The organism is Chryseobacterium sp. KCF3-3 (assembly GCF_045865955.1).
Taxonomy (GTDB): Bacteria; Bacteroidota; Bacteroidia; order Flavobacteriales; family Weeksellaceae; genus Chryseobacterium.
This window is the reverse complement of sequence record NZ_AP035792.1, coordinates 805420-1266792: the sequence shown is the minus strand read 5'-3', so window position 1 is coordinate 1266792 and position 461373 is coordinate 805420. Positions and strand designations below refer to the sequence as shown.

394 protein-coding genes, 11 tRNA genes, 1 other RNA gene, 1 pseudogene and 1 riboswitch (2 of these 408 cut by a window edge) are annotated in these 461373 nt (G+C 35.6%); of the genes and pseudogenes, 190 read left to right on the top strand and 217 right to left on the bottom strand.

The window, feature by feature from the left end; genetic code table 11:
- The 3 genes from ACKTTZ_RS05685 to ACKTTZ_RS05675 all read left to right on the top strand — a co-directional run.
- Positions 1 to 2094, top strand: the 3' portion of a protein-coding gene (locus ACKTTZ_RS05685) for a SusC/RagA family TonB-linked outer membrane protein (RefSeq protein ID WP_407847760.1). 795 nt of this gene lie to the left of the window's left edge; the window shows 2094 of its 2889 coding nt (coding positions 796-2889); its start codon lies off the left edge, out of view; its stop codon occupies positions 2092 to 2094.
- Positions 2095 to 2120: 26 nt separating this feature from the next.
- Positions 2121 to 3629 carry a RagB/SusD family nutrient uptake outer membrane protein gene (locus tag ACKTTZ_RS05680; RefSeq protein ID WP_407847758.1) on the top strand — a complete coding sequence of 503 codons (1509 nt, stop codon included), beginning with the start codon at positions 2121 to 2123 and terminating at the stop codon, positions 3627 to 3629.
- A 123-nt stretch (positions 3630 to 3752) separates the two neighbouring features.
- Positions 3753 to 5579: an alkaline phosphatase gene (locus tag ACKTTZ_RS05675; protein ID WP_253318055.1), complete on the top strand. Its 1827-nt coding sequence runs from the start codon at positions 3753 to 3755 to the stop codon at positions 5577 to 5579.
- Between the two features lie 224 nt (positions 5580 to 5803).
- On the opposite strand, the gene ACKTTZ_RS05670 is transcribed toward ACKTTZ_RS05675, so the two are convergent.
- The 5 genes from ACKTTZ_RS05670 to ACKTTZ_RS05650 form a co-directional block, all read right to left on the bottom strand.
- A complete protein-coding gene (locus tag ACKTTZ_RS05670; RefSeq protein ID WP_034693225.1) occupies positions 5804 to 6787 on the bottom strand; it encodes a phosphatidylinositol-specific phospholipase C in 984 nt (327 codons plus the stop codon).
- 260 nt (positions 6788 to 7047) lie between these two features.
- On the bottom strand, positions 7048 to 7731 hold the full coding sequence (locus ACKTTZ_RS05665; protein ID WP_407847755.1) for a hypothetical protein: 684 nt from the start codon (positions 7729 to 7731) through the stop codon (positions 7048 to 7050).
- A 240-nt stretch (positions 7732 to 7971) separates the two neighbouring features.
- Positions 7972 to 9195 (bottom strand): 3-phosphoshikimate 1-carboxyvinyltransferase, encoded by a 1224-nt coding sequence (locus ACKTTZ_RS05660; protein ID WP_407847753.1) that lies wholly within the window; start codon positions 9193 to 9195, stop codon positions 7972 to 7974.
- A gap of 70 nt (positions 9196 to 9265) precedes the next feature.
- Complete coding sequence (locus ACKTTZ_RS05655; protein ID WP_034692883.1) at positions 9266 to 9592, bottom strand: nucleotide pyrophosphohydrolase; 327 nt, start codon at positions 9590 to 9592, stop codon at positions 9266 to 9268.
- Entirely contained in the window at positions 9592 to 11001 is a 1410-nt protein-coding gene (locus ACKTTZ_RS05650; protein WP_407847751.1) for a hypothetical protein, read from the bottom strand. The genes ACKTTZ_RS05655 and ACKTTZ_RS05650 overlap by 1 nt, the downstream gene beginning before the upstream one ends.
- Positions 11002 to 11185: 184 nt before the next feature.
- Between ACKTTZ_RS05650 and ACKTTZ_RS05645 the strand changes: the two genes are divergently transcribed.
- The 8 genes from ACKTTZ_RS05645 to ACKTTZ_RS05610 all read left to right on the top strand — a co-directional run bounded on the left by ACKTTZ_RS05645 (position 11186) and on the right by ACKTTZ_RS05610 (position 19704).
- Complete coding sequence (locus ACKTTZ_RS05645; protein WP_002976190.1) at positions 11186 to 11437, top strand: type B 50S ribosomal protein L31; 252 nt, start codon at positions 11186 to 11188, stop codon at positions 11435 to 11437.
- 98 nt (positions 11438 to 11535) lie between these two features.
- Positions 11536 to 12696 (top strand): GlmU family protein, encoded by a 1161-nt coding sequence (locus ACKTTZ_RS05640; protein ID WP_407849141.1) that lies wholly within the window; start codon positions 11536 to 11538, stop codon positions 12694 to 12696.
- Between the two features lie 99 nt (positions 12697 to 12795).
- A complete protein-coding gene (locus tag ACKTTZ_RS05635; RefSeq protein WP_253318012.1) occupies positions 12796 to 13305 on the top strand; it encodes an RNA polymerase sigma factor in 510 nt (169 codons plus the stop codon).
- A complete protein-coding gene (locus ACKTTZ_RS05630) occupies positions 13280 to 13969 on the top strand; it encodes a hypothetical protein (protein ID WP_407847748.1) in 690 nt (229 codons plus the stop codon). The genes ACKTTZ_RS05635 and ACKTTZ_RS05630 overlap by 26 nt, the downstream gene beginning before the upstream one ends.
- 16 nt (positions 13970 to 13985) lie before the next feature.
- Positions 13986 to 15272, top strand: coding sequence for a DUF4252 domain-containing protein (locus ACKTTZ_RS05625; RefSeq protein WP_407847746.1), 1287 nt, complete (start codon positions 13986 to 13988; stop codon positions 15270 to 15272).
- Between the two features lie 11 nt (positions 15273 to 15283).
- Entirely contained in the window at positions 15284 to 15787 is a 504-nt protein-coding gene (locus tag ACKTTZ_RS05620) for a DUF4252 domain-containing protein (protein WP_407847744.1), read from the top strand.
- Between the two features lie 240 nt (positions 15788 to 16027).
- On the top strand, positions 16028 to 17488 hold the full coding sequence (guaB, locus tag ACKTTZ_RS05615) for an IMP dehydrogenase (RefSeq protein ID WP_034692896.1): 1461 nt from the start codon (positions 16028 to 16030) through the stop codon (positions 17486 to 17488).
- A 347-nt stretch (positions 17489 to 17835) separates the two neighbouring features.
- On the top strand, positions 17836 to 19704 hold the full coding sequence (locus ACKTTZ_RS05610; protein WP_034692898.1) for a GEVED domain-containing protein: 1869 nt from the start codon (positions 17836 to 17838) through the stop codon (positions 19702 to 19704).
- A 132-nt stretch (positions 19705 to 19836) separates the two neighbouring features.
- Here the strand turns inward: ACKTTZ_RS05610 and ACKTTZ_RS05605 are convergent, their stop codons facing one another.
- The 4 genes from ACKTTZ_RS05605 to ruvC form a co-directional block, all read right to left on the bottom strand.
- Complete coding sequence (locus ACKTTZ_RS05605; protein WP_034692900.1) at positions 19837 to 20520, bottom strand: T9SS type A sorting domain-containing protein; 684 nt, start codon at positions 20518 to 20520, stop codon at positions 19837 to 19839.
- A gap of 5 nt (positions 20521 to 20525) precedes the next feature.
- The gene (locus tag ACKTTZ_RS05600) at positions 20526 to 21119 is read right to left on the bottom strand and encodes a phage tail protein (protein ID WP_081906390.1); all 594 of its coding nucleotides are present in this window, start codon (positions 21117 to 21119) and stop codon (positions 20526 to 20528) included.
- A gap of 173 nt (positions 21120 to 21292) precedes the next feature.
- Positions 21293 to 22363, bottom strand: coding sequence for a DUF4407 domain-containing protein (locus ACKTTZ_RS05595; RefSeq protein ID WP_034692901.1), 1071 nt, complete (start codon positions 22361 to 22363; stop codon positions 21293 to 21295).
- 154 nt (positions 22364 to 22517) lie between these two features.
- The gene (ruvC, locus tag ACKTTZ_RS05590) at positions 22518 to 23072 is read right to left on the bottom strand and encodes a crossover junction endodeoxyribonuclease RuvC (protein WP_034692903.1); all 555 of its coding nucleotides are present in this window, start codon (positions 23070 to 23072) and stop codon (positions 22518 to 22520) included.
- A 100-nt stretch (positions 23073 to 23172) separates the two neighbouring features.
- On the opposite strand from ruvC, the gene ACKTTZ_RS05585 reads away from it, so the two are divergent.
- Both ACKTTZ_RS05585 and ACKTTZ_RS05580 read left to right on the top strand, forming a co-directional pair.
- Positions 23173 to 23658 carry a hypothetical protein gene (locus tag ACKTTZ_RS05585; protein ID WP_407847740.1) on the top strand — a complete coding sequence of 162 codons (486 nt, stop codon included), beginning with the start codon at positions 23173 to 23175 and terminating at the stop codon, positions 23656 to 23658.
- A gap of 2 nt (positions 23659 to 23660) precedes the next feature.
- Positions 23661 to 25019 (top strand): peptidase M64 domain-containing protein, encoded by a 1359-nt coding sequence (locus ACKTTZ_RS05580; RefSeq protein ID WP_034692907.1) that lies wholly within the window; start codon positions 23661 to 23663, stop codon positions 25017 to 25019.
- 30 nt (positions 25020 to 25049) lie between these two features.
- On the opposite strand, the gene ACKTTZ_RS05575 is transcribed toward ACKTTZ_RS05580, so the two are convergent.
- Positions 25050 to 25574 (bottom strand): 2'-5' RNA ligase family protein, encoded by a 525-nt coding sequence (locus ACKTTZ_RS05575; protein WP_253318005.1) that lies wholly within the window; start codon positions 25572 to 25574, stop codon positions 25050 to 25052.
- 81 nt (positions 25575 to 25655) lie between these two features.
- Here ACKTTZ_RS05575 and ACKTTZ_RS05570 point away from each other — a divergent pair, with 81 nt between their 5' ends.
- A complete protein-coding gene (locus ACKTTZ_RS05570) occupies positions 25656 to 25979 on the top strand; it encodes a PadR family transcriptional regulator (RefSeq protein WP_253318004.1) in 324 nt (107 codons plus the stop codon).
- The gene (locus tag ACKTTZ_RS05565) at positions 25976 to 26695 is read left to right on the top strand and encodes a hypothetical protein (protein ID WP_156106386.1); all 720 of its coding nucleotides are present in this window, start codon (positions 25976 to 25978) and stop codon (positions 26693 to 26695) included. The genes ACKTTZ_RS05570 and ACKTTZ_RS05565 overlap by 4 nt, the downstream gene beginning before the upstream one ends.
- A gap of 17 nt (positions 26696 to 26712) precedes the next feature.
- Here ACKTTZ_RS05565 and ACKTTZ_RS05560 read toward each other — a convergent pair whose 3' ends face one another.
- The 5 genes from ACKTTZ_RS05560 to ACKTTZ_RS05540 form a co-directional block, all read right to left on the bottom strand.
- Positions 26713 to 27825: a serine hydrolase domain-containing protein gene (locus ACKTTZ_RS05560; RefSeq protein WP_407847737.1), complete on the bottom strand. Its 1113-nt coding sequence runs from the start codon at positions 27823 to 27825 to the stop codon at positions 26713 to 26715.
- A gap of 213 nt (positions 27826 to 28038) precedes the next feature.
- Positions 28039 to 28749, bottom strand: coding sequence for a diphthine--ammonia ligase (locus ACKTTZ_RS05555; protein WP_034692914.1), 711 nt, complete (start codon positions 28747 to 28749; stop codon positions 28039 to 28041).
- Between the two features lie 57 nt (positions 28750 to 28806).
- On the bottom strand, positions 28807 to 29697 hold the full coding sequence (locus tag ACKTTZ_RS05550) for a hypothetical protein (RefSeq protein WP_407847735.1): 891 nt from the start codon (positions 29695 to 29697) through the stop codon (positions 28807 to 28809).
- A 79-nt stretch (positions 29698 to 29776) separates the two neighbouring features.
- On the bottom strand, positions 29777 to 29977 hold the full coding sequence (locus tag ACKTTZ_RS05545) for a hypothetical protein (RefSeq protein ID WP_407847733.1): 201 nt from the start codon (positions 29975 to 29977) through the stop codon (positions 29777 to 29779).
- 164 nt (positions 29978 to 30141) lie between these two features.
- Entirely contained in the window at positions 30142 to 33489 is a 3348-nt protein-coding gene (locus ACKTTZ_RS05540) for a methylmalonyl-CoA mutase family protein (protein ID WP_253318230.1), read from the bottom strand.
- 256 nt (positions 33490 to 33745) lie between these two features.
- Here ACKTTZ_RS05540 and ACKTTZ_RS05535 point away from each other — a divergent pair, with 256 nt between their 5' ends.
- Positions 33746 to 34078 carry a hypothetical protein gene (locus ACKTTZ_RS05535; protein WP_407849139.1) on the top strand — a complete coding sequence of 111 codons (333 nt, stop codon included), beginning with the start codon at positions 33746 to 33748 and terminating at the stop codon, positions 34076 to 34078.
- 45 nt (positions 34079 to 34123) lie between these two features.
- Here ACKTTZ_RS05535 and ACKTTZ_RS05530 read toward each other — a convergent pair whose 3' ends face one another.
- Entirely contained in the window at positions 34124 to 35221 is a 1098-nt protein-coding gene (locus ACKTTZ_RS05530; protein ID WP_253318138.1) for a DUF3667 domain-containing protein, read from the bottom strand.
- Between the two features lie 348 nt (positions 35222 to 35569).
- Here ACKTTZ_RS05530 and rplM point away from each other — a divergent pair, with 348 nt between their 5' ends.
- From rplM to rpsB, 3 genes are all read left to right on the top strand, one after another.
- Positions 35570 to 36025 carry a 50S ribosomal protein L13 gene (gene rplM, locus ACKTTZ_RS05525; RefSeq protein ID WP_002976217.1) on the top strand — a complete coding sequence of 152 codons (456 nt, stop codon included), beginning with the start codon at positions 35570 to 35572 and terminating at the stop codon, positions 36023 to 36025.
- A 6-nt stretch (positions 36026 to 36031) separates the two neighbouring features.
- Positions 36032 to 36418, top strand: coding sequence for a 30S ribosomal protein S9 (rpsI, locus tag ACKTTZ_RS05520; protein ID WP_002976218.1), 387 nt, complete (start codon positions 36032 to 36034; stop codon positions 36416 to 36418).
- A 206-nt stretch (positions 36419 to 36624) separates the two neighbouring features.
- Positions 36625 to 37386, top strand: a complete 762-nt coding sequence (rpsB, locus tag ACKTTZ_RS05515; protein WP_034692922.1) for a 30S ribosomal protein S2 — start codon at positions 36625 to 36627, stop codon at positions 37384 to 37386.
- A gap of 72 nt (positions 37387 to 37458) precedes the next feature.
- Here the strand turns inward: rpsB and ACKTTZ_RS05510 are convergent, their stop codons facing one another.
- The 9 genes from ACKTTZ_RS05510 to tsf all read right to left on the bottom strand — a co-directional run bounded on the left by ACKTTZ_RS05510 (position 37459) and on the right by tsf (position 49604).
- Entirely contained in the window at positions 37459 to 37644 is a 186-nt protein-coding gene (locus ACKTTZ_RS05510) for a bacteriocin-like protein (RefSeq protein ID WP_131797547.1), read from the bottom strand.
- A 387-nt stretch (positions 37645 to 38031) separates the two neighbouring features.
- Positions 38032 to 38472 carry a DUF6759 domain-containing protein gene (locus ACKTTZ_RS05505; protein ID WP_034692924.1) on the bottom strand — a complete coding sequence of 147 codons (441 nt, stop codon included), beginning with the start codon at positions 38470 to 38472 and terminating at the stop codon, positions 38032 to 38034.
- Position 38473: 1 nt separating this feature from the next.
- A complete protein-coding gene (locus ACKTTZ_RS05500; protein ID WP_407847729.1) occupies positions 38474 to 39010 on the bottom strand; it encodes a DUF6759 domain-containing protein in 537 nt (178 codons plus the stop codon).
- A 172-nt stretch (positions 39011 to 39182) separates the two neighbouring features.
- Positions 39183 to 39860 carry a tRNA (guanosine(46)-N7)-methyltransferase TrmB gene (gene trmB, locus ACKTTZ_RS05495; protein ID WP_034692928.1) on the bottom strand — a complete coding sequence of 226 codons (678 nt, stop codon included), beginning with the start codon at positions 39858 to 39860 and terminating at the stop codon, positions 39183 to 39185.
- Between the two features lie 96 nt (positions 39861 to 39956).
- Entirely contained in the window at positions 39957 to 40721 is a 765-nt protein-coding gene (locus ACKTTZ_RS05490) for a DUF6759 domain-containing protein (protein WP_034692929.1), read from the bottom strand.
- 291 nt (positions 40722 to 41012) lie between these two features.
- Positions 41013 to 41807 (bottom strand): hypothetical protein, encoded by a 795-nt coding sequence (locus ACKTTZ_RS05485; protein ID WP_034692932.1) that lies wholly within the window; start codon positions 41805 to 41807, stop codon positions 41013 to 41015.
- A 203-nt stretch (positions 41808 to 42010) separates the two neighbouring features.
- A complete protein-coding gene (locus ACKTTZ_RS05480; protein WP_407847726.1) occupies positions 42011 to 45409 on the bottom strand; it encodes a T9SS type B sorting domain-containing protein in 3399 nt (1132 codons plus the stop codon).
- A 220-nt stretch (positions 45410 to 45629) separates the two neighbouring features.
- On the bottom strand, positions 45630 to 48455 hold the full coding sequence (locus tag ACKTTZ_RS05475) for a gliding motility-associated C-terminal domain-containing protein (RefSeq protein WP_407847724.1): 2826 nt from the start codon (positions 48453 to 48455) through the stop codon (positions 45630 to 45632).
- 324 nt (positions 48456 to 48779) lie between these two features.
- Positions 48780 to 49604, bottom strand: a complete 825-nt coding sequence (gene tsf / locus ACKTTZ_RS05470) for a translation elongation factor Ts (protein WP_034692936.1) — start codon at positions 49602 to 49604, stop codon at positions 48780 to 48782.
- 143 nt (positions 49605 to 49747) lie between these two features.
- On the opposite strand from tsf, the gene ACKTTZ_RS05465 reads away from it, so the two are divergent.
- A complete protein-coding gene (locus ACKTTZ_RS05465) occupies positions 49748 to 50518 on the top strand; it encodes a DUF6759 domain-containing protein (RefSeq protein ID WP_407847721.1) in 771 nt (256 codons plus the stop codon).
- A gap of 66 nt (positions 50519 to 50584) precedes the next feature.
- On the opposite strand, the gene ACKTTZ_RS05460 is transcribed toward ACKTTZ_RS05465, so the two are convergent.
- Together ACKTTZ_RS05460 and gltX are read right to left on the bottom strand one after the other, a co-directional pair.
- Positions 50585 to 51541, bottom strand: a complete 957-nt coding sequence (locus tag ACKTTZ_RS05460; protein ID WP_034692938.1) for an acetyl-CoA carboxylase carboxyltransferase subunit alpha — start codon at positions 51539 to 51541, stop codon at positions 50585 to 50587.
- A gap of 49 nt (positions 51542 to 51590) precedes the next feature.
- Positions 51591 to 53099, bottom strand: a complete 1509-nt coding sequence (gltX, locus tag ACKTTZ_RS05455) for a glutamate--tRNA ligase (RefSeq protein WP_407847719.1) — start codon at positions 53097 to 53099, stop codon at positions 51591 to 51593.
- 440 nt (positions 53100 to 53539) lie between these two features.
- On the opposite strand from gltX, the gene ACKTTZ_RS05450 reads away from it, so the two are divergent.
- From ACKTTZ_RS05450 to ACKTTZ_RS05430, 5 genes are all read left to right on the top strand, one after another.
- On the top strand, positions 53540 to 54973 hold the full coding sequence (locus ACKTTZ_RS05450; protein ID WP_407847717.1) for an MAC/perforin domain-containing protein: 1434 nt from the start codon (positions 53540 to 53542) through the stop codon (positions 54971 to 54973).
- A 280-nt stretch (positions 54974 to 55253) separates the two neighbouring features.
- Positions 55254 to 56648: an MAC/perforin domain-containing protein gene (locus ACKTTZ_RS05445; RefSeq protein WP_034692944.1), complete on the top strand. Its 1395-nt coding sequence runs from the start codon at positions 55254 to 55256 to the stop codon at positions 56646 to 56648.
- A gap of 185 nt (positions 56649 to 56833) precedes the next feature.
- Entirely contained in the window at positions 56834 to 57631 is a 798-nt protein-coding gene (locus ACKTTZ_RS05440; protein WP_253316188.1) for a hypothetical protein, read from the top strand.
- A gap of 3 nt (positions 57632 to 57634) precedes the next feature.
- Positions 57635 to 58288: a glycosyltransferase gene (locus tag ACKTTZ_RS05435; RefSeq protein WP_407847714.1), complete on the top strand. Its 654-nt coding sequence runs from the start codon at positions 57635 to 57637 to the stop codon at positions 58286 to 58288.
- Between the two features lie 26 nt (positions 58289 to 58314).
- On the top strand, positions 58315 to 59580 hold the full coding sequence (locus ACKTTZ_RS05430) for a glycosyltransferase (protein WP_407847712.1): 1266 nt from the start codon (positions 58315 to 58317) through the stop codon (positions 59578 to 59580).
- 45 nt (positions 59581 to 59625) lie between these two features.
- On the opposite strand, the gene ACKTTZ_RS05425 is transcribed toward ACKTTZ_RS05430, so the two are convergent.
- The 12 genes from ACKTTZ_RS05425 to pdxA form a co-directional block, all read right to left on the bottom strand.
- Positions 59626 to 60867, bottom strand: a complete 1242-nt coding sequence (locus tag ACKTTZ_RS05425) for a glycosyltransferase (RefSeq protein WP_407847710.1) — start codon at positions 60865 to 60867, stop codon at positions 59626 to 59628.
- 3 nt (positions 60868 to 60870) lie between these two features.
- Entirely contained in the window at positions 60871 to 62058 is a 1188-nt protein-coding gene (locus ACKTTZ_RS05420; protein WP_253316192.1) for a glycosyltransferase family 4 protein, read from the bottom strand.
- 3 nt (positions 62059 to 62061) lie between these two features.
- A complete protein-coding gene (locus ACKTTZ_RS05415; protein ID WP_034692960.1) occupies positions 62062 to 63048 on the bottom strand; it encodes a hypothetical protein in 987 nt (328 codons plus the stop codon).
- 4 nt (positions 63049 to 63052) lie between these two features.
- Complete coding sequence (locus ACKTTZ_RS05410; RefSeq protein WP_034692962.1) at positions 63053 to 63799, bottom strand: glycosyltransferase family 2 protein; 747 nt, start codon at positions 63797 to 63799, stop codon at positions 63053 to 63055.
- A 53-nt stretch (positions 63800 to 63852) separates the two neighbouring features.
- Entirely contained in the window at positions 63853 to 64617 is a 765-nt protein-coding gene (locus ACKTTZ_RS05405) for a polysaccharide deacetylase family protein (protein WP_051934232.1), read from the bottom strand.
- A gap of 1 nt (position 64618) precedes the next feature.
- Positions 64619 to 65419: a glycosyltransferase family 2 protein gene (locus tag ACKTTZ_RS05400; protein WP_034692965.1), complete on the bottom strand. Its 801-nt coding sequence runs from the start codon at positions 65417 to 65419 to the stop codon at positions 64619 to 64621.
- Entirely contained in the window at positions 65420 to 66667 is a 1248-nt protein-coding gene (rocD, locus tag ACKTTZ_RS05395; protein WP_034692968.1) for an ornithine--oxo-acid transaminase, read from the bottom strand. It lies immediately after the preceding gene.
- 326 nt (positions 66668 to 66993) lie between these two features.
- On the bottom strand, positions 66994 to 68349 hold the full coding sequence (accC, locus tag ACKTTZ_RS05390; protein WP_034692971.1) for an acetyl-CoA carboxylase biotin carboxylase subunit: 1356 nt from the start codon (positions 68347 to 68349) through the stop codon (positions 66994 to 66996).
- Positions 68350 to 68447: 98 nt separating this feature from the next.
- A complete protein-coding gene (accB, locus tag ACKTTZ_RS05385) occupies positions 68448 to 68930 on the bottom strand; it encodes an acetyl-CoA carboxylase biotin carboxyl carrier protein (protein ID WP_047385964.1) in 483 nt (160 codons plus the stop codon).
- Between the two features lie 127 nt (positions 68931 to 69057).
- A complete protein-coding gene (gene rpmF, locus ACKTTZ_RS05380; protein ID WP_007843326.1) occupies positions 69058 to 69261 on the bottom strand; it encodes a 50S ribosomal protein L32 in 204 nt (67 codons plus the stop codon).
- Between the two features lie 67 nt (positions 69262 to 69328).
- Complete coding sequence (locus ACKTTZ_RS05375) at positions 69329 to 69859, bottom strand: YceD family protein (protein WP_407847705.1); 531 nt, start codon at positions 69857 to 69859, stop codon at positions 69329 to 69331.
- Between the two features lie 84 nt (positions 69860 to 69943).
- Entirely contained in the window at positions 69944 to 71035 is a 1092-nt protein-coding gene (pdxA, locus tag ACKTTZ_RS05370) for a 4-hydroxythreonine-4-phosphate dehydrogenase PdxA (RefSeq protein ID WP_034692980.1), read from the bottom strand.
- A 48-nt stretch (positions 71036 to 71083) separates the two neighbouring features.
- Between pdxA and ACKTTZ_RS05365 the strand changes: the two genes are divergently transcribed.
- Genes ACKTTZ_RS05365 through ACKTTZ_RS05355 form a run of 3 tightly spaced genes read left to right on the top strand, consistent with a single transcriptional unit; the run spans position 71084 to position 73816 of the window.
- Entirely contained in the window at positions 71084 to 71668 is a 585-nt protein-coding gene (locus ACKTTZ_RS05365; protein ID WP_034692982.1) for a riboflavin synthase, read from the top strand.
- A 1-nt stretch (position 71669) separates the two neighbouring features.
- Positions 71670 to 73124 (top strand): HAMP domain-containing sensor histidine kinase, encoded by a 1455-nt coding sequence (locus tag ACKTTZ_RS05360; RefSeq protein WP_034692985.1) that lies wholly within the window; start codon positions 71670 to 71672, stop codon positions 73122 to 73124.
- The gene (locus tag ACKTTZ_RS05355; RefSeq protein WP_407847702.1) at positions 73124 to 73816 is read left to right on the top strand and encodes a tRNA1(Val) (adenine(37)-N6)-methyltransferase; all 693 of its coding nucleotides are present in this window, start codon (positions 73124 to 73126) and stop codon (positions 73814 to 73816) included. Before ACKTTZ_RS05360 ends, ACKTTZ_RS05355 begins: the two co-directional genes overlap by 1 nt.
- Positions 73817 to 73875: 59 nt before the next feature.
- Here the strand turns inward: ACKTTZ_RS05355 and ACKTTZ_RS05350 are convergent, their stop codons facing one another.
- Positions 73876 to 74586, bottom strand: coding sequence for a cell division ATP-binding protein FtsE (locus tag ACKTTZ_RS05350; protein ID WP_034692990.1), 711 nt, complete (start codon positions 74584 to 74586; stop codon positions 73876 to 73878).
- Positions 74587 to 74739: 153 nt separating this feature from the next.
- The gene (gene rpmH / locus ACKTTZ_RS05345) at positions 74740 to 74898 is read right to left on the bottom strand and encodes a 50S ribosomal protein L34 (RefSeq protein ID WP_002976260.1); all 159 of its coding nucleotides are present in this window, start codon (positions 74896 to 74898) and stop codon (positions 74740 to 74742) included.
- Positions 74899 to 75133: 235 nt separating this feature from the next.
- On the opposite strand from rpmH, the gene ACKTTZ_RS05340 reads away from it, so the two are divergent.
- Positions 75134 to 76138 (top strand): bifunctional oligoribonuclease/PAP phosphatase NrnA, encoded by a 1005-nt coding sequence (locus ACKTTZ_RS05340; protein WP_034693239.1) that lies wholly within the window; start codon positions 75134 to 75136, stop codon positions 76136 to 76138.
- Positions 76139 to 76173: 35 nt separating this feature from the next.
- Here ACKTTZ_RS05340 and ACKTTZ_RS05335 read toward each other — a convergent pair whose 3' ends face one another.
- The 9 genes from ACKTTZ_RS05335 to tilS form a co-directional block, all read right to left on the bottom strand.
- The gene (locus tag ACKTTZ_RS05335) at positions 76174 to 76980 is read right to left on the bottom strand and encodes a patatin-like phospholipase family protein (RefSeq protein ID WP_034692993.1); all 807 of its coding nucleotides are present in this window, start codon (positions 76978 to 76980) and stop codon (positions 76174 to 76176) included.
- Between the two features lie 71 nt (positions 76981 to 77051).
- Entirely contained in the window at positions 77052 to 77834 is a 783-nt protein-coding gene (locus ACKTTZ_RS05330; RefSeq protein WP_253316198.1) for an alpha/beta fold hydrolase, read from the bottom strand.
- A 110-nt stretch (positions 77835 to 77944) separates the two neighbouring features.
- Positions 77945 to 78472, bottom strand: coding sequence for a biopolymer transporter ExbD (locus ACKTTZ_RS05325; RefSeq protein ID WP_034692997.1), 528 nt, complete (start codon positions 78470 to 78472; stop codon positions 77945 to 77947).
- A gap of 306 nt (positions 78473 to 78778) precedes the next feature.
- Complete coding sequence (locus ACKTTZ_RS05320) at positions 78779 to 80317, bottom strand: T9SS type A sorting domain-containing protein (protein WP_407847698.1); 1539 nt, start codon at positions 80315 to 80317, stop codon at positions 78779 to 78781.
- Positions 80318 to 80425: 108 nt separating this feature from the next.
- Positions 80426 to 81967, bottom strand: coding sequence for a T9SS type A sorting domain-containing protein (locus ACKTTZ_RS05315; protein WP_407847696.1), 1542 nt, complete (start codon positions 81965 to 81967; stop codon positions 80426 to 80428).
- 135 nt (positions 81968 to 82102) lie between these two features.
- A complete protein-coding gene (locus ACKTTZ_RS05310) occupies positions 82103 to 84172 on the bottom strand; it encodes a thioredoxin family protein (RefSeq protein WP_034693001.1) in 2070 nt (689 codons plus the stop codon).
- Between the two features lie 333 nt (positions 84173 to 84505).
- Positions 84506 to 85465, bottom strand: coding sequence for a redoxin domain-containing protein (locus ACKTTZ_RS05305; RefSeq protein ID WP_407847694.1), 960 nt, complete (start codon positions 85463 to 85465; stop codon positions 84506 to 84508).
- Between the two features lie 80 nt (positions 85466 to 85545).
- Positions 85546 to 86106 (bottom strand): RNA polymerase sigma factor, encoded by a 561-nt coding sequence (locus tag ACKTTZ_RS05300; RefSeq protein WP_407847692.1) that lies wholly within the window; start codon positions 86104 to 86106, stop codon positions 85546 to 85548.
- The gene (gene tilS / locus ACKTTZ_RS05295) at positions 86079 to 87431 is read right to left on the bottom strand and encodes a tRNA lysidine(34) synthetase TilS (protein WP_407847690.1); all 1353 of its coding nucleotides are present in this window, start codon (positions 87429 to 87431) and stop codon (positions 86079 to 86081) included. The genes ACKTTZ_RS05300 and tilS overlap by 28 nt, the downstream gene beginning before the upstream one ends.
- A gap of 87 nt (positions 87432 to 87518) precedes the next feature.
- Between tilS and ACKTTZ_RS05290 the strand changes: the two genes are divergently transcribed.
- Positions 87519 to 88352 (top strand): OmpA family protein, encoded by an 834-nt coding sequence (locus ACKTTZ_RS05290; RefSeq protein WP_034693006.1) that lies wholly within the window; start codon positions 87519 to 87521, stop codon positions 88350 to 88352.
- A 53-nt stretch (positions 88353 to 88405) separates the two neighbouring features.
- Here ACKTTZ_RS05290 and ACKTTZ_RS05285 read toward each other — a convergent pair whose 3' ends face one another.
- From ACKTTZ_RS05285 to ACKTTZ_RS05275, 3 genes are read right to left on the bottom strand one after another with little or no spacing between them, the layout of a single operon-like run.
- Entirely contained in the window at positions 88406 to 89410 is a 1005-nt protein-coding gene (locus tag ACKTTZ_RS05285) for a hypothetical protein (protein WP_407847688.1), read from the bottom strand.
- Entirely contained in the window at positions 89373 to 89945 is a 573-nt protein-coding gene (locus ACKTTZ_RS05280; protein WP_034693008.1) for a hypothetical protein, read from the bottom strand. The genes ACKTTZ_RS05285 and ACKTTZ_RS05280 overlap by 38 nt, the downstream gene beginning before the upstream one ends.
- A gap of 51 nt (positions 89946 to 89996) precedes the next feature.
- Positions 89997 to 90590: a hypothetical protein gene (locus tag ACKTTZ_RS05275; protein WP_407847685.1), complete on the bottom strand. Its 594-nt coding sequence runs from the start codon at positions 90588 to 90590 to the stop codon at positions 89997 to 89999.
- An 814-nt stretch (positions 90591 to 91404) separates the two neighbouring features.
- Here ACKTTZ_RS05275 and ACKTTZ_RS05270 point away from each other — a divergent pair.
- The 6 genes from ACKTTZ_RS05270 (at position 91405) to ACKTTZ_RS05245 (ending at position 95202) form a co-directional block, all read left to right on the top strand.
- Positions 91405 to 91560 carry a CCPGW family putative bacteriocin gene (locus ACKTTZ_RS05270; protein ID WP_407847683.1) on the top strand — a complete coding sequence of 52 codons (156 nt, stop codon included), beginning with the start codon at positions 91405 to 91407 and terminating at the stop codon, positions 91558 to 91560.
- 117 nt (positions 91561 to 91677) lie between these two features.
- Positions 91678 to 92325, top strand: coding sequence for an O-methyltransferase (locus ACKTTZ_RS05265; protein ID WP_034693012.1), 648 nt, complete (start codon positions 91678 to 91680; stop codon positions 92323 to 92325).
- 85 nt (positions 92326 to 92410) lie between these two features.
- The gene (locus ACKTTZ_RS05260) at positions 92411 to 93127 is read left to right on the top strand and encodes an NlpC/P60 family protein (protein WP_407847681.1); all 717 of its coding nucleotides are present in this window, start codon (positions 92411 to 92413) and stop codon (positions 93125 to 93127) included.
- Positions 93128 to 93149: 22 nt separating this feature from the next.
- Positions 93150 to 93617 carry a DUF1648 domain-containing protein gene (locus tag ACKTTZ_RS05255; protein ID WP_034693016.1) on the top strand — a complete coding sequence of 156 codons (468 nt, stop codon included), beginning with the start codon at positions 93150 to 93152 and terminating at the stop codon, positions 93615 to 93617.
- Positions 93614 to 93958 (top strand): cupin domain-containing protein, encoded by a 345-nt coding sequence (locus ACKTTZ_RS05250; RefSeq protein ID WP_034693019.1) that lies wholly within the window; start codon positions 93614 to 93616, stop codon positions 93956 to 93958. Before ACKTTZ_RS05255 ends, ACKTTZ_RS05250 begins: the two co-directional genes overlap by 4 nt.
- Positions 93959 to 93963: 5 nt before the next feature.
- On the top strand, positions 93964 to 95202 hold the full coding sequence (locus ACKTTZ_RS05245) for a 3-deoxy-D-manno-octulosonic acid transferase (protein WP_407847679.1): 1239 nt from the start codon (positions 93964 to 93966) through the stop codon (positions 95200 to 95202).
- 408 nt (positions 95203 to 95610) lie between these two features.
- On the opposite strand, the gene ACKTTZ_RS05240 is transcribed toward ACKTTZ_RS05245, so the two are convergent.
- From ACKTTZ_RS05240 to ACKTTZ_RS05230, 3 genes are read right to left on the bottom strand one after another with little or no spacing between them, the layout of a single operon-like run.
- A complete protein-coding gene (locus tag ACKTTZ_RS05240) occupies positions 95611 to 96237 on the bottom strand; it encodes a deoxyuridine 5'-triphosphate nucleotidohydrolase (RefSeq protein ID WP_407847677.1) in 627 nt (208 codons plus the stop codon).
- Entirely contained in the window at positions 96237 to 96992 is a 756-nt protein-coding gene (locus ACKTTZ_RS05235; RefSeq protein ID WP_034693026.1) for a glycosyltransferase family 2 protein, read from the bottom strand. Before ACKTTZ_RS05235 ends, ACKTTZ_RS05240 begins: the two co-directional genes overlap by 1 nt.
- A 22-nt stretch (positions 96993 to 97014) precedes the next feature.
- Positions 97015 to 98046, bottom strand: coding sequence for an acyltransferase (locus tag ACKTTZ_RS05230; protein ID WP_051934236.1), 1032 nt, complete (start codon positions 98044 to 98046; stop codon positions 97015 to 97017).
- Between the two features lie 145 nt (positions 98047 to 98191).
- Between ACKTTZ_RS05230 and ACKTTZ_RS05225 the strand changes: the two genes are divergently transcribed.
- From ACKTTZ_RS05225 to ACKTTZ_RS05175, 11 genes are all read left to right on the top strand, one after another.
- Entirely contained in the window at positions 98192 to 98668 is a 477-nt protein-coding gene (locus tag ACKTTZ_RS05225; RefSeq protein ID WP_034693028.1) for a lipocalin family protein, read from the top strand.
- A 172-nt stretch (positions 98669 to 98840) separates the two neighbouring features.
- Entirely contained in the window at positions 98841 to 101654 is a 2814-nt protein-coding gene (gene leuS, locus ACKTTZ_RS05220; protein WP_407847674.1) for a leucine--tRNA ligase, read from the top strand.
- A gap of 240 nt (positions 101655 to 101894) precedes the next feature.
- Entirely contained in the window at positions 101895 to 102758 is an 864-nt protein-coding gene (locus ACKTTZ_RS05215; RefSeq protein ID WP_034693032.1) for a MotA/TolQ/ExbB proton channel family protein, read from the top strand.
- Between the two features lie 61 nt (positions 102759 to 102819).
- Positions 102820 to 103428, top strand: coding sequence for a biopolymer transporter ExbD (locus ACKTTZ_RS05210; RefSeq protein ID WP_034693033.1), 609 nt, complete (start codon positions 102820 to 102822; stop codon positions 103426 to 103428).
- Positions 103429 to 103439: 11 nt separating this feature from the next.
- Positions 103440 to 104006, top strand: a complete 567-nt coding sequence (locus tag ACKTTZ_RS05205; RefSeq protein ID WP_034693034.1) for a biopolymer transporter ExbD — start codon at positions 103440 to 103442, stop codon at positions 104004 to 104006.
- Between the two features lie 28 nt (positions 104007 to 104034).
- A complete protein-coding gene (locus ACKTTZ_RS05200; protein WP_034693035.1) occupies positions 104035 to 104874 on the top strand; it encodes an energy transducer TonB in 840 nt (279 codons plus the stop codon).
- A 75-nt stretch (positions 104875 to 104949) separates the two neighbouring features.
- Positions 104950 to 105147: a DUF308 domain-containing protein gene (locus ACKTTZ_RS05195; RefSeq protein WP_171006307.1), complete on the top strand. Its 198-nt coding sequence runs from the start codon at positions 104950 to 104952 to the stop codon at positions 105145 to 105147.
- A complete protein-coding gene (locus ACKTTZ_RS05190; protein ID WP_034693036.1) occupies positions 105137 to 106009 on the top strand; it encodes a PstS family phosphate ABC transporter substrate-binding protein in 873 nt (290 codons plus the stop codon). The genes ACKTTZ_RS05195 and ACKTTZ_RS05190 overlap by 11 nt, the downstream gene beginning before the upstream one ends.
- A gap of 91 nt (positions 106010 to 106100) precedes the next feature.
- Positions 106101 to 107753, top strand: coding sequence for a tetratricopeptide repeat protein (locus ACKTTZ_RS05185; protein WP_034693037.1), 1653 nt, complete (start codon positions 106101 to 106103; stop codon positions 107751 to 107753).
- A gap of 81 nt (positions 107754 to 107834) precedes the next feature.
- Positions 107835 to 108554: a bacillithiol biosynthesis deacetylase BshB1 gene (bshB1, locus tag ACKTTZ_RS05180; RefSeq protein ID WP_034693038.1), complete on the top strand. Its 720-nt coding sequence runs from the start codon at positions 107835 to 107837 to the stop codon at positions 108552 to 108554.
- Between the two features lie 35 nt (positions 108555 to 108589).
- Positions 108590 to 108665, top strand: a tRNA-His gene (locus tag ACKTTZ_RS05175).
- Between the two features lie 300 nt (positions 108666 to 108965).
- Here the strand turns inward: ACKTTZ_RS05175 and ACKTTZ_RS05170 are convergent.
- Entirely contained in the window at positions 108966 to 109301 is a 336-nt protein-coding gene (locus ACKTTZ_RS05170) for a DUF3276 family protein (RefSeq protein ID WP_027375472.1), read from the bottom strand.
- Between the two features lie 99 nt (positions 109302 to 109400).
- Positions 109401 to 111062: an ABC transporter ATP-binding protein gene (locus ACKTTZ_RS05165; RefSeq protein ID WP_407847670.1), complete on the bottom strand. Its 1662-nt coding sequence runs from the start codon at positions 111060 to 111062 to the stop codon at positions 109401 to 109403.
- Positions 111063 to 111153: 91 nt separating this feature from the next.
- Between ACKTTZ_RS05165 and ACKTTZ_RS05160 the strand changes: the two genes are divergently transcribed.
- The 5 genes from ACKTTZ_RS05160 (at position 111154) to ACKTTZ_RS05140 (ending at position 114930) form a co-directional block, all read left to right on the top strand.
- Positions 111154 to 112059 (top strand): transcription antitermination protein NusB, encoded by a 906-nt coding sequence (locus ACKTTZ_RS05160; RefSeq protein ID WP_034693040.1) that lies wholly within the window; start codon positions 111154 to 111156, stop codon positions 112057 to 112059.
- Position 112060: 1 nt separating this feature from the next.
- On the top strand, positions 112061 to 112567 hold the full coding sequence (locus tag ACKTTZ_RS05155) for a DUF1573 domain-containing protein (protein WP_034693041.1): 507 nt from the start codon (positions 112061 to 112063) through the stop codon (positions 112565 to 112567).
- A 10-nt stretch (positions 112568 to 112577) separates the two neighbouring features.
- Positions 112578 to 112940 (top strand): preprotein translocase subunit YajC, encoded by a 363-nt coding sequence (yajC, locus tag ACKTTZ_RS05150; RefSeq protein WP_034693042.1) that lies wholly within the window; start codon positions 112578 to 112580, stop codon positions 112938 to 112940.
- Between the two features lie 139 nt (positions 112941 to 113079).
- Positions 113080 to 113814: an SDR family NAD(P)-dependent oxidoreductase gene (locus ACKTTZ_RS05145; RefSeq protein ID WP_034693043.1), complete on the top strand. Its 735-nt coding sequence runs from the start codon at positions 113080 to 113082 to the stop codon at positions 113812 to 113814.
- Between the two features lie 270 nt (positions 113815 to 114084).
- Positions 114085 to 114930: a mechanosensitive ion channel family protein gene (locus ACKTTZ_RS05140; RefSeq protein ID WP_407847666.1), complete on the top strand. Its 846-nt coding sequence runs from the start codon at positions 114085 to 114087 to the stop codon at positions 114928 to 114930.
- 76 nt (positions 114931 to 115006) lie between these two features.
- On the opposite strand, the gene ACKTTZ_RS05135 is transcribed toward ACKTTZ_RS05140, so the two are convergent.
- The 4 genes from ACKTTZ_RS05135 to ACKTTZ_RS05120 form a co-directional block, all read right to left on the bottom strand.
- Entirely contained in the window at positions 115007 to 115552 is a 546-nt protein-coding gene (locus ACKTTZ_RS05135; RefSeq protein ID WP_034693049.1) for a hypothetical protein, read from the bottom strand.
- A 32-nt stretch (positions 115553 to 115584) separates the two neighbouring features.
- A complete protein-coding gene (gene ligD, locus ACKTTZ_RS05130) occupies positions 115585 to 117456 on the bottom strand; it encodes a DNA ligase D (protein ID WP_407847664.1) in 1872 nt (623 codons plus the stop codon).
- Between the two features lie 71 nt (positions 117457 to 117527).
- Positions 117528 to 118133, bottom strand: coding sequence for a DNA polymerase ligase N-terminal domain-containing protein (locus ACKTTZ_RS05125; protein ID WP_034693052.1), 606 nt, complete (start codon positions 118131 to 118133; stop codon positions 117528 to 117530).
- Positions 118133 to 118918, bottom strand: a complete 786-nt coding sequence (locus tag ACKTTZ_RS05120) for a Ku protein (protein WP_253316213.1) — start codon at positions 118916 to 118918, stop codon at positions 118133 to 118135. Before ACKTTZ_RS05120 ends, ACKTTZ_RS05125 begins: the two co-directional genes overlap by 1 nt.
- A 147-nt stretch (positions 118919 to 119065) precedes the next feature.
- Here ACKTTZ_RS05120 and ACKTTZ_RS05115 point away from each other — a divergent pair, with 147 nt between their 5' ends.
- Both ACKTTZ_RS05115 and ACKTTZ_RS05110 read left to right on the top strand, forming a co-directional pair.
- Entirely contained in the window at positions 119066 to 119635 is a 570-nt protein-coding gene (locus ACKTTZ_RS05115) for a Crp/Fnr family transcriptional regulator (protein ID WP_034693055.1), read from the top strand.
- Positions 119636 to 119784: 149 nt separating this feature from the next.
- Positions 119785 to 121053, top strand: a complete 1269-nt coding sequence (locus ACKTTZ_RS05110; protein WP_407847661.1) for an adenylosuccinate synthase — start codon at positions 119785 to 119787, stop codon at positions 121051 to 121053.
- Positions 121054 to 121120: 67 nt separating this feature from the next.
- On the opposite strand, the gene ACKTTZ_RS05105 is transcribed toward ACKTTZ_RS05110, so the two are convergent.
- From ACKTTZ_RS05105 to ACKTTZ_RS05095, 3 genes are all read right to left on the bottom strand, one after another.
- Positions 121121 to 122452, bottom strand: a complete 1332-nt coding sequence (locus tag ACKTTZ_RS05105) for a M12 family metallopeptidase (protein ID WP_407847659.1) — start codon at positions 122450 to 122452, stop codon at positions 121121 to 121123.
- Between the two features lie 518 nt (positions 122453 to 122970).
- Positions 122971 to 124725: an aspartate--tRNA ligase gene (gene aspS / locus ACKTTZ_RS05100; RefSeq protein WP_034693059.1), complete on the bottom strand. Its 1755-nt coding sequence runs from the start codon at positions 124723 to 124725 to the stop codon at positions 122971 to 122973.
- Positions 124726 to 124863: 138 nt separating this feature from the next.
- Positions 124864 to 125226 (bottom strand): ankyrin repeat domain-containing protein, encoded by a 363-nt coding sequence (locus tag ACKTTZ_RS05095; protein ID WP_034693060.1) that lies wholly within the window; start codon positions 125224 to 125226, stop codon positions 124864 to 124866.
- A 112-nt stretch (positions 125227 to 125338) separates the two neighbouring features.
- Here ACKTTZ_RS05095 and ACKTTZ_RS05090 point away from each other — a divergent pair, with 112 nt between their 5' ends.
- Both ACKTTZ_RS05090 and ACKTTZ_RS05085 read left to right on the top strand, forming a co-directional pair.
- Positions 125339 to 126733 carry an MATE family efflux transporter gene (locus ACKTTZ_RS05090; RefSeq protein ID WP_034693062.1) on the top strand — a complete coding sequence of 465 codons (1395 nt, stop codon included), beginning with the start codon at positions 125339 to 125341 and terminating at the stop codon, positions 126731 to 126733.
- 248 nt (positions 126734 to 126981) lie between these two features.
- Positions 126982 to 127101 carry a 30S ribosomal protein THX gene (locus ACKTTZ_RS05085; RefSeq protein ID WP_079243310.1) on the top strand — a complete coding sequence of 40 codons (120 nt, stop codon included), beginning with the start codon at positions 126982 to 126984 and terminating at the stop codon, positions 127099 to 127101.
- 60 nt (positions 127102 to 127161) lie between these two features.
- On the opposite strand, the gene ACKTTZ_RS05080 is transcribed toward ACKTTZ_RS05085, so the two are convergent.
- Both ACKTTZ_RS05080 and ACKTTZ_RS05075 read right to left on the bottom strand, forming a co-directional pair.
- Positions 127162 to 127821 (bottom strand): DUF937 domain-containing protein, encoded by a 660-nt coding sequence (locus tag ACKTTZ_RS05080; protein WP_034693065.1) that lies wholly within the window; start codon positions 127819 to 127821, stop codon positions 127162 to 127164.
- 111 nt (positions 127822 to 127932) lie between these two features.
- Positions 127933 to 128442, bottom strand: a complete 510-nt coding sequence (locus tag ACKTTZ_RS05075; protein ID WP_034693067.1) for a DUF2480 family protein — start codon at positions 128440 to 128442, stop codon at positions 127933 to 127935.
- Between the two features lie 78 nt (positions 128443 to 128520).
- Between ACKTTZ_RS05075 and lpxB the strand changes: the two genes are divergently transcribed.
- The 13 genes from lpxB to ACKTTZ_RS05010 all read left to right on the top strand — a co-directional run bounded on the left by lpxB (position 128521) and on the right by ACKTTZ_RS05010 (position 151608).
- Positions 128521 to 129624, top strand: coding sequence for a lipid-A-disaccharide synthase (lpxB, locus tag ACKTTZ_RS05070; RefSeq protein ID WP_253316217.1), 1104 nt, complete (start codon positions 128521 to 128523; stop codon positions 129622 to 129624).
- 38 nt (positions 129625 to 129662) lie between these two features.
- Complete coding sequence (locus tag ACKTTZ_RS05065) at positions 129663 to 130754, top strand: glycoside hydrolase family 99 protein (protein ID WP_407847655.1); 1092 nt, start codon at positions 129663 to 129665, stop codon at positions 130752 to 130754.
- Between the two features lie 141 nt (positions 130755 to 130895).
- Positions 130896 to 132668, top strand: coding sequence for a ComEC/Rec2 family competence protein (locus ACKTTZ_RS05060; RefSeq protein WP_407847653.1), 1773 nt, complete (start codon positions 130896 to 130898; stop codon positions 132666 to 132668).
- Positions 132669 to 132813: 145 nt separating this feature from the next.
- A complete protein-coding gene (locus ACKTTZ_RS05055; RefSeq protein WP_034693075.1) occupies positions 132814 to 133476 on the top strand; it encodes a succinate dehydrogenase cytochrome b subunit in 663 nt (220 codons plus the stop codon).
- Between the two features lie 15 nt (positions 133477 to 133491).
- Complete coding sequence (locus ACKTTZ_RS05050) at positions 133492 to 135504, top strand: fumarate reductase/succinate dehydrogenase flavoprotein subunit (RefSeq protein WP_034693078.1); 2013 nt, start codon at positions 133492 to 133494, stop codon at positions 135502 to 135504.
- A 24-nt stretch (positions 135505 to 135528) separates the two neighbouring features.
- A complete protein-coding gene (locus ACKTTZ_RS05045) occupies positions 135529 to 136296 on the top strand; it encodes a succinate dehydrogenase/fumarate reductase iron-sulfur subunit (protein ID WP_034693080.1) in 768 nt (255 codons plus the stop codon).
- Positions 136297 to 136604: 308 nt separating this feature from the next.
- A complete protein-coding gene (locus tag ACKTTZ_RS05040; protein WP_034693082.1) occupies positions 136605 to 138146 on the top strand; it encodes a TlpA disulfide reductase family protein in 1542 nt (513 codons plus the stop codon).
- Between the two features lie 108 nt (positions 138147 to 138254).
- Positions 138255 to 139667 carry a 23S rRNA (uracil(1939)-C(5))-methyltransferase RlmD gene (gene rlmD / locus ACKTTZ_RS05035; protein ID WP_407847650.1) on the top strand — a complete coding sequence of 471 codons (1413 nt, stop codon included), beginning with the start codon at positions 138255 to 138257 and terminating at the stop codon, positions 139665 to 139667.
- Between the two features lie 30 nt (positions 139668 to 139697).
- Complete coding sequence (locus ACKTTZ_RS05030; protein WP_034693086.1) at positions 139698 to 140174, top strand: DUF6452 family protein; 477 nt, start codon at positions 139698 to 139700, stop codon at positions 140172 to 140174.
- Complete coding sequence (locus tag ACKTTZ_RS05025) at positions 140140 to 140805, top strand: DUF6048 family protein (RefSeq protein ID WP_034693089.1); 666 nt, start codon at positions 140140 to 140142, stop codon at positions 140803 to 140805. The genes ACKTTZ_RS05030 and ACKTTZ_RS05025 overlap by 35 nt, the downstream gene beginning before the upstream one ends.
- Before the next feature lie 277 nt (positions 140806 to 141082).
- On the top strand, positions 141083 to 144115 hold the full coding sequence (locus tag ACKTTZ_RS05020; protein ID WP_034693090.1) for a reprolysin-like metallopeptidase: 3033 nt from the start codon (positions 141083 to 141085) through the stop codon (positions 144113 to 144115).
- A 167-nt stretch (positions 144116 to 144282) separates the two neighbouring features.
- Positions 144283 to 148713 carry a GEVED domain-containing protein gene (locus ACKTTZ_RS05015; RefSeq protein WP_407847647.1) on the top strand — a complete coding sequence of 1477 codons (4431 nt, stop codon included), beginning with the start codon at positions 144283 to 144285 and terminating at the stop codon, positions 148711 to 148713.
- A gap of 459 nt (positions 148714 to 149172) precedes the next feature.
- A complete protein-coding gene (locus tag ACKTTZ_RS05010) occupies positions 149173 to 151608 on the top strand; it encodes a fibronectin type III domain-containing protein (RefSeq protein ID WP_407847646.1) in 2436 nt (811 codons plus the stop codon).
- A gap of 101 nt (positions 151609 to 151709) precedes the next feature.
- Here ACKTTZ_RS05010 and ACKTTZ_RS05005 read toward each other — a convergent pair whose 3' ends face one another.
- The 5 genes from ACKTTZ_RS05005 to ruvB all read right to left on the bottom strand — a co-directional run bounded on the left by ACKTTZ_RS05005 (position 151710) and on the right by ruvB (position 156346).
- Positions 151710 to 152912, bottom strand: coding sequence for an IS256 family transposase (locus tag ACKTTZ_RS05005; protein WP_253318248.1), 1203 nt, complete (start codon positions 152910 to 152912; stop codon positions 151710 to 151712).
- A 209-nt stretch (positions 152913 to 153121) separates the two neighbouring features.
- Positions 153122 to 153751 carry a dephospho-CoA kinase gene (gene coaE / locus ACKTTZ_RS05000; protein ID WP_253316221.1) on the bottom strand — a complete coding sequence of 210 codons (630 nt, stop codon included), beginning with the start codon at positions 153749 to 153751 and terminating at the stop codon, positions 153122 to 153124.
- 9 nt (positions 153752 to 153760) lie between these two features.
- The gene (locus ACKTTZ_RS04995; RefSeq protein ID WP_129037745.1) at positions 153761 to 154627 is read right to left on the bottom strand and encodes an MBL fold metallo-hydrolase; all 867 of its coding nucleotides are present in this window, start codon (positions 154625 to 154627) and stop codon (positions 153761 to 153763) included.
- 13 nt (positions 154628 to 154640) lie between these two features.
- Positions 154641 to 155252: an FMN-binding negative transcriptional regulator gene (locus ACKTTZ_RS04990; protein ID WP_407847643.1), complete on the bottom strand. Its 612-nt coding sequence runs from the start codon at positions 155250 to 155252 to the stop codon at positions 154641 to 154643.
- Positions 155253 to 155323: 71 nt separating this feature from the next.
- Positions 155324 to 156346, bottom strand: a complete 1023-nt coding sequence (ruvB, locus tag ACKTTZ_RS04985) for a Holliday junction branch migration DNA helicase RuvB (RefSeq protein WP_253316224.1) — start codon at positions 156344 to 156346, stop codon at positions 155324 to 155326.
- Between the two features lie 259 nt (positions 156347 to 156605).
- Here ruvB and hutI point away from each other — a divergent pair, with 259 nt between their 5' ends.
- The 3 genes from hutI to ACKTTZ_RS04970 all read left to right on the top strand — a co-directional run bounded on the left by hutI (position 156606) and on the right by ACKTTZ_RS04970 (position 160265).
- Positions 156606 to 157829 (top strand): imidazolonepropionase, encoded by a 1224-nt coding sequence (gene hutI, locus ACKTTZ_RS04980; RefSeq protein ID WP_253316225.1) that lies wholly within the window; start codon positions 156606 to 156608, stop codon positions 157827 to 157829.
- An 86-nt stretch (positions 157830 to 157915) separates the two neighbouring features.
- On the top strand, positions 157916 to 158836 hold the full coding sequence (gene hutG, locus ACKTTZ_RS04975) for a formimidoylglutamase (protein WP_034693105.1): 921 nt from the start codon (positions 157916 to 157918) through the stop codon (positions 158834 to 158836).
- A gap of 136 nt (positions 158837 to 158972) precedes the next feature.
- Positions 158973 to 160265 carry an aldehyde dehydrogenase family protein gene (locus tag ACKTTZ_RS04970; protein ID WP_034693108.1) on the top strand — a complete coding sequence of 431 codons (1293 nt, stop codon included), beginning with the start codon at positions 158973 to 158975 and terminating at the stop codon, positions 160263 to 160265.
- Between the two features lie 220 nt (positions 160266 to 160485).
- On the opposite strand, the gene pyk is transcribed toward ACKTTZ_RS04970, so the two are convergent.
- The 7 genes from pyk to ssrA all read right to left on the bottom strand — a co-directional run bounded on the left by pyk (position 160486) and on the right by ssrA (position 166079).
- On the bottom strand, positions 160486 to 161931 hold the full coding sequence (gene pyk / locus ACKTTZ_RS04965) for a pyruvate kinase (protein ID WP_034693110.1): 1446 nt from the start codon (positions 161929 to 161931) through the stop codon (positions 160486 to 160488).
- Positions 161924 to 162397, bottom strand: coding sequence for an IPExxxVDY family protein (locus ACKTTZ_RS04960; protein ID WP_034693113.1), 474 nt, complete (start codon positions 162395 to 162397; stop codon positions 161924 to 161926). The genes pyk and ACKTTZ_RS04960 overlap by 8 nt, the downstream gene beginning before the upstream one ends.
- Positions 162375 to 163139 carry a ribonuclease III gene (rnc, locus tag ACKTTZ_RS04955; protein ID WP_034693116.1) on the bottom strand — a complete coding sequence of 255 codons (765 nt, stop codon included), beginning with the start codon at positions 163137 to 163139 and terminating at the stop codon, positions 162375 to 162377. Before rnc ends, ACKTTZ_RS04960 begins: the two co-directional genes overlap by 23 nt.
- A 9-nt stretch (positions 163140 to 163148) precedes the next feature.
- Positions 163149 to 164393, bottom strand: coding sequence for a beta-ketoacyl-ACP synthase II (gene fabF, locus ACKTTZ_RS04950; protein ID WP_034693118.1), 1245 nt, complete (start codon positions 164391 to 164393; stop codon positions 163149 to 163151).
- Between the two features lie 34 nt (positions 164394 to 164427).
- Entirely contained in the window at positions 164428 to 164667 is a 240-nt protein-coding gene (locus tag ACKTTZ_RS04945) for an acyl carrier protein (RefSeq protein ID WP_002976354.1), read from the bottom strand.
- A 383-nt stretch (positions 164668 to 165050) separates the two neighbouring features.
- Positions 165051 to 165509 (bottom strand): hypothetical protein, encoded by a 459-nt coding sequence (locus tag ACKTTZ_RS04940; protein WP_034693121.1) that lies wholly within the window; start codon positions 165507 to 165509, stop codon positions 165051 to 165053.
- Between the two features lie 168 nt (positions 165510 to 165677).
- Positions 165678 to 166079: a transfer-messenger RNA gene (gene ssrA / locus ACKTTZ_RS04935) on the bottom strand.
- 269 nt (positions 166080 to 166348) lie between these two features.
- On the opposite strand from ssrA, the gene rpsU reads away from it, so the two are divergent.
- The 15 genes from rpsU to ACKTTZ_RS04860 all read left to right on the top strand — a co-directional run bounded on the left by rpsU (position 166349) and on the right by ACKTTZ_RS04860 (position 176772).
- A complete protein-coding gene (gene rpsU, locus ACKTTZ_RS04930; protein ID WP_045501128.1) occupies positions 166349 to 166546 on the top strand; it encodes a 30S ribosomal protein S21 in 198 nt (65 codons plus the stop codon).
- Between the two features lie 78 nt (positions 166547 to 166624).
- Positions 166625 to 167512, top strand: a complete 888-nt coding sequence (locus ACKTTZ_RS04925) for a tyrosine-type recombinase/integrase (RefSeq protein ID WP_034693156.1) — start codon at positions 166625 to 166627, stop codon at positions 167510 to 167512.
- Positions 167509 to 167799: an HPF/RaiA family ribosome-associated protein gene (locus ACKTTZ_RS04920; RefSeq protein ID WP_047435429.1), complete on the top strand. Its 291-nt coding sequence runs from the start codon at positions 167509 to 167511 to the stop codon at positions 167797 to 167799. The genes ACKTTZ_RS04925 and ACKTTZ_RS04920 overlap by 4 nt, the downstream gene beginning before the upstream one ends.
- A gap of 109 nt (positions 167800 to 167908) precedes the next feature.
- Positions 167909 to 167982: transfer RNA gene (locus ACKTTZ_RS04915), tRNA-Thr, on the top strand.
- Positions 167983 to 168000: 18 nt separating this feature from the next.
- Positions 168001 to 168081, top strand: a tRNA-Tyr gene (locus tag ACKTTZ_RS04910).
- A gap of 89 nt (positions 168082 to 168170) precedes the next feature.
- Positions 168171 to 168243: transfer RNA gene (locus ACKTTZ_RS04905), tRNA-Gly, on the top strand.
- 87 nt (positions 168244 to 168330) lie between these two features.
- Positions 168331 to 168404, top strand: a tRNA-Thr gene (locus ACKTTZ_RS04900).
- Positions 168405 to 168424: 20 nt separating this feature from the next.
- Positions 168425 to 168505 (top strand) — tRNA-Tyr (locus tag ACKTTZ_RS04895).
- An 86-nt stretch (positions 168506 to 168591) separates the two neighbouring features.
- Positions 168592 to 168664: transfer RNA gene (locus ACKTTZ_RS04890), tRNA-Gly, on the top strand.
- A 42-nt stretch (positions 168665 to 168706) separates the two neighbouring features.
- Positions 168707 to 168778, top strand: a tRNA-Thr gene (locus tag ACKTTZ_RS04885).
- Positions 168779 to 169009: 231 nt separating this feature from the next.
- Positions 169010 to 169690, top strand: a complete 681-nt coding sequence (locus ACKTTZ_RS04880; protein ID WP_034693163.1) for a response regulator transcription factor — start codon at positions 169010 to 169012, stop codon at positions 169688 to 169690.
- Positions 169691 to 171055, top strand: coding sequence for an ATP-binding protein (locus ACKTTZ_RS04875; RefSeq protein ID WP_407847635.1), 1365 nt, complete (start codon positions 169691 to 169693; stop codon positions 171053 to 171055).
- Positions 171056 to 171272: 217 nt separating this feature from the next.
- Positions 171273 to 172514, top strand: a complete 1242-nt coding sequence (locus ACKTTZ_RS04870; RefSeq protein ID WP_407847633.1) for a TolC family protein — start codon at positions 171273 to 171275, stop codon at positions 172512 to 172514.
- A 4-nt stretch (positions 172515 to 172518) separates the two neighbouring features.
- The gene (locus ACKTTZ_RS04865; protein WP_253316237.1) at positions 172519 to 173604 is read left to right on the top strand and encodes an efflux RND transporter periplasmic adaptor subunit; all 1086 of its coding nucleotides are present in this window, start codon (positions 172519 to 172521) and stop codon (positions 173602 to 173604) included.
- Positions 173605 to 173673: 69 nt separating this feature from the next.
- On the top strand, positions 173674 to 176772 hold the full coding sequence (locus ACKTTZ_RS04860) for an efflux RND transporter permease subunit (protein WP_407847631.1): 3099 nt from the start codon (positions 173674 to 173676) through the stop codon (positions 176770 to 176772).
- A gap of 86 nt (positions 176773 to 176858) precedes the next feature.
- Here ACKTTZ_RS04860 and ACKTTZ_RS04855 read toward each other — a convergent pair whose 3' ends face one another.
- Entirely contained in the window at positions 176859 to 178361 is a 1503-nt protein-coding gene (locus ACKTTZ_RS04855; RefSeq protein WP_407847629.1) for a DUF4394 domain-containing protein, read from the bottom strand.
- A gap of 325 nt (positions 178362 to 178686) precedes the next feature.
- Here ACKTTZ_RS04855 and tuf point away from each other — a divergent pair, with 325 nt between their 5' ends.
- The 24 genes from tuf (at position 178687) to ACKTTZ_RS04735 (ending at position 205783) form a co-directional block, all read left to right on the top strand.
- Positions 178687 to 179874 carry an elongation factor Tu gene (gene tuf, locus ACKTTZ_RS04850; protein WP_034693176.1) on the top strand — a complete coding sequence of 396 codons (1188 nt, stop codon included), beginning with the start codon at positions 178687 to 178689 and terminating at the stop codon, positions 179872 to 179874.
- 64 nt (positions 179875 to 179938) lie between these two features.
- Positions 179939 to 180009: transfer RNA gene (locus ACKTTZ_RS04845), tRNA-Trp, on the top strand.
- Between the two features lie 12 nt (positions 180010 to 180021).
- Positions 180022 to 180228, top strand: coding sequence for a preprotein translocase subunit SecE (gene secE, locus ACKTTZ_RS04840; protein ID WP_002976410.1), 207 nt, complete (start codon positions 180022 to 180024; stop codon positions 180226 to 180228).
- A 19-nt stretch (positions 180229 to 180247) separates the two neighbouring features.
- Positions 180248 to 180790 carry a transcription termination/antitermination protein NusG gene (nusG, locus tag ACKTTZ_RS04835; protein ID WP_407847627.1) on the top strand — a complete coding sequence of 181 codons (543 nt, stop codon included), beginning with the start codon at positions 180248 to 180250 and terminating at the stop codon, positions 180788 to 180790.
- 503 nt (positions 180791 to 181293) lie between these two features.
- The gene (locus ACKTTZ_RS04830; protein ID WP_034693179.1) at positions 181294 to 181914 is read left to right on the top strand and encodes a hypothetical protein; all 621 of its coding nucleotides are present in this window, start codon (positions 181294 to 181296) and stop codon (positions 181912 to 181914) included.
- A 13-nt stretch (positions 181915 to 181927) separates the two neighbouring features.
- The gene (locus ACKTTZ_RS04825) at positions 181928 to 182575 is read left to right on the top strand and encodes a hypothetical protein (RefSeq protein ID WP_407847625.1); all 648 of its coding nucleotides are present in this window, start codon (positions 181928 to 181930) and stop codon (positions 182573 to 182575) included.
- A 7-nt stretch (positions 182576 to 182582) separates the two neighbouring features.
- Positions 182583 to 183251 carry a hypothetical protein gene (locus ACKTTZ_RS04820; protein WP_407847623.1) on the top strand — a complete coding sequence of 223 codons (669 nt, stop codon included), beginning with the start codon at positions 182583 to 182585 and terminating at the stop codon, positions 183249 to 183251.
- Positions 183252 to 183521: 270 nt separating this feature from the next.
- The gene (rplK, locus tag ACKTTZ_RS04815; RefSeq protein WP_034693187.1) at positions 183522 to 183965 is read left to right on the top strand and encodes a 50S ribosomal protein L11; all 444 of its coding nucleotides are present in this window, start codon (positions 183522 to 183524) and stop codon (positions 183963 to 183965) included.
- 11 nt (positions 183966 to 183976) lie between these two features.
- Positions 183977 to 184669 carry a 50S ribosomal protein L1 gene (gene rplA, locus ACKTTZ_RS04810; RefSeq protein WP_002976422.1) on the top strand — a complete coding sequence of 231 codons (693 nt, stop codon included), beginning with the start codon at positions 183977 to 183979 and terminating at the stop codon, positions 184667 to 184669.
- 17 nt (positions 184670 to 184686) lie between these two features.
- The gene (gene rplJ / locus ACKTTZ_RS04805; RefSeq protein WP_034693190.1) at positions 184687 to 185274 is read left to right on the top strand and encodes a 50S ribosomal protein L10; all 588 of its coding nucleotides are present in this window, start codon (positions 184687 to 184689) and stop codon (positions 185272 to 185274) included.
- 46 nt (positions 185275 to 185320) lie between these two features.
- Positions 185321 to 185686 carry a 50S ribosomal protein L7/L12 gene (gene rplL / locus ACKTTZ_RS04800; RefSeq protein ID WP_034693192.1) on the top strand — a complete coding sequence of 122 codons (366 nt, stop codon included), beginning with the start codon at positions 185321 to 185323 and terminating at the stop codon, positions 185684 to 185686.
- Between the two features lie 874 nt (positions 185687 to 186560).
- The gene (locus ACKTTZ_RS04795; protein ID WP_407847619.1) at positions 186561 to 187694 is read left to right on the top strand and encodes a hypothetical protein; all 1134 of its coding nucleotides are present in this window, start codon (positions 186561 to 186563) and stop codon (positions 187692 to 187694) included.
- A 34-nt stretch (positions 187695 to 187728) separates the two neighbouring features.
- Positions 187729 to 190323, top strand: coding sequence for a T9SS type A sorting domain-containing protein (locus ACKTTZ_RS04790; protein WP_034693201.1), 2595 nt, complete (start codon positions 187729 to 187731; stop codon positions 190321 to 190323).
- A 442-nt stretch (positions 190324 to 190765) separates the two neighbouring features.
- On the top strand, positions 190766 to 194587 hold the full coding sequence (gene rpoB, locus ACKTTZ_RS04785; RefSeq protein WP_034693204.1) for a DNA-directed RNA polymerase subunit beta: 3822 nt from the start codon (positions 190766 to 190768) through the stop codon (positions 194585 to 194587).
- A gap of 106 nt (positions 194588 to 194693) precedes the next feature.
- Complete coding sequence (gene rpoC / locus ACKTTZ_RS04780) at positions 194694 to 198959, top strand: DNA-directed RNA polymerase subunit beta' (RefSeq protein WP_034693206.1); 4266 nt, start codon at positions 194694 to 194696, stop codon at positions 198957 to 198959.
- A gap of 87 nt (positions 198960 to 199046) precedes the next feature.
- Positions 199047 to 199352 carry a DUF3467 domain-containing protein gene (locus ACKTTZ_RS04775; protein WP_027375539.1) on the top strand — a complete coding sequence of 102 codons (306 nt, stop codon included), beginning with the start codon at positions 199047 to 199049 and terminating at the stop codon, positions 199350 to 199352.
- 179 nt (positions 199353 to 199531) lie between these two features.
- Positions 199532 to 200182, top strand: coding sequence for a Crp/Fnr family transcriptional regulator (locus tag ACKTTZ_RS04770; protein WP_034693208.1), 651 nt, complete (start codon positions 199532 to 199534; stop codon positions 200180 to 200182).
- A 125-nt stretch (positions 200183 to 200307) separates the two neighbouring features.
- A complete protein-coding gene (locus ACKTTZ_RS04765; RefSeq protein WP_034693210.1) occupies positions 200308 to 201150 on the top strand; it encodes a DUF5777 family beta-barrel protein in 843 nt (280 codons plus the stop codon).
- 1 nt (position 201151) lies between these two features.
- Positions 201152 to 201499, top strand: a complete 348-nt coding sequence (locus tag ACKTTZ_RS04760; protein ID WP_034693212.1) for a hypothetical protein — start codon at positions 201152 to 201154, stop codon at positions 201497 to 201499.
- A gap of 10 nt (positions 201500 to 201509) precedes the next feature.
- Positions 201510 to 202055, top strand: a complete 546-nt coding sequence (locus ACKTTZ_RS04755) for a YceI family protein (RefSeq protein WP_253316230.1) — start codon at positions 201510 to 201512, stop codon at positions 202053 to 202055.
- Positions 202052 to 202576: an ankyrin repeat domain-containing protein gene (locus ACKTTZ_RS04750; protein WP_407847614.1), complete on the top strand. Its 525-nt coding sequence runs from the start codon at positions 202052 to 202054 to the stop codon at positions 202574 to 202576. The genes ACKTTZ_RS04755 and ACKTTZ_RS04750 overlap by 4 nt, the downstream gene beginning before the upstream one ends.
- A 4-nt stretch (positions 202577 to 202580) precedes the next feature.
- Complete coding sequence (locus ACKTTZ_RS04745) at positions 202581 to 203366, top strand: T9SS type A sorting domain-containing protein (protein WP_407847612.1); 786 nt, start codon at positions 202581 to 202583, stop codon at positions 203364 to 203366.
- A 178-nt stretch (positions 203367 to 203544) separates the two neighbouring features.
- Positions 203545 to 204390 carry a GNAT family N-acetyltransferase gene (locus tag ACKTTZ_RS04740; RefSeq protein ID WP_407847610.1) on the top strand — a complete coding sequence of 282 codons (846 nt, stop codon included), beginning with the start codon at positions 203545 to 203547 and terminating at the stop codon, positions 204388 to 204390.
- A 109-nt stretch (positions 204391 to 204499) separates the two neighbouring features.
- Complete coding sequence (locus ACKTTZ_RS04735) at positions 204500 to 205783, top strand: ectonucleotide pyrophosphatase/phosphodiesterase (protein ID WP_407847608.1); 1284 nt, start codon at positions 204500 to 204502, stop codon at positions 205781 to 205783.
- A 275-nt stretch (positions 205784 to 206058) separates the two neighbouring features.
- On the opposite strand, the gene ACKTTZ_RS04730 is transcribed toward ACKTTZ_RS04735, so the two are convergent.
- Entirely contained in the window at positions 206059 to 206937 is an 879-nt protein-coding gene (locus ACKTTZ_RS04730) for an NAD(P)H-binding protein (RefSeq protein WP_407847606.1), read from the bottom strand.
- Between the two features lie 82 nt (positions 206938 to 207019).
- Here ACKTTZ_RS04730 and ACKTTZ_RS04725 point away from each other — a divergent pair, with 82 nt between their 5' ends.
- Positions 207020 to 207448, top strand: a complete 429-nt coding sequence (locus ACKTTZ_RS04725; RefSeq protein ID WP_407847604.1) for a winged helix-turn-helix transcriptional regulator — start codon at positions 207020 to 207022, stop codon at positions 207446 to 207448.
- Positions 207449 to 207501: 53 nt separating this feature from the next.
- Here the strand turns inward: ACKTTZ_RS04725 and ACKTTZ_RS04720 are convergent, their stop codons facing one another.
- On the bottom strand, positions 207502 to 208554 hold the full coding sequence (locus ACKTTZ_RS04720; protein WP_034696203.1) for an NAD(P)-dependent alcohol dehydrogenase: 1053 nt from the start codon (positions 208552 to 208554) through the stop codon (positions 207502 to 207504).
- Between the two features lie 23 nt (positions 208555 to 208577).
- Positions 208578 to 208982: a cupin domain-containing protein gene (locus ACKTTZ_RS04715; RefSeq protein WP_407847602.1), complete on the bottom strand. Its 405-nt coding sequence runs from the start codon at positions 208980 to 208982 to the stop codon at positions 208578 to 208580.
- A gap of 131 nt (positions 208983 to 209113) precedes the next feature.
- Between ACKTTZ_RS04715 and ACKTTZ_RS04710 the strand changes: the two genes are divergently transcribed.
- The 3 genes from ACKTTZ_RS04710 (at position 209114) to ACKTTZ_RS04700 (ending at position 211896) form a co-directional block, all read left to right on the top strand.
- Complete coding sequence (locus ACKTTZ_RS04710) at positions 209114 to 210016, top strand: helix-turn-helix transcriptional regulator (protein WP_034696201.1); 903 nt, start codon at positions 209114 to 209116, stop codon at positions 210014 to 210016.
- 121 nt (positions 210017 to 210137) lie between these two features.
- Positions 210138 to 211478 carry a carboxylesterase family protein gene (locus tag ACKTTZ_RS04705; protein WP_407847600.1) on the top strand — a complete coding sequence of 447 codons (1341 nt, stop codon included), beginning with the start codon at positions 210138 to 210140 and terminating at the stop codon, positions 211476 to 211478.
- 250 nt (positions 211479 to 211728) lie between these two features.
- Positions 211729 to 211896 (top strand): hypothetical protein, encoded by a 168-nt coding sequence (locus tag ACKTTZ_RS04700; RefSeq protein WP_156106453.1) that lies wholly within the window; start codon positions 211729 to 211731, stop codon positions 211894 to 211896.
- Positions 211897 to 211970: 74 nt separating this feature from the next.
- Here ACKTTZ_RS04700 and ACKTTZ_RS04695 read toward each other — a convergent pair whose 3' ends face one another.
- The 6 genes from ACKTTZ_RS04695 to lpxK form a co-directional block, all read right to left on the bottom strand.
- Entirely contained in the window at positions 211971 to 213443 is a 1473-nt protein-coding gene (locus ACKTTZ_RS04695; protein WP_253317307.1) for an alpha-amylase, read from the bottom strand.
- A gap of 44 nt (positions 213444 to 213487) precedes the next feature.
- Positions 213488 to 214585: a DNA polymerase IV gene (dinB, locus tag ACKTTZ_RS04690; protein WP_034696198.1), complete on the bottom strand. Its 1098-nt coding sequence runs from the start codon at positions 214583 to 214585 to the stop codon at positions 213488 to 213490.
- Between the two features lie 176 nt (positions 214586 to 214761).
- Positions 214762 to 215217, bottom strand: coding sequence for a GNAT family N-acetyltransferase (locus tag ACKTTZ_RS04685; protein ID WP_034696197.1), 456 nt, complete (start codon positions 215215 to 215217; stop codon positions 214762 to 214764).
- 91 nt (positions 215218 to 215308) lie between these two features.
- Positions 215309 to 215824: a thioredoxin family protein gene (locus tag ACKTTZ_RS04680; protein WP_034696196.1), complete on the bottom strand. Its 516-nt coding sequence runs from the start codon at positions 215822 to 215824 to the stop codon at positions 215309 to 215311.
- A gap of 209 nt (positions 215825 to 216033) precedes the next feature.
- Positions 216034 to 216849 (bottom strand): purine-nucleoside phosphorylase, encoded by an 816-nt coding sequence (locus tag ACKTTZ_RS04675; RefSeq protein WP_407847596.1) that lies wholly within the window; start codon positions 216847 to 216849, stop codon positions 216034 to 216036.
- On the bottom strand, positions 216833 to 217858 hold the full coding sequence (gene lpxK / locus ACKTTZ_RS04670; RefSeq protein ID WP_034696194.1) for a tetraacyldisaccharide 4'-kinase: 1026 nt from the start codon (positions 217856 to 217858) through the stop codon (positions 216833 to 216835). Before lpxK ends, ACKTTZ_RS04675 begins: the two co-directional genes overlap by 17 nt.
- Before the next feature lie 109 nt (positions 217859 to 217967).
- On the opposite strand from lpxK, the gene truA reads away from it, so the two are divergent.
- From truA to ACKTTZ_RS04645, 5 genes are all read left to right on the top strand, one after another.
- Positions 217968 to 218699: a tRNA pseudouridine(38-40) synthase TruA gene (truA, locus tag ACKTTZ_RS04665; RefSeq protein ID WP_407847594.1), complete on the top strand. Its 732-nt coding sequence runs from the start codon at positions 217968 to 217970 to the stop codon at positions 218697 to 218699.
- A gap of 28 nt (positions 218700 to 218727) precedes the next feature.
- Positions 218728 to 219069, top strand: coding sequence for a hypothetical protein (locus ACKTTZ_RS04660; protein WP_034696191.1), 342 nt, complete (start codon positions 218728 to 218730; stop codon positions 219067 to 219069).
- Positions 219070 to 219137: 68 nt separating this feature from the next.
- Entirely contained in the window at positions 219138 to 219725 is a 588-nt protein-coding gene (locus tag ACKTTZ_RS04655; protein WP_407847592.1) for a Crp/Fnr family transcriptional regulator, read from the top strand.
- Between the two features lie 86 nt (positions 219726 to 219811).
- On the top strand, positions 219812 to 220582 hold the full coding sequence (locus ACKTTZ_RS04650; RefSeq protein ID WP_407847591.1) for an alpha/beta hydrolase: 771 nt from the start codon (positions 219812 to 219814) through the stop codon (positions 220580 to 220582).
- Positions 220583 to 220713: 131 nt separating this feature from the next.
- Entirely contained in the window at positions 220714 to 222471 is a 1758-nt protein-coding gene (locus tag ACKTTZ_RS04645) for an ABC transporter ATP-binding protein (protein WP_034696186.1), read from the top strand.
- A gap of 84 nt (positions 222472 to 222555) precedes the next feature.
- On the opposite strand, the gene ACKTTZ_RS04640 is transcribed toward ACKTTZ_RS04645, so the two are convergent.
- From ACKTTZ_RS04640 to ACKTTZ_RS04620, 5 genes are all read right to left on the bottom strand, one after another.
- On the bottom strand, positions 222556 to 223167 hold the full coding sequence (locus ACKTTZ_RS04640; RefSeq protein ID WP_034696185.1) for a class I SAM-dependent methyltransferase: 612 nt from the start codon (positions 223165 to 223167) through the stop codon (positions 222556 to 222558).
- Entirely contained in the window at positions 223164 to 223757 is a 594-nt protein-coding gene (locus ACKTTZ_RS04635; protein WP_034696184.1) for a hypothetical protein, read from the bottom strand. Before ACKTTZ_RS04635 ends, ACKTTZ_RS04640 begins: the two co-directional genes overlap by 4 nt.
- Positions 223747 to 224217 carry an RNA polymerase sigma factor gene (locus ACKTTZ_RS04630; protein ID WP_034696183.1) on the bottom strand — a complete coding sequence of 157 codons (471 nt, stop codon included), beginning with the start codon at positions 224215 to 224217 and terminating at the stop codon, positions 223747 to 223749. The genes ACKTTZ_RS04635 and ACKTTZ_RS04630 overlap by 11 nt, the downstream gene beginning before the upstream one ends.
- Positions 224217 to 225068: an alpha/beta fold hydrolase gene (locus tag ACKTTZ_RS04625; RefSeq protein ID WP_253317310.1), complete on the bottom strand. Its 852-nt coding sequence runs from the start codon at positions 225066 to 225068 to the stop codon at positions 224217 to 224219. Before ACKTTZ_RS04625 ends, ACKTTZ_RS04630 begins: the two co-directional genes overlap by 1 nt.
- 218 nt (positions 225069 to 225286) lie before the next feature.
- Positions 225287 to 225961, bottom strand: coding sequence for a DUF4919 domain-containing protein (locus ACKTTZ_RS04620; RefSeq protein ID WP_407847587.1), 675 nt, complete (start codon positions 225959 to 225961; stop codon positions 225287 to 225289).
- Positions 225962 to 226179: 218 nt separating this feature from the next.
- Between ACKTTZ_RS04620 and ACKTTZ_RS04615 the strand changes: the two genes are divergently transcribed.
- On the top strand, positions 226180 to 226395 hold the full coding sequence (locus ACKTTZ_RS04615) for a hypothetical protein (RefSeq protein ID WP_034696179.1): 216 nt from the start codon (positions 226180 to 226182) through the stop codon (positions 226393 to 226395).
- 60 nt (positions 226396 to 226455) lie between these two features.
- Here the strand turns inward: ACKTTZ_RS04615 and ACKTTZ_RS04610 are convergent, their stop codons facing one another.
- Both ACKTTZ_RS04610 and ACKTTZ_RS04605 read right to left on the bottom strand, forming a co-directional pair.
- The gene (locus ACKTTZ_RS04610; protein WP_407847585.1) at positions 226456 to 227748 is read right to left on the bottom strand and encodes an MFS transporter; all 1293 of its coding nucleotides are present in this window, start codon (positions 227746 to 227748) and stop codon (positions 226456 to 226458) included.
- Positions 227749 to 227862: 114 nt separating this feature from the next.
- Positions 227863 to 228618 (bottom strand): DUF3575 domain-containing protein, encoded by a 756-nt coding sequence (locus tag ACKTTZ_RS04605; RefSeq protein ID WP_407847583.1) that lies wholly within the window; start codon positions 228616 to 228618, stop codon positions 227863 to 227865.
- A gap of 168 nt (positions 228619 to 228786) precedes the next feature.
- Here ACKTTZ_RS04605 and ACKTTZ_RS04600 point away from each other — a divergent pair, with 168 nt between their 5' ends.
- Positions 228787 to 230871, top strand: coding sequence for an outer membrane beta-barrel protein (locus tag ACKTTZ_RS04600; protein WP_253317312.1), 2085 nt, complete (start codon positions 228787 to 228789; stop codon positions 230869 to 230871).
- A gap of 197 nt (positions 230872 to 231068) precedes the next feature.
- Here ACKTTZ_RS04600 and ACKTTZ_RS04595 read toward each other — a convergent pair whose 3' ends face one another.
- The 35 genes from ACKTTZ_RS04595 to ACKTTZ_RS04425 all read right to left on the bottom strand — a co-directional run bounded on the left by ACKTTZ_RS04595 (position 231069) and on the right by ACKTTZ_RS04425 (position 259849).
- A complete protein-coding gene (locus ACKTTZ_RS04595; protein WP_034696172.1) occupies positions 231069 to 232067 on the bottom strand; it encodes a T9SS type A sorting domain-containing protein in 999 nt (332 codons plus the stop codon).
- 134 nt (positions 232068 to 232201) lie between these two features.
- Entirely contained in the window at positions 232202 to 232849 is a 648-nt protein-coding gene (gene ribB / locus ACKTTZ_RS04590; RefSeq protein WP_407847580.1) for a 3,4-dihydroxy-2-butanone-4-phosphate synthase, read from the bottom strand.
- Between the two features lie 92 nt (positions 232850 to 232941).
- Positions 232942 to 233067, bottom strand: a riboswitch (FMN riboswitch).
- Positions 233068 to 233214: 147 nt separating this feature from the next.
- Entirely contained in the window at positions 233215 to 233568 is a 354-nt protein-coding gene (locus tag ACKTTZ_RS04585) for a DUF2200 domain-containing protein (protein ID WP_407847578.1), read from the bottom strand.
- A gap of 9 nt (positions 233569 to 233577) precedes the next feature.
- Entirely contained in the window at positions 233578 to 234354 is a 777-nt protein-coding gene (locus tag ACKTTZ_RS04580; RefSeq protein WP_034696169.1) for an alpha/beta fold hydrolase, read from the bottom strand.
- Positions 234355 to 234484: 130 nt separating this feature from the next.
- Positions 234485 to 235318 carry a hypothetical protein gene (locus tag ACKTTZ_RS04575; protein ID WP_034696168.1) on the bottom strand — a complete coding sequence of 278 codons (834 nt, stop codon included), beginning with the start codon at positions 235316 to 235318 and terminating at the stop codon, positions 234485 to 234487.
- Between the two features lie 635 nt (positions 235319 to 235953).
- Positions 235954 to 236457, bottom strand: a complete 504-nt coding sequence (locus ACKTTZ_RS04570) for a DinB family protein (RefSeq protein ID WP_034696167.1) — start codon at positions 236455 to 236457, stop codon at positions 235954 to 235956.
- 36 nt (positions 236458 to 236493) lie between these two features.
- Positions 236494 to 236877, bottom strand: coding sequence for a 5-carboxymethyl-2-hydroxymuconate Delta-isomerase (locus ACKTTZ_RS04565; protein ID WP_034696166.1), 384 nt, complete (start codon positions 236875 to 236877; stop codon positions 236494 to 236496).
- A 130-nt stretch (positions 236878 to 237007) separates the two neighbouring features.
- Positions 237008 to 238618, bottom strand: a complete 1611-nt coding sequence (locus tag ACKTTZ_RS04560; protein WP_253317315.1) for a serine hydrolase — start codon at positions 238616 to 238618, stop codon at positions 237008 to 237010.
- 302 nt (positions 238619 to 238920) lie between these two features.
- Positions 238921 to 239430: a hypothetical protein gene (locus ACKTTZ_RS04555; RefSeq protein WP_253317316.1), complete on the bottom strand. Its 510-nt coding sequence runs from the start codon at positions 239428 to 239430 to the stop codon at positions 238921 to 238923.
- Positions 239431 to 239442: 12 nt separating this feature from the next.
- Complete coding sequence (locus ACKTTZ_RS04550; protein WP_407847574.1) at positions 239443 to 239958, bottom strand: hypothetical protein; 516 nt, start codon at positions 239956 to 239958, stop codon at positions 239443 to 239445.
- 1 nt (position 239959) lies between these two features.
- On the bottom strand, positions 239960 to 240751 hold the full coding sequence (locus tag ACKTTZ_RS04545) for a hypothetical protein (protein ID WP_156106452.1): 792 nt from the start codon (positions 240749 to 240751) through the stop codon (positions 239960 to 239962).
- Positions 240752 to 240773: 22 nt separating this feature from the next.
- Complete coding sequence (locus tag ACKTTZ_RS04540) at positions 240774 to 241313, bottom strand: dihydrofolate reductase family protein (RefSeq protein WP_034696160.1); 540 nt, start codon at positions 241311 to 241313, stop codon at positions 240774 to 240776.
- Between the two features lie 44 nt (positions 241314 to 241357).
- Entirely contained in the window at positions 241358 to 242074 is a 717-nt protein-coding gene (locus ACKTTZ_RS04535; protein ID WP_407847571.1) for a hypothetical protein, read from the bottom strand.
- Positions 242046 to 242687 (bottom strand): hypothetical protein, encoded by a 642-nt coding sequence (locus ACKTTZ_RS04530; protein ID WP_407847569.1) that lies wholly within the window; start codon positions 242685 to 242687, stop codon positions 242046 to 242048. The genes ACKTTZ_RS04535 and ACKTTZ_RS04530 overlap by 29 nt, the downstream gene beginning before the upstream one ends.
- Before the next feature lie 102 nt (positions 242688 to 242789).
- Positions 242790 to 243347: a hypothetical protein gene (locus ACKTTZ_RS04525; RefSeq protein WP_407847567.1), complete on the bottom strand. Its 558-nt coding sequence runs from the start codon at positions 243345 to 243347 to the stop codon at positions 242790 to 242792.
- 6 nt (positions 243348 to 243353) lie between these two features.
- On the bottom strand, positions 243354 to 244013 hold the full coding sequence (locus ACKTTZ_RS04520) for a DUF2461 domain-containing protein (RefSeq protein ID WP_407847565.1): 660 nt from the start codon (positions 244011 to 244013) through the stop codon (positions 243354 to 243356).
- 98 nt (positions 244014 to 244111) lie between these two features.
- Complete coding sequence (locus ACKTTZ_RS04515; RefSeq protein ID WP_407847563.1) at positions 244112 to 244708, bottom strand: SMI1/KNR4 family protein; 597 nt, start codon at positions 244706 to 244708, stop codon at positions 244112 to 244114.
- 35 nt (positions 244709 to 244743) lie between these two features.
- The gene (locus ACKTTZ_RS04510; RefSeq protein ID WP_034696154.1) at positions 244744 to 245412 is read right to left on the bottom strand and encodes a hypothetical protein; all 669 of its coding nucleotides are present in this window, start codon (positions 245410 to 245412) and stop codon (positions 244744 to 244746) included.
- 81 nt (positions 245413 to 245493) lie between these two features.
- A complete protein-coding gene (locus ACKTTZ_RS04505; RefSeq protein ID WP_034696153.1) occupies positions 245494 to 245904 on the bottom strand; it encodes an SMI1/KNR4 family protein in 411 nt (136 codons plus the stop codon).
- 45 nt (positions 245905 to 245949) lie between these two features.
- Positions 245950 to 246372, bottom strand: coding sequence for a hypothetical protein (locus ACKTTZ_RS04500; RefSeq protein ID WP_407847561.1), 423 nt, complete (start codon positions 246370 to 246372; stop codon positions 245950 to 245952).
- A 58-nt stretch (positions 246373 to 246430) separates the two neighbouring features.
- Positions 246431 to 247084, bottom strand: a complete 654-nt coding sequence (locus ACKTTZ_RS04495; protein ID WP_407847559.1) for a DUF4919 domain-containing protein — start codon at positions 247082 to 247084, stop codon at positions 246431 to 246433.
- An 89-nt stretch (positions 247085 to 247173) separates the two neighbouring features.
- Positions 247174 to 247722, bottom strand: coding sequence for a hypothetical protein (locus tag ACKTTZ_RS04490; RefSeq protein ID WP_407847557.1), 549 nt, complete (start codon positions 247720 to 247722; stop codon positions 247174 to 247176).
- Positions 247723 to 247752: 30 nt separating this feature from the next.
- On the bottom strand, positions 247753 to 248601 hold the full coding sequence (locus ACKTTZ_RS04485) for a kelch repeat-containing protein (RefSeq protein ID WP_034696147.1): 849 nt from the start codon (positions 248599 to 248601) through the stop codon (positions 247753 to 247755).
- Between the two features lie 229 nt (positions 248602 to 248830).
- Entirely contained in the window at positions 248831 to 249763 is a 933-nt protein-coding gene (locus ACKTTZ_RS04480; protein WP_407847555.1) for a Kelch repeat-containing protein, read from the bottom strand.
- Positions 249764 to 249832: 69 nt separating this feature from the next.
- Positions 249833 to 250378, bottom strand: coding sequence for a hypothetical protein (locus ACKTTZ_RS04475; RefSeq protein ID WP_407847553.1), 546 nt, complete (start codon positions 250376 to 250378; stop codon positions 249833 to 249835).
- A 305-nt stretch (positions 250379 to 250683) separates the two neighbouring features.
- On the bottom strand, positions 250684 to 251316 hold the full coding sequence (locus tag ACKTTZ_RS04470) for a tetratricopeptide repeat protein (protein WP_253317327.1): 633 nt from the start codon (positions 251314 to 251316) through the stop codon (positions 250684 to 250686).
- Between the two features lie 45 nt (positions 251317 to 251361).
- The gene (locus tag ACKTTZ_RS04465; protein WP_253317328.1) at positions 251362 to 251931 is read right to left on the bottom strand and encodes a hypothetical protein; all 570 of its coding nucleotides are present in this window, start codon (positions 251929 to 251931) and stop codon (positions 251362 to 251364) included.
- A gap of 195 nt (positions 251932 to 252126) precedes the next feature.
- Positions 252127 to 252768 (bottom strand): hypothetical protein, encoded by a 642-nt coding sequence (locus ACKTTZ_RS04460; RefSeq protein ID WP_407847551.1) that lies wholly within the window; start codon positions 252766 to 252768, stop codon positions 252127 to 252129.
- A gap of 542 nt (positions 252769 to 253310) precedes the next feature.
- The gene (gene groL / locus ACKTTZ_RS04455; RefSeq protein WP_034696141.1) at positions 253311 to 254936 is read right to left on the bottom strand and encodes a chaperonin GroEL; all 1626 of its coding nucleotides are present in this window, start codon (positions 254934 to 254936) and stop codon (positions 253311 to 253313) included.
- Between the two features lie 68 nt (positions 254937 to 255004).
- Positions 255005 to 255361, bottom strand: coding sequence for a four helix bundle protein (locus ACKTTZ_RS04450; RefSeq protein ID WP_407847549.1), 357 nt, complete (start codon positions 255359 to 255361; stop codon positions 255005 to 255007).
- 52 nt (positions 255362 to 255413) lie between these two features.
- Positions 255414 to 255692, bottom strand: a complete 279-nt coding sequence (gene groES / locus ACKTTZ_RS04445; protein ID WP_034696138.1) for a co-chaperone GroES — start codon at positions 255690 to 255692, stop codon at positions 255414 to 255416.
- Positions 255693 to 255807: 115 nt separating this feature from the next.
- Positions 255808 to 256599 (bottom strand): TerC family protein, encoded by a 792-nt coding sequence (locus tag ACKTTZ_RS04440; RefSeq protein ID WP_407847547.1) that lies wholly within the window; start codon positions 256597 to 256599, stop codon positions 255808 to 255810.
- Positions 256586 to 257797, bottom strand: coding sequence for a cation:dicarboxylate symporter family transporter (locus ACKTTZ_RS04435; protein WP_034696136.1), 1212 nt, complete (start codon positions 257795 to 257797; stop codon positions 256586 to 256588). The genes ACKTTZ_RS04440 and ACKTTZ_RS04435 overlap by 14 nt, the downstream gene beginning before the upstream one ends.
- A 45-nt stretch (positions 257798 to 257842) precedes the next feature.
- Complete coding sequence (locus ACKTTZ_RS04430; RefSeq protein WP_407847544.1) at positions 257843 to 259129, bottom strand: CitMHS family transporter; 1287 nt, start codon at positions 259127 to 259129, stop codon at positions 257843 to 257845.
- A gap of 24 nt (positions 259130 to 259153) precedes the next feature.
- Positions 259154 to 259849 carry a DUF2490 domain-containing protein gene (locus ACKTTZ_RS04425; protein WP_253317332.1) on the bottom strand — a complete coding sequence of 232 codons (696 nt, stop codon included), beginning with the start codon at positions 259847 to 259849 and terminating at the stop codon, positions 259154 to 259156.
- 295 nt (positions 259850 to 260144) lie between these two features.
- Here ACKTTZ_RS04425 and ACKTTZ_RS04420 point away from each other — a divergent pair, with 295 nt between their 5' ends.
- The gene (locus ACKTTZ_RS04420) at positions 260145 to 261113 is read left to right on the top strand and encodes a sensor histidine kinase (protein ID WP_253317333.1); all 969 of its coding nucleotides are present in this window, start codon (positions 260145 to 260147) and stop codon (positions 261111 to 261113) included.
- Positions 261106 to 261804 carry a LytR/AlgR family response regulator transcription factor gene (locus tag ACKTTZ_RS04415; protein ID WP_407847542.1) on the top strand — a complete coding sequence of 233 codons (699 nt, stop codon included), beginning with the start codon at positions 261106 to 261108 and terminating at the stop codon, positions 261802 to 261804. Before ACKTTZ_RS04420 ends, ACKTTZ_RS04415 begins: the two co-directional genes overlap by 8 nt.
- Positions 261805 to 261960: 156 nt before the next feature.
- Here ACKTTZ_RS04415 and ACKTTZ_RS04410 read toward each other — a convergent pair whose 3' ends face one another.
- From ACKTTZ_RS04410 to ACKTTZ_RS04390, 5 genes are all read right to left on the bottom strand, one after another.
- Positions 261961 to 262095 carry a hypothetical protein gene (locus tag ACKTTZ_RS04410; RefSeq protein WP_255812661.1) on the bottom strand — a complete coding sequence of 45 codons (135 nt, stop codon included), beginning with the start codon at positions 262093 to 262095 and terminating at the stop codon, positions 261961 to 261963.
- Between the two features lie 233 nt (positions 262096 to 262328).
- Positions 262329 to 262466 carry a hypothetical protein gene (locus tag ACKTTZ_RS04405; RefSeq protein WP_185103689.1) on the bottom strand — a complete coding sequence of 46 codons (138 nt, stop codon included), beginning with the start codon at positions 262464 to 262466 and terminating at the stop codon, positions 262329 to 262331.
- A 157-nt stretch (positions 262467 to 262623) separates the two neighbouring features.
- Positions 262624 to 263346 (bottom strand): hypothetical protein, encoded by a 723-nt coding sequence (locus tag ACKTTZ_RS04400; RefSeq protein ID WP_034696131.1) that lies wholly within the window; start codon positions 263344 to 263346, stop codon positions 262624 to 262626.
- A 55-nt stretch (positions 263347 to 263401) separates the two neighbouring features.
- A complete protein-coding gene (locus ACKTTZ_RS04395) occupies positions 263402 to 265789 on the bottom strand; it encodes a M1 family metallopeptidase (RefSeq protein ID WP_034696130.1) in 2388 nt (795 codons plus the stop codon).
- A 67-nt stretch (positions 265790 to 265856) separates the two neighbouring features.
- Entirely contained in the window at positions 265857 to 266435 is a 579-nt protein-coding gene (locus tag ACKTTZ_RS04390) for a HupE/UreJ family protein (protein ID WP_034696129.1), read from the bottom strand.
- Between the two features lie 151 nt (positions 266436 to 266586).
- On the opposite strand from ACKTTZ_RS04390, the gene ACKTTZ_RS04385 reads away from it, so the two are divergent.
- The 3 genes from ACKTTZ_RS04385 to ACKTTZ_RS04375 all read left to right on the top strand — a co-directional run bounded on the left by ACKTTZ_RS04385 (position 266587) and on the right by ACKTTZ_RS04375 (position 272678).
- Positions 266587 to 269802 (top strand): S8/S53 family peptidase, encoded by a 3216-nt coding sequence (locus tag ACKTTZ_RS04385; protein WP_407847539.1) that lies wholly within the window; start codon positions 266587 to 266589, stop codon positions 269800 to 269802.
- 80 nt (positions 269803 to 269882) lie between these two features.
- Positions 269883 to 270398, top strand: coding sequence for a DUF6702 family protein (locus ACKTTZ_RS04380; RefSeq protein WP_407847537.1), 516 nt, complete (start codon positions 269883 to 269885; stop codon positions 270396 to 270398).
- 501 nt (positions 270399 to 270899) lie between these two features.
- Complete coding sequence (locus ACKTTZ_RS04375) at positions 270900 to 272678, top strand: hypothetical protein (protein ID WP_407847535.1); 1779 nt, start codon at positions 270900 to 270902, stop codon at positions 272676 to 272678.
- A gap of 133 nt (positions 272679 to 272811) precedes the next feature.
- Here the strand turns inward: ACKTTZ_RS04375 and ACKTTZ_RS04370 are convergent, their stop codons facing one another.
- Positions 272812 to 273405: an ACP phosphodiesterase gene (locus ACKTTZ_RS04370; protein WP_034696126.1), complete on the bottom strand. Its 594-nt coding sequence runs from the start codon at positions 273403 to 273405 to the stop codon at positions 272812 to 272814.
- Between the two features lie 407 nt (positions 273406 to 273812).
- Positions 273813 to 275162 carry a DNA repair protein RadA gene (radA, locus tag ACKTTZ_RS04365; RefSeq protein ID WP_034696125.1) on the bottom strand — a complete coding sequence of 450 codons (1350 nt, stop codon included), beginning with the start codon at positions 275160 to 275162 and terminating at the stop codon, positions 273813 to 273815.
- 139 nt (positions 275163 to 275301) lie between these two features.
- On the opposite strand from radA, the gene ACKTTZ_RS04360 reads away from it, so the two are divergent.
- Positions 275302 to 275871 (top strand): YceI family protein, encoded by a 570-nt coding sequence (locus ACKTTZ_RS04360; RefSeq protein WP_253317626.1) that lies wholly within the window; start codon positions 275302 to 275304, stop codon positions 275869 to 275871.
- 348 nt (positions 275872 to 276219) lie between these two features.
- On the opposite strand, the gene ACKTTZ_RS04355 is transcribed toward ACKTTZ_RS04360, so the two are convergent.
- The 6 genes from ACKTTZ_RS04355 to ACKTTZ_RS04330 all read right to left on the bottom strand — a co-directional run bounded on the left by ACKTTZ_RS04355 (position 276220) and on the right by ACKTTZ_RS04330 (position 282785).
- Positions 276220 to 277920: a bifunctional alpha/beta hydrolase/class I SAM-dependent methyltransferase gene (locus tag ACKTTZ_RS04355; RefSeq protein ID WP_034696124.1), complete on the bottom strand. Its 1701-nt coding sequence runs from the start codon at positions 277918 to 277920 to the stop codon at positions 276220 to 276222.
- Between the two features lie 3 nt (positions 277921 to 277923).
- Entirely contained in the window at positions 277924 to 279294 is a 1371-nt protein-coding gene (locus tag ACKTTZ_RS04350; RefSeq protein WP_407847532.1) for a phosphatase PAP2 family protein, read from the bottom strand.
- Positions 279207 to 279962, bottom strand: coding sequence for an SDR family NAD(P)-dependent oxidoreductase (locus tag ACKTTZ_RS04345; protein WP_407847530.1), 756 nt, complete (start codon positions 279960 to 279962; stop codon positions 279207 to 279209). Before ACKTTZ_RS04345 ends, ACKTTZ_RS04350 begins: the two co-directional genes overlap by 88 nt.
- Before the next feature lie 382 nt (positions 279963 to 280344).
- Entirely contained in the window at positions 280345 to 281385 is a 1041-nt protein-coding gene (locus ACKTTZ_RS04340) for a patatin-like phospholipase family protein (RefSeq protein WP_407847528.1), read from the bottom strand.
- Between the two features lie 7 nt (positions 281386 to 281392).
- Positions 281393 to 282193, bottom strand: a complete 801-nt coding sequence (locus tag ACKTTZ_RS04335) for a phosphatidate cytidylyltransferase (RefSeq protein ID WP_407847526.1) — start codon at positions 282191 to 282193, stop codon at positions 281393 to 281395.
- Entirely contained in the window at positions 282183 to 282785 is a 603-nt protein-coding gene (locus tag ACKTTZ_RS04330) for a CDP-alcohol phosphatidyltransferase family protein (RefSeq protein ID WP_407847524.1), read from the bottom strand. The genes ACKTTZ_RS04335 and ACKTTZ_RS04330 overlap by 11 nt, the downstream gene beginning before the upstream one ends.
- 153 nt (positions 282786 to 282938) lie before the next feature.
- On the opposite strand from ACKTTZ_RS04330, the gene ACKTTZ_RS04325 reads away from it, so the two are divergent.
- Positions 282939 to 284546 carry a CTP synthase gene (locus ACKTTZ_RS04325; RefSeq protein WP_034696118.1) on the top strand — a complete coding sequence of 536 codons (1608 nt, stop codon included), beginning with the start codon at positions 282939 to 282941 and terminating at the stop codon, positions 284544 to 284546.
- A gap of 178 nt (positions 284547 to 284724) precedes the next feature.
- Complete coding sequence (gene yidC, locus ACKTTZ_RS04320) at positions 284725 to 286524, top strand: membrane protein insertase YidC (RefSeq protein ID WP_034696117.1); 1800 nt, start codon at positions 284725 to 284727, stop codon at positions 286522 to 286524.
- Positions 286525 to 286654: 130 nt separating this feature from the next.
- Here the strand turns inward: yidC and ACKTTZ_RS04315 are convergent, their stop codons facing one another.
- A complete protein-coding gene (locus ACKTTZ_RS04315) occupies positions 286655 to 287239 on the bottom strand; it encodes a ribonuclease HII (protein ID WP_034696116.1) in 585 nt (194 codons plus the stop codon).
- A 553-nt stretch (positions 287240 to 287792) separates the two neighbouring features.
- Between ACKTTZ_RS04315 and ACKTTZ_RS04310 the strand changes: the two genes are divergently transcribed.
- From ACKTTZ_RS04310 to argS, 8 genes are all read left to right on the top strand, one after another.
- Entirely contained in the window at positions 287793 to 290798 is a 3006-nt protein-coding gene (locus ACKTTZ_RS04310; RefSeq protein WP_034696115.1) for a SusC/RagA family TonB-linked outer membrane protein, read from the top strand.
- Positions 290799 to 290822: 24 nt separating this feature from the next.
- On the top strand, positions 290823 to 292436 hold the full coding sequence (locus ACKTTZ_RS04305) for a SusD/RagB family nutrient-binding outer membrane lipoprotein (protein ID WP_407847521.1): 1614 nt from the start codon (positions 290823 to 290825) through the stop codon (positions 292434 to 292436).
- Positions 292437 to 292843: 407 nt separating this feature from the next.
- Positions 292844 to 295801 (top strand): SusC/RagA family TonB-linked outer membrane protein, encoded by a 2958-nt coding sequence (locus tag ACKTTZ_RS04300; RefSeq protein WP_407847519.1) that lies wholly within the window; start codon positions 292844 to 292846, stop codon positions 295799 to 295801.
- 3 nt (positions 295802 to 295804) lie between these two features.
- A complete protein-coding gene (locus ACKTTZ_RS04295) occupies positions 295805 to 297265 on the top strand; it encodes a SusD/RagB family nutrient-binding outer membrane lipoprotein (RefSeq protein ID WP_407847517.1) in 1461 nt (486 codons plus the stop codon).
- 57 nt (positions 297266 to 297322) lie between these two features.
- Positions 297323 to 297772 carry a lipocalin family protein gene (locus ACKTTZ_RS04290; protein WP_407847515.1) on the top strand — a complete coding sequence of 150 codons (450 nt, stop codon included), beginning with the start codon at positions 297323 to 297325 and terminating at the stop codon, positions 297770 to 297772.
- Positions 297773 to 298106: 334 nt separating this feature from the next.
- Positions 298107 to 301019, top strand: a complete 2913-nt coding sequence (locus tag ACKTTZ_RS04285) for a SusC/RagA family TonB-linked outer membrane protein (RefSeq protein WP_407847513.1) — start codon at positions 298107 to 298109, stop codon at positions 301017 to 301019.
- 2 nt (positions 301020 to 301021) lie between these two features.
- The gene (locus tag ACKTTZ_RS04280; RefSeq protein WP_407847511.1) at positions 301022 to 302434 is read left to right on the top strand and encodes a SusD/RagB family nutrient-binding outer membrane lipoprotein; all 1413 of its coding nucleotides are present in this window, start codon (positions 301022 to 301024) and stop codon (positions 302432 to 302434) included.
- 128 nt (positions 302435 to 302562) lie between these two features.
- Complete coding sequence (gene argS / locus ACKTTZ_RS04275; RefSeq protein ID WP_253317616.1) at positions 302563 to 304323, top strand: arginine--tRNA ligase; 1761 nt, start codon at positions 302563 to 302565, stop codon at positions 304321 to 304323.
- 302 nt (positions 304324 to 304625) lie between these two features.
- Here argS and ACKTTZ_RS04270 read toward each other — a convergent pair whose 3' ends face one another.
- From ACKTTZ_RS04270 to ccoN, 5 genes are all read right to left on the bottom strand, one after another.
- On the bottom strand, positions 304626 to 305567 hold the full coding sequence (locus tag ACKTTZ_RS04270; protein ID WP_407847509.1) for a YihY/virulence factor BrkB family protein: 942 nt from the start codon (positions 305565 to 305567) through the stop codon (positions 304626 to 304628).
- A gap of 1 nt (position 305568) precedes the next feature.
- Positions 305569 to 307896: a BamA/TamA family outer membrane protein gene (locus tag ACKTTZ_RS04265; protein ID WP_034696106.1), complete on the bottom strand. Its 2328-nt coding sequence runs from the start codon at positions 307894 to 307896 to the stop codon at positions 305569 to 305571.
- A complete protein-coding gene (locus tag ACKTTZ_RS04260) occupies positions 307896 to 312929 on the bottom strand; it encodes a translocation/assembly module TamB (protein ID WP_253317775.1) in 5034 nt (1677 codons plus the stop codon). Before ACKTTZ_RS04260 ends, ACKTTZ_RS04265 begins: the two co-directional genes overlap by 1 nt.
- Before the next feature lie 288 nt (positions 312930 to 313217).
- Complete coding sequence (locus ACKTTZ_RS04255; RefSeq protein WP_034696105.1) at positions 313218 to 314105, bottom strand: cbb3-type cytochrome c oxidase N-terminal domain-containing protein; 888 nt, start codon at positions 314103 to 314105, stop codon at positions 313218 to 313220.
- 19 nt (positions 314106 to 314124) lie between these two features.
- Positions 314125 to 316404, bottom strand: a complete 2280-nt coding sequence (gene ccoN, locus ACKTTZ_RS04250; RefSeq protein ID WP_034696205.1) for a cytochrome-c oxidase, cbb3-type subunit I — start codon at positions 316402 to 316404, stop codon at positions 314125 to 314127.
- Positions 316405 to 316588: 184 nt separating this feature from the next.
- On the opposite strand from ccoN, the gene ACKTTZ_RS04245 reads away from it, so the two are divergent.
- The 7 genes from ACKTTZ_RS04245 (at position 316589) to ACKTTZ_RS04215 (ending at position 325246) form a co-directional block, all read left to right on the top strand.
- Positions 316589 to 316882 carry a helix-turn-helix domain-containing protein gene (locus ACKTTZ_RS04245; RefSeq protein ID WP_034696104.1) on the top strand — a complete coding sequence of 98 codons (294 nt, stop codon included), beginning with the start codon at positions 316589 to 316591 and terminating at the stop codon, positions 316880 to 316882.
- 285 nt (positions 316883 to 317167) lie between these two features.
- Positions 317168 to 320134: a sensor histidine kinase gene (locus tag ACKTTZ_RS04240; protein ID WP_407847506.1), complete on the top strand. Its 2967-nt coding sequence runs from the start codon at positions 317168 to 317170 to the stop codon at positions 320132 to 320134.
- Positions 320131 to 320745 carry a response regulator gene (locus ACKTTZ_RS04235; RefSeq protein ID WP_407847504.1) on the top strand — a complete coding sequence of 205 codons (615 nt, stop codon included), beginning with the start codon at positions 320131 to 320133 and terminating at the stop codon, positions 320743 to 320745. Before ACKTTZ_RS04240 ends, ACKTTZ_RS04235 begins: the two co-directional genes overlap by 4 nt.
- Positions 320746 to 321002: 257 nt before the next feature.
- Complete coding sequence (locus ACKTTZ_RS04230) at positions 321003 to 322421, top strand: amino acid permease (RefSeq protein ID WP_034696101.1); 1419 nt, start codon at positions 321003 to 321005, stop codon at positions 322419 to 322421.
- A 233-nt stretch (positions 322422 to 322654) separates the two neighbouring features.
- Entirely contained in the window at positions 322655 to 323266 is a 612-nt protein-coding gene (locus tag ACKTTZ_RS04225) for a hypothetical protein (RefSeq protein WP_407847502.1), read from the top strand.
- Between the two features lie 4 nt (positions 323267 to 323270).
- Positions 323271 to 324377, top strand: coding sequence for an agmatine/peptidylarginine deiminase (locus ACKTTZ_RS04220; protein WP_407847500.1), 1107 nt, complete (start codon positions 323271 to 323273; stop codon positions 324375 to 324377).
- A 236-nt stretch (positions 324378 to 324613) separates the two neighbouring features.
- The gene (locus ACKTTZ_RS04215; protein ID WP_253317771.1) at positions 324614 to 325246 is read left to right on the top strand and encodes an HdeD family acid-resistance protein; all 633 of its coding nucleotides are present in this window, start codon (positions 324614 to 324616) and stop codon (positions 325244 to 325246) included.
- Positions 325247 to 325322: 76 nt separating this feature from the next.
- On the opposite strand, the gene ACKTTZ_RS04210 is transcribed toward ACKTTZ_RS04215, so the two are convergent.
- Positions 325323 to 326858, bottom strand: a complete 1536-nt coding sequence (locus ACKTTZ_RS04210; RefSeq protein ID WP_156106491.1) for a T9SS type A sorting domain-containing protein — start codon at positions 326856 to 326858, stop codon at positions 325323 to 325325.
- A gap of 91 nt (positions 326859 to 326949) precedes the next feature.
- Positions 326950 to 327020, bottom strand: a tRNA-Gln gene (locus tag ACKTTZ_RS04205).
- Positions 327021 to 327118: 98 nt separating this feature from the next.
- Here ACKTTZ_RS04205 and ACKTTZ_RS04200 point away from each other — a divergent pair.
- The 5 genes from ACKTTZ_RS04200 to ACKTTZ_RS04180 all read left to right on the top strand — a co-directional run bounded on the left by ACKTTZ_RS04200 (position 327119) and on the right by ACKTTZ_RS04180 (position 331372).
- Positions 327119 to 328147, top strand: a complete 1029-nt coding sequence (locus ACKTTZ_RS04200; RefSeq protein ID WP_407847497.1) for an AMP-binding protein — start codon at positions 327119 to 327121, stop codon at positions 328145 to 328147.
- A gap of 34 nt (positions 328148 to 328181) precedes the next feature.
- Positions 328182 to 328574 carry an alternative ribosome rescue aminoacyl-tRNA hydrolase ArfB gene (gene arfB / locus ACKTTZ_RS04195; protein ID WP_034697375.1) on the top strand — a complete coding sequence of 131 codons (393 nt, stop codon included), beginning with the start codon at positions 328182 to 328184 and terminating at the stop codon, positions 328572 to 328574.
- Positions 328575 to 328622: 48 nt separating this feature from the next.
- Positions 328623 to 329264, top strand: coding sequence for a hypothetical protein (locus tag ACKTTZ_RS04190; RefSeq protein ID WP_407847495.1), 642 nt, complete (start codon positions 328623 to 328625; stop codon positions 329262 to 329264).
- 297 nt (positions 329265 to 329561) lie between these two features.
- Complete coding sequence (locus tag ACKTTZ_RS04185) at positions 329562 to 329942, top strand: GreA/GreB family elongation factor (RefSeq protein WP_034697379.1); 381 nt, start codon at positions 329562 to 329564, stop codon at positions 329940 to 329942.
- Positions 329943 to 330400: 458 nt separating this feature from the next.
- Positions 330401 to 331372 carry a deoxyhypusine synthase family protein gene (locus ACKTTZ_RS04180; protein WP_034673009.1) on the top strand — a complete coding sequence of 324 codons (972 nt, stop codon included), beginning with the start codon at positions 330401 to 330403 and terminating at the stop codon, positions 331370 to 331372.
- Positions 331373 to 331807: 435 nt separating this feature from the next.
- Here the strand turns inward: ACKTTZ_RS04180 and ACKTTZ_RS04175 are convergent, their stop codons facing one another.
- Complete coding sequence (locus ACKTTZ_RS04175; RefSeq protein WP_185103725.1) at positions 331808 to 331954, bottom strand: hypothetical protein; 147 nt, start codon at positions 331952 to 331954, stop codon at positions 331808 to 331810.
- A gap of 73 nt (positions 331955 to 332027) precedes the next feature.
- On the opposite strand from ACKTTZ_RS04175, the gene ACKTTZ_RS04170 reads away from it, so the two are divergent.
- Complete coding sequence (locus tag ACKTTZ_RS04170; protein WP_034697384.1) at positions 332028 to 332324, top strand: MGMT family protein; 297 nt, start codon at positions 332028 to 332030, stop codon at positions 332322 to 332324.
- Between the two features lie 298 nt (positions 332325 to 332622).
- On the opposite strand, the gene ACKTTZ_RS04165 is transcribed toward ACKTTZ_RS04170, so the two are convergent.
- Entirely contained in the window at positions 332623 to 333018 is a 396-nt protein-coding gene (locus ACKTTZ_RS04165) for a helix-turn-helix transcriptional regulator (RefSeq protein ID WP_253317773.1), read from the bottom strand.
- A gap of 493 nt (positions 333019 to 333511) precedes the next feature.
- Entirely contained in the window at positions 333512 to 335404 is a 1893-nt protein-coding gene (gene htpG, locus ACKTTZ_RS04160) for a molecular chaperone HtpG (protein ID WP_034697388.1), read from the bottom strand.
- Positions 335405 to 335562: 158 nt separating this feature from the next.
- Between htpG and ACKTTZ_RS04155 the strand changes: the two genes are divergently transcribed.
- A complete protein-coding gene (locus ACKTTZ_RS04155; protein WP_407847492.1) occupies positions 335563 to 338457 on the top strand; it encodes an alpha/beta hydrolase family protein in 2895 nt (964 codons plus the stop codon).
- Between the two features lie 141 nt (positions 338458 to 338598).
- Positions 338599 to 340032, top strand: coding sequence for a hypothetical protein (locus ACKTTZ_RS04150; RefSeq protein ID WP_407847490.1), 1434 nt, complete (start codon positions 338599 to 338601; stop codon positions 340030 to 340032).
- 264 nt (positions 340033 to 340296) lie between these two features.
- Here ACKTTZ_RS04150 and recA read toward each other — a convergent pair whose 3' ends face one another.
- Positions 340297 to 341298, bottom strand: a complete 1002-nt coding sequence (recA, locus tag ACKTTZ_RS04145; protein WP_034694853.1) for a recombinase RecA — start codon at positions 341296 to 341298, stop codon at positions 340297 to 340299.
- A gap of 478 nt (positions 341299 to 341776) precedes the next feature.
- Positions 341777 to 342967, bottom strand: coding sequence for an oxygenase MpaB family protein (locus ACKTTZ_RS04140; RefSeq protein ID WP_407847488.1), 1191 nt, complete (start codon positions 342965 to 342967; stop codon positions 341777 to 341779).
- A gap of 231 nt (positions 342968 to 343198) precedes the next feature.
- On the opposite strand from ACKTTZ_RS04140, the gene ACKTTZ_RS04135 reads away from it, so the two are divergent.
- A complete protein-coding gene (locus ACKTTZ_RS04135; protein ID WP_253317557.1) occupies positions 343199 to 344023 on the top strand; it encodes a hypothetical protein in 825 nt (274 codons plus the stop codon).
- Positions 344024 to 344146: 123 nt separating this feature from the next.
- Here the strand turns inward: ACKTTZ_RS04135 and ACKTTZ_RS04130 are convergent, their stop codons facing one another.
- The 5 genes from ACKTTZ_RS04130 to ACKTTZ_RS04110 form a co-directional block, all read right to left on the bottom strand.
- A complete protein-coding gene (locus ACKTTZ_RS04130; RefSeq protein ID WP_034694856.1) occupies positions 344147 to 344773 on the bottom strand; it encodes a hypothetical protein in 627 nt (208 codons plus the stop codon).
- 87 nt (positions 344774 to 344860) lie between these two features.
- The gene (gene gap / locus ACKTTZ_RS04125; protein WP_034694859.1) at positions 344861 to 345865 is read right to left on the bottom strand and encodes a type I glyceraldehyde-3-phosphate dehydrogenase; all 1005 of its coding nucleotides are present in this window, start codon (positions 345863 to 345865) and stop codon (positions 344861 to 344863) included.
- A gap of 32 nt (positions 345866 to 345897) precedes the next feature.
- Positions 345898 to 346884: a 6-phosphofructokinase gene (gene pfkA, locus ACKTTZ_RS04120; RefSeq protein WP_034694860.1), complete on the bottom strand. Its 987-nt coding sequence runs from the start codon at positions 346882 to 346884 to the stop codon at positions 345898 to 345900.
- A gap of 83 nt (positions 346885 to 346967) precedes the next feature.
- Positions 346968 to 347846: a DUF4846 domain-containing protein gene (locus ACKTTZ_RS04115; protein WP_034694862.1), complete on the bottom strand. Its 879-nt coding sequence runs from the start codon at positions 347844 to 347846 to the stop codon at positions 346968 to 346970.
- Between the two features lie 62 nt (positions 347847 to 347908).
- A complete protein-coding gene (locus ACKTTZ_RS04110) occupies positions 347909 to 348259 on the bottom strand; it encodes a helix-turn-helix domain-containing protein (RefSeq protein WP_034694864.1) in 351 nt (116 codons plus the stop codon).
- A gap of 94 nt (positions 348260 to 348353) precedes the next feature.
- On the opposite strand from ACKTTZ_RS04110, the gene ACKTTZ_RS04105 reads away from it, so the two are divergent.
- Positions 348354 to 349154, top strand: coding sequence for a DNA alkylation repair protein (locus ACKTTZ_RS04105; RefSeq protein WP_407847484.1), 801 nt, complete (start codon positions 348354 to 348356; stop codon positions 349152 to 349154).
- A 423-nt stretch (positions 349155 to 349577) separates the two neighbouring features.
- Here ACKTTZ_RS04105 and ACKTTZ_RS04100 read toward each other — a convergent pair whose 3' ends face one another.
- Together ACKTTZ_RS04100 and ACKTTZ_RS04095 are read right to left on the bottom strand one after the other, a co-directional pair.
- Complete coding sequence (locus tag ACKTTZ_RS04100) at positions 349578 to 350336, bottom strand: TIGR03915 family putative DNA repair protein (protein WP_407847482.1); 759 nt, start codon at positions 350334 to 350336, stop codon at positions 349578 to 349580.
- Between the two features lie 342 nt (positions 350337 to 350678).
- The gene (locus tag ACKTTZ_RS04095; protein WP_407847480.1) at positions 350679 to 351938 is read right to left on the bottom strand and encodes a putative DNA modification/repair radical SAM protein; all 1260 of its coding nucleotides are present in this window, start codon (positions 351936 to 351938) and stop codon (positions 350679 to 350681) included.
- Positions 351939 to 352094: 156 nt separating this feature from the next.
- Between ACKTTZ_RS04095 and ACKTTZ_RS04090 the strand changes: the two genes are divergently transcribed.
- From ACKTTZ_RS04090 to ACKTTZ_RS04075, 4 genes are all read left to right on the top strand, one after another.
- Positions 352095 to 353423 carry a hydroxymethylglutaryl-CoA reductase, degradative gene (locus ACKTTZ_RS04090; RefSeq protein WP_407847478.1) on the top strand — a complete coding sequence of 443 codons (1329 nt, stop codon included), beginning with the start codon at positions 352095 to 352097 and terminating at the stop codon, positions 353421 to 353423.
- A 166-nt stretch (positions 353424 to 353589) separates the two neighbouring features.
- Positions 353590 to 354660, top strand: coding sequence for a hypothetical protein (locus ACKTTZ_RS04085; protein ID WP_407847476.1), 1071 nt, complete (start codon positions 353590 to 353592; stop codon positions 354658 to 354660).
- A gap of 1 nt (position 354661) precedes the next feature.
- On the top strand, positions 354662 to 355048 hold the full coding sequence (locus ACKTTZ_RS04080) for a DUF423 domain-containing protein (protein ID WP_034694871.1): 387 nt from the start codon (positions 354662 to 354664) through the stop codon (positions 355046 to 355048).
- A gap of 2 nt (positions 355049 to 355050) precedes the next feature.
- Positions 355051 to 356328 (top strand): chloride channel protein, encoded by a 1278-nt coding sequence (locus ACKTTZ_RS04075; protein ID WP_407847474.1) that lies wholly within the window; start codon positions 355051 to 355053, stop codon positions 356326 to 356328.
- Positions 356329 to 356417: 89 nt separating this feature from the next.
- On the opposite strand, the gene ACKTTZ_RS04070 is transcribed toward ACKTTZ_RS04075, so the two are convergent.
- The 3 genes from ACKTTZ_RS04070 to ACKTTZ_RS04060 are packed head-to-tail and all read right to left on the bottom strand — an operon-like array spanning position 356418 to position 360793.
- Positions 356418 to 357821: a TolC family protein gene (locus ACKTTZ_RS04070; RefSeq protein WP_407847472.1), complete on the bottom strand. Its 1404-nt coding sequence runs from the start codon at positions 357819 to 357821 to the stop codon at positions 356418 to 356420.
- The gene (locus tag ACKTTZ_RS04065) at positions 357805 to 359118 is read right to left on the bottom strand and encodes an HlyD family secretion protein (RefSeq protein ID WP_407847470.1); all 1314 of its coding nucleotides are present in this window, start codon (positions 359116 to 359118) and stop codon (positions 357805 to 357807) included. Before ACKTTZ_RS04065 ends, ACKTTZ_RS04070 begins: the two co-directional genes overlap by 17 nt.
- 1 nt (position 359119) lies before the next feature.
- The gene (locus ACKTTZ_RS04060) at positions 359120 to 360793 is read right to left on the bottom strand and encodes a peptidase domain-containing ABC transporter (protein WP_407847468.1); all 1674 of its coding nucleotides are present in this window, start codon (positions 360791 to 360793) and stop codon (positions 359120 to 359122) included.
- A gap of 457 nt (positions 360794 to 361250) precedes the next feature.
- Here ACKTTZ_RS04060 and sucC point away from each other — a divergent pair, with 457 nt between their 5' ends.
- Complete coding sequence (gene sucC, locus ACKTTZ_RS04055) at positions 361251 to 362441, top strand: ADP-forming succinate--CoA ligase subunit beta (RefSeq protein WP_034694875.1); 1191 nt, start codon at positions 361251 to 361253, stop codon at positions 362439 to 362441.
- Positions 362442 to 362647: 206 nt separating this feature from the next.
- Here the strand turns inward: sucC and ACKTTZ_RS04050 are convergent, their stop codons facing one another.
- The gene (locus ACKTTZ_RS04050) at positions 362648 to 363535 is read right to left on the bottom strand and encodes a mechanosensitive ion channel family protein (RefSeq protein ID WP_253317566.1); all 888 of its coding nucleotides are present in this window, start codon (positions 363533 to 363535) and stop codon (positions 362648 to 362650) included.
- Between the two features lie 94 nt (positions 363536 to 363629).
- Between ACKTTZ_RS04050 and ACKTTZ_RS04045 the strand changes: the two genes are divergently transcribed.
- Positions 363630 to 364265, top strand: a complete 636-nt coding sequence (locus ACKTTZ_RS04045; protein ID WP_034694877.1) for a peroxiredoxin — start codon at positions 363630 to 363632, stop codon at positions 364263 to 364265.
- A 98-nt stretch (positions 364266 to 364363) separates the two neighbouring features.
- On the opposite strand, the gene ACKTTZ_RS04040 is transcribed toward ACKTTZ_RS04045, so the two are convergent.
- From ACKTTZ_RS04040 to ACKTTZ_RS04030, 3 genes are all read right to left on the bottom strand, one after another.
- Positions 364364 to 364954, bottom strand: coding sequence for a hypothetical protein (locus tag ACKTTZ_RS04040; protein WP_034694879.1), 591 nt, complete (start codon positions 364952 to 364954; stop codon positions 364364 to 364366).
- A gap of 270 nt (positions 364955 to 365224) precedes the next feature.
- Positions 365225 to 365740: a hypothetical protein gene (locus ACKTTZ_RS04035; RefSeq protein ID WP_253317567.1), complete on the bottom strand. Its 516-nt coding sequence runs from the start codon at positions 365738 to 365740 to the stop codon at positions 365225 to 365227.
- Between the two features lie 94 nt (positions 365741 to 365834).
- Complete coding sequence (locus tag ACKTTZ_RS04030) at positions 365835 to 368072, bottom strand: TonB-dependent siderophore receptor (protein WP_253317568.1); 2238 nt, start codon at positions 368070 to 368072, stop codon at positions 365835 to 365837.
- 181 nt (positions 368073 to 368253) lie between these two features.
- On the opposite strand from ACKTTZ_RS04030, the gene ACKTTZ_RS04025 reads away from it, so the two are divergent.
- Positions 368254 to 369309 carry a Gfo/Idh/MocA family oxidoreductase gene (locus ACKTTZ_RS04025; protein WP_407849135.1) on the top strand — a complete coding sequence of 352 codons (1056 nt, stop codon included), beginning with the start codon at positions 368254 to 368256 and terminating at the stop codon, positions 369307 to 369309.
- 144 nt (positions 369310 to 369453) lie between these two features.
- On the opposite strand, the gene ACKTTZ_RS04020 is transcribed toward ACKTTZ_RS04025, so the two are convergent.
- Positions 369454 to 371346 carry an ABC-F family ATP-binding cassette domain-containing protein gene (locus ACKTTZ_RS04020; RefSeq protein WP_034694884.1) on the bottom strand — a complete coding sequence of 631 codons (1893 nt, stop codon included), beginning with the start codon at positions 371344 to 371346 and terminating at the stop codon, positions 369454 to 369456.
- Between the two features lie 218 nt (positions 371347 to 371564).
- Here ACKTTZ_RS04020 and ACKTTZ_RS04015 point away from each other — a divergent pair, with 218 nt between their 5' ends.
- Positions 371565 to 372077: a 5' nucleotidase, NT5C type gene (locus tag ACKTTZ_RS04015; RefSeq protein WP_034694886.1), complete on the top strand. Its 513-nt coding sequence runs from the start codon at positions 371565 to 371567 to the stop codon at positions 372075 to 372077.
- Between the two features lie 104 nt (positions 372078 to 372181).
- A complete protein-coding gene (locus ACKTTZ_RS04010) occupies positions 372182 to 373837 on the top strand; it encodes an alpha/beta fold hydrolase (RefSeq protein WP_407847464.1) in 1656 nt (551 codons plus the stop codon).
- A gap of 120 nt (positions 373838 to 373957) precedes the next feature.
- On the opposite strand, the gene ACKTTZ_RS04005 is transcribed toward ACKTTZ_RS04010, so the two are convergent.
- A complete protein-coding gene (locus ACKTTZ_RS04005) occupies positions 373958 to 374821 on the bottom strand; it encodes a glycoside hydrolase family 25 protein (RefSeq protein WP_034694888.1) in 864 nt (287 codons plus the stop codon).
- 66 nt (positions 374822 to 374887) lie between these two features.
- Between ACKTTZ_RS04005 and ACKTTZ_RS04000 the strand changes: the two genes are divergently transcribed.
- The 5 genes from ACKTTZ_RS04000 to deoC all read left to right on the top strand — a co-directional run bounded on the left by ACKTTZ_RS04000 (position 374888) and on the right by deoC (position 379381).
- Positions 374888 to 376150: an NAD(P)/FAD-dependent oxidoreductase gene (locus tag ACKTTZ_RS04000; protein WP_034694890.1), complete on the top strand. Its 1263-nt coding sequence runs from the start codon at positions 374888 to 374890 to the stop codon at positions 376148 to 376150.
- Positions 376147 to 376818 carry a tRNA (guanosine(37)-N1)-methyltransferase TrmD gene (gene trmD / locus ACKTTZ_RS03995; protein ID WP_034694892.1) on the top strand — a complete coding sequence of 224 codons (672 nt, stop codon included), beginning with the start codon at positions 376147 to 376149 and terminating at the stop codon, positions 376816 to 376818. The genes ACKTTZ_RS04000 and trmD overlap by 4 nt, the downstream gene beginning before the upstream one ends.
- Before the next feature lie 381 nt (positions 376819 to 377199).
- A complete protein-coding gene (locus tag ACKTTZ_RS03990; protein ID WP_034694894.1) occupies positions 377200 to 378135 on the top strand; it encodes an endonuclease/exonuclease/phosphatase family protein in 936 nt (311 codons plus the stop codon).
- Positions 378136 to 378162: 27 nt separating this feature from the next.
- Positions 378163 to 378633 carry an Lrp/AsnC ligand binding domain-containing protein gene (locus ACKTTZ_RS03985; RefSeq protein ID WP_002976659.1) on the top strand — a complete coding sequence of 157 codons (471 nt, stop codon included), beginning with the start codon at positions 378163 to 378165 and terminating at the stop codon, positions 378631 to 378633.
- A gap of 4 nt (positions 378634 to 378637) precedes the next feature.
- Positions 378638 to 379381 (top strand): deoxyribose-phosphate aldolase, encoded by a 744-nt coding sequence (gene deoC, locus ACKTTZ_RS03980; RefSeq protein ID WP_034694896.1) that lies wholly within the window; start codon positions 378638 to 378640, stop codon positions 379379 to 379381.
- A gap of 51 nt (positions 379382 to 379432) precedes the next feature.
- Here the strand turns inward: deoC and dusB are convergent, their stop codons facing one another.
- A complete protein-coding gene (dusB, locus tag ACKTTZ_RS03975; RefSeq protein WP_034694897.1) occupies positions 379433 to 380428 on the bottom strand; it encodes a tRNA dihydrouridine synthase DusB in 996 nt (331 codons plus the stop codon).
- Between the two features lie 198 nt (positions 380429 to 380626).
- Between dusB and ACKTTZ_RS03970 the strand changes: the two genes are divergently transcribed.
- Positions 380627 to 382594: a T9SS type A sorting domain-containing protein gene (locus ACKTTZ_RS03970; protein ID WP_407847459.1), complete on the top strand. Its 1968-nt coding sequence runs from the start codon at positions 380627 to 380629 to the stop codon at positions 382592 to 382594.
- 76 nt (positions 382595 to 382670) lie between these two features.
- On the opposite strand, the gene ACKTTZ_RS03965 is transcribed toward ACKTTZ_RS03970, so the two are convergent.
- Complete coding sequence (locus ACKTTZ_RS03965; RefSeq protein ID WP_407847457.1) at positions 382671 to 385898, bottom strand: hypothetical protein; 3228 nt, start codon at positions 385896 to 385898, stop codon at positions 382671 to 382673.
- Between the two features lie 155 nt (positions 385899 to 386053).
- Here ACKTTZ_RS03965 and ACKTTZ_RS03960 point away from each other — a divergent pair, with 155 nt between their 5' ends.
- Together ACKTTZ_RS03960 and ACKTTZ_RS03955 are read left to right on the top strand one after the other, a co-directional pair.
- Complete coding sequence (locus ACKTTZ_RS03960) at positions 386054 to 386923, top strand: T9SS type A sorting domain-containing protein (protein WP_051934289.1); 870 nt, start codon at positions 386054 to 386056, stop codon at positions 386921 to 386923.
- 158 nt (positions 386924 to 387081) lie between these two features.
- Positions 387082 to 387891: a T9SS type A sorting domain-containing protein gene (locus tag ACKTTZ_RS03955; protein ID WP_407847455.1), complete on the top strand. Its 810-nt coding sequence runs from the start codon at positions 387082 to 387084 to the stop codon at positions 387889 to 387891.
- Positions 387892 to 387950: 59 nt separating this feature from the next.
- Here ACKTTZ_RS03955 and ACKTTZ_RS03950 read toward each other — a convergent pair whose 3' ends face one another.
- The 12 genes from ACKTTZ_RS03950 to ACKTTZ_RS03895 all read right to left on the bottom strand — a co-directional run bounded on the left by ACKTTZ_RS03950 (position 387951) and on the right by ACKTTZ_RS03895 (position 405221).
- Positions 387951 to 390773: an aminopeptidase gene (locus ACKTTZ_RS03950; protein ID WP_253317472.1), complete on the bottom strand. Its 2823-nt coding sequence runs from the start codon at positions 390771 to 390773 to the stop codon at positions 387951 to 387953.
- Between the two features lie 53 nt (positions 390774 to 390826).
- Positions 390827 to 392206 (bottom strand): orotidine-5'-phosphate decarboxylase, encoded by a 1380-nt coding sequence (gene pyrF, locus ACKTTZ_RS03945; protein WP_407847452.1) that lies wholly within the window; start codon positions 392204 to 392206, stop codon positions 390827 to 390829.
- Between the two features lie 214 nt (positions 392207 to 392420).
- Positions 392421 to 393323: a hypothetical protein gene (locus ACKTTZ_RS03940; RefSeq protein ID WP_407847451.1), complete on the bottom strand. Its 903-nt coding sequence runs from the start codon at positions 393321 to 393323 to the stop codon at positions 392421 to 392423.
- Positions 393324 to 393329: 6 nt separating this feature from the next.
- The gene (locus ACKTTZ_RS03935; protein WP_407847449.1) at positions 393330 to 396095 is read right to left on the bottom strand and encodes a glycosyl hydrolase 108 family protein; all 2766 of its coding nucleotides are present in this window, start codon (positions 396093 to 396095) and stop codon (positions 393330 to 393332) included.
- A 401-nt stretch (positions 396096 to 396496) separates the two neighbouring features.
- Entirely contained in the window at positions 396497 to 397522 is a 1026-nt protein-coding gene (locus ACKTTZ_RS03930) for a hypothetical protein (RefSeq protein WP_407847447.1), read from the bottom strand.
- Complete coding sequence (locus ACKTTZ_RS03925) at positions 397503 to 400073, bottom strand: peptidoglycan DD-metalloendopeptidase family protein (protein ID WP_407847445.1); 2571 nt, start codon at positions 400071 to 400073, stop codon at positions 397503 to 397505. Before ACKTTZ_RS03925 ends, ACKTTZ_RS03930 begins: the two co-directional genes overlap by 20 nt.
- 229 nt (positions 400074 to 400302) lie before the next feature.
- The gene (locus tag ACKTTZ_RS03920; RefSeq protein ID WP_034694904.1) at positions 400303 to 400644 is read right to left on the bottom strand and encodes a YkvA family protein; all 342 of its coding nucleotides are present in this window, start codon (positions 400642 to 400644) and stop codon (positions 400303 to 400305) included.
- An 83-nt stretch (positions 400645 to 400727) separates the two neighbouring features.
- Complete coding sequence (locus tag ACKTTZ_RS03915; protein WP_034694906.1) at positions 400728 to 401267, bottom strand: TlpA disulfide reductase family protein; 540 nt, start codon at positions 401265 to 401267, stop codon at positions 400728 to 400730.
- A gap of 9 nt (positions 401268 to 401276) precedes the next feature.
- Entirely contained in the window at positions 401277 to 401840 is a 564-nt protein-coding gene (locus ACKTTZ_RS03910) for a thioredoxin family protein (protein ID WP_253317469.1), read from the bottom strand.
- Between the two features lie 17 nt (positions 401841 to 401857).
- Entirely contained in the window at positions 401858 to 402928 is a 1071-nt protein-coding gene (aroC, locus tag ACKTTZ_RS03905; protein ID WP_034694909.1) for a chorismate synthase, read from the bottom strand.
- Positions 402929 to 402978: 50 nt separating this feature from the next.
- The gene (locus ACKTTZ_RS03900) at positions 402979 to 404613 is read right to left on the bottom strand and encodes an LIC_10190 family membrane protein (protein WP_407847441.1); all 1635 of its coding nucleotides are present in this window, start codon (positions 404611 to 404613) and stop codon (positions 402979 to 402981) included.
- A 56-nt stretch (positions 404614 to 404669) separates the two neighbouring features.
- Complete coding sequence (locus ACKTTZ_RS03895) at positions 404670 to 405221, bottom strand: YMGG-like glycine zipper-containing protein (RefSeq protein ID WP_407847439.1); 552 nt, start codon at positions 405219 to 405221, stop codon at positions 404670 to 404672.
- A gap of 355 nt (positions 405222 to 405576) precedes the next feature.
- Here ACKTTZ_RS03895 and ACKTTZ_RS03890 point away from each other — a divergent pair, with 355 nt between their 5' ends.
- Positions 405577 to 406017 (top strand): hypothetical protein, encoded by a 441-nt coding sequence (locus ACKTTZ_RS03890; RefSeq protein ID WP_407847437.1) that lies wholly within the window; start codon positions 405577 to 405579, stop codon positions 406015 to 406017.
- A gap of 445 nt (positions 406018 to 406462) precedes the next feature.
- On the opposite strand, the gene ACKTTZ_RS03885 is transcribed toward ACKTTZ_RS03890, so the two are convergent.
- From ACKTTZ_RS03885 to thrA, 10 genes are all read right to left on the bottom strand, one after another.
- Complete coding sequence (locus ACKTTZ_RS03885) at positions 406463 to 407296, bottom strand: glycosyltransferase family 2 protein (protein WP_407847435.1); 834 nt, start codon at positions 407294 to 407296, stop codon at positions 406463 to 406465.
- Between the two features lie 981 nt (positions 407297 to 408277).
- Positions 408278 to 408499 carry a type II CAAX prenyl endopeptidase Rce1 family protein gene (locus ACKTTZ_RS03880; RefSeq protein WP_407847433.1) on the bottom strand — a complete coding sequence of 74 codons (222 nt, stop codon included), beginning with the start codon at positions 408497 to 408499 and terminating at the stop codon, positions 408278 to 408280.
- Positions 408500 to 408507: 8 nt separating this feature from the next.
- On the bottom strand, positions 408508 to 408720 hold the full coding sequence (locus ACKTTZ_RS03875) for a hypothetical protein (RefSeq protein WP_407847431.1): 213 nt from the start codon (positions 408718 to 408720) through the stop codon (positions 408508 to 408510).
- Between the two features lie 93 nt (positions 408721 to 408813).
- Positions 408814 to 408884: transfer RNA gene (locus ACKTTZ_RS03870), tRNA-Cys, on the bottom strand.
- Between the two features lie 58 nt (positions 408885 to 408942).
- Complete coding sequence (locus ACKTTZ_RS03865) at positions 408943 to 409440, bottom strand: RDD family protein (protein WP_081906418.1); 498 nt, start codon at positions 409438 to 409440, stop codon at positions 408943 to 408945.
- Between the two features lie 29 nt (positions 409441 to 409469).
- Positions 409470 to 410834 carry a DUF4403 family protein gene (locus ACKTTZ_RS03860; protein ID WP_407847429.1) on the bottom strand — a complete coding sequence of 455 codons (1365 nt, stop codon included), beginning with the start codon at positions 410832 to 410834 and terminating at the stop codon, positions 409470 to 409472.
- Between the two features lie 36 nt (positions 410835 to 410870).
- Complete coding sequence (gene folB, locus ACKTTZ_RS03855; RefSeq protein ID WP_034694921.1) at positions 410871 to 411239, bottom strand: dihydroneopterin aldolase; 369 nt, start codon at positions 411237 to 411239, stop codon at positions 410871 to 410873.
- 4 nt (positions 411240 to 411243) lie between these two features.
- Complete coding sequence (gene thrC, locus ACKTTZ_RS03850; protein ID WP_034694923.1) at positions 411244 to 412548, bottom strand: threonine synthase; 1305 nt, start codon at positions 412546 to 412548, stop codon at positions 411244 to 411246.
- A 15-nt stretch (positions 412549 to 412563) separates the two neighbouring features.
- Positions 412564 to 413490 (bottom strand): homoserine kinase, encoded by a 927-nt coding sequence (locus ACKTTZ_RS03845; protein ID WP_407847426.1) that lies wholly within the window; start codon positions 413488 to 413490, stop codon positions 412564 to 412566.
- 10 nt (positions 413491 to 413500) lie between these two features.
- Positions 413501 to 415948 carry a bifunctional aspartate kinase/homoserine dehydrogenase I gene (thrA, locus tag ACKTTZ_RS03840; RefSeq protein ID WP_407847424.1) on the bottom strand — a complete coding sequence of 816 codons (2448 nt, stop codon included), beginning with the start codon at positions 415946 to 415948 and terminating at the stop codon, positions 413501 to 413503.
- A gap of 333 nt (positions 415949 to 416281) precedes the next feature.
- On the opposite strand from thrA, the gene ACKTTZ_RS03835 reads away from it, so the two are divergent.
- The 5 genes from ACKTTZ_RS03835 to ACKTTZ_RS03815 are packed head-to-tail and all read left to right on the top strand — an operon-like array spanning position 416282 to position 417398.
- A complete protein-coding gene (locus tag ACKTTZ_RS03835; protein WP_034694929.1) occupies positions 416282 to 416476 on the top strand; it encodes a bacteriocin-like protein in 195 nt (64 codons plus the stop codon).
- Between the two features lie 49 nt (positions 416477 to 416525).
- Positions 416526 to 416696, top strand: a complete 171-nt coding sequence (locus tag ACKTTZ_RS03830) for a bacteriocin-like protein (RefSeq protein ID WP_156106417.1) — start codon at positions 416526 to 416528, stop codon at positions 416694 to 416696.
- 49 nt (positions 416697 to 416745) lie between these two features.
- Positions 416746 to 416943 (top strand): hypothetical protein, encoded by a 198-nt coding sequence (locus ACKTTZ_RS03825; RefSeq protein WP_034694931.1) that lies wholly within the window; start codon positions 416746 to 416748, stop codon positions 416941 to 416943.
- A 30-nt stretch (positions 416944 to 416973) separates the two neighbouring features.
- On the top strand, positions 416974 to 417177 hold the full coding sequence (locus tag ACKTTZ_RS03820; protein WP_034694932.1) for a bacteriocin-like protein: 204 nt from the start codon (positions 416974 to 416976) through the stop codon (positions 417175 to 417177).
- Between the two features lie 11 nt (positions 417178 to 417188).
- Positions 417189 to 417398 (top strand): hypothetical protein, encoded by a 210-nt coding sequence (locus ACKTTZ_RS03815; protein WP_407847421.1) that lies wholly within the window; start codon positions 417189 to 417191, stop codon positions 417396 to 417398.
- A gap of 38 nt (positions 417399 to 417436) precedes the next feature.
- Here the strand turns inward: ACKTTZ_RS03815 and nadA are convergent, their stop codons facing one another.
- The 3 genes from nadA to ACKTTZ_RS03800 form a co-directional block, all read right to left on the bottom strand.
- On the bottom strand, positions 417437 to 418456 hold the full coding sequence (gene nadA / locus ACKTTZ_RS03810) for a quinolinate synthase NadA (protein WP_034694934.1): 1020 nt from the start codon (positions 418454 to 418456) through the stop codon (positions 417437 to 417439).
- Between the two features lie 109 nt (positions 418457 to 418565).
- Positions 418566 to 419132, bottom strand: coding sequence for a guanylate kinase (gene gmk / locus ACKTTZ_RS03805; RefSeq protein ID WP_253317460.1), 567 nt, complete (start codon positions 419130 to 419132; stop codon positions 418566 to 418568).
- An 85-nt stretch (positions 419133 to 419217) separates the two neighbouring features.
- The gene (locus ACKTTZ_RS03800; protein WP_081906419.1) at positions 419218 to 420075 is read right to left on the bottom strand and encodes a YicC family protein; all 858 of its coding nucleotides are present in this window, start codon (positions 420073 to 420075) and stop codon (positions 419218 to 419220) included.
- 184 nt (positions 420076 to 420259) lie between these two features.
- Between ACKTTZ_RS03800 and miaA the strand changes: the two genes are divergently transcribed.
- Positions 420260 to 421180, top strand: a complete 921-nt coding sequence (miaA, locus tag ACKTTZ_RS03795; RefSeq protein ID WP_034694938.1) for a tRNA (adenosine(37)-N6)-dimethylallyltransferase MiaA — start codon at positions 420260 to 420262, stop codon at positions 421178 to 421180.
- A 328-nt stretch (positions 421181 to 421508) separates the two neighbouring features.
- Here miaA and ACKTTZ_RS03790 read toward each other — a convergent pair whose 3' ends face one another.
- The 4 genes from ACKTTZ_RS03790 to ACKTTZ_RS03775 form a co-directional block, all read right to left on the bottom strand.
- Entirely contained in the window at positions 421509 to 422921 is a 1413-nt protein-coding gene (locus tag ACKTTZ_RS03790; protein WP_407847418.1) for an efflux transporter outer membrane subunit, read from the bottom strand.
- Between the two features lie 169 nt (positions 422922 to 423090).
- Positions 423091 to 426273, bottom strand: a complete 3183-nt coding sequence (locus ACKTTZ_RS03785) for an efflux RND transporter permease subunit (protein WP_407847416.1) — start codon at positions 426271 to 426273, stop codon at positions 423091 to 423093.
- Between the two features lie 40 nt (positions 426274 to 426313).
- Positions 426314 to 427474, bottom strand: a complete 1161-nt coding sequence (locus tag ACKTTZ_RS03780) for an efflux RND transporter periplasmic adaptor subunit (protein WP_034694941.1) — start codon at positions 427472 to 427474, stop codon at positions 426314 to 426316.
- Positions 427475 to 427839: 365 nt separating this feature from the next.
- Positions 427840 to 428436 (bottom strand): TetR/AcrR family transcriptional regulator, encoded by a 597-nt coding sequence (locus tag ACKTTZ_RS03775; protein ID WP_034694942.1) that lies wholly within the window; start codon positions 428434 to 428436, stop codon positions 427840 to 427842.
- A 312-nt stretch (positions 428437 to 428748) separates the two neighbouring features.
- On the opposite strand from ACKTTZ_RS03775, the gene ACKTTZ_RS03770 reads away from it, so the two are divergent.
- Positions 428749 to 429303, top strand: coding sequence for a thioredoxin family protein (locus ACKTTZ_RS03770; protein WP_034694944.1), 555 nt, complete (start codon positions 428749 to 428751; stop codon positions 429301 to 429303).
- A gap of 276 nt (positions 429304 to 429579) precedes the next feature.
- Here ACKTTZ_RS03770 and ACKTTZ_RS03765 read toward each other — a convergent pair whose 3' ends face one another.
- On the bottom strand, positions 429580 to 430485 hold the full coding sequence (locus tag ACKTTZ_RS03765) for an AraC family transcriptional regulator (protein ID WP_034694945.1): 906 nt from the start codon (positions 430483 to 430485) through the stop codon (positions 429580 to 429582).
- Between the two features lie 122 nt (positions 430486 to 430607).
- Between ACKTTZ_RS03765 and ACKTTZ_RS03760 the strand changes: the two genes are divergently transcribed.
- The 3 genes from ACKTTZ_RS03760 to ACKTTZ_RS03750 are packed head-to-tail and all read left to right on the top strand — an operon-like array spanning position 430608 to position 435786.
- Positions 430608 to 431837 carry a sugar MFS transporter gene (locus ACKTTZ_RS03760; protein ID WP_034694946.1) on the top strand — a complete coding sequence of 410 codons (1230 nt, stop codon included), beginning with the start codon at positions 430608 to 430610 and terminating at the stop codon, positions 431835 to 431837.
- Positions 431838 to 431839: 2 nt separating this feature from the next.
- Entirely contained in the window at positions 431840 to 433321 is a 1482-nt protein-coding gene (locus tag ACKTTZ_RS03755) for a trehalase family glycosidase (protein WP_407847412.1), read from the top strand.
- A 23-nt stretch (positions 433322 to 433344) separates the two neighbouring features.
- Complete coding sequence (locus tag ACKTTZ_RS03750) at positions 433345 to 435786, top strand: TonB-dependent receptor domain-containing protein (protein WP_034695033.1); 2442 nt, start codon at positions 433345 to 433347, stop codon at positions 435784 to 435786.
- Between the two features lie 482 nt (positions 435787 to 436268).
- Here the strand turns inward: ACKTTZ_RS03750 and ACKTTZ_RS03745 are convergent, their stop codons facing one another.
- Positions 436269 to 436907, bottom strand: coding sequence for an MBL fold metallo-hydrolase (locus tag ACKTTZ_RS03745; protein ID WP_034695035.1), 639 nt, complete (start codon positions 436905 to 436907; stop codon positions 436269 to 436271).
- Positions 436908 to 436977: 70 nt separating this feature from the next.
- On the opposite strand from ACKTTZ_RS03745, the gene ACKTTZ_RS03740 reads away from it, so the two are divergent.
- Positions 436978 to 438195, top strand: a complete 1218-nt coding sequence (locus ACKTTZ_RS03740) for a DUF5103 domain-containing protein (protein WP_034694948.1) — start codon at positions 436978 to 436980, stop codon at positions 438193 to 438195.
- 354 nt (positions 438196 to 438549) lie between these two features.
- Positions 438550 to 440502, top strand: coding sequence for a M4 family metallopeptidase (locus ACKTTZ_RS03735; RefSeq protein ID WP_407847409.1), 1953 nt, complete (start codon positions 438550 to 438552; stop codon positions 440500 to 440502).
- A gap of 79 nt (positions 440503 to 440581) precedes the next feature.
- Here the strand turns inward: ACKTTZ_RS03735 and hemH are convergent, their stop codons facing one another.
- Genes hemH through ACKTTZ_RS03720 form a run of 3 tightly spaced genes read right to left on the bottom strand, consistent with a single transcriptional unit; the run spans position 440582 to position 443042 of the window.
- Positions 440582 to 441610, bottom strand: coding sequence for a ferrochelatase (gene hemH / locus ACKTTZ_RS03730; RefSeq protein WP_407847407.1), 1029 nt, complete (start codon positions 441608 to 441610; stop codon positions 440582 to 440584).
- A 15-nt stretch (positions 441611 to 441625) separates the two neighbouring features.
- Complete coding sequence (locus tag ACKTTZ_RS03725) at positions 441626 to 442153, bottom strand: NADPH-dependent FMN reductase (protein ID WP_407847405.1); 528 nt, start codon at positions 442151 to 442153, stop codon at positions 441626 to 441628.
- 10 nt (positions 442154 to 442163) lie between these two features.
- Positions 442164 to 443042, bottom strand: a complete 879-nt coding sequence (locus ACKTTZ_RS03720) for an iron-sulfur cluster biogenesis protein NfuA (RefSeq protein WP_034694953.1) — start codon at positions 443040 to 443042, stop codon at positions 442164 to 442166.
- Between the two features lie 162 nt (positions 443043 to 443204).
- Here ACKTTZ_RS03720 and ACKTTZ_RS03715 point away from each other — a divergent pair, with 162 nt between their 5' ends.
- On the top strand, positions 443205 to 443741 hold the full coding sequence (locus tag ACKTTZ_RS03715; RefSeq protein WP_034694954.1) for a gamma carbonic anhydrase family protein: 537 nt from the start codon (positions 443205 to 443207) through the stop codon (positions 443739 to 443741).
- A gap of 288 nt (positions 443742 to 444029) precedes the next feature.
- On the opposite strand, the gene ACKTTZ_RS03710 is transcribed toward ACKTTZ_RS03715, so the two are convergent.
- Positions 444030 to 444482, bottom strand: coding sequence for a hypothetical protein (locus ACKTTZ_RS03710; protein WP_034694956.1), 453 nt, complete (start codon positions 444480 to 444482; stop codon positions 444030 to 444032).
- Positions 444483 to 444564: 82 nt separating this feature from the next.
- Between ACKTTZ_RS03710 and ACKTTZ_RS03705 the strand changes: the two genes are divergently transcribed.
- A complete protein-coding gene (locus ACKTTZ_RS03705; RefSeq protein WP_034694957.1) occupies positions 444565 to 446691 on the top strand; it encodes a helix-turn-helix domain-containing protein in 2127 nt (708 codons plus the stop codon).
- A gap of 36 nt (positions 446692 to 446727) precedes the next feature.
- On the opposite strand, the gene ACKTTZ_RS03700 is transcribed toward ACKTTZ_RS03705, so the two are convergent.
- The gene (locus ACKTTZ_RS03700; RefSeq protein ID WP_034694959.1) at positions 446728 to 447576 is read right to left on the bottom strand and encodes a M12 family metallopeptidase; all 849 of its coding nucleotides are present in this window, start codon (positions 447574 to 447576) and stop codon (positions 446728 to 446730) included.
- 305 nt (positions 447577 to 447881) lie between these two features.
- On the opposite strand from ACKTTZ_RS03700, the gene ACKTTZ_RS03695 reads away from it, so the two are divergent.
- Positions 447882 to 448886 carry an LLM class flavin-dependent oxidoreductase gene (locus tag ACKTTZ_RS03695; protein WP_253317437.1) on the top strand — a complete coding sequence of 335 codons (1005 nt, stop codon included), beginning with the start codon at positions 447882 to 447884 and terminating at the stop codon, positions 448884 to 448886.
- A 68-nt stretch (positions 448887 to 448954) separates the two neighbouring features.
- A complete protein-coding gene (ribB, locus tag ACKTTZ_RS03690; RefSeq protein WP_034694964.1) occupies positions 448955 to 450076 on the top strand; it encodes a 3,4-dihydroxy-2-butanone-4-phosphate synthase in 1122 nt (373 codons plus the stop codon).
- A gap of 227 nt (positions 450077 to 450303) precedes the next feature.
- Here the strand turns inward: ribB (ACKTTZ_RS03690) and ACKTTZ_RS03685 are convergent.
- A pseudogene (locus ACKTTZ_RS03685) lies at positions 450304 to 451143 on the bottom strand (IS982 family transposase).
- 421 nt (positions 451144 to 451564) lie between these two features.
- Between ACKTTZ_RS03685 and ACKTTZ_RS03680 the strand changes: the two are divergent.
- The gene (locus tag ACKTTZ_RS03680; protein WP_407847400.1) at positions 451565 to 452797 is read left to right on the top strand and encodes a M12 family metallopeptidase; all 1233 of its coding nucleotides are present in this window, start codon (positions 451565 to 451567) and stop codon (positions 452795 to 452797) included.
- A 1302-nt stretch (positions 452798 to 454099) separates the two neighbouring features.
- Here ACKTTZ_RS03680 and fmt read toward each other — a convergent pair.
- From fmt to ACKTTZ_RS03655, 5 genes are all read right to left on the bottom strand, one after another.
- Entirely contained in the window at positions 454100 to 455047 is a 948-nt protein-coding gene (fmt, locus tag ACKTTZ_RS03675; protein ID WP_407847398.1) for a methionyl-tRNA formyltransferase, read from the bottom strand.
- Between the two features lie 148 nt (positions 455048 to 455195).
- Complete coding sequence (locus ACKTTZ_RS03670; protein WP_034694969.1) at positions 455196 to 457103, bottom strand: ATP-dependent DNA helicase RecQ; 1908 nt, start codon at positions 457101 to 457103, stop codon at positions 455196 to 455198.
- A 77-nt stretch (positions 457104 to 457180) separates the two neighbouring features.
- Complete coding sequence (locus tag ACKTTZ_RS03665; protein ID WP_034694970.1) at positions 457181 to 458620, bottom strand: OmpA family protein; 1440 nt, start codon at positions 458618 to 458620, stop codon at positions 457181 to 457183.
- Between the two features lie 206 nt (positions 458621 to 458826).
- Positions 458827 to 460353, bottom strand: coding sequence for an OmpA family protein (locus ACKTTZ_RS03660; RefSeq protein WP_407847395.1), 1527 nt, complete (start codon positions 460351 to 460353; stop codon positions 458827 to 458829).
- 48 nt (positions 460354 to 460401) lie between these two features.
- A protein-coding gene (locus tag ACKTTZ_RS03655) for a hypothetical protein (protein WP_034694972.1) crosses the window boundary here: on the bottom strand, positions 460402 to 461373 show its 3' portion. 144 nt of this gene lie beyond the right edge of the window; 972 of the gene's 1116 nt are visible here — the last part of the coding sequence; the start codon falls outside the window, past its right edge; its stop codon occupies positions 460402 to 460404.

Here is a 461373-nt window from a genome sequence, read left to right as displayed (position 1 = left end):
AGAAATCTGGAAGGAATTTTATTGAATACTCAGGCAAAACGATATAATTTCAGAGTCAATTCTGAACATAAAGTAAAAGACTGGCTGACGATCGGAGAAAATATGTACTATAATTACTCTGACGGAAACACAGCAGATACCAAGAGTGGCTATACAGGAGCTTTGGTTGCTGCCATGTATTATCCGCCAAATGTTCCTGTGTATACACCGAGTGGTGCATTTTCAGGACTTCCGATAGATGTAGCAGGTGGATATGGAGATATGATCAACCCTGTAGCTTACCTTAAAAGAATCAGCATCAGAAACCCTACCCACGAGATTTTAATCAACCCTTATGCTGAAATTACATTAGCAAAAGATTTAAAATTCCGTTCCAATTTCTCCCAGACGTTTAAATTGGGGGATGTAAAGAACTTTACGTACAGAGTGTTGGAAGTAGGAAAAATTTTTGATACCAATAATTTAGAATATCAATCCAATAATTCATCTACAGCGCTTGCTGAGCAGTTGTTGACGTATAAAATTTCAGCAGGAAAACATAATTTTGATTTCCTTGGAGGTTTTACTTTCCAGAAAACAATTGACGATGGTTTTGTGGCAAAATCATATGATTTCAGAAGTGAAGCTGAGGTTTTCCAACATCTTCAGAATGCTGCGGATACCAATAAAGATGTTTCCAGTTACAGATTCAAACAATCTTTGGTTTCTTACCTGGCGAGAGTAAACTACGACTATGCAGGAAAGTATATTGTAAGTTTATTGGGAAGACGTGATGGTTCGTCACTCGTAGCAAAACAGAACAGATTTGCGAATTATTATGCGGTTTCCGGTGCATGGGTGGTTTCGAAAGAAAACTTTATGAAGGAGATTTCATGGCTGTCAAGTCTGAAATTAAGAGGAAGCTATGGTATTCTGGGGAATCTTGGAGGAATTTCACCTCAAGCTGTGAATCCATTAATGACCAGAGATAATAATGTTATTTTTGGACAGGATCCTTCTCAGAATATTGCTTATTACGCAACCACACGTCCGAATCCCGATCTGAAATGGGGAAAATCTGAGCAGACCAACTTTGGGGTAGATGCTTCATTTCTTCACAACAGCCTTTCCTTACAGTTTGATTATTTCGTAAAGAATTCCAAAGATCAGATCTTCAATGTAAGCTTGCCAAGTACAGCAACGTATAATAATCAGTATGTGAATGCCGGATTATTCCAGGATAAAGGATACGAATTGGGAATCAATTACAACAAGGTGATTTCAGATGACTTTACGTTCTCAGTGGGAGCAACAATGAGTCAACTAAAAAATACGGTGAAGCAACTTGCCAATGTAGATGAGATCTTTATCAATGATAACGGAGTAAGAGGCGTATTAAAGCCAACCCGTGTGAAAGTGGGAGATCCTCTGTATTCTTTCTATGGGTATAAGACCGGAGGGATTTTCCAGACTCAGGAAGAAATCAACAATTATAAAGATGCCAACGGAAATCTTATCCAGCCGAATGCTAAACCGGGAGATATTAAATTCCTGAAGAAAGAAGGAAATACAGGAGTGCTTAATAATAATGACTTCGTCAATCTTGGAAGTCCATACCCTAAGTTTTCTTACGGATTCTCTTATAACATGACCTGGAAAAACTTTGATCTGAACTTATTCTTCCAGGGCGTTTACGGAAATAAAATATTCAACGGGATGAAGTTCATTTCTTTGAACCCAGGTGGAACAGGACAGAATTATAATATGGACAGAGATATCCTGAACGCATGGACTCCACAGAATACCAATACTGATATTCCAAGACTGGTACACGGTGACCCAAGTGGTAATTATTCCAAAGTATCAGATTTCTATGTGGAAGACGGATCTTACTTAAGACTGAAGAACCTTACCATCGGGTATTCATTACCAAAAGAATTGTACAGGAAACTAGATGTAAACAAAGTAAGAATATATATGACTTCCAACAACCTGTTTACCATAACGAAATATACAGGATTCGATCCTGAAGTAGGGATGAACTCTTACGGTGTTGATACCGGAAGATATCCTCAGGCACGCTCATTCATCTTTGGAATAGAGGTCGGATTATAATTTTTAACCAACAAAAAGTAAAAGAAATGAAATTTTTCAACAAAATATTGTTAGTATCAGGAATATCAGTGATGCTTCTGTCATGTACGGGAGAACTGGATGTTCAGCCGGAAGGAACCCCTACGGAAGCCAGTTTCTGGAAAACGGAAAATGACTTGATTACAGGAGCCAATGCTATGTACAAACCTTTATTCGATGGTGAATTTTATGGAAGAGGGCTGTTCTGGTTTATCAATGCCAGTGATGATATGGTAACGGGAAGAGCTAAAAGTGAGGCCGATAATGCCAAAAACTTTAGCAGTAATTATATCGCAGCAGGAGATCTTGAAACCCAATGGAACAAAAGATACAACGTTATTGGAGTAGCCAACCGTGTGATCCGTAATGTTGATAATATTCAGACTTCACAGGCTACTAAAAATAAATACCTCGGAGAAGCTTTGTTCATGAGCAGCAGAATGTATTTTGAACTGGCTTATTCTTACGGAAATGAAAAAGCTGGAGTTCCGATCATAGACCGTTCAAAAGATCCGGATACCAACCCGATTCCAAGAGCGGCTAACGTTATGGAAAACTATACTTACATTGTGAACGACCTGAAAAGAGCTGCTGAATTATTACCTACACAGGCAGAACTTCCTGCAAAGGATTACGGAAGACCTCATAAAGCGGCAGCTTGGGCATTGCTAGCAAAAGTATATCTGTTTATGAAAGACTGGAAAAATGCAGAATTCTGGGCTAATGAAGTAATGACCAAAGGAAACAGAGCCTTATTAGGTAATTTCGCAGATGTTTTTAAATCCGAAAATAACTACAGCTCAGAATATATCTGGTCAATCCCTGGAACTACAAAGTTTACAGCCTGGGGAAGTATTCTTCCGGGAGTAATGCTTGAAAACAAAGGATGGGGAGAATATAACGGATGGGGATACTTCCAACCGACTAAGGAATTGTTTGATGAATATGAAACCGGAGACCTTAGAAGAAGTGCTACCATTCTTAAAATAGGAGACAAATTTACCTTTAACGGAAAAGAAAGAACATACGCTTCTACCAATTCCCTTACCGGATATCAGTTCAATAAATATATGGATGCCTTCAAATATGAGCTGAAAAGTGGTCACGTAAGTGCCAACGGAGATTATCCGTGTACAGACCTTGCCGTTCCGATTATGCGTTATGCTGAGGTGATCTTGATCAAAGCAGAAGCTTCATTGATGCAAGGAAAATCTGCAGACCAGGAAATCAATATGATCAGAGCACGTGCAGGCTTACCTGCGAAAAACGGATGTACACTGGCTGATCTGAAACATGAAAGACGTTGTGAACTGGCGGGTGAATGGGCAGACAGACACAGAGACCTTGTACGTTGGGGAGATGCGCAGGCAGCGTATGCGAAGCCTCTGCACGGTATCAATGGACAGGTAGTCTGGGCAGCAAGAAACTTTAATCCAGCTGTACATAATGTTTGGGCAGTTCCACAGGCTGAAATCGTAAACAGTCACGGGATCATTAAACAGAATGAGGGCTGGTAAAATTTTAATCTTTTTATATATAAGTCACTATATCATTACAGAACCTTCTGTGGTGATATAGTTTTTTCAAAGGTATGGAGATAGGTCGTTTCATCTGACCTATAAAATAATAACGATATACGAATGAAACTATCAAAAATATGGGCTGTATTAGCCCTTGCTGTTTTTTCTGAAAATCAGGCACAGAATTATTTGAATTATAACGTAGGGAATGCACATTCTCATAATGATTACATGCAGGAGATCCCATTCTGGCAGGCTTATTATGCTAACTTTGGTTCTATCGAGGCAGATGTTTTTCTGGTAAAAGGAAAGCTTTGGGTAGCGCATACCGAAAAGGAACTTTCTGCAGACAGAACATTGGAAAATCTTTACCTCGATAATATTTCTAAACAGATTAAACTCAACAAAGGGAATATTTATCCTGATGGAGGTAAGAAACTTCAATTACTGATTGATATAAAACAAGACTATAAAACTTCACTGGCAGCTTTGGTGAGTACGCTGGAAAAGTATCCGGAGATTACCGGAAATTCCGGAATTAAAATTGTCATTACCGGAGGAAGACCTCAGCCTGCAGATTTTAAAAATTATCCAAGTTATCTTTATTTTGATGGAGATCTTGATAAAACCTATTCTGCAGATCAGTTGAAAAGAGTAGGAATGTTCAGTGCAGATCTTCCGGGACTGGTAAAATGGAACGGAAAAGGAATTCCAAGGGATGAAGAAACACAAAAAATCAAAACTGCTGTAGACAAAGCCCATGCTCAGCAGAAACCTGTTCGTTTTTATGGAGCTCCGGATTTCCCGAATGCCTGGGTAAATCTGATGGATTTAGGAGTAGATTATATCAACACTGATCATATTCCGGATCTAAAAAAATTTATGAACACGATTCCGAAAAACTTTTATAAGAATACAAAGGAATATGCCACTTATACTCCAACTTATCAATCAGACGGTGTGGAGAAAAAGGTAAAGAATATCATCCTCCTTATTCCGGACGGAACTTCTTTACCACAATATTATGCAGCCTTTACAGCGAACAAAGGAAAACTGAATGTTTTCAATATGAAATCCACAGGGCTTTCCAAAACCAATTCATCCAACGCCTACATTACAGATTCTGCACCGGGTTCTACAGCTTTTGCAACGGGTGTAAAAACTAAAAATACTTTTGTAGGAGTAGACCATATGGGAAAAGCATTAGCACAAATTCCTGATATCATCGCTGAAAAAGGAATGACTTCCGGCTTGATTTCCACAGGTGATGTTACGGATGCTACCCCAGCAGACTTCTATGCTCATTCGGATAACAGAAACAGTTCAGAGCCTATTTTAAAAGATTTTGCTGCTTCAAAAACAAAAATACTGATTGGAGGTCCTACAAGCGGATTGTCTCAGGATAACCTACAGAAATTCAAAGAAGCGAAAATAGATTTGTATCACGATTTGAAATCAGTAACGAAAATTAATAACCGTACATTGGTTATTGATCCTTTGGCTTCACAAAGAATCACCAATGGAAGAGGAAACTGGCTGGCAGATGCTTTTGATCTTACTTTAAATGATTTAAAGAATAATAAAAACGGATTCTTCATGATGATTGAAGCTTCCCAGACTGATGGAGGCGGTCATAGCAACAATATTGAGCAACTGGTTACAGAATTACTGGATTTCGACCATGTGGTAGGGAAAGCCATGAAATTTGCTGATGAAAATAAAGAAACCTTAGTGATTGTGGTGGGTGACCATGAAACCGGAGGATTAACCCTTTTGGATGGCAGTTTGAAAGATGGCTGGATATTCGGAAACTTCAGTACGAATGATCATACCTCTATTCCGTCAAGTGTTTTTGCTTACGGGCCCAATTCAAAAGAATTCACAGGGTTGTTCGAAAATACGGAGATTTTCAACAAAATACTGGCTGCTTACGGAATTAAGAAATAGCTTTTGATTTATACTTTTACTTTTACAAAGAGAGATTGTTTCGTTTTTGAAGCAGTCTTTTTTTATGAATTAATTTAAAGCTCCCGCAGATTCTACAGATTAAGCAGATGCTTGAGTTAATCTGCATTATCTGCAAAATCTGCGAGAGATAAAATATGAATAAAATTCAAAAAGGCTGCCTCAACAAGAGAGACAGCCTTTGAGTATATCTAACAAATAATAATTTAGAAATTCGTCTTAACGATTAATTCAGACAGCTCAGCATTCACAAAGTCAATTGGCATTATACCGAATGATCCCTGAGTATTCGACTGGAAGAATGTTTTAAGTCTTGGATTAATATTATTGGATACCGTAGGAATACTTGGGATACCGAAGATTCCAGGTTTATATCCGCTGGTGAAATTCACGAAAAGCTTACCATTCGTATCATTTTTGGCTTCATTAAGAAGGTTGAAAATTCCATTCCACTTATCGTCATTATTAGTTACTTTGTAATAATCCTGTACTTTTAACTGCACCCCGGAATTGTTGATGTCAAAAGTAGTATTATCTGCCCATGGTGAAGCATTGATTCCTTTGGTTGCTCCTGAAGAGAATCTTCTTAATAATTTGATTTTTCCTCTAACAGAACCTAGCGTAGGAATATTTGAACCAAGATCCCATTTAGAAGGATTTTTCTGCACATAAGAATCAAAAGTCTGTTCAAAACTTCTGGTGGTATTGGAAGCATCATATTCCTCTTTTACAGACATGATAATTGTTTCTGATGGATGGCTGTTAAGGAATGCATAACATGCATTAAGCACATCATCAAAATTCAGATTTTGGTAAATCGCTCCGTGATGAATGGTGAAAGCATTATCAATATGTCTGCAACGTATATCCAGAAAACGAACTCCTGCATTCAGTTGTTCTGCGATGCTGAGGTTTTGAGTTTTAGCCGTACCTGATACAACAGGGGCATCTACACGTGCTCCGGAATCATGAGTTCCGGGAATTGAGATTTTTGAAAGGGAAATGTTATCCTGAAGACCGGACATCCAGCTGTTCATTTCGATAGGTGCTAAAGAAGCTCTACTATTCGTTTTTGCTAAAGTAGCTAAACTGTTTTCATTAGAGTCTCTTTCCATAAGGCTGTCATTGGAACAGGAAAAAAAGACAGATGCAGTAACCACTCCAAGAGTGATCGCTGTCATACGTTTCATGCTTTGTTTGAACATAGTTTTTTTATTTTTAAAGTAGCTTAAAAATAAGAATATATCAAAGCACTAGGAGTTAATTTAACTTTAAGAGATGATTAAGTTGCTATAAAGCTAGGAAGCTTGAAGCTGGAGGATGGAAGAGGAGAAGTTGTTAATAGTTAAAGAGTACTCCGATTTTAAAGAGAAAGTATTTACAATAAAAGCTGCTATCATAGATTAACCGTCAAACAGTAACCTCCAGCATCCAGCATCAATCTTCCCTCTTAAAAAACAAAATCCTCATTCAAGCCGGGAATCTTGAACTTATGTTCCCCTATTTTAAAATCATTCATTTTGATCAAATTCTGAAGTTTGTGAGTAAACTCTTTGTGAGTGTTTTCAGGGATTTTGGCATCATCATCACAGGATGAATATTCTCTGTCAATAATAACTTTGCCTGTAGAAAAATTGATTTCATTGGTGAAGCTGAAATCACAGGTATCTTCAAAATGATCATGAGATCCGATCAGATAAAAATCTCCGTTTTGAAATCTGAAAGTATGTTTGTATTTCTGAGTATGTCTTGAATTGGTAAAGAACGTTTGCCCAATATGAAGACTGTTATTTTTTATGGTGACCTGAAGCGTATTGTCTGAAGGATAGAATCCGGTTCCGCTTGAAAAAAGAATGCTGGAGTTTTCCTTCCATACTTTTAATCCGCCATTGTCATTTTTCAGAATATAGAAAACTCTTTTGTAATCAGCAGTACCTTCCAGATTTCGGTCGTCTGATGCTTTTATATGGGTGTCAAATACCAATACAATTTCCTCTTTTCCATCTTTGTCAAGATCACCTTTGGTTTGTGCAATCTGAGTATATCCTTTCGGAACTGAAAAGTTTTTCAGATTCTGAGCAGATAAGCTTGAAACAGCTAAGACAATCAAAAAGGAAAAGAAAGGTTTCATCATTATTATATTCAACTTGTTTAAACTTTTGTTTTTGAAACATTAAGATTGTATTAAAGTGTTGAGAGTATTAAGATGAGCTTTGCTTTTAAGCTTAAAAATCAGAATGATTCATCTTAACTAAACTTTATTTCTTCAATTCTTCTTAATGGTTTTAATAGATATAACTTTAAACAGCTTCAATGTGAAAATGTGGTAATCCGAAATAAAAAATCAATTTCAAATTACCACATTCTTATGACATTAATGAGTCAGTATGCTTTCAAGATCTTTCCAGAACATTGGATAAGACTTTTCTACTACATCTTCATCTTCAATATTAAGTTCCTTAATCAGACTGAACGGAGCAAAACTCATCGCCATTCTGTGATCCTGATAGGTCTTAATCGAAATATCATTTTCAGCTTCTCCAAAACTGATGGATTGAATGGTTAAATCTGTGATTTCTGTTTCCGTTCCCAGCTTTTTAAGCTCATTATATAAAGCAAGAAGTCTGTCGGTTTCTTTTACTCTTAAGGTTCCCAATCCGGAAATCTCAAAAGGAATTTTTAAAGCGGCTGCCGTTACACAAAGGGTTTGTGCAATATCCGGACAGTCATTCATATCCAGAACAATTTTTTCCGGGAAAGAAAAATCAGGCTGAGGTTCAAGCGTTAGCTGATGCTCATCTTCTGAGAATGTAGTTTTGATCCCGAAGAACTTTTCATAAATGTTAGCAATGGCGGAATCTCCTTGTGTGGATTCTTTGTAAAAACTTTTCAGATGAATCGTTTCTCTTCCCAATGCACAGATAGAGTAGAAGTAAGAAGCCGAGCTCCAGTCACTTTCCACTTCATAATGTACAACCTCAGCATCATTCTCAGGAGTAAAAGGTTCTACTTTGATGGTATTTCCTTCAAAACTGCTTTGGATTCCAAATCTGGTCAGGATGTCAAGTGTCATTTCAATATAAGATCTTGAAGTAACATCACCTACAAGGTTAATCACCAATCCGTTTTCAAGTTTTCCTGCGATAAGGAGCAGAGAAGTGATAAACTGGCTTGAAATATTGGCAGGAACATTCACAGAAGTCTGAGTGATTTTTCTCCCTGTAATTTTTAAAGGAGGAAATCCTTCGTTTTCCATATATTCAATTTCAACTCCAAGATCTCTCAAAGCACTTACCAGATTTTTGATCGGTCTTTCCTTCATTCTTCCCGAACCTGTAAGAATAGTAGTCTTTCCTTCCTGAATAGAATAATAAGAAGTAAGAAAACGCATTGCCGTTCCCGCATGATGAATATCTACCACATCGGTATTCTCAGATAAAGCTTTTTTCAGCAACTGAGTATCCTGAGAATTGGATAAATTCCCGATTTTTATATTGTTAAACAGACTTTCCAGAATCAATAAACGATTCGAAATACTTTTCGAACCGCTGATCTGTACTGTTTTATTACCTACTAATTTTGATTTTTCTAGCTTCATTATGATCTACATTATCTTAAAAAATAATGAGTTACAAATTTATGTATTATTTATAACTCATCATTTATTATTATTTCAATTTTTCGTTGTTTTGATGCCGGTCTTTATCACGGTCTGTTTTGATTTTCATTTTTCTGTCGAAAGCGTCCTGTAAATTGACTCCGGTTTGATTGGCTAAACATAATGTTACAAAAAGCACATCTGCAAGTTCTTCACCAAGATCTTTATTCTTATCACTTTCCTTTTCGCTTTGTTCACCATATCTTCTGGCAATGATTCTTGCTACTTCGCCTACTTCTTCTGTCAGCATCGCCATATTGGTAAGTTCATTAAAGTATCTTACCCCAATGGTTTTGATCCATTCATCTACCTGCTGCTGTAACTGAGTAATTTCCATTATTGATAAGCTCCTAAAGTTGGGGTGGTCGTTCTGGATACATTCACAATATCAAAAGGTACCGTTGCTGCTACCGCTGTATTTCCTTTTCCAAGAGCTGGTGAACCAGGTTTTACTCTTAAATTCATCTTAGCCATAAAGTAATTCACAAACTGAGGCTCTGCATTCTTCACCGTTTGTATCACATTCGGATTGTTATCAAAAGTGAAACCTGCTCCTGTTGCACTGGTATATTTTATTAATGAATTTTGAAGTAAAAATTCAAACTGCTGTCCCGGGGTTTGTTCAAAATGAACAGCATCATCCCTGTCAGAATAGACGATACTGTTTTTAATATCAAGCTGCTGTAAAGCTCCCTGTTGTGTCTGTCCGGCATCATTTTTCCATTCATTGGCGGCAAAAATTCCTGCTCTGTCAAAAGAACTCATTGTTTTAGAATAGTTTGCAATGGTAGCATGAGTATAGCTGTGTTTTCCACCCAGGAAAATCCCTACACAGGATAAACCGCAGTTGTTCATCACAAGGTTGTTGGCATTCACGGTAGAACCTACAGCATAAATTCCATATTCAAAGAAAGTGTGGATGAAGGAATTGGTAATGGTAGCATTGGTTTGCTTCATATCCAGTCCTCTCGTTCCTCCGAAAAGTCTTGCATGGTTCATCTTAAGAGTAGAATTGGCTTCCATTTTAATAGAATTCCAGTTTTTAGGAATCGTATCATAATAAGGATCATTTCTGTCGCCACGAAGAATAACCTGATTGGCCTGAGTACCGTTGATATTTAAGACCGCTCCGGAAGAAACTTTCATTCCGCTGTTTTTATGGAAATAAACTTTAGTTCCGGCGTTGATATCAAGAGTTACACTTGGATTGATGGTCAGATTTCCGTAGATGATTTTTGCTTTATTATTATTCCATGCAGTGGAACTGGTAATTACATTCGGGTTACCAGGCGTCTGAATGAAAAATTCAGCATCCTGAACTACAGAGAATAAGGTCACATGCTGTTGTCCGGCAGGGCTTGTGAAAAGAACTTTGTCTTCTGCAATGGCTTCCGGTCCTGTAGCTTCCGGGGCAATTTCAACAAAAATATAAAGGCTGTCTTTCTTTCTTAAAGGAACATTTTTAAAATCATATCCAGGTTTTCCATCTACATTGATTCTATATAATGAAGCAGCTCCTTTTTCAAGGTTCACTCTTGGGATCATGATATCCTTATCTTCATTATTATATACTTTTACAACATAAGTTTCTGAACGTACTTGGTGATATACCGTATCACAAAATACCGTATCTCTTGAGAAGCGGAGTTCCTGGGAAGGACTGTCAAACGTTATGTCATCTTTATTACATGATACTGCTACAAGTAACATCCAGAAGGAAAAAGCCAGTAATAATTTGAATTTCATTGAAATTAAAGTTTAAGTAAGTTCCAAATTTAACGAAAATACTTTGAATTTCTTATCAATAAAAAAATATTGAATTCAGTATTTGGAATTTAGAAAAAATGTTGTATTTTTGCAACCTAAAATTTAGCAGAGAAATATCCATTACTATTTCGAAAGCAAACTTAATTTTTTTAAAAATAGTATTATGAAAAACGGAATCCACCCAGAAAATTATAGACTTGTTGTTTTCAAAGATATGAGTAACGACGAGGTGTTTCTTTGCAAGTCTACTGCAGAAACAAAAGACACTATCGAGTACGAAGGACAAGAGTATCCTCTAATCAAGATGGAAATCTCTTCAACTTCTCACCCTTTCTACACTGGTAAAGTAAAACTAGTTGACACTGCAGGTAGAGTTGATAAGTTCATGAACAAGTATAAAAAATTCGCTAAGTAATTTTTATACATTTAAAATATTAAAGTCTTCCAATTTTTGGAAGACTTTTTTTATTGTAAATTTGTTGATCTTGAAACCTTAAACTTAAAAACTGAATGATGCAATTGGTATTTTCAGACGCACAATATTGGGAAGACTTTCTTCCGCTTACTTTTACACGCCCGGTTGCAGCAATGCGATGCGGAATTCTTACCTTCTCCGAAAGATGGCAGAAGATTCTTGAAAATACTGAGGTAACCTACTTCACAGAAATGTATCTTCAGGATAAATTTAAAAGTCCGGAGGAAAAAGAAAGTCTTTTTTTAGTTCCCAATTTCCTTCCCACAGAAACTGTAATTCAACAGATTAAAGATCTTAAGCAAGGGGAAGCATTGGTTTATGAAGATGAACTTATTGCTGCTAAAATCAATATGAAAGGTTTTTCTCTGAATCAGATTGAAAAAATGACGGATATTAAGGAAGAACTTATTTTCTTCAAAAGACCGAAAGATCTGTTTTCTTATAACCATCACGCAATTGATTTTGATTTTGAACTGCTTACTAAAGGAAGAACTTCACAGGAGCTATCTTCCACCAATGGATTTTTAGGAGATAAAAAAGACCTGTTTATTGAAGAAGGTGCGGAAATTGAATTTTCCACTCTGAATACTAAAACAGGAAAAATTTATATTGGAAAAAATGCAGAGATAATGGAAGGGTGCCATTTGCGTGGACCTATTACATTAGGAGAAGATTCCAAATTTAATCTTGGATCTAAAATTTACGGAGCTACTACTATCGGTCCTCAATGTAAAGTAGGTGGTGAAGTGAATAATATTATCATTTTCGGATATACAAGTAAAGGACACGAGGGTTTTATTGGAAACTCTGTGATTGGGGAGTGGTGTAACTTCGGTGCTGATACCAATTCTTCCAATCTTAAAAATAATTACAGTCATGTAAAACTGTGGAACTACAGAACCAAAGTGTTTGAAGATACAGGCTTGCAGTTTGCGGGCTTGATTGTAGGGGATCATTCCAAAACGGCTATCAATACCCAATTGAATACAGGAACGGTAATTGGTGTTGCTTCCAATATCTTCAAACCAGGCTTTCCACCTAACCTTGTAGAAAACTTTTCATGGGGCGGATTGAAAGACGATGAAAGGTTCAAACTGGATAAAGTATATGAAGTGGCAGAAAGAGCCATGGCGAGAAGAAAAGTGGCTTTAACAGAAGAAGATAAGGCGATTCTGAAACATATTTTTAATACGTATTAATATAATTATAATAAAAAACTTCAATTTTTTTGAAGTTTTTTTATTTTTGATGTAATAGATAAGTAATAGTAATTGTCTTACCTATAAGAAACAAAACTCATGACCCAAGAAACTTTCAAGAATACGGTGTTTATTCTCAAAGACGAGATGTATCGTTTTGCGAAGCGGTTTGTTATGAGCAGTGATGAAGCAGAAGATGTGGTACAGGATCTCATGATGAAGTTTTGGCAGAAGAGGGATGAGCTTGAGCAATTCGGGAACTTTAAATCCTATGCGCTGAAGTCTGTCCGGAACGAATGCCTGAACCGCCTGAAGCATCATGATGTAAAGATCGGCTTTGCGGATATGCAGCTTCACCGGTCGGAGCTTTACAGTATGGAGGTTGATAATCTTAAGGAACATATTATAGGATTTATCAATCAGCTCCCCGAAAAACAGAAGTTGGTCATCCACTTGAAAGATGTAGAAGAGTATGATGTTTCCGAAATTTCTGAAATGCTGGAAATGGAGGAAAATGCAGTCAGGGTAAACCTGATGCGTGCGAGACAAAAAGTAAAAGAACAAATCTCACAACTGATGAGCTATGAAAAAAGATCAATTACAAGATAAATACAACGAGGTCTTCCGGGAAATTAAGGAAGAGAAAATGGACTGGAGCTTTGAAGATTTTCTTCAGACTGCAGAAGGCAAGGAATCTGAACAGAATACGACTCCTGTTATTCCACTGGAAGAAAAGAAAAAGCCCTCCTTTCCCAAATGGTTCTGGATGGCCGCCAGTGTAATGCTGGTTTTCGGTATCGGCTTATTTCTGAATGATAATAATTCAAGAACAGCAGATGCTCAGGACAGAGAAAAACTGGTGAAAGATGAAATCTTAAAGCAGAAGTCCGGATTTATTGAAGAAAACAGTGATCATCAGGAACAGGTTGCAGTGAATCATACAGACTCTATTTCCGGAGTGAAAAAAGATTCTGTATTTCAGGATAACCAGGTAGCAGAAAAAGATGTAATGGATGAAATTCTGCCAAAAAGAGGAAGACTTAAAAAAGAAAGAAAACCTAGATATGTTGATAACTCTTCTTACCCCAGTAAAAATTTAAATGATTCTGCAGCAGCTTACAATGACTCTTATGTCATTGTAAATGGAAAAAGAATCAGCAGCGAAAAAGAAGCCCTGGATGTTACCAGATATTCCTTTATGAAATTAGGAAGTGAATTTAAAAAAACAGTAGCATCTTCCCAGAAAAATGAAAATCTTGACAGCGAATATTAAAAATCAGAACAATCTCATGAAAAAAATATTTTTTATAATAGCTATAATGCTAAGCAGCTTTGCAACGTATTCTGCACAGACTGAGAAATTAGACAGGCTTTTTCAGGATTTTGAAAAAAAAGGAAGAGTAACCTCTATCAACATCAAAAAACCGATGTTCAAACTGCTGAACACCATTGATGTTAATGATGCCTATATCGGAAAGATAAAACCAATCCTGAATGATGTAGAGGGGCTTAAGATCCTGATTATTCCTAAAATTACATTCCCGGATCGCCTAAAAGATGAGAATCTTGCGAATATAAAAATGAATGAAGATAAAACAGAGAGAATAAACCAGGCTTTAAACTCCCTCAACTTCAATGAGCTGATGTCTATGAGCAGTGACGGAACTTCCATGAAATTCCTTGCCGGAGATGAAAAAGACAACTATCTGGAAAATCTGGTTTTTAACGTAGATTCCAAAGAAGAGAATATTATTTTTATTCTTAACGGAAAAATGAAACTGTCAGATGTTAATAAGATCATTAATTCCGGTGAAACAACTACTTCTACAATGACAAGTTCTATGAGAAGCAGCCTTACTTCAGATAATACTTCTTCTTATCTGAATGGTGACAACAGAAATGTAGGTGAGTTTTCAAAAATAGATGCCAGTGTAGGCGTAAATGTTACTTTCAAGCAGGAGAATAACAGAAGTGTAAAAGTAATTGCAGACGCAGATAAGCTTCAGTATGTTATTACCAAGGTAGAAAACGGAGTATTAAAAATATATGTAGACAATAAAGGCGTTCGAAATCTGAGATTTAAAAATCTGAATGTGAACGTTTCTGCTCCTAATCTTCAGAGTATAAAAGCGTCATCGGGAAGTGTTTTTACAGCGGTGAATCCCGTTAATGAAAATAGCATGGAGATTGATGCGGAATCAGGTTCCATTATCAAAGGAACTTTCAATGCGAGACAGGCAGCAGCTGTTACAGTGAGCTCTGGTGCTGTTCTGAACGCTGAGCTTACAACACATAAACTGGCCTTGGATACCTCAAGCGGAGCAAGTGTGCATTTATCAGGAGAAGCGGTTTCTGCCGTAATAGATACCAGCAGTGGTGCTTCGTGTAAAGCAGACGACCTTAAGATCGCTACAGCTGTAGCAGAATCTACTTCAGGGGCAAGTCTTTCCTTACTCGTTACAGATAAGTTAAAAGTAAGCGTTTCTTCAGGAGCTGATGTAAAACTGAAAGGAAACCCTGAGCTGGATGCCAAAGTAGATAAAATTTCAGGAGGAAGCTTCAGACAAATCAAATAAAAAACTAAACTATGAAAACTCTTACACACATTTTTCTCACGATTCTGACTATGGGATTGCTTCAGTCGTGTATTGTTTCAGAAAAACCCAACATAGATTTTTTCCGGAATGCTAAATATAATTCTGAAGGAGTTCAGTTTGCGAGTATTAACGTTCCGATGGTTCTTGCTAAATCTTATATTAAAAAAGCTCTAAGAGAAGGAGGAGAAAGTGAGGAAACTGTGAATCTTGTAAAGAAAGCTTCAAAAATAAAAGTTCTTACCATAACAAACGGAAACAAAGAAATGCTTAATGATTATGCCCAGTTTTTAAATAATAACCATTATGAAGAATGGGCAAGCATAAAACATGATGGGGATGATATCGAAATACGTGTAAAGCAGGATGGGGAGACCATTAAAAATATGCTGATCACCGTAGGTTCCGGTAAGAATGAAATGGTATTTGTAGATATAAAAGGAAGCTTTACGGCTAATGATATTTCAAAAATGATTAATTCTGTTTCTGATAAATAATCATATCATCTCAAATATTCAAACTGGATGAAAATGGAAACCTCATAATTAGACCTTCAATGTTCATATTTAACATATAAATAAAGTAGTTTCAAACTTATTCAATTATTTTGTACCGTAACCGTTCTGATACAAGGACGGTTTTTTGATTTAAGTTATTGATTATTAATTTTTATTTAAACTATCAAAAAGGATTTTCATATCTCACTAAAATAACCTAATTTTGCAAAGAAAGTAAAGATGTCTATTCATAACAAAATTGTAGAGACAGCCATCACTTTCGATGACGTTCTTCTAGTCCCTTCTTATTCAGAAGTTTTACCTAACCAGGTTTCATTAAAATCAAGACTTACCGACAAAATCACGCTGAATGTTCCGATAGTTTCCGCTGCGATGGACACTGTTACTGAAGCTGATCTGGCAATTGCTTTAGCAAGAGTTGGAGGGTTAGGATTTATCCACAAAAACATGACAATCGCTGAGCAGGCAGCTCAGGTAAACCGAGTAAAACGTTCCGAAAACGGAATGATCTCTGATCCGGTTACTTTATCTAAAGATCATACTTTAGGTGAAGCTAAAGATCTGATGTCAAGATATAAGATTTCCGGTCTTCCTGTAGTAGATCCCGATAATGTCCTGATCGGAATTATTACCAACAGAGATGTAAAATATCAGGAAAATCTTGATATGAAAGTAGAAGAGATCATGACCAAAGAAAATCTGATCACTTCAGACAAAGATACCAATCTTGAAAAGGCAAAAGAAATCCTTCTTAAGAACAGAGTTGAGAAACTTCCTATCGTAGATAAAGATAACAAACTTGTAGGTTTAATTACTATCAAGGATATTGATAATCAGTTGGAGTACCCTAATGCTAATAAAGATGAAAATGGTCGTCTTATCGTAGGAGCAGGAGTAGGAGTAGGAGAAGATACATTAACGAGAATTGAGGCTTTAGTACAGGCAGGAGTTGATATCGTAGCGATCGATTCTGCACATGGTCATTCTAAAGGAGTTTTAGATAAAATTTCAGAAATCAGAAAAGCATATCCTAACCTTGATATTGTGGGAGGGAATATTGTAACAGCAGATGCAGCAAAAGATCTTATTGCAGCAGGAGCAAACGTATTGAAGGTAGGAGTAGGTCCAGGATCTATCTGTACAACCAGAGTAGTTGCCGGAGTAGGAGTTCCTCAGCTATCTGCTATCTATAACGTTTATGAATATGCTAAATCTCAAAATGTAGCAGTAATTGGCGACGGAGGGATCAAACTTTCCGGAGATATTGTAAAAGCTATCGCTAGTGGTGCAGGTGCTGTAATGTTAGGTTCACTTTTAGCAGGTACAGATGAGGCTCCGGGAGAAGAAATTATCTTCCAGGGAAGAAAATTCAAGTCTTACCAGGGAATGGGAAGTCTTTCAGCAATGAAGAGAGGTGGTAAAGAAAGATATTTCCAAAGTGAAGCTAAAAAATTCGTTCCGGAAGGAATTGAAGGAAGAGTTCCACATAAAGGAAAGCTGGAAGATGTTATTTTCCAATTGACAGGAGGTTTAAGAGCCGGAATGGGATACTGTGGTGCAAAAGATATTGAAACCCTTCAAAGAGACTCAAAATTGGTTATGATTACTGGAAGCGGATTGAAAGAATCTCACCCGCATGATGTAATTATTACACAGGAAGCTCCGAATTATTCTTTATAAAATTATAATTGAATTTAAATATGAAAAACCGCACAATTTGTGCGGTTTTTTTATTTTATGATTTTATTTTAATAATTTGGTTGATAGGGTGTTAATTTTCAATTGTGTGTTTTTTAAATTATTGATTCGTTTTTATTTTTCTATTTTTTTTAATTATAATATAAATAAAATTACTTCTATTGGGTTTGGTGTTAATTTTATTTTTTAATTTAAATGTAACAATAGTTAAGTTTTTTCTACTAACTGTAATAAATTTTAAATTTATTGCTTGTTTTGGTTGTGAATGTCACGAGTTAAGATGTAAAGGCAGTATATTTGTAAATTGTTTAATTTTTTAAATTAGTGAAATGAAGAAAACTATCCTTTGTGGGGCTTTGTTACTATCCCTTTCAGTATCTGCACAGCAAAAAAAAGATTGGTGTGACTTTGATAATGAGCAGAGAGTACACCAAAAACAGAATGCGGAAATTGATGAAATGATTCGTAATATCCGTAACAAAATTATTAGCGGTAATCAAAATACTGCTGCTAAAAATGGAAGTGCATACAAAATTGTAAATGGAGTTTACGAAATTCCTGTGGTAGTACACATAATAGCACCTACCGGTGCCGCTATTGGTACAGCTTACAATAAGAGTGATGCACAAATTCAGGCTTGGTTGGATCATTGTAATCAAATGTATGCAGGTACTTATCAATGGGCGCAGGGGATTCCTGCAGATTTTGGTAATGCTGCTACAATGCCAATTAAATTGGTGTTGGCTAAAAGAGATCCTAATTGTAATGCCACTACGGGGATTCTTCGATATAACGGAGGAACTCTTACAGGTTATGATGCTTATGGAGTAAAACGTAGTGGAGCAAATGGTGTTACCACGGATCAGGTAAAAACCATTGCACCACACTGGCCCGAGGCATCTTACTTTAATATCTATATCATGAATAAAGTAGATGGTGGTGGAACATATGGTATCATGGGATGGGCAGGACTGCCTCAAAATGCCGATGCTAACTACGAATCCTTTATGAAATCTTTTGTAGTTACTTTACAGGATGATATTACTTTGGCGCACGAGTTTGGACATAGTATGGGATTACTTCATACTTTTGGTAATGCTAATGCTCAGCCGCCACAAGGGACTACTTCTACGACCTACTGTCCAGCGATGACTAATAATGACTGTAATAAAGATGATGATCAGGTATGCGATACAGAAAGATCAAGAAGCTTGCTGAATGATCCTGCACCTACCAACAATGATATGAATTATTGTACAGGAGCAAACTATCAGGGAGTACAGTATAATATGATGAACTATACAAACCCAACGGCATTTAAGTTTACTAATGGACAACATGACAGAGCTGCTCTTTATTTCTTCTTAATGAGAGGGGCGCTTAGTACTTCATTAGGAGCAACGGCTCCTTCTGCTGCAGCTGCGATAGGAACTCCTATTGCTGCAACATGTAATCCAACCGGAGTAACTAATCCGGCTAATTATTTTGTGGGGCCAACTTTAGTGAAATTAGGCGCTATTAATAATGCGACGACAGGATTTTGGCAGAATAATGCTAGTTTTTATGAAGATTATACAGGTGCAAGCTGCTTGAAAGCTACATCTACAGAACTTTCAGCGACAGGTACTCATAATCTTCAGGTAAATGTATCAGATTCAAATAATGATGTAAGAATATGGATCGACTACAATAATAATGGTACTTTTGAAGCTTCTGAACTTGTAGGTTCTGTTGATAATATTGCTGCAGATCCGGTTACTTTAATAGGTACTTACAGTACTACCATTACAGCGCCTGCTTCAGTAGTATTGAATACTCCTCTAAGAATGAGAGTGCTTGTAGATGATGAGAACCCTAATATGACACCTTGTGGACAGCTGATGTATGGCCAGGTTGAAGATTATACTGTAAAATTTGTTACCAACTTAGGAACAAGTGAAGTAAAAGCTGATAATGGTGACTTAACTGTTTATCCTAACCCGGTAGCAACCGGAGATAAAATCTTCATTAAAGCTAAAAATGGTAAGAATCTGAAAGTTTCTATTTCTGATATGTCAGGAAGATTGGTATCAAGCCCATCTGTATCTGAAGAAGGAAATGGAGTTTTCAAAGTAGACCAGCAATTAGAAAAAGGAGTTTATATGATTCAGGTTTCTAATGGAAAAGACAGTAAGTCTTCTAAGTTGATCATCAAATAAATTGAATATCATCTAAATAAATACAAATGTCCTCATTTCCATGGGGACATTTTTTATTCTATGTTAAAATTGGATTCAAAAAAAGCCTCCGAAAATTTCGAAAGCTTTAATCATTTATTCTTTTTTAAGTATTTATTTTTTCACAAATTTAAATTGATGCGTCTGAAAATTTCTGGTATTTATTTTCAGTACATATCCTCCGGGAACAAGTTGAGAAACATCAATCTTAGAATCAAACATTTCTGACTTTACAAGACGTCCGTCAATAGTATAAATCTGGATTGACATTCCGTCGTCGATACCTTTAATACTGATGAAATCAGTCACAGGATTAGGGAAGATCTGAATCCTATTTTTCGTAAGCTCCGAAGTCCCTAGCGTAGTGGTTTGCACATCACCAGTCATGGTAGAATTTCCTGCAGTAAGATTTCCATTACATAGCCCGGTTGTAAATGCTGTGTTTTCAACCCAAGTTCCAATACTGTTACCAGGAGGAAAAGAAACTGAATTATTGCCTGTTGAATTGTAATAAACAAGTTTAGGGTTTGTAAATGTACCATATCCCTCATCAGCAAGAAATTCCCATCTTGTAAGAGTATTATTCCATTGTATTCTAAATTCGCAGGTTCCCAGACCACTGCATGGCTCTCCGTCAACAGGAGTCGTTACATAGATGCTTTTGTTATTGGTGTCAACCCCGGTTTTATTAAAAATAAAAGTTTGATCATCAAACAGATTAATGCATCCTTTAAAAGTTATAGTCTGTGCAAAAGCTGTGCTTCCTGCCATCAGACATAATAAGTAAAGAATTTTCATAGTTATTAATTTTGTGATGGGAAAACTCCGGCTAATGCAATAATACACTTCAAGGTAATAAACGGAGGTCTGTTTTCATGAGGTTGGCTTCCTCCTGTATTTCCTACCATTGTGTTTTTCATTACAGTGTTAGCAGCTGTATCGGAATATTCTTTATCAAGACCTTTTGTGTCAGCAGGTAAATTATTTGTTGGAGTACTTTGATTTCCTTCCGCTGTTACAGCATTTACAGTATGATTGTGAGCCGGCATTTGTGTTATCAATAGTGTTACACTTTCGGTTCCTCCGGTTTCTCCCATGGTATAAGTAGTAGGACCTCCCGGAGCCTGTCCGTTATGAACAAGTACTCTTCCTCTCATGTCTGGTAAAGCAAATGTGGTGGTCCCATTTCCTCCATAAGTGGTTCCTAACAATGAAAAAAGTGCTTGGTTTTGAGCGATGGGCAGAAGCTGCCCATTACATTCTGCCCAGTATTTTGGAGCAAAATTATAAGGTACAAAGGCTATTTGCCCTAAAAATGGTTCTGATGCCTGTGCTTTTAGAGCAGGAGCAAATGCACTGCCTATCAGCAGTGTACATGCAAAAATTAAGTTTTTCATGATAGCAAGGATTTTAAGTAATATAAAATTAAAAAATATTTTACATAAAATACTTGATTAAAAGAAAAACCTTTCGATATATTACGAAAGGTTAGATTTTATTTATTGAAAAATTATTTATTATAGATTTTTTCTCTAATGTTTAAGGTCGGATGATGTATTTCGTTATTATTTTAACTTTTCAGATTATCCTTAAAATCATCAATTCTGAAATCAGTGAGAGCATTTCCTTTTTCAATTTTCTCTTTAGAATACAACCTGAAATCATTTTCTGTTTTTTCTAAAAGATAATCATAGGGTCCTACGTGAGAGATTAATTTTACCAGAACCGGAGAAATCTCAAGGCAGATAAACAATCCCATGATAAAAGCGGCTGCAAGTCCAATGATCGCCGAATTTTTACCAAGTTCATCCAATGCCTGAAGTCTTGCTGCAAAACCATTGAACTTATCTTCGAAAGTTTCTGTAGATTTTCTTTCTGTTTCCAGATTAGTGTATACCTTGGATATCTCTTTATCCAGATATTCCAGTCTGGGAGCTGCCTGCTTCTGGTAGTTTTCCAGATCCAGTCTGCGTTGCTCCTTCAGTTGTTGCTTACGTTTGGCATTTGGGCCATAACCTTCTTTTCCGCTGGTTAATCCCGATTGTTTACCCAGGATTTCTTTTTCAAGCTCTACAGAAGCAGAGTCATAGGATTGCTGGTACTGAGCAATTTTTCCTGAAATTTGCTGCTTTTCTGTTTCAAAAGGACCACTTTGTTGAAGAATCCTGCCGTTCATTTCACCCTGTAGCTGCTTTTTATTTCTTTGAATAATGGTATTCAGCTGTTTGTTCACCTCTTTTTCAAAAATTTTAAGTTCTAAAGGTTTGGAAATGATAATTCCCAGAAAGGTTGCAAGGATGAGACGTGGGATAGACATCAGAATCTGATTCCACCATGTTCCTGTTTTTTTGATGGAAGAAACAATATAGCGGTCAAGATTGAAAATCATTAATCCCCACAGAATTCCAAATCCTACAGAGGCCCAAATATTATCGAATACTGTATACATAGCATAGCCTGCAGATAAAGTGGCGAATACTGCAGTGAAAAGGACAATACCTCCAATGCCGGAAAACTTATTCCATTCACTCGGAGTCTTTCTTAAAATATGGATGTTCCCGCCTGAACATACCATCAGAAACTTTTGGAACCAGTTTATTTTATGAGTCCCTTGATTTATAGTTTGTTGGTTTGTTTTCATAACTGAAAATTTATACAAAGGTAGTACTAAAAATCATACCAATGTAAAAGATAGTATTATGTTTTACCAAGTAATTGTGCGTATTTGCTTAAAATGTTGTTTTTAAGAAGGTTAAAATTTATTTTTTTGAAAACTTATAAAGAGAATGCAAAAATTATTTCAATCTATCCGGATTCTGCTTTAAAAAACTTTCCCATCCGGAATACGATTTAGTATCTGCTATAGTTCCTGAATTAAAATGATGACATACTGCTACAGCAAGACCATCGGAAGCATCTAAATATTTTGTAGGGAATTCCTTTAATTTAAGAAGGTTTTGAAGCATACCTGCTACCTGCTCCTTACTGGCATTACCATTTCCGGTGATAGCCATTTTAATTTTTTTGGGAGAATATTCCGTAATAGGGATGTTTCTGTAAAGACTGGCAGCCATGGCAACGCCCTGAGCACGCCCAAGTTTCAGCATACTCTGTACATTTTTTCCGTAGAAGGGAGCTTCAAGAGCTACTTCATCAGGATGAAACTCGTCAATAAGAGACAGGGTTCTTTCAAAAATGTACTTAAGCTTAGTTTCGTGATTAGGATATTTTTTTAAGATCAGTTCATGGATAGAGACCATCTCCATTTTTCCTTTTTTTACGGAGATAATACCAAATCCCATTACCGTTGTTCCCGGGTCAATTCCTAAAATTATTTTCTCTGAAATCATTACTTCAAAGATATGACTTTCTATGTTTTAAGGATAAAAAAGTATTGGTAATGATTTTCGTTTTTATTTAAAACTTTAGTAACTTTAAGCAAAAATGATTATGAAAAACGTATTTAATGTGCTTATTGTTCCTGTTTTTCTGCTATGTAGCTTTCAGAAGGAAAATAATGCAGCTAAAAGTAAACCTTCGGAGGTGATGACAAAAAAGAACGACCGGATTATTTATCTGTTTTTCAAGGCGGATAAAGATCAGTCAGGGAATGCCAAAATTACGCTTCAGAGTACTAAAATTGCAGACGGCAGACTAAAACATGTACCTTCTTTTGAAAGAGATGACGTTCGTAAGGGTGATCTTGTGATTACATTAACAGGGGCTGATGGAAAAGAAGTAGGTAAACAGCTTGTGAAAGATCCTTTTAATCCTGAATTGGAGGTATATGAAAAAGAAGGAATTTCCCGACATAAAGCTTCTCTTCAAAATACTGAATTCAGTGCCAGGTTTTCTTATTCTGAAAATGTTCAGTCAGTAAAGATTGAAAAAGCCACTGAGGATGGAGTACAGGTATTATTCACACAAAAACTATAATTATGAAAAAAACTTTATTATCCCTTTTAATCGGAAGCAGTTGTTTTGCCCAGACATTCGAGACCATTCCTCTTTTACAGAATGGAGACAACAGTAAACGTGTTGTGATTGCAGTTTTAGGAGACGGATTTACTTCCGCACAGCAGACTGCTTTTACAACATCGGCTCAGAATACAGTCAATTACCTTTTTACGAAAAGTCCCTATACGGAATATAAAAATTATTTTAATGCCTATGCCGTAAAAGTAATTTCTACCGAATCCGGAGTAAAGCATCCCGGAACGGCAACAGACGTTACCGAGCCTGTAATTCCTGTTACCAACCCCAATAACTATCTTGGATCTACTTTTGATGTAGGAGTTCACCGTTGCATCTACAGTAATACGACCAATAAAGTAGGACAGGTTCTGGCAGCCAATATCCCGGATTATGACATTACTTACGTGCTGGGTAATTCTACAGAATATGGTGGTTGTGGAGGAACTTATGCTTTTGCTTCACTTAATGGTTCTTCCAATGAAATTGTGGTGCATGAGCTGGGGCATTCTTTTGGTAAATTAGCGGATGAATATTGGTTTTCAGGTTCGCTGGAATCACCCAATAAAACACAGAATTCTAATCCGGCAACGATAAAATGGAAAAACTGGGTAGGATTGAATGGAGTAGGAGTGTATGCCCATGCTGAGAGCCCAACATGGTTCAGGCCGCATCAGAGTTGCGAAATGAGATATCTTAATCAACAGTTCTGTTCTGTATGTAAAGAGGCAATCATTGAAAGAATCCATAGTTTGGTTTCTCCTGTGGATTCCTATACTCCGGCTAATAATACAACGGTGGATGCTACATCCAATGTTACTTTCACAGCCAATGAAATCCTTCCCATCCCGAATACGCTGGTTAATTCCTGGAGTTTAAACGGAACGACTCTTGGAGAAACAGGAAGTAGCATTACTATCACTCCGGGACAACTTAACAACGGAAATAATACCCTGACACTTTCGGTTGTAGATAACAACCCACTTTTGAAAGTAGATAATCACAGTACGCTCCATGTTACCAATGTTTCCTGGACTTTGAGCAAAACTACACTTAAAATTTCGGAGGTAAAAGCTGAAGAAAGACGTTTTAGTATTTATCCGAACCCAACAAATGGAGAATTTTTCATTAAAGGGAAACAGGCTTTTTCAAAAAATATAAACATTGAAGTTTATGATGCTTCAGGAAAGCTTATTCCATCCAGATTTGAACTGAATGATTCTGCTATAAAGGTTGATATTAAAAATTATCCGGCAGGTACTTATCTGTTGAATGTAAAAGAAAATAAAAACCTGATTATTTCTCAGAAGATCATCAAAGAATAAATGAAACGAAACCGGCTCCAGCAGCCGGTTTTATTTTTCCAGTTTTTTCTCTGCTACAGGTACCCATTGTCCATCGTGACGGAGGAGGAGAATTCTATCAACTATGAATTTAGTTTTATATTCCTTGGTTTCATATTTTTCCCAGGCTTTAAGATAATTTTCCCAGGTCAGATCTCTGAATCCCACAGTCATATGCGGGTGAAAAGAATATTGGGCAAAATTAAAATACTCCTTTACCCTATGATAAAGCTCTGTTAATTGAGTATTTTCTTTGGGCTGAATATAGAGTACAGGGTTTTTAGGATTGGGAAAGCTTCCAAAACCATCCAGCTCTACTTCAAAAGGTATGATTTCCGTATTGATCTTCTGAAAAGCAATATGAATATCATCCTCCAGTTCAATTTCTCTTGAAAAAGGAGGAAAAAGTGTAATATGTGCTTCATTTTTCAAAGCCTTGGAATTGGCATAATTGGTTGCCAGATCTTGTTTAAACACTTTTATTTCTTCAATAATTTCCTGAGGTGGATAAATGGCAATGAAGTACATTTTTTTCATATGACAAATTAAAAGTTTTTAAATTAAATTTTAATACATAAGAAAATTATGCATAAGTTTGCAAGGTATACAAATCATTTTATGAAAAAGAATAGTCTCTATAAAGGTACTTTGCAGAATATTATTTTGAAGCTCCTTTCGAAAGAAGTGAAGATGTATGGTTATCAGATTACCCAAAGAGCCAAAGAACTTACTCTGGGTGAACTTGAAATGACGGAAGGTGCGCTCTATCCATTGCTACACAAATTAGAAAGCGATGGAATGATCACTTCCGAAATTCAGAAGATTAATGGGAGAGACAGGAAATATTATCTGTTGACTGAAAAAGGAAAAAAACAACAGGCAGAGCAAGAAACTGAGATGAAAAGTTATTTAGTCAACTTACAGACAATATTCAATATATGATGACCGAAGCACAGGAAAATAAAGTTACAGATTATCTGGTAGCCCAAGAGCTGTCTCTGGATATTTTGGTAGAAATCAGAGATCATATGATCAGTCAGATTCTGGATATTCAATGCAGTGAAAATATCAGTTTCGAGGAAGCTTTCTTGAGGGTAAAAGAATCATGGAGCAGAGAGTTTAAAATGGTTAATTACCTTTTGTTTTATCCTACAAAAATTCCTTTGATTGCCAAAAGAATTATCAGAGAAAAATACAGAGGTATTTTCAAAAAATCTTTGATGATAGCTGTTCTGGCATTTGTTATTAATCTGTTATTAATTTTTATGGCAGGAAATCAGGAGGAGTATAAATTATTTTTCAGACTTCTCAATGGTTCATTTGTATTGACAACAATATTGATATGGATTTTTAATTATAAAATCTGGAAATATATAAAAGCAGACTTTAAATACAAAGGAAAATGTCTTTACACCATGTATCAGCAGAATCTTGGATTAATGGTTGTATGTGCCTCTTCTATGACTCAGGTGGCATTGAAGAGTGGGGATTATGCTTACCAGTTTTTCAGACAACAAAACTATACTGATGTTGTCGGAATTCTGATAACTTTAATTCTTCCTTTTGTATTGCAAACTGCACTTGCTTTTGCTGTGCTTAACTTTATTGAACATAAAAAAAACCTGCTAAAAATGCAGGAATTCCTGAAGCCAGCATAGAAAAGCTGCCATTAAAACTACTGTTTTATTCTAAGCTGTGTAAGCGTATTCTCAAGATGGTCTGTGATCTTTTTCACTTCAATATGAGGTCTGAAGATTACTCCTTTTCCTCTTTCTTCATCTGCAATATTGGACAGGATAATCACAGACGTTTTGGTGTCCGGATAATAGATGTTTAAGGAAGGAGAACCTTTTATATAACCGCTGTGGAAATAAGAATTGGGTTGCCCGATATTAAGCATAATTCCATAAGCATAACCCATTTTTCCAAAAATAGCATGGTGTCTTTCTGAACTTTTTGCCATGAATAATGTAAGGGTTTCCGGTTTTAAAATTTTTCCACCATACAGAGCGTTATTCCATGAATGAAGATCCTGAATCGTAGATAATATTCCACCAGCTGGTGTACCAATTTCTGATCCACCTAATCTTTTCGGCATATTGGGAACTTCTGAGAATTTGGCAGGTGTTCCAACATAAGCACTGGCAAAATTATTTCCTTTGAAAATATTTCCTGTTGAAGAATGGGTCATTCCTGCTTTTTTGAACAGTTCCGATACATTCTCATCATATGATTTCCCAGTGACTTTTTCCACAATCTTTCCAAGAGTATTAAATCCGTCATTGGAATAGAAAAAATATGAACCGCTCTTAAACATCAGTTTTCCACCCATCAGATTCAATCCCGAAGTATGGTTTAACAGTTGATGAATTGTAATATTTTCATATTCTTTGATCTGAAATTCTTTCAGGTATTTTGAAGCTTTATCTGTCACATTCAGTTTTCCCTGTTCCATCTGAAGCAGGATCAAAACAGCTGTGAACTGTTTGCTTACAGATCCAATTGCAAAAATGGTATTGCTGTCAATTTTAGTTTTTCTTTTAAAATCTGAATAACCGTTTTCCCTTCTGTAAAGAGGTATAGAATCTTTAAAAACAGCAATACTTCCATTGAAATGGTATTTCTTGAAGGTAGAATCAATCTGTTGTTCTAAAAGTGTTTTCTGAAAAGCCGCGATGGTAGAATCAACAATTGCTTTTTTATCAACATACGTCATTTTTGGTGCTTCAGTAGTACTGCATGAAAGCAAAGCACAGAAAAGGGAAAGGAATACTAAATTTTTGATCACAGGTGTTGTATTTTTTAATGATGATTGATACTCTTAAAGATACTAAAATATCCTAAAGAGCAGTAAGGGAAGCAAATTGCGTGCTAGGATGAGGTTCCGGAACAATTTAATGTGGATTTAATCAATCTTTGTGGAATATTTCAGTCTTATGAATGAAATAACTCCTGGAATAAATAGAACATTGAAAAAGCCTGTGAAAGAATATTCTCAGGCTTATTTTAATACCAGATCACTGAACCAGAAAACATATTCTCCATCTTCGTCTTCAGCAGAATTTTTTGGTTTAGGATATGTTTTTTTTACTGTCTCCCCAATTTCAAACTGAACGGGATTTTTGAAAATAGGCCCATCAAAAGTAAAAGTATGAAACTCTCCGTTTTCTCCGCATGGATCTACATTTTCAGGAAGATCGTCAATGAATTGCTGATCAATAATTCGTCCGGCAAAACTTTGATCAAGGTAGGATCCGTTGACACAGGTTACGATAGTTTTAAAACCAAGATCTAAAAATTCATGGATGAGGTTGGAGGTATTTTGTTTCCAAAGAGGAAATACTGCATTCATACCAATAGCGTTTAATTGGTCTTCCCTGTATTTTCTCAGATCTTCAAGAAAGATATCGCCAAAAATTGAATGAGTAATGCCCTGAGCCTTAATTTCAGTCATTGTCTTACTCATGATCTGTTGGTATTCTTCCATGGATGGTTCTTTGGGAAGTTCCATTTTGGTTAATGGAATTCCTAGGCTTTCGGCTTGTTTTTCTAAAAGCGATACATGAACACCATGCATAGAGATCCTTTGAAATTCCTGATTGATACTGGTAAGCAGTGTGCTGACTTCGTACTGGTCTTCCTGTAGTATTTTATAAAGAGCAAGGGCAGAATCTTTTCCGCTGCTCCAGTTGAATAAAGCTTTTGGTTTCATTTAAAATAAAAATCTCTCAAAAATAGGGAGATTTTATGGTTAATACGATATGAAATACTATTGTCGATAAGATACGATCACTCCGTTTTCCACATCATATTCTTCGAAGAGTTCTTTCGCATAGGCTTCCGTTAGAAAATAAGACCGGATATTGTTTTTCTTTTTACTTTCTTCATATTCTTCCTTAGAGATCAACACACCATCAAGAAAATACAGAAAGTCATTATTCTTAGGATTGGGATACAATTCTTTTGCTTTATTCAAATCCAGAGTTACCGAGGAATCATCTTTAATCTGTCTGCTTTCAACAAAAAGGAAATACTTATTTTTGTTCCATTCATCATCCTGACCTATCGTAGTTTCAATGACAAAGATGCTTTTAAATTTTATATTATCAGAAGGAATGTTTAGGTAATTCTCATAGCCAGAACTAAATTTTTGGGTGGGAGTAAGAATGGTAATAAAATAATTTTGAGTTAAGATTTTTTCATTTCCCAAAAGCTTAATTTTCAGATTCCTGGTAATATTACCTTTAGGATAATATCCTTTTGATCCGTAAGGAGGTTCATCTACTGGTTTGACAGCATAGACAATCAGTCCATCCAAATTATCATATCTTTTGAGGGTGTCCATTTTTGTTTTTTGTGCCTCGATATTGGACATGAATAGTACAGAGAGGAAAATTCCTCCGGCAATTTTATTCAAAGGAATATCGGACAAACTATAACTGATGATTGGCTTTTTACTGGGTGAAGATATTCTGCCAGCCTGAATTCTTCCACAAATAGATTCATTGGATTGTAATAATACTTTGATTTCTTCATCCGTTTTCTGCGTAAGATCATGGACTTTCTTTGAGCAAAAATCACAAAAACTTCCGCCAGGAATATCCTGCATGTTTTTTCTGCCAACGTGGCATGGCTCATTGATTCGAAATTCTTTTTCCATGATATCAGTTTTGTTTAGATTAAAAATACAAAAACTCCCGAATACATCAGGAGTTTTTTTATTTACAAAGCCGATTTTCTTATTTTGAAACGGGTTTTCCGTAGTTGTTTTGGGAGCTTGTAACATCAACTCTATCTTTTTCTGCCTGGTCTCTTTTTTGTAATTCTTCAGTATTTCTAACCATATCGCTTTTGTGAGCATTTTCCACAGGAGTAGTTTTACAAGAACTTAATACCACAAAAAGACCAAACACCGAAATAATTTTAATACATGTTTTCATTCGAATTTTTTGATGACAAATATATAGGGTCAGTATAGTTTATTTTTAATTTTTAACAAATATTATCAACCTGCTTATCAAAAATTAGCGTTTTTTCACATTAAAAATAAAAACCTCAAAGAAATCCTTTGAGGTTTTATATAAAAAATGTTTGCTGTATAAGCTTACATATTTCTTCTGTACTTACCGCCTACTTCAAATAAAGCATTGGTGATTTGTCCTAAAGAACAGTATTTCACAGCATCCATCATCACTTCAAATAAGTTTTGCTGGTTAATGGCTGCATGTTGAAGTTGTCTTAAAGCTTCTTCAGATCTGCTGTCATTCGCTTGCTGGAAATTGTGAAGAGATTCAATCTGTGCTTGTTTCTCCTCTTCTGTAGAACGGATAACTTCTCCTGGTAAAACGGTTGGGGAACCATCTTTTCCTAAGAAAGTATTTACTCCGATGATCGGATATTCACCGGTATGCTTCAACCATTCGTAATGCATAGATTCTTCCTGGATTTTTGAACGCTGATACATGGTTTCCATAGCTCCAAGAACTCCACCTCTTTCTGTGATTCTGTCGAATTCAGTATATACAGCTTCTTCTACAAGATCCGTTAATTCTTCAATGATGAATGATCCCTGAAGCGGATTTTCGTTTTTAGCCAATCCTAATTCTTTGTTGATGATCAACTGAATCGCCATTGCTCTTCTTACCGATTGCTCAGTAGGCGTTGTAATCGCTTCGTCATAAGCATTGGTGTGTAGGGAGTTACAGTTGTCATAGATCGCATAAAGCGCCTGAAGAGTCGTTCTGATATCATTGAAATCAATTTCCTGAGCATGAAGAGAACGTCCTGAAGTCTGGATGTGGTATTTCAACATCTGGCTTCTTTCGTCAGCTCCATATTTCAATTTCATAGCTTTTGCCCAGATTCTTCTTGCTACACGTCCGATTACTGAATATTCAGGGTCGATACCATTAGAGAAGAAGAAAGATAAGTTCGGTGCAAAATCATTGATATCCATTCCGCGGCTTAAGTAATATTCCACATACGTGAAACCATTTGCCAGTGTGAATGCCAATTGGGAAACCGGATTCGCTCCTGCTTCAGCAATATGGTATCCTGAAATAGAAACAGAGTAGAAGTTTCTTACTTTTTCTCTGATGAAATATTCCTGAACGTCACCCATTAATCTCAATGCAAATTCTGTAGAGAAAATACAAGTATTCTGAGCCTGGTCTTCTTTTAAGATGTCAGCCTGAACAGTGCCACGAACCGTAGCAATTGTTTTAGCTTTAATTTCTGCATATACATCAGCAGGGATTACTTCATCACCTGTTAATCCTAAAAGCTGTAGTCCTAAACCGTTATTGGATGGAGGAAGTTCACCGTTGTATTTCGGTCTTTCTAACCCTTTATCATCAAATTTTTCTTTCAGTTTAGCTTCTACTTTAGACTCTAAACCGTTTTCTTTGATATATTTTTCAACATTCTGATCGATGGCAGCATTCATAAAGAAAGCCAGTAGCATCGGTGCAGGACCGTTGATTGTCATTGAAACCGAAGTTAATGCATTCACCAGATCAAATCCGGAGTATAATTTCTTCGCATCATCCAGTGTTGCGATAGAAACCCCCGCATTTCCGATTTTACCATAAATATCTGGTGGTAAAGCAGGATCCTGACCGTATAGCGTTACAGAGTCAAATGCTGTAGATAAACGTTTTGCAGGCATTTCTGCAGAAACATAATGGAATCTTCTGTTGGTTCTTTCAGGGCCTCCTTCTCCTGCAAACATCCTTGTAGGATCTTCACCGGTTCTTTTGAACGGATAAATACCTGCAGTATAAGGGAAGCTTCCCGGAAGGTTTTCCTGGCCTTTCCATTTGATCAGATCACCCCAGTCATTGTATTTTGGTAATGCAATTTTTGGAATTCTCAAATGAGATAAAGATTCTGTAGACGTTTCAACTTTAATTTCTTTTCCTCTTACGAAATAAGAATAAAACTCTGCATGGAAAGCTTTTTTCGTATCGTCCCATGTTTTTAAGAAGTCGATATTATCCTGTTGAAGCTCTTTCTCTGCTTTTTGATATTCAGTCTCTAAAACTTCATTGGAGATAATATTTTTTACACCTTCAATATGATACATTGTTCTGGCCAGTTCGGCCTGCTTTTCAATATTGATATCGTATTGTTTGTTGTTTTCAACGATTTCAGAAAGATAACGGACTCTTTTCGGAGGAATAATCGTTACTTCTTCAGTAACTTCCTGTTCTACAAAAGTTTTTAGATTTAAATCAGCGAATTTATCGTTTACTTTTGAAACTAATCTGTTGTATAATTCTGTTGTTCCGTGATCATTAAACTGAGAAGCTTTAGTTGCATACACCGGCATATCATCTAATGGACTTTCCCATAGAAGGTGGTTTCTCTGGAACTGTTTTCTTACCGCCTGAAGCGCATCCAATGCACCACGTTTGTCAGATTTGTTCAATGCTACAAGATCTGCATAGTCTAGCATGTCGATTTTTTCCAACTGGGTAGAAGCTCCATATTCAGGAGTCATTACATACATAGAAACATCTGCAAAATCAGAAACTTCTGAACCAGACTGCCCGATTCCTGAAGTTTCAAGGATAATAACATCCGGATGAGCCAGTTTCAATACATTCAGTGCAGAATGAATAAACGGAGAAACAGAAACGTTGTTTTCTCTTGTTGCCATTGAACGCATATAAACTCTTGGATCATTGATCGCATTCATACGGATTCTGTCTCCCAATAAAGCACCTCCGGTTTTCTTTTTCGAAGGGTCGATGGAAATAATGGCAATTTTTTTATCTGTATTGGAACGTAAGAAACGTCTAACCAACTCATCTGTTAATGAAGACTTACCAGCTCCTCCGGTACCTGTGATACCAATAATAGGAATGGTTAAATCTTTAGATTTTTCATCAATAGCTTGTACAAGTTCAGGCTTTTCTTCGGAGAAGTTTTCTACGGCTGAGATAATCTGTGCAATACTTGACGGGTTTTCAAAGCTGATATCGTCAAGATCTTTTGCAGTAACATCTTTTCCAGTTGCAAAATCTGATCTGTGTACCAGATCATCAATCATTCCCTGAAGACCAAGCTCACGGCCGTCATCCGGAGAATAAATCCTGTCGATTCCGTAAGACATCAAATCTTTGATTTCTTCCGGAAGAATTACACCGCCACCGCCGCCAAAGATCTTGATCTGAGGTGAATTTTTTTCTCTCAACAGGTCATAGATATATTTGAAATATTCGTTGTGACCACCCTGATATGAAGTTAATGCAATAGCATTGGCATCTTCCTGGATTGCTGTATTTACAACTTCTTCTGCTGATTTATCGTGTCCTAAGTGGATCACTTCGCATCCTGTGCCCTGGATGACACGACGCATAATATTGATTGCAGCATCATGCCCATCAAATAATGAGGCAGCAGTTACAATTCTTACCTTGTTGGTTGGAGTATATTTTTGGGTTTCCATAAAAATTCTAGAAAGTTTCTAAGTTTCCAAATATAATAATAAAAAAAGAACATAGTGTTTGATTTTATATTTTTGATTTTCAGTTTGTTACTTCGTGTTATTTAATTGTATCTCCCCAATTTTGTGTTTAAATGTTTGAAAGTTGAATGGTTCGGTAACTACAGAATTAAAATGAGTTATGACGATTTCATTTTCAAATGGGGCTTCGTCAGATTCTCAAATTAATTTCTCTATTTTTGCACCATATTTTACAGACATGCAAAAAGCGTTGATATATTTCGCATTGGGAACTGCAGTAAGCTTCCTGATTAATTATTTCTTTTTAAGTTCAGAGAATAGCGGGTTAGAGTTCTACTATGCTATTGCTTTTGGTGCAGCGTGGGGGATTGCTTATTATTTAGATACTCCGGATATTACATTGGTAAAGAAACTGGGGCTGTCTTTTGTAGTAATGGCTATTCTGGTTGTTGTAGGTACTCTTATTTTTAAACTTGAGCTGGCTATACCATCCATTCTGAAGTTTTCCATGGTGTTTGTCGCCTACTATGTCATAGCGAGCTTTAGGGCAACTAAATCATTAAGAAAATAAATAATAAAAAAATAAGCTGTCAAATGTGACAGCTTATTTTTTTATTTAGTGAATCATCATGAAACTTATCAGGGCAAGGCCCAGGAGTAAAAACATGAATGCAATAAAATTAATAGTAAATAATACCATTCCAACAATAATGCTTACCAAGCCATGGGCACGATAAACACGCCTGTGGGCAATAAAGAAATACGCCATGGTATATAATAACAGGAATGATATTGTTAAATATAAAATAGTATTAATCAGCCAAAAATCTATAAGGCCTGTCAACTTAAAGATTAGGAATATCAGTAAGATGGTTAGCAGTAAAAACGAGAAATAATGCAGGGTAAAAATTCCGTGATCAAAATACCACCATTTTTTCTTACTATGGAAAACCCATAAAAAGAATGCGAAAAGTGGAAGGTAGATGAAAAGGGCTTTAGGAAGATTATGAAAAGACTTTTCTAACATGCCGGCCATAATCTCCTTTTTCTTAACCCCTTTTTCTTTAAGTTCAAAGAATTTGTGAACAATGGGAGCTTCAATAAAACTGAGAGATGACGGGTTTTTGGCTTTAGCAGAATCATAGGCCTTTCTGGTTTTATATTCTCCAAAGCTTACGTCCGGATCTATTTTTTTGTCCATGTTCATCATGTCTCCTATCTCAGAAGAATCAGGCATTGCTTTTATTCCCTCAATGGCAAGAGAGTCTTGTTCAGTCAGATGTTTTTTTGCTTTGATACTGTCTATCAGCTTTTGTTTTCCAGCAGGTTTCATGACTTTTAAAAGGTTGGTCTTACTATTTTCTCCAGTATTTCCCTCTTTTGGAGAGCCTATATTAACCATAGGAAAAAGGGCAAACACGAAGAATGTAATAAAACTGACGAAAATATAAAGCTTTACAGGTGGTACGAACTTCTGTCTCTTCCCTTCAAGATAAGTATTTGTCAGTTTGCCGGGTTTAAATAACAGATTTTTTACTGTTCCCCAGAACTGTCCGTCATAATGAGTAAAATCTTCAATGAAATGGGTGAAAAGAAAATAGAAAGGCTGTCGTCTTTCAATGTTTTCCTGTCCGCAGTGGGGGCAAAACCTTTCTTCAACCTGATGTCCGCAGTTTAGACAGGTTTTATCTTCTCGTACTTTTCCGTGGCTCATGATTATGGAATATGATTGCCACAAATATAATTATTTCAGTGAAATTATATATATACTAGTATATTTTAAGGGAATCGTTAAAGTAAATTTAATAAAAGAAAGAGTTGAGGGAATAAACTCTTTGCTGTTTCATTGGTGTTTTTAGAATCTTCGAAGTGTTTTTTTCATCGGCTCATTAGTTCGCAAGATCTGTGCCAAAATTATAAATAGTGTTAAAATCTATTGATAGAGGAGTGTAGAGTGAAGATTATATAGATTAAATAAAATATGTTTTTGGGTTACGAAAATAATTTGTACCTTTGCACACCCTTTTAGGGGTAAATTATGTTTAATCTTTAACTAAAACGTGTGAATACATTAAGTTACAAAACTGTTTCAGCGAACAAAGCTACTGCTAATAAAGAATGGGTTGTGGTAGACGCTGAAGGACAGCCGTTAGGTAGATTAGCTTCTACGGTTGCAAAGATTTTGAGAGGTAAGCACAAAACGAACTACACACCTCACGTAGATTGTGGTGATAACGTAATCGTTTTGAATGCTGGGAAAATTACACTTTCCGGAAACAAGTGGGCTGATAAGACTTATATCTGGCATACAGGATACCCTGGTGGACAGAAGTCTATGACTGCGGCTGAACTTCAAAAGAAAGATTCTTTAAAGGTATTAGAGAAATCTGTAAAAGGTATGTTACCTAAAAACAGATTAGGAGCTGCTATCCTTAAGAACCTTTACTTATATGAAGGAACTGAGCACAAACATGAAGCTCAACAGCCAAAAACAATTAATGTTAACGAATTTAAATAATTAATTATGTCTATAGTTCACAAAATCGGAAGAAGAAAAACTTCTGTAGCTAGAGTTTATGTAAAACCAGGTTCTGGTGTTATTACAGTAAACGGTAAAGATGCTAAAGAATATTTCTCTACAGACGTGATGGTTTACAAATTAAACCAACCGTTTATCCTTTCTGAGACTGTTGGTCAGTATGACGTTACCGTAAACGTATTCGGTGGTGGAAATACAGGTCAGGCAGAGGCTATCAGATTAGGTATTTCTAGAGCTTTATGCGAAATCAACGCTGAGTTCAGATTAGCATTGAAGCCAGCTGGTTTACTTACAAGAGACGCAAGAATGGTGGAAAGAAAGAAGCCAGGTCAGAAAAAAGCAAGAAAGAGATTCCAATTCTCAAAACGTTAAGATTTCTCGTTGGCAGATGGCTTATAGCTATTGGCTACAGGAATGTATTAAATTTTTTTAAACTTAATCTCGGCGAAAAGCCCATTGCCAAAAGCAAAAAGCAAACCGCCAATTGCCCGTTACGTTTAGCATCCAAACGCTTCTCCCATCTAAAGAAGTTGTTGATTGTTTAAAAGACGGAAAGTAAACTAACAAAAACAGAAAACATGGCAAAAGCAAATGTAAAAGACCTTTTAGAGGCTGGCGTACACTTCGGTCACATGACTAGAAAGTGGAATCCAAATATGGCTCCATACATTTTTATGGAGAAAAACGGTATTCACATTGTAGACTTACATAAAACAGCAGTTAAATTGGATGAAGCGTGCAGCGCTTTAGAAAAATTAACTTCTGCAGGTAAAAAAGTTCTTTTCGTAGCTACTAAGAAGCAAGCGAAAGAAGTAGTTGCAAAACACGCTTCTGAACTTAATATGCCTTATATTACAGAAAGATGGCCAGGAGGTATGTTAACGAACTTCGTTACTATCAGAAAGGCTGTAAAGAAGATGAACTCTATCGACAAAATGAAAAAAGACGGTACGTTCGAAACTTTATCTAAAAAAGAAAGATTGCAAGTTGACAGACAAAGAGCTAACCTAGAGAAGAACTTAGGTTCTATCGCTGACATGGTGAGACTTCCATCTGCTGTATTTGTAGTTGATATCTTAAGAGAACATATCGCGGTAACTGAAGCTAAGAAACTTGGTATTCCAGTTTTCGGTATCGTTGATACAAACTCTGACCCTAGAAAAGTTGACTTCGTTATCCCAGGAAACGATGATGCTTCTAAGTCTATTGATATGATCCTTAGCGTAGTTTCTGAATCTATCAAAGAAGGTCAGTCTCAAAGAAAAGCTGATAAAGAAAAATCTAAAGAAGAAGGAGAAAAAGTATCTGCTGATACAGATGCTGATTTCGATGCAGAATAATTAAAGATTTTCTTTAATATAGGAAAAACGCTGGATTTCGGTCCAGCGTTTTTTTATTGTTTATATCCGAATTTATTTCTTAGGACATACCATTAGCTCCGGTAGATCAGGATCAGTACTAGGAATAATTACTCCAATTCTGCATACTCCATTGCAGCACATTTCTCCCAGTTCCATACTACAGCCATCCATACAGCTTCTGTATCCTCCTTTGATTGTTCTTAGCTCAGTTCTTGAGACTTTTTTTAAATTTTTCATGGTTTTAGTTTTAATTTTTTTCCTACTCTATATGCTTTTCGGATACCGCAATTATATTTCTAAATATATGGAAATATTTTTTATGTGTTTGGTTTTCAAAATATTATTTTGATTTAATGCCAGTTTTCACTTTTAATAAAAGGACTTTAGCTCAGCATTATTTTAAGAACAATGAAATATGAGGACGGGCTTATGGATACTGGTTTATGCTGATCGTTCTATTAAGCGTTTTCAGGCAGTATAAATTCTTTCATAGACTTTTCCTATAACGAGTTATTTTGAGAGCTTTAAAAGCCATATGATCCTGGTGTCAACAGCTATTGATTATAATAAAGATGAATACCTTCATTAAAAAATAAAAACCTGCAGAATTCTGCAGGTTATATTTTAGTTTGAAAGTTTTATAGAATAAGAAGTAGTAACAAATTTTGTTGATTGGTAATTAGAATTACAAACTACTCCGGATAATCTGTAGTTCTGATTTTTGGGAACCATGGTATATCCTATTTTACCTGCACCAATGGGGATCTTCTTGAAGAAATTGCCGCCGCTCACCGTAAGGACCATATTACAAGGAGATTTATTTTCCACAGAAATAGAGGTCTTTGGATTTTTAGGATCATCACTGTTGAGAAGGTCATTAAGTACATCAGCTGTTTCCGGCTTATAAGTCTTCATAAGATCGTTATACTCTCTTTCTGTATTGGCTCTGTTCCCTGAATTGTTAGCAGGATAAGGGTAGGAGGTTCTTCCCGGATAGCCTCCATAATTGACATTACAGCTGGCAAGAATCAATGAAATTCCGGTAAGAACTAATAGTTTTTTCATCCTATTTTATTTTTTGACTTTTGTTTTTTTTTGACTTCTCTGTTATTGGCTCCTTTTGAGCAGATTTCAGTTCAATGTTGGACGGTTTTGGATTGTCTACCGTTACAAATATACTTTTTTTAATATCTTTCTGAGAGGAATATTTCATATCACAGATATTGCTGCTCAATGTATATGAGTTTTTCTTAAGTACAATGAAATTTTCTGCATGAGCAGGAACAGCAAGATTGTAAAACTCTTTTCCTTCTATCCGCAATACAATATTACAGTCAGAATTATTTTTGAATAAGAGAATCGCTTCATTACGGTGAATATCCTCATTAAACATTGCATTCAGTACCCTTACTGTTTTTTCCTTATGTTCAGCAGAGGTTTCAGCAATAAGTTTTTTAAACTCTTTGGCATCGTCCGAATTAGGATTTCTCATTGCACCTTTAGGAATGTCTGCAATAACAGGTCTTGCTTCCATAGGTTTGGCCGTAAGTGCTCCCTTTGTCCATTCTGTGTTTTTTAAAGCAATAAGCTTTGGTTTCAGCACAGTCTTTTCAGGATCGTCAGGCTGTGCGTTCTTCAGGTATTCTTCAAATTCTTTGATGTTTGTGCTTTTTAAAATGTCTTTACTGCTTTTCTGAGCCTGCGTAAAGTGGGGAATAAGAAATGTGAAGAATAAAATCGTTAAAAATTTTTTTTCATCAAGTTGGTTTATTTCATCAGCTTATCCGGAATTTGATGTAAGTAATTGTTTTTCCTTTCGCTGAGAATAGCTCTTCATAATACGTTTTGATGTCTCTCAAATGTTCTGTATTAGGATCGTATTCTGGTGCACCGTAGATATCATGGTGGGCAGAAATGATTTCATAACCTGCTCCCTGTAAATATCCAAGGGTATATCCATGCAGGAATTCTGAATCGGTTTTCAGGTGTATAATTCCTCCTGGCTTCAGGAACTTTTTATATCGGTTTAAAAAATCCGGATGGGTTAATCTGTGTTTTGTTCTTTTATATTTAATCTGTGGATCAGGGAATGTAATCCAGATTTCGTCTACTTCATTTTCAGCAAAGAAATAATCTACAAGTTCGATCTGAGTTCTCAAAAACGCTACATTAGTCATGTTGTTATCCACGGCTTCTTTAGCGCCAAACCAAAATCTGGCTCCTTTAATATCAACTCCGATGAAGTTTTTTTCAGGAAATGTTTTTGCGAGTCCTACAGAATATTCTCCTTTTCCACAGCCCAGTTCCAATACGATAGGATTATCATTTTTAAAAAAATTGTCTCTCCATTTTCCTTTAAGATCGAAACCATTTAAAGCATCTTCTCTTGTTGGCTGGATTACATTCGGTAATATTTTGTTTTCTGCAAATCTTGCTAATTTATTCTTGCCCATTGAGTTATAAAATGAGTGCAAAAATAGTGAAAATTTATGGAGTCTCTATGTCTTTTGGTTGTAAAAGACATAGAGATCATTCGCATTTAGTTTGTATTATTGACTTCCCAAAGCCACCATAATTGGTCTTTCAATTGTTTTTTGTGAAGCATATTGAGCTCCGCAAACAAGGCTGGTAAAAAGATATTGCCCTTTATCTATCACAATGGAACCTTCACCCTGAGCAGGAACAGCCAGTCTATATTTGGTAGTTCCTACACCTTCTATTCTTACGATGATATTACAATCCGATTTATTTCGAATCAAAACAATACATTCTTTAGCATTAGGATCATTATCAAATAAGGAATTTAAGATTTTTACTGTTCTGTTTTTGTGTTCTACAGGAGATACAGCCATCAGCATATTGAATTCTTCTGCTTCAGCATTAGGAATTGCCGTATTTGCAGTGGTATTCACAACATATGTATTTTGAGCAGTACTTGGAGTAAACACTGTGGTAGATTGTTTTGCAGCCAGCTCAGCTTTGTATTTTGCAATTTGTTTTTGTTTGATGATGGCATTCATTTCATCAAAAGTAATTTTGGTAGAAGGTCTTCTCCTCAACATAGCAAGCATTTCCTGCATGTCTTTTACCTTTTGATCAGCAGGGTGTGCATTTTTGATATACTCTTTCATCATTTCCATTACCCTGGGTTTCAAAACAGATCTTCGGGGATCATCAGGGTGAGCATCCCTTAAAAAGGCATTGATCTCATAGATATTCTTACTTTTTAAAATATCACTATAATCTTTCCCTTTCTTTTGGGCAGAAACCATAAAAAAGAACATACAGCCAAGAAGTAAAAGTACTTTTTTCATTAATTAATATTAAGTTAGAAATTTGGTGCTTCACTCTTAATTTGCGTTTTGGTTGCTTAGTTTTTTATTTGATAACGAAATATCTGGTGTTTTTATTTTAAACACTTGTTTGTGAGATAAAATTAAGCATATTTTTGAATATTGAGGAATAATTTGTTGCAAAATTTGAATAATTCATATTGTAAATACTTGTAGCAAAGCATAGCTGGTACTTTCAGTCATTCAACAAAAAAATAACCCATGTAATGTACATGAGTTATAAAATATTTTGAGTTGTTTTTTTAAAAATTTCTAGTTACCGCCTACAACTTCCTGAAGGTGTGAATTTTTGAGTCTTTTCTGATAAATAGGAAGATATTTTTCAATAGGAATTTTTACTGCTTCAAAGTTACCTGCTAATACGTAAGCCTGGATATTTTCGGAGGAATAAACAAACTGAAGGAAATTGTCAATTAAGTTTTCCGGTATTTTAAACTTTATAAAATAATCTTTCCCCAGATAATTTTTGATCTGTGCTACGGAGCTGTTCATCCTTTCATAGGCCTGGTAACGCTGTTTTTTCTTTCTTTCACCGGAAAGGATATCATAAATACTTTCCAGGCTGAAGGTAAGTCCTCCATCTCGAAGTCCTGCAACAGGAAGTTCCGGTGGTGTTCCATCTCCTTTGGGTTCAGGAAGACCAATTACTTTTTTAAGGGCATATGCTTTATCTTCTTTTCTTAAAGAGTTAACATCATATCGAAGGTTACCGGTAGGCTTGAACCTGCTGAGAACAATCTCCTGAATTTCGTAATAGGCAATTTTAAGCTCAACAAGATTTTTTTGTTCCATGGATTGAGGAGTCAGCTTGATGTCTTTTCTTTCGGTCACGATAGAGGTAAACCGGATGACATCCCCGATATTGGCAGGGATATTAAAGTTACCATTGTAGTCCGTAAGAACGGTCTTCTGTGTATTCAGATTGGTGACATACACCTGATTGAGATATAAAATAGAGTTGTCTCTCAGAAATACCTCCCCGGAATATATTTGTGCATTAATTTTTGCCAGAAAAACCAATAGCAGTAGAGTAAACAGTTTCTTCATATAATGCGCAAAATTACATAGAAATAAAGCAATTCTGTGTAGTTAGATGAATAATAGTGGTTAAAGTTATATTAAACTTTGGGATTAAATTGTTAAGGAGTGTTAGAAACTTGTCACTCATGTAAAAAACGAAACATTTACATAAAAAAACCGGAAGAAAGAAGTACTGAATTTTCAACTGCTTTTCTTCCGGTTTTCTGTTGTTACCTATGTTTTACAAGTAACCAACTCGTGTATTTTACCATAAGGTTGGAGCCATATTCTGTCCAGGTGATGAAGTACCAGTAATTTGCTGTAGGAACATACCTGCCACCAATTCTTCCATCCCAGGTGTATCTGTTTTCAGGAGTGCCTCTGAAGACTTCCGCACCATACCTGTCAAAGATCCGGAATACAAGATTATCATTCTTCATTAAAGAAGAATAGTCGATGACTTCATTATGACCATCTCCATTCGGAGTAATGGTATTGATCAGGTTAATAATGGCAAATGGTTTTTTAACATCCTCACACATTTTAGAGTCTCTTACAAATATGTTGTGAGCTCCTCTGGGTACATTGTAGAAAACATTGGAACTCTGCCATACCACACCATCTAAAGAATATTCATAAGGAGGTGTACCACCGCTTGCCCCAACTTTTACAGTTGTTCCATCAATTTCAATAGAGGTTATGATTGGAAGAGGTAATTCTGTAACATTTACATATTGCTTGTAAACACAGCCATTGGAGGTAAGTTCTACCCAATAACTTCCGGGAGCAACATTCGTAATGGAAGGAGTAGTTGCCCCGGTGCTCCATAAGTATTTTTCAAAGCCAGGTCCTGCATTAAGTGTAGTAGTGGTTTTTGGGCAAATGGTCTTATCTTTTAAAATATCTGATTTCTTAGGAACTTTAATATTGATTTTCAGAGTACCTACTTCAGGACAAACTCCATTTTTCTCAAAACGGATATAAAAAGTCTGTGAAGTTGTAATATTAACAGGGGATGAAACTGGATTCACATTATTCTGAGCATCTGCTAAAGTTGCATGAAAAGTGAAGGTAACATTCGGATCTAATGTAAACTGGGGAATAAACTGAGCTAAGTTAACACTCTTTATTCCGTCCAAATCATCATCACAGGTGCTTTCTGTAACAGTTTTTGTAATCAATGGTACTTTTGCTCCGATACTAAATTGTAAAGGTTTGATCACAGAAGCACATCCATCCGGAGAATCTACCCTGATGTAAATGGTTGTAGTTGCTGTATAACTCCAGTTATTAGGGAGCGTATTGTTATTCCCTGCATTGGCATCTGCAAGGTTTGCATAATATCTTACATTCGTAAAGTAATTTGGATTATTAAGAACAATAGGGGTGATATTGGAAAGCACCACAGTAACTGTTCCATCCAGATTATCATCACAGAAGGTACCATTGTAGTTATCCAGTACAATAGCTTTATTAAAAAGTGATAGTGTTATTTGTGCAATATTTTTGCATCCAATATTGTCATTAACAACCGCATATACTATTGTTCCGTTAGTTGCGGTATAGGCAGTTGTGTTAGTTATTAGTGCTGCTGCATTTTCATTCTGAGCATCCAAAAGGGTAGGGTAATAAGTAATAGTAACTGGTGAGTTACTGGTAACATTGGCTGTCGTCAGGTTGAATGTTCCCTGCCCATTGATATCACAGGCAAATAATGTTGCATTCATTACGGTTAGAGCCTGAATATTCATCGTAACGGTTATCGTTTCACAATCTGGAAAGTCTGGATCATCTCCACAGAATGTATAGGAGAATGTATCAGTTCCTGATGTTCCTGGAGTATTTACAGTATAAGTAATAACGCCTGTAGTAGAGTTTATAACAGCTGTACCCAATGAAGGTGTTGTTGTAATAGCTACCGTGCTTGGAACGGGAGTTTGTGGTGAACCGCTGAATGCAGGGATTATCGTTTTAGAATTACATGCAGTGTATGAGGTACTGGATAGTTTTGTACAATTCAGAACTTTAAATTGTTCAGTGACTAAAGGTGCACAGCTTCCCATTGTTACAGAGCATGTATAATACCCTGGTAGTGCAGGGGCAATGGAAGAAGTATTTGCTCCCGGAATAATATTCCCATTTCTGTACCATTGGTAGGTATCATAAATTAAAGGATCAACAGTAAGAACCATCCCTGGAATACAACCACCTCCGGATTGTAAAATAACCGGCTGTGTAGGAAAACCGGCAAAAAAACCTCCATATCCTACCGCATCACTGCCGGCAGTGATGCCAGCCATAATTGCTTTATCTGAAACTACAGTAATAGTACCTGTTACATTGGGAATTCCATAGGTAACCCAATTTGTTGTACCAGTCATATTGTAAGGGCCGGTTATTGCTGGTGGATTTGCTCCGTTCACTGTAACGTTAGCTCCTCTTTCTGTAATAATGTTCAGTTTTGTGGTGATGTTCAGAATACCTCCGGGGTGACCGTTGGAATGGACAAAATTTTCATTAATAAGTCCCAGTTCATTAATCTGCTTCGGAAGATAACAGTTTAATGCAGGAATAAAATTGAATCCTCCGGTAAATACTTCACTTCCTGCATTTGAATCTCCAGCTAAAATCTGGTAGACATAAGCATTTTTAGAGGTTTTGAGATATAAATTATAATGACCATTTCCCTGAAGGATATATTTGGAATCAGGGATAATGAAGTATTTTCCTGCATTGAGAGTTGCTACAGGAGGAATTTCATTATTGACAAAGATCTGAGTATTGTCTTCAGTAGCAATTACAATAGCTCCTTCTGTACGAGTACCAATCGGTCCGCTACCCTTTACAATGGCAAATTCATTTCCAAGTCTGTTGACAGGTACTGCCTGATCCATTAAAATATCTGAGCTAGCTGGATAATTTCCTGCATATTGACCGTTAAAATTTCCATTGGTAACATTGACAGGTTTGTTTGAAGTAATCTTTGCACCAATGAAACCATTAAAGTTTCCTGTTATGTTACCAATTCCGTCAATAATGTAGGATTGTCCCTTATTTAAAGTAAATGTTAATGTCGGGTTGGTTGTTCCAGTCAGTCCATTTGAAAACTGAACAGTAGGACTGTAGCCGGAAACGGTAACCGTGGTGTTATCTTCGGTTGCCAATACGCTCGTCATGAAATTCAGAATGGGGTTACTCACCGTAATAGGAGCTGTAGCTGCATAAAACTTTAGCCCTGTGGAAGAAGTTCCTTTGGAAGTAATGATTTCTGCATGGTTGAATACTGAGAACCTTAAATTGGCATAAAAGGGAAATTCAGCTTTAAGATATAATCCCTTAGTGGTTGTGGTGAATAAATCTCCCTGCAGTTTGGTAATGATATAATCTCTTAATACATCAAATTTCTGTGGATTATTTTTACTGATATTTACTGTTCCAATCAAAACATTGTTATTGTAAATACTTACAGGAAAAGGAGTTGTTCTATTGGTAGATAAATACAGTTTTTGATAGGGATTGGGAGCGGTTGTTCTGTCTATCATAGGAGCAAACCAATGCTCTCGGTCCAATTGGGAAAAAGCAGAGGTGAAAATGCAAAACATAAACAAAAAAGATAAAATTTTTTTCATTCAGCGGTGGTCTTTATCACAAATTTAGTGATAAAAAGTATTAAATTATTGAAAATAGAATAAAAAAATATGATTTCGAAAAGGTGGTTAAACAAAATTTAAATTTATATTATTTTTTTTGCTTTTAACTTAATATAATAAGCGGATTTAATTGAAAGTCTAAAAAAATGAGCCGCGATCATTTGATCACGGCTCATTAAATATAGTTTTAAACTAATTATTACTCTCTGTTTTTAACAAGAATCCAACCTGTATATTTTATTGGAGTCTTTTCTTTGTTGGCCTCATTCCAACTGATATGATACCAGTATGTTCCTGTTCCTAATTTTTTATCAAAGTGTTTTCCATCCCATCTGTAGTTGTTGAATCTATTTCCGGTGAACACCATGTTTCCATATCTGTCATACACTACAAAGCTTAGATTTTCTTTATAAGCCAATTCACTGTAATCTATATAATCATTTACATTATCTCCATTAGGTGTAATGGCATTTAATAGATTAGGAATGGTAACTTCCACAGCAATAGGAGTACAGTTATAAACATCTTTTACATAGAAAGTGTGCTGTCCTCTTGTTAAACCTGTGAAGGTGCTTGAATCCTGCCAGTTTGCAGTTCCATCAACTGCATATTTGTAAGGAGCTTTACCTCCGCTTACAATTACAGTTGCTGTATTATTATTGATCTCAATAGTTTGAATTACTGGATCTTCAACTTTTTTAACTTTTACAGTCTGTGTAAGGAAACATCCGTTCTTACCAAGAATTACAGTGTATTCTCCAACACCTATGTCTCTGATACCTGAAGAGGTAGCTCCAGTGCTCCATTGGTATGAATCATATCCAGGACCAGCGTCCAGGTTAGTTTTCGCATCCATACAGATATACTGATCTACAAGGACTGGAGATTTTTTAATTGGTAGTACAATTAATTCAATTTTTGCATTTGCCGTACATCCTTCAGCAGTTGTTACTTTCACATATACAAATCCTCCGGTTGAAGGGAAATTGGTTGGTGTTGTGATTTCATTGATTCCTGCCGTAAGATCATTCAGGGTACGGTAGTATTTTTTTGTAACAGCATTATAGTCTGTTACTTTTGCTTTTGTAAGGTCAAAATAAGCGTAAGGATCCACATCGTACCAACAAGCCTTAATAGAAGCATCGGTTACGATGAATGGTACTACAGTAAGGTTTAATGTCACTTGCTCACAATCTGTAAATTCAACTGAGTTTCCACAGAATTTATAGATGATTTTGTCTGGTCCTAAATATCCAGGATTAGGTGTATAAGTGATTGTTCCGTTTGGATTCACTACAGCTGTTCCTTTGGTAGGAGGAGTTAAAATTACTACTGTACTTGGAACCACAGTTTGAGTGGAAGAAGTAAATGTAGGGGTGATAATTTTAGTAGAACAAGCGTTAAGTGCTTGTGTTGTTTCTTTTAAACAAGTTTGTACTTTATAGATAGGAGTTGTCACAGGAGGACAGGTTCCCATTGTTACTTTTACGGTGTAATTTCCTGATTGTGTAGGAGTATATGTATAACTGGTAGCACCAGGAATAGCAACTCCGTCACGGAACCACTGATAAGTTTCATATCCATCGTCTACTTCAAGAACGATTCCCGGAACACACTCACCTGTCTTTTTCGCAATTACAGGGATTGATGAGAATCCGGCAAAGTAACCTCCGTATCCTGCAGAACTATATCCTCCATTGATACCTGCTGTTACAGCTTTTGTAGATGTAATCTTAATATTTCCGGATACACTGTTGATTCCATAGGTAACCCAGTTAGCATTTCCTGCCAATGGATAAGGTCCGGCCTCAGGCAAAAGAGGAGCGTCATTTAGCATGACAGTAGCACCAGCCTCTGTTAAGATGTTTAATTTTACAACCAGGTCACTTGTTGTCATGCTGGCTCCTCCTACTCCAAGAGGCATTTCATTAATCTTTCCGATCTCATCAATTTTTCTTGGAAGAAAACAGTTTAATGGCGGGATATAGTTGAATCCATTGGTTGCATCACTTGCCAATACTCCAATAAATTGATATAGATATACATTTTTGGTTGTTGAAATAAACATGTTTGAATGTCCTAATGTTCCCTGAGCCACGTAGCTGGTTTCATTAATTCTGTACCATTCTCCGGCAGCAAGTGTCGCAACAGAAGTACCACTGCCATTTAAATATACATCAGTATTATCTTCTGTAGCCACAATAAGACCTCCTTCCATATTTAGGCCGGGAGATGTAGATCTTGTTTTTACCATGGCAAAAGTATTTCCAAGTCTGTCAACCGGAACAGATTGATCCAGAACCGGATCACTTCCTGTTGTTGAAGCTGAGAAGTTGGCATTACAGCTTCCATTGGTAAGTGTAACTGGTTTGGTTGCAACTATTTTGGCACCAATAAAACCAGTTTTGTTTCCAGACTGCGATCCAGATCCTGCAAGGATGAAAGATTGTCCTTTTTGTAAAGTAAAAGTCTGAGTATTTCCAGTTGGACTACCATTAATAAAAACTACTCCTGCAGTTGGGTTCCATGATACTGTTACATTTGTGTTGTCTTCAGTGGCAAGAACACCTGCAGTAAAATTCTGAATACTGCTTGTATTAGTGTTAGGAGCGGCAGCAACGAAAAATGTTTTTCCAATTCCAGCCTTTCCTTTACTGGTGATGACTTCCCCGTGAACACTCTGTGCTAGTCTTAAACTACAGTAAAAAGGTTTGACTGCTTTTAAATAAAGCCCTTTGTTACCCACAATGAATGCTTCGGTAGATGTTCCTGTGGAAATAAGGTTATTAGTAACCTTATAGGTTTGTGGATTGCCTTTACTGATTGTAACAGTTGTAATCGCGGCATTGTTGTTGTAAATGGTTACGTCAAAAGGTGTGTCTGAATCAGTAGAAAGGTATATCATATTGTTATACCCTCCAACACTGTCATAATAAGGAGCAATCCAATGCTCGGTATCCCTTTGTGCAAAGAGTGGATTAATTGTCAAAAAAATTAATACCAAACTGAGTAGAAATCTTTTCATGTGTATGGAATTAGGATTTCTACAAAAATAAAATAAAAAATGAAATACTTTTAATAAAATTTAAATAAATGTTAAAAAATCGTCTTTGATATTTAATTAAAAGCCATCTTGAATATGAAACTGGTAATTGAATATCATCCTCAGTCTATGTAATTATCTTTCAGCATTTCCTGGAGAAAAATTTTGTCTATTTGAATTGTTTAAAACCTTATTGGTTTTCCCTCCGGATGATAGTTTTGCGTTAATAAGTATAGCAGAAGTAATATAAAAATAAAAATCCCGATGAAACTTCACCGGGATTCTATATTTTTTGAAAAAGTTAGCTTATAGGCTTACTCTTACAAATCCTGTTACTTTTAGGTCTGCGTTTACAGATTTTACGTAATCAGCAACTGAGATACTTCCGTCTTTAATGAAATCCTGGTGTACCAAAGTGTTGTCTTTGTAGAATCTCTGCATTTTACCTTTCAAGATGTTGTCGATAATGTTTGCAGGCTTACCTTCTTCAGTAAGTTTGTGTCTTTCGATCTCTAACTCTCTGTCGATAGTTTCCTGAGAAACTGCAGTTTCGTCAAGAGCAATTGGGTTCATTGCAGCAACCTGCATAGAAACAGCTTTAGCAGCTTCTTCAGCTCCGTCTACTTTAGCAGAAAGAGAAGTGATTGCAGCAATTTTGTTTCCAGCGTGGATGTAAGCTCCTAAGAAATCTCCCTGGATTCTTTCGAAAGATCCGATTTCAATTTTCTCACCGATAACTCCTGTTTGCTCAACTAATTTCTCAGCAACAGTGATTCCGTGGAAATCTGTAGCTAAAAGTTCTTCTTTAGTAGCAGCGAAGATAGCCATTTCAGCTAATTCGTAAGCTAGCTCAACGAATGCTTCATTTTTAGCAACGAAGTCAGTTTCACAATTTAAAGAAATTACAGCACCTAAAGTGTTGTCTTCGTTTACTCTTGCGATTACTGCACCTTCAGTAGACTCTCTGTCAGCTCTGTTAGCAGCAACTTTCTGTCCTTTTTTTCTAAGGATATCTACCGCTTTTTCGAAGTCTCCTTCAGCTTCAACTAGAGCTTTCTTGCAGTCCATCATACCTGCACCTGTTTGGTTTCTTAATTTAGCTACGTCTGCAGCAACTGGTGTATAAGACATAATATCTATTATTTTTTATTTAAGATTAGTATTAATTTTTAGCTTAATTTTAGAGCAGTGCAAAGATAATAATTTTAATGATAAACTAAAAAATGACTTTTCACGTTATTAATATATTTAATATTATTTTAAAGGTTTGATTAATGAAAAAAATCTTCTTCCTTCTATTTATATGCATTTTTGCTCTAGGTTTTTCTCAAAAAAAGAAAAAAACAAAATCTAAAGCTGTTGTTGAAAAAGAAACTGTAATTATCTATACTGAGCAGGAAGCTGAGATTTCAAAAGAGGCAAGAATAATTGCCGGATTTTTGAAACAGAACCCTGGTCATGCTAAAACCGACTATTTCAAAAGAAAGTTGATTGATATTATCATGGCTGATAATTCTCCGGAAGCAAAGCCTACGATTAAACCAATTAGTAAAGAGAAAATCGAAAATATTGTTAAAAATAATGAATTGAATAGCGGAAAGACAATTGCCGCAAAAAAAACTTATACATCCAATGGGAAACCTGTTTCTAATAATACAGCAGCTGCTATTGAAGCTTTAAAAGAAGAAAGAAGAACTACTTTTGCATCGGTGGGATCTGCAGGTACAGCAAAAACGGCAGGAACATCTAAAGCTGAACCAAGTGAGGAAGGGAAAAGGAGAGCAGCAATGCTTACTCATCTTTTTAATAATGATATCAACAAAAGTGAAGCTTATATCAATATCAAGAACAAATCAGCCTGTAATCTTATTGTTAAGATCAGCGGGAAAAAATATTATAATCTAACGGTTCCAGCAAAAGGGGAGAATTTTATCCTGGTTGATAAAGGAGAATACGTAATGACCACATCAGTTTGTGATGCAAAATATTCATCTGTAAAGAAAATTACTCAGGATATTGAAATTGCCCTGAATGTTGCGGAATAAATAGAATAAGAAAGAAGAAAACTAAAGAAAAAAGGTTAAGAAGAAATTCTTAACCTTTTTATTTTTTTATCCTTTAAACTGGCCCATTGCAATGAATTTGTCCTGTCTTTGGGTTTCAAGCTCCTGTCCTGTAAATTTGGAAAAAGCCTTGATATTTTGTAAAATTGAATTTTTCAAGTTCAAATAAGTGGTTTCCTGATCATAATGAGCACCTCCAAGTGGTTCCTCAATGATTCCGTCAATGAACTTTTCTCTTAAAGCATCTGCTGGAGTAAGATTTAATGCATTGGCTGCATCTTCTTTGTGATCCCAGTTTCTCCATAAGATAGAAGAACAGCTTTCTGGTGCAATTACTGTATACCAAGTGTTTTCCAACATATATACTTTATTTCCAACACCTATTCCTAATGCTCCACCACTGGCACCTTCTCCGATGATGTAAGTGAAGATTGGAGTTTTCAGCTGAACCATTTCAAAAATATTTCTTGCAATAGCTTCTCCTTGTCCTCTTTCTTCAGCTTCCAATCCAGGATAAGCTCCCGGTGTATCTACTAAAGTTACCACAGGGATATTAAATTTTTCAGCAAGCTTCATTAATCTTAAAGCTTTTCTGTATCCTTCCGGATTTGGCATTCCAAATCTTCTGTGCTGTCTTTCTTTAGTTGTTCTTCCTTTTTGAGTCCCTATGATCATTACTTTCTGACCATCAAGGGTAATCAATCCTCCAATCATTGCCGGATCATCAGCGAAATTTCTGTCTCCATGAAGTTCTAAGAAACTGCCTTTGTCTGCCATTCCGTTGATGTAGTCCAGTGTATAAGGACGATCCGGGTGACGGGACAGTTGTACTCTTTGCCAAGGTGTAAGACTTGAATAGATTTCTTTTTTCTTTTCTAAAATCTTATCCTCAATCTGGCTGCATGCTAATTTTACATCAACACCACTTTCTTCTCCTACTAAAGAACACGTCTGGTATTGGTCCATCAATTCTTTGATAGGAAGTTCGAAACTTAAATATTCCATTTCTTGAAGTAAATTAAATCTTTCAAATGTATGAAAAATTATGGTTATTCTATTTAAAATTATTTATAGCATTGTTTATTCTGGAGATACTTTCCTCTTTACCAAGGGTTTCCAGAATGTCCGGAACATCTGGTCCTTTCAGTTCTCCTACCAAAGATAATCGTAACGGCATCATGACTTTACCCATGCCTAATCCTTTGTTTTCAGCGAAGTCATGCATGGTTTGCTTCAATGTTTCAGCAACAAAGTCTGTGGCTTCAAATGTTGCAGCCAATTCACCTAAAATTGTAGATGTTTCTTCATTCCATGCCTTTTTCGATGCTTTTTCATCATACGAAGTTGGAGCTTCAAAGAAGAATTTTCCACTCTCATAGATGTCTTTCGGGAAAGTGGCTCTTTCTTTCATCAGTTGAATTACTTTCAATAGCTTTTCATCAGATACGGCGGAAAGATCAAGATCTGTATTCTTAAGGATCTGAAGAAGTTCTTCATCAGATTTCATCTGAATATATTGATGGTTGAACCACTCGGATTTTTCTTTGCTGAACCTTGCGCCAGCCTTATGTACTTTATGAAGATCAAATTCTTTGATCATCTCCTCTAAAGGAAGTATTTCTTTATCATCTGCCGGAGACCATCCTAATAATGCTACCATATTGATGAAAGCATCAGGAAGGTATCCATTTTCTCTGTATCCTTTAGAAACTACACCTGTAGCTGGATCTTTGAAGTCAAGAGGGAATACCGGGAATCCGAATTTATCTCCGTCTCTTTTGCTTAATTTTCCTTTTCCTTCTGGCTTTAAAATTAAAGACAGGTGTGCAAATTGTGGTGCTTCCCACTGCATTGCTTCATATAATAAGGTATGAAGGCCCAAAGATGGAAGCCATTCTTCACCACGGATGACGTGAGAGATTTCCATTTCATGATCATCAATGATATTCGCAAAATGGTAAGTCGGCATTCCGTCATTCTTTACCAGAACTTTATCATCTAAAGTATTGGTATTAACTTTAAATTTTCCACGAATAATATCTTCAAGGTTTAATACTCTGTCAACAGGCATTTTAAATCTTACAACATAAGGAGTTTTTTCATCCAATAATTTTTGGACTTCTTCTTCTGAAAGGGCAAGGCTGTTTCTTAAACGGTTTCTTGTTTTATTATCATAAGAGAAAACATCACCTTTCGCTTCGTACTCAGAACGCATTGCATCCAGTTCTTCTGCTGTATCAAAAGCAATGTATGCATAGTCAGTTTTTAGAATCTGTTCTGTATATCTATCATAGATGTCTCTTCTTTCAGATTGTCTGTAAGGAGCGAATTTTCCTCCTTTTTTAGGACTTTCATCAGGAATGATTCCGCACCATTCTAAAGCTTCTTCAATATATTCTTCAGCTCCTTCTACATATCTGGCTGTATCTGTATCTTCAATTCTCAATACAAATTCTCCCCCTTGATTTTTAGCAAAAAGATAATCATATAATGCGGTTCTTACGCCTCCCAAATGTAATGGTCCTGTAGGACTTGGAGCAAAACGTACTCTTACTTTCTCCATTTCAATTTAAATTTTTGCAAATTTACTTAAAATTATGCGTTTAAGAGATGATTTCTGACCGTGTATTGATTTTTTGATCCTGACTTTTTTATTTATTTCTATAGATTTTGGATAAATGCGGTTTTAAAACTCCCAATCTTATATTTCTGATAATATTTTTTTTACTCATTGATCATAACCTATAAAATGTGGTTGTGAAAAATGAATTCATAAACAATAAGTATTGTGTTTAATGCGTGTGTTCTTTTGCGAGTGTTTGTACGTTTGTTTCTGTAATTTGTATTCTTTAATTAAATCACAATTAAGGGATTGTTTGGTCGTTTATTCATTGTGTTTTAAGGATATATTAAAATCACTAAATAATGATATATGTCAGTTGTTGTTTTTATATTTCACCTCATATTGAAGTTTATATTTGTTGAAAATTTTAAAATAATACTATGAAAAAACAAATTTTATTTAGCTTCAGTGCAGCACTGTTGCTTTTCATGGGGTCATGTTCTTCAGATGATCTGAATAATAATGAATCTGCTCCTGATAGTCCGGCAAAAACTAATCGTTTGTCAGCAGCCAAATTTGCAGGTGATGGTATTTATGATGTCTTAGGGCACGGTTTTAATGCTACTGGGGAATATGCTAATGCTAATTCTGCAGGTTTTAAAGTGGTTGATATTGACCGTTTTAAAACAGAACAGGCTGCAAGATTACTCTCTGAAAATACAAATACACAACAGTATCTTGAAGAATATGGAGAAAATGCAGAAACCTATTCTAAAATGGTTTCTACAAAAGTAGATGTTACAGCAGGAATTCCTTTGTTTAAAAAAACAGTATCAGTAGGGTTTAATTCTGCAGTGACAACCAACCATAAATTTGATGCCAAATACATTTATGGCAGTTACAACCTTATCATTAAGCAAAAAAGGCTAAGATTCAATGCTACCACGGATATGTTAGCAGATTATGTAACTCCGGAATTTACCCAGGATTTGCAAACGAAATCTCCTCAGCAGATTGTAGAGGATTATGGAACTCACGTTATGGTTGATATTTATACAGGAGCTAAAATGGATATCATGTTCCAGTCTGAAACAAGTAACGAAAGCCGTGATCGTGCTGCCAGAATTGGAGTAAAAGTAGGGGTGAAATCTATCTTTGATGTGGATGTAACCAATGATGTGAATACGTCGGAATCATCTATGAATTACTCTAAGAAATTATCCTACAGAACAAGGGGTGGTGATCCTTCAAAAGGTTTGGTTGGAGAACTTAATCTTGATCAGAATACTCCAAAAATTAATATTGCAAACTGGCAAAGCAGTTCTACGGCTAGCAATTCTGTATTGGTAGAATTTGGAAATAACGGCCTAGTCCCTATCTATAATCTGGTAAAAGATGCTGCTAAAAAAGCTCAGCTTAAGGCGTATGTAGATCAGTATTTAATTGATAACCAAATTTCATTGGAGTATAATACCACAATGTTATATGGCTACCAAAATCAGGCAGACAGTAATCATTATTTCACTTTCAATACAAACCTTCAGCCATCTTCTTACTGGACTAATGAAGGACCAACATTTAAAGTTTTTCAGTACAAAGCACCAGATACAGTTCCTATTTACTGCTATAAAAGTACTTCAGGAGCAGATCATTACTTTACACAGGCCAGTACGTTGCAACCATCTTCTTATTGGAATGTTTATATGGGGGTAGCATTCTATGCTTATAAAACTCCGGGAGCTGGAAGAATTCCTGTATACAGCTATAAAGCTAAAAACGGATCGGATCATTATCTTTCAGTGTCGCCTAATTTAGGTCCTGTGAACTATTGGAGTATCAGAGAAGGTATTGCTTTCTATATTCCAGCTAATTAATTTTTGGATTTATATAAATCAATTTGGTTATACATTATGGGTGGAGTCAGTAATTCTGGCTCCGCTTTTTATTTATAATTGAATAGGGTTTTGAGTTTGGTGAGAAAGTAATAAATGTAATTGTTTATTGTTATTAACTCTCCATTGTGTGATGCTGCAAATGCTTATTAGTAGCGTTTTAAACGATTGTTAAATTCACCAATTAATGATATATATCATTTTGAAATTCTTTTGTCACTAGGTGATGAATATTACATTTGCAGAAACTTTTTAATAATCTATGAAAAAACAAATTTTATTTTGCTTCAGTAGTTTACTGATGCTTTTTATGAGTTCATGTTCTTCTGAAGACCTGAATACTGACGCAACTCCCGAAAATTCTGCTAGGACCAATCGATTATCAGCTGCTAAATTTGCAGGTGACGGAATTTATGATGTCTTAGGACATGGCTTTAATGCTGCAGGAGAATATGCTAATGCTAATTCCGCAGGATTTAAAGTAGTTGATATCGATCGTTTCAAAGCTGAACAGGCAGCAAGACTGGTTTCTGAAAATACCAATACTCAGGAGTATGTTGAAGAATATGGAGAGAATGCAGAAACTTACTCCAAAATGGTATCTACAAAAGTAGATGTGACTGCAGGAATTCCTTTATTTAAAAAAACACTTTCGGTAGGATTTAATTCTGCAGTTACTACCAATCATAAATTTGATGCAAAATACATCTACGGAAGTTATAATCTAACTATCAAGCAGAAAAGATTAAGATTTAATGCTACAACAGATATGTTAGCTGATTATATTACCCCTGAATTCGCTCAGGATTTACAGGTAAAATCACCACAACAAATTGTACAGGATTATGGTACACACGTAATGGTTGACATTTATACCGGGGCAAAAATGGATGTCTTATTCCAGTCTGAAACAAGAAATGAAAGTCGTGACCGTGCTGCAAGAATCGGAATAAAATTGGGAATGGCTAAAATTTTTGATGTTGATGTTCAGAATGATGTCAATACATCAGAATCTACCATGAACTATTCTAAAAAATTATCCTACAGAACAAGAGGTGGAGATCCTTCAAAAGGTTTGATTGGGGAGCTTAATCTTGATCAGAACACTCCGAAGATCAATATAGCAAACTGGCAAAACAGTTCTACACCCAATAATTCTGTATTAGTGGATTTTGGAAATAATGGGTTAGTATTTATTTTTGATCTGGTAAAAGATCCTGCTAAAAAAGCAGAGCTTAAATCATACGTAATCCAATACCTTATTGATAATAAAGTAATGCTGGATTATATTCCGGTTCCAATTTATGGATTTTATAGTGGTTCAGAAAGAGATCACTTCCTTTCTACTTGGGCTGGAACTCCTAATAATTATCAGGCGGAAGGCGAGCAGTTTAAAGCGTATAGCTATAAAGCACCCAATACAGTTCCTGTTTATCAGTTCTATAGTGCAAATGACAAGGATCATTATTATTCCACGTATCAGGGGACACCATGGAATTATACCTATGAAGGAATTGCTTTCTATGCAACAATGGATAGCACCAAAAGACCTATTTATCAATTCTACAGTGGCAGTGAAAGAGATCATTACTACAGTACTTATCCGGGGACACCTAATAACTATGTTGCAGAAGGAATCCCTTTTTACGCTTATTAACTAAATAATATTAATATTTTACAACAAAAAAACCGTCTCAGCTTTGGGACGGTTTTTTTTATACAACAAGAACAAAAAATGAATATTTGCAAAATATTTTCGTTGATTAAAGGAACAGTGAAAGAATATTGCTAGTAGTCTTTTATTAAAAATGTATTTTTGTAACTTATAAATTTAGTTTATCAATGAGAAAAGCAATATGTCTTTTTATTGTAGGGGAAAAGTACTGGAAAATGTACAACAAAAATAGAGCAATGTTTGAAAGCTATGCTAAAAAATGTGATGCGGATTTAAAGATTATTGATAAACCAATGGATGAGAGTTTTCATCGACCGCTTTTAGCTCAGAAACTGCTGATTCCTTCAGAAACGAAAGAATATGACATGGTTCTTTTTATGGATCTGGATATTATTATTTCGGATAAAGCACCTTCTATTTTTGATTTTCTTCCGGAAAACAAATATTTCGGGGCAATTCTGGATCCCAGAGGAACTGACGAATTCAACAAAACCTGGGGGCATATTCCAAGAATATTGGAAGAAACCAGTGAAATGTATTTTACTGACCGGCATTTTGAAGCAAATCCTTTATTGCAGGGAAGTATCAATGGCGGAGTATTTATTTTCAGACCCAAAAATGTAGCAGATGTTTTTAAAGACTATTATTTTTCAGACCACAATCAAGGTGAACTGAACAGTTTTGAAGAAACGCCATTCGCTTATTTTTCTCAGATCAATAACTGGTTTGAAGCTTTGCCACCCGCATTCAATGTTCAGGTTTTATATAAAATAAAGGGAACTGAGAGAGGGAATGAAGTAGAACATGATGAGAAAAAACTTCCCGGATTTTTCAAAAAATATTATTACAAAAAGACAGGAAGCTGTTTTTATCCTACAAGGAAATATAAAAATTACGTAAAACAAATTATTGCTGAAAATTACTTTACCCACTTTTCTGGCAACTATCCTATAATCTATAATTAAATTATGAGCTTACTTTCACGCTTTTCCAGCAAATTTATAACTGTTTCTTATGGAATCACCGTCAATGATGAAGCGAAGGAGCTTAAAAAATTATTGGATATTCTTCTTCCTTTGATTGATGGTAATGATGAGGTTATTGTTCTTCAGGATGTTACCAATAAAAATCAAGAGGTGACAGAGTTGCTCGCTCATTATGATCGTATTATAAAACTTGAGGCCAGGCTGGATGGAGATTTTGCAACCTTTAAAAACAGATTAATAGAAAGGGCGAAATGTCAGTATCTGTTTCAGATTGATGCAGATGAATATCCTACAGAGTATTTTATCAAAACATTGAAATCTTATCTTAAAAAAGAGAAAAGTGTTGAAATATTTTATGTTCCCAGAATCAATACGGTGGAAGGGATTACAGAAGAATATGTGCAGCAAATGGGCTGGAATATGAATAATGAAGGGTATATTAATTTTCCGGACTATCAGCCCAGGATTATCAAAAACAATAAAAAAATCTTCTGGAAGAATAAAGTGCATGAAGTTTTGTATGGAAATAAAAACTTTACCGAAATTCCTGCAAAATATGAATTATCATTAGTTCATAAAAAGAATTTTGAGAAGCAGAAAAAGCAGAACAATTTTTATGAAACACTGGAAGATTAATCAGTTTGAATTATTAGAAAATAAAAATGGAAGATTTAGGAGTTAACGTTTTTGGATTTATTAATGGTGAGTTTGGTATTGCTGAAGCAACAAGACTTAATTGTAAAGCGATACAGAGAGCTGGTATGCCTATCAGTATGATCAACTATGATGTGAGAACCAATCATAATAATAATGATCTTACATTTACTCAGTTTTCCAAAAAAGCAGATCATCCTATTAATTTAATTCAGGTATCACCATCCGTTTCGGAAATTTCAAACTTCTTTGAATACTTTGATTATTCTTTTTTTGAAAGAAAATACAATATTCTTTATATGGCGTGGGAATCAGAGACCATTCCGGAAGATTATCTTTTGAATATTAATCTTTTTGATGAGGTCTGGACGCCTTCAGAATATTGCAAGAAATGCATTGAAAAATATATTGCATCTCCAGTAAAAGTAATTCCTCATCCCATTGATATTCATCTGAAGGAAACGGAAGATCTGGATGCTTTGAATTTTTATAATAAAGACTCCTTTAATTTTTTATTCATTTTTGATTATAACAGTTCCATACAAAGGAAAAATGTACTCAATCTGATTAAGGTTTTCAGAGAAACATTTGACGGAAAGGATAATAATGCTTTTTTAACCATTAAAACCTCGAAATCAGATAAATTTTCTTTAGAGAAACAACAGATAAAAGAAGCAATCGGAGACTCGGTAAAGATTAAAATTGTAGAAAAGATTTTTGATAAAAATGCCTTGAACTATGTGATCAGTAACTGTGATAGTTATATTTCTCTTCACAGATCTGAAGGATTCGGACTTACGATGGCTGAGGCCATGTATTTTGGAAAACCTGTTATTGCGACAGATTATTCCGGAAATCTGGAATTTATGAATTCTGAAAACAGTTTTTTGGTACAAGCTGAGAAGGTTTCTTACGGTTCGGATGATCTTAATTATGATTCTAACACAGTATGGTCTGAACCTTCATTGGAAAAAGCCTCAGAATACCTCAAAAAGGTGTATCAGGGTGGTGAGGATATTAAAGTGAAGTCGGATAATGCTCGTAAAACAATCACGAAAGATTTTTCTCTTGAAGGAGTAGGGAAAATGATCAGAAAAAGATCAGAAGAGCTTATTTCTGAAGGTAAAATTCAGCAAAGCAGGTCAGCATTAATAAAATTATATGCAGACAGTATATTTTTGAAAAAAGATCTTAGAATTTACAAAAAAAGCAAGCCTATTGAGTGGATCTATGGTATCAAAATGTATTTCAGAAATAGAAAACAAAAAAAATAATATATTATAAAATAAAAGCGGTGGATTTACCTTCCACCGCTTTTTTTATTTCTTCCCTTTTATTTTCTTTAAAAAGGTGTTTACTTTTCTCCTGATCTTATTATACAAGGTTTTTTCAAGGTAATTTACCCTGCCGCTCAATCGGTCTATTTCAGCAAGATAAAAAACGTTCCCTATACTATTTTCTGGGGTGTTTTCTTTCTTATTCATCTGGTTAATAAAAGAAAGTCTTAGTTTGAGTAGATTTCCTATAGCTTCAAGAGAAAAATTATCTCTGATCTGAGCCTCCGCATTTTGTTTAATAGGCCCTAAAGTCTTGAAGTTATTCTTTATATACAAAAGTTTTTGGGTAGCATCATGTAAGTCAGGCTTAGCTAAAGTCAGACCTTCGGCAATTAATCCTTTTGTATTGGCGGTTTTAATAAAACTATACTGAACAAGGAAACTGTTGTTCACATTCATAAAGTCCAGATTTCCGGAATATCCTGTTCCTACAACAATCTTCCCATATGACATTGCTTCTGCCATCGTAAGCCCGAAACCTTCAGAACCATGCAGAGAAACAAGAATGTCAGACTTCTGAATAAGAGAATGGAGCTTTTCTTTCGAGAAATGTTCATCAATAATGATAATATTAGAGATGCCAGTATATTTTTCCAATACTTTTTGAGCATCTTTACTTCTGCTGAGATTATGTGTTTTCACAATCAAAACACTTTCAGGATCATCTTTAAAAACATTAATGAACGCTTCAATAGTCGCTTCAGGGTTTTTTCTGATAGTCGTACTTAAAGAATCGAAAATTGTAATATATACGTTTGAACCAGGTTCAATATTATACTCTTCAAATTTAAATTCATCAGAAGGATCCAGTTTCTGAATTGGATGAGAAAATCTCATTACAGGAATCCCGGTATATTTTGTGAAAATATTGACACAAAAATCGCTGGGAACCCATAATTCATCAAAAATATTCAGAAACTCAACGGTTTTATCTGACACTTCGGGAAATTCCCAGGCCCAATAAACAATATTGTAATGCCCTGCAAGATTGATATCCTGATTTTTTGAAAAAAATTCGTGAGTCACATTACTGTTAATGTGAAAAATATTAATTAATGCATCTGGTTCTGTGGCACTTTTAGACTTTTCAAGAGTGTCACTTGAGTAGCTGATGCGGTTTACTTTAATGCCTGCGTTTTCCATAGCAGTGGCATTAAGCCTTGTGGCTTCTGCTATACCAAAATTTCCATCAAAAAAACCGTGGTAATTTACACTTAATGACATGGATTATAATGTTTTAAGTTTTTCTTTTACTTCTTCAGGTGAAAATGCTCTCAGACTGTCCACAGAATTTCTGCTTAAAGTATTCCAAAGCTCTTCATCATTATTCAGATCAATAATAGCCTTTGCGAAACTGTTTTCATCATTGGCAATCAATACATGCTTTTGATCGGTAAGTTTCATTCCTTCTGCACCGATATCCGTAGTAACTACAGGGAAAAAGTATTCAAAAGCCTGTCCGATTTTTCCTTTCACACCAGCACCAAATCTTAGGGGAGCCACCATAATTTTCGAATTCATAAAGTGCTCTTCAATGCTTTCCACAAAGCCTAAAAATTTAAACTTAGGAAATAGTTTAAGATCAAGTTTTTCTGCCACATTCCCGATGATGCTTACTTCCAGCTCAGGATTGGTTTTCCAGACAATGGGCATTATTTTTTCATAGAGAAACTTTACCGCATCAATATTCGGCTCGTGAATAGAACCAATGAAGGTAATTCCCTTGCTTTCACTGAAGCTTTTTCGCTCAGAAATATCAATTTTAGGATAATGGATATTAGATACTGTAATGATCTTATTTTTATCTGCATACTGGCTCATAATTTCTTTCTCCTTATCAGAGATGGCAATAATATAATCCAGTTTTGGAGCAACAACAGTTTCCAGACGGAAAAAATGTTTATAATTTTTCTTTAAAGAAATACGGGTAGGTTCCAGTTCGATGGCTCTTTTAAATCTTAAAAAATGAATATCCACCATATCATAAATGAATTTGGCGGAAGGCAAAACTGCTTTCATTTTTTTATAAAAAAGATTCAGCGCCAGAGGGCCGTTGAACCAAACGTAATCTATCTTTTGAAAAGAAGACAGGAAATCATAAATATTCCTGTATTTCTTGTTCTCTATATAAACGATAACATTGTGCTGCTTATAAAACTTCACATAAGAATCGTCTTCAAACATATGGGGAGCAAATAAAATGCAGTTGTATCCTAATTCTTTGTAAATAAATATAAGTTCTTTCAGTCTGTTAGCCCCGGATTCTTTATCATGGGCAGGAAAATCTCTTGATGCAAACAGGATCGTTTTTTGGGAAGCGTCATACAGATTAATGTTGACTATATCCTTAGACTGAAGGTTTTTGAGTTTTTCTTTTCTTTCGAAGTGTTTTTTTATTTTTTTTAAGATTCCCATTTGTCAGTTTTTAGTATCGAGTTCAAAAACTTTATTTACCCAACTATCCAAAGTGTATCTGTAGTAGATTTCTTCCGGAATTTTCTCGTAAGGTTTTTCAAAAAAAGATTTGTCAAGATTACTAATATTTTTGTTTAAAATCAAAATATTATTGGGATTGTAAAAATCATAGGTTTTAATGGCTTCATTATCAGTTATGATTTTCTTTTCCAGAGACATGGCTTCAAAAACTCTGAAGCTAAGTCCATATTGCCCTTCACGCATCAGATCCAGTAAAACTTTTGAGTTTTTATAATATTTTGGAAGATCATTATGCGGAATCTTCTTGATACTGAAAATCAGGAAAAGATTCTTGGGTACCGTCATGAAAATATTGGTGAGCTGATGTTTCCAGGATTTTTTTCCAATAATCATAATCTGGAATTTCAATCCTTGCTCAATCAGCTTTTTCGCCAGCAATTTTATGAGTGAAACCCTTCTGTTATCATAAGATGTGATGTAAAAAAGATCCATTTCAGGCTGCTGGTTTTCTTTGGCACAGTGGGGAAGGTAAATGTAATTGGTTAATTTTTCAAAACCGTGCTTTTTAACATCAATATAGTCAAAGGAAAAGACTTTGTCAAAAAGATACAGTTTGTCTTCCACAGGAACTCTTTCAAGATTATCATACAGATAGGTCACCAGACGGTCTGTCGATTTTCGGATTTTTTTAAGGGTAGAAAGATCAAATGTATCCGGATTCATCACCAGTATCTGATCCTGATGCCCTAATTTCTCCAGAGAATCCAGAACATATTTCTGTCTTTTTTCAGTCTTAAGATTTTTGTTTAAAAAAGTTTTGCTTAATGCATTTACAGCTCTTTCGTTGAAGTTGGAATGAGTAACGGTACTGATCTTTATATGATGAGCATCAATACCACGTTGGCATAATGTTTCAACAATATACTTATCATAATCCCAAAAATCATAACTAATGATACAAATCTTCATCCAACTAATTTTGCTCTTTTTTTAATGATTCATAGGTTTCATAGACACTTAAAGATTGCAGATAAGATAACTGATAGCCTTCTTTTCCGTCTAAAATACCCAGTCTCATTATATAGGCCTTAAAGAATTTAAAAGCAGTTTTAAGATATTGAACCCAAACACTGTACTTTTTTCCTTTAGCAGCCAGTTCTTTCCCCTTTAAAACTCCGTAGTGAATCATTTTTTTTCTGTAAGATTCATAATCTGAAACGGAGTAATGGAGTAATTTATTTTTTAAAACTCCGATGGTTCCGTTAACCTCCAGAGTTTCATGTACCTTTTTTCCTGCCATATATCTGGCTTTCGATTTTCTGAATAGCCTGAAATTTTTATCAGACTGTGTTCCTGAAAAATGAATCGGTTTCTGGGCAAAAAAGAATTTCCTGTAAAAATAATAGGCATCCTTTTGCCCGGGTTTATTAAGCTCATCAATAATTTCCTGCTTCAGGGCCGGTGTAATTCTCTCATCACCATCCAAAAATAAAACCCAGTCGTTGGTTGCAGTATCCAGTGCCAAATTTCTTTGTTTTGTAAAGTCTTCAAATTTATTTTGAACCACCTTTACATTGGAGAATTTCTTTGCAATTTCTACAGTGTTATCCGTACTAAAAGAATCTACTACTATTATTTCATCACAGAAATCAAAAGATTCTAGGACATCCTGTATATTTTTTTCTTCATTATATGTTATGATTAAACCACTTATATTCATCACAACGCTTTGTTTGATAGAGGAGTAGGTGAATACTTCCCTAAAATTGTTTTTTAAAATAGTTTTAATCTGCCAAAGATAAGTTTTAATTTGAATTTTATAAGCGAATCTTTGCCTTTTATATCAATTCTACACAGTTCGTATGGGCGCTGGGTAGGGTGATAATTCACTTTATTTCCAATTCTTACTGCAAAATCAATTCCTATTTTTTTCAAAATAGAAAAAAATGCTAATTTATCATGTTTTTTTTGTGGATATTTTCCATAAGGATATGCCAAAACCTTTGAATAGCCTATATTTTGGGCATCGAGAATCTCCATATTTTTTTTTAGATCTTTTTCTATAAAGTCAAGAGATACATTGCTTAAATTTTCATGGGCATGGCTATGAAGAGCAATCTCAAAATATTTTTTATCCAGACTTCTGATTTCATCAAAGGTCATCATTGAATAATTGTTATATCCATTTTCAATAAATCCTGTTGGAATAAAAATTGTCGCCTTCAGATTATACTTTTCCAATAAAGAAGGGAGGTATTCGAGGTTGTTTCTATAGCCGTCATCAAAAGTGATGATAATGTTTCTTTTTGCTGAAAGAGGAAGTTCTGAGAAAAAATATGAAGTATACTTTTTAGAGCTCAGATATGAAAACTGCTGTTCAAGATTTTTTAAACTGACGGTAAGATCTTCATGGCTTTCCTTTTCAACCTGGTGGTACATAAGAATGACCAGTCTGTGGTAGGGAAAGGCAAATAAATAGAGACGGAAATATACAACGATAAATATCGCCAATAAAAGAGGAATAAGATACAGAATCATACTATTTTACTGTATTTTTTTCAATTTCCTGCTGCCGTATTTTTTCGTACAGTCGTGTTTTTTCATGCAGTTTAATGTATTTCAGGAAGGTGTAATAAGACATTGTTTTGGCAATGTAAAATCCTGGAAATCCATCCAGAAAACCAAGTTTGAAAATAAAAACCTTAATAAACTCAAACATTGGGCTTACAATGATTTTAAATCTATTGATTCTTTTTCCTCGCTCAAACATCTTTTCAGCCATCATATCCGAATATTTATTGATTTTCGTTACATGATGATGAATGCTTTTGTAAGTATAATGATCCAGTTTTCCTTCCATAAGGCCCACTTTCTGATCGGTAATCAAAAATTCATGAACTTTATCATCAGAATACTTTACATATTTTTTTCTGAAAAGCCTTTCACGGCATACATTTCCCCAACCCCCAAATCGGATCAGGTGAATCCCAAGATGGTTGTTGAATTTTGCTTTATATACATTGAATTCCGTGCTTTTTGAAGAAACGATGTTCTGTATAGATCTTTTCAGATTTTGATCAGGAACTTCATCAGCATCAAGGAATAAAACCCATTCATGAGAACACAAATGAAGGGCATGGTTTTTTTGTTCACCATACCCATTAAATTTTTTCTCAAAGAATTTTACCTGAGGATATTTTTGAGTGCAAATCTCTTTGGTCTTATCTGTAGAAAAGCTATCGACAATAATAATTTCATCTACAATATCTGTCAATGAATCTAAAAGTCTTACGATGTTCTCTTCTTCATTATAAGTAATGATTGCAAGGGAAAGAGCCATTTATTTATACTCGAGAATAGTCTTTTCAATAATCTTCACACAATCCAGCAATTGCTCTTCAGTAATTACCAATGGTGGTGCCAATCTGATGATATTACCGTGAGTGGGCTTTGCCAACAGTCCGTTTTCTTTTAACAGTAAGCAAAGGTTCCATGCAGTAGAACTATCAGGTGTATCATTGATCAGGATCGCATTTAAAAGGCCTTTTCCTCTTACTTTGGTAATAAGGTCTGTTTTTTCAATAAGCTTCTCTATTTCAGCTCTGAAAAGCTTTCCTAATTCTTCCGCTCTTTCAGACAGTTTTTCATCAGCTACTACATCCAATGCTGCTACTGCTACTGCACATGCAATAGGGTTTCCTCCGAATGTAGAACCATGTTGTCCAGGTTTGATAACATTCATGATGTTGTCATTTGCTAACACAGCAGATACAGGATACATTCCTCCGGAAAGCGCTTTTCCTAAAATCAAGATATCCGGCTGTACATTTTCGTGGTGGCATGCAATCAGTTTTCCTGTTCTTGCAATACCCGTCTGAACTTCATCAGCGATGAAAAGAACATTGTATTTTTTACATAATTCGGAAGCATTTTTAAGGAAATTTTCATCCGGCACATATACTCCTGCTTCTCCCTGAATAGGTTCTACAAGGAATGCTGCAATATTTGCTGCTTCTCTGCTAAGAACTTCTTCTAAGGCTGCAATATCGTTATAAGGAATTTTGATAAATCCTGGAGTAAAAGGTCCGTAGTTTTGGTTAGCATCCGGATCGTTAGAGAAAGAAACAATAGTTGTTGTTCTTCCGTGGAAGTTGTTTTCACAAACGATAATTTTCGCTGCATTTTCTGCAATTCCTTTTACTTCATAACTCCACTTTCGGGCTAGTTTTACAGCAGTTTCCACAGCTTCAGCTCCGGAGTTCATTGGTAAAACTTTGTCAAATCCAAAAAGGGTCGTTATTTTCTGCTCGTATTCTCCTAATTTAGAGTTGTAGAAAGCTCTTGAAGTTAAAGCCAGCTTTTGTGCCTGCTCTACCAAAGCTCCTACAATTTTAGGATGAGAATGTCCTTGGTTCACAGCAGAATATGCTGAAAGAAAATCATAGTACCTTTTACCTTCCACGTCCCAAACGAAAACACCTTCTCCGCGGTCCAGAACCACTGGAAGTGGGTGATAGTTGTGTGCTCCATGTTTGTCTTCAAGGTCAATAAAATACTGCGAGTTTTTTGTTTGTTCTGCTGTTGACATATATTTTGGTTTTCAACAAATTTACGCAATATTAATGATATGTATAAACAATTACCAAGTGACGTTTGAGGGTGTAATTGAAGTAGATTTTAGGGTGGAATAATGGAGGATTAGAAAATATTTTCCCTGTTGACAGACTGTTGTAGGTATTCTATCTTTATGAGTGCGAAATTTTATTTTCTGTCTGTTTATTAATTTTTATTCATGCCTCAATAATAAAACACAGTAACGGCTGCTTTACGCTTTGCATTGAAAATTTCAGATTTACAGGTTAAAATAAAAACTGCCTCAAAAAGAGGCAGTTTCATTTTTATGATAAAATAATCTTAGTGATTATCATATTTTCTGTCCATTACAAAATCCTCCATGAATTTTGTGGTGTAGTTTCCTGAAAGATAATCTTCATTATCCATCAGTTGTCTGTGGAAAGGAATCGTTGTTTTTACGCCTTCAATATAGAATTCTTCAAGAGCACGTCTCATTTTTGCAATAGCTTCCTCACGGGTTTGAGCCGTAGTAATAAGCTTGGCAATCATAGAGTCGTAGTTAGAAGGGATTGTATATCCGGAATACACGTGAGTATCTACTCTGATTCCGTGTCCTCCAGGGATGTTTAATCCAGTGATTTTTCCCGGAGAAGGTCTGAAGTCTGCGTAAGGATCTTCTGCGTTGATTCTACATTCGATTGAATGTAATTTAGGGTAATAGTTGATTCCTGAAATAGGAGTTCCTGCAGCAAGAAGAATTTGTTCTCTGATCAGGTCATAATCAATTACCTGCTCAGTAATAGGGTGTTCTACCTGGATTCTTGTATTCATTTCCATGAAATAGAAATTTCTGTGTTTGTCTACAAGGAATTCGATAGTTCCTACACCTTCATATCCAATGAATTCAGCAGCTTTTACAGCAGCGTCACCCATTTTCTCACGAAGTTCGTCTGTCATGAAAGGAGAAGGCGTTTCTTCAGTTAATTTCTGATTTCTTCTCTGTACAGAACAGTCTCTTTCAGAAAGGTGGCAAGCTTTACCGAATTGGTCACCAGCAACCTGAATTTCGATGTGTCTGGGCTCTTCAATCAGTTTTTCCATATACATACCTCCGTTTCCAAAGGCAGCTACAGCTTCCTGAATAGCAGATTCCCAGTGATCTTTAAGGTCTTCAGCTTTCCAAACAGCTCTCATCCCTTTACCTCCACCACCGGCAGTAGCTTTGATCATTACAGGGTATCCTGTTTCTTCAGCTACTTTTACAGCGTGTTCGTAAGATTCGATCAATCCGTCAGAACCAGGTACACATGGTACACCTGCTGCTTTCATGGTAGCCTTAGCATTTGCTTTGTCTCCCATTTTTTCAATCTGTTCAGGGGAAGCACCAATGAATTTGATACCGTTCTTCTGGCAGATTCTTGAGAAGTTAGCATTTTCAGATAAGAATCCGTAACCTGGGTGAATCGCATCAGCATTGGTAATTTCCGCAGCAGCAATAATGTTAGGGATTTTAAGATATGAGTCTTTACTCATTGCAGGGCCAATACATACCGCTTCATCAGCAAATCTTACGTGAAGACTGTCTTTATCAGCAGTAGAGTATACCGCAACGGTTTTGATCCCCATTTCTTTACAAGTACGTAAAATACGCATTGCAATTTCGCCACGATTGGCTATTAATATTTTTTTGAACATCTTCTTCAATTTGAAAATTAGATAATTTGAAAATTAGATAATGTTATTTTAATGTAGAATTTAATCTAACATCTAATGTCTAACATCTAACTTCTAAATTAAGATGGATCTACTAAGAATAAAGGTTGGTCATACTCAACAGGAGTAGCGTCGTCCACTAAAATTTTAACAATTTTTCCGCTGATTTCAGATTCAATCTGGTTGAATAGCTTCATTGCTTCAATAACACAAACTACTTTACCAACAGAAACTTCGTCACCTACATTTACAAATACATCTTTATCAGGAGATGGTTTTCTATAGAAAGTACCAATCATTGGAGATTTGATTGTTACATATTTGCTGTCATCAGATGCAGCTTCAGCTTTTTCAGCAGCAGGAGCAGCCGGAGTTGCAACAGGTGCAGGAGCAGCTACCGCTTGTGGAGCAGTGTGGTATACTGCTGGCTGTGCGTAAACAGCATCGCTTCCAGCTAATGGAGTTTTAATAGTGATTTCGAAATCTTTAGTTTTGTACTTCACTTCTGATACTTCAGCCTTAGATACAAACTTGATAAGATTTTGTATGTCTTTAATGTCCATAAATTTGATATTTGATTTGATGTCAAAGATACCAAAAAAACGTAAAAAACAACAAAAAACCGCCAAATTTTATCAAAATTGGGCGGTTTTTGTATTAAAATGAGGCTTTTTCAGTGAAAAGCGACTCTTAGTTTTCTTCAGTAGTAGCTACTTCTTTTTCCAATACTACTTTACCTCTGTAGTAAAGTTTTCCTTCATGCCAGTGAGCTCTGTGGTATAGGTGAAGCTCTCCTGTTGTTGCATCTTTAGCTAATTGAGGAACTACAGCTTTGTAGTGAGTTCTTCTCTTATCTCTTCTTGTGGACGACTGTCTTCTCTTTGGATGTGCCATTTTCTAATAACTTTTTTAATTGATGAGCGATGAGATTCATCATCTCATCATATTTAAATTATTCTATTTAATTATTGTCTTTTAATTTTCTTAAAGCATCCCATCTAGGGTCACTTTCATGTTCTTCTTCTTCAGTTACCTCAATATCTTTAGGACTGAACTGGTCAAGAATTTTAAGATCGTCATCACTTACATTCGGTGAAATCTTTTTCATCGGGATGGAAAGCATTACATTTTCATAAATCAAATGTGCTACATTGAAAGCATGCTCTGTAGTAGGAATGGTAATGACATCTTCGTTGCTGTCATCATATTCTTCCCCGAAATTCACCAAAATTTTGATTTCATTCTCAATAGGATAGTCGAAATCTTCATTTGTGATGTCACAAACCAACTCGACCAATCCATTAATTTTAATCTCAAATTCTAAAAAAGTAGTGTGTTTATCAAGTGATACATTCACTTCTATTCTAGGATTTGTAAATTCCTGCTCAGTGTCAAATAATTGAAAGAACGTTTTATCTATCTCAAACTTGAACTCGTGTCTTCCGTTTTTAAGTCCGGAAAAGCTTACGTCATAGTTTCTTAACTTGTCCATAAAATGAGTGTGCAAAAATATGCATTTTTTTTATAATAACAAATAAAATCTGAAACAAATTAATTTAAAATTTGTTTTAAAGATTTATGCTTCAGTTTCCTCCGGTAGATCTTCATCTATTCCATTGTCTACAGCCAATTTTCTAGGCTGAAGGCGGTCATTCATCAGTTCGCGGTATTCACTTCTGTTCTTGAAAACCTGGATCGCTGTGAAGATCGCTTCTGTAAAACTCTGCTCATCGGCCACATTTTTTCCTGCAATATCGTAAGCAACTCCATGGTCAGGAGATGTTCTGATAAAAGGAAGTCCGGCTGTATAATTTACTCCTTCCTCATAAGCTAATGTTTTGAAAGGAGCCAGTCCTTGGTCGTGATACATTGCTAAAACAGCATCGAAATTTTTGTATTTACTCGGCTGGAAAAAGCTGTCTGCAGGGAAAGGTCCGAATGCCAGTATTCCGTTGTCAGAAAGTTCTTTAATAGCCGGGCTGATGATTTCAATTTCTTCGTTTCCGATAACGCCTCCGTCTCCTGCATGGGGATTTAGTCCCAATACAGCAATTTTAGGCTTTTGAATACAGAAATCTTCTATAAGCGTCTGATTTAATACTCTGATCTGTTTCTTTATTTTTTCCTTGGAAATATTTTCAGCTACCTGTGCAATAGGAATATGATGCGTGGAAACAGCTACTTTAAGATCTTCAGTAACAAGGAACATTAATCCTTTTTTGTTGAATTTCTCTTCAAAATATCCTGTATGTCCGGCATGTTTGAATCCCATTTTTACCATTTCATCCTTGTTGATCGGAGCGGTTACCAATACATCAATATCTCCTTTCATCAAAGCTTCAGTAGCCGCTTCTAGAGAATCAATCGCCATTTTCGTGGATTCTTCAGTAGGAACTCCCAATTCTACATTCACGTTTTCTTTGGTAAGGTTAACCATATTAAGTTTCCCTGCCTGTGCCTGTGAAGGCTCGTTAACGTAGTTGAAATTAAGATTCAACTTAAAAATGTTTTTCTGATAAGTGAATAATTTTCCCGAACCAAAAATTACAGGCGTGAAAAAATCTGTAATAGTTTTGTCTTTCAGAGACTTCATAATGATCTCCGGACCGATGCCGTTGAAATCACCGATTGAAATTCCTACTCGTACTTTATGGTTTTTTGGGCTCATTTTGATTATCTTTGAAGATTATAATTTACAAATTTAGCAAAAAATAATATGTTCACAGGAATTATTGAAGCAGTTGGTGTTATTGAGAAGATTGAAGAAAAAGGAAGCAATATAGATTTCACCCTTACATGCCCTTTTACAAACGAACTGAAAATTGATCAGAGCCTTGCCCACAACGGCTGTTGCCTTACAGTTGTTGAGATAAAAGACAATCATTATGTGGTTACAGCGATTAACGAAACACTGGAAAAAACCAACCTTGGAAAATGGGAATTGGGAACTGTTGTAAATCTTGAGCGTTGCATGAAGATGGATGGAAGGCTGGATGGCCACATTGTTCAGGGACATGTTGATAAAACCGGTGAAGTTGTCAATATTGAAAATAAAGACGGAAGTTATTTTATTACTATGAAGTATGATAATGACGGAACTTTTGTAACGGTGCCTCAGGGTTCAATTACAGTAAACGGAATCAGTCTTACTGTTGCTAAGAGCGAAGATGCTCAGTTTTCTGTAGCTATTATTCCTTACACCTGGGAATTCACGAATATGAAACATTTGAAAATTGGTGATAAAGTAAACCTGGAATTTGATATCATTGGTAAGTATATTGCTAGGTTAATTAAAAAGTAGAATGTCAATAAATAAGTATAAAGGATATAGCTTAAGAAACCGGGTATTTTTCGGTTTCTTGCTGGTATGTTTTTTAAGTGTCGTTGCTACATCACTTGTTCCTTACTTTGTATTGAGAAATCATTCTTTACAGCAGAGTAATATCGATATGCAGGATAAAACCAATGCTGTCATGCGATATCTGGATTATGCAGTAAGCCAGACTCTTATAGAAACAAAAGATCTTCCGGAAGTTTTAGGGAATAAAATCTTTGAAATAGCGGATATCAACCAGCATGACATTTTTATTTATGATCTGAAAGGAAACTATTTGCTTTCCAATAAAGATGAAGGATTAGTTGAGCAGAAAACAATTCCTATAGAAATCATCAATAAGATTCTGTCTACTGACGCAAGAGTAGACATGGTGAATTATGATGCTGCTAAGGATGCTAAGCTTACTTCTTCCTATCTTTTATTGAAAAACAATGAACTTGAACCTATCGGAATTGTTTATATCCCTTTATACCACAATGAATCTGCTTATCTGGAGGTTCTGCATCAGTACGTAAAGTATATTCTTTTAGTCGATATATTCCTTATCCTTTTTAGTATATGGATCAGCTGGGTTACTTCTAATAGCCTGGCGAAAACCATTACGAAATTCTCTGATATGATTACCCGTATTACTTTGTTTGAAAATGAAATGCGTCCTATCAGATATTATAAGAATGATGAGCTTAATGCTCTGGCCAGAGCCTATAACAGGATGATTTTACAGATTCAGGATCAGAAAGAAAGACTTAGATTCAAAGCATCTGAAGAAGCGTGGAGAGAAATGGCCAAGCAAGTGGCTCATGAGGTGAAAAATCCATTGACTCCAATGAAGCTGACCATTCAGAATTTTGAAAGGAAATTTGATCCTGAAGATCCGAATATCAGAGAAAGAGTGAAGCAAATGAGTAAAACTATTGTTGATCAGATTGATTTGATTGCTACAGTAGCCTCAGCATTCTCAGAATTTGCCAAACTTCCTGAAAAAAATAATGAAGTGATCAATCTGAATACGGAAGTTGAAGATATTCTCCGTGTATTCAATGATGACAGTATTTTCATGCACGCCAACAAGACGAATATAATGATCAATATGGATAGAATTTATCTTTCCAGAATCATTACAAACCTTGTGACTAATGCAAAGCAGGCAGAAAGTGATCAGAGAAAACTCATTATCAATGTGGATGTGGAACAGCATCAGAGAAGAGTGATTATCTCTGTTCAGGATAACGGAGTCGGGATTCCTGAAAACATGTATGAAAGAATCTTTGAACCGAATTTCACCTCTAAAAGTAGTGGAATGGGACTAGGTTTATCCATGGTAAGAAAAATGATCGAGGATTATAAAGGTGAGATCTCTGTGAAATCAGAAGTAGGGAAGGGGTCTACATTCATTATTACACTGCCTACCAATTTATAGTGAAGTCTTTTACATTTAAACAATTTCAAATTCAGCAGTCTAAAGACGTCTTTCGTGTAGGAACAGATGGTGTGCTGCTTGGGGCTTTGGCTGATATTGAACATGCTTCCAGTATTTTGGAAGTAGGAACAGGCACGGGATTAATTTCTCTTATGCTGGCACAAAGAAATCCACAGGCGGGCTTTTTGGGACTGGATATTAATGAGGATGCTGCAAAGCTTACCCAGCTCAATTTTGAACATTCTCCTTTTCGTACAAGGTTAAAAAATAAGTTTCAGGATTTTAAAACTTTTGAAACAGAAGATCGTTTTGATCTTATAGTTTCCAATCCTCCGTATTTTGAAGAATCAGGATCTGATAAAGATAAGATTGCGCGTCAGACTGTAGAATTAAACTTCAGACAGTTGATCATCAAGGCGGCAGAATTATTGTCTGAAAACGGGATGTTTTCTGTGATCATACCTGTGGAAGCAGGAGAGGTTTTTGTTTCAACCGGCAAAGAAAATAATCTGTATCTGAACAGGAAAGTGAATATCAAAGGAATTGAAAATTCAAAGGCAAAAAGATTGATTCTGGAGTTTTCATCACAAGAAAAAGAAATCAACGAATCTGATTTTATTATAGAAAAAAGTCCGAGACAGTACTCGGACCAATATCTTGAACTCACCAAAGAGTTTCATGTTTTTAAGTAAAGAAGTTAGAAATTAGATTTTAGAAGTTGGTTATTTCTGACCTTCTTATTTTTTTATTCTTATTCGAATAATTCTGAAGTATCCAATACAGAAACTTTTCCGTCTTCACATCTGATGGCTTCGCCAGGGAAATTTTGAATCATGTGATAATCGTGTGTTGCCATTACTACTGCAGCGCCATTTTCAAGGGCAACCTGCTTTAATAATGTCATAATTTCATTGGAAGTCTCAGGGTCAAGGTTTCCTGTAGGCTCATCCGCTAAGATAAGATCCGGGTGGTTAAGAAGGGCTCTTGCGATAGCAATACGCTGCTGTTCTCCTCCGGAAAGTTCGTGAGGCATTTTATGCTTCTTGCTTTTCATGTTCACGCTTCCTAAAACCTCATTGATACGGTCTTCTATTTTTACTTTATCATTCCATCCTGTTGCTTCAAGAACGAATTTCAGATTCTTTTCAACCGTTCTGTCAGAAAGTAACTGGAAATCCTGGAATACGATACCTAGTTTTCTTCTTAAGTTAGGGATGTCAGACGGCTTTAGTTTTGCCAGATCAAATCCTACAACAGCTCCATGTCCTGATGCTAATGGAATGTGTCCGTAAAGCGTTTTCAGTAGGGAACTTTTCCCGGAACCTGTTTTCCCGATAAGGTAGCAGAATCTACCTTTCTTTATATTAAGATTTACATCAGAAAGTACAGTAAAGTTTTTTTGCGCAATCTTTGCGTTTTGTAAACTTATAATATTGTCTCCGGCGATATTTGTATGTGGCATAATTTAATTTTAAAGGCTATTTCTTATAAAAATATTTCAACTTTTAAAAATAGAAAAAAGATGTTGATGTAGCCTAAATTTTAGTAAATTTTAACAACAAAAAATGCCTGAAAAGGAACTTCTCAAGCATGTTTTGTATATGATAATTAGAAATTATCTCTTAGCGCGTGCAGCACTTACAGTTAATCTCTTTCTGCCTTTAGCTCTTCTCGCAGCCAAAACTCTTCTTCCATTTGGCGTAGACATTCTTTCTCTGAAACCGTGTTTGTTTCTTCTCTTTCTTTCTGATGGCTGGAATGTTCTTTTACTCATTACTATATGTTTAAATCGTAATTAATCTATTAATTTTCAGGTTGCAAAGATATATAAAAAAATATAAGTTACAAACTTTAATTATCTTTTTTTAAAATTAAATGTAATGTTTTTCAGTCAGGCATTTATAAACCCTCATGGGAAAACCATTTTCGTGTACAAAAATAATATTTAAATGATTTATATAAAAGCTCTATCTTTGAAAACTTTAATTTTAACGAAAAATAAACACCGGATGTTTACACCAGCAGAACTTTTAGATATCAATACATTACTTACCCAGGATAGCAGAATAGTGATCCTTACCCATTATAACCCGGATGGAGATGCTATTGGTTCAAGCTTGGGATTAAAACATTATCTGAAAGCAAAAGGAATTCATGCAGAGGTTATCGTACCTAATGATTTTCCGAAATTTCTGAAATGGATGCCGGAATCTAAAAAAGTTATTATTGCAGAATATAAAAGAAAACTGGCTTCTGATATGATTGCGGGAGCAGATGTTATTTTCTGCCTGGATTTTAATTCTCCATCAAGAATAGGGTTATTGGGAGACTGGTTGGTAAAAGCTCCGGGAAAGAAAATTCTTATCGATCATCACCAGCAACCGGAACAATTTGATTTTGTGTATTCTGATACGGTAATTCCTGCCACTTCACAGATGATTTATCATTTCATAGAAGCAATGAATGATGAAAAACTGGTGAATCAGGATATGGCAGAATGTCTTTATACCGGAATTATGACGGATACAGGAGGTTTCCGTTTTCGTTCTACCAGTGCCACTACTCACCGTATTATTGCTAATCTTATTGAACACGGTGCAGATCCTGCCATGATCACATCCAATACATGGGACACCAATACGGTTTCCCGTCTGCATTTGCTTGCTTTGGTTCTTGGAAGAATAGAAGTAGTGAATGACGGAACAGTGGCTGTTTTAAGCCTTACCAGAAATGAACTGAAAGAATTTGGTTTCCAGAAAGGAGATACAGAAGGTTTTGTGAATTATGGTCTGAGTATTGCCGGAGTGAAAATGTCAGCATTCTTTATGGAAGATCTTTACGAAGACTTCGTTAAAATTTCTTTCAGAAGTAAAGATGATGTGGACGTGAACCAATTCTCAAGAAAATATTTCAACGGTGGCGGGCACATTAATGCAGCCGGAGGGAAATCTTTAGATTCTTTAGCGGGAACTATAGTCAACTTCAAAGAAAAAGTGAAAGAAGAAGGTTTATAAGAACAAAAAACCTGTAAATTTTCTGGTAAAAACTTCTAAATACTTTTACGAAACCCCTTTTCTTCAAGTTCCTGGCAGGTATAATCGTACACCTGCTGAAACATTTCATCCATATATCTTTTGTTGAAAAGACTGTATTTCGTCATTTTGGGCGGATCCAAAAAGATATTGCAGTATTTTGCTTTAGAATAGACCGACTTTGCAATCGCTAAATGGAGGATTCTGTCAAATTCTTTCATCAGACTCATTTTGTTTAATTCATCATAGCTGATGGAGTTGACGTGAGAAGCAATCAGAAAATTACATTTATCCATGATGGGTTCAATAGGGAGATTATCCAGAACGCCACCATCCACATAAATTTTCTCACCGATCCTTACCGGAGGAAGAATAAAAGGAACGCTTGAGGAAGCCAGTAATGGCCCAAAAAGCTCTCCTTCAGAAAAGAAATCTACAATGCCATGTGTCATTTCCGTGGCAGCCACATACATCGGAATTTCTAAAATACTGAAATTGTCTTCCGGGAAATAATCTTTGAATAGTTTTAAAATAAAATTGGAGCTGAAGATTCCGTTTTTGGATAATTTTAAAGATGATCTTGAGAAAAAAGAAGTTTGTCTTACAATTTCCATCATCTCGTCCGGTGTTTTTCCAAAAGAATAAAAAGCACCAATGATAGAACCCGCACTGGTTCCAGAGATGATGTGTGGTTTCAGATTGTATTCTTCCAGAGCTTTCAGTACGGCAATATGAGCAATCCCACGCATTCCTCCGCCTGAAAGTGTAAGTCCGATAACCGGTGGTGCCGGTGGTTTCTTTTTTTTGAATGAAAATAAAGCCATTACCAAAATTATCCTCTACTAATATACAGGATTTTTTGTTATGCACAGCTTAATTTGTCATGTTACCTGTTTTATAAAACCAGTTTTTTAGGAAGATTGTGAAGAAGTTCTGTGTTGATGATTTCTGCGCAGATTCCTGGCTTTTCCCAGTGACCGTTGTGGCCGCAGTCCAGGATATAAGATTTGATATTCGTTCTGTCCGGAAGATGTTTGATCATCATGTCGGTTTTTACAGCATTGTCATGTTTACCCGCCAATACTAAGATTTTAGCTTCAAGGTTTTCCAGAACATGCTTTTTGTCGGTTCTTTCTACCATACCTTTCACACAGGCAAGAGCCCCTAAATTGTTGGTGGAAAGGGCTGTTTCAAGAGCTGTTTCAATTTTTCCTTCCAGAATGTCTCTTTCATTCGGATTGAATAAATTAGGTACTCCGGCTCTTGCATAATGGGCAAAAGCATCTTTTATGATTCTGTAGCTTTTGATACGCTGCTGTTTTTTCTCTTCATCATCCGGAAAATACGTAGAGAAAAATAAAGTAAGACTTTTTAAAGAATCAGGATACTTCTCTGCAAAAGCGAGAGAGGTATATCCTCCCATAGAATGTCCCAGAAGATGTACTTTTTCTAAATGCTGATCATCCAATACTTTTTTTACTTCTTCAGCCATCAGTTCCATGGTGTGAACTTCAGCCAGAATTTCAGATTGTCCATGGCCGGGAAGGTCAATTTTGAGCAGAGAAAAATCTTTGGAAAGATGATGTTCCATATCGCTCCAGATGGATAGGTTTTCCATAAATCCGTGAAGAAGTACTAAAGTTTCTTTTCCGTTTCCTTTTCTTTCAAAGTTCAGCATGATTCCAAAATTTAGAAGGTTAAAAATAATACAGCAGGTTGCATGCTGCAGATCTGTTTCTCCTTTCAAATTTAGTCAAAAAAAGAGCATTTAAAAAATGCCCTTGTCTTTTATTGAGTTAATTCCTTGTAAACCTTTGTTTCCCAAGGCTTGATGTCTGTTACACCATATCTTTCTTTTTTAGAAATAGCAAGGTTGTCCAGCATGTCTACAAAATTTTTGTAATTGGCTTCATCCGTTGGTTTTACAATCACTGTAAAAATGTTGGGTACCGGAGCGTTTTTATAAGCTTCAGCAATGATTTTTGAAATCTTTATTCCACTGAAATCAGTTTCTTTAAGATTACCTGTATTCAGATCTTTCTGATTGCTCTGATGATAAAATACGCGGTTGTCTTTTCCCAGGATAAAGGTAATCTGGTTTTGATCTCCAATTACATGATCATTTGGGAGCGGGTTGGGATTATGGTCTTTTGCAGGTAGTCCCAGATCCATTACATTAGGTTTTGTAAAATTAGTGGTAAACATAAAGAAGGTGATGAGTAAGAATCCCAGATCTACCATAGGAGTCATGTCCACGCGGATCATTTTTTTCTTTTGCTTTCCGCCTTGTTTCTCTTGTGCAATTACTTCTGCCATGATTAAAAATTTTTAAATGTTAAACGGTGTTTTTTTTGAAAAATTCTTACAACAAGTGTGCCTTGTTTGTGAAATAATCAATAAATTCATGAATCTATTGATTGTTTTTGTAATTAATTTTCAAGTATTCCCATTTCTTTTCATTTTGTTTGAAAATAAAAATCAGGACTTTATTGTTTGGGCAAGTAACCTAATCAGCTGAAGAGGTAAACAAAACACTCACGCAATAATGGATGAGTGTTTTAGGGTGAAAAAATAATCTATTGACATGATTTCTTCCGAATGATTAAAGTATTTATCAATACATTATCTGCTGACTGTTATTTTCTTTGAGAGAATGATTTCCTCTTTGCTTTTTATCTGTACAATATAGATTCCTTCTGAGAATGCAGAAGTATTGATTTTTATTTTTTTCTCATGGTACTTTTGTGAGAAAATTTTTCTTCCCGACATATCGGTAATATGAATGTTGCTTTCCTGAGGTAAGTTATCTGCATAAAAGAAATCTTTTGCCGGGTTAGGGTAAAGGTTGGGCTGATTCATTTTCTGGCTTTCGGAGATGCCTAACTGTTCCGGGCTTAGCTTTACGATCCACCCGTCAATATTGCCGTGGTTCTCTGAAACATCTCCATTGGTGGAACTGGAATATCCAATGATAATGAATCCGCCATCTACGGTCTTCCGGATAGTCTCCGCATTTTCATTGCCGGTTCCGCCTAAAGATTTTTGCCATTGAAGCGTTCCTGTGTTATCTGTTTTTATAATCCATGCATCAGTATTTCCATGATTTCCCAGCACGTCACCATTGTTAGAATTGGAAAGCCCTGCAATTATATATCCTCCATCAGATGTTTGTTGAATAGATTTTGCACCATCACTTTTATTGCCTCCAAAAAATTTTTGCCATTGTACATCTCCATTACTGGCTAGCTTTATGATGCCATAATCAGAATTTAAGGGATAAGGATAAATAGACCTTTCATATATTCCGGCAACAATATAGCCTCCATCAAAAGTCTGTTGAATAGAATTGGCAGTATCAAAGCCTGTTCCACCTAAGGATTTCTGCCATTGTAAATTCCCGTATGAATCCAGTTTTATAATCCAATAATCTGATCCTCCATAAATTTGTGTAACATCTCCGTCGGCAATATTTCCCGTGGTGGCGGCAATAATATATCCATTGTCAGAAGTTTGCTGGATAGATTGAACTTGTTCTGCTGAACTGCTGCCTAAGGATTTTTGCCATTGTACATTTCCTGCGGAATTTGTCTTAATGATCCAGATATCCGAACCCCCATGGCTTCCCAGTACATCACCATCATTAGAATAGCTTGTTCCGGCAATAATGTATCCTTCATCAGAAGTTTGCAAAATATCTTTTGCAATATCGCGATCGCTTCCGCCTATCGATTTTTGCCATTCTATATCCCCAGTTGAATCTAATTTTACAATCCAATAATCTTCAAAACCATTGTTGCTGGTAAGATCGCCATCTACAGAACTTGATCCTCCGGCAAGAATATATCCTCCATCGGAAGTTTCCCGTATAGAATGGAATAATTCTGCCTGGCTGCCTCCTAATAATTTTTGCCATTGTATATTTCCGTTGAAATCAAATTTAATAATCCAGGCGTCCCTGCTGCCAAAATTCTGTGTAAGATCTCCGTTGTTGGAAAAGGTAGAACCTGAGACAATATATCCTCCATCAGAAGTTGGTTCTACAAAGTGAAACAGGTCTACATTACTTCCTCCCATCGATTTTTGCCATTGAATGGAAGGAGTCGTTTGAGCGTATAGAATTGAAGTTATAAATAATGATAGAATAAACGTTAAGTTTCTCATATTTTTGATGGGTATTAGTTTATTCTAATGTAATTAATTTTATTCAATTCGCTAAAAAATAATCTATGATGTTATTTCTCCCGAATGATTAAAGTATTAGTCAATAAATTATCTGCTGACTGTTATTTTCTTTGAAAGAATGATTTCCTCTTTGCTTTTTATCTGTACAATATAGATTCCTTCTGAGAATGCGGAAGTATTGATTTTTATTTTTCTCTCATGGTACTTTTCTGAGAAAATTTTTCTTCCCGACATATCGGTAATATGAATGTTGCTTTCCTGAGGTAAGTTATCTGCATAAAAGAAATCTTTTGCCGGGTTAGGGTAAAGGTTGGGCTGATTCATTTTCTGACTTTCGGAGATTCCTAACTGTTCAGTACTTAATTTAACTACCCAGGCATCTACTGAACCATGATGTCCTGTCACATCTCCGTCGGTGGAAAAAATTTGGCCTGCGACTATATATCCTCCGTCAGTTGTTTTTTGAATAGAGTAGGCATCATCAAAAGCGGTTCCTCCCAGCGGCTTTTGCCATTGTGAAATTCCTGAAGGGTCTAACTTTATTATCCAGTAATCATTACTTCCATGATTTCCTGTTACATCTCCGTTTACAGAAGAAGTTCCGCCGGCCACTATATATCCGCCATCAGAAGTTTGCTTTACAGAATAGGCATAATCGTTACCAGCACCGCCAAAGTATTTTTGCCATACTGTATTTCCGGCAGCGTCTAATTTTGCCACACAATAATTAGATATTCCAAAAACTGTTGGAATCTCAGAGTTTGCAGAGGTAGATCCACCGGCCACAATATATCCGCCATCTGATGTTTGCTGGATAGATTCTGCAGAGTCAGCAAGATTTCCGGCCAATGTTTTTTGCCATTGCAGAGCTCCTGAGGAATTTAATTTTACAATCCAAAAATCTTCGTTTCCATGATTTTCTGTAATGTCTCCATTAGTAGAGGCGGATGCTCCTGCAATAATATATCCACCGTCTGATGTTTGTTGGATAGAATTACACCTTTCATAAGAACTTCCACCCAATGATTTTTGCCATTGTAGAGTTCCTGAGGAATCTAATTTTACGATCCAATAATCGGGATTCCCATGATTTCCTGTCACATCTCCATCTGTAGAGTCAGATTCTCCGGCTACAATATATCCGCCGTCAGAGGTTTGCCGGACAGATTTTGCTCTGTCTTCATTAGTTCCACCTAATGATTTTTGCCATTGTAGAGTTCCTGAGGAATCTAATTTTACAATCCAGTAATCAGAATTCCCGTGATTTCCTGTCGCATCTCCGCTGGTAGAGGTGGATTCTCCTGCCACAATATATCCTCCGTCGGTTGTCTGTTGAATAGAATTGGCACTGTCATAGAGGCTTCCACCTAATGATTTCTGCCATTGTATACTTCCTGAGGCATTTAACTTTATAACCCAGTAATCAGAATCTCCGTGATTTGTAATATTTCCATCATTGGACATAGAGTTTCCCGCTACAATATACCCTCCATCAGAGGTTTGTTGAATAGCATTGGCAGATTCGCCCTGAGTGCCTCCCAATGCTTTTTGCCATTCTATGGAAGGAGCAGTCTGTGCTGTGAGTATTGAAAAAGTAAAAAATAAAAAAGTAGATGTTAAATATCTCATATGTATTTGAATAAGTGATGGTTATTCAAATGTAATTAATTTTACACTACGTTTGGTGTTTTGTTGTTTATTTAATTCATGAAAACAAAAAACTCACACGATAAAGTGTGAGTTTTTGAATGATATGTAAATAATTTATTTATTCTTTTTGTAGAAATTAACACCACATTCCAGGAATTTTTTGAAATCCTCTTTTGGCATATACCCTGAAACAGGCGTGTTGATTACTTTTCCGTCCGGAGTAATTAAAACATAGTGTGGTTGAGAGTTATTATTGAAGTTCACCTGTTGGAATAAACTCCATCTGTCCCCAATTGTTTTTACCTTTTTGATCTGCCCGTCTCCAAGGTCAATTTTGGTTTTCTGATCTTCAGGAAGCTCTTCCTTGTCATCTACATATAGAGAAGCCAGTACTACATCGTTCTGAAGAATCGGTAAGATGTCCGGTTCGCTCCATACAAATTCTTCCATTTTTCTACAGTTTTCACATCCGTATCCTGTGAAGTCGATCAGGATTGGTTTATCTTCTTTTTTAGCCAGTTCTATTGCTTTGAAGAAGTCGTGTTCCGGATGCATTCCTAAAATTCCGTCTTTTTCATCATGGAAATAGCTTACGTTCAGCGGAGGTAAAATTCCACTTAATAATTGAAGTTTCGGACGGTCAGACGGGATTAAACCCTGAACCAGGTAGATCACAAAACCAATTCCCAATACCCCTAATATTTTTCTGGTGATAGAGATTTTAGGCTTTTTGTCATCATGAGGGAACCTGATCAATCCTAATAAATAGATTGCTAATCCTAATGCGATAATAATCCAGATCGCAATGAAAAGTTCTCTTTTTAAGAAGAATGTTTTGGATACAAGATCTGCTTTAGACAAGAATTTCAATGCTAACGCCAATTCTACGAATCCTAAAACAACTTTTACCGTATTCATCCATCCTCCGGATTTCGGAAGACTTTGTAATGCCTGCGGGAATAATGCCAGCAATCCAAAAATAATCGCCCATGCCAGCCCGAATCCTGCCAAAGCAAATGTCAATAGCATTGGAACATTGGATGAACCTGTGACAGCGCTTCCTAGTAAACTTCCTAAAATAGGTCCTGTACATGAGAAAGAAACAATTACCAGGGTCAATGCCATGAAGAAAATACCGATAATTCCTCCTGCCTCTTCTGCTTTGGAAGATTTGTTGGCAATAGAACTTGGTAAAGTGATATCATAATATCCGAAGAAACTTCCGGCAAAGAAGATGAATATGATAAAGAAAGCAATATTCAACCATACGCTGGTAGAAATCTCGTTGAAGATATTTCCGGCAATTCCATCAATAATATGGAAAGGAATACTCAATAAAACGAAGATAAGAAGAATGAAAAACCCATAAATAAGCGCATCTCTTTTCCCTTTTGCTTTGTCTTTACTTCCTTTTGTAAAGAATGAAACGGTAAGCGGAATCATCGGGAAAACGCATGGCGTAAGCAAAGCAATTAATCCTCCGATAAATCCTAAAAATAGATACGTCCAGTAGTTTTCATCCACTTTGGTAGAGGCAGTACCGCAATCCGTCAATGGTTTTTTGAAATCAATACTTTCAATTTTCAGCTGCTTAGGATCCAGTTTTGAAGTTTCTGTGATCGTAGCTTCTGTTTTTGCAGGATTTTCAGTAACCGTCTCAGTTATTTTTACAGAGTCTTTAGCAGGACCTGCAGTTTCCTCGGTCGTAGCCTCTTCCGTTGCCCCTTTTGGCGTAACCTTTTGGTTGAATTCTAAAGTATTGGGAGCCAGACAAACTCTGTCGTCACACGTCTGATAGGTAATCTCAGAAGTGACATCTGCAGGTTTTGTCGGATCTTTTAATTTAAATTTTTGCTTAAATCCTGCAGAATTGGAATAGAAAACAATGGTTCCTCCAAATGCTTCAGAAAACTCTTCATGTTTTTTACCTACTTCGGTAAATTTTCCGATCAACTCAATATTTTTTCCTGTCACTTTATACTCGGTCGGAATTCCGGTATCTTCCGGTAAATCTTTAGAGTAAATATGCCATCCGCTTTCCATGGTAGCATTCAATACCGCTTCGTATTGATTGTTCCCCAAATCGTTGATGGTGAATTTAAACTTTACAGGATTTTTTATCTGCGCATTAATTCCTGTCGCTAAAAATAGTAGAATTAATAAAAACCAATTTCTAAATTTCATTGTTCATTTCATTAAAATTTTGAGACTCCATTTCGTTTTCTCATTCTTTGCAAATCTTCTGTCTTACCTGAAAGGAAAGCTGTCAAATACAGTATTATTCCTAATGAGTCTGTGTCCAGATTTTTTGCCTCGCTAAAATAGATAATTTTTCGTCCCTAAAAAATTTAGAAACTTTCTTTTTTTAAGCCTGATCCCTAAAATATTTTGTCTTATGCCCTAATCGCAATAGAAGTGTTACTTATTTTATCATTCAAAATGATTATAGATTTTTTCAATTTTGCCAACTTGGTATTATGATGAGGATCTTTTCCAGAGCAAAAAATTCTGAGAAAATCAATTCAGATTTTTTAAAATATCTTCTACAGATGCTCTGTTTTTATAGTCCGGATCAAAATGTCTCCATGTAATTTCTTTCCCTTCATTAACGATGAAGGTTGCCGATACAGGAAGTCTTCCGGAATGATCTGATCTGCTGTCAGCGAAATCCTCCTTTAATTTTGAGTTGTAAAAATTAAGTGTTTCACTGTCAGGGGTATATAGAACATCAAATGCTTCTGCAATTTTATATCCTTCATCATATAAAACTGTATAGTCTGTCTTTGTTTTGCTGATCGTTTTCTCTATAAACTCCGGTTTTTCTGGAGAAATAATGACAAGTCTTGCGTTTTTCGATTTCAGCTCCGGAGCCAGATTTTGTAATGTTTCAATATATTTGTTACAATAAGGACACCATTGCCCACGAATAAAAACAATCACCAGTTTTTTGTTTTCCTTTGATGATGAAAATGTATTTCCTAAATGATCTTTTGCATTGAAATTATCAATTTTATCACCTATCATTTTTCCTTTTACCTGATCTAAAGTTTTGCCGGGTTGAGACATCTTTTTTTTCAGGACAGATGCTCCTACTTCCAAAAACTGTTCAGGATTATAGTATCCGAAATCATATTGAACCAGTTTTCCTTTTGAATCCAGGAATAAAAAGGAAGGATAGTTTACCACTTTAAATTCTTTGGCAAGGCTTAGCCCTTCTTTTTCTGCGTCTATGGCAAGATTTACAAAATTTTTGTTGAACATCTCTCCGATTCTTGGGTCAGTAAAGGTGTTTTTTGCCATCAGCTTACAAGGTCCGCACCATGTGGTGAACAGATCAATGAAGATCAGTTTATTCTCTTTTGCTGCGATTTTTTTCGCGGCTTCCAAATCAATTTTTTGAAAATTGATGCCTGCGCTTTGTGCGTTGAATGAAATTCCTACTAGTATAAGAAGGCTCAATACGATTTTTCTGAACATATATTTCTTTTCTTATTATGTTCCCTGATCAAGAATAAAATCACCCATGAATTAAAATATTTTATTTAATAGTTTGATTATCAGGTAGAAAAAATGCTGTTATTTTTAATCTTCTTGATCTGCTCTACACATTTGTATTTTTGATTCTGAGCATTATGTTTGCTGGAATACTGGTATTTATCCTGAATTTCCTCTATACTTTTATTTTCAATAAAAATGTCATGGATCAGATTCTGACAATGTGAAGAGATCGATTTGATATAGCCAACCAGTTTTTCCCAGTAATACCTTTCATTTTCAATGGCAGTACTTATTTCCACCTGATGTTCCATGAAATAGTTTTCAGGAGACTCTACATAAAAGTTTCTGTTTTTTAGTTTTTTAAACCACAGATTTTTTACAATTCCGATAATATAATTTCCCAGACAGGTTTGAATTTTGAAGTCATCAGCATTGAGCTTTTCGTAAAGAATGAGTAATGCGTCCTGGAAAATATCTTCTGCATCTTCCAGATTACCTTTATTATTCAGAATAAATTTCTGAGTATAACCAAAATACTGTTGGTATAAAATTCCAAAAGCTATATTGCTGTCTTTCTTAAAATCATCAACAGCTAACGAATTAGTTGTTTTTCTGTCCACGTTACAGTTATCTTTTTTTGAGTAGTTCTGTCTGCCTGATACCTGCGATCCTGTCTGAGAGGGATGACACCCAAAATATGGTTTCCGGAGTCACACAATAACCAGATCTTTTCCTTGATCAAAGCAGATAATTTTTCGTCCCTAAAAAATTTAGAAACCTTCTTTTTCCCTGAAAACCCTGTTGGATAAAATTCATCTCCATCCTGTTGTTTTCTCAAAAGGAGTGGAAACTGAAGCTTTTCAGCATCGAAGTTCCATTCAAATCCTTTATTGAACTCAACCATGTTTTCAATATCATCTACGAGGTTGATGCTGATCTGGTTTTCAGAAAAATCAAAATTTTTGATCAGTACTATTTCTTCCGGAGTTTCCTTTTCTTCGCTTTTATCAATAAAAATAAGTTCATCACGGTTGACGATCAACTGATATTCTTTTGAAAAGAAAGAACTGTTGTTTTCTGCTTTAAAAATTTTCGGGATTTCTTCTTCCTGATTGAATCCGTATTTTTTTAAGATTTCAAATTTCACGAAATCACTTTCCTGATCCAGCTTTTCCTTTGATAAGATTTTATAGTTTTGGTTAAATATTGTAAGATTATTTTCTATCTCCTGAATCTGTTTCTGAACAAAATCTTTAGTCTGATTGAGATATAAAGAACTTTTTCTGAAGTTTTCCAGAAAGTGATCGTTGGTTTCCATCAGAAGAGGAACAATCTCATTCCTGATTTTATTTCTCAGATAATCACTTTTTTTATTAGAAAGATCTTCCCGGAATTCAATAGTATTCTCCTCAGCAAACTGATAAATTTCTTTTTTTGAAAAATCTAAAAGAGGGCGAAGGATATTATTATCATTCGATGGAATTCCAGTCAATCCATTAATGCCAGCAGCTTTGGACAGATTAATGATGAAAGTTTCCAGCTGATCATTAAGGTGATGTGCGGTAACGAGAAATTCCAGATTTTCTTTTTCCTGAACTTCTTTAAAAAAAGCATACCTAAGCTCTCTTGCCCAAAGCTGAATAGAGTTTTCCGGTTTCTGATCTTTTTCCGAAACTTCATACAGATGAAATTTTATATGATTTTTCTCACAAAAATCCTGCACGGTTTTCTGATCCAGATTAGAATCATCACCACGAAGTTTATAATTGATATGAGCTACCTGAAACCGAAATGCTGAATCTTGAATTTCAAGACCTAAATCCCTGAACAAAGAGGCCAGAACCATAGAATCTGCACCTCCGCTTACAGCCAGAAGATAGGTGTGATTTTCCGGTTGGTGAACGAGACTTTTTAATTGATTGGTGAAGGCTAATTGATCCAACATAGATGTTGAGAATTTCTTTTATGCAAAGATAACCGATATAATTCAATTGAATTTTCCTAACTTTGAGTAGTCTAAAAATGATTATTTATGAAGATTTTAAAAGTTTTAGCAGTTTCTGCAATGGCGCTGGGGATGACATCTTGTGTCAGCAAAAAGCAGTATGATGCTTTGAGCACAAACTATAAGCAGTGTATTGAAAATATTGGAGAAAGACAGAGAGAAATTCAGGATTTGAAATCTCAGAACTCTGCATTGGCAGGTGAAAACAACTTGTTGAAAAGCCAGCACGATGCATTAAAATCATCACTTGATGCATGTCTGTCCAATACAGGAAAAAGTTCTGCTAACATTGATAAACTGGTAGGAGAAATCAATGCTTCCAATTCTTATATCAAGCAATTGATCTCCAGTAACGCTAAAAATGACAGCTTGAATCTGGCATTGTCTAATAAACTGAAGAGATCATTGGATAATGTATCAGATGAAGATGTACAGGTAAAAGTATTGAAAGGAGTAGTAATGATCTCTCTTTCTGATAAAATGCTATACAAAACAGGAGATTACAACATCTTGCCTGCAGCTCAGGAAGTGTTAGGTAAAGTAGCAAAAGTAATCAACGATTACGATAAATACTCTGTATTAATTGAAGGTAACACCGATAATGCTCCGTTGAACTCTCCAAATCTTCCAAGAGACAACTGGGATCTTTCTGCATTAAGAGGTACTTCAGTTGCTAAAGTTCTTCAGACTCAGTTTGGAGTAGATCCGGCAAGAATCACTGCTGGTGGACGTTCTGAATACAACCCGAAAGCAACTAATATGAGCGTTTCAGGTAGATCAGAAAACAGAAGAACGGAAATCATCATTATGCCTAAACTTGATGAGTTTATGAAACTGATGGATATCGCTCCTAAGAAATAATGACTAAACCCTATATTATTATAAATCCCGAAGCAATTCGGGATTTGTTTTTTTTATGAGCCAACCTGTTTGGGAATATAATCTGCCGATATTTTTTTCTTTGGAGACGAAACTGTTTTTTTAGCAGGTTGTTCAAAATAAAAATTGGTGATATTCCAGACGATCATAATGGCTGAAAAATAATATAAATTGAGTACAAGCGCAATTCCTATATGCATGGAGATGGTGAGAAAAAGCCATGTTTTCTGTGTGGGTTTGTACCAGATAAAGAAAGGATAACACATCTCAATAATAATGGTACTCCATCCCATCAAGCTCAGAATATAAGAGTGTTCTATCAGCCAGCTGAAATCAATATTCAGGTCTCTGTTGGAGTAGGGCAGATGAATGGCTTTCCAGATAGATTCACCGTTCCACCAGTTGAAACCTAAAGCTTTGTCAAGCCCGGAAAAAAAGTAAGCAATAGAAATATGGATCTGAAATAATCTTTTAACTGGAGTGATATTGGTATTTCCAGGTTTTCTTCTGAAAATACAATTTCTCAGTGAAAAGTGCTGGTCAGCAGGAAAAAGAATCAGATAGAATAAAGACATGCTTGTGAAAAAATCTGCACCATAGGCAAAAAAAGAACTTCCCTTAAGCAAGGCTATTTGCAGTATAAGTAAAAAAAATGCAGAGATCCTTGAATACAATCCGGTGATGATCAAAATACACAATGTAATAAACGATACCTTGGTTATGGCTATCGTTGTACTTTCTTCAATCCCTAAGGTCTGAAAAAAGCTTACCATTTTTGAGAAGGTAATCAGCCAGTCTGGTGTAAAAACACTCATGATATCCTGAGGAATAACACTGCTACTGGAAAATAATTTTTCAAAATCCGGCAGTACCGCAGTAAATTGTAAAAGGATCACAATTCCTATGGCAATCCGAAAGAAACTTAAAAATTCCGTTTGATTATTTTGTTTGAAAAAGAAATTTTCAATTTTGGTATAGAATGGATTCAGATTTTTCATCACTTTAGTATTTGAATTCATCAATAAGAATAAGATTTTCATTCGTTTTTCCCTTTTTGAAATCTGCAACAGTAGGGTAGTTGTACAGATAAAGCTTTGTTGTAACACTGGATGCCAGCGGATTTTCTTTCATCACGTGGGCTGCGATCTGTCTGATAATGATATCCAGATACTGATAATACTTTTTGTCGTACTTATTTTGATCGGAAATTTTATCAAGAAACATGTTAAAAACAGTCGTATATCTTACTCTGCTCTCTTTGTTATTAAAATAAGGAAGATTTTTTTGTTCAAGGATATTGCCATTTTGATCTTTTAATTCAAAGCTCATGACAAAGTCACTGGCAACATTGGGTGCATAGAAACCATATCCTGTATCAAAACCAGTGTAAGAAGTAAATATATTGACGGGTTTTGATTGGGCAATGTCTTCGGAAATAGTATATAACAGTGGTTTTTTATAGTCTTTATTTTCATAATAAAAACCATAGTAACCATCAAATGTACCTTTCAAACCAATGGTGAAGACCACCAATAGGATTATAAAAATTCCGGATAACTGTAGCTTTCTTTTCATGGCAAAAGATTTAAAAAAGGCTGTCTTCGGACTAAAAACAGCCTTTTGAGGTTATTTGTAATTCATCAATACACTGTTCAGTTTTACATTGATTCTTGGATCAATGGCTGTATTGACTTTGTATGATTTTATAATCACATTGGTAAGATTTCTTCTACCCATCGTTGGTGGACAGATCGTATATTCTTCTGCTCCCTTAACGGTTAATCTGTTTAAAGAGGCAATATCTTTCTGGCTCAGCAAAGCTCCATTGGTTGCAACCTGGTTGTTTTGAATAGCATAATAATCTGTTCCTAATTCTTTAGCTCCATATTTTTTTAGAATTCCTTCCACTTTTTCTCTTAGATCTCCATACTTTTTCCAGTCGATATTAGCTTTCATTAAGCATCCGCGGATTACATACTGTCTGTTGATTTTATAGATAATGAAATTGGTACCCAAACTGTTCTGATGAAGTTTCTGAAGATTTAATAAACTTTTCATGTCTTCGTCAGAAATTTTTTTCACATCTTTCAGGATGTAATTATGGTCTACAATGTAATTGCCTTTTTCTTTATAAAAAGACATTTCCTGAGGTTTTAGCTGGGAAAATATCATAACAAGTCCCACTATTGCTCCGATTAATAATAAAGTCTTTGTTTTCATGTGGTTGTTTTTAAAATATCCCTACTCTTTTTTAGGATTTTCGGGTGCCTCCTTTATTTGAATGTTTCGTGGTTGGAAAACTTATATCAAAGGTAGAAGCATATGAGCAGTCAGATACAGGTGTTTTTCCTGTTTTTTTATGAGGATTTTGACTTTTGAAGTAAAATATGAATCAGAGTTTTGAATAGTAATGGCTATTCATGGATATTTCAAGCTGATGTATTGTGGCTTACCATATGAGTTCTGAGAATGAACTTGACAATGAACTTAGTGAAGTTCTGTGAACAGATGTTGGGAAAAATGATGATGAGGTTTTAATCTGAGATAACCTGAGAAGAAATATCTGTGTATAAAGCAAAAATAAATCCCGAAGGTGGCCGGGATTTATTTTTTAATCAAATTAATTCTTCCTTTTTCAGGAGTGAAATAATTCGTTGCAAAAATGAAGTGGATATTTCTGTCTTACTTTTTGCTGCAGAAGCATCAGTTCTACTTTTCAGTATAACTTTTTTGTGATTCTCATGGTTAGTTTGTGTCTCTCCTGCAATCATCTTGTTTTCTCTTAGTGTTTTTACCCCTTATTCTTATTGCAAACTTATAACTAATACCACAAAAATAACATCCGTGTTTTCACGGTATTTTATATGGGGTTTTCACTGGGTGAATATTTTTATACATTTTATAAATAATTTAAAGGCCTATAATTGGTTGATTAATAAAAGAATATGTATATTTAAATCTCCATTATAGGAAATAATAAAAGAGGTGTCCGAAAATCTAAAGAGTAGGAAATTAATACTAAACTAAAATCATTATGAAAAATTTAAAAAAACTTTCAAGAGGAGAAATGAAAACTGTACAAGGTGCTATTAATGGGTGTAATCCACAGATATTTTGTACTAGCCCACAAACAAAGTGTTGCCCAGGATGGGTTTGTGCCGGTATAAGACAATATTGTATAGCCGTATAATAAAATTTAGATCAGGCTAAGAAAAAGAGAGGGATTAATTTCTCTCTTTTTTTGTATCTTATTATTGGGTTTAAAAGCTAGCTTTAAAATCCTTAAATTTGTTTAAATTAAAATGGTATGAGTTTTTTTGAAGAAAAGAATCCTGAAATGGACAGATATTTGGAGGCACACGCTTCTTCGGAATCCGAAATTCTGAAAAAGTTGAGAAGAGAAACCTATCAGAAAACCACACAGCCTCATATGATTTCCGGATATCAGCAAGGAAGATTGCTGACGATTATTTCCCAGATGATGCAGCCGAAAAGTATTCTTGAAATTGGAACATTCACCGGATATGCTACACTATGTCTTGCATCAGGATTATCAAAAGACGGAAAAATTACAACTTTGGATGTGAATGAAGATCTTGCTTATCTTCCTAAAAAATATTTTGAGTCTAGTGAATATGCCAGTCAGATTGATTTTAAACTCCAGGATGCCAAGGAATATTTAAAAGAAACAGATGAATTTTTTGATCTGATTTTTGTAGATGCCGATAAAGAAAACTATGCTGAATATTTCAGACTGATCAAACCGCATACAAAATCAGGAACGGTGATTCTTTTTGATAATGTCTTGTGGTATGGTAAAGTGTTGGAAGAAAATCCGAAGCTGAAATCTACCCAGTCTATCCAGGAATTAAATGATTTGGCAGCAAAAGACGAAGATTTTGAAAATCTTATTTTACCTTTGCGTGATGGAGTCAACTTTCTACGCAGAAAGTAACTGAAATATTCAAGGATTAAACATTTAAAGAGATACACATCGTATTTTTAATCTTTAAATAATTCAATCTTTAAATTGAAAATTAATGAATAAAGGAGTTTGTATTGTTACAGTAGCGCCGGTTCGTGCAGAAAATTCTGACAGAGCTGAAATTGTTACGGAAATATTGTTTGGGGAAAGTGCAGATATTTTGGAGGTAGATAAAAACTGGACCAAGATAAAAATGCATTATGATGGCTATGAAGGATGGATGGATACCAAGCAGCTGAAGCCTATAACAGACGAAGAGCTGGCCAAAAGAAAAGTGACTGTCGTTACTGAAGATTTTTCTTCCGTATTAATGAACGATGGTAAAACTTTACTTTCTATAGGTTCCGAAGTGGAGTTTCCGGTGGTTGCTTCAAGAAGAAGTCATGATGTGCGTGAAAGTATTGCCCTGACAGCAAAAGAGTTCCTAAATGTACCCTATCTGTGGGGAGGAAAAAGTTTCTTCGCGGTAGACTGCTCCGGATTTACCCAATTGGTTTACAAAATTCACAATATAAAAATACCCAGAGATGCATCACAACAGGCTGAGGTAGGTGAAGCACTTACTTTTATTGAAGAAACGCAGCCTGGAGATCTTGCATTCTTTGAAAATGCAGAAGGGAAAATTATTCATGTAGGAATTATGCTGGAAAATCAAAAGATCATCCATGCTTCCGGAAAAGTAAGAATAGACACGCTGGATTCCACAGGGATTTTCAATAAAGAAATGAATAAGCATACTCATAAACTGAGAGTGCTGAAAAGTGTAATCTAATCCTAATTCAATCTCATCTGAAATGGAAAATATTCTTTTTACAACTTTTGATATTTTTAATTTTGGATTAGTCGTTTTTCTGTGGTGGTTTACCCTGAAAAACTATAGCACGTTGCCAGAGAGGATTCCTGTACATTTTGATATGGAAGGAAAAGCGGATGGATTTGGAGGGAGAATGTATGCCTTTCTGATGCCTGTATTGGCTCTGGGATTATTTGCTCTGTTTGTGTATGGCATGAGACATCCCGAAGACACTAATTTCCCGGTAGAAATTACAGCGCAGAATATGAATGCTCAGTTTTTAATTATGAAGATTGGTTTGAGAATTCTTTTTTTGTTTTTGGCGGTTATTTTTATGAATATTCAGGACTATATGTTCAGATATGCTGTAGATGATCAGGCTAAACCGAGAATTACATTTGCTACCATCTTTTTATCTGTCGTGTTATTTACTCCTGCATTGCTTTTTATTGCCTATCTATTCAAATGATACATTCTAAAGATAATTCAGAACATTATATCTGGGGAAACCAATGTGACAGCTGGATTCTTAAAAATACCCAAAACTTATCCGTAAAGCAGGAGAAAATGCCTGCAGGAACTTCAGAGAAACTGCACTTTCATAAAGTGGCAGAACAGTTTTTTTATATTCTGAAAGGAGAGGCAGTGTTCTATATCAATGGAGAAAAATTCCTTGTTGGGCAGGGAGAATCTATATCCATTGAGCCGGGAGTGAAGCATTTTATCTCCAATGAATCAGAGGAAGAAATTGAGTTTTTAGTCATATCAAATCCGCCTACGGATTATGACAGAATTGAAATTAAAGAATAATTAAAATGGCATTTCTGTACAATATATTTATCAGTCTACTTACCTTCGGAATGAAGGCTTTTGCGTTGATTAATGATAAAACTAAAAAAGGCGTTGAAGGAAGAGCGCAGTCTTTGGATAAAGTGAAATCTGCATTTTCAAAAACAGATCAAGTAATTTGGATGCATGCTGCAAGTCTGGGCGAATATGAGCAGGGATTGCCTGTGCTGGAGAAGCTTAAAGAAAATTTTCCTCAGCACAAAGTACTGGTGACTTTCTTTTCGCCGTCGGGATATGAAAATGTGGTGAAGAAAAAACATATTGCAGACGCTATTTGTTATTTACCTTTCGATACAAAAAATGCTGTAAAAGAATTTACAGACCAATTTAATGCTGAACTATTTTTTACGGTTAAATATGATTATTGGTACAACCTCTTTGCAGAATTGAAAAACAAAGGGACAAAGATTTATGTTATTTCTGCCCTGTTCTATGAAAGACAGTCTTTCTTTACTTCCTATGGAAAATGGTTTGTGAAGCAGCTTCAGAAAAATGTAGATTGGTTTTTCCACCAGACGCAGTTTTCATTGGCTTTGGCGAAAAGTGTTGGATTAACGCAGTCTTCCGTAACAGGAGATACCAGGTTTGACAGAGTAAAACAGCTGCGTGAAAGAAATAATCATGTAGATTTTATTGCAGACTTTATTGGTGAAAATAAAGCAATAGTCTTTGGAAGTTCGTGGCAGGCAGAAGAGAAAATAGCAGAAGTAGTTTCCCGCAAAAATAATTCAGCAAAACTTATCATAGCACCCCATGATCTGAAAAGAGTTGAGCATTTGAAAAATATATTCCCGGATGCTTTACTGTACAGCGAAATACAAAATACAACATCTTCAACTTTCAATACTCCAATTCTGATCATAGACAGTATTGGTTTATTATCAAAATTATATTCTTATGCAGATGTAGCTGTTGTAGGAGGAGGATTTCATGATGCCGGACTTCATAATATTCTGGAAGCTGCTACTTTTGGTGTTCCGGTGATCTTTGGAAATCATTACAAAAAGAATCCGGAAGCTGACGACCTGATCTCTGCCAATGGCGGAAAGTCTTTCCCTGACGAATATACAGCCTCAGAATTTGTTTTATTTCTCGTGAACGAAGATAACAGAGAAGAACTTGCCTCAATGTCCGAAAACGCCGGAAAATTTGTAGATGAAAAACCAGATTCTACCAGAATGATCCTTCAGAAAATATTATCTTAACCTGAATTCGGGATAAGAATTCCTGATTGAGATGGTTTTGAAGCTGGGAGATGGAAGCTGGAAGAAGTGAAGGTATGAAGAGCATCAACAATGGCTGTTTCTCTTTTTTAAGAGTCAATTTCAATTTGTTTAAACTTTTGTTTATTGAAACATTAAGATGTATTAAGGTGTTGAGAGTATTAAGATGAGCTTCGCTTTAAGCTTAAAATCAGAATGATTCATCTTAACTATACTTTATTTCTTAAATCCTTCTTAATGGTTTTAATAGATATCCCATATTTTTTGATAAGTTGAAACAACTTCTGTATTTACTTGTGAAGCGACTGTAATTTTATAACTAAAAATAATTACCTCCATCCTATTTCTTCCCGCTTCCCACCTTCAATATTTACTTAACCCAAACTCAGGTTATCTTAAGAATCCCTGGCTTTTAATCTCTTTCATAATCTGGTCAATGTTTTCAGGAATTCTGTCGCATTTCAACCAGTTGAAGTCAAGGCCATTGTTAATACAAAGTTTTTGAAGATAATGATTCTCTAAAAGTTTATTCTGAGTATCACGCAGATATTCATCAATTTCCATCCAGTAATCTTCATCCAGTTTTTTTACAAGAATCAATGATTTGAAAACCTTGTTGATGATGTAAATGTAAAGTTTATAAACATTGTCAAACCTTTGTCTGCTGAGGTCGCTGTTGTTTTCCAGTACCTTGTTGATAAGAAGAAGATTCAGGGAAACTTCTCCAAATTTATCAGTCGTGATTTTTACATGCTCGGTGATTTCAGCACTTATTTTTCGCACAGTAGACAGGAAATATTTGGCATTTCCCACATATTTCGAAGCCAGAAGAAGCTGTTCCTCCACATGCTCTTCCATTGTGTTTCTTTTATCATCCGTGGTTTCCGGATCAATCAGTTCAAAGTAGAGTTTTTTAGATAATAATTTATCCTTTCTCAGGAGTCTGAAAATAAGTTTGTCCTTCTCCGTTCCGGAAAAAGCACTCAGAGCGGCTTTGAACTCTTTTGAATACTCCATTAATTGAAAATTTTCGAATATTTCAGGAATCCGTTTAATGCCCAGTTAGCCGTATAATACAACGATTTTACTGTGGAGAATCCCATGAAATCTTTATAGACAAGATATTGATCTTTGATGATGTTTTTTTTGTTTCTGGAAACGCTGTTTTCGCGCATCCTGTATTTGGCCAGAGTCTTTTTTACAGGAATACCTTCCGGAATTACTTTTAAAAGATTCAGCCACATCACATGATCTTCACGTTTACTTTTTACAGGGAATAAAAATTTGCCAACTCTTTGAGTATCATACATTGTAGATACGGGTGCCAGACGGCATGTTTTGAGAAGATTAGAGAATGTAACCACCTTATCCGCCATAAAATCTTTCAGAATAGGTTGAAGCTGTTCATCGCATCTTGAATAATTACAATAAACAAGTTCTGCTTTGTACTCCTGCATATAATCTGTCATCGTTTCCAGATATTCGGGATACCAGTAATCATCGGAATCCAGAAAGGCAATATATCTTCCCTGTGCCCTCTCAAGGCTATTGTTTCTTGCATTTCCGGCACCTCCGTTTTTCTCCAGTACCTGAAGTTTTATTCTGGGATCATTGTATTTTTTGATGATCTCAACAGTGTTATCTTTAGAAAGGTCATCAGTAATAAGCCATTCCCAGTTTTCATAGGTTTGGTTAAGAACAGAATGTATGGTTTCCTCGATAAATTCTGCAGAATTATAACAGGGAGTAATAATGGAGACTAGATCTTTCATTTATGTTTTCTATACTACAAAATTATAAAAATCTTTTTTCATAAAGGTGCCATGAACTTACACCTACCGCAATAACCACCAACATACATACCAAAGCCATTACAAATGGATTGTAATCTTCAAACAATCCTAAAGTCTGGAAAGTTCTGATAATAGGGAAGTGGAAAATGTAGATTCCATAGGTGAAATCTCCATATTTTCCGAAATTATTTAAGAATTTGAATGAATAGGCAATGTACATTACAATAACCCCGATCATCATTGGAGAAAAAAGCTGAACTTTTAAAAATAAATCAATCCACACGGTGACGAATGCAATGATGAAAATGAGATTTTTATGTTGGATGAATTTATCAAAATTAAAGTAAATCAACATTCCAGGGATAAAATAGGATAATGTTCCAGGAAGCTGTTTGGCAAGTGAAATTTTATTTAAAGATTCAAAATAATTCAGATAAATAAGTGATAAGAAATATAAAATAATCAAACTTGTATTTCTGTATTTATTATTTTTTCCGAAAAGCAAAAACAACAGAGGAACCGCAAAATAGTAGCACATTTCTATTTTCAGCGTCCATAGGGCACCATTCACTGCTTGATTCCCAAAAACTCCGGGAAGCCAGGGTGCTTTAAAATTTAAAAATAATGAATTCCAAAATAGGTATTTGTAAACTTGTGTATTGCTGAAATATTCGGTGAAAGAATAGGTACTTACCAGGCTTAATAAAATTGCGCATAAAAAAATAACCAATAAGTAGGCAGGAACAATTCTTTTGATTCTCTTTTTTAAATAGCTTTTCAGGCTTGAAGACCTCTCATAGCTCCTTGCAATAAGAAATCCACTCACTGCAAAAAAACCGAAAACAGCAATTTCTATAGGGCTGTGCTCAAAAATCTTGAGATCAGGAGAAGCGCTGAGTGTGCCAAGATGTCCCAGAAAGACAATAAAGGCAAGGAGAACACGTATAAAATCAAAATTGTTTCTCGTAATATCCTGCATTTGTATTTTGTTTCCTGCAAAAATAACTTTTTTAATAGAATGAACGATGCTCATGTATTCATTATTTGTTAAATAAAGGGAAAATGGGGTGTCCCTATTTTTAAATATATATAAATAATCGTCGATGAAATAATTTTTCATAAAAAATAGTAATATAAATCAAAAAAATTATAATTTTAGCGCTTGAAAAAATTGATCTATGAAGAAATTAGCATTACTATTTGCAGGTTTATCTTTGTTTGCTGCAGCTACAGGCTGTAGTAGTGACAATGATACTGTTCTGGAAGCTCCTCTTGTTGGGACATGGCAACCGTTAAAAGAAGTAGTTACCACTGTAGAAGTTGGTGAAGACCCGGTTTCTAACACGATTACTTATACAGATTGTCAGAAGCAGACAAGATGGTGGTTCAGCGTTGATTCTAAGGGAGGGAAAACGAACTGGGGAGATACTGCTACACCTGGTCAGTGTGCTATTCTTTCAGATATAAAATTCAATTATACTTATAATAAGGAAGGGAAAGACGTTCAGATGAAAATTCAGGGAATCGTAGAGCCTCAGAATGCGAAGGTTATTACTTTGGATGCTACAACGCTCAATCTTGCTGTGAGAGAGGAGACTCAGGATCCAAAAATATTCCAGACAAGAACATATACCTTCAAAAGAGTTACTCAATAATAGTATATACTTCAGGATATAAAACAGATCTCATCTCCGGATGGGATTTTTTTGTTGAGGATAGAATTGCAATTCATTATAAATTCAATTTCTATTTACTTTAAAATCACTAATTTTGTGAATCTTGTGAAAAAGAAAAATAATTCAGTCTAACATATAACATACATACAAAGTGTTTTACGATCATCAGCAGATAGAAAAAAAGTGGCAGAAATACTGGGAGGAAAATCAAACCTATAAAACCTCTAATAACACAGATAAACCTAAGTTTTATGTACTCGATATGTTCCCATATCCATCAGGAGCAGGACTTCACGTAGGTCACCCGCTGGGATATATTGCATCGGATATCTATGCGAGATACAAAAGACACCAGGGGTTTAATGTACTCCACCCGGTAGGATATGACAGCTTTGGACTTCCTGCTGAGCAATATGCGATCCAGACAGGACAGCATCCGGCTATTACTACAGAACAGAATATCAACAGATACGAAGAGCAGCTGAAGAAAATCGGTTTCTCATTCGACTGGAGCAGAGAAGTAAGAACTTCAGACGCTTCATATTATAAGTGGACACAATGGATTTTTATTCAATTGTATCACTCGTGGTATAACAAAAATACTGATAAGGCGGAATCTATTGATTCTTTGATTCAGCATTTTGAAGAAAAAGGAACAGAAGGATTAAATGCCAATCAGAACGACGAATTAAATTTCACTGCAGAAGAGTGGAAGAATGCTTCTGAAATTGATAAAGAAGATATCCTTTTAAACTATCGTCTTTCTTACAGAGCAGAAACGACAGTAAACTGGTGTCCTGCATTAGGAACAGTATTGGCGAATGATGAGGTGAAGGATGGAAAATCCGAAAGAGGAGGATTCCCGGTATTCCAGAAGAAAATGATGCAGTGGAGCATGAGAATTTCTGCATACTCTGAAAGATTATTACAGGGATTAAATACCTTAGACTGGCCACAACCGTTGAAAGATTCTCAGGAATACTGGATCGGAAAATCTCAGGGTGCTCAGGTGCAGTTCAATGTAGAAGGTCATGATGAAACCGTTGAGGTATTTACCACAAGACCTGACACCATCTTTGGAGCTACCTTTATGGTGTTGGCTCCGGAAAATCCTTTAGTGGAAACTATTACTACGGATGCTCAAAAAGTAGAAGTAGATACTTATATTGAAGAAACTTCCAAAAAAACGGAGAGAGACAGAATGTCTGACGTGAAAAACGTGAGCGGAGCTTTCACCGGAAGTTATGCAATCAATCCATTCAGCAATGAAAAAATGCCAATCTATATTTCAGACTATGTGTTGATGGGATATGGAACAGGAGCTGTGATGGCAGTTCCGGCACACGATGAGCGTGACCATAGATTTGCGAAGAAATTTAATCTTGAAATCAAAAAAGTGGTGGAAACTGAAGAAGATGTTCAGGAGAAATCTTTTGATTCCAAAGATTCCGTTTGTGTAAATTCAGATTTCCTAAACGGATTACATTATAATGAAGCGAAAGCAAAAATGATTTCCGAGATCGAAACGAAAGGAATCGGTCATGGAACTACAAACTACAGACAGCGTGATGCTATTTTCTCAAGACAGCGTTATTGGGGAGAACCAGTTCCTATATATTATAAGGATGGAATGCCTTACACGTTGCCAGCTTCTGCTTTACCTTTGGAACTCCCTGAAGTTGAAAAATATTTGCCAACGGAAGATGGAGATCCACCATTAGGAAATGCAAAAGAATTTGCTTGGGATGAAGCTAACCAGAAAGTAGTTGCTATAGATCTTATTGATGACAAAACTATTTTCCCGTTAGAATTATCTACGATGCCAGGTTGGGCAGGAAGCTCATGGTATTTCCTTAGATATATGGATCCTAACGATGAAGAAACTTTTGTTAAAAAAGAGTTAGCAGATTATTGGGGACAGGTAGATCTATATATAGGAGGAAGCGAACACGCAACCGGCCACTTATTATATTCCCGTTTCTGGAACATGTTCTTAAAAGACAGAGGCTACATCAGCCATGATGAGCCATTCCAGAAATTGATCAACCAGGGGATGATCTTAGGAATGAGTGCATTTGTATACAGAATTGACGGTACGAATCAATATGTATCTAAAAATTTAGCTAAGGATTACCAGACTCAACAGATTCACGTAGACGTATCCTTATTAAAAGGAACTTCTGATGAATTGGATACAGAAGCTTTCAAAGCATGGAGACCGGATTATGCTGAGGCAGAATTTATTTTGGAAGACGGAAAATACATCACAGATCGTGAAGTAGAAAAAATGTCCAAGTCAAAATATAACGTAGTAAATCCTGATGACATCTGTGGAGAGTACGGAGCAGACGGTTTAAGATTGTACGAAATGTTCTTAGGACCTTTAGAACAATCCAAGCCTTGGAATACTCAAGGGTTAAGTGGAGTATATGGTTTCCTTAAAAAATTCTGGAACCTGTATTTCAACGGAGACGTATTTGAAGTTTCAGACGAAGAACCTACAAAAGCAGAATACAAAGTTTTACATACCTTAATAAAGAAGGTAGTATACGATATTGAAAATTTCTCTTTCAATACTTCAGTATCATCCTTTATGATTGCTGTAAATGAGCTTCAGAAAATAAAATGTAACAAACGCAATATTTTAGAACCGCTTGCCGTTATCATTTCTCCTTATGCTCCTCACATCTGTGAAGAATTGTGGAGTTTACTAGGAAACGATACATCGATAGAATTTGAACAATTCCCGGCATTGAATGAAGATTATCTGGTTGAAGACGAAATTGAGTATCCGGTAAGTGTAAATGGTAGAATGAAGTTCAAAATTTCGCTTTCAGCTCAATTATCTGCCAAGGAAGTGGAAGATTTGGTGATTTCGAACGAGAAAATGCAACAGATTTTGGAGGGTAAAACCCCTAAAAAAATCATTGTAGTCCCTCACCGTATTGTGAATATCGTAATTTAAAAAAAAATTAACATTGGGAAATTAAAAAAAATGGGTGTCTTATTTTTTTGATTTTTTAACTGAAATGTTAAATTTGGAAAAAATAAATAAAATAATTTAAAATAATTACTATTTCGAAATCGTATTAAATTTTCTTTATCAAAAAAAAGCAAAATGTTTAATTAAGACTCTTGCATTTTAATTAATTTTGCCTTTAATTTACACCCTGTAAAATTTTAAAACAATATAATTTAGTTAAATATGGAAATGAATGTTTCAAAAAATGATGAGCAAGTAGTTGCTAGAAAGGCAGGAGGTTTAAATCCAGCTGTTATTATTCCTATTCTATTTGCTATAGGAGTATGTATTTATTTATTCGTTCTTGGTAGCCCAGGAAACTTTAAGGATGCAGAAAAACTAGGAAGTGGTTCTGTAGCTTTTTCAAGTGTTGAAGGAAAAGACATTCACCCAGAATCGTTTTTAGGTATTATCTACAAAGGAGGGGTTATCGTACCAATCTTGATTACTTTCATGATTACTGTAATCGTTTTCTCTTTTGAAAGATATTTCGTTCTTGGTAAAGCTGCTGGAAAAGGAAACTTAGACAACTTCGTTGTTCAAGTAAGAAGCTTACTAAACCAAAACAAAATTGACGAAGCTATCGAAGAGTGTGACAGACAACAAGGATCTGTTGGTAACGTAGTAAAAGAAGGTCTTACTACTTACAAAGCACTTTCTCACGATACTACATTAAATAAAGAGCAGAAAATGGTAGCTCTTAACAAAGCTATCGAAGAAGCTACTACTCTTGAGATGCCAATGCTTGAGAAAAACATGATGATCCTTTCTACTCTAGGTACAGTTGCAACCCTAATTGCACTACTTGGAACAGTAATCGGGATGATCAAGGCGTTCTTTGCATTAGGTTCAGGAGGTGGTACTCCAGATGCTGCTGCTCTATCTACAGGTATCTCTGAAGCCTTGATTAACACGGCATTAGGTATTGGTACTTCAGCAATCGCTATTATCCTTTATAACTTCTTTACATCTAAAATTGATGGATTAACTTACAAGATCGATGAGATCTCTATGAGTATCCAACAATCTTTCGCTGAATTCAACTAAGAATTAGCAAGATATTTGCATTAGCAATTAAAAGAAGTTTAATTAAAAATATTTTATAATAATGGCGAGAGTCAAACCTAAAAGACATGGAGTCGTAACGGACATGACCGCAATGTGTGACGTTGCGTTCCTACTTCTTACGTTCTTTATCTTGACCACTCAGTTTAAAAAACCTGACGTGGAGCAGATCAAACCGCCATCTTCAATTTCGGAAAAATTGCTTCCTGATGCTAGTTTAATGACTATCAATGCTACTCCGGACGGAAAATTCTATTTCCAGCCAGTAGAAAATGCATCAGAAAGAATTGCTCTTTTGGATAAAATGGGACAAAAGTATGGTATTACTTTTGACAACAACCAAAAAGCTGCTTTCCAGAAAGTTCAGGCAATTGGAGTTCCAATGAACCAGCTTAAAGGTTACTTGGATATGCCTGCAGATGAGCAGAAAAATTATAGAAGTCCATCAGGAATTCCTATGGACAGTACAAATAAGCAATTAATTGATTGGGTAAAAGAAAGTTTGAGCGTTAACCCTGACTATAAGTTAGCGATTAAAGGTGACGTTACAACACAATACCCTAAAGTGAAAAGTTTATTTGAAGGTTTAAGAGATATTGATTTTCTTAAATTTTGGTTGATTACATCACAAGAAGGTAAACCTAACGAATAATATCGATAGAAATGGCAGAAGTACAAGTACAAGAAAAAGGCGGCAAGGGCGGCAAGGTCCGTTCCAAGAAGCAAAACACCAGAGTCGATATGACTCCGATGGTGGACTTGGGTTTTCTATTGATTACCTTCTTTATGTTCACAACTACGTTCAGTAAACCGAACGTTATGGATTTGGGTCTTCCGGCTAAACCGAAAGATGAAAAACAAAAACCACCTCCAACAGAAATTAAACTTTCTAACTCAATTTCTATCTTATTAGGAAAAAACAATAGAGTTTTTTGGCACCAGCAGGATGCTACATCCTTAAATGACCAAACTCTTATGGAAACTACTCTTGACAGAGAAGGAATTAGAAAAGTAATTCAGCAGGCAAAATCTAGAGCTGCAGATCAAACGAAATTTACCGTGATCATCAAGCCAACTGACGATGCTATATATAAGAACTTTGTTGATATTCTTGACGAAATGGCAATTACCAAAAGTGAGCAGTACGGGGTTACTGATATCAAACCTTGGGAAAAAGCTATTTATGAGAAGAAAGTAGGAGGTGCTGCTGCACCAGCTGCTACAAAGTAATTTAACCATAAAATTGTATATCTAATCTATGGCAGATGAAAATGTATACGGTCAGAATCTTACTTTAGACGAGATCGTATTTGAAAATAGAAACAAGGAATATGGTGCCTATGATCTTAGACATCAGTATCCGAGACTTTTAACAAAGTCTTTTATTATCGGAACAGCATTATTCCTTTTGGCGGCTTTGTCTCCGTTCATCTATCTTACGATTAAAAATCTTACAGCTCCGCCTAAGCAAGAAGTTAAGGCAGATCTAGTAGATATTATCGAGGAAGAACCGATTATCGAGCAGCCTAAAGAAGAAGAACCACCACCACCTCCGCCTCCAAAAGAGGAAGAGAAAATTGAAGTAATTCAGAACGTGGTTCCAGAGCCTGTAAAAGCTCCGAAAATTGAAACTCCACCACCACCAATTTCTAAGCAGTTGGAAACTACAACTGGTTTGAATAATCAGGAAGGGGTAAAAGCTCCGGCTTATACACCACCACCGCCACCACCATCTACAGGTACTAAAGCTAGTACAGTAGAAGTGAAAGCGAACAACCCTAACGAGATCTATAAAGATGTTGACCAGTCTGCAGAATATCCTGGAGGTATGGGAGCATTAAGAAAGTTCTTGGGAGACAACTTCGATACATCTTTGATGGAAGGAGGTGAAGGAACACTTAAAGCGAAGCTTAAGTTCGTTGTTGAAAAAGACGGAACTGTTTCGAATGTTACTATTGAAGAGAAATCTCCAAATGGCGACTTCAACAGTGAAGCAATGCGTGTAGTTAAGAAACTTAAAAAATGGACTCCTGCGAAAAGAAACGGGGAGAGCGTTAGATCTTACTATAGCGTACCATTTACTATGAACTTTGAATAAGACTTATTTATTCAAAATATAAATAAAAAGAGAGGCTTATGCTTCTCTTTTTATTTTTTTTGGTATTTTTGTTACATGATGTTCAATTGGTTATCCCTGGTTACGGGATTGTTTTATATCGTTTTAGGAATTGTAGTGATTGTCTACAAATTCTTCTTTACTATCTTAGAGCCCGCTGTTGCTTATGCACTAGGGGTGGTGCTTATTATTTATGGTATTTTTAGAATTTACAGGGCGATCTCAAGAATTAAAAAATCGAGAAATGAAGAATAGTTTCAAGCTTGCAGTAATTTTTGTGTTGAGTATGATGCTTGCAAGCTGCAAAAAGGAGAAAAACGCTCCTTCTTATCACAAAGGTAATCTTACAATTTTTACTGACGAATCTTTTCAAAGCGTTACAGAAGCATTAGCTGACGGCTATATGATCAACTATCCTGAGACACACATCAAAGTAGAAACCAAGAAAGAAGATTTAGGACTTCTTGATCTTTTGAAAGGAAGTGCTAAAGTGGTAGTAATGTCCAGAAATCTTAATCCTGAAGAAATAAAAACATATGAGGAAAGAACTGATTTAAAGTTTCTTCCTGCTAAATTTGCTGCAGATGCAGTAGTTTTTGTTGTTCCTAAAGATTCTCCAAAAGAAAGTATTTCAATAGAAGAAATCAACAGCGGTTTGATGTCTGATAAAAAGGAATTTATTTTTGATGGAACGAACTCCAGTAACCTGAATTTTGTTGCTGAGAAATTAAAAAAACAACCCAAAGACCTGAAATTTTCCATTATTCCGGGAAATCAGAAGATTATAGAGGAATTAGGAAAATATCCCGATAAAATAGGCGTTATTGGATTGAATACTTTTAGCCGTCCTTATGATAAAACGTCAGAAAAATTGAGAGAGATGGTGAAGGTTCTTCCTGTGGTAGAAAAAGGAAAATCGTACAATGCAGATTTTGAAGGACTTCGTACAATGGAATATCCGTTTACAAGAGTGCTTTATTTCCTGATTAACGAAGGTAATTTTAATATTGCCAATGGATTTATAAGATTTTCATGTACCCATTTAGGCCAAAAAATTGTTCAGAAAGAAGGGTTGCAACCTTATAATATTTATAAGAGAGAAGTGCAGATGCGTTAAAAAATATTAAATTCACAATTTATCCTCATTAAAAATTTTGATTTGGTCTGAAAATTGTGTACAATAAAACTCAATTATTTGAAAATATAAAATGAAAGATATAATGAATATGAATGTAAAGAAGATTGCTTTTGGAGCAGCCGTGGTATTTTTTACCGGTTTCGCCTCTGCACAGACATTGCAGGATGGTATCAACAGTATTGACAGTGATAAATTTGCTCAGGCAAAAACAAATTTCACTGAAATGATCGCTAAAGAACCCACAGCTGATAACTACTTCTATTTAGGAAATACTTTCTTAAGACAAGGAGAGCCAGATTACGCTAAAGCAACTGAAAATTTCAATAAAGGCTTAGCGGCTGATGGTAAAAGCTATCTTAACAAAATTGGTTTAGCTGCTGTTAAATTAGGTAAAGGTGATAAAAATGCCGTTGCTGAAATTCAGAAAGTAGTTACTGATTCAAGAGAAAAAGATGCTGAAGTTCTTTTCAGAGCTGCAGAAGCTTTAACTCTATTCGAGAAAAACAGTTCACCTGATCTTGCTATTCAGTTTTTGACTAAAGCTATCGAAAAAGCTGAGAAAAAAGGTGTTCCTGCACACTATTATTATACATTAGGGGATGCTTACAGATTAAAGAGAATGCCGGGAGAGGCTATGTCTGCTTATGATAAAGCATTACCTACTGCTAAAAATAAAGCTTCCGTTTATACAAGAATGGCAACTTTATGGATGGCTGCACAACAATGGCAACAAGCTAAGCAAAACATTGATAAAGCTATTGGTGTAGATGCTACTTATGCTCCTGCATATAAGGCATTAGCTGGTTATGATATCAGATACCAACAGAATGCAAAGGCTACACAAGACCTTATCAACTATACCAAGTATGCTGATGAAGATCCGTATACTCAATTAGAAATTGCAAAACTATACTTCACAAACGAAGATTATGTAAACTCTAAAATGGTATTAGATAAGATTTTTGATAAAATTGAAGATCCTATCAAGTTCAAATTAAGAGCTTACAATGCATATGCTGATAAAAACTATGCAGATGCTAAGCAAAACATGGATACTTTCGTTTCTCAGGTTGAAAAAACAAGAGTACAACCTGCTGACCAAGGTTTACAAGGTCTTATTGCAGCAGGTTTAGCAAAAGATGAAAAAGATGCTGCTAAAAAGACAGCTTTAATGACAGAATCTCAGCAGAAAGTTGCTATCGCAAAGGCTGCTAAAGATGAAACAATGAAGTGGGATCTTGAATTGGCTAACATCGCTGGAGGTGGTGGTGTATCTCAGTCAGAAGTTGACAAAGGACCTACTAATCCTGAAATTGAGGCATTGAAACAGAAAGTTGCTGCTAATAACCAGGATTCTGATTCATTATTTAAGCTAGCTACAGCTTACCAGGATGTTAAAAACTGGAATGGAGCTATCCTTACATGGCAAAAAATGTCTGCACTTCTTCCAGATTGGGCACCGGCATATTACAGCCAAGGGTATTCTTACCAGCAGGCAGGAAACAATGATGCAGCAAAAATGGCTTATGAGAAATTCATCAGTACAGTAAAACCAGCTGATCAGGAAGCTAATAAACAGACTCTTGCTTATGCTTATTTTGCCGTAGCATATATGAGCAAAGATTCTGATGCTGCTAAGGCAAAAGATTATGTAGCAAAATCTCTACAGTTGGATCCTACTTATCAGGATGCTGTAAAATTAAATGCAGAGATCAATAAGTAATTTAAAATTTAAATTATAGATATTAAAACTTCCCATTCGTAATGTTTGGGAAGTTTTTATTTTAAACTTATCTTTGATTTTATGAAAACTGATATACTTGCTTTTGGAGCACATCCTGATGATGTAGAATTGGGGTGTGGAGGAACTATCGCTAAAATGGTTTCAGAGGGTAAAAAATGTGTAGTTGTAGATCTTACAAGAGGAGAGCTCGGAACAAGAGGTACAGATGAAACCAGAAAAACTGAAGCAGCGGATGCTGCCAAAATCTTAGGGCTTTCCGCAAGAGAGAATCTTGGAATGAAAGATGGTTTTTTGGTTAACTCCGAAGAATACCAAATGAGGATCGTAAAAATGATTCGCAAATACAGGCCAGAAATCGTCTTAGCGAATGCGATTGATGATAGACATCCAGATCATGCAAAAGGAGCGAAATTAGTATCGGATGCGTGCTTTTTGTCCGGGCTCAGAAAAATTGAAACTGTATTGGATGGAGAATCTCAGGAAGTATGGAGACCAAAGCATGTTTTTCATTATATTCAGTGGAAAGATATCAAACCGGAATTTGTCATTGATATTTCGGAGCATCTTAATACAAAGTTGGAAGCTTGTATGGCATACAAAACTCAGTTTTATGACCCAACGTCTAAAGAACCTGAGACTCCAATTACCACAAAAGACTTTTATGAGAGCTTAACTTACCGCGCTCAGGATTTAGGGCGATTATCGGGAGTTGCTTATGCTGAGGGGTTTACGTCTGAGAGATTAATTTCTTTGAAAAATTTTGATGGAATTGTTTGGTAGTTGAGGAAATTGTCCTATATTTGCACTCAGAAAACGGTGATTGTAGCTCAGTTGGTTAGAGCGTCGGATTGTGGTTCCGAAGGTCGTGGGTTCGAGACCCATCATTCACCCAAAGAAAGTACACTTTTTGAAAGTGTACTTTTTTATTTTGTACCTATTTCAGTACCCACTGAAAGTTTCTTTTTTCTACTTTTTTTTCAAATTTTTTCACGTATTACGTTTATAATCTTGGGCCAACGTATAAAAATGGTATTTGCAAAATAATAAGACAGCTATGAGAAATCTTAAAAAAAATATTCATCATAACATTCAATAGAAGCGGGCATTTAGCCCGTTTTTTTATGCATAGATAGTTTTGGAGCATAAAAAAAGCATCTTTTTCAGATGCTTGTGTTTTTAGATATTCTTTTTTTAAACCTCGTCGTCAGAATCAATGGTGAAAGATCTGCTTTTGAAGTCTTTGTCATGTTTTTCTGAAATTACATCCTCACCCTTTTCATTAATGATGAAATCTGTGGACTCATTAAACATCTCCTGGAAACTCTTAAAATCTTCCTTGTAAAGGTAAATTTTATGCTTCTCGAATGTAGCTTCCCCATTCTCTCCGAAATTCTTCTTACTCTCAGTGATTGTAAGATAATAATCTCCTGCTTTCGTCTCGCGCACATCAAAGAAATAAGTTCTTCTCCCTGCTTTTAACACCTTCGTGAAAATCTCATTTTCATGGCGTTCCTTGTATTCACTCATTGTTAGATATTTTTTAATCTTGTTAAGAACAAATATAAAAGAATTCTTTTAATCACAAAATTTTTTTTATGATTTATTTAACAATTGAGAATGAAATGGCTATGCGGTTACAGAATTGGCAATTTCGGTCAGGTTGATAATCTGATGGGCTTTTTGTGCGCTAGACTCTCTGTGTGTGATAATTATGGAAGTTGCGTTACTGATTTTTTTATCAATATTTTCCAAAATATTCTGCTCCGTTTCAGTGTCTAAAGCGGACAAAGAATCGTCAAAAATAATGATATTAGGGTCCTTAATTAAGGCTCTTGCGATACAAATTCTTTGCTTTTGTCCCCCCGAAAGCATTACTCCGCGTTCACCCACAAGTGTTTTATATTGGTCTTTAAACTCTACAATATTTTTGTGAACATCTGCAATATTGGAATACTCTACTACTTTCTCGTGAGAAGGATGATCAATGGCAAAACCGATATTATTTTCAATAGAATCAGAGAATAAATAACTCTCCTGAGGAATATATCCGATAAAGTTTCTGTAGTTCTCCAGATTATGGTTCTTCAGGTTTTTACCATCAATTAAAATTTCTCCTTCAGTAGGATCTATTAATCGGCATAATAGTAAGGCAATAGTTGATTTTCCACTACCGGTTTTCCCCATAATAGCCAATGATTCCCCGGCTTTTACTTTGAAACTTAGATTGTCCAGAGCTTTGATTCCTGTATTTGGATATACGTAAGAAACATTTCTGAATTCTATATCTCCTGTGATCGGATAGTTTTCAAAATTAGTATTAATAATTTCTGATTTTTTATCCATAAATTCATTGATCCTCTGCATAGATGCTTCAGCTCTCTGGTTGACAGAAGTTACCCATCCTACCATAGAGAAAGGGAAAATCAGGGTGTTGATATACATGAAGAAATCGGCAATCTTACCAATGCTTAATTCTCCTGCAATATATTTTGTTCCTCCAATCCAGATAATGGCAACATTTAATAACCCGATGACAAAAAGAATAATGGTGAAGAAATAAGCTTCTGTTTTAGCAAGATCCAAAGCTTTATTTTGATAATCGGTAACTTTGATTCCGTAGTTTTTTTCAATGTATTTTTCTCTGGCGAAGAATTTTACCACACGGATTCCGGAAAAGCTATCCTGAACAAAAGTTGAGATCGCAGACTGACTTTTCTGCATGATCTTCGACTTTTTGTTGATAATAGAACTTACCTTATAAATAGCAAAAGATAAAATAGGAAGTGGAAGTAAGGTCCACATTGTCATGGAAGCATCCGTTTTTACCATGTAAATAGCGGTAATCAGCACCAATACAATTAAGTTCGCTACATACATCACTCCGGGACCAAGATACATTCTTACGGCAACAACATCCTCACTTAATCTGTTCATTAAGTCTCCGATGGTAGTTTGTTTATAATCCGTTAAAGATAAATCCTGATAATGTCTGTAGATTTTATTTTTAAGCTCGTATTCTATCCTTCTGGATGCGACAATGATGGTTTGTCTCATCATAAAGGTGAAGAATCCGGTTAAGAGAGAACATCCTACAATAATTCCAACATAAATCAGAACCTGATTGTTAAAGCCAAGATTCCCACTTTTTGTAAGTTCATCCACAGATTTTCCTACAAACTGAACCTTATATATATTAAAGAAATTACTGGCAATGATAAATAGTACCCCCCAAAACAACAATATTTTGTGTTTCCAAAAATAGGGGTTTAAGGTTTTAAGCGCTTTCATATAGTTGCACAAAATTACAAAAATGTCATCACACTACGAATTTCATCAATTTTAAATTTTGTATCTTTGCACCCATAAAAAAGCTCTTTGAATGTTAGGAAGACGACAAATCCGTGAAAAAGTAGTACAGACCGTGTATTCTTACTACCAAAATCCTGTAAAATTTGATGTTTTAGAGAAAAACATGTTTGCCGGGATAGAGAAAATCTATTATCTATACATCTATCAGCTCAACTTTTTGGTGGGTTTGAAAGATTTGGCAGAAAATCAGATCGAAATTGGTAAGAATAAATTTCTTAAAACTGATGCTGATATTAATCCTAACCAAAAATTCATCAATAACCAGGTATTGCTTAAGCTGGAAGAAAATCCTGAAAGATTATTTTTTACAGGGCAGCACAAGCAGTTGAAATGGGATATGCATGATGATTTATTGGTAAAAACTTTCCAGAGAATTACTGCCGGGAAACGTTATCAGGATTTTATGAAAGAAGAAGGATATTCTTTTGAAGAAGATCAGAAATTTATAGGTAAATTATTTCTAAGATATATTGCTGAAAATGAAGATTTTCATGATTACTTAGGAGATAAGGAACTTTCATGGTACGATGATATCCATATTGCCAATTCAATGGTACAAAAAACAATCGGTTTCCTGAGAGAAGATGAAGAAAGCAGAACTTTGATCAAAATGATTAAAGATGAAGAAGATAAAACATTCGCTGCAAAATTGTTAAGAGATACCCTGAACAACTGGGAAAACAATGAAAAGAAACTGGAAGAAAGACTGGAAAACTGGGATTTGGAAAGAGTTTCTCTAATGGATAAAGTAATTTTATCTACAGCAATTGCAGAACTTGATAACTTTGCTTTCACACCTTCAAGAGTAATCATTAATGAATATATTGAAATTGCAAAAGTATTTGCTACAGACCGTTCCAATATCTTCATCAATGGTATTTTAGATAAATATTGTAAAGATCAAAATAGAATATAAAATGAAAAAGACGTTATCAATTATCGCCTTGTCAATTATAGGCTTTGGGTTAGTTTCATGTAAAAAAGAAAACAAAGAAACTCAAAGTGCTGAAACTGCAACTACTGATTCTGCAGCTGTTGTGGCTCCGCTAACTACTGATTCTGTAGCAGCACCTGTAACTGGTGAAGCAGCAGCTCCGGTTTCTAACGAACCATCTACTTCTGTAGCTTTATCTGAAAACAGCTTCGATTTTGGAAAAATCAAAAAAGGAGATAAAGTAGAGCACGTATATGAAATTACCAACACAGGTAAGAACCCATTAATCATTTCTGAAGTGAAGCCAGGATGCGGATGTACAGCTCCTGATTTTACAAAAGAGCCTATCATGCCTGGTAAAAAAGGAAAAGTTACTTTGCATTTCGATTCTTCAAGCTTCGACGGAAACGTTCAGAAGTATGCAGACGTTTTTGCTAACGTAGAAAAAGCTCCAATCAGATTAACGTTCACAGCGAACATTCAACCATAATATTTAAAATATGTTGACACTATTTTTACAGGCACAGGGTGGATCTTCACCTATGATGCTGATCATGATGGGGGTAATGTTTGTAGGGTTTTATTTCCTGATGATCAGACCTCAGATGAAAAAACAAAAGCAGGAGAAAAACTTTCAGGAAAACCTTAAAGTGGGAACAAGAGTAGTTCTTACATCAGGTCTTCACGGAAGAATTGCTCAGGTTCAGGATGACGGTTTTGTTATCGAAACATTATCCGGAAAACTGAAATTTGAAAAAGCTGCAGTTTCAAGAGAAATGACAGAATCTCGTTTTGGAGATAAAGCAAAAGCTGCTGAGAAGGCAGATGATAAAAAAGAAACAGCAACTGAAGAAAAGAAATAATTCAGTCTGAAAATATTTAGCTGCGGCGGGTGAACAAAGTTCACCCGCCGCAATTTTTTTATACGGGTTTGAAAAATTGTGTCCATTTGTGAAAAACAATTAGTGAAATTAGTGTTTAATAAAAAATTATCTTTGCTTCATGAATCAAAACACAAACAAAACAGTTCTTATTCTGGGAGCCAATTCAGATGTTGCAAAGCAATGCATAAAACAATATGTGGATAAAGGGTTTTCCGTAATCGCAGCTTCCAGGAATACAACCTCTTTGAATGATTTCATTGATTCAAACAATCTGGACCGTTCCAAAGTTTCTGTTTTGTATTTTGATGCTGCAGATTTTGATTCTCATCAAAAATTTTATTCTGATCTTTCCATCAAACCTCATATTGTGGTTTATGCTGCCGGTTTTTTAGTAGACAATCAAAAGGCACTGACTGATTTCAAAGGAGCGAAACAAATGATGGAAGTTAATTATATGGGTGGAGTTTCTATCCTGAGTATTATTGCAATGGATAAAAGCAATACCAACCTGGAAAGAATAATCGGGCTCTCTTCATTGTCCGGAGTAAGAGGGAGAAAAAGCAATTTTGTCTACGGAAGTACAAAGGCTGCGTTTACCCAGTTTCTGGCAGGATTGAGACAGGAACTAGCTTCCCGAAGAATTATTGTGAATGCTCTGGTTATTGGCTATATCAGAACAAAAATCAACGAAGGACTGGAACTGAATGAATCTCTGATCATGGAGCCGGATTATGTGGCGAAATTTATTGTCAACGCCGGAAATTCCTTTACCATTGTTCCGAATTTTAAATGGAAAATTATCTACCATATTCTTAGACTTTTACCGGAAAGTCTGGCTGCAAAATTGCCTTAAGTGATGTTCATCAACATTATTTTTCTTTGATTGATACCACACTTCGGTATCGTTTTTGTAATTCTATGAGCAAAAATTATTTCTTCCTGCAAGATTCAATTTTCTGAATAATTATTGAGTAAAGCAGAAACAGTCTGTTCTGCAGCCCATCTATTTTAGAGGATCAATATCATTTACTTTCACTCAGGCAGTGTAAGGTAATTTCTTTTTTTAATCCTGCAGAAGATGTCAATACTTTATTGATATAAATAGTAAAACACATAGTATACAATGGACGATTTAAAACTGAACAACATCCAACAGCACTGGGACACCTTAATTTCTTCAGCAATTTCATGGGCACCAAGAATTTTTACTGCAATTATTTCTGCCTTATTGATCTACCTGATCGGATCATGGATGATCAGAATGATTAAAAAACTGGTTGAAAAAGGCTTCAAAAAGAGAAATATGGAAGCTTCTCTGCAGCATTTTCTTTTGAATATTATCAACTGGGGACTGAATATTCTGTTGTTTATCGTTGTTGTAACACAGCTTGGGGTACAGACTTCCGCATTTGTCGCCATGATTGGTGCCGCAGGTTTAGCAGTTGGCTTAGCTTTACAGGGGTCCTTAACGAATTTTGCAGGAGGAATCTTAATTCTACTATTAAAACCATTTAAGATTGGTGATTTTATTTCTACCAATTCAGGGGTTTCAGGGACTGTAGATGCTATTGATATTTTTCATACAAAACTGATCACCCCACAAAACCAACTGATCGTTATTCCTAACGGAGTAGTTTCAAATAACAGTATTACCAATTTTACCCAACTGGGGACAAGAAGAACATCACTGGATATCGGAATTGCCTATGATGCGGATCTTAGACAGACCAAAGATATTTTAATGAATGTCATTAAGAATAATCAATATGCTCTTGCAACGCCTGCTCCACAGGTGGTCGTTACGGAACTTGGAGACAGTGCTGTCAATGTATCCGTAAGAGTAAGTACTTCCACTGAAAATTTCTGGACGATGAACGAAGAACTAATCATCGGTTGTAAAGAAGCTCTCGATAAAGCAGGAATCGGAATTCCTTTTCCACAGAGAGATATTCATGTTTACAATCAATAATTATATTTAATTTTTTTAAGAAGCTCCTGCATTATTGTAATGTAGGAGTTTTTATTTAAAAAAAATGGTAATATTTTTACTTCTCTTTTTTAGAATATTCCTGAAGATAATCTAATAAAATTTTATATTCATTCTCCTTAAACTCAGGTTCTGTAAAAATGAAATTAATATTTTTATTAACCATATTTAAAATAAGGTATTGATCAACCATTTTATAATGAGTTTTATCCCAGACACAGTTGATTGTATTGAATGGATTTTTAACAGTAATGCTGTCCTTGTGAAGGGTTATAAAACTGATTTCCTCATGTTTTCTTCTAAGATTTTCAATTTGTTCTTCTATCAAATTGAAGGTTTTATTTCTGGTACTGAAATATTGATATAAAAGAAGGAAAATATATCCTATAAATAAGAAACTACCATATTTAAAAATAACGGAAACGGGACCAAGATTCAAAGATTTTAAAGGAAGAAATCCTAATGCGAGGAATAGCACAGCATATAGGATTGCTTTTTTGAGTTCAACGAAGTGCTTTTTCCAGGTATACTGAAAGAAAAATTTCTGATTTTCCCTCTCTACATTTTCTTTGAAATATAATTGTAATTTGATAGGCTCCTCCATGATTAAAAATTTTGCTGGCAAAAATAGAGAAATTAACCAATATTCTGTAGTAGCTCCAAAGCATTCATCATATCAATTCCATTACCCAAAACCGGTTTGAACAAGTCACCTTTCTTTTTAATTCTGTCAAGAGCATTATTAATATTAAAATCTGTTGGCTTCAGACCAGGCTTTAATTCATCCCAATCCAAAGGCATAGAAACTGATGCTCCCGGTTTGGGTCTAAGACTGTATGCGCTTGCCAAAGTTTGCCCGGTTCTGTTCTGCAGGTAATCAAGATAAATTTTTTTGTTATCCCTTTTTTGAAGACTTCTTTCTAAAGTGGTAATCTTGGGCTGTTTATCATTCACCTGCTTCATAAGAATATGAGCGAAATCTTTTACCTGGTCAAAATCATAATGAGTTCCCATAGGAATATAAATATGAATTCCCGTACTTCCCGAAGTTTTACAATAACCTTTTATTTTAATAGCTTTTAAAACTTCATTCACCTGAAGCGCTGTTTCAATCACCTCATCAAATGTGTTTTTTGAAGAAGGGTCAAGATCTAAAACCAGATAATCCGGATGCTCAAGATCCGGTAAAGAACTGTTCCATGGGTTCAGATCAATACAACCTAAATTATTCAGATAAGCTAAAGTAGCTTTGTCGTTGCAGTAAATATAATCGATGTATTTATCATTCGATTCAGAATAGACCTGTGTGGTTTTTATCCAGTCTGGAATGTGATCTCCGGCATCTTTCTGATAAAAACCTTGTTCCTCAATTCCATTGGGAAACCGATTGAGAGAAAGGGGGCGATTTTTTAAATAAGGGAGAATATAACGTGCTATAGACTGGTAATATTCAATGACATCTCCTTTTGTAATGCCATCTTTAGGGAAATAAACTTTATTCTGATTTGTCAGTTTTACGGGATGTTTATCCAAAGTGATCTCTTTTTCTTTCTCATTAATCTCTGCTTTTTTTAATACTGCTTTTGATTTCATTTCTTTAGATTTTTCGGTGAAGGATGATTCTTTAAGATCTTCCGGATTTTTATCTTCTCTGATTGTGATAAAAACAGGATGTCTGAAGATTCCGTCCAAAGTTATTTCTGAATATTTGATTTCACATACAAGGTCAGGTTTTACCCATGTTACCGGCATATTGGTCTTTGGAATATTTTCGAAAGGAGAAGATTTTATAATTAATTTCTGAAACCTTTTATAAAGCTCTTTCAAAGAAGTGTTATTAAATCCGGTACCCGTATGGCCACAATAAATAAGTTTTTCATTACTATATTTTCCTAAAATCAAGGCCCCGAAACTTTCCCGTGAACCTCTTGGCTCTGTGAACCCACAAATAATGACTTCCTCTGTCTTGGAAAATTTGATTTTAAGCCAGTCGCTGTTCCTGCTGTTTTCAAGATATAAACTGTCTGCCCGCTTTGCAATCATACCTTCCAGTTTCATTTTTTTCATCTGAGCAAAAAGTTCAATACCTTTTTCAGGAATATGATCACAATATTGAATACTGTCAGTTTCAATTAAAGCTTCTTTCAAAAGTTCTTTTCGCTGGATAAGAGGAATTTCTTCAGTAGAATGACCATTCAGCCATAAAAGGTCAAAAACCTGATAAACAAGAGCTGTACTGGGATTATCCCCGATTTGTTGTAAAAGCTGAAAATTAGGCTTTCCCTGTTCGTCGTAGGCTACAACTTCACCGTCAACGATCATATGATGTTTCTGTTTACCGAAGTCCTGAGTAATTTTGTCAAATTTTGATAAAAAAGAAACTCCGTTCCTGGAATAGAAAAGTGGAGTGTCACGGCTGAGGTCAGCAATAGCTCGGTAGCCATCCCATTTTATCTCAAAGATCCAGTCTTTATCATTAAAGGCTTTATCTGAAAGTTTGGCCAGCATAGGTTTGATAAAGGACTTTAATTTTTTCTCGTTTGTTAAAGAATTAAATTTCCTGAAGGGCTTTTCAGAGATTATAACTTCTTTTTTTCTTTTATTTTTAAGCTTTTTTTTTCCTCTAAAAATTGGGTGACCAATGATTTTGGTGAAGTGTTTTCTTCAGCATTGTAAGGACTTTCTGCAAATTCGTCATTATGTTTGATGAGCAACCATGAGTTGTCATCCGTATTTTTCATTTTAACCAAAGCGAATTCTCCTTTCAGTTTTTTGCCGTGTAAAATAAATTTTAAAGAACCTGCATGTAATTCCTTCAGAAGTTCTTTTTCATGTGAAAGTTTAGAATTTTCTTCCAAAGGTTCATAAGTTCCGCTGTCCCATACTTCCACTTGTCCGGCACCATAATTTCCTTCCGGGATATTTCCTTCAAAATCTTTATAATCGTATGGGTGATCTTCCACCATCATAGCAAGCCGTTTGTCTTTCGGATCTAATGACGGACCTTTCGGAACGGCCCAGCTTTTCAATACACCTTCCATTTCAAGCCGGAAGTCATAATGAAGCCTGGTAGCGGCATGTCTCTGGATCACAAAAATCAGTTTGTCTTTACTTTTTTTTGTTTCTCCTTTGGGTTCGCTGGTTTCATCAAACTTTCTTTTTTTATGATAATCTTTAAGAGCCATTATGATGCGGATTTGGATTTGGAATTGCTAAGACTTGCTTTTAACTGTGCCATCAGGTCAATCACTTTACCTTCTTTTGGAGGCTGAACTTTTTTGGCTTTTATACTTTTGCCTTTTGCTTTCTGTTTAATGATTTTCATCAGTGCATCAGAATAAGTGTCCTTATATAACGCAGGATCAAATTCCTGAGAAAGTTGTTCAATAAGATTGACGGCCATTTTAAGCTCTGCAGGTTTCGGAGCCTTTTGAGCGGGGATTTTTAAGTCTGTATAATTTCTTATTTCCTGATCAAATCTCAGACGGTTCAGGACCAGTATTTCTTTATTGTAAGGACGGATCATTCCGATGGCTTCAGTCTCACGGAGAACAAATGTTCCGATTCCTACCATGGATGTTTTTTCAAGCGCTTTCAGTAAAAGTCTGTAGGCGCTTTCTCCATTTTTCTGAGGTTCCAGATAATAAGGGGTTTCAAAATACACACTATCTACTTCCTCTTCTTTGACAAATTGGTCAATGGAAAGTATTTTTGTTTTTTCGGGGCTTGCTGTTTCGTAATCCTCTTCATCAAGAACGATATATTTTTCGTCCATGAGATAACCTTTGACGATGTTTTCCCATTTAACTTCTTTTCCAGTATTTTCATTTACTCTCTTAAATCGGATATTGGAAAAATCAGATTTGTCAAGCATATCGAGATCTAATTTTGTGGTTTCTGTTGCTGAGTAAATTTTAACAGGAATGTTTACTAAACCGAAGCCAATGGCGCCGTTCCAAATTGCTTTCATTGTCTTACGTTTTTAAAAATCAAGCAATTAACATGCCGTTGAAAGCCCGTGTGGTACCTTTAAGTAGGTTTGTTGCCAAATGACAATTGTTTTTAGCAATCACTTTCATATCTTTATATTTCCGCAATCCGTGGATAAAACAGAAATATGGAAGAGCTTTTTACTTATATCAAAAAATTCGGAATACTGAATCCTCAGGAGGAACTTTTGATTGCTGAAGGAATTCAGGAAATCAAGGTAAAGAAGGGAGAACCTTTTGTAGAGGCCGGGAAAGTAAGTCAAAGAATTGCTTTTGTAAAGGAAGGGGTTTTCCGCTCTTTATACTATAACAAACAGGGTGACGATTTTACCCGGTATTTCATCTATGAAGGTAGATTTATAGGAGATTTTCAAGGTTTTACCGATCAGCTGCCTGCTCATGAAGATATTGAAGCTATTACAGATGCTGTACTGCTGGTGATTGATCTTAAGCATTTTAAACTTCTGGAAGAGAAAATTGCTGTATGGCCTGTTTTGTTTGCAAGAATCCATGCTTTTGTTGTTGAGAATAAACTAAAGGTTGCCAGTATCATGCTCAATCAGGATGCGAAATCCCGTTACATTCATTTTTTAAATCATTATCCGGGGCTTGCCAACAGAGTTCCGCAATCTATGCTGGCTTCGTATCTTGGAGTCACTCCTTCTTCACTGAGCCGTATCAGAAGAAATATCGTATAAGATTTTGTGGGAGAGTAATAGGGTTGGATAGTTGTTACTAACTTCTAACATATAGCTTCTAATTTCTCAATAAATCTGTTTTTGTCAAATGACAATGGTCTTTCTTATTGACTGTCATAGCTTTGTCCCATAAAATTTAAAGTACGAATATGGATATTGTATTAGGATTACAATGGGGTGATGAAGGAAAAGGAAAGTTTATTGATCTGATCAGTGAAAATTATGACATTACAGCGCGTTTTAATGGTGGATCGAATGCTGGGCACAGCATAGAGAGAAACGGACGAAGAATTACGCTTAAAATGATTCCTTCGGGGATCTTTATGAAAGGAGTGCAGAATGTAATTGGTACAGGAACTGTTCTTGATCCTGTAAGTTTCAAAAAAGAAATTGCAAATCTTCAGTTATTTGATGAAACGGTTCAGCCGGAAAGTAATGTGATTATTTCATTGAAAGCTCACTTTGTGCTGCCTACTCATAAGCTTCTGGATGTTTTTATGGAGGAAAGTTCTGATTATACAACCATCGGAACCACCAAAAACGGTATTGCGCAAGCTTATTCAAATAAAATCTTAAGACAGAATGTAAGAATAGGAGATATGTTTGCTCCTGACTTTAGAAGCAGAGTACAGCACATTTTAGAAAGAGATTATAAGATGCTGACTGCAGGAGGTATGACGCTGCCTTCCCTGGAGGAAATAAGCAATGAATTTTTTGAAGCCGTAGATTTTCTGAAAAGATTCAAATGTACGGAGACTGAAATATATTTAAACAATGCTCTGGCAGAAGGTAAGACAATCTTAGCAGAAGGATCTCAGGCTGCTATGCTGGATATTGACCACGGAACATATCCGTATGTAACTTCTTCTTCAACTACTGCTTCAGGAGCGAGCAGCGGATTAGGTGTTTCACCGAAAAAGATCGGTGAGATATTCGGGATTGCAAAAGCATACTGTACAAGAGTAGGGAACGGAGTTTTTCCAACTGAATTATTTGATGAATTAGGTGAACAGATCAGAACAAAAGGAAACGAGTTTGGTTCCAATACGGGACGTCCTAGAAGAACAGGCTGGCTGGATCTTCCTGCTTTGAAGTATGCTGTAATGATCAATGGAGTGACTCAGCTGGTGCTGACAAAAGCAGATGTTTTAAGCGGATTGAAATCCGTAGCAGTTTGTACTCATTATGAACTGGAAAATGGAGAGATTGTAACTGCTTCAGGTTTGCTTCCTGAAAACGGAAAACCTATACTAAAATGGATGAATGGCTGGGAGGCTGACTTCTCTGCAATGAAAAGTCCTTCAGAATTACCAAAAGAAGTCATCGGGTTTCTGTCATTCTTGGAAGAAGAATTGGGAATTTCTGTGGCTTATCTTTCAACCGGACCGGGAAGGAATGAAATGTTGAAATTAATCTAATAGATAGTTATAGAATAGAAAGAGGTTAGAGAGTTTATTTCCTAACCTCTTTTTTGTATGAAGAAATTTAGTTAACTTTTGTAAGGATGAAGCGTTGCTTTGTAGAAGGCTGAACCGTTTGATCAGTTGTGCCGATTACAATAGGAGTAAGATTGGTTGTTGTACCATTTTTCACCTCTAATCTCAATGCTGGTGCGTTCTTTGGAGCAAATCCAAATCCATTATTTCCTAAATTGAATAATAACCATTTTTGAGAATCTGTATTAGCATTGGTTCGTAATTCAACAGCTGTTCCATTCGTTGTCCCGTTACTTTTCACGGTTAATACCTTTGTAGGATCCAATATAGATTTGATGGTATAATAACCATGATCTGATTTGGTGAAAGTAAATCTCTGGTTATTCCCTGTAGAAGCGGAATACAGAATGATGCTGGTACCGTCTGTAGTTGAACTTCCTGAAACATCTACATTTTTATCACTTGCTAAAGCTGTTCTCATTGTATACGTTCCGTTGACGGCAGAAGTAGCATTTACAGGTCCATACAAATGATTGATACCAGCATAATCACCCGCAGACAACCCTGTTCTTTGCTTGGTGAATGTAGATCCATCCAGCTTAGTCATTACTGGCTGACTTGAGTCTATAGCAAAATCTGTAGACTGATACATCATGACTGAACCGAAATCAAAAGCACCATGTCCTGCGTAATCATTGTAAAGATTGAAGTTATGACGGCTTCCTTCTACGGCTTTGTTAACATCTACAATGATGTACTGATCTCTATCCGGGCGGCACTGTTCATGCATGATTCCCATAGAATGCATGATTTCGTGGGCAATAATAGCGGGATAAGTAATATTATAAATTTTTATACCGTTAACTCTGTTTTTTTGCCATCCAAGTGGAGAACTGTTGGATGTTGTATAAGTAAAGGTGATATATTCTGTTTGGTTGGTTCGTTCAACAAACTGCATACTGGTTTGTGAAGAAATCATATCAAACGCTTTGTTGATATTGGTCAGGAACGTATTATAATTCTGAGTACTCAGACTTCCCTGGCTGGGTAATGTATAATAAACGGTTGCATCCGGCCATGTCTTAATAAAAGAGCTTACAATGGTACTTTTCTCTGCTGTTGATGTTCCGGGATTGGCCTGCTTTTGTAATACATTAAACTGTTCGGGGCTAATCGTAATATCTTCTGCATAAAAATATTCACCATTTACTTCATTAACATACGTGAGTTTTCCGTCAATAGATAATTTGTGAATCTTTGCATTGTCCAGCTTTGTGGTTGCAGGATCGATTGAATCAGTTTGAGGATTTTCAATGTCCGACCTACATGAATTCAGTGCCAGAACAAGGCATCCTGATAATAGTAATAGTTTGCTTTTCATATTATTTAATATTGGTTTGGTGATCAAGGTTTTAAAATATGAACAGCTATATTATTATCATACGCATGAGATTATAAAAATACATCAATTCCTAAGTTTTGATTAAGTCTTCATTATAATTCAGCTGTGTAACGTAAATATATTAATAAAAATCATATTTACATATAACATAATATAATGATTGTTTTGTTGGGTTTTTATTTGAAAAATGTATTTATTTCGTTTATGTAAGTGTTTTAATTTAATTTTTACTATTAAATTTTAAATTAAGTTATTTCACGAATATTTGACATAGTGTGTTAAAATACATATTTCACTGGTGTAAAGTTTGTTTTGTTAGCAAATTGATAAATTATGTTAGGATTTGTAATGTTTTTTGATTCTAAATAATGCTATTTTATTACTATTTATTTTTCAAAAATAGTATCGTCAGTATAAAACATCAGGAAGTTCAGGGTGAACTTAAGGCTCCTGTAATAAGAATATAAAAAAAGCGGGGCAAATACCCCGCTTTACATTTATGCTTTTAAATTCAATTGTAATTCTAATTCGTCGAGCTGTGCATCAGCAATCGAAGCAGGTGCATCGATCATTACATCTCGTCCTGAATTGTTCTTAGGGAAAGCGATATAATCTCTGATCACTTCGTTCCCGTCAAGAATGGCTACCAAACGGTCAAACCCGAATGCTAAACCTCCGTGTGGCGGAGCACCATATTTAAATGCGTTCATCAGGAATCCAAACTGAGCTTCTGCTTCTTCTCTGGTAAATCCTAATAAGTCAAACATTTTAGACTGAAGATCTCTGTCAAAAATTCTGATAGATCCACCTCCGATTTCGTTTCCGTTCAGAACCATGTCATAAGCGTTGGCTCTTGCTTTTCCAGGATCTGTTTCCAACAAGTGGATATCTTCCGGCTTTGGAGACGTGAAAGGGTGGTGCATGGCGTGGTATCTTTCAGTATCTTCATCCCATTCCAATAGAGGGAAGTCAACAACCCAAAGCGGTGCAAATACATTTCCTTTTCTTAGTCCTAAACGGTTACCAAGTTCCATTCTCAATGCTGAAAGCTGAGCTCTTACTTTATTTTCGTTTCCGGAAAGAATCAACATTAAGTCGCCTTCTTTTGCTCCGAATTTTTCGATGATTTTTGCTAAATCTTCTTCGTTGTAGAATTTGTTTACCGATGAGGTTTTTACTCCGTCATTCTGGAATTTTGCCCAAACCATTCCTGAAGCTCCGATCTGAGGACGTTTAACCCAATCCACAAGTTCATCGATCTGCTTTCTCGTATAGTCTGCACATCCTTCTACATTGATTCCTACTACTAGCTCAGCGTCATCAAATATTTTAAAGTCTTTTCCTTTTACCAGTTCATTCAGTTCTACGAATTCCATTCCGAAACGGATATCCGGTTTGTCATTTCCGTATTTTTTCATCGCCTCTGCGAAAGTCATTCTTGGGAAAGCTCCGAATTCCTGACCTGTAATATCTTTTATAAGAGTTTTAGTCATTCCTTCGAATACGTTCATAACGTCTTCCTGCTCTACAAAAGCCATTTCACAGTCGATTTGTGTAAACTCCGGCTGTCTGTCAGCTCTTAAATCCTCGTCACGGAAACATTTTACAATCTGGAAATATTTATCCATTCCACCTACCATTAAAAGTTGTTTGAAAGTTTGTGGAGACTGTGGCAATGCATAAAACTGTCCAGGGTTCATTCTGCTTGGTACCACGAAATCTCTTGCTCCTTCCGGAGTAGACTTGATCAAAACAGGAGTTTCCACTTCAATGAAACCTTCGTCAGATAAATAATTTCTTACTTTCTGTGCCATCTTGTGACGGAAGATCAGTTTATCTTTTACCGGATTTCTTCTGATATCCAGGTAACGGTATTTCATTCTTAATTCTTCACCACCATCCGTTTCATCCTCAATAGTGAAAGGTGGAAGCTGAGAATCATTCAGAATCGTCAGTTTTTCTACCAGAATTTCAATTTCCCCGGTTGGAATATTAGGGTTTTTGCTTACTCTTTCAATAACTTTTCCGGTAGCCTGAATCACAAATTCACGGCCCAGTTTTTTAGCTTCCTCCATCAATTGAGCAGAAGAGCGGTCCTGGTCAAAAACCAGCTGGGTAATTCCGTAACGATCTCGAAGATCTACCCAAATCATAAATCCTTTATCACGGATAGTCTGTACCCATCCTGATAGTGTAACTTCTTCATTCAGATTTTTCAGAGATAGCTCTCCGTTGGTGTGTGATCGAAACATAATTATTTGTTTAAAGTTCAATGTTTAAGGTTCAATTCCGAACCTTGAATTTTTCGTTGGCAAAGATAAGATTTTTGCAGGTTTTATAAATAAAAAAAACTCCCTTTCGGAAGTTTCATATATTGTTTTTAGATTTTTTTAGATTCTATTACCACCTTTTGCGATCAGAATTCTCTTTACTTCTTCACTACCTTTTGTTTCATCAGCTACTTCAAGAGGAGTTTTATTCTGACATTTTTTATTCACATTCGCTTTGTTATCCAAAAGGAAGTTGATAATATTCTTTCTGTCAGACATTACACTGAAACCAAGGGGTGAATAAAGTATATTTCCCACAAGGAAACATTTGTTGTAATCTCCCGGAGCAAACTGTTTTTTGAATGTTGCTATATCATCAGAATAAATGGCTTTCATCTTTTCCTGACTCATCTTCTGGGCAGAGAACATGCTGCCGGACAGTAACATTCCAAATAGAAAAGTAGTAGAGATTATTTTTTTCATAAGGATAATTTTTAAGAATATACAAATCTAAATTAAATTTTATTACCAATTGCTAAGTTTTTCTAATAATTGGATTTGTATTTTTGGGATTACATAAAATATTAATTGCGAAATGACAAAATATGTTGAATTTTTGAAAAAAGCATTCAGCGGTGAAGAAACTGATTTTACGAAAGTGAATATCAGAAGTGCTGTGCTGCTTTTAGCGATTCCTATGATGCTTGAAATGGCTATGGAATCTGTGTTTGCGCTTGTGGATCTCTATTTTGTCGGTCATCTGAAAGAAAGCGGTTTTGCTATCCAGACGGTAGGACTTACCGAATCTGTACTTTCGATAATGTATTCTATTGCCATTGGGATGAGTATGGCGGCTACAGCTTTGGTAGCAAGAAGAATTGGTGAGAAAAATCCGGAACAGGCTTCCAGAAGTGCAGCGCAGGTATTACTCGTTTCCTTTGCGATTACTTTTATTTTAAGCTTGTTGGGGGTGATCTTTGCAGAAGAAATTTTAATCCTGATGGGTTCAAAACCGGAAGCAGCAGCTTATGGGAAGAATTTTACCAGAATTATGATGGGAAGCAGCACGATTATTATGCTTTTGTTTTTAATTAATGGGATTTTCAGAGGAGCCGGAAATGCTATGATTGCCATGAAAAGTTTATGGATTGCGAATATTGCCAACATTATTCTCTGTCCAATTCTGATAAAAGGCTTAGGACCTGTTCCTGCTTTGGGGCTCACGGGAGCTGCTTTGGCAACAACAATAGGACGTAGCATTGGTGTTATTTATCAGCTGTATCATCTTTTGGTGGCCGATACTCAGATAAGAATTAAACTTCCTTATTTTAAACCGAATTATACATTAATCAAATCCATTATAAAAATTGCAACTCCCGGAATTTTTCAGTTTGTCATTGCCTCATGCAGTTGGATTTTCCTTGCAGAACTTGTAGCAACTACAGGAGGAGAGAATGCGTCGGCGGGTTATCAGACCGCTTTAAGACTAATGATGTTCTTTATGCTTCCAGCCTGGGGATTGAGTAATGCTGCCTCTACGTTGGTAGGACAGAATATGGGAGCGAATGAAATGCTGAGAGCAGAACAGTCGGTGATGAAAACCGTGAAATATAATGTCATTTTTATGCTTGTGGTAAGTTTGATTTTCCTTTTTATGGGGAACTTTTTAGTTAGTTTTTTTACTCAGGAAATGGCGATTAAAGATTTTGCTAAAAATGCACTTCAGATTATGAGTATAGGATTTATTTTCTATGGAATCGGGATGGTGATGATCAATGCCTTTAATGGAGCTGGTGATACATGGACTCCTACCTGGGTTAATCTTTTTGGTTTCTGGCTGTTTCAGATTCCGCTGGCTTATTTCTTATCAAAATATCTTGACATGGGCCCCAAAGGAGTTTTTATATCAATTCCTGCCGCAGAAACATTGATAACCATTGTTGCTTTTATCTTATTTAAAAAAGGAAAATGGAAGACGATAAAAGTGTAGAATGTATGGATGATGGAAACTTGAAGAGGGGAGTACTGGCAGCCTGAAATATTTAAGCTAGCCTTTTATCAATAAGATGAAGAAAATAGAACTAATTTGATAACAGAGAATCAAAATAGCAACCTGATAGTAACTTCCAACATCCATCCTCCAGCTTCCTAACCTAATTTATAAAACTTTAACAGCTTCATTAATTGGATTTTAGTATTGTATTTTCTAAATTCGTAGAACAACAAATACATAATACTATGGGAAAAGGAGACAAAAAATCAAGAAGAGGAAAAATTAATTCCGGAAGTTATGGTAAAAGAAGACCTAAAAAAGCTTCAAAATCATTTCCTGCTTCTGCAGAAAAATCTAAAAAGTAATTAAAAATAAAAAAGACCGAAGATCATGTCTCCGGTCTTTTTTTATGAAAATTAAATTAATTATTTACCTCCCAAAATATTACCAAGGATGCTGCCTAAACCGCCGCCGCCTTGTTGTTGGTTTCCACCACCACCCAATACACTTCCCAGGATATCATTCAAAGGATTTCCTGATGATTGAGATTGTCCGCCACCTCCTAAAACACTTCCAAGAATGTCATTCAAAGGATTAGACTGCTGAGCTTGTGCCTGATTGGAAGCATTTCCAAGGATTCCTCCTAAAAGATCTCCTAAGCCGCCAGCTCCTACATTGCTCTGTTGTTTTTGCTGTCCGATATAACCCATTACTACAGGTGCAAGCATCGCAAGGATAGGACCTATTTTATCTATTGAAATTCCAGTGTTCTGTGACAGTTGGTTTTCAACAGTACTTTTTTGCCCACCGAAGATATGATCAAGAATAGATCCTCCTTCAGCCTGTCTTGCCTCAATTTGTGAAGCATCATTTAAAATACTTCCGTTGTGGTCTTTATCTAAAGCATTATTTAAAGCTTCTGCTTCTTTAGCGTCCTGAGATTTATTTCTAAGATAAGAAATAATAAGAGGGGTAGCAACTGCTAATAGGGCGATTACCTGGTTTTTACTGATTCCGAATTTGTTTTCAGCCTGTTCAGCAACCTGGTTGCCTGTGTTCCCTGTAAGTAGGTCTATTAAACTCATTTTTTGTGTTTATTTAGTATTAATTACACCAAAGTTATCAAAAAATATGCCTTACAAATTGACCGCCTTTCATAATTATTGTTAAAGTTTCTGAGAGCGTTTCAGAAGACTTTAGTTTTTAATGATAGGAACGTTTGAACACGCTTCTCCGAACATCAGAGATTTTACAATAGGTTTCAGTTGTTCTACCAATTCAATATAAGCATTTTCAGGAATTTCTTTATCTGAACATCCTTTTACAAGCACTCTTTTTCCTCTCATTTCCTCAAAATCATGAGTCTGGATGGCATTATGCATTAAAATAACTTCCAGATCCTCGCGGTTTCCAAAAACTACTTTTTTTGCTACATCGGTAATCTTTGCTGTTAAAACAAAATAAGCCCAAAGAGGAATAATAGTGTCTACGGAATTGTAAATGTATACGTAAGTGTCTTTATATTGTTCCGTATCGATTGCATCTACCTTTTCGCGGAAATCTTTTTCTTTCAGGATCATTTCCTGCCAAAGGAAATCTTTAAGGTCAATACCCTTTCTTTCCCCTTTTGGCAGTAAAGTGGTAAGGTCAAAATTGATAAGGCCGCTTTCTGCAACTTTATTCCGGATTTCAAATTCTTCTGACATTTTTTATCATTATCTTTGAACAAATTTACGAATTAAGATCATATCTATCTTAATTTGTTCTCTATCCTTACTATAGAAATGAAGTATTATATTATTGCAGGAGAAGCTTCCGGTGACTTGCATGGAAGCAACCTGATGAAAGCCTTAAAACACAAGGATCCACATGCGGAATTTAGATTTTGGGGTGGCGACCTGATGAAAGCTCAGGGCGGAACGTTGGTAAAGCATTACCGTGATCTTGCTTTTATGGGATTCCTGGAAGTGGTGATGAACCTCCGTACCATTCTGAATAATATTAAATTCTGTAAAGAGGATATTCAGAAGAACAGACCTGACGTTTTGATTTTGGTGGATTATCCGGGATTCAACCTGAGAATTGCCAGATTTGCCAAAGAATTGGGAATCAAAGTTGTTTATTATATTTCTCCACAGCTTTGGGCTTGGAAAGAAGGCCGCGTAGAGATTATCAAAAAATATGTGGATGAAATGATGGTCATTCTTCCTTTTGAAGAAGACTTTTACAGAAAACATGGAGTGCATTCTCATTTTGTAGGTCATCCGTTGCTGGATGCTATTTCGGATCTTCAGGAAATCAGCATTGAAAAATTCAAATCAGAACATGGTTTGAATGAAAAAGAAATTATCGCATTACTTCCGGGGTCCAGAGAACAGGAAGTAGAAAAGATGCTTGAAATAATGCTTTCCGTAAGACCGCAGTTTCAAAACTATCAGTTTGTGATTGCCGGAGCCCCAAGTCTTCCAAAAGAATTTTATCAGAAATATGTAGATGATAATGTTCATTTTGTTTCTAATAAAACCTATGATCTGCTAAGATGTTCAAAAGCTGCTTTGGTGACTTCCGGAACAGCTACGTTGGAAACCGCTTTGTTGAATATCCCTGAAGTGGTGTGCTATCGTGGAAGTAAAATTTCCTATGCTATTGCTAAAAGATTGGTGAAAAATATCAATTATATTTCTCTGGTTAATCTGATTATGGACAGAGAAGTGGTGAAAGAATTGATTCAAAATGATCTGAATACTAAAAATCTGGTAGAAGAGCTCAATAAAATTTTGTCAGGAGAGAAAAGGGATCAGGTTCTGAATGACTATAGCCTTCTGAGAGAAAAGCTTGGCGGAAAAGGAGCCAGCGATCATGCTGCTGAGGTGATATTGAAAGTATAGTTTATACCGAGTTTCTGATTATTAATCTACTTTTAACTATGAATTATTGTAACCGTTTTCTGTTATTCCTGACTTTTATATTGTTTTTCACAAACAGTTTTGCCCAGCAGAGCAGTGCAAGAGATAAAGTTCAGATATTTTATTACGGCTGGTATGCCAATCCTGCAACAGATGGAGATTATCAGCACTGGAATCATGAGATCCTTCCTCACTGGAGTAATCCGAAGTGGAATAATCTGGGACATCATAAAGGAGGAGATGATATCGGAGCTAATTTTTACCCGGCTCTTGGCAACTACAGTTCCAATGATCCGAAAACCATCGGGCAGCATATGAAAATGATCAAAGACTCCGGAGTAGGAGTAGTTGTTGTAAGCTGGTTGGGAAAAGATTCGTTTACGGATAAAAGTCTTATCAAATATTTAGATATTGCAGATCGGTTTGATTTAAAAATAGCATTCCACATTGAGCCCTTTTATAAAAATACTTCAGAATTAAAAGAGCAGCTTTCTTACCTGATAAAAACGTATTCTCATCATCATGCATTCTATAAAAAAGAAGGAAAACCTCTGTTTTATGTGTATGATAGCTATAAAATTCCTAAAGAAGAGTGGAGGAAAATACTATCCAAAGATGGAGAACGAACAGTCCGAAACACAGATTTAGATGCTCTTTATATCGGACTTTGGGTTGAGAAAGATGATGCTAAATTTTTTGATTCGGCAGGCTTTGATGGTTTCTATACCTATTTTGCCAGCGAAGGATTTGTATATGGAAGTACAACGGCTAATTGGGATTTTATGGCCAAATATGCTAAAGATCATCATCTGATTTTTATTCCGTGTGTAGGTCCTGGTTATTCTGATACAAGAATCCGTCCGTGGAATGAAGCGAATTTCAAAAGCAGAGATCATGGAAAATATTATGAGAAAATGTTTGATGCTGCCAGTAAAGTAAATCCGGAGTTCATTGGAATTACATCATTCAATGAATGGCATGAAGGAACGCAAATAGAGCCTGCTATTCCTAAAAAAGCAGGAGATTTTAAATATGAAGATTACGGGAAAGATCCTTTATTTTATATCAAAGAAACGAAGCGTTTGACGGATAAATTTTTGAAAAATAGGTAATATACTTTTAAACGTAATTTTTAGTAAAAAAAATTAAGCGTTCTGTTAACATTTTTAATGAAGACAGAGCGCTTATTTAGTTTGTAAAGAGATCATGAATTTCCCATTCATTGCCTATTTTAAAAGAATAATTAATGGATATTGAACAAACAGCCTCTTCTTATTCTCTCAGTATGCTTTATTCTTGGAATTCTTTTTCAGGATAAAGTGGTATTAGTAAAGACTGTTGTTCATGGAGTGGGAGTAGTCTGCTCAATATTGTTGATTTTAATCTGTTTTCATTCTTATCTTCTGCATAAAACCAAAACAGTTTTACTGATGCTTCTGCTGTTTGGAGCAGGAATTGTTCTTCATTTCTATAACACTTCTTCACCAGTTGATAAACTTCTGGTCAAGAAGCATGAAACGGTTTTATTTAAGATCTCTCAGAAACTAAATTCTTCGGAAAAGTATAGAAAATATGAAGGCATTGCACAGGCAGGAAATGCATGTTTTAATTCAATTTTTTATGTTTCAAAAGATAAAAAAGAGTTTGATTTTATTCACTACTACAAAGCCGAGGTTTACATTACAAAACCTCAGATTCCATCATATGATTTTCAATTTGATTATGCCCAATATCTGAAAAGAAAACATATTGATTACCAGGTTTATCTTTCAAAAGTAATTATATCTGCAGAACGGAATGACTTAACGTGGGCAGATCAGCTTAGGCAATATAGGTTTGAGGTTCTTAACAAAATAGATAAAACAGAAATTTCAGAAAAAACTAAAGAATTTCTGAAAGGTATTATTCTGGCAGACCGAACAGAAATTGATGCAGACACTGTTAGAGATTTCAATAAGTCCGGGTTGGTTCATTTTCTGGCTATTTCCGGAACTCATATTGTGGTTGTTTTCGGGATGTTCTACTTTTTTTTGATTCGATTTGTTCCTTTACAATTCAGAAAATATGCGGTTACTTTCAGTTTGATTTTTATCTGGTTGTTCGCCGCTTTTATTGGATTGGGTAATTCAGTATTGCGATCTTGTATCATGCTGAGTGTTTATTTTATTTTTGTTTTGCTTCAGCGAAAGCCAGATCTGCTTCACTCACTAGCCTTGTCTGCTTTTTTTATTCTAATCGGAGATACGCAACAGCTTTTTGATGTAGGATTTCAGCTTAGCTTTTTGGCTGTTTTGGGAATTTATTGGCTGAATCAGCCTCTGCTGAAATACTTCCCAAAACAGGATAATTATATTAAAAAACTTCTGTTTAACACGATTACCATATCTTTATCTGCACAGTTGGCAACACTTCCTCTGGTGTTGTACTATTTTCATCAGTTTTCATTGATATCAATCATTGCCAATTTTGTTATCGTTCCTTTTTCTGAATTAATTATTATTTTCTCTTTTTTAATAACAGTTCTTATTTCTTTTGGGATTGATTTTGAACTTATAAATGGTATATATGACGGGATTATTCAGTTTTTGCTGAAGGTGATCCATTGGTTTGCTGAGGTTGACGTGCTGTTCTTTGAAAATATTCCAATGAATGGGATAGAAGTGATGTCATTAGCAATATTTGTCTATTTACTAAGAGCAGCTATACTGAAATTCAATATGAAAAATACAATGAGATTGATGATGGCAATGCTACTATTTCTAATGATAAGAAGCGGAATCACAGCTTTTGAAAATCAGAAGGAAGAGATATTGGTTCATCATTTTAACAGAAACAAAATTTTTTCAGTGAAAAATGGGGACAGAGTCTGTTTCTGGATTTCGGATATGAAAAATAAGACGAAGATTTTACAGTATATAGTCAATCCATATTGTGCTTCCAGGAGAGTAGATCATTTTGAGATAAAAACCTTGTCACCCTCCATTCAAAAAGTGGTTTTCAGGAATAAGATTTATGATCTGAAATGATGGTTCTGAATTTAGCCATTTTCCTGTATTTATAATGGGTGAAAATCTTATTTAGAAAGATTACAAACTGTCTATTTGTGAGATTTCTCACTTTTCGATATTGTTAAACTTTCTTAATTTTGTGGAAATTCAAATTTAAACTTATATGGCAGGTTTAACGAGTTCTACGATAGGTAGAAAATACGCTATGGCATTATCAGCTATGTTTTTGCTGATTTTTCTTATACTGCATTTGACAACCAATTTGTTATCAGTTCTAAACAAGGATGCATTCAATACAGCATCTGACTTTATGGGCTATAATCCTTTTGTGCAGTTCTTAATGCAGCCTATTCTTGGTTTTGCAGTAATTTTCCATTTTGTAATGGGATTTGTGCTTGAGATCAAGAATAATAAGGCGCGTCCGGTAAAGTATGCAGCAAACAACGCATCAGTGAATTCTTCATGGATGTCCAGAAATATGATTATTTCAGGAGCTGTTATTTTAGCATTCTTGGCGCTTCACTTATATGATTTCTGGTTGCATGAAATTAATTACAAGTATGTAGAAGGATTGACTCCTGATGCAGAACGTTTCTGGCCGGAACTTCATGAAAAGTTTGCTGATCTTTGGAGAGTGGCTTTGTATGTAATCTCTTTTGTTCTACTAGGATTACACTTAGCGCACGGATTCCAGTCTTCATTCCAGTCTATCGGTGCGAGACATCCAAAATATACGCCGGTGATCAAAGCTTTCGGGACATGGTATTCAATCCTTATCCCTGCAGGATTTATCATCGTTGCAGTTTTCCATTTTATAACTCAATAATATCAATATACTAGTATGAGTAAATTAGATTCAAGAATTCCAGCGGGTCCTCTTAAAGACAAGTGGAAAAATCATAAAGACCATATGAACCTTGTTGCACCAAACAACAGAGATAAGATTGATATTATTGTTGTAGGTACAGGTTTGGCAGGAGGTTCTGCTGCAGCTACATTAGCTGAGCAAGGATATAATGTGAAAGCATTCTGCTACCAGGATTCTCCAAGAAGAGCGCACTCTATTGCAGCTCAGGGAGGGATCAACGCAGCTAAAAATTACCAGGGAGATGGTGACTCTACTTACAGATTATTCTATGATACCATCAAAGGTGGTGACTATAGAGCAAGAGAGGCCAACGTTTACAGGTTAGCTGAAGTTTCTGCAAATATTATTGACCAGTGTGTTTCCCAGGGGGTTCCTTTCGGGAGAGATTACGGCGGTCAGCTGGATAACCGTTCATTTGGTGGGGTTCAGGTAAAAAGAACTTTCTACGCAAAAGGACAAACAGGACAGCAGTTATTATTAGGTGCTTATTCTTCAATGAGCCGTCAGATCGGTAAAGGAAGAATCAAAATGTACAACCGTCATGAGATGTTAGATCTTGTTATTGTTGACGGAAAAGCAAGAGGGATTATCGCAAGAAACCTTGTAACAGGTGAAATTGAAAGACATTCTGCTCACGCTGTAGTAATCGCTTCTGGAGGATACGGAAACGTATATTTCCTTTCTACCAATGCAATGGGATCTAACGTTTCTGCTGCATGGAAAATTCACAAAAAAGGAGCTTACTTCGCAAACCCTTGCTACGTACAGATTCACCCGACTTGTATTCCTGTTCACGGAACACAGCAGTCTAAACTGACTTTGATGTCTGAATCATTAAGAAACTCCGGAAGAATCTGGGTTCCTAAAAAACACGAAGATTCGGTAGCAATCAGAGAAGGTAAATTAAGACCTGAAAATATTAAAGAAGAAGATAGAGATTATTATTTGGAAAGAAGATACCCTGCATTCGGTAACCTTGTACCTAGAGACGTTGCGTCCAGAGCTGCTAAGGAAAGATGTGATGCTGGATTCGGAATCGAAAATAATGATACTCAGGAAGGTGTTTACCTTGATTTCTCTACAGAGATCATGAAAAAAGGTAAAGAATCCGCTATCGAAAAACATATTCATAATCCTACAGATCAGCAGATCTATGATTTAGGTAAGAGCTGGGTAGAGGAGAAATACGGTAACTTATTCGTAATGTACGAAAAAATTACAGCTGACGATCCTTACAAAACTCCAATGAAGATCTATCCTGCAGTTCACTATACAATGGGTGGTGTATGGGTTGATTATAACCTTCAGTCTACAATCCCAGGTTGTTTCGTAATCGGTGAAGCTAACTTCTCAGATCACGGTGCAAACAGATTGGGTGCTTCTGCATTGATGCAGGGTCTTGCTGACGGATATTTCGTACTTCCTTACACGATTGCAGATTACCTTTCTGCAGATATCAGAACAGGAGCTATTCCTACGAACTCAGGAGCGTTTGACGAAGCTGAAAAAGGAATTAAAGAAAAAATTGATTTCTTCTTAAATAACAAAGGAACTCACTCTGTAGACCATTTCCACAAACAATTAGGAAACATTATGTGGAATAAAGTTGGAATGGGAAGAACTCCTGAAGGATTAAGAGAAGCAATCAAAGAAATTGAAGAAGTAAGAAACGATTTCTGGAAAAACGTAAAAGTACCAGGAGAAGGAGAAGGTATGAACACTGAGCTTGAAAAAGCATTCAGAGTAGCAGACTTCCTTGAACTTGGACAATTAATGGCTATCGATGCACTACACAGAAATGAATCTTGTGGTGGACATTTCCGTGAAGACCATTCAACTCCGGACGGAGAAGCGGAAAGAGATGACGTAAACTACAAATACGTCGGAGCTTGGGAATATCAAGGAAACGATATCAACACAGAAGTGTTGCATAAAGAAGAATTGATATACGACAACATCGAGGTTAAAACTAGAAGTTATAAATAATCTCCAACCTATAAATATAACATTATGAGTGCAAAAAAAGGCTTACATCTTACGCTGAAAATTTGGAGACAAAAAAATAGTAAAACTAAAGGTCAGTTTGAGACCTATAAAATATCAGATGTATCTACAGACTCTTCATTTTTGGAGATGTTGGATATCCTGAACGAAAACTTAATTAACGAAGGAAAAGAACCTATCGCTTTCGACCACGACTGTCGTGAAGGAATTTGCGGTATGTGTTCTCTTTACATCAATGGTAGAGCTCACGGTCCTGATACGGGTATTACAACTTGTCAGCTTCACATGAGAATGTTCAAAGATGGTGAGACGATCGTTATTGAACCTTGGAGAAGTGCTGCTTTCCCTGTAATCAAAGATTTGATGGTAGACAGAAGCGCATTCGACAGAGTAATGGCAGCAGGAGGATTCATTTCTGTGAACACTTCCGGTAATACATTGGATGCTAACGCTATCCCTGTTCCTAAAGAAGATGCAGATAAAGCAATGGATGCTGCAGCTTGTATCGGATGTGGAGCGTGTGTAGCTACATGTAAAAACGGATCTGCAATGTTATTCGTTGGAGCAAAAGTTTCTCAGTATGCATTACTTCCACAAGGTAGAGTAGAAGCTAAGAGAAGAGTTCTGAACATGGTGAAAGCTATGGACGAAGAAGGATTCGGAAACTGTTCAAATACCGGAGCATGTGAGGTAGAATGCCCTAAAGGTATTTCTCTTGAAAACATCGCGAGAATGAACAGAGAATACATGGCTGCTCTTGCAGATCAAGGATAGAATTGATTCAAATACATAAAAAATCGCCTTCATTTTTGGAGGCGATTTTTTTATGAAAAAGATAACCCTGTTAAAGTTTGTTAACTTATTGACTGATCTTCGTTATTCTTTATTTATTAAGTATATATTTGGAAGGTAATTGAATCGTTTTCTGAAAAAACTTTCAAATACTTTTTACCGTCAAAAAGATAACCTTCAATAATTGGAATATCCCTTTTGAATGGTAATAATAAAATTTTTAAAAAAAATAATTAGTGTGAATTAGCAAGCCCTAAAAAGCGTATTTTTGTGTAATATTAAAAATTGAAATGAAAAAATATCTTTTATTGTTTATCATCACATTCTTTGTGATGTCTTGTTCAAAAAAAGTAGAAGTAAAAGGAAAAATTACTGGAAGCTCACCATTAGAAAGAATTGAATTTGTAGAAGCTTCAGGAGTAGGAACCCTGCCTTTGATTAATATAGGTCTTGATAAAGACGGAAACTTTTCAGGAAATTTTGACGCTCCTAAAGATGGAATGTACGTAATCAATTACGCTGGCAGACAAAGCCTGATCTATCTTGAAGGTGGCCAAAAAGTGAATATCTCAGGAAACGGAGCAACTTTCCCAAATGAATATGTGATTACCGGAGATGCTAAAAAGAATAATGACTTCCTTACGGCAAGTATGAAGTTCTTGGCAGACTACGGAGGTAAAGTTAATTTACCTGTATTAATGGGTGGAGACGAAGCTGCATTTTTGAAAGGGATGCATAAAATTGAGGCAGATATTAATAAAAATGTAGATGACCTTGCAAAGAAAAATAACCCAAGCAAAGGATTATTGGAATGGAAGAAAAACGATGTGAAAGTAACCATTCTTAACTTGCTTGCGAACTATGAAATGTCCCATGGTCCAATGTCTGGAAATCCTTCTTTCAAAGCTTCTAAGGCTTTCAAAGATTACGAAACTCAGCTGGAAACAGACAAAGATGGAATGGTAAAAACTATTCCTCTTTACAGACAATATCTTCTTGTAAAAATGACTCCGGATTTCCAGAAATATGCTGAAGCAAACAGCAAAGGAAAAACAGGGATTACAACTTCTGAGATGTTCGCTCAGTATTTAAAAACAAAAAAAGATTTATCTCAAACAGCAAAAGATTATCTTCTTGCATTTGTAATGGCTCAGGCTGATATCCATCCAACAACTCCAGCTGCCAATATTGACAAGATTAAAAAGATCATCGATTCAGATATTAAAGATGCTACCATTAAAAGTGACCTTTTAAAAATGCAGGTAGCTATTACAGGGCTTAAAATCGGAGACGTTGCTCCTGAAGCAGCATTAGCAAAACAAGATGGAAAATCATACCAGCTTTCTGAAAACAAAGGAAAACCTTATATGTTATTCTTCTATGCTTCATGGAATCCTTACATCAGCGAAGCTACAGTACCTGTATTAAAAGAAGTGGTAAACTTTTATAAGTCTAAAATGAATTTTGTATTTGTAAACGTTGACGATACAAAAGATCAATTCATTAAAACAAGCAATTCTTTATTAAAAGGAATTCAGGGAGTGAATGTTTATGGAGAAGGAGGATTGAACTCTGACATTGCTAAGAAATATGGAGTATACGGGTTCAAGTTACCTTGCTTTGTTATTATTGATAAAGATGGTAAAATTGCCAGCAGATCTTTCGTAAACCTTGGTGAGCAGGAATTAGTGACTATTTTGGATAAACAAACAGGTCTTTCAGCTCCGAAGGTAGATCCAAATGCACAAATGCAGCCGCAATTACAGCTTGATCCATCTGCAATGCAGCAAGCACCACAGCCAGCAAATCCACAGCCGGCTCCAACAAAATAATAAACTTTAACATAGTATAGAAACCTTATCTTCGGATAAGGTTTTTTTTATTGTATTTTTGCAAACTGGAACGTAAAAGTTTCAATTAGGAAAATAGAAAATTTTAGAATGAGTAGGAAGAAAAAAAGAGATCTAACTCTTGAAAATATAAAATTGTTGACTGCCGGAGCAAAAGGCGTAGCAATAGGAAAAACAGAGGAAGGTAAAACCGTAATGGTAACAGGCGCAATTCCAGGAGATATTGTGAATGTGAGAGTGAAAAAAGCGAAGTCTAAATACTATGAAGGCGAAGCAATTGAAGTACTTGAAAAATCACCATACAGAGTTGAGCCTAAATGTATCCACTTTGGTACTTGCGGAGGATGCAAGTGGCAGAATATGAGTTATGAAAAACAGCTTGATTTTAAACAGGAAGAAGTCTATAATAATATCAAAAGAATCGGAGGAATTGATGAGTTTGAAACTGTGCCAATTCTAGGATCTGAAGAACAATATTTTTATAGAAATAAAATGGAGTTTTCCTTCTCCAATGCAAGATGGCTTACTCAGTACGAAATTAGTTCTGAAGAAAATTTCGGGAGCAAAGATGCTTTAGGTTTTCATATTCCCGGGATGTGGAGCAAAATTCTTGATTTGAAAGAATGTTTCCTTCAGGAAGGTCCTTCTAATGCTATTAGACTGGCTGTAAAAGAATATGGGGTTAATACTGGCCTGGATTTCTTTGACGTAAGAAATCAGGAAGGATTCTTAAGAACCTTAATGATGAGACAGAACTCTCATGGAGAATGGATGGTTCTTTTCCAACTTTACAGAGAAGAAAAAGAAAACAGAGAAAAGCTTTTTGAGTTCTTATTAGAAAAATTCCCGCAGATTAAAACATTGGTATATGCCATCAATCCTAAACAGAATGACTCTATCTATGATTTAAATATCAACGTATATTTCGGAGAAGGATATCTTATGGAAGAGATGGATGGGCTGAAGTTTAAAATTGGACCAAAATCTTTCTTCCAGACCAACTACAAACAGGCGTTGGAACTATACAGAAAAACCCTGGAGTTTGCAGATCTGAAAGGTGATGAAGTAGTGTATGACCTTTATACAGGAACAGGAACCATCGCACAATATGTAGCAAGAAATGCAAAACAGGTAATCGGAATAGAATCTGTACAGGAAGCAATAGATGCGGCAATAGAACATGCTGCATTGAACGGTTTAACAAATACAACGTTCTATTGTGGAGATATGAAAGACATTTTCAATGATGAATTCATGGCTAACCACCCTAAAGCAGATGTGTTAATCACAGATCCACCAAGAGATGGAATGCATCAGAAGGTTGTAGAACAGATCCTTAAGCTTTCACCGGAAAAAGTAGTTTATGTAAGCTGTAACTCTGCTACACAGGCGAGAGATCTTGCTTTAATGAAAGACCATTATACTTTAGTAAAGATCTTACCGGTAGATATGTTCCCACAAACACACCATGTTGAGAACATTGCGTTGTTGATTAAAAAATAAATTATTTAAATTTGAATTTCAAATCTTAATATGAAGTATTTTAAATTTCTCATAGCAATCTGCTTTTTAGGAATGCTTGTTTCCTGTGGAGGCGACGATGATATTTGTGAAAGTGGAGAAGGAACTCCAAGAATGAAGGTGGCCTTTAGAGATATAGATAATGGAAAAGAGACGACTCTGGATTCATTGTATGTCGCAGTAGACTATGGTGCAGGAAAGGTAGATCTGGGTGTAGCTGTAAAGACTGATTCCAGGTTAATTCCTCTACGGGTAGACAGTTCACCTTATACAGACGTTTATTTTAAACTTACGAAAAAAGGGGCAGAATCTAAAGTAAGAATTAATTATACAACGAAGTCAACCTATGTATCTCCGGGATGCGGAATCAAAAAGTATTACGAGAATTTAACTTCAGAATTAGTAACTCCGGATCCAGTTCAGAAAGTGGAGGTCGGACAAAATCAAATAGAGAATGAAGACAAGACTAATCTTTACCTTTCTTTTTAGTTTATTTGGAATAATAAGCTGGGCACAAGATAAAAAGAAGGAAGCAGAGAAGAAGGTTCACGAAAAATATGAGCCTAATTTTATGGTTGGCCTTGATGTATTGAATACCGGAGCCGGATTTTTTTCGGATAGAAAACTGTATCAGGGATTTATTTCTTCAAAAATCAAAGGAAATATTCATGCTATTGCAGAAGCAGGTTTTGAGAAAAACGTATATCAGAAAAATGGCTATGATGCTAAGGCAAGCGGTCCTTTCGTTAAGTTGGGTGCATTCTATATGCTCGCAAAAGATGCTGAAAATGAATTCAACGGATTTTATGCCGGTGGAAAAGTGGCAGGATCATTCTATAATCAGGAATATATGGCGATTCCCGTTCGTGGATTTGGAGGAAGTAATTCTTCTGAAGCATTTCCTTCATCCTCACAGTCTTCTTTTTGGTTGGAAGGAACTATTGGAGGTAGAGTACAGTTATTCAGTTCCAATTTTTATATAGATGTAAATCTTCAGCCAAGATATATGGTATATACTTCTAAACAGGATGACATCACTCCAATGATTGTTCCTGGTTTTGGAAAAAGTTCTTCAAAGTTTAATATGGGATTTGCATGGAATATAGCTTATAAGTTCTAGAAATAACAGCTTTTGCCATTTAAAATAAAAAAAACACAACCTTTAGAATGTTCTAAAGGTTGTGTTTTTTTTAATGAATACTGCTTATAATTTATAAAAAAGAGAACCCTTGACTTTTACACTATATAGAATATAAAACTAATCTTATTCTTTGGTTTGTATTTTTTTTAATGAATATGTTTTTTAGGTGTATAATATTAAAAAATATTAAGTTATTTTATTTGTGTGAGTTATAAAATAGCTATATTTGGCGGAAATTATAATTGTGTTTTAATTTATGAAAAGAGTATTTACTGCTTTAATGTTTACTTGTATAGGAGGGGCAGTGTTCGGCCAATGGACACCAACTTCTCTTAAAAAAGGAGACGACAACAAAAGAAGTACAGGATTTAGAGTAGATCAATCTAATGTAAGAAGTAACGGGTACTATAAACTGGACCTGAACTTACTGAGATCTCAGCTGAAGAATGCACAGGAAATGGGAGCAAACTCCACTCCTGTAGTAATTTCTCTTCCTACGATGAGCGGGAAGATTGAAAGGTTTAATGTATATAGTTTTCCAGTAGTTGTAAAAGAACTGGCAGACAAGTATGAATTAGGATCTTATGTTGGAACAAGTGTCGATGACCCTACCAAATACTTAAGATTCAGTATCGCTCCTAATGATTTTCAGTCAATGATCATCCATGGAGATAAATATGAATTTATTGACCCTGCTTCAACAGACAAGTCAGTATATGCTGTTCATCCTAAAACAAAAAAGGAAAAGAACGGTTTCTTGTGTTCTACAGAAGAATCTCCTGCTGCTAAGAAGGAAATAGATGCTTTATTAAAAAATGGACAGTCGTTCACTAATCAGCCAACAACTTTTAACAAAAGTTCTGATAAGAAATACAGAACAATGAGACTGGCAATGTCCGTTACAGGTGAGTACACGCAATACTTTATGGGACTTGCTGGTGTACCTGCTACTGCTACGGATGATCAGAAAAGAGCTCCTGCTATTGTTGCGATCAACAATACTCTAACCAGAGTAAATGGAGTTTTTGAGAAAGACTTTGCATTGCATTTGAATTTACAGAACTTTCCCAATGTAATTTATATTGATCCTGCTACAGATCCCTATGCTGCTGCTGCAACGGGAGCGGGTGGAGCATGGAATGCACAGCTTCAAACAGCTTTGACAAATAATGTAGGAAATGCTAACTATGATATCGGACATTTATTCGGTAAATCTGGAGGTGGAGGAAACGCCGGATGTATCGGATGTGTATGTATTAATCCTACAACTTCAGTTCCTAAAGGAAAAGGTTCAGGATTTACTTCTCCTGCGAATGGAATTCCATCAGGGGATAGCTTCGATATCGACTATGTAGCCCATGAGATGGGTCACCAGTTAGGAGCTAATCATACTTTCTCTCATAATCTTGAAGGAAGTGGAGTAAATATGGAGCCAGGTTCAGGAACTACCATTATGGGATATGCTGGTATTACCGGTCCTGATACAGATGTTCAGCAAAACTCTGATCCTTATTTCCATAAAGCAAGTATCGGTCAGGTACAAGCGAACTTAATTGCAAAAACTTGTGACGTAGAAACTACAATTACCAATAACCCACCGGTAATTACTGATCTGCCAACATATACTATACCAAAAGGTACTGCTTTTGCGTTGACGGGTAGTGCTACAGATCCTGAAAATGACCCAATGACATATTCTTGGGAAGAAGTAGATGATGCCTTAGTTTCTATTGATAAATATAACTTAGGAAATACAACATCAGGAGCTTCATTCAGATCTGCTGCTCCAAACGCAAGCCCAACAAGATACTTCCCGAAATTTACGTCTGTAATGAACGGAGTATTAAATAATGCAAACAATACTTGGGAAGCTGTATCTACTACGGCAAGAACTACAAATTTTGCATTAACAGTAAGAGATAATAATTCCAATGTAGCTGAGCAACAATCTGCTTTTAAAGTTCAGACTATTGTTGTAGGAGATAATGGGCCTTTCAGATTAGCTAACCAATATGCTGATGTGAATACTCCAACTCCGGTTCAATGGATTGTTGCCAATACTAATGCAGCTCCTTATAATGTTGCTAATGTAAAAATTGATTATACTACAGATAACGGAACAACCTGGACGGTATTATCAGCATCAACACCTAATGACGGATCTGAAAACTTTACTTTCCCTTCTTCATTGAACGGTCAGACTATTAAAGTAAGAGTTTCTTCAATAGGGAATGTTTTCTATGCAGTAGGACCTGTAAGTATTGCACCTCTATCTGCTTGTAGCAGTGCTGCACCAACTAACGTTGTTGTAAGCAACATTACGGTGTCTTCAGGAAGTGTATCTTGGATGTCTTATACAGGCGCAACTTATAAAGTACGTTACAGAAAAGTAGGTACAACTGTATGGACTGAAGCTGATACAGCAGTTCCTTCAATCAACTTAAGTAATTTAATTGATGGTACAACGTATGAAGTTCAGGTAGCTTTAGTTTGTGGTACTACAGTAGGAACATATTCTGCATCTGTAAACTTCAGTACACCTGCACTTGCTTACTGCGCAGCTGCTTCAACAAGTTCAGACTATGAGTATATTGCCAATGTGACACTTGCGAATGTAAATAACACTTCTGTAAATAGTACCTATACAAACTATACAACAAATACAGCACTTCAAGTTAACCTGGTAAAAGGAACTACTTATCCTATTTCAGTTACAGTAGGGAACTCCGGTAGTGCTGATTATGATACGGTAGCTGCATTTATAGACTTTAACAAGGATGGTGTTTTCAGTGATTCAGAAAGAGTATTGAATTATCCTGTAACATTAACGCAGCCATCAACTGTAGTAAGCGGAAACGTTACAATTCCAGCAAATGCAGTAGAAGGACAGCCGTTAAGAATGAGAGTTGTAGCATTCTATGTAGGTGCTGGAACTGGAGGAGGTAACATTGGTTTATCATTACCTTCAGATTATGTTTGTGGAGAACTTTTCGATGGTGAGGTTGAGGATTATAACGTAGTTATTACAGGTAATCTTGCTACTTCTGAAAGTGCTGTTAAGAATAATGGTATTCAGATTTATCCAAACCCTGCAACTGATGTTCTAAACATTACTAAAGTTTCAGATAAAGCAACTTATAAAATCTATAGTGCTGCCGGACAATTAGTAGATAGAGGAAATATCAATAATGGAAAGGTTAATGTTTCAGCTTTAGTTAAAGGTGGTTACATTATTACAATAGATGATAAAGGAATTGAACAATTCAAATCTAAATTTATCAAAAAATAAAGATAACCTTTAAATATTAGTAAATCCCCGGGAACTCCCGGGGATTTCTTTATTTAGAGCATAAGTGATGAATTTGTTATTTTTTTATAAAAAAAACATAAATGCACTTATAAATTAATAATAAAAAATGATTAGATTTGTGTGATTAATATTATAATGAAAACATTATGAAGAAATTCTTTACCTCTTTAATTCTGTTTCTCTGTTTGATTTGTACAGGCTTTGTATCCAAAGTCTCGGCTCAGGCAGGACAGATCGGGACAGGAACGGGTACCTCTGTGTATCTCCCCATACGTTCCTACTATGGGTATAGTTATTCCCAGCAGATCTATACGGCTGCGGAACTTACGACTGCCATTGGTACGTCGAACTATATCACAGCTATAAAGTTTTATTCCACTACTGTTGCAACCTCTCAGGCTGTATATAAGGATTGGGTGGTATACATGGGAAATACAACCCAGACTGCCTTTACATCCAATACAAACTGGGTGCCGCTAAGTTCTCTGACTCAGGTGTATGCCGGAGATTTACCTAACTTAACGAATGGAAACTGGGTAACGCTTCAATTAGCTACACCATTTTTATGGAATGGAACAGACAATCTTGTGGTTGCTGTAAATGAAAAAACTCCAGGTTACGCATCTTCACCAGGTACGGCTTGGGGATCTTATAATGCAGGGGCAAACCGAGGGATCATCTATTATGAAGATGGAACGAACCCAGATCCTGCTGCACCTCCTTCTGCAAAAGACAGACTTGCAGATATTCCAAGAATCCAGCTGGAAAGTCACCAGTTGCCAGCGTGTTCAGCAGCACCGCCTACTAATATTACAGTTTCAAACCTTACAACAACTTCAGCTAACGTAGCTTGGTATCTTTCTGCAGGAGCTACTTATGTTGTAAGATACAGACCTGTATCAGGTGGAGCTTGGACAACGATTAACGTTACAACTCCTTTGGTTGGGAATCAGCTGATTACCGGATTAACTGAGCAAACTCAATATGAAGTTCAGGTAGCAACTGTCTGTGGAGGCTCTCAGGGAGCATTCTCTTCCAGCGTCAACTTTACAACACCGGCTCTTACATATTGTGCTTCCGGTGCTACAAGTACATTTATTGATGGATATATCAACCAGGTTTCTGTGAATGCACAAGGAGCGCCATCAATGAACAGTAACTCTGATCAAAGTGGTTATACAGATTACAGTACAGATCCTACGAGAGTAGTTACTTTAGTAAGAGGTGGTACTGCTACAGTTTCTGTTTCAAAAACTTGGCCAGGGTATCAATATAGCTTCTTAACGGGAGTTTGGATTGACTTTAACCGTAATGGTGTTTTTGAAGCAAATGAAAGAGTACTTACTTCACCAAGTAATACAACAACTCCAGTTACAGCTACATTTACAGTACCAAATGCTGCAGGTGGTGTTTACACTGGAAACCTGACTACAAAAATGCGTGTTGTATTAAACGAATACAGCCCTATCAACGCTTGTGGAACATACTCTTATGGTGAAACTGAAGACTATGCAGTAAAATTTATAGATTTATCACCTTGTACTACAGCACCACCATCTAATATTACAGTAAATAGCATCACTCCTTCTTCAGCTAATGTTACTTGGACATCAGCTACAGGAGCTACTTATATAGTAAGATACAGAGTTTCTCCTTCTGGTGCTTGGCAGCAGATTGCTGTAAATACACCATTAATCAGTAATCAAATACTTACCGGATTATTGGAGCAGACTACCTATGAAGTACAGGTTGCTACTGTTTGTGGAGGAACAACAGGTGCATTCTCACCAAGTGTTACCTTTACAACACCAGCTCTTACTTATTGTACAGCAGGTCCTACAAGTAATACTGCGACAAGCGGATATATTAATAATGTAACTGTTACTCCTACGAATACTCCTATTATGTTGAGTAATTCCGGATCTGACAATTATAAAGATTATACAACAGATGCTACAAGAGTAGTGATCTTTGAAAGAGGTTCAGCAAATAATAAAATTTCTGTAAACAAATACTGGCCAGGTTCTCCTACATCTTATGGAGTTTCAGCATGGGTAGATTTTAACAGAAACGGAACATTTGAAACCAGTGAAAGAATTCTTAATACTACCTATAACACAACTACCCCTGTAACGGCTACTTTCGCAGTACCTACGGTGGCAAGTGGTAACGTATATACAGGAACTCTTCCTACTCGTATGCGTGTAGTAATGAGATATTTTGATAATGCTAATCCTTGTGGTACATTCAGCCAGGGAGAAGTAGAAGATTATGCAGTAAAATTTGTAGATGCTCAGCCTTGTTCAACAGCTGCTCCAACAAATATTACCGTGAATAATATTGGTGCTACTACAGCAACGGTATCATGGGTTGCTACTGCGGGTGCTACATATAATATAAGATGGAGAGTTGCTCCAAGTGGAGCTTGGCAAACAGCTACAGTTCCTGCTGGTCAGAACTTCTACGGAATTACTGGTCTTACAGAGCAGACCAATTATGAAGTTCAGGTTTCTACAACTTGTAACGGTTCTACAGGGTCTTACTCATCATCAGTAGCATTTACAACACCTCCATTGTCTTACTGTCCAATGACAGGTACCGGAACAAATGACCATATTTCGAATGTAACAGTTACCTCTTCGAATCTTGGAGTTCCACCAATGAATAATACTTCAGTACAGACAAACTATACAAGCTATACTACAGCTGAGACTCTTGTTACTTTAGATGTAAATTCTCAAAATAACAAAATCTCTGTTGCAAAAGGTTGGACAGGCGCAACAGGTAACGATGCTGTAACAGCTTGGATTGACTTTGACAGAAACGGACAGTTTACAGATGCTGAGAGAATTCTAATTTCTCCAGCTAATACAACGACTCCGGTTACAGCTACTTTTGCTGTTCCTTCAACTGCTTACACAGGACCATTGACAACTACTATGAGAGTTGTACTGAAACGTACAAGTGCTCCTACAATGTGTCAGAATGCAGTAGATGGAGAAGTGGAAGACTATAGAGTAAGAATCAGACCTTGTAGCAATGCAACTCCTAATGCTCCAACATTTACAACAACGCATACAACAGCTACTGTTACCATCACAGGAGCAGGAGTGAGCTATGTGGTGAGATACAGAGTTCAGGGAACAACAGCTTGGACGCAAGTATATGCTTCAGCACAATTGGGTAACCTTCCGTTAGTAATCAGCGGATTGACACCAGCTACTACTTATGAAGTAGAGGTAGCAGCTATTTGTGGAGATATCGTTGGAACAGCAACTCCAATCAAGACATTCACTACAAGATGTGATCCTACTCCTCCAAATGTAACAGTAAGTAACATTACTCCAACAACAGCATTAATTACGTGGTCTCCGCTTGCAGCAAGCTCTACGTATACAATGAGATGGAGAAAAGTAGGTACTACTGCATGGGCTACTATAAGTTTACCAGCAGCTCCAGCCAATACTTATGTATTAGGAAGTGTAACTCCTCTAGAGCCATATACAACTTATGAAGTACAGATTGCTAACCAGTGTAATGGTGAAACAACGCTGAACCCATATTCTAACCCTAAAGTATTTACTACAGAAAGAATATGCCAGATTCCGCCTCCAGGATTAACAATTACTCAATTGCTTCCTACATCAGCGGCAATCCAGTGGGATCCGTTCCCGGGAGCAACGTATGTTCTCAGATATAGAAAAGTAGGTATTCCAAGCTGGACAGAAGTACCGTCATTAGTTAATAACATTGTATTGACAGGTCTTACAGAATTAACGAAATATGAAATGCAGGTAGTGAATATCTGTAATGGTACGCCAGGAAACTATACTCCTCCTTACTACTTTACAACTCCTACAGTAATCTACTGTAAGATGAAAGCAGAAAACTCTACAGGAGAGCATATCTCTAAAGTTACTGTGAAGCCTACAGGTAAGAAAACAATGGAGAATGAATCCGGAGCATCTACTTATACAGATTATACCGGAGTTCCTAAAACATTCATCGAGATGATCCAGGGATCAACTGACAATGAGATCATCATCGAGAAAAAATGGACAGGAAACACTTACAACGAAGGAATCGCAGTTTGGATTGACTTCAACAGAAACGGAGAGTTTGATATCAACGAAAGAGTATTTACTTCTTCACCAAATTCAAACAGCCCTGTTTCAGGAAAATTCAATGTACCTGCAGATGCTTTTGTAAGTATGACAGACTATAAGTACGTAGTGATGAGAGTAGCAATGTCTAGAGACGGTATCCCTGTAAACTGTGCTGACTTCAAAAACGGAGAAGTAGAGGATTACACGGTAAGAATCTCTAAACCGACTGTTGCTAATCCAATTGATCAGACAAGTGTTATGATTTATCCTAACCCGGTAAGCTCAGTATTGTTTGTGAAAAATGTTAGCAAGAGAGCTAAATATAAGATCTACAATGCTGCTGGGCAGGTAATTGCTGACGGTATCTTACTAAACAACCAGATCAATGTAAGCAGATTGATTAACGGTGTGTATGTTATTGATATCGACGATAACGGTAATACTACCCAAAAGAAATTTATCAAAGAATAAGTCATTTAAATTTCAAATAGAATAAGCCTCCAGAAATGGAGGCTTATTTTTTTTGTCTATAAGATTCCATAACAAGTCTTTTGAACAGTTAAAAACTTTTAAAGTGGTTATTTTAATATTAAAAACGTAAACAGGGTAAATAGTATTTTATTTAATACGTATTAGCTACTTGTTGTGTTAAAATGATGTTTATTTGGTTTTTATTTTATGAAATTAATAATAGTTTTGAGTACTCAAGTAAAGTGTCATTTTCTTCAAATGTTATTATTAATCAAAACAATTTATACCAAAATGAGTAAAATTCTATTCTTTTTAATTGATGCACACTTCTGTCTGTTAAACATTCAAAAGTGGGAAGTTGAAACTGCTGGTTCTGGCAAGGTAACTTATCTGGCTTTGTTGAATCAAAACATTGTAAAAGCAAAAATAATTTGTCAAAACAAAGTAAATTTTTCTTAGATGGGAACAAGACAATCTATTGTGTTTAAGTTATTAAGTATCTTTATTGTTGCTTTAGTACTTGCATCCTGTAATGTGATTGCTCCTGCTCCTTTTCCTTATAAACAAGACTTCAGTGTTGATGATGGGGATTTTACTTTTGTGAATGGTACTCAATCAAATAAATGGGAACATGGCAGTGCGGCAGGAAATCCTTCTGATGCTATTTATATCTCCAATACAAATGGAGGTACAAATGCCTATAATGCAAGTTCTGCCAGTATTGTTCATACTTATAGAGATATTGTTATTCCTGCAGGAACTACCAATACTGTTTTATCTTTCAATTGGAGAGCTGCAGGAGAAAATGATCGGGATTATCTTACAGTATGGCTTGTGCCCACTTCTTTTACTCCGGCAGCAGGGACAAGTATTACCGCAGGAGCTGGAAGAATAAAAGTAGGTTCTAATTTTAATACACAACCAGCATGGCAGACCTATACTAATGCAAATTTGAATGTAAGCAGTTTTGCAGGATCAAATCTTCGTTTAGTATTTGAATGGAGAAATAATAATAATAGCGGAGCTCAGCCACCAGCTGCGGTGGATAATATTTATCTTGGAAGATGTTTTCTTCCTGCACCTATACCTGTAACTTTAATAACATCTACTACAGCACAGCTGAATTGGACCGCTCCGGCTTTACCTCCGGCTAATGGGTATGAATATTATCTGACAACAACAAATACTCCCCCTAATCAAAATATAGCATCTACCGGTTCTTCCAATACTGTTTCTGCAAACTTATCTCAGTTGTTGCCAAGTACTACTTATTACTGGTGGATACGTTCTGTGTGTGGTACTAATCAAAGCCTATGGGTTTCGGGAGGAAGTTTTACAACATTAGCATGTAATACTGCAGTTCCAATAGCTACTGTAGCTGGGATAACTCATAGTTCTGCTTCTGTACGATGGCCTCGTAATAACGTTGTAGGAAACTACCGGATAAGGTACAGGCCTGTTGGAACTTTAAACTGGATAACGAACAATCAGGCTGCTGCTTTACCTCCACAGGTAATGAATACTTTTAGTATGGCTAATTTATTACCCGGTACATCATATGAAGTTGAAATTGCAGCAATGTGTAATGGAACAGCAGGAGTTTATTCTCATAATGAGTTTGTAACAAGATGTGATCCTGCTCCTCCAAATGTAATAGTAAGTAATATTACATCAACATCTGCTTTGATCGAATGGTTGCCGGTTTCATCATTGTCTACTTATGTAATGAGATGGAGAGAAGTAGGAACGGCAGTATGGAACCCGGTACCGCTGCCAGTACCTCCCGCCAATACGTTTAATCTTACGGGGTTAGGCATCAATAAAACATATGAAGTACAAATTGCGAATCAATGTGTTGGAAGTACAGTTCTAAATCCATATTCTAACCCTAAAGTATTTACTACAGGAAGAATATGCCAGATTCCACCTCCAGGATTAACAATTACTCAATTGCTTCCTACATCAGCGGCTATTCAGTGGGATCCGTTCCCGGGAGCAACGTATGTTCTCAGATATAGAAAAGTAGGTATTCCAAGTTGGACAGAAGTACCATCATTAGTTAATAACCTTGTATTAACAGGTCTTACAGAATTAACGAAATATGAAATGCAGGTAGTAAATATCTGTAATGGTACGCCAGGAAGCTATACTCCTCCTTACTACTTTACAACTCCTACAGTAATCTACTGTAAGATGAAGGCTGAAAACTCTACAGGAGAGTATATTTCTAAAGTTACCGTGAAGCCTACAGGTAAGAACACTATGGAGAATGAATCCAGAGCATCTACTTATACAGATTATACCGGAGTTCCTAAAACATTCATCGAGATGATCCAGGGATCAACTGACAATGAGATCATCATTGAGAAGAAATGGACAGGAAATACTTACAACGAAGGAATTGCAGTTTGGATTGACTTCAACAGAAACGGAGAGTTTGATATCAACGAAAGAGTATTCACTTCTTCCCCAAATTCAAACAGTCCTGTTTCAGGAAAATTCAATGTACCTGCAAATGCTTTTGTAAGTATGACAGACCATAAATATGTAGTGATGAGAGTAGCTATGTCAAGAGACGGTATCCCTTTAAACTGTACAGACTTCAAAAACGGAGAAGTAGAGGATTATAAAGTGATTATTCAAAAGAAACAAGTCCTTAACTTACTTGATCAGAATGAAATTCTGATTTATCCGAATCCGGTAAGCACTTTATTATATGTAAAAAATATTAGTAGAAAAGCTAATTATAAGTTATACAATATTTCCGGCCAATTTATATCAGGTGGAATTATCCTAAATAATAAAATTGATATGAGTAAATTGATTAACAGTGTGTATATAATATATATTGAAGATAACGGAAATACCATCCAAAAGAAGTTTATAAAAGAATAAGTCATTTAAATTTCAAATCGAATAAGCCTTCATTTATGGAGGCTTATTTTTTTAGACACTATCCCGTAAAGTGTGTAAGTTAAAAAGTCAGGGCTTAGATTTTATAATCTGAGCCTTTTCTCAAAAATAAGCATAAATTGGTTGAGGACAATACCCCAATTCTGTATAGGCATTGTCCATTTTTTAGTAGCTTCTTTTAATGCCAAATAAACTGATTTCATTACAGCATCATCAGTAGGAAAAGACATTTTATTTTTGGTGTATTTTCTGATTTTGCCGTTGAGATTTTCAATTAAATTTGTGGTGTAAATGATTTTTCGTATCTCGAGAGGAAATTCAAAAAATACAGTGAGTTCATCCCAATTGTTTCGCCAGGATTGTATAGCATAAGAATATTTGCTTTCCCATTTATCTGCAAAATCATTGAGAGCTGCTTGAGCCGCTTGTTTTGTTGGAGCGGTGTAAATATGCTTCATATCGGCAGAAAATTCTTTTCTGTCCCTCCAGACCACATATTTGCAGGCATTTCTTATTTGATGGACAACGCAAATTTGGGTTTGAGATTCAGGAAAGACGGAACGGATTGTTTGGGTAAATCCGTTTAAGTTATCGGTAGCAGTGATGAGAATATCCTCCACACCACGGGCTTTTAAATCCGTGAGAACACTCATCCAGAAGGCTGAACTTTCATTTTTTCCAAGCCACATTCCCAAGACCTCCTTTCTCCCGTCACGGTTTAATCCAACAGCCAGATAAACGGTTTTATTAATGACTTTGGAATTTTCCCTTACCTTGAAAACAATCCCATCCATCCAGACAATGAGATACAAATCTTCAAGCGGGCGGTTCTGCCAGCTAACAACTTCACTGGCAACCGCATTGGTGATTCGTGAGATGGTAGAGGTAGAAACATCAAAATCATACATTTCTTTAATTTGTTCTTCAATATCACTTACACTCATTCCCTTAGCATAAAATGATATGATAATATTCTCCAAACCATCGATAATATTATGTCTCTTTGGAACCAATGCTGGTTCAAAACTACCTCCTCTATCTCTGGGAACTTTAATTTCAGATTCGCCAAATGAGGATTTTATCTTTTTAGTCCCGTGACCGTTACGGTAATTTCCAGTGGCAGATTTCTGATGTTTATCATTATCCAAATGAGAGTCCAATTCTGCATCAAGCATATGCTCTATAGCTCGCTTGTGCATTTCTTTGAAGAAAGAAGTTAAGTCTTCTCCATTTTTAAAGGACTTGTAAAAATCCTTGTTGTTTAATAATTCTTCTTTGTCGATCATAACTATGTAATGGTTAAAAATAATAAAAAGTTATTTCCGTAAAATTTTTTGAGCTATAAGGGCTCAAAATTTTCCAGAATAACTTTTTAACTTACACAGTTAGTGAGATACTACCTTTTTTTATTAAAATATCTCATTGGAAATATAATCCTCAGGAATTATTTTTTGCAGAAAAAAACTCGTTAGAAAAGCTTCTAACGAGTTCTTATTTATTCAATACTGAAAACTACTTTTTCAGTTTGTTCTTTTAATTCTTCCAGATTGGTATTGTTATAGATAATGCAATCCGCCATTTTAATTTTATCCCTTTCAGGCATCTGTTTCTCCATGACAGCTTCTACCTCGCGATAGGTTTTGTTATCCCTGTCCATTACTCTTTTAATTCTGATATTATCCTCAGCAGTTACTAAAAGAGATTTATAACATTGTCTGTTAAGTTTCAATTCAAACAATAAAGCTGTTTCTTTAAAAACTAAATATTTGGTTTGTTTCTTAACCCAGTTTTCAAAATCTATTCTTACAGCGGGGTGGATGATCTCATTCAATTGCTGAAGCAGATCTTTGTTATTAAAAACTTGATCAGCCACAAATTTTCTGTCATATAACCCATTTTCATCATAAGATTCTTCGCCAAGAAGTTCCTTGATTTTTATTTTCAGGTCTTCACTCTCATTGACAATGGCTTTAGCTCTGTCATCGGAATAATAAACCGGAAAACCGAATTCCTCTATAAAGCGCGCTACTGTAGTTTTTCCAGAACCTATTCCTCCTGTTAAACCAATGATCTTGGGTGCTGGTTCCGGCTCTGTCTGCTGTGTTTCTGAATGTAATTCTTCCATGATTAAAAATTAATATCCAAAAACATCATTAAAGCTAAACGTCTCATCAAGTCTCACTCCTTTCTCGGTCATTTTAAGACTTGCAAGTTCATGATGAGCATCGTGTTCAAAGAACAGTAAATATTCATTGTCTACACACTGCTTCAGGAACTTTGCTTTCTCTTCCATTGTTAAAAGAGGTCTGGTATCATAACCCATCACATACACCGGGTTGATATGTCCTGCCGTAGGAATAAGGTCTGCAGCAAAAACAACAGTTTTTTCCTGGTATTGGATCACCGGAAGCATTTGTTTTTCTGTATGCCCGTCTACGAAAATAACGTCCATTTTAAGATCTGGAGCAAAACCATAGTTTCCGGTAGTAGGAAGAGGCAAATAGTTAAGCTGGCCGCTTTCCTGCATCGGCATAATATTTTCCTTCAGGAAGCTTGCTTTTTCTCTTGCATTAGGTTCTGTTGCCCATTGCCAGTGATTTTCATTCGTCCAGAAGTTGGCATTTTTGAAGGCTGGTCTGTATCCGGTTCTGTCATCATTCCATTCGATAGCACCACCACAGTGATCGAAGTGAAGGTGAGTAAGGAATACATCCGTAATATCCTCCTTTATAAAGCCATATTTTTTAAGATTTTTATCAAGAGTATCATCTCCCCAAAGAGAGTAGTGACCGAAGAATTTATCATCCTGTTTGTTACCAAGACCGCAGTCTACCAGGATCAGTTTTTTTCCATCTTCAATAAGCAGAGAACGTGTTCCCAGTTCGATTAGGTTTTTTTCGTCTGCAGGGTTCGTTTTTTCCCACAGACTCTTCGGGACGACTCCGAACATAGCACCGCCGTCCAGTTTAAATTTTCCACATTGTATTGGATATAACTTCATATGTATATTTTGATTATTTCTTTATTAATTTCATTTTCTCAGCAATCTTTCTCGCATTATCATCAGATTGTTCAAGTTGAGTAATGATGTTGTTAAAATCATTCTCTTTTCTGTTCTGAGAAAGTTTTTGTTTGATAAATATTTCGGTTGGAATAACTTTAATCCCAAAAGCACCCTTCATTTCTTTTTCTACAAATTCTTTTCCCATGTCTTTCACCATCATTGGGCATTGTTGAAAACTTTCATATTTAGACGTTAATTTATCCAAATGAGCATACAGCTCATCATGATTCATTATTTCAACTTTTCCGTGAATCTGTACTGCCTCATAATTCCAGGTGGAAACATTGATGTGATCATACCAGCTGCTGGAAATATAAGTATGAGCCCCTAAGAAGTCACAAAGAACTTCATCACCATTTTTTAAGGTTTTCGCCTGTGGGTTAGCTCTTGAAATATGAGTTTCAATATAAATATTTTCAGGATCATCTTCATTAAGCATCATCATAGAATGAGTGGCCCGTATCTTATCTACGGAAGAAATCAGTAAAGCAAAAGAATTTTCTTTGATGATCTTTCGCATCACTTCAAAATCTTCACTTCTGTATAACTTAGGTATAAACATAAACTAATCAATTCTCATTAACTTTAAACCTTAAACCTTAAACCTTGAACCTTGAACTCAAAACTTTGAACCTAGAACAGCTCTCCCGGGTTTCTAGGCCTTGTAATATTTAAATGCTTGTAAGCCTTGTCAGTAACTTCTCGTCCTCTTGGAGTACGGATAATAAACCCTTCCTGAATCAAAAACGGTTCATATACTTCTTCCAGCGTTTCAGGATTCTCTGCAATAGATGTTGCCAGAGCAGAAATACCAACAGGTTTTCCTTTAAAGTTTTCAATCATGACACGCATGATTTTATTGTCCATTTCATCCAGTCCAAATTCATCTACATTAAGAGAATCCAAGGCATATTTTGTAATCTTGATTTCAATTTCACCATTTCCTTTGATCTCAGCGAAATCACGTACTCTTCTCAGTAATGCATTAGCAATCCTCGGTGTTCCACGGCTTCGTCTCGCAATTTCGATCGCTGCGTCTTCATAAATAACTACTCCTAAAACCCTTGCACTTCTCTGAATAATCATAGACAAAAGTTCAACAGAATAATATTCCAGTCTGCTTTGAATTCCGAATCGGGCAAGCATTGGTTTTGTAAGCATACCACTTCTTGTCGTAGCACCTACGAGAGTAAAAGGATTCAGCCCTATCTGTACACTTCTTGCATTAGGACCTGTTTCCAACATGATATCAATCTTATAATCCTCCATTGCAGAATACAGGTATTCCTCTACTACAGGAGAAAGACGGTGAATTTCATCAATGAAAAGAACATCATTTTCTTCCAGATTGGTCAATAAACCAGCTAAACTTCCAGGTTTATCCAATACAGGACCCGAAGTAACCTTACAATTTACCCCAAGTTCATTAGCAATAATATTGGCTAAAGTCGTTTTACCAAGCCCCGGTGGACCATGTAATAAAACATGATCTAGTGCTCCGCCACGTCTTTTCGCAGCGGTAACAAAAACCTCAAGGTTCTCCAGCGTCTTTCTCTGTCCCGCAAAATCTTTAAAGCTCTGGGGACGGATCTGTTCTTCCTGCATCAGCTCCTCTCGTGAGTAGTTTTCCTTATCTGGATGTAAAAAATCTGGCATTAATTCATTTCATTTACTTCAAAGATAGCAAATTTAGACAAAGGTTGAAGGGCAGATTGAGAAAACGTTGAGATTGATAGAGAGGTTTATGCCAGGGTTGAAAATGAGAATAGCTAAGATTTAAATAATTGGGATATTTTAAGTATTTTTGAGAGGAGAAATTATTCATAAAAATTAATGAAATTTTGAATGTTTAGAAAAAGAATACTGATAAAAAATGAGTCAGCTTGAATCTAAACATCGCATTAACTTTAAACTAATGAAATTAATAGGACCATTTAAGCAGGTGGTAACGCTTGCTAACTTACCCTTAAGAGGAAAACTTTCCGATGAGCAGCTGGAAATTATTGTAGACGGAGGAATTGTAGTAGATCAGAATACCATCCGGAAAGTTGGAAATTTTGAAACATTAAAAACAGAAAATCCTACCATAGAAATCGAACATATTGAAGGAGAACAGGTTGTTCTTCCTGCTTTTGTAGATTCACATACCCACATCTGTTTCGGAGGAAACCGCGCCAATGATTTTGCCATGCGCAATGCAGGGAAAACCTATCTGGAAATTGCAGAAAGCGGTGGTGGAATCTGGAGTTCCGTGCAGCATACCAGAAATGCTTCAGAAGAAGAATTGTTAAAAACTTTAGGAGAAAGAATCAACTTTTTGGTTGATCTGGGAATTACGACCATTGAAGTGAAAAGCGGATACGGTCTGGATGTGGAAAACGAGTTGAAAATGCTTAGAATTATTAAAAAAGCACAGAGTGAAACTAGAGCTACTTTAGTTCCAACCTGTCTTTCAGCCCACCTAAAACCAAGAGATTTTGAAGGAAGCAATCCCGAATATCTGGAATATATCATCACCGAAATTTTACCAAAAGTAAAAGAAGAAGATTTAGCGAATAGAGTAGATATCTTTATCGAAAAGTCTGCTTTTCAACCTGAAGAAAGTAAAGAATTCTTACTTAAAGCAAAAGAATTAGGCTTTGAAATTACCGTTCACGCAGATCAGTTTACCCCTGGAAGTTCAAGAATTGCCGTAGAAGTAGGAGCGAAGTCTGCAGACCATTTGGAAGCAACAATAGATGAAGATATTCAGTTCTTGGCAGAATCTGATACGGTGGCAACAGCCCTTCCGGGAGCGAGTTTAGGATTGGGTGAGAAATTTACTCCGGCAAGAAAATTATTAGATGCGGGCGCTATTGTAGCCATTGCTAGTGACTGGAATCCGGGATCTGCCCCAATGGGAAATTTAATTACCCAGGCATCAATTTTAGCCACTTTCCAGAAACTAACTACCGCTGAAGTTTTGGCTGGAATGACTTTCCGTGCTGCATATGCCCTTAACCTTGAGGAAAGGGGACAGCTGGAAGTAGGAAAAAAGGCAGATTTTGTCACTTTTAAAACCAATAATTTCCAGAATGTACTTTACAATCAAGGAAGCTTAAATGCAGAACATGTATACATTGATGGAAGTCAGATTTAAAATTATAAATTAACCATACTTTGTCATTGAATAAGCTATTTGAGATCTTCTTATTCAATGACATACAATAGGCAAATGACTGAATAATGAGTAATATTTGGCAAGGCAGATTGGACGGAGAAGAACTTCTCTATCACAGATTATTTCAAAGAGTAAAAGAAGAACGTAATTACGACAATATTTCTACAGGAGATTTTGCATTGCATGGTTTTGCTGTAGATGAAGGAGTGAGGAGAAACAAAGGCCGTCAGGGAGCGAAAGATGCTCCGGATGTGATCAGGAAAAATATGTCTAATTTTCCGGTAATTCTTCCGGACTTTTCAATGCTTGACTTTGGGAATGTTACCTGTGAGGATGGTCATCTTGAAAATACTCAGAATAATCTTGCCAAAAATGTGTCAAAAGTACTTTTGAAAGGAGGAAAATCCCTTGTTTTGGGTGGAGGTCATGAAGTGACTTATGCTCATTATTTAGGCGTTAAAACAGCCTTCCCGGAACAAAAGATAGGCATTATTAATATTGATGCTCATTTTGATAACCGACAGCCGGAAAATGGAGTAGGGCCAAGCTCAGGAACCGGATTCTGGCAGATTGCTCAGGAAGGTCCTATCAATTCTTTGCATATTGGAATTCAGAGAAACTCCAATACGTTGAAGCTTTTTGATACGGCCCATCAGTATGGGATGAAATATATTCTTGCAGACGAATTATTTTTTGAAAATCTTACGTCTATCTATCAGCGTATTGATGAGTTGCTGGATAGTGTGGATTATGCCTATCTTACCATTTGTATGGATGTCTTCAATGCATCTGTTGCTCCCGGAGTCTCGGCTGCAGCATATAATGGTATCTTTGCAGATACAGCCTTTATGCATTTTTACAGACATATCTTAAAAAATAAAAAATTACTGGCGCTGGATGTGGCAGAAGTTAATCCTTCTTTTGATATCCAGGACAGAACAGCAAGACTGGCAGCATGTCTTGTGAATGAATGGCTAATGATGTAAGAAAGTTATATTCTTCCGATAGAGAAAATCATTATTTTATTGACCCTTAAGGAATGGAATTTGCTAATTTCACCGTGCTTTTAAAATAAAAGCGCTCATAAATTCATTAGCTGAATTTAAAACAGAAATTTATATTATGGAACAATTAATTGAAAGCAAGCTTATTAAAGCAGATAAAGCGTTTTCAGTGTGGAGAAAAGTGCCGTTTGAGGAAAGGCAGAAGTTAATTGCAAAAGCAGCGGAAATTTTAAAGAATAATTCGGAGAAATTTGGGAAAATAATTACTACAGAAATGAATAAACCCATTTCAGAATCTATTGCTGAAGTGGAAAAGTGTGCTTTAATGATGAATTATTATGCCACTGCTGAAAATATATTAAAACCAGAAAAAGTTGATTCAGAATTTGCTTATTCTGAAGTTCATTATGCTCCGAAAGGAGTGATCTTAGGTGTAATGCCGTGGAACTTTCCTTTTTGGCAGGTGCTGAGATTTGCTACTCCTGCAATTCTAGCAGGAAATACAATCGTTTTGAAACATGCTTCAATTTGTTTCGGAAGTGGAAATGCCATTGAAGAAGTACTTCTGGAAGCAGGTTTTCCTGAAGGTATTTTTCAGAATCTTGAAGTAGGGCATAAAGCTGTAAAAGAAATCCTTGAACATGATGCTGTAAGAGGTGTAAGTCTTACAGGGAGCGGAAAAGCTGGAGGCGAAGTAGCTTCAATAGCTGGTTTAAATATCAAAAAATCTTTACTTGAATTAGGCGGAAGTGATGCTTTCATTATTTTCGATGATGCAGATCTTGAAGCAGCAGCAAAAGCAGGAGCAAAATCCAGACTTCAAAACTGTGGACAAACCTGTACTGCAGCAAAAAGATTTATCATAGATGAAAAGATTGAAGATGCGTTTTTACCAATATTCATTGAAGAATATAAGAAATATGAGATCGGAGATCCTTTGGATAAAGAAACCAAACTGGCAGGGATGGCAAGACCGGACCTTGCTGATGAATTGGAAGCTCAGTTCAACAGAGCATTGGAAAACGGTGCTGAAATCATCATCCCTCTGGAAAGAGTTTCTGAAAATGAATTTAGTCCTGGTTTAATCAGAGTTCAGGAAGGAAATCCAATTTTAAAAGAAGAACTTTTCGGACCTCTTGGTATGGTTATGATTGCAAAAACTGATGAAGAAGCTTTACAGATGGCGAATGATATTCCTTTCGGACTTTCCAATTCTGTCTGGACTCAAAATAAAGACCGTCAGCTATTCTTCATTGAAAACCTTGAATCTGGAACAGTCAATATCAATCGTATGACAAGTTCTGATCCACGTTTTCCATTTGGAGGATCAAAAGCTTCAGGATATGGAACAGAACTATCCTTATTAGCTTTAAAAGAATTTGTGACCGCTAAGACGATTGTAGGTAACTAAATTAGGTATAATGTCATTCCGGGGAACAGAGGAGTCTCAGAGATTCTTCACTTCACTCCGTTTCGTTCAGAATGACAAATTACGTTTATAAGTTAACAGTAAACCTTAACTATAAATAAAAACTCCCGAAAATTCATTTCCGGGAGTTTTTTTATGCTTTGACAAAAAGTAATTTTGCTTATTGCTTATTGCTTATTGCTTATTGCTTATTGCTTATTGCTTATACTGTCGTAAGTCTCAATGTATTTGTTTTTCCGCCTTCATATGATGGAGTAGCATTGATGTTGATTACGAAATCTCCGGTTTCAATGTAACCATAGTTATGCGTTAACATATTTACCTGAATGATCGTTTCGTCAGTAGACTTCTTCATGTCATAGTAATAGGCATGTACACCCCAAAGAAGGTTCAGCATGGTAATTACTCTTCTGTTACCACTATATACGATGATGTGAGAGTTTGGTCTGTGTGCTGCAAGCTGGAAAGCTGTATACCCTGAATGAGTAAGCGTTACAATGGCAGAAACGTTGGTTGTTTTAGCAATTCTTACTGCTGCAAGACAAACCCTGTTTGTAATGAATCTTTCATCGATACAGTTGTAATCTTTTTCGATAGGCTCATTTTTGTGCTGATAGAAATGAGTAGTTTCGATATTCTTTACAATTTTAGCCATGTTTTCCACAACCTGTACCGGATATCTCCCTACAGAAGTTTCCCCGGAAAGCATTACGGCATCAGCTCCGTCCAATACAGAGTTGGCAACGTCATTTACTTCCGCTCTTGTTGGTGTTAAGCTATTGATCATGGTTTCCATCATCTGAGTAGCAATAATTACCGGCTTGGAATAGAATCTTGCTTTTTCTACCAGGTTTTTCTGGATTGCAGGAACTTCTTCCATTGGAACTTCTACTCCAAGATCTCCACGTGCAACCATTAATCCATCACATTCAAGAAGGATTTCCTCAATATTTTTAACGCCTTCTGGCTTTTCAATTTTCGCAATAATAGGAGTCTTGAATTTACCGTTCGGATGTTTTGCAATTAATTCTTTCAGGTCAATGATGTCCTGTGCATGACGAACAAAAGAAAGAGCAATCCAGTCTACCTCCATATCAAGCATGAAATTAGCATCCTGAATATCTTTTTCTGTCAATGCAGGAAGAGAAACGTTTGTATTAGGTAGATTAACCCCTTTTTTGGAACTTAACGGACCTCCCTGAATAGTTTTTGCTTTTACAGTATCTTTTTCATTGGTTTCGATAACCTCCAGCATTAGTTTCCCATCATCAATAAGGATTCTTTCTCCTACTTTTACATCTTGTGGAAACTGTTGGTAAGTCATGTACACCTTTGTGGAATCTCCCTCCATCTTTTCATTGGTGAAAGTAAGAATATCACCCGGGTTCAGGTAAGATCCCTCCTTTACAACTCCCACTCTCAGCTTAGGACCCTGAAGGTCTCCAAGGATTCCTACAGAATAACCGTACTCATTGTTTAGCTCTCTAATTATTTCAATATTTTTTCGAACTAAGTCGTAATCTGCATGGGAAAAATTTATTCTGAAAATATCAACACCCGCTTTCATTAAATCTAACATTACCTCCTTCGACGATGAAGCAGGTCCTAGTGTTGCGATAATTTTTGTCTTCTTTAAATACTTATTCATAATACTGGATAATTTGATAAAGTTCCTCATCAGAACTCAGTGTATAATCTTGAATTGGAAACACAAGATTTTCAGGGAGCAAAATTACGGAAAAATCAGGAAACTGTTCCGAACTATGCAGAATATATTCCACATCTACCTGATTATTTAATAAAAATTTAATGTTTTCTTCTTCTGTAAAGAGTTCTGTCTGAATTTTTTTTTGCTTACTTTCAGAAGATTTATTGGAAATGAAGGTAAAACAAGTCTTCGTATACTTGTGGTAGGCTTCAAATCTTGGAAAAAAATAATCATAATAACCTCCATGAAAGACAAGATCTTTCTTTCTTGAAAAATTGAGGTTGTTGGTTTGATTTATTTTGTAGAAAAACTCATGAGCAGGTACATCTTTGGCTAATCTTACCAATCCTATGGCAATATCTTCAAATTCTATATCATCAAGATCATAAAGTTTTTGAATTTCCAAGTATATTTTCTTTTTTGTTTAAAATATAAAATGCTCTCTGTGCTGCTTTTTCCTCTGCTTTCTTCTTGGAAGTCTCTGTTGCATTAGCAATTTTTTCGTCTCCCAGCCATACATGACACCTAAATACGATAGATTTATTAGCCTGTATTTCCTCGCAGGTTTCGTACTTTATATTGACCTTCTTCTTTTGGCTCCATTCGAGCAAGAGACCTTTATAACTTACAATTTTGTTTTCAAGCTTATTGATCTCGGAAGGGGTCAGCAATTTTTCCAAAATAATCCTTTTACAGGCATCATAATGGAAGTCTAAATAAACAGCACCGATTAAGGCTTCAAACAAATTTCCAGAGATATTTTCTCCCAAAGCTGATGAGCTGTTTTGCTTTTGCAAAAGGCTGGTAAGCTTGAGATCTTCTCCTAATTTATTGAGGTTTTTCCTATTAACAATCTTAGATTTCATTTGTGTCAGATATCCCTCATTGGCCTGAGGATAAGTCTGGAACAAATGACAAGAAATAATTGTACCCAAAACAGAATCTCCCAAAAATTCAAGTCTTTCGTAATTGCTGTCTTGATTTTTAGAAGAATTTTTCAAAGAAAAAGCTTCGCGGTAAAGAGCAATATTCTGTACCTCTGTACCCAAAACTTTTCTAAGCTCGGTACTGAGAAAATATTCTCTCTCCGTTAATTGTCTTTTTCTTTTTTTGAGAAGGAATTTAGAAAAGTATTTCTGTAACTCCATTCATTGAATTTAGATTTTCTTAAATAGAACGCAAGCGTTATGCCCGCCAAATCCAAAAGTATTGCTCATGGCTACTTTTACATCTTTCTTAACAGCAGTATTGAACGTAAAGTTGAGTCTGCTGTCAATATTTTCATCATCAGTAAAATGGTTGATGGTTGGAGGAACAGTACCATGAATAATAGTTCCCAATGCAGCGATAGCTTCAATAACTCCTGCAGCACCTAAAAGGTGGCCAGTCATTGATTTTGTAGAATTAATCTGAATGTCATAAGCGTGCTCGCCTAATAATTTAGAAATTGCATTGGATTCTGCGATGTCTCCTAATGGAGTAGATGTACCATGCATGTTGATATGATCTACTTCATCAGCAGTTAAGCCTGCATCTTCCAGACAACTTTTCATTACCAGATAAGCGCCAAGGCCTTCAGGATGTGGAGCAGTCATGTGATGTGCATCAGCACTCAGACCTCCTCCTAATAATTCTGCATAAATTGTAGCACCACGTTTTACAGCGTGCTCATATTCTTCAAGAACGATACATCCGGCTCCTTCTCCTAATACAAATCCATCTCTGTCTTTGTCAAAAGGTCTTGAAGCTGTTTTAGGATCGTCATTTCTTGTAGAAAGTGCCATCATTGCGTTGAATCCACCAACACCACTTGCTGTAACGGCTGCTTCAGAGCCTCCGCACACAATAACGTCTGCTTTTCCTAACTGGATTAGCATTTTGGAATCAATTATAGCATTTGCTGAAGATGCGCATGCAGATACAGTAGTATAGTTTGGCCCATGGAACCCATATTCAATTGAAATATGCCCAGGAGTGATATCTGCAATCATTTTTGGGATAAAGAAAGGGTTGAATCTCGGAATTTCCGTATTGGCCCATCCTAAAACTTCAGTTTCAAAAGTCTCTAATCCTCCGATTCCAGAACCCCAGATTACACCAACTCTGTTTTTATCTACATTGTCTTCAATAATTCCGGAATGCGCTACTGCTTCTCTTGCAGCAACAAGTCCCAATTGAGTATTTCTGTCCATCTTTTTAGCCTCTTTCTTATCGAAATGCTGTAACGGATCGAAATTTTTTACCTCGCAAGCGAACTTTGTTTTAAAGTTTGTGGCATCAAAAAGAGTAATCGGAGCGGCACCGCTCTCACCTTTCACAAGATTTTCCCAGTATTCTTTTGCATTATTTCCTATTGGTGTTATTGCTCCAAATCCGGTTACAACTACTCTTTTTAATTCCATAAACTTTGTTTAATTTCTTTTTTGTTGAAGAATATTATTTATTTACTACTTCTTCGATGTAAGCGATAGCGTGTCCTACAGTAGTAATTTTTTCAGCTTGGTCATCAGGGATCTGAATGTTAAATTCTTTTTCAAATTCCATGATTAACTCAACTGTATCTAGTGAATCAGCTCCTAAATCGTTAGTGAAGCTAGCTTCAGGAGTTACTTCTGTTTCTTCAACGTCAAGCTTATCAGCGATGATAGCTTTTACTCTTGATGCAATGTCTGACATAGTAAATTATTTTTTTAATTGTTAGATGGTGCAAATATATAAAATTCTTTACGATAAAACATTTTTTTAGTCTTTTTTGTGGACCAGAAGCTTTTATTTTGGGTTGTTTCTGTTTAGTCTTTTCGTTTTCAGTAGGTTATATTTAATATGTGTAAAATATTGAAATCTAAATTGAATAATGGTAAAATGTTTTACAATAAGAAAGTTTGAGATCGGGTAGAATTTTATCTTAATATGAATAAAACCCAATGGGTAATTGTAAAATTCTATAGCATTATTGAGTTCATTTTTTTGTCGTAAACAATGAGAAATAAGAAAAATCACCTATTTAAATAGATGATTTTCTTTAAGAAATAAATATGAAATCAATGTTTTTTAATTTACTAGTCTTTTTCTTTGGCATAATAAACTGAATAAGGAGAATCTGTAATTCTTCGCATTAGTGTGTCATTAATTTTATAAACTCTAAATTCAGAATTACTATATAAGCTCCCTGTAGTGGGTCTATATGTTATTAAATAAACGTATCCACTACTTGATGATGCTTCATGTTCAACTGCCCATATTATATTTGTAGTTTTCGATTTGTTTATTTGATCATTGAGACTGGAATTGTCATTTAATGAAATAATGTCATCTTTAGTAAATTTTAAGCGTGTAGTAGGAGTCTCTGTTGTATGCCATGTGCCTTGTATCCAGAGTGGTGGGTTGAAGTGTTTAGTTTGAACAGGTGCTGTTGGTTCTTCTTTTTCAAGTAGATTATCATTATCTCCAGAACAACTTAAAACTAAAAATAAAAATGCAAAAAGGGATATTGATAAAGCGTTCTTTGTAATTTTCATAAAATGGATTATTAGTTATTCAATGAATTACTATTCTCTTTTTATTAGAGAATAAAGAATATTAATGTAAATATATGGATTTATTCTAATTACCAAATTATTGAATTTTGAGAGTCTGTAATCTGCAAGAAACAAATAAAAAAACCGCTTAAATAAAATAAGCGGTTTTTGTGGAGTTGGAGGGATTCGAACCCTCGTCCAAACAAGCAATACATAAGCTTTCTACATGCTTATTCTACCATTGGTTTTCGACTGGAAGCAGAGGATAGACACCCAACTACCAGCTTATCTTCTAAAGTTTTCGAGCTTTAGCCAAAGCTTCTAAAGCCTTATTTCCGCATTCCTATATCCCAGAATCAAACGCCGCAGAACAGAGCATTTGTGGAATATCTTGCTTCCCTACTGAAATCTTCGGGAAAACGCTTGATCTACTATACTTCGATATTAAGCTGCAAGAGCGAACTCTTCGTTGCCAGTTAAAATTTTGTAGCAAGGGATTATAGAGATCGCGCTACGGTTCTCTGCATGCTTACTTACCCATTGGTCTTGCTGTCGAAACCAGTCAACCCCATGAATAAAGTGATGGCAAAGATAATGCTTTTTGTTTACATTTCATTAATGTACGTGGTTTTAATAGAAATTAGGAAACAAAATGAGTATCCTGAAGCTATTAATAATTGAATATCCAGTTATTGTGGATAAAATATTATTGTTTGTCAACAGGCTTTAATACAAGGTTTTTTTTAAGACTTAAGATGGAAGAGTGATTGTTTGTTGCAATATATTTTGTGTTCTCATAAAAATTGTCTAGTTTTGCAATCCAAAATGAGATGTAAAATATGTTAATAATTCCAGTAAAAGATGGTGAATCCATCGACAGAGCTTTAAAAAAATACAAGAGAAAATTTGATAAAACAGGAACTGTTCGTCAATTAAGATCTAGACAAGCTTTTATCAAGCCTTCTGTAACTTTGAGACAATCTAAGTTAAAAGCTGCTTACAAACAAAGAGCGCTTAGCAAAGAAGAGCAGGCTTAAGATTTTTTCTTAACCATATATTAATTCACTTCTTAAATTCTTATATTTGAGGAGTGAATTTTTATTTTTATACCTATGATGCTGGAAAAATTTTTAGAATACTTACAATTCGAAAAAAGATATTCTCCTCATACGATCACAAGCTACAAAAAAGACCTTGAAGACTTTTCTCATTTCTTTCTCCGAACAGAATCTTCCGAAAATTTAGCCAGGGCAGACAAAAAGATTATCCGGAATTTTATTGTTGAACTCAGTGAAAATGACATTTCTAAAAGAAGTATCAACAGAAAATTATCCTCGCTCCGTAGTTTCTATCTTTTTCTTTTAAAAATAGGGGAAATTAAAGTTTCTCCTACCGAAGGTATTTCTTCTCTGAAGTTTTACGCTGAGAAACAGATTCCTATGTCTAAAGAGGAAATGGAAGACCTTAATGAAAGGATTTTCGAGGAGGTACATGATGTACTTGAAAAATGTATTATGGAGGTTCTTTACCAGACAGGTGTGCGTAAAGCGGAACTTTGTGGCCTGATATTTGAGAATGTTGACTTATATGAAAATGAATTAAAAGTAATAGGAAAGGGGAATAAAGCAAGGGTAATTCCTATTTCCGATGAACTGTCCGGACTTCTTAAAAGTTATCTTGAAATAAGAAATCCACAGACAGAATTTAAATCATATTTTTTTGTCAATAAGAAAGGGAAAAAACTCAACGAAAAATTTGTTTATGTGGTAGTTAATAAGTACCTTAGTCTTATAACAACGAAAGAAAAAAAAAGTCCTCACATCCTTCGGCATAGCTTTGCTACTCACGTTTTGGATAATGGGGCGGAGATCTCCAAAGTGAAAAAAATATTAGGGCATTCCAGTCTTGCCAGTACTCAAGTCTATACGAATGCTAATATTGAACAATTGAAAAAAGTGTTTAATCAGGCTCACCCTCGAGCATCAAAAAAAGAAGAATTATGAAGATTTCAGTTCAATCAATCGGTTTAACACCACACGAACCACTAGAGTCACACATCGACAAAAAAGTTAGCAAATTGGATACCTTCTATGACAAAATTCAGGAGTGTAAGGTATTTTTAAAAGTGGAAAATAATGCTGATAAAGCAAATAAAACAGCCGAGATTATTTTGGCGGTTCCGGGAGACGATATCGTAGTAAAGAAGACATCTACAAGTTTTGAAGAAAGTTTGGACCTTTGTGTTGATACTGCTAAAAAGCTATTAATCAAGAAAAAAGAAATGGCATAGGAAAAAAAGTTAAAAAAAGTTTATAAAATATTTGAGAATTCAAAAAATCCGTTCTATATTTGCACTCGCAAAAAAGGAACAGCGATCTTTTGAATTCTTTTTTATATTTGCCTCCATAGCTCAGTTGGCCAGAGCACGTGATTTGTAATCTCGGGGTCGTGGGTTCGAATCCCTCTGGAGGCTCATAAAATATAAACTTTTGGGGAGATTCCAGAGTGGCTAAATGGGACTGACTGTAACTCAGTTGCTTCGGCTTCGTAGGTTCGAATCCTGCTCTCCCCACTTTATATTTTTATAAAAAAAAACTTGCAAGATTAAATAAGTTTTCTTAGTTTTGCACAGCGTTTACCAATAGTTTTGGAAACAAAATTGCGGAAGTAGCTCAGTTGGTAGAGCGTCAGCCTTCCAAGCTGAATGTCGCGGGTTCGACCCCCGTCTTCCGCTCAAAAAATCACACGTTAAAAGTGATTTTTTTAACACTGAAATATGTAGAGTAGAGTTTCTCAATCAATTTCAGTCTTTTATTAAAATGCCTCCATAGCTCAGTTGGCCAGAGCACGTGATTTGTAATCTCGGGGTCGTGGGTTCGAATCCCTCTGGAGGCTCATTTTAATATAAAATATCTGGGGAGATTCCAGAGTGGCTAAATGGGACTGACTGTAACTCAGTTGCTTCGGCTTCGTAGGTTCGAATCCTGCTCTCCCCACATTTTATATTATAAAAAAACTTGCAAGATTAAATAAATTTTCTTAGTTTTGCACAGCGTTTACCAATAGTTTTGGAAACAAAATTGCGGAAGTAGCTCAGTTGGTAGAGCGTCAGCCTTCCAAGCTGAATGTCGCGGGTTCGACCCCCGTCTTCCGCTCAACAAAAAATCATGCTACTTAGTGTGATTTTTTTAGTTGATGCCGACTTAGCTCAGCGGTAGAGTGCTTCCTTGGTAAGGAAGAGGTCACGGGTTCAAGTCCCGTAGTTGGCTCTCGATTTTCCCGAATCTCTTCGGGATTTTTTTATGCCCAAAAGAATGTAATTTTATTATCTGATCATTTTACAGTTAAACATCTGCTTAGATAAATCCTAAAATTATTTCCTTCTTCAATCTTTTTTTCAGATTCGTTTCTTGCTGATAGTGCTATCATGAAAACTTTTCCCTCACCTTTAGAATCACAATCATAAAATTTTCTTTAAATTCGTGTAAAATAAATTTTTGATGAATATTCTTTTACTGGAAGATGATCTCATTTTGTCTGCGGAATTGTGCAGATTTTTAGAATCAAATAATTTTAATTGTGATAAGATCTATGACGGAGAGACCTTTCTCCGCCAGATAAAAAATAGCACGTATGATCTGTATTTATTAGACATTAATGTTCCTAAGATAAATGGGCTTGATGTCTGTCAGACTATCCGTTCTTTTGACAAAAATACTCCTATCATTATCATTTCTGCCTATGGGGATATCTCTGATAAAAAAGATGCCTTCACCAGGCTGGCTGATGATTATCTTGTAAAGCCATTCCAGTTTGAGGAACTTCTGCTAAGAATCAATTCATTGCTGAGGAGAAAAGCGCCTTCTGATAGTTCAGATCAGGATATTTTAAGAATTGATGACCTTATTATCAATAAAACCGAACAGAAAGTTTATCGTGGAGGTAATGAGATAGCCCTTACCCTAAAAGAATTCCAACTTCTGGTTTATCTTGCAGAAGCACAAGGAAGAACCGTTTCCAAGCAACAGATCACAGAACATGTCTGGGAACATAATTTTAACACGAATACTAACACCGTAGAAGTTTATATCAATTTCCTGAGGAAGAAGATCGATAAAGATTTTAAAATAAAACTGATCCACACCCGTTCAGGGTTTGGATACTATCTAAGCCCATTATAAATGTCTTTAAAAAGAAAGATCGCTTTAACGATAAGTATTGCCTTTTCATTATTATTTGGAATGGTGATGGCGGTCATTTATTTATCTTTTAATGATTTCAGAAGAGATGAGTTTAAAGAAAGATTCAGGCAGAGACTTGAATTTACTTCTCATTTCATCTCAAAATCCAAAGACTTTGAAGAGGAAGCACCCGTTTTTTTCAATGAAAATTCAGATAACATTCTTTTGAATGAAAAGATTTTAATTTTCAATGAGAAAAAAGAATTGATCTACAGTACGATCAAAGACCGAAATGTCATCTGGGATAGTGCCATGCTTAAGGAGCTGGATAAAAAGAAGATTATCTATACAGAAAAGACCGTTCCGGAAATCTATGCAGCCCTTAGGAATATCAACGGCGAAAATTATTATATCCTTACAAGTGCTTTTGATACCAATGGGAAATCCAAATTGGGATATCTTAAATATCTTTTGATTACAGCTTATGTGATGAGCACCATGCTTATTGGTTTCTTCAGCTATTATTTTGTAGAAAAGTTCCTCCGTCCTCTGGAAGATCTGAACAAAGAAATCTCTGAAGTTACGGCTCATAAACTCACCACACAGATTCCGGTAGAGCAATCCAATGATGAAGTAAGTGTTCTTGCAAAATCCTTTAATACAATGATTGGAAGGCTGGATGATGTATTTCAGTCACAAAAAGATTTTACAGCCAGTGCTTCGCATGAGATAAGAACTCCTATTACAAGAATGGCATTTCAGCTGGAAAACCTTATTAAGTTTGAAGAACATTCTCCGGAAACTCTGTCTTCTTTAAAACAAATCCAGAGAGATGTATACCAGCTGTCGGATCTGACAAATTCACTTTTACTGCTTACCAAGTTTGATAAAGAAAATATCCAGAGTATTTATGAGGAAGTAAGAATCGATGAAGTCATTTTTGAAGCTTTTGAAGCGGTGGAAAAAAGTTATCCACAACTTAAGCTGGATTTTCTGATCAATGAAGAAAGTTCTGAAAATGCTTTTCTGACTATAAAAGGAATTCAGTCACTATTGGTAATTGTATTTATCAACTTGTTTAAAAATGCAGCGGTGTATTCAGATAATACAGAAGTGAATGTTCTGATCACTGAAACCAACGATAATCTTTCCATCGAAGTTATTTCTCATGGTAATACTATTTCTGAAGATGAGCAGACTAAATTGTTTGAAGCTTTTACGAGGGGAAATAACGCACAGAATATAGCCGGGTCAGGATTAGGTCTTAGAATCGTCAAAAGGATTCTGGAATATCATGATGCAGATATTATATATTCTTCACCTGAAGAGTATATGAATAAGTTTACACTATTTTTTAAAAAATAAAATGAAAAGCAGCTGATATGAAAAACAGTTGCTTTTTTGTTAAACTCCCGATTAAATTTTTTAATAAAAATTCAATAGTTGGAGAAAAATTCACTGATTTCATGTTGTGGTTTGTTGTAGAAACAGCCTGCTCAAGCCTATTTTAATATTTTTTTAAGCGTCATTTAAGTTTCTTTTAATAGCATCAAAGCAATTTTGTAATTTAAAAAGAAAAATAATGAACAGAATTGCAGTGCTGTGCCTCGCCGTTTCCTCATTCATGGCGGCACAACAGCAGATGTCTCTTTTGGATTGCGAAGAAGCTTTCCAGAAGAACAACCTCCAACTGCTCGCCGAACAATACAACATCAATATGGCTGATGCGGATATTCTGCAGGCTAAAATCTGGGAATTACCCCAATTAAGCGGGCAATTCAACGCTTATAATCCTCAAGACAAAAAGTTTTTTGATGTAGGACATTCTAAAGGAGCGGGTATTACTCAATTGATTTACATGGGTGGTAAAAAGAAAAATGAAATTGCTTTTGCCAAGTCCAATAAAGAGCTTGCTCAACTTCAGTTTTCACAATTGCTGGTAGATTTAAGAGCCCAGCTCCGTTCTACCTATTTCAATCTTTATTACGAAAAACTAAAGCTTGAGAATACCAACAGGCAGCTAGGGTATATGAATGATCTTTTAAACGCCTATCGTGTGCAGTCAGCAAAAGGAAATGTTTCCCTTAAAGACGCAGTAAGGCTGCAGAGTATTGTAATCCAGCTGAATCATGATAAACTGGAGATCAATAAAAATATTCTTGATTTTGAACAGAATCTGAAAGTTCTGACAGGAGTTACTGAAGAGATAGAACCTACGATGTCTGAAACCGAAGCTAAAGAAGCTTTGGTGGCACAGCCTTTCGGTGATGAAGAAGAACTGAAAAGCAAAGCTCTGGAAAATAATGCAGATTATCGATATAATTTGAAACTTATTGATAACAGTAAGCTTTATGCACAGTGGCAGAAATCATTGAATGTACCGGATGTTACCGTAGGCGCTGCATGGGACCAGGCAGGAGGAACCTTCAATAACGAAGCAAATTTGACTTTAGGAATTCCTTTGCCGCTATGGAAAGCCAATCAGGGAAATGTTGTAAAAGCAAATTATGCCATTCAGCAGAATCAGAAAAATGCAGACTTTCAAAAACTAACTCTGGAAACTAAAGTCCAATCTGCCTATAAAACCTGGAAAGCACAATACGACCAGCTTCTGGATGTGAAAACTACAGACCTTCAGAATATGGAACTTGTTTACAATGGAATGCTGAACAATTTCAGAAAAGGAAATGTAAACCTGATTGAATTTACAGACTTCATGGATAGTTACAGGGAGACAGCTCTTCAGATCTATGATATGAAAAATGAAATCATGCAGTCTGCAGAACAGCTTAATCAATTAGTACAAACGAAAATCTTCTATTAAAATGATGAAAACATATATTATCCCCGCATTGATGGTTCTTTCATTAATGGCCTGTTCCAAAAAAGAGGAAGAGAAAAATGTTCATGCCAAAAAAGGATTTGAACTCAGTAACACGATGCTGAATTCTATTTCTCTGGCAAAAGTTGAAAAAAAGAATATAGAAGATGAATACAGCTTTTACGGAAAAATCTCAGCAGATAAAAACAGCTATATAGACGTATACCCTTTAGTAGGAGGAAATGTGATGAGTGTCAATGTAGAATTGGGTGACTATGTAAAAAAAGGACAAGTACTGGCTACGATTAGGAGTACTGAGCTTGCAGAAATTCAAAAGGATGTGAGCGATGCAAAAACAGATCTGGTAGTGGCAAAAAATAATCTTCGTGTGGCAAAAGAGCTTTACGAAGGAAAGCTTAATACAGAAAGAGATGTTCTGGAAGCTAAAAGTCAGTTACAAAAAGCTGAAGACCAATTGCAGAGAGCTGCAGCGGTAAGTACGGTTTATAATGTGAAAACCGGAAACATATACAGTGTGGTAGCACCTATCAGCGGATATATTGTTCAGAAAAGTATCAATAAAGACATGCAGCTGAGAAGTGACAGAAGTGATAATATTTTTGATGTGGCCAATACTACCAATGTATGGGCGATAATGAATGTCAATGAATCTGATATTGATAAAATCAGTCTTGGAATGAAGGCACAGGTTTCCACCCTTTCTTATCCCGACAAAGTTTTTGATGGAAAAATTGATAAAATATTCAAAATTATTGATCCGCAGACTAACGCCATGCAGGCAAGAGTAGTATTGGACAATGCCAACGGACTTTTAATCCCGGACAGTAAAGCCACAATAAAAGTTTCCAGTCTGGAAAGCAACTCTACGCTTACTGTTCCATCCAAAGCTGTGATCTTTGATGATAATAAAAGCTTTGTGGTGATTTTTAAATCCAGGACAGATGTAAAGATCAGAGAAATCAAAGTATTAAAGCAGGTGGGTGATGTCACCTATATTGCAGACGGTCTGAAAGAAGGAGAAGAAGTGATTACCAACAATCAGCTGCTGATCTACCGCTCGCTGAACAGCTAGTCTTATTAAACCATTAAGAATGTTTGCATTTTTCTTTAACGGCTTTTTTAGGTCATCAATGTATCTATCATGAATAAATTCATAAAAAATATAATCGCTTTTTCATTAAAAAATAAAGCATTTACCTTTATCTGGGTAGCGATTTTAGCCATCTCCGGTTTTATAAGTTTCAAAAACATGCCTATTGAAGCTTTTCCGGATGTAACCAATACCCAGATTGTAATCATCACCCAATGGAATGGACGTAGTGCAGAAGAAGTAGAACGTTTTGTCACGACACCCATCGAATTGGCGATGAGCCCGGTTCAGAAAAAAACAAGTGTGAGAAGTACCACCATGTTTGGACTTTCCATTGTTAAAATTCTGTTTGACGACGGGGTGGATGATACTTTTGCCAGAAATCAGGTCAATAACCAGTTAAGAACCATTAGCCTTCCTGATGAGGTAGACCCCGAAGTACAGCCACCCTACGGGCCAACCGGTGAGATTTTCAGATATACGCTGGAAAGTAAAACAAAAGATTCCCGAACATTGCTTACCCTGCAAAACTGGGTGATAGACCGTGCCTTAAGAGGGGTTCCGGGTGTAGCAGATATCAACGTTTTCGGAGGGCAGGATAAAGTTTTTGAACTCAGTATTGATCCGAGAGCATTGGATAAATATAATCTGACTCCGCTTCAGGTATATGATGCCGTTACCAAGAGTAATCTGAATGTAGGAGGTGATGTCATTGAAAAAAATGGCCAGGCTTATGTAGTAAGAGGTATTGGTTTGGTAAAATCTGTGGCAGATATCGGAAATATTACCATTCAGAATGACAGTGGAAACCCTGTTTTGGTAAAAAATGTAGCAGAAGTTCATGAAAGCTCTATGCCTAGAGTAGGACAGGCTGCTTTGAATCATCATGACGATACAGTAGAAGGAATCGTTGTGATGAGAAAAGGAGAGAATCCAAGAGAAGTTCTGGTAGGAGTGAAAGCTAAGATTAAAGAGCTTAACGAAAAAGTACTTCCGAAAGATGTGAAAATGGTCACTTTCTATGACCGCGACAATCTGATGGATTTCACTACGCATACTGTAATGCATAACCTTATTGAAGGAATTGTATTGGTAACGGTAATTGTTTTAATCTTTATGGCAGACTGGAGAACCACTTTGATTGTTTCCATCATCATTCCTCTGTCTCTATTATTTGCCTTTTTATGTTTAAAACTGGCCGGGATGAGTGCCAATCTGCTTTCGTTAGGAGCGGTTGACTTCGGGATTATCATTGACGGAGCCGTCGTCATGGTGGAAGGTCTCTTCGTAATGCTCGATCATAAAGCGAAGCGGTACGGAATGGAGAAGTTTAATAAACTTGCCAAAGGTGGCTGGATTAAGCAGACCGGAACCGGATTAGGAAAAGCAATCTTCTTTTCGAAATTAATTATCATCACCTCTCTGATTCCTATTTTCTCATTTCAGAAAGTAGAAGGAAAAATGTTCTCTCCTCTGGCATTTACATTGGGATTTGCATTAATGGGAGCGTTGATATTTACCTTAACATTAGTTCCTGTTCTTTCCCATATTCTTTTAAATAAAAATGTAAGAGAAAAAAATAACCCATTTGTTAATTTCTGGGACAGAATCGTTTTGAAAGGCTTTAATTTAACGTTCAAACATAAAAAGATGAGCATGATTGTGGCGATTTCTTTCTTGGCAGTTACTTTGTTTTCCGGTAAATTTTTAGGAACAGAATTTCTACCCCAGTTGAACGAAGGTTCATTGTGGATCACTGCAGAAATGCCGATGAGCTCCTCATTAAAAGAATCTCTGAAAACAGCTGATCTTTTAAAGAAAGACATTATGAGCTTCTCCGAAGTAACAGATGTTCTTGCGCAGACGGGAAGAAGTAATGACGGAACTGATCCCAACGGGTTTGGATTTGTACAATTTGCGGTGAATCTTAAGCCAAGAGAAGAATGGAAGCGTAAGATTACTTATGATGAACTGATCAATGAAATAGACAAAAAACTTAGAAGTTATCAGGGAATTACCTTCAACTATTCTCAGCCGATTTCGGATAACGTAGCAGAAGCCGTTGCAGGTTTTAAAGCTGAAAACGGAATCAAAATCTACGGTGATAACCTTGAAACTCTGGATAAATTAGCCCATGAAGTCTTACTGAAGATTAAAGATGTGAAAGGCGTAAAAGATCCGGGAATCATTAAAAATATTGGGCAACCGGAAGTGAGCGTAGTTTTGGATAGAGATAAGATGGCTGCTTACGGAGTCATGCCTGCGGATGCCCAAGCTGTGCTGGAAATGGCTTTTGGAGGAAAAACAGCTTCTGAAATGTTTGACGGGGAAAGAAAATTCCCGATCCGTCTTCGTTATTCTCAGGAATACAGAACCAATGAAAATGACATTGCTGCTTTGATGGTACCTACACAGGATGGAGCAAAAATTCCTTTAAAAGAAATAAGTACCATTGTTAAAGATAACGGAGCTGCATTTATCTACAGAGACAATATAAAGCGATATATCGGAGTTAAATTCTCCATTCGTGACAGAGATTTGGGAAGTACCATTGCGGATGCCCAGAAAAAAGTGGAAACCATTGACCTTCCGGATGGCTATTCTGTAGGATGGACAGGTCAGTTTGAAAACCAGCAGCGTGCCTCTCACAGGTTAGCACAGGTAGTACCTGTGAGTATTCTGATGATTTTCTTCCTGTTGTTTATTCTGTTTGGGAATATGAAAGATTCTCTTTTGGTGTTAGCGAACGTACCTTTTGCTTTGATAGGAGGAATTATCGCATTGCATGTTACCGGAATCAATTTTGGAATCTCTGCCGGAGTAGGGATGATTGCCCTTCTGGGAATTTGTATCCAGAACGGGGTTATTCTCATCACCGAGTTCCATCAGAATGTTAAAGACGGAATGGATATAGACACCGCCATCTTAAATGGGGTGAAATCCAGAACAAGACCCGTGATTATGACAGCATTGATGGCTTCCATCGGATTGATGCCGGCAGCCTTGTCTACAGGAATCGGATCGGAATCTCAGAAACCTTTGGCCATTGTTATTATCGGAGGACTGATTACAGCTACAGTGCTTACCCTGCTTATTTTTCCGATTATCTTCTGGATCTTCAACAGAACAAAAAAGCTCAGTCAAATTTAATTAATCTTTCATTTATATATTAGTTAGAAGCGCGGAAAACAAAGTTTTCCGCGCTTCTCCATTATTGAAATAAAAAAAGGATGAGTTTAAAATCCTAACCCCACTGCAAAAGCTTTTACAGTATTGGGGTAATCAGAAACAGAAGTAGCTGCTCCTGTCATTGTATTTACAGTGTAAATTTTTGTTGAAGAACCTACAGTAGCCATTAAATAAGCTTTCTGGCTCATGCCTCCAATATCAAAACCATTAGCATTGGTAATATTGATTCCTAAAGAACCTGTCTCAACTAAAGTCCCGTTGTTGGGTGGGTTTTGCTGATATAATTTATCCGTATTATGATCGATAACAAACAGAGTAGTAGCAGTAGCTCCGGCAAAATTGTTGGTATAGGCGGCTGCACTTATCATTGGACTTCCAGGATTTAATGCGAGATCTGCAGCAGCAATAGTTCCATCGTTAGGATTGAGTCGGAGATTTTGTCCAGTATTGCTTACTACCCTTATTCTGTCAACAGTGGGGTTAAAATCAAATCCAAAATCAGTTCCAGAAAGGAGGGTGGCAAATGGAGCTGTTCCTATGGCTGTGGCAGCGCCTGTTCCTAAGTTTATGGTGTAAATTCTGCTTGAACTTCCCAAAGCATACAATTGTCCGTTGGCAGGACGGAAATCGATTCCTAAAATATTTTCACCACTTTGTAGTCCTGCCACAGTCTTGGAGACAGGCATTGGGGTATTCGGATTGAAAATCTGAATATTATTCGAATTGTCAATGGCATAAGCTACCGGTTCTGTAGGAATGGCAATGTCAATGATTCCTTGTTGAAGAGTTCCTATAGAGGTTGCTTTTCCATTATTCAGATCCAGAATATGCAGTTTATCATTAAAAGCTAAGAGAGCAGTACTGTTATCATATTTGATGTCAAAAGCAGCCTGTCCTGTAAAAGTAGTTCCAAGACTTCCAACCTCTACCAAAGTTCCATTGTTGGGAGGATCCTGTTTATATAATTTTCCCAGCATCGGATCAATATCATATAAAATGGTTGTAGAAGCACCAGCCTTACTGTTGGTATAGGCTAATCCTGTTATTGAAGGACTTCCTGTTCCATTAATAGTAATATCAGTAGCAGCAACAACTCCGGTTTCCGGATGTAAGCGTAGATTTTGTCCGGAATTACTTACCAGACGAATTCTGTCAACAGTAGGATTGAAATCAATAGAAGCTATTGTTCCGGAGATCATAGGGGAAAATGCTGTTGAGCTTACTGTTCTTGCGGAAGCATTGGAGGTATTGATGATATATAATTTGCTGGCATTGGATAATGCATACAATTCTCCTGTGGCAGGTCTGAAATCTATACTTAATAATTTTTCTCCTGAGGTAACACCGGTTACCGCTGTTTTTGAGAGGAAGGTTTTTGGATTATTGGAGTTAAAATAAACCAGCTCATTCATTGCTGTTATTCCATATACCATAAGATCCGGGCCCTGCGGAGGCATATTTTCTGACATACTGTTTTCATCTGAATGATCACATGAAAATAATGTTGTAATAGCAAACAAGGCTAAATACATGTGTAATAGTTTTCTCATAATATTAATTTTAGTTGTTATCTTTATATGTACGAGAAAAAACAGCACTTGGATTCATGGATACAGGTAATAATCAATATTTTTTTGTCTGTATATCCTGTTCATAATTAACAAGATAGTTTATATTTTTAATAAAACGTTTCTAAGGATTTTTTCTATTCGGAAAAATGTGTAAATTTGCAGTCTCAATACGTTAAATATAAGGTTTGTCCTTCACTGGATGAGAATATTGAAAGTTTTTTTAATAAAAAGTTTTTGGTATTTAAAAATTCATTATATTTGCACACCGAAAATTTGAAAAACAATAAATAAATAATTTTAAATCATGGCAAAGGAAACGTTTAATCGTAACAAACCACACTTGAACATTGGTACTATTGGTCACGTTGACCATGGTAAAACTACACTTACTGCAGCTATCAGTAGTGTATTAGCTAACAAAGGTCTTGCTGAGAAAAAAGACTTCTCTGCTATTGACTCTGCTCCAGAAGAAAAAGAAAGAGGTATCACTATTAATACAGCTCACATCGAGTACGAAACTGAAAACAGACACTATGCACACGTTGACTGTCCAGGTCACGCCGACTATGTTAAGAACATGGTAACTGGTGCTGCTCAGATGGATGGAGCGATCTTAGTATGTGCTGCAACTGATGGACCAATGCCTCAAACTAGAGAGCACATCCTACTTTGCCGTCAGGTAAACGTACCAAGAATCGTTGTTTTCATGAACAAAGTTGACATGGTGGATGATGCTGAGCTTTTAGAGCTTGTTGAACTTGAACTTAGAGATTTATTATCTACTTACGAATATGACGGAGATAACTCTCCAGTGATCCAAGGATCTGCTCTTGGTGCTCTTAACGGAGACGAGAAGTGGGTTAAGACTGTTGAAGAATTAATGGATGCAGTTGATACATGGATCGAGCAGCCTGTTAGAGATCAGGATAAGCCATTCTTGATGCCAATCGAAGACGTATTCTCTATTACAGGTAGAGGTACTGTAGCAACTGGTAGAATCGAGGCTGGTGTTATCAACACTGGTGATCCAGTTGATATCGTAGGTATGGGTGATGAAAAATTAACTTCTACTATTACAGGAGTTGAGATGTTCAGAAAAATCCTAGACAGAGGTGAAGCTGGTGATAACGTAGGTCTATTGTTGAGAGGTATTGAAAAAACTGACATCAAGAGAGGTATGGTTATCGCTAAGAAAGATTCAGTTAAGCCACACAAAAAATTCAAAGCTGAGGTTTATATCCTTTCTAAAGAAGAAGGTGGACGTCACACTCCATTCCACAACAAGTACCGTCCTCAGTTCTACGTAAGAACTACTGACGTTACAGGTGAGATCTTCTTACCAGAAGGTGTAGAAATGGTAATGCCTGGTGATAACTTAACAATCACTGTTGAATTACTTCAGCCAATCGCTCTTAACGAGGGTCTTAGATTCGCGATCAGAGAAGGTGGTAGAACAGTAGGTGCAGGTCAGGTAACTGAAATCATCGACTAATTCACATCTAAAACAATATAAAAAGCTTCCGTAAGGAACACTCTTTACGGAGCTTTTTTTAACTACGGGCATCGTCCAATGGTAGGATACCGGTCTCCAAAACCGTTGATCAGGGTTCGAATCCTTGTGCCCGTGCAAATATAAATTATGAGTTCATTTGTCGATTTTTTAAAAGGTTCTTATAACGAATTCAGACATAAAGTTGAATGGCCAAAATGGGCTGACCTTCAGTCTTCTACAATTGTAGTGACTATTGCGACAGTTATTCTGGCTTTATTTACCTTTGGAGTTGATGAATTGTTTTCAAAAGCAATCAGCAACATAATAGGAATGCTAATCAACTTGTTCAATTAATAATTAAGTATTTTCCATAATGAGCGAATTGAAATGGTATGTGCTGAAAGCAATCAGCGGACAGGAAAATAAAGTGAAAAACTATATTGAGACAGAAATCAAACGTCTAGGGTTTGAGCAGTACGTTACTCAAGTGGTTATTCCTATGGAAAAGGTGATCCAAATTAGAAACGGTAAAAAAGTTCCTAAAGAGAGACCTTACTATCCTGGCTACTTGATGATTGAAGCTGACCTGATGGGAGAGATTCCTCACGTTATTAAAAATATCCCAGGAGTTATTTCTTTCTTGAGTTTAACAAAAGGAGGAGATCCTGTTCCAATGAGAAAATCAGAGGTTAACAGAATGCTTGGAAGAATGGATGAACTTTCAGAATTTGCAAGCGATGTTGAAATTCCTTATGTAGTAGGTGAAAACGTTAAAGTAGTCGACGGACCTTTCAACGGATTCAATGGTACAGTTGAGAAGATTCTTGAAGACAAAAAGAAAATTGAAGTTTCTGTATTGATCTTCGGTAGAAAAACTCCAATGGAATTAAGCTACATGCAAGTAGAAAAAGTATAATACATTACTTATAAAATATAAAAAAGACTGCTTTTTAAGCGGTCTTTTTTCATATATATTCTTTTCAATTTTTTTTGGGTGATGAATTGCTTATTCTTTATTATCAAGTAGTTCTATAATACTATTAATTCATAATGAAATATTGAAACTTAGTTTTTATATTTTTTCCCTATTGTTAGAGTTTTTTTAAGTTTATTAATATTATTTTGTTGATTTTCAAATTTCACACCTCTGTTGGTTACTTCTATAGTGTACTTTGCTTTAATTTAATTATCACCATTCGGTGATCATATTTTCTTTTTAAACATTGAGTTTTTTTTAATTGCTTAATTCACCTTCAGATGGCATACTTCTTGCAACCAAGCTGTTAACTAATCCACAAAATTTTATATTTCTTATTTCATACCCTGGTTACAGAGGTATAAGCAATGTATGTTGTTTTAATAAATATAAAATCCGGATTAGCTAAACAAAACACAAGTCTTATATAAACACATAACCCAATGACAAAAATTATTTCGATGATCATTCTGGTGGGTGCATCTGTGCTCACGAGTGCGCAGGTTGGTATCAATACTGCGACACCAGAAAAGGAACTTACTGTAAATGGTACAATGAAGACATCAGGAATTGTTTTCAAGCAACCTCTGGAGAAACTGAAAGCGGACGAGAATTACACTTTCATTATTAAGTCTCCGGCTCCGGAAAACAAAATTACAGCGTACAATGATTCTTTTGTACCTAATTCACCGGCACCTATTAATCTTATTCAGTTCAAAATTACCTGTGATCCTACAGACAAGGATTGGGTAAATCAATTTGACACAAAGATTAATTCCAGCAAGTTTTTGGTGGTAATCTCTTCTTTTGGATTTACACAGCCTACAAGAACGTATTCTGCAGACTGGCTTACACCAATGCCTCAGATTTTTGCCTACTCTTCAGGAGGAACATGGAAACTTAAGGCAGACTACCAGGGATTCGCCCCTGATAATTCTTTCCCTACAGGTGTCTGGACGCTGAACTTATTGGTGTTTGACAGATCGTATGCCAAAGATTTTAATTCAACACAAAGCCTTAGTGGGGCAGGTACTGGTGCTGCAACAGCTCCATTAATTCAATAAAAACATAAACTATATGAAAAAAATTATTGCGATACTCTTCACGGGTTTTGCTGCTTTAAGCATAAATGCGCAAGTGGGAATAAATACTACAACACCTAAAGGAACGTTGGACGTTGAAGGGGAAACATTAGTAGAATCCTATTTAATAGATACTGAAAATACAAAGGCAGGCGGAAATTATCTTCTTCTTACCCGATCAAAAGATTCTTCGCCGGTAGGTAAGGTAAAACTGCTGGATATATCGCTCCGTAATGTAGCACCTGTAAATATGTATAATGTTGTATTGAAAAATGTGAGACAGGATGAAGTGGTAAATCTCAATACAGGATTAGATGCGAGTAAATATGTTGTGGCTATTACAGGTGCTGTTTTTACAGGAGCGGTTTCGGCAGCGAATACCACCACCAGCCCAAAATCGTATGGTTCCTACGCAACTGAAATTACACAGGTAACCAGTGGAGGTAAAAAATACCATGCTATTAACCTGGCTTTTAAAGGAGCTGGAACTGTTTCCTCCATCAATGGAACCTGGACACTTACTCTAAATGTATTTGAAAAATCATTAGTGAAAGACTGGGGAACTTTTAACGGTTCTGTTTCAGCATCTGCTTCACCGGGATATTCGGGAGTTTCAACCAATACGCCTTTAGGGCTTCAATAAAAAAACTATGAAAAGAAAAATTTATATCACAATAATCATGTGCCTTGGGATATTTTTAAATGCCCAGAAAGGAAAAGTAGGGGTGAATACATCTAATCCTACAGAAACACTTGATGTTAATGGAAAAACATATACGAATTCTCTGTACTTGAGAAATCCGGGAGAACCTACCATGACAGGAGGTAGCTTTTTAGCAACTTCACAGAATGCTTTACAGTTGTATGATCCTGCTCTGGAAAGCAGCGGATTGTTCAATTACCTTAAGCTTACCCTTACCGGTGTACCTGGGACAGGAATTACAGATTATGATACTAAAATTGATGCCACTAACTTTTTGGTTATACTTCATAACTATTCATTTAAGCTGAATGATGGAAATACCAGCGTAATGCTTGATTACGGAGACAATGGTGTGAATGACAATAAACAGGGATCACCGGATGTAGTAGCCTTCAAAAGTAACGGAACATGGCACGTAAGAGCAAGATTTACGGATAGCAGAATGATTGCTACCAATACCACTACACCATCAAGAACTTATAACAACTTTACGGTTGACCTTTACCTGATGGCCTACAGAAGATTGATTGAAAAGCAAAATATAAGCGACATCAATGATGATCTTGGAGGAAATGACGGTTCTACAAAAACAATTAATAAACCTTCCGGTTTTTAATCAGTCTTTCCTTTTAAAAATATTTTAAAAACGGTTATTTAATGCAAATAACCGTTTTTTATTTTCCTTACCGTATTTTAAATTATACAATACTGGGCAAGATTTATTTTTTCTAAAACTTTTTAAAAATCAGCAATTTCCGTTTGCTATTTCAAAAATATTTTATACTTTTGCAGTCCAAAAAGTAGGTTTATTGTTATGTGAGTGCATAACCTGCTGAATAATAAATGCTTCCAAACTCATTAATTATTCAAATTTAAAAAACAAACAATGGCTAAGAAAGTCTTTAAAATGGTAAAGCTTCAGGTGAAAGGTGGCGCAGCTAACCCTTCTCCACCAGTAGGTCCAGCATTGGGTTCTGCAGGTGTGAACATCATGGAGTTTTGTAAGCAATTTAACGGAAGAACCCAAGATAAGCCAGGGCAAGTTTTACCTGTAGTAATTACAGTATACGAAGACAAATCTTTTGAATTCGTTATTAAAACTCCACCTGCAGCGATCCAGTTAATGGATGCAGCTAAGATCAAGGGAGGTTCTGGTGAACCAAACAGAAACAAAGTAGGTTCTGTAACTTGGGAACAAGTAAAGAAAATCGCTGAAGATAAAATGGCGGATCTTAACTGTTTTACAATGGACTCTGCTCTTTCTATGGTTGCAGGTACTGCTAGATCTATGGGATTAAGAGTAACAGGAGCTAAACCAACTAACGCTTAAAACTTAAAGAAATGGCAAAATTAACTAAAAAGCAAAAGGAAGCTTTAAGCAAAGTAGAAAAAGGAAGAATCTATAACCTTGAAGAAGGTTCAGCTCTTGTAAAAGAAGTGAACACTACAAAGTTTGATGCTTCAGTAGATATCGCTGTAAGATTAGGTGTAGACCCAAGAAAAGCAAACCAAATGGTAAGAGGTGTTGTATCTCTTCCTCACGGTACTGGTAAAGATGTTAAAGTATTAGCTCTTGTAACTCCAGATAAAGAAGCAGAAGCTAAAGCTGCTGGTGCTGACTATGTAGGTCTTGACGAATATTTACAAAAAATCAAAGAAGGTTGGACAGATGTTGACGTTATCGTTACTATGCCAGCTGTAATGGGTAAATTAGGTCCATTAGGTAGAGTATTAGGTCCAAGAGGTTTAATGCCAAACCCTAAATCAGGAACTGTAACAATGGAAATTGGTAAAGCAGTAACTGAAGTTAAAGCAGGTAAAATTGATTTCAAAGTAGACAAGTATGGTATTATCCATGCAGGTATTGGTAAAGTATCTTTCGATGCTGCTAAGATCAAAGAAAATGCTCAGGAATTAATCCAGACATTGATCAAAATGAAACCAACTGCTGCTAAAGGAACTTATGTGAAGAGCATCTATTTGTCTTCTACAATGAGCCCAGGTATTGCAATTGATACTAAATCTGTTAACTAATAATAATCCTTAAGACAATGACAAAAGACCAAAAAGTTGTAGCAATACAAGAGATCAAAGATTTGCTTCAGGATGCAAAAGTAGTATACGTAGCAGATTTAGAAGGTTTGAACGCTGGTAAATCTTCAGATTTCAGAAGACAGGCTTTCAAGCAAAATATCAAAGTGAAAGTTGTAAAAAATACACTTTTACAAAAAGCAATGGAGCAAATTGATGGAGTAGATTACTCTGAAATGTTCCCATCTTTCAAAGGAAACTCAGCGTTAATGATTGCTGAAACAGCAAACGCTCCTGCGAAATTGATCCAAGGATTCAGAAAGAAAGAAGAAAAGCCAGCTTTAAAGTCTGCTTTTGTTCAAGAAACTTTCTATGTTGGTGACAATAACCTAGACATGTTGGCTAACATCAAGTCTAGAGAAGAAATGATCGGTGAAATCATCGGATTACTTCAGTCTCCAATCCAGAGAGTTGTTTCTGCTCTTCAAAACAAATCTGAAACTGTAGAAGCTCAAGCTGAAGAAGCTGCTCCTGTAGTAGAAGAAACTCCTGCTGCTGAAGCTCCAGAAGCTGCTGCAGAAAGCACTGAAGAAACAAGTGCTGAATAATTACACTCAAAAAATTAAATAAATAATCAACAAAAACATTACAACAATGTCAGATTTAAAAAATTTAGCTGAAACGCTAGTAAACCTAACTGTAAAAGACGTAAACGAATTAGCTGCTATCCTTAAGGATGAGTACGGAATTGAGCCTGCTGCTGCTGCAGTAGTAATGGCTGGTCCTGCTGGTGAAGCTGCTGAAGAAAAGACTGAATTCGACGTAATTCTTAAGTCTGCAGGTGCTTCTAAATTAGCTATCGTTAAATTAGTAAAAGATTTAACTGGTGCTGGTCTTAAAGAAGCTAAAGATATCGTAGACGGAGCTCCTGCTGCAATTAAGCAAGGTGTTTCTAAAGACGAAGCTGAAGCTCTTAAGAAGCAATTAGAAGAAGCTGGTGCTGAAGTAGAATTGAAATAATTTCAATTTTATTATAAATATAGAAGCCCGGGCATTTGCCCGGGCTTTTTTTTTGTATGTAAGTCTTTGTAAATGTGATTCTTATTCTGTAACAGTATTTTAATATTATTGGTTCTTATTTTAATATATCTTTTTACGATTAAATATTATTCAATAATTAACATAATATTTTAATGTTATTTAGTGTATTTTTTTATTTAGTGTGAATTTTTATTAATAAAGTGTTATTTTGGTTGAAAATATATTATATTTGTATCGAAAAAACACAATATAATTGGATAGAAATTATTTTCTTTCCTACGGCCATAAGATTACACTTTTGTTGCTTCTGGCAGCTGTAGGAAAATTAAACACTAAGTTGATATCTGTGATGAGAACAAAACCTGAGTTGTCTTATTGTTCAGATATTAAAAATCATCTGCAGGGTTACTTAGCTGATGTTTCTGTTCATCAGTGTTCTGAAACAAAAAATGATAGGTCTGTTTCCGAATGTCTTTCTGCTCATCAAAATGGAACTCATATATTTTATAACAAAGATTCCCAACATAAATTCCCTTTCTTTAATACTATAAAACTTATAGGCATATCAAATAAATGGAACTATTCATGTCAGCAATATAGGGAGAAAGCTTACCCGATATTTAAAGACGTTAAAAAGTTCTATAGTAACTCCATTAAACTGGTTGACGGTTTTAAATTTATCATCAAAATTCCCGATAAACCGATTCTTTCCCTTATTCTATAACATTCCTTACAATTTTAAACGCCTTCTTACAGCATGAGCTGTTATTTCATTTATGATTTAGATGAGAAAGCGTGAGAATTGCCCTTTCAAAAAAACACATTTACATAAAAACAGCAAACATCATTAGAAATGAAAAATAAATTATTAACCATCGCTCTGTTATCAGTAAGTTTTCCAATACTCGCTCAGGTAGGGATTAATATTAATCAACCACAGGCAACTTTTGATATTGTAGGATCACCTTCCAATCCAGGCAAGCTTGACGGTGTGATTGCCCCAAGACTTACAGGAATACAATTAAAAGCTAAAAACTATACTGCAGCCCAAACCGGAGCAATCGTATATGTTACAGCCGCTGAGACTACCCCAACAGGACAAACTGTGGATGTTGTTTCACCAGGCTACTATTATTTTGACGGTTCGAAATGGAGTAGCTTAAGCGGAAACTGGCGACTAGTAGGGAATTCAGGAACTACAGCAAGTACTGCCATCATAGGAACAGACATCAGTACTGGAAATTACCTGGGAACTAATGACGGTCAGAACTTGGTTTTGGCAACTCAGAAAAACGTAAAAGGAATTCTGGATATTAACGGAACCCTGCAGGGTGGAAATGCTAATTCTTCATCAGGTCCTTATGCTTCATTGACATGGGGATCAAATAATATCCTTACAAACAGTACTTCCTCCAATATTGCCCTTGGAAAAGATAATACCGTTTCTGCACAGGGAAATTTTCCGGCTGTAGCTATTGGATTAAACAATGCAGCAAATAATGGAGCTAAAGTAATAGGAAATAACAATACAGCAACAGGTGCTAATAACCTTGTCTTTGGAAATCTGAATACAGTAACAGGACTCACGGGGCTGACCATCGGAAATAATCACAATAACAATGGTGGGATTGCCATTGGAAGCGGAAACACCACCTCATTAAATAATATAGCGGTTGGTTCGGCAAATACAGCGACAGGTACGGAAGCTTTTGCTATAGGATTTTCAGGTCAGGCTGCTGCGGGACAAATGGTGTATGCTAATAAGGAACATGTTTTTTTCAATAAAGGAAACGGAACAGATACCATACTGGGAATTAATATGGCTCCTACAGCGGCTACTTCTACAGGGGCAGCTCTTCAGATGAAAGGAATTGCTTCCGGTGCCAATGCAACATGTACAACGGCTGAAGAAGGCGCAATCCGATATAATACAACTGCTAAAGTTCATGAAGGTTGTAACGGTTCCAACTGGAAGGCACTTTACTAATTCAATAAAAACACAAACCTTAAAAAAATAAAAAATGACCAGAAAATTATTCGAAAAGTTAGCTGCGCTGCTCATGACATTGATGATGTCTGCAGGAGTATTTGCACAGCAGGGCTATGAACCAATCCGTGGAATGGGTGTGGAGGCAAAACCTGTCAACAATTCAGGGATCTGCCTGGCATGCTATAACGGAAGCATGAATCCGGTGGTGGATGCAAGTCTTGATAATAGTGTAAGTATGGGTAATTTCGCTTCTCTTTTAAGTGGAAACGGAATCTCTGTAAAGAATAAAAATACAACCTATCCTGCAGGATATATTACCGGTTTCAATGTAGATCTTGGAACAAGTTTTATCACAGTTGATCTTTTGAGCTCTTTGAGAATCAGTACTTATAAAAATGGGGTTCTTCAGGAAACGACTACCAGCAGTACACTTTTGTCAGTGCCTGCATTCGGGGGAAGTAAAAACAGAATATTTCTTCATTTCAAAACTTCAAAAGAATTTGATGAAGTAAGGTTGTATCAGACCAATGTTCTTTCCATATTCAGTGCAATGAATGTATATTATGCATTCGCATTTGATCCTGCAAAAGTACCTACAGATAACAATGGTATTTGTGACGATATTATTGCGGGAAGCGGTGTGGATGGAAATGTATCCGGAAGCAGCAGTTTTCTTGCTCCGCTTTCTTATGTTCAGAATAAAGAAAAAATAGGAGACGGGAACAAAAATTCTTATGGATCAATTGTTCTGCCAGTGGGATTATTGGGTTCTTATTCGGTAGGCGTTTTAGACAAAAACCAGACATACCCTGCAGGAAACAGAACAGGTTTTGTAATAGAACCGGATGATCAGGGTAAATTGTTAAGTGCAGAGTTTTTAAAAAATATTACCATAGAAACTTATCTTTTTGGCCAGCTTCAGGATTCAAAACAGTTGTCCGACGGAGGAGGCTTAATTAATATAAAAGTATTAGGTTATGGCTCAGGAAAACAAAAAGTTACCTTAACGACTACTAAACCTTTCAATGAAGTAAGATTAAAAGTGACTCAAACCCTGGGATTTAATTTAGGAGCATTGAAAGTCTATTATGCTTTCGAAGAACCGGTTTCTTGTGATTGTGATGATAAAATTCAGACAAGCGGTTCTGCTGTTCCTGGAAATTTGGTTACAGGTACTTCATGGACTTCCGGACCAGGGTTTCTTGGTCTTATTTTAGCTAAAATGACCAGTCCTGAAGCGATTGTAGATAATAATCCTTCCAATTATGCCACAGCTACTGTTCCGGCTGCTTCTATTTTCAGCCTTTTCTCCGCATTTGCAACGGTAGGAACTAATGCAGTGCTTCCTGCCAACACAATGGCCGGATTTACGGTAGAAAAAGCAGGAAACCTTCTTGGAGTAAGTGTTTTGGAAAATATCACAGTAACATTGTACAACGGAAATACTTTGACAGATACTTTTACGAGTTCAGGAAGTCTTATCAGTGGAAATTTCTTCACAACGAATTCCAATAAATTCTATGTTGGAGGGAAATCAACAAAACCTTTTAACCGTATTAAAATCACTTTCAACAGCGGAACGGCCATTCGTATTCCTCAAAACTATTATATCTACAATGCATTTGCGAGCAGAGATGATGATAATGACGGTGTACCGAACTGTTTTGATCAATGCCAGGGAGGAGATGACAGCATAGATAATAACGGAAACGGAATTCCTGACTGTGCGGAAGGATGTACAGCCGTAAATGACAAATCTCCTGCACTCGATACGGATGGTGACGGAATTGTAGATGCCTGTGATCTGGATTCTGATAATGACGGAATTCCGGATGCAATAGAAGACTTTGATAAAAACGGCAAGTTCCAGGATGATGATAACGAAGGAGATATTCTTTTAACACCTGTATTGGGAGATTCTGTTCCTAATTATCTTGATCTGGATTCTGATAATGATGGTATCCTGGATTTATTTGAATCTGGAATTCCGACCTCTGTCATCAATCAGATTGATTCTGATCATAACGGTATCATTGATACGAATGTTCCGGTTGGTAAAAACGGAATTGCTGATATTCTGGAAACTTCACCTGATTCAGGTGTATTGAAATATCCAATCAAAAATACAGACGGAGATGATAAACCTGACTTTCTGGATATTACTTCCGATGGTTCAGAACCTGACCTTTATAAGATCGGAAAAGCAAATCTGGATACATTAGGAGGAGGATTCATTTCTACCATTAATGATAAAGACAAAGATGGAATTCAGGCAGTAGTAGATACGGATCTTGTAAAAAGAGGTTCTCCGGATTCCCCGCTTTCACCTTATGCTTCATTATTGAAAAATGCATCTAATGTGGCAAAAACTACTTCCGCAGAAATTATCGAAGCAGCGAATGATGTAAAAGTATACCCGAATCCGGTAAAAGCAGGAGAAAATCTTAGAATTATATCAGAGGAAGAAGGTGTATATACTTTGTTCTCTGCACAAGGACAGGTTGTTAAGACAGATCGTTTTAATGCCCATACAGGTATTGATACTTCTTCACTTCCTACAGGAGTGTATATTATTAAAGTAGAAACTAAATCAAAAATAAAATCTTATAGGGTTATTGTGAAATAATCATAGGATTAGCTTGTGTTGTGGAGGGGTTGCTCATATTTGGGCAGCCTCTCTTGTTTTTAAGAGTCTCAAAATGAGATGATTTATTTGTTATTGTGGATAACTTTTTGTATCTTTGCCCCTCTTTTGGCGCGAAAAATTGTTTGTAAATTTATAAAATACTGAAAATCAGCTCTTTCACTGTGTAAAACATGGAAGGGATTTCGTGTATATAAATACTGCGGTAATACTGCCTCAAAAGTAATAAAAATATTTTGCATTACGCTGTGAAAAGATATACCAGCGTTGCAGTTAGAAAGAACTACATACAAAGTTTAAAAGAGCTTAAGGTCCTTTGTGAGCGCCAAAAACACTTTTACCTTTTACTTTTATCTTGTTTCTTGTTCTTTTCTGATATTTTTTAATGAATCAAAATATTTTTTAACCCTTTCTTAAAAGTTTTATGAGTAAAACAAAATCAACAACTCAAGGAAATCCGAGAATTAATTTCTCATCAGCGAAAGGAAAAATCATCACTCCAGACTTTTTGGATATCCAAATTGAGTCTTTCAGAGAATTTTTCCAGCTTGATACACTTCCTGAAGCCAGAAAGACAGAAGCTCTTTACAAGACTTTCCAAGAGAATTTCCCAATTACGGATTCAAGAAACCAATTCGTATTAGAATTCTTAGACTATCTGGTAGATTCTCCACGTTATTCAATCGATGAGTGTGTGGAAAGAGGACTTACTTATTCAGTTCCTCTAAAAGCTAGACTTAAATTGTATTGTACTGACCCGGAACACGAAGATTTCCAAACAGTGGTTCAGGACGTATACTTAGGTCCGGTTCCTTATATGACGCCAAGTGGTTCTTTTATCATCAATGGTGCTGAAAGAGTTATCGTTACGCAGCTTCACCGTTCACCTGGTGTATTCTTCGGACAAACTTACCACGCAAACGGAACCAAACTTTACTATTCAAGAATTATCCCTTTCAAAGGATCTTGGATGGAATTTACAACAGATATCAACAGCGTAATGTACGCGTATATCGACCGTAAGAAAAAATTACCATTAACAACTCTATTAAGAGCGATCGGTTATGAATCTGACAAGGATATCCTTCAGATCTTCGACCTTGCTGAAGAAGTGAAAGTTTCTAAAGCTGCCCTTAAAAAAGTAGAAGGGAGAACATTGGCTGCGAGAGTATTGAACACTTGGTTCGAAGATTTCGTAGACGAAGATACAGGTGAGGTAGTTTCTATCGAAAGAAACGAAATCATCCTGGATAGAGAAACTATTCTTGAAAAAGAACACTTAGATCTTATTCTTGATGCTGGTGTGAAATCAATCCTGATTCACAAAGAAAACAGCAACGAATTCTCTATCATCCAGAATACATTACAAAAAGACCCTACTAACTCTGAAAAAGAAGCGGTAGAGTATATTTATCGTCAGTTAAGAAATGCAGATCCACCAGATGAGGAAACTGCAAGAGGAATCATTGAAAAATTATTCTTCTCTGAGCAAAGATATTCATTAGGTGAAGTAGGACGTTACAGATTGAACAAAAAGTTAGGTCTTAATATTCCAACTACAACTGAGGTTCTTACAAAAGAAGATATCATTGCTATTGTAAGACACTTAATCGAGCTTGTAAACTCTAAAGCTGAGGTTGATGATATTGACCACTTATCAAACAGAAGAATTAAAACTGTTGGTGAGCAATTAGCTGGACAGTTCGGAGTAGGTCTTTCAAGAATTGCAAGAACAATCAAGGAAAGAATGAACGTTAGAGATAACGAAATCTTTACTCCACTTGACCTTGTAAATGCTAAGACATTAACATCTGTAATTAACTCATTCTTTGGTACCAACCAGCTTTCTCAGTTCATGGACCAAACCAACCCTCTATCAGAAATTACTCACAAGAGAAGATTATCTGCACTAGGGCCTGGTGGTTTATCAAGAGAAAGAGCAGGTTTCGAGGTTCGAGACGTTCACCATACTCACTACGGAAGAATTTGCCCGATTGAAACTCCGGAAGGACCAAACATCGGTTTGATTTCATCCCTAGGTATTTATGCTAAAATCAACAGACTAGGTTTCATCGAAACTCCATATAGAAAAGTAGAAGACAGCAAGATTAATCTTAATGCTGATCCTATTTACCTTAATGCAGAAGACGAAGAAGACAAAGTAATTGCTCAGGCAAACGTTGAATTGAGCGATAACGGTGATTTCTTAACAGATAGAATTATTGCAAGATTAGATGGTGACTACCCTGTAGTGGAACCATCTCAGGTTAACCTTATTGATGTTGCACCAAACCAGATCTCTGGTATTTCTGCTTCATTAATTCCGTTCCTTGAGCATGATGATGCGAACCGTGCATTGATGGGATCTAACATGATGCGTCAGGCCGTTCCTCTATTGAAGCCACAGGCTCCAATCGTGGGTACAGGGCTTGAGCAACAAGTTGCAAGAGATTCAAGAATTTTAATTAACGCTGAAGGTACAGGTACTGTAGAGTACGTAGATGCTGACAGAATCGTTATTAAATATGAAAGAAGCGAAGACGAAGATTTAGTACAATTCGAGTCTGCTACTAAAACATACAACCTTACTAAGTTTAGAAAAACTAACCAGAGTACAACCATTACCCTAAGACCAAACGTAAGAGTAGGTGATGTAGTGGAAAAAGGACAGGTACTTTGCGACGGTTATGCTACTGAAAAAGGAGAATTAGCTCTTGGTAGAAACTTAGTGGTAGCGTTCATGCCTTGGAAAGGGTACAACTTCGAGGATGCAATCGTAATCAACGAAAAAGTTGTACGTGAAGACTGGTTTACTTCAATCCACGTGGATGAATATTCTCTTGAAGTTCGTGATACCAAATTAGGTATGGAAGAGCTTACAGCAGATATTCCAAACGTATCTGAAGAAGCTACTAAAGATCTTGACGAGAACGGTATGATCAGAATCGGTGCTGAAGTGAAGCCTGGAGATATCATGATTGGTAAAATTACTCCAAAAGGTGAATCTGACCCGACTCCTGAAGAAAAACTTCTTAGAGCAATCTTCGGTGATAAAGCTGGTGATGTGAAGGATGCTTCATTGAAAGCTGACTCTTCATTAAGAGGAGTTGTTATCAACAAGAAATTGTTCTCTAGAAACATTAAAGACAAAAAGAAAAGAACTGAAGAAAAACTTAAACTTGAAGAAATTGAAAACACTTACAAGGCTAAGTTTGACGAGTTGAGAAATACTTTAATTGAAAAATTAAATACACTGGTAAGCGGTAAAACTTCTCAAGGGGTACAAAACGACCTAGACGAAGAAATCATCGGTAAAGGTGTGAAATTCACTCACAAGTTATTAACTTCAGTTGAAGATTATGTAAACGTTAGCGGTTCAGACTGGACAGTAGACGCTGACAAGAATGAATTGATCAAACAATTGATTCACAATTACAAAATCAAATATAACGACATCCAGGGAGTTAAAAACCGTGAGAAATTTGCAATTTCAATCGGAGATGAGCTTCCGGCAGGTATCATGAAGTTGGCTAAAGTTTACATCGCTAAGAAACGTAAACTGAATGTAGGAGATAAAATGGCAGGACGTCACGGTAACAAAGGTATCGTTTCAAGAATCGTTCGTGAAGAAGATATGCCATTCCTTGAAGACGGAACACCAGTAGATATCGTATTGAATCCACTAGGGGTACCTTCTCGTATGAACATCGGTCAGATCTACGAAACCGTTCTTGGATGGGCTGGTAGAAAATTAGGATTGAAGTTCGCTACGCCAATCTTCGATGGAGCAAGTCTTGATCAGATTACTGAATATACTGAGAAAGCAGGTCTTCCTAAATTCGGTCACACTCACCTTTATGATGGTGGTACCGGAGAAAGATTTACTCAGGCTGCAACAGTAGGTATTATTTACATGTTGAAACTAGGACACATGGTAGATGATAAGATGCATGCACGTTCTATTGGTCCTTACTCATTGATTACTCAGCAGCCGTTAGGAGGTAAAGCTCAGTTCGGAGGTCAGAGATTCGGAGAGATGGAGGTTTGGGCACTTGAAGCATTCGGTGCATCTAACATCCTTAGAGAGATCCTTACTGTGAAGTCGGATGACGTGATTGGTAGAGCAAAAACTTATGAAGCAATTGCAAAAGGTGAATCTATGCCTGAACCAGGTATTCCGGAATCATTCAACGTATTACTTCACGAGTTACAAGGTCTTGGATTAGACGTAAGATTGGAGGAGTAAATTAAAGATTTAATTACTAAAAATTAAAGAATTAATCAACTCCGAGATGATAAGAGTGAAAGTGTAATGCTTTCAATCTTTAATCTTTATAATCAAAAATAAAATTATGTCAAATAAAAATAAATCAAGTAGATTTAATAAAATAACCATCGGTCTAGCGTCACCGGAGTCTATTTTACAAGACTCAAGAGGGGAGGTTTTAAAGCCGGAAACTATTAACTACAGAACTCACAAGCCTGAAAGAGACGGGCTATTTTGTGAGAAAATCTTTGGTCCTGTAAAGGATTACGAATGTGCTTGTGGTAAATACAAGAGAATTCGTTACAAAGGGATCGTTTGTGACCGTTGTGGAGTAGAAGTTACTGAGAAAAAAGTAAGAAGAGAGAGAATCGGGCACATCAACCTTGTAGTTCCAATTGCACACATCTGGTATTTCCGTTCATTACCAAACAAAATCGGATACCTTTTAGGAATTCCTTCTAAGAAATTAGACATGATCATCTACTACGAAAGATATGTAGTGATTCAGCAGGGTATTGCTAAGAAGTTAGACGGTTCTGATTTTGAAAATATGGAATTCCTTACAGAAGAAGAGTACCTTGATATCATGGAAACTCTTCCTGTAGAAAACCAGTATCTTGATGATTCTGATCCAAACAAATTCATCGCCAGAATGGGTGCTGAAGCTGTAGAAGATCTATTAAAAAGAATCGATCTTGATGCATTGTCTTTCGACTTGAGACACAAAGCTCACAACGAAGGTTCAAAACAAAGAAGAACAGAAGCTCTTAAGAGATTGAACGTTGTAGAAGCATTAAGAGGTGCTAATACAAGAATGATCAACAGACCAGAGTGGATGATCATGCGTGTACTTCCTGTTATCCCACCAGAACTAAGACCATTGGTTCCATTGGATGGAGGACGTTTCGCAACTTCTGACTTGAATGACCTTTATAGAAGAGTTATTATCAGAAATAACCGTTTGAAGAGATTATTGGAGATCAAAGCTCCTGAAGTAATCTTGAGAAACGAGAAGCGTATGCTTCAGGAATCAGTAGATTCATTATTCGATAACACAAGAAAATCTTCTGCAGTAAAATCTGAATCAAACAGACCATTGAAATCACTTTCGGATTCATTGAAAGGTAAGCAAGGTCGTTTCCGTCAGAACCTACTAGGAAAAAGGGTTGACTACTCTGCGCGTTCGGTAATTGTTGTAGGTCCAAACTTACAGCTTCACGAATGTGGTATTCCTAAGGATATGGCAGCTGAACTTTACAAACCATTCATCATTAGAAAACTAATTGAAAGAGGTATTGTAAAAACAGTAAAATCTGCAAAGAGAATTATCGACAGAAAAGAACCAGTAGTTTATGATATCCTTGAAAACGTGATGAAAGGTCACCCTGTTCTATTGAACAGAGCACCTACGCTTCACAGACTGGGTATTCAGGCTTTCCAACCTAAGATGATCGAAGGTAAGGCAATCCAGCTACACCCATTAGTAACTACGGCCTTCAACGCCGATTTCGATGGTGACCAGATGGCGGTACACTTGCCACTAGGACCAGAAGCGATCCTTGAAGCTCAGTTATTGATGTTAGGTTCTCAAAACATCTTGAACCCTGCAAACGGTTCTCCAATTACAGTACCATCTCAGGACATGGTTCTTGGTCTTTATTTCATGACTAAAGAATTAAGCTCTACTGAGACAATGAAAGTAAAAGGAGAAGGTCTTGCATTCTATTCTCCTGAAGAAGCAGAAATTGCTTACGCTGAAGGTAGAGTATCTTTAAATGCTAAAGTAAGATGTAGACTACCTATCAAAGAAGATGGAGAAATCGTTACAAGATTGATCGAAACTTCTGTAGGTAGAATCCTATTCAACCAGATTGTACCTAAGCAGGTAGGATATATCAATGAACTTTTGACTAAGAAATCATTGAGAAACGTTATCGGTAAGATCCTTGCTGATACAGATTTCCCTACAACTGTGAAGTTCCTTGATGCAATGAAAGACCTAGGATATTCAAACGCATTCAAAGGAGGTCTTTCTTTCTCACTAGGAGATATTGTAGTTCCTGTTGAGAAAAAGCAGATGATTGCACAATCAATTGAAACTGTAGACGAAATTAGAGCTAACTATAACATGGGTCTAATTACCGATACAGAACGTTATAACCAGGTAATCGACGTTTGGACAAATACCAACGCAGGATTAACTGAAATGATCATGAGCAGAATGAAAACTGACCAAGGTGGTTTCAACTCTGTATACATGATGCTTGACTCTGGAGCGAGGGGTTCTAAAGAACAGATCCGTCAGTTATCAGGGATGAGAGGTTTGATGGCAAAACCGCAGAAAGCTGGTTCTACCGGAGCGGAGATCATCGAAAACCCGATCCTTGCAAACTTTAAGGAAGGTCTTTCGATTCTAGAGTACTTTATCTCTACCCACGGTGCTCGTAAGGGTCTTGCGGATACCGCTCTTAAGACAGCCGATGCTGGTTACTTAACGAGAAGATTGGTAGACGTTGCACAGGACGTTATCGTTACAGAAGACGACTGTGGAACATTGAGAGGTACAGAAGTTACTGCACTTAAGAAAAATGACGAGATCGTTGAAAAAATCTCTGAAAGAATCTTAGGTAGAGTATCCCTTCATAATATTTACGATCCTGAAACTGACGAGCTTATTGCAAGTGCAGATCAGGTGATCATTGAATCTTTGGCGAAGAGAATCGAAGAAGCAGGATTAGAAGCTGTGGAGGTTCGTTCACCATTAACTTGTGAAACTAAGAAAGGTATCTGTGCAAAATGTTACGGTAGAAACTTAGCAACAGGTAAAGTGATCCACATGGGTGAAGCGGTAGGTGTAATTGCAGCACAGTCAATTGGGGAACCAGGTACTCAGCTTACGTTGAGAACCTTCCACCAAGGGGGTACTGCAGGTAACGTATCAGAAAACCCATCTATCGTTGCAAGAAGAGACGGTATCGTAGAAATGGATGAAGTAAGAACAATTACTTCTGAAGATGAAAACGGTAATACAGCTGAGGTTGTAGTTTCTCGTTCAACAGAATTCAGATTAGTTGCTGATAATGAGTCCAGAACTCCATTAATGGTAGCTAACGTACCTTACGGATCTATATTATCTGTAAAACCAGGTGATAAAGTGAAGAAAGGAGATACAATCTGTAGATGGGATCCGTATAACGCGGTTATCATTGCTGAAACTTCAGGTAAGGTAGAATACGAGGATATCATCCAGGGTATTTCATTCCAACTTGAAATTGACGAACAAACAGGATTCGAAGAGAAAGTAATCTCTGAATCTAGAAATAAGAAAGCCGTACCTACCTTGAAAGTGGTAGACTCTAAAGGAGTTGAGCAAAAAGCTTACAACTTACCGGTAGGAGCCCACTTAATGGTTAACGATGGTGAAAAAATTAAGGCTGGTAAAGTCTTAATCAAAATCCCAAGAAAATCTGCAAAAGCAGGGGATATCACCGGAGGTCTTCCGAGAGTTACCGAATTATTCGAAGCAAGAAACCCTTCAAACCCAGCGGTTGTTACTGAAATCGACGGGGTAGTTTCTTACGGAAAAATCAAGAGAGGTAATCGTGAACTTATTGTTGAGGCTAAAACTGGAGAAAGAAAAATTTACTTAGTAAAACTTTCTAACCAGATTCTTGTTCAGGAGAATGACTTCGTAAGAGCAGGTTCTCCACTTTCTGACGGTTCTATCACACCGGAAGATATCTTAAGAATTAAAGGTCCAACTGCCGTTCAGGAATACTTAGTAAACGAGATTCAGGAAGTTTACCGTCTACAGGGGGTAAAAATCGACGACAAGCACTTCGAAATTATCGTAAGACAGATGATGACGAAAGTATCTATCGTAGATGGAGGTGATACTCAATTCCTTGAAGGAGCTCTTGAACACAAGTTTGATTTCTTGGAAGAAAACAACAGAGTATTCGGTCTTAAAGTAGTAGTAGATGCTGGTGATTCTAAAGAATTCCAACCAGGTCAGATGATTACGGCAAGAGAATTAAGAGACGAAAACTCTAAGTTGAAGCGTGAAGATTTAGGTTTAGTAGAAGTAAGAGAAGCTCTTCCTGCTACTGCAACTCCTGTACTACAAGGTATTACAAGAGCGGCTCTTCAGACTAAGTCATTCATGTCTGCAGCATCATTCCAGGAAACAACGAAAGTTCTTAACGAAGCAGCAGTTGCTGGTAAAGTAGACGATCTTAACGGTCTTAAAGAAAATGTAATTGTAGGTCACAGAATTCCTGCAGGTACAGGTCTTAAAGAGTATCAGAACGTTATTGTTGGTTCTAAGAAAGAATTCGAAGACCTTAACTAAAATTAATGATTTGAAATTTGGGATTTGAAATTATTTTTATATTTTCACAATCTCAAATTTCGAATTTTAAAAACATAATTTATAACAATGGACAACAATCAAAATCCACAAGACGGAAACATCAACATCGAATTAAACGAAATGGTAGCTGCTGGTATCTATGCTAACCTAGCTTTAGTAAACCACTCTCCATCTGAATTTGTAGTAGACTTTATTCAGTTGATGCCAGGTGTTCAGCAAGCTAAAGTAAGATCAAGAGTAATTCTTGCTCCACTTCACGCTAAGAGAGTATTAAGCGCTCTTCAACAGAACATCGCTAACTACGAGCAGCAGTTCGGAGAAATCAAAGAAGTTGAGCCTTTCGTATTAGGAGGAAACAACGTTCAAGCGTAAGATTTCTTTTACAATAAAATAAAGAATGTCCTGGTTTTTACCAGGACATTTTTTTTGCACTTTAAGGAAAGATAATTAGAATTTGTTAAATTGTTAATTTTGTTTAATAAGATAAAAATGTGTAGTAAGGATATATCAATTTTATATCTTTGTTTAAGAAAAAGCAGAAAATATAAGATATGATTGATAACTCGTTCGCAGTAAGTAAATTTGGCTTTTTAGGTGCCGAATTTTTATCTGAGCTTGAAAAACATGCTGTTGCTATTGATATAAAAGCAAAGACTGAAATTATAAGAGAAGGACAGAAAAATAAGTTTGTTCCCTTCTTAATAAAAGGTTCTATCAGGGTTTTTACCCTCAATGATGGTAGGGAACTGATCTACTATTATATCAAACCGAAAGATAGTTGTCTGATGACCTTTTCATCTATTCTGACAGATTATATCAGCAGGGTATATGCGGTTGCAGAAGAAGATTCAGAAGCCATTCTGATTCCCGTTTCTATCATGCACGAATGGCTTACCAGATTTCCGGAGATTAATAAACTCTTTTATCATGAATATGACCGAAGATTTTCAGAAGTGATGAACATGGTGAATGATGCTGTTTTTCACAGACTGGATAAGCGGGTTCTGAACTATATCAAACAACAGATTTCATCCACAGGAAATAACCCTATTAAGATTACCCATCGTGAAATTGCCAATAGTTTGGGAACTTCCAGAGAAGTTGTGAGCAGAGTTTTGAAAAAAATTGAGAGCGAAGGTGAAATTGTTCAGACTAAAGAAGGAATAAAAGTTCCTGTAAATGAAAATGTTAGAATCGTCTAATTTCAATTGTTTGAAAACTTTATTTCTATCATTGATAAAAACAATTTGACTGGTGACTTTTATCACCTATTTTTGAATTGAGAACTCAATAAGTTTGTTATATCATAATTTAATTCAAATTGTATATGACAAAAACTCTCTTATTTTTGTCAATGTTTTCTTCAGGTCTTGTCTTTGCACAGGAAGATCTGCTGAAAGATATTGACACTGTTAAAACCAATACAGAAACCTCACAACCCGCCTTCAAAGCCCTTCAGATTGTAACAGGACAATCTACAAAACTAGCCGCCAAAAAAGAATGGTACATGATTGTTGCCCATAGATTTGGGGACATAAGTGCAGGATTTAAAGACTTTTTCGGACTGGATAATGCTTCCACCAAATTAGGCGCTATCTACGGTATTTCAGATGCTGTTTCGGTAAGTCTGTCCAGAGAAACAAATATGAAAACCTTTGAAGGTGCAGTGAAATACAGACTGGTACAACAAAGTGAAAACTTTCCGGTGGATATTGTGGGGTATAATGTAATGGGCGCCAATACTGAACTGGATAAAGATACTTATCCACACTTAAAATTCAGTGACAGGCTTTCTTACCTTACACAGGCATTGATCTCAAGAAGATTCAATGAGAAGCTTTCTTTACAGCTTACTCCTTCCTTTGTTCATAAAAATCTTTACGAACCTACCATTGAAAACAAAAACCAGTTTCTGGCAGGCTTGGGAGGACGCTACAAAATCTCAAAAAGAGTTTCTGTGAACGCAGAATACTTTGTGAATTTCGACGATCACAGTTTTTATAAAAACCCACTATCATTAGGGGTAGATATAGAAACAGGAGGACATGTGTTTCAGCTTTTACTCACGAACTCCCAGATAAATTCAGACATCGGATATCTTACCAATGCTACAGGAGCATGGGGAAAGGGACATATTTTCTTTGGGTTTAATCTTTATAGAGTTTTTTAATATGAAAAAGCTAACATCCTTATTAGTATTGTCATCAGCAATCATACTGATGGCTTGTGACAGCAGAACGTATGAAGAGATTTCTGATAACACACCTATCACGGCACCTGTAAAATATACAGCAGATGTAAAACCCATTATGGATAACAGCTGCGCAGGCTGTCATTCCGCAGGAAGTTTTAAACCTCTGGTTACCTATGATCAGGTAAAAAATAATATTGACGGAATTCTGGATCGTATCCAAAGACCTAATGGTGATCCGGAGAAAATGCCAAAGGGAGGATCTCTATCTGCAGCTCAGATCAATATGTTTATCAAATGGAAAGCTGACGGATTAAATGAAAATTAAAAAAATTGATATGAAAAAATTAGCATTATTAAGCGTATTACTCCTTTCTGCCGGTTACGCTTCAGCACAGAAATATAGTTCCAAAACAGGGAAAGTGACTTTTGAAGCTTCGGTACCTCTGTTTGATGATATTTTTGCTCAGGATGATAACAATGTTGTCATTCTCAATGCAGATAATGGTGAAATGGCATCCGTTTCAACTGTTAAAAACTTTCATTTTAAAACAAAATTAATGGAAGAGCACTTCAATGAAAGTTATGCTGAATCTGCAAAATATCCGAAAACTACTTTCAAAGGAAAGATTGTCAACTTTGATAAAACGAAGCTTACTGCAAGCCCTCAGAAATATACGGTGCAGGGAACATTAAACTTTCATGGAGTAGACAAAGCCGTTACCTCTGCTGCCACTTTATATGCAAAAGATGGAAAAATCTATATGCAGGGAGGCTTTGTAGCAAGACCTGTAGATTATAAAGTGACTATTCCCAAAATGGTTACCAAGAAAGTGGCTGAAAATGTCAATATCGAATACAACTACATAATGGTAAAACAATGAGAAATATAATCTTACTATTAGGATTGTTCCTGAGCTCATTAGTATCTGCTCAGGAAAAAGCTAAATCAATATTTGATATTGCAAGAAGTGGGACTGTGACTGAAGTACAGGATTTGATGAAACAAAATCCGGATGTGATTAATCAGATCAATGAGAACGGATTTTCACCCCTTATTTTAGCATGTTACAGAGGGAATACTCCTGTTGCTGAATTTTTAATTCCCCGCGTTAAGAACATGAATTATGCAAGCGGAGAAGGAACGGCTTTAACGGCTTCTGTATTTAAAGGAGATAAAAATCTTACTCAGAAATTATTACAGAACAAGGCTGATCCAAATGTAGGAAACAGCAGTGGAGTAACTCCATTGATATATGCTGTTCAGTCCCAAAACAAAGAAATGGTTGAACTGTTACTAAAAAATAAAGCCAATAAAACATTATCAGATAAACAGGGAAAAACTGTTTTTGAATATGCTTTATTTTCTAAAAATCAAGATATTATTAACCTATTAAAAAATTGATCATATGAAATTAAAAACTACACTTGTATTATTGATCGGATTTTTTGCTTTTTTAAATGTAAAAAGTCAATATTCGACAGGAACTGTGCCTCTTTTTTCTACACCTGGAGGAACAGATTTGGCTTATTCAGTTAAGATAGACCTTAGCCCTTCTTTAGTTACCCTTACCCTTGTTGGTCCTTCTACAGGATGGCTTGGAATGGCTTTTAATACCACAAATATGGATGATATCGGAAAGGATGTTGTAATCTTTGACGGAACGAACTTAAGTGACAGAACATTTAATGGACAGGGTGTGGTTCCGCCGTTGGATGGAACTCAAAACTGGACGGTAACATCCAACACGGTTGCAGGAAGTGTCCGTACTGTAGTTGCTACAAGAGCTTTAAACACAGGAGATGTTAATGATTATGTCTTTACAGTTCCTCCTACAAGTCCTCTCAACGTTACTTATGGACGCAGATTATCAAATTTTACGATTGGTTATCACGGTTCTAACAGCTGTGGTACTACAGCTCTTAATTTTGCTGCTACTCTAGGAACTAGTGAAACAGCTTTAGAGAGCAAGAAAATAGTTCTTTATCCAAACCCTGCTAAAGAAACTGTAAGTTTAAAAAATGCGGATAAAATAAAATCTGTAGATATTTATGAATCTGCCGGAAGAAAAGTAAGATCTGTAAAACTTGAGGGAGAAAGTATTAGTATCAGAGATTTAAAATCTGGTATTTATTATTTTGAAATCACATTGAAAGATGGAACTACATCTTATGAAAAATTGATTAAAGAATAATTTTTCAGAAAAAACACACCTAAATATTTTTTTAAAACAGATACCTCTGATCTTTCAGGGGTATCATTTTTTTGTTAAAGTCCCAATTTCAGGGAGTTTGCTTTAAAATTCATATATTTGTGTAGATCCTGATTCTTAACAAAAGGAAGTTTCCTGACTTTACAATTTTTTACGACCAATGGAATTTAAAACGTTAGCTAATATCACAATAGATGAACTTTTATCCGTGTTCAATCATTCATTTTCTGATTATGTTGTTCCTTTTCACTTAACGAAAGAAGTACTTGTTTCAAAAATTGCTGCAGAAAAATTAGATATGAATTTGTCTGCCGGAGCATTTGAAGATGGAAAACTGGTAGGCTTTATTCTTCAGTCTGAAAAAATTGAGAATGGTGAGAAAATTATTTACAATGGCGGAACAGGAGTCGTTCCGGAAAGCAGAGGTAAAGGCCTGGTAAGAAAAATGTACGATTTTATCATTCATGTTTTAAAAGAAAGAAATGCCAATACATTATTGCTTGAAGTGATTGAAGGAAATCAGTCTGCTATCAGAGCTTATGAAAATTTAGGATTTACAATTGTCAGAAGACTGCTTTGCTTTAATGGAAATATTAAACAGGAAAAAGGGAATATTGAAGTATCCATACGAGATTTGAAAGACTTTCAATGGAATGTATTATGCTCATTCTGGGATATTGAACCTTCATGGCAAGGATCTGTTTTCGTATTGGAACCCATGCCGGAAAACTATGAGACTTTAGGTGCTTATAAAGATGAAAATCTGGTCGGATATATTGTTTACGGTCCTGCTTCAAGAAAAATATATCAGTTTGCTGTAGATAAGAATTACAGAAATCAGGGAATAGGTACAAAGCTGTTTAATGCGATTAGAGAAAAAAATAACGGACAGGCTGTAGCCTTGAACAATGTGGATGATTCCTCAGAAAATACCGCTATGTTTCTTAGCAAAAGAGTAGGGCTGAACAACTGGCTTTCACAGTTTGAAATGAAAAGACCTATTTAACAGCGATTAATTTTGACTCAAACAAAATAAGAGGTTTTAATATACTTTTAATCTCCTAAACTTTTCAGGCAGAAGTATAGGATGTAACTTTGCAGAAAATTTTAAAATAATGAAGCGAGGAATCCATTTTTTACTGCTGCTAATTTCCTTTACGGCTTTTGCACAGCAGGCAAATATTGATACTGCCCAGGTAGTTATCCCGGGAAGGCAAAACAGCACGGAAGCACAGTCAAAACCTTATGTGATCATGATATCAACGGATGGTTTCCGTTATGATTATGCTCAGAAATACAATGCTGAAAACCTTTTGAAACTAGCTAATGATGGAGTAAAGGCTGAAGCAATGATTCCAAGTTACCCAAGTATTACTTTCCCAAACCACTGGAGCTTAATTACCGGACTTTATCCTTCCCATCATGGTTTGATTGATAACTTTTTCTACGATTACAAGAGAAAAGAAGGCTATGCAATGAGCAGCAAGAAAAATGCTGAGGATGGAAGCTGGTACGGGGGAACTCCGCTTTGGGGACTTGCTGAAAAACAGGGAATGGTATCAGCCTCTTTAATGTGGGTAGGATCTGCCAGCGATGCAGGAGGAGTGCGACCTACTTATTATTATCCTTATCACGAAAAATTTACCCCTTCAGAAAAAGTAGAAAAAGTAGTTAACTGGCTGAAATTACCGGAAGATAAAAGACCTCATTTTATTTCATTGTATTTCCCGGAAGTAGATGGAAGCGGGCATCATTATGGTCCGGATACCAAAGAAACGGAAAATGCTGTTCATCTGATAGACCAGGCCATTGGCGATCTTGCTCAGAAAGTAAATGATTTAGGGTTAAAAAATGTCAACTTTGTTTTTGTTTCCGATCACGGAATGATTAAAGTAGACGGAGGTACACCGTTGGAAATTCCTGCTGTTCTTTTTGATAAAAACAGATTTGATTTTTACAATTCCCAAACCTTGCTGAGAGTTTACGTTAAAAATCCTGATGAGGTAAAAGCAGTTTACAAAGAACTGAAAGCCAAGAAAACAGATGACTATGAAGTTTATCTTGACAAAAAACTGCCTAAATATCTGCATTTCGCCACAAGAGATGACCAGTATAACAGAATAGGACAGATTCTTCTGATCCCGAAAGCACCAAAGATTTTCCTGGAGAAAGGTAAGAAATCATCAGTGGGGAAACATGGTTACAATCCTAAAGTGGTATCGGAAATGAAAGCCACTTTCTTTGCCTGGGGACCTGAGTTTAAAAACAATCTGGTGATCAGCGAATTTGCCAACATCAATGTTTATCCTTTGGTTGCTGAGGTTTTAGGATTAAAAATAGATCAGCCAATTGATGGAAAACTGAAAGTTTTAAAAGAAACGTTGAAAGAGAAAAAATAATCTGAAGATTAAAAAAATAATTAGATAAAGTAGTTTCGGCGCACCAAAGGTGCGCCGAAACTCGTTTTATAAATTGACTTAGGAATTAAAAGCGTTAAAAAAATAAGTTTTGTGAACGTTAAGAAAATTCTACTGTTTGAAGCGCGGGAATTAAATTCGATACTAAATTAATAGTGAATCCGCGCAAGTTTAGAATTTTTAGAGAACAAAAATTATTTTTAGCATTTTAATTCCAGTCTTGAACTTTTGTTTCTTTTGTTTCAAGACAAAAGAAATTAAAATCTAGGAGAAAACTCCTTTGCAAAATCTTCTAATTTAACACTTCCTGTAACCGGAGAACCATGATCAATAAAATCCTTCTGTACAACACCAGTTCTTATTCCTCTTCCCATTTCAACATACAACTTAGCCATATCTTCAGGTAATCCTGCCTGAAGCATTCCGTTTAAAGAATCTTCATCAGAGAATTCTACCCATGGAAGCTCAGGTTTATCAACAGAAGTTCCCAGAACTTTAGCAAAGTCAGAAGCTTTTCTTACGTCACTTACAATATATCTGATAGTGTTGGTATTTTCATCTTTTACCAGTTCTTCAGCAGCTGCTTTGGCAATATCATTAGGGTGTACAATGGGTACTTCAATATCTGCAGGATAATTTCCTCCAATGATTCCAGCATTTTGAATTAAAGGAATATCATTGAAAAAATTGTTATAAAAATATCCGGCTCTTAAAAAAGTAAAAGAAGTGTTCTCTACTTCATTATATATTTTTTCAATATTGTGAAGCCCTGCAATCGGGCCATTTTCTACAGGAGATTCAGCACCAACGCTGCTTAACATGACAGCTCTTTTTACATTGGCATTTTTTAAAGCTTCAGCATAATTTTTTCCGGCATTGGTTGTGTTTTCCACAATTTTATCCGGGCTGATTGCTGGAGGAGTCATTACAAAAACAGCATCCGCTCCTTCGAATGTTTGGGTTAAGAACTGAACGTCTGTAATAGACCCTATAGCTGGCGTTGCGCCCAGAGATTCAATATCCTGTTTTCTGGCATCGCTGCTGCTTATTACAGTAATATGATGTCCTTCGGCAATTAACTGTTGTGCTAATGGTTTAGCTACATTTCCTAGTGATCCTGTGATTATAATTTTCATATGTAAATATTTTTTTATTTCTGGGAACAAAGTTATATTTGTACTTACTTTTATACAAGTACTTACCCTAAAGTATGTAGATATGACAGCTATCAAAGAAAGTTCAACTATTCAGGAGAATAAAAAAAACGTGCAGGATTGTCCTGTAATGTACGTTATGGAAAGAATTGGAGGATTCTGGAAACCGATTATCCTGTTTAATCTTTCCACAGGAGAAAAAAGATACAGTGAATTGAAAAAAGCAATTCCTGCCGTAACGGAAAAAATGCTTATCCAGCATTTGAAACAGCTTGAAACAGACGGACTCATTATCCGAACAGCAAAACCTGTGATACCTCCACATGTTACCTATAAGCTGAGCGAAGCAGGGAATGAACTGGCTCCTGTGATTGATGCGATGGCTGCATGGGCTTTTCAGGATATGGAAAGAAATGATATCAAATGTGCTGAAGGAAATAAATATATTCTGAATCAGGATCAGAATGCTTTTAGCCAAAACCTGAAAAAATAAAAACAGGCTCTTCAATCCGAAGAGCCTGTTTCTGTTAATATTCTATCAAAGAATTATAAAGACTGCATATCAATAACGAAACGGTATCTTACATCGCTTTTCAGCATTCTTTCATACGCTTCGTTGATGTCCTGCATGTTGATCATTTCAATTTCCGAAACAATATTGTGCTCTCCACAGAAATCCAGTAATTCCTGAGTTTCCGCAATACCACCGATTACTGAACCCGCCACTGATTTTCTTCCCATAATCATAGGAACTGTATTCAGTATAGGTTCTAAACCTCCAAGATATCCTACTAGAACATGAGTTCCATTGATATTTAAAGTAGCCACATACGGATTAACGTCATGTACATAAGGAACTGTATCAATAATCACATCGAATTTTCCTTTTACAGAATCCATTTGTGATTCATCCGTAGAAATCACTACATGATCAGCACCCAATTGTTTTGCATCTTCAGTTTTCCCCGGAGTTCTGGAGAATAAGGTAACTTCAGCTCCCAGTCCTTTTGCCAGTTTAATTGCCATGTGACCAAGACCTCCCAAGCCTACAACAGCTACTTTAGAACCGGGGCCTACATTCCAGTGTTTTAAAGGTGACCATGTAGTAATACCTGCACAAAGAAGTGGAGCTACTGCGGCCAGATCAAGGTTTTCAGGTACTTTTAAAACGTGGTGAGAATCCACTACTACTTTTTGAGAATATCCTCCAAAAGTATGACCTCCCAAATGTTTATCCTTTCCGTTGTATGTTCCGGTGAAGCCATTCAGGCAATATTGTTCAAGATCATGCTGACAGCTGTCGCAGTGTCCACAAGAATCTACAATACATCCTACACCTGCAAGATCTCCAACTTTAAATTTGGAAACTTCACTTCCCACTTTTGTAATTCTTCCTACAATTTCATGTCCCGGAACTACAGGATACAAAGATCCGCCCCAGTCGTTTCTTGCGGTATGAAGATCAGAGTGGCAAACTCCACAATATAGAATTTCAATCTCTACATCTTTTGCGGTTACCTCTCTTCTCTCAATATTCATTTCTTTCAGATCTGCCGTGGTAGACTCTGCACCATAAGCTTTTACTGTGATTGTACTCATTTTTATATTTAGTTTATTTAGGGTTATATATTATTATATTCTTCATCCGTGACAGGCTCCATCCATTCTATAATCCCGTTTTGAGTATTAGTGTTAATGGCAATATGGGTTAAATCATTATCAGGAGCGGCTCCATGCCAATGGATAACATCAGGAGGAATATTAACAATATCTCCAGGGTTTAAAATCTGTACAGGTTTTCCTTTTTCCTGATAATATCCTTTTCCTGCAGTTACGATTAAAATCTGTCCACCTCCGTGTGAATGCCAGTTATTTCTGCATCCAGGTTCGAAAATCACATTCCCGATCTGGCAGTTCAGGTTGTCTTCATTGGGTTTCAGAATATGAACCCATGCTATTCCTCCAGAGAAATAATCTGAAGGAGCCTTTTCCCCTTTCGGAAAAATGTTGGTATTAAAAGTTTCCATAACGGTACAAAAGTCGAAACTTTCACTTAAACAAAACTTATACAGATTACCGAATTACTTACCAATTTTACCGACATCATTTTAGTTACAAATGAAAGTGGTAATTTTGAATAGTAATAAAAATATACTTCATGGAAAATCAGGAGGTTGAAATCTATAATACGGTAACAGAATATAATAAAATGGCGAATCATGAAACCCTGCATCCGCTGGTAAGTATCATTGATTTTTCCAAGTCTGATCCTATTTGCCAGTATAGAAGAAAATTTGGGTTTTATACCGTTTTTCTGAAAGACGTCATGTGTGGAGACATGCAGTATGGAAAACACAGCTACGATTATCAGGAAGGAACATTGGTTTTTATTGCTCCCGGTCAGACCTATGGAATTTATAATAAAGACAGATTTGTTCAGCCCGCAGGTTTTGCTCTGATTTTTCATCCGGATTTAATAAAAGGAACCAACCTAGGGAAGAATATCAAAGACTATTCATTTTTCTCGTATGATGTACATGAAGCTCTTCATCTCTCAGAAAAAGAAAGGGAGGTGGTGCTGGATTGCTTTAAGAATATTAAACTGGAGCTGGGGCAGGCCATTGATAAACACAGTAAATCTTTAATTGTTAATAATATTGAGCTTTTTCTGAATTACTGTATGCGTTTCTATGACCGTCAGTTTATTACAAGAGATCATATCAATCAGGGAGTCATCGGGAAATTTGAAAATCTGGTAGATGATTATTTAAAATCTGAAAATCCAAAAAATATAGGTTTCCCTATGGTGAACTACTTCGCAGAAAAATTGAATCTGTCTGCCAATTATTTCGGAGATCTGATTAAAAAAGAACTGGGAATTTCCGCACAGGAATTTATCCACAATAAGCTTATCGATATAGCCAAAGAACAGATTCTGGATCAGGCAAAAACAATCAGTGAAATATCCTATGATCTGGGCTTTAAATATCCACAGCATTTTACGAGGTTGTTCAAAACTAAAGTGGGGATCTCTCCGAGTGAATATAAAATCCTGAACTAGTTTTTTCAACACGAATAGCACTAATTTTTATCACAAATGACACTATGATAATGAGTGAATATTGGTGAGATTTGTGTTTAAATAATTAAATTTAAAGAGAAAAGTTTTCACAGTTTTAAAGATGACACCCAATCAGCAGAATACCACTATTTTCGAAACCCGTTTCGGAAAAATCTTAGCATTAAAAGAAAATGGAATTATCAGAGCCAGAAGTATCCGCTATGCCCATTCTGAAAGATTTAAAAAACCAGTTGCTGCAGAAGCTTCCTTATCTTCCATAATTATTTCTCCGGAAAAAACTCCGGTCTGTCCGCAGACTTTAAGTCCGCTTGTAGAAAAAATGATTGGAACGACACCTGTTGAAAGTTTCGAGCCTGATGAATCTACCCAATACCTTTCCATAACCCGCCCGGAAGTCATTTCTGAAAATGAAAAACTTGCTGTTGTAGTCTGGATTCACGGAGGTTCTCATGAAATAGGCTGTGGAGATCTTGCCACTGCCAATCCAGGAGAATGGGTGAGGGAGCAACATATTATTGTAGTTACTGTTTCATATCGGTTAGGATTATTTGGTTTTTTAGGTGGCGATGAAAAAAGACCTGCTAATCTTGGTTTACTGGATATCATTGAAGCTTTAAAGTGGATTAAAAACAATATTGCAGATCTGGGAGGTGATGAAAATAATATTACCCTTCTCGGGCAGTCTTCAGGAGGGGATGCTATTGCTCATTTAATGATCTCGGAAGGAGTGGAGGATTTATTCCAGCGTGTAATTATCCAGAGTGCTCCCTTAGGATTACGTCATAAAAGACAGAAGATGTCGGCAGAATTTCTGAAAAAAACAGAATTTTTGAAAGATGATCCAGATGTTTTAAAAATGATGGATGGATACGGAAAATTTGTACCCTCTGTGATAAGATACGGTTTGAAAGCAGCAATGCCTTTTGGAACTCAGTACGGACATTTCCCTTTGTGTAAAGAAGAAGAGTCTGTAGATATGTGGAAAAAAAATGCTCAGAAATACGATGTCCTGATTGGTTTAAATAATGATGAAACGGCATTTTATCTTAAAACCTCAGAAGCTTTAAATAAATATTTCGGAAAAGGATTCGGTTTAAAAATTATGGATAAAACGGTGGAAAAAACCACAGCATTGATCTACGGAAATCCAGCCAGGCAGTTTGCTCAGAATCTGGCGGATGCAGGAGGAAATGTCTATCTCTTCAGAATTCATTCAAAATTGAAAGATAATCATATTGGTGCACCGCATTGTATTGACCTTCCTTTAATTTTCGGGAATGAATCAGCCTGGAAGTCTTCCGAATTGTTGAAAGATATTCCCTGGAGCCGTATTCATGAGAATGGTAAAAAGCTGAGATTCCTCTGGGCTGAATTTGCCCGCACCGGAAAAATATCCGACACCTCTGAAAGACCGGAAATTCTGGAACTCCGAAAAATGTAGCTCCATCCATATCTATCTATCAAATTTCTAATCTTAACAAATATCCCAACTGAAGACGTAAACATTCCCATCCTTTGGAGGGGTGGCAAAAATTCAAAGAATTTTTGACGGGGTGGTTCATCATATTCTCAATATTTATCTTTAATAATGAAAATTATATATACTAAATCTAGTAATTGATACTGAATATTTATTCATAATTATGATTTTTAATGTATATTTAATAACTAAACCATAAAAAATAACAATTATGAAAACGCACAAAGAAATCAAAGTAAAAAAACTGAACCGTCAGGAATTAAAAAGTTTAAAAGCAGGAGATTTAAATTGGGGTAAAGTATGCTGTACTTCCACAGAAGATGGTCAATGTTGTGAATGGGCTATCGATGTTTGGAATTGTAGATATATTTATTGCTAAATTAAAACTTGCTGATAAAATGATGACCCTTGTCAAGGTTTTAAACCTTGACAAGGGTTTCTGGTAAATTGATATCACTCAGGAATCCAAACGCTTACATTTCCCGCCGGAACAGGGAAATCTCCCCATCCGTTTTCATCAATCGTTACTTTTTCTTTGAATCTTTTCAGCAGATCTTTGAATTTTTTTCCGGCATACAACGCTCCCATTTCCATAGGTTTGTTGTAAGAATCTTTATTGCTCAGAACTACGGCACATCCTGTATGTTCATCATCTCCCGTACGTACCCAGCCGAGACAATTGGCATCCTCAAAATAATCATGCTGATCACCATAAGCATGATCTTTCCTCGCTTTTAATAACTCTTCAATGCCGTCTATTTTAGGCATAAATATTTCCTGATCATTACCCTCTCTGTCTTTATCCACATAATGAGCTCCATAAAGATCGGGGTAAAATACACAAGGATATCCGTCTTTTCTCAATAGAATAAGAGCATAAGCAATAGGTTTGAACCAAGGCTCTACGGGAGCTTCAAGATCCTGCAAAGGCTGCGTATCATGATTGGCTACCAAGCTTACAGAATGCATAGGATCTGCCTGAGTAAGGGTTTCATCAAAAATTCTTCTGAGATCATAAGAATCACCTTCTCTGGAAGCTGTATGAAAATTATTCTGTAACGAACTGTCGAAAAGACTCATGCAGCCATCTGTTACTTCTATATACTTTTGGAGCAGATGAAGATATCCCGGAGCCCAGTATTCTCCTACTGCGAAAATATTTTTTCCGGAATTGGAACGAAGCAGCGTAAGCCATTCTTTGTAAAAATCAAAAGAAATATGTTTTAAAGCATCCAGTCTTACCCCATCAAAATCGGTCTGATCAAAATACCATTTTGCCCAGGTATTGAGCTCTTCCCGAACAAAAGGATTCCGGTGCTCAATATCATTATACATCAGGTAATCATAATTTCCCTTTTCATCATCAATCATTTCCTCCCAGTCATTTCCGTATTCTGACTGTATTTTATAAATGTGAGAATCCATTCCTTCAGCATAATCTACACCGCTGAAACAGGTGAAATTCCATTCAAAATCTGAATATTTTTTTCCTCTGCCGGGAAAGGTGAATTTCGTGTAAGATTCTATTTCGATAACATCGGAAATCACTTTTTCCCTGTTTTCCTCATCTACTTTTACCACTTTGAATTTTTCCAGTTCATCACCTCCGGCTTTATGTCCAAGAACGATATCTACAATGATCTGTATATTTTGTTTCTTTAAGGCTTTAATGGCTTTTGTATAGTCGTTTTTTGTACCGTATCTGGTAGGAATGGTTCCTTTTTGATCAAATTCTCCAAGATCATAGAGGTCGTAGGCATCATAGCCAATAGAATAACCACCATTTGTCCCTTTGTAGGCAGGAGGAAACCATACAGAAGTAATTCCAAGTTTTGCTAAATATCTGGCCTGCTTTTCGGCTTCTTTCCACAATTTTCCGTCTCCTTCAGAATACCAGTGGAAAAACTGGATCATGGTTGGGTTCATAGATTTGCTGATTTGGTAGATACAAGTTAGCAAAAAAATATCACCTATTCATTTTCGAATTCCTCAAACGGGATTTTTAGTTGAACGGAAACCTGCTTTTTTTCTTCCGTATTAAGGTGGGAGAGAGACAATCCGAGCAGGCGGACAGCTTTATCAAAAGGACGAAGTTCCCAAAGTTTTTTTCCGGTGTTATAATACTGTTCGGGCGACGAAAAATAATTTTCCCTAGTGATGCTTCTTGTGAAAAGAGAAAAGTCTTTGTATTTTATTTTTAACGTTAAAGTTCTACCAAGAATATTATGTTTCTGTAGCCTTTGATGAATTTCCTCTGCAAGGCTTTCCAGCTTTTCATTGATTTGCTGTTCATCTAAAAGATCTTCAAAAAAAGTTCTTTCCACGGCCACACTTTTCTGAATCCGATGAGGTTTTACTTCAGAAGTATGAATTCCGCGTACCACATTATAATAATGATTGCCAGACTTTCCGAAAAGTTTGATCAGATCTTCAAGCGATCTTTTCTTTAAATCTTTTCCTTTATAAATTCCTAAACTAAACATTTTGTTAGCCGTCACTTTTCCTACACCATAAAATTTCTCCACAGGCAATTCTTCCAGAAAATGCTCCATTTTATCAGGATGGATGGTTTTCTGGCCGTTCGGTTTATTAATATCGGAAGCTACTTTAGCTAAAAATTTGTTGACGGAAATACCTGCTGAAGCTGTTAATCCTGTTTGTTCAAAAATTTTCTGACGGATTTCTTTGGCGATGAGGTTGGCAGATTCCATTCCCTTTTTATTTTCGGTGACATCCAGATAAGCTTCATCCAGAGACAGAGGTTCTACCAGATCCGTATATTCATAGAAAATTTCCCGGATCTTTTTGGAGATCTCTTTGTATCGGGCAAATCGGGGAGGAACAAAAATAAGATGGGGACATTTTTCTTTGGCTGTTTTACTGGGCATTGCAGAACGGACACCAAATTTTCTGGCTTCATAGCTTGCGGCTGCCACTACACCACGATGCTGCCCGCCTACGGCTATTGGCTTGCCCTTCAACGTAGGATTATCATGCTGCTCCACAGAAGCATAGAATGCATCCATGTCCACATGAATAATTTTACGAAGAGGCAAAGAAAAATCCATATGCAAAGATATGGATTCCTTTATTGACGGTAAATTTTTTATATGATGGAAGTTTGAAGTTAATGAGGGCTATATGGAAATTGATGACCTGTTTATTGAAAATTAATTAAAAAAACTCACAGGCTATTCTTGGTACATAAACTACTTCCAGCTTCAATCTTCCCGCTTCCTGCATTTTACGCCTTCAGTCTCATGGTGAGAAGATGAGGTTCAAAACCTGCTTTTTCATACGCTTTTATGGCAGATTCATTTTGTGCGTAGACATCAAGTCTTACCTCGCTAATTCCTCTTGATTTTGACCAGGAAATAAGTTCATCAGTAATCACTTTATTGATTCCCTTTCCTCTGTGTTCAGGCTTTACATACATAAAACCGAGATAGGCATATTCTTTAAACTGATAATAATCTTTTGCTGCTTTCTTAATCAAAGCATATCCTGATGCAATGATTTCATTATTCTCTTCGGCAACAATTACGGTAGCTTCCGGAGATTGTATCAGATGTTTTAAATCATAATAATGAATCTCTCCTTCAATCAGGGTACTGTTGAACGGTCTTTCGGCAGTAACAACTCCCTGTTCAAATTCTAAAAGGATTGCTAAATCCTGTTCTGTGGCTTCTCTTGTGATCATGGTGATATCTATCTGAAATTTTAAAACTCATTGAAAAAGTTAATGATTCCAATGAGTTTTGTATATTTTTTCGGATTAAAATAAATGACAGTTATTTTAAAAGCTTGTCTATGGTTTGCTGAAGTTCAGGATCTTCGGGAGATATTGCGTAATATTTTGCAATAGAAGATTTCTGGTCAATTACCATATATCTTGGAATCCAGTTAAGATCTATATAGTTATTAAAATCATTTTTCCAACCTGTAGAAAACCAATAGTTTTCTTTGTGTTTCATATCAAATCTTTCAAGACTTTTTTCAAACCCTTCTTTTGAACGGTCTAATGATAGAAATACAAAATCAATATTCTTGTTATTTTCTTCTAATTCCTTAGCTTTTGGAAGCGCATTTAAGCAATCTCTACACCAGCCCGCCCAGAAATCAATTACTAAAACTTTTCCTTTATGCTGATTCAGAATTTGCTGGATGGTAATGGTTTTCCCATCTTCATCTTCCAGTTTCTGTTGTAAAGCTTCTTTTGAAAATCCTGTTTTCAGGACCGTTGGGACTTTTTGTGAATAGCTTATCCCAAAAATACCCATCATCAATAGTAATATCAACTTTCTCATCTCGTACAATTTCATGGGTACAAATCTAAACAATGAATGGCAATCTGAGATTGATTTCTTTGGAATTAGTAAAAATTTATAATATTGATGGATTCTATTAGGAAGGAGAGTGGGAACGGGTAAACCACCCCGTCAAAAATTCTTTAAATTTTTGCCACCTCTCCAGAGGAGGGGAATGTTACGTCTTCAGTTGTAATATAGGGTTATATTTACTGGTAATTTTTAATCAAACCTTTGACAACGGCAATTACGTTGGGCATTGCTTTGTTGGCAGCGTTTAAAACTTCTTCGTGAGAAACGGCAAAAGCGACATCCGGCCCGCCAAGATCCGTAATAACGGAAATACAGAAAACATCCATTCCCATATGTCTGGCAACAATGACTTCCGGAACGGTACTCATTCCTACCATATCACCACCGATAGCTTTGATCATACCATATTCGGCCGGTGTTTCAAAAGTTGGTCCCTGAAGGGCAACATAAACTCCCTGATGAATTTTGATGTGTTGATCTGCAGCAGCCTGTTTTGCAGTAGCAATCATTTTTTTGTTGTAAGGCTCGCTCATATCCACAAAACGTGGTCCGAGCTCATCAATATTTTTTCCGCGTAAAGGATGCTCAGGCATCATGTTGATATGATCTTTCAGGATGACAATATCTGCAACGCTGTAAGCTGGGTTTACGCCACCGCAGGCATTGGAAAGAATAAGATTTTGAATTCCCAGTGCATGAAAAACTCTTATCGGAAAAGTCACGGTTTCCATAGAATGTCCTTCATAATAATGGAAACGTCCGCTCATCATCAGTACTTTTTTCCCTTCCAGGATTCCGTAAATCAGTTTTCCGGTGTGTCCGGCCACTGTAGTCTGTGGAAAATGAGGAATGTCTTTGTACTCTAAAACATGGATCGGTTCTACTTCATTTTGTAATTTCCCAAGTCCGGATCCTAAAACAACTGCAAAATCAGGGGTTTCCTGAATAATATTTTTAATAAAATCTGCAGTCTCTTTAATTTTTTCTAACATAATCTAAGATGATTTGATTGAATTCCTCTTTCTTATCAATAAGTACATTGATAGGCCAGTAGTAAACAATTTCTCTAAGATAGTCAAAAGTTTTCAGACGTACGTAGTCTTTCTCTGTGGTTAATATCAGTTTATATTCTCCTAATTTTTTGTATTCGGCAAGGATTTTTTTAATATCATCATCCGTGAAATTATGATGATCTCTGAATTTTAAATGTTTCACCCTTTTTGAGAATTTTGCCAGATGTTCCAGAAGCGGTTTAGGATTCGCAATTCCGGTGATCAGTAAAATATCATAATAATTCAGGTTGTTATCCGGAAGCATTTTATCTTTTCCGTACACATTTTCGTCATAGCCAATGGATGAAAAGAATACTTTCTGTCCGTAAGAAGGTCTTATTCTTGAGATATAATATCTTTTGGTTTCCTCAGTAAGTTCATCAGGACATTTGCTGACCATGATGATATTGGCTCTTTTATATCCTGCTCTTGATTCTCTCAGGTCTCCGGCAGGAAGAAGGTAATCCTTGAAAAACGGATCATTAAAATCAGTCATCAGAATATTGAATCCGGCTTTGATGGCTCTGTGCTGCATAGCATCATCCAGTACCAGAACTTCAAGATCCATATCATCAATCACTTTTTTGGCACCAGGAACACGTTCTTCTGAAACGGCAATTACGAAACGGTTTTTAAAACGTTCAAAAAGCTGCATCGCTTCGTCTCCCACCATTTTGTAGTTGCTTTCGTAATTTGTTACTTCATAGCCTTTGGTAAGCCTTCCGTAGCCACGTGAAAGCACTCCGGTTCTGTAATGTTTGGATAAGAACTGGGCAAGATACATCACCATGGGTGACTTCCCGCTTCCGCCCACAGAAAGGTTTCCGACATTGATTATCGGTGTCTTGAATTTTGTCGACTTAAAAACTCCCAGATCATACATTGTGTTCCGGATACCCGTTACCAAATGATAACCGAGGGAAAAAGGATAAAGGTACCATCTTTTCATACGATTGCAAAAATAGGAATTTTCATAAGCATTTGGAGTAATATTCTCAAAGACTTTTCAACAAATATTTCGTTAAATTAAAGTATTTTTGTGGAGTTATTACAATACATTGAGATACTTTATTGAATTTTCTTACAACGGAAAGAATTATTTCGGCTACCAGATACAGCCGGATGCTATTTCTGTACAGGAAGAACTGGAAAAGGCGCTGTCTACCATTTTGCGCGAAGAGATAAAAACTACAGGTGCGGGAAGAACAGATACAGGAGTTCATGCCAAAAAAATATTTGCCCATTTTGATACGGAAAAGGAATTGGATGATCAGCTTGTGCGAAGACTGAACAGTTTTCTGCCCCCTGATATTTCTATTAAAAGGATATTTCCCGTAAAAGATGATTTTCATGCCCGTTTTGATGCGACGTACAGAACTTACGAATATTATATCTCTCTGGAAAAAAATCCCTTCACTCAGGAATCTGCATGGCAGCACTGGAAAAGATCCCTGGATATAGAGGCCATGAATGAGGCCTGTAAAATTCTCTTTGAATATGAAGATTTCACAAGTTTTGCTAAATTAAAAACAGACAACAAAACGAATATCTGCAAAATCTACAAAGCAGAATGGGAACAGAACGGAACAGAACTGAAATTTACCGTTTCTGCCAATCGTTTTCTCAGAAATATGGTTCGTGCTATTGTAGGAACAATGGTGGAAATAGGAACAGGAAAACTGAAACCTGAAGATCTTCGTAAAGTGATTGAAGATAAAAACCGCAACGCAGCAGGTACTTCAGCACCGGGACACGGGTTGTATCTGGTAGATGTGGGGTACGAATTTTAAATAAAAACTAAAAACAAAAATAATAATCATGTTATCAATTTTTATTCTTATCGGTGCCTACCGATATTATGCACAATTAGCAGAAAGGTTTGGGAAAACAAAGTGGCATTACGGTCTTTTGGCTATCGGAATTTATCTGGGAACTCAATTAGTCTTAGGTATGAGTTACGGTGTGTATTTGGGAATGACAGATCCTGAGTCCGTAGATAATGTAAATTACACAGGTTTTTCCGGAGTGAATATGGTAGGTTGGCTCATCTCTATTGTTGCCGTTTGGGGTGTTTATAAACTCCTTGAAAACAAGTTTATAAAAGAAAGACCGGCAAAAACCATCGAAATTGAAGAAATAGGGAAGACTATTGATCAGTAACATTTCTCTTTTTAGTATCAGAAATTAAGATTATTTTTAAATAATGTAAGGGATACTAAAAAATAACCATGACTGAAATTGAAAAACTAGCCTTCGCATTACATCATTTTGCCGGACTTTCAGAAGAAGATTTCAGATTGTCTGAACAATTTTGGCTTCCTAAGGAATATAAAAAAGGAGATTTTTATAATCTTCAGGGAAATGTATGTTCTTATTTGGGGTTTATTGTTGAGGGTGTTTTCCGTTCTTACGTTATTAATGGAGATACCGGAGAAGAGAAGAATGTTTTTCTGTATTCTGCCAATGGCTTTGTTGTTCCTTTTAAAAGTTTTCTGAATCAGATTCCATGTGATTATTTTACACAGGCTCTTACGGATGCCTCCATTATTTTTATCCGGCATACCGATTTACTTTCGCTTTATCAGCAGTCGCATCAATGGGAAAAATTCGGGCGGCTTATGGCACAGGCAGCATTTAATATTACCATGACAAGGGTAGAGGGGTTTTTATTAAAGTCTCCGGAAGAACGCTATCTGGATCTTATGAAAGAACATCCGGATATTTTCAGCAATGTTCCGCTGTATCATATTTCTTCTTATCTGGGCATTCAGGGACCTTCTCTGAGTAGGATAAGGAAAAGAATTTCAGGGAAATAGTACGATTTTAACCTGAGTTAAAGTTTTCGTCATTTTATCTGCGGAAATTTGTTTCATCAATTTAACAATACAAAAAAGTAAAAATTATGAAAACAAAAACGATCGTATTAATTCATGGGTTATTTGTGAATAATACAAGCTGGAAAGAATGGAAAACCTATTTTGAAGCTCAGGGATATACAGTACATACACCTTCCAATCCTGGACATGAAGGAAATCCTGTTCATTTAAAGAATAATATTCCGGGAGAACTTCGTCATGTAGGATTTGATGATACCGTAAACAATCTGGTAAAGCTGATAGACAGTCTTCCTGAAAAACCTATTGTAATCGGGCATTCTTTTGGAGGACTTATGGTTCAGAAACTTATTGATATGGGAAAAGCGGAAGCCGGAGTAAGTATTGACGGAGCGCCTCCAAAGAACGTTATGGCTCCTTTTTCTACCATTAAAATCGTTTGGCCGGTGGTGAACTTTTTCAAAGGAAACAGTCCGTATCTTGGAACAAAAGAATGGTATCACAAAGCCTTTTTTAATAATTATTCAAAAGAAGAAAGTGATAAACTGTATGAAACAGTAGCTGTTCCTGAAAGCAGAAAACTGGCCAAAGATCCTTTGTTTAAAGCTTCTGCAAAACTAGATCTAAAAAAGCCCCATCAACCACTACTGTTTATTGCAGGTTCTAATGATCATATTTTTCCGGCAGCATTTTCAAAGAAGATAGCAGGAGCTTATAAAGATCCTGGCAGCATTGTTGATTTTAAAGAGTTTGCAGGGAGAAGTCATTTCATCTGTGGTGAAAAAAACTGGGAAGAAGTAGCGGAATACGTACTGGGCTGGATACAAAAGAATGCTTAATATATTCATATTGTAAATGGTAGGTATCTTATATTTTCTATGACGATTTGCAAAAGTTGTAAAGGCAGTACGGTTATAATGTCTTATTTTTGCATAGAATTTTATTTTAATTCTTTCTTTCGATTCGTACAATGAAAAAACAAGATACCTGGGGAATTATAAAAAGGCTGTTCTTTATCGGAATGAAATTTCGTTCTTGGTTCATCCTTACCCTTATCATTTCCATATTCCTTTCCATCGTTTCTACTTACAGGCCATATCTTACTATGCAGGTAGTGGATAATGATATTACAAAGCTGCATGATAAGGCTTTGATGATGAAACACATCTACATTCTTGTGGGATTGGTGTTTGCAGAAACTATATTAAACTTTTTCCTGGTTTATTTTTCAAATTTCATCTCGCAGAATGTGATCAGGGATATCAGAGAGCGTTTATATGCTAAACTGATTTATTTCAAAACTTCATTTTTTGACAAAACGCCTATCGGGCAGTTGGTGACGCGTGCTGTAGGAGATGTGGAAACCATTGCTACAGTATATACAGACGGATTCCTGATGGTATTCGGAGATATTCTGAGAATTCTGTTTGTACTGGTGATGATGTTCAGTACCAATGTTCACCTGAGTTATATTACACTGGCTATTTTACCTTTAATGGTATTGATTACGAGATTCTTTCAGAAAAGACTGAAAAAAGCTTTTGGAGATGAAAGAAACTGGACGGCCAATCAAAACTCATTTGTTCAGGAAAGACTGGCAGGAATGTCAATTATTCAGGTCTTCAACAGACAGGAATCTGAGTTCAAAAAATTTGATGATATCAATATTACGCTGAAGGGAGCATTGCTGAGAACTGTATTTATTTTCTCACTGTTTTTTCCTGTAGTGGAACTTATTTCTTCATTATTCATCGGTTTTATCCTTTTCTATGGAGGATATATTACGATCAGTGCCGGAGTGGTGATTGCTTTTATCCAGTATATTTCAATGCTGATCCGTCCTTTGAGACAGATTGCAGACCGTTTCAACAATATCCAGCGAGGAATTGTAGGAGCAGAAAGAGTATTGGGATTGATGGATGAAGAAAACTCAATGCCGAATAACGGAACGGTGAAGAAAGATCATTTTGCCGGAAAAATTGAATTCCAGAAAGTACATTTTGCGTATGATGAAAAGCAGGAAGTACTGAAAGGAATTGATTTCAAAGTAAATCCGGGAGAAACCGTCGCGATTGTAGGAGCAACAGGTGCCGGAAAATCTACCATTATCAGTTTGATTACAAGATTATATGATATCAACTCCGGAAATATTCTGATTGATGATGTGGATTTAAAAGATTATGAGCTTTATAATCTCAGAAGTCATATCGGAGTGGTATTACAGGATGTGTTCCTTTTCCACGGAAGTATTTTTGAAAATCTTGCTTTTGGAGATGACAGCATCACGTTGGAGAAGATAAAAGCAGGAGCCAGAGAAATTGAAGTAGATCAGTTTATTGAACAGCTTCCTGGAGGATATGATTATGTAGTAAGCGAAAGAGGTTCGTCTATTTCTTTAGGGCAGAGACAATTGTTGTCTTTCCTGAGAGCTTATTTATCAGATCCGAAAATTTTAATTCTGGATGAAGCTACCTCTTCTATTGATCATGAAAGTGAAAAGCTTATTCAGAGAGCTACGGAAAAAATTACCAAAAACAGAACTTCCATTATTATTGCCCACAGACTTTCTACCATTGAAAAAGCTGATAAGATTATTGTGATGGAGCATGGTAAAATTGTAGAAGAAGGAAAACACCTTGATCTTTTGGATAAAAACGGATATTATGCCACGCTTTACAAAGCCCAGCTTCGCCATGAAGTGGAAATGGAAGAAGAAAAAGAATCATAACCCATAAGGAATGATAATAAACAAAAAAGAGAGCCGGAAATGACTCTCTTTTTTTATATTTAATTAACTACATACAATTCATTACTACTTTTTAAAACTGCAGAATACAAAATTTTGAACCGTTTCAAAAGGAGTGGTGTGATCTTCAGTAATACACTGTACTTTTTTAAAGTTTTTTTCAAATTTTTCTGATAATGATTCCTCGTCATACTGCTGAATATCCAATCCACTGCATTTCGTAGGGCCGTTTTTCGAAAAAGTTCCAATGATCATAAAATGGTTTACATTTTTCTCCGCAATATCGATGTATTTTGAGACCTGCTCCGGAGTTGTCAGAAAATGAAAAGCAGCTCTGTCATGCCAGATGTCATAGGTTTCTGTTGGAGAGAAGGCTGTAATATCTGTGACAATCCATTTTACTTTACCGGCAGCATCTCCGAGTCTTTCCTGCGCCTTTTCCAGAGATTTGGCAGAAATATCAAGCACTGTAATATTTTCATATCCTTCCTCAAGAAGAAAATCAACAAGGTTGCTGTCTCCACCACCAATATCAATGATGCTGGCATCTTTTCCCAATCCTGAAGAAAGAATAAAGTCAAGGGAGGTCTGTGGTTTTTTCTGGGTCCAGCTTACCTGATCAGGATTTTTGGTTTCATATACATTTTCCCAGTGGTTTTTGTTGTCAGAAGAAATCATGATTCTTTTAATTGATTATTGATCTCCTCAAATTTATTAATTAATTCGTTAAGTTTTTCCTGTTGTTTCTTTATGGTTCGGGGCCTTAAGTAAAACCAGTTGAAAGCGATCCATGCACATGTTATAACATACGTTAGAATACCAAAACCAATGGCCATTCTCGATGTGTATTCATACATATAAAAACAAATTCCCAGAAAGAGCATCATAAAATACAGATTGAGTATCGTGGTCTCCATCCATTTCTGTTTGTTTTTTACCACATATAAACTTTGAAGATATTCACTGTTCGATTGGGTCTGATCAATCTTATAAAATACCATAAACATTTTGTTATAGGCCAGAAGAAAGATTACCATAGCCAGAATAACGAGTACAATTCCAATTTTTGTAGTGATCATCTGAGGCTGGTAAATGTACCAGATAAAAGCAATTAATATAGAGGTGGTGATTAAAGCCACATTGGCGAGAATCAGTTTGCGCAGGTTCTGGTTTCTGAATTTTTTCAGTTTTCCAAGAAGTTCTTCCAGATTGGGTTTGTTGGAAGTTTGCTGCTTCCATATATTTTTGAAATCGATATTAGTATCCATTGTCTTTAAACTTTTGCGTTAGTTTTTCTTTTATCCTGTGAATCTTTACCCTGATATTAGACTCTGAAAGTCCTACGATATGGGCTATTTCAGCCTGTTTTATCTCTTCCAGTTCCAATGAAATAATAATTCTGTCTGTTTCGGGCAACTCTGAAATAAACTGATAGAGCATTTGAATCTGAGGTTCCATAGATTCCTGTTTTTTTTCTTCCAGGTTGATGGGTAAATCTGTTTTGGCAAATTTCTTTTCCTTTTCAATCTGTCGGAGACAGTTGTTAGAAGCTATTCTGAAAATCCATGTTCCTACGCTGGATTCATTCCTGAATTTCGGGAGCTGCTGCCAGACTATGATAAATGTTTCCTGAGCAAGATCCTGAGCAATATCAGTATCATTCACATATCCCATGCATAAACGGAATATCCTTTGCCAGTAGAGTTCGTATATCTCTTCAAAAACCATTATTTCACAGATAAAAAGTTGTTAAGCTGGCTAAAATACCAATCCTTATCATCGTACATAATGAAGTGTAATCCTTTTGAAGCATACTGCATATTGGCATTCTTTAAATTTTTGTACTGCCCTTCAATAGTGGGTTTAAGGTTAACAAAAAAGGATTCCAAAAGAATAAGGGAAGGGCATTGGATGTTTTTTATTTTCTCTCTGAGATCTGTATTATAAAAATCGCAGTACATTTTAGCAAATGTTTTTCGGTCAGATTTCATGCTCCAGTTGATCACGGTTTCCTGCATCGAAGTATCAGCTATGAGACGTGGCATAGCCTGAGTCTGCATTTTTCGGAACTGTTCATCATTCATTGCTGTTAACTGAGTAATGGTAGCCGAACAGTCATTGTTTTCTTTAGAAGTAAAATTAGGATCAGATAAGGCTGCCAGGCAGGGCAGAGTATCTACAATAATAATTTTACCTACAAGTTCGGGATAATCGGCTGCAATAGCCAGGGCAAGACCGCCTCCCATACTATGTCCGATAAGAATAGGTTTGTCAATTTTATTATTTTTGATGTAAGCCGCAATACTTTTTTCCCAGTCTTTAAAGCTGGCATCTGTCTGTGGTTTTGTTCCGGCAAATCCAGCCATCGTTAAAGTATAACAGGTGAAATCTTTTTCAAACTTTGCAGTGGTTTCGTTCCAAACATCACCTGAAGAGGCAAATCCCGGAATGAATAGTAAAGATTGATTTCCTTTTCCGGTTTTTTTCACTTCAAACGGATAAGTTGTTTGTTGGCCAAATATATTGCATACCGCTAAAAAAAATAACATGATGATTAAAAGGAATGTGAATTTTTTCATGATTTCTAAAGTTTTAAAGTTTATTTGTCTTTTAGAGACGAACCTTTAAAAAATGTTACACAAGAATTAATCTTTTTTTGAAAAAAAATATTTCTCCTCCTTCCAAACCCTTTTGTTTAGGGTAAAATCATATGAAATTTATTTTTATAAAAATGGATAGCAGTCATTTCTAAATAGTAAAAACGCGATGAAATAATGAATAAAATATCAGGAAATTATTAATCTAATATCCTTCCGTAGAATCTGCTGATGTCAAAGTAAAACCCAGAGACTTTATATTTGTCTTTTTCAAATTCCTGATAATCACATTTTCCATTGTGGTTTTGTGCCTTTGTTTCCATTTGAAACCTGTTTAAAAGTGCGTATTCATCTGTTACAGAGATAACGTGAAAGCCTGTTTCACAGGTCAATCCATCACCTGAGGTAAGAATGGCATTTAATAACCCGTGGAAATTTCCTGCAATTTTTTCAGCTGTGGCGTCATCATTGTTTAAATGATACAAATAGGCGAGATAATTCATAGCACGCAAATCCAGCGGATTTTCATCCAATGCGCCCAAAAATAACTGGATTCCTTTGGAAAGATCTTTTTGTGAAATACCTTCTCCACGATAATACTTGGCAACCTCTTCAGCTTTCTTCCCTGTTTTATAAGGCTGATATTCTTTTTGGAAGGTATATCCGAAGTAAAGATGACGATATTGATTGCTGGTAAGAAGCGTATCGTTCTGTTTTAACCTCTTTAAAAGTTTCGGATAATAGAATTCTGAATTTTTATTCTCAATATTTTTTTGAATTTCCACATAATCCGGTGCTTTAAATTCTATTTTTTGACCATGCAGAAAACTGAGCATTGTAAAAAAGAATAAAGAGAAGAATGCTTTGATATTCATAGTTTGGATAGGGTTTTTACAATTTTTTATGATGCTAAAAATATGAAATATGTATCAATTAAATGATATTGACTGACTATTTGTAAAAAAAATAATAAAATATTATCAAAGTGTTATTTTGTGTTGATAAATTTACTAACTTTATTCGGAATTTGAGATGTTACCCCTAACATTTGAAGGGGTGAATGGAATTTTTAACTAAAAAACTATAAATATTAATGAGCAGTAGTATCCAAGATGAATTTAAAGTCTTTAAAGACGAATTAAGAAAGTTGAATATCGAAGTACAGAAAGTTGTAAAAGTAGGAAACGGTAGTATGGATTTCCATGAGGTTTTCTACAAATCGCCGAGGTATGAAGAGGTAAAAAGTATATATGTCCAGCGTCATAATCTGGATAGTATGATTGAAAAATTTAAACAGGCCTATCATTAAAAAATAGAACGAGCGCCGCAGATTTTCTGTGGCGCTCGCTTTTTTATAGACTGTCAGAAACTAATCTTTATCCAGTGTAGAAGTTTTCTTGGTGTCTTTCATTCCAACATACACAACAAGGGAAAAAAGAATACAACCGGTAATGTACCAGTAAAAATATTCTTCAGATCCTATCTTTTTAAACCAAAGTGCAATATATTCCGCTGTTCCTCCAAATACTGCAACGGTAATAGCATAAGGTAAACCTACACCAAGCGCTCTGATTTCAGATGGAAACAGCTCTGCTTTTACAACAGCATTAATGGATGTGTAGCCACTTACAATAATTAACGCTGCCATAATCAGGAAAAATGCAGTCCAAATGGACGTAGTTGTGCTCAATGCTGTAAGAAGCGGAACCGTACATAAAGTTCCCAGAATGCCAAAACCTAAAAGAAGCGGCCTTCTTCCGATCTTGTCAGATAACCCTCCAAATACAGGCTGAAGGCAGGCGAAAATAAATAACGAAATGAAAGAAACTAATGTAGACTCTTCCTTGGTAAGATGTACCGTATTCACCAGGAATTTCTGCATATACGTTGTATAGGTATAAAATGCCAGTGTTCCTCCTAAAGTCAGTCCCACAACAGTAAGCAGAGCTTTTGGATGTTTCAGGAGTTCTTTTACTGTTCCTTTTTTCTTTTCGTTGACTGTCTTTTTATTCTCAAAAGCTTCTGTTTCGTGAAGATTAGCCCGAAGGTATAATGCAATAATGGAAAGAAGTGCCCCAATTACAAAAGGAATTCTCCAGCCCCATTCTTCCAGCTGAGCTTCTGTGAGTAATAATTTTTGTAAAATAAGCTGAATTCCCAATGCTATAAGCTGCCCGCCAATCAAAGTGACATATTGAAAACTTGAATAAAATCCTCTTCTGTCCTGAGTCGCCATTTCGCTGAGGTAAGTTGCGGAAACTCCATATTCACCACCTACACTTAATCCCTGAAGTAATCTTGCCAGCAAAAGCAATAAGGGAGCAAGAATACCTATGGATTGATAGGTCGGAGTAAGGGCAATCAGTAAAGATCCAAAAGACATCAACAAAACAGAAAGCGTCATTGCTTTTTTTCTTCCGACTTTATCAGCAATACTCCCGAACAACCATCCGCCGATAGGACGCATAAGAAATCCTACAGCAAATATTCCTGCGGTATTCATCAGTTGTGCATTCAGGTCAGAATCAGGGAAAAATGAATGGGAGAAATAAATGGCAAAGGCAGCATATGCATACCAGTCATACCATTCAACAAGATTTCCAATAGATCCGCCTATAATGGCTTTGATTCTTTGACCTGTAGTGATAGCCGTTGAGTTCATACAATGTTATTTTCCTGAAAAGTTTTTTTTAATAATGGGATCCAAGATACAAATTTCAGAAAAAAGCAAACCGCTCTGGAAAAGAACGGTTTAATAGTATATAAAAGTGAGTTTTTAAAACCTATATCCAATCGAAAGCCCACTTCTGAAACCAGCCCAAGGTCCGTCTACCTTTATTTTTGCTCCATTGGCATTGGTTTCTACCGTATATTTTACAAAAGGAATATCCAGGTTTTCAATTTCTTTTTTAAGCTGTGCCTGCATATCCGGTGTGAGTACATAATCTGAGGTCATGGTAAAATCTCCTTTCCCGCTTCCGTAGTGGGCACCTGCGATCCAGAAATCCAATACAAGATTCTGGCTTCTGGTCAGAAAGACCTGTACACCAACCATTAAACCTCCACTATTTCCTTTGGTATCTCCATGCCCTTTAAGTGGAATTGGATAAGTGATCCCATTCGGGCCGTTATAATCATAATAAAAATCAAAAGTATTGGATGTGACACTTGAGTATCGGTAATAGGGTGCAAAATAAAAACCTTTTCCATAGCCTTGTCCAATATAAAACCTTGGCTCTATCGTGAAATTAGTGGCTTTTACTCTCAAATTCTGGAATCTTTTTTCATCTTCATCTTTCAGAAAAGAATTGATAAAAGGTACTTTTCCTTCAGTCATCGTTCCAAAGCCAATGTTCACAGAAAACCATTGGTTGATAGCTCTTTCATAAGACAGATTGATATTTCTGAATGCATACGCTGTGACATTGGTCTTGATGATATTCATCTTCTCTGCCGCCGGGCTGTTCTGAATTTCCTGAGCTCCCAGGACAGAAAACAGAAAGCATGGAATTAATAGGACTGCTTTTTTCATGACTCTATATTTTGTGATGTAAAAAATACCAGCAAAAAACGGGCTGGATTTAACATAATAATTAAAGTTTTTAAAGAAAACATATTGATCACTTTCTAATCGGTTGCCATTACAAATGTAACAAACATTGATAATTGATTGTTCTAATTGTATAATTCATCTTCAGACATGAAAAAAACTATATATACCATTTTCTTTCTTTGTGGTGTCTTTATGTTTTCACAGGAAAAGAAAAATGATACAGTGGATGCAGTGGCTACCCAAGAAATTCAGGAGGTTATTTTGAAATCTCAGCGTAAAAAACAGTTTGCAGACAAAGCTGTTTATACTTTTGATAAAGAGGCGCTGGAAAAAGCTCGCTATGCAAAAGATTTACTTCGTACTCTTCCAGAATTACAACTGGATCCGGTAGCCAATACCATTACCAGTACGAAGGGAGGAACTACACTATTTCTTATCAACGGGATTGAAGCTACCGATATGCAGATCCGAAGTATTGCACCCAGTGAGGTTGTAAAGGTAGAATACTATGATATTCCACCGGCAAGATGGGCAACAAGAGCAGATACGGTAGTGAATATTCTGACAAAATCTACAGAAACGGGATATGTTTTCGGAGCTGATGTTTCTGCTGCTTTGAATACGGGATTTGTGAATGGTTCTGCCTACGCAGATTATACAAAAGGAAAGAATAATTTCGGACTGGAATATTCACTGAATCTTAGAGATTATAATGACAGAAGAGTCAATAGTGTCTATGATTATCAACTGAATGGAAATCATTACCGTTCTGATGAAAATAGAAAAGATCATTTCGGATATACTTTCCAGAATATTGCGTTACGCTATACCAGACTTGTGCCTGATGACTACGCTTTTCAGGCTAAACTGAATATGGATATTTTCAGCAGGTTTTCAAAAGGAGTAGGGCAGAGTGTTTTTACTGAGGATAATCTGAAGGAAGAGCACAATATGTTCAAAAATAATGGTTCAGATTATGTGATCCCTAAGCTGGATCTTTATTATTCTAAAAAGATTGGGGAAAAAGATGAGTTGAGTATTAATGTTGTAGGTTCTCATTATACTACCAATACTACAGAAACGGCCAAAGAATGGATTGTAGGTTCAGGATTATCGGTATATGATAATGATATGGTATTGAAAGCAAAGCAGACGAGTGTGGTAGGAGAACTGGCACATGTCCATGATTTTACAGCAGGAAAACTTTCATCCGGATACCGTATTTCAAGGTCTTCTATTTCTAATGATTTGAATAATCTTGCCGGATATTCCCAATACAGTGTTACTTATCTGGAACAGTATTTCTATACTGAATTTGCCGGGAAAATAGACAAATTAAGCTATCGTATCGGAGCTGGTCTTACCAATATTCATAACAAAAGTGCAGAGAATGTTTTTGATGAATGGACTTTTACTCCAAAAATTATCTTAGCTTATCAGATTAAAAATAATCAGAACCTTCGTTTTACAGCAAGTTATAATCCGGTAAGTCCATGGAGTAATGCATTAAGTAGTAATGTAGTGCAATTGGCACCTAATATTGTTCAGAGAGGAAATCCTTTTTTACAATCTCAACAGGTTTTTTCTAATAATCTGACCTATTCTTTTAATAATAAGTATTTTGATTTCAATGCAGGTTTATTTTACCGATATACCAACAGGGTAATCAATCAGTATTACGTTCATGATGAGGTATTGAATGGATATGCACTGACTTATGAAAACGGAAAAAATGCTCAGAGATATGGAGTTCAGTTAACAGGATCTTATAAACCTTTTGGAAATAGCCTCCTTGTTATCAAAGCTGTGATTACACCTACTTCTGAAACAGTAAGAACAAGCAAAGGAGCTTTGATAAAAAATAATTATTTAGGAAACTATTTCTCGCTTTCTTCAGAATATAAATCTTTTTCCGTTCAGTATCAGTTCAATATTCCTGTGTATAGTCTCAATGGAGCATTCCTTAATACAAATGAGAATCAGAATAATATTTTTGTGAGCTATAAACATAAAAACTGGACATTTTCTACAGGAATGTATTGGATAGGAATGCCTTCAGAATACAAAACGAAAAGTTTGCCGGAAAGTCTGGTAGATTATAAAGTTCATACACAGATTATGAACAATAAGTCGATGTTTATATTAGGGCTAAGTTATGATTTCTCGAAAGGGAAGAAAACCGAAATTCAGCGAAAGCTTAATAATGAAACAGCTCCTGCAGCTACTTTTTAAGAGTTGGTTTTAGGTGGAAAGAGGGAAGCTGGAGGATGGGATTTTATATTGTACAGATAATCATTGAAGATTTTATTTATTAAAAAATAGAATAAATTAAACTCTATTTATTCTTAGACTAAAATAGCTTCCAACCTCCATCCTCCTGCTTCCTTACAAAACAAATCCCCGCTCATTGGAGCGGGGATTTGTTTGTATTATTTCTTGATGAATTTTGTATTCTTTGTTTCTGCAGCATTTTTTCCACTGATCTCAATGAAATAAGATGCTGGCGGAAGATCTGAGATCTGTATGTTTCCAGATTTTACATCGGAAGTCTTAACCAGTTTACCATCCAGACTGTAAATGTTTGCTTTAGAATAATTATCTGTATTTCCTTTGAAACCGATAAAATCCTGAGCAGGGTTTGGATACACCACTAGGTTTTCTTTTTTCACTGCATTGCTGGTTGCCAGGAATGTTTCACTTAATGCAAATGAAGTTACTACATTCTGGTTGATACTTAATAATGGAATACTGATATTTCCGCTGGTAGAATTTAACAGAGAATATCTGTGTGAAGCATCATAATAAGAATAGGCTGTATTGGTTATTGCTCCAATAGGATTAGAATAAGTAACATCGAATGATGAATATAGATTGAGATTCTGTGTGAATTTTACTCTAAGAACATTACTGTATGTTTGATTACCTATAATTAAAGTTCCATATGCATCAGCAATGGCAGTCATTGTACCACTGAACAATCCGTTGGCAGAAGATGAGGAGAAAGTACCTTTTGCAGTATCAGTTTGTGCTGGTCCATAAGTGGTTGGAAAATTAATATGAGTACCGTTATCCACATTAAAGTTTAAAGTTGCCTGTGTGTTTACCATTCCTGTGATTTCCAGTTTAGTCGAAGACGCTTTATAGTAAACTATTGTTGCGCCATCTATCATTTTAATAGTGGAACCTGGGAAAGTTGCTATTTCAGTAGAAGTAGGAGTTAAATAGGTTGTTTGTGATGCTGCTCCCATCGTAAGTCCTGCATTTGAGAATGTAGCATTGGCTCCTGTTGCAGTGTTGTTTACACCTCCGGTGGCAAGATTATAATTAACGATATTTCCAGAAATAGGGTCATTAGCCGCTTTTGTAAGCGTAATCTGCGCAGAAAACATCGCAGATGCTCCTAATAAAAGGAGTAAAGATTTTTTCATAGTCAAAATTTTTTGTTAAAAATAAATAAAAAATGGTATTCAATTATCAAATTAATTAGTTTTTAGTTAAATTTTTAATAAAAACGCCTGTTGATCGGATCAACAGGCAGTCTGTGCGTTAAAAATGTTTAAGTTTAATTGCTTATTACCATTTTGCGGTAAGTATAAATATCCTCGATGGTCACTACACTCATCCCTTTTTTGATGGCAAAGTCTACAATTTCCGGAAGTCTTGCCATAGAACCGTCTTCATTCGTCAGTTCACAAAGTACAGCATCGTTACCCAGGTTAGCCATTTTTACAAGGTCAACGCTGCCTTCAGTATGACCACGTCTTTCAAATACTCCACCTTCTCTTGCAATTAAAGGGAATACATGACCTGGGCTTGCAATATGCTCTGCCTGTGCATTTGATGCTACGGCTGTTCTGATTGTTGTTACGCGGTCTTTTGCTGAAACACCTGATTCTACACCTTCTCTGGCTTCAATGGAAATGGTGAATGCAGTTTGATTTTTTGAATTGTTGTTTTCCACCATCGGACGAAGGTTGAGGTGTCGGCTTTTTTCCTCAGAAATACACAAGCATACGATACCGCTGCATTCGCGGATCAGAAGTGCCATGTCCTGTTCTGTAATCGTGGAAGCGGGAAAGATGATATCGCCTTCGTTTTCACGATTTTCGTCATCTACTAAAAGAATACCTTTTCCCTTTTGTAATGTCTGAAGTGCTTTTTCTACACGTTCTCTGGAGGTAGCTCCGAATTGTTCTAATAATTTTTCCATGTTATTTTACTTTTAAAAGTTAAAATACTCTTCGGTACATGGAAATGAAATACAACGCAACAAGAGTCCATAAGGAATCCTATTGGTCATCTCATTTTCTTCTCCCATCCAGACTTTAACTGTCGGTTCCGGAATTTCACCAGATCAGTCCTTTCCGAAGAAAGGAGTCGCGGACTGTAACCGCCGGTAGGGAATTCCACCCTGCCCCGAAGAAAACTTATACTAAGTTTTGCTGTATGTTGTAATTTAAATTTTTATTTCATTGAATGGTATTTAACGCACAGGCCGCTAATTTCGGGAAGTTTTTTGAATTGGAGAAGCGTTTTTAATCAAATTTAAAGAATGCTTTTTTTTAATTGATATCTTTAGGTTGTTCTTAGTATTTTTTCCATCTTCTTCCCTTTCGCCAATTCATCGATCAGCTTATCCAGATAACGGATATTTCGCATAAGTTCATCCTCAATGTCTTCCACCCGATGTCCACAGATGACACCTTTTATCAATGAAACATTGGGGTTGATCTGAGGTGCTTTTTCAAAGAAAGTTTTAAAATCAGTTTTATTGTTTAATATTTCCTGTAATTCTTTTTCGTGATATCCGGTGAGCCAGAATATGATTTCATGTACCTCTTCTCTGGTACGTCCTTTCTTTTCGGTTTTTTGGATGTAATGTGGATAAACACTGGAGAATGCTGTTGCAAAGACTCTGGTATTCTGCATCTCTAAATATTAGATTAGTTTTTTGATAACTCCATCAAGAATAGAATTGAATTCATCTGGTTTTTCCAACATGGGATAATGGCCAACGCCTTCAATGGTAACATAATCATAGTCTTTTAAATATTTGCGGTTAGCTTCAATATCAGTAGGAGAAGCATCGGAATTAATAGCTATAACGGGTACCTGAATCTGTTTTGCGAATGGGTTGAAGTCTGTTTTATATAAAGGCCAGAGCGCATTGATTGCCAATTCAGGTTTGTGTTGAAGAAATTCATGCTGTACTCTTTCTTTTACATCACGGGGCGTTCCTTCTGCAAATAAAAATTGTGGCAAAATGTTTTCTACAGTGTATTTGAAATCCTTTCCATATTGAGAAAGCGCTTCTTCAGCCTGTTCTTCGGTAAAGGACTCATCCAGGTTTTTCAATGTATCGATCAGAATTATAGCTTTTACTTTTGATATTTTCAATGAAGCTTCAAGTACATAAGCTCCGGACATAGAATGTCCTACAAGAATTATTTCATTCGAATCAATTGCATCAGCGACGGCTTTGATGTCGTCCGCATATTTTGCACTGCTCCATTCCTGTCTGGAAGCATCAGATTTTCCATGTCCTGCAAGATCCATTTGTACAATATGATATTGGCTGCTGAAATATTTCTGCTGGTCTGCCCACCATTCCGTATTCCCGAGCCATCCGTGAACGAAAATCAATGTGGTATTTCCGCTTCCGGATTCTTGGTAATGAATTTTCTGACCGTCTGATGATACTGCATATTTTTCCATATAAAATGAGAGTTTTGGTATATTTTATTTTGAGATTGTAATTTACGAAAAGACCTTTAAAAATAGAGATGTGTATTTACAACAGATCTGATGAATGAAAAAACACCACATTGCTGCAGTGTTTATCTTTTTATTTGTTCTCTTTTGATCGGAGGTTTACTAAAATAATAACATAAGGGGTTCCCAAAAGATCTTTTATTTCACATTTGAAAAAGATGAGGTCTTTTAAAAACTGCTGGTGAGAAACTTCAATCTGATATTCTATTCCTGTGGGCATTGCTTTTGTTGCAAAGCCTTCCAGATTATCTACTTCATAAGCCTTTTCCTTTCCCATAAAATTGAAAATTTCCCTTAATATGCAATTCATAGTAAAAACAGAAGGAACAATGGGGTAGTTTTCAAAATGTCCTTTGCATTGGTTAGGAGTAAAAGGTTCCAGGAGAATACTGAACTGGCAGTCACTTTCGATAGTGATTTTACCTTTAGGAAGCGTTTCTTCATAATATTCTACCGGAGTGTCATTATAATAATCTTTGTAAAAAAGTTTGAATGTATCTTTTGCGATGATATGATAATCGAGTTCAAAAGAGTAAAGAGGTTCTCCGGAATGATGATCTCTTACCAATAGAGAAGATTTACCTTTTCTTTTCGATTCTAAAAAGCTTTCACCAACAATGAAAACCGAATCATATTTTTTATAAGAAAGCTGTCTTATTCTCACTTTTTCACCCATGAAATAAATCTGTTCTTTAGATGTAGTGTTGAGAAGTCTGTACAAATTGCAGCTTCCCAGAGAAGACAGAATTTTTATGAGTTTAGAAAAGTTCTCATGGCTGAAATCGCAATTGCAAATTTTAGTTTCTATGCTGTTATCATTGAAAATTGTATTTTCTGGAATAGAAATGTAAGGTTGTGTTTCCCCAAGATAAGGGATGATGTTTTCCATGATGTCTGTTGTTGTCATTTGAATGAGGGTATTGGGTTATTAAATCTGTTTTCATTTGTGGATAACTTTTCATCATCGTTGTGGAATCATATTTTTTGGATACCTGCGAATTTGTGTTTGTTGAGATTTCAATGTTCATTTGAACTACTAGCTGAAATTTATAATCATAAATATGTTTTTTTATTTAATGTGTTTTTAATTTGTTGATATAATTTAAGTTATGTGTATTAATTCTTTTGTTGGTGATTTGTTTTTGATGCAATTTATAAAAAAATATTCATAATAGATTATGAATAAATGTTCAATATGTGAGATTTTAGATCTTAGCAGGAAAATTTTTATAGCAAAAAAATGTGGATAACTTATCCACAAAAGTTATCCACCTGATTTTCTATTGTGGAAATATCAAGAAAAATAATATGTTTTGTAAGATATTGAAAAGTAGTTAACTAATGAATTATTTTGATGAAGTAAAAAACTTATCCATAGTTTATCCACAAACATAAATTGAATATGGAAAAGTTATCCACAGCTATTTAAAGATGTGGATAACGGTTAATTTTGAATTTAAATTATTGTAAATCAATTGTTTAATTGATGTTAAGTTGATATTGTGAAATTATAACTTAGACTTATCCACAAAATTATTGACTTTATTCTTTGTCTTTATAAATATTCCAGAAATTAAAATCCGTCATAGGAGCATCCGTGATTCCTATATTTCTTCCCATTGTTACGATTTGTCCTCTGTGATAGGTTCCGTGAAGAATAGCATGCTGGATGTATTCGTATTTGGAAAAATCACACTGAAACCATTGAGATTCTATCTTTACATTTTTTGAAAGATCTTCTTCAGATAAACTTTCCACATAGTCTACCAGTTTCTGCGAGTTGTTTTTTATGGCATTGAAAACATCTTCTTTGCTGGTAGTCTCTGTTGTTTTTACAAAATCAAAATCATCCTTTTCAGAAATATGACTCCACCAATATTCCTGTGTTTGCCAGATGTGGTGTAACGTTTTTAAAATTGTCGGAAAACTGGAAATGGTTTCCTGGTTAAGTTGTTCATCAGACTTTGTGGATAACCAGTCAATATATTTGTTGACTACCCAATTGTTGTACTGTGCACTTTTGCTGACTAATGTTTTTAAGCTCATATTATTAATGTTTAGTTGTGTGTGTAAAGGTGAATGTTATAAACCAAAATGCCTGTCTTGGTCTGAATTTTCAGGATTGATGAGTGCTTTGTTACTGTATGTCGCCGCTTCGAAATCATTGATATTAACAGAAAGAAAAGAAATATCAGGCAGCAATTCTGAAAGCCGGATACAGATCTGGTTGGAAAGATTAGTTTTTTGTTCTGTATTGCGTCCCTGCATGATATACCCAAACACATGGAGAAAATTTTTCTTTCCTGTGCCTAATTTGTAATACTGATAGGGCTGAAGTCTTACTTTGATGTCATTGGGAGCAAATAGTCCTGTTCCGTCTGCCACTTCGTAAACGGCATCCATTAACTCTTCAGGTGTTCTCTGCTGAAGAATATCCTGCGAACAATCTATTATAAAATGGGGCATAGATTCTATTTTGTATTTGATTTTGTGTGAGATAAAAATAATAAAAAATAGTAATGGATATTCAAAATAAAAACCGCTTTGAAAACAAAACGGTTTGAAAATGTGTATTTTTTACTTTATGAATACGATGTTATGGAATTGATTTTTTAATGCTGTATTGTGGTTGTACAGCATTGGTCATGTCAAGGACAATATCATAAATTCCATCTTCATGGATTGGAAAATCATAGGCATCAAAGGCGATACTTTTATTATCGTTATTCAGACCGAGGCTGTATCCCCAGTCATTATTAAATCTGAATTTTAAATTCCCTTTTTTCAATGTATAGTTTTTCAGAAAATAAATATTCGGATTTTTAGGATCTGTTTGTAACAGAATATCTTTTCCTTCCCAACCATTCGGAGTGGCGTTTCCAATAATTCCCCACGCAAGAGTATTGGTATTTCTTTTTGCTGTTTTTACAGTTCCATCCCAGAAATGGATGACAACGGTATTTATTTTTCCGTTTTGATCCGGTTGGAATGTACAGGTGAATTTTTCATCCAGCTGAAATGATGTTTTGCTTTTCGGTAATAAAGCGTTTCTTGGATAGCTGCCTTCTTTGAAAACAAGTAGTCCATCGTTACTGGTGATATAAAAATTTGAATTTTCTGTGGAATAAACACCTTCCAGCTTTTTTAAATCTTCCACATTCACTTTTGCAATAGCTGGAATGCTATAAGGTTTATTGTACAGTATTTTTTCTACTTGGGGAATAATAAAATCGGAGTGCGAAAGTTCTGAATTGGAAATCAGAACCACACAAATATCATCATCCAGAACTCTGTAATATCGGCTTCTATAGCCAGGTCCACCACCATCATGGCCAATCCGTTTTTTATCAAAAACCGTTGAGATCTGGAAACCTAAGCCATAATGATCTTTAAGATAAGGTGTAAAAGCTTTATCTGTTGTCTCTTTTTTAAGAAGGGTATAGTTCTTTAACGCTTCATTAAATTTAAAAAGATCTTCCACCGTAGAATACATAGCTCCGGCTCCAAAAGGATGGTCGGTTTTAAAACGTAATGCTTCGTTAGACCTTTTATCAGATAAAAACTCATATCCAAATGCCTTGTTTTCATCTGTGATATTATTAAAATTGAATCCACTATGATTCATCTTCAGAGGTTTCAGAATATTATTTTCTATGACCTGATCATAATTCAGACCTGTAACTTTCTTAATGATATAACTTAGAATATAATATCCGGAATTGGAGTAATCCCAATCCTTACCAGGGGAAAAATTCAAAGGTTTTGCAGAAATATATTTTAAAAATGTTTCCTCATCTATCGTGTATTCAGAGTTTGTATCATTGGGAATTCCTGAAGTGTGGGAAAGCAACTGGGCAATGGTAATGCTGTCGCCTTTTGGAAAATCAGGATAATATTTGGAGAGTTTGTCATTCAAAGATAATTTTCCCTGTTCTTCCAACTGAAAAATAACGGTTGCCGTAAACATTTTTGTGGTGGAGAAAACCCTGTAAAGACTGTTGTTGGTATTTTTCTTTTTTTTAGGAGCATTTCTGTAGCCATAGCTATTTTCAAAAATAATTTTTCCTTTTTCGGCAATCAAAACAGAACCATTAAACAATCCTGCTTTTTCATACGTTGAAAATAATTGTTCCAATTTTTTGGATTTCTGTGAAAAAAGAGGATGTACCGCAAGCATTAAAACGATACAGGTGAGAATAGATTTCATGTAATTTTTTTAAATAAGACACTTTTAAGTGTGATAATATTACATGAGATTTTAAAAATGTTTTATTGAAGAAGGGTAGAAGATTACTTAATTTGAATTAATGTTTTAACACCATAGACCATGACCATCGATGCTTTCCCTGTTTCGATAAAATATTTTACGGTTTTTCCATGTTCCAGAATGATTTTTCCGAAAGTCAACTTCTCATTTTCGTATCCTTTAAAATTTCCATATAATCCATTTTTTGCATCTATAATGAGTCCGGGTTTCTAAAACCCCGTTTTCTAGTGTGATCAATTTTTTCATTTTAATACCACATGTTTTTTTATTTCAGTTACTATTTCACTGGCTTTGGTTTCGGTGATCCAGTTGATAACTCTTATTTCGTTGCCATTTTGTATAAAAACAACAGAATAGGTTGAACCACTCAGAGAAAAGTGATAACGAATCCCCAATGCATGTTTTTCTACCTGAAAATCTTTTACCAAAATCTGATCAATTTCTTTTTTTAAATAGATGCGGGGACTGGTAAACAATTTGTTTTTATATCGGACTGTTATTTTTTCGGGTTCAATGATGAAGATTGTTTTTCCAAAAGTATTCCATAACCAGATATATAGAAATAGTATAAAAAATGCGACAAAGGGAGTGGCAAATGAAATGTAGTTTACAATAAAAAAGAAACCTTCTGCCTGGATGCTTAAAAGAGGAATAATAATCAGGATGATAAGAGAAAGGATCAACAAGCCTAAACCCAATATAATGGTCACAACCCAATTGGTTCTGTTTTTTATTTCAATGGTGACCGGCATAATCATCTATCTTTAGAGCAAGTTTTTTTTATATAATTTCGTTTTCTTAAGTCCGAAATTGTTCATCTTCACCGTTGGTGAATCCAGCTCCCAAGTTGGAAGATGAGTCGAAAGCTGATCTTCTAATTTTACAATTCCCAGGGTTACTTTATCATCAAATTCATAGGTTTTTTCACCAGTAATAATTTCCAGCCCGGATTGTCTGTTAGCAAATGGAGACGGAATACTGAAAGAATATACGGATATAATTTCATCCCATTTTACAAACTCTGTTCTGTTATTTTGCTTGAAATAAAATCCATCTTTTGTGTATTCAAATATCCCATCAAATGTATGCAGGCTATCCATTTCCTTTTCAAATGAATCATAACCTTTTTCTTCGGGAGAATAGAGTTTAGCAATGGAAAATATAAGAACAACACAACAAAGAAAAATAATAGCAAATGTTATTTTTTTGTCGTCATAAACAGGGTAGTTGTAAAGGGTTAGAACTAATACCAGAAATGTAGCAGCAATGATTTTTTTCATACTATATTTTTTCAAAGTACTTCCCTTTGAACTGATAACGGATTTTCTTTTCTGTAATTTTAGAATCATCAAGAATTAATGGAATACTGATGATTTTCTTTTTAGGATCATATTGAATATCCAGGTTTTCAAATGTTTTGGTTTTGATTGAATTATTGATGTTAGAAGATGCTGTAAAATCCAATTCATAGCTTAACTCATTTTGAATTCCGGAAGTGGTTTTTATAAGTTTAGCATTACTGTTTAATTTTCCATTGTCAATAGAAAAAACTTTTACTCTATAGTAATATAGGGCTGTGCTGTATACAGAAATGTTTTGGGCCAGATAATACTTTTTATTCTGTGATACAATATCATTAATCTGATAGTAATTGGATTCTGCATCCTGCTCCATGTCACTTTTCAACGTTTCACTCTGTACTTTTTTACCGGATTCGTACTGGAAAACACTTCTGTAAAAACGCATTGTTCCTCCGGTTAGCGTATTCCATGAATAGATTCTAAATTTTCCATCTTCCGAGGAACTGACAGATAATCCACTTTTTGTAAGTGATTTAAAATCGTGCTTTAGGGTTTGAGGATTGGATGATGTATAGTGATGTAATAATTTTTCGAACTTTCTATTGGCAGCGTAAAGAGAGTCTTCAGTGAGGATATTCTTGCGGCTTGTATCATACCAGTATTGAATTCTTTGAAAAGAACGGTTGAGTTTTTTTTCAATGACAGAAATATTTTGTCCAGACATCGTACAGGAAGTCACCAGACAAAAAAAGATTCCTACTATTTTTTTCATGATTTGTTTGATTATTTTTTATTTAAACCTCATAAATAAGCTGTACTACACCGGATTTGAAAACATTGGTTTTGACCAATTTTAAATTTAATCTTTCCTTTAAATCTTCAAAAAGAGGTTTTCCTTTCCCAAGAGCAATGGGGTGAACAGATATTCTGTAGGTATCAATAAGATTATGCTGAATAAAAGTTTTAATAAGACTTGCTCCTCCATACAACCAGATGTCTTTTCCTCCCTGGTTTTTTATTTCTGAAACTTTTTCCACAATATCAGAACTGATAAAAACTGCATTCTCATCTTCTCGGTTCTGACTGGAAAAGACAAATTTATTTTTTGAATGAATTGTTTCCCAAAGCTCTCGTTCTTCCGAACCTGCATTTTCTTCCGGTTGATAATTTCCCCATGCATCATAGCTTACTCTTCCATAAAAGATAGTGTCTACTCCGGAAAGAAATCCATCAAAATCCATATCATCATCCATGATACACCAGTCGGTTTCTCCGTTGGGTCCTTCAATAAATCCGTCTAATGTTGTGGCAAGGTCTAGTATTATTTTTTTCATGTTTAATAAGATTGATTTAGGTTTTGAGTCTCTTAAAATTCATTTCAACGCTGTGTTTTTCTGCGCAGGAAGATTAGAGTTATAAGAAACATAATGATCACAAAAATAGAAATATAAATGATGATTTTATACCTGTTATTCTGTTGATGGAGTGTTGATATTTCTCTTTTTTGTTCTCTGATTTCTCTGTCGGATTGTTTGTCGTCGTCCGCAATCAAATCTGTAAATTCAGGATCATTGGAGGTATCAGAGTTTTCAGATAATTTTTTATACTGAGAACTTAGAGACTCCAGTTCTTTTAATTCTTCCGGAGAAAGCTCATCCAGTTTTTTTTGAATAAAGCATTGGTCAGAGTAAAGAAGTCCGGTAACTTTTTCATCATATGCGAAAATCAGATATTTCCCTTTTTTGGTAAAAAGAACATCGCAGGAATGCAGCGGAGATCCGAAAAGGGTAGCATTGTGTGCATAAAATCCATCATAGGAATCCGATTTGTAGGTCTTATTGATTTTTACTTTACTTAGAATATTCTGGACCGTTTTAAATCCAGAAGGAACTTCTGTAATATCATATATTTCACCAATAAAAACAAAATCAGCACTGTCAAATGAAGATTTTAAAGTAGGAGTGCCATTGCATTTGCAGGCAGCAATTTTCACAGAAAATATTATGAGAAAAAGTAAAAAAAGCCTGGATTTCATTGGAGTTATAAACTTAAGCTTGTTCATCAGCTTAGCGGTAAGGCAGATTAATTTCTTCAATTTTTGTTCTCAAATCTCCAATGGTGAAGGTTTCTGAATTACATTGAAATTCAGGAATGTCGTGTTTGGATAGGAAATCATTTAAATCATCACAATTTTGCAGAATATTAAATTCTTTATTGTCTAAATCTAAAACAATTCCTTTGGTTTTTCCATTAATAGAGTAGGCAAGAGGAGTTAATGCTCCTAAGAGTGCCTTCGACCATAAACCTTTCATGTTTTCTTCGAAATAAATGAATCTTCCATAGTTCAAAACTTTGCAAAATCTTGAATACTGGTCAGGATCATATCCATTATCTTTCTTGTTGGTATATTTTCGATAGGTCTGAAAATACATTTCTCCTTTATGCGAAACAGCTAATGGAACTTTTACTCTTTTATTTTTTTGTTTGAAATAAAAGAATGCTTTTTCCGGCATGTCAAGAGAATCACACTTTTCACAGGCTTTGAAATAGACTTCTTCGGTTGAAGATGGTTTTTTATTTAAAACATCCTCCAAAGTAATATAAATACCTTCCGGAAAATCTCCCTTTTTGATGGATGGATATGTTTTTTCTTGTGCAGTTACTATGCTGGAAATAACAAAAAGAGCAAATAAAATATACAGTTTCATGGGTTTATTAATTTTGCGGCAGAGCAAAAATATAAAAAGTTAATGGGAAACTCTTATTGGAGAGATTTTATTCAAAGCCATAGAAAATAATTCTCAGTTATATTATTTTCTAAACTGTAATGTCTGAATTGCTTTTAAAAGTTCTGTCTGACTTTCTTTCTTCAGATTTTTACCATATAGATTGAATCTGATTTTTCCTAGTGATTCAGTCTTGAGGCTGTCGATATAAACTCCTGTCATTCCTTTTTCCACTTGTTTGGGTTCCAATATTTTTGCCTTGTACCCATCAATTTTTTTATAGGTTATTTTACTTTTAATGAAATCCTCCGGATTCTCATTTTCATTGAGGATAATAAATAATGTAGTGTCAATTTTTGGATTTACTTTTAAGAGTTCATTCAAATCTTTTCGGTTGATAACAGGAGCTGAAAGCTGTTCAAGAGAATTTGAATAAGGTCCATAATCGTAGAAAATCGAATCATTATTTTTTGTGATGATAATTCCGGCATTACTATCATAAGCATCCATTTTCAGTTTGCTCCAGTCTTTAGGAGCCTGAAGTTTAAAACTACGAAAATCCATCGATTTTGTCTTCTTAGAATTATCAGAACAACTCAATACTATAAAAGATGTAAAAATGAATAAAGACGTTTTTTTCATGGCTTTTTAAAATAAAGGTTCCCCGTTCATATCCGTGGTCAGAATTTCACTCATATAATCAAAAAAAGGTCTCATGGCAAGTAATGTTTGAATTACTTCTTTTTGAAAGTTGTCCGATAAAACCTCCGTATCTGTAAATTTCCGCATTACCAGAAATTGCTTTTTTCTGATCAGATCAATAGCCGGATGATTTTTATCAAACCCACGAGGTGCCGTTTTTACAGCGTCTCCTTTAAGTTGTCCAAAATATTGTATAAAAGTTTTATCTGAGGTAATTTTTTCAATTTCTGAACTGTTGATTTCAAATTCTTTACGGATGCGAAGTAAATCTTTAGCTTCAGGACCCCAGAATCCACCGCCTACAAAACTGTTGCCCGGTTCCAGCTGAATATAATATCCACCTCTCAACATAGGTTTCGAACGGGAATATCCCACTCCGAAATTGGTTTTATAAGGCGTCTGGTCTTTGGAAAAACGAACGTCTTTATAAATTCTGAAAATATGGATTCCTTTCAGGTTATCGTATTCCTGAAGCTCGGTATAAATCTGATTAAAAAAAACTTTGTTTTCTTTTACAATGACATCGTATTCGGATTTATGTCTGGCAAACCATTCCCGATTGTTATTTTCTTTTAAATGGGTGAGAAATTCAAATGCTTTTTTCATATTGTTGTATGGATGTTTTACTTCTGAATATTTACAGAAATTTTCCGACTTCTTGTAATTTAACGATTTAAGTAACTAAGTAGAACTATTTATTTAAACTACCCAATTTTTTTGTTCCAGAATGAGCTTGTATCAATTTTCTTTTTTTCAGCATGACGAATTAAAAAAATATCACTTACAATTCCTTTTGCTAAATTGCCATTCCAGAATATAATATCATTGCCAAACATTGAAAGAACAGCTTCTTCATGATCCAGTATTAAAAAACGATGTCCTAAATAGGGGATAATAGGAGGTACATTTTGGTTCTTCATAATATCTTCCGTCACACGGTTGGCTTCCATGGTCAGTTTAATTCTTGCTTTTATGATGGGAATGTCATCAGGATAGGAATAAAATATAGGACCAAAATCAATTTCTCCTTCACCACCATTATTGTCAATTCCCGGTTTGTCAAGACCATTCATTGTTCTGTAATAGTTTTTTAATGACTCAGGAAAGGTGATATTCAGTTGTTTCTGGAAATCTTCTAATTCAGACTCCGACAATCCTTTTTTCCATTTGCTTCCTTCCTGAATCTGGAATCCCCAGCATTCCATCAGATCCACTTTCTGCCAATATCTTTCACTTTTCTTTTTTATCCATTGAAAGCTTGAAATTGAATTGTCCAGTTTTTTAAATTGTCTTTTTTTCATAACATTTCTTCTAATATTGATACAAGTTTACAGATTTAGCGAAGTGGATTATTATTCTCTGTCAATCTTTGTTTTAAACTTTCTGATAACAAATTGTTTTCCAGTAAGTACTGGGTCATTATTTTCAGAAAATATCGGCATTTCTTTAAATAATCTTTATCTGGTAAAACATTATTGGTGTCATTTAAATAAGTGTTTGCTCTGTTGATAAATACTCCGACCCTTTCAAATTCTTTGCTGATGAAGAGTGTTCCAATCAGGGAGATGTAAGAAACAAATTTATATTCACTGTGGTTTCTTCGTAAATATTGAGGAGGCATCTTTTTGTTCATCTCCTGAAAATAGGATATGATTCCAATGTCTTTCAGGTATTTTTCCTTATCAATTACCAACCAGTCGTCCACTATTTCGCCATCAAAATTCATTTCAAGATCATAATACCCGATGGCTTCTAGGTTTTTAAGATAGATTTCGTTTTCCACACAAAGACTTATTCTTGCCCGGATAATAGGTTCTTGGTATTGCTGTTCAATCAGATATTGGTATCCCTCAAATACAAAAGTAATTTCGTGGCGGGCAAAGCCTCCTATTAATTCTTCAGGATCTTCTGAGAGTATTTTGTGGAGCGTGTGAAATGCTTCATTTTTGAGATGAAATTTTTCAGCTCTTTCGGTGAGCAATGTTTGAAGTTCCTGAGCGTTCATATCATGATTATTAGTCTCCAAATCTACGAATAACAAGAGAATCTTTGTGGATAAAAAAACTGTCTACGACAAGGATTGACATCAATACAGAATATCTGCATCTGTATGGATAAGAAAGATTGCTTCAGAAAAAGTATCTGCTATCTTCACATGCATTTCATCTGTATTTTTAAATATCCCGTTTTTCCCTTTTACAAAACCAATATGATGAGCGTTAATCAGATAATCTGCCAATACAATGAAACTCTTATCATTTTCATTATGATACTCCTCCAGAATTCTTGCTAACGGCCAGATGGAAAACATATTCTTTGTCCAGTCCCAATCTGCAAATCCATCCAGTTTTAAATAGAATTCTTTAAAATCATCCGGAAATTGAAAGTCTATCATTTTCTCAGCTGCTTTAATGGATTCTGATGTTGCGGGCGAATTTAGTTTGATATTTTCACTGGTCCATTTTTCTTTAATTTTATCAATACGGAGATGTATCATCAGTGGTATGTTCGCAAAATATTTTACTTCTTTTCATTCAAATTATTATAAATAGTCTCCTTTAATTAATGATTTAGAAAACCCTTCCACTCTCAACTGTAAGATTAAAGGCATTGGAATGATGTATGATTTTCTTTTTGGTAATTTGTTGAATGACTCAATGAGTAGTTGTAATTCTTCCTTGGTGTAATTGCTGAATGAGTTATAGATGGCATCATCCATTTTTTCAAGATGAATACTTTTTATGATTTCATTCTTCTTGTTTTCATCCCATTTTTCTAATCTTGATGCGAGTTCTATCCTATCAATGCAGTAATTATAGATATACCTTTTTAATTCTGCGGTCTCCATCAGTTGGTTGATTAAAATTTTGTTTTCTTCAGTTGGGTAGCCTACCGGAGGCGGCCCTGCCTGAGCAAATGATTGTAAACTAAACAGGAAAATTGAAATGTAAAATAATTTTTTCATGGTTAAATGTTGTCTGGACTAAGAAAAATAAATTGTATGCTTTAAAGTGGAAATCATTTTAGAAAAAATATCCACCCACTAATTTTACAAATACTTCTCTGTCTCCAATTTTATAAATGGTTAGAATGCTTCCGTCTGAAAGTTGTCTCATTTTTTGACTGAATTCAGCCCTCGGGCCTGAGGTAGCAAGATTTTCAAGTTGTTGTAAAACTTCTCCAGGGGTTAAAACACAAATGGCGGTCTCTTCACTTTTTCCGTCACCACTTTTTTCTATCGTTTGAATGATTACATCTTTTTGCTTAGCACATAATTCTCTTTTTTTATGATCATCAAGTGCGCTATAAATATTCATCATATCATCCAGTAAATTTTTGTTAAGAGGATTGATGGCGTATTTTGATTCCGCTTCAGTTACCATTTTCTCAGCTTTACTTTTTGACAGTCTTTTTTGAGCAGGTTTCCAGAATGTTCCGGATTCACTGTTATAATTTCCAATGGTGTAATCAATTTTTATGAATTTACTTCCGTAGTACAATTGATTCAACTGCTCCTGCGTCAATTCAGAAGGATTTACTTTGAATACGTCTAAAAGTTTATAAAAATTTTCCTGTGGATTTTCAGTGACATTCTTTTTAATAAGATCTGTGTTTATCTGTGCAGAGAATGCCTGAAAAATTAAAACTAAAATACCTGAAATAATATGTTTTCTCATTGTTTTTTATTTAAATTTGATTATCAACCTGTGTTAGTTATTGTTTTTGTTTATCATAAGGACTTCCATCTTTTCTGATTTTTAATTTTTTATTCGTCTTTTGTTTTCCAAAGTAATATTTCTGTATCACTCAGTATTTTATATTGGTAACCTATTTCATTCCAGAATTTGATGATGGTGCCTTGTTGTTCTTTGTTTTTTAAAACAGCAATAATATGAGTTTCTACATCATAATCTTTAGGATAATGCATGTCAAAATCAACACTGGCCCAACCATTAGTTATAATCTGACATAATCTGTCAACATCATCAGTATTTACATACTTTCTCCTTACAATTCCAGCTTTAATACTTTCAAAAGTATTGATGATTCTGTATTCATCAAAGAGATTGTCTGGCAAATGTTTGTAATAATGTGCATTGTTTGATCCGGAACCCAAAATGGTATAATTTTTCTGTGCTTTATCAAGAACAATAGGTCCGACTCCAATTAACTTTCCTCTTTCATCATCTTTATCATATTTTTTATGCTTCCAGAAAATAAAAATATAAGGCTCTGTTTCATAAAATTTGAAGATGGTATAATCAGGATGAATTTCATCTTCAATCATTTTTTGTACTAAAATTTCGTCTATCATCAATTGTTTTATTTTGAGTATGCTGTGTATTTAATTTTCTTTTGTGTCCTGTGCACTTTCAGTAATATCAGCTGCTTGTAAGCTTTTAATAGCTGATTTGGTGGAAGATGTTGTACTTCCGCCGATGATGTATAATTTATTGTTATATACCTCCGCTGCAGCATGTCTTCTGGGAATCATATTAGAGGATAACGGATGGAATTTATTGGTTGCCGTATCAAAATAGGCCAGAAAAGCCTGATTATTATAACCTCCTGCTATAAAAATCTTAGTACCGGATACGGCTAATGAATGTCCGGATATCCCGGAAGGCATCGTATATTGATCGGTCCAGAGATTAGTGTTAAGGTCGTAAACATTGATCAGGCGGGATGAAGTACCGTTAAAACCGCCAATGACATACAATTTATCATTCACAATTTTGCCTTTTGCTTCTCTGGCTGTAGGCATATCCGGTAATGGATGCCATGTATTGGAAGCAATATCATAATATTGGAATCTGTTAGAAAATACAGTGGTTGCAGCATTGTTGAGTCCGCTGCCACCGAAAACGTATATTTTTCCATTATGGATGGCAGAACCTGCATTTCCGGTATAAGAACGGTTAACAGCTCCCTTCGTTACCTTATTGGTGGCAAGGTCTACAATTTCAAGATGACTGTTTCCCCAACCGTTAAAAATATAAATCTTATTATCGTAAGTCTCCGAATTTGCAAATTTTTTGGGACTTAGAGTAGCATTGAGAAGACTCCATTTATTATCGGTAATATTATATTTTTCAATAAAACTGGCGTTACCTCCGCTTTGCTGATATCCATTGCTCACATATATATTATCATCCACGATGACACTGGTTGTAGCTCCTCTGCCGGCAGACATATTAGCGAGAGTTTTAAACTGAAGCGTTTGTGCATAGGTGAGCAGTGAGCAAAAAAATAAAAGGAATAATAATCTTGTTTTCAATGGTAGTAAGATTTCGTGTTTGTTTTACATATTGATAGAAACAAATATATGTAAAAGCTGAATCTGAAGTGTGAGACTTTGGATTTTATTTTTTGATGGCGGCAGGTCTCCCGACTTTGAGGAGTTGGGTATTGATGTTTTTTGTCTATGGAGATAACGGGATATTCAGATTGAACATTATTTCATTAATCTCTGCAAATTGTGTACTTTTAATAGAGGAAGAGGGAAGAGTACTTGTATTTCCTCCAATGATGTATAATCTATTGTTATATACTTCTGCAGCTGCGTGTCTTCGGGGAGTCATATCGGATGATAACTGGTAGAATTTATTGTTGGCAGTATCAAAATAGGCCAGAAAATCCTGATTACTATAATCACCCACAATGAAAATTTTATTATCGGCTACTGCCAATGAATGGCCGGATATCCCAACAGGCATTTTATACTGATTGGTCCAACGATTCGTATTAAGGTCGTAAACATCTATCAGATTAGACGAAGTTTCGTTAAAACCACCGATTACATACAGTTTATTATTAACAACTTTGCCTTTTGTTTCTTTAGCTATAGACATATCCGGTAATGGATGCCAGGTATCTGAAGCAATGTCGTAATACTGAAATTTATCGGAATATATAGGGGCTCCGTTTAATCCACTTCCTCCAAACACATATATTTTACCATTATGTATGGCAGAACCGGAACCGCCGGCATAATAAGGATTAATTGCTCCTTCGGTTACGGTATTGGTTGCAAGATCTAAAATTTCAAGGTGACAGTTCCCCAAACCGTTAAAAATATAGATCTTATTATTGTAAGCCTCCGAATTAGCAAATCTTTTGGGACTTAGAGTAGCATTGAGAATACTCCAACTGTCATCAGTAATATTATATTTCTCAATATAATTGACTTCTTTATCTGCTGTATAGCCATTGGACACATAAATATTATCATTCAATATTACACTTGTTATGGCCCCTCTGCCTGCAGACATACCGGCGAGTTTTTGGAAATGAAGCTTTTGTGCATGGGTCAGCAAGGAACCCAAAAATGACAGGAATAATAATTTTGTTTTCAATGGTAGTAAGTTTTAGTGTTTTTGTTTTATAGACTTAAAATCAGAAATTATAAGGTTGTGTAAAATACATCAGGATTTTCCTTCGTTGATATATTCCAGATAATCCTGTTCTAAATTATTAATTTCTTCAATTAAAAAATCATAAATATTTCCTTCAAATACTTCATAATCTTCTTCGTCATATTTGTCATACTCAATTTTTATGATTCCGTTGTCGGTATAGGCTCTGTAGAGATTTCCGCTGCGCTTGAAAAATAGTTGTCCCAATGGTTTCTCTTTATACTCAAGGGCTTCCTGATGTTTTTCTTCAAATCCCATCCATGAAGGCATCTCTTCATCCTGCGAAAGTCCGTACACAAAAAAGCCATACCCGAATTTCCAGCTTGGTAGAACATCAAATTCCTGGGGACGTTTCCATATCTCTTCCTTGACTTCAAAAAGTAAGGACCCGAATGAGGTCAGAAAATCCTTAACATCTTCACTGAAGGTAAACCCTGTGCTGTCTTCATATTTTTTAATTTGTTCTTCAGTTGCAGGATGGGCCACGGAGCCCATCACGAAGAAATCATCATTTAATTTCTTTTTCCTATCCCAGAATTCTTCTTTTGTTGCCATATTTTGTTTTGGTGTTACCTCGTCAACACTGTTCAGATCGTTATTGAAACAAAGATAAGAGAAAGTTTGGGGATAAAAATTAGAGTGTTGGTGGATTTTGTTTTATTTCTGCAAAGTCGGACTTTGCGGAGGTGGGTTTTCATTAAATGATTTCTCTGAAAGTCACAAACGTATATGTTTGTCATCAAACGAATTCTACGAAAGTTAAAAAGAATCTCCCGAGACCTCCGGAAGTCTTATACAAGTTGCGGGAAACAAAACAATATCCTGTTTTGTTTCCCGCAATATGGTTTGTAACGAAATGATCATTTTATCCTTTTCAAATCCATTTCCGAATATAATCTGTACTGTATATTTCCTGTACTTTCATACACTTTGTCGTATAATACTTTTGCTTCTTTGTATTTTCCCGATTCATCATAAAGTGCCCCTAACATATAAGCCGCTTCTATTTGATCAGGTTCATTTTTTAAAATTTCTTTATACATCCTTTCGGCCTGTTCATTTTCATTATGAGCAAAATACCAGTTGGCTATTTCCCAATAATCAGCTAAAAGCTTTGTTTCAGTAAATTTATTTTTTAGAGAATCAATACTTATTTCCTTATAATCATTTCTAAACTTGTCCATTCCTGTTCTTTTTAAATCAGCCATATGAATATAGAAAGGATCACAATTATTTATTAATCTGATCATAAGGTCTTTCATGAAATCATCTCTGTTTTTGTTCGCTGTGCTGTTATGGAAGTTTTCAAAATCCTTCTGAAGTTTTGTCATTACTTCAGAAGAACAAGTTTTAAATGTTTCATCAGTATAATTTGTTTTACCAGATAAACAGGTGCAAAATTCCTTTTCAAATTTTTGTGGAAAATCCTGAGCTTTAATGTGAAAAGAAATTGAAATAGAGAACAATATTCCTAAGAGTAATTTTTTTTTCATGTATAACTTTATTGTATTAACGTTCTTCTGTTCATAACAATATTCTTAATCACAATAAATTGCCAAACGTATTTGATCAAATCCACCTTTTCCTCTGAAACGAAATAAGTAGGTATTTAAATTTTTACTGTGCCATTTTATATCATCCCTTACTGTTTCATCTTTGGATTTTTCTAAATCTTCATATACTTCAAGGGATGGTTTTCCAAGATTTTCAGTTAAATATTTTTTTATTTCGTGGAATTTTTCGTTAAACATTTCATTCGAAGTTTCAATTTTTTCATTTTCATTCCATTCATAAGATTTGAATTTGATTTGCTCATCTTTGGTAAAAAAATAATCTACTTTAAGAATGAAATTGTTTTCGTTTCTTTGATATGATCTGGGAATTTCAAACTTATATTTTTCAAAAGCGGGATAGATATCTTCTCCAATTCCCCAAAAATATCCAAGAGTAATATCTTTTGATTTTTTATCCATTTCTTCTTTTTTAATTTCACTGAAGCTTTTAAAGGAAAGATCAATTTCATTTTGAACAGGAACGTTATTATATTTACTTAGTGAGCAACTATAAGAAATTAGAATAATAAGAATAAAGAGAACTCTTGATTTCATGAGAATATATATTGTTATGATCGTATAACTGAAAAAAAAGCGTTGGGGAAGTGTTGAATTTTAATTAGTATAATCTCTTTGCTATCCGAAGTCTCCTGACTTTGGGTTTTGTTTTTATTGACGCAAAGCCGGGAGAATTTGTAGAACGAGGTTACTGTCTTCTACAGTGATGCAAACTCATGCTGGCAACAATTATTATTTTAATTGAATTTCAATCTTTTTATCTTCCATAAATAATTTTATCCAATTCGGATTTTCATTATTTCCTGGAATGCATTCGATTAAACTTTTATTATTCTTATAATTTGCTATAGCTTTTTTCCCAAACTTTATTTTCATCTCATAAATTTCATTGCCATTATATCCAATCCAGGCTTTTGTTATTATTTGCTTGTTGTTTTCAATATTATGATAAAGTAGAGATTTTGTGTCTTCTGGTAAATGTTTTATACCATCACACCAAAAAGTCTTCGTATAATATTTTATATTTTCATTTTCAATGTTTTTAAAATCCAGAGACCATTCTAAATGACTGCAAAATTCTAAATTAAACATGGGTTCATTAAGATTATAATTAAAAGCACCACAATTGGGACATTCAATATATTCTCCATTTAATTTTTCAAACTCACATTCTGCACATCTGTCATTTCTATTGTTTAAATGTTGAATAATAATTTTTACTTCATTTTTGTCTACATTGAATTCGTCAATTATTTTTTTTTCAGCAAATACTTTTAAATCGTTTTGCATCAAAATATAAAGATCAAGCTTTTGTTCTTCAGAAAAGTTTAGAGTAATCACTTCATTTTTACATTTGTTGCAATTAATTTTCATTCTTAATTTGTTTTTTTGTTACAAACATTCAAATTTAGATATTAAATTAACATGAGAGAGTATCTGTATGTTCAAATTTAAATAGAGAGCATTTGAGCAAAAAATTGTTCTTTTAGAATAGCTTTTATATTTCCCCCGCTGCCATACGAATCCTTTCGTGTGTTTATAATATTATAAATTAAAGATTCTAATAATATATGAAAAAATCAAAGCCACACAATACAATCGTGCGGTAGCGGGGCAAATAATTATTTAAGAATGTGATTAACGGTATTTCGCCATTTCTCTCTGCTACCGCACGAATCCTTTCGTGTGGTTACAGTATTATAAATTATATAATTTTAACCGAGCCACACGATGCAATCGTGCGGTAGCAGGGTTAAGTCCAAATCTACGCATTACAATAATTTTACAAGGTATAATATTTCATGACAAGTTAGTATATTAAGATAAGTATTCCTTACGGGAAACCATATTCCACAAAAAAACCGCCCTACAAAAGCAGAGCGGTCTATATATTAAATTGTCTCAACGACACGTTGTTACATCATTCCTGGCATTCCACCACCCATTGGCATAGCTGGTTCAGCGCTCTTCACTTCAGTGATAACACATTCAGTTGTTAAAAGCATTCCAGATACAGAAGCTGCGTTTTCAAGGGCAACTCTTGTTACTTTAGTTGGGTCAATGATTCCTGCTTCAAGCATTTGAACATACTCGTCAGTTTTCGCATTGTATCCGAAGTCTCCTGTTCCTTCTGCTACTTTAGCAACAATTACAGAACCTTCACCACCTGCGTTAGCAACGATTTGTCTTAATGGCTCTTCGATCGCTCTTTTCACGATTTTGATCCCTGTGTTTTCGTCAGCGTTAGCACCAGAAAGATTGTCCAGAGATTTAATTGCTCTTACTAAAGCAACACCACCACCTGCAACGATACCTTCTTCTACAGCAGCTCTTGTAGCGTGTAGTGCATCATCTACTCTGTCTTTTTTCTCTTTCATTTCTACTTCAGAAGCAGCACCTACATAAAGTACAGCAACACCACCAGCTAACTTAGCTAATCTTTCCTGAAGTTTCTCTCTGTCGTAGTCAGAAGTTGTAGTTTCCATCTGAGCTTTGATCTGAGCTACTCTTCCTTTGATTTTCGCTTCGTCACCACCACCGTTTACAACCGTTGTGTTGTCTTTGTCGATCGTTACTTTCTCAGCAGTTCCAAGCATGTCTAAAGAGATGTTTTCCATTGTGAAACCTTGCTCTTCAGAGATCACCTGTCCACCTGTAAGGATAGCGATATCTTCTAACATTGCTTTTCTTCTGTCTCCGAATCCCGGAGCTTTTACAGCAGCAATTTTAAGAGAACCTCTTAGTTTGTTCACTACCAAAGTAGCTAAAGCTTCACCTTCAACTTCTTCAGAGATGATTAATAGAGACTTACCACCTTGTGCAATTGGCTCAAGAACCGGTAACAATTCTTTCATTGAAGAAATTTTCTTCTCTACTAAAAGGATATATGGGTTTTCTAGTTCAGCTAACATTTTCTCAGGGTTAGTCACGAAGTAAGGTGACTGGTAACCTCTGTCGAACTGCATACCTTCTACAACATCTACCGTTGTATCGATACCTTTAGCTTCTTCTACAGTGATTACACCTTCTTTTCCAACTTTTCCGAAAGCCTCAGCGATTAAAGCACCGATTGTTTCGTCGTTGTTAGCAGATACAGAAGCAACTTGCTTTACTTTATCTGTAGAATCTCCCACAGCCTGAGACTGTGCTTTTAAGTTTTCAACAACTGCAGTTACTGCTTTGTCGATTCCTCTTTTAAGATCCATTGGGTTAGCACCAGCAGCTACGTTCTTAAGACCTTCTCTTACGATAGCCTGTGCCAATACAGTAGCGGTAGTAGTACCGTCTCCTGCGATATCATTAGTTTTGGAAGCTACTTCTTTTACCATTTGCGCTCCCATATTTTCTACTCTGTCTTCAAGTTCGATTTCTTTTGCAACAGACACACCATCCTTAGTTACGTGTGGAGCACCGAAAGATTTTTCAATGACTACGTTTCTCCCTTTAGGACCTAAAGTTACTTTTACTGCATTAGCCAATGCATCTACTCCTCTCTTTAGAGCGTCTCTTGATTCAATATCGAATTTTATTTCTTTTGCCATGTTGTTTAGCTTTTGGCGAATTGCTTATAGCTCTTAGCTTTGCGAATTCGTTAGTTTAACTTTATTTTTTAATTTCCATTGAGCCTGTTCCACAGAGTTACAAGCTTCTTTTTTAGTGTTGTCAATTCTTCCAAAAGATTTTGGAAATCATTTTCATGAATGTATCCTAAATCTTTAGCAAGAATCAATTGGTTTTCAGCTTCATTGGATGATCCCAGTGCAATATTGATGAAATTGGCAAATTCTTTATCCGAATTTCTGCCACTTCCTTCTGAAATATTATATCCGATGGATGCAAATGATCTTTTGATTTGAGAGGTGAGTCCAAAAATTTCCTCTTTTGGAAAACTTCTGGTTGAAGTATAGATTTTTAAAGTCAATTGATGACTTAATTGCCACACTTCAAATTTTTTAAAATCTCTCATGAATTAATTTCAACTCAGAAAAGCCATTTGCCAGAAGCCAATAGCCAGAAGCTTACCCAATGATTCCCAATAAATCAGCTTCTCTTACGATCAAGTAATCTTTACCTTCCAACTTCAATTCAGCACCTGAATATTTTCCATAAAGAACTTTGTCACCTACCTGAACTGTTGTAGGCTCATCTTTTTTACCAGGACCTACTGCCACTACAGTACCTTCTTGCGGCTTTTCCTTTGCAGTGTCCGGGATAATGATTCCTGAAGCTGTTTTAGTTTCTGCTGCGATTGGCTCTACCAGAACTCTGTCTGCCAATGGTTTAAAGTTTACTGACATAATATATTTATTTTTTAATTATTTCTGTGTTGTAATTCTCTAAATGTATGCCATGAGACACTGGTGGCTGAAATGGCAGACTTTTATTTCCGAATGTGAAAATTTGGCAGAAAAATTATTTTTTACGGGCCGGGAATCCGAAAGCATAGCTCGTCACTACCGGTACTACAAACAAAAGAACAGTGATGGCGGAAACTAATATTTCCATAGTATGGCTGGCTAAAAACTGAGCGAATGCCGTAGCAGGGTAGAAATGCTCAAATAATGACAAACTTAGTTTAACTCCTAAAATAGCAATGACGATAAAAGCTGCAGTTTCCAGGAAAGGGAATACCTGCATGAGACGAACAAACCATTGCGCAATAAATCTCATCGCTAGAATTCCTATAAATACACCCAGCGTAATCAGAAGTAAATTGTCTGAAAAAGCCACTGCTGCAAAAACATTATCTATAGAAAAAGCAAGATCCATTACTTCTACGATAGCAACCGTTGCCCAGAATTGGCCCAATAATCCGATGGAATTTTTATACAGCCAGCTGGATTCTTTGTCCGGGTTTTCTTCTTGATTTTCTTCATCATTTGTGTTTTTAATTTTTTTGATGAACCAGTCAAAGGAAATGTAGATCAGGTAGAATCCTCCCAATGGTTTCAGCCACCACACGGAAATCAGTACGGAGGCAAAAATAAGAGCCAGTCCACGAAATACATAGGCTCCAAGGATTCCATATTTCAGGGCTTTTTTTCTTTGATGTTCGGGTAGATCCATGACGATAGTAGCCAATACTGCTGCATTGTCTACAGAAAGAAGGCTTTCGATCAGGATAAGATTGCCGATAATAGCAATGGATTTTGCAGGGTTTTCTACGATGTCATTGAAGAGGTGTGTAAAATCAGGAAATATCATTTTTTAAGGGAATAGAATTTTGATTAAGTTTTGAAATAATGGCAGCAGAAACTGAAATGCCGATGAAATTGGTAACCGATCTGGCTTCATTCATAAAGCGGTCTATGCTGTATAAAAGCGCAAGATCTGTGGTGGGAATTTTTCCAAACCTGCTTAGGGTAAACATCAGGGCAAGAAAACCTGAGCCTGGAACTCCGGAAGCGGTTTTGGAAGCTATGGAAATTGTTATAAAAAGCCAGAAATAATCCATTGGCGTAAGAGAAATATTGTAAAGCTGAACGAGGAAAATACATGAAATAGAAAGATAAATGCACGCTCCTGCCAGATTGAAATTGTATCCCAGAGGAATGATAAGACGAAGAATTTTTCGGTCATAGCCTTGTGATTCCATTTTGTCAAAGATCATTGGGAAGGCAGTTTTTGAAGAAGATGTTGCCACTACAAGAATGATTTCTTCTTTGATGCTGATCAGAAAATCCCAAAGATTAATTTTAAAGTAAGCCGTTAAAACGCCTAATATCCCGAAAATAAAAAATACACTGGTAAGATATACCGTAGCGACAATTTTGCTTAACGGTAGGAGAGTATTAATTCCATATACTGAAATTCCGTAGGCGATATTAGAGAAAATGACGATAGGAAGAAACAGGTAAACATATTTGATAAGTTTGAAAAACAAATTTCTTCCCGCATCTAAAGCTTTAAAAATGTTATTCCTCTTCTTTGAAAGACCAATCACAATTCCTGCAGAAATTGAGATTAAAAGAAAAAGGACATAGTTGCTGATGTGTAATGGGTTTGAAGTCTTTATTAAAAACCTTTCAGGGAGTTCTTTATGAGAAGAAATAATAATTCCTGTATTGGCACCCGGTTTTAAAAGAAGACCAGACCCGATTCCCAATAAAATACTGATGGAGGTAATGATTAAAAAATACAGAACCATCTGGCTTACAATTTTAAAAGCATTTTTGGTACTGAAAATATAGCTTACCCCATACGTTACTGCAATGAAAATAACAGGAATAATCAAAACTTCAAGAAGCGTGAAAAAATAACTGCTTACCGTTTCCAGATGTTTACTGACTTCCGGAAAATAATAACCGGTCAATGCTCCACAGATAATTGCTGTGAATACATAAAGCGTAAGGTTTCTTAGATAAGAGTCGGTAAATGTTTTTTGCTTGGCAGTTTTCATCATTCACTTTTTATAGATGGTAAGATTACAATATTCAAAGATATAACCTTATATAATACCAAGAATCAAAGCACTCAGTAACATTACAATTGATGATCCGATAGCCCATTTTAAGGTGAATTTCAGGTGGTCAGAGAATTCTACACCGGCCAGGGAAACCAGCAGATAAGTAGAAGGCACCAATGGACTTAATAAATGAGAAGCCTGCCCTACAAGACTGGCACGTCCCAAAATATCAGGAGGAATATTCAACTGGCTGCCTGTAGCTGTAATCACAGGTAATATTCCAAAATAATAAGCATCATTGGTAAGGAAAAAGGTAAGTGGTACACTGAATATTGCGGTGATGACATTCAGATAGCCGCCCCAGGTTTTAGGAACAATACTGATAATGCTGTTTCCCATAGCATTCATAATTCCGGTTCCATTCAGGATTCCTGTGAAAATTCCTGCTCCAAAGATCATTCCTGCTACTGATAACGCATTCCCTGCATGTTTTGAAATGATTTTCTGCTGGTCTTTCAGTTTCGGGTAATTAATCAGGGAAGCTATGCAGAAGGCAATCATAAACGCAATTCCCAAAGGAATAATGTCCAGAATCATCACGCAAAGAAGGATAATAGTCAGGATTAAATTAACAATAATAAGCTTTGGGCGTCTTAATGCAGGGTCATTTTCACCGGCAATATCTTGTCCGCTGTATTTGGTATATTTTCCATGTTTGCTGATTCTTTTTTTCTCCCGAACTCCCAGAATATAGGCCACAAAAAATACCCATACCAGCCCGATCAGCATAACCGGAATCATAGGGACAAATATTTCAGTATGCCCCAGTTTAAGGGAGCTCATCACTCTTGCGGTAGGGCCACCCCATGGTAGAATATTCATAATACCACCTGCAAGCATGATAATACAGGTTAAAACCAGAGGGTTCATACCCTGTTTTTTATAAAGAGGGAGCAATGCTGCCACTACAATAATGTAAGTGGAAGAGCCATCACCGTCTAAAGAAACTAAAGTGGTGAGAAGGGCAGTTCCGATGGTTGTTTTTACAGGATTATCTCCTACAGCTTTTAATATGGCATTGACAAGTGGCTCAAAAAGCCCGGTATCAATCATCAGACTGAAGTACAGGATGGCAAAAATCAGCATAACCCCCGTAAGTGCTATTTCTTTTACTCCATCTTTCATCATTTTCCCCAGATCAGGCCCGAATCCTGCTACTAAAGCTATAAGAACTGGCACAAGGACTAAAGCGGTAAGAGGAGTCATCTTTTTGTTCATGATGAGAATCATGAAGATGAAAATCATTAAAAAACCAAGAAATGTAAGCATAGTTATCTATAAATATTAATGAGATTATTGTTGTTTCTTTTTTCTCCAGTCAAAACTGTTTCTGAAGCCTATAAATCCGTAATTACTTGTTTTTCCGGTTTCCAGTTGATTGATGAAGGCTAGTTCCAATGCAGAGTTTTTGCCTACTTTTATTCCAAGACCTGCGGTAATACGATTGCTATCGAAAGGCTCTACTTTATCCACATTCATTCTTATTTCATTTTTAAGAATACCATAGAGTTTTTCTTTTTCTCCTTTTTTATTGAAAGGAATTCGTACAGAGATCAGGTATCGGATTCTTACCTCAAATTCATCGGGATTGCTGAGGAAACGTTCTTCCACTCTAAGACGGTTGGAGATGGAGGTTCTCCCGATGAAATACTCAGCAGTTACTTGCTGGAAAGGCCTTTTTTCATATCTTATCTTTTTAGAATCGTCGGCATTATAAGATTCTAGGATCAGAAACATGGCTCCTGCGGCAGGTCTTATATTTTCTGCCACTTCATAATCTACATAGGCATTCACAAGGAAAAGTCGGGTGTCATAAGCCAGGTCAAAAGAACGGTATTGGGTAAGCGCGGTTAAAGTACTTTTATCAGTCAGCTTTGCTGACATCAGGTACTGAAACCACATATTATAATTGTCTTTGCTCTGGCTGTATAAAAGACCATTCAGTAGACAAAATGATAAAATAAGCGTTGATTTTATATTAAGTTTCATGTAATATTTGATTAATATTGCGGTTTCTCAAATATATTTATTCAGAAGAGCGGGCCCGGATTTTTTCAATCAATGACAGTTTTTCTCAACGAACTGCATTTTGAGACAAAAAGATATTATATTTGATGCGTTTCAAAATAAGGTATGGACTATGTTTTTAATCATTAATTTTATTATTATATTATTGATTATCAGAATTTTATTTAGTGGTAAGATTCTGAAAAGCCTTATGACGTACCGCTGGAAATTTTTGTTGAGGTTTCAGCACATTTTTTTCCTTTTTATCTTCATTCTGATGACTTATTTCACCGAAAACTACTTCCTGGATTCAAATCAGTTGGTGATAAGTATTATTTTGAATACAATTTTCAATGTGGGAATTTATTATCTGGTGTATTATTATCTGGTGCCCAGATTCTATTTGTCGAATAAGTATCCGGAGTTTATTCTCTATGCTTTAATCCTTTTTTTAGGGTCCAGCCTTTTCAGAATTTTGTGGGAACCTGCCGTTTTCCAGATGGATTTCAGTGGTGAGGGTTACCATGTCGGCTTTCTGTATAATGTGTACATTTCACAAGGAATCATCATTCTGGTGGGTTCTTTTTTGGGAATTACCAAAGACAAATTTTTAATAGAACAGGATGTGATCAGCCTTGGAGAAGAGAAAGATCAGCTTTATCTTGATTTGCTGAAGTCGAAACTGAATCCTCATTTTTTGTTGAATACCCTTAATAATATATATGCCAATAGTTTTACCCATTCGGAGAAAACATCGGATTCTATTTTGCAGTTGAGCAAACTTCTGAAATATATTATTTACGACAGTGGAAAAGAAAAAGTAACGGTTTCTCAGGAGTTTTCTTCCCTGAAAGCGCTTGCTGCATTGTATCAGCTTAAATACAATAACCAGCTTGATATTGTAATGGATATTGAAGATCAGGAAGAATTTGACATTGCTGAAATTCCGTCTGCTATACTTCTTACTTTATTTGAAAATGCTTTAAAACATTCGGCAATTGGAGAAGATGCTCATGCTTTTATAAAGCTATTCTGTAATATTGAGCGCTCTGAACTGTATTTTGAAATCATAAATTCTGTCGGGAAAGATAGAACTCTTGTAGCTGAATCTGATTATCACGGATTGGGTAATGAAGCAATTATTCATATATTGGAAAAATTTTATCCTGATCAGTATGAATTTTATTCCGGACCGAAAGAAAATGATCAATATAAAATTGCTTTAACAATTACTATCAATGGCTAACCTGACTATCGTTAATGTAGATGATGAATATCCTGCATTACAGCTTGTAAAACAATATTGCGATCAGCTTGAAGAGGTTGAACTGCTGGCTTCATTTCAGAAACCGGAAGAAGCACTGGCGTTTCTGAAAGCCAATAAAGTAGATCTGGTTGTTTTCGATATCAATATGCCTGGGATTAATGGAGTAGAGCTTTTGCAACAGCTTCCCGATCCACCACTGTGTATTTTTCTTACACTGGAAACAAAATATGCAGTAAAAGCCTTTGAGCTTGATGTTGTTCATTATCTTATCAAACCTGTAGATTTTGATACATTTAAAAAAGCAGTCAATAAGGCAAGGGATTTTGTTCAGTTTAAAAGCTCAGCAAGCAGTCAGCAACAAGAAGACTTTATTATGTTCAAATCCAACTATGTGATGAATAAAGTCTTTCTAAAAGATATTCTCTGGATACAGGGATTCGGGGAATATATTGTGCTGATGACGCCGTTGAAAAAGTATATGATTCTGGAAAGAATGTCCAATTTTGAAGAGAAGTTTCAGCATTTCGGATTTATTAGAATTCATAAGTCTTATATTGTATTATCAGAACATATCAATTCGTATAATTCCAGCCATGTTTTTTTGAAAAATGGCGATGAGCTTCCTTTGGGGAGAACCTATAAAAAGAATGTAAAAGAACATTTAAGTTAAAAAGAGGTTGTTCCAAAGTGTCATTCTGAACGAAATAAAATGGAGTGAAGAATCTTATATGGTTATAAGTAAGATTCTTCCTTCGTCAGAATAACAAAAGTCAAATTATTTAACCTTTGGGACAGCCTCTTTTTTAATTGTTATCTAAGGATTGAATTATGGGCAATATTGTCCAGGTCCGATCCACAGGATACATTGTCCTTTGTAATTGTACTCACAGCAAATACGTCCTGCTGCTCCGCCATTGATAGATTTCTGAGCATCTCTGCTTAATAATTTAGCGTTTTTCATAGTTAATAATATTTTGTTTGTACGTTCCTGAGCATTTAAAGTCAATCAGGATTTTGACATTTGGTGTAAAAGAAGTGAATCAAAGATACTATTTTTCTTTATTGTGTGATATATTTTGTTGAGAATTTTTACAATAAAATTTTGATTATCAGATTATAAAGAATATGTGTAGTGGAAAAACAATTAAAGCCGGAAATTTCCGGCTTTATCAAAATTGTTATCAGATGACAGAACTAAGGACAGTTTTGCCCCGGCCCGATCCATAAAGTACATTTTCCGTTGTCGTCGCGTTCGCAGCATACAAGTCTGGCAGCAAGCCCGCCATGAATAGTTTTCTGAGCATCTCTGCTTAGTAGTTTTGCATTTTTCATAGTTAAAAATATTTTGATGGGTACGTCCTGAACATTTAAAGTCAATCAGGTTTTTGACATTTGGTGTTTATGGTGATTCAAATATAAAACTTTTTAAGTCAGGTTGTTATGTTTTTTGTAGACGAAAGTGAGATATTGGTATCTGGATTTAAGTAATTTATGGAGCTGTTTCTAAATACATTTTTCTTCCTGCCATTTCTATATCCTGCTTTACAATTTTCCTTGTTACTGAATCAATATAATAGGTTACTGTGGTTGCTTTGTTGCTGATGTCATCATTGGTTTTTACTGTCCAAACCGGTTTTCCTTTATATTCTGTCTTTTGAGTATCCAGAATGTAAGCTTTCATTATCCCTTTTTTTTCAGATTTTGGATTGTAATCGAAAATAGAAATCTCAGCAGTGTAATTTTCTTTCAACGGAAGATATCTGATCAGCTGGGCATAGCTGCTGCTGTCAAAATAATGATCTGCAGGAATTTCAACCATATCTTTTTTCTGAGATTTCTTATCAAGATAATATCCGGTGACCTTATTTTTTTCAGACTTGAGAACCATGTCTCTCATTGAATTGTAAGAAGAGTGGTAGACTGGGGTGAAATTGGCTGTTTTGACAAGAGTAGAATCCGTCCATTTAGCATCCGGAGCCTGTTTCATTTTTACCGTTGTTCTGATCAAAAGATCTGCTTTATTCAGTTTTTTGACTTCAGTAATAATGCTTCCTATTTCTATCTTTGTTCCCGCATTTTCAGCAAACCATACAGCTTCAGAAGTTTCATCCTGGATAAGTTTTGAGTTGATCCCGGAATTTTCAGGAGTAAGTAGCTTCTGGGAAAAAAAATTAGCACTACTTAGTATTAAAAGGAAAAGAATAGTTCTCATGATCTTTTTAATAATAAGTAGTGCTGTATTTGTAAAAGTTACAACCTTTTGATTTTTAACTCTTTCCTGCGGCTTGCATTGGGTTGACTTTTCCGGTTGAGCCTCCTCTTACAGAACCTCCTCCTTGTTTTTGTTTGAAAAGTTGGAATTTTGAAGTTTCACTTCCTGCTCCTGCATTACTCCAGAAATTATTGCTTGTATCAATATCAGCAGTTTCTCTCATTGGATCCAGCTGAATAGATTTTACTTTCTTATCAAAATAATAGGTCTTGGAAACTTTTTGTTCGTTCAGTCTCCAGATCTGTGCTGCAGATTTGTCATATACTTTTGATCCGTCTTCAAAAGTGAACTCAAGAATGATTGGCATTACCAGACCGCCTTTGTTCACAAAATCTATCTGATATCCTGTTATATTTTTGAATTTCTCTTTGTCCTTGGCATCTAAAGGAAGACCTGCTTCTGTTTTGATGGTGTATTGCTTATTATTATCAATCTTTTCCTGGCCTCTGTCATATCTGTAATAGAAATCCTGAAGATCTTTATCACCATCTACATAGAACTTGATATTCTTATCTTCTCTGTTTCTGATTTTTGAAAGGTCTTCAAAGCTATTTACCAACGGTTTTTCAACCTGATATTTTACTTCAGCAGCAGCTCTTGGATCACTCTCAAGATTAGGAACAGCAACCGTTACTTTATCAATAGCAATATCTACAGGATCTGTACCGTAGAACCAGCCTCTCCAGAACCAGTCAAGGTCTTCACCGCTGGCATCTTCCATTGTACGGAATAAATCTGCAGGTTCAGGATGCTTGAATGCCCATCTTTTGGCATACGTTTTAAATGCTTTGTCGAAAAGCTCTCTTCCCATGATTGTTTCACGAAGAATATTCAGTCCTGTAGCAGGTTTTGAATAAGCGTTCGGACCATACTGAACAATATTTTCAGAGTTACTCATGATAGGTTCCAGCTGATCTTTCGGGAGTTTCATATAATCTACGATTGTCCATGCCGGTCCTCTTTTGGATGGGAATTTATTATCCCATTTTTCTTCTGTAAGATATTCTGTAAAGGTATTCAACCCTTCATCCATCCATGCCCATTGTCTTTCATCAGAATTGATGATCATAGGGAAGAAGTTGTGGCCAACCTCGTGGATGATTACTCCGATCATTCCATTTTTTGTCCCTTCAGAATAGGTTCCGTCTTTCTCGGTTCTTCCGAAATTGAAACAAATCATCGGATATTCCATTCCGTTTGCTGCTTCTACAGACTGTGCCACAGGATATGGATAAGGAATGGTAAATTCCGAATAGGTTTTGATGGTATGGGCTACCGCTTTTGTAGAAAATTTTCTGTAAAGACCGTAAGATTCTTTTGGATAGAAACTCATTGCCATTACTTTATTATTGTTTTCAGGAATCGTTACGCGCATTCCGTCCCAGACAAACTTTCTGGAAGAAGTCCATGCAAAATCACGAACATCTTTCGCTTCGAAAACCCATGTTTTTCTTTGTTTTGAATGATTTTTCTCGGCTTTTTTAGCTTCGTCCAGCGTTACAATTTCGATAGGCTCAGCTGCATTTTCTGCTTTTCTGTATCTTGATAACTGATCAGATGTCAATACCTGATCGTAATTTTTACATTCTCCTGTTCCGCCAACAATATGATCGGCAGGTACATTCATGGAAACCTTAAAGTCTCCGAAAACCAAAGCAAATTCACCTCTTCCGGTAAACTGATGATTCTGCCAACCCTGGAAGTCACTATAGACGCACATTCTTGGGTACCATTGCGCCATTGTATACAGATCATTGCCATCTTCAGGGAAGTTTTCAAAACCTCCACGGCCTCCCATTTTAATTCTGTCGGAGATATTATAGTTCCAGTCTACTTTGAAAACGAATTTCTCACCCTTTTTTAAAACTTTGGGAAGATCAATACGCATCATCGTTTTGTTGACTGTATACTTCAATGGATTACCTGAAGCATCTGTTACTTTTTCCAGACTTACGCCATAACCGTTATCTTTTACAGGAAGCTCTGTAGCCTTAAGCTGCTGGTCCGTAGTGGAAGAACGAAGTACAGACGAAGTGTCATATCCTGCATTTCTGATGCTTGAATGTTCGTTTTCATCAAGCTGCAGCCAGATATAGTCCAGCTCATCGGGCGAATTATTGTAGTAAGTCACCGTTTCTGAACCTTTCAGATTTCTTTTATCTTCATCCAGATAAGCGGTGATGTTATAATCGGCTCTGTTCTGCCAGTATCCGTGACCTGGAGCTCCTGAAGCCGTTCTGTAGATGTTGGGTGTTGGTAGAATAGTTCCTAGCTGCTCAAACTTGTTACCATGATTGCTGCCCGGGTTATTCTGAATATTTTGTGCGGTGAAACCTGTATATGCAAATACAGAAAGTGAAAGTATAACAACTTTTAGTTTCATAACCGAAATGATTTTTTAATGATCAAAGATAGTAATTACCTGTTGAATTGATGAGAATATTTAACTTTTAAAAAGGAATTCTTTCCAAAGTCATTTTTAAGGATAAAGCAAATACTCCGGAAGAAACAAAGAGTATCCAGTCTTTTTTATTCACTTTGAAAAGATTGAGTGAAAGAAACAGGATGATTAAAATTGCTGCAACAATGACAATCTGACCAAGTTCCAAACCAATATTAAACCCAAGGAGAGGTAAAGCAATACTTTGGCTTTTAGCAATCATTACTCTTGCTGTGTTGGCGAATCCCATTCCATGAACCAAACCGAAGATCAATGCAAGATAATAGTTGGCCCGCATCAAAGTCTGTTTCTGATTTTTCATGATAATATTATCCAGTGAAGTAAGAACAATGGTTAAAGGAATTAAAAACTCCACCCAGTCAGAAGGAACTCTGAAAACATCCAGAATGCTTAAAGCTAATGTAATAGAATGTCCGATTGTAAATGCAGTAACAAGAATCAGTATTTTTTTCCAGTCACTGTAAGAGTAGACAGCAATCAAAGCCAAAACAAAAAGCTGATGATCCAGGGCATCCAGAGAAATAATATGTTCCCATCCAAGGTTTAAATAAAAAAGAAAATCCTGCATTTTGATTAAAAAATTTTATATTTTGAATATATTGTTAAAATATTATTAATTTTATTATTTGATTTAATTTTTACGCTTAATCTTTATTAATATTTTATATTATTTATGTTTTAAATAAAAATTGTATAATTGTATTGCTTAAAAATGAAATATGGATATCAAAAAATTATTTTTTACAAATGTAAACATTTCACATGGAGGAGCGAAGCTTCTTAGAAATGCTACAGCAGCCTTTTTGGGATTGTACTCCTACGCTTTTTACGGACAGGTACAGAAACTGGATTCCCGGTTTGATATTTTATTGAAAAATAAAGAAAGTATTGCTAAGGGAAGAGCTGTAAAAGAACTGGAACGTCCTGATATGAAACTTGACCAGCACCTGGTAGTGACTTCAAAAGGAGCACAAACCATGTATTCATGTATTGTTTACACGAAGGAGCCTGAAAAACTAAAAGCAGACGGATTTATTGTACAAAGCCAGTTTCCCACTTTTTCCACAGCTTTAGCTTCTATTGAAGATATTGAAAGACTGACTCAGCTTCCGTATGTAACTTCTGTAATGGGACCGCAGTTTGATGAACTTCATAACGATGTGAGCCGTGCTCAGTCCGGAGCAAGTCTTTTGCAGGATGGTGTTTTCAATAACACAGCTTATAATGGAACAGGAGTTTTAGTAGGAATTTATGACACTGGAATAGACTGGAAACACCCGGATTTCAGAAAAGCTGATGATCAGACCAAAAGCAGAATTGTTTCTATTTGGGATCAGACATTAACTGCCCAAGCGGGAGAAGTTACCCCGATAGGGTTTTCTACTGGGGTGGAATATACAAAAGCACAGATTGATGATGAACTGGATGGCACACCCACTGGTTTTGTTCGTGAAAATGATACCAATGGTCATGGAACCCATGTTTCAGGTACTGCTGCTGGAAATGGCTCTGCTTTTACGGATAAAAGACATAAAGGATTCTCGTCTGATGCGGATATTGTTTTTGTAAAAGGAGGAAACGGATCTTTTCCTACAACAAATACCATTAATGCTTTGACCTACTTCAAAAATGTGGCGACAGCACTTAATAAACCTATTGTTGTCAATATGAGTATCGGAGGTCAGAGCAGTGCCCATGATGGAACTTCAAGCCATGAAGTAGCAGTTAATAATTTTACCACTTCAGCAGCGGGAAGAGTAGTTGTTATTTCAGCAGGTAATGATTACGGAGATAATCTTCACAGAAAAGTTGATATTGCCGCTAATGCTTCCCAGACTTATAATTTTACGGTAGCAAGCAATACTTCTGCAGCTACAGTATTTTCATTTATAATGTATGCCAATGATAATACTCCTGTTACTGCAAAGCTAACTACTCCCGATGGACAGCAGTATACTCAGAACATAAGTACAACTACAGCTCATAATATTTTGGGAGGTGGGCTTACAGCAACAATGTATAACTATTGGAGCAATGATAATAATAAAAGGTATGTTCAGCTGGTAATTACCAGAACTTCAGGAACCACCAATGTTCAGGGAAATTATACATTGGAAATTACCAATAACGGAACACAGCAAATCTCAACCCATGGCTGGCTGTATAGCCAGGGAGTACAAACCACGTTGCAAAACGGGGATAATGAATATATTGTAGGAAGCCCGGGGAATGCTTCTAATGCTATTACAGTAGCATCATATATGGGAAGACCAAGCTGGTATAGTACGGGAGCTTATTCTACCACAACCCCACAGGAATCTATCTCTTCATTCAGTTCACAGGGACCAAGAGTGGATGGGGTTCAAAAGCCGGATATCGCAGGTTCAGGCCAGAATGTGATTTCATCAAGATCCAGCAATTCTGCTCCGGCAGCAACAGATATTATTTCAGGCACCAATTATTACGTGAAAAACCAGGGAACAAGTATGTCTTCACCGGGAGTAGCTGGAGCAGTAGGGTTATTACTGCAGGCTAATCCTTCATTGACGGCAGCACAGGTGAAAGCCCGCCTTACAGCTAATGCAAGAATGGATGGTGCCACTGGTGTCGTTCCGAATATGAGATGGGGATATGGTAAATTGGATATCTATAAAGCTGTTACTGATGAAATAGGATGTGTAAAATCCAATTTTGAAACAGTAAGTTACGATGAGCCATACATTGTAGCCAATACAGAATTTAATTATTATTTTGATAATATGGCTCTTGCGGTAAGATATACGCCTACATTAACAGGGAAACTGGGAGGGTTCTCTTTTGTATCAGGGTCTTCAATTCCTTCAGATATCCCGGTGGATATTCAGATCAGAAAGGTGGATGCCAACGGAAATCCCGGAGATATTATTGCTACTAAAACCATTACTTCATGGCTTAATAATATTCAGAGATATACCTGGAATTATATCAATCTTTCAGATTTGAATGTACAGATGGTAACCGGAAAAGAATTTTATATTGTTGTTAATGGATTAGGGGGAAGAATTGCCATGAAAGCAGAGAATGCTGTACTGAATAGCAGATCTAAAACTTCTACTGATGGTACTACATGGACTTCCAGAACATTTGATCTTAAAATGAGAGCGGTAATCTATGAAAACGTTGCTGAAGTAAAGAATTTAGCAACTTCCAACCAAACAAAAGCGAATACGGTAACAAATGGTTATAACTATTTTACAAATGCGTGCCAGCTTATCTCAAGAATAGAAAAAGAAATGGGCAGTACTGTAACAGGAAATGTTACCTCAAAGGTATGGGTAGATAATGCACAGCCAAATTATGTTGCAAGAAGATATGAAATCAATTCAGATGCAAATACTACTACAGCTACCGGAAAAGTAACTTTATATTTCAAGCAGAGTGATTTCGATGCTTATAATCTGACCAATGGAGTGAAATTACCTACTTCACCTAACGATGTAGCCAATAAAGCGAATCTTCTTATTGAAAAATATACAGGAACAAGCACTACGGGTACAGTTGCTTCTTTTGGAGGAGCTGCCACGGTTATTACACCAGATGTTGCAGATATTATCTGGAATGGCACCTACCAATATTGGGAAGTCAGTTTCCAGACAACAGGTTTTGGGGGGTATTTTGTTAAAACAGGAACAACATTAGGAACAGCTGATGTAAAGATGAATTCAGAAGTGAATATCACTCCGAATCCTGCCAAAGATTTTGTTAACGTAGTATTGGGAAGACATTCTAAAGGAACGGTAACCATTTATGATGTTTCAGGAAAATTGATTAAAACAGTAAATGTGAATACTAATTCAGGTAAAATTGATATTTCCGAACTGATAAAAGGAACGTATCTGTTCACCATAATGCTCGAGGATAATACAAAAATTACAAAAAAAGTAATTAAGCAATAAATCTTCATCGATCAAATTCAATGAAAAGCAGCAGTTTCTATAACTGCTGCTTTTTTTATATTTGCTGTAAAATAAGATTCATGTCAGGTAAGTTTTTTTGGAGTTTTCTTTTATTATTAACAATAACTTTTCAGAGTTTTACAAAGAGTGAAGCTTTTCACCCATATCACGTAGGCTCTGTAGAAATTAATTATAATTCAAAATCCAGAACATTTGAAGTGACAGGTAGATTTTTCCTGGATGATATGGAAAATGGTTTAGGAAAAAAATATGGAGGCGCTTTTCATTTTAATGATGAAAAATACAAAGCAAAATTGAACGACGCTCTGCAAAAATATTGTGCAGAATATTTTAAACTAAAAGCTGATAACAAATTTTTGAAGATAAACTATATCGGTTATGAAGAAGACCAGGAATCTGTAAATATTTTTATGGAATCAGAACCTGTAGCTGCCCCGAAAAAAGTGGAAACAGCCGTAAGTTTTCTGTATAATCTTTTTGATGATCAGATCAACATTGTCCATATTATTGTAAACGGACAAAGAAATAGTGAAAAACTTACCTATCCTAACCGCTATATGTTTAAAACCTTTTAATCATTTATATTTTATAATAAAACTTATGAAGCAGTAACTAAAGTTGCTGCTTTTTTTACGTAAAATAAAGTTGAAATAAGTCACTATATAACGACTAATATTTTTTGACTGATGATTTGATAAAATGTTAAATTTTAATTATTAACATATTTTTTAATTATATTTTCAATTATTTTGTTATTTTCATGAAATATTTATTCTTATTGTTTAAATTTTGATATTTTATTTAATATGTTGATGTGTTTATTTTAATATTATTTTAATAATTTATTTATATTTTTTTTGAATTATAACAATTAAATCAATTATATTATGAAGTGAAATAAATTTATTATCTAGTGCTTTTTACCAACAACAATTTTATATAGTCAGAATTAATCTGATTATACTCACCACAACTTTGCTATGATTTCATATTTTTTTTATAGGATGAAACCTTTAAAATAGTACACGTTCTTCCAAAGAAAATGAATAAGTAGCCCAATTATTAAATAACTTAATATGAAAAGAAAGAACATTACACTGACACTACTTACAATCAGTAGTTTTGCTTTTGCTCAGGTAGGGATTAATACAGCTAATCCAACTACAACGTTGGATATTACTGCAAAAAACCCAACGGGAACTTCTAATGCTGTAGACGGCCTTTTAGTAGCACGAGTAGACAGATTGAGAGCCCAAAGCATGACAGCAATTCCAACTTCTACAATGATCTATGTGAATAGTGTGGGAAATGGCTCACAAGGAGGAAATGCTGTAAATATTGATACTGTAGGGTATTATTATTATAATGGATCAGTATGGGTTAAGCTTCATAATCCAGGTAATGCCATTGATACTAATATTTATAATACCAATGGAACACTAACCGGAAACAGAACGGTAACTCAGGGAAGCAATACATTGGCCTTTACTGCAAATGCCACAAATGCTTTTTCTGTTAACGGGAACAACTTTTCAGTAGATGCTCTTAACAGAAGAGTGGGAATAGGAACAGCAGCACCCACCAGTTTTTTATCCGTCTTAAATCCTATAGCAGGAAATGTTACAGATATTCTGTCCGCTGGAATTGATAACTGTGGAGCTCCATGTGGTCAGGCGACTCCAAGAAATATTACCTTATACAATAATAATGTCACTAATACCTTATTTGGAGGAATTGAATTTATTCCCTCCACAAGTTCTTCTGGTATTACGGGAGCATCTATTATAGGAATAGACAGAGATGCTACAAATAATTATGCAGGATTACAGGTTTTCACCAGAAATGCTACAGATTATGCTGCAAGAATGACGATAAAATCTTCAGGAAATGTGGGGATTGGAACAGTTGTTCCCGCTACAAAATTAGATGTTCAGTCTGCAGGAACCCCTGCCGTTCCGGTAGCAGCTATAAAAATTGTAGATGGAAATCAATCGAACGGATATGTCCTTACTTCTGATGCTGCAGGAGTAGGAACCTGGAAAGCAATTCCTGCAACAAGTTCTGTAAATATTTATAATTCAGATGGAACTTTAACCGGAAACCGTGCTGTAACACAAGGAAGTAATACGCTTGCTTTTACGGGAACAGCTGTAAATGCTTTTTCTGTAGATGGTACTACTTTATCAGTAGATGCTGCGAATGATAGAGTAGGATTAGGAACTGCAGCACCTACCAACAGACTACATGTTAATGGAACAGATCCTTTACGTTTACAGGGAACTACGGCCGGAAATACAACGACAGACCCACTGATGGTATTGGATGCTAACGGTGTTGTGAAAACCATTGGAACACTTGGAGCATTATCCATTCCAAACCCGGCGCTTTTCAGACTGGATACAGCGCAGAGTGATTTTCTTAATGGTGTAGCTGCAGGAAGCTCATCAACTGTTCCTATGACTGTTGTAAAAAATTCAATCTCCGGAATGAGTTATAATGCAGGAACCAGTACCATTACATTTCCTGCGGGAACTTATCAGATTACTTTTGTATATGAGGCACTTCATAACAATGATAACGGAACTACAGTAGAAGCTGACAAATGTAGAAACAGCTCGTATATTGTGGATTTTCCTACCGGAGCAGCCGGAACTCAGAGAATCCATAGTACAGCCTATCATAATTCAGGTATTTTATCCAACCATGGTGGGACTATTACTTATGCCACTACCGTTCCTGCGGGAAGAACCTGGCCTATTCGACTGGGAAGAGGGCAATCTGGAAACTGTTCAGGTACCGGGATGACTCTGGCGGCAACTTCAACTCAGCTTTTAGTATTCAGAATTGGAGATTAATATTATTAAAAAAACTTAATAGAAAAGTGTTCCCAAAAGCTTTTCTACAAAGTATTCAGGCATAAAAAATTCTAATAACACAAATTTATAGAACACTTATCTTTTATTATAAGGTAAGTGTTTTTATTTTAAACTAATTATCCAGTTGTAAAAGAGCATTAATTCCCTTTACATGGGTTAAAAGATCAGGAAAAAAATCATCGTAACACTGCTGAAGATGGTCTTTGTTTTTCAAAAAAGCTTCAAAAACAGGAATATCCTTATCAAGGTACTTCGCTTTATTCAAAACATTCTGAATGCTGAATTTAATTCCCCAGTCTTCACGGTAATTATAAAGCCAGTCATCATGCTCCATTTTCACAAGCATCTTTTTGAAATTTTCAGGAAGCCATTGTTCATAGGCATTTAAAACACGATAAACTTTAAGGGAATGGGCTTTCCATTCCGGAAGAGAATTCAGAGAAAGATCCTTGGCTACAAAATGATCCATAGAGACATCTACAAACGCACCTGCATATAGCCTTACCAAAGGAGCGAATACCTTTTTGGCTTCATGAATGGCAGGATGAGAATCGGTGTAAGTATCAATAGCTCTGTGCAGAGTAATTCCGTCCTGAATATCTTTCGGGAAAGTAAAACGATCTCTGTTACGGATAAAGTCCTCGAGAAACTGCCCCACGATCTGACCGTCGGTAAAAGAAAGAAAAGAATGCGCCAGATAATTCATAAATTAAAGGTATGAATTAAATGTGAATGTTTGATAAGAGAGTGAATAATGAATAGTGAATAGTCAATCCGCTTTGCTTGTGAATTTTTATCCACGCCCAATTGACAATTGACTTGCGAAGCAAAATTGACCATTCATAATTTTACCATTAGTGAATCCACTTCGCTTGTGAATTTTTATCCGCATTCTGATTGATGATTGACTTGTTCAGCAAATTGCCCATTCACAATGCTATCAATTGTCAATCCGCTTTGCTTGTGAATTTTTATCCACGCCCAATTGACAATTGACTTGCGAAGCAAAATTGACCATTCATAATTTTACCATTAGTGAATCCACTTCGCTTGTGAATTTTTATCCGCATTCTGATTGACTATTGACTTGTGCAGCAAAATTGACGATTCGCATTAAAAAAGTCTCTCATGAAAATCTTCAATCTTACTCACTTCTTCAATCTTGATTCCAAATTTTCTTTTCGGGATTTTATTAAGATTGGAAACAAATATTTTCTCATAACCTAATTTTTCAGCCTCAGTAATTCGCTGTTCAATCTGGGCTACCGGACGAATTTCACCACTTAATCCGATTTCTCCGGCAAAGCAGTAATGTTCAGAAATCGCAATATCTTCATTAGAGGAAAGAACAGAAGCAATGACCGCTAAATCCAGTGCCGGATCGTCTGTTTTTATTCCTCCGGTAATATTCAGGAAAACGTCTTTTGCTCCCAATTGGAAACCTGCTCTTTTTTCCAGTACAGCCAAAAGCATATTCAGTCTTTTGGAGTCAAAACCGGTACAGCTTCTTTGAGGAGTTCCGTAAACAGCTGTACTCACCAATGCCTGAATCTCCAGAAGCATAGGTCGGTTTCCTTCCAGAGTTACGGCAACGGAGTTTCCGGAAAGTTCTTCAAATTTTTTGGTGATCAGAATTTCAGAAGGGTTTTTAATCTCTTTCAATCCCTGAGAAATCATTTCATAGATTCCAATTTCTGAAGTAGAACCAAAACGATTTTTATTAGCCCTTAATAATCTGAAAAGGTGATTTCGGTCTCCATCAAAATTCAGAACAACATCCACCATATGCTCCAGAACTTTTGGTCCGGCAATTTGTCCGTCTTTGGTAATGTGTCCTACAAGGAAGACAGGAGTGTTATTTTCTTTGGCATATTTGATAATTTCATTAGAACATTCTCTGATTTGAGAAACAGTTCCCGGAGAACTTTCTATCAGTTGAGACTGCAGGGTCTGAATAGAATCAATGATCACGAAATCAGGTTCCAGTTTTTTGGCCTCATGAAGAATTTTTTCCAATGAAGTTTCAGTGAAAAGAAAACAGTTCGGATTTTGAATGTCTGTAAGTCTGTCCGCTCTCATTTTAATCTGAGAAGCACTTTCTTCCCCAGAAACATAGAAAACTTTTTTCTTCATTTTCAAAGCAAGCTGAAGCAAAAGGGTAGATTTTCCGATTCCCGGTTCGCCGCCAATCAGAGTCACAGAACCCAAAACAATTCCTCCTCCCAAAACACGGTTAAGTTCTTCAGAAGGTGTTTTTATTCTCGGCTCTTCGCTGGTTTCCACTTCAACAATATTGATGACATGTTGTTTGGTTTTTGAAAAAGGAGGAGTTTTATGAGACGGTTTCTCTACAACCTCTTCTACTAAAGTGTTCCATTCTCCACAGTTTTTACATTGTCCCAGCCATTGAGGATACTGGGTTCCGCAGTTTTGACAGAAATATGCTGTTTTCAGTTTTGCCATACTGCGAAGTTATAAAAAAGCATTTTTCTTTCAGAATCTAAATGAATTTAATATTAAAAACTAATCCATGTACGGTAGAAATATCTTTCATATCTTAGCTTCATTCAATTAAAATATATTAATGTAAAATATCATTACAATGAAAAAAGTATTTTTATCTTTCGTATTTACGCTTTTAAGTATTGTTGCTTTTGGACAGGGAACCTGGCAGGTAGACCAGATGCATTCATCGGTTAACTTTAATATCAAGCACATGGGGATTAGTTTTGTACAGGGAAGGTTTGATAAATTTGACGGAAAAGCAGCTACCAGTGGTGCTAATCTGGATAATGCAGATTTAAACTTTTCTATCAGTGTTCCTACTATTAATACCGGAGTGGACATGAGAGACAGACATCTTATCAGTGAAGAGTTTTTCGATGTTGCCAAATATCCTACTATTGAATTTAAGAGCTCTTCCGTTACAAAAGATAAAAACAACAACTATATTGTAAAAGGAAAACTAACCATGAAAGGAGTAGAGAAAGAAATCAGTGCTCCGGTTACATTGGGTGGGATTACAAAGAATAAAGACGGAAAAGAGATCATGGGAATTCAGACAAAATTTACAGTAAACCGTCTGGATTATGGAATCAAATATGATCCGTCAGGAGCAGGTATCGCGAAAGATGTTGAAGTAACAGCTTACTTTGAGCTTGTAAAACAATAATATTTCAAAATATAAAATATAAAAAGGTTTTCCACTTCAATGGAAAACCTTTTTTATGTGAAAACTATTTACACCTTGTAAAATCACAAAAGCTCACAAAAACTTTCAGTTGAATAGGCTTAAAAGAATTCCGTAGAAAAGTTCACAGAAGATGAAAATCAAAGATTTTCAAAAAGCTTAGGTGTGCTTATTATGCCTAACGGTTGTCTCTAAAAAAACTTAAGTGTTTAAATCTTTTGTGACTGTTGTGGTTAAAAATAATCAATGTCAAAGTTTGATCCAATTTAGGAATAAAACAGATAAAAAATCTGCTTTATCAGCAAAACCTGCGAGAGCACTAAAATATTTTTAATTCGAAACATTCACCTTTCCTGAAGAAACTGTAAAAATTCCAAAATCATCAATCAGCATATTTTCTTTCCGAATAGTATTAAAAGCCATAACTCTGTCCAGCTCCTTTTGGGAACGCCTTCTCATGATCCAGTCTTTATGCTGGTGATTATTCAGAACATAGGCAATCATTTTTAATTGAGGATGCCATGGCTGCCCTGTATAAACAATGTAAGCGTTCTTTTCTGAAACAGAATTTATCCCCTGAATGGCTTTACTCGCCATTTCATTATCCCCGAAAAGCTCCAGAATTCCTGAAACAATGGTAATATTAGGTTCGAAATTCAGTTTTTGATAGGTTTGTGAATCAAAACAGTCAAGGTTTGTAAAGCGGATGTTCTGATAATTCTTTTCTTTAATGACCTTTTCTCCTATTTCAATATTAGACTTTACAAATTCGTTGATCACGATTTCAGCATCAGGATACTTTTCTTTGATATCAAATAAATAATTTCCTGTTCCGCCCGCAATATCGAGTATTTTAACAGATCTGCCCTGTTGTTTAAGAGCCTGTATATTTTTTTCTAAAAGTTGTAATAAATGTTGTTTTCTGATGCGGATTCCCTTCCAGCCAATAGCGTTGAGGTAATTCTTATCCATCATTTTTCCAAAACCCAATTTCCCTTTCGGCTGATTCTGGTAAACATAATCCAGTGAAGCCCCGGAATCGAAGCCGTATTTCAGTCCAATGGCCATTCCGTTGCTTATTTTCCCAATCTTTGACAGAGATAATTTCTGTATTTTAAAATTCAGGTTATTTCCCACATTATTTTGCAGATCTTCATATTCTTTTACAGAAAATTGGTCAGGAGAAAGAGAGGCTTGTTTTATAGGCCTGTTGAAGCATTTTTCCGCAAAATCTACAATTTTATCATAGACTTTTTCCTTTCCGGTATCGAATAAAATACCATGGAAAAAATCAGGAAGAACTTCATAATGTTTCAAATCTGTATCCAGCTTTTCATGGAATGCTTTCTGTTCCTTATTGAAAACCACATGATCCTTTTCTGCAGCGAGAATTAAAGTTGGGGTATCTAAAGCTTCAGCATCTTCTACCAGACGTTTTCCGGCTTTTGCCAGATCAATGAGCAGTTCAGCATCAATAGATCTTGAAATCAGTGGATCTGTATCATATGCTTTTTGCTGTTCAGGGTCATGAGTCAGCATTTTGGATTTCACATAGCTTTTAATAATGAGCCCTTTCTTAAGTTTTGTTCCTAATGTAATCATCTCATTAGCAAGAGGAACGATGAGGTTGATTTTAAAAGCAGGAGCCAGAAGTGCCATCCCTGCGATAGAAGGCGCAAAATCATGAGCCCAGGCAGAAGCAACCACACCGCCAATACTGTTGGCAACCACAAACATGTCTGAAGTTTTCACATCATACTGAGTGCTAACAAATTTTGAGAAAGCATCAAGATCTCTTACATAATCCATAAAAACAGATGAGGTTTGAGTTTTTGTATGACCGTGTCCTCTAAGGTCAAATGCAAAGATGTTATATTTTGAAAACTGGGGAGATTGTGCAATATCATTCAATCTTTCCGAATGCTCATGCCCGCGGTGGATCATGATGATACTTTTCTGATGAGGCTGGTAGTTCCATTCACGATAAAAAATTTCACTGTTGTCAAAACTTTTAAAATGTCCACTGTTCATAGATTAAATTTTTTTCAGAAAATCCTCCAGATAAGTAGGTATGACAGCATGCTTATTGTGGGTTTTCATAATGGTTATTGCTTCTGTAAGAGGTAAAGATAAAATATTTTTGATTACTAAAATCCCTATAACTGAACTTCTGGTGAATCCCATAGTGCAGTGGATCAGAATCTTTCCATCTGAAGGCAGATGTCTGTAATGTACTGTAATTTCAGAAACCAGTTTTTTTGTTTCCTTTGTATCAAATGTTCCAATGTCCAAAAAGGGAAAAGAATGATAAGTCGTTTTATCCTTAATGAGAGAGAGTTCTTCCATCTCCGCTGATACATCATAAACAAGTGTTGTTTTATCGGGTTTAAAATCTTTCAGACTTTTATGATCTGGTCTGGATGAAATATATAATCTGGGAACAACTTCTACAGGAGTTTTGTTTTTCCGGAAAAACTGCCAAAATATCCGATACAATAACAGATAAGGGAAATAGAAAATCTTTTTAAACCATGGAATGTTTCCTGCTTTGTTTTTTAAAAAAGAAATATCATTTTTCTGATAATGATACCCGATCAAAAGAATCATAAAACCAGGCCAAAGCATAATCAATCCTGCTTTCCCCAAGAATTGATTAATAAGAATTGCCATTAAAATAATAATCCATCCCGATAAAAAATAAATATTGGCTACATGAAAATTTCTGTACAGAAAATCATTTTTTCTATACGGAAATATCACAAAACAAAGATGGGCAAGAATACTTCCGGTGATGATATCAATGAAATGATGTTGATAAGTTGTTAAAGTAGAAATGCCCAATAGAATAAGCCAAAGCATTAAGAATGTTCTTCCACTTTTTACATTTCTGAAAACTGACCAGAAAATAAATGCAAAAGCAATATGCAGTGACGGAGCTTGATTAAAAGGAGAATCAAACACTTTTAAAAACTGAAAAGAATATCCCAAAACAGAACTGTCGACCTCAGGTTTGGACAGAGAGAATTTTAAAGGGAATAATAAAAAGCAAATTCCGGAAACAATGGTAATAAAGAGCATCCGCTGTGTCAAAACTTTAAGCTGCTCCTTATTCTGACAGAAGAAAAATACCAGACAGAAAAAAAATCCGCTTGTCATATAAGAAATAATACTCCATGAAATAAATGGAATATAATTTTCAAAATCAAAAACAAAAGACGGAACTTCAGGTAGCTTTGAAACATACCATGCAGCGAAATTATAGACCATCATAAATACAATGGCACAAAGCGTCAGGGCGTACAGCTTTTGTTGTATGGTCAGTCGTTTTTCATCCATTGGGCTTTTCTGAACATGATGATATTTAACAATGAAGCAGGAAGCAGAGATAAAGATTTCATCATCCATTTCATTTTTACAGGAAAAATAATGAGCTTCCTCTGTTTTTCAATCGCTTCCGAGATGACGGAGACTGCTGTTTCTACATCGGTAAGAAATGGTTTTTTGCTTAGATCATTCTGATTGAGTTGTCTTAATTTCTCAGTATCAATATATCCCGGCGCAATGGTTGTAACGGAAATTCCAAAAGGTTTCAATGCTCTTCGGTAAGCATCCGCAATCTGAATTACTGAACGTTTGGTTTTTGTATACAAACTGGAGTTTTCATATTCCAGTATCCCGGAAACAGACGCAATTATAGCAATACTTCCTTTTTTCTGGTTCTTCATTACCTTTCTGGCTGCCTCGAAACAGTTTACCGTTCCCAGAATATTGGTTTGAAGCATTTCTTCAGCTTCTTCATATGAAATTCTTCCTGCTACATCTTCTGCGTAGCTACCGGCACAGTTAATGAAAATATCAAGTGTACTTTTATCCACAAGAAAAGACTGTAATGTGGATAATATAGCGTTTGAATCACAAACATCTGTCTGGAAAGCTTTTAAATCTTTAAAATCATTCTCTGGTATTTTAGTAAGATCTCTTCCGCAGATTCCTACACAATATCCTTTAGAAAGATAATGTCTGGCCAGTGCATAGCCAATACCTGAAGTTCCGCCTGCGATAAAAACGTTCATAAGTGTTTGGTGGTTTTCATTTTTTGTAAAAATAGATTTTAAAAGTGAAAATAAGGTGAATGTTTTTAACGATTGAAACATTAAGATTTTTTTTTAGATGTTTAGAATATGAAGATGAGCTTTGCTTTAAGCTTAAAAATCAGGATGATTCATCTTAACTATACTTTATTTCTTAAATTTTCTTAAAGGTTTTAATATTATTTATAAAACTAAGATATTCAATAGGCACGGGCTTTAGCCCGTTAAAATAAAAATAAAACATTTCCATTGGCTTTAGCCGAAACTTAAAAAGTGGTCTTAGAACCACCCCGTCAAAAATTCTTTGAATTTTCGCCATCCCTCTGCGGGAGGGGAATTTGTACGTCCTCAATTGGAGTATTTGTCATCTCTTTTTAATACTCTTCATCGTTTGATCAAACCCATACTGCCATTGTATTTCCATGTCTTTCACAAATTGCTGATAGTTTTTCGGGAATGAAAAACAGACCTCAAATTTTCTCCAGTCAATTCCTTTTTTCAAGTAATGTCCTTCCAGTTCTTGTTTTATATTCATCGTATCAATCTGCAAGCCGGATAAAAGTTGGTTGGTTTCTGCAAGTCTTTCATTTCCGCTGAATCCAAGGACGGAACGCACAAGTGCTTCTTCCACAGCGTTGTAAAATTGTTTCTTTTCAGTAATAATTTCCTGTGCAAGATGTTGACTTATTTCTGCAGGTACAAGATCTATAGCGCCACCTGCAAAGTGTTTTCCCTGAAGAAATGCGGGTTCTACATAAAACATATCGGAAATAGAAACTCTGGTACTTTCAAGTAGGGAAAAGTTTGTGACAATTTTGAGAGATTCTTCAATAGCACTGTTTTTCAAACTTTCAGAGCTGCTGGTAATTTGTTCAGAATTAATCTTCTTTGCTGTTTCAGGATCTGTGAAGATTGTTTTTTGATATAATTTTCTTTCATTTCTTTTTTGTCCACATTCTTCGGGAGTAAAAAGAAGTTCAGAACCAATAATGATCGTGGGGATTTCTTTTGAAAACTGAACGTTTTTAATGGATGGAAAACATAGGGATAGGTCTTGAGGCATTTCAACAAGGTATCTGTTGAAAACATCTTCAATAAACGGTGCTTTTCTTTTATCAAATATCTTCTTCAGCGAAAAAAGTCCCATGTGTGAAAGCTTTTTCTGCTTTGTCAGTACAGTACCTGAAACAAACTGAAAATATTCTTCTGACTGCAGGTATTCTTTTCGGGAAAGATGATCGGGGAATGCATTGATGATGGTAGCAGCAAATGAACCACCACAGGAAGCAATCAGAAGATCCGGCTTGAGATCGAGCTCTTCCAGAGCCGCAAAAATCCCGAGATAAATCATCAGTCTCGTTCCACCTCCTGAAAAAATAACTGCTCTTTTAAATTTTTCATCCATTGCTTTACTATTTGATCAGAAGAGGAAATAACCAGAAGAATAGGGGAGCATTGAACACCAAGCTGTCCATTCTGTCGAGAAGGCCACCATGCCCAGGAAGAAGGTTTCCAGTATCTTTTACCCCGGTTTTCCTTTTTATATAAGACATAAAAATATCTCCCAAAAATCCTGAAATTCCAAGAACGATTCCTAAAATACTGTTAGTCAGAATACCAGTTTCAAGCAGAAAATATCCTAAAATATTACTCAAAATAACAGTAAGAAAGACACCTCCGATAAGGCCCTCCAAAGTTTTATTGGGACTTATTTGAGGTGTTATTTTATGTTTTCCGAAAAATTTTCCCATCAGATACTGAAATACATCGTTCAGTTCTGTCACAACAACAATAAATATAATGGCAGTCAATCCATCAGATCTTTCCCTTATCCACAACAAATGGGGGAAAGCGAAAAGACAGATCAATAAAGCAACTGAAATTCCGTACAATTGCTTTTTGGGAGTTCCCGACAAGATAAAACGACAGAAAATAAGTATTGATATAAGAAAACTGTACAAAAGATAGGTTTCAACATTTAAAAAGTAGAGCAGGAAAAACTGCAGAAAACCTATGAACAGTGAAGGATAAACAGATGATGTATGAATTTTAAACATCCTTGAAAATTCAAAAAAGCATTGATAGCTTATCCACGAAACAAAAACGGTCATGGCAACAGGATGTGAAATACCCAGCGCAAAAACAATAATGATGTAGATCCATGTTTTTACCCTTAAAGGAACATCTGCAAATTTATTTTCTTCAGGCTTCATGCAAAGATTTCTTAAGTCGGATATAAGTACTGATCAAAAGTAGAGCAATGATAATTCCAAAAATATATTGGGAAACCCCGGAAATATTAACTCCGATAAGCATTAATAAACCATACAGTCCAAGGATAAGAGCACGGTCACTTTTTCCCATAGGACCTTCATAACGTCTTTCTTTTCCCACAATTTTCCCCATTAATCCGGCAAATTCATTGATAATGCTCAGTATGATGAAGATGACAATAAGATATAAACTCTCGGGTTGAAATTTAAGAAGCGGGAAAAATATAATCACATCTGAAACAATATCACCTAGCTCATTCAAAACCTCTCCAAGTTTACTGGTCTGATTGAATTTTCTGGCCATCATTCCGTCCAAAGCGTTTAAAGCCATTCTTAGAAGTAGTCCGACAGGAAGACTTAGGAAGAACCATTTCGAGATATCCGCATTCCAGAATAATAGCCCAATGATTACCGATAAAAGGATAGAACTGATGGTAATCTGATTGGCTGTGATTTTATTTCTGTGGAAAAATAATAAGACAGGCGTGAGGAGCTGCTGGAATTTTGGTTTTAGTTTATAGACGGAAATCATGTTGGTTATAGCTTTGTTTCATTTGCTTATATCAAATATAGATAAAAAATTTTATCAGGATTTATAATTGTTTGAAGCGGGTTTTATCATTTTCAAAATGTAAAAGATTGCTTTGTATCTCTTTTTCCCATAACTTTGCACAAACCTAATCTAATGAGTAAAAAGAATACAAAGTACATCTTTGTGACAGGAGGTGTAACTTCATCTTTGGGAAAGGGAATCGTTTCTGCTTCTCTGGGACTTCTACTAAAATCACGCGGCTTTAATGTAACGATCCAAAAATTAGATCCTTATATCAATATCGACCCAGGAACTTTGAATCCTTATGAGCACGGAGAGTGTTATGTGACTGAAGATGGTGCAGAGACGGATCTGGATTTAGGCCACTACGAGCGTTACCTTGATGCTCCTACATCCCAAAACAACAACGTTACTACAGGAAAAATTTACCAGACTGTAATTGAAAAAGAAAGAAAAGGAGATTTCCTTGGAAAAACAGTTCAGGTAATTCCTCATATTACTAACGAAATCAAACGTAGAATTAAAATGCTTTCCAAGCAGAACTACGATATCATCATTACTGAGATCGGAGGAACTGTTGGAGATATTGAATCTTTACCTTATATTGAAACTGTTCGTCAGTTAAAATGGGAGTTAGGAGAGAAAAATTCTATGGTGATTCACCTTACTTTATTGCCATATCTGGCTTCAAGTGGAGAATTAAAAACAAAACCATCCCAGCACTCCGTTCGTCAGTTGATGGAAAGCGGAATTATGGCAGATGTTTTAGTTTGTAGAACAGAACATAAAATTCCTAAAGATCAGAGAGCAAAATTAGCTCAGTTCTGTAATGTTCCTTTAGATAATGTTATCGAATGTAAAGATCTTGAAACGATCTATGAAGTTCCAATGTATCTTCAGAAGCAGAACTTTGATGATGTAGTACTGAAAGAACTTGATCTGAAAAGCGATAAAGACGCAGATCTTAAAGACTGGAAGAGTTTCCTTAAAAAATTCCAGAACCCTAAAAAAACTGTTGAAATTGCATTGGTAGGAAAATATGTTTCCCTTCAGGATTCTTATATTTCTATTGCTGAAGCATTCAAACATGCAGGTGCTGACCTTGAAACTGAAGTAAAAGTAAGATGGGTATACAGTGGAGATATTACGGAAGAAAATATCAAAGATACACTGAAAGGAGTGAATGGTATACTTGTAGCTCCTGGTTTCGGAGACAGAGGAATTGAAGGAAAAGTTCTTACTGCAAAATATGCAAGAGAAAATAAAATTCCAATGTTGGGAATCTGTTTAGGAATGCAGATTATGACAATTGAATTTGCAAGAAATGTTTTAGGACATACCAAAGCAAACTCTATGGAATTTGATACAGCTACTCCTGATCCTGTAATTTCTTTGATGGAAGAACAGAAAAATGTAGTAGATAAAGGAGGAACAATGCGTCTTGGAGCATGGAAGTGTACGTTGAAAAACGGATCTAAATTAAACGATATCTACGGAGCCAAAAATATTTCTGAAAGACACCGTCACCGTTATGAATTCAACAGTGATTATCTTCAGGAGTTTGAAAAAAATGGTTTCCTTGCTACAGGTACTAACCCTGAAACAGGTTTGGTAGAAGCACTGGAACTTCCTGATCACCCATTCTATGTGGGAGTTCAGTATCACCCTGAATATAAAAGTACTGTAGCGACACCGCATCCTTTATTCAGAGCGTTTATTAAAGCTTGCGAAAAGAAATAAGGTAAAATTTTATCATAAACGTCTACATATAAACTCAGGCTGAGAATAATCAGCCTGAGTTTATTATATAGTAACAACGTAAAGCATAGAGTTTTGATAAAAAAACAGTATTTTTGTCAGCTCAAATTACGTACACCAGTACGTACATTTTAAATTTAAAATTTTAATATAAAATAAAATGCAACAAAACAACGGAATCGATAAGAAGCAAATGATTAGTTTCGCGGTTTTATGCCTTGTTCTCTTCGGTTTTATGTTCTACTTCCAGAACAAACAAACGAAAGAAGCGGAGTTGAAAGCTCAGGAGCAAAAAACGGAACAGGCTAAAAATGCCGTAAAGCAAACTCAGGCAAACAATATCAATCCAAATGTAACTCCTAATGCAATCCAGACGGCAAGCCTTGGAAATAATGAATTGAAACTTGAATTTTCAAGCTTAGGAGGACAGGTTTCCAAAGTAGAGCTTTTAAAATATAAAGCCTACAATCACAAAACAGACAATGCAGATCAGCCACTTTATCTGATCACTAAAAATAACTCCAACTACGGTTTTCAGTTTAAAGATAAAACAGGGAAGATTGTTAATACTAAAGATTTAGTTTTCTCACCTACTGTTAATGGCAATGCGGTAACTTTAACTGCAGATTATAATGGTGCTGTAATTCAATTCATTTACACACTGCTTCCAAAATATACCCTTGATTTTAAAGTAAGAACTCAGGGACTTTCTAAAATTACTTCTGATAACAAAGCAGATTTCATTTGGGACTATAATGTAAGAAACCTGGAAAAAGGTAGAGCTCAGGAGCAGTCTCACTCTGAGTTTTCTTATGCTTTCAATAATTATAAAGACTATGATTATGATGGAAGAACCACAATGGAAGAGGAAAAAGAAACCCTTAACTGGATTGGTGTAAAACAGCAGTTTTTCTCTTCAGTAATCGAAGCTAAAAACGGATTCACTCAAAATAAAGGAAACCAGGAAAATGTTGAAGAAGGAGAATATTTGAAGAAATTCAACTATGAAGGTTTCGTTCAAATGACTGGAAGTGAGCTGAACCAGGATTTCACATGGTATTTTATGCCATTGGATTTACCATTGCTTAAATCTTATGATAAAAACTTTGATGAGATTCTTCCTTTAGGTTGGTCATTCATCGGAGCAATGAACCGTTATTTCTTCATGTGGTTATACAGCATTATCGCTGCATGGGGATTATCAGCAGGTTGGGTAATTTTTGTAATGACGATCATTGTGAAACTGATCCTTTCACCTATTATGTATAAGCAGCACAAGCTAAGTGCGATGATGAAGGTAATCCGTCCGGAAATTGATGAGGTGAATGCGAAGTTCAAGGATGCAGATCCGATGAAGAAACAGCAGGCTACAATGGAAGTTTACAGAAAGGCAGGAGTAAATCAGATGGCGGGATGTTTGCCGGCATTAGTCCAGATTCCAATTTTCTATGCCTTATTCCGTTTCTTCCCGAACTTTATTGATCTTAGAGGACAAGGGTTCTGGTTTGCAAAAGACTTAACAGCGTATGATGATTTGATCAAGCTTCCATTTAAAGTTCCTTTCCTTGGAGATCACTTAAGTATTTTCGCTTTAGCGTGTACGGTTGTTATCTTGATTTATACTGTTATGACTTCAGGAAACATGCAGCAGCCTCAGCAGGAAGGAATGCCCAATATGAAGGTTTTAATGTATATCTTCCCGATTACATTCCTGTTCTTCCTTAATACTTCGGCTTCAGGTCTTTCATGGTACTATTTTGTATCAAATGCGATTAACATCCTGATCATCCTTGTTATTAAGTATGTGATTCTGGATGAGAAGAAAATTCATGCCCAGATTCAGTCGAACAAAGAAAAACCAAAAGCAGAAGGTAAATTCCAGAAGAGAATGAGAGAAATGATGGAGAAAGCTCAGGAGCAGCAAAAAACTCAGGAACAGCAAAGAAATAAGAAGAAGTAATTCTTCATTATAGCATAAAAAAGAGAAGTAATTTTAATAATTGCTTCTCTTTTTTTTGGTTATTTTATTTAGAAAGATTTTAAATTTCTAATGGATGTCTACGAATTTAATAATTGAAAATGAGCGCTTTTCAATCATATTTAAGTCTGAAAGATTGTCTGTGATGAGGTGTTGGGCCGTATTTTATAAGGGCTTCCTGATGTTTTTTTGTAGCGTAGCCAAAATTGGTATCCCATCCATATTCAGGGTGTTCCTCATGAAGCTGAATCATTAATTTATCCCTGTAGTTTTTAGCAAGAATAGACGCTGCAGCAATAGATAAAACTTTGGAATCCCCTTTGATAATACATTGATGCGGGATGTAGTTATAAGGATGAAATTTATTTCCGTCTACCAAAATAAGTTCAGGGGTTATTGTCAGTTGATCCAAAGCACGGTGCATCGCATGAATACTTGCATTAAGAATATTATGTTCGTCAATAAAGGAAGGAGGTAATTCTGCGATGGCATAGTTTTTCACATTATCTTTGATATAACTATCCAGTTCCATACGTGTTTTGAACGTTAATTTTTTGGAATCATTAACCAGATTTTGTTTGAAATCATCATCTAAAATTACCGCTGCTGCCACCACCGGACCACTTAAACACCCTCTTCCTACTTCATCACATCCGGCCTCGATATAAAGTTTCGACCAGTTTTTTATTAGCTCCATATTTGTCTGAAATAACAGATGCAAAATTAAAAAAACAAATGTATTAATCAGTTTTTTTTGATTGAATGATTTTGTCAAATATAATGTGGTATAATGTACTTGTTTTTTGGGATAATCCTTAAATATTTTAAATTTATAATTTTTGTTAAAAAGGATTGTTTTTTTTGATGATTATACTATTTTTTTGATTTTTGGCGTTTTTTTATATTTTTTAAACGAAGAGTAAAATCTATATAATTTGATGATATTTCATTGTTATTGTGTATTTTTTGAATATATATTGTAATTATTGACTCTATTTTATTTTTTATGTAGTTGTTTTGTTTATTTTATGTATAAATTATCAATTGAATTTTTTATTGAATTTTTTTGAATAATGTAGTCTGATTATTTTTTAATATTTGTTAAAATTTCTTTTTTTAATAAATATTAACATTTTATTTTCGATGTTTTTTGATAATAATTGAAATTTTTATATTTTTTTAAGAAAATGCTTTGTGTTTTTAAGAAAGTTTTACAAATTTGTAGCCTGTAAAAAATAATTGAATTTGATATGAAGAAATTAACTGCGAGTGTATTTGCGGTTGTACTATCATCCTCATTTGTGATGATGTCAGCCCAAAACACTAAGGATACTCTAAAAACCAAAAATATAGAGGAGATAGTTGTTACCGGAGCCTTAGGTATCAAAAGAAAGGCTGACGCGATAACAAATACACAGCAAGTTGTAACGACAAAAGAATTGAACCAGGCATCTGCGCCAACTGCTGTACAGGCGTTGACAGGTAAGGTTTCAGGTTTACAAATCAATTTAACAAACAATGGTGTAGATCCTAGTTATAGAGTTGTCTTAAGAGGGGCTAAATCTATCACTGGTAATAACCAGGCATTAATTGTAATTGATAATGTTATTTCATCTGCTGACATCTTACAGCAGATACCACCAGAAGCAATCGAAAACATTAACGTAATTAAAGGTTTACAGGGTGCTGCTCTTTACGGTCAGCAAGGGGTAAACGGGGTAATTATTGTTACTACTAAAAGAGGAACAAAATCTGAAAAACTTCAGATGACTTTCAATTCATCTATTGATATTTCTAATGTTTTCATGCTTCCAAAAGTTCAGCAGAAATACGGTAAAGGAGTTCAGGATGAAGGATGGAGTGATGTAAGCTACGGAGGTACAAACTATGTGCCATGGGAAAACATGTCTTGGGGAGCTGCTTATGACAATCCGGCTATCGGAGGAACTATGATGCCTTCAGGTCTTCCACAGGCTGATGGATCATTTATTTATGAAAAATATGCTCCAGTGAAAAACTTCATGAATAAATTCTTTTCAACAGGAGTATTAACTCAAAACGGAATTACAGCAACAGCAGGTGGATCAGATTCATATGTGTCTTTCTCTGCTAACAGAACTGAAAATAATTTCGTAGTTGAGGGTGATAAACTAAGACAAAACAGTTTTATTTTTAAAGCTGGAAAGAAAATAGGAAAATTAAAAATTGATGGTAACATCAACTATATTAACAGAATAATATCTACAACAAACTCATCTTTATATGATGATATTCTTCAGACTCCTACTAATAATAACATCAAACTTTATAGAAATAGTGGAATTGAAGGATATTATACAGGATATGCAGTAAACCCATACTGGACTATCGATCATGAAAGATATGACAGACGTAGTGATTACTTTAGTGCTATCCTTGGTTTAGATTATGAATTGAATAAGAACATTAACATTACGTATAACGGAAACGTTACAACAAGAGGGATGACTTATACAAGACATAATGATGGTGCTGTTTTCACGAAAACTTATAACCTTCCCGGAGCTTCCATTGATGGAATTACTTTCGGAGATTTAGGTAATGGTGATATAACATCTTGGTTCTATGAAAGTACTTCTAAAGAAAGAAATTATTATGGTGACTTAATGATTAACTTTAATTATGAGTTGACAGATAAAATCGGATTGAAGTTTAACATTGGTAATAACATTCAGGACAGAACCTATAATGTAACATCTGTAGGAGGGAATAATTTAGATATCCCAGGCTGGTATCATATTAAAAATGTACTTAATCCAGATCCTTTCTCCAGCGCTAATTTAGATAACTATCAGACAAACAGTAGAATTATTGCAGGATTTGCTAACTTGGATTTAAGCTATAATGATTATTTATTCTTAAACTCTACATTTAGAATTGAGCAGTCTTCAGTATTGTCAACAAGACCTTATAGCACAGGAAAAAGAACAAACCCTGTTTATCCATATTATTCAGTTGGTTTGTCTTTTGTACCAACAAAAGCATTTGAAGGTCTAAAAGGAGATATTCTTAACTATGCAAAAATTACAGGTTCATATACAAGAGTAGGTAATACAACTGCAGTAGATCCGTACAGAACAGATGAAATCGGAGTATTCCCAACAGGATTCCCTTTCAACGGATTGAGTTCTTATATTAACAATCAAACGCCTACATCAGTAGATATTAAGCCAGAATTTGTTAATACTTTAGATTTCGGAATGTCTTTAGGATTCTTAAAAGATAGAATCAGATTAGATGCTTCAGTTTATCAGTCTACAACAGATGACTTGATTACAGCAAGAACTGCATCGAGCGCGTCTGGATTAACAAGTATTCTTGATAACGTAGGTAAAATGAGACTGAGAGGTATTGAACTTGATTTAGGAATAACGCCAATTAAAACAAGTGATTTTACTTGGGATATGAAGGTATCTTACTCTTCATACAGATCTAAAGTATTAGAATTAGCTGATGGAGCTGATGAAGTATCTTTATTAAGCAGTTCTTCTGCAGCAGTAGGTATTTTTGCTGTAAAAGGATCTGACTTCCCGGTTATCAAAGGAAGCGCATTCCAGAGAGACGACCAAGGAAGAATCATTGTTGACTCTAAAGGAAATCCTTTAACAACAAGTAATCTTCAGGTTCTAGGAAGAGCGACCCCTGATTATATTCTTGGATTCTCTACAAACATTAAGTATAAAGGGTTCACTTTATCTGCAATGGGAGACTTTAGAAAAGGAGGTAAATTTGTATCCTTTACGAAAAACCTACTTGCATTTACGGGAGGTTTAGAGGAATCAGCTGAGTTTGACAGAACTCAAGGATATATTGTTCCTAACTCAGTACAGAATACAGGTACTGCAGCGAATCCGGTATATACTCCTAACAATACTCCAGTGGGAGGTGCAGGAACTTATACTAACGTTACCAACTATTTCTCAAGTAGCGCTTATAGAGCTGTTGGAGAAAACTTGGTAGTTGATGCTACAGCATTGAAGATTAGAGAAATTGCATTAAGTTATGATTTACCAAAATCAGTCTTAGGTTCAACTTTCTTGAATTCATTGACGATTGGTGTTTATTCAAGAAACCCATTCTTTAAGTACGCAGATAACAATAGAAACTATGCGGATCCGGAAACTGCAAGTACAACTGGAAATGCTGCCGGTTTTGCTTATACAACACAGTATCCATCAACTAGAAGCTTTGGGGTGAATCTTAAAGCATCTTTCTAAACTTTAATTAATTATTACTTGAAAATGAAAAAATTTAAATATACGATACTAGGTTTAATCGTTGCCTCTATGACGTTGACTTCATGTGATCATTATCTGGATATTAATGAAAATCCAAATAATATCCATGCGGAAGCTATTACTCCAACTTTATTATTCCCTGGTGCTGTTGCTCAGACTTATAGAACACAGGCTACATGGATGAACAGATTTGGAGGGCTTATGATGAATTCTTATGCAGGTAACTCTTATTCTTTCGGTGCTCCATTTGGTAACGAATATACATTGAATGTAGATAGTTCTTTTTATCCACAAATCTGGGATGGATTATACAGAAACGTAAGTAATTTTGTTGCTATTGAGAAATATGATAACTCTACGCATAAATATGACAATTACGTAGCTGCTGCAAAAGTGATGAAAGCATTTTATATGCAGACTATTGTAGATTTATATGGTGATGCTCCTTATTCTCAAGCTTTTATGGGGCAGGCTAATGCAACTCCAAAATATGATAATGATGAGGAAATCTACAGATCATTAATTCTTGGTCTGAATGATGCGATCACCCTTATTGATAACGGTAATGCTGCTGCACTTGAATTAGGTGCTACTGATATTGTTTTCCAAGGAACAATGGATAACTGGAAGCGTCTGGCAAACACTGTGAAACTAAGAATGTTAGTGAGAATGTCTAAAGTGACAGGATCTATGGCTACTTTTAGAGATCAGCAACTTCAAACTTTGGCTGGAGCAAACTTCATAGAAAGCGATGTTTTAGTAAATCCAGGATACAGTGCTGCTAATGATGATCAGCAGAACCCTTTTTATGGATATTATGTAAGAAACAGTTCAAATTCTCAGTTACAAAACAATACATTATTTACAGCATCTGAACACATTGCTACTTGTCTTAATGGTAACCCTTATAGTATGACTGATAATGTTTATCAGAAATTTAATGGCATCATTGATGGTAGAAGAGGAAGAATGTTCTCATTAGTATCTTATAATGGTCTTTCAGTTGTTAAAGGTGTTAGACAAGGTGCTACCCCTGGACAGCCAGGAGCTCCAACAGATCTTACAACGGTTTCAAGATTTGGAAACGGTTGGATATTTGGAAATGGAAGCCCTAGTAGTACGTCTCAGCTTACTTCGGTTGGATCTGCGAAAGCTGGTGTTTTAATGAGCCGCTCAGAAAGTAACTTCCTTCAGGCTGAAGCAGCTGTTAGATATCCATCTATCTTCTCTAATGGTCAGACTAAGTTCGAAAATGGTATCAAATCATCTTTTGATTACTTATACTCAACAGCTGGTACTTCTGCAACATACATTACTGCAATTCAAACTAAAGTAGGTTTAGGATGGACTGGAACTAACGATAATAAGATTGAAGCGATCATGACTCAGAAATGGTTAGCTACTGCTGGAATTAACCCTACAGAATCTTTCATCGATTATAACAGAACTGGTTTTCCAATTACTCCTATGGCAACAACTTCAGCGAAGCCAAATAAGCCGTACAGATTGATGTATCCGTCATCTGAATACGTAGCTAACTCAGCAAACGTTCCTCAGATTTCAAATGCTCAATGTTTTACTAAGAACTCAACAACTCCTTTCTGGAATCAAAACTAATTCTTATAAAACAATTTTAATATATTTTACCGCCTTCGGGCGGTTTTTTTTGTTTTAAAAAGAGAATATTGATAAAATCGATAAAATATGCTCAGCATAGTATTGTTGGTCGATTCGTGTCAGTTTTCATTCTTTTTTGTTTTTAATTTTCTGATATTCAGCCTGTTTGTTATAGTTGTTGTATTTGAAATATAGATTATATCAATTTAATTGATTGTTATTATTTCTTAAAAAAAATTAACTTTAAAATGATGTGTTTTTGTTAAATATTCTGTTTTTAACTTATTTTAATAATTTATTATCTGGTTTTGTTTAAAAATATTGAATAAGTTGTAATTTTTTCACATTTTGCTTTGTGGTATTAAGAAAGTTTTACAAATTTGTAAAGTCACAAAAATTAATTTGATATGAAGAAACTAACAGCAAGTCTTCTTGTTTTAGTATTGTCTTCTTCCATAGCTGTTGCCAACGCTCAGCAAAAGAATGATACTATTAAAACAAAAGAAATTGAGGGGGTGGTTGTAACCGCTCTCGGTATTAAAAGAGAGAAAAAATCTCTTGGTTATGCTTCTGAAGAAGTGAAAGCTGCGGAATTAACGGGTGGAACTACCAATACCGGAAACGTCGCATCTCTTCTTTCAGGTAAGGTAGCCGGACTACAGGTAAATACAAACAACAACTTTGGCGGATCTGCAAACCTTTTGATCAGAGGATATAAATCTCTGTCAGGAGGATCTCCACTTATTGTAATTGATGGTTCACCAGTTAACAATAATACGGTAACCGGATCTGTATTCGATTACGGTAACTTTCTTTCAGACATTAACCAGGAAGACATAGAATCTGTAAACGTACTGAAGGGTGCTGCTGCATCAGCTTTATATGGTGAAAGAGGAAGCGATGGTGTAATCTTAATTGTAACTAAAAGCGGACGAGGAAACAATGACGGAAGCTGGGGTGTTACTCTCAACTCAGGAATTACAGCCGGATTTATTGATAAATCTACTTTCCCTACCTATCAGACAAAGTATGGAGCAGGATACGGTGGCCAGGCATGGAATGAAGATCCGGGACCTGGAGGTTACAATTATGCTAACTTTGTAGATGACGCATCTTACGGACCTGCATTTAATCCCAACCAATTGGTATACCAATGGGATTCATTTGATCCTTCTTCTCCAAACTATGGAAAAGCTACACCTTGGGTTGCTGCGAAAAACGGACCTATTAAATTCTTTGAAACACCAGTCACATACATTAATACAATTACCATTGAAAAAGGAAATAAAACTTCGAATCTTTCCTTGTCATATTCCAATATGCTTTCTAATGGTTTGATGCCTAACTCTGAACTTAAGAAAAATACAATTTCTGCGAAATTTAATCACGATTTTACAGATAAATTACATGCCTCTGTTTTCACAACTTTAACTTTACAAGATACTAGAGGACGTAATGAAACTGGCTATTCAGATAATATTGTTTCTGGTTTCAGGCAGTGGTGGCAGACCAACGTAGATGTGTTGGCATTAAGAGATGCTTATGCTAACAATGGAAATAGTAACTTTTCCTGGAACAGATCTACTGCGGCTGATGGAACTCCTCAATACTGGAACAATCCATATTTCCAGAGATATCAGAATTATCAATCTGATGACAGGACCAGAATATTCAGTTATGCACAGTTAAAATATGATGTTTCCAAAAACTTTGGAATTACAGGGAAATTATCTTATGATGATTTACAGATGGTTGTAGAAGAAAGATTAATGAATGGATCGCTTCCTCAGGCATTTGGTGCATCCGGGCTTAATGTAAGTTCGGGATACGCAAGAACCAATGTGAAAAACACTGAGATCAACTTTGATTTATTCGCTAATTACAAGGTGGATATTACTTCGGACCTAAGTGTTAGCGGTATTGCAGGGGGAAACGTTAGAAGAAACCTTGTGGATAATATTTTTATGAGTACAGAAGGAGGGTTATCTAAACCTGGCCTTTTTGCTATATCCAACTCTGTAAGAACGATACTTCCACCTGATGAGAATTATGCAAAATGGGTTACTTCCAGTTTATATGCAACAGCATCTTTTGGGTATAAGAACTTCTTATTTGTGGATGGTACTTACCGTGTAGACCAATCGTCTAACTTACCAAAAGGAAATAATAGCTATGGATATCCTTCCGTTACAGGTGCTGTTATTCTATCCGAATTTGTAAAACAACCATGGTTAAGTTTCTGGAAATTGAGAGCAAACTACGCTGAAGTAGGTTCTTCTACTAATAATTACAGATTGGTAAATACTTTCAAAGCTAGAGGTGAAGGTCTGTTTGATCAACCTTTTTTCCTTGCGAATCCAAACCTGAAACCTCAAAGATCTAAGGAAACAGAATTTGGTATGGAGGCACAATTCTTCAAAAACAGATTAGGTTTTGATATTGCAATCTATAAGACCAGAACATTTGATCAGATTATCAATTTACCGGTTTCTTCCGCAACAGGATATAGAACATTCCTTGTAAATGCCGGACAGATTGATAACAAAGGTATAGAAGTACAGTTAAACGGGACACCATTTAAAACAAATAATTTTACATGGGATGTAAACGTGAACTGGTCTAAAAATGAGAATAAAGTTATTGCATTAAATGGTGATTCTCAGAATTACTTAATAGCAAGTTATCAGGGTGGGGTTTCTCTTAACGCACGTGTAGGAGAGTCTTTTGGAGCTTTGGTAGGATCCGATTATGTATATAATGCAAATGGCGATAGAGTCATTGATCCAGCTACAGGTCGTTATTTAAGAAATAATAATCAGGTTATAGGGAATATCACACCAGACTGGGTAGGTGGTATCAGAAACAGCTTCCGTTATAAAGATTTCTCAGTAAGTTTCCTTATTGATGTGAAAAAAGGAGGTGATGTATTCTCTACCGATATGTATTACGGATTAGCAACTGGTCTTTATGCAGAAACAGCTGATTACAGAGAGGGTGGATTCGTACATCCAGGTGTTAACCCGAATGGAAATGTAAATACAACACCTGCGATTAATCCTGGATCATTTGGTAACGTAGACGGATATAGAAGAATGCCGAATAAAAGATTCGTTTATGATGCATCTTATGTAAAACTTAGAGAAGCAAGTATAGGGTATAACCTTCCTAAATCTGTTCTGGCTAATACTGCTATTCGTGATGCGAAAATTTCAATTGTAGGTAGAAACCTTTGGATTATCCACAAAAACTTACCTTATGCAGATCCGGAAGCGGGTACTGGGAATGGTTTAGGAGCTAAAGGTAACTCTATCGGAGTACTACCTACTACCCGTGATATTGGGATTGATATAACTTTAAAATTCTAGAAAATGAAAAAAATATTTTTAATTATAGGTTTAGCTTCATTATCGTTAACTTTTACATCTTGTGAAAGAGACATCACGTCACTAAATGAAGACCCTAAACACCCAACTGAAGTTCCGTCAGGAGTACTTTTTGCCAGTGCTGAACATGCACTTCTTGATCAGCTATTGTCTGCCAATGTAAACCGTAACATTACAAGGTTTTTTACACAGCAGTGGTCAGAAACTACTTATACTGATGAGACGAACTATGATATGGTGACAAGACCAATTCCAAGAAATCACTATAATCGTATGATGGCATCAGCATCAGCTACAATTAATTCTCCAGGAGTATTATCTGCATTAAGAGATGCCAGAAGGTTTCTTGAGAGCGAAGGAGTAGATCCCGTTACTAAAAATAACAATATTGCTATGATTGAGTTAGTAAATGTTTATGCATGGGCTAATTTGGTTGATACATATGGTGATATCCCTTATTTCGGAGCATTGAAAGCTACCGCTGAAAATCCAGGAAGTGCGGAAATTCCTTATGATGATGCAAAAACAGTGTATCTGGATCTTATCAAAAGAATTGATGCTGCTATTGCTATGATTAATACGTCTGGTAGTGGATATGAAAAGGATTTAATCTATAAAGGAGACATGACTAAATGGAAGAAAATGGGTAATTCATTGAAATTCAGAATGGCTGTAACCTTAGCAGATAGCGACCCTGCATTGGCTAAAACGTATGCAGAAGCAGCATATAATGCCGGTTTATTCACGGGAAAAATAGATAACTTCGGACTTCAGACATTTCCTTCAGGATTATTATCAAACCCAGTATATCAGGATGTTATTCAATCTGGTAGAAATGACTTTATTCCGTCAGATGTTCTTGTTAATTTTATGAATACTACTTCAGATCCAAGAAGAGCAACTTGGTTTACACAGGTTGCTGGTGCTTATGTTGGAGGAGTTTATGGAGACCAGAATATTTTCAAAGATTACTCTCACTTTACAAACGTAATTTCTGGAGAAAATGCACAAGGCTTTTTATTAGATTATTCTGAAATTCAGTTTTTAAGAACTGAAGCTGCTGCAAGAGGATTTAATGTTGGAGATACTGCAGCTAATTTATATAAAGATGCTATTACAGCTTCAATGGCTGAATATGGTATTGATACACCGACTGCAACTGCATTTATCACAGCCAATCCATATAATGCTGCGAACTGGAAAAAATCTGTGGGTGAGCAAGCTTGGATAGCAATGTTCAATAAAGGATTCCAGGCATGGAATTTTGCAAGAAGATTAGATTTCCCTGTATTTGTAAATCCTGGGGGATCTGTGGTAGAGTCTGTACCGGTAAGAATGAAATATTCTGATCAGGAATATCTTCTTAACGCTAAGAATGTGAACGCTGCAGCTTCAAAAATTGGAGGTGACAAAGTATCTACAAAAATATTTTGGGATAAGTTTTAAATTAAATAATAATTCCTCAAACCTACGAGTAGGTTTGAGGAATATAAAAACATTTATATGAGATTTTTTATAGGAATTGTTCTTTTAATGAGTGTTGCATCATGTTCCAGTGATGACGATCGTGCAGTTGAAAATGAAAATGTAAGTATTAATGGGACTTGGAAACCATATAAGTATGAGTTTAGAGGTAAAGATGTCACATTGAGTGACTGTGAAAAGAAAGGAGTTATATTTATAAATCCGGATTTCTCGGGATCTTATGAAAGATATGATTTGTCTTCTTCTTCCGGAAACTGTAATCTTTTTGATTCTTTTGGAGGAAAATGGACCTTTGATAAAATGTATCAGACATTAACCCTTACCTATACAGAAGCTGGAGTTTCCAAAACAATGAAAAAAGAAATTGATTCCTATTCCAATACTGAATTAAGAATTAATGATAATAGTAAAAACCTGGACAATACGCCCGGAAATGACGAGGCTGTCTTAGTTTTCAGAAAAGAATAAGTAATTTTTGCTTGCTTATAAAAACCGCCTTCTGGCGGTTTTTTTTATTTATAAACTTTTTTTTAGGGGATATTGTGAATTAATATTGCTTTTTGGGTTTATATTCGTCAGTTTTTCAGTGTGTTGTGAGTGTTTTTTTAACCTGTAGATATTTAGGTGTTCATTGTAATATTGATGTTATTTTTTTTTATTAAATACTTTGTTTTTGATGTATTTTATTAATTGATTTAGTTGTTTTTCATACTGATTATTGTGTTTAATTCTGTTTTATTTGTGTTTGTTTGTTAATTTATCAATAAAAATACAAATTTGCTGAGTAAAAATTAATTTTGATATGAAGAAACTAACAACAAGTCTTCTTGTTTTAGTATTATCTTCTTCTATAGCGGTTGCGAACGCTCAAAAAAAGAATGATACTATTAAAACAAAAGAAATTGAGGGTGTGGTTGTAACCGCACTCGGGATTAAAAGAGAGAAAAAAACAATTGGATATGCTACTTCCCAGGTAAATGGAGATGATTTAAAAAAGTCAGGGGAAGCAAATATTATTCAAGGTTTAGCAGGAAAAGCTGCGGGAATTCAAGTTACAGGCTCTTCTGGTACACCAGGAGCTTCAAGCAAAATTCTGATTAGAGGCCAAAAGTCAATTAATTTATCAAGCCAACCTATTATAGTTCTAGATGGACAGATTATTGATAACTCTGTTAATAATAATGCAGGACAGGGCAGTAATTTGGCTGGAGTAGATGACTCAAACAGAGCTATTGATATAAATCCTGATGATATTGAAAGTGTCTCAATTTTGAAAGGTGGCGCAGCAGCAGCGTTATATGGAGAGAATGCTAGAAATGGTGTAATTATTTATACAAGTAAGAAAGGGAGAAAAAGAAAAGGAATTGGAATTGATTTTTCTACAGCTATATCTTTTGATATGATTACTCGTCTACCGAAACTTCAAAAAACCTATGCCGCTGGAACTAATGGAGTTACTTATATTGCACCTGCTCAATATGGCTCTGATGGTTTTGCTACCACATCGGGAACCAATCAAAGTTGGGGGCCATTAATTTCAAGCGTTCCTGGTTTGAAGGCTTATGATAATGCTAAAAACTTCTTTGAAACAGGTGCTACACAAAATTATAATCTGGCTTTTTCAGGAGGTGGGGATTATGGTAATTTCAGAGCTTCATTTGGACACATTGATCAAACGGGGATTATCCCAAATACATCGCTTAAAAAGACAAGTTTTGGGGTGAATTCTGAATTTAAGTTAACCGATAAGCTAAAAGCTGGAGCTGATGTAAAGTTTTCAAATACAAATGGGTTAAGAGCTCAGAAAGGGAGTAATACTGCTGGAGTAATGTTGTCTTTACTGAGAACACCAGCAACTTATGACCTTAGAGATTATCAGACTGTACAAGGATATAATAAAAATTATTTTGCAGCATATGACAATCCATATTATACAGTATACAATAATCCATATAAAGACGAGACAAACAGATCCATTATTAGTGGTTATTTAACTTATAATTATAATAAAGCTTTGAATGTATTGTTAAGAGCGGGAGTAGATACGTATACAACTCATGCTCAGCAGAATTATTCATTCTCAAGTAATGGTAATTCAACAGCTGATCGAACAGGCCAGGTCGTTGTAGACACTTATACACAAAGTCAATACAATTTAGATTTAATCTTTAGTGGGTTAGTTAACTTTACTGATAACATTAATTTGAATTATAGTTTTGGGGGACAGATAATTTCTAAATTTGGAAATGATCAATATACTCAAGGATCTACAATGTTGGAACCTAATCAATTCAACCTTTCTAATTTTACGACTTTTGTCTCCAATAATACAGATTTTAAACAAATTAAAAGAGGGATATTGGCTTCGGCAGAATTAGGTTTTTATGACCAGTTTTATTTAACATTAACAGGCAGAAATGATTGGAGCAGTACATTACCTAAACAAAATAGTTCCTATTTCTATCCTTCTGTTTCAGGATCTTGGCTGTTTAATAAGACATTAAATTTACCAAACTGGGTTAATTTAGGAAAAGTGAGAGTAGCTTATGCAAAAACTTTTGCATCTGCTAATCCTTACAATATTGTTAACACTTATGGAACTCCAACCTATTTTGATACATTTGGTCCACAATTAACTTCTCCATATATGGGAGTCGGAGCATATGGGCTGACTACCATTGCGAAAAATCCAAATTTAAAGCCTGAGCGAAATGACGAATTTGAAGTAGGTTTAGAATTAGAATTATTTAAAAGGTTACGTTTAAATGCGAGTGCTTATAAATCAACCAACTATGACCTACTTATCCAAGCTCCAGTTGCACCATCTTCTGGATTTCAGAATTATTATACCAACGGTCCTACAGTTGAAAATAAAGGTATAGAAGTAGAATTAGGGTATGATATTCTTAAAAATCAAAACTTTAACTGGAGTGTAAACCTTAATTGGGCTAAAAACGTAAATAAGGTAGTTGACATACAAGATAATTTAAATTTCTCCAGTGAGGGAAGTGATTTCTTTTCAGGAAATGTTGTTCCTGCCATCATTAAAGGTGAACCTTTGGGAGTATTTTATGGTACGGCTTGGAAAAGAGATTCGGCTGGAAATTTAATTATAGGATCTGATGGCTTACCGTTAGTTTCTAAAGAATCTCAAATTATTGGAAATCCTAATCCGGACTGGTTAGGAGGAATCAGAAATAATTTCAGTTATAAAAATTTGTCATTAAGCTTTTTGTTAGATATACGTAAAGGTGGAGACATTTGGAACGGAACATTAGCGAGATTAAATAGGTTAGGAATGACACAAGCTTCTGCTGATGACAGATCTGCTATGTATACAATACCTGGCGTTACTGAAACTGGTGCTCCTAATACGAAAGCAATTAATAACAAACTATATTATTCAAGCTTTTTAGGAGATGGATCTGGGAGTGCAAATGAACAACAGATGGAAAGAGATATAAATTGGCTTAGGCTAAGAGATGTAAGTTTATCATACAATTTTGGTAAAATGTTATCTGATACTCAAACTCTATCTTTTATAAGAGATGCTCAGGTTACTTTTTCTGCTAGAAATCTATTTTTAATTACTAACTACAAAGGTGTAGACCCTGAAACATCTATTGCCGGTGCAAGTTCAAATACTAATGGATTTGATTACTTCAATAATCCAGGGACAAGAAGTTATACTCTATCATTTAAATTCACTTTTTAATTATGAAAAAAATAATATACATACCTATAATTATTGGCGGATTATTTCTAAATTCTTGCCAGCATGAGCTAGATACATTTAATGAAAATCCCAATAGTCCTACACAAGTTACTTCTCCAAAAACATTACTCACAGGTGGGGAAATTGGAACAATTAATAATTCAACAGGTAATTTGACAAGACAAATAAGTTTGCTGACTCAGCATACCAATGGTAATCTGTTTCAGTCATTAGATTTTACCAATTATTTTTTAACAGAATTGGATAATGAAACAGATTGGTCTAATATTTATAAAACTGGGGTAAATCTTAATCAGATTATTAAACAGTTTGGGGATAAATATCCTTATTATTCAGGTATGGCTAAGATTTTATTAGCTTTGAATATGGGATATGCTACTGACGTCTGGGGAGATATCCCTTTCTCAGAAGCATTCCAAGGGGTTAATAATTTTTCTCCGAAATATGATTCTCAGCAAAATGTTATTGCTCAGATTCAAAGTTATTTGGATAGTGCAATTACTGATTTATCAAAACCTGAAAGTGCTAATTTAGGACTACCAGCAAAAGATGATATTTTTTATGGTGGAGATACTGGAAAATGGACAAAATTGGCCTATGCAATTAAAGCAAGATATGCCCTAAGGCTTACTCAGAGAGAGGGTAGTAGTGCTGCTGCTCTGAAAGCTTTAAATTATTTAAAAAATTCGTTTACTTCTAAAGAGGATAATTTAATAGCTAAGTTTGATGGGGGAAATAATCAAAATCTTTGGTTTGGGTTTAACAATCAAAGAAAAGGTTATATGTCTATGGGGAAATATTTTGTTGATTTATTAAAATCAAATTCAGATCCTAGACTCCGTTATTTTGCTTTTAATACTGATGGAAAAGACAATCCGAGCGGAATATATTTAGGTTCTGCTCCTGAAGATGCAGATACTGGCGCCTCACCCATTGGAAAGTTTGCTGTAGGGATAAATACAGGCTCTGGTTCACCATCTGATGGAGATCCAACTCAATCTTTGATAATATTTAGTTATAGTGAGATTAAATTCATAGAAGCAGAAGCACAATTCAGACTGGGAAATACTGTAGGTGCTCAAGCTGCCCTGAAAGCTGCTGTAAGTGCATCTCTGATAGATGTTACTGGTGCTGATAATCCTGTTTTTGCTACTACAGCTTCAGCCTCAGTAACATTACAGAATATTATTACTCAAAAATATTCTTCCCTGTTTACGACAATGGAACCTTATAATGATTGGAGACGTACAGGCTTCCCTGTATTAACCGCTAATCAAAATAGCCAATCTAAAAAAATACCTTTGAGATTAATAACTCCTAAAGCTGAAAGAACATTAAATAATAATGCAGTAGTCGTGAGTGATGTGAGTATACCCGTTTGGTGGGACAACTAAGACCATTTAAATTTTTAAACCGCCTTCGGGCGGTTTTTTTATTTCCGTATATTTGTAGCTCAGATTTTGAGCAGAAACAGACTGTAAAAATGTTTCAGCGATAAGCATTAAAAAGAGAATTTAGAAACATGAATATTAAAGATATCATAGAACAGAAACTTTCGGAGGTCATTTTAAATGTATATCAGTTAAAAGACATCAAACTGGAAGTTCAGGAAAATAAAACGGAATTTGAGGGCGATTTTACCATTGTTACTTTTCCGTTGGTAAAACAATTGAAGAAAAATCCTGAGAGCATCGGGGTTGAATTAGGAGAAGCTTTAACAGAGCAGACAGAGCTTTTTGAAAGCTTTAACGTAGTAAAAGGTTTCCTTAATGTGAAGGTGAAAAACCAATTGTTTGTGGATAACTTTAGATCTGTAAGCGAAAACTTCTCTGTTGTAGAAAAGAAAAATGCTACAGTAATGGTAGAATATTCTTCACCGAATACCAATAAGCCATTGCACTTGGGACATATCAGAAATAATTTATTAGGATTCTCAGTTGCCCAGATTTTAAAAGAAGCCGGATATGATGTAATCAAAACTCAGATCATCAACGACAGAGGAATTCATATCTGTAAATCTATGCTGGCTTGGGAGAAATTCGGAAACGGAGCAACTCCTGAAACGACCAATACCAAAGGAGACAAATTTGTTGGAAACTACTATGTAGAATTTGACAAAAACTATAAAAAAGAAATTGCAGAACTTGTAGAGCAGGGTGTAGGAGAGGAGCAGGCTAAAAAAGATGCTCCGGTAATGAAAGAAGCTCAGAAAATGCTTTTGGATTGGGAAAATGGAGACAAAACAGTAAGAGCGCTTTGGGAAGAAATGAACTCATGGGTTTATAAAGGTTTCAACGAAACGTATAAAAGACTGGGAGTAGATTTTGACCAGGTTCAATATGAAAGCAATACGTATATTTTAGGAAAAGATCTTATCCAGGCTGGTTTGGACAAAGGTGTTCTGTATCAGAAAGAAGATGGTTCTGTTTGGTGCGACCTTACAGATGAAGGGCTTGATCAGAAACTGTTGTTACGTTCAGACGGTACCTCAGTCTACATGACTCAGGATCTTGGAACGGCAGTGGAGCGTTTTAAGCAGAATAATATTCAGAAACTGATCTATACCGTAGGAAACGAACAGGATTATCACTTCCAGGTTTTATTTAAAATCCTGAAAAAATTAGGATACGAATGGGCTGATCAGTTGTTCCACCTTTCTTACGGAATGGTAGAACTTCCTGAAGGTAAAATGAAATCCCGTGAAGGAACAGTAGTAGATGCAGACGACCTGATGCAGGAAATGTATGAAACAGCAAAATCTAAAGCTCAGGAATTAGGAAAACTGGAAAGCCTTTCAGAAGAAGATAAAGAAGCATCTTATGAAACGGTAGGATTAGGTGCATTGAAATATTTCATGCTTAAAGTTGATCCTAAGAAAAAAATGCTTTTCAACCCTGCAGAAAGTATTGATTTTAACGGAAATACAGGTCCGTTTATTCAATATACCTATGCACGTATTCAGTCGTTATTGTCTAAAGCAGGTGCTTTACAGTCCGAAACTGCTGATATTGAATTGAATCAATCTGAAAAAGAATTGATTATGCAACTGACCAACTTTAAAACTGTAGTGGCTAAATCAGCGGAAACCTTAAGTCCGGCTTTGGTTGCCAACTATGTTTATGATCTTGTGAAAGCATACAACTCTTTCTATCAGAATAATCCTATTCTGAATCAGGAAGATGAAAATGTAAAACAATTCCGTTTGAATATCTCGGATATCACAGCAAAAACGATCAAAAAGTCGTTAGAACTGCTGGGAATCGGAACCGTAAACAGAATGTAAAAATAGAAAGCCTCCTGAATTTTTCAGGAGGCTTTTTTATATATAGGAGTTTTTTATACTTATAAAAAAAATATTAAAACCATTAAGGAGGATTTAAGAAATAAAGTATAGTTAAGATGAATCATTCTGATTTTTAGGCTTAAAGCGAAGCTTATCTTAATACTCTTAACACCTTTACAGACTCTTGCTATTTCAAAAATAAAAGTTTAAATACTTTCATAAAATAATCTCGTATCAGGAATATCCCGAATCTCGAAACCCCGAACCTCAAAATCTCGCAACCCGAACCTTGCAACTCAAATCTACGTTTCATCATTACTTTCACCCTGCATCTGTTTCAAACTATCCGCATACAATTTCGCAGGAGTCCATCGTGCATGTTTGGAAAGAACTACTTGATATCCTTTTTTATAGGTATATACTTTAGTAAATTCTGCGCCAAAGAATATCAGCATACAGGAATAATTGATCCACATCATAATAAGAATGACTGTTCCGGCAGCACCAAACGCCGAAGTAGGTTTTACCTGATTAAAATAAAGACTTAATAAAAATTTTCCCAGCGTGAATAAAACAGTAGTCAGAAAGGCTCCTTTCCATACTGGTTTCCAGCTGACCAAAACATCAGGCAGAACTTTAAACATTAAAGCAAATAAGAGCATGACGAGGCCAAAACCTACTGCAAAATTCACGGTTTCTACCAGCATATAGGTCTCAAAACCAAAATATTGGGTGATAATCGTATTAAACAGGCTGATCAGAGAAGATAAAATCATGGTGATCATCAGAAGAAATCCCAGAATAAGAATCATCCCTAAAGAATTGGCTCTGTCCAGTAAAAATTTGAGTAATGCTTTTTTGGGTGCAGCTTCTACTTCCCAAAGTGTATTTAATGAATGCTGAAGCTGAAAGAAGAGCGTAGTAGAACCGAAAACCAATGATCCGACTCCAACTGCTTTCATAAAAATATTTTTTTTGTCGATAAGAGCACCAGCCAGCATGCCTTCAATACTTTTAGCCACATCCGGTCCCATTATACCGCTGATCTGTGTGCTGATCTGCCCACGAATAGCCTCTTCACCAAAGAAATTTCCAAGTACCCAGATAATAATGATCAATAATCCCGGGATAGAAAAGATGGCATAATAGGCAAGACTTGCTGAATCTTTTGATGCAGTAGAATTGTTCCATTCAGTGAATGTATCTTTTAGAACTTCCCAAAAAAATTTAGCAGTATTGATCATATTAAAATGGATATCCGATGGCAATATTTAAAACAAGATTATCTTTTCTCCAACTTGAGTCTCCGAAATTAATTTTATCGAAGGCCCATCTGTCCCCTTTCTGATAGTAAGGAACTCTCAGTGGCATCGCAAGATCCAGTCTTAGAATCAGGATAGAAAAATCCAGTCTCAGACCTACTCCGGCTCCCACCGCAATTTCATTTAAAAAGTCTTTTGAAAACTTAGCTCCTGGTCTGTCTTTGTCGTCGTGAAGCAACCAGATATTTCCGGCATCTACAAAAACGGCAGCATTTAAAAATTTATAAAGATTGGCGCGGTATTCCGCATTTAATTCCAGTTTGATATCTCCGGATTGGTCAAAGTAAGTACCTGGTTCTAAAGTTCTCGGGTCAAAACTTCCAGGGCCTAATGTCCTCGCACGGAATGCTCTGATACTGTTACTTCCTCCTGAGAAAAACTGCTTGGAGAAAGGAATGAATTCTGAGTTTCCATAGGGATAAGCAATTCCTCCGATAAATCTTGTAGCCAGGGAAGATTTTTCAGTAAACTTATGATAGAATCTGAAATCATTTTCAATCTTTACATACTGGCTGAAAGGAATCCCAAATATTTTCTTTTCCTTATCTTTTTTTACATCAGCTCCTGTAGCCAACCCTGTGATATTTCCTGCCAGATCAAGCGTTCCTTTATAATAAACGGTATTCGTTTTGGGAAGCATGGTGTTGGTATACGTGAAAGAATAGGTAGGGCCGAAGATTAGCTGTCTGTCTACAATTCTTTGCATGGCAGGATTTTCAGCTGATTTGATTTTGTATTCTTCTGTAACATTTGCAGGAGAAACTAATGTAATATCAATGACTTTCAGTTCATGTTCTTTTCTGGCATTTTCTTTCCACAGATATCCGAATGACGCGGTGAAGTTATTAAGCGTATAATATTTTGTTCTGTTCTGAAACTCATACCCCAATGTGATATTCGTTCTTGGAACAAATTCACTGGAAGAATGAAAACGGAAAGGCGCTACAATTCTCGGAATGGAAAGCTGTGCATTCGCTCCTGCACGGAAAATATTATTGGCATCCTGACTTCCTCCCATCTGGAAATCAAAAGCTCCGAAGATGGCTGCTTTGAATTGTTCTGCCCCTCTGAAGAAATTCCGGTGAGTCCAGTTCAGGTTCAGCTCACTACCTGCATAGTTGGCAGAATTTGTTCTTCCCAATGCTTCCAGACGAAGTGACTGGATTTGTCTTGGAGTTAATAAATAATACGCATCAAACTTATGACTTAGCGAATCTGATACAATGAATTCATTTTTTACAAATTTGAATACACCAAGGCTGATCAATCGGTTTAGCGTAAGATTATGATTGGAGCGATTATAAAGATCACCTTTTTTGAAATATAATGCTCTGTCAAAAATTTTCGGTTTGAATTTATGCTGAGGATCAATAACGTAAATATCATCAAAAGCATATTTGGAAAGAGAATCTTTATCCATTGGGATACTGTATTTTCCTTCTTTTACATCCTGGATGTTGTAATTGGGAAATACAATAACGTTATTAATGCTGAATTGCTGCGTTGCTAAATCCGGCGTATTGTCTTTCAGTTTTACGTTAAGCTCTACCTTATGATTTTTACTTACCGTACTGTCTGCCTGAACGATAATATTATCAGGATGGAAGTAATAGAAACCTCTTTCCTTTAGGCCATTATCAATTCTTTCTCTTTCTGCTTTGATGACATCCAGATCAAATGGTTTTCCGTTTTTAAGAAATGTCCTTTTTGTTAAACCCTGGATTTCCTGATTGACCAATGTAGAATCTTTCTGGAACTTTACACCATCAATCAGGTATCTTGAACCTGGTCTTAGGGTATAAATAACCTGAGCTTTTTTATTTTTTGAAACCGTATCATAAGAAGCTTTAGCATTGAAATACCCTTTGTTTTCAGAATAATTTTCAATGATATTTTTGTTGAACTCACGGTCTACATCACCTAACAATACAGGTTTTTCACCTATCTTATATTTAAGCCAGTAATTAAAACCTTTATCCTTTTTTGGCTCTTTAGCAATATTATAAAAATAAAGCTTGGGACGCATCCCCAAAAATGTAGAATTGGGTTTTGGCGTAAGGCTTTCTTCCAGTGCCGTCTGAAGATCTTTTTTTTCTTTTTTGGAAATTGTATCGTTTTCAATCTTTACTTTGGCACCCGTGTAGAGCATTTGTCCTTCTTTCAAAAACCTTGTGTTGCTGCACGAGACTACTGTGGATGCCATTCCGGAAACCAACAGATACTTACAATATATATGGAACTTATTACTCATTATTTAAATTCTACCACTTGGTTATTTTGATTTTTTTTCGGCTTCTTCTCTTTAGATTTCTGGAAAATCTCCCGGAACTTGTCATAATCCAATGTAATAATGAATCCTACTCCGGTCTCTATGATCTGCCCCTGAAGAGCCACCTGATATTCATCCTTACGGTAAGCACGAAGCATATATCTTCCGTCTTTGGAAAGGCTGTAATCTACAGAAACATTCCCTGCAATATTTGTCATGTTTTCATTCTGACGAGCCTGGCCTTCCAGTCCAAAATTACTTCCCACGGTTACTTTCAGACGGTCGTTCAATAGTTTTTTACTGATATCTACATTCAGGTCAGTTCTTGTGTTTTTCTCTCCAGTGGAATAATCTTCCGTAGAATCAAGACCGAAATTAAGATCTACTCCTTTAATCAGTCCGGAAGCAAGATTATTAAGCTGTTGAGAAAGAATTTTACTTACACTCTGTCTTGCCATGGTTTCTGCAGACATTCCCGCACCGCTTTCAAATGGATTTTCCCCGATAAAACGGTTCAGAAGCAATAAAGCAAATACCTGTTTATTCATTTCAGATTCCTGAGTTCTGAGCTGGGCAAGTTTCTGATCAACAACATCTTTTACATTCGTGGAGATGGAATTATTCTTTTCCTCCGTAGTAATGTCAAACGAAAGCTGAGGTTTCAGAAGCTCGCCTTTCATTTTCAATAAAGCATTGAATGGTATTCTCTGCTTAAATTGATTCATGAGCGAAGTTCCGCCATTTTCTGTACCTACTTGTTGTTCTACAAGGTCAATAGGAGCGGCTTCGGTTTTGTAAACCGCTGTAATATCCATTTGAGCCATTGTAGGTTCTCCGGTCCAGGTGATCGTACTGCCTTTCTGAATATCGAATTTACGTTTAAGCAAACTTACAGAAAGATCATAGCTTCCTTTTTCAACTTCATAAACGCCTACCAATGTCATTTTTCCTGAAGGATCAATTCCACCGGTCAATTCTGCTTCTCCCTGAAGTTTGACAAAATCACCGTTTACTTTATCAATAATAATAGAAAGTTTGGCTTCTTTGCTGACTTCAATGTTGACATTCACATCCATTCCTTTGATGCGGCTTTTGGAGTCGAGAGAATCGGCTTTAATTGTTTTATTTAAAACCACCTGATCCTGATCCACAAATTCTACAATACCATCTCTTTCCTGTAAAGATGGAGAAGATTGAGGAAGTACGAACGTGAAGTCTGTGTTGTCTGCTACATTCAGCTTACCATCTACTTTAGGAAGATCAAGATTTCCACGGATATGTAGTCCGGCATCAATAGCCAGAATACCATACATCATAGCATCATTGGTCTTTTCTGAATTGACCACTTTAAAGTCTTTGGCATTTACATCCAGATTAAAGGCGAAATCTCTGTACGTTTGCGTAAGAACCTGCCCGTCCACTACAAGAGCATTTCCGTCTTTATCTTTGACCTTGAATTTATCAAACTCAATTCCGCGACTGGTAAAATCTATTTCATCACTCAGATGTCGGAAATCACTTCCTGTTTTTGCAATTTCCAGTCCAGCATCATTGAATTTTACTTTTCCTAAAATATTCGGTTGGTCTGTAGTTCCTGTGATTTTTAAATTTCCTGAAAGATAGCCTTCCGTATTGGTAATGGCATTCATAGAAAACCCTTGAATACTCTTCATCTGTAGCTGGTTGATCGCCATATTCAGGTCGAAAGTACTGGAAGAAGTATTGTAATCTCCAAGGATTTTTACGTCATTATTATTTCCGGAAAGGGCAATATCCGCATTTAAAACCTTCGGTGAAGCATTATTTACTTTTACTGCAAGATTTCCGACAGGACTTCCATAGACAATTAAGTCTGAAATATTCAGGTCGGAAGTGAAAGTCATATTTTTAGTAACATCTCGAAGCTGTGCTGTACCATTGATCGTTCCTCTTGCCAGAACCGTATCTTTTTTAATAAGTTCCGTAATGGTTTCGATTTTAAAATCTTTCAACGAAATATTCAAAGGACTGCTTGGGCTATTGCTTTCAGACTGTACAGCAATTTCACTTCCTCCATTAGACAAGATGAAGTTATCCGCCAGAATTCCTTTACTGCTGATCTGGATTTTATTGTTTTCTGCAACATTCCAATCCGTATAATTGAGCTTTAATCCATTCGGGTTAAGAGATATTTCGGTAATGTCATTCAACGATTTTGCATTTCCTGCAATAAGGAACTGGGTAGCATCTTTCTCGTCTTTTGTAGTGACATTGTATCGGATGGTATTGTCTGCAACATCTCCGTCAATGTTGATTTTGTTTAAAGAAAAACTTGAGCTTTTTAAAGCGGCAACATTCAGGCTGTACTGTAATGCCTCATTTTCATTGGTGACTTTTAAAGCGCCTTTTTCAATGGTATTTTCACCATATAATAATCTTGGTATTTGCCCGTCTATTTCAATTTTCTGAGAATCTGCATCATAATTTCCGACAAGATTGATGGTCTCAAAATCTTTCAGATCCGGCACAAACTTTCTGATCAGATCATCATTTTTGATTTTAGCCGTGAATGTAAAATGTTGTCCCGGATCAATTTTCTGTTTGTTATCCGGTTTCTGGAACTGGTAATACTGATTCACAGTTTTCGTTAAAGCACCAAAAATCTGAGTCAGTTTATATTTACCTTTCAGTTCCACATCTGCGATCTGAGAATTGAAAATAATCTGTGTAGAATCATTTGTGGAAGAAGCTTTCAGATTAACTTCCTGTACAGGATAAACCTCTTTCGTGTCTGAGAACGCGAAATCTTTAAGGTTTAGATATCCATTTAAATTATTGGGATCTAAGCTGGTGAAATCCCCATCTATTTTTCCGGCAATAATCATCGGTTTTTCATAGAAGCCAAGTTTGTTGACATCCAGTTTGATGACTTCTCCATTCACTTTTACCGTAGGATTTTTTTCATCATAAACTCCCGAAGCGGTCAGTTGTAAACTGGCATTCGGGTCTTTTGAATCTAAAATGACATGATAAGCTCCTTTATTGATCTTTCCGGTAAGGTTCATATTTTGATAACGATATCCTTTGTAGACAGCGGAAGCAACATGGCCTTTTAAGTCTGCATTGGCATTTTTAAAATCAAAACTTTCTCCTTTTGCAGCAATTTGTGCAGTGATAGGACCAATATCTTTATTCTGAATAATTTTTCCAACCTGTATCCCCTGAAGATTTGCTTTCACATCATACAATTCATGATTTTTTCTTCGCATGTCTACCTGTGCGATGATGGCAGCATTCCCCAAAGTAGAGTAGAGGTTAAGATCTGTATTCACCACTTTCGTCGTTCCTTTTGCATTTCCTTTAATGCTGAAATGAGAAGGAAGGGAAATATTGGAAGGGATTGTATTTTTAGGGACAAGATTGAATATCGTTTGGGCATTGGAAGAAAACTCCCCGATTCTCAGATCATAATATAACTGATCAGGATTCATCGCATTTTTGATCTTTCCGGAAGCCATTACTCTCAATTGATCCAGCCCGGAAACTTTAAGATCCTGAATTAAAAGATCATTCACGCTTCCTTTTATATTTGCATTGACATTGAGAATAGCGTTCGGATATTTGTTGAACGGAACCGTATTTTTTAAAGTCGGAACCAGATTCAGAATGTCAGAGAATCCTATTTTTGAATCTTTGATATTAGCTGAAATCTTTACTGCACCTAAGTTTTTGCTAAGTTGATCAATGGAGTTATAATTTAAAATAACCTCATCACGCAATAGGGTTTTAGGAGTTTGAAGATAAAGATCTTTCAGGTACGCTTCCTTTTCTGCGTAGACAAAATCTGTATTGAATTTCTGGATATCCAGTCCTCTGCCTTCTTTGATTTCTGCCGAATTCACGGTTCCGGCAAAGGTATTGTTCTCCATTTTGAAGCTTCTTACCTCTACATTCATTTTTGAAAAATTGAGGTGATTGAAGTCCATTCCTTGTTTAGTTGGAGCAATGGCAGTATTGTTATAATTAACTTTTACATCGTTTAAAACAAGTTTTCCTAAGAGAAGTTTCATGGCTTTATCCTGATCGGAAGCTTTTGAAACCTCTGGTTCTTTTGTTGTTTTAGGATTGGCATTCTGAGCCGGAAGATAAAGGTTGGCATTGATATCTGCCCCGGAAAGAAATACATTGGCTACATTGTAAGCGTTGTTTTCAAGATCCAGTTTGTTGACCTTTGTGCTTAGTTCTTTGAAGATAACTTTTGCAAATGTTTTGGTATTTTCATCACCATAATCAATGTCGAAATGAGTAAGCTTGATTCCTCTTAAACCAATACTCATCGGTTTTTTTTCATTGAGAGAATCTACTTTTTTCTCCACCTTTTTCGCCACTTCTTCTACAAGTCCCTGCTTTAATTTCAATTTTAATCCGTCAAGATTGATATCATTAACGGCATATTTGTTTTTGCTGAGATCAAAAGTTTTTACTCGGGTATCGAACGATTTAAAATAAAGTTGAATATCATTCTTAGATTGTTGGTCGTTAAATGTTACCCCAACATCTTTTAAATTGATTTTATCAAGGGAAATAATAAATGGTTTGGAAGGACTTTCTTCCTTATCTGTGGAAGCAAAAGCATCAATGATATAATCAAAATTGAATTTGCCATCCGGTTTCCGTACTACATTAGCACGCGCACCTTCCATATTGACTGAAGTAATATCTGCCGTAGAATTAAGAAGCTTCATCATGTGCAGTCCTACATCCAGCTTTTTGACGGCCAGAAGAGTGTCTACATCCTGTCCTTTAAGGTAGAGGTTTTCCATAACAAGGCTGTTGGGAAATCCTATATAAACCCTTTCAAGGCTTACAGGAGTTTTGATTTTTTTCTCCAGATAAACAATGAGTTTGTCTTTGATGAAGTTTTGGACGGCAGGAAGCCTTAAGCTTAGGATCAACAGGGTAAGAAGAACCAATATTGAAATAAAGGTTATTGCAATACGCCTTAAAAGTTTTGTGGTGTTGATTTTCAGTTTCAAATGCGAGGTGGTTTCTAACAAAGATAATAATACTATTTTATTTGGTCTTTGTTGTGGTACCCTTTTGCGAATGCAAAAATCCTGCCTTGGCTATCTTTTTATGGATTTTCTAGTTTGTAGTTGTCAAGTGAATAGTTGAGTAAGACAGCCAAAGTAAGGATTATTATTTGTAAAAAACGCCCCCTTTTATCATTTTTTTAATGTTGAAAAGGTTAGTTAGCAAAAATGAAATTCAAATGTTAGTAGTGTTGAAGGGGGCGTGGCGTGGTTTATATGATAGATAATAGTTTAGTTGTTTCCGTTTTCCCATTTCACTTCTTCTCCCTGAGGAACAGCACCGCCTTGTGCTGGAGTGATAGGAGCAGTTTCCTGGTTGATGTGATAAATATAAGCGGCAATCTTTTCAGCATCTCTTCCGGTAATGGTTCCTTCCTTGATGAAAGGTCTCATGGTAGGATTATTCGGAGAGCCGTTTTCAAGCATCCAGAAAACATTTTTAAATAAGCTTTTTTCTTTAATATTGATCCAGTGAGTATCGGTAAGGTTAGGACCTATTCCTCCTTTTCCGGCGTCTCCATGGCAGGTAACGCAATTCGTTTTGAAAAGTTCCTGTCCTTCCGCAATATTATCTGCACTGTATTTTGCTGATTCCAGATTGATCTGAGGGGCAGTTTTCTCATACTCAGCAATGGAAGCTAACATCGTTTTTGTTTCTTTGGTGTACTCTGCTTCCGGATGAGCATAGTCTGTGAAAGAAAAAGCAAACAGATAGACTGCACAGAAAATACATCCGAACCAGAACAGACCAATCCACCATTTCGGCAGAGAGTTGTCAAGCTCTGTAATACCGTCAAAACCATGGTCGATAAGAATATCTTTTTCTTCCGTTGCCGTTTGTTTTTTGAAGGCAGAGTTCCATAATTTCTGGTAATACGGAACCTTTTTCTCTTCCAGATATTGTTTTTTTTCTTCTTCGGATAATTTGCTGAAACTTTCATTTTCCACCAGATCTCCAATAGAATTCATGATCAGCAGCAGGATCGTAGCGATTAATATCAACGCCCAGAAAAAAGGAGAAGAAAAATATCCTGAATCACTGGCGAACATTTCAAAGGCCATGATCGTTAAACCTATCGTTGTTGCGATATATATTGAAATGGGGGTTCTCGTTTTCATTGCAGTTTAATTTTAAATGTTACTCTACGCTTGCGGTTTGTACCTGTGTTGTCTTAATGTCTGTACCTAATCTTTGCAGGTAAGCAATCATTGCCACAATTTCTCTTTGTTCAAGCGGTACATAGGCAGATCCTTTTGCTGTTTTTTCTTTTATCATCTGATCTTTTACATCTGTTGCTTCAGCGTAAATTCTCTGTACAATGGCTTTAGACTGGTTGTCCGCCCATTGGTTGGCAGAATCAATCTGAGCTTTTGTATAAGGAACATCGAAGGCATTTTTCATCAGTTTCATTTTGTCCACCATTTGGGTTTTGTCCAGTTTATTGGTAATTAACCATGGGAAACGTGGCATGATAGAACCGGCAGAAGTAATTCTTGGGTTATACATATGTTTGAAGTGCCATGAATCCGGGTTTCTTCCTCCTTCTCTGTGAAGATCCGGTCCTGTTCTTTTAGATCCCCATAAGAATGGTCTGTCGTATACGAATTCTCCCGCTTTGGAATACTGCCCGTTTTTTCCTTCAAATCTTACCACTTCATCACGGAAAGGTCTGATCATTTGTGAGTGACATGAGTTGCATCCTTCACGGATATATAAATCTCTTCCTTCAAGCTCCAATGGAGTATAGGGTTTTACGGCAGCAATTGTCGGAACACTTTGCTTCAATGACAGCGTAGGAACAATTTCCACCAATCCACCGATTGCTATAGTAATGAAAGCTAATACGGAAAGGAGCATAGGGGTTCTTTCCAACCAAAGGTGTACGCCTTCGCCTTCTTTTCTTGTGCTTCCAATGTTGGCTAATGCCGGAGCTTCTGCAGGAACGTTTTTCTGGAATGAACCCGCTTTAATCGTTTTGATCACATTGATTACCATTAAAATAGCTCCTAATAAATAAAAAACACCTCCAAGGAATCTCATTTTAAAGTATGGAATAATTGCAGTTACTGTATCCAGCCAGTTTTTCCACAATAAAGTTCCGTCTGGATTGAATTGCTTCCACATTAATCCCTGTGTAAATCCTGAAATATACATAGGTACTGCGTAGAAGATGATCCCTAAAGTTCCTAACCAGAAGTGCCAGTTGGCCAATTTTTTAGACCAAAGGGAGGTTCTCCACATGATCGGAACCAGATAGTATACCACTCCGAATGCCATGAAACCATTCCATCCAAGAGCACCTATGTGTACGTGGCCGATCACCCAGTCGGTAAAGTGACCAATTTTATTTAATGATTTTGTTGCCAGTAAAGGTCCTTCGAAAGTAGCCATACCATAGCATGTAACAGCCACTACAAAGAATTTAAGAATTGGATTTTCTCTTACTTTATCCCATGCTCCTCTTAAGGTAAGAAGACCATTCAGCATTCCTCCCCATGACGGGGCAATCAGCATGATAGAGAACCCTGTTCCTACAGCCTGAGCCCATGCTGGTAAAGCTGTATATTGCAGGTGGTGAGGCCCGGCCCAAAGGTATACAAAGATCAGCGACCAGAAGTGAATAATGGATAATTTGTATGAGAAGACCGGCCGCTGAGCTGCTTTTGGCATAAAGTAATACATAAGACCTAATACAGGGGTGGTTAATACGAATGCTACCGCATTGTGCCCATACCACCATTGTACTAATGCATCTTTTACACCTGCATATACAGAATAAGATTTCCAGCTTGTGAAAGATAACGGAACTTCAAGATTATTGAAGATGTGAAGCATTGCTACCGCAATCCAGGTTGCCAGATAGAACCAGATTGCTACATATAAATGTCTCACTCTTCTTTTGGCAATCGTTCCGAACATATTGATTCCGAAAATGATCCATGAGAATGTAATTAAGATATCGATTGGCCATTCATGTTCGGCATATTCTTTAGAAGTATTGATTCCCATAAGGAAAGTAATAACCACACTCACAATCATCAACTGCCATGACCAGAAGTGAATCCATGAAAGGGTATCACTGTACATTCTGGTTTTAAGAAGTCTCTGCATACTGTAGTAAGCACCGCAGAAAAAAGAGTTACATACGAAAGCAAAAATTACCGCACTGGTATGAAGCATTCTGATTCTTCCGAAGCCCATCGCTCCCTGAGTATTAATCAGTCCCTGAATATTCCCCGAAGCTAAGCTTTTAATCGTTGTATCATCCGTACCGAATAAAAATTCAGGCAATTCAGGATAAAAAAGCATCAATGCAGCTGTAAGCCCCAGCAGAAATCCTACAAGTCCGAATGCGACAGTCGCATAGAGGAATGCTCTGACAATATTATTGTCATAATTAAATTTTTGCGTCTCCATAAATTCCAATAGTGTTTACCGAAGTGATATTTTCTCTGAAAAAAGTTCTATTTTTAAGTCTTTTTTATGTCGAAAATAAATATCATGTAACGTGTATAATGTTTTGCCAAAGGTATTTATTAACTTTGTTGGAGGCTAATAGCTAATCTTCTAAAATATACCGAAAACTACTAAAACAAAAACGATGAAAGTATGTGGACAAAATATCAGGAAAATACGTAGGAGTAGAGATCTTACGCAGGAATACATGGCTTTTGAAATGGGGATTTCCCAAAAGGCGTATTCCGATATTGAGAATTCCAAGGTGAAGATCAACCTGGAGATACTGACTAAAATATCCAATATTTTAGATATCAAGCCATCAGACATCTGTAGTATTTCGCATAAGTGTGGAAACGATGAATATGAAGATAAATACCAAAACCTTTTGGAATACATGAAAAAGAATAATATTTCTGTTCCGAAAGAATTTTTATAGCCTATAAAAATTTCACTTTTACTTACATTTAATTATCATAGAATAATGATCTCCCCGGACAGAAGGAGATCATTTTTTTTGCGAACAAAAGACAGTGTTTTCAGTATGCCTGATGACCATGACATTGATGAGGGAACAAATGTTTGGTTTTTCAAATTTATTATAATGAAAACAGTATCCATATCTAATTATGTAGAAAAAAATTCACATAATTGTGGATAAATGTTTACAATAAATTTAATTTTCTATAATATATTTGTCTTAAATATAACGCTGCCCTACTGAATGAAGCTTCTCTACTTTATTTCATTTCTGTTTTTTCTAAGTGTCAACGGGCAAAGCTATACTACCCAATGGTATAACACGGATAATGGTCTTCCTCAAAACAGTATCAAGGATATTGTAAAAGATAAATATGGTTTTATCTGGTTGTCTATGGAAGGGAGAATTGTACGGTATGATGGAAGCAATTTTGTACAGTATAATAATTTCAAACTTAAAAATTTAAGCTTCGGTGATTTTTTCGGAAACATCCAAAAGGATAGTATTACGGTTTGCAATGCAGCAGAAAAAGATTTTCTACTGATTTCCCATCGAAAGCCCGATATTATTGTATCCGATCGGATTTCTAAATTGGGAGGTACGGTACGTCAGAAAGTGTATAAACAGCTTGTTAAAAATAATATTACTGTAAGGTTTGTTTCTTATATAGACTCATATTTTATAAGATTGAGTGCAGGCTCTTATTATTTTGAAAATAACGGAATTACTTATGTTGATAAGAGAAGTAAAAAAAATATAAAAGTTGATCTGAAATTTGCTCATCATCAATTAAGACGGTTATTCATACATGGAGATTATGTTTTTATCCCTGACGCTGATAATAAAAAGATACTTCAGTTGTATCAGGGAAAATATTCCTATATCAAAGCTCCATTAATGTATACTGATGCTGATACTAAAATCTATTGGCAGCAGATCACCGGACAGGTATTCATCATCAGTCATGGTAAAATATACAGAAGTGAATTTTCGGATGGAAATCTGAAGTTGAATTATCTACTGGACTATAAAGATATTGATAAAGAAATTTCCGGAGCGATGTTTTATGATGAAGCAGCACGGAAGTTATACATCGGGAGTTCTATTAATGGGCTTAAAATTTTAAGTCTGTCTGATTTCTCTGTTTCCAGAAAAAAATTACCTTATCAGGATGAGGTCTGTTATGCAGGGATTCCTTACGGTGATAACTCAGTTCTTACTCAGGAAGGAATAAGATACTATCAGAATACTTCAGAAAGAATATTTCCGGCTTCTCAATCTTATGATAAACGCTACATTTTGCAGGATAACACCGGGAATCTGGTTTATCGGGAGAATAATGCTATTCATATAAGGTATAAGAGTACAGGGTTTACAAAATATGATTCCATTTCTTTTCAAAATAAGGAAATTGATGGGCTGTATAAAAGTGGAGGACTGTATATGGCATCACTTGTCAGCGGAAAAGAATCTTATCTCTATCTTTTTAAGAAGGATCGTTTTAAAGAAATTGAACGAATTATTCCCTGTAAAGATAATATAGATGCTGTTTTAAGATATAACAAAGATCTGCTTTATCTGGGAAGCAGTGGCGGAATCTACGTTTACTCTCTTACTGGAAATAAAACGGAGAAACTGATCGGAAAAGGACTTCCTGTAAAACAAATCATCCGGACCAAAGATGGGAATATCTGGTTTACGACATACAACAGAGGACTTTATTTGATAAAAGATCAAAAAGCGGTCAGAGTTCCATCCGATAAAAATGATTTTCTGGCGAATGCCCATTCTTTGGTGGAGGATAGGAATTCCAACTTATGGATTTCTTCCAATAATGGGTTGTTTAAAGTCAATAAAAATATTCTTTTACAATATATGAAAGCTCCGAAAGGAGAGATCACATATTATCGCTACACCAAAAAACAAGGACTGTCGAACAATGAATTCAACGGAAGTGCCAATCCCTGTGCCCATAAGCTGAAAGATGGACAATTTGTATTTCCGTCTATGGAAGGATTTGTGTTTTTTAATTCTGAAAAGATGAAAACCTATTATCCAGGAAGTCAGGATGTCTATCTGGAAAGGGCAAGAGTAAAAGGAAAGATGATTCAGCTGAAAAATAGTCTGTTTCTGGAATGTGGTTATAAAAATGCAGAAGTTTACATAGATGTTCCTTACTATTCAGATCTGGAAAATATTTATTTACAGGCTAAACTTGATACTGAAGACAGTTCATGGGTGAATATAAAAGGTGATAAAACATTCCGGATAGCTACTATTGAACCTGGTAATTATCATCTTCTCGTTAGGTTTTTATCTTCCGAAACCGGGAAATTCGTTTATAAAACATTCCCTGTAGAAGTGGAAGCCTATTTTTATCAAACCTTATTCTTTAAAATCCTGAGTGCAGGTAGTATCATTTTTATTATTCTGGTGATTGTTCAGATGAGGACAAATTTTCTGAGACTGAAAAATAAAGTATTAAAAAATACCCTTGATCATAAAGATAAAGAACTGCTTGAAACTAATAATAAGTTAAAAAATGAATCCGATTATCAGAAAAAACTGGTCGAAAGTATCAGTCATGACATTACTACACCCGTAAAGTTTATTGCTCTTCTTTCCCAGGAACTCAACCAGTCAGAAGATCCTAAAACTCAGAAAAAATATTTTGACAGCATTTATAAAACTTCAGAACAACTGTATAAATTTACATTGAGTCTTAAAGAATATACAGAATTATCCAAACAACAGAATAGCGCGGAAGAAGAATATTCTGTATATGATCTGATTGAAACCAAAAGATTATTATTCGAAGAAATTGCAGCTCAGAAAAATACATTTATCTACAATTTTTGTGACCATCAACTTAAGATTAAACTTAATAAGAATGTTATGCTGGCCGTTTTCCACAATGTCATAGATAATGCGGTGAAAAATACTTCAGACGGAGAAATTACCATCACATCAACCTTTACAGGATCACATATAGAAATCAATATTGTTGATACCGGTACCGGAATGTCTGATGAACAGATGATTTATTATTCCGGTTTGTTTAAGAAAAAAGAGAATGAGCATATGATTTTTAAAAATTATGGTTTAGGCCTTCATATGGTTGTTCAGCTGCTCATAAAGATGAATTCCGAAATGACTTTTCATCAAAATACTCCGAAAGGAACCCTCATTAAAATCCTTATTAAAATATGACAAAAAAAATACTCATTGCAGACGACCATCATGTGGTAAGAATCGGAACAGCTATGATTCTGGAGAAAAACTTTAATCACCTTGAAGTTGATTTTGCAGAAACCTATGGAGAAGCAAAACAGAAAATTGAATCCGAAAAATATGATCTGGTCATTTTGGATATTGAACTTCCGGGAAGCATTCTCAAATCAATGGTTAAAGAGATTAAAGAAATCTCTGAGGATACTCTTATCCTCATATTCACTTCTTACAAAGAAAATATTGCACTGCAATACATTGAAGAAGGAGCTAATGGATTCCTGAATAAGCAGAGTGATCCCGAAAATTTTGTCAAAGCGGTGGAAGCTCTTTTCAAAGACGGAAATTATTACACTCCGGAGATCATGAGTGAATTGCTGAAAGGAGATAAAAAGCGAAAAGCAATTGAAAATTTATCCGAAAGAGAGCTCCAGGTTTTTAATCTTCTGGCAAAAGGAAATGGAAACCTTGAAATTGCAAATGCTCTTGACATTGAGGAATCCACCGTAGGAACTTATAAAAGACGGGTTTATCAGAAATTAAAAATTACCAATTTGGTTGAACTGCTGGAAATCTACAGTAAAATTCATTAATACCGTCTCTTTAAAGTCATAATATCATTACAATACTGTGAAAAAATACGTACAGAATATGTTGGTTAAGTAGTTGTTTTTAGTGGTAAGTTAGCACCTCATTAACTTCTGTTAAACAGATGAAGCTAATGGAAAAGTATTTTTTACAAACTAAGGTTTTTTTCTTGTCCCGTTACGTGTAAATTCTCAATTTACCCCATGGAATGTGAATTTCTCTGAAAAGTTTTTATATATTTAGCGACCGAATAATTCATTCAATGAGCAACGAAAATAAAACAGGACAAAACGAGACTTTAGTTAGAGGATTAACAAATCGACACATACAATTAATTGCCCTTGGAGGTGCCATAGGAACAGGTTTATTTCTGGGAATTGGACCTGCTGCAGTACTGGCAGGACCCTCTGTAATCTTAGGCTATGCTTTGGCAGGAATTATTGCCTTTTTTATTATGCGTCAGCTGGGTGAAATGGTAGTTCAGGAACCTGTTTCGGGAAGTTTTAGCTACTTTGCCTACAAATATTGGGGAAATTTCCCAGGGTTTGCTTCCGGCTGGAACTACTGGATTCTCTATATTCTGGTAAGTATGGCGGAACTTACCGCCATTGGCCATTACATTCATTTTTGGTGGCCGGAAATACCACTCTGGGTTTCCAGTTTATTCTTCTTTATAGTCATTAATGCACTTAACCTGGCTTCTGTAAAAGTGTACGGAGAAACAGAATTCTGGTTTTCCATCATCAAGGTAGTCGCTATTATTGCTATGATTATTTTTGGAGTATACCTCTTAATAAGTGGTACAGGAGGAGAAAAAGCAACAATCACTAACCTTTGGAATGACGGAGGATTTTTTCCAAAGGGATTATTTAATAAAACAGAAAACGGATATTCAGGATTATTTGCGGCAATGGCAATGATCATGTTTTCCTTTGGAGGTCTTGAACTTATCGGAATTACAGCTGCAGAAGCAAAAAATCCGGAGAAAACCATTCCACAGGCAACCAACCAGGTGATCTATAGAATCCTTATTTTCTATGTAGGAGCTTTGGTTATCTTATTTTCATTAAGTCCATGGAGAGATATTACAGAAGGATCAAGCCCGTTTGTAATGGTGTTTCAGAATCTGAATGGTCTTGAATTCAGTCTTTTTGGTAAAGTAATTCAGTTCAATACATTGATCGCAAATGTGCTTAACCTGATTGTTTTAACAGCTGCTTTGTCTGTGTACAACAGTAGTGTCTATAGTAACAGTAGAATGCTTTTCGGATTGGCTCAGCAGGGAAATGCTCCGAAATTCCTGAAAAAACTGAATAAAAACTCAGTGCCTACCAACGCAATCATTATTTCTTCGTGTTTTGCCGGGATCTGTATTATCATCAATAAATTAGTTCCGGAAAAAGCTTTTGAATACCTGATGGCTTTAGTGGTATCCACACTGATCATCAACTGGCTGATGATATGCTACACCCATTTAAAGTTTAAAAAATCAATCAATGCAGAAGGAATTCAATCAAAATTCCCATCTATATTTTACCCGATATCCAACTATATCTGTATTGCTTTCTTAATTCTGATCTTAGGATTGATGAGCATTACAGGAATGGAAATTCAGGTGATTCTGATTCCTATATGGATTGGCTTTTTATTCGTGATGTACAAATTATACAAGCCAAAATAAAAATACAGAACAGATCTATACATGTTTTGAAAAAGGTGAAAATCATTGATTTTCACCTTTTTTGTTTTTATTTTCAGTAAATTAGAATAAGAAATAAGATCACCTGTATTTATTTCGCTGTATGAAAAGAATGTCAATTTAGGACAAGATTTGTTTTTTGGAGAGGCCTAATTTTGCACCTGTCAATCATCACAATGATGACCTTGCAATGTGAAACTTAAAAAACAAATAGAATGAAAAATGTATTTCTCCTTATCTTATTATTTCCTTTTTGTGCCCAATCACAGATTTCTGTGCAGGCGTATGGTGGAAATAAAGAGACCGAACTTCTGGGAATTTATAATAAAGATTTTAGCAGAAAATGGAATTATTTCGCCTCAGGGACTATTAGCTACGACTATGAATCAAAGAAAATTAATCCTGAGCTTTATCAGAATATCAATTATGGAATTGTAAAGAATCTTGGTGTTTCTGCGGGAGTTCATCTTTCGGATAAAGATATCATGCCGTCTGTAGGAGTGGCGTATGGAAAAGAAAATGATGTTTTTGCTGTCAATATATTTCCTGCATTTACTTATTCCACCGATGCAAAAGAATTTGGGCTTGGACTTTATACGTTACTGGAATATACTCCGAAAATCAATGAACGACTTAATCTTTACAGTATGCTGATTGTAGAATCCGATTTCAGTTTTAAAGAACATCAGTCCAGCAGCCAGATTATCCGTTTAGGAATAGAAAATAAGAAAAAAATGCAGTTCGGGATAGGAAGTAATATTTCCCAGACAGGAAGCGATTTTGATACCGATGCCAATTTCGGTGTATTTATAGGAAAGAAATTTTAATGATATGAAAAAATTATTCACACTCACTTTAGTATTGAGCTTTATATTCAATATGGCACAGACAGACTATCATTTTCCCGAAGAATCTTCAAAACATGAAGGAACATGGCTGCAATGGCCGCATCATTATCAACACGGAATGACTTACCGTAAAAGGGTAGAACAGAGATGGGTAGACATGACAAAAGCCCTTCAGTCGGGTGAGAAAGTTCACATTATTGCCTATAATAATGAAGAGAAAAACAGAATTATCCGCCTTTTGGAAGAGAATAAAGTTCCAATGAAAAATGTTGATTTCAAAGTGTATCCTACCGATGATGTATGGATCAGAGATAACGGACCTATTTTCGTAAAAGATAAGAAAGGAAATGTTCTCATTGAAGATTGGGGATTCAATGGCTGGGGCGAAAAATTTGATTTTGAAAACTGTGATGAAATTCCACAAAAGATAGGAGCAGATCTGGGTATAAAAGTAATTGACCTGAATGAAGAAATGGTGAATGAAGGAGGATCTGTGGAAACGGATGGAAACGGAGTTTTAATGGCTTGTAAAAGCTCAGTCATCAGTCAGAAAAAAGGAGCTACCAGAAATAAAGATATCACACAGGAAGAAGCTGAAGAAATGTTTGAAACCTACTACGGAGTTTCAAAAGTGATCTGGCTGGACGGAGTAACAGGATTAGATGTTACCGATATGCACATCGATGGTTTTATGAAATTTATCAACCATAATACCATGATTACCATGAAAGAAGATGACCTTCTTGATCTTGGGCTTTCGGAGAAAGATGTCAATACACTTTATACAGCCACTAATGTAAACGGGAAAGAATATAAAAAAGTTTACGTTCCTGCTACCAAAAACAAAGTGAAAACAGCCTACGGAAAACAACTTGACGAAAAAGGGTCTTATGTAAACTATTACGTAGCTAATACAGTGGTATTGGTTCCTAACTATGGAGATCCGAATGATACCATTGCCAATAAGATTATCCAGGATCAGTATCCGGATAGAAAAGTAATAGGAATAGATGTAAGAAACCTGTATGAAAACGGAGGAATGGTTCACTGTGTAACCCAACAGCAACCTGCCGGAAATCCAGCAAGATAAATTCAAATAACAAAATAATTTTTTTACATCAGTCAGGTAGAATCAATTGAATAAATTAATTCCACCTGATTTTTTTATCATAACAAATCACAGAATCCAAAGGATTTTTCGGTTATTTTTCGTATATTGGTAAGAGGTTATATTTCAAATTCAGGTGAATATTATAATCTGTTTGAAATACCTGCGGAGAAGCCGAAAACCGTTACAAAAAGTAGGCAGGACCAAAAAAGACACCTATGGCCAATTTATTTCAAACCTTTACCAATACAGTAAAACATTGGTATATTCCATTAATCTTCGGAATTCTTTTCCTTATCTGTGGTTTTTATGTATTCAGTGTACCTTTAGCAACGTATGTTACCCTTTCTGTTTTTTTCAGTGTTTCATTCCTGTTTTCAGGAATTACAGAGATATTCTTTTCCTTACAAAACAGTAAATCCTTGCAGGGTTGGGGCTGGTTTTTGGTAAGCGGATTACTAACAACCGCAATAGGAGTTTATCTTATCGCAAATCCTCAGATTTCAATGACAGTACTTCCATTTGTGATCGGATTTACTTTGCTGTTCCGTTCTTTTCAATTATTAGGTTTTGCATTTGACCTGAAGAGTATGAGAATAATGAGTTGGGGAAATGTAGCCCTTGCCAGTGTCGGAGGAATTATCTTTTCTCTACTGCTCATATTTAATCCGGTGTTTACAGGATTCTCATTGGTTACCCTTACCGGTGTTGCTTTTATCTTCATGGGAATTGCTTCCATTATGCTCGCTCTGGATTTAAGAAAAGTCAAAAAAATTCCGGGAAAAATAAGTCAGGAATTAAGAGAAAGAATCAAATCTATCCAGGAAGAAATTGATGATCTAAAAAAATAAATTTTATTAAATCAATAAACAAAACCATCCTAGAAAAGGATGGTTTTTATTTTAAGTAAGGCAAATATCTGTTTTTTTATTTCTTTATTAATTTTAAAGATTGTTTGTCTCCTTTTTTAGTTTCAAACCAGATCATATAATTCCCTTTTTCTAATTTCTGAATATTCATTTGTTCATTGAATATTGAAAAACCACTCTGAATTTTTTTTCCGGACATATCAAAAATACTGTACTCAAAACTTTCATTACTCTGTTTTTTATTTTGTATGGTAATATGATCCCCGGCTGGATTAGGATAAAGGGTAAAAGTATTATAATCTTTCAAAGAAACATTGTCAATTCCTAGAAAACCACTGTTAAACTTCGTCAAAAAAGATTTATCACCATGTGTTACACTGCCTCCGGAATAGCAAAGCACAAGTGAACCATCATTCAGATTAAACAATTTATGAATATAATCGGCTCTTAACGAAGTAGTAGGAGGTGCTGCCATAAAATATTGAAAGCCCGCACTTGAAGTAGTATAATCTACAGTTCCATTAGCATTCAGTCTTGTTACAAATAATTGTGCAATAAGATTCGGGGTACCATTGTACATATTCGTTATACCTCCTGTTACTACTATTTTTGAGTTGGGTAATACGGTAATTTGTCCCAATGACAATTGCTGCGCAGTAGTAAAATGATAATCAGGTGTTCTTCCGTTATTGGAGAATCCGGAAACAGAAGCGCCATCTGAAATTTGAATTTTAGACAAAAAGAAAGTATCTCTATATGTGGCATTTTTACTATGCAGTAATAAAATAGAATTATCGGTATAATTATATTCAAAATTGGTAGCAACAGAACCGGCTGTGTTAGGAATAAAAACAGAACCATTATTACCAAATGTAGTATCATATGTTCCATCAGGTAGCCTTCTCTCGATGTACGAATCCTCTGTGTTGGTTAAAGTGTTGGTTTTGGTACCCGCCATTACCAGTTTTCCGTCATTTTGTATGTAGAATTTTTTAGGGTAAAATGTATTAAGCGATAACTTTCCATTGGTGCCGAAATTATTATCAATTACACCATTCTGGTTTACTTTTACCATATAAGAACCCATGTTGGAAATAAGAAGGAAACTGTTTCCATTCTGATCTACTGCAAAATCATTTACTGTACCATTTTGACTCACAGATTGAGTCGTAAAACCATTGGTGCCAAAGCTTGTGTCCAGAGATCCGTCCAGATTAATTCTCGTTAAAAACCAATCATATAAGCTGTGAGTTGGCGTAGCGTTTACCCTTCCATAAATCAATATTTTATTATTGCTTAAAATCATTCTTTTGACAGATTCACTTTTATCCAGTGAATTGCTGCCCATGTCATAATTCTTTTCTCCGAAAGTGGCGTCAAGAATTCCGCTTTGGTTTACTTTTCTGATGGTGATAGAACCTGTAGATGTTGCCGTAATGAATTGCCCATCCGGAAGCAATACGGCATCAGACATCAAATCAAAATTATCAAACATACAATAACCGCCATTTCCGAAGGTAGGATCCGGGCTAAAGCTTTGGGCATTCAGAAAAATACTGATGATTGAAAAGAATAAGAAATAGTGTTTTTTCATAGTTATAGTTTTTAAATAATTTATTCTGAATTTGTTCAGAAATAAAGGATAGTAATAAAAAACAAAAACCACCCTTAAAAAGAGTGGTTTGTAGACTCACAGGGATTCGAACCCCAGATGACTGAACCAAAATCAGTAGTGTTACCGCTACACCATGAGTCTGTTTGTTTTAGTGGTGCAAATTTACAGCTTTTTTCTTTATATACAAGAACTTTTTGAAATTTTTTTTAAATTTACTGTAGAATTTATTTACGGAAAATATGCTGATAGACTTCAATAATCTCAATATTAATCAATTATCATTCGGTACCGAATTTGAAAAGAAAGTGAAAATTTTTCTGGAAGAATGGTTTTCAGAAAAAAAAGGAGTAAATGTCCAGACTTCAGGTTCTACAGGAGTGCCGAAAATTTTTGAAATTGAAAAAAAGAAAATGGTCAACTCTGCCGTCATGACCTGTAATTTTTTAGGATTAAAAGAAGGCGATACCGCATTACTCTGCCTGCCTGTGGAATATATCTCTGGGAAAATGATGATTGTGCGATCTATAGAAAGGAAATTACAATTAAAAATCGCTGATCCTTCTTTAAAACCTGTTGAAGATCTGGATGAAGAAATAGACTTTTGTGCGATGACACCGCTTCAGGTAGAAAACTCACTGGAAAAGCTTCATCTGATTAAAAACCTGATTATTGGAGGTGCCGCCGTTTCAGAAAGCCTGAAAAGTAAAATTCTGCAGATGAACCTTAGTGCTTCAAACCGTATTTTTGAAACCTATGGAATGTCTGAAACCCTTTCCCATATTGGTTTAAAACAATTGATGCCTGAGCAGGAAGATTATTTTACCGTTTTTGAAAATGTATCCATTTCTTTGGATGAGAGAGGTTGTCTGAAGATCTTTGCTCCGAATGTAAATGCTGAAGAATTGCAGACTAATGATTTAGTTAATATTAAGGATGAAAAACAGTTTAAATTTCTGGGAAGAATTGATAATGTGATCAATTCCGGAGGCGCAAAGATTTTTCCTGAAACTCTTGAAGCTTTGGTAAAAAAGGAACTCCCGAACGAAGCCATATTTGTAGGACTGCCGGATGAAAGTTTGGGTCAGAAATTGATATTGGTTTTAGAAGGAGATGAATCTGCTGAGGTCATAAAAAAAGTCTCAGAAATTCCATTTGAGAAAAACTTTCACAGACCGAAAGAAATTATTTTCATCAATAAAATTCCTAGAACTCCCAATGGGAAGGTCAACAGATTAGAACTGTATAAAAGTATTAATGCCAGCCTTTAGTATTGAGATCATTTTTTGATTAAAAAATAAAACAATGAAAGACTTTTCAAAAGAACTCAGCTTCAAAACTTCCCGCAGCAGCGGGGCAGGAGGACAGAATGTGAATAAAGTGGAGACTGCCGTTACCGTACTTTGGAAAGTAGATGCTTCAGAATTTTTTAATGAAGATGAAAAAGTATTGATTCAGCATAAACTGAAAAACAGAATCAATGCAGATGGCTTTTTATTCCTCTCAGTTTCTGAAAGCAGAACACAGCTGATGAATAAGAATAAAGCCATTGAAAAAATAATTGAAATTGTAAACAAAGCACTCATTGTTCCCAAAAAGAGAACCGCAACTAAACCCTCAAAAGGACAGAAACAAAAAAGACTGGATAATAAGAAAAAGCTTTCTGACAAAAAAGAAAACAGACGTTTCAGGTTTTAATTGGTTTCTCCAGCAGAAAACTTTACTTTTGCCGGAAATTTTAAAACCATGATAAAAAAAATAATCTTGGCTGGAGTATTCTCAATCTCCGCCATGTCTTTCGCTCAGAAATTTTCTATCAGACCTTCCGTAGGATATGCATGGAGAACAGCAAAAACAATTTCCGGACTTAGCAAGGAAGAAAAAGACTATGTAAAAGACCTTAAAAACGGACTGAACTTTGATATCGCAGCCCATTATGAGGTAAATAACGGGTTTGGGCTTGGTTTAAAATATTCTCATTACAGCGCATCCAGTGACGGGTTTTTGCTTGGCTATGTAAACGGAATGCCTGTATCTGTTCCTGTGACTACAAAGGATAATATTACTTTTTTTGGAGTTTCCGGACTTATTTCAAATGATAATTCGCCTACCAGACATAAAGTATTTGCAGATATTGCATTGGGAGTACTTTCTTATACTACCAAAACTGGAGATGTAAAAGGTACAGGAAGTACTTTCGGGGCAGAAATTGATCTTGGTTACCGATATCAGATCAGTAAAAACTTCCTTATTGGGCCAAAAGTTGGTTTAAGTGGCGGTACTCTGAACAAAATGAAGTTTAACGGAGTAACCTATAAATTTGATGATGATCAAAAAGAAGGTTTACATAGAGTTTCTTTAAGTGCAGCCGCTACATTCCGTTTTTAAGCTGTATCTTTGTTTGAATTAATAATAATTGATTATGACAGCAACAATCTTTTTATCTGCAGAATATCGCCGGTCAGGATTGCTGCTGTCTTTACTTTATCTTCATACAGATTCTTTTCTGAAAAGTTCTAAGGACTTTATCAATTAAGCCCTGTCAGGATCCAAGACAGGGAATCTTTCCGGATTTTATGTATTACTTTTTTTGCAGTTTTCTATAGAAGATGGCTATTATATGCCTGTATTCTACATTGGATCATCAAGGAATAACTGCATTTTAATTCAAAAAAAATGAAGAACATGTCCAATCATATTATTGTAACCACCGGAATTTATGACGCTATAAAAGATACACTCAGAAGAAAAAAAGTGAGTATCGGAGAAGAAAAGAGATTAGCTGAAGAGCTTAGAAAGGCAAAACAAGTGCTGAGAAGAGATCTTCCTGCCGATATTGTAACGGTTGAAAGAAAAGTAACATTAAAAGACCATACATTAGATTTTGAGCACGAATATATTTTTGTGGCGTCTACCAAAGAAAAGCTTAAAAAAAATAAACATTCCATCCTGTCGGATATTGCGCTTGCAGTAGTAGGGTATAAAGTAGGAGATATTATCAACTGGCCTTTCAAAGACGGAGAAAGAAAAATCGAAATCCTGAAAGTGGAAAGCTGGGAAGGATAAATTTCTGTGAATATTATTAAGTTGAATGATAATGAAAGCGTGGCTCATTTTGGGCTGCGCTTTTTTATAAATTTTTAATGTTGGAAAACGCAAAGTCGCAAATTTTTTGACATGGTTCCTGCTTTAAGGCGTGAGGATTTTACCTTCGATAAAATTTTATATTGTATAATATATTTTTTATCACACACTAATTTTTTAAATAGTATAAAAATCTGTGTGATTTGTGTGATCTGTGCGAAAATGATACTTTCCCTTGCTGAAAATCTAATATTGAGCGAAGTTGAAATATTCTTACGTCTTAAATATTCACAAAGTTTTAAAACCCTTTGCACCCTTGCGTTTTCCAACTTATATCTTCTCAATTTAACAAATGATAAAAAATACTTCTCTATCACACTTTCTTCAAGTGCTTTGATTACATTCCGTTTTTAAGTTTTATCTTTGCAAAAATTTAAAAAATGAGCAAACCGATAACTGAATTCATAGAAAAGTATTACCTGCACTTCAACGCAGCTGCATTGGTGGATGCTTCTAAAGGATATGTTGCACATCTTAAAGATGGCGGAAAAATGATGATTACTTTGGCTGGAGCAATGTCTACTGCTGAATTAGGGAAGATTCTTGCTGAAATGATCCGTCAGGGAAAAGTAGATTTTATCTCTTGTACAGGTGCTAACCTTGAAGAAGATTTAATGAACCTTGTAGCACACTCTCACTATGAAAGAGTTCCTCATTATAGAGATTTAACAGCTCAGGATGAGTGGGATCTTTTGGAAAGAGGTCTGAACAGAGTTACAGATACTTGTATTCCTGAAGAAGAAGCTTTCAGAAGATTGCAAAAACATATCGTAGAGATCTGGAAAGATGCAGAAGCTAAAGGAGAAAGATATTTCCCTCATGAATTCATGTACAAAATGATCCTTTCAGGAGTATTGGAGCAGTACTATGAAATTCCTAGAGAAAACTCTTGGATGATTGCTGCTGCAGAAGCCAACTTACCAATCGTAGTTCCGGGATGGGAAGATTCTACAATGGGTAACATCTTCGCTTCTTACTGTATCAAAGGTGAGCTTAAAGCTACTACAATGAAATCAGGAATCGAATATATGACTTACCTTGCTGACTGGTATACTAAAAACTCAGGAGGAAAAGGAGTTGGGTTCTTCCAGATTGGTGGAGGTATCGCAGGAGATTTCCCTATCTGTGTAGTACCAATGTTATATCAGGATATGGAAATGCATGACATTCCTTTCTGGTCTTATTTCTGCCAGATTTCTGACTCTACAACATCTTACGGTTCATATTCAGGAGCTGTTCCAAATGAAAAAATCACTTGGGGTAAACTAGATATCACTACACCGAAATTTATCGTTGAAAGTGATGCAACCATCTGCGCACCATTGATGTTCTCTTATATCTTAGAAAACTAAGAACAAAATTCTCAAAAGAGATTACAATATCAGCGCTTCAATTCATTTGGAGCGCTTTTTTATTTCTTTGAAAAAAGAAATATTAGACTATTTAAACCATTAAGGAAAATGAAGATGATAAGAATAATTAAGTTTCATCTTTAATGAAAAATAAAGCATGCAGCTAAATAAAATAGCTTTAGCTGTTTCTCTTAATACTCTTTAAAACTTAAATAATCTTAATGGTTCAAATAAGTGGTGTACCCTTTTCTCGCAGATTGCACAGATTTTTTATCTGTAAAATCAGATTAAGATTAAATAAGATTCAACGATATAAAATTTTATCGAAGATAAAATCCTCGCGCCTTAAAGCAGGAGCCATGTAAAGGAACTAGCGCCTTTGCGTTTTCTAAAATTTCTTCACAAACATCTGTGCAATCCGTGGGAAAATAAAAATCAATCCAAAGAATTCACCAGCACAAAATAACGATATGCCAGAATTCCCTTTTCAATCTTAGTCAGATGATTAGGATCCTTATGACTCAGTTTCGGAAGCACTTTTTTATTAACGGCATTCAACAGCCTGAAAAATGATTTTTTCATATCTTTATCTTTTAATGAAACATCATCGAGTTTGATAGAATTCAAAAATGATGCAAAAACATAGAAATCAGATATGGACGAGATTTTCAAACAACAGGTCTACGAAGTGGCAAGACTTATTCCCAAAGGAAGAGTATCTACTTATGGTGCCATAGCAAAGGCTGTTGGCTATCCTAATCATTCCAGGCATGTAGGAAAAGCGATGGGAGGATGTCCAAAGGATGTCCCTGCTCACCGTGTGATTTCAAGTTCAGGAGTTTTGTCTGTTCCGGAATTTCAGCCTAAGCTGGAAGCTGAAGGAATCACTGTGGAAAATCTTAGAATAAAAAATTTCAAAAAACTGTTTTGGGATCCGTTGGAGGAATTGTAAATTTCAAATGATTGAAATTAAAGAATCTTTCTAACGCAAAGTTTTCATCTGTATGCTACAATATTTTTAAGTGAGCAAAGGGTAGAATCAATTTCATTGATTCTTACTAAGCAAACGCATCATTTACCATAAAGCTTCATCAGCGACAAAGTCGCAACTCTTCGCTTCCTGAAATAAAACATAAGAATCATCAATCCTTTGCGTTAAAAAAGCGCTCACCTCAAAGACCTCCGTAAAAAATGTCACTCCATACATTAATATGAAGTGACATCAATATTTTCTACAGTTTCAAACCGTATTATTTTCTTCCTCTTGGGAGACCTTTCAGCTCTTCTTTCAGCCTTTCGTTTTCCTCTTTTAATAGAGCGATATAGTTTTGTAGATTTTCAATGATAGCTCCCGGAATATTATCATAATTATTCTGGTTAGTAATTATTCCTGCAGAAGTTCCAGAATTGTCATTAAATATTGGATGATCATTGTTAACAACTATTGTGGCTTCATCCTCTTCATAAATGTCCTCAAACGGTACATCCAGAAAACGGGCAAGTTTGTCCCATTCATCTTTTACAATTCTTACATCACCGCTTTCTTTTCTGCTGTAATTGGATACATCTGTTGCGATAAAGTCAGCTACCTGTTGTTGAGTATAGCCTTTTTGCTTTCTGATGACGCGTAATTTTTCTTTTTGCATGACCGACATTTTATACAAAAATGGCAAAAAAGCAGAAGCTATACAATAAAAAGTAGAAAAAAATAGGTACTAAAGAATAAGATTAAAGATAAAATAAAACTAAACTGAAAAACCGAAGTATTATCTTATTTAATTGTTGAAAATTTTCTTCGAATTAGTCCCTTGTTTCATAATAATTTCCGACTGATCAAAAGTATATAGTAAGAGACAAGATTTTAACCTATAAGGTTTAGATTAACTATTGATGATTTTTAGACTGTTGGAAAACGCAAGGGCGCAAAGATTTCCTAAGCACTACAAATATTTAAGGCGCAAGAAAATCAAAGATTTTCAGCAAGAATTAATTCTTATAGTATTAGGACTATGAAATTTTATCGCAGATAAAATCCTTGCGTTCTAAAGCATACATTATAAAAAAACTTGCGTCTTTGCGTTTTCCCAACCTTCTGTAAACAAAAAAAGACTGCTTCAAAATGAAACAGTCTTTAGTAAATTATTTTTCAAGTTGCTTATAGCTTCTCTGTATAAAATCTGTCAGGTCTTTTCCTTTCAGTAAGTTTTGTGAAAGCTTGGCAAGATCCAGAGCATATTTGATCAGGCTCTCTTTCTCTTCAGCATTCTCAGTCTTTAAGATCTGATTGGAAAGCTCACTGTTTGAGTTCACTACAAGATTGTACATTTCCGGAAAACCTCCCATTCCAAACATACCGCCTCCGCCTGTCGCCTGCATTTCCTTCATTCTTCTCATGAATTCTGGTTGGGTAATAGTAAACGGAGCATCATTGCTGTCAAGATCTTCAAGCTGAACGGTAAATTTAGAATCCTGAATAGCTTCTTCTACATTCTTTTTCAAAGACTCTTTTTCCGTTTCATTCAATTTTGAAATTACCGGCTCGTCTTTTTTGATCAAATTATTAACATGATCAGCATCTACTCTTGCAAACGAAATATTTTCTTTTGAAGTTTCCAGTTTCTGAATCACGTGTGAAATGATAGGAGAATCCAATAACAGAACTTCATATCCTTTATCTCTTGCAGACTGGATGTAGCTATGCTGTTCATCAGCATTGGTAGCGTATAGTACAACCAGTTTGTTATCCTTATCGGTTTGGCTTGGTTTGATTTTCTCTACCAATTCATCCCAAAGGAAATATTTACCGTCTGTGGTAGGGTATAATGTGAATTTGTCTGCCTTTTCAGCAAATTTTTCTTCAGTAACGATTCCATATTCGATTACAACCTTGATGTCATTCCATTTTTGTTCATAATCTTCACGGTTTTCATTGATCAGTGAAGCCATTTTGTCGGCTACTTTTTTCGTGATGTAAGAGGAGATTTTCTTTACAGCACCGTCTGCCTGAAGATAAGAACGGGAAACGTTTAATGGAATATCCGGAGAATCAATTACACCTCTTAGCAACATCAGGAAGTCCGGAACAATCCCTTTTACTTCATCCGTTACGAATACCTGGTTTTGATATAACTGAATTTTATCCTTATCGATATTCAAATTGTTGCTCAGCTTAGGGAAGAATAAAATTCCGGTAAGGTTGAAAGGGTAATCAACATTCAGATGAATGTTAAATAATGGTTCTTCAAACTGCATAGGATACAATTCGTGGTAGAACTTCATATAATCCTCATTGGTCAGTTCGTTTGGAGCAATCGTCCATGCCGGAACCGGATTGTTGATGATATTGTCTACCTCTTCCGTTTCAGCTACAGCATCTTCAGAAGCACCTTCCGGTAATGGAAGTGTATGGGTTTTCGTTCCAAATTTAATCGGAACAGGCATAAATTTGTTATACTTTAATAACAGTTCACGGATTTTTGCTTCTTCTAAAAATTCTACAGAATCTTCAGCAATATGAAGGATGATTTCCGTTCCTCTGTCTATTTTGTCAGTAGTTTCTTCCAGTGTAAATTCCGGGCTTCCATCACAGATCCAACGTACTGCCGGCTCATTTTTATAAGATTTTGTAAGGATTTCCACCTTTTCTGCCACCATAAATGCAGAGTAGAATCCAAGACCAAAATGTCCGATAATCCCCGAATCTTTAGCAGAATCTTTATATTTTTCAAGGAACTCTTCAGCACCTGAGAAAGCAACCTGGTTGATATATTTTTCAACTTCTTCAGCCGTCATACCAATACCCTGATCGATAATACGTAACGTTTTCTGATCTTTGTCGATCTTAACTTCAAGTTTTGGATTTCCGTATTCCACTTTTGCTTCACCAATGCTTGTTAAATGCTTCAATTTTAGAGTAGCATCAGTTGCGTTAGAGATTAATTCTCTTAAGAATATTTCGTGGTCACTGTAAAGAAATTTTTTAATAAGCGGGAAAATGTTTTCCACAGATACATTAATATTTCCTTTAGTCATCATATTTTATAATTTTTAATTTTCAAATATTTCTCAAAAAAAATACCATCCGGAGGAATGTGACAGATTGACATTTTTTCCAACTTATAACCCAATAGGGATATCCTATGGATTTTTCAAAGAAATACCTTATTTTTAATTCTTAAAATTCTTTAAAAATGAAGTTGAAATGTACAGTTTTTATTCTGCTCATCATGACTTGTTTCGTGTATGCGCAGAAAAAGCCTTTAGACCATTCTGTTTATGACAGTTGGCAAAATATCGGCTCGAGAAAAATCTCAAATGATGGTAAATGGGTTGCTTATTCTGTGGATGCTCAGGAAGGAAATTCTAACCTTTCTTTATTTTCTGTTAAAAATAAAACAACAAAGAAGTTTGCAAGAGCTGCCAAAGTGGATTTTACGAATGATTCCAGGTTTGCTGTTTTTCAAATCAGACCGCAGTATAAAGATATAAAAGCGGTAAAAGATAAAAAACTAAAGAAGAATAAGTTGACGAAAGACAGTCTTGCCATCGTTGATTTTTTTAATGATAAAACAGAAAAAATTCCTAATGTAAAATCCTTTAAGGTTCCTGAAAAAGCGGGTTCTTATGTTGCTTACCTTTTGGAAAATACAAAAGACAAATCTTCGGATGATGCTTCTGATAAAGAAGATGGAGACGAAAACAAAGATGAAGACAAAAATGTAAAACCTTTACAACTGGTAGTACGAAATCTTGTGGATGGAAAAAGTACAATATATGATAATGTAGTACGCTACGAGTTCAGTAAAAATGGGAAACAGCTTGTTTTTGTGACAAAAAAGCCAGACGAGAAAAAGGATAAAAAAGAAGGAAAAGAATCAACAGATGAAAAATCTGCAGATAAAAAAGATACTGACAAATCAAAGCCGAAGAAATATGCTTTGCAAACTGTTCAGGTAGTAGATCTGCAAAAAGGAACTGTGAATAAAATTTCTGAAATGGAAGGTGATTTTTCACAATTATCTTTTGATGAAGAAGGAAATCAATTGGCTTATGTAGGTACTTCTTCCGCACAGAATGATCTGGTGAAATTATATCAGTTGTATTACTTTAATTTTAAAGGAAACAAAAAAGAAATTATTACCAATGAGAATGCGCAGATGAAAAAGAATTGGGTGATTTCTGAAAATCGTTCACCACTGTTCAGTAAAAATGGAAAACAGCTGTATTTTGGTGTTGCGCCAAAACCTGTTGCAAAAGATACGGCAATGATTGCGAATGACCACGCGGTAGTAGATGTCTGGAACTATAGAGATGACTATTTGCAAACAGTACAGCTAAAAGAATTGAAAAATGATCTAAAGAAATCATATGCTGCAGTAATGCAAACAGAGAAACCAGATTTCTTTAGAAATATAGATGGAGAAGACTTAGATACTTTACGATTGGTGAATGAAGGAAATGCAGAATTTGCTTTAGGAATTACCAGTATCAATAACCGTATTTCTTCACAATGGGAAGGCGCAACAAAGAAAACGTATTTCCTGATCGATAATAAAACGGGAGACAGAACCGAAATTATTCAAAATCTGAACGGAGCAGCAGCTGTGTCGCCACTAGGGAAATTTGTTGTAATTTTTGATAAAGAAAAAGGGAAGTGGCTGAGTTATAATGTGAAAACAAAGCAAACCCTTCCATTAAACATAAGCTTACCTGTTTCTTTCGTGGATGAAGAATTTGATATGCCGGATTTTCCAAATTCTTATGGCATTGCATCCTGGACAGATAATGATGAATCTGTAATTATCAGAGACCGTTATGATCTTTGGGAATTTTTCCTGGACGGTTCAAAAAAGCCGAGAAATATTACCAATGGATTTGGACGTAAGCATAAAATAACATTCGATACTTATGATTTAGATAAAGATATTAAAAGCTTAAACCGAAAATCGACTATTTATTTATCTGCGTTTGATAATACAACCAAGGCGAACGGGATTTTTAAAACATCCATTCAGAAGAATTCTGATCCTGTAAAAATTCAGATGGAAAATGTCTGGGGATACAGAACTCTTCAAAAAGCAAAAAATGCCGAGGAATATATTTTGGTAAAAGAATCATACACAGATTCTCCCAATATTTTTGCAACATCAGATTTCTCAGAACAACAAAAACTGAGCAATACCAATCCACAGCAAAATCAATATAACTGGGGAACAGACGAATTGGTAAACTGGACAACACCCAAAGGAAATACTTCCACAGGAGTTTTATACAAGCCGGAAAATTTCGATCCGAATAAAAAATATCCGATGATTGTTTATTTCTATGAAAAACTTTCGGACAATCTGAACCGTTATGTTGCACCAGCTCCAACACCTTCAAGATTGAATATTTCTTATTTTGTGAGCAACGGATATCTGGTTTTTACCCCTGATATTTCATACACAGATGGTTTCCCGGGAGAATCTGCGATGGAATACATTAATTCAGGAGTTGAAAATTTAAAGCAAAATTCGTGGGTAGACGGAACTAAAATCGGAATCCAGGGACAAAGCTGGGGCGGTTATCAGGTAGCCTATCTGATTGCGCATACCAATATGTATGCAGCTGCATGGAGTGGTGCTCCCGTTATTAACATGACTTCTGCCTATGGAGGAATCCGATGGACTTCCGGAATGAACAGACAATTCCAATATGAAAAATCACAGAGCAGACTAGGAAAGAATCTCTGGGAAGCTCCGGATCTTTATATTAAAAATTCACCGCTTTTTACTATAGACAAAGTAAAAACTCCGGTAGTTATTATGAGTAATGATAAAGATGGAGCAGTGCCTTGGTATCAGGGAATCGAAATGTTTACCGCATTACGCCGTCTCGGAAAACCCGTCTGGCTTCTGAATTATAATGGTGATGATCATAACCTTATTAAACGTCAGAACAGGAAAGATATACAAATCCGCGAACAGCAGTTTTTTGATTATTATCTTAAAGGGGCAAAAGCTCCGGTCTGGATGACAAAAGGAATCCCAGCTACCCAAAAAGGAAAAGATTGGGGATTTGAGTTGACAGATGATAAACCTAATTAATAAAATTCCGGCGGAGCCTTTGGCTCCGCCGGAATTTTTTATTATAAAAGCAATGAAGAAGAAACTGACACAATGGCATTTTTTTTATGCTGGGTCTGTTGAGCACTTTTATTATATTTACCGCCAATTATAAATAACAGTATGGGAATCTTTGATTTTTTTAAGAAGAAAAATAACAGTCAGGAAAATGTAAGTACTCCGGTTCAGGAAATGGAAATACCGGAAGAAAAAGTAGTAGAGGAAGTGGTAGAAGAAGTTGTGGAAACAATACCGGAAATCCCTTCGCAGCCGGTAGAAGAGCCAAAAGTAAATGAAGAATATGAAAAAATCAGGATTTATAATGATTATATTGTGTATTCTATAGCCCTTCAGCTAAGAGGTGAGTATACGCCTCTTTCTGCTTTTGAAAAAGAAAATGGTGAGGTAGAAGGCTTTGCGTATATGGTAACTGAAGATGCTTATGCACTTTCTCCACAACAGGCGATTGCAAAAATGGAAGAAAAGTTCGAAAGTGAACTTCAGGAAGGTAAGATTAAATCTTATGTGATCCTGTATCATTCTCAGTTTGATCATAACGCTAATCACACTCCGGCAATTCAGGAAGGAGAATTCAAGGGAATTTCACTTGCTTATCACTTTGCTGGTGATGAAAAGAAGAAAACAGGGTTGCCTTATATTTTCGAAAACCAAAATATTACTTATAAAGGTTTTGCAGAGTTTTCTCATGAAGAAAATAATGCAATCATGAATCATCAGTTGATTGAGGGACAAAATTATTTCCAGAATACAGAAGGAATTGCAGCTCCTGAAATGACGAATGAAGCAGGAATCATCATCAGAAAATCGAATGTTCATAACATGATGAATACATGGAGTGGGATTTTTGGTCATCAGAATTTCCAGACTAAAGATTACGGTCAGTATCTGACCAATGTTTTATTGCAGTCTACGGTTTCTGATCCGGCTGGAGAAAATAAAAATAAAATCGAATTTGAAGATGTAAGATTTAAAACCATTGTTACAGATGAACTGAGTACAATAATTCCGGAAGTAACAACGGATTATACTTTGGATTTTGAAACAAGATCAATCAGAGAATGGGAAAATGCATTGAATCTACAGGCGATTGTAGCAGGACCTGCCAGAGAAACTTTTGGAATTTGGTTCTTTGCGACAGATTATGCTGAAAATAAAAATACATACATGACACAACCTCATCTGAAAGTAAATGTCAGCGGAATTGTGTTAATTCTTGATGTTCACACCAATACTGATTTACCAGATGGTACTAAAATGAGTGAAGATTTCACAACGTATGCACCAAGCCTGGATCTTCCTAACTATGCTTGTTTTGACTTTATCGGGCAGGTGGTAGATTTTAAGGAAACAGAACTACTTGAAGATAGAAGTGTTAAAGGATATATTCTGAAGCTGAAGCTAATCACGAATGAAGAGAATGAAGATTTCTTCACCATTGATGCTTTTGTGAATAAAGAGAATATGAGATTTGAAACTCCAACAAAAGGAATGAAAGTGACTGGAGCACTTCAGTTGCAAGGTAAAATTGCTGAATAATTTTTTAAAATATAAAATCTCAAAGAGGTTGTTCTACGGAATGACCTCTTTTTATTTTCTGATCCTTTATTTAAACGCATGGCTGATGGAGTTTTGTGGTAAATGATGCGTTTGCTTATTAAGAATCAATGAAATTGATTTCGCTCTTTGCTCCCTTAAAGATATTACAGCATATAGATGAAACCTTTGCGTTAAAAAATATCTGTATTTTAAAAACAAAAAAAGGCAATCCTAAGACTGCCTTTTCTATATTGTTCTGAAAAATTATTTGTTTTTCATTTCTTCCTTGATCTTACCTTCCAATTCTTCAGCAAGATCCGGGTTATCTCTTAAAACATCTTTTACAGCATCACGTCCCTGACCTAATTTAGTCTCTTCGTAGCTGAACCAAGATCCACTTTTCTTCACGATTCCCATATCTACAGCAGTATCAAGAATTTCTCCTACTTTAGAAACTCCTTCACCGTACATGATATCGAATTCTGCCTGCTTGAAAGGAGGTGCTACTTTGTTTTTCACAATCTTCACTTTCACACGGCTACCAATAGCTTCGTCACCTTGCTTGATAGGTGCGCTTGCTTTTCTGATATCAATTCTTACAGAAGCGTAGAACTTAAGAGCGTTACCTCCGGTAGTAGTTTCAGGGTTTCCGAACATTACACCAATTTTTTCTCTCAACTGGTTGATGAAAATTACGGTACATTTTGTTCTTGAAATAGTAGCTGTAAGCTTTCTTAATGCCTGAGACATTAATCTTGCATGAAGACCCATTTTGGAATCTCCCATTTCACCTTCAATCTCTGCTTTTGGTGTAAGAGCAGCAACAGAGTCAATTACAACGATATCAATAGCTCCTGAACGGATTAAGTTATCTGCAATCTCTAAAGCCTGCTCACCGTTGTCTGGCTGAGAAATGATCAGGTTTTCAAGATCAATTCCTAATTTCGCAGCATAAGTTCTGTCGAAAGCGTGCTCTGCATCAATGAATGCTGCAATACCACCTGCTTTTTGAGCTTCAGCAATAGCGTGAAGGGTCAATGTTGTTTTACCTGAAGATTCAGGACCATATATTTCAATGATTCTTCCTTTTGGATATCCGCCTATTCCTAAAGCAATATCTAAACCTAAAGAACCGGAAGGAATTACTTCTATGGTATTGTCTATAGATTCGTCACCTAAAGTCATTACCGTTCCCTTTCCATATGTTTTATCTAGCTTGTCAAGCACTAAAGCGAGTGCTTTTTTCTTATCATCAATGTTACTCATCTCTATTAATATAATTTCTCAAAAATACATAATTTAAATATTAAAAGCTAATATATTTTATTTCCTAAAGCTGTTTTTAGAGTTAAAAAATGATAAAATTTTAGGGCTGATCTTATTCATAACGAAGCAGATGTGGAATGTAGTATCTAAAGTATTTTTAAATATTTTTTACTTAAGTAAGATGAGTTGTTTTTGTTTGAAATCGCAAAGGCGCAATTCTTTTAATATTAATTATGCTTTAAGACGCAAAGATTTTATCTCTGATAAAATTGAGTAGTGTATGTATTTTTTACCTCACGCTGATTTTGCTGATTAGGCAGATGCTAATAAAAATCTGCGTAATTAGCTTGATCTTCGAGAAAAATTTACTGAAGGTTTATAATTTCTCTAGCTGAGAATCTTTGATTTTCTTGCGCCTTAAAAGTTTTTGTAATGCATGAAATTTTTTTGCGTCTTTGCGATTTTTAACAGAGGTATTTTAATGGAAATTTGAATTTTTAGTGATGTTTAGATAATCTTCCAACACTTTCATCTGATCTTTGTTTCCTCTTTTTATTCTCGCTCCACGACTGACCAGTTGATCATAAATTTTATTGAAAAGTATTTTCGATTTTGGAAACAGATTTCTGAAAGGAACTTCCGGAATTTGTAATCTTTTGCACACTTCGTCATCCAAAAGAAACCAGGTACAGCAGACGTGTAGATATTTCAAGTTTTTTCTTTGAAATTCAAATTTTAGAATAGGGTTTTCCAGTGATTCATCCAGGAGAGAATGAGCCAGAAGAACAGAATCTTTATCCGAAGGTGGCTGAACCGAAGTCCATAAATAAAAATATTCCGTTGCCTGTTTTTTATCATCAGGAAGAAGCTGCTCCGGAATTCCCAAAAGATAACCTACGTATTTCCAAAGGTGGAAAATCCCTTGTTCCTCTTCAACAGAAAAACGATTTCCCAATTTCTGAAGACTATGAAGGAATACCAGACTGAACCCGATATACGTTGCCATCATATCCCATGAATTGATGGGCTCGCCCCAGTTTTCAGTGTCCCAGTCTTTATAATGTTTTTTAATGGAAAGTCTTGCATAGGAGTGGATCAAACGGGTTTTTATCGCAAACTCATATCCTTTTGCATGAATTTCCAATGCATTATAGCGGGTAGCATTTACCCAGAAATCCAATGTTTCCGAAAGTCTTTTCACAGCTCCTTTCTTCAAAGCTTCTGTAACAATAAGCGGTTTGTTGAGGTAAGCATAATCATAACCGCCAATCAGACAATAATCTCTCAGCGAAATCAAGGAATCCAGGTTACTTCTCATACAGAGTTCTGCACCGTTTTTAAGCAGATTATAATCTAGCCAGTCCGGAACTTTTTGAGTCTGACTGAACAGTTTTTTTACGCTTTCAGGAACATTATCAGTTTCCGAAACCCCATTTCTGATGTAGTGTTCAATTTCCCTTGAAGCCTCATGAAATTTTTTAGTGAAATAAACATCTTTTACCACCTCATCACCCGTTTCATCCACATGATGAAAATAGGGAGCAAACTTTTCAAATTTTTCAAAACTCACTTCAGCTCCGGAAAATTCAATAAGCTGCTTTCCGTTGCCATGTTCCCAAAAGTCTCTGAAATGGGGAGCGTCTTTAAAACGGGGTTGTATCATGTTCATTCCTTTACCTATAAAAGTACAAGTTTTATGTTGAAATATTCTGGTGAGATTTGTCAGCTATCCATAAGACGTTCCGGGGTAAGAGTTTTAAAAATACCACAAACGGGTAATTTACTTGTGTTTATATAATTTAAAACTTTGTGTAAAACAAAACTAATAACCATGGAAGCTCAGATTTTAAAATGGCTTTCAAAATTTTAACTAAAGGATTAACCTAAAAAATATATGATCATGAAAACAAAAATTTTATTATTGTCACTGTTTTGTTCAGGATTGGCTTTTAGTCAAGTTATAATTACAGAAAAAAAAATTTTAATAAATACTGATTCGGATGCAAAATCATTTGAAACAGTTATTGAATATCTTAAGGAGGAACCTGATAAAAATAAGTATGATATTTTTGCAATAAATCCTAAAGGTTATAGTATTTCAATTAAAAAAGATGCTACTATGCAACCTGTATTACAAATTGATAAGACTCAGCCAAATAGTGAAAATATACTTGATAAAGAACACAAAATTGGAGAAATTACTTTTAAACGTAATACAGAATTGACAATTACAATTACTACTACTGATAAAGATCCAACAGAAAGAGTATACAAGGTAAAAACTCAGACTGATTGGAGGTGGACTACTACATTTGGTGCCAATGCCATTTTTTATACCAATCGTAATCAATTTATTTCACAGACTGACAATGGACTACAAAAAGTAACTGAGATCCATAGTAATAAAACGATGGAACTTATGCCTACAGTTATGTTTAATTTTATGGATTATCAGGATACTATTTCTTATGGATTTACAGGCGGTTTGGGAATTAATTTTGAAGAAATTGCTGTTTTTGCAGGTTTGTCTTTAGGAATAGGACAGAATATTATTTTGACAGGAGGTGTTGGTGTTCATAAACAGACTCTGCCTAATACCAATTACTTTGTAGGGCAAACAATTGATAGTTCTGTAACCAATGATAATTTAAATGAATCGCAATATCGTATTAACCCTTTTATTGGAATTTCTTTTCGATTAGATAAAAATCCATTTAAAAAATAAAAAATAAAAACCTTCCCATCGGGAAGGTTTTCTTATTATAAAGAAGCAGTGTGTACAAGCATATCCACTAACTTTCTTCTACTGAAAGTACATAAAATATTTTGAGTTCATTTCTGTATTCTATCAATATTTATCAGGTCCATGATAGCCAAATAATTCATATATATAAAAACCTAAAATCAAAGCATAGATTACAGATAATATGGTGATGATTGATACCGCAATATTATTTCTACTTTGTTTAGTGAAAAATTTTATAAAACCGTAAGAGATTATTCCCAGACCTATAGCAAAAATATAAAAGATGCGACCGGAATATATGATTTGTAACCCCCATAATATTCCACCAATAGTTCCACCGATAATTCCTCCTAAGATACTCCCAATGATTGTGCTGGGTTTAATTTCTAAATCCCTTTTTGTTGCTTCTATTTCTGTAGAAGTAGTTTCTATGATCTGTTGTATTTCATCTGAGGTTAATACTTCTGAGGTCAAAGCGTAATTGATATCATTTTTTGTCAGTCCGTTTAAATACAATTCTGTAGCATCATTCTTTATTCTTGATTTTTCCAATTCCTTCGCTACAGTTTTATCATACCGGACGGTTAAAGATTGTATTCCACCTTTCTTTTCTATAACAATATCTAAAGCTTGTTTGGCATCATTTGTATATCTGTTTTTATTTGAATATACTTCCATTAATTCTACATCAGAATATTGAGAGTATCTTTCAATAAGTTCATTGAGCATGGTGTAAATTTTGGGAGTTAATTTAAACAAAAAAACCTTCCCATCGGGAAGGTTTTATATTACTTATTGCTTATCGCTCATTATTGATTATAAAGAAGCAGCGTGTACAAGCATATCTACTAACTTGTTAGAATAACCCATTTCGTTGTCATACCAAGAAACAAGTTTCACAAAGTTAGGAGAAAGCATGATACCAGCATCTTTATCGAAGATAGAAGTTCTCTTATCTCCTACGAAGTCCTGAGATACTACAGCCTCTTCAGTATATCCTAGGATACCTTTCAATTCACCTTCAGAAGCAGCTTTGATTACTGAACAGATTTCTTCATAAGAAGCAGCCTTTTCAATTCTCACTGTTAAATCTACTACAGAAACGTCAACAGTTGGTACTCTGAAAGACATACCTGTTAATTTTCCGTTTAGTGAAGGGATTACTTTTCCTACTGCTTTAGCAGCACCTGTAGAAGAAGGGATGATGTTGTTCAGAGCAGCTCTACCACCTCTCCAGTCTTTCATTGAAGGACCGTCAACAGTTTTCTGAGTAGCTGTTGTAGCGTGTACAGTGGTCATTAAACCTTCTACGATTCCGAAGTTATCGTGGATTACTTTAGCTAAAGGAGCTAAACAGTTTGTAGTACAAGAAGCGTTTGATAAGATTTTGATATCATCAGTAAGTTCCTTGTGGTTTACACCCATTACGAACATTGGAGTATCATCTTTAGAAGGAGCAGAAAGGATTACTTTCTTAGCACCTGCAGTAATGTGTTTTGCAGCGCTTTCTTTATCTAAGAATAAACCAGTAGATTCTACTACGTAATCTGCACCGATTTCATTCCATTTTAGGTTGCTTGGATCTTTTTCAGCAGTTACTCTGATTCTTTTCCCGTTTACTACAAGATCATTTCCTTCTACAGAAACTTCACCTGGGAAAATACCGTGTACAGAGTCATATTTTAACATGTAAGCCATGTATTCTGCATTGATTAGGTCATTGATTCCTACAACTTCAATGTTGTCTCTTTCAGTCATTGCTCTGAAAACAAGACGTCCAATTCTACCAAAACCGTTGATACCTACTTTAATTGTTGACATAATAGTTTGTTTTTATTAGATTATAAAAATAATTAGATTGCTAAAATTTCTGAAATCAGTAAAAGATCTTTATTGATTTCGTTATGTTTTTTAATGGCTTCTTCTATTGGTGTATACGTAAGATCGTTGGAACGCATTCCTGCCATTACATTGGTTTGTCCTTCCATAAGTCCCGTTACGGCACCATAGCCCAGTCTGCTTGCCAAAACTCTGTCTGCACAGCTTGGAGAACCTCCTCTCTGCATATGTCCCAAAATAGCGACACGAATATCGTAATCCGGGAATGTCTGTTTTGTCTTCTCTGCAAGCTCGTAAACGTTGGCCAGTTTTTCACCTTCTGCTACTACAACGATACTGGATGATTTTCCTGTTTTTTCAGCATTTCTGAATTTTGTAAAAAGCTCATCAATACTGTCTTTCTTTTCAGGAATTAAAATATCCAGAGCTCCTGCAGCCAACCCACTGTTTAATGCAATAAAACCAGCATCACGCCCCATTACTTCCACAAAGAAAACTCTGTTGTGGGAAGTGGCCGTGTCACGGATTTTATCAATAGCATCCATGGCAGTATTCAACGCAGTGTCATACCCGATGGTATTATCAGTTCCAAAAATATCGTTGTCAATAGTTCCCGGGATACCGATTACTCTGATTCCGAATTCTTCATTAAAGATTTTTGCACCGGTAAAAGTTCCGTCTCCTCCAATACATACCAATCCGTCTATTCCAAGTTTTACGCAGTTGTCGTACGCTTTCTGACGGCCTTCTTTTGTTCTGAACTCAGCGGATCTGGCAGATTTTAGAATGGTTCCACCCTGGTTGATTATATTTTTTACGGAACGGGCTCCCATTTTCAGGAAATCATCGTTGATAAGGCCGTTGTAGCCTTCTCTCACTCCGTAGCATTCGATATCATAGTAATTGGCGGTTCTTACTACCGCTCTTAATGCCGCATTCATACCCGGAGAGTCACCCCCTGAAGTAAGAACTGCAATCTTTTTTACAGCACTCTCTTTCATCAAGTAAAAAATTTCGAACACAAATTTACAAAAACAAGTTCAGATTATCGTAGTAAGTTTCCAATAGTTTTGAATATAAATTATTAAAAGCTTCTGAAGTTTGTAGGTTTAAAAAAATATCGTGCAGTTTTCGTTTCCTCGGTCTGGATATCAAGGTCGTACCACGGCGTAAAATAGGGATTAAATGGGTTGGAGAGTACATGCACAGACTGAGCGGGCGTGAAACCTTCACTTAATAAGAACAGTCTTTTGCCTTCAGGATTTTTGCAGACTCCGGAAATAAAAACAATATGCCCCGGGCTGCCTGGCGTGATGAGAATATCTCCTGTTTTCAGATCAGAGTTTTTTGTGACCGGCTTGGTTTCTTTGTTTAATGAAATTGTTCCGGCATAATTAAAAATCAGATCCAGATAATTCCTGAAACTCTGGTAAGAATCATCAAAAGCAGCTGTTTTTCTGAAACTGACTGAGTTTCCATTCACAAAGGCTCTCGTTCCGTTTTTATAATCGTTCCAGCTGAGAAGATCACCGCTTGTAAAATGAAATTTTATTTCGTCAAATTTTTTCGCCTTATAAAGATATTCAGCTCTCATACGGATTACAGCATCAGCACATTGCTGCAGGTCTTTATTGCCGGTATCAATATCAAAAACAGCTTCATGAAGATGCTGGGTAGAAATAGGAGTTCCGTCATATTTTACAATCTGACTGCCATAAGGTTTAAGTTTGAAGTTTTCAATAAAATATCCGAAAGAACCTGGTTTTTCTTCCATCCACTCATAGCCTTCCGGAGGTGAAAACCTTTCCCTGATTGTATTTTTATCTTTATTGATTTTTAAAGCATTTTCTGCAATTAAATGTTCGTTCTTATCTGGCTCGGCCAATAGACGGTCAGATATTTTTTCTTTTGTACAGCCTGTGAGAATGAATAATGCTGTGATTCCGGTGATAACTCTTTTCATGTGTTTTAGTGAACACAAATATCATTTTTTTTCACCTATCTGCCAATATATTATATGAAAACTTATGGGTTCAATACCTCATCTTTTTCAGGAATCAGTAATTTTCCCCAATCATTCAATTGCCAGAGGATTTTTACCAGTTTTTCACCAAGTTCTGTCAAAGTGTATTCAACCCTTGGAGGAAGTTCATTGAAAGACTGTTTCGTTAAAATACCGTCTTCCACCATTTCACTCAACTGCTGATTAAGAACTCTTCGGTCCACTTTAGCAATACCACGCAGAAATTCACTGGGACGTTTTTTCCCTTCATTAATCTGCCAAACGATAGGAATTTTCCATTTTCCACTGATGGTATTGACTGCGACTTCCAACGGACAAATTTTATTTTCTTCAGCTCTTTCTTTTGTTTCCATAAAATTGACTTTTTTATCCCTATGGGTGAAAAATATGCGGTATTGTTTTTCTCCGCCCACTTTCAGACTTTTGTAAAGGTAATCATTAAATAGTATGACAGAAAAACGAAAAGGAGCCCGCTCCATCAAAGATATTCCACCAGATATTCTGGAACAGCTGAACAGAGGTGAAATTGAAACCGCTAATCTTACAGAATGGCTGGCGGTGGATCAAAGGCTGTTATTGGAAAATCTGCTTCTGCAGAATGATCGTATAGAATATTTGAAACCTGTTTTAGATAATGTGAATCAACTGAAGAAACAAACTGTCAATTCTATTAATGAAACAATTGGGGTTGGGCTTCTTAATCTGGCTGTGAAAAATAAGGATGATGAATTTCTTTTGAAATTGTCAGTTCATCCGGCAGATCTTGTACGTTGCTGGGCGGCTTATACGATTGGAAGAAATAATGATTTAAAATTGAAAGAAAAATTAGACAGAATAAAGTCATTTGCTGCTGATACTCATTTTGGTGTGAGAGAAATCTGCTGGATGACCGTGCGCCCGGATATCTCCAAAAACCTGGAAGAAAGTTTATCTATTTTATCAAAGTGGACAACACATGATAATGAGAACGTGAGACGTTTTGCCAGCGAATCCACAAGACCGAGAGGTGTTTGGTGCGAACATATTGATATTTTAAAACAAAATCCGGGACTTGGACTGGAAATTCTGGAACCATTACGATCTGATTCCTCCAGATATGTGCAGGACAGTGTAGGCAACTGGCTGAATGATGCGAGTAAATCACAACCCGAATTTGTAGTAGAAATCTGCGATGAATGGCTTCGGGAAAGTCCGACAAAAGAAACACAGTATATTGTAAAGAAAGCTCTGCGAACCCTTAAAAAGTAAGAGTTATCCACAAAACTAAAATGTTGATGTAATTATTAACTCCGTATACCGCAGATTTTCATGTTTTTAAATGATATTTTGAAACCCTTTATTCTCATTGGGTAGGTTATTTTCTACTCAATTTTCTTAAAAAAATGACATTGAAAAAATTCCAATGTTAACGGAATGTTAACTGGAAAAAGTTATCCACAATATGAGTTTTCGATGAATGTGGATTATATCTTTCATAAAATGAGATGATTAAATAATGTACTTGAAAAAAGGACTTGAAATCACATGTTTTTTGATCAAAATAAAAAGTTATCCACAATATGGAATTATTGATTCAATGCTGGACTGATGTATCATAGAATATCAGGATCGTTCTATTATAAAAATCTGCATTATCTGCTCAATCAGCGGGAAATAATATTGAGAGCGCAGCTACCATTTTTCAGTCAGATATTTCCAGTATCTTTTCGGAACATGCTGAATATGGAGTTTCATATTTTTTCTTTCTACAATATTGGTTTTCGTGAAATAACGCTGCCAAAGTACCTGATAACTTTTTTCCTCATCATGAAATTTTTGCTGATAATTATGGAGATCAATCTTTTCATCAGGATAAAAGAATTCGCAGCTATCAAGGTCATAGAGAAGTCCATAGTTTCTTCGGAGGTCATAGATCATCCATTTCTGGTCCTGATATCGGTCTTTAAAATGTTTTCTGATTAAAGGAAGAACATTGAAATCGGGATCTATTTTGGAGAAAAAAACACCATCCTGCATTTTTTCAAAGCGGACAAAAGCAGTCATCCTATGCCTTTCTCTGTCCACGGATTTGCAGATTTTTGAAATTTTCAAAACGTCATTATCGGCAAAGTTTTCAAGAATATTATTTTCAGGATTTTTCACAGACTGCCTTACCACAGATAAGATGAGGTTTTCAAGCTCCGGTTCTTCAGATAAAAAAACTTTTAAAAGTTTGTAAACACCTTGTTTACCAATATTCTGTTCCAGTTTATTCAGAACTCTTTCAGATTTGTCAGTTTGGGTAATAACTTCATGAATCTCCGCAAAAATATTTTCCTGATGAAACCTTTCTCTGCTTTTAATCTCCACATCTTTATATCGGTATTCGAAAACTTCAAATACCGCAGTGAAAATACCGTCGAAACTGCCATCGTAGAGTAGGGTTGTCATGTGTTGAGTTTAATAATTTAAAGTTCAGTTGGGATGTCATTCTGAGCAAAATAAGATGAAGTGAAAAATCTGATTGATTGAAGAGATTCTTCCTTCGTCAGAATGACAAATGTGCTGTTAGATCGAAGTAATACATTAGTGGCCATTTGTGAAAATATTGATGTCATTTGTGTTTATTGAAACTGTTCAAAAAATATTACAACCATTAAGAAGGATTTAAGAAATAAAGTATAGTTAAGATGAATCATTCTGATTTTTAAGCTTAAAGCGAAGCTCATCTTAATACTCTTAACACCTTAATAGAATCTTAATGTTTCAAAAAAATAAACATTTAACAGATCATTAAAATAAAGTCAGCTGTTGCGAAAACTGGTTATGGAATTTGGATGAACTTCCCCCTATCAGCAGCTTTCTGAAGTTTTTATCCGTTAAATATTTCAGATAAGCATTACCAGCATTAAAATCAATAAAATATTTTGCCCGGTTGACAGCCGCACCCAGTTTCTTCAAATGATCCATTGTTAAGATCTGAAAACGTCTTGCACTGACAATCTTTTGAGCCGTTTTTACTCCAATTCCGGGAATTCTTAGAATCAACTGGTATTCTGCAGTCTGCAGGTTAATGGGAAACTGGTCAAGATTTCGCAATGCCCAACTTAATTTCGGATCTACTTCCAGATCAAGGAAAGGAACACGTGGATCTAAAATTTCTTCTGCTTTAAAACCATAAAATCTCATCAGCCAATCCGACTGATACAATCGGTTTTCCCGAAGCATAGGAACTTCCGTCGTTAAAGAAGGCAGTCTCTGATCTTCCAACACCGGAACATATCCGGAATAATACACCCTTTTCAGATTAAAGTTTTTATAAAAATGATCGGCAACTTTGATAATTTGTAAGTCGTTTTCATTGGTTGCCCCTACAATCATCTGGGTAGATTGTCCGGCCGGAGCAAACTTGGGAACTTTCTTCAGAATTTTCTTTTCATCCTTATATTGAATAATTCCTTTTTGGATATACCGCATTGGGCTGATCATATCCTGTCTGTTTTTTTCAGGTGCCAGTAATTTTAATCCGCTTTCTGTAGGAATTTCAATATTTACTGATAAACGGTCTGCATATAGAGCGGCTTCCTGCATCAGATCATCACTTGCTCCGGGAATGGATTTTAAATGAATATACCCATTAAAGTTTTCTTCCAGACGTAACTTTTTGGCAACTCTTACCAATCTTTCCATTGTAGTGTCGGCATTTTTGAATATTCCCGAGCTCAGAAATAACCCTTCAATATAGTTTCTTCGATAAAAATTGATCGTAAGATCTACCACTTCTTCTACCGTAAATGCTGCTCTTTTGATATCATTGGAACTTCTGGAAACACAGTAAGCACAATCATAAATACAATGATTGGTCAAGAGAATTTTAAGTAAAGAAACACATCTGCCGTCTTCTGTGTAGGTATGACAAATCCCACTTGCGGAACTATCTCCTAAAGCTCCTTTTTTATTTTTTCTCGAGCCTCCGCTTGATGAACAGGAAACATCATATTTCGCTGCATCAGCAAGGATTTCAAGCTTTTCTTTAAGGCGGTCAAAATTCATATTTTAAAAGAATTGATCTGTTTTGTATCAAAAGTGTATTTTAATTTTGTTCAAATTTAGTTCCAAAATTGATAAAAGTCAATCTTTTTTCATAGAAGTTATCAACAAAAAAGAGTCTCAAAATCATTATATTTACGGCTCATTAAAGTTTATATCATGAATCATAAACCAATCGAAGGTTTTTCCAAGCTACCAAAGCAGGGGAAAATCGAATGGCTCGTAAACGAATATCTTGAAGGAAACCAGGAATATCAAAATATATTAAAACAATACTGGAATGATGATGCAGATCTTCAGAAGCTTCACGAAGAATTTTCTGAAAATACCATCTCCAATTTCTATATGCCTTACGGAATTGCTCCGAACTTTCTGATCGACGGAAAACTGTTGGCACTTCCAATGGCTGTTGAGGAGAGTTCTGTAGTAGCTGCTGCTTCCAAAGCTGCCAAATTCTGGATCGACAAAGGAGGTTTTAAAACAACCATTATCAATACAGAAAAGCTGGGACATACCCACTTTATTTTTAATGTAGAACCGCATAAATTATTGCATTTCTTTAATTTCAGTTTAAAGAAAAAACTATTTGAAACAACGGAAGATATTACATCCAACATGAGAAAACGTGGTGGAGGTATTTTAAATATCAGTCTGGTGGATAAAACAGCAGAAATGCCGAATTATTACCAGTTGAAAGCAAGCTTCGATACCGTAGATTCAATGGGAGCGAACTTTATCAATTCTTGTCTTGAGCAGTTTGGAAAAACAATGAGACAGGAAGTTGCTACCAGCGAAGATTTTACTCAGGAGGAAAAGAATTCACTACAAATTGTAATGAATATTCTTTCCAATTTTACCCCTGACTGTATCGTAAGAGCTGAGGTTTCATGTAAAATGGAAGATTTAAAAGATGACAGCGGAATTTCTCCTGAAGAATTTGCTGCTAAATTCAAACAGGCTGTTACCATCGCAGAAATTGAACCTTACCGCGCAACCACTCACAATAAAGGAGTAATGAACGGAGTAGATGCTGTTGTAATCGCTACCGGAAATGATTTCCGAGCTACAGAAGCCTGCGCACATGCGTATGCTGCAAGAGACGGACAATACAGATCTTTGACTCACTGTACAACAGATAACGGAATTTTCAGATTCTGGATTGATCTTCCTATTTCTGTAGGAGTAGTAGGAGGGCTTACGAACCTTCACCCTCTGGTAAAATTCTCTCTGGCTCTTCTTGGAAAACCTTCTGCACAGGAGTTGATGAGTATTCTTGCCGTTTCTGGTCTTGCTCAGAATTTTGGAGCACTACGTTCTTTGGTAACTACAGGAATTCAGAAAGGACATATGAAAATGCACTTGTTGAATATTCTGAACCAATTAGGAGCTACCGAAGAAGAAAAACAGCACTTTGTGACGTATTTTAAAGATAAGACGGTGAGCCACCATGAGGTGATCAACGAGTTTAACAGAATGAGAGGAAACTAATGTTGCAGATCATTTTGCCCATTGTATTCCTTCTTTTCGGATTTTTTCTGAAGAAAACCAACAATGAAGGTTTCAGAAGTTCCAAGAGATTCGCCAATATGTTTATCATACTGGGTATTTCTACATTGGTGGCCAAGTTCATTTTAATGTACTTAAAATCAAAATAGTGAAAAGGAGTATTGTATTTTTCTTACTGATTTCAGGATTAAGTTTTTCACAACAGCAAAAAGTGAAAATAAGTAATCTGCAGCCGAAAACTGAAGATACCGTTTTTCCGGTTGTTTCTTATTCTGAAAATCCTCGGGTAGAAAATAAAATCAATACATTTTTGCAGGTAGATCAGCTGGAATATGTTCCCGGATCTGGCGGCAATCCTTTTAAACTGGCTTCTACAGCAACCAATTCCTATTCCAACTATCTTTATTTTTATCGTTGGAATAAAATTGAAACGCCTAAGAATATTCTGAGTATTGCTATAGATGGTGAAGCTTCAGGTGCTTATCCGGAAGGTTTTTTGATCTGGAAGAATTTTGATCTGAGAACAGGAAACTTTATCAATGCCAAAGATTTATTTGAACCCGGTTCAGTGAAGACTGTTGAGGGAATTATTCAGAAAAGAGTAAAGAAAAGGATTTCTGATTTTCTTGTTAAACTGAAATCTGAGAAAAATCCTGAAGAGGAAACTCAGGATCAGATCGCTATGTATGAAGACTGTTTTACGGAACATACTTTAGACGGTATCAGGTATTTCTTTGGGAAAGATAAACTGACTTTTGTTGCCGGAAGATGTTCTAATCATGCCATGAGAGCTTTGGATGAGCTTGGCAGTCATGAAATAGAATTTTCCTACAAAGAGCTGGAAAAATACTGGAGTCCTTACGCGAGAAATTTAATTTCCGGTTCTGAAAAAACAGAGATAACCAGTCTTACTAATAAATTGTATAAAGGAAAGATCGATGGAAAGTATTCCATTACTGTTTTGATCGGTGAAGTATATGACGATGGTTCTTTTTCTGCAAAATACTGGTATGATAAAAATAAAAAGCTGATTGAGTGGAACGGAAAGATAAAAGGTAACCATATCTCCATTATAGAAAACGATTATTATAGCGAAGAAACCAACCAGTGGATTTTCAAAGCCTTGGTGGAAGCGGATCTGCAAGGCAGGAAAATTATGGGAACCTGGCAGGATGAGAAAACAAAAAAATATTTAACCCTAGAATTAGAAGAGTTATAAAATGAAAACAATTACTTTAGTTTTTGGAGCAGTTTACGGAATGGTGTCTGTAATCTTAGGAGCATTCGGAGCACACGCTTTAAAGAAAATATTAGCTGTGGAAAGACTGGAAAGTTTTGAAACAGGAGTGAGATATCAGATGTATGCAGCTTTTTTCCTGCTGATCATCGGGTATATTTTAAAATTCGAAACATCTGCTGAGAAATGGACTTCCATTTTAATGATTGCAGGAACACTATTATTCTCAGTAAGCATCTACTTCCTGAGCATGCAGGATTATCTGGGAATGAATCTTAAATTCTTAGGCCCAATCACTCCGCTTGGAGGTCTGATGATGATCTTAAGCTGGGGAATGCTGATCTTATATTTTGCTAAAAACAGAATATAAGAATGAAGATTAACAGAAGAAGACGGTTAATACGAACATTTAATCTCTTAGATCAACCTATGAGGTTCAATCCGTTTGTGTTCAGCCGGACTTTTTTTATGTGGGCCGTTACAGGTCTGGTGGGCGGTATCATTGCCGGAGGATATTGGATTGTACTGGAACATTTCACAGAGTTTTTAGCCAAATTTCAGGGCTGGCAGGTGATTCCAACCATGGCAGTTTGCGGATTGCTGGCCGGACTGGTGATCCACTTTTTTGGTGATCCGGGAGAAATTCATCTGATTGTTAATAATATCAGATTCAATAAAGGAAAACTGGAACCGAAGAATAATCCTTCGATGATCCTTTCCTCTCTTTTCTGTGTTGCATCAGGAGGAAGTTTAGGTCCCGAAGCCCCATTGGTACAGGTTACAGGATCTACAGGAACCTGGCTTGGGAAAATTTTCAGACTGAAGGGTGAAGAGCTGAGGTCTCTGAGCATTGCGGGTATGGCTTCCGGGTTTACAGCATTATTCGGTGCTCCACTTGGAGGAAGTCTTTTTTCTCTGGAAATTTTACATCATAAACATGCGGTAGAATATTACAAAGCTATTATTCCTGCATTGGTAGCAAGTTGTTTCAGTTATCTGATGTTTGCTTTGATTATCCACTTGGGAATTGGGGCAACGTGGGATTTGAAAGCTTACCATTATACCGGAGTTTATGATTTTGCTTATGCAACTGCATTTGGAATTGTAGGAACTTTATTCGGATGGATCTTCATTTTTGTAGTCAAATTTTTCAAAAAGATTTTTGAGTACAGAAAATTTCCAATTTATATTAAGACATTAGTAGGTGGGATTATTTTAGGAATTATCGCCTATAATTTTCCTATTACAAGATACTTCGGGCACAACGAGATTAATCAGCTGATCGGAGGAAACTTCGGACTGAATTTTTTAATCCTGATTCTTATTTTTAAAATATTGGCCATCGCCATTACGGTGACTTCCGGATGGAGAGGAGGATTTATCATTCCCTTGTTTTTTGTAGGAACAACATTAGGTTTGATTATCCATAATTTGTTTCCAACGGTTGATACCACGTTAGCAATTGTAAGCTGTATGGCTGCAATCAATGCCTGTGTGACAAGGACGCCGATGAGTACAACGATCATTTTGGGAACACTTACAGGATTTACCTACTTTGTCCCGATTTTATTTGCCAGCCTTACCGGATATTTTCTGGCTCCAAAAATTCCGTTTATCGGATCTCAGTCTGAGAAATTAGCGGAAGAATAGAAATATTGACTTATAAAATAATTTCTGGTGTATTTTAGATCAGAATATCAATAAAAAAAGTTCAGGGAGTTTCCTGAACTTTTTTAGTTTTATAAAGAGAAATTTTCATTCATCCATTTAAGTTTATTAAAGCTTTTAAGAAATTTCGTTTTGATGGAAATGAATTTTTCCTGTGCCTCAATCATTTTATTTTCCCTTGAATTGATCAGGAAAAGGGAGCTCTCACCATTCGCATATTTTGTTTCTTCTGCAGTAAGAAGCTGTTGATAATTCAAAAGATTGTTTTGTGAAAGATCTATCTGGGTATGGTAATTTAAAAGTTCGTTTTTATAGGTTTCAATTTTCGTAGTAAGTTCTCTTTTTTTGAATTCGGTATCAAGTTTATTCTGTTCTATTTTAATTTTGGCCATTTGATAACTGGCTTTGGCTTCCCTTTGAAATATTGGTATTTCGAGCTTTAAACCATATTGAAAATTATTGTCAAAAAGAGGAAGGTAATCTGTCTGATAATTTTCTTTGTTGAAGAAATTATAAGTGAAATCAAACTTAGGAAGAAAGCTCTGCCATTTCAACTTCCGTTCACTTTCTAAGATATAATGTTTCTGAGTATAATACTGTACAGACCAATGATTGCCGGTTTCCTTTGTTTTGACTTCCTGCAAAAGAAATTCAAAATCTGAGTAAGCAGTATGATCTGAAAGATGATCTGCCGGATAAATAAGTTGTGAGATTTCATAAATTTCACGATTCTCCTTCCATAAAAATAACTGCAGCTGCTGGGTGTTTTTGATAAAATTTAAATAAGCTTCTTTCTGCTGAAGTTCAAAACTTTGTAGCTGTGAAGCTGCTTCCACAGTATCGATTGCTGCTCTTTCTCCATATTCAAAAGTTTTCCGGGTGAGTTGCAAACGTTTTTTACTGATCTCAACCGCTTTGTTTTGCAACTTGTAAATTTCGAAACTTTGTACCCATTCCCAATAGATGTTTTCTGCTTCAAGAAGAAGTTCATTGGTAAGTACAGTCTGTTCAGCTTCCGTCATTTTTAAAGCAAATTTCGCCTGATCCAGTGCTGCTCTTCGTTTATCATACAACAGATTTTTAGCTAAAGGAACGGTAATCCCCATGCTGTAAAGACCACCTTTTGTTTCACTGGAGTTGAGTTTTTCACCATCCAGATACTGATATCCTGCCGTAAGATCAATCCCGTACCAGGTAGGAATACCCAGTTCAATATTTTTCTGTCTGTAATATTGTACGCCGTCAATGTTTTTTTCGCCCAGTTTTCCTCCCAAAACCGGATCAAAATTTCCTCTTGCTTTAGTAATCTCAGATTGGGCAATTTTGTTTTGCAGCTGATATTTCAATGCCATCGGATGATAATTTTTTACCACTTCCAGAAATTCCTTCGCTGAAATCATGAGAGAGTCCTGTGCTTTATGATACTGGAAAAGAAGAAAGATCAATATAAAAAGAAGTTTACTTTGTTTTCTCATACTTAACCGTTTGATCATTTTTTACTTCATAATAATCCGGTGGAAAACCATTGATATTTCTCCACAGTTCGTACCAGATAGGAACATCATTGAGAATGGCAATTCCCTGTACACCTCCTCCCATTTTAATTTTAGGTGGCCATTTTTTTTCATTTTTATCCTCAATGACGAGCGCTTTAAAAAGTCCGTTTGTGCTGATATTGCTTTCTACTGCAACTACTTTTCCTGCAAATGTTCCGTAGCTGGAGTTGGGCCATCCAGAGAATACAATGGCAGGAAATCCATCAAAGATGCACATCACACGCTGTCCTTCTTTGACAAGCGGGAGATCTACAGGTTTTATATAAATTTCAACTGCATAATCTACTGCTGTAGGAACAATTGTTCCAATATTTTCACCGTCTTTTAAAACTTCACCAATTCCTGTTTTGTTAAGCTGCACAATCTGACCGTCCTGTGATGCAATAATGAAATATAAACCCTGTCTTGCTTTGTAATTGGCTACCTGATTTTCCAGCTTGGCAATTTCACCATCGCTGCCTTCAATCTGCCCCATGTTTTGAAAACGGTCTCCTTCTATTTTACTGAGTTTCTCTGTGTAATCCTGAATCACAGAATTCTGTTCAATACCTGTATTGATAATTTCCTGACGGGTTTGAGCCACTTTATTTTCTGACGCTGTTTTTTTGGCAACAGCATTTTGATAAGAAATACTTCTCTGCTGAAACTGGGTAAGAGAAACCAAACCTTCCTCATACATTTTTTTCTGTCGCGCAAACTGGTCTTCAGAAAGCTTAAGCTCATTAGTGGCAGCAGTGAGTTCTGCTTCTTCACCGGTAAGCTTATTATTAAGTTGGCCTATTTTTATTTTGAGCTGATTAAGCTTTAAATCTCTCGCTGAATGTAAGGCTTCAAGCTGGGTTTTCACTGTTCCTACTTTTGCTTCATAGAAATTTCTTACTCCTTTTTTAGCATTTACCTGTTCCTGTGTTCTCTGTACCAAAAGCGGATCTAAATAATCATCTTTTATTTCGGAAAGCTGAAGTAAAGTATCTCCTTTTTTTACATAATCTCCGTTTTTAACGTACCATTTGATGATTTTTCCCGGAATAGGAGAGTGGAGCTGCTGCGGGCGCTGTTCCTGGTAAAGAGACGTTACATTTCCTTTCACCTTAATATTCTGTGTCCAGGGAAGAAATAAGGTAATGATACCGCCTATGAAGATAAACAGGAACCATCTTTTTACCCGTGATTTTTTGTGAATATGATAGATATTGTCAAACGACTGTAGTTTCATTTTACTGATTGTTTTGAAGTGTTTTTAATGTTCCTCCTTCCAGATGAAAATGCTGATCGGCATATTGTAGCAGTTCTGTATCCTGAGAAACAATAATAATGGTTGTGTTTTCCTTGATTTTCTGAAGATATTTTATCATTTTGTCCTGATATTCTTCACGGATTCCTGCAAAAGGATTTTCCAGAATGATAAGTTTTTTGTCACCGAGAAGAGCACGAAGCATCAGTATTTTTTTCTTTGAACTGAATGTGATTTCAGGATCAGTTTCACTTACCTCTGTAAAGAAACCGCTGCTGAACATACTTGAAATATTTTCTATACCCATATTTTCAGAAAGCTCAAGGATATCTTCTGTGTGGCTCTGGCTGCTTCCCAATAGGATATTTTCTTTAACTGTTCCCTGAATGATCTTCATATTTTCAAGGTAAAGTCCAACATTATTTCTCCAGTGTTTTTTTTCTATATTTTTTAATGGAATTTTATCAATCAGAATTGTTCCTGAGCTGGGCTCGAAGAATCCTGTGATCATATTAAGCAGAAGCGTTTTCCCTGCTCCCAGTTTTCCTGTTAGAATGTTCAGGCTGTTTTCTTTGATTTTGAAATTAAGGTCAGAAAGGATGGGCGCATTGTCATTAAATGAAAAGGTTACATTTTTAAATTCAATTTCTGTCCCTTTTTCTTTCTGAGATAACGTGATTTCTCCGTTGGGCTCCTCTTTAAGTTCTGTGATTTTAGAGAGTTTGGCAAAAGATGCAATCAGATCATAATAACTTTCAAGGCTTACAATAAGTTTTTCTACTGCAGACATGATGCTTAGAACCACGATTTCTGTAGCAATGAAAGCTCCGATATTCAGTTTTTGATTGATCAGAAGATAAGTTCCAATGGCTAGCATAGCTAAAGTAATGATGACTTTAAAAGCAATAATTGTTTTATACTGAAACACCAATACTTTAAAATGAGATGTTCTGTGTTTTAGATATTCTATCACTCTTTCATCGGTTCCTTTTAAATGAGAATCATCTTCAGAATGCATTTTAAACGTTTTTACAGAACCAGCAATATCTTCTATCCATGCCGCTGTATCGTATTTTTTGTTGCTCTCTTCAATGCTGGATTTGATTCCGCTTTCCATCGTGTATCTGAAAATAATTACCACAGAGAGAATGACCAGAGCTCCGAACGCTAAAAACCAAAGATGATAAAAAGAGAGCAAAAGAATTCCAAAAACAATCTGTATTAAAGCAGTAGGAATTTCCAGTAATATTTTTGAAATTCCTTTCTGAAGATTCTGAATATCAAAAAATCGGTTGACAAGCTCCGGAAGGTAGTATTTTCTTGTGTAGGAAAGATCTGCTTTGGGAATTTTGTCTGCTATGGCAATGGAAAATTCTACAAATATTTTCTGCTGTATCTTTTCAATAATCTGGATTACTTTTAATCTGAAATATCCGGCAAGCCAGGTTCCAATTACAACAAAAAATATGAGGATATAAATGGAAGTTGTCATGGTGGCTCCCATCACAAAGCTTACAATAGACTGTATTCCTAAAGGTACACTCAGCAGTACTAAACCATTCAGAATGGCATAGAAATAAATATTGGTAACATCTTTTTTTTCTTTTGTAATGTAGCGTATGAGCCTTTTTCCCTGTTCATTAGCTGGTATTTCCATTTTCTTCTTTAGTAAAAGGTTAACTGTTTTTTGAGTTGTGAATTTTCATTTGAATATCGCCTGTTGCCTCAGTAAATATCACTGGGTTTTCCAGGAAATTGATAATGATATGGTGAAAAAATTTTCTGAAATAAAGCTTTTTTACCAAGGTTGAATTTCATCTGAAAATTCATGAAATAGGTATCTTTTATTTCCGGGCTTCAAAGATAATAGATGGGATTTGTTAATATTCTTATCTACATTAGAATGACATTAAAATGTCATTAGAATATGATCGTGAGATTTAGTTTTTTTATGATCATTATCATATTATTCATAGATTCACCGCCTTGAATCTGATAAGATCGCAGATAAACTTACAGAATGAGTTAAAAGTTCTATAATTTTCTTTTTAACCTTATTCATTTTTAGTAAATTTGTCAACCTTTAAATATTAAAATAAAATAATAAAAATAATATGAATCTTCACGAGTATCAATCAAAAGAGATTTTATCAAAGTATGGAGTAGCTATCCAACGTGGTTTCGTTGCAAACAACGTAGATGAAGCTGTAGCAGCTGCTGAAAAATTGACTGCTGAAACCGGAGCACAGGCTTGGGTTGTAAAAGCACAGATTCACGCAGGTGGTCGTGGTAAAGGTGGGGGTGTTAAGTTTTCTCCAAACATGGATAAACTTAAAGAGAACGCTCAGAATATCATCGGAATGCAGTTGGTAACTCCACAAACTTCTGCTGAAGGTAAAAAAGTACACTCTGTTTTGGTTGCAGAAGATGTTTATTATCCTGGAGAATCTGAAACTAAAGAATTTTATGTTTCTATTCTTTTAGATAGAGCTGAAGGTAAAAATACTATTGTGTATTCTACTGAAGGTGGTATGGATATTGAGCACGTTGCTGAAGTAACTCCTCATTTGATCCACAACGAATTAATTGATCCAGCTATTGGTCTTCAAGGATTCCAGGCTAGAAAAATTGCTTTCAACTTAGGTCTTGAAGGAAATGCATTCAAAGAATTTGTGAAATTTATTTCATCTCTTTACAATGCTTACACAGGAATTGATGCTTCTCTTTTCGAAATCAACCCTGTATTAAAAACTTCTGATAACAAGATTATCGCTGTAGATGCTAAAGTAACTTTAGATGACAACTCATTGTTCCGTCACAAAGACTTAGCTGAGCTTAGAGATACAAGAGAAGAAGATCCAATGGATGTTGAAGCGGGTGAAGCTGGTCTTAACTTCGTGAAATTAGATGGTAACGTTGCTTGTATGGTAAACGGAGCTGGTCTTGCAATGGCAACTATGGATATCATCAAATTATCTGGTGGTAACCCTGCTAACTTCCTTGACGTAGGAGGTACAGCTGATGCTCAGAGAGTACAGACTGCTTTCGGAATCATCTTAAGAGATCCAAACGTAAAAGCTATTTTGATCAACATCTTCGGAGGTATCGTAAGATGTGACAGAGTTGCTCAGGGTGTTGTAGATGCTTACAAAGCTATGGGTAGCCTTCCGGTTCCATTGATCGTAAGATTACAGGGAACTAACGCTGTAGAAGCTAAAAAATTAATTGACGAGTCTGGTCTTCCGGTACACTCTGCAATTACTTTAGAAGAAGCTGCAAACAAAGTAAAAGAAGTTTTAGCATAATCTAAAATTTTCAGATAAATAAGAAAACCGTTTCATTTTTTGGAACGGTTTTTTTTGTTGGCACGTGAAGGGACAGTTTTGTAATAACTTCAGCGGAAATGTACTATTGTAAACCTAACAGGTTTCTAAAACCTGCTAGGTTTTTCTTTGTAATCACCTTAAAAAATACTTCAGTTTTAATGTGCTTTTTAATTATAAAGGTTTTGTTACTTATCCTGATGGGTTTCAGGTAAAATATTCTCTCCACTTGTAATGCTGATACTCGTTGGGGTTACCAACTGAACTTTATCTGTATCAAAGCGTTCTTTAATACCTAAATAAGCTTTACTTCTTACCTGAGCAAGATTGGCACCTATTTTTATCCAGAACTTCACCTGAAGATTGAATGCGCCCTGTTTAAGATCTGTAAAGATTACTTCTATAGTGTCCAGTTTATCTACATTATCAAGATTTTTAATTACATCCAGAATCCCTTTCTGTGCTTTGGTAATATCTTCATCAGCCGGAATTTCAAAATTTAAAATAATCCTGCGCTGTGGCGAAGCGGTAATATTGTAAAATGGAGCATTAAATACTACTTGATTAGGAATATATGCTTTCTTCCCGTCATCCGTAAGAATTTTTGTGGTTAAGAAACCAATTTCCTGTACTGTTCCGGAGTGGGCACCGATGGTAATATAATCACCTACCTTAAATGCTTTATCGATTCCGATCAGCATTCCTGAAAAAATACTTGAAACAAGGTCTTTCAGGGCAACCCCTGCAATAACCCCTGCAACTCCTAAACTTCCGATAAATTTCCAAAGAAAGTTACTGAATCCCATTATTTCAAGAGAAATAAATGTACCCATCAGCATGATCAGAAATCTGAATATGCTAATTAAAGTTACTAATGAACTCTCTTTTTGACTTTTCGGGAAAAATTTGTGAAATAATTTTACAGCTCCTTTGCTTAAATATTTACTGCTGATAAGAAAGAATGTAAATACTAAAATTCCGACAATCAGCTTTGGGGTAAGCGCGGCAAAGGTTACATACCAACTTTCCAATACCTTATAAACAACATCTAGATACCTTAATCCGGTTTTCTCCATGGATAAAATTTTAGTTAAATATATAAATTTTCATCAAAAAATTTGCCAGTTCCAAAAAGTCTACTAAATTTGTAGACTATAAAGAAGGAACATTATGTCAATTAAGCTAGGAGATACAGCACCCAATTTTCAGGCAGAGTCATCTGTAGGGGATATTAATTTTTATAATTATCTGGGAAATTCCTGGGGAATTCTGTTTTCGCATCCTGCAGATTATACGCCGGTATGCACTACAGAGCTGGGATATACTGCAAAACTACAATCTGAGTTTGATGCCAGAGATACAAAAGTGATTGCTCTGAGCGTAGATGGAGTAGAGGATCATCAAAACTGGGTGAAAGATATCAACGAGACTCAAAATACCACTGTGAAGTTTCCTATTATTGCTGATAAAGACAGAAAAGTTTCTGAGCTGTATGATTTTATTCATCCTAATGCTTCGGCTACAGCTACAGTACGTTCTCTTCTGATTATTGATCCTTCCAAAAAAGTAAGACTGATTATTACCTATCCGGCCTCTACGGGAAGGAATTTTGATGAGATTCTTAGAGTGCTGGATTCTTTACAGTTGGTGGATAATTATCGTGTAGCTACTCCTGTAAATTGGGAAACCGGAGATGATGTTATTGTACCTCCAACAATTTCTACAGAAGATGCACGAAAAATATTCCCAAAAGGTGTAACGGAAATAAAACCGTATTTAAGATACACCCCACAACCTAATACATGATTTATTTGATTTTTTATAGTTTAGTTTTAATTTGTACGAAAAGCGCCCCGGAAATAAATTCTCGGGGCGCTTTCATTTTTTTATAAGTATTTCAGTGATTACTTAACGTCGTTGATGATTTGTTTACCTTTTGAAGTTGGTAAATAAATACTAAATCCTACGTTGAAAGTTAAGGTAGAAGTTAATCCTTCGCTACCAAATCCTGCAACACCATTATATTTTACTAAACCTTCAACACCAATGTTTGGAGTAATGAAGTATGAATAACCAGGCCCTGCTCCAAAGTCTAAACCAGTTGTAGAGTTAGATCCTTCAGTAGAAGTACCTCCAACACCTACATTACCTTCGAAGAACCATCTTCCGTGGTGTAATAAGTTGTCAACTCCTTTTTCTCCTGGAGAAACATAGTATCTACCTAGTGCACCCACTTTATATACAAAATTGGTAGGTGATCCATTTGTTACTTTATTGAATCCTAGATCTACATATCCCCCAACTGCTACATTATCTTGAATAAAATAAGCTGCTTTTGGCTGTAGTGAAATATTATATCCTCCACCCGTATTTAAGCCAAAGTTACTTGCAACGATGCTACTTCCTACCATCCAATTACCTTTCTGAATCTGAGCGTTGGCAGTTGCTGTTAAGCCTGCTACGGCTAATATTCCTGTTAAAATAAGTTTTTTCATAATTTATTATTTTAATAATTAAATGTTTATTATTCACGAATTATAGAAAAAACAATAAATGTGCCAGACTCTTAATTTTACGTAATTTATCTAAATAAACGTTAAGATTGCCAGTAAGATATAATTTACTTTTTTAACAGATTAACTGAGGATATCATAATGATAAAGAAAATAAAACAGGCGTTTTGGAATGAAAATGATAAAAACAGAGGTCATGTTATTAATGTTCCAAATTGCTGTTTTTTTCTTTTGATCAGATTTCGTATTATATTAAATAAACAAAAGAATTACGGAAATGATCAATCCGGCAATCGTAAACTTGATTCCACGTTTGAACGCTTTTGTCTTAGGATTAAACATCCAGAAACTTGATATTACAAAAAAGAACAGGGAAACTCCAAAGAATACGCTTAGAGGAGATATAGCATCTTTAGATTGTGATTTGTGAAGGGAAACCATTTTATCCAATACGAAAGGAAGTTCTTTTTTAGCGTACTTGGCTTTTCCGGTTGCGCTGTCATAAGTTCCTTGTTTAAAATAAAGAACGCTACCTTCAGTTTTTTCCACTTCCAGGCCTTTCATTTTCAGTTCTTTTTTCAGTTCTTTCTCTGAAAGATTAGCTGCAATGTTTTTTTCATATTTCTTTTCGCTTTTCAAAAAATCCGTGTCTCTGTACACCAGAAGAATTCCACTTAACGAATATACCGCCATAATTCCGGCAAGGAAATATCCCAGATAACGGTGAGTAATTCTCATGAAACTTCTTGTGTCTTTAATCTTATCCATATCTTATTGTTTTGTTTTTGTTTAAAATTTCAAAAGTGGAAACTGCAAAAATGCAATTTCCACTTTTAATGAAAGAATTATTATATAAAGAATTCTAGAGTCTGTATGTCAATGTGAAATAGTAATTTCTTGGAGTAATAGGATTCACTGAATAATTCTCGTGAACATTGTAGTTTTCGACATTAAACAGGTTACCCACTTTTCCTTGGATAGAGAATTTTTTCCACTCATATCCTACAGATACCATTACGGTAGTGTAATCTTTTAAAGCAAATGATCTACTGATTCCGTTTCTTGCACCCAGACCTGTAGAACCATTTTTGGTATCATTCCATCCGGCTAATCTGTCACCGATGAAATATGCACCTGCACCTACTTTAAGTCCTTTTGCATAACGCGTGAATTTATAAAATACAGAAGCGTTTGCTGTTGTAGCTGGAGTTCTTACTAATCTTTGTTTCTCAACATATCCAAAACCGTCTGGTGTATCAAGATATACAGAGTTGTTATAAGAGAATCCACCGATAATTGATAAATTTTCTGTTGGGTTTCCAGTAATATCCAACTCAACACCACGGCTTCTCATTTTTCCTGCGAATTCTTTATAGAATGAATCTGAATTTGCCTGCCCATTTGCTAATTGAGGTGCGGTTTGATAATAGTTATTGTAAACAATTTGATATGCAGTCAGGTTTACAGCTAAAGCATTATTCCAGAAATTCTTTTTCACTCCTGCTTCATATTGATCAATAGTAGTAGGTTTTAACGCTTGTTCATAAATATCTTTTCCTGTATTCTGAGCAAAAGAGTTGGTATAGGTTGCAAATACGGAAAGGTTATCGTTTGGCATATATACTAAACCAGCTTTTGGTGAAAATGCTCTGTCAGATATTGCTGTATTTTTTTGATCAACATCTCCAAGATCATTTGAAAATGTATTTTTAGTATTAGTCATTGTTTCCAAATAAGACCATCTTAAACCAGCAATTACTTTAAGTTGTTTTGTAAGGCTTATGAAATCCTGAATATATATACCAAATCTTTGTGTAGGGATTCTTGTTCTATCTTTTAAAGATGCGTTAGGCATTTTTCCACTTGCCCAAGTTGATGAATCATCTAAATAAAGGTTATTATTAATGGTAGCTGTATTACCATTAGTCCCATAAACTGTTGGATTGGTGTAAGTATAGTTATTTTGAACACCATAGTCTCCATCAGTACCAATTAAAACCTTATGATTAATTTTTCCTGTATTGAACTCTCCATTAATATTAACTTGTAATGAAGTGTAATTTTGTTCGTTAAATGTTTTATTTAAAGGTCTTTGCCAGAAAAGGCGGTTTGTATTCTTTTCATATCCCCACTGTACTCTTTCAGTAGAGTAGTAGTCTTTAGTATAGTTCTGATAAGAAGCTACAGCATTTAATGACCACTTATCAGTAAACTGGTGATTAAAAGTTACATTGGTAGAAACTTGTTCTACATTTTGATATTGCCAGTCCGCTCCTAAGAAAGCATTTTTAGGTAGAAGATCATTGATTTTATAACTTCCATCAGGATTTGTGATGGATCCAAGACCGAAATCAGGAGTAAAATTATTCTTAAGATAATCTGCTTCAACGATCAATTGCGATTTTGGGCTTAAATTGAAAAGGAATGAAGGATTGAAGTAATATTTTTCTGATTCTACAACATCTCTGAAACTTTCTGCATATTCGTAAGCTCCATTTACTCTGAAAGCAATATTCTTTGATAAAGGGCCATAAATATCAACAGTTGGTTTGTAAGAATTCCAGCTTCCGCCATTTAATCCAATACTTCCGCCAAAATTGAATTTAGGCTTCTTTGTAATCATGTTGATGATACCACCTGCTGCTGCATTACCAAATAACATGGCATTTGCCCCTTTTAAAACTTCAACTCTTTCCAGACCGCTTACTTCAGGAAAAACCCCACTGTTTACTCTTGTTCCATTTTTGAAGATATTATCATTTCCTAAAATGAAACCACGTCCACCAAAGCTATCCTGAGAATTTCCTCTTGATGAAGTAACATACATTCCGTTTACATTCTGAAGAACATCACTCAATTGTTTTGCCTGTTGCTGCTCAATGATTTCGTGAGTAACAATAGCAATGGGCTGAGGGTTTTCCATTACCGTCAGATTTGATTTTGTCGATAATGGTCTTGCCTGGTTAGGATTTCCCGTTTTGTGAAGATTAATATCCTCAATGGTCTGAGTTCTGATGGTATCTGCTTCCGCATTTTTCATCTGTGAACTCGCTGAAACAGCGATAAATAGAAGGCCTAAAGAAAGTAATTGTTTTTTCATTTTATTTTTATGTAGAACAGTTTTAAATAAGGCGCAAATGTAAGTATTTGTTTAGAATAGATAAAAATAATTTTATGATTTAAATCATATTCTTAGAGTTGATGAGATGGATTATTTCTATAGCTCCTTTAGACTAAGGGATAGAGAAATTTTTATGAATATATTTGTTGAAAATTATAATATGCAATTGGTAAAAGCAGGGCTTTGTGCCTTTGGAATGAGTGGAAAAGTATTCCATGCTCCCTTCTTAAAAGAACATCCGGGATTTTTAATGTCTGCTGTGGTGGAAAGAAGCAAGGAAGAATCGAAGGAAAAGTATCCGGAAGCAACAATCTACCGCTCCGTGGAAGAAATGCTTCAGCATGCTGATGTAGAATTGGTGATTATCAATACTCCGGTTCAGACCCATTATGAATATGCCAAAAAAGCACTGGAAGCAGGAAAAAATATTGTTGTAGAAAAGCCCTTTACAGTAAATGTTTCTGAAGCTGAAGAGCTGGTACAGTTGGCAGAAGAAAAAGGATTGTTTCTAAGCGTATATCAAAACAGAAGATTCGACCGTGATTTTTTGCAAGTTCAAAAAGTTTTAACTGAAGGGAAATTAGGGAATATTAAAGAAGCAGAAATCCGCTTTGACAGATTCCGTACCACAGCTAGTGGAAAGCAGCATAAAGAAAGTCCTGATCAGGTGGGGGCAGGATCTCTTCATGATCTGGGAGCACATCTTGTAGATCAGGCAGTGCAGTATTTCGGATACCCTGAAAAATTGTTTGCAGATGTGTTTTCTATGAAAGGAACTGAGTTCGCTAACGATTATTTTGAAATTCTCTTATTCTATAAAGATAATCTTAGAGTAAGACTGAAATCGTCTGTTTTCAGTAAAGAAGGTCACTATGCTTACACAATTCATGGAGACAGAGGAACTTTCTTGCAGGAAAGAACCGATAATCAGGAAAATGAACTGGTGTCAGGTGCTATTCCTGAATATGGTAAAGAATGGACACAGCCTCTAAAAGAACCGGACGGAATTTTAAACTTCCTGAATGATGATTCTGAAACAGAAAGAATTCTTACCTCCAGTGAAGCCGGAAATTATATGAATTATTATCAGCAGATCTATGAACACATTGTTTTTGGATATGCTTTGCCATCTCCAGGAAAAGAAGTCATCCAGAATATGAAAATCATAGATGCTTCTCTTGAAAGTGCAAAAGAAGAGAAGATAATAGAATTATAAATGATAAGTGATGAATGAATTCAAGATTCAAAGTTTAAGGTTTAAAGTTCAAGGTTGATAGCGGTTGTGATTAGAAGTCTTCAACTCGTTTACTCTCAAACTCTTTGAATTCATTCATAATTCATAATTTTTAATTCATCATTATTAAAGAAGTTCCTGAAGTTCCAGCCATCTCATTTCATGGTTCTCCAGTTTCTCTGAAACGCTTTCCAGTTCTGAAGAAAGTGTGGCTATCTTTTCGTAATCAGCTTCGTTATTAAGCTTATCCAGAATTTTAGTGCGCTGTTCTTCCAGTTCAGGCATTTCTTTTTCAATGGTTTCCAGTTCTCTTTGTTCTTTAAAAGTGAGTTTTCTTTTAGAATTAGAAGACTGAGTACTTTCTGTTGAAGAAACAATTTCTTTTACAGGCTCAGGTTTTACCATTGCATTTTTTTCTAAAGCTTCCTCACGGCTTCTTGCTTCTCTGTATTCTGAGAAGTTTCCTACAAAATCTCTGATTTTTCCGTTTCCTTCAAAAGCCAGCACATGGTCTACAATTCTGTCCATGAAATACCTGTCGTGAGAAACGATAATCAAAGATCCCTGAAATTGCTGAAGGAAGTTTTCAAGAACTGTTAATGTAGGAAGATCCAGGTCATTTGTAGGTTCGTCAAAAATCAGGAAATTAGGATTTTGATACAAAATATACATCAGGTGAAGTCTTCTTTTCTCCCCACCCGAAAGTTTAGAGATAGGAGAATACTGCGTCTGATCGTCAAATAAGAACAATCTTAAGAACTGTGATGCAGATAAACTTTTTCCATTTGCCAAAGGATAAAATTCTGCAATTTCCTTGATAAAATCGATGACACGCTCATCTTCTTTATAAGTAAGACCTTTTTGTGAGAAATAACCGAAAGAAATAGTTTCTCCAGTTTCTATTTCTCCCTTATCCGCTTTTTCAAAACCTTGAATAATATTGAGCAAGGTAGATTTTCCTGCTCCATTTTTTCCAATGATTCCCACTTTTTCTCCACGTTGAAACTGGTAGCTGAAATCTTTTAATAAAACTTTAGGTCCAAAGCTCTTATCAATATGTTTAAGTTCAAGAATTTTATTTCCCAAACGTTTCATTTCAAAATCAAGTTCCAATCCATCTTTTCGGGTATCGGTTTTGGCTACTTTTTCCGTTTCGTAGAAAGCATCAATTCTGCTTTTTGATTTTGTGGTTCTGGCTTTCGGCTGTCTTCGCATCCATTCCAGTTCCTTTCTGTAAAGGTTATTGGCCTTGTCAATTGTAGCATTAAGATTTTCCTCACGAATCATTTTATTTTCAAGGTAAGTAGCATAAGAACCATTATGAACATAAAGATTCTGATCCTCCATTTCCCAGATAATGTCACAAACACTGTCAAGGAAATATCGGTCGTGGGTAACCAGTAATAAAGTGATTTTTGCTTTGTTCAGATAATTTTCAAGCCATTCTACCATATCCACATCCAGGTGGTTGGTAGGTTCGTCCATGATAAGAAGTGTATGTCTGTGCTCGGCTCTTGTCTCTGTTAAAAGTTTCGCCAACGCTACACGCTTGATCTGCCCTCCGGAAAGAGTGCCCATTTTAGCATCCAGATCAGTGATTTTAAGCTGGGAAAGAATCTGTTTCATTTCATTTTCCAGATCCCAGGCTTTATGAACTTCCATATCAGCCAATGCTTTCTCAATAAAATCATTGTCTGTAGAATGAAGTGATTTATGATAGTTTTTAAGGGCCAGGATAGGCTCAGAATCAAGGGTCATCATAAATTCCTCAATGCTCAGCTTAGGATCATAATCAATTTCCTGGTCAAATAGCACCACCTGGATATCTTTATTGATGATCGCAGTTCCGCTGTCTGCAATTTCTTTACCCATTAATATTTTCAGAAGGGTAGATTTTCCACTTCCGTTTTTGGCAACAATAGCTATTTTATCTCCTTCATTGATGTGAAACGAAATGTTTTTAAACAAAACCTTGATGCCATAAGATTTGGTAAGATTTTCTGCAGAAACGTAATTCATTGGGAATTAATAGTTTGATTTTAATTTTTAACTAAGTGGCAAAAATACGAAAATGTAGCCATAAAACTTTCCGGAACGTCTCTTATAAAAATGAATATTTATGATTTTTTAATAGACTGTGTCCCTTGCCTGAAAAAACTAATCAGTAAATTTGATCAACTCCAATGAAATACACATTTTAAAATAGTAATAAATAATACAAAAATCTGATTGAAACAATGAAAAAAGTTATTGTCGACATGGACGGGGTAATGGCGGATGTATATCATCAGCTGGTACAATTTGAAAAAAGAGATACAGGAAGAGAAATTGAAATCAGTGATTTGGCTGGTAAGCCTGAAATAGAGTCTTTTCCCAATGGAAAAAAGCACGTGAATGAAATAGGTTTTTTCAGAACCTTACCTGTCATGAAAGGAAGCCGTGAGGCAATGGAATATCTGAATAATAAATACGAACTCTATATTGTATCTGCCGGAATGGAGTTTCCGAACAGCTTAAGAGAAAAATATGACTGGCTGGCAGAGCATTTTCCATTCATTACCTGGGAACAGATTGTTCTTTGTGGAAGTAAAAAAGTAGTGTCCGGAGATATCATGATTGATGATTATCCTAAAAATTTAGATCATTTTTCAGGGCAGAGACTGATATTTACCCAACCTCATAATGAACTGATAGAAAATGAAACTTACGAAAGAGTTCATTCCTGGGAAGAAATTATGAGTATCCTTTAAGTAGGAAATATTTTAAACAACTTTAACTAAAGGGAGAATAATTTTAATAAAGTATTGGGATAGCGGACTGTTTAAAATAAATAAGTTTGCGTCAAACTTTTATCATGAAAATATATCATACTTTATTCTTCCTTTTGACAGCTTCCGCCTTTCATGGGCAGGTTATTTCCGGAACCATTATTTCTAAAAATGAAAACCATCCAATTCCTTATGTGAAAATTGGAATTGAAAAAAAATCCATCGGAACAATCTCGGATGAAAAAGGAAATTTTTCAATTGATCTTTCCAATACGGATCCTCAGCAGAAAATAATAATAGAAGTACCAGGATTTGACCCTTACCAGGAAGCAATACAGAATTTTAAAAAAAATGATCAGCAAAAAATATTTTTAACAGAGAAAACTAAAAATATTAAAGAGATCACCATTAAGCCTAAAAAACTTATTGATAAAAACTGGGGAGTCAATACCAAGACAAAAAGTGTTATGTACTCTGTAAATCCACACCTCAGAAAAGAAGATTTTCTTGGTGAAACCGCATTGGCTTTTAATGCTAAAAAGAAATCAAAGATTAAGAATATTAACCTGAATATTGCCAGCTATACCTCAGATAAGCCTGTCGTTATGCGGTATACTATTTATAGTGAAAAAGAGGGTTTTCCGGATAAAAATATTCTTGATGAGGAAATTACTGTTGAACTTACCAGCGATATGATTAAAGACGGAACTTATACATTGGATGTTAATGACCGTAATATCTGGGTTCATGGAAAATTTTTTATAGGAATTCAGTTTTTAAAAGAATTTGAAGGGAGAGTCAATATAAGTGCAGCATTGTTCAAAACAGGATTTATAAGGAAATTTTATGGAGACTGGACAAAAGTGACTCTTGCAGCACCTGCCATTAATATCGATGTAAAAATGGATAAAAACGGAGACAAAAATATGGATGATGAAAACGGTTTTGCAGATGATAGCGCAGAAGCACTGATGCCTGATGTATCAAAATATATTCAGGAATCGGAACAAACAGCGTATGGTCAAAATAAAACGGTGGGAAATTATCTGAAACTTCAGGATACCAACCTTTATTATGAAGTGTATGGTGAAGGAGAACCATTGATTCTGCTTCATGGCAATTCCGGAAGTATTAAAGATTTTTATCAGCAGATTCCTGTTTTATCAAAGCAGTATAAAGTAATTGCTATAGATACAAGAGGACAAGGAAAAAGTATAGATTCTTCTAAAAAGGATTTTACTTATAAAATGTTTGCTGATGATGTAAAAGCAGTTACAGATCAGTTAAAGCTTAATAAAGTAAATATCGCAGGCTGGAGTGATGGCGGAAATACCGGACTGGAATTTGCCCTGAAATATCCTGAAAAACTGAATAAGCTGATTGCAATTGGAGCCAACGCATTTCCTGATGGAGTGGATGACAGGCTTACTGATCATTTTGAAAATAAAATGCTGGTGATGAAAGAACTGAAGGATCCGGAAAAATTTAATGAACAAAGGCTTTTGAAAATTATGCTGACACAGCCGCGCATTGAGAAGAAAGATTTAAATAAAATTGGAAGTAAAGTATTGGTTATTGCCGGTGATAAAGATGTTATTAAACAGGAGCATACCGAACTTATTGCCAAAGAAATACCCAATGCCGAACTTAAAATCTACAGCAATGCCACCCATATGATTCCTTTTGAAAACGCAGATCAACTCAATACAGATATTCTGAATTTTTTAGGGAAAAGTAATTAATAAAGGCTGGAAGCGGGGAGATGGAGGATGGAAGATGGAAGTGATATCAGTAGCTTATTTTAAAAATTGGCTCATTGAAATTTTATCAACTCCTATTTTTCTGCTTTCATTTTCTTTCTTCTAATCCAGTGTCAATCTTTTTAACGACCACGAATTACCATTGTAAATATCAAGATCCACTTTAGCGTTGATACCATGAACAATTCCGTTTTCTGTAAACTGCCAGAAATCCCACTCATCATCAGGTGAAGGAGACGGAACATCATTGTAATTGGCCAGCCATAAAGGGTAACCTTCAAACTCGCCTTTCAGAAAATCTTTATAATAATGATAATAGGTATAGATAATCGGCTTTTCACCATACGCCTCTTCTACAATTTTACACCATACTTTCAGATCTTCAATCAGTTTTTTATTGGTTTTACGCTTTGGGATTTTTTCAATATCAAGAATAGGGGGAAGATCTCCGCTTTCAAGTTTTACATTCTCTAAAAAATTATTGGCCTGGATTACAGGATCTTCATCGGCTCTGTAAAAATGGTAGGCGCCACGGATAAGATCATGCTTTTTAGCACTTTCCCAGAATTCGTCAAAATGTTTATCGGCACTTCGGTTTCCCATCGTTGCACGCATGACAACAAATTCTAAAGGAATTGTTTTATTTCCGATGCTGAGACTATCCCATTTGATATCTTCCCGGTTCTGATAATGAGAAACATCAAAACCATAGGTTTTATCAAGGTTGCTGGCTAATATTCTTTGGATTCTTGAGGCTTCCTTTTCACTGTTATGAAGCTTTTTATGTTTAAATTTATTAAAGTACAATGCATAGTAATAACTGATAGACTGTCTTAAATAAAGCCCTGTTCCTACTAATGCTATCATTAAAATAGCCAATATCACCCATCTTCGGAAAAAATACTTCTTCCGTCTTGATTTATGGACTTGTTTGGCAGTTTTTTTGGTGTACTTTTTTGGTGTCATAAAGTTTTGCAAAACTAACTTTTTTCACTGCTAAATGCTAAAATAAAATCAGTAAATTTGTGTATTATGGAAACACGCGAAAAAATCATCATTATTGGAGGAGGATTTGCGGGGCTGCAGCTTGCAAAAACATTGAATAACAAGAACAAAAAGGTCATTGTTCTGGATCGGATGAACCACCATATGTTTCAGCCGCTTTTTTATCAGGTAGCCTCAGGGAGGATAGAACCTTCCAACATTTCCTTTCCCTTCAGAAAGATTTTTCAGCAGTCCAGAAACACACAGTTCCGTATGACGGAAGTCAAAGAAATAGATCCTGCCAACAATAAAGTCATTACAGACGAAGCAGAATTTACCTATGATAAACTCATCATTGCAACGGGCTGTAAAACTAATTTTTTCGGAAACAAAGAATTGGAAGGAAAAGCTTTCGGAATGAAAAATACCCAGGAAGCCATCAGTATCAGAAATCATGTTTTGATGACCTTTGAAAAACTGATTATTGAAAAAAGCCGAAGCGATGACGGAAACTGGAATATTGTTATCGTTGGAAGCGGTCCTACCGGAGTAGAACTGGCAGGAGCTTTTGCTGAAATGAAAAAAGACATCCTTCCAAGAGATTATCCTTATATGAATTTTGATCATTTGAAGATTATTCTGGTAAGTTCTACCGAGAAGCCATTGGCTGTAATGAGTAGCGAAGCACAGGATAAATCTGAGAAATATCTTAAAGACTTAGGAGTCTCTTTTATGAGTGGGGAAGTGGTAACGGATTATGACGGAGATAAAGTTCATTTGAAAAGCGGAAAAGAAATTCCATCCAATAATGTGATCTGGGCAGCTGGAGTTACAGGAAATGTTGTAGGAGGTTTTCCGGAAGAAAAATTAGTAAGAAACAGATATATTGTAGACCGATATAATAAAATACAAGGGTACGATAATATTTATGCTATCGGGGATATTGCCTATATGGAAACTCCTAAATATCCACAGGGACATCCTCAGGTAGCCAACGTAGCCATTAATCAGGCAAAAAATTTAGGTAAAAATCTATTAAAGAAAACTCAGGAAGAGTGGAAGGAATACGAGTATGATGACAAAGGCTCATTAGCGACTATTGGGAAGCACAGAGCGGTTGTAGATCTGCCGTTTATAAAATTTCAGGGATTTCTGGCGTGGTATTTCTGGATGTTTCTCCATTTAATGCTAATTTTGAGCGTTCGAAATAAACTGGCCATATTCTTCAACTGGATGTGGAGTTATATCAACAAAGATTCTTCTTTAAGATTAATTATTATACCTACTAAGAAAAACGGAACATTACAATGAGAATTGACATAATAAGCGTACTTCCGGAATTGATGGAGAGTCCGTTCCAAACTTCTATTTTGAAAAGAGCAATGGATAAAGGACTGGTAGAAGTACATTTTCACCATTTGAGAGACTGGGCAATCAATAAGCACAGACAAATTGATGATGAGCCTTACGGAGGCGGAGCAGGAATGGTAATGATGGTTGAGCCATTGGATAAATGTATATCGGAGCTTAAATCTCAAAGAAATTATGATGAAGTGATCTATCTGACTCCGGATGGGGTAACTTTAAACCAAAAAATAGCCAATTCATTGTCTATCAAAGAGAATTTAATTTTTCTTTGCGGACATTACAAAGGAATAGATCAAAGGGTAAGAGATCTTCATATCACCAAAGAAATTTCAATTGGAGATTACGTTCTTACAGGAGGAGAACTGGCTGCCTGTGTTTTGGCAGACTCAATTATCAGATTGCTTCCCGGAGTTTTGAATGATGAACAAAGCGCCTTAACAGACAGTTTTCAGGATGATCTTCTTTCACCACCTATCTATACCAGACCTGAAAGTTATAAAGGGCTGGATGTTCCTAAAATCCTGTTGAGTGGGAATTTCGGAAAAATTGAAGAATGGCGTCATGATGAAGCCGTAAGAATTACAAAGGAAAAACGCCCCGATTTACTGTAGACGAAAATTTTCAGAAATGATCTAATTTTTGCTTCAATATTTAATTCCATTTATTATAGATAAATGGAATAATATTTGTTGTAATTTTAATAAGTGTGAAAAATATTAATGTTTCTGATTTTAAATTGAAAATTTATTTCTATTATTCCATATTTTGTTTATTGTCTCAATTTTGATTAATATATCGAAACTGCGGGATGGTTGAAAAATTAATTCATAATGACTTATTTCATTAGTATTTTTTACTATATTTGAATTGTTTTTTATTGGAAATTGATTTACTGTTTTAGACGTAAATCACAAAAATTTGAAAAAAAATAATAAATTTACATCTTAAAGTAAAAAGGACATAATAAATTAAAAGTATAGAAATTAGTGTAGATGGAGCTGTTCTCTTTTTATAATGTTGAAAATTTATTTTTACCTGATCCGAAACCTGTCCACAAATTAGATCCTACTCGGTCAGGATTAAGGAATTGGGATGAAAAGAGATATAGAAATAAGCTTTTCAAAATCTCTCATGTATTTCAGTTGATGAAGGAGGAGAATGAAGTATTACCATTTGTAATAGGATTATCTGAAGTTTCCGGAAGGAAAGTTTTGGAAGATCTTGTAGAAATGGAGCCCTTTAATTCGGAATACGGAATTGTACATTACAATTCTATGGACGAACGAAAAGTGGATGTAGCCATGTTATATGATAAAAATAAAGTAGAGGTAATAGATTCGGAAACCATTACTTTCTTTTTTGAAATAGTAAATAAAAACACAGAAAATTACGACACAACCCGAGACGTACTTTTTTCAAAAATTAAATATAAAGGGGAAATTATTAATGTCTTTATCGCCCATCTTCCCTCTAAGCGCGAAAAAGATATCAATAAACCTAAAAGAGCCTTTATATTGAATGAAGTACGGGAACGGATTATGAAAATTATAAATGCTGATAAAGAGCATGTTATATTGTGTGGTGATTTTAACGAAAACCCGGATGATGAAAATTTAGTACAGATTCTCTATGACAATGACCATGAGAAGGTTTTAATGAACCCTTTTCAACAATTGTTTTCTACAAGAAATTATTCTACTTTTCATTATAAATCTGGATTGCTGTATGATCAGATCATTATGTCAAGATCTTTGCTTGATAATAAGACGCTGGCTTTTCAGGATGCCCATATATTTAATTCTGAAAAAATCCGCAGCAGAACCAGAAATTTTGAAGGACGGCCTTTCCGAACTTATGCCGGTACCCGGTATTTAGGTGGATATAGCGATCACTTTCCGGTTTTTGTAAAATTTAAAAATTTACATTAAAAAACATAAATAATAAAAAAGTAGAAAATGAAAAATTCGAGCAACACAAGCTACCATTTAGATTCTATTGACAAAGAAATCATCTACATGTTGATGGATAATGCTAAAACTTCTTTAGCCCACATTTCAAAAAATGTTGGAATTTCCACCACTGCAGTGCATCAAAGAATCAAAAAACTCGAACATGCAGGAGTTATTGAAAATTCAATATCATTTCTTAACCCTAAGAAAATTGGATACAAAGTGATTTCCTACATCGGTGTATTTCTGGATCAGCCAAGCCATTATCCGGAAGTGGTAAAGTCTTTGCATGATATCAACGAAGTAGTGGAAGCCCACTATACTACAGGAAATTATACTATTTTCCTGAAAGTGCTTTGTAAAGACAATGATCATTTAATGCAAATCCTTAGTAAGCTTCAAAAGCTGAAGGGAGTAACAAGAACAGAAACTTTTATATCTTTAGAACAAGGTATTTACAGACAATTGAAAGTATAACAATATGAACATAGCCCAATATTTGGATTCAACTTACCTGAAAACTCCAGAACAGTCAGGTATTTCCCACGAAGAAACACTTCAAAAAGATAAAGAACTTGCTCAGGAAGCAATAGACAATGGTATTTTTGCCGTGATGATTCGACCGGATTATGTATCTGAGATTAAAAAATTTATTCAGGAAAGAAATTCAAATGTTGTAGTAGGAACTGTAATAGGTTTCCACGAAGGAACGTACTCTATTGATGAAAAACTTGCAGAAGCTTCAAAAGCAATAGAAGACGGTGCAGATGAATTAGATTTTGTGATTAATTATACTGCTTATCTACAGGGGAATATAGAACTGGTAAGAGAAGAATTTGTAAAATGTACCCAATTATCTCTTGAGCATCATAAAGTTGCAAAATGGATTATTGAAATTGCAGCATTAACTGATGAACAAATTGCAGATCTTACGAAAAAGATTTCTACCTGGGCAGAAGAAAATTTTTCTGAAAATGAGTTGTCGAAAATTTTTGTCAAGTCATCTACAGGATTTTATCAGACTGCTGAAGGAAAACCTAACGGAGCAACCTTTGAAGGAATAACAATTATGCTCAGCAATGCTGGGAAACTTCCTGTAAAAGCAGCAGGTGGAGTAAGAACTCCCGAAGATGCTGAAAAAATGATCAAAATGGGAGTTAAAAGAATTGGAACCTCTTCAGCTTTGGGATTAATTAAAAACGAATCTTCATCAGAAGGATATTAATATTAAATTCTCAATATAAAAAAACCATCAGCAAGCTGATGGTTTTTATTTTTATAGTTGTGCCTGATACTCTTCGTAGAACTGTTGGGTTTCTTTAATCAAGCTGTTCATTTCTTCCATAGTGAACACTTCCAGGAATTTTTTTCTGAACTCCTTGAAATGAGGAATTCCTCGGAAATAGTTGCTGTAATGTTGTCTCATTTCAACCAATCCTAATCTTTCTCCTTTCCATTCTGCACTCCACTCAGCATGTTGACGAACAGCCAGTAATCGGTCTGAAATTGTCGGTTCAGGTAAATGCTCTCCTGTTTTAAAGAAATGTTTGATTTCATTAAAGATCCATGGATATCCAATAGCAGCACGTCCGATCATAATACCGTCACATGCATACTTTTGTTTATACTCTAATGCTTTTTCAGCAGAATCTATATCACCATTTCCAAAAATTGGAATTTCAATATTAGGATTTTGTTTAATTCTTGAAATATGCTCCCAGTCTGCTTCACCCTTATACATTTGAGCACGGGTTCTTGCATGTATCGTAAGAGCTTTAATTCCTGTTTCCTGCAGACGCTCTGCTACTTCATCAATATTAATACTGGTGCTGTCCCATCCCAGGCGGGTTTTTACCGTAACAGGAAGATGAGTAGAGCTTACAACAGCTTTTGTAAGACGTACCATAAGGTCAATATCTTTCAAAACACCAGCTCCTGCTCCTTTACAGACAACTTTTTTTACAGGACATCCAAAATTAATATCTACCAGATCCGGATTTACCGTTTCAACAATTCTTGCAGACATAGCCATAGCTTCTTCGTCACCACCAAAAATCTGTATCCCAACGGGCCTTTCATAATCGAAAATATCCAGCTTTTTACGACTCTTGATAGCGTCACGAATCAACCCTTCGGAAGAAATAAATTCCGAATACATTAAATCTGCACCATGCATTTTACACAAACGTCTGAACGGAGGATCACTTACGTCTTCCATCGGAGCCAGCAAAAGTGGAAATTCCGGCAGTTCTATGTTGCCTATTTTTATCATGGTGCAAATTTACGAAATTCTGAAAAAACAAATTTTTTTAAATTAAAATGTGGTATCTTGTTTTGTTTGTATTGTGTTATTTAAGGGATTTTATGATATTATGTTTAGTTTTTATTTAATATATTTAATTGATTATCAATATTTATTGAATTTTATTAATAATTATTTTTTATATTTAATACAATAAAAATTAATGTCATGAGAAAAATTCTATTTTGTTTGATGGCAATTTTGGTTTCATCAAATTTTTATTCACAAGTGAATATTTCTGCCACGGCAGGAACAGCTACAGGAACTTATACCACATTAAAAGGAGCATTCGATGCTATTAATGCGGGAACACATCAGGGAGCAATTACAATCAGTATCACAGCAAACACAACAGAAACAGCCACCGCAAGTCTGAATGCCAGTGGCGGAGCGACAAGCTATACTTCTGTTGCTATAAAACCCGCAATAGGAATTACAGCTGCTATTTCCGGTGATATTGCCAGTGCACCCTTAGTAAGAATACTGGGTAGTAACATTACCCTGGATGGAAGCAATGCCGCTTCAGGAACGACAAGAGATCTTACTCTTACCAACACTTCTACTACAGCACCGCAGGTACTTACTTTTATAGCGGCTTCTGCTGCCGCTGCAAATACTAATATTATGGTTAAAAACCTGAATATTGTAAATGGTATCAATACCTCTTCTGCTTTTGTCATGTATGATGGTGCTGCAACACCTACGGGAGGTTTCTTTAATAATGTCACCATCCAGAATAATGCAGTGAAGAAAGCGTATATGGGAATGTATTTATTTGCCGCTACAGCTGCAGGTAATGGCGCGAATACTCTGGTAACAGGAAATGATTTAAGTGCTACAGGAACTGATGCTATCCGCCTTGGTGGAATTTATGTGCAGGGAGCAGATGGAGTAACGGTAAGCAATAATACGATTGGTAATTTCGAAACGACTATAGCTGAGATCAAGAGAGGAGTTTGGTTTGCCACTGCCACAGTTAACTCTTCCATTATTTCCAATACCATTACCAATCTTGGATATACCGGAACTTCTACCGGAGGAGCTGCCGGTGTAACCGTAACCGCTGGTAATACGGGAGCCTCTGCAACAGCCAATATTATTGTAAGAGGGAATACAATTTCCAATTTTAACTCCAGTGGAACAGGAACTGTGTTTGCAGGGATTTATGCAGCAGCAGCAACCACCGGAGTAACTATAGATAATAATAAAATTAACGGGATAAAAAACACCAATGTTTCAGGATATGGGGCACAGGGGATTTATCTGGCAGCAACAGGTCTTACCTCCAATACCTTAGTTGCCAATAATGTAGTGAGTGGGGTAGCCGGTTATGGATATGCAACCACCGGAGGTGTAAATGATAATGGAAACGGAATTGTTATTGGAGCAGGAGGTGGATATAAACTTTACTATAATACCGTTGTAATGAACGTAAGCCAGACTGTTGCAGGAAGACCGTCAGCTTTAAATATCACAAGTGGAGTAACTGGTTTAGGAGGGATTGATGTAAGAAATAATCTTTTTGTGAATACCCAGACTCAGGCAGGAGACAGGTATACTATTTATGCAGGAGCAGCAAGTGGTGTTTTCTCTTCCATTAACTTTAATAATTTCTATTCTTCAGGAACTAATCTTGGTTATATCGGAGGATTGGCAAAAGCTACACTTGCAGATATCCAGGCAGGATTCGGAGGAAATGTAAACTCTCTGAATGTTTTACCAGTATTTGTATCAGCAACCGATTTCCATTTATCTACCACAGGAAATGCGGCTCTTGACAACAAAGGAACTCCGGTTGTTGAAGTAACTCTGGATGCAGATGGTAATATAAGAAATGCTTTAACACCGGATCTTGGAAGCTTTGAATTTACAGTCGCTGTGTTAGCGGTGAATGAAGCTGCGAAAAAGAATACAGTGAGTGCTTATCCAAACCCTGTTACAGATTTCCTTTATATCAATAATGATACAAAGATCAGAGATGTGGAAGTATACAATGTTTCAGGCCAGAGAATTCTTAGTGAAACAATTAACGCTGAAAAAGGTTCTGTAGACATGAGACGTGCCGCAGCAGGTGTTTATATTGTAAAAGTAAATACAGAAAAAGGATCACAGTCCTTGAAAATCATTAAAAAATAACTGTTAAACTAATAACCAAAAGAAATCCCCAATAGCGATATTGGGGATTTTTTTATTGTAAAAAATAACGTCATTATTAGAAACTTGCTTTTACCTGCATACTTCCGATATGAATAGTTCTGTCACCGGAATTTCTTCCTTCGTAATTAAGATTCAGCTGGATAAACGAGTTGATAGCCTGTTGAATAAACACACTCCATACCTGGTTTTTTCCAGGTTTAAGCCCATCCAGCATCTGGTTTCCTACAATACTGAAATTGTTTCCTGTAAAGTTGTTACTGATGAATGAGAAGTTTCCACGGATAGACGTTTTTCTTCGCTCCCACTGAATTGTTCCCGTAACATCAAATGCTTTAAGAAGTTCTTCGCCATCCAATCTTTGTTTCTGACGGAAAGCAGAAGATAATTCAGCCTGGATAGCATCTGTAAATTTGTAAGTTGCTTTTGGCTTGGTTTCAAAATTATTGAGACGATAATCTCTGGTTTTAAATAATTGTGAAGAGTTTTGAATATCGTGCACCGAGTTTTCCCAATCCACTCTGAACTCTTTATTGAACCAATACCCTATATTCAGAAAATGAGAAGTCTGTTCACGTTCTTCATTACTGAAATTGGCATTGATGAGATTATCATTGGTGATGAATCTGTAATTTCCGTTCCAGCCTGATTTATCGGTTGGATTAAATTGCACGGAAGCAAGAATGTTCTGATTTTTAAGGATCTGATCACTGTTCTTTTCAAAAGGATTCAGAACAAGTACTTTTTCTTTTTTATAGAATGAGTTTTGAGAATTTAATGAAATATTGAAATTCCAACGTTTTAAAAATCCATTTTCAGAGTTGAAAACAATGGCCGGATTGACAAATAGAGCCAACTGCAATTTATTTTTATTGGACGGAATATATCTTACAGAATTAGTATATACACGGATGTATTGGGCAAGATCTGAATACTCAGCGATTTCAAATTCGTCCAGCTGCTGAACACCGTCTCCGTTATAATCGGTCCATTTATAAACACCCTGTCCATCTGTTACTTTGATATACTGGAATTCTCTCTGGGCTTCCTGTCCGTTCCCCAATTCATAGAAAGCCTGAAGACGCATACCATTTCTGAACAGCTGTTGGTTGTATAAGATGTTTCCAACAACAAAATCATTATTACGGGTTACTTCACCTTCTGCACCTGCATAGAAGAATTTTCGGTAGTGAATCAGAGCATTTAAACTAGTTCTTTCGGTCTTGATAATCTGACTTTCAGCCATGATCCCCAAAATATTGTTCATATTCTGAAGTCTGTTATCACGTACTGAGTCATTATCTCTCATATATACTTTCGCCAATAATTTGGTTCTTGTACTGTCACCGATTTTCTTTTGCAAAAAGATTTCTTTCCAGCTGAAACTTGTGACATCCAAAAGCTGAGTATCATTGTACTTTTTCTCGTTATGCTCCATGCTTCCACCAATGGCCCAGCTTCCTTTTTTACCTGTAAATTCTGTTGAAACTCCACCACGGATGAACTTCGTATCCTGAAGAGTAGCATTGGTACTCAGATAAGATAGATTTCCTTTCGTAAAGAATTTTCCCGTCAGCCAGCCGAAGTCAAGGTCATTTTTAATCCCTTTGTAGGAATCCTGTTCATTCAGATAATTGATGCGGTAATTCAGCGTAGATTTATTATTCCATTTATTAAGGAAGCTGAAGGTAAATCTGTTCTGGGTCTTTTTATTGAATTCCTGTGTAAGGTTGAAGTCTCTGGAGAATTCCACATCATTGATACGATCAAGAATATGAAACTGTCTGTCTATATATTGATATTCAAAGCTTGGAGTTCCTCTCCATGTGTTCTTTGTGAAGCTTTTATTTCCAAAAATACGCCATGCATACCCCATGTTCTGATCAGAATCTTTTGATGAAAATAAATTGACATCATAATTACTCAGAGATATGTCAGCTCCTATTTTTCCTTCATTTAAAAGATATTCAGAGTTCAGAGAGTATACCTGCGATTTCTGTGGCGAAGGTAGTTTTCTTACGGCTCTGTAATCTCCGGCATTAGGGCCCACATATTCAAAAACACGTCCGTTGTTAGTGGTCTGTGCTATTTTATAGTCTCCCTGATTAACTCCGAAATAGGTAAAAGAAACCTGATAAAGCGTTAAACTTGAATCTGTAGAATATTCATAGAAATTTCCTGCGGGACTTAATTTGTATAAAATTTTATTGACATCATATTCCGTTATCACTCCTGAAGGAGCATACATCAGGTCAGGATTATTTCCAGCTTCGGCAAGAATTTGTTCATCTTCTTTAGAAAGGTTTAGAGAAAGAGGTGCATTTTTGTTGTCATTTTCCATAAACCAGTTTAATCCTACTTTGAATTTCTCTCTCTGATGCTCAAGCTTCCCTGTAAACAAATACCTTGAATAATTTCTGTTGGCGTAGTTATAAGAAATGGTAATGAAATTCTGCTGGAAAATAGGACGGAAACTGGTAAAGGTAACTTCACCTGTATTGTAATTGATAATATAATCCTGGTTTTCACCACGCTTCATTAAAATTCCATCAATGAAAACCTGTTCAGAACCCGAGATCAGCGTGATAAATTGTTCTCCGTTCTTACCAGTCAGACGGTAAGGCCCCTGGTTACCTTCAACCCCCTGAAAACGTATTCTGTGGAATTCACTTCGGGCAACACCTGCAGAGATATCTACGAAGGTCTTATTCTCTTTACCGAATTCTGTCTGGAACTGAAGCCCCATACTTCTTCTCTGGTATTTGGCAAAATAATTCTTAGCTTCTACAAGATCAAGATGTCCCGCCCTGAGGATAGACTTATCTTTAATATTAAGCTGCATATAAATTTTGTCAAACTCCTCTAAAGTCTGGGTATAACCATCAGCCTGAATAGGGAGGTTGTGATCTGAAATACTCGCTAAAATAGTCACATCTTTTGATAACCGTCCCGAAATCTGAAGATCCATAGAACTCTGTACAGATTGCCCCTGATTATTACCAAAAGTAATCCCTCGGATAATAGAACCTTTTGAATTAAGTTCTCCTAAGAATCTTTTTTTATCATTCTTGGCGAATACTGCTTCATCAATAATGATCTTATTATGCGTTCTTATGAAATCAAGAGTGTCCTTTGCAAAGATGTCCTGTTCCAGCTTTGCTGCAAGAATACTGTCTCTTTTGATGCTGTCTTCCGGGACGTTGGGATTTTTCCACGAAAAGACCTGAGCATTTCCTGAAAATATGCCTAAGAAGAACAAAACGAATAGAATGACAAAATTCCGCAACTTTTAAAAATAATTCGTAAAAATAATTAAAAAATGTTAACATTAAGAGGTCAACTATAATTAACAAAAACTTAACCTCTTTATTGTCCCCAAAAAAAAATTAGAATGTAGTTTTGTTACGGAAAGAAAATTATTAACAACAAAAAAATTAAATCATGAAAAAACTTTATTCTCTTTTTGCAACAGTTGTGATGAGCGCAGTTGCTTTTGCACAAACAACTTACCTTTGGGATGGGAGTTCTGTAAATCCTATTTCTGGTACAAATGCTAATATTTCAAGTGTAGCATTTGCAGCAACTCAGGGAAATAATAATGGTACTACTAATTTAATTACTACTTCATCTGTGTCTTCAGGATATACGGGGGCAAGTGGATCCAGCAATTTTGGTGCTGCAGCTTTTAAAGAGGTTCTTTCAACTGCTACAAGTACTTATTTTAGTGTAACTGTTACTCCTGTTGCCGGTAATAAAGTAACTTTAAATTCTTTAAACTTAGGATCCAGAGGAACTTCTACAGGACCTGGAAAAATTACTGTATATTCCAGTATTGATAACTATGCAACAGCGATAGGTACTGTAATTGTTAACAATAATAGTACATGGACATTGAATAACATCGCTTTTTCAGGATCTAATTTAGTAGGGGCAGAATCAGCTCCGGTTACCTTAAGAATTTATGGAAGTGATAGCCCTGGTACAGGAACTCCATCTCTTGGTACTGCCAACTGGAGAATAGATGATATTTCTTTGACAATTACTTCGTCTACTGCTTCTTTAGCGGTTATTGATGCTAAAAACACAAAGTCAGGAAACTTTGTAAAAAACTCTTTCGTTAAAAATAATGAGATCATTTTTGGAGCTGATGTAAAAGACGTGAAAGTTTTCAATATGTTCGGACAACTTGTAAAAGAAGCTTCAGTAAGACAAAACGAATCTGTAAGTGTTGCTGAATTGGCAAAAGGAAACTATATCGTTACAGGTACAGTAAATAACCAGCCGGTTTCTCAGAAAGTACTTAAAGACTAATCTTTTTTAAAATAAAAATATAAACAGCCGCTTCAACGAAGCGGCTGTTTTTTTGTGATTGTTTACTGATTTTTAGATTTTTGTATTCCATATATTTCTTAATTTGGTGGTATTGTTTTTGATGTTTTATTTTTATTCCATTTCTTAAAATTATTACGATGAAAAAAATCTTTACTCTTGTTGGACTTGTATTCTTAACTTCTTTTTCCAATGCCCAGATTGTGATCAATGAAATCTATGGTGGTAATGCCAACTCAGGGGCTGTACTGAAGAATAATTATATCGTCCTTAAAAATATCGGAACTAATTTAGTTTCCTTGACGGGAGCAAGTATTCAATATGCACCGGCAATAGGTGCTTTTACAGAATATCATACGCTGCCAGACTTTACTTTAGGACCGGACGAAACCTATTTAATTCAGGAATCAGCAATTGAAGGAGGTGTTGAAAATCTACCAACACCAGATTTTATTGCCACCACAATAACTAATTTTGACGGAACGCCTAATCCATCTTCCGGACTGAAAATCTCCAGTGTATCAGGAAAAGTAGCTTTAGCCGGAAATATAGTTCAGGTGGCAGGACCTTCTGCATCCAATGTACTGGATTTTGTAGGGTACGGATCTAATGCAGATCAGTTTAAAGGAGATGGACCAGCTCCTTCTCCCACTACAACTACAGCTATCAAAAGAACTTTGGTAGGCAGTAATGATAATATGACAGACTTTTCTCTTGAAGGCAGCGTGAAATCTGGCTTTGTGCAGAATCCTTTTATAAAAGACAGTAAAGTAGTGTTCGGAACTGAGGTGAAAGATGTGAAAGTGTATGATACATTCAGGCAGGTTGTTAAAAAATCACCGACTAAACTGGCCTCAACTCTTGATATCGCAGAGCTTCCAAAAGGAACTTATATTGTTACAGGAACGATTAACAATATTCCTATCTCGCAGAAAATTATAAAAGATTAGTTTTAAATAAGAAAGGACAACCGATAACAGGCTGTCCTTATTTTTTATTTTTCAGAATCTTAATACCAGCCTCTTCTTGCTGCATTAATAATTGATCCGAGATTAAGAATTAAAGTGTATCTGATACGCTTTCCATAATCTTTGAATGAAGGTTCAAATCCTAAAGAAGACTGTATCGGGAAATAAACTTCCAGAAAATCTGGAATGATTCTTACTTTAACTCCGGTGTCCCAGATGAATTTGGCAGGAAGATCTTTGTTTTTATAAACTCCGGCATCTGCATATACGTGGAATATTTTCCAGACACTTGAATCTACATTGGCAGAAGTGATCCATTGGTTCACTGTTCCCGGAAGAAAAGATTTAAAACCACCATCAGCTAATATAAATTGCTGAGAAAGAAGGCCGCTGCTGGCACTTTCTCCCAAAAGGGTATAGGAGAATGAATAATTGGAAACCCTTGAAATTCCATAATCGAAAAGGTTATTTCGGGTATTGTTTCTTAAGAAGTATCCGGCAAATAAACGTAAGCTCAGCTTTTGTTTAGGTGCAAATTCCCATCTGTAGAAACCTTCAGCTGTTATTTTATTGAAATCTTCCATTCCCTGGGTGCTTAAGCTGAAGCTTTTTTCATGAATCATCTGGCTATCGCTATAACCATATCCGATACTCCAGAGGTTATATTTTTGGTAGTCATTATTGGCGATCATTTTAGGACTCAGATCCCTTTCAAAATAATTATAGGAAATTCCAAGGCCTCTGCTTACTGTACTTCTTGGGTTCTTTCTGAAGTTAATGGACGATGATATTGAGGTTTTTCTGTAGGCAAGATCATAATCATAATGGAAATAAGAGCCTGAAAGTCCAAATGTCAGACTTCGGATAATACTTTCAGCAGGCAGAATAGAGTAGGAGACAGCTCCTGAACCAGTCAGTTTGCCTGTTCCTGTACTATAAGTTGGAGTTACTGAATACAGGAATTTCTGATCAAAGAAAGACTGATTTTTAAAATTGGCTCCCAAGAGAAATTTATCATACGTATTGTTGAAACGTACCCTTGGGCTGATGTAAATTTCATTGTATTCCGGATTGGGAATATCTTTTATTAGTTTAAGTTTAATTTTTTTTGCATTGGAAAACAGTCCTTTCGCATATAAGAAATTATCTCTGTAATTGGATTCAGGGAAAGTATAGCCACTATTTAAGGTGACTTTGTAAATATTTTCTGATGCAGGGAGAGATAGACTGGTAGTACGTTCATTTTCTTCGGTATCTATCCAGTAAGCCTTTTTTTCTCCTTCTTTGGTTTCTGTTTCCAGTTTTACCGGAATGGAAATATCGGTATTCCTAACAATTTTTATTTGTAGTGAATCATTTTCCTTTCTGATATTTTTTAATTTAAAATCAACCCTGTTTTTCTGTTTAAAAAAGTCAGAAAGATAGGCTGTTGATTTATTGTTTTCAGAAAGAGAAGCCAGAAACTCATCAGGGTTAATTTTTTTTCCGGAATTCTGAGAAATATAATTTTTTAGAATCCCATTGAATTGGTCATATCCCATTTTGTCTGCCGAGTAGTTGAAAAGACTTCCCGTTTCAAAACTGCTGATAGCCATATCATTGAAATTACTCAAAACAGGGAAATGTTCATCGATCTTCTGATCAAGGTTTTGCAGCATGATATACTGGTATGAAAGTCCATAGCGATCCAGAAGTTTTACTTTGGATGCATGGAATAACTTTAAAGGTTTAAGCCCAAAGATTCTGGTCTCGGGAAGTGTACCTAAAAGTTTCGTATCACCATAGAATTTTTTGAGATACTGAATTTCAAGATAAGATTTTAAACCATTTTTAAACCAGTGATCTTTTTCTTTATCCGCAATCACGCCTTCATCAAGAATTTTCTTGGCAATGATTCCAAAATAATCCAGATCAGTCTTTTCTGTATCGGTAAACAGACGGAATTTAAACTTCCAGAAAGTAATATCATTATTTCCGAAAAAGTCTTCTTTAGCTCTGAATTTATCTGAAATAAAAATGCTTTTCGGAAGAAATCCGATGCGTTCCTTAATGAATTTTAATTGTAAAGGAAGATAAAACTCAAGGTTTTGTTTTTCTTCCGGTTTAAGATTATATCCAAATTTGATTTCGATTTCATCTCCATCAACATTGGTTTTGATGGATTGAAACTCTGTTGGAGAAATCAAAAACTCAGGGTCTGAATCAAGATATCCCTTAAATGAATTCATCTGAACCTGCGGAAGATTACCTTCAACAAAACTATTGACAGGGATGTCAAAATTGATGGTCCAGAAAGTATTAAAACTTACCTGTTCCTCAATATCGTGGTAGTTTCTTTTGGAAATATTGTCCGGATCAAAATGATCCGGAACAATAAAGAAATATTTTAATACAGTATTCTGAGCGGATGTTCCGTATCCCGTAAAATTTTTATCGGGAAGCTGCATCCTGTATTGCAACTGTAAAGTGACGCTTTCGCCAGGTTTTAATACATTTTTCAGAGGAATAAAAAGATTTTCATCTGAGAGTGTATTGATGGGAAGAGCTTCATTGTCAGAATTTTTAATATTCAGTTCAAGAAGTTTTCCCAATTGATCATTTTTTGCAAAATGCAAATCATTATTTCGGTCTTCCAGTTTTCTGTAGACTAAAGAAGTTCCCCGTTTATTGTACGCGGAAACCCAATTCAGGAGTTTTACGGTTTGAAGGTCTTTTCCGGAGTGATTGTAATAAACAATTTCCTGGCGGACATCAAGGTTCTTTTTGTCAGGAGACAGTTTTGTTTCAATGTATATACTGTCTGTCTGTGCAGAAACCTGTACAACTCCACATAACAAAATAAGGCAAAGGCTGATCTTTTTCAAATATTCGTGATAAAGCCCAAATATAACTTATTTTGTATATACTTTATAGGATTTTAACCCTGAATTGCTTTTTTTTCCAAAGAATTAATATAAGCATTCCATCCCTCTGTTTTATAAGTGATTGCTGATGCTTCAGGATCATTGGATTTGTAGATTCCTCTTCCTACGATAATAAAGTCTGTATGAAGTGTTTTAAAAACATGTTCCGGTGTGTTGTACTGCTGTCCTTTACCATCTCCTGAATCTGCAAGGTTTACTCCCGGAGTGAATAATAACAGATCCTCAGGAATTTTATTCTGAGATACACCACCAATAACGTTAGGGTGAGATAAAGCTATTTTTAAAGCTTCTTCACGATAGCTTGCTGTGGTTAAAGCACCTTTTGAAGACATTCCGACGATGGCTACCACTCCTACATTTTTGAAACAGTCTAATGATTCAAAACCTCCGATCACCTGAGACGTTACAAAATCAGCCCAATCTGTAATTTTGAAAACTCCGCTTGTAAACTGAAGTTCCTGTGTATTTCCGATATCAGCAAATTTTCTGTCTTCCATCAGTAAGAACTGGTGTTTTGCAGCGATTGCTTTCAGAGGAGTAATTGTTTTTTCATATTCGAAATCAGAGATAATATCGATATGAGTTTTTAAAGCAATAATATGTGGGCCTACTTTTTCAGCAAGTTCCAATAGCTCCTGAGTGGTTGTAACATCAGCAGAAGCAATAAGGTTTGATTTTTTTGCTAAAGCAGTTTCCAGTAATTTTTTTGAAACGGAATGTTGTGTTGACTGAAGTTTCTGCTCATAAGAAGATCTTGTTTCTTCTTCAAACTGAATGTGATTCCCTTGAAGGAAATCCTGAATTCTTTTTACCTCTTCATCAGACAATTCTCCCGTTTCCTGAAGAATATTACATACTTCCGAAATATTGAAAAGAGTATGTACTCTGTAGCCTTTACCTTCCAATAATTGTTTTCCTCCCTGTTCTCTGTCAAGTACCACCACAATGTCAGAAACTTTAAGATCTTCCTGTTCTATTTCAGGAATAGTTTCCAGCAAAGATTTTCCAGAAGTGATCACATCCTCTACCAAAAGACAGTTTTGTCCTTTCTGGTAAATTCCTTCAATCAGCTTCTTTGTACCGTAGCTTTTCGCTTCTTTTCTTTTAATAATTAATGGAATATAGCTTTCCAGAGACATTGCAGTCGCCATTGGAAGAGCAGCATAAGGAACTCCACAGATTAAATCAAAATTATCTAATGGAAGCATTTCCAGTAAATAATTAGCAAGATTTTTTAAAATTTTAGGATCTGAAGCCAAAGGTCTCAAGTCTACATAAAAAGGACTTTCAATACCACTTTTCAGGGTAAACCTTCCGAATTTAATGATTCCTAGTTTGTAGCACTCTAAGAAGAATTCTTTTTTACTTTCCATTATTTTTTATTAGATATTGCAAATTTAAGGAATTGAAATAAGGCTTAAAAATTTATCGCTCATTTGTCAATAAAAAACCACCCCGGATGGACCAGGATGGTGTGAAATTGTACATTTTTATTGGAGGGAATGTTTTTTCTGCTTAGCTAAATATGAAAAGAATGTGAAGAAGAGTAAAACTAAAAGTTTTTCATCATTTGCTCTCAGAATTATTCTAATTATTTTTTTTATTGAAAATTCCTTTATCATTTAAATAATACAATTCTGTTAATTTTTTAGTGCTATTTTTTTCGGAATAAATAGAAATGTCATAGTTTTCATTGATAGAAAAGACTTTAACTTCTTCGCTATCTCCATTGCTATTACTTATTTCCAAGTCATCTATTAATTTGCCATTTTTTGTTGTTATTAGATACATTAATTCACTATCTCCACTAATATTGCTTATGATATATAAGTCATAGTTACCGTTCGATGGAAGTTTGGCCATAGCATCTATACTTAACTGATATTTTTGTTTAAATAATATCTCAATATTTTTTTCAGATTTTGCCTCTAATTGGATTTTAGTCCCAATATCTTTATAATCAAATGGTAGAAGTCGTTTTGGTGCTGAGTTTTTCTGAGTGTTTTCTATCTTGCTTTCTCTTTGCAATATACATTCATCAGGACTATAAAATTGTCCTTGTGGAGACTTAATAATTTTCCATTTTAAAGTACCATCTTTATTAATTATAATTTCTGCTTTTCCCTTATCATTTTGACTACTGAAAAAACTATAAAAATCAACAATAATTTTTCCTCTATTTACAGTTCCTTTAACATTATATTCTATGTCATTTTCACAATCTATTTTTCCACCGCTATTTGCAATTGCACAATATTGAGCTTTTATATTATTATCGGTCTGAATGATATTTAATGTAAACATTTCTTCAGGAACAGTTGAATTTTGATCCTTTTTAACATATTTCCATTTACCTGATATATCAATAAAATTTTTATCAGATACTTTTATTATTGAATCTTTTAAATTTATTTTATCACTATTAATGGCTTTCGTATTATGTTCTTTACAACTAAAAAGAAATATTAATATTATAATCAAAAATCTCATACTATTTTATGGTTTAAATTTTAAACAATCATCAACTCTATTATTCCAACCTTCCAAGAAAACATCTTGGTCATTTTTCTTTCCATCTGTATATGTCAGGTTAGTATAATATTGTTTTCTTATTTCAGCTAATCTGTTAAGTAATTTATCTTGGTTTTCAACATTATTTATAGCTTTTATAGTTTGGGAACCAATACCGCCATCAATCTCTATATCTTTTCCAAACTCATTAACTAGAAGTTTTTGTACTTGTTCAGCAGCTCCTCCAGAAGTTATTGTCCAATCGTAAATCATTAGACTGACTCTTTCATCATTAATTTCACAGAATTTTTTGGGTTCCCAGTATCTTTTTCTGTAAATTATAGTTGCTTGTTGATTAGTTATTTTTTTTAGTTTTTCTAATGTTGGGTTATCAATATCAAGATCTTCTTTTGCATACTGTTTCCATGTAGTTAAAGTTATTCCTTTATTTGTTGGTCCGCCTTTGTCTGCTGTATGATTAACATAGCCCCCTTCGTGTCTTAGAATTATTGGAGCAACTTTGCTAAACCTATCTTCACAATTAGTGTCATTTAATGATTTAGCAGGTTGATTTTGTTGGGTTTGATATGAGTCAAAACAATTGCATGTATTTGTATAACCTGATTCGATTGCTAATTGAATAATACTTTTACCATTTAGATTTGTAGAATTTTCACAAAAATATTTATTTTCTAAATAAATTGAATCGAATTCTCTAACATCCATATGTATCCAACTAAAAGTATGATCGTACCTAGGATTACCTTTGCCATCATATAATAAATCAATAGGTTCTATAGAAAACACATTTGGATTAGGCCATTCTTTTTGAGCTCCTAAATATTTAATAAAAATAGTATCTCTCATATTTCTTAACTCTACTAGATTTTTTTTTTGTGGACCTCTTATCTCCCAATTTCCTTTACTAAATTGTATATCAATTGCTTTTCCTTGATGATTTGTAGTTACATAATCTTTAAATCTACATCGATATCCTGAAGAAAAAGAATCTATTTTATAAGTGTTTTGTTTACTAAAATAAAATTGTAACGCTTTAAAAGCAAATAATAGGCTCCTATGTATACCAGGGTATTCATACATATTATATGCTTCATCTTTAATATTTCCTTTATATGTATTCTTACCTGTACCATCTCCAAAGCCTGAACAACTATTTACTTCCTTAATATGGCGAAGTTTACTGGTTGACATTTTTCCTTTTGTACTGCACGAGCATTTTAATTGATTCCATAATATTGTACTAATCTCAAAATTTTTAGAGAATTCATCAATAGCTCTCAAAACATTACCACAAACTTTTCCAGTTTCTGTTACCTTCATATAATCTCTCTGAAACTGCTTAAGCATTTTTTCAGTTCTGTCTGTAAATTTATCGGTAGGTACATTTCCTCCAAAACCAGCTAAGCGAATATTAATTTCTCGAATCAGCTCGCTAGGAGGGGAGTTTTTATCAATACAATATTTGTCACCGCATCCTTTGTGTGCTTTCGGCTGCTTCTGAACTGCAGCCGCACTCTTCACCTTCTCCACTTCTATCAACCCATCCGAATTTACCCCAAATTTCTCAGATTCCGCAGAAAGATCCCTGGAGATAATTTCTATAAAATAGTTTTGTTTATATGAATCCAGATCACCGATACTCGAGTCTATTCCTTTTTCAAAAATATCTTTAGTAATGATAAATCCTGAAGTGTCATACACATCGGCAGGAATTTTAATCATTCTACTTCGGTAAACTTCATCGTGGAATACCGAGTCAGATTCCCAGATGACATATTGAATATGTTTTCCCACCATATTTTTGGAGTGAATTCTTACCCTTACTTTATCACCAACGGCTACTTTGGACAGCTCTTTTCCTGTATCATCAATGAAAACAGCTTCTATAATATTACCTTTAGGATCAAGTTGTTTGGGTCCCGCACCTTGTCCAGTAGGGAATTTTGGAGTGTTTTTCTCAGGCTGCCGCTTAGGTTTGGGGCTGTTTTGGGGCTTCCCTTTATAATCCGGATTGGTTACCTCTACATTTACCTGGCTTGCTTCCTGAATTTTTTCGGAATAGGTGGCTGTAATGTAATACTCATGTTTTACACCTTCATCTCTGTCGCCCTTCATCATAAACCGGTTGGCGGTCTGACGAAGAATTTTTTCATCTGGCATCAGCGGTATTTGTACCTCTGCAATACCATTTGCATTCACTCTTGCTTTGTAGCTGCGTGTATGTTGATTATTTTTATTGATGTCTGGGTCATGGCCTTTTCCAGGCGCATCATCTTCCCAAAGATGGAATTCTATCTCTTTATTAAACATGGCGATGCAGTGAGCCTGAACAATCAGAGTATCTCGGTAACTGGCCTTATTGATATCTTTTGAACCTCTGTTGAAGAGTATTACTTTATCTATTTTCGGGACTTTGTTACTGGCAGGGATAATGGTAAGAGTACCTGCCAGCTCTCTGGTATCAGCAAGCCCGGGTAAAATTCCTTTTTTAGTTTCATAGACTTTCATTTGAAATTCTATTCCCAGCGCTATTTCTCCAAATTTGTAAGTTACTTTTTCACCGGTTTTTGGCTTATCGGTGATGTCTTTCCAGAGTCCGTTTTTCTGTTGCTTGTAAATATACCATTCATATTCACCCCTCAGTCCAAATGAAAGACCGGAAGGTTGTATTTCGTAGGAATATGTTTTTCCCACCTGAGGATTTTGATCCCCGGCAATATTTCCTGTCATGGCTAACAGAATTTATAAATAACTTCCGGATGGAAACTATTTAGACAGATATTACTTTTCTGATCAGATTGCAGGGGAGAATGAAGGAGTACACCCTCATATAGGATTACATTTTTTTTCATTGTGTTTTTGTGTTGTTTCAAAAACAAAAATAAAAAAAATCATGATATAGTGATATAAAAAACCATCCCGGATGAACCAGGATGGTGTGAAATTGTACATTTTTATTGGAGGGAATGTTTTTCTTTCTAATCTCTATTATTTAATTTTACTTTTTCTTTTGTGCTTTTATTTATTTTTTAATTCTTTCTGTTCTGAAGAAATATCCCAATTTCCATTAGAATTAAGTTTATATTTATTTACATTAATGTGGCAACATCCTATAATACTTTGTGTTGTAATTACTCAGAACATCTGATAAGACTTGCAGGGTTATTATTTAAGTTATTAAAAGGGTTTTTAGTTTGTATGTTTTTCTTTGCAGTCTTATCATAAAAACCAGACCATGTTAAAATTATCTTAGAATCATCAATTATTTCAAAATTGCCAACTGCTTTTTTACTATCTAAATTATTCCAATTCTGCATTTCATCTGGAAGTGGGATGATTGAAGGAAAGTCGGTAAAGTAAAATTCATATTTATTATTACTCACTTTTTTTAATTGAGCATTCATTGAAAATCTGCCAGGTATTGTAAACTGTATATTGTTAATGTTTGTTTTAATACTAATGAATTTATCAGCTTTACAGTCTGTTGCCCAAATAGAAGATTGGGTAATCGTTATAGAATCTGATTCTTTTACTACTGTTGATGGTTGATTTTCAATTTGATGAATAAGATTTGGGAAGTTTTTTATGAAAAAATTATTATCTGCAAAAGGTGGTAAAATTGATACTTTTAGTTTTTTTAAAAAATCCCATTTCTTTGTCTTTAAATTATAAAGGTATAAGTCAGCAATACTTTCTTTTTTTATATTAATACTTTCTTCTGTGCAACCAGAAGATGTATCTAAGTACTTTTTTGTTATTTGAAAACAAAAAATATTATATAAGTCATAATTGCTATTCAAAAGCGTAGAAACAATTTTATTTTCAGTTTCCCAATCATCATATTCATATTTATTTTCCTTGAAATATTGATCTTTCCAAAAAGAAATAAGCGTTTTATCTTTTGGAATGAAATGAACAGAGAAATAACCTTCTTTTTCACAATCTAAATAATTGTAATGAGGATGGTCAGCTGGTGTTGATTCATCAACAGACATCGAATATCTTTTGAAATATTTCTTATTAAGAAAATCAATCTGAGTGATTTCTTTATTAATAACTTTTGTCGTTATATTTTTTTCTTTTGCATCATTTCTACATGATACTAATAGAAATAAAAAACTTATTATTGTTACTATACTATTTAATCGGGTTACCATTTTTATCAAATTTTGTTTTCATATAATCTTCTGCTTTTACTCTGTATGAACCTAGGTCACGGAAATTATTGAAACCATCACCTTTTGTTGCTGCCTCAATGTGGCAATGCCAGTATTTTTTGTTAATTCCCGAGCCTTTTACTCCATTTGGAAATTCACTGCTTGAAGCATTTCCTGTCGATCCTGATTGGGCTACTTTTTGGCCATGTTTTACTTTTTCCCCTTTTTTAACATATATTTTATTAAGATGACAATATAAGATAAATACAGTTTTCCCATCTTTGTCTTTAGATTTTATCATTAAAATATTACCTAAACTTTTATACCTATATTCGTTCGTTTTAAAAGTATTTACTACAGCTGTAACTTCGCCACACATTAGGGAATGTACATCTTTATATGTTGGACCTGAAAGAATATCTATTCCTTTATGCCCTCTTGCAGAATTGTATCCAAATCTGTTATTATTTTTTCCTCCATTATCTGAACTTATTTCTGGATTTTCCCATACATCAGCATAATCAAAACATTGTGAACAATCTTCTGGACATTCATTTTTGGATTGAGGTTCTTTATTATCATTCGATTCACAACATCCATATCCAAATTCTTTTAAAAACCCTTTTTTTAAATGTAGTTCTTTACTTGGTTCAATTAATTCTTCTTTAAGGTTTTTCTCGTAAATGGTCTTTACCATATCAAAAGTATATGACGGACTTTGTTGTCCATAAGGCGAGTCTGGCAAACTTGCCCAGCATAAGCTAGAAATAAGAGCAGCTTTTTTGATATCATAATCAATAATCATTTGGATGATATCTCCTTGTTTTCCTTTAAATCTTTTTCTCCATTCTTTTAATTTTTCTTCTTTTACTGTATCACGAATCTTCTTTTTTTTATCTTTCCACACGACCGGATTATAGAAACTATCTGAGCGGTCTTGGATATAATTGTGCTTCATAATTACTAAGCAGAATTTATCTTGAGATTCTTGATTAAAGCTAGTGATATTATATTTTTTTGAATAGTCCAACTTTTCAGAATAATTCCAATTTTTATTTTTGTCCTGATAATGTCCTGTTAAATTTTTCCATGTATCTGTCATTATTTGATATGCACCTGCAGCTGAAGATGAATATTTGCCAGATGTAATTACTTCTTCAGGATGCTTGCTTAAATCTGAGAACTGTTTTCCACTATATTGAGTAATGTAACCTCTTTCTGTATCTGTACCTTCTTTTACTCGTAACATTCTGATAAATGCTCTTACTCTTGCTTCACATTCACACACTTTTTCATCTTTTGATTTATTAGAAGGTTGTGTCTTTTCCACCGCTACCGCACTCTTCACCTTCTCCACTTCTACCAAACCTTCCGAATTTACCCCAAATTTCTGAGATTCCGCAGAAAGATACTTGGAGATAATTTCTATAAAATAGTTTTGTTTATATGAATCCAGATCGCTGATTGGAGAGTCTATTCCTTTTTCAAAAATATCTTTAGTAATGATAAATCCTGAAGTGTCATATACATCGGCAGGAATTTTAATCATTCTACTTCGGTAAACTTCATCGTGGAATACCGAGTCAGATTCCCAGATGACATATTGAATGTGCTTTCCCATCATATTCTTGGAGTGAATTCTTACCCTTACTTTATCACCAACGGCTACTTTGGACAGCTCTTTTCCTGTATTATCAATGAAAACAGCTTCTATAATATTACCATTAGGATCAAGCTGTTTCGGAACACCTCCTTGTCTGACCGGAAATTTTGGCGTATGTTTCTCAGGCTGTGGCTTAGGTTTGGGTTGATTTTGGCCTTTATAATCTGGATTGGTTACATCTACGTTCACTTGGCTGGACCCCTGAATCTCCCCTGAATACGTTGCGGTAATATAATACTCTTGATTAACTCCTTCATCTTTGTCATCTTTCATCATAAACTGATTGGAAATCTGACGAAGAATTTTTTCATCCGACATCAGCGGTATTTGTACTTCTGCAATACCATTTGCATTCACTCTCGCTTTGTAGCTGCATGTATGTCGGTTATTTTTGTTAATAACAGGATTATGTCCCTTTCCCGGAGCATCATCTTCCCAAAGATGGAATTCTATCTCTTTATTAAACATGGCGATGCAGTGAGCCTGCGCAATCAGAATATCGCGGTAACTGGCTTTATTGATATCTTTTGCTCCTCTGTTAAAAAGTACTACTTTATCTATTTTTGGAACCTTGTTTCTGGTAGGGATAATGGGAAGAGTACCTGCCAGCTCTTTGGAATTAGGAAGCCCGGGTAAAATTCCTTTTTTAGTTTCATAGACTTCCATTTGAAATTCTATTCCCAGTGCTATTTCTCCAAATTTGTAAGTTACTTTTTGACCGGTTTTTGGCTTAACGGTAATATCTTTCCATAGTCCGGTTTTTTGTTTCTTGTAAATATACCATTCATATTCACCTTTGAGTCCAAATGAAAGGATAGAAGGTTTTACTTCGTAGGAATATGTTTTTCCTACCTGAGGATTTTGATCTCCAGTAATATTTCCTGCCATGGCTAATATAATTTATAAATAACTTCCGGCTGGAAACTATTTTGACAGATATTACTTTTCAGAGCAGATTGCAGGAGAGGATAAAGGATTATACCTCCATATAGGATTACATTTTTTTTCATTGTGTTTTTGTGTTGGTTCAAAAACAAAAATAAAAAAAGAAATGATGTAGTGATATAAAAAAACCACCCCGGATGGAACAGGATGGTGTGAAAAATATAATAAACTGTTATTTTACGATTTCAGCATCAATGACTTGAGCGCCGCTATATTTTTGCTGGGCTTCCCACAATAAAAATTTGTCAACCTCTTTGATGAGTTTAGGAATGGTAAGCGACAATACTGCCAGGTCATCCATAACTCCCAGAACCGGTATCACAAATTCAGGAAGGAGGTCAATAGGAGAGAGTACATATAAAATTCCCAGTAAAGGAAGAATAATGTCTATGGATTTCATTGGATAAATTCCTTTTCTCCACATTTTGACCATTCTGAAAATATCAGGGATCTTTTTGATAAAGCCCTTATGATTGATGGCTTCTTTTGCAAGATTTAATTTTGAATATTTCATTTTGTGTTTGGATTTAATAAATTTTTCAATGCTATAAATTTCGCAAATCCTGTACCAACAAATTATAAAATTTAGTTAAAATATTACTTGATAATATTGTCAATGAACTGATGCACAGTCTCTGTGTTCCAGTCTTTTGTAGCATCCTCTTTAATAAGGATTCTTCCGTGCTTATCCAGTAGGAAAGTGGTAGGAAATACCTTTGGAAGAATTTTCTCAGAAATTGGACTTTGAGCAATATATACAGGAACGGTATAGTTATTTTCTTTCAAAAACTTTCTTACATCCTCTTCCTTATCATTCATGGCAATCAAAACAAAATCTACATGATCTTTTCTGGTATCATACAGTTTCTGAATAGAAGGCCATTCTTTTCTACAAGGCGGGCACCATGTTCCCCAGAAGTTAAGGAAAATACCTTTGTCCTTAAAGTTTTTAAGATTAGTGCTTGGTGCATTAATTCCTTTAAGCTCTATATCATAATCCTCTTCACTGATATGAACTGCATTTTCTATAGTGGCTACCGGAAAGAATGTATCCTTTAGAAAGTTTCTTACTCCTGGTATAAAAGCAACACCAGCAATAATGACAATAATTACAAGATAAATGACACTTTTTTTCATATCTCTTTTTTATAGAAGATCCAAAATTTCCTGAACAGCATCTTTTCCTCTGTTTTTGGCATAATATATCTGCAGATCATTATAGAAAGTATCTTTTGGATAGGCTTCAGGATCGGCTTTATATTTCATCAGGAGTTCGTATCCATATTTGGGACGTGGGCCCCATGAATTTTTTACATTCAGATCTTTATCAAGGATAATTACTTTAGGAATAGATTCCGTACCATTGGTCAAAAACTGATTGATTAAGCTTTTATCACTGTCTCTAAGGAAAACTCTTACTTCATTATGCCCTTCAAAAAATCTGAAAAGAGCAGGTACTGTTGCGCTTGCATCTCCGCACCATGCTTCAGAAATAATTAAAATCTTTCCGTCAAAATTTTTGGCAGCAAGTTCTTTCAGCTGATCTTCATCCGGAACGTATTTTTTTACCGTTCTGTCCATTCTGTGAAGTCCCAGCTCATAATATTGTTTATAGTCAGCTTCCTGTTGGTTGGCAGGATTCTCTAATCTTTCTTTTGCAATCTGAAGATATTCTTCAAACGAAATTCCTTGATCCCAGTAATTTTTCATTACCAAAAATATTTATGTTAAAAATTATTGATGTTTCTTGTTTTATTGATCAAAAACAGGTCTGCCAGTACAAATGCAGCAAGGCCTTCCACTACCGGAACAGCTCTTGGAACTACACAAGGATCGTGACGCCCTTTTCCTTCTACGATGACAGGATTTCCGTCTTTATCAATACTATCCTGTGGTCTCAGAATAGTAGCTACAGGTTTGAATGCTACACGGAAATAAATATCCATTCCGTTAGAAATTCCACCCTGAATACCTCCGGAAAGGTTAGATTTTGTCGTAAAATCTGTATTGAAGGCATCATTGTGCTCTTTTCCTGTCATTTTAGCTCCGCAGAAACCGCTTCCATATTCAAAACCTTTGCAGGCATTGATATTCAGCATAGCTTTTGCCAGCTCAGCCTGAAGTTTTGAGAAGATGGGTTCACCAATTCCCACAGGAACATTTTTAATCACACAGGTGATGGTTCCTCCGATGGTATTCCCTTCTTTTTTGATCTCTTTGATTCTTGCAATCATCTTTTCTGCCGTTTCAGCATCCGGACAACGCACATCATTGCTTTCTGTTTGAGAAAAGTCTAATGCCTGATAAGGTTTTTCACAGAAAATATCACCTACGGAAGATACGTAAGCGTTGATCTCAATATTGGGTAAAAGCTGCTTGGCAAGTGCTCCGGCAACTACCCAGTTCATAGTTTCTCTTGCAGAAGATTTTCCGCCACCACGGTGGTCTCTGAAACCAAATTTCTGGTCATAGGTGAAATCCGCATGACTTGGACGATAGGCTCCAGCTATATGGTCATAATCTTTCGATTTCTGATTTTCGTTTTCAATGATAAAACCAATGGGTGTACCTGTTGTTTTGCCATCAAAGATTCCGGAAAGAAACTTTACAGTGTCGCTTTCTTTTCTTTGTGTAACGATTGCTGACTGGCCGGGTTTTCTTCGGTTCAGTTCGTACTGAACTTTATCGAGATCTACCGCTAAACCTGCCGGAAAATTATTGATGATACCGCCATAAGCCACTCCGTGACTTTCTCCAAATGTTGTAAGACTAAGAAGATTACCTAATGTGTTGAACATGATACAAAATTACCTTTTTTTCTTCAGATAATAAAGTTTCTGGATTTGTTCTATTTATCAGTGTTTTTGATATTATTGATAACCTTTTGGGCTTCCTCTTTTTCTTCTGAAGTCATTTTTTTCGGGATAAACCCTTTTTTAATGTCATTTTTGTCCGAAAGCTGTGGAAAAATACCTGCCTTCACATCATCAAAGAGATAAGCCGGAGTAATTGCCGGAAGTGGAGTGTCAAAACTATAGGGATAATGGTGGGAAACATTAAATTTAAAATTTCCTACCTTAAAGGTGTCAAACTGCTGATATTCATAGGTTGAAGGTTTGTATATCTGCTTTTTTTCAAATCCGGTCATAAAACTTCCCACCCGGAAACTTGGAATATATTTTTGAATAATTCCCGGAAAAGATAATATTGAAATAAAAAATAAGCTGAGTGCTGAAAAGACAATAATGGATTTCTTCTGATCAAAATATTCATAAAATAAAATAAAGAATATAACAAAAAATACATCTACGAAAAATCTGTATTGGGCTGAAAAGGTAAGAACCAATATACTTTTTATCAATAACGAAATGCAGATCAACGTAATGATCTTTTTCTTTTTTATCCCGGCAAATACCGTGAAAATAATTAAGCTCAAAACAAAAAGGATATTGATTCTGGATTTGATTCCTTCCAGAGAAAACCAGTTTTTGATATAATCTGCAGTCGAGAATTTTTGAATTTCCTCATAGGTGTACTGCATATCATAGGTTTTCATGATGGCAAATTGTGAAGAAATTTTTAAAACCTCCGGATCAGGCTTCCAGGATACTCCTAAATCACCTATTGCAATCGGAAAAACCGGATATCCGAATGTCCAGATGTTTTTAACGAAGAATAAAAATAGTATTGAAGTCCCTAAAAGAAGTTGTTTAAAGTGACTTTTAAAAATAAAAACAGAACTTAAGAAAACCAGTATAGGCAGCCATATCATCGTAGGTTTTATTGTAAAGACAAAGACTGAAAATGCAAAGAGGAGCGTGGTATTTCTGTTTCCGGCTATAATTTCATTTAAAATAATCAATGAAAAGATAATAACAGGAAGGTCAGGGCTTGGAGACTGTGAAAACAGTAGTAAGATGGGCAGAAAACAAAGATGGATCCAATTTTTTCTTTCAATACTATACATACTGTAGATGATAAGCAGTATAGAATTGATTCTTAAAAACGGGTCTGAGAAATTGGAAAATCCTGCCTGGAAAATATGCCAGACAGACATTTGCCCTAAGGTGAGGTCTACATTCGAGATGCCTTTTATAAGTCCATATTCTGTAAGCCATTTCAGTGTAGGAATATAATACCCGAAGTGATCCAATATATAAGGATAGAATGAGCCTGCGAATATAACAGTCAGAGAACTTATACTTAATACTATGAAATCCTTTTTTGAAAATTGATGGAATTCCTGGTAAAGTTTATTTTTAAAGAAGAAAAATAGTCCCAATAGTATTGAAGGTATTTCCACATTGATATTTAAGGGAATGAAAAAAGAAATAATCATCCATATCAGACTTATTCCAAGGATTCCGGATAAAATTTTTCCAGAGATTCCCTGAAATAAAATTCCCCATATATTTTCCATAATCTTTCCCCAGCCCATCAGGACAGGAATGATGAAAATGGAAGAAAACAGAATCAATACCATAAAAAAAGATTGCTTAAAAGTAAGCAATCTTTATATTTTATCATTAAAAATATTTATTAACGGGGTTGTACCCTTCCGTCTTTTCTATCCTGTGATCTACCAATAGTATATCCGGTTGCACCTCCTACAACACCACCAATTACAGCTCCTAATCCTCTGTTTTTCTTAGCGATAAGTGCTCCGGCAGCAGCTCCACCTACAGTACCGATGACGGTTCCTTTGGCAGCTTTACTCCATCCTTTTTTCTGAGTAGTTCCCTGTGAAGTACCACTTCCGTTATTGGCATAACTTCCGTTGTTGCTTCCTGAGCCAGAATTTGAGCTTCTGTCTCTATATACTGTTCGTGTTTCTCTGATCACCCGTGGTTTTGAATTATTTTCAGCAGCAGCTCTCGCTTTTTTGCTTTCTGATACACTATCTGCTTTTTTTTGAGCTTCGTATACCATTTTTTCCTTTTCAATAGCCAGCTTTTGTTTTTCTATTTCAAGTTGTCTGGCCTGAAATTCAAGTTTCTGTGCCTCCAATGACTTTTCTGCAACGCTGTCATCTTTCTTGCAGGCCGTCATTAAAAAGACGGATAAAAAACCTGCTAATACTATCTTTCTCATAATTCAAATTTTAATACGATAAAGCCAAAATGACTTTGATTTTAATTCTATTTTCAATTATGAAGCCAAATTTTAGTTAATAAGTGTTAAAAGTGATAATTAAAAAGAGAGTTAATTTTATATAATGATCAGTTTTGTACTGTTGGCGGTAGATTCCGGAGGTTTAAGAATAAAGGGCGATTTTTTTTGATTGTATGTTTTCGTAGGAGAAAATAAAAAAAATGAACTCAATATTATCATTATGCTCTCAATTTTCTTTTTTGTTTTTAAAAGTATTTGTAAATTTTATTTCATCAATAGTTTTTATTAAATTCATATAAGTTGAGTATTTTTGAATGCCAAATTACTTTTTAATATGAAAAAATCAATTTTTACAGTATCAGCATTGATAGGATTGCTGACTGTTGCCACATCGTTTTCTTCCAGGGAAATAACAGAACTTCATCAATGCAGTCCAGAAATGGCTGATAAAACACCCAAATCTCAGACCTATAAGATTCGTTATGGTCTTCTTTCAAAAAACGGAACAAAAATTCTTTCAGGAAATTATGATGTAGGAAGTTTCCTTGCTGAAAATATGACGACTGGAGAAGTGTATGATACTTATTACAGTGGAGGTTTTCAATCTGTTCCACAATATTATGACGGGCTTCCTGCAGGAACCTATATTTTTTCTGCTATGCAGGGACAAGGAGGATGGGTTGGCTATGGAACAGTAGTTGCTACAGTTTCTGACGCGCAGGTAGATTCTGATGGATATATCACCGTGTATATTCCAATCATTTGGGAAGAATAAGCCTTGTGAGCAAACAAATATTTAGCTAAATTTACCCATTCCAGAGATGGAAATGTTTTCAATCATTATATAGATTTTTAGATTACTTTAAATTACGAAGTATTTTCATAATGTAAATTATATTTTGATTTATCTTCAGGGTGCATTTTTGATTCTTATAGAAAGTATTCATTCTTCTGTTGCTTTATTGTGTTATATTTTCTGCTTAGAGAATATAAAATATATTGCTCATGCTGAATGATTCTACAATATTCTGTTTGGATTTTTCTAAATAGATTTTTTTCATCATTTGTGTTTTTTAGGCCTCCGTCAGGAGGCCTTTTCTTTTTAATGCTTTTTATGATTTTACGCATATAATAATTGTTCAAAAACCGATACTTTTATTACAAACATTTTCATTCCATATTTTATAATAAAAGGCTGTTCAAATAGAACAGCCTTTTATTTATATATTATCTAAAGTAACTTTTATTTTGCTAATGATGCGGTGCATTCTGTTGGTCTGGTAATTCAGAAGATTAAAAATTTCATTTGAACTGGTAAAAACCTCAGGAACATTTTTGTGGTTAATGGTTTTTATTCCCCGTCTTTTCATGGTGTCATGGATTACTCTTGCAAAAGATTCTTTTGCACTTTGTTTTGCTTTATCCTGAGAAATTCCATTGGAATGAAGCCTGTAGAGATACAAAGGTTCTTTGAGGTATTTTACTTCTCCCTGCTCCAGTACCTTCAGATAAAGATCCTGATCTACCGCATTTTTCAGATTTGGATTAATTCCGGCAGTTCTTAAATAAACTTTTCTTTTAAAAGTGAAAAAGTGGGCAAACTGAATAGGGTAGTTGAAGAAATAGCGATTGTTATAAATTTGTTTAGTACCCGTATAAATTTTTTCCGGAACAAGGTTCTCGTTGCAAAGTATCATTTGAGAATATATGGCAGCAAGATCATCTCTGTTCACAAATTCCAGCGCTACTTTTTCCAGTGCCTCAGGATGAAGAGCATCATCAGGGTCAAGATATGCACATAAATCTCCCTGAGCATATTTCATGCATTTGGCTTTCGTAGATCCACAGCCTTCATTAAGGGCATTATGATAAAGCTTAAAACGGGAGTCATTTTTGATCAGAGACTCTATAATCTCAACCGAATCGTCTGTAGAGGCATCATCAATAATAATTACCTCCCAGTTTTCATAGGTTTGATTGATTAATGAATGATAGCACTCCTTGAAATACTTTCCATTATTATAGTTTGCTATAAGTATAGAAAAATTTGTCACGGTCTTTTTGAATTAATAGTGTAAAATTATAAAATAATATATACTGAAAATATAATCTCAATCATTATATATCTAGTATTTTTTTCTTATATTTAGCACACTGTGAAGTGTGTTGTGCTTTTTTAAGAATAAGATATTTCACCAACACTAAGAAATATAATCATATAGATTTTGATTATTGTCTTTTTTTGAGAAATAAAGTAGATGGCCTGAGAATTCGGTATTTAAAAGAAATAATAATTTTATGATTATACTCATAAAATAAAAAAAAAGACTGGTATATCTTTGGCTAAGAATTAATAGATAAAATAATTTTTATCTCTGATATAAAATTTTTTTTCATCATTTGTGTTTTTTGAGGCCTCCATTTCTGGGGGCTTTTTATATAAAGGATTTATATGATATTTTATGTTGATCTTCATGGAATTTTTCATAACTTTTTTGTGTCATGATTAATATTTTTCTGACGGATGTAGCGAGTGTGCCAATTTGTTATTGAAAATACTTTTTATGGCAGATCAGCTCTTTTAAATTTTTTTATGTCCTGAATGTAAATCTTATTTTATTAAAATGTAAATTATTTTTTTTTTAATACTTTTGCCGGAGCATTGGATTTATCTGAAACTATTAAAGGTAATTATGAAGAGGTTTTTAAGGTATCAGTAAAATCTGTTTTAAATGTTGAATTGGTGAAAATGGTGCCACAACAAGAAAATGACTTTTTTTCTCAAAATCGTTATTCTTGGCACGATTTTTCAATATAGAAATGTAACTCATGTTTAATTTGAGTTTTCATGGTTATTAGTTTTTATCCTCGGAATTTCCGGGGATTTTTTTTATCCTGATATGACGCTACTCATAAAAGTGTGTTGGATCAAACTTCTATTTTTGAACGAGATAATTTTCTATCCATCATTACTTTTTACATTATTTATCAAGCTCTTCTTTGATCTGGAAGAGCTTTTTTTTATGAATAGTATATTACATTATGAATAAAAAGCCATAAAGATTGAATAGCCCGTGGAAAAGCACTGTTAGAATAAAACTGTATTGGTAGGCGTGTTTGTTGTAATAGATGTAAAGATTATTTAAAATAATACCGCCGAAGAATGTCATAGCAATATACAGCCCATTATAATAATGCATAGAGGCAAAAATACTGCTCATAATGATTATGCAGAGTATTCTATTATTGATTCTCATCCATTTGCTTAAAACCAGGTAAGGGAGATATTGAAATAGAAAAGTCTCCAGAAAAGAGCGATAAATATTGCGATGAAGTTTAATTCTTCTTTCGAAATATTGTTGTGTCTACTTTGATTGACATCGAAATGAAAATAGATATCATTTATATAATTAAAAAAATATCCATTCAACAGAGCAAGAGAAAATGAAATGATGAAGAAGAATAGTAATTTTTTCATGCGTAAATATTGATAATAAAAAAGAATGGAATATTAAAAAAGCTGAAAGTATAAAAACAAAAAAACCTCTAAATAACTTAGAGGTTTTTTTTGAGGTACCTAGCGGATTCGAACCGCTGTAGATGGTGTTGCAGACCACTGCCTAGCCGCTCGGCCAAAGTACCATTTTTACCATTTTTGAGGTGTGCAAATATAGTAAAATTTCTTTATGAACAAAAGTTTTTAAGCAATTTCTTTCTTTCCAAGATCTTCAATTTCTCTTTTTGCTTGAATCTCAGCCTGATAATTTTTGATGTTAATTACCCTTGTATCACTCCAGCTGTCATGCCATCCGTTTACACCAAGAAATGATATCCCATCAAAAGGAACAATTCTGGAAAGACTTCTGTAAAAAATTTGCTGGGTAGTTGGCTTTGTACCGTCTGTACTGATTACTTTGGTTCCGGTAATATACTTTGCAACGGTTCTTCCATCTAAAAAGTTTTCCATCAAAAAGTAATACACACAATAATTGAAATTTCCAATAAAGAGCTGCCATATTATATTTCCATTACTATAGAAGTAGAAAAACTCAATTGAAGTTACTTCATACAGTAAATTAAACATAATAGAGAGGAGATAATTAATAGCATATATTACGATAAGATCGAGTAAATTATTAGCAAGCCTTGTCCATGACGAGGCTTTATTGTATTCAACAACATTTAGAATTCTTTTCATAGTCAGTTATTAGTTTTTTAATTTAGTCTTTAAAATCCGTTCACAAGTAGCTTTAAGGAGGCGTTTGTATCAATAACCGCTGTAATACCTGTATTGCTGAGCAGAATTTTACTAGGTTTAAGATTGAAAACTTTTCCATTCATCTTTAATCCTTTATAATATTCTTTGTTGAAGGCTTCTTCGATACTTTTTCTTGAAGTTTCTTCCAGTTCCTGAGTTGGGATTCCATATTCTTCTTCAATCATTTTTACGATTTTCCCCTGAAACAGGAGAGAAGCTGTTTTCTGAAGAATATTGGTAGTTTTCAGTTTGAATTTGGTTTCTGATAAAACAATTTTTCTTTTTGTTTCGTCATACACCGGAATTCCTGAAATAATAGAAGTTCCTTTGATATAACCATCAGTTTGAGCCTCAATAACTACTCTGTCATCAACACCGTACACTCTGATATCTGTTACTTTTACTTTGGAGTCGCGAATATCAAATTCCTTATTCAGGAAAGTTTTTCTCGCCATATTACTCGCTTCTGTAAAAGGAATATTGGCTGTCGTCTGCAGAATAAATTTGTCAGCAACTGTAGGTGTTGTATTAAAATTGGCAACACTGGTTACTGGTGAAGAAGCGGCAGGTTTATTTCCTGTAAAAGTTTCAGAAAAAATATCTACACCAAGGGTAGCATTGATCTGATTTCCATAAAATTTCAAAGGAGTGATATTGACTCCCACAGGGCTTACTTTCAGCCATGTATTGTATTCCTCAGAAATATTGAAGGGCTGAAGGAAAGTATTCCAGGCCATTAAGGCATATTGCTGGAAATTCAGCTGTGTAGCCATTTGCTGATCAATAGTTTTACAGAATTTTTCCTGTTGCTCCTTTAAACTTTTTTCAACAATGGTAGTAATAGGAATCTGTATTCTTCCATAGTCCAGAACAGGTTTTGTTACCCATCTGAAGCCATTGGGCCTGGTATTCGTAGTAATGGTCCAGTTATTTTTAAAAGTAACGGTGGTATTGAAAGACATTACCGTTTCGAAAGTAGTATTTTGATAGGTGTATACTCCTAATGTACCAATTCCTTTTTCTGCCCATATTTTTAAAGGAACTTCAATCAGCAGATTCTGGCTGGTTCCTCCTACAAGGCGGATAGGTCTGGTCTTCCAAATTTTTACCTTAAACTGATCATTGTTATTGTCTGTATAAGAATCATCCTGATATACAAGATCTTTCACGGAAGCATTGATCATATTGCTCAGTTCCGAAAGGGGAATGGTTACAGGCATTGTAATACTGGATCTGATCTTCGGAAAGTTATAAGCCGCCAACTGATTATCAACGCCGGCCTGGCCAAAAACGCTGATTCCCGCTACTAAAAATAATATTTTAACGAATTTCAATTTGTATGTTTTTTTAATGAAACGAAAATAAGGATTTTAATTTTCCGGTTTAAAGCTTTTTTCCAACTCAATGCTGGCACCTTTCATTTCTCCCTGCATAGGTGGAGCTGTTTTGGTGATTTTTAATTTAATATAATCAACCTGTGGAAAGCTGTCATGAATTTTTGTGATGATTCTTCCTGCTACATGTTCCAGTAATTTGGATTTTATTTTCATTTCACCGTGAAGGATATCATTGATATCTGCATAACTTATGGTGTCATGCAAATCGTCGGAAGTGGCTGCTTTCCACAGATCGGTATGAAGTTCTGCATTCAGAATATAATAGGTACCGATGATATTTTCTTCAGGAAGTACACCATGGTACGCATATATTCTTACATCTTCAAGATATATTTTGCTCATTGCATCAGATTTTATGAAGCAAAAATCGTCTTAATTCTTCAAAATCTGAATTTATTTCTACAGTTTTTTTCTCCTTTTTCATGAGTTCCTTCAATGATTCAGGAATTTCAATCTGAGTATGAATCGCTTTTTCCACTGCATCAGGGAATTTTACCGGATGAGCAGTACCCAGGATAAATCCTTTTTGATCTGGATTTTCCTGCAGATATTTTTCCATTGAAGCAAAGGCTACGGCACTGTGAGGTTCCAGAATATATCCGTATTTTTCATAAACTTTACTTATTGTTTTCATTGTTTCATCATCATCAATGGAATAGGCAGAAATTTTATTTTTTACTGTTTCAAACTGATGCCCGAAAAGCTCCAGAACTCGTACAAAATTACTAGGGTCTCCTACATCCATCGCATTGGATAGCGTAGCAATCGCTTTTTGTGGTTGGTAGTTCTGAGTTGTAAAATAATCCGGAATTACATGATTGGCATTACAGGCCGCAATAAAATGACTGGCAGACAATCCTCTGAAATGAGCCAGAAGTCCGGCACAGATATTTCCGAAATTACCACTTGGTACACAGATTACAGGATGTTCTTTATGCTGCTGAATCCATTGTTTTAATGCGATTAAATAATAAATCTGCTGGGGAAGCCATCTTGCCACGTTGATAGAATTGGCAGACGTCAAAAATAACTGACTGTTGATTTCTTCATCTGAAAAAGCCTGCTTAACAAGATTCTGACAATCATCAAAACTGCCATTGACTTCTAATGCTGAAATATTTTCGCCCAATGCTGTCAGCTGCTTCTCCTGAACCGGACTTACCCTGTTTTTAGGATACAAAATAACTACATTAATCTGCGGAATTTTATAAAATCCATGGGCAACAGCGCCTCCGGTATCTCCGGAAGTGGCAACAAGAACAGTTACTTTTTTCTGCTGATCTTTCAGAAAATAAGACAGGCAACGGCTCATAAATCTCGCACCAATATCTTTAAAAGCTAGAGTAGGGCCATGAAACAGTTCTAATATGGATATCTGCTCATTAATTTTTTCTAAAGGAATCTCAAAACTCACGGTTTCTGCTACAATTTCTTTGAGTATTTCCGAAGGAATTTCATCTCCTACAAAATCTTTCATGCATTGATATGCGATTTCCTCATTGGAATACTGATGAAGATTTTGAATAAATTCTTCATTAAACCGGGGAATGTTTTCAGGAAAGAACAACCCTTTTTCTTTTCCCTGACCTTTTATGGTTGCCTCTCTGAAATTAATTTTTTCCAGATGGTCTTTTAAATTATAATATTTCATTTTTGTTTTTTATGATTAAGCTTCTTCAATGATTTGAATACCAGCCGGATTTATTTTTGAAACATATACAAAACTTTCTATTTCAATTTCATCATATACTGATTTCATCATTTGGGCAATTTTTTCTGCGGTTTCTTTTTGTTCAGACAGCATAAAAATAGAAGGTCCAGATCCGGAAATTCCACCACCTAAAGCTCCTAATTGCAAGCTTTTTTCTTTGATTTCGTTAAATTCTGGTATCAATATACTTCGCACAGGTTCAATAATGACATCGTTTAAACTTCTGCCAATCAAAGCGAAGTCATTCTTCTGAATCCCGGCTACGAGCCCGGCTATATTTCCCCATTGTTCAACAGCGCTTTTTAAAGTGATATTTTTCTTTAAAATCTGTCTGGCATCTGAAGTTTTAACTTCCACTTGCGGATGTACGGCCGTTGCAAATAAATCAGGACTGTTCAGAGGAATGATATCAATGGGGTTGGTAGATTTTACCAGCGTAATTCCTCCATAAATACAGGGAGCTATGTTATCTGCATGCCTTACTCCTGAAGCCAGCTCTTCTCCAAACATGGCAAAATGAACCATTTCCTCTTTGGAAAGTTTGTTTCCTAATAACACATTGGCACCAATGGCGGCTCCGGCGGCACTTGCCGCACTGGAGCCGAGCCCGCTTCCAGGCTTTATATGCTTATGGATAATGACTTCAAAACCATTTTTCAGATTAAAATATTCCTGAATTTTTAGCAGCACAATACCGGCAACATTGCTGGAAGGCTCTTCAGGAAGTCCGAAAGAATCTGTATGTTTTATAATAATTTCTGGGGTTTCCAGTAATCGGAATTCCATCTCATCATAAGGATCGTGCATAGCCATTCCTAAAATATCAAATCCGCAAACCAGATTGGCAACAGTGGCCGGTACTTTTAATTTTACTTTTTTCATAATTGTATTTTTAAATAGAACGGATAATATCTGCAAAAACTCCACTTGCCGTTACATCTGCGCCGGCACCGGCTCCTTTTACAACCAATGGCTGTTCTGAATATCTTAAAGTTTTAAAAATGACAATATTGTCCTTTCCATATAAGTGAAACAGGTCACTATCCGGAGCAATATGCTGTAGCCCTACTTTAGCTTTTCCGTCTTCAAATTCTGCGACATATTTTAATATTTTGCCTTCGTTTTTAGCTTTAATCAATAAGTTTTTAAAATGATCTTCATACTCTGTAAGCTTTTCGTAGAAGTTTTCAACACTTCCCTGCATGCATTCTTCAGGCAGAAAACTTATATTTTCAATTTCCTCAAACTGAAGCGGATATCCTGCCTCTCTTGCCAGAATTAAAATTTTTCTTGCTACATCTTTTCCGGACAGATCAAGTCTTGGATCCGGCTCTGTATATCCTTCCTTCTGAGCCTGAGCTACTACTTCGGAGAACGTTCTGCTGCCATCATACTCATTAAATACAAAATTCAATGTTCCGCTCAATACAGCCTTAATAGATTGAATTCGGTCTCCACTTTTGATAAGATCATTAATGGTTCCTATTACCGGAAGCCCCGCTCCTACATTGGTTTCAAAATAGAAATTACAGCTGTGATTTCTTGCAGTATTTTTTAAAGTTTTATACTTTTTGAAATCTGAAGAAGCTGCAATTTTATTACAGGCTACGAGGTTCACACTTCTTTTTAATAAGCTTTCATACACTTCAGGAATGTCAGCGCTTGCCGTTACATCAACGAAAACCGAATTTCTAAGGTTTCTGCGGATAATTTCATCTGCAAATTCTCTGGCAGAGGCTTTTTCACCATATTGTTCCCAGTTAGCATAGCTGTCCTTTGATATTCCCTGATCAGAAAACAGCATATGACGGCTATTGGACATCCCTGCAATTCTCAGGTTGATCAAAAAGTTTTCTTTTAAATAATCATTTTGGCTATAAATCTGCTGGATCAGTTTTGAACCTACATTTCCTGTTCCACAGATGTACAGATGGATTTGCTTTATTTCAGATTCAAAAAATTCTTCATGAAGTACATTCACTGCTTTTTTACTATCCTTTTCTGAAATCACAATGCTGATATTTCTTTCTGAAGATCCCTGAGCAATTGCTCTAATATTGATCCCATTATTTCCGAGACATCCAAACATTTTTGCACTCACACCACTTCTGCTTTTCATATTTTCTCCTACCAGAGCGACAATGGAATGTCCTGTTTCAATTTTTACAGGATACACTCTCTTCAGGTTAATATCATCTGCAAAAGAAGAGTTGATGGCATATTCGGCACGCAAAACTTCTTTTTCTTCAATAGCAATGGTGATAGAATGCTCTGAAGATCCTTGTGTAATAAGGATTACATTTATTTTTTCATGACTTAAGCATTGAAATAATTTTGCTGAAATTCCGGGTATTCCTACCATTCCACTGCCTTCAAGGGTAAGCAGGGCAATATTGTTCATGTTTGAAATTCCTACTGCAATCTGCTTTTCATCTTCGGAAGATCTCCGTTGATGAGAAATTAAAGTTCCTGGCGCATCCGGATCAAAAGTATTCTTGATGATCAGGTTTGTATTTTTTACCATCACAGGCTGAATGGAAGGTGGATAAAGCACTTTTGCTCCAAAATGTGATAGTTCCATCGCTTCATGATAAGAAATTTCTGAAATAGGTTTAGCATTGGAAACCAGACGTGGATCAGCGGTCATCATCCCGCTTACATCTGTCCAGATCTGAAGTTCTTCTGCATCAATAGAAGCTGCAATAATAGAAGCTGTATAATCGGAACCGCCTCTTCCTAATGTGGTTGTATTATTTTTTTCATCATGAGCGATAAACCCAGGACCTAAAATAATGCGGTTGGGGGTTTTATTCAGGAAATTAGCAATATTGCTATCCGTACATTTAAAATCTACTTTTGCATGAGTAAAATTACTGTCTGTTCTGATCAGCTCTGCAGAATTCATCCATACGCAGTCTGATTTTTCTTGTTGAAGTCTTGCTGCAATAATATTTGAAGACATAAATTCTCCGTAAGAAGCAATTTTATCTTTAATTCTGTCTGTCAATTCACCAAGAACAGCAATTCCTGTGCAGAGCTCTTCGATATCATTGAAATGTTTTTTTACAAAACTTAACCATGAACTTTGTTCTGCGATTGGGAAAAGTTCTTTTACCAGACTGATATGTTTTTCTTCAAGATTCTGAACTGTTTGAATATAATTTTCATCTTTTACAGAAGCATATTCTGCTGCTTTGATCAGTTGGTCAGTAACACCGTGAAGTGCTGAAACAATAACAACAACCCTGCTTTTTAAAGATTCTCTTTTTATTATTTTTTCCACCAGTAAGATATTCTGAGAATGGGCGACTGATGTTCCGCCGAATTTTAAAACTTTCATCAATTATTTTTTTGAAGTTGGGCAAATAGAAATGATTACTCTTTAAAAAAAGAGTACGGGTACCGGAAATAATATGTGAAAATCTACCCCGTTATGGGGTAATTGTTGTAGTTGTGAATGTAGAAACAGAAGATATGCCTGAAATAAGTGATTTCAGGGTAGAAATATCAGATATGTTTCTTAAAAGATTCATTGTAACAGAACAAATGTACAAATTATTTTGAAACAGGCAAGTGTTTAACATCATAAAATATATTTCCTTTTTAAGAGATATATTTGGTGTAATTGATTAAAAATCTTACATTTATAATGTTAACTCATAACGAAATAATTATGAAAAATTTAAAGAAATTAAACCGAGTAAATCTGAAATCAATCAGTGGAGGAGATGTGAATAACTGTTTTGAGAATTGTCCTGCCGGACCCTACGGACCTGGTGAACCAAGATCATGTGCTGATTATTATGCATTACCGGAGTGCTGTAAAGGAAGAGTGTTAGTAAGCTTTGAATGCTTCGGCCCTTACTGATTTACATGATCAATTTATTGTTATTACAGAATACTAAAATTATTACACTATGAAAACAATCAAGAAATTATCAAGAGAAGATCAAAAAAATATCAAGGGTGGTTTCACTGATATTCAGATTGAAGCATGCGGAGGTGAGCAATTTGTCTGTTTCCGCGGAGGTGGAAAGTGGGGATGCTGGCTAAAGCCGGGAGGTACTTGTTATGCACCTATGTTATAATAAGATAAGATTTAATTATTTCAATACATCTTAATCAAACTTAATTACTATGAGAAATTCAAAAAAACTAAACAGAGAAAGCTTAAGAGCTATTATGGGAGGAGGAGGAGACGAGTGCGCTGTAGATCTTGACTGTGGACCAAAAGGCTGTGCGGTATGTACAGATTTTAAAGGACGTAAAGTTTGTCTTTATCTTTTCCCGTATGATCCATCCATCCCGGGTAGCTGCCCAATTTTAGAAGCTTAGTAAAAAAATCAAAAATTAATTAAAACAACTATGAAAAATTTAAAGAAATTAAACAGAAAAGAACTTCAAACATTGCAGGGAGCAGGTCCTGCTACATGCACAGGATGTCCTAAGAATACTACTTACGGAAATAATCCTGGCGATGCTCCTTGTGAGGCTTTTCAAATGCTTCCCGATCGTTGTAAAATGTGCGTGATTGTTGATATGTCATGTGTAGATGGAGGAGTGTCTTAAAATTTTAAAATATGAAAACAATTAAAAAATTAAGCAGGAGAGATTTGGAGCAGGTGAATGGATCAGCTATTTCCAGATGTGATGGTTGTCCTACTCATCTGGTTTTTGGACCAGGCGCTTCCAGTGATCCTTCGTGCGAGGCCTATTGGAATCTGTCTGAAAACTGCAGAATGTGTGTTGTGGTAAGCATGGATTGCTTTGTTGCAATCACTGCTGACTAAAAATAAAAAAAGCACTGTGTAAAAACAGTGCTTTTCAATTATTTTATACTTTTAGAAAGATCAAGCATGGCTTCAATAGGTTTCAATGCTTTTAATCTTAATTCTTCGTCGATAAGAATTTCAGGAAGCTCATATTTCATACATAAATACAGCTTTTCCATTGTATTACGTTTCATATAGAAACATTCTGAACAGTTACAGCTTTCATCAAAAACCAATGCAGGAATCAGTTCCTTGTGAGGAGCGCGTTTTCTCATTTCGTGAAGAATTCCTTCCTCAGTAGCAATGATGAATTTTTGACAGTCATCTTTTTCTACATAGTTTAACAGAGCAGAAGTGGAACCGATGAAATGAGCCAGCTTTAATACTGCTTCTTCACTTTCAGGGTGTGCAATCAGTTTTGCATCCGGATTGTCTGCCAATTGCTGGGCAATTCTTTCCATTGAAAATGCTTCGTGTACTACACAGCTTCCATCCCAAAGGATCATATCACGACCTGTTTTTTTAGATAAATATCTTCCAAGGTTTTTATCCGGTGCGAAAATAATTGGTCTGTCTTTTGGAAGGGCTTCAATTACTGTTTCAGCATTGGAGCTTGTAACGATGATATCACTTTCTGCTTTTGTTTCTGCATTACAGTTGATGTAAGTGGCAATTAAAGCATTCGGGTGCTGCTCACGCATTTTTCTCAGTCCTTCTCCGGAACAACCGTCTGCCAGCGAGCATCCAGCCATGGTATCAGGAAGAACTACTTTTTTAGTTGGATTCAGAATTTTAGCGGCTTCTGCCATGAAATGGACTCCACAGAATACAATCATGTCAGCATTGGTGTCTTTTGCCTGTCTTGCCAGCTGTAAAGAATCTCCTAGAAAATCAGCGATATCCTGAATTTCTCCGGGCTGGTAATAATGGGCAAGAATAACAGCGTTTTTCTCCTCTTTAAGCTTCAGAATGGCTTTCACCAATTCTTCTCCCTGAGGAATAGCAATATCTTTTATATCCAGAAATCCTCTGACAGGAATTGCAGATTTAGCTTTTTCTAATGTTTCGGTACTCATATCAACCTCAATTTTTCTTTTACAGAAGTTAGAGATTAGAAACTAGAGGTTAGTATAACATGAGGATAATTTTCCTGACACTAAAAAACTAACTTCTAATTTCTAACTTCTAGTTTCTTTCTATAAAACTTTTTATTAAACTTTCTATTTCTTTTTTAGCTGCATCAAGATCTTCATTAATTACGATCTTGTCAAACTCGCTGGCGTAGGTCATTTCTTCTTCTGCCTTTGCTACACGGGTTTTTATGGTTTCTGCATCATCTGTATTTCTGGAGATCAATCTTCGTTCCAATTCTTCAATGGAAGGCGGTTCTATAAAAATAGACAGTGCCTTTTCACCAAAATATTTTTTTAAAGAAATTCCTCCTTTTACATCTACATCAAAAATAACTACTTTTCCCTGATTCCAGATTTTTTCTACTTCAGATTTTAAAGTACCGTAATATTTGTCAGTATATACTTCTTCATATTCTACAAAAGCATCTTCAGAAATTTTCTGTCTGAACTCATCTGGTGTCAGAAAATGATAATCTACTGCATGAACTTCACTTCCTCTCGGTTGTCTCGTTGTACATGAGATTGAAAATTCCAGCTCAGGAAATGTTTCCAGTGAATGCTTTACCAGTGTAGTTTTTCCGCTCCCTGATGGTGCTGAAAATATAATTACTTTATCCATTTTTTTTGGTTTCGGGTTACGGGTTCGAGTTGCGGGTTTCTTTTTTAGAAATGGTAACCACGCATCTCGTACCTCGTAGCTATCATTACAATACGTTTAACGTTTGTTCTTTAATTTTTTCAAGGTCATCTTTCATCATCACCACCAGTTTCTGGATTTCTGCGTGATTGGCTTTAGAACCTAGAGTATTGATTTCTCTTCCAATTTCCTGAGAAATAAAGCCCAGTTTTTTTCCATTGAAAGATTCATTGTCCATTACTTCTTTGTAATATTTCAGGTGCTGGCCAAGTCTTACTTTTTCTTCAGAAATATCAAGCTTTTCTGTAAAATAGGCCATCTCCTGGTAGAAACGTGTTTCATCAACGTTTTCAAATTCTTTCAAAGATTTCTGATAACGCTCTTTCACGCTGACAATTCTCTCTTCTTCAAAAGGAATTACTTCACCAAGATATTTGTCAATATTCTGAATATTTCTGTTTAATTCTTCGTGTAAAATACTACCTTCAGTTCTTCTGAATTCTTCGAATCTGTCTACGGCATTATTGACAATCTTAGCCAAAGCTTCCCATTCACCTTCCGTCAATTCGTCAGGTCTGGATGTGATGGCATCAGGAAGTCTTACCGCCATTTTAAGGTATTCGAAATTGGGACCGTCAGAAGCTATGTTTTTAAGTTCATTGATATAAGAGTCAATTAAGTTTTTATTAATTTTTACATCATTGGACTCTTCAAGATTCTCAATATTAACGTAGCAGTCTACTTTTCCACGGATAATTCTATCGTTAAGAATTTTTCTGATTTCAAATTCTTTTTCTTTATAACGTAAAGGAATTTTAATATTTAAATCAAAGCTCTTGCTATTCAGAGATTTAATGTCAATTGTAATTTTTTTTCCTTCAAAAACATCTTCGGCTCTGCCGAATCCGGTCATTGATAAAATCATAGTTTTTTATTGTTTTACAAAGATAAACATTTAAGTCTATAGTTGGGCTAATGTTGAATGGCTGGAAGATGGAGGCAGGAAGCGGGAAGATTTTTTGAATATAAGTGAAATGTAATTTTAACTTCCAGCCTCAGACTTCCATCTTCCAGCAAATTAAATAAACCCATTTTCGTAAATTAGCACTGTGAAAAAGAAAAATTTAATTTCTGTAGTAGGCCCCACCGGAATTGGGAAAACGAAATTGGCAATTGATTTGGCTCAACATTTCAATACGGAGATTATTTCCTGTGATTCCCGTCAGTTTTTTAAAGAAATGAAAATAGGAACGGCTGCTCCTTCAGAAGAGGAGTTGGCGGATGCACCTCATCATTTTATCGGAAATCTTTCAGTGGAAGAATATTATTCTATAGGTCAGTATGAAGAAGATGCTCTTCAAAAGCTTAATGAACTTTTTATAAATCACGATACTGTCATTCTTGTTGGAGGTAGCATGATGTATGAAAAAGCTGTGATAGAAGGTCTGCATGATCTTCCGGAAGCCAATGCTGAAAACCAGGAGAAGCTTCAAAATATGATGGAGCAGGAGGGAATTGAAAAACTTCAGGAAATCTTAAAAGAACTTGATCCTGAATATTTCAATGTGGTGGATATTCACAATCACCGCAGACTATTGAGAGCCATTGATATTATCTGGCAAACGGATAAAAAATATTCTGAACATATTTCGGTTTCTCAAAATGGAAGGGATTTTAATGTAATCAGAATCGGAATTGAAGCTCCAAGAGAAGAACTGTATGACAGAATCAACCGTAGGGTAGATATTATGATGGAGAAAGGCTTGCTGGATGAGGTAAAAGGTCTTGAGAAATTCAAAGAACTGACGGCTTTAAATACGGTAGGTTATGCGGAACTTTTTAAATATTTTGATGGAGAGTGGGATCTTGATTTTGCCGTTTCAGAAATTAAAAAGAATAGCCGCAGATATGCAAAACGCCAATTGACATGGTACAGAAAGGCTGATGATATTCATTATTTGCAATTAGGATATTCTGAAAAGGACTACGAAGATTTACTGAAATGGCTTGCGGAGGAGTTTGAAAAATAATTGCTTCCTGCTTTTAAAATAGAGATTCCTACGAAATGACACAGTGTGCGGGAAAACTAAGCGCTTAGTTTGTCATTCTGAATGGAACAAAGTGGAGTGAAGAATCTCAGTAAGAATTAAAGAGATTCTTCCTTCGTCAGAATGACAAACAGAATGTTTTAACTTGGCTCTATCAAGTATTGTCTTAAAAATCTATTTGATTTTTCTTAATTAAACTTAGCAACTTAAACGTACTTAATGGTTCGATGATCATTCATTTCATCAATAAAATCATAAAAAATGCGGCTCTGAAAAGAACCGCATCTTAAAACAAATATAATTTAATTTACTACTTCCAACCGCCGCCTAAAGCTCTGTATAAATCTACAATGCTGCTTAATCTCTGTCTTTTAATGGAAGCCAGATTCAACTCTGCCTGTAGGGAGTTCCCCTGTGCTGTAATCACTTCCAGGTAATTGGCTGAACCTCCTTTGTAAAGAAGTTGTGCACTTTTAATTCCGTCTTTCAACGTGGTAGATTGCTCTGTGGCTTTCTGTTCCTGAACTTTTAAGTTTTCATTGGAAACCAAAGCATCAGAAATTTCTCCCACAGCGTTCAATACCGATTGACGGAATGCCAGAACATTTCTTTCTCTTTGAATTTTTGCTACTGCAAGATCTGTCTTCAATTGTCTTTTCTGGAAAATAGGCTGAGTAATTCCTCCTAAAACCGATCCGAATAACGAAGCCGGAATCTGGAACCAGTTGTCAATTTTAAATGAATTTACTCCTCCGTTAGCTGTAATCTTCAGTGCCGGATACATATTGGCCTGAGCAATTCCTACCATTGCATTGGATTCTAATAAAACCAATTCCTGCTGACGTACATCCGGTCTGCGGCTTACCATAGCTGCCGGAAGACCTGCGGAAATATTCTGAGGTAAAGAAGTATCAGACATTTCAATGGTTCTGTTTACTTTATTAGGCAGTTCACCTGTCAGAATACTCAATGCATTTTCCTGAATAGCGATATTCTGTTCAAGTTGGGCAATCAGAAGTTCTGTAGCCTGTTTCTGTGCTGCAGCCTGCTGTACTCCTAAGGAAGTGTTATCACCACTTTCCCACATTTTTTGGGTAATCATCAGAGTATTGCTGCTCAGTTCCAGATTGGATTTTGCAATCGCTAATTGTCTGTCAAGCATCAACAGGTTATAATATCCCTGCGCAATGGCTGCTACTACCTGAGTCTGAACTGCTTTTGAACCTTCATAGGTCTGAAGATACTGCATTCTTGAAACTTCCTGCTGGTTTTTGATCTTTCCCCAAATGTCAGCTTCCCATGAAAGGTTGAAGGCTGCATTATAATCTTCAACATGGCTTGAACCTAAAAATAAATTTAAGCTTTGTCCATTCATACTGTTTTTGGAAGGTCTTGAAATCTGTCCGCTTACTCCGAAACCAACGTCCGGATATTGCATATATTTTGCCTGTTTCAGTTTTTCCTGGGAAGCAGCTACCTGCTTGAGGGCAATCTGAAGGTCATAATTATTTTTAATTCCTTTTTCAATCAATCCCTGTAAAATAGGATCGTTGAAAAACTGTTTCCACTCCAGATTGGCTATGCTGGCAGTGTCTGCAGTTGCGGTATACTGGAACTTTTCCGGAAGAGGAAGCTCAGGCTCAGTGTATGCCAGTTTAGACACACACGAAACAGAGCCGATGGCCAGCACAAATGTTAGAATAATATTTTTAACTCTTTTCATAGTTTTAAACTTTTAATTGAATACAAAACTTAGAGAGGTTTCTGTTGAGGCAAAAATTGTCTTTAGTAGGAGAAAAATAGTTAGCTTTTGTAAACCATTAAGAACAGACAGGTAAATAGGTAAACCTATGATCTTAAAATTTTCTCTAAGTTTTTGTTATTCATTTTTATTAGTGACTAGCAGCTAAAAGCTCTTCCTCCATTTGTTTTTTCAGAAGTCTTTTCTTTTTTCTGCTTGGCATTTTTTCATGAAGGTACTGGAACACTACATACATTACCGGAATGATAAAGATCCCGAAAATTACTCCTGTAAGCATTCCACCTACGGTACTGTAACCGATAGAGTGGTTTCCTTTTGAAGATGCACCTTGCGTCCATACCAATGGAAGCATTCCCACGATAAAGGCGAAAGAGGTCATTAAGATCGGTCTTAAACGTAATCTTGATGCCTGAAGTGCAGATTCTATCAATGTTTTACCTGCTTTTCTTCTCTGTACGGCAAATTCTACAATCAGGATGGCATTCTTCGCTAATAATCCTACAAGCATGATCAATCCTACCTGAACATAAATATTGTTATCAATTCCAGCTAATCCTGTGAATGCAAATACTCCGAAAATCCCTGTAGGAATGGTAAGAATAATAGCAAATGGAAGAATGTAACTTTCATATTGAGCTGCCAGTAAGAAGTAAACGAATAGAATACTTAAGAAGAAAATAAAGGCAGTCTGTCCGCTTGTTTTAATTTCTTCACGGGTAATCCCTGTCCACTCATATCCGTATCCTCTTGGAAGTGATTGCTGAGCAACTTCTTCTACTGCTTTGATGGCATCTCCGGTACTGTAACCAGGTTTTGGTGTTCCGTTAATTGTTACGGCGTTGAAAAGGTTATTTCTTGTTACCGTTTCAGGACCGAAAGATCTTTTTAACGTTACCAGAGTTTTTGCAGGAACCATTTCTCCCGATTTATTTTTTACATAGATTCCTTCTAATGAATTAACATCCGTACGGTAAGGAATATCGGCCTGAGCCATTACTCTGTAATATTTTCCGAATCTGTTGAAATCCGATACAAAGCTACTTCCGAAATAAATCTGCATGGTCTGCATCAGTTCTGTTACAGAAACACCCAGCTGGTTGGCTTTATCCGTATCTACATCAATAGTATACTGAGGGTTTCCTGCTGCATAAGTGGTAAAGGCAAAAGCAATTTCAGGTCTTTTCATCAGCTCTCCGATGAACTGTTGAGTGGTTGTTCCCAATTGTTCAAAAGAACCGTTTGTTTTATCCTGAAGCATGAATTCAAATCCGGAAACGTTACCGAAACCTTGTACAGTAGGGAAGTTGAAGAAGAATGCGTTGGCATCTTTCACCTGGCTTACCTTACCTGTCAATGTTGCTGCAATCTGATCCGGGTCTTTCATTTCACCACGCTTGTCATAATCTTTAAGCTTAATGAAACCTGCAGAATATGGAGAAGCGTTGGCATTACTGATGAAGTTCATCCCATCGGCTACCCAAAGGTGATTGGTTGCTTTTTCCCCGTTGATGATTTTATCAATTTGTGCTGTCGCTCTGTGTGTTCTTTCTAATGAACTTCCCGGAGGAGTATTCACGGCATACAATACGAATCCCTGATCTTCAGTAGGAATAAATCCTGATGGTGCTTTTTTGATCAAAAATACACTTGCTGCTGTGATGATAACAAGACCTCCTATCGCAACCCATTTGTTTTTAATTAAAAACTTAAGGCTATAGATATATTTTCTGGTCATGCTGTTGAAGCTGGCATTGAAAGCATTGAAGAATCTTGCTCCAAAACCTTTTTTATGACCGTGCTCTCCATGTTCTCCCTGAGGATCATTTAAGAACATTGCACATAATGCGGGACTCAATGTCAATGCATTTACTGCTGAAATTAAGATGGCAATCGCTAATGTGAAAGCAAACTGTCTGTAGAAAACTCCCGCAGGTCCCTGCATAAATCCAACCGGAATAAACACGGCACACATTACCAATGTAATGGAAATAATGGCTCCTGAAATTTCGCTCATCGAGTGCATCGTAGCATGTTCTACAGGCATTCCCGTTTGTTCCATTTTGGAATGGACAGCTTCTACCACTACAATGGCGTCATCCACAACAATACCAATGGCGAGTACCAATGCAAATAAGGTAAGCATGTTGATACTGAAACCAAATAACTGCAGGAAGAAGAATGTTCCGATAATCGCTACCGGTACGGCAATAGCCGGAATTAATGTAGATCTGAAATCCTGAAGGAAAATAAATACTACAATAAATACCAAAACGAAAGCAATAACAAGCGTTTCAACAACCTGATGGATAGAAGCATCCAGAAAGTCTTTGGAATTATACATGATAATCGGTTTCACTCCTTTTGGAAGAGTGGTTTCCATTACTTTCACCTGCTTTTCAATCTCGGTCAGGATTTCGTTGGCGTTAGAACCTGCTGTCTGCAGAATAGCAAATCCGGCAACTGGTTTTCCGTCCACTCTGTTGGTCGCAGTATAGGTATAAGAACCAAATTCTACTCGTGCAACATCTTTCAATCTTAGGAAAGATCCATCACTATTGGCTTTGATGGCGATATTTTCATAATCTTCATCCTTGTTCAGCTTTCCTTTATATTTAAGGATATATTCGTAAGTTTCCTTACTTCCCTGTCCCAAACGACCAGGTGCAGCTTCAAGGTTGTGATCTTTAATGGCTCCTAACACTTCCTGCGGAGAAAGATTATTAGCTGCCAGACGATCCGGTTTCAGCCAGATTCTCATGGAATAATCCCTTGTTCCGAATACCTGAGCCTGTGCTACACCCGGAATACGCTGTATCTGTGGAATAACATTGATTTTCAGGTAATTCTGAAGGAATAATTCATCGTATTGTTTCTCATCTTCACTGGTTAATCCCATGAACATGATCATACTGTTCTGAACCTTCTGGGTTGAAATCCCGGCTTGTACTACTTCCTGAGGCAGCTGACTCATCGCTTTCGATACACGGTTCTGTACGTTTACCGCTGCATTATCAGCATCAGCACCCTGTTTGAAGAAAACACTCAGGGTCATAGTACCGTCGTTACTGGAGTTGGAAGTCATATAGGTCATATTCTCAACCCCGTTCACTGCTTCCTCAATAGGAGTAGCCACTGAACGTGCTACCACTTCAGCATTTGCTCCAGGATAGAATGCCGTAACCTGAACGCTTGGTGGAGCAATGTCCGGGAAGAGAGCAATCGGTAAATTAAAGAGAGACAAAGCTCCCAATAATAAAAGTATTATGGAGATGACCGTTGAAAGGACCGGTCTTTCTATAAATTGTTTTAACATAAGAAGTTTATTTTTTTAAGTCTTCTGTATTCGGAAAGGACTATAATGGTTTTGCTTTTAATAAGCTGTCGGAAGAAATATTTTTCGCCTTAATAGAAGCACCGTCTTTCAAGTTTCCAATTCCTGTGAATACAATTTTTTCTCCAGGCGAAAGCCCTTCAGAAATAAAATAATAGCTATCCGTTTTTCCTGATATTTTGATCGGTCTTCCGGTTACCTTCTGATCTTTACCCATTACATAAACATAGGTTTTATCCTGAATTTCGAAGGTTGATTCCTGTGGAATAACCACTGCATTCGAGATCAGTTGAGGCATACGTACTCTTCCTGTATTTCCGGTTCTTAAAGTTCCGTTGGCATTAGGGAAAACGGCACGTACACTGATAGCTCCGGTAGTTTTATCAAACTGTCCGTCTACAATACTTAATCTTCCTTTTTCAGGGTAAGTACTGTTATCGGCAATCACAAGATCTACCATTGGCATATTTTTCAGTTTTTCTTCTAGGCTTGCTCCCGGATATTTGTTCTGGAAAGCAATGAAATCAAGTTCGCTTAAAGAGAAATATGCATAGATTTCGCTGATATCAGATAATAAAGTCAATGGATTTACATCTGTTCTTGAAATCAGACTTCCTTTTTTGTAAGGAATTCTTCCGATATAACCGCTTACAGGAGCTGTAATGGTGGTAAATCCTACGTTGATTCTGGCGCTTCCTACAGAGGCTCTCGCTTGTGCAGCTGCTGCTACAGCCGCTTCATAATTGGCTTTTGCAGTTTTAAGCTGTACATCAGAAACTACTTTGGCAGCAACTAGTGGCTGAAGTCTGTCTACTTCTACTCTTGCTTTTTGGATATTGGCATTGGCAGCCTGAAGATTAGCCTGAGCCATATTCATCTGTTCGCCGTAACTTCTTGAATCTATTTTAAATAACGGTTGTCCTGCTCTCACATATGCTCCTTCTTCTACATAGATTCTATCCAGGTAACCATCTACCTGAGATCTGATTTCTACGTTGTTTTTCCCTTCCAGAGCAGTTGGGAATTCCTGATATGTAGTAGCGGGTGAGGTGATAACGGTATAAACCGGAAGTTCTGGAGCTGGAGGTGCGGCATTGGTTCCTTCTGCGGCTTTTGTGCAGCTCTGTAAAAGAATTATACTTGCAATAAGTACAATAAACCTTGTTTTTCCAGGTAATTTCATTGTTGGTTTAATTTTTTTAATGATGTGTTAGAGGTAAGTAAAATGTTTTGATAAATGCTGTATTTTTTCCTAACAGTGTTAATAATTAGTTCAAAAAAAATTACAGAATTTTTAATGTCCGATGAGGTGGATTGTTTCCATAATTGAAAATTGTTTTTTAATGTATTGAAGTGTATAATGTTGGTGTAAGGTGTGTTAATTTTACTAACAGTGTTAATTTATAAGTAAAAAATGACTAATTTTAACAACTGAATATGATGAATGGTTTCATAAAAGATTGAGTTTTTAATCAGGAATAACAGAATCATTTATATTAATTCAGTGTTAAGTTTCCTAACGGTGTTAATTTTTAATTCAAAAAAAAATTACAAAGACTTAATAAAAGCCGAAACAGTTTCGTCCAATGTGGTCTTATTCATTGTTGAAGGGATATCAGCTGTACGCATCATCATAATAGAGATCATACCGTGTACGGCAGAAAACAGAGCGTGAGACATATGACAGGCATTGTCAGGATTGGATCCGTTTTTCTTAATAATCTCATAAGTACATTCATAGATAAGCTCCTGAAATGATGAGAATTCCTTTTTCATCTGACCTTTTCCGCAACACTGCATTCCAAGACCAAACATCAGCTGGTAATATTCCTTGTTTTTAAAAGCAAAGTTCCAGTACGCATCCACAATGGCAACAAGTTGCTCTTCCGGAGTATCGTGTTTTTGCTGAGCTTTTAAAAGTTCTATATGTAACTTGTGGAAGCCATCTAAAGAAATTTCAAATAGAATAGCTTCTTTATTTTCAAAATAATCATATACAACGGGAGCACTATACTCAATAGCATCTGCTATCTTACGCATAGAAAGCGAACCCCAGCCTTCAGTTTTCGCCAACGTAAAAGCAGCCTGCAAAATATTTGCACGGATGGATTCTTTTTCTCGTTGACGGCGTTCATGTAGACCCATGATATTTATTTACTAACAGCGTTAGCAAAACTACAAACTTTTTACTATAACTTCCAAAGGATATTATGAGTTTTATAGATCTGCCGATTATTTAAAGAAAAATAAATTAAAGGCTGGATGCAGGAAGAATGGGGGCTGGAAGTTATTTTTAAGGTTGAATAATGCAATAATAGAATTTGGCTATAACTATTTTTGAGGGCTTAAAATCTTCCCACCTCCAGCTTCCAGCCTCCTTACTTTATTAAAAATGAAAATGTCTTCTTCCTAATTAACAAAAGAAATAATTATCTTTGCCGGTAAAGAAATAAGGATATGAATACTCCCTCAAATATGTTGGCATTAGGAACAAAAGCTCCGTTTTTTGAACTTCCTAACCCGTCAAAAACGAATGAACTTCAGTCTTTGGATGAACTGAAAGGAGAAAAAGGTACTTTGGTGATCTTTATGTGTAACCATTGTCCGTTTGTTCTTCACGTCATTGACAAGATCAATGAACTATACGAAGATTATAACGAGCGCGGAATTGAATTCATCGCCATCAATGCTAATGATATTGAAAAATATCCGGCAGATTCTCCGGAAAAAATGATCGAATTCCAGATTGAAAGAAGATTTGATTTCCCTTATCTTTTTGATGAAAGCCAGGCAGTAGCAAAAGCTTACGATGCAGCCTGCACACCTGATTTTTATTTCTTTGATGATAAGCTTGATCTTGTATACAGAGGTCAGATGGATGATTCAAGACCTGGAAATAATAAAGATGTAACTGGTGAGGATCTGATTATTGCTTTTGAAAATCTTTTGGCTGGGGAAGCTCAGGAAGAAATTCAGAGACCTAGCATGGGATGCAATATTAAATGGAAATAATTACTGGTTTATTTAGTTACTGGTTTTTACTCAATAATACAAAGCTGCTCTTTTAGGGTGGCTTTTTTGTTGGATTATTTTCTCTCGCAGATTTTGCAGATGACGCAGATTTTTAATTCCTAATAAATTTCTCCATCCACTTTGTCACTCCGTAGGAGTCTCAACACAACTTGCATTCTTTTATTGTAAACTTCTGAAAAGTAAGTCTGGATTCCTACGGAATGGACAAATAGAACCTTTAGTATAACCGCGGAAATTGAAACAAGAGCCAAATTATTAAAAACTTACTTTGGTTTTAACCTCCTTTTCAACCTTCAGATCTACACTCACTTTATTATGAGAATAATTCCTGATAAACTCAGAAGGAGTCTTCCCCGTATATTTTTTAAACATCCTGTTAAAATACGTCACATTATTAAAACCACATTGATAGCTGCATTCTGAAATAGATCTGTCTTGGGCCATCAGCAGACATGCTTTATTAATTCTGTATCGGTTCACAAATTCTGTAAACGTAATCTGAGTTGCTTTTTTAAAGAAATTACAGAAAGCTGGTAAAGTCAGGTTAGCTAGTTTTGCTACTTCTTCAATATCAATTTCCTTGTCGTAATGATGTTCTACGTAAGTGAAGATATTCTCAAGACGGGTTTTATTTTTAGAAATAATGGTGTAGGGCATGATTTCCTTGTTTAAAAGATCATAATCCTCACATTTCGAAAGTTCAAAAAGAATTTCCAACAGCAATAAGTATCTTTTATAGCCTTCTGATTCCAACATCAGTTTCAGTTTGGGAAGCATTACTTTTTTAACTTTTTGATGAAAATGAATCCCATATTTAGAAAGTTCCAACAGATTTTTGATGGATCTTGATTCTACTTCCTGCTCAGGAAACTGAAGGATTTCTTCTTTGAACTGAAGTACAATTTCCTCATGTGGATCAATAGAATTCAGTCCAAATCCGGAGTGGGGAATATTAGAACCGATTAACACCAGATCGCCATTCGTATAATTACTTTTATGATAACCCACGTGGCGGGTTCCGTTCCCGGAAATGACACATACCAACTCAATTTCGGGATGGTAATGATATTCCCACTTGAATTCTGAAATGGGAGAATTATTGTGTATGGTACGGAATGAACTCTTTTCATTAGGGATAACCCTTTCAAAAGTAACTTTCATCTAATTAATCATATTTATTCATTAAAAATACTAAATATATTAATATAGTTCAAATATTGGTTTACTGTGTTAAATTATCGTTAACAGAAATGCTTCTATCTTAGCCACAAGAAATAACCTGAATGAAAAATCTTAACATCAAGGCCGTTTTATTTTTAAACTATTTTGTCTTCGCCATTCTTCTGAATTCTGTAGGAACAGTTATTCTACAGGTACAGCAGAATTTTGGGATTTCAAAATCTTCGGCCAGTGTTTTGGAAGGTTTCAAAGATCTTCCAATCGCCATATGTTCTTTCATTCTGGCTTCATTTCTTCCGAAGATAGGAATCAAAAAATCAATGCTGATTGCTTTATTTCTGGTAAGCTGTATGTGTTTTGTAATGCCGTTTACCAATGACTTCTGGGTATTCAAATTATTATTTGCAACAGTAGGTGTTTCTTTTGCATTAATCAAAATATCAGTTTTCACTTCTATCGGATTGGTAACGGAAACAGATAAAGAACATTCCAGCTTTATGGGATTTTTGGAAGGATTTTTCATGATTGGAGTACTGGCCGGAAATGTTTTATTCAGCTTATATATTGATGATCACAATCCGAAATCTACAGAATGGCTGAATGTGTATTGGGTGCTGGGTGGACTTTCAACTTTATCTTTTTTGTTTCTGTTCTTTTCAAAACTGAACGAACAGGAAGCTAAAAGTGAAAAAACAGATTTATTGGGAGATTTAAAAAATAGTGTGAGTTTATTCAGTTATAAAAAGGTTTTGTGTTTCTTATTGTGTGCATTCCTTTTTGTACTGGTGGAACAAAGTTTTCAGACCTGGACGCCAACATTTTATAAAGAAATTTTAAAAGTGCCTACTTCCATGAGTATTCAGGCGGGAGCGGTTTTAGCAGGAGCTTTTGCGTTGGGAAGATTTTTATCAGGATTCTTCTCTAAAAAATTCAGCTGGATCTATGTAGTTTCTTTTTGTGTGGTGGGTTTTGCCATTAGTTTACTGTTGGTTTTACCATTAACCCATAATATTCATATTGATACGAATACAAACTGGATGAATGCACCTGTAGTTGTCTATCTATTTCCTTTGATGGGAGGTTTGCTGGCACCTATTTATCCAAGTATCAATTCTGTGATTCTGGCATCAATTCCGAAATATCTTCACAGTGCGATGTCAGGATTGATCGTTGTTTTCTCAGCAATCGGAGGAACGATAGGTTCTATTATTACCGGTTTTGTGTTTCAGGAGTTTAGTGGGCAGCAGGCATTTTACCTTTCCCTGATTCCGCTTTCATTATTGATCACTTCCGCGGTTTTCATGAATAAATTAAAAATTAATCCTAAAAAATAACAATGAGTAATCAGCTTTACATAAACGAAATTCAAAGTCTGTTTGATGAGGTACAGAGATCTGAAATTTTTGAAGATCAGAAAATGATGACGGATGCAGTTCCTCTGTTTCCAATTGCAAAGATCAATGAGGATTATGAACAATCCAAAAATACGGAAGGTTTTGATCTGAAAGATTTTGTGATGACTCATTTTGATTTTCTGGGAGCAAGAGTTTCTGTACACAGAGAAGAACAGCTTCCTATTGGTGAACATATTGAAAAACTATGGGATGAATTGACCCGTACAGCCTATGAAGAAAAAGGGACGCTTTTAAAATTACCAAAGCCGTACATTGTTCCTGGAGGTCGTTTCAATGAGTTTTTCTATTGGGACAGTTATTTTATTATGCTTGGATTACAGGTTTCAGGCAGAGTGGAAATGATGAAAAACATTGTTGAAAACTGCTCGTATCTGATCCAGAATGTAGGATTTGTTCCGAATGCAAGCAGAACTCATTTCCTGAGTAGATCTCAGCCTCCATATTTTTCATTAATGCTGGATCTTCTTTTTGAGACCACAGGAGATGAGGAAATTTATACGAAATATCACGAAACACTGGAGAAAGAATATGCTTTCTGGATGAGTGGGGAAGAAGGACTTGAAAACGGATTCAGTGTAAAAAGAGTGGTTAGAACAAAAGACGGAGATATCCTGAACCGTTATTACGATGCAGAAAATGCACCACGTCCCGAAAGTTATCTCATTGATATTGAAGATCATGAGACCACTTCAGGAGACGAATTCTACAGAAATATAAGAAGCGCCTGTGAATCCGGCTGGGATTTTTCCAGCAGATGGTTTGCAGACGGAGAAAATATACAGACGATAGAAACGCTGAACCTTGCACAGGTTGATCTGAACTGCCTTTTGTGGCATTTGGAAATCACTTTGGCTACATCATCAGCACTTCAGAATCTGAGTGAAAAAGAAAATTATTTTTCAGAAAGAGCAGCAAGCCGAAGACAGATGATCAATAAATATTTCTGGGATGGAAATACTAACAATTATAAAGATTATCACACAAAAAAAAACACAAAAACACCGTCTGAACATATTGCTGCTCTTTACCCTTTATTCCTAGGAATTGCAGATCAGGAGCAGGCTGGGGCAGTTGCTAAAATTATTGCCGAAAAATTCCTTTATCAGGGAGGGCTTGTTACGACAACCAAAAACTCAGGCCAGCAGTGGGATCTTCCCAATGCGTGGGCTCCTTATCAATGGTTAGGATTTAAAGCAATGAAAAATTACGGCTTTGATGAGCTGGCAGAAAAAATTAAAAATAACTGGTGTTCCAATGTAGAAAGGGTCTACAAAAATACCGGGAAACTGATGGAAAAATACAATGCATTAGACACAGAAACAATAGCAGGCGGCGGGGAATACCCTAATCAGGACGGATTCGGTTGGACCAATGGAGTGTATTTACAATTACAACAAAACTGAAACTAACAATAAAAGATATGGCTATGAAAAAAAAATCGATCTTTTTAATCGCCGCAACAGCTACGTTATACTTTAATAATGCTTATGCCCAGGAAACACCGCAGGATTCTGCAAAGGTTTCTTCTATAGATCAGATTGTCATTACCGGAAATTCCGGCCCTAAGAAAAAAATAGAATCCAGTACAGCAATTTCCACATTTAGCTCCAAAGAAATTCAGAAACAGAACCCGATCAGTGCTGCTGCTTTATTGCAGAGAGTTCCCGGATTTGCGGTGGAAACTTCAGGAGGAGAAGTGGGAAACAACCTTTTTGCAAGAGGAATTCCTTCTGCAGGAGCCTATGAATTTGTACAGGTACAGGAAGACGGTCTTCCGGTTTTTGAAGACGGAGCGCTTCAGTTTGCCAATGCAGACAACTTTTTCCGTGTAGACAATTCTGTCAACCGTATGGAAGCGTTGAGAGGAGGTTCAGGTTCTATTTTTGCAACCAATTCTCCCGGAGGATTGATTAACTTTATTACAAGAGAAGGAACCAATGATTTCAGAGGTACAGCAAAACTGGAAACAAGTACCTATGGATTGATGCGTACCGATGTTAATGTAGGAGGCGCATTGGTTCAGGATAAATTGTTTTTCAATGTTGGTGGTTTTTACAGAACAGATGACGGAATCAGAAAAACAGGTTTCAAAGCCAATAATGGAGGACAGATCAGAATGAATCTGAAATATGTCTTTGATAAAGGCTATGTAAAAGTGTATTATAAAAAACTGGATGACAGAAATACATTCTTCTTACCGATTCCTTTGATCCAGAACGGAAATAAACTGAAAGGATTCCAGGGATTTGATCCTAATTATGGAACATACAGCTACAGAGGCATCAGTCAGCTGAATATTCCACAAGCCGGAGGCGGGTTTTTCAACAGAAATCTTGAAGACGGAATTCATCCGAAAGTAGATGTGTTGGGGGCAGAGTTTAAATATGACCTTGGAAATAATTTCACGGTTTTAAATAAAACCAGATATACCGATATCAATATGAATTATACGGGAATTTTCCCGGCAGGACCACCCAAGGTAGCTTCTAAATATGCTACTGATGCTGTGAAAGACGGAGGACTTGGAATGAGCAACTATCAGTATTCTCTGGTAAGTAACGGTGCTCTTGTGAATCCTGAGTATGTACAGAAATTAGGATTCTGGGCCATAGACAAGCAAATGAATAACTTTGTGAATGATTTACAATTCAATTATAAATTTGACAAAGGAAATGTTACGGCTGGTTTTTATAAGTCCAACTGGAAATCTCAGCAATACTGGAACTGGAGCAATGTTCTGGCGACTGCTACAGACAGACCTGAACTTTTGAATCTGGTAAACCCTTCTATGAGTCCAACAGATGATGGCTATTCTAAAACCTACAACGGAGTAATGGATATGACATTTTTGCAGAGAAGGACGCAGACTCAGGGAAGTTTGAATGATCTGTATGTAAACTTAGATTATAACATCACCGACGCCTTAAGTGTAAATGGAGGACTTCGTTACAGCCACGATTATTATAAAGGAAATTTTGTCAATACGACGACTGCCAATTTAAATAATTCTGGGTTAACTACTGATGGAACTCACGGTTTCAACACCACGACGGCTGATGATAATATGAGTGTATTGGGAAATAAATACACCTATTGGAACTTTAATGTGGATAAAGTATCTTTTACATTAGCTGCCAATTATAAAATCAATAGAGAAAATGCAGTGTATGCCCGTTTCTCCAATGGTTTCAGATCTCCGAATGAAGAAGCTTATTACAATTATTTCTCTACTCCAAACCCTGATAAACCTTTAAAATCAGTAACCACCAATCAGCTGGAAGTAGGATATAAATATTACTCGCGTACTTTTGACATAGCGGTGATTCCATTCTATTCTACCTTGAATAACCTGTCATTTACAGATATATTCTCTGATGGAAAATCTGAAAATACCTTTGCGAATACCCAAAACTATGGAGTTGAATTTGAAGGGTATGCCCGTTTATTCAATAATATTTTAGAAGTTGCATTCAACGGAACCGTTCAAAGTCCAAAATATAAAAACCTTGAAGCGGGAAGTGTACTTGAAGGAAATGTGGTAAGAAGAATGCCGAAGTTTTATTTTAATATCTCACCGGCTGTGAATATTACCAAGTCATGGAGAGCCTATGTAAGTATGAATTATTATGGAAAACGTTTCCAGGATGAGAAAAATGTCCAGACCTTACCGTCTTTTACAGAATTTGGAGCGGGAATGTCTTATCAGCTAGGAAAAATACGCTTTGCAGTGGACGGTACCAATATCTTTAACACTATTGGTATTACAGAAGGAGATCCAAGAGCTGGGTCACCTAATGGAGACGGAATCATTATGGCAAGACCTATTATGGGAGCAGCTGCCAGAGCATCAATCACACTGGATTTCTAAATTCTATTTCTTTATAAAACAAAACCGTCAGAATTTCTGACGGTTTTGTTTTTATTACTGTCCGATAAAAAGTATAAATAGATTGAAAATATCAATATTTACGGCATGAATTAACAGGTCGCTCCTCCGGAGCTCTAATTTTAAAACAAATACGTTCTATTAACAGTTCGCTCCTATTGGAGCTGGATTTGATCCCATCGGGATCAACTGTTAGTAGAAAAAATGAGATCGCCGTAAAATAAAGCTCCGGAGGAGCGACCTGTTAATTATGTTTAAATTTTATTTTTTGAAACATTAAGGTTTATAATTAAGCATTTGAGTGTATTAAGATAAGTTTCGCTTTAAGCTTAAAAATCAGAATGATTCATCTTAACTATTCTTTATTACTTAAATCCTTCTTAATGGTTAGCTATATAAGTATTTTTAAATAAACTTAAATCATTTCATCTTAAAGGAATCTGCATGAGGTTTAAATAAATCGCTTACTTCAAAAATGGATTATACTGTTTTTCAAAGCCAATTGATGTAGGATTTCCATGTCCTGAGAAAACCTGAGTATCATTATCCAGAATGAAAAGTTTTGATTTAATCCCTTCAATCAGCTGATCATAATTTCCTTTATATAAATCTGTTCTTCCAATACTGCCTTCAAAAAGGACATCACCGGAAATCATGAATTTCTGATTGTCATTATGATAAACAACACTTCCAGGAGAATGTCCCGGAACATGATATATTTTGAACTTTTCTCCATCCAGATCAAGTTCATCCCCTTCCTTTATATATTCTACCTCCACTTTTACAGGATTGATCTGCATTCCGAATCTCATCCCGCTTGCCTGAAGCATATCCAGTACTTCCTGGTCTTCCTGATGCATATTGACAGGTACGTTAAATTTGTCAAAAGCCCATTGAAGTCCTAATACATGATCAATATGAGCATGGGTCAACAGAATTTTCTGAATCTTCAGTCCTTTTTCAGCAATGAAGTTTTCAATAGCCTGAGTTTCCTGAGCATTCATATTTCCCGGATCAATTAACCAGGCATTTTTATTTTCGTTATAAAGGATATAAGTATTTTCGCTCGCAAAGTTGAATACGAAACCTTGAATCTGAAGCATATCTGAATATTTTTTATTCAAAAATACGATATTATTAAGAAAATGGCTATTTTTCGCTATCTTCGTCATAATGAAAACTTTGCGAATACTCTTACTTTCTTTGGGCGGACTGGTTTTTGGACAAAATATCCAAAGTGTTCAGCTGTTCAACCCTCAGACCAATGATGAAACCCCTGTAATTAAGATTGGCGAACAGCTGGTTCTGGGCTTTGATGATCTTACCAACGGTAGTCAGATCTATAGGTATACATTCAAACATTACGACAGAAATTGGAATGAAGATAATCTGTTTTTTACAGAATTTGCTACCGGAAGTATGAATGCACTTCTGGATCAGTTTCAGTATTCTTTCAATACATTACAGGCTTACACTCACTATAAACTCGTTTTTCCGAATGATAAAATTCAGCTGAAAGTTTCAGGAAATTATGAACTGATTGTTTATAAAGATTCTGCAGACCAGCCTCTTTTCAAAAAAAGGTTTTATCTGGTAGAAGATGTAACATCCGTAGGGTTAAATATTTCGAGATTTGCGGATGCAAAAAATCCGAATCTTAATCAGAGGGTAGAAGTGAATGTTTCTCCGAAGGGAGGTGATATTTCTTCTAATGTCAATTCAATCACAATGAATGTGATGCAGAATAACAACCCGAATATGGTGATTTCTAATCTTAAGCCAAGCAGTGTTTTAGGAAATCAGGTTCTTTTCCAGCAGATGAATCTTACGTTCCCGGGAGATAATGAGTTTTATTATTTCGATAATAAAAATATGAATATGGCCGCTGATATGGTTCGTGCTACCGAAATAAAAGATGATGTCAATCAGACGTATCTTCATCCGGTATGGGCATTTCCTTTAAACTATCAGTATCAGCCCGATGTCAATGGAGCATGGTATTACAGAAGAAACGATTTGGGAAGAGAAAGAGATGCAGAAAGAGAAGCGGATTATTCGTGGGTGCATTTCTATCTGGATTCTGATCCTGTGGATAAAGAAATTTATGTGCTGGGAGGATTTAATAATTTTAAACCCAGTAAGGAAAATCAGATGCAGTATAATGCTTCTACCAAACAATATGTGGCAAAAATATTCCTGAAACAAGGTTTTTATAACTATGTTTTGGTAACAAAAGATGGAAACGGTTTGAATTTTGGGGAAGTGAATGGTAATTTCTGGCAGACAGAAAATCTTTATCAGGCATTTCTTTATTATGCACCGTTCGGAAGAAATTATGATGGTTTAATGGGATATGGAGAATTCAGAACACCGATTGCCAACAAACGGTAAGTAATTATAATTTAAAATATACATAAAAAATAGGGCTGTCTCTTAAGATAGTCCTATTTTTTTGTCCATATTGAAAAGAATTAATCTCCCAAATCTTATATTATGACTAATTTTTTCATAATATAATGCACTACATAGTGAAAAAAAATAATTCACAAAATTTTGATTTTAATTAATTTTTTTAACATAAAATTTATATTGTTGAAAAATTATATTTAAATAATTTTCTTTTTTTTAAAATCATCATTGTGTTTTATTTATTGATTTATAATATCAATTGAATTTTATTCATTGTTTTTGTTGTTTTATTGTGAAAAGTTTATAAATTCGTCACCACAATCAACCAATATTAATATGAAAACGAAATTTATCTTAGTGGCAAGTGTTGCCGCCTGCTCCTTTGTGTTTGGACAAAACACTCCATCGAAATTAGTTCCGGGTAAAAGCGGACTACATGCTGAATTTATGAGATTTGAAAAAAATGCACCTGCATATCAGGGAACTCCTGTTTTATTTGACGAAGCTTCTCAGAGACTTTCTCCGGGACAAGCTCGTAAACTGGGGCTGGAAAAAGATGCATTAGGTTTTGAAACTCAAAGATTTCAACAGACCGTTAATGATATTCCTGTAGAATACGGAATGATGGCGGTACAGACAAAAGACGGTAAAATTGTAGGACAATCCGGAAAATGGGTTGTTAAAGTTCCGAAAGGGCTTGAAAAAAATGCCGGTCTTGCTGAGAATGCAGCATTACAGAGTGCTTTGTCATTCGTAGGTGCGGATTCCTATAAATGGAAAAATAAAGAAGAGGAAGATTTTCTTAAAAAAGAAACAGGCGATCCTAATGCAAGCTATGCTCCTAAAGGTGAATTAGTTTACTATTCAGATCCTGATGACGACAGACTGATTGATTTAAGATTAGCTTATAAATTCGATATCTATGCTGAAAAACCATTAAGCAGACAATATGTTTTTGTAGATGCTAAAAATGGAAAAGTACTGGGAGTAGATGCTATTATTCATGAAGTGAATAGCCCTGGAACAGCAGTGACAGGATATAGCGGAACCCGTAACATCACTACAGATTCTTATAACGGAAGCTACCGTTTAAGAGAAACAGGAAGAAATGGGGGAACTTCTGTAGAAACTTACAACCTGAAAAAAGGAACAAGTTATGCTTCTGCTGTAGACTTCACAGATACTGACAATAACTGGAACAATGTCAATACCAATAAAGACCAATATGCTACCGATGCGCATTGGGGAGCAGAAATGACAGTGGATTATTTCTATACAAAATACGGACGTAAGAGTATTGATAACAATAATTTTGCTATTAAATCTTATGTTCATTATTCTACCAACTACTTCAATGCATTTTGGGATGGTTCCAGAATGACTTATGGGGATGGAAGCTCTACAACGAACGGAGGAAAGCCTTTAACAGCAATAGATGTATGCGGTCATGAAATTACACACGGATTGACTTCTAAAACAGCGAATCTTGCTTATCAGAGAGAATCCGGAGCATTGAATGAAGGTTTCTCAGATATCTTCGGAAATACCATTGAGCGTTGGGCAAGACCTACTCAGGCAAGCTGGACACTGGGAGAAGATTTCAACTACGTGATCAGAAATATGGCGAATCCAAATGCGTACAGCCAGCCAGATACCTATATGGGAACCTACTGGAAAACAACTACAACTTCAGGTTGCGTTACACCTAGCCAATCTAATGATTATTGTGGAGTTCATACCAATTCAGGTGTCCTTAACTTCTGGTATTATCTGTTAGTTACAGGAGGTTCCGGTACGAATGACAAAGGCTTTGCATACAATGTTTCAGCAATCGGACTGGACAAAGCCGGAGCAATTGCTTACAGAACATTAACGACTTATCTTACTTCTTCTTCTACATACGCTAATGCAAGAACTTATTCTATTCAGGCTGCTACCGATTTATACGGAGCAACCAGCAACGAGGTAACTCAGGTTAAAAATGCATGGAATGCTGTAGGCGTAGGTGGTGGAACTTCTCCGGCAGGAAAAGTAGCAGCCACAGATACAGCGCTGTACACTATAAGTCCAAACCCTGCAACAGACAGATTTACCATCAGCTTTGAAGGAAAATCAGGAAAAGGAATTGTAGAATTGGTAAGTCTTACAGGTAAGAAAGAAATTTCTGAGAAAGTAGAAATAACTGATGGGGTGAATAAGCTGAACATCCAATTGCCTTCCAATATTCTTCCAGGAGTATATATTGTACTGGTAAACGGAGAGAAAGCAGGAAACCTTATTAAAAAATAGCACCAAACTTTTTAATATATTCAACGAAAAGGCCGCAAGTTAAATCTTGCGGCCTTTTGTATATTTTAAGTAAAGAAGGTTATACCAAATAAAAATCATTCAGTTTTTCTTCACAAAGCGTTTTTACAACTTCAATCCATCGGTCTTCATCATTCAGACATGGAATGTAATGGAAGTTTTCACCTCCACCATGCATAAACTGCTCTTTCCCTTCTACAGAAATCTCTTCCAGAGTCTCAAGACAGTCGGAAACGAATGCCGGACATACAACAGCCAGGTTTTTTATTCCCTTTTTGCCAATGGTCTCCAGGGTTTCGTCTGTATATGGCTCAATCCACTTGTCTTTTCCTAATCTTGACTGGAAAGAAACAATCGTTTTCTCTTTAGGTAAATTCAATTTATCAATGACAAGCTGTGTCGTTTTATAACATTGATGACGATAGCAGAACTGATGACTTGGATTATCCTCTCTGGAACAACAGTCATTAAGGTTACAGGTCTTCGTAGGATCTGTTTTATAAATATGTCTTTCCGGAACTCCATGATAAGAAAACTGCAGGGCATCAAAATTTTCAGGAAGCTTCTCTTTTATACTTTCTGCAAGGCAGTTGATATAAATATCTCTGTTGTAGAAAGGCTGAATGTAATTGATCTTTATAGTTGGAAAATTCTTTTTTCTCACTTCTTCTGCTTTTTCAATCACGGTTTCCGTGGTACTCATTGCATATTGAGGATATAGTGGAAAAAGAACAATTTCAGTGACTCCCTGATCAACCAGTTTCCGGATACCAGCTTCAATGCTTGGTTGTGCATATCTCATTCCGATTTCCACAGGAACATCTACCACTTTCTGAAGTTTTTTCTGAATTTGTTCAGTAATCACAATCAGCGGAGAACCTTCATCCGTCCAAACCGTTTTATAGGCTTCAGCAGATTTTGCAGGTCTTGTTTTCAGAATGATTCCCTGTACAAGAAGTGCACGAAAGATCCAACGGTAATCAATCACTCTTTCGTCCATCAGAAACTCATCAAGATATTCCTTTACGTCGTTTACAGAAGTTGATCTCGGTGATCCGAGGTTGACTAGTAAAATTCCTTTCTTATTCAATATTCTAAATTTTAATTATGAAACAGAGCTTTTAAAATCTGTTACTAATTTTAATACTTTGGCAAAGGTATTACTTTCCAGTAAGCCATTGCCGTCAAATTTGCCTTTTATCCCTTTTATTAATGTCTGATGTTTATCATCTGCTACCGCTCCAAGAGTTTTTAAAATTAATAATAACTCTTCGTGACCTCTTTCTCCACTGGCAGAAGCGGTAATTACAGCAACAGGTTTCTCAGAAAATATTGTTGTGGAAACACACCATTCCAATAAATTTTTTAATCTTCCCGGGATACTGAAAATATATTCCGGTGTGGAAAAAATGACACCTGCTGAGTTTTTAATATCCTCTCTGATTTTCAGAACTTCTTCCGGAGTATGATTATCCGTTAATGCCGTATCAAAATGCGGAAGAACAGAAAGATCAGTATATATTTGGAAATTTTTATTGTCTATCCTTTCCAATACCTGCTCCATCAGTTTCTGATTGCTGGAGTTTTCAGAAGCACTTCCTATAATGATTACAATTTTCTTTCCGGGAGGCATTTTAACTGTTTTATCCGTTTACGGCTTCCACTCTTTCTACTAAGTCCGGAACGAATTGTTTTAAAATATTTTCAATTCCGTTTTTCAAAGTAGCAGTAGAACTTGGACATCCGGAGCATGCGCCCTGTAGAAGCATTTTAGCTGTTTTACTTTCCTGATCATATTCCATCAGAGAAATTTTTCCACCATCATTTTCCACAGCAGGAGCTACATATTCATTTAAAATGTCAGAAATTTTCTGCTCATCCTCTGTATAATCTCTGTTGATAATTTTTTCAACTGGATTTTCATGTTTCTGAGGTTCTATTTTTGAAATTTCACCTCCGTTCTGAAGATATTCGGCAATAAGCGCACGAACAGTCATCATTACCTGGTGCCATTCTACAGAATTATTTCTTGTAACCGCTACAAAGTTGTCCGAAATGAAAACTTCCGTTGCAAAATCAAACTCTTTAAAAATAGCCAGCGCCAAAGGAACTTCCTCAGCAGCTTCTTTCGATTTTACTTCCACAAAACCATCCATCAGTAATTTGCTTGATACAAACTTCATTACATTTGGATTCGGAGTCATTTCAGCATAAATCTGATACATTTCTTTTTTCTTCTGAAGATAAATTCTCGGGTTGGCCAGTAATTCATCCTCAATTACATTTTTCAGACTTTCAGCAACATGTTCCCATTCTATGGTATCCTGCTTTGCTACTGCTACAAAATTAGCGGTAATGAAAACTCTTTCCACAAAAGGATAATTGAAAAGTTCCTGTGCTAAAGGAATTTCCGAAATATCTGAATTTCTGTCCAGTTCTAAAGACCCTGGGATGAGGTTGTAATCTGCTACAAATTTCATCACTTTTGGGTTTTCAGTTGGTTCTATAAGTACGGTACGCATTTTTTCGTTAAATTTGAGATACAAAAATACGCATTAGAAGTTAGAAGCTGAAAATTGAGAGTTAGATTTTTGCTATCACTGTAATTTAGAAGTTAGATATCAGAAAAGATAGTGTATTTTAATTTTCAATTGGGCACATTTTCACATTTTCAAATTAATATTATGGCACTAATAAAACAGCTTTTAGGAAAAGCACCACAGATCGGAGAGAATACTTTTTTAGCAGAAACTGCAACTATTATTGGCGATGTTACAATGGGAAAAGACTGCAGTGTCTGGTATAATGCAGTGATCAGAGGTGATGTTCACTATATCAAAATGGGTGACAAAGTGAATGTTCAGGATAATGCAATGTTGCACTGTACGTATCAGAAATATCCTTTGAATATCGGGAACAATGTTTCTATAGGACATAATGCCATTGTTCATGGATGTACCATTAAAGATAATGTACTGATTGGGATGGGAGCTATTGTGATGGATGATTGTCTGGTAGAAGAAAACTCCATTGTAGGAGCAGGTTCTGTAGTGACTCAGGGAACTCACATTAAATCCGGAGAAGTTTGGGGAGGAGTTCCTGCAAGAAAAATCAAAGATATCAATGCCCAGTTACTGGAAGGAGAAGTGAACAGAATTGCGGATAACTATGTGAAATATTCATCATGGTATAAAGAGAATGTGAAGGATCATCAATTTTAGGATATTAAGTGAATAGTGAATAGTGAATAGTGAATAGTCAATTCGCTGCGCTTGTCAATTATTTTGCGATCAGAATTCACCATTCATTTGCGAAGCAAAATTCACTTATTGACTATGAAATAGTGAAAGGTGAATCGTCAATCCGCTACGCTTGTCAATTTTTTTGGTGTCAAAAATTCACCATTCACTTGCGAAGCAAAATTCACCATTGATCTATTTAAAATAAATATAAAAGCTCTGTTCTGAAACAGAGCTTTTTCGATTTGATATAGAACCTTTGCTTTATTGTTAATTATTATCCGGTGTAATAAGCCTGATCTTACCATTGATACATTTGAGTGATGTAGGTGGCTCGATCATCATACAGTCAGATGTAATATTATACTTTTCATTAAAAGCTTTCACTTTATCCGTATACTCATTCACCCTTGGTAAGAAAGTCGCTTCTATTTTCTTAGGATAGGCAATGTATTGCTGAGGTCCGCCACAGGCTTTTGATCCCATAGGAGCAAATGCCCATTGGCTGGCATCCGTACATTTTTCTCCTGATACTTCAGATTCAATAGAAGCTTTTAATCTATCCAGCTGTGCCTGTTCATATTTCTGACTGTCTTCGTCAGCAGGTCTGTCAGCTATATCAATGGGAAGATTGGTATTGGCACTCTTTGATGTATTACACGAAACTAAAGTTAATGTAGTACACAATACTATTGCCGGGATATGAAAGAATAATTTTTTCACAATAAACTTTTTTCTTTTTAAGAATTTTCAAAACTTATGCCAAGGTAAGAAATTCAAATTCATTTCCGTATTTTTGACGAAGATGAATAATCATTTTTTTGACTTAATAGAATATACGAACAGAAGCGTTTTTTTAACCGGGAAAGCCGGAACAGGAAAGACGACATTTCTTAATGACTTTGTAAGGCGTACAAAGAAAAAGCATATTGTAGTAGCTCCCACGGGAATTGCTGCCATTAATGCAGGAGGAGTAACCATCCATTCCATGTTTGGACTGCCCTTAAGAACCTTTCTTCCTACTACAGAAAGGATAGATACCAGTTTGGCTAATAATATTGCCGATCTGATGCCCCATTTCAAATACCGTAAAGACAAACTGAAACTTCTGAGAGAAGTTGAAATTATTATCATTGATGAGGTTTCAATGTTGAGGGCTGATGTTCTGGATATGATGGATTTTTCTTTGAGATTCATCAGAAGGAATAATCAGAGATTTGGAGGTGTACAAATGCTTTTTATCGGGGATTTGTTTCAGCTTCCTCCGGTAGTGAGGGATGAGCATATCCTGAAAATGTATTACAACTCACCTTTCTTTTTTGACAGTCATGCCATTAAAGAAATTCCTATTGTTACCATTGAACTGACAAAAGTGTACAGACAGTCTGACGAAGAGTTTCTGGAAATTCTGAACGCTATCCGTGATGGTGATGTGGATAATATAGATTTCAATCATCTCAATGAAAGGTATGATCCTGACTTTGATATGGGAAAAGAATCTTATGTATATCTGTGTTCCCACAACAAAATGGCAGATGAGATCAATCAGGAAAAACTGACAGAAATAAAAGTTGATCCTCAGGTGTATGAAGCTAAATTGGTAGGCGATTTCAAAGAAAACCAATTTCCGAACGAACAGTTTTTAGAACTGAAAATTGGAGCTCAGATCATGTTTATCCGAAATGATATTTCCGGTGAGAAGAAATATTTTAACGGAAAACTAGGCGAGATCATCGGATTGGATGAAAATGAAATCCGTGTTGTACTGGACGAAAGTGAAAATGAAATTGTTGTCAAAAGAGAAACCTGGGAACAGAAAAAATATTTCCTTGATACAGATAAAAATATCCAGGAAGAAGTGTTGGGAAGTTTCGAGCAGTTTCCAATCAAATTAGCATGGGCGGTTACGATTCATAAAAGTCAGGGATTAACGTTTGATAAAGTGATTATTGATGCCGGAAAGAGTTTCACTGCCGGTCAGGTCTATGTAGCTTTATCCCGTTGCAGAACTTTGGAAGGAATAGTTTTAAAATCAAAAATTACTCCCGAAGTTATTTTCAAGGATAACAGGATTTTACATTTCCACACGGATACGATTGCCAATGACCATGTGGAGGCGATTCTGAATCAGGAAAAATATGATTACAGTATCAGAAAAGTATTACGTACATTAGACTGTACATGGTTTTTGAAAGAAGTGGAAGAGTGGAATAACCTTTCCATCGTTACCAAGAATATTGATCACGTTAAAACCAAACAGCTTTATCTTCAGTTGAAACATGAAGCGGTAAATCTTGGAAAGATATTTGAGAAATTGGAACGTATCATTTTTCAGAAAGTCAATAATTTTATTGAAAAGAAAGAAGAGTGGTCCGAAATTGAGAGTAAATCAAAAGGTGCTGTTAATTTCTTTTTTACAGAAACCAGAAATAAAATTTTCGATCCTTTAAAAGAATTTTATGCCGAAATAAAAGGTGCGAAAGGTCTAAAACAATATAACGAAGAATTTAAAAGCTGGTTGGAAGACATTGAAGAATATCTGAACAGTCTGAGAGAGATACATCTTCTTGAAACTAAACTTTTAGATGAAAAGAATGACAAAGAAATCAATCTGAAAATTGCTAAAGTTCCGTCACAAGTTTTAACTTTCCAGCTGTTTGAACAAGGAAAAACGATCGGAGAAATTGCCTTAGAAAGAGGTTTGGTGAAAGAAACTGTTATCGGACATCTTGCCAAATTTGCAGAACAGGGATTGCTGGATATCGCCAGAGTCATTACTTCAGATAAAATCAAAGCCTTTGAAGATGAGTTCTACAAAAATCCACACGAAACTTTAACCGAGTGGAAGAATGCATTGCCCAATCATTTTGAATTTAACGAAATCAGGATTTTAATTAATCATTATAATTATAAAAAAGAAAAGAACTCATAAGAGTTCTTTTTTTATGGATTGATGATTCTTAAAAATTTAAGGATACATCGCATTGATGGTATTGATATCTCCGGTAGTAAATCCGGTTCTGTTATAAGTAAAATTGCTGTTATCAGCTCTGGTAATCGTTGGTAAGCCATTTTTAGAATAAGAGGTTGGCCAGTACATCATCACAGAGTTAATATTAAACGGTCCTATATCTGTTCCGGAATTATAAATATTGAAATTATAAGATTGTCCGTTTTGAATATTATTCCACAGAATCTTTACATATTGATCTCTGTCTTTACGTGTATGTTCATGGTAAAGTCCCACAGTATGCCCCATTTCATGAATGACTGAACCTACAGAAATGTATTGGTCCAAAGAAACAGTTTGTTTTCCGCCCTGATACCCGATATGCGCCCATCCATCAGATCCTGATGAGCTTCCGAAAATAAATTCAACATAATTAGACTGATTGGTGCGGTAGATCCACTGAGTATTGGTTTTATTATTATACTCGCTGATTGCAGAATTAATTTTATTGACGTTGATAGAACCCATATTGCTGGCAATGGTATAGTAAATTTTACCATTAGGCCATCTTGAATAGCTGGCGCCGCCTTTATTAACTTCATTCCCTTCTGATAATTGTTTGTCGGTAAGAACAATATCTCCCTGGAAAAAATTCATTCCGTTTTTTCTTTCATAGGTAATTTCCTGGCCGTTCAATTGTCCTTTTTTTACATTCTCTGCGTTGAATGCATTGGTTTGAGCTTCAGAAGTAATTTCTTCATTGTTTTTACTGCAAGACGAAAATGTAGCAGCAATAAGAAAACTCATAAAGACAGCTTTTCCTGTCAGCATCTGCTTATAAAACAGGCTGTTTGTTTTTTTGTTCATATTAAAGTTTTTAAAAATTTGGTATACGAATATAATGAATATGTCTCTTTTTATTGAATTATTTTTGTTAAAATAAAGTTTTTAACATTATTATTTACTTTAAAAATTACATAGGCAAAATCAAATAAACAAAAATTTTATTCCAATAGTTTTTCCCTGAACTGATCCATTGTTTTTATTAATTACAAAAAGTAACTAATGCAGTTTTTAAGTTTTAAATTTGTATGGTTTTAAGAACCAATTTAGAATTATGAAATTGACAGAGGAGATTCCTTATCACCTTTGGAAAAATTAACGATCTCAATATGAAAAATTTTGAAATTTCTGTTTTAGATCTTGCACCGGTAAAGCAAGGCAAAAGCATTCATGATACTTTTCAGGACAGCTTATCATTAGCCAATCACGCTGAAAATTTAAATTATAAAAGATTCTGGCTGGCAGAACACCACAATATGGAAAGTATTGCAAGCTCTGCAACTTCTGTTTTAATAGGTTTCATCGCCAATGGAACGAAAACAATCAGAGTAGGTTCAGGAGGAATTATGCTTCCCAACCACAGTTCTCTGATCATTGCAGAACAATTTGGAACTTTGGAGTCTTTATTTCCAGGAAGAATAGACCTTGGATTAGGGAGAGCTCCGGGAACAGATGGGCTAACAGCTCAGGCTTTAGGAAGAAATCCTGCGATCATCAACGAACAGTTTCCAAGACAGATCCTTGAGCTTCAAAGATATTTCTCAAAAGAAAATTCAGATGCGATGGTTCGTGCTATTCCGGGAGAAGGGTTGGATATTCCGCTTTATATTCTGGGATCAAGTACAGATAGTGCATGGCTGGCTGCAGAACTAGGTTTGCCATACGCATTTGCAGGACATTTTGCTCCTGAGCAGATGGAAATGGCTTTTAAAATATATAGAGAACATTTCGAGCCTTCAAAATATGCAGACAAACCTTATATCATTGCTTGTGTAAATGGGGTAGCGGCTGAAACATCCGAAGAAGCCCATAAAATCTCGACGACTTTATTCCAGGCATTTATCAATATTGTAAGAAACGACAGAAAACCTTTTGCTCCACCCGTGGATGACATGGATGAAATCTGGTCGCCAATGGAAAAATCTATGGTTTTGCAGAAACTGAGATATACGTTTATCGGAGATCAGGCTGAAGTTCAGGAAAAGCTTAAAGATTTTCAGGAAAGATTCCAGGTAGATGAACTGATGATTAATTCACATATCTACGATCATCAGAAAAGATTGAGATCTTACGAGATTTTCAGAGAGGCGGCAGACTCTTTATCCAAAGCGTAATAAACCATACATAATTAATTGGCAGATGCTTATTTTTATGAGTATCTTTGCACAAATAAAAAGTAAACATGTCCGATATTAAATTAAATACTATTCCAGAGGCTATTGAAGACCTTAAAAATGGTAAAATAATCATAGTAGTAGATGATGAAGACAGAGAGAATGAAGGTGATTTTCTATGTGCAGCAGAACTGACAACACCGGAAATTATCAATTTTATGGCGCTTCACGGAAGAGGACTGATCTGTATGCCGCTTCCTGAAAAAAGATGTGATGAGCTAGGCCTTGAAGTAATGGTAAGCAGAAGCAGCGATCCTAAAGAAACTGCTTTCACCGTATCGGTTGACCTTTTGGGTAACGGAACATCTACCGGAATTTCTGCAGGGGACAGAGCAAAAACTATTTTAGCACTGATGGATGAAAAATCCAAGCCTACAGACTTTATGAGACCTGGTCACATTTTCCCGCTTCGTGCAAGAAAAGGTGGAGTATTAAAAAGAGCCGGACATACTGAAGCTGCGATTGATCTTACGCATTTAGCAGGATTGAAAGAAGGAGGAGTAATCTGTGAGATCATGAATGAAGACGGAACAATGTCTCGTCTTCCTGAACTTCACGCTTTTGCTCAAAAACATGATATGAAGATCGTTTCTATCGAAGATCTGATCCACTATCAGCTTAAAAAAGGAAATCTGGTAGAAAGACTTGAAGAGAAAAAAGTGAAAACGCACTACGGTGATTTTGATTTTTATGCTTTCAGAGAGACTTCCAATGATCAAATCCACTTTGCATTGACAAAAGGAGCTTGGACAGTAGATGAGCCTGTTTTGGTAAGAGTACAGTCTTCAGATTCTTATTTTGATGTATTAACCAGACTGAACAACGGTGAAAAACCATTGTTGGAAAAAGTAACAGGTATGGTTAATGAAGCTGGAAAAGGAGCTATTATTTTTATCAACAACGTTTCTAATTCTGAAAATACATTAAGAAAGCTTCAGCAGTTCCTGAACTATCAGGACGGGCAGGAGCAGCATCCTACATTAGCATACAATTACAGAGACTATGGAATTGGAACGCAGATCTTAAAGAATTTAGGAATCAACAAGTTTAAAGTAATCACTCAAAACCCTAATATCAAACCTCAGGTTGGAGGATATGATGTAGAGGTGACTGAGATGGTACAACTATAGTTAATGAATGGTCAATAGTGAATTGTTTTCACAATAAATGACTGTTTGTAATACAAATTTATAAGGTTTAGGATTTTTCTAAACCTTTTTTTATTTTTTATATTCTGAAACATTAAGGGTGTATTAAGATAAGCTTCACTTTAAGCTTAAAAATCAGAATGATTCATCTTAGCTGCACTTTATTTCTTAAATCTTTCCTGATGGTTTAAACTATAGAATCAAATATTTTAAAGAAGTAATTTTATATTTAATATGATATTAACCCGTGGTGCATTTAAGTTGTTAATATTTCTATTGTTTAGTCTATTAATCCATTGTATAATAGTCAGCGCTATTATCTTGGCAATATCTTGTTCTTGAATCTATTAAATAATTTTGCATAGTTTCTTCTAAATCATATAATTGATCACACAATTGTGAAAATAGGGTTTCAATGTGCTTTCTCGATTTTCTAAAAATATAAGGCTGTAGCTTATATCTATGCTGATTTTTTCGCATAGGCACTTCAATATTAATCTGATTGTAAGTAAATAAATCTCTTTGATAGTCAATGCTCAAATAACCTTTATCACCTAATATCGTACAATTTTGATACAATTGTTTTATATCCTTTAGATAATGAATATCATGTACAGGAGCCTATGTTAAATCAAAATCAGTAAAAATCCCTTCAACAATGTATACAGCATGCAAATTATAGCTATAATAAGTGCTATTTTGTGAGGCCAAAACCCTTTATCTGGGCTGGTAAAGTAGTTTTCCCTACCAACTCTACTTCGGGAATATCTGCTTAATTTGCATATTTCCAATGGCATACTATCTGCAATGTAATAATCACCAACTGATAGGTTTGCTGCTATTTTTTGTCATAATGAATCCCGATAAGTAAACAAGTTGCGCTTTCTATGATTATAAACACTACGATCTATCTTTGATGATAAATGATAAGGTAACTTTCTGAATAAGTCTCGTTCGGAATCAATACCCATAAATTCTGAAGTTAAGTCTAGGGAGATTAACTCAAGATCTGACAATTTGGGCTTAGGAATTTGAGTCAAAAAATTCATTTTACTTTCTATTTTTATCAGGGTCTTTAATATTTTTTCATAATTTGCAGTGAAGCTGTTCATTTTTAATCGTTTGTTAGGCAATTAAATTCAGGTAACTATCTAGTAATAAGTTGGTTGTATTTTTTATGAATGCACCACGGGTAATTACTATATCCATTTTTGGTATTCCTTTCGTATAGTTTTGTGCTGGAGGATTTTATTTTGTGGTTTTGATTCTGAATAATACAGATCCACAAATTGAATCATAATAATTTTGTTTAAAACAATACAAAAAACTATAAGGCACATACTTTTTTAGTATAGTATCAATTTGCTTTAAAAACTTTTAGAATGATATTCGTATATGAGAAAAAGTATTTTGAATTAATAGACTTTCTCTCTACTTTTGGAATTCATAAAAAACATAAACAATTAATGTATGAAAAAAAAATTTTTGCAAATTTATTTAATTTTAGCAGGTCTTCTAATCTTATCATGTCACGAAGAGGCTCCCACCCCTACTTGTTCTTCTACAAGTGTTCATGATAAGGCTGTTAATGAGTTTGTTACGTTGTGGCCTGGTGGGATTATCCCTTATCAATTTAGTTCAAATTTTCCTGAAGGAAAAAAAAGCATTGTTACTGGAGCAATGGATACTTGGGAAGCTTTAACCAAAGCAATTCATTTTAGACCTAAAAATAATAATGATACAAATTATGTTACAATAAACTGGGTTTCAGGAAATACTTGTAATTCAAGTTTGGGTAGTAAAGTAAGAGGAAGTAATATGAATTTTTCAGATTATTGTAGAGTAAGTGCTTCTTATTTTCATGAAATTGGACATTTAATTGGAATGATTCATGAGCACCAGCGTACAGACAGATATTCTAGTTTGTCATTTGATGATGCAACTCTTGAAATTTTAGCAGGTGAAGGAGGGGTTAGCCCGAGTACTATTGATGCAATAGTTTCCCAGGTTCACCAAATGAATACAATTGCTTATTTAAATAACACAATCTATCCGAATGCTGTTGTTGATATTCCTTTTGATAAAAATTCAATCATGATGTATGGCTCGAAATTAAGTAATCCAAGTAGCTCAATTTTTCAATATTTAACTACAAAAAACTTGGACCTGTTTAAAGATAAATCATGTAATACAATTGCTCCACCAAACACAATTTCGAATAATGATATTAGAAAAGTGCAACTTCTCTATCCAAAAGTTTTTATTATTAAAAATTATACCAACATAAATTTTAATAATATAAGGGTTAGATTAAAAGATGGACACGATTTTACTCAAACTATTGCACCTGGTGCAACTTTTATCCTTCATTATAATCCGGAAAACGGATATTATTATTATAAAGATCATAATGGAGAAAAGATTGTTCAGCAATTAGACTTTAACAATGGTAGTTCTTCAGATGATATGAATTTTGAATGGGGTGCGGCAAATCATATAACTTATAGATCAAATAGTAATACTATCACAACAATTGCAACTGGTATTAATAATACACCAAATAATATTATTACTTCAGATGCAATTGATTCAGATGGAGTTAATGGATCAAGTTCAGTTAGATTTAAAATGTCTGTAGGTTCTTTTGATGATGGAAATATTAAATCTCCTCTTGCTATAATTTGTGATTTGAGAAACGGATAACATTAACATAACCAAATATTACTATTAATTTCCATAGTACTTATTTTCATATTGGAATGGTGATAAACCCAAAAAACAAAATCTTATTGGCAAATGGACAGCTTTTAAAGAGTTCATTAGGATTTGCATAATCATTTCTTAAAATTAGATTCCCTGGAAATTTTCCGGGGATTTTTTATCTATAGTATTAGCCTATTTTAGGAATTTTTATACTAACATTCATATTTGAGAAAATATACTTTGAATCAATAGACTTTCTTTCTACTTTTGGAAGACGAAATTAATAAAGTTTCGTGAATCGTGTTTGCTGCTATAAAGATAGAAATAGCAGATTTTTTTTGTGATCTTATAAAAGTTCTAATTCACAAAATAATATAGTTCACCTAAATTGTTTGTAAAAAATCAATCAGTTTCAAAAACTTTTAGAGCCTGTCTAAATTTTATTTGGAAATTTTGTTAAAGGCTTCCTGAGATTGGATATTTGAAAAAAAAGAATGCAATACCCAACATATTTGTAAGTTTCGATTCTCTAAAATACAAATTATTGCAACTAAAAATAAATAAAACATATTGTATTAATTTGGTAATCAGTATTTAAGGAGCAGCTAATTACCATTTTTAAGACCTAAAATTACCTGAAATAGTGTTCTAATTACCAATCAGAACATGAATAATATAGAAAATTAGAAATATATGTCTTTGAAACGGATTTATTTTCCAACTAACTTTAATATTTTATGGTTACCAGAAGCTCGGTGGTCTTTGGTATTTTTTTAAGTTTCTTTACCTGTGGTGCATTTAAGCAATTCGTGTTTTTAAGTTGTTAATATTTCTATTGTTTAGTTTATTAATCCATTGTATAACAGTTAGCACCATTATCTTATATAATATCCTGTTATTGAACTTATTAAATAATTTGCATAGTTTCTTCTAATCATAAATTGATCGAACAATTGTGAAAACAAGTTGCGCTTTCTACGATTATAAACACTACGATCTATCTTTGATGATAGATGACAAGGTAACTTTCTGAATAAATCTCGTTCGGAATCAATACCCATAAATTCTGAAGTTAAGTCTAGGGAGATTAACTCAAGATCTGACAATCTGGGCTTAGGAATTTGATTCAAAAAATTCATTTTACTTTCTATTTTTATCAGGGTCTTTAATATTTTTTTATAATTTGCAGTGAAGCTGTTCATATTTAATCGTTTGTTAGGCAATTAAATTTAGGTATTTATCTAATAATGAGCAGATTCTATTTTTTTCCTAAATGCACCAAGGGTGATATTAATATCATTTTTAAGCTAATGTAATTCCGTCAAAATTTCGGAAGCCATTCAGAAAATCTTTTACCATCATTCTTTTTTTACCTTCCAATTGAAGTTCCAAAGGATAGTAAATTCCGTCCTGGGTATAGATTTTAAATTCATTCTTAGAAATATCGAGACTTCCGGCTGGTTTTCCGTGATCAGAAAGTTCAAATTTACCCCCGAATATTTTTAAGCCCTTTTCTTCATTGTCAATTTTTAAAGTGGTGAAAGCTGCAGGATAAGGCGACATTCCCAGAATAAACTGATGAACGGTTTTTGAAGGTTGTTCCCAATTGATTCTCGTATCTTCCTTGAAAATTTTATAAGCATTTTTAGGATGCTCAACGTGTGGCTGAGGTTTTTCTTCAATAGCATTTTCAGCAAGGCCATCTAATGTTTTAACAACAAGATCTGAACCCATTTCCATCAATCTGTCGTGAAGACTTCCTGCATTTTCGTCCGGTAAAATTTCCATTTCCTGCTGAAGAAGAATATTACCTACATCTATTTTTTCATTGATGAAGAAAGTAGTTGCTCCGGATTTTTCTTCTCCGTTGATCACTGCGTAATTGATAGGCGCAGCACCTCTGTAATCAGGAAGTAATGAAGCATGAAGATTGAAAGTTCCCATTTTAGGCATTTCAAAAAGTACTTTAGGCATCATTCTGAATGCTACCACTACAAAAACATCAGCATCCAGTTTTCTAAGTTCTTCCAGAAACTCAGGGTTTCTCAATTTTTCCGGCTGGAAAACAGGAATATTGTTTTCTTCTGCATAGATTTTTACAGGTGACTGGTGAATTTTCTGTCCACGCCCGCTTGCCTTATCGGCCACAGTTACAACACCTACCACCTGATGGTGAGATTGATGGATTGCCTCCAAAGAAGTTTTTGCAAACTCAGGAGTCCCTAAAAAAACGACTTTCAATGATTTCATACTGCAAAGATAAGTTTTTGAGCTGAGAGTCGGAAGGTATTAGCGTGGGAGAGTGGCAGTGTTGTAGAGATAAAATCATTAAAGTATTTTATCAAAACACATACATTTTATTCCACCGTATCTATCATTATTCATTGCTTATCATTGATTACTCATGATTAAGCGCATATGTTCTGAAGTTCAACATTCTTACCTTTCCTGAATCCAAAAGGAAGATCAGATTTTCAAGGATATTTTCTTTAGAATGATAGCTGAGCTGGATAGACAGTTCTTCAATGGTAGCCGATTTTTTTGCCAATAAATTGATGATTTGCTGAGAAATGTTCTTACCAAAGATAGACTGCTTATTTTTTTCACAGACAGAACACTGGCCACAGTTTTTTGAATTTTTTTCACCAAAATAGGCAAGGATAAGTTTCATTTTACAGTAGTCATTATTTTCTACGTAAAATTTCATCTCTTCCCATTTCTGAATTTTGTTTCTCTGAATATGTTCAAATAATTTCCAGTAAGCGCTATTCACAGCTCTTTCATCACGTGGTTTCAGGAATTTAATACTGGCTAGTGCCCCATCGATATATTCAAGATAATTCTTTTGCTGAAGTTCTTTCAACCGTTCTTTGATCAAAGGAACACTGATATTGATTTTGTTGCTTACCTGTTGTTCACTGAACATTACTTTGTGGGTGGTAATGCCTGATATATTACGGAAAAGAAGCTCTATAAAATGGGCATCTTTTTGGGGCAGCTGGTCCATCTCATCAGCTTTGATAAAAAGTTCAAGTGAAGACAGACTTTTATAATCGTTGTAGTAGACAATTTCCTGGTTGTGCAGAAAATTGAGTACATTGTTGATTTTTGCTTTCGACAGTTTTGTGAAATTCTGTATACTCAGACTATTCAGTTGAAAAGTTTTTTCCGGAAGTTCAAATTCTGCTACCTGAAAAATAGAGTAGAGGTAGCTAATGATCTTCAAAAATTCAGCTTTATTGGGTGTCTGATTTTTTAGAACCTGATCAAAATTCAATAGTTCCTGTTTGTTCCAAAGCATGAAGGCAAAACTGTCTTTTCCATCTCTTCCGGCCCTTCCGATCTCCTGATAATAGTTTTCCAGAGAGGCAGCAGGGGAATAGTGAATCACAAAACGAACATTGTCTTTGTCAATACCCATTCCAAAGGCATTGGTAGAAATAAGAACATGGTTGTCGCTATTGTTCCAAAGATGCTGTCTTGCATTTTTTTCTTTGGTTGTTAAGCCTGCATGGAAATAATCTACGTTTTTCAGTTGATTCTTTTTCAGGAATTCTGCCAGCAGTTCAGCTTCTTTTCTTGTTCTTACATATACAATCCCAGAGTCATTGCTATATTTTAAAATATCAAAAACACGTTGAAATTTATCAGAAACTTCATCGGTGAAAATTTTAATATTTTCTCTTTTGAAACTCTTTTGAAAAACAAAAGGATTTTTCAGTTCCAGCTTATTTTTGATTTCTTCAAGCACTTTTGGAGTTGCTGTTGCAGTTAAAGCAAGGCAAGGAATTTCAGGATTATTACTTCTGAATCCTTTTATATTCTGGTAGCTGGGTCTGAAATCCTGACCCCATTCTGAAATACAGTGAGCTTCATCCACAGCAATGAAGGATAATTGAATTTCCTCCATGTTTTGAATAAACTGACTATTGGTAAGTCTTTCAGGAGAAACATAGAGTAGTTTAGTAAGTCCTTCTTTACAACGGTCATACACTGCTTCTGCATCATATTCATCCAGCTCGGAGGACAGATATTCTGCTTCTATCCCACGTGATTTAAGCTGATTAACCTGATCTTTCATCAGTGCCAGCAAAGGAGATATAACAAGACAGGTTCCTTCTTTCAATAAGGCTGGAAGTTGATAGCATAAAGACTTTCCTGCTCCGGTAGGTAGTAGAACCAAGGTGTCTTTTTCATTGATGACAGCATTGATAATTTCTTCCTGAGAATCTCTGAAGTCGGTATAACCCCAGAAATACTTAAGAGTATCATATTTTAGCTTTTGAAAATCCTGCGGAGAAATCATGTTGTAAAAATAAGGAAAGAATTAGACAAAAAAAGTCACGCAGGGCGTGACTTTCATATGATATATCAATATGTTTATTATTTAGCTTCGAAGTATACTCTTCTATTGGCTCTGTTTTTCCATTCAGGGCACTTCGTTGCCGGTTCACACTCAGGGTATTTAAGGTCTTTTTCACCTTTTCCTATTGCCTGTAGTTTACCTGTTTGAACACCATTTTTGATAAGATAGTTCTTAACGTTGTTTGCTCTTCTTTCTGATAGTTTTTGGTTGTAAGCATCAGTACCTCTTGTATCAGTAGCTCCGATTACATTATAAGAACCAGTTGAAGAATTGATGTAGTTTACAGCATTGTTTAAGATTGGCGTGTTTGATGGTAAAATTCTGTCAGAATTTAAATCAAACTCAATTCCCTCCAACTTAGTTTCTGTTTCTACTACAGGTCCTGTTGTAGCTACAGGACATCCGTTGTTTTCAACAGGTCCTGGAACTGTAACACACTTATCGTAAAGGTCAATTACACCGTCTAAGTCAGTATCAAGCGCAACTCCGGCACCGTCCACTCTTGCTCCTGCAGGAGTATCAAGCTGTCTGTCCCAATCGTCACATACCCCGTCGTTATCAGCATCTCCTTTTTTACATACTTCGATATCCTGGTTTTTATTAGCCAGTACATCCAGTTTGTAATAGATTTCCTGAAGTGGGTCATGCCACATTAAGTGAGATTCGTGTTTTCCAAGTTTTACAGAAAGACCTAGGGTAGCATTGAAGAAGTTGTCAGAAACCTGCTCAGAACGCTTGTTAATCGCGCTGTAAGCATCACCGCCTCCGTCAAATTCATCATCACCAGTTACCACATACATTAATCTACCTTCAATATCGATTCTTCTGTTGACTTTGAATTTAAGACCTGTACCAGCCTGCATGAACAGAGAACCTAATTGGAAAGGTTTGATTTCAGTCATTAATGTCTGTTTGTTACTTCCGTCTTTCTGGTAGGCTCTGTAGGCAATAGTACCAATACCTGCATATCCATGAAGTGCCCATCTGTAAGGAGAATGGTTATCCACTCTTCTTAACAGGTTAGAGAAGTTAATATCTCCTAAGAGAGAGATTGCGTCATACTGAGTTCTTGCTCCTACTGCTGATGCATCTGGTGCTGAGTTTTTAGTATTGAACCATCCTTGTCTGGTTTCACCTCTGTCATATTGTAAATTGATCCCAAAAGCATGGGTAATCGCTTTATCAATACTTACATAGGCTGAATATCCAAAAAGGTTTTTACCGTTACCATTTTTGATTGAGGTCAAATCTGCAGACTGAAGAAGTGGAACACCCACCCCGGCAGAAATAGACCAATCGTTAAATCTTTTAGATTGATTGGTGAATGGGGAAACATTAGCAGATCCCGAAGAAAATGTATTAGGATACTCTCCTTTTGAAACTGCCGTTGAGTCTTGTGCATATGTGGCAGAAGGAATTGCCAGCGCTAATGCAACAATTGCTAAACTTAATTTCATAGTGTTATTTTTTTAAGTTAAGTTATTTTAAATGACTTTTATTTTAAAAGCGATTTTGTATAATTTTTTCAAGACAAAATCACCAATTTCTAATGCATTTTATGTCAGTTATCCTGAAAATAATGATAAAGGTATGTAAAAAATTCGGAGTAGAAAAAAATAAACCGAAAAGAATTTTTCTTTTCGGTTTATGATGTATTTGAAAATTATTTCTTCTTTTTCTTAGCTGAAACTTTTTTCACTGCTTTTTTTACAGGAGCATCCTCATAGTCTTTCTTTTTGATAGAATCCCATTCAGAACTTTCTATAAATCTTACAGTCACTTTTCTGTCTGCCAGTCTTTCAGCATCTGAAGCTGATGCAGGGATTGTTGCTTCAGCAGAACCAACTCCTCTTGATTTCAGTACATTATCATTAATGCCTCTGCTTTCAAGAGCTCCTACTACAGCAGCTGCTCTTTCTTTAGACAATCTAAGGTTGTAGGCAGCATTTCCTTTGATATCTGTATGTCCTGTTAAAAGGTAGTTACCTCCGTTTTCTTTAATAATTGAAGCTGCCAGATCCAACTTTTCATTAGATTCAGGTCTGATAGTTGCCTTATTGAAGTTGAAATAAATATCTTTAAGAGTTCTCTCTACTTCTACAGCAGTTTCCTTATGATCTTTCACGATAGGGCATCCGTTGTTTTCAACAGGTCCGGGAACGGTTACACACTTATCGTAAAGGTCAATAACCCCGTCTAAGTCTGTATCAAGGGCAACTCCGGCACCGTCTACTCTTGCTCCTGCAGGAGTATCAAGCTGTCTGTCCCAATCGTCACATACCCCGTCGTTATCAGCATCTCCTTTTTTACACACTTCGATATCCTGGTCTTTATTAGCCAATACATCTAGTTTGTAGTAGATTTCCTGAAGCGGGTCATGCCACATTAAATGAGATTCGTGCTTTCCTAATTTGAAAGAAAGTCCCAATGTTGCATTGAAGAAGTTATCAGAAACCTGTTCTTCACGTTTATTGATGGCGCTATATTTGTCTCCGCCACCATCAAATTCATCATCACCAGTTACCACATACATTAATCTACCTTCAATATCGATTCTTCTGTTGACTTTGAATTTAAGACCTGTACCAGCCTGCATGAACATCGAACCTAATTGGAAAGGCTTGATTTCAGTCATTAATGTCTGTTTGTTACTTCCGTTTTTCTGGTAGGCTCTGTATGCGATTGTACCGATACCTGCATATCCGTGAAGCGCCCATCTGTAAGGAGAATGGTTGTCTACTCTTCTTAATAAGTTAGAAAAATTAATATCTCCTAAAATGGAGATTGCGTCATACTGGGTTCTTGCTCCTACTGCAGATGCATCTGGTGCTGCATTTTTAGTATTGAACCATCCTTGTCTGGTTTCACCTCTGTCATACTGTAAATTGATCCCAAAAGCATGGGTAATCGCTTTATCAATACTTACATACGCTGAATATCCAAAAAGGTTTTTACCGTTACCATTTTTTATGGAAGTGAGATCTCCTGACTGAATAAGCGGAACTCCCACCCCGGCAGAAATAGACCAATCGTTAAATCTTTTTGATTGATTGGTGAAAGGTGCAACATTGGCAGATCCTGAAGAAAATGTATTAGGATATTCTCCTTTGGAAACTGCCAATGAGTCTTGTGCATAGTTGGCCGAAGGAATAGCCAATGCTAATGCAATAATTGCTAAATTTGATTTCATCGTGTATAATTATATAATTCTTTTTTTTGAAAAAAAGTTTAAGTTTTATTATTTAATTGGGCATCCGTTATTTTCAACAGGCCCGGGAACAGTCACGCATTTGTCGTAAAGGTCAATAACGCCATCCAGATCCATATCTAAAGCAACTCCGGCACCGTCTACTCTTGCACCTGCAGGAGTGTCAAGCTGTCTGTCCCAGTCATCACATACTCCATCATTGTCTGCATCTCCTTTTTCACAAACAACAAGGTCAGTACTTGCATTTTCAAGAACGCTGGTTCTGTAGTAAGCTTCCTGAAGTGGGTCATGCCATGCAAGGTGAGATTCGTGTTTTCCTAATTTGAAGGATACACCTAAACTTACCGTCCATGCATTATCTGATCTTCTAGGGTTTAGCATGTTGTATTTTGAACCTGGAGTGGAAGGATCATAATCATTAGGATCTGCCCATCCGCCACCATCAAATTCATCATCACCACTGATGATGTACATGGTTCTTGCCTCAACGTCAATAAGTTTAGAAACATTGTATTTTATTCCTAAACCTCCCTGATAGAAGATAGAGTTGATATCAATGTCTTGTTTTATGAACAAAGGCGTTCTTCTTGGAGTATTACTCCATCTGAATTCGTCGTTATCATGTAGTGATGTTCTGAATCCCTGAACTCCAATTCCCATATATCCATGGAAAGCCCATCTGTATGGAGAGTGGTTGTCTACTCTTCTGAATAAGTTCGAGAAGTTGATATCTCCTAATAAAGAGATGTTGTCAAATTGTGTGGTTGCAGTCGCTATTCCTGATTTTACACCTGCAGCACCGGGAAGCTGGGCTGTCTGTTTCGTTTCTCCTCTCATATACATTAGGCTTAGCCCGAATGCATGTGTGATTTGTTTGTCTACGCTTACGTATGCATTGTAACCCCAATTGGTCTTATCCTTGCGGATAGATTTTAAATCGGAGTGTACCATAAATGCAGGACCTCCTCCAACAGAAATAGACCAGTCTCTGAAACGTCTGGA

What these genes read in the sequence shown, in the direction of transcription:
- ACKTTZ_RS05680 (WP_407847758.1), top strand. Translation starts at nt 2,121, where the DNA reads ATGAAATTTTTCAACAAAATATTGTTAGTATCAGGAATATCAGTGATG.
- ACKTTZ_RS05675 (WP_253318055.1), top strand. Translation starts at nt 3,753, where the DNA reads ATGAAACTATCAAAAATATGGGCTGTATTAGCCCTTGCTGTTTTTTCT.
- ACKTTZ_RS05670 (WP_034693225.1), bottom strand. Translation starts at nt 6,787, where the DNA reads ATGAAACGTATGACAGCGATCACTCTTGGAGTGGTTACTGCATCTGTC.
- ACKTTZ_RS05665 (WP_407847755.1), bottom strand. Translation starts at nt 7,731, where the DNA reads ATGATGAAACCTTTCTTTTCCTTTTTGATTGTCTTAGCTGTTTCAAGC.
- ACKTTZ_RS05660 (WP_407847753.1), bottom strand. Translation starts at nt 9,195, where the DNA reads ATGAAGCTAGAAAAATCAAAATTAGTAGGTAATAAAACAGTACAGATC.
- ACKTTZ_RS05655 (WP_034692883.1), bottom strand. Translation starts at nt 9,592, where the DNA reads ATGGAAATTACTCAGTTACAGCAGCAGGTAGATGAATGGATCAAAACC.
- ACKTTZ_RS05650 (WP_407847751.1), bottom strand. Translation starts at nt 11,001, where the DNA reads ATGAAATTCAAATTATTACTGGCTTTTTCCTTCTGGATGTTACTTGTA.
- ACKTTZ_RS05645 (WP_002976190.1), top strand. Translation starts at nt 11,186, where the DNA reads ATGAAAAACGGAATCCACCCAGAAAATTATAGACTTGTTGTTTTCAAA.
- ACKTTZ_RS05640 (WP_407849141.1), top strand. Translation starts at nt 11,536, where the DNA reads ATGCAATTGGTATTTTCAGACGCACAATATTGGGAAGACTTTCTTCCG.
- ACKTTZ_RS05635 (WP_253318012.1), top strand. Translation starts at nt 12,796, where the DNA reads ATGACCCAAGAAACTTTCAAGAATACGGTGTTTATTCTCAAAGACGAG.
- ACKTTZ_RS05630 (WP_407847748.1), top strand. Translation starts at nt 13,280, where the DNA reads ATGAAAAAAGATCAATTACAAGATAAATACAACGAGGTCTTCCGGGAA.
- ACKTTZ_RS05625 (WP_407847746.1), top strand. Translation starts at nt 13,986, where the DNA reads ATGAAAAAAATATTTTTTATAATAGCTATAATGCTAAGCAGCTTTGCA.
- ACKTTZ_RS05620 (WP_407847744.1), top strand. Translation starts at nt 15,284, where the DNA reads ATGAAAACTCTTACACACATTTTTCTCACGATTCTGACTATGGGATTG.
- guaB (WP_034692896.1), top strand. Translation starts at nt 16,028, where the DNA reads ATGTCTATTCATAACAAAATTGTAGAGACAGCCATCACTTTCGATGAC.
- ACKTTZ_RS05610 (WP_034692898.1), top strand. Translation starts at nt 17,836, where the DNA reads ATGAAGAAAACTATCCTTTGTGGGGCTTTGTTACTATCCCTTTCAGTA.
- ACKTTZ_RS05605 (WP_034692900.1), bottom strand. Translation starts at nt 20,520, where the DNA reads ATGAAAATTCTTTACTTATTATGTCTGATGGCAGGAAGCACAGCTTTT.
- ACKTTZ_RS05600 (WP_081906390.1), bottom strand. Translation starts at nt 21,119, where the DNA reads ATGAAAAACTTAATTTTTGCATGTACACTGCTGATAGGCAGTGCATTT.
- ACKTTZ_RS05595 (WP_034692901.1), bottom strand. Translation starts at nt 22,363, where the DNA reads ATGAAAACAAACCAACAAACTATAAATCAAGGGACTCATAAAATAAAC.
- ruvC (WP_034692903.1), bottom strand. Translation starts at nt 23,072, where the DNA reads ATGATTTCAGAGAAAATAATTTTAGGAATTGACCCGGGAACAACGGTA.
- ACKTTZ_RS05585 (WP_407847740.1), top strand. Translation starts at nt 23,173, where the DNA reads ATGAAAAACGTATTTAATGTGCTTATTGTTCCTGTTTTTCTGCTATGT.
- ACKTTZ_RS05580 (WP_034692907.1), top strand. Translation starts at nt 23,661, where the DNA reads ATGAAAAAAACTTTATTATCCCTTTTAATCGGAAGCAGTTGTTTTGCC.
- ACKTTZ_RS05575 (WP_253318005.1), bottom strand. Translation starts at nt 25,574, where the DNA reads ATGAAAAAAATGTACTTCATTGCCATTTATCCACCTCAGGAAATTATT.
- ACKTTZ_RS05570 (WP_253318004.1), top strand. Translation starts at nt 25,656, where the DNA reads ATGAAAAAGAATAGTCTCTATAAAGGTACTTTGCAGAATATTATTTTG.
- ACKTTZ_RS05565 (WP_156106386.1), top strand. Translation starts at nt 25,976, where the DNA reads ATGATGACCGAAGCACAGGAAAATAAAGTTACAGATTATCTGGTAGCC.
- ACKTTZ_RS05555 (WP_034692914.1), bottom strand. Translation starts at nt 28,749, where the DNA reads ATGAAACCAAAAGCTTTATTCAACTGGAGCAGCGGAAAAGATTCTGCC.
- ACKTTZ_RS05550 (WP_407847735.1), bottom strand. Translation starts at nt 29,697, where the DNA reads ATGGAAAAAGAATTTCGAATCAATGAGCCATGCCACGTTGGCAGAAAA.
- ACKTTZ_RS05545 (WP_407847733.1), bottom strand. Translation starts at nt 29,977, where the DNA reads ATGAAAACATGTATTAAAATTATTTCGGTGTTTGGTCTTTTTGTGGTA.
- ACKTTZ_RS05540 (WP_253318230.1), bottom strand. Translation starts at nt 33,489, where the DNA reads ATGGAAACCCAAAAATATACTCCAACCAACAAGGTAAGAATTGTAACT.
- ACKTTZ_RS05535 (WP_407849139.1), top strand. Translation starts at nt 33,746, where the DNA reads ATGCAAAAAGCGTTGATATATTTCGCATTGGGAACTGCAGTAAGCTTC.
- ACKTTZ_RS05530 (WP_253318138.1), bottom strand. Translation starts at nt 35,221, where the DNA reads ATGAGCCACGGAAAAGTACGAGAAGATAAAACCTGTCTAAACTGCGGA.
- rpsI (WP_002976218.1), top strand. Translation starts at nt 36,032, where the DNA reads ATGTCTATAGTTCACAAAATCGGAAGAAGAAAAACTTCTGTAGCTAGA.
- rpsB (WP_034692922.1), top strand. Translation starts at nt 36,625, where the DNA reads ATGGCAAAAGCAAATGTAAAAGACCTTTTAGAGGCTGGCGTACACTTC.
- ACKTTZ_RS05510 (WP_131797547.1), bottom strand. Translation starts at nt 37,644, where the DNA reads ATGAAAAATTTAAAAAAAGTCTCAAGAACTGAGCTAAGAACAATCAAA.
- ACKTTZ_RS05505 (WP_034692924.1), bottom strand. Translation starts at nt 38,472, where the DNA reads ATGAAAAAACTATTAGTTCTTACCGGAATTTCATTGATTCTTGCCAGC.
- trmB (WP_034692928.1), bottom strand. Translation starts at nt 39,860, where the DNA reads ATGGGCAAGAATAAATTAGCAAGATTTGCAGAAAACAAAATATTACCG.
- ACKTTZ_RS05490 (WP_034692929.1), bottom strand. Translation starts at nt 40,721, where the DNA reads ATGAAAAAAGTACTTTTACTTCTTGGCTGTATGTTCTTTTTTATGGTT.
- ACKTTZ_RS05485 (WP_034692932.1), bottom strand. Translation starts at nt 41,807, where the DNA reads ATGAAGAAACTGTTTACTCTACTGCTATTGGTTTTTCTGGCAAAAATT.
- ACKTTZ_RS05480 (WP_407847726.1), bottom strand. Translation starts at nt 45,409, where the DNA reads ATGAAAAAAATTTTATCTTTTTTGTTTATGTTTTGCATTTTCACCTCT.
- ACKTTZ_RS05475 (WP_407847724.1), bottom strand. Translation starts at nt 48,455, where the DNA reads ATGAAAAGATTTCTACTCAGTTTGGTATTAATTTTTTTGACAATTAAT.
- tsf (WP_034692936.1), bottom strand. Translation starts at nt 49,604, where the DNA reads ATGTCTTATACACCAGTTGCTGCAGACGTAGCTAAATTAAGAAACCAA.
- ACKTTZ_RS05465 (WP_407847721.1), top strand. Translation starts at nt 49,748, where the DNA reads ATGAAAAAAATCTTCTTCCTTCTATTTATATGCATTTTTGCTCTAGGT.
- ACKTTZ_RS05460 (WP_034692938.1), bottom strand. Translation starts at nt 51,541, where the DNA reads ATGGAATATTTAAGTTTCGAACTTCCTATCAAAGAATTGATGGACCAA.
- gltX (WP_407847719.1), bottom strand. Translation starts at nt 53,099, where the DNA reads ATGGAGAAAGTAAGAGTACGTTTTGCTCCAAGTCCTACAGGACCATTA.
- ACKTTZ_RS05450 (WP_407847717.1), top strand. Translation starts at nt 53,540, where the DNA reads ATGAAAAAACAAATTTTATTTAGCTTCAGTGCAGCACTGTTGCTTTTC.
- ACKTTZ_RS05445 (WP_034692944.1), top strand. Translation starts at nt 55,254, where the DNA reads ATGAAAAAACAAATTTTATTTTGCTTCAGTAGTTTACTGATGCTTTTT.
- ACKTTZ_RS05440 (WP_253316188.1), top strand. Translation starts at nt 56,834, where the DNA reads ATGAGAAAAGCAATATGTCTTTTTATTGTAGGGGAAAAGTACTGGAAA.
- ACKTTZ_RS05435 (WP_407847714.1), top strand. Translation starts at nt 57,635, where the DNA reads ATGAGCTTACTTTCACGCTTTTCCAGCAAATTTATAACTGTTTCTTAT.
- ACKTTZ_RS05430 (WP_407847712.1), top strand. Translation starts at nt 58,315, where the DNA reads ATGGAAGATTTAGGAGTTAACGTTTTTGGATTTATTAATGGTGAGTTT.
- ACKTTZ_RS05425 (WP_407847710.1), bottom strand. Translation starts at nt 60,867, where the DNA reads ATGTCATTAAGTGTAAATTACCACGGTTTTTTTGATGGAAATTTTGGT.
- ACKTTZ_RS05420 (WP_253316192.1), bottom strand. Translation starts at nt 62,058, where the DNA reads ATGGGAATCTTAAAAAAAATAAAAAAACACTTCGAAAGAAAAGAAAAA.
- ACKTTZ_RS05415 (WP_034692960.1), bottom strand. Translation starts at nt 63,048, where the DNA reads ATGAAGATTTGTATCATTAGTTATGATTTTTGGGATTATGATAAGTAT.
- ACKTTZ_RS05410 (WP_034692962.1), bottom strand. Translation starts at nt 63,799, where the DNA reads ATGAATATAAGTGGTTTAATCATAACATATAATGAAGAAAAAAATATA.
- ACKTTZ_RS05405 (WP_051934232.1), bottom strand. Translation starts at nt 64,617, where the DNA reads ATGATTCTGTATCTTATTCCTCTTTTATTGGCGATATTTATCGTTGTA.
- ACKTTZ_RS05400 (WP_034692965.1), bottom strand. Translation starts at nt 65,419, where the DNA reads ATGGCTCTTTCCCTTGCAATCATTACTTATAATGAAGAAGAGAACATC.
- rocD (WP_034692968.1), bottom strand. Translation starts at nt 66,667, where the DNA reads ATGTCAACAGCAGAACAAACAAAAAACTCGCAGTATTTTATTGACCTT.
- accC (WP_034692971.1), bottom strand. Translation starts at nt 68,349, where the DNA reads ATGTTCAAAAAAATATTAATAGCCAATCGTGGCGAAATTGCAATGCGT.
- accB (WP_047385964.1), bottom strand. Translation starts at nt 68,930, where the DNA reads ATGGACATTAAAGACATACAAAATCTTATCAAGTTTGTATCTAAGGCT.
- rpmF (WP_007843326.1), bottom strand. Translation starts at nt 69,261, where the DNA reads ATGGCACATCCAAAGAGAAGACAGTCGTCCACAAGAAGAGATAAGAGA.
- ACKTTZ_RS05375 (WP_407847705.1), bottom strand. Translation starts at nt 69,859, where the DNA reads ATGGACAAGTTAAGAAACTATGACGTAAGCTTTTCCGGACTTAAAAAC.
- pdxA (WP_034692980.1), bottom strand. Translation starts at nt 71,035, where the DNA reads ATGAGCCCAAAAAACCATAAAGTACGAGTAGGAATTTCAATCGGTGAT.
- ACKTTZ_RS05365 (WP_034692982.1), top strand. Translation starts at nt 71,084, where the DNA reads ATGTTCACAGGAATTATTGAAGCAGTTGGTGTTATTGAGAAGATTGAA.
- ACKTTZ_RS05360 (WP_034692985.1), top strand. Translation starts at nt 71,670, where the DNA reads ATGTCAATAAATAAGTATAAAGGATATAGCTTAAGAAACCGGGTATTT.
- ACKTTZ_RS05350 (WP_034692990.1), bottom strand. Translation starts at nt 74,586, where the DNA reads ATGCCACATACAAATATCGCCGGAGACAATATTATAAGTTTACAAAAC.
- rpmH (WP_002976260.1), bottom strand. Translation starts at nt 74,898, where the DNA reads ATGAGTAAAAGAACATTCCAGCCATCAGAAAGAAAGAGAAGAAACAAA.
- ACKTTZ_RS05340 (WP_034693239.1), top strand. Translation starts at nt 75,134, where the DNA reads ATGTTTACACCAGCAGAACTTTTAGATATCAATACATTACTTACCCAG.
- ACKTTZ_RS05335 (WP_034692993.1), bottom strand. Translation starts at nt 76,980, where the DNA reads ATGGCTTTATTTTCATTCAAAAAAAAGAAACCACCGGCACCACCGGTT.
- ACKTTZ_RS05330 (WP_253316198.1), bottom strand. Translation starts at nt 77,834, where the DNA reads ATGCTGAACTTTGAAAGAAAAGGAAACGGAAAAGAAACTTTAGTACTT.
- ACKTTZ_RS05325 (WP_034692997.1), bottom strand. Translation starts at nt 78,472, where the DNA reads ATGGCAGAAGTAATTGCACAAGAGAAACAAGGCGGAAAGCAAAAGAAA.
- ACKTTZ_RS05320 (WP_407847698.1), bottom strand. Translation starts at nt 80,317, where the DNA reads ATGAGAAACTTAACGTTTATTCTATCATTATTTATAACTTCAATTCTA.
- ACKTTZ_RS05315 (WP_407847696.1), bottom strand. Translation starts at nt 81,967, where the DNA reads ATGAGATATTTAACATCTACTTTTTTATTTTTTACTTTTTCAATACTC.
- ACKTTZ_RS05310 (WP_034693001.1), bottom strand. Translation starts at nt 84,172, where the DNA reads ATGAAATTTAGAAATTGGTTTTTATTAATTCTACTATTTTTAGCGACA.
- ACKTTZ_RS05305 (WP_407847694.1), bottom strand. Translation starts at nt 85,465, where the DNA reads ATGTTCAGAAAAATCGTATTGAGCCTTCTTATACTAGTAGGAATTTCA.
- tilS (WP_407847690.1), bottom strand. Translation starts at nt 87,431, where the DNA reads ATGTTGGATCAATTAGCCTTCACCAATCAATTAAAAAGTCTCGTTCAC.
- ACKTTZ_RS05290 (WP_034693006.1), top strand. Translation starts at nt 87,519, where the DNA reads ATGAAGATTTTAAAAGTTTTAGCAGTTTCTGCAATGGCGCTGGGGATG.
- ACKTTZ_RS05285 (WP_407847688.1), bottom strand. Translation starts at nt 89,410, where the DNA reads ATGAAAATCTTATTCTTATTGATGAATTCAAATACTAAAGTGATGAAA.
- ACKTTZ_RS05280 (WP_034693008.1), bottom strand. Translation starts at nt 89,945, where the DNA reads ATGAAAAGAAAGCTACAGTTATCCGGAATTTTTATAATCCTATTGGTG.
- ACKTTZ_RS05275 (WP_407847685.1), bottom strand. Translation starts at nt 90,590, where the DNA reads ATGAAAACAAAGACTTTATTATTAATCGGAGCAATAGTGGGACTTGTT.
- ACKTTZ_RS05270 (WP_407847683.1), top strand. Translation starts at nt 91,405, where the DNA reads ATGAAAAATTTAAAAAAACTTTCAAGAGGAGAAATGAAAACTGTACAA.
- ACKTTZ_RS05265 (WP_034693012.1), top strand. Translation starts at nt 91,678, where the DNA reads ATGAGTTTTTTTGAAGAAAAGAATCCTGAAATGGACAGATATTTGGAG.
- ACKTTZ_RS05260 (WP_407847681.1), top strand. Translation starts at nt 92,411, where the DNA reads ATGAATAAAGGAGTTTGTATTGTTACAGTAGCGCCGGTTCGTGCAGAA.
- ACKTTZ_RS05255 (WP_034693016.1), top strand. Translation starts at nt 93,150, where the DNA reads ATGGAAAATATTCTTTTTACAACTTTTGATATTTTTAATTTTGGATTA.
- ACKTTZ_RS05250 (WP_034693019.1), top strand. Translation starts at nt 93,614, where the DNA reads ATGATACATTCTAAAGATAATTCAGAACATTATATCTGGGGAAACCAA.
- ACKTTZ_RS05245 (WP_407847679.1), top strand. Translation starts at nt 93,964, where the DNA reads ATGGCATTTCTGTACAATATATTTATCAGTCTACTTACCTTCGGAATG.
- ACKTTZ_RS05240 (WP_407847677.1), bottom strand. Translation starts at nt 96,237, where the DNA reads ATGGAGTATTCAAAAGAGTTCAAAGCCGCTCTGAGTGCTTTTTCCGGA.
- ACKTTZ_RS05235 (WP_034693026.1), bottom strand. Translation starts at nt 96,992, where the DNA reads ATGAAAGATCTAGTCTCCATTATTACTCCCTGTTATAATTCTGCAGAA.
- ACKTTZ_RS05230 (WP_051934236.1), bottom strand. Translation starts at nt 98,046, where the DNA reads ATGAGCATCGTTCATTCTATTAAAAAAGTTATTTTTGCAGGAAACAAA.
- ACKTTZ_RS05225 (WP_034693028.1), top strand. Translation starts at nt 98,192, where the DNA reads ATGAAGAAATTAGCATTACTATTTGCAGGTTTATCTTTGTTTGCTGCA.
- ACKTTZ_RS05215 (WP_034693032.1), top strand. Translation starts at nt 101,895, where the DNA reads ATGGAAATGAATGTTTCAAAAAATGATGAGCAAGTAGTTGCTAGAAAG.
- ACKTTZ_RS05210 (WP_034693033.1), top strand. Translation starts at nt 102,820, where the DNA reads ATGGCGAGAGTCAAACCTAAAAGACATGGAGTCGTAACGGACATGACC.
- ACKTTZ_RS05205 (WP_034693034.1), top strand. Translation starts at nt 103,440, where the DNA reads ATGGCAGAAGTACAAGTACAAGAAAAAGGCGGCAAGGGCGGCAAGGTC.
- ACKTTZ_RS05200 (WP_034693035.1), top strand. Translation starts at nt 104,035, where the DNA reads ATGGCAGATGAAAATGTATACGGTCAGAATCTTACTTTAGACGAGATC.
- ACKTTZ_RS05195 (WP_171006307.1), top strand. Translation starts at nt 104,950, where the DNA reads ATGATGTTCAATTGGTTATCCCTGGTTACGGGATTGTTTTATATCGTT.
- ACKTTZ_RS05190 (WP_034693036.1), top strand. Translation starts at nt 105,137, where the DNA reads ATGAAGAATAGTTTCAAGCTTGCAGTAATTTTTGTGTTGAGTATGATG.
- ACKTTZ_RS05185 (WP_034693037.1), top strand. Translation starts at nt 106,101, where the DNA reads ATGAAAGATATAATGAATATGAATGTAAAGAAGATTGCTTTTGGAGCA.
- bshB1 (WP_034693038.1), top strand. Translation starts at nt 107,835, where the DNA reads ATGAAAACTGATATACTTGCTTTTGGAGCACATCCTGATGATGTAGAA.
- ACKTTZ_RS05170 (WP_027375472.1), bottom strand. Translation starts at nt 109,301, where the DNA reads ATGAGTGAATACAAGGAACGCCATGAAAATGAGATTTTCACGAAGGTG.
- ACKTTZ_RS05165 (WP_407847670.1), bottom strand. Translation starts at nt 111,062, where the DNA reads ATGAAAGCGCTTAAAACCTTAAACCCCTATTTTTGGAAACACAAAATA.
- ACKTTZ_RS05160 (WP_034693040.1), top strand. Translation starts at nt 111,154, where the DNA reads ATGTTAGGAAGACGACAAATCCGTGAAAAAGTAGTACAGACCGTGTAT.
- ACKTTZ_RS05155 (WP_034693041.1), top strand. Translation starts at nt 112,061, where the DNA reads ATGAAAAAGACGTTATCAATTATCGCCTTGTCAATTATAGGCTTTGGG.
- yajC (WP_034693042.1), top strand. Translation starts at nt 112,578, where the DNA reads ATGTTGACACTATTTTTACAGGCACAGGGTGGATCTTCACCTATGATG.
- ACKTTZ_RS05145 (WP_034693043.1), top strand. Translation starts at nt 113,080, where the DNA reads ATGAATCAAAACACAAACAAAACAGTTCTTATTCTGGGAGCCAATTCA.
- ACKTTZ_RS05140 (WP_407847666.1), top strand. Translation starts at nt 114,085, where the DNA reads ATGGACGATTTAAAACTGAACAACATCCAACAGCACTGGGACACCTTA.
- ACKTTZ_RS05135 (WP_034693049.1), bottom strand. Translation starts at nt 115,552, where the DNA reads ATGGAGGAGCCTATCAAATTACAATTATATTTCAAAGAAAATGTAGAG.
- ligD (WP_407847664.1), bottom strand. Translation starts at nt 117,456, where the DNA reads ATGCTGGCCAAACTTTCAGATAAAGCCTTTAATGATAAAGACTGGATC.
- ACKTTZ_RS05125 (WP_034693052.1), bottom strand. Translation starts at nt 118,133, where the DNA reads ATGGCTCTTAAAGATTATCATAAAAAAAGAAAGTTTGATGAAACCAGC.
- ACKTTZ_RS05120 (WP_253316213.1), bottom strand. Translation starts at nt 118,918, where the DNA reads ATGAAAGCAATTTGGAACGGCGCCATTGGCTTCGGTTTAGTAAACATT.
- ACKTTZ_RS05115 (WP_034693055.1), top strand. Translation starts at nt 119,066, where the DNA reads ATGGAAGAGCTTTTTACTTATATCAAAAAATTCGGAATACTGAATCCT.
- ACKTTZ_RS05110 (WP_407847661.1), top strand. Translation starts at nt 119,785, where the DNA reads ATGGATATTGTATTAGGATTACAATGGGGTGATGAAGGAAAAGGAAAG.
- ACKTTZ_RS05105 (WP_407847659.1), bottom strand. Translation starts at nt 122,452, where the DNA reads ATGAAAAGCAAACTATTACTATTATCAGGATGCCTTGTTCTGGCACTG.
- aspS (WP_034693059.1), bottom strand. Translation starts at nt 124,725, where the DNA reads ATGTTTCGATCACACACCAACGGAGAGCTATCTCTGAAAAATCTGAAT.
- ACKTTZ_RS05095 (WP_034693060.1), bottom strand. Translation starts at nt 125,226, where the DNA reads ATGAAAAAAATAATCTCTACTACTTTTCTATTTGGAATGTTACTGTCC.
- ACKTTZ_RS05090 (WP_034693062.1), top strand. Translation starts at nt 125,339, where the DNA reads ATGACAAAATATGTTGAATTTTTGAAAAAAGCATTCAGCGGTGAAGAA.
- ACKTTZ_RS05085 (WP_079243310.1), top strand. Translation starts at nt 126,982, where the DNA reads ATGGGAAAAGGAGACAAAAAATCAAGAAGAGGAAAAATTAATTCCGGA.
- ACKTTZ_RS05080 (WP_034693065.1), bottom strand. Translation starts at nt 127,821, where the DNA reads ATGAGTTTAATAGACCTACTTACAGGGAACACAGGCAACCAGGTTGCT.
- ACKTTZ_RS05075 (WP_034693067.1), bottom strand. Translation starts at nt 128,442, where the DNA reads ATGTCAGAAGAATTTGAAATCCGGAATAAAGTTGCAGAAAGCGGCCTT.
- lpxB (WP_253316217.1), top strand. Translation starts at nt 128,521, where the DNA reads ATGAAGTATTATATTATTGCAGGAGAAGCTTCCGGTGACTTGCATGGA.
- ACKTTZ_RS05065 (WP_407847655.1), top strand. Translation starts at nt 129,663, where the DNA reads ATGAATTATTGTAACCGTTTTCTGTTATTCCTGACTTTTATATTGTTT.
- ACKTTZ_RS05055 (WP_034693075.1), top strand. Translation starts at nt 132,814, where the DNA reads ATGGCAGGTTTAACGAGTTCTACGATAGGTAGAAAATACGCTATGGCA.
- ACKTTZ_RS05050 (WP_034693078.1), top strand. Translation starts at nt 133,492, where the DNA reads ATGAGTAAATTAGATTCAAGAATTCCAGCGGGTCCTCTTAAAGACAAG.
- ACKTTZ_RS05045 (WP_034693080.1), top strand. Translation starts at nt 135,529, where the DNA reads ATGAGTGCAAAAAAAGGCTTACATCTTACGCTGAAAATTTGGAGACAA.
- ACKTTZ_RS05040 (WP_034693082.1), top strand. Translation starts at nt 136,605, where the DNA reads ATGAAAAAATATCTTTTATTGTTTATCATCACATTCTTTGTGATGTCT.
- rlmD (WP_407847650.1), top strand. Translation starts at nt 138,255, where the DNA reads ATGAGTAGGAAGAAAAAAAGAGATCTAACTCTTGAAAATATAAAATTG.
- ACKTTZ_RS05030 (WP_034693086.1), top strand. Translation starts at nt 139,698, where the DNA reads ATGAAGTATTTTAAATTTCTCATAGCAATCTGCTTTTTAGGAATGCTT.
- ACKTTZ_RS05025 (WP_034693089.1), top strand. Translation starts at nt 140,140, where the DNA reads ATGAAGACAAGACTAATCTTTACCTTTCTTTTTAGTTTATTTGGAATA.
- ACKTTZ_RS05020 (WP_034693090.1), top strand. Translation starts at nt 141,083, where the DNA reads ATGAAAAGAGTATTTACTGCTTTAATGTTTACTTGTATAGGAGGGGCA.
- ACKTTZ_RS05015 (WP_407847647.1), top strand. Translation starts at nt 144,283, where the DNA reads ATGAAGAAATTCTTTACCTCTTTAATTCTGTTTCTCTGTTTGATTTGT.
- ACKTTZ_RS05010 (WP_407847646.1), top strand. Translation starts at nt 149,173, where the DNA reads ATGGGAACAAGACAATCTATTGTGTTTAAGTTATTAAGTATCTTTATT.
- ACKTTZ_RS05005 (WP_253318248.1), bottom strand. Translation starts at nt 152,912, where the DNA reads ATGATCGACAAAGAAGAATTATTAAACAACAAGGATTTTTACAAGTCC.
- coaE (WP_253316221.1), bottom strand. Translation starts at nt 153,751, where the DNA reads ATGGAAGAATTACATTCAGAAACACAGCAGACAGAGCCGGAACCAGCA.
- ACKTTZ_RS04995 (WP_129037745.1), bottom strand. Translation starts at nt 154,627, where the DNA reads ATGAAGTTATATCCAATACAATGTGGAAAATTTAAACTGGACGGCGGT.
- ACKTTZ_RS04990 (WP_407847643.1), bottom strand. Translation starts at nt 155,252, where the DNA reads ATGTTTATACCTAAGTTATACAGAAGTGAAGATTTTGAAGTGATGCGA.
- ruvB (WP_253316224.1), bottom strand. Translation starts at nt 156,346, where the DNA reads ATGCCAGATTTTTTACATCCAGATAAGGAAAACTACTCACGAGAGGAG.
- hutI (WP_253316225.1), top strand. Translation starts at nt 156,606, where the DNA reads ATGAAATTAATAGGACCATTTAAGCAGGTGGTAACGCTTGCTAACTTA.
- hutG (WP_034693105.1), top strand. Translation starts at nt 157,916, where the DNA reads ATGAGTAATATTTGGCAAGGCAGATTGGACGGAGAAGAACTTCTCTAT.
- ACKTTZ_RS04970 (WP_034693108.1), top strand. Translation starts at nt 158,973, where the DNA reads ATGGAACAATTAATTGAAAGCAAGCTTATTAAAGCAGATAAAGCGTTT.
- pyk (WP_034693110.1), bottom strand. Translation starts at nt 161,931, where the DNA reads ATGAATAAGTATTTAAAGAAGACAAAAATTATCGCAACACTAGGACCT.
- rnc (WP_034693116.1), bottom strand. Translation starts at nt 163,139, where the DNA reads ATGGAGTTACAGAAATACTTTTCTAAATTCCTTCTCAAAAAAAGAAAA.
- fabF (WP_034693118.1), bottom strand. Translation starts at nt 164,393, where the DNA reads ATGGAATTAAAAAGAGTAGTTGTAACCGGATTTGGAGCAATAACACCA.
- ACKTTZ_RS04945 (WP_002976354.1), bottom strand. Translation starts at nt 164,667, where the DNA reads ATGTCAGACATTGCATCAAGAGTAAAAGCTATCATCGCTGATAAGCTT.
- ACKTTZ_RS04940 (WP_034693121.1), bottom strand. Translation starts at nt 165,509, where the DNA reads ATGAAAATTACAAAGAACGCTTTATCAATATCCCTTTTTGCATTTTTA.
- rpsU (WP_045501128.1), top strand. Translation starts at nt 166,349, where the DNA reads ATGTTAATAATTCCAGTAAAAGATGGTGAATCCATCGACAGAGCTTTA.
- ACKTTZ_RS04925 (WP_034693156.1), top strand. Translation starts at nt 166,625, where the DNA reads ATGCTGGAAAAATTTTTAGAATACTTACAATTCGAAAAAAGATATTCT.
- ACKTTZ_RS04920 (WP_047435429.1), top strand. Translation starts at nt 167,509, where the DNA reads ATGAAGATTTCAGTTCAATCAATCGGTTTAACACCACACGAACCACTA.
- ACKTTZ_RS04880 (WP_034693163.1), top strand. Translation starts at nt 169,010, where the DNA reads ATGAATATTCTTTTACTGGAAGATGATCTCATTTTGTCTGCGGAATTG.
- ACKTTZ_RS04875 (WP_407847635.1), top strand. Translation starts at nt 169,691, where the DNA reads ATGTCTTTAAAAAGAAAGATCGCTTTAACGATAAGTATTGCCTTTTCA.
- ACKTTZ_RS04870 (WP_407847633.1), top strand. Translation starts at nt 171,273, where the DNA reads ATGAACAGAATTGCAGTGCTGTGCCTCGCCGTTTCCTCATTCATGGCG.
- ACKTTZ_RS04865 (WP_253316237.1), top strand. Translation starts at nt 172,519, where the DNA reads ATGAAAACATATATTATCCCCGCATTGATGGTTCTTTCATTAATGGCC.
- ACKTTZ_RS04860 (WP_407847631.1), top strand. Translation starts at nt 173,674, where the DNA reads ATGAATAAATTCATAAAAAATATAATCGCTTTTTCATTAAAAAATAAA.
- ACKTTZ_RS04855 (WP_407847629.1), bottom strand. Translation starts at nt 178,361, where the DNA reads ATGAGAAAACTATTACACATGTATTTAGCCTTGTTTGCTATTACAACA.
- tuf (WP_034693176.1), top strand. Translation starts at nt 178,687, where the DNA reads ATGGCAAAGGAAACGTTTAATCGTAACAAACCACACTTGAACATTGGT.
- secE (WP_002976410.1), top strand. Translation starts at nt 180,022, where the DNA reads ATGAGTTCATTTGTCGATTTTTTAAAAGGTTCTTATAACGAATTCAGA.
- nusG (WP_407847627.1), top strand. Translation starts at nt 180,248, where the DNA reads ATGAGCGAATTGAAATGGTATGTGCTGAAAGCAATCAGCGGACAGGAA.
- ACKTTZ_RS04830 (WP_034693179.1), top strand. Translation starts at nt 181,294, where the DNA reads ATGACAAAAATTATTTCGATGATCATTCTGGTGGGTGCATCTGTGCTC.
- ACKTTZ_RS04825 (WP_407847625.1), top strand. Translation starts at nt 181,928, where the DNA reads ATGAAAAAAATTATTGCGATACTCTTCACGGGTTTTGCTGCTTTAAGC.
- ACKTTZ_RS04820 (WP_407847623.1), top strand. Translation starts at nt 182,583, where the DNA reads ATGAAAAGAAAAATTTATATCACAATAATCATGTGCCTTGGGATATTT.
- rplK (WP_034693187.1), top strand. Translation starts at nt 183,522, where the DNA reads ATGGCTAAGAAAGTCTTTAAAATGGTAAAGCTTCAGGTGAAAGGTGGC.
- rplA (WP_002976422.1), top strand. Translation starts at nt 183,977, where the DNA reads ATGGCAAAATTAACTAAAAAGCAAAAGGAAGCTTTAAGCAAAGTAGAA.
- rplJ (WP_034693190.1), top strand. Translation starts at nt 184,687, where the DNA reads ATGACAAAAGACCAAAAAGTTGTAGCAATACAAGAGATCAAAGATTTG.
- rplL (WP_034693192.1), top strand. Translation starts at nt 185,321, where the DNA reads ATGTCAGATTTAAAAAATTTAGCTGAAACGCTAGTAAACCTAACTGTA.
- ACKTTZ_RS04795 (WP_407847619.1), top strand. Translation starts at nt 186,561, where the DNA reads ATGAAAAATAAATTATTAACCATCGCTCTGTTATCAGTAAGTTTTCCA.
- ACKTTZ_RS04790 (WP_034693201.1), top strand. Translation starts at nt 187,729, where the DNA reads ATGACCAGAAAATTATTCGAAAAGTTAGCTGCGCTGCTCATGACATTG.
- rpoB (WP_034693204.1), top strand. Translation starts at nt 190,766, where the DNA reads ATGAGTAAAACAAAATCAACAACTCAAGGAAATCCGAGAATTAATTTC.
- rpoC (WP_034693206.1), top strand. Translation starts at nt 194,694, where the DNA reads ATGTCAAATAAAAATAAATCAAGTAGATTTAATAAAATAACCATCGGT.
- ACKTTZ_RS04775 (WP_027375539.1), top strand. Translation starts at nt 199,047, where the DNA reads ATGGACAACAATCAAAATCCACAAGACGGAAACATCAACATCGAATTA.
- ACKTTZ_RS04770 (WP_034693208.1), top strand. Translation starts at nt 199,532, where the DNA reads ATGATTGATAACTCGTTCGCAGTAAGTAAATTTGGCTTTTTAGGTGCC.
- ACKTTZ_RS04765 (WP_034693210.1), top strand. Translation starts at nt 200,308, where the DNA reads ATGACAAAAACTCTCTTATTTTTGTCAATGTTTTCTTCAGGTCTTGTC.
- ACKTTZ_RS04760 (WP_034693212.1), top strand. Translation starts at nt 201,152, where the DNA reads ATGAAAAAGCTAACATCCTTATTAGTATTGTCATCAGCAATCATACTG.
- ACKTTZ_RS04755 (WP_253316230.1), top strand. Translation starts at nt 201,510, where the DNA reads ATGAAAAAATTAGCATTATTAAGCGTATTACTCCTTTCTGCCGGTTAC.
- ACKTTZ_RS04750 (WP_407847614.1), top strand. Translation starts at nt 202,052, where the DNA reads ATGAGAAATATAATCTTACTATTAGGATTGTTCCTGAGCTCATTAGTA.
- ACKTTZ_RS04745 (WP_407847612.1), top strand. Translation starts at nt 202,581, where the DNA reads ATGAAATTAAAAACTACACTTGTATTATTGATCGGATTTTTTGCTTTT.
- ACKTTZ_RS04740 (WP_407847610.1), top strand. Translation starts at nt 203,545, where the DNA reads ATGGAATTTAAAACGTTAGCTAATATCACAATAGATGAACTTTTATCC.
- ACKTTZ_RS04735 (WP_407847608.1), top strand. Translation starts at nt 204,500, where the DNA reads ATGAAGCGAGGAATCCATTTTTTACTGCTGCTAATTTCCTTTACGGCT.
- ACKTTZ_RS04730 (WP_407847606.1), bottom strand. Translation starts at nt 206,937, where the DNA reads ATGAAAATTATAATCACAGGATCACTAGGAAATGTAGCTAAACCATTA.
- ACKTTZ_RS04725 (WP_407847604.1), top strand. Translation starts at nt 207,020, where the DNA reads ATGACAGCTATCAAAGAAAGTTCAACTATTCAGGAGAATAAAAAAAAC.
- ACKTTZ_RS04720 (WP_034696203.1), bottom strand. Translation starts at nt 208,554, where the DNA reads ATGAGTACAATCACAGTAAAAGCTTATGGTGCAGAGTCTACCACGGCA.
- ACKTTZ_RS04715 (WP_407847602.1), bottom strand. Translation starts at nt 208,982, where the DNA reads ATGGAAACTTTTAATACCAACATTTTTCCGAAAGGGGAAAAGGCTCCT.
- ACKTTZ_RS04710 (WP_034696201.1), top strand. Translation starts at nt 209,114, where the DNA reads ATGGAAAATCAGGAGGTTGAAATCTATAATACGGTAACAGAATATAAT.
- ACKTTZ_RS04705 (WP_407847600.1), top strand. Translation starts at nt 210,138, where the DNA reads ATGACACCCAATCAGCAGAATACCACTATTTTCGAAACCCGTTTCGGA.
- ACKTTZ_RS04700 (WP_156106453.1), top strand. Translation starts at nt 211,729, where the DNA reads ATGAAAACGCACAAAGAAATCAAAGTAAAAAAACTGAACCGTCAGGAA.
- ACKTTZ_RS04695 (WP_253317307.1), bottom strand. Translation starts at nt 213,443, where the DNA reads ATGAACCCAACCATGATCCAGTTTTTCCACTGGTATTCTGAAGGAGAC.
- dinB (WP_034696198.1), bottom strand. Translation starts at nt 214,585, where the DNA reads ATGGATTTTTCTTTGCCTCTTCGTAAAATTATTCATGTGGACATGGAT.
- ACKTTZ_RS04685 (WP_034696197.1), bottom strand. Translation starts at nt 215,217, where the DNA reads ATGATCACAAGAGAAGCCACAGAACAGGATTTAGCAATCCTTTTAGAA.
- ACKTTZ_RS04680 (WP_034696196.1), bottom strand. Translation starts at nt 215,824, where the DNA reads ATGAGAAAGTTGATATTACTATTGATGATGGGTATTTTTGGGATAAGC.
- ACKTTZ_RS04675 (WP_407847596.1), bottom strand. Translation starts at nt 216,849, where the DNA reads ATGTTAGAAAAAATTAAAGAGACTGCAGATTTTATTAAAAATATTATT.
- lpxK (WP_034696194.1), bottom strand. Translation starts at nt 217,858, where the DNA reads ATGAAAAGATGGTACCTTTATCCTTTTTCCCTCGGTTATCATTTGGTA.
- ACKTTZ_RS04660 (WP_034696191.1), top strand. Translation starts at nt 218,728, where the DNA reads ATGTTATCAATTTTTATTCTTATCGGTGCCTACCGATATTATGCACAA.
- ACKTTZ_RS04655 (WP_407847592.1), top strand. Translation starts at nt 219,138, where the DNA reads ATGACTGAAATTGAAAAACTAGCCTTCGCATTACATCATTTTGCCGGA.
- ACKTTZ_RS04650 (WP_407847591.1), top strand. Translation starts at nt 219,812, where the DNA reads ATGAAAACAAAAACGATCGTATTAATTCATGGGTTATTTGTGAATAAT.
- ACKTTZ_RS04645 (WP_034696186.1), top strand. Translation starts at nt 220,714, where the DNA reads ATGAAAAAACAAGATACCTGGGGAATTATAAAAAGGCTGTTCTTTATC.
- ACKTTZ_RS04640 (WP_034696185.1), bottom strand. Translation starts at nt 223,167, where the DNA reads ATGATTTCTTCTGACAACAAAAACCACTGGGAAAATGTATATGAAACC.
- ACKTTZ_RS04635 (WP_034696184.1), bottom strand. Translation starts at nt 223,757, where the DNA reads ATGGATACTAATATCGATTTCAAAAATATATGGAAGCAGCAAACTTCC.
- ACKTTZ_RS04630 (WP_034696183.1), bottom strand. Translation starts at nt 224,217, where the DNA reads ATGGTTTTTGAAGAGATATACGAACTCTACTGGCAAAGGATATTCCGT.
- ACKTTZ_RS04625 (WP_253317310.1), bottom strand. Translation starts at nt 225,068, where the DNA reads ATGAAAAAATTCACATTCCTTTTAATCATCATGTTATTTTTTTTAGCG.
- ACKTTZ_RS04620 (WP_407847587.1), bottom strand. Translation starts at nt 225,961, where the DNA reads ATGAATATCAAAGCATTCTTCTCTTTATTCTTTTTTACAATGCTCAGT.
- ACKTTZ_RS04615 (WP_034696179.1), top strand. Translation starts at nt 226,180, where the DNA reads ATGAGCAGTAGTATCCAAGATGAATTTAAAGTCTTTAAAGACGAATTA.
- ACKTTZ_RS04610 (WP_407847585.1), bottom strand. Translation starts at nt 227,748, where the DNA reads ATGAACTCAACGGCTATCACTACAGGTCAAAGAATCAAAGCCATTATA.
- ACKTTZ_RS04605 (WP_407847583.1), bottom strand. Translation starts at nt 228,618, where the DNA reads ATGAAAAAAGCAGTCCTATTAATTCCATGCTTTCTGTTTTCTGTCCTG.
- ACKTTZ_RS04600 (WP_253317312.1), top strand. Translation starts at nt 228,787, where the DNA reads ATGAAAAAAACTATATATACCATTTTCTTTCTTTGTGGTGTCTTTATG.
- ACKTTZ_RS04595 (WP_034696172.1), bottom strand. Translation starts at nt 232,067, where the DNA reads ATGAAAAAATCTTTACTCCTTTTATTAGGAGCATCTGCGATGTTTTCT.
- ribB (WP_407847580.1), bottom strand. Translation starts at nt 232,849, where the DNA reads ATGGAAAAATTATTAGAACAATTCGGAGCTACCTCCAGAGAACGTGTA.
- ACKTTZ_RS04585 (WP_407847578.1), bottom strand. Translation starts at nt 233,568, where the DNA reads ATGCAGAATACCAGAGTCTTTGCAACAGCATTCTCCAGTGTTTATCCA.
- ACKTTZ_RS04580 (WP_034696169.1), bottom strand. Translation starts at nt 234,354, where the DNA reads ATGGAAAAATATGCAGTATCATCAGACGGTCAGAAAATTCATTACCAA.
- ACKTTZ_RS04575 (WP_034696168.1), bottom strand. Translation starts at nt 235,318, where the DNA reads ATGACAACAACAGACATCATGGAAAACATCATCCCTTATCTTGGGGAA.
- ACKTTZ_RS04570 (WP_034696167.1), bottom strand. Translation starts at nt 236,457, where the DNA reads ATGAGCTTAAAAACATTAGTCAGCAAAAGTGCACAGTACAACAATTGG.
- ACKTTZ_RS04565 (WP_034696166.1), bottom strand. Translation starts at nt 236,877, where the DNA reads ATGCCCCATTTTATAATAGATTGTTCGCAGGATATTCTTCAGCAGAGA.
- ACKTTZ_RS04560 (WP_253317315.1), bottom strand. Translation starts at nt 238,618, where the DNA reads ATGAAATCTATTCTCACCTGTATCGTTTTAATGCTTGCGGTACATCCT.
- ACKTTZ_RS04555 (WP_253317316.1), bottom strand. Translation starts at nt 239,430, where the DNA reads ATGCCGGTCACCATTGAAATAAAAAACAGAACCAATTGGGTTGTGACC.
- ACKTTZ_RS04550 (WP_407847574.1), bottom strand. Translation starts at nt 239,958, where the DNA reads ATGAAAAAAATCATTGCTGCTACATTTCTGGTATTAGTTCTAACCCTT.
- ACKTTZ_RS04545 (WP_156106452.1), bottom strand. Translation starts at nt 240,751, where the DNA reads ATGAAAAAAATAGTAGGAATCTTTTTTTGTCTGGTGACTTCCTGTACG.
- ACKTTZ_RS04540 (WP_034696160.1), bottom strand. Translation starts at nt 241,313, where the DNA reads ATGAAAAAAATAATACTAGACCTTGCCACAACATTAGACGGATTTATT.
- ACKTTZ_RS04530 (WP_407847569.1), bottom strand. Translation starts at nt 242,687, where the DNA reads ATGAAACTGTATATTTTATTTGCTCTTTTTGTTATTTCCAGCATAGTA.
- ACKTTZ_RS04525 (WP_407847567.1), bottom strand. Translation starts at nt 243,347, where the DNA reads ATGAAAAAAACGTCTTTATTCATTTTTACATCTTTTATAGTATTGAGT.
- ACKTTZ_RS04520 (WP_407847565.1), bottom strand. Translation starts at nt 244,013, where the DNA reads ATGAAAAAAGCATTTGAATTTCTCACCCATTTAAAAGAAAATAACAAT.
- ACKTTZ_RS04515 (WP_407847563.1), bottom strand. Translation starts at nt 244,708, where the DNA reads ATGAAAAAAAGACAATTTAAAAAACTGGACAATTCAATTTCAAGCTTT.
- ACKTTZ_RS04510 (WP_034696154.1), bottom strand. Translation starts at nt 245,412, where the DNA reads ATGAACGCTCAGGAACTTCAAACATTGCTCACCGAAAGAGCTGAAAAA.
- ACKTTZ_RS04505 (WP_034696153.1), bottom strand. Translation starts at nt 245,904, where the DNA reads ATGATACATCTCCGTATTGATAAAATTAAAGAAAAATGGACCAGTGAA.
- ACKTTZ_RS04500 (WP_407847561.1), bottom strand. Translation starts at nt 246,372, where the DNA reads ATGAAAAAATTATTTTACATTTCAATTTTCCTGTTTAGTTTACAATCA.
- ACKTTZ_RS04495 (WP_407847559.1), bottom strand. Translation starts at nt 247,084, where the DNA reads ATGAGAAAACATATTATTTCAGGTATTTTAGTTTTAATTTTTCAGGCA.
- ACKTTZ_RS04490 (WP_407847557.1), bottom strand. Translation starts at nt 247,722, where the DNA reads ATGATAGACGAAATTTTAGTACAAAAAATGATTGAAGATGAAATTCAT.
- ACKTTZ_RS04485 (WP_034696147.1), bottom strand. Translation starts at nt 248,601, where the DNA reads ATGTCTGCCGGCAGAGGAGCTACAACCAGTGTCATCGTGGATGATAAT.
- ACKTTZ_RS04475 (WP_407847553.1), bottom strand. Translation starts at nt 250,378, where the DNA reads ATGGCAACAAAAGAAGAATTCTGGGATAGGAAAAAGAAATTAAATGAT.
- ACKTTZ_RS04470 (WP_253317327.1), bottom strand. Translation starts at nt 251,316, where the DNA reads ATGAAAAAAAAATTACTCTTAGGAATATTGTTCTCTATTTCAATTTCT.
- ACKTTZ_RS04465 (WP_253317328.1), bottom strand. Translation starts at nt 251,931, where the DNA reads ATGAAATCAAGAGTTCTCTTTATTCTTATTATTCTAATTTCTTATAGT.
- ACKTTZ_RS04460 (WP_407847551.1), bottom strand. Translation starts at nt 252,768, where the DNA reads ATGAAAATTAATTGCAACAAATGTAAAAATGAAGTGATTACTCTAAAC.
- groL (WP_034696141.1), bottom strand. Translation starts at nt 254,936, where the DNA reads ATGGCAAAAGAAATAAAATTCGATATTGAATCAAGAGACGCTCTAAAG.
- ACKTTZ_RS04450 (WP_407847549.1), bottom strand. Translation starts at nt 255,361, where the DNA reads ATGAGAGATTTTAAAAAATTTGAAGTGTGGCAATTAAGTCATCAATTG.
- groES (WP_034696138.1), bottom strand. Translation starts at nt 255,692, where the DNA reads ATGTCAGTAAACTTTAAACCATTGGCAGACAGAGTTCTGGTAGAGCCA.
- ACKTTZ_RS04440 (WP_407847547.1), bottom strand. Translation starts at nt 256,599, where the DNA reads ATGATATTTCCTGATTTTACACACCTCTTCAATGACATCGTAGAAAAC.
- ACKTTZ_RS04435 (WP_034696136.1), bottom strand. Translation starts at nt 257,797, where the DNA reads ATGATGAAAACTGCCAAGCAAAAAACATTTACCGACTCTTATCTAAGA.
- ACKTTZ_RS04430 (WP_407847544.1), bottom strand. Translation starts at nt 259,129, where the DNA reads ATGCTTACATTTCTTGGTTTTTTAATGATTTTCATCTTCATGATTCTC.
- ACKTTZ_RS04425 (WP_253317332.1), bottom strand. Translation starts at nt 259,849, where the DNA reads ATGAAACTTAATATAAAATCAACGCTTATTTTATCATTTTGTCTACTG.
- ACKTTZ_RS04420 (WP_253317333.1), top strand. Translation starts at nt 260,145, where the DNA reads ATGACTTATTTCACCGAAAACTACTTCCTGGATTCAAATCAGTTGGTG.
- ACKTTZ_RS04415 (WP_407847542.1), top strand. Translation starts at nt 261,106, where the DNA reads ATGGCTAACCTGACTATCGTTAATGTAGATGATGAATATCCTGCATTA.
- ACKTTZ_RS04410 (WP_255812661.1), bottom strand. Translation starts at nt 262,095, where the DNA reads ATGAAAAACGCTAAATTATTAAGCAGAGATGCTCAGAAATCTATCAAT.
- ACKTTZ_RS04405 (WP_185103689.1), bottom strand. Translation starts at nt 262,466, where the DNA reads ATGAAAAATGCAAAACTACTAAGCAGAGATGCTCAGAAAACTATTCAT.
- ACKTTZ_RS04400 (WP_034696131.1), bottom strand. Translation starts at nt 263,346, where the DNA reads ATGAGAACTATTCTTTTCCTTTTAATACTAAGTAGTGCTAATTTTTTT.
- ACKTTZ_RS04395 (WP_034696130.1), bottom strand. Translation starts at nt 265,789, where the DNA reads ATGAAACTAAAAGTTGTTATACTTTCACTTTCTGTATTTGCATATACA.
- ACKTTZ_RS04390 (WP_034696129.1), bottom strand. Translation starts at nt 266,435, where the DNA reads ATGCAGGATTTTCTTTTTTATTTAAACCTTGGATGGGAACATATTATT.
- ACKTTZ_RS04385 (WP_407847539.1), top strand. Translation starts at nt 266,587, where the DNA reads ATGGATATCAAAAAATTATTTTTTACAAATGTAAACATTTCACATGGA.
- ACKTTZ_RS04380 (WP_407847537.1), top strand. Translation starts at nt 269,883, where the DNA reads ATGTCAGGTAAGTTTTTTTGGAGTTTTCTTTTATTATTAACAATAACT.
- ACKTTZ_RS04375 (WP_407847535.1), top strand. Translation starts at nt 270,900, where the DNA reads ATGAAAAGAAAGAACATTACACTGACACTACTTACAATCAGTAGTTTT.
- ACKTTZ_RS04370 (WP_034696126.1), bottom strand. Translation starts at nt 273,405, where the DNA reads ATGAATTATCTGGCGCATTCTTTTCTTTCTTTTACCGACGGTCAGATC.
- radA (WP_034696125.1), bottom strand. Translation starts at nt 275,162, where the DNA reads ATGGCAAAACTGAAAACAGCATATTTCTGTCAAAACTGCGGAACCCAG.
- ACKTTZ_RS04360 (WP_253317626.1), top strand. Translation starts at nt 275,302, where the DNA reads ATGAAAAAAGTATTTTTATCTTTCGTATTTACGCTTTTAAGTATTGTT.
- ACKTTZ_RS04355 (WP_034696124.1), bottom strand. Translation starts at nt 277,920, where the DNA reads ATGAACAGTGGACATTTTAAAAGTTTTGACAACAGTGAAATTTTTTAT.
- ACKTTZ_RS04350 (WP_407847532.1), bottom strand. Translation starts at nt 279,294, where the DNA reads ATGGATGATGAAATCTTTATCTCTGCTTCCTGCTTCATTGTTAAATAT.
- ACKTTZ_RS04345 (WP_407847530.1), bottom strand. Translation starts at nt 279,962, where the DNA reads ATGAACGTTTTTATCGCAGGCGGAACTTCAGGTATTGGCTATGCACTG.
- ACKTTZ_RS04340 (WP_407847528.1), bottom strand. Translation starts at nt 281,385, where the DNA reads ATGGATGAAAAATTTAAAAGAGCAGTTATTTTTTCAGGAGGTGGAACG.
- ACKTTZ_RS04335 (WP_407847526.1), bottom strand. Translation starts at nt 282,193, where the DNA reads ATGAAGCCTGAAGAAAATAAATTTGCAGATGTTCCTTTAAGGGTAAAA.
- ACKTTZ_RS04330 (WP_407847524.1), bottom strand. Translation starts at nt 282,785, where the DNA reads ATGATTTCCGTCTATAAACTAAAACCAAAATTCCAGCAGCTCCTCACG.
- ACKTTZ_RS04325 (WP_034696118.1), top strand. Translation starts at nt 282,939, where the DNA reads ATGAGTAAAAAGAATACAAAGTACATCTTTGTGACAGGAGGTGTAACT.
- yidC (WP_034696117.1), top strand. Translation starts at nt 284,725, where the DNA reads ATGCAACAAAACAACGGAATCGATAAGAAGCAAATGATTAGTTTCGCG.
- ACKTTZ_RS04315 (WP_034696116.1), bottom strand. Translation starts at nt 287,239, where the DNA reads ATGGAGCTAATAAAAAACTGGTCGAAACTTTATATCGAGGCCGGATGT.
- ACKTTZ_RS04310 (WP_034696115.1), top strand. Translation starts at nt 287,793, where the DNA reads ATGAAGAAATTAACTGCGAGTGTATTTGCGGTTGTACTATCATCCTCA.
- ACKTTZ_RS04305 (WP_407847521.1), top strand. Translation starts at nt 290,823, where the DNA reads ATGAAAAAATTTAAATATACGATACTAGGTTTAATCGTTGCCTCTATG.
- ACKTTZ_RS04300 (WP_407847519.1), top strand. Translation starts at nt 292,844, where the DNA reads ATGAAGAAACTAACAGCAAGTCTTCTTGTTTTAGTATTGTCTTCTTCC.
- ACKTTZ_RS04295 (WP_407847517.1), top strand. Translation starts at nt 295,805, where the DNA reads ATGAAAAAAATATTTTTAATTATAGGTTTAGCTTCATTATCGTTAACT.
- ACKTTZ_RS04290 (WP_407847515.1), top strand. Translation starts at nt 297,323, where the DNA reads ATGAGATTTTTTATAGGAATTGTTCTTTTAATGAGTGTTGCATCATGT.
- ACKTTZ_RS04285 (WP_407847513.1), top strand. Translation starts at nt 298,107, where the DNA reads ATGAAGAAACTAACAACAAGTCTTCTTGTTTTAGTATTATCTTCTTCT.
- ACKTTZ_RS04280 (WP_407847511.1), top strand. Translation starts at nt 301,022, where the DNA reads ATGAAAAAAATAATATACATACCTATAATTATTGGCGGATTATTTCTA.
- argS (WP_253317616.1), top strand. Translation starts at nt 302,563, where the DNA reads ATGAATATTAAAGATATCATAGAACAGAAACTTTCGGAGGTCATTTTA.
- ACKTTZ_RS04270 (WP_407847509.1), bottom strand. Translation starts at nt 305,567, where the DNA reads ATGATCAATACTGCTAAATTTTTTTGGGAAGTTCTAAAAGATACATTC.
- ACKTTZ_RS04265 (WP_034696106.1), bottom strand. Translation starts at nt 307,896, where the DNA reads ATGAGTAATAAGTTCCATATATATTGTAAGTATCTGTTGGTTTCCGGA.
- ACKTTZ_RS04255 (WP_034696105.1), bottom strand. Translation starts at nt 314,105, where the DNA reads ATGAAAACGAGAACCCCCATTTCAATATATATCGCAACAACGATAGGT.
- ccoN (WP_034696205.1), bottom strand. Translation starts at nt 316,404, where the DNA reads ATGGAGACGCAAAAATTTAATTATGACAATAATATTGTCAGAGCATTC.
- ACKTTZ_RS04245 (WP_034696104.1), top strand. Translation starts at nt 316,589, where the DNA reads ATGAAAGTATGTGGACAAAATATCAGGAAAATACGTAGGAGTAGAGAT.
- ACKTTZ_RS04240 (WP_407847506.1), top strand. Translation starts at nt 317,168, where the DNA reads ATGAAGCTTCTCTACTTTATTTCATTTCTGTTTTTTCTAAGTGTCAAC.
- ACKTTZ_RS04235 (WP_407847504.1), top strand. Translation starts at nt 320,131, where the DNA reads ATGACAAAAAAAATACTCATTGCAGACGACCATCATGTGGTAAGAATC.
- ACKTTZ_RS04230 (WP_034696101.1), top strand. Translation starts at nt 321,003, where the DNA reads ATGAGCAACGAAAATAAAACAGGACAAAACGAGACTTTAGTTAGAGGA.
- ACKTTZ_RS04225 (WP_407847502.1), top strand. Translation starts at nt 322,655, where the DNA reads ATGAAAAATGTATTTCTCCTTATCTTATTATTTCCTTTTTGTGCCCAA.
- ACKTTZ_RS04220 (WP_407847500.1), top strand. Translation starts at nt 323,271, where the DNA reads ATGAAAAAATTATTCACACTCACTTTAGTATTGAGCTTTATATTCAAT.
- ACKTTZ_RS04215 (WP_253317771.1), top strand. Translation starts at nt 324,614, where the DNA reads ATGGCCAATTTATTTCAAACCTTTACCAATACAGTAAAACATTGGTAT.
- ACKTTZ_RS04210 (WP_156106491.1), bottom strand. Translation starts at nt 326,858, where the DNA reads ATGAAAAAACACTATTTCTTATTCTTTTCAATCATCAGTATTTTTCTG.
- ACKTTZ_RS04200 (WP_407847497.1), top strand. Translation starts at nt 327,119, where the DNA reads ATGCTGATAGACTTCAATAATCTCAATATTAATCAATTATCATTCGGT.
- arfB (WP_034697375.1), top strand. Translation starts at nt 328,182, where the DNA reads ATGAAAGACTTTTCAAAAGAACTCAGCTTCAAAACTTCCCGCAGCAGC.
- ACKTTZ_RS04190 (WP_407847495.1), top strand. Translation starts at nt 328,623, where the DNA reads ATGATAAAAAAAATAATCTTGGCTGGAGTATTCTCAATCTCCGCCATG.
- ACKTTZ_RS04185 (WP_034697379.1), top strand. Translation starts at nt 329,562, where the DNA reads ATGTCCAATCATATTATTGTAACCACCGGAATTTATGACGCTATAAAA.
- ACKTTZ_RS04180 (WP_034673009.1), top strand. Translation starts at nt 330,401, where the DNA reads ATGAGCAAACCGATAACTGAATTCATAGAAAAGTATTACCTGCACTTC.
- ACKTTZ_RS04175 (WP_185103725.1), bottom strand. Translation starts at nt 331,954, where the DNA reads ATGAAAAAATCATTTTTCAGGCTGTTGAATGCCGTTAATAAAAAAGTG.
- ACKTTZ_RS04170 (WP_034697384.1), top strand. Translation starts at nt 332,028, where the DNA reads ATGGACGAGATTTTCAAACAACAGGTCTACGAAGTGGCAAGACTTATT.
- ACKTTZ_RS04165 (WP_253317773.1), bottom strand. Translation starts at nt 333,018, where the DNA reads ATGCAAAAAGAAAAATTACGCGTCATCAGAAAGCAAAAAGGCTATACT.
- htpG (WP_034697388.1), bottom strand. Translation starts at nt 335,404, where the DNA reads ATGACTAAAGGAAATATTAATGTATCTGTGGAAAACATTTTCCCGCTT.
- ACKTTZ_RS04155 (WP_407847492.1), top strand. Translation starts at nt 335,563, where the DNA reads ATGAAGTTGAAATGTACAGTTTTTATTCTGCTCATCATGACTTGTTTC.
- ACKTTZ_RS04150 (WP_407847490.1), top strand. Translation starts at nt 338,599, where the DNA reads ATGGGAATCTTTGATTTTTTTAAGAAGAAAAATAACAGTCAGGAAAAT.
- recA (WP_034694853.1), bottom strand. Translation starts at nt 341,298, where the DNA reads ATGAGTAACATTGATGATAAGAAAAAAGCACTCGCTTTAGTGCTTGAC.
- ACKTTZ_RS04140 (WP_407847488.1), bottom strand. Translation starts at nt 342,967, where the DNA reads ATGAACATGATACAACCCCGTTTTAAAGACGCTCCCCATTTCAGAGAC.
- ACKTTZ_RS04135 (WP_253317557.1), top strand. Translation starts at nt 343,199, where the DNA reads ATGAAAACAAAAATTTTATTATTGTCACTGTTTTGTTCAGGATTGGCT.
- ACKTTZ_RS04130 (WP_034694856.1), bottom strand. Translation starts at nt 344,773, where the DNA reads ATGCTCAATGAACTTATTGAAAGATACTCTCAATATTCTGATGTAGAA.
- gap (WP_034694859.1), bottom strand. Translation starts at nt 345,865, where the DNA reads ATGTCAACAATTAAAGTAGGTATCAACGGTTTTGGTAGAATTGGACGT.
- pfkA (WP_034694860.1), bottom strand. Translation starts at nt 346,884, where the DNA reads ATGAAAGAGAGTGCTGTAAAAAAGATTGCAGTTCTTACTTCAGGGGGT.
- ACKTTZ_RS04115 (WP_034694862.1), bottom strand. Translation starts at nt 347,846, where the DNA reads ATGAAAAGAGTTATCACCGGAATCACAGCATTATTCATTCTCACAGGC.
- ACKTTZ_RS04110 (WP_034694864.1), bottom strand. Translation starts at nt 348,259, where the DNA reads ATGGAAACAAAAGAAAGAGCTGAAGAAAATAAAATTTGTCCGTTGGAA.
- ACKTTZ_RS04105 (WP_407847484.1), top strand. Translation starts at nt 348,354, where the DNA reads ATGACAGAAAAACGAAAAGGAGCCCGCTCCATCAAAGATATTCCACCA.
- ACKTTZ_RS04100 (WP_407847482.1), bottom strand. Translation starts at nt 350,336, where the DNA reads ATGACAACCCTACTCTACGATGGCAGTTTCGACGGTATTTTCACTGCG.
- ACKTTZ_RS04095 (WP_407847480.1), bottom strand. Translation starts at nt 351,938, where the DNA reads ATGAATTTTGACCGCCTTAAAGAAAAGCTTGAAATCCTTGCTGATGCA.
- ACKTTZ_RS04090 (WP_407847478.1), top strand. Translation starts at nt 352,095, where the DNA reads ATGAATCATAAACCAATCGAAGGTTTTTCCAAGCTACCAAAGCAGGGG.
- ACKTTZ_RS04080 (WP_034694871.1), top strand. Translation starts at nt 354,662, where the DNA reads ATGAAAACAATTACTTTAGTTTTTGGAGCAGTTTACGGAATGGTGTCT.
- ACKTTZ_RS04075 (WP_407847474.1), top strand. Translation starts at nt 355,051, where the DNA reads ATGAAGATTAACAGAAGAAGACGGTTAATACGAACATTTAATCTCTTA.
- ACKTTZ_RS04070 (WP_407847472.1), bottom strand. Translation starts at nt 357,821, where the DNA reads ATGAGAAAACAAAGTAAACTTCTTTTTATATTGATCTTTCTTCTTTTC.
- ACKTTZ_RS04065 (WP_407847470.1), bottom strand. Translation starts at nt 359,118, where the DNA reads ATGAAACTACAGTCGTTTGACAATATCTATCATATTCACAAAAAATCA.
- ACKTTZ_RS04060 (WP_407847468.1), bottom strand. Translation starts at nt 360,793, where the DNA reads ATGGAAATACCAGCTAATGAACAGGGAAAAAGGCTCATACGCTACATT.
- sucC (WP_034694875.1), top strand. Translation starts at nt 361,251, where the DNA reads ATGAATCTTCACGAGTATCAATCAAAAGAGATTTTATCAAAGTATGGA.
- ACKTTZ_RS04050 (WP_253317566.1), bottom strand. Translation starts at nt 363,535, where the DNA reads ATGGAGAAAACCGGATTAAGGTATCTAGATGTTGTTTATAAGGTATTG.
- ACKTTZ_RS04045 (WP_034694877.1), top strand. Translation starts at nt 363,630, where the DNA reads ATGTCAATTAAGCTAGGAGATACAGCACCCAATTTTCAGGCAGAGTCA.
- ACKTTZ_RS04040 (WP_034694879.1), bottom strand. Translation starts at nt 364,954, where the DNA reads ATGAAAAAACTTATTTTAACAGGAATATTAGCCGTAGCAGGCTTAACA.
- ACKTTZ_RS04035 (WP_253317567.1), bottom strand. Translation starts at nt 365,740, where the DNA reads ATGGATAAGATTAAAGACACAAGAAGTTTCATGAGAATTACTCACCGT.
- ACKTTZ_RS04030 (WP_253317568.1), bottom strand. Translation starts at nt 368,072, where the DNA reads ATGAAAAAACAATTACTTTCTTTAGGCCTTCTATTTATCGCTGTTTCA.
- ACKTTZ_RS04025 (WP_407849135.1), top strand. Translation starts at nt 368,254, where the DNA reads ATGCAATTGGTAAAAGCAGGGCTTTGTGCCTTTGGAATGAGTGGAAAA.
- ACKTTZ_RS04020 (WP_034694884.1), bottom strand. Translation starts at nt 371,346, where the DNA reads ATGAATTACGTTTCTGCAGAAAATCTTACCAAATCTTATGGCATCAAG.
- ACKTTZ_RS04015 (WP_034694886.1), top strand. Translation starts at nt 371,565, where the DNA reads ATGAAAAAAGTTATTGTCGACATGGACGGGGTAATGGCGGATGTATAT.
- ACKTTZ_RS04010 (WP_407847464.1), top strand. Translation starts at nt 372,182, where the DNA reads ATGAAAATATATCATACTTTATTCTTCCTTTTGACAGCTTCCGCCTTT.
- ACKTTZ_RS04005 (WP_034694888.1), bottom strand. Translation starts at nt 374,821, where the DNA reads ATGACACCAAAAAAGTACACCAAAAAAACTGCCAAACAAGTCCATAAA.
- ACKTTZ_RS04000 (WP_034694890.1), top strand. Translation starts at nt 374,888, where the DNA reads ATGGAAACACGCGAAAAAATCATCATTATTGGAGGAGGATTTGCGGGG.
- trmD (WP_034694892.1), top strand. Translation starts at nt 376,147, where the DNA reads ATGAGAATTGACATAATAAGCGTACTTCCGGAATTGATGGAGAGTCCG.
- ACKTTZ_RS03990 (WP_034694894.1), top strand. Translation starts at nt 377,200, where the DNA reads ATGGAGCTGTTCTCTTTTTATAATGTTGAAAATTTATTTTTACCTGAT.
- ACKTTZ_RS03985 (WP_002976659.1), top strand. Translation starts at nt 378,163, where the DNA reads ATGAAAAATTCGAGCAACACAAGCTACCATTTAGATTCTATTGACAAA.
- deoC (WP_034694896.1), top strand. Translation starts at nt 378,638, where the DNA reads ATGAACATAGCCCAATATTTGGATTCAACTTACCTGAAAACTCCAGAA.
- dusB (WP_034694897.1), bottom strand. Translation starts at nt 380,428, where the DNA reads ATGATAAAAATAGGCAACATAGAACTGCCGGAATTTCCACTTTTGCTG.
- ACKTTZ_RS03970 (WP_407847459.1), top strand. Translation starts at nt 380,627, where the DNA reads ATGAGAAAAATTCTATTTTGTTTGATGGCAATTTTGGTTTCATCAAAT.
- ACKTTZ_RS03960 (WP_051934289.1), top strand. Translation starts at nt 386,054, where the DNA reads ATGAAAAAACTTTATTCTCTTTTTGCAACAGTTGTGATGAGCGCAGTT.
- ACKTTZ_RS03955 (WP_407847455.1), top strand. Translation starts at nt 387,082, where the DNA reads ATGAAAAAAATCTTTACTCTTGTTGGACTTGTATTCTTAACTTCTTTT.
- pyrF (WP_407847452.1), bottom strand. Translation starts at nt 392,206, where the DNA reads ATGGAAAGTAAAAAAGAATTCTTCTTAGAGTGCTACAAACTAGGAATC.
- ACKTTZ_RS03940 (WP_407847451.1), bottom strand. Translation starts at nt 393,323, where the DNA reads ATGAGATTTTTGATTATAATATTAATATTTCTTTTTAGTTGTAAAGAA.
- ACKTTZ_RS03935 (WP_407847449.1), bottom strand. Translation starts at nt 396,095, where the DNA reads ATGACAGGAAATATTGCCGGGGATCAAAATCCTCAGGTGGGAAAAACA.
- ACKTTZ_RS03930 (WP_407847447.1), bottom strand. Translation starts at nt 397,522, where the DNA reads ATGGTAACCCGATTAAATAGTATAGTAACAATAATAAGTTTTTTATTT.
- ACKTTZ_RS03925 (WP_407847445.1), bottom strand. Translation starts at nt 400,073, where the DNA reads ATGGCAGGAAATATTACTGGAGATCAAAATCCTCAGGTAGGAAAAACA.
- ACKTTZ_RS03920 (WP_034694904.1), bottom strand. Translation starts at nt 400,644, where the DNA reads ATGAAATATTCAAAATTAAATCTTGCAAAAGAAGCCATCAATCATAAG.
- ACKTTZ_RS03915 (WP_034694906.1), bottom strand. Translation starts at nt 401,267, where the DNA reads ATGAAAAAAAGTGTCATTTATCTTGTAATTATTGTCATTATTGCTGGT.
- ACKTTZ_RS03910 (WP_253317469.1), bottom strand. Translation starts at nt 401,840, where the DNA reads ATGAAAAATTACTGGGATCAAGGAATTTCGTTTGAAGAATATCTTCAG.
- aroC (WP_034694909.1), bottom strand. Translation starts at nt 402,928, where the DNA reads ATGTTCAACACATTAGGTAATCTTCTTAGTCTTACAACATTTGGAGAA.
- ACKTTZ_RS03900 (WP_407847441.1), bottom strand. Translation starts at nt 404,613, where the DNA reads ATGGTATTGATTCTGTTTTCTTCCATTTTCATCATTCCTGTCCTGATG.
- ACKTTZ_RS03895 (WP_407847439.1), bottom strand. Translation starts at nt 405,221, where the DNA reads ATGAGAAAGATAGTATTAGCAGGTTTTTTATCCGTCTTTTTAATGACG.
- ACKTTZ_RS03890 (WP_407847437.1), top strand. Translation starts at nt 405,577, where the DNA reads ATGAAAAAATCAATTTTTACAGTATCAGCATTGATAGGATTGCTGACT.
- ACKTTZ_RS03880 (WP_407847433.1), bottom strand. Translation starts at nt 408,499, where the DNA reads ATGAGAATCAATAATAGAATACTCTGCATAATCATTATGAGCAGTATT.
- ACKTTZ_RS03875 (WP_407847431.1), bottom strand. Translation starts at nt 408,720, where the DNA reads ATGAAAAAATTACTATTCTTCTTCATCATTTCATTTTCTCTTGCTCTG.
- ACKTTZ_RS03865 (WP_081906418.1), bottom strand. Translation starts at nt 409,440, where the DNA reads ATGAAAAGAATTCTAAATGTTGTTGAATACAATAAAGCCTCGTCATGG.
- folB (WP_034694921.1), bottom strand. Translation starts at nt 411,239, where the DNA reads ATGAGCAAAATATATCTTGAAGATGTAAGAATATATGCGTACCATGGT.
- thrC (WP_034694923.1), bottom strand. Translation starts at nt 412,548, where the DNA reads ATGAAATATTATAATTTAAAAGACCATCTGGAAAAAATTAATTTCAGA.
- ACKTTZ_RS03845 (WP_407847426.1), bottom strand. Translation starts at nt 413,490, where the DNA reads ATGAAAAAAGTAAAATTAAAAGTACCGGCCACTGTTGCCAATCTGGTT.
- thrA (WP_407847424.1), bottom strand. Translation starts at nt 415,948, where the DNA reads ATGAAAGTTTTAAAATTCGGCGGAACATCAGTCGCCCATTCTCAGAAT.
- ACKTTZ_RS03835 (WP_034694929.1), top strand. Translation starts at nt 416,282, where the DNA reads ATGAAAAATTTAAAGAAATTAAACCGAGTAAATCTGAAATCAATCAGT.
- ACKTTZ_RS03830 (WP_156106417.1), top strand. Translation starts at nt 416,526, where the DNA reads ATGAAAACAATCAAGAAATTATCAAGAGAAGATCAAAAAAATATCAAG.
- ACKTTZ_RS03825 (WP_034694931.1), top strand. Translation starts at nt 416,746, where the DNA reads ATGAGAAATTCAAAAAAACTAAACAGAGAAAGCTTAAGAGCTATTATG.
- ACKTTZ_RS03820 (WP_034694932.1), top strand. Translation starts at nt 416,974, where the DNA reads ATGAAAAATTTAAAGAAATTAAACAGAAAAGAACTTCAAACATTGCAG.
- ACKTTZ_RS03815 (WP_407847421.1), top strand. Translation starts at nt 417,189, where the DNA reads ATGAAAACAATTAAAAAATTAAGCAGGAGAGATTTGGAGCAGGTGAAT.
- nadA (WP_034694934.1), bottom strand. Translation starts at nt 418,456, where the DNA reads ATGAGTACCGAAACATTAGAAAAAGCTAAATCTGCAATTCCTGTCAGA.
- gmk (WP_253317460.1), bottom strand. Translation starts at nt 419,132, where the DNA reads ATGGATAAAGTAATTATATTTTCAGCACCATCAGGGAGCGGAAAAACT.
- ACKTTZ_RS03800 (WP_081906419.1), bottom strand. Translation starts at nt 420,075, where the DNA reads ATGATTTTATCAATGACCGGATTCGGCAGAGCCGAAGATGTTTTTGAA.
- ACKTTZ_RS03790 (WP_407847418.1), bottom strand. Translation starts at nt 422,921, where the DNA reads ATGAAAAGAGTTAAAAATATTATTCTAACATTTGTGCTGGCCATCGGC.
- ACKTTZ_RS03785 (WP_407847416.1), bottom strand. Translation starts at nt 426,273, where the DNA reads ATGTTAAAACAATTTATAGAAAGACCGGTCCTTTCAACGGTCATCTCC.
- ACKTTZ_RS03780 (WP_034694941.1), bottom strand. Translation starts at nt 427,474, where the DNA reads ATGAAATTACCTGGAAAAACAAGGTTTATTGTACTTATTGCAAGTATA.
- ACKTTZ_RS03775 (WP_034694942.1), bottom strand. Translation starts at nt 428,436, where the DNA reads ATGGGTCTACATGAACGCCGTCAACGAGAAAAAGAATCCATCCGTGCA.
- ACKTTZ_RS03770 (WP_034694944.1), top strand. Translation starts at nt 428,749, where the DNA reads ATGAATACTCCCTCAAATATGTTGGCATTAGGAACAAAAGCTCCGTTT.
- ACKTTZ_RS03765 (WP_034694945.1), bottom strand. Translation starts at nt 430,485, where the DNA reads ATGAAAGTTACTTTTGAAAGGGTTATCCCTAATGAAAAGAGTTCATTC.
- ACKTTZ_RS03760 (WP_034694946.1), top strand. Translation starts at nt 430,608, where the DNA reads ATGAAAAATCTTAACATCAAGGCCGTTTTATTTTTAAACTATTTTGTC.
- ACKTTZ_RS03755 (WP_407847412.1), top strand. Translation starts at nt 431,840, where the DNA reads ATGAGTAATCAGCTTTACATAAACGAAATTCAAAGTCTGTTTGATGAG.
- ACKTTZ_RS03750 (WP_034695033.1), top strand. Translation starts at nt 433,345, where the DNA reads ATGAAAAAAAAATCGATCTTTTTAATCGCCGCAACAGCTACGTTATAC.
- ACKTTZ_RS03745 (WP_034695035.1), bottom strand. Translation starts at nt 436,907, where the DNA reads ATGCTTCAGATTCAAGGTTTCGTATTCAACTTTGCGAGCGAAAATACT.
- ACKTTZ_RS03740 (WP_034694948.1), top strand. Translation starts at nt 436,978, where the DNA reads ATGAAAACTTTGCGAATACTCTTACTTTCTTTGGGCGGACTGGTTTTT.
- ACKTTZ_RS03735 (WP_407847409.1), top strand. Translation starts at nt 438,550, where the DNA reads ATGAAAACGAAATTTATCTTAGTGGCAAGTGTTGCCGCCTGCTCCTTT.
- ACKTTZ_RS03725 (WP_407847405.1), bottom strand. Translation starts at nt 442,153, where the DNA reads ATGCCTCCCGGAAAGAAAATTGTAATCATTATAGGAAGTGCTTCTGAA.
- ACKTTZ_RS03720 (WP_034694953.1), bottom strand. Translation starts at nt 443,042, where the DNA reads ATGCGTACCGTACTTATAGAACCAACTGAAAACCCAAAAGTGATGAAA.
- ACKTTZ_RS03715 (WP_034694954.1), top strand. Translation starts at nt 443,205, where the DNA reads ATGGCACTAATAAAACAGCTTTTAGGAAAAGCACCACAGATCGGAGAG.
- ACKTTZ_RS03705 (WP_034694957.1), top strand. Translation starts at nt 444,565, where the DNA reads ATGAATAATCATTTTTTTGACTTAATAGAATATACGAACAGAAGCGTT.
- ACKTTZ_RS03700 (WP_034694959.1), bottom strand. Translation starts at nt 447,576, where the DNA reads ATGAACAAAAAAACAAACAGCCTGTTTTATAAGCAGATGCTGACAGGA.
- ACKTTZ_RS03695 (WP_253317437.1), top strand. Translation starts at nt 447,882, where the DNA reads ATGAAAAATTTTGAAATTTCTGTTTTAGATCTTGCACCGGTAAAGCAA.
- ribB (WP_034694964.1), top strand. Translation starts at nt 448,955, where the DNA reads ATGTCCGATATTAAATTAAATACTATTCCAGAGGCTATTGAAGACCTT.
- ACKTTZ_RS03680 (WP_407847400.1), top strand. Translation starts at nt 451,565, where the DNA reads ATGAAAAAAAAATTTTTGCAAATTTATTTAATTTTAGCAGGTCTTCTA.
- fmt (WP_407847398.1), bottom strand. Translation starts at nt 455,047, where the DNA reads ATGAAATCATTGAAAGTCGTTTTTTTAGGGACTCCTGAGTTTGCAAAA.
- ACKTTZ_RS03670 (WP_034694969.1), bottom strand. Translation starts at nt 457,103, where the DNA reads ATGATTTCTCCGCAGGATTTTCAAAAGCTAAAATATGATACTCTTAAG.
- ACKTTZ_RS03665 (WP_034694970.1), bottom strand. Translation starts at nt 458,620, where the DNA reads ATGAAATTAAGTTTAGCAATTGTTGCATTAGCGCTGGCAATTCCTTCT.
- ACKTTZ_RS03660 (WP_407847395.1), bottom strand. Translation starts at nt 460,353, where the DNA reads ATGAAATCAAATTTAGCAATTATTGCATTAGCATTGGCTATTCCTTCG.